Annotated in this window: 407 protein-coding genes, 4 pseudogenes and 3 riboswitches (1 of these 414 cut by a window edge); of the genes and pseudogenes, 201 read left to right on the top strand and 210 right to left on the bottom strand. The window is 64.5% G+C overall.

Annotated elements, in window-relative coordinates:
* Positions 1-393 precede the first annotated feature (393 nt).
* The 3 genes from BRA471DRAFT_RS15580 to BRA471DRAFT_RS15570 all read right to left on the bottom strand — a co-directional run bounded on the left by BRA471DRAFT_RS15580 (position 394) and on the right by BRA471DRAFT_RS15570 (position 3336).
* A complete protein-coding gene (locus BRA471DRAFT_RS15580; protein WP_007608753.1) occupies positions 394-1485 on the bottom strand; it encodes a TRAP transporter substrate-binding protein in 1092 nt (363 codons plus the stop codon).
* Between the two features lie 217 nt (positions 1486-1702).
* On the bottom strand, positions 1703-2845 hold the full coding sequence (locus BRA471DRAFT_RS15575) for an Mrp/NBP35 family ATP-binding protein (protein WP_007608752.1): 1143 nt from the start codon (positions 2843-2845) through the stop codon (positions 1703-1705).
* A gap of 53 nt (positions 2846-2898) precedes the next feature.
* Positions 2899-3336 carry a VOC family protein gene (locus tag BRA471DRAFT_RS15570; protein ID WP_007608751.1) on the bottom strand — a complete coding sequence of 146 codons (438 nt, stop codon included), beginning with the start codon at positions 3334-3336 and terminating at the stop codon, positions 2899-2901.
* 182 nt (positions 3337-3518) lie between these two features.
* Here BRA471DRAFT_RS15570 and BRA471DRAFT_RS15565 point away from each other — a divergent pair, with 182 nt between their 5' ends.
* From BRA471DRAFT_RS15565 to BRA471DRAFT_RS15545, 5 genes are all read left to right on the top strand, one after another.
* A complete protein-coding gene (locus BRA471DRAFT_RS15565) occupies positions 3519-4391 on the top strand; it encodes an NAD(P)-dependent oxidoreductase (RefSeq protein ID WP_007608750.1) in 873 nt (290 codons plus the stop codon).
* A 22-nt stretch (positions 4392-4413) separates the two neighbouring features.
* Positions 4414-5691: a sodium:proton antiporter NhaD gene (gene nhaD / locus BRA471DRAFT_RS15560; RefSeq protein WP_007608749.1), complete on the top strand. Its 1278-nt coding sequence runs from the start codon at positions 4414-4416 to the stop codon at positions 5689-5691.
* Between the two features lie 137 nt (positions 5692-5828).
* On the top strand, positions 5829-7424 hold the full coding sequence (locus tag BRA471DRAFT_RS15555) for a HAMP domain-containing sensor histidine kinase (protein ID WP_007608748.1): 1596 nt from the start codon (positions 5829-5831) through the stop codon (positions 7422-7424).
* Between the two features lie 44 nt (positions 7425-7468).
* Entirely contained in the window at positions 7469-7672 is a 204-nt protein-coding gene (locus BRA471DRAFT_RS15550) for a DUF1289 domain-containing protein (RefSeq protein ID WP_007608746.1), read from the top strand.
* 28 nt (positions 7673-7700) lie between these two features.
* Positions 7701-8255 (top strand): TIGR02281 family clan AA aspartic protease, encoded by a 555-nt coding sequence (locus tag BRA471DRAFT_RS15545; RefSeq protein ID WP_007608744.1) that lies wholly within the window; start codon positions 7701-7703, stop codon positions 8253-8255.
* Between the two features lie 32 nt (positions 8256-8287).
* On the opposite strand, the gene dusA is transcribed toward BRA471DRAFT_RS15545, so the two are convergent.
* Entirely contained in the window at positions 8288-9283 is a 996-nt protein-coding gene (dusA, locus tag BRA471DRAFT_RS15540) for a tRNA dihydrouridine(20/20a) synthase DusA (protein ID WP_007608743.1), read from the bottom strand.
* A gap of 387 nt (positions 9284-9670) precedes the next feature.
* Here dusA and BRA471DRAFT_RS40355 point away from each other — a divergent pair, with 387 nt between their 5' ends.
* Entirely contained in the window at positions 9671-10192 is a 522-nt protein-coding gene (locus BRA471DRAFT_RS40355) for a hypothetical protein (protein ID WP_198287884.1), read from the top strand.
* 217 nt (positions 10193-10409) lie between these two features.
* Here BRA471DRAFT_RS40355 and BRA471DRAFT_RS15535 read toward each other — a convergent pair whose 3' ends face one another.
* Complete coding sequence (locus BRA471DRAFT_RS15535) at positions 10410-11435, bottom strand: aldo/keto reductase (protein WP_007608741.1); 1026 nt, start codon at positions 11433-11435, stop codon at positions 10410-10412.
* A gap of 200 nt (positions 11436-11635) precedes the next feature.
* On the opposite strand from BRA471DRAFT_RS15535, the gene BRA471DRAFT_RS15530 reads away from it, so the two are divergent.
* The gene (locus tag BRA471DRAFT_RS15530; RefSeq protein WP_007608740.1) at positions 11636-12535 is read left to right on the top strand and encodes an SMP-30/gluconolactonase/LRE family protein; all 900 of its coding nucleotides are present in this window, start codon (positions 11636-11638) and stop codon (positions 12533-12535) included.
* 37 nt (positions 12536-12572) lie between these two features.
* Here the strand turns inward: BRA471DRAFT_RS15530 and BRA471DRAFT_RS15525 are convergent, their stop codons facing one another.
* From BRA471DRAFT_RS15525 to BRA471DRAFT_RS15505, 5 genes are all read right to left on the bottom strand, one after another.
* Positions 12573-12752 (bottom strand): hypothetical protein, encoded by a 180-nt coding sequence (locus BRA471DRAFT_RS15525; protein ID WP_007608739.1) that lies wholly within the window; start codon positions 12750-12752, stop codon positions 12573-12575.
* Between the two features lie 116 nt (positions 12753-12868).
* Positions 12869-13828 carry an ABC transporter permease gene (locus BRA471DRAFT_RS15520; RefSeq protein WP_007608738.1) on the bottom strand — a complete coding sequence of 320 codons (960 nt, stop codon included), beginning with the start codon at positions 13826-13828 and terminating at the stop codon, positions 12869-12871.
* Positions 13825-14937 (bottom strand): ABC transporter permease, encoded by a 1113-nt coding sequence (locus BRA471DRAFT_RS15515; protein ID WP_007608737.1) that lies wholly within the window; start codon positions 14935-14937, stop codon positions 13825-13827. Before BRA471DRAFT_RS15515 ends, BRA471DRAFT_RS15520 begins: the two co-directional genes overlap by 4 nt.
* The gene (locus tag BRA471DRAFT_RS15510; RefSeq protein ID WP_007608735.1) at positions 14930-16471 is read right to left on the bottom strand and encodes a sugar ABC transporter ATP-binding protein; all 1542 of its coding nucleotides are present in this window, start codon (positions 16469-16471) and stop codon (positions 14930-14932) included. The genes BRA471DRAFT_RS15515 and BRA471DRAFT_RS15510 overlap by 8 nt, the downstream gene beginning before the upstream one ends.
* A gap of 66 nt (positions 16472-16537) precedes the next feature.
* Positions 16538-17668, bottom strand: a complete 1131-nt coding sequence (locus tag BRA471DRAFT_RS15505) for a sugar ABC transporter substrate-binding protein (RefSeq protein WP_007608731.1) — start codon at positions 17666-17668, stop codon at positions 16538-16540.
* Positions 17669-18356: 688 nt separating this feature from the next.
* Here BRA471DRAFT_RS15505 and BRA471DRAFT_RS15495 point away from each other — a divergent pair.
* From BRA471DRAFT_RS15495 to BRA471DRAFT_RS15470, 6 genes are all read left to right on the top strand, one after another.
* Complete coding sequence (locus BRA471DRAFT_RS15495) at positions 18357-19358, top strand: autoinducer 2 ABC transporter substrate-binding protein (protein ID WP_007608730.1); 1002 nt, start codon at positions 18357-18359, stop codon at positions 19356-19358.
* 110 nt (positions 19359-19468) lie between these two features.
* Complete coding sequence (locus BRA471DRAFT_RS15490) at positions 19469-20953, top strand: sugar ABC transporter ATP-binding protein (RefSeq protein ID WP_007608728.1); 1485 nt, start codon at positions 19469-19471, stop codon at positions 20951-20953.
* Entirely contained in the window at positions 20946-21950 is a 1005-nt protein-coding gene (locus BRA471DRAFT_RS15485; RefSeq protein WP_007608724.1) for an ABC transporter permease, read from the top strand. Before BRA471DRAFT_RS15490 ends, BRA471DRAFT_RS15485 begins: the two co-directional genes overlap by 8 nt.
* Complete coding sequence (locus tag BRA471DRAFT_RS15480; protein ID WP_007608723.1) at positions 21947-22954, top strand: ABC transporter permease; 1008 nt, start codon at positions 21947-21949, stop codon at positions 22952-22954. The genes BRA471DRAFT_RS15485 and BRA471DRAFT_RS15480 overlap by 4 nt, the downstream gene beginning before the upstream one ends.
* Before the next feature lie 6 nt (positions 22955-22960).
* Positions 22961-24379 carry an FGGY family carbohydrate kinase gene (locus tag BRA471DRAFT_RS15475; protein WP_050992617.1) on the top strand — a complete coding sequence of 473 codons (1419 nt, stop codon included), beginning with the start codon at positions 22961-22963 and terminating at the stop codon, positions 24377-24379.
* Positions 24376-25089 (top strand): class II aldolase/adducin family protein, encoded by a 714-nt coding sequence (locus BRA471DRAFT_RS15470; protein WP_007608721.1) that lies wholly within the window; start codon positions 24376-24378, stop codon positions 25087-25089. Before BRA471DRAFT_RS15475 ends, BRA471DRAFT_RS15470 begins: the two co-directional genes overlap by 4 nt.
* Positions 25090-25098: 9 nt before the next feature.
* Here the strand turns inward: BRA471DRAFT_RS15470 and BRA471DRAFT_RS15465 are convergent.
* The 3 genes and pseudogenes from BRA471DRAFT_RS15465 to BRA471DRAFT_RS38330 all read right to left on the bottom strand — a co-directional run.
* Positions 25099-25983 (bottom strand): annotated as a pseudogene (locus tag BRA471DRAFT_RS15465) (ribokinase).
* 5 nt (positions 25984-25988) lie between these two features.
* A complete protein-coding gene (locus BRA471DRAFT_RS15460) occupies positions 25989-26444 on the bottom strand; it encodes an RbsD/FucU family protein (RefSeq protein ID WP_007608720.1) in 456 nt (151 codons plus the stop codon).
* Positions 26445-26587: 143 nt separating this feature from the next.
* A pseudogene (locus BRA471DRAFT_RS38330) lies at positions 26588-26728 on the bottom strand (ABC transporter substrate-binding protein); the annotation flags it as partial.
* A 276-nt stretch (positions 26729-27004) separates the two neighbouring features.
* On the opposite strand from BRA471DRAFT_RS38330, the gene BRA471DRAFT_RS40080 reads away from it, so the two are divergent.
* Entirely contained in the window at positions 27005-27373 is a 369-nt protein-coding gene (locus BRA471DRAFT_RS40080; protein WP_283848253.1) for an ABC transporter ATP-binding protein, read from the top strand.
* A 158-nt stretch (positions 27374-27531) separates the two neighbouring features.
* Here BRA471DRAFT_RS40080 and iolE read toward each other — a convergent pair whose 3' ends face one another.
* Together iolE and iolD are read right to left on the bottom strand one after the other, a co-directional pair.
* Complete coding sequence (gene iolE, locus BRA471DRAFT_RS15450) at positions 27532-28431, bottom strand: myo-inosose-2 dehydratase (protein ID WP_007608719.1); 900 nt, start codon at positions 28429-28431, stop codon at positions 27532-27534.
* Between the two features lie 15 nt (positions 28432-28446).
* Complete coding sequence (gene iolD, locus BRA471DRAFT_RS15445; RefSeq protein ID WP_007608718.1) at positions 28447-30288, bottom strand: 3D-(3,5/4)-trihydroxycyclohexane-1,2-dione acylhydrolase (decyclizing); 1842 nt, start codon at positions 30286-30288, stop codon at positions 28447-28449.
* Between the two features lie 207 nt (positions 30289-30495).
* On the opposite strand from iolD, the gene iolG reads away from it, so the two are divergent.
* Positions 30496-31488 carry an inositol 2-dehydrogenase gene (iolG, locus tag BRA471DRAFT_RS15440; protein ID WP_007608717.1) on the top strand — a complete coding sequence of 331 codons (993 nt, stop codon included), beginning with the start codon at positions 30496-30498 and terminating at the stop codon, positions 31486-31488.
* 503 nt (positions 31489-31991) lie between these two features.
* On the opposite strand, the gene hydA (BRA471DRAFT_RS15435) is transcribed toward iolG, so the two are convergent.
* Positions 31992-33401 carry a dihydropyrimidinase gene (gene hydA, locus BRA471DRAFT_RS15435; RefSeq protein WP_007608716.1) on the bottom strand — a complete coding sequence of 470 codons (1410 nt, stop codon included), beginning with the start codon at positions 33399-33401 and terminating at the stop codon, positions 31992-31994.
* An 11-nt stretch (positions 33402-33412) separates the two neighbouring features.
* The gene (locus BRA471DRAFT_RS15430) at positions 33413-34153 is read right to left on the bottom strand and encodes an aspartate/glutamate racemase family protein (protein ID WP_007608715.1); all 741 of its coding nucleotides are present in this window, start codon (positions 34151-34153) and stop codon (positions 33413-33415) included.
* Between the two features lie 205 nt (positions 34154-34358).
* Here BRA471DRAFT_RS15430 and BRA471DRAFT_RS15425 point away from each other — a divergent pair, with 205 nt between their 5' ends.
* Together BRA471DRAFT_RS15425 and BRA471DRAFT_RS15420 are read left to right on the top strand one after the other, a co-directional pair.
* The gene (locus BRA471DRAFT_RS15425) at positions 34359-35069 is read left to right on the top strand and encodes a GntR family transcriptional regulator (RefSeq protein ID WP_007608714.1); all 711 of its coding nucleotides are present in this window, start codon (positions 34359-34361) and stop codon (positions 35067-35069) included.
* Positions 35070-35071: 2 nt separating this feature from the next.
* Positions 35072-35821 carry an aspartate/glutamate racemase family protein gene (locus BRA471DRAFT_RS15420; RefSeq protein ID WP_007608713.1) on the top strand — a complete coding sequence of 250 codons (750 nt, stop codon included), beginning with the start codon at positions 35072-35074 and terminating at the stop codon, positions 35819-35821.
* On the opposite strand, the gene BRA471DRAFT_RS15415 is transcribed toward BRA471DRAFT_RS15420, so the two are convergent.
* A complete protein-coding gene (locus BRA471DRAFT_RS15415) occupies positions 35818-37200 on the bottom strand; it encodes an amidase (protein WP_007608712.1) in 1383 nt (460 codons plus the stop codon). The genes BRA471DRAFT_RS15420 and BRA471DRAFT_RS15415 overlap by 4 nt on opposite strands.
* 88 nt (positions 37201-37288) lie before the next feature.
* On the opposite strand from BRA471DRAFT_RS15415, the gene BRA471DRAFT_RS15410 reads away from it, so the two are divergent.
* The 4 genes from BRA471DRAFT_RS15410 to BRA471DRAFT_RS15395 are packed head-to-tail and all read left to right on the top strand — an operon-like array spanning position 37289 to position 41143.
* The gene (locus BRA471DRAFT_RS15410; protein WP_007608711.1) at positions 37289-38383 is read left to right on the top strand and encodes an ABC transporter ATP-binding protein; all 1095 of its coding nucleotides are present in this window, start codon (positions 37289-37291) and stop codon (positions 38381-38383) included.
* Positions 38384-38413: 30 nt separating this feature from the next.
* Entirely contained in the window at positions 38414-39460 is a 1047-nt protein-coding gene (locus BRA471DRAFT_RS15405) for an ABC transporter substrate-binding protein (protein ID WP_007608710.1), read from the top strand.
* Positions 39461-39464: 4 nt separating this feature from the next.
* Positions 39465-40328 carry an ABC transporter permease gene (locus BRA471DRAFT_RS15400; protein WP_007608709.1) on the top strand — a complete coding sequence of 288 codons (864 nt, stop codon included), beginning with the start codon at positions 39465-39467 and terminating at the stop codon, positions 40326-40328.
* On the top strand, positions 40328-41143 hold the full coding sequence (locus BRA471DRAFT_RS15395) for an ABC transporter permease (RefSeq protein WP_007608706.1): 816 nt from the start codon (positions 40328-40330) through the stop codon (positions 41141-41143). The genes BRA471DRAFT_RS15400 and BRA471DRAFT_RS15395 overlap by 1 nt, the downstream gene beginning before the upstream one ends.
* Here BRA471DRAFT_RS15395 and BRA471DRAFT_RS15390 read toward each other — a convergent pair whose 3' ends face one another.
* On the bottom strand, positions 41144-41479 hold the full coding sequence (locus BRA471DRAFT_RS15390; RefSeq protein ID WP_007608705.1) for a hydroxyisourate hydrolase: 336 nt from the start codon (positions 41477-41479) through the stop codon (positions 41144-41146).
* A gap of 26 nt (positions 41480-41505) precedes the next feature.
* On the opposite strand from BRA471DRAFT_RS15390, the gene BRA471DRAFT_RS15385 reads away from it, so the two are divergent.
* A complete protein-coding gene (locus BRA471DRAFT_RS15385) occupies positions 41506-42702 on the top strand; it encodes an MFS transporter (protein WP_007608704.1) in 1197 nt (398 codons plus the stop codon).
* Complete coding sequence (locus BRA471DRAFT_RS15380) at positions 42683-44050, top strand: amidase (protein ID WP_007608703.1); 1368 nt, start codon at positions 42683-42685, stop codon at positions 44048-44050. The genes BRA471DRAFT_RS15385 and BRA471DRAFT_RS15380 overlap by 20 nt, the downstream gene beginning before the upstream one ends.
* Positions 44051-44082: 32 nt before the next feature.
* Here BRA471DRAFT_RS15380 and BRA471DRAFT_RS15375 read toward each other — a convergent pair whose 3' ends face one another.
* Positions 44083-45108, bottom strand: coding sequence for a MurR/RpiR family transcriptional regulator (locus tag BRA471DRAFT_RS15375; RefSeq protein WP_231171118.1), 1026 nt, complete (start codon positions 45106-45108; stop codon positions 44083-44085).
* A gap of 170 nt (positions 45109-45278) precedes the next feature.
* Between BRA471DRAFT_RS15375 and BRA471DRAFT_RS15370 the strand changes: the two genes are divergently transcribed.
* The 25 genes from BRA471DRAFT_RS15370 to BRA471DRAFT_RS15250 all read left to right on the top strand — a co-directional run bounded on the left by BRA471DRAFT_RS15370 (position 45279) and on the right by BRA471DRAFT_RS15250 (position 73094).
* Positions 45279-46820, top strand: a complete 1542-nt coding sequence (locus BRA471DRAFT_RS15370) for an ABC transporter substrate-binding protein (protein ID WP_007608699.1) — start codon at positions 45279-45281, stop codon at positions 46818-46820.
* Between the two features lie 79 nt (positions 46821-46899).
* Positions 46900-47844 carry an ABC transporter permease gene (locus BRA471DRAFT_RS15365; RefSeq protein WP_007608695.1) on the top strand — a complete coding sequence of 315 codons (945 nt, stop codon included), beginning with the start codon at positions 46900-46902 and terminating at the stop codon, positions 47842-47844.
* A complete protein-coding gene (locus BRA471DRAFT_RS15360) occupies positions 47841-48701 on the top strand; it encodes an ABC transporter permease (RefSeq protein WP_007608693.1) in 861 nt (286 codons plus the stop codon). The genes BRA471DRAFT_RS15365 and BRA471DRAFT_RS15360 overlap by 4 nt, the downstream gene beginning before the upstream one ends.
* Before the next feature lie 3 nt (positions 48702-48704).
* Positions 48705-49679 carry an ABC transporter ATP-binding protein gene (locus tag BRA471DRAFT_RS15355; RefSeq protein WP_007608684.1) on the top strand — a complete coding sequence of 325 codons (975 nt, stop codon included), beginning with the start codon at positions 48705-48707 and terminating at the stop codon, positions 49677-49679.
* Positions 49676-50641: an ABC transporter ATP-binding protein gene (locus tag BRA471DRAFT_RS15350; RefSeq protein WP_007608680.1), complete on the top strand. Its 966-nt coding sequence runs from the start codon at positions 49676-49678 to the stop codon at positions 50639-50641. The genes BRA471DRAFT_RS15355 and BRA471DRAFT_RS15350 overlap by 4 nt, the downstream gene beginning before the upstream one ends.
* Positions 50642-50986: 345 nt before the next feature.
* Positions 50987-52237, top strand: a complete 1251-nt coding sequence (locus BRA471DRAFT_RS15345) for an ABC transporter substrate-binding protein (protein ID WP_007608679.1) — start codon at positions 50987-50989, stop codon at positions 52235-52237.
* Between the two features lie 130 nt (positions 52238-52367).
* A complete protein-coding gene (locus BRA471DRAFT_RS15340; RefSeq protein WP_007608678.1) occupies positions 52368-53195 on the top strand; it encodes an AraC family transcriptional regulator in 828 nt (275 codons plus the stop codon).
* Between the two features lie 200 nt (positions 53196-53395).
* Positions 53396-54406, top strand: coding sequence for a branched-chain amino acid ABC transporter permease (locus BRA471DRAFT_RS15335; RefSeq protein ID WP_007608677.1), 1011 nt, complete (start codon positions 53396-53398; stop codon positions 54404-54406).
* Between the two features lies 1 nt (position 54407).
* The gene (locus tag BRA471DRAFT_RS15330) at positions 54408-55517 is read left to right on the top strand and encodes a branched-chain amino acid ABC transporter permease (protein WP_007608676.1); all 1110 of its coding nucleotides are present in this window, start codon (positions 54408-54410) and stop codon (positions 55515-55517) included.
* Positions 55510-56292 carry an ABC transporter ATP-binding protein gene (locus BRA471DRAFT_RS15325; RefSeq protein ID WP_007608675.1) on the top strand — a complete coding sequence of 261 codons (783 nt, stop codon included), beginning with the start codon at positions 55510-55512 and terminating at the stop codon, positions 56290-56292. Before BRA471DRAFT_RS15330 ends, BRA471DRAFT_RS15325 begins: the two co-directional genes overlap by 8 nt.
* The gene (locus BRA471DRAFT_RS15320; RefSeq protein ID WP_007608672.1) at positions 56285-58498 is read left to right on the top strand and encodes an ABC transporter permease; all 2214 of its coding nucleotides are present in this window, start codon (positions 56285-56287) and stop codon (positions 58496-58498) included. Before BRA471DRAFT_RS15325 ends, BRA471DRAFT_RS15320 begins: the two co-directional genes overlap by 8 nt.
* Before the next feature lie 3 nt (positions 58499-58501).
* Positions 58502-59335, top strand: coding sequence for a phosphoenolpyruvate hydrolase family protein (locus tag BRA471DRAFT_RS15315; protein ID WP_007608671.1), 834 nt, complete (start codon positions 58502-58504; stop codon positions 59333-59335).
* A 25-nt stretch (positions 59336-59360) separates the two neighbouring features.
* The gene (locus BRA471DRAFT_RS15310; RefSeq protein WP_007608669.1) at positions 59361-62264 is read left to right on the top strand and encodes a flotillin family protein; all 2904 of its coding nucleotides are present in this window, start codon (positions 59361-59363) and stop codon (positions 62262-62264) included.
* Positions 62265-62273: 9 nt separating this feature from the next.
* Positions 62274-62711: an SRPBCC family protein gene (locus BRA471DRAFT_RS15305; protein WP_007608666.1), complete on the top strand. Its 438-nt coding sequence runs from the start codon at positions 62274-62276 to the stop codon at positions 62709-62711.
* Between the two features lie 5 nt (positions 62712-62716).
* The gene (locus BRA471DRAFT_RS15300; protein WP_007608664.1) at positions 62717-63166 is read left to right on the top strand and encodes an SRPBCC family protein; all 450 of its coding nucleotides are present in this window, start codon (positions 62717-62719) and stop codon (positions 63164-63166) included.
* A complete protein-coding gene (locus tag BRA471DRAFT_RS15295) occupies positions 63163-63981 on the top strand; it encodes a xanthine dehydrogenase family protein subunit M (protein WP_007608652.1) in 819 nt (272 codons plus the stop codon). The genes BRA471DRAFT_RS15300 and BRA471DRAFT_RS15295 overlap by 4 nt, the downstream gene beginning before the upstream one ends.
* Positions 63982-63986: 5 nt before the next feature.
* Positions 63987-64463: a (2Fe-2S)-binding protein gene (locus tag BRA471DRAFT_RS15290; protein ID WP_007593025.1), complete on the top strand. Its 477-nt coding sequence runs from the start codon at positions 63987-63989 to the stop codon at positions 64461-64463.
* A gap of 11 nt (positions 64464-64474) precedes the next feature.
* A complete protein-coding gene (locus BRA471DRAFT_RS15285) occupies positions 64475-66070 on the top strand; it encodes a xanthine dehydrogenase family protein molybdopterin-binding subunit (protein WP_007608651.1) in 1596 nt (531 codons plus the stop codon).
* Position 66071: 1 nt separating this feature from the next.
* Positions 66072-67094 carry a xanthine dehydrogenase family protein molybdopterin-binding subunit gene (locus BRA471DRAFT_RS15280; RefSeq protein ID WP_007608650.1) on the top strand — a complete coding sequence of 341 codons (1023 nt, stop codon included), beginning with the start codon at positions 66072-66074 and terminating at the stop codon, positions 67092-67094.
* A gap of 7 nt (positions 67095-67101) precedes the next feature.
* Positions 67102-67983 carry a MoxR family ATPase gene (locus tag BRA471DRAFT_RS15275; protein WP_007608639.1) on the top strand — a complete coding sequence of 294 codons (882 nt, stop codon included), beginning with the start codon at positions 67102-67104 and terminating at the stop codon, positions 67981-67983.
* Positions 67980-69101: a VWA domain-containing protein gene (locus BRA471DRAFT_RS15270; RefSeq protein ID WP_007608638.1), complete on the top strand. Its 1122-nt coding sequence runs from the start codon at positions 67980-67982 to the stop codon at positions 69099-69101. The genes BRA471DRAFT_RS15275 and BRA471DRAFT_RS15270 overlap by 4 nt, the downstream gene beginning before the upstream one ends.
* Positions 69098-69982 carry an amidohydrolase gene (locus BRA471DRAFT_RS15265; protein ID WP_007608637.1) on the top strand — a complete coding sequence of 295 codons (885 nt, stop codon included), beginning with the start codon at positions 69098-69100 and terminating at the stop codon, positions 69980-69982. The genes BRA471DRAFT_RS15270 and BRA471DRAFT_RS15265 overlap by 4 nt, the downstream gene beginning before the upstream one ends.
* Before the next feature lie 41 nt (positions 69983-70023).
* Complete coding sequence (locus BRA471DRAFT_RS15260; protein WP_007608636.1) at positions 70024-70872, top strand: MBL fold metallo-hydrolase; 849 nt, start codon at positions 70024-70026, stop codon at positions 70870-70872.
* 17 nt (positions 70873-70889) lie between these two features.
* Positions 70890-72464, top strand: coding sequence for an isochorismatase family protein (locus tag BRA471DRAFT_RS15255; RefSeq protein ID WP_007608635.1), 1575 nt, complete (start codon positions 70890-70892; stop codon positions 72462-72464).
* Positions 72465-72467: 3 nt separating this feature from the next.
* Entirely contained in the window at positions 72468-73094 is a 627-nt protein-coding gene (locus BRA471DRAFT_RS15250; RefSeq protein ID WP_007608633.1) for an FMN-dependent NADH-azoreductase, read from the top strand.
* Positions 73095-73117: 23 nt separating this feature from the next.
* On the opposite strand, the gene BRA471DRAFT_RS15245 is transcribed toward BRA471DRAFT_RS15250, so the two are convergent.
* The 6 genes from BRA471DRAFT_RS15245 to BRA471DRAFT_RS15220 are packed head-to-tail and all read right to left on the bottom strand — an operon-like array spanning position 73118 to position 78983.
* Positions 73118-74167 (bottom strand): LacI family DNA-binding transcriptional regulator, encoded by a 1050-nt coding sequence (locus tag BRA471DRAFT_RS15245; protein WP_007608629.1) that lies wholly within the window; start codon positions 74165-74167, stop codon positions 73118-73120.
* Positions 74164-74808, bottom strand: coding sequence for a ThuA domain-containing protein (locus BRA471DRAFT_RS15240; protein WP_007608628.1), 645 nt, complete (start codon positions 74806-74808; stop codon positions 74164-74166). The genes BRA471DRAFT_RS15245 and BRA471DRAFT_RS15240 overlap by 4 nt, the downstream gene beginning before the upstream one ends.
* A gap of 10 nt (positions 74809-74818) precedes the next feature.
* Positions 74819-75916: a Gfo/Idh/MocA family protein gene (locus tag BRA471DRAFT_RS15235; RefSeq protein WP_007608627.1), complete on the bottom strand. Its 1098-nt coding sequence runs from the start codon at positions 75914-75916 to the stop codon at positions 74819-74821.
* Between the two features lie 22 nt (positions 75917-75938).
* Positions 75939-76787: a carbohydrate ABC transporter permease gene (locus tag BRA471DRAFT_RS15230; RefSeq protein WP_007608626.1), complete on the bottom strand. Its 849-nt coding sequence runs from the start codon at positions 76785-76787 to the stop codon at positions 75939-75941.
* On the bottom strand, positions 76780-77721 hold the full coding sequence (locus BRA471DRAFT_RS15225) for a carbohydrate ABC transporter permease (protein ID WP_007608623.1): 942 nt from the start codon (positions 77719-77721) through the stop codon (positions 76780-76782). Before BRA471DRAFT_RS15225 ends, BRA471DRAFT_RS15230 begins: the two co-directional genes overlap by 8 nt.
* Before the next feature lie 2 nt (positions 77722-77723).
* On the bottom strand, positions 77724-78983 hold the full coding sequence (locus tag BRA471DRAFT_RS15220) for an extracellular solute-binding protein (protein WP_007608620.1): 1260 nt from the start codon (positions 78981-78983) through the stop codon (positions 77724-77726).
* 164 nt (positions 78984-79147) lie between these two features.
* Between BRA471DRAFT_RS15220 and BRA471DRAFT_RS15215 the strand changes: the two genes are divergently transcribed.
* Positions 79148-79906 carry an SDR family NAD(P)-dependent oxidoreductase gene (locus BRA471DRAFT_RS15215; protein ID WP_007608619.1) on the top strand — a complete coding sequence of 253 codons (759 nt, stop codon included), beginning with the start codon at positions 79148-79150 and terminating at the stop codon, positions 79904-79906.
* Positions 79907-79940: 34 nt separating this feature from the next.
* On the opposite strand, the gene BRA471DRAFT_RS15210 is transcribed toward BRA471DRAFT_RS15215, so the two are convergent.
* A complete protein-coding gene (locus BRA471DRAFT_RS15210) occupies positions 79941-81089 on the bottom strand; it encodes an ABC transporter substrate-binding protein (protein ID WP_007608618.1) in 1149 nt (382 codons plus the stop codon).
* 1069 nt (positions 81090-82158) lie between these two features.
* Here BRA471DRAFT_RS15210 and BRA471DRAFT_RS15205 point away from each other — a divergent pair.
* Complete coding sequence (locus tag BRA471DRAFT_RS15205) at positions 82159-83295, top strand: GNAT family N-acetyltransferase (protein ID WP_007608616.1); 1137 nt, start codon at positions 82159-82161, stop codon at positions 83293-83295.
* Positions 83296-83324: 29 nt separating this feature from the next.
* Here BRA471DRAFT_RS15205 and BRA471DRAFT_RS15200 read toward each other — a convergent pair whose 3' ends face one another.
* Complete coding sequence (locus BRA471DRAFT_RS15200) at positions 83325-84548, bottom strand: NAD(P)/FAD-dependent oxidoreductase (protein ID WP_007608614.1); 1224 nt, start codon at positions 84546-84548, stop codon at positions 83325-83327.
* A gap of 434 nt (positions 84549-84982) precedes the next feature.
* On the opposite strand from BRA471DRAFT_RS15200, the gene BRA471DRAFT_RS15195 reads away from it, so the two are divergent.
* From BRA471DRAFT_RS15195 to BRA471DRAFT_RS15185, 3 genes are all read left to right on the top strand, one after another.
* On the top strand, positions 84983-86329 hold the full coding sequence (locus BRA471DRAFT_RS15195) for a lipopolysaccharide biosynthesis protein (RefSeq protein WP_007608608.1): 1347 nt from the start codon (positions 84983-84985) through the stop codon (positions 86327-86329).
* 306 nt (positions 86330-86635) lie between these two features.
* Positions 86636-87811, top strand: coding sequence for a glycosyltransferase family 4 protein (locus tag BRA471DRAFT_RS15190; RefSeq protein ID WP_007608603.1), 1176 nt, complete (start codon positions 86636-86638; stop codon positions 87809-87811).
* 30 nt (positions 87812-87841) lie between these two features.
* On the top strand, positions 87842-89377 hold the full coding sequence (locus tag BRA471DRAFT_RS15185; protein WP_007608602.1) for a hypothetical protein: 1536 nt from the start codon (positions 87842-87844) through the stop codon (positions 89375-89377).
* 28 nt (positions 89378-89405) lie between these two features.
* Here the strand turns inward: BRA471DRAFT_RS15185 and BRA471DRAFT_RS15180 are convergent, their stop codons facing one another.
* On the bottom strand, positions 89406-90329 hold the full coding sequence (locus tag BRA471DRAFT_RS15180) for a LysR family transcriptional regulator (protein WP_007608601.1): 924 nt from the start codon (positions 90327-90329) through the stop codon (positions 89406-89408).
* A 108-nt stretch (positions 90330-90437) separates the two neighbouring features.
* Between BRA471DRAFT_RS15180 and BRA471DRAFT_RS15175 the strand changes: the two genes are divergently transcribed.
* The 11 genes from BRA471DRAFT_RS15175 (at position 90438) to BRA471DRAFT_RS15125 (ending at position 101312) form a co-directional block, all read left to right on the top strand.
* Positions 90438-90761 (top strand): Dabb family protein, encoded by a 324-nt coding sequence (locus tag BRA471DRAFT_RS15175; RefSeq protein ID WP_007608600.1) that lies wholly within the window; start codon positions 90438-90440, stop codon positions 90759-90761.
* The gene (locus tag BRA471DRAFT_RS15170; protein ID WP_007608599.1) at positions 90758-91837 is read left to right on the top strand and encodes a maleylacetate reductase; all 1080 of its coding nucleotides are present in this window, start codon (positions 90758-90760) and stop codon (positions 91835-91837) included. The genes BRA471DRAFT_RS15175 and BRA471DRAFT_RS15170 overlap by 4 nt, the downstream gene beginning before the upstream one ends.
* Before the next feature lie 4 nt (positions 91838-91841).
* Complete coding sequence (locus BRA471DRAFT_RS15165) at positions 91842-93215, top strand: amidohydrolase family protein (protein ID WP_007608596.1); 1374 nt, start codon at positions 91842-91844, stop codon at positions 93213-93215.
* Positions 93216-93235: 20 nt separating this feature from the next.
* Positions 93236-94138 (top strand): NAD(P)-dependent oxidoreductase, encoded by a 903-nt coding sequence (locus BRA471DRAFT_RS15160; RefSeq protein ID WP_007608595.1) that lies wholly within the window; start codon positions 93236-93238, stop codon positions 94136-94138.
* Between the two features lie 15 nt (positions 94139-94153).
* Complete coding sequence (locus tag BRA471DRAFT_RS15155) at positions 94154-95038, top strand: intradiol ring-cleavage dioxygenase (protein WP_007608593.1); 885 nt, start codon at positions 94154-94156, stop codon at positions 95036-95038.
* Between the two features lie 56 nt (positions 95039-95094).
* Positions 95095-96489 carry an FAD-linked oxidase C-terminal domain-containing protein gene (locus tag BRA471DRAFT_RS15150; RefSeq protein WP_007608591.1) on the top strand — a complete coding sequence of 465 codons (1395 nt, stop codon included), beginning with the start codon at positions 95095-95097 and terminating at the stop codon, positions 96487-96489.
* Complete coding sequence (locus tag BRA471DRAFT_RS15145) at positions 96486-98012, top strand: sugar ABC transporter ATP-binding protein (RefSeq protein WP_007608585.1); 1527 nt, start codon at positions 96486-96488, stop codon at positions 98010-98012. Before BRA471DRAFT_RS15150 ends, BRA471DRAFT_RS15145 begins: the two co-directional genes overlap by 4 nt.
* Positions 98005-98955, top strand: coding sequence for an ABC transporter permease (locus tag BRA471DRAFT_RS15140; protein WP_007608583.1), 951 nt, complete (start codon positions 98005-98007; stop codon positions 98953-98955). The genes BRA471DRAFT_RS15145 and BRA471DRAFT_RS15140 overlap by 8 nt, the downstream gene beginning before the upstream one ends.
* Positions 98952-99929 carry an ABC transporter permease gene (locus BRA471DRAFT_RS15135; protein ID WP_007608581.1) on the top strand — a complete coding sequence of 326 codons (978 nt, stop codon included), beginning with the start codon at positions 98952-98954 and terminating at the stop codon, positions 99927-99929. The genes BRA471DRAFT_RS15140 and BRA471DRAFT_RS15135 overlap by 4 nt, the downstream gene beginning before the upstream one ends.
* A 42-nt stretch (positions 99930-99971) precedes the next feature.
* Positions 99972-100946 carry a sugar ABC transporter substrate-binding protein gene (locus BRA471DRAFT_RS15130; RefSeq protein ID WP_007608580.1) on the top strand — a complete coding sequence of 325 codons (975 nt, stop codon included), beginning with the start codon at positions 99972-99974 and terminating at the stop codon, positions 100944-100946.
* Positions 100947-101024: 78 nt separating this feature from the next.
* Entirely contained in the window at positions 101025-101312 is a 288-nt protein-coding gene (locus BRA471DRAFT_RS15125) for a YciI family protein (RefSeq protein WP_007608578.1), read from the top strand.
* Between the two features lie 178 nt (positions 101313-101490).
* On the opposite strand, the gene BRA471DRAFT_RS15120 is transcribed toward BRA471DRAFT_RS15125, so the two are convergent.
* From BRA471DRAFT_RS15120 to hydA (BRA471DRAFT_RS15060), 13 genes are all read right to left on the bottom strand, one after another.
* Positions 101491-102483 (bottom strand): ABC transporter ATP-binding protein, encoded by a 993-nt coding sequence (locus BRA471DRAFT_RS15120; protein WP_007608577.1) that lies wholly within the window; start codon positions 102481-102483, stop codon positions 101491-101493.
* Positions 102480-103469 carry an ABC transporter ATP-binding protein gene (locus BRA471DRAFT_RS15115; protein WP_007608575.1) on the bottom strand — a complete coding sequence of 330 codons (990 nt, stop codon included), beginning with the start codon at positions 103467-103469 and terminating at the stop codon, positions 102480-102482. The genes BRA471DRAFT_RS15120 and BRA471DRAFT_RS15115 overlap by 4 nt, the downstream gene beginning before the upstream one ends.
* Positions 103470-103488: 19 nt before the next feature.
* A complete protein-coding gene (locus tag BRA471DRAFT_RS15110) occupies positions 103489-104412 on the bottom strand; it encodes an ABC transporter permease (RefSeq protein ID WP_007608574.1) in 924 nt (307 codons plus the stop codon).
* A complete protein-coding gene (locus tag BRA471DRAFT_RS15105) occupies positions 104409-105350 on the bottom strand; it encodes an ABC transporter permease (protein WP_007608573.1) in 942 nt (313 codons plus the stop codon). The genes BRA471DRAFT_RS15110 and BRA471DRAFT_RS15105 overlap by 4 nt, the downstream gene beginning before the upstream one ends.
* A 17-nt stretch (positions 105351-105367) precedes the next feature.
* On the bottom strand, positions 105368-106969 hold the full coding sequence (locus BRA471DRAFT_RS15100) for an ABC transporter substrate-binding protein (protein ID WP_007608572.1): 1602 nt from the start codon (positions 106967-106969) through the stop codon (positions 105368-105370).
* Between the two features lie 141 nt (positions 106970-107110).
* Complete coding sequence (nikE, locus tag BRA471DRAFT_RS15095) at positions 107111-108781, bottom strand: ABC transporter ATP-binding protein (RefSeq protein WP_007608571.1); 1671 nt, start codon at positions 108779-108781, stop codon at positions 107111-107113.
* Positions 108778-109626, bottom strand: coding sequence for an ABC transporter permease (locus BRA471DRAFT_RS15090; RefSeq protein WP_007608569.1), 849 nt, complete (start codon positions 109624-109626; stop codon positions 108778-108780). Before BRA471DRAFT_RS15090 ends, nikE begins: the two co-directional genes overlap by 4 nt.
* Positions 109623-110657 carry an ABC transporter permease gene (locus BRA471DRAFT_RS15085; RefSeq protein ID WP_007608567.1) on the bottom strand — a complete coding sequence of 345 codons (1035 nt, stop codon included), beginning with the start codon at positions 110655-110657 and terminating at the stop codon, positions 109623-109625. The genes BRA471DRAFT_RS15090 and BRA471DRAFT_RS15085 overlap by 4 nt, the downstream gene beginning before the upstream one ends.
* A gap of 41 nt (positions 110658-110698) precedes the next feature.
* The gene (locus BRA471DRAFT_RS15080) at positions 110699-112318 is read right to left on the bottom strand and encodes an ABC transporter substrate-binding protein (RefSeq protein WP_007608565.1); all 1620 of its coding nucleotides are present in this window, start codon (positions 112316-112318) and stop codon (positions 110699-110701) included.
* Between the two features lie 119 nt (positions 112319-112437).
* Complete coding sequence (locus tag BRA471DRAFT_RS15075) at positions 112438-113874, bottom strand: NAD(P)-binding domain-containing protein (RefSeq protein WP_007608564.1); 1437 nt, start codon at positions 113872-113874, stop codon at positions 112438-112440.
* Positions 113871-114620, bottom strand: coding sequence for an SDR family oxidoreductase (locus BRA471DRAFT_RS15070; protein WP_007608563.1), 750 nt, complete (start codon positions 114618-114620; stop codon positions 113871-113873). The genes BRA471DRAFT_RS15075 and BRA471DRAFT_RS15070 overlap by 4 nt, the downstream gene beginning before the upstream one ends.
* Before the next feature lies 1 nt (position 114621).
* Positions 114622-115596, bottom strand: a complete 975-nt coding sequence (locus tag BRA471DRAFT_RS15065; protein ID WP_007608562.1) for an NAD(P)-dependent oxidoreductase — start codon at positions 115594-115596, stop codon at positions 114622-114624.
* Between the two features lie 16 nt (positions 115597-115612).
* Complete coding sequence (hydA, locus tag BRA471DRAFT_RS15060; protein ID WP_007608561.1) at positions 115613-117082, bottom strand: dihydropyrimidinase; 1470 nt, start codon at positions 117080-117082, stop codon at positions 115613-115615.
* A gap of 56 nt (positions 117083-117138) precedes the next feature.
* On the opposite strand from hydA (BRA471DRAFT_RS15060), the gene BRA471DRAFT_RS15055 reads away from it, so the two are divergent.
* Entirely contained in the window at positions 117139-117801 is a 663-nt protein-coding gene (locus BRA471DRAFT_RS15055) for an aspartate/glutamate racemase family protein (RefSeq protein WP_007608559.1), read from the top strand.
* On the opposite strand, the gene BRA471DRAFT_RS15050 is transcribed toward BRA471DRAFT_RS15055, so the two are convergent.
* The 7 genes from BRA471DRAFT_RS15050 to BRA471DRAFT_RS38865 form a co-directional block, all read right to left on the bottom strand.
* The gene (locus BRA471DRAFT_RS15050; RefSeq protein WP_007608557.1) at positions 117798-118466 is read right to left on the bottom strand and encodes a flavin reductase family protein; all 669 of its coding nucleotides are present in this window, start codon (positions 118464-118466) and stop codon (positions 117798-117800) included. The two genes, BRA471DRAFT_RS15055 and BRA471DRAFT_RS15050, sit on opposite strands and share 4 nt — an antisense overlap.
* 5 nt (positions 118467-118471) lie before the next feature.
* Positions 118472-119404 (bottom strand): N-carbamoyl-D-amino-acid hydrolase, encoded by a 933-nt coding sequence (locus tag BRA471DRAFT_RS15045; RefSeq protein WP_007608555.1) that lies wholly within the window; start codon positions 119402-119404, stop codon positions 118472-118474.
* Positions 119405-119542: 138 nt separating this feature from the next.
* Positions 119543-120838 (bottom strand): aminotransferase class III-fold pyridoxal phosphate-dependent enzyme, encoded by a 1296-nt coding sequence (locus tag BRA471DRAFT_RS15040; protein ID WP_007608554.1) that lies wholly within the window; start codon positions 120836-120838, stop codon positions 119543-119545.
* A gap of 10 nt (positions 120839-120848) precedes the next feature.
* A complete protein-coding gene (locus tag BRA471DRAFT_RS15035) occupies positions 120849-122429 on the bottom strand; it encodes a hydantoinase B/oxoprolinase family protein (protein WP_007608553.1) in 1581 nt (526 codons plus the stop codon).
* The gene (locus BRA471DRAFT_RS15030) at positions 122426-124435 is read right to left on the bottom strand and encodes a hydantoinase/oxoprolinase family protein (RefSeq protein ID WP_007608552.1); all 2010 of its coding nucleotides are present in this window, start codon (positions 124433-124435) and stop codon (positions 122426-122428) included. Before BRA471DRAFT_RS15030 ends, BRA471DRAFT_RS15035 begins: the two co-directional genes overlap by 4 nt.
* A 461-nt stretch (positions 124436-124896) precedes the next feature.
* Positions 124897-126324 carry a PepSY domain-containing protein gene (locus BRA471DRAFT_RS15025; RefSeq protein WP_007608551.1) on the bottom strand — a complete coding sequence of 476 codons (1428 nt, stop codon included), beginning with the start codon at positions 126322-126324 and terminating at the stop codon, positions 124897-124899.
* Positions 126325-126335: 11 nt separating this feature from the next.
* A complete protein-coding gene (locus BRA471DRAFT_RS38865) occupies positions 126336-128693 on the bottom strand; it encodes a TonB-dependent siderophore receptor (RefSeq protein ID WP_007608550.1) in 2358 nt (785 codons plus the stop codon).
* Positions 128694-128809: 116 nt separating this feature from the next.
* Positions 128810-129012, bottom strand: a riboswitch (cobalamin riboswitch).
* 72 nt (positions 129013-129084) lie between these two features.
* On the opposite strand from BRA471DRAFT_RS38865, the gene BRA471DRAFT_RS15015 reads away from it, so the two are divergent.
* Positions 129085-129657 (top strand): histidine phosphatase family protein, encoded by a 573-nt coding sequence (locus BRA471DRAFT_RS15015; RefSeq protein WP_007608546.1) that lies wholly within the window; start codon positions 129085-129087, stop codon positions 129655-129657.
* Here the strand turns inward: BRA471DRAFT_RS15015 and cobT are convergent, their stop codons facing one another.
* The 8 genes from cobT to BRA471DRAFT_RS14975 form a co-directional block, all read right to left on the bottom strand.
* Positions 129658-130710, bottom strand: a complete 1053-nt coding sequence (gene cobT / locus BRA471DRAFT_RS15010) for a nicotinate-nucleotide--dimethylbenzimidazole phosphoribosyltransferase (protein ID WP_007608544.1) — start codon at positions 130708-130710, stop codon at positions 129658-129660.
* Positions 130711-130725: 15 nt separating this feature from the next.
* Positions 130726-131475 carry a precorrin-6A synthase (deacetylating) gene (gene cobF / locus BRA471DRAFT_RS15005; protein ID WP_007608542.1) on the bottom strand — a complete coding sequence of 250 codons (750 nt, stop codon included), beginning with the start codon at positions 131473-131475 and terminating at the stop codon, positions 130726-130728.
* 45 nt (positions 131476-131520) lie between these two features.
* Positions 131521-132198, bottom strand: a complete 678-nt coding sequence (locus BRA471DRAFT_RS15000) for an energy-coupling factor ABC transporter permease (protein WP_007608540.1) — start codon at positions 132196-132198, stop codon at positions 131521-131523.
* A gap of 36 nt (positions 132199-132234) precedes the next feature.
* A riboswitch (cobalamin riboswitch) is annotated at positions 132235-132455 on the bottom strand.
* 45 nt (positions 132456-132500) lie between these two features.
* The gene (cobA, locus tag BRA471DRAFT_RS14995) at positions 132501-133232 is read right to left on the bottom strand and encodes a uroporphyrinogen-III C-methyltransferase (RefSeq protein WP_007608539.1); all 732 of its coding nucleotides are present in this window, start codon (positions 133230-133232) and stop codon (positions 132501-132503) included.
* Positions 133229-134539, bottom strand: a complete 1311-nt coding sequence (locus tag BRA471DRAFT_RS14990) for a cobyrinate a,c-diamide synthase (protein WP_007608538.1) — start codon at positions 134537-134539, stop codon at positions 133229-133231. Before BRA471DRAFT_RS14990 ends, cobA begins: the two co-directional genes overlap by 4 nt.
* On the bottom strand, positions 134539-135321 hold the full coding sequence (gene cobM, locus BRA471DRAFT_RS14985; protein WP_007608537.1) for a precorrin-4 C(11)-methyltransferase: 783 nt from the start codon (positions 135319-135321) through the stop codon (positions 134539-134541). Before cobM ends, BRA471DRAFT_RS14990 begins: the two co-directional genes overlap by 1 nt.
* Positions 135318-135686, bottom strand: coding sequence for a cobalamin biosynthesis protein (locus BRA471DRAFT_RS14980; protein ID WP_007608535.1), 369 nt, complete (start codon positions 135684-135686; stop codon positions 135318-135320). The genes cobM and BRA471DRAFT_RS14980 overlap by 4 nt, the downstream gene beginning before the upstream one ends.
* Complete coding sequence (locus BRA471DRAFT_RS14975; RefSeq protein ID WP_007608533.1) at positions 135683-136864, bottom strand: bifunctional cobalt-precorrin-7 (C(5))-methyltransferase/cobalt-precorrin-6B (C(15))-methyltransferase; 1182 nt, start codon at positions 136862-136864, stop codon at positions 135683-135685. Before BRA471DRAFT_RS14975 ends, BRA471DRAFT_RS14980 begins: the two co-directional genes overlap by 4 nt.
* On the opposite strand from BRA471DRAFT_RS14975, the gene BRA471DRAFT_RS14970 reads away from it, so the two are divergent.
* Positions 136863-137609 (top strand): cobalt-precorrin-6A reductase, encoded by a 747-nt coding sequence (locus tag BRA471DRAFT_RS14970; protein ID WP_035973972.1) that lies wholly within the window; start codon positions 136863-136865, stop codon positions 137607-137609. The genes BRA471DRAFT_RS14975 and BRA471DRAFT_RS14970 overlap by 2 nt on opposite strands.
* Here the strand turns inward: BRA471DRAFT_RS14970 and cobJ are convergent.
* From cobJ to BRA471DRAFT_RS14935, 7 genes are read right to left on the bottom strand one after another with little or no spacing between them, the layout of a single operon-like run.
* Positions 137585-138319 (bottom strand): precorrin-3B C(17)-methyltransferase, encoded by a 735-nt coding sequence (cobJ, locus tag BRA471DRAFT_RS14965; protein WP_007608529.1) that lies wholly within the window; start codon positions 138317-138319, stop codon positions 137585-137587. The two genes, BRA471DRAFT_RS14970 and cobJ, sit on opposite strands and share 25 nt — an antisense overlap.
* Complete coding sequence (locus BRA471DRAFT_RS14960; RefSeq protein ID WP_007608520.1) at positions 138316-139047, bottom strand: precorrin-2 C(20)-methyltransferase; 732 nt, start codon at positions 139045-139047, stop codon at positions 138316-138318. Before BRA471DRAFT_RS14960 ends, cobJ begins: the two co-directional genes overlap by 4 nt.
* Positions 139048-139049: 2 nt before the next feature.
* Positions 139050-139679, bottom strand: coding sequence for a precorrin-8X methylmutase (locus BRA471DRAFT_RS14955; protein ID WP_007608518.1), 630 nt, complete (start codon positions 139677-139679; stop codon positions 139050-139052).
* Entirely contained in the window at positions 139679-140842 is a 1164-nt protein-coding gene (gene cobG, locus BRA471DRAFT_RS14950; RefSeq protein ID WP_007608516.1) for a precorrin-3B synthase, read from the bottom strand. Before cobG ends, BRA471DRAFT_RS14955 begins: the two co-directional genes overlap by 1 nt.
* The gene (gene cobN, locus BRA471DRAFT_RS14945; RefSeq protein ID WP_007608515.1) at positions 140839-144087 is read right to left on the bottom strand and encodes a cobaltochelatase subunit CobN; all 3249 of its coding nucleotides are present in this window, start codon (positions 144085-144087) and stop codon (positions 140839-140841) included. Before cobN ends, cobG begins: the two co-directional genes overlap by 4 nt.
* Positions 144087-145121: a cobalamin biosynthesis protein CobW gene (cobW, locus tag BRA471DRAFT_RS14940; protein ID WP_007608507.1), complete on the bottom strand. Its 1035-nt coding sequence runs from the start codon at positions 145119-145121 to the stop codon at positions 144087-144089. Before cobW ends, cobN begins: the two co-directional genes overlap by 1 nt.
* Complete coding sequence (locus BRA471DRAFT_RS14935) at positions 145118-145510, bottom strand: DUF1636 domain-containing protein (protein WP_007608505.1); 393 nt, start codon at positions 145508-145510, stop codon at positions 145118-145120. Before BRA471DRAFT_RS14935 ends, cobW begins: the two co-directional genes overlap by 4 nt.
* Before the next feature lie 94 nt (positions 145511-145604).
* Positions 145605-145824, bottom strand: a riboswitch (cobalamin riboswitch).
* 40 nt (positions 145825-145864) lie between these two features.
* Here BRA471DRAFT_RS14935 and cobO point away from each other — a divergent pair.
* Both cobO and BRA471DRAFT_RS14925 read left to right on the top strand, forming a co-directional pair.
* Positions 145865-146500: a cob(I)yrinic acid a,c-diamide adenosyltransferase gene (cobO, locus tag BRA471DRAFT_RS14930; protein WP_007608503.1), complete on the top strand. Its 636-nt coding sequence runs from the start codon at positions 145865-145867 to the stop codon at positions 146498-146500.
* 10 nt (positions 146501-146510) lie between these two features.
* Positions 146511-147959 carry a cobyric acid synthase gene (locus BRA471DRAFT_RS14925; protein ID WP_035973970.1) on the top strand — a complete coding sequence of 483 codons (1449 nt, stop codon included), beginning with the start codon at positions 146511-146513 and terminating at the stop codon, positions 147957-147959.
* Here the strand turns inward: BRA471DRAFT_RS14925 and cobD are convergent.
* Together cobD and cbiB are read right to left on the bottom strand one after the other, a co-directional pair.
* Complete coding sequence (gene cobD / locus BRA471DRAFT_RS14920; protein WP_007608499.1) at positions 147948-148910, bottom strand: threonine-phosphate decarboxylase CobD; 963 nt, start codon at positions 148908-148910, stop codon at positions 147948-147950. The two genes, BRA471DRAFT_RS14925 and cobD, sit on opposite strands and share 12 nt — an antisense overlap.
* Before the next feature lie 11 nt (positions 148911-148921).
* Complete coding sequence (cbiB, locus tag BRA471DRAFT_RS14915; protein ID WP_007608494.1) at positions 148922-149863, bottom strand: adenosylcobinamide-phosphate synthase CbiB; 942 nt, start codon at positions 149861-149863, stop codon at positions 148922-148924.
* Between the two features lie 121 nt (positions 149864-149984).
* Between cbiB and cobU the strand changes: the two genes are divergently transcribed.
* From cobU to BRA471DRAFT_RS14885, 6 genes are all read left to right on the top strand, one after another.
* On the top strand, positions 149985-150488 hold the full coding sequence (cobU, locus tag BRA471DRAFT_RS14910; RefSeq protein WP_007608490.1) for a bifunctional adenosylcobinamide kinase/adenosylcobinamide-phosphate guanylyltransferase: 504 nt from the start codon (positions 149985-149987) through the stop codon (positions 150486-150488).
* Positions 150485-151267, top strand: a complete 783-nt coding sequence (gene cobS / locus BRA471DRAFT_RS14905) for an adenosylcobinamide-GDP ribazoletransferase (protein WP_007608489.1) — start codon at positions 150485-150487, stop codon at positions 151265-151267. The genes cobU and cobS overlap by 4 nt, the downstream gene beginning before the upstream one ends.
* Before the next feature lie 4 nt (positions 151268-151271).
* A complete protein-coding gene (gene bluB / locus BRA471DRAFT_RS14900) occupies positions 151272-151904 on the top strand; it encodes a 5,6-dimethylbenzimidazole synthase (protein WP_007608488.1) in 633 nt (210 codons plus the stop codon).
* 122 nt (positions 151905-152026) lie between these two features.
* A complete protein-coding gene (locus BRA471DRAFT_RS14895; protein ID WP_007608487.1) occupies positions 152027-153058 on the top strand; it encodes an ABC transporter substrate-binding protein in 1032 nt (343 codons plus the stop codon).
* On the top strand, positions 153055-155730 hold the full coding sequence (locus BRA471DRAFT_RS14890; protein ID WP_007608486.1) for a hybrid sensor histidine kinase/response regulator: 2676 nt from the start codon (positions 153055-153057) through the stop codon (positions 155728-155730). The genes BRA471DRAFT_RS14895 and BRA471DRAFT_RS14890 overlap by 4 nt, the downstream gene beginning before the upstream one ends.
* 76 nt (positions 155731-155806) lie before the next feature.
* Positions 155807-156688 (top strand): alpha/beta fold hydrolase, encoded by an 882-nt coding sequence (locus BRA471DRAFT_RS14885; RefSeq protein WP_035973967.1) that lies wholly within the window; start codon positions 155807-155809, stop codon positions 156686-156688.
* 52 nt (positions 156689-156740) lie between these two features.
* Here BRA471DRAFT_RS14885 and BRA471DRAFT_RS14880 read toward each other — a convergent pair whose 3' ends face one another.
* A complete protein-coding gene (locus BRA471DRAFT_RS14880; protein ID WP_007608484.1) occupies positions 156741-157652 on the bottom strand; it encodes a LysR family transcriptional regulator in 912 nt (303 codons plus the stop codon).
* Between the two features lie 129 nt (positions 157653-157781).
* Here BRA471DRAFT_RS14880 and BRA471DRAFT_RS14875 point away from each other — a divergent pair, with 129 nt between their 5' ends.
* A complete protein-coding gene (locus tag BRA471DRAFT_RS14875; protein ID WP_007608483.1) occupies positions 157782-158720 on the top strand; it encodes a ring-cleaving dioxygenase in 939 nt (312 codons plus the stop codon).
* Positions 158717-159343, top strand: coding sequence for an alpha/beta hydrolase (locus BRA471DRAFT_RS14870; protein ID WP_007608481.1), 627 nt, complete (start codon positions 158717-158719; stop codon positions 159341-159343). The genes BRA471DRAFT_RS14875 and BRA471DRAFT_RS14870 overlap by 4 nt, the downstream gene beginning before the upstream one ends.
* Before the next feature lie 44 nt (positions 159344-159387).
* Here the strand turns inward: BRA471DRAFT_RS14870 and BRA471DRAFT_RS14865 are convergent, their stop codons facing one another.
* The 7 genes from BRA471DRAFT_RS14865 to BRA471DRAFT_RS14835 form a co-directional block, all read right to left on the bottom strand.
* Positions 159388-160362, bottom strand: a complete 975-nt coding sequence (locus BRA471DRAFT_RS14865; protein ID WP_007608479.1) for a magnesium transporter CorA family protein — start codon at positions 160360-160362, stop codon at positions 159388-159390.
* 349 nt (positions 160363-160711) lie between these two features.
* Positions 160712-162208 carry an ABC transporter substrate-binding protein gene (locus BRA471DRAFT_RS14860; protein WP_007608478.1) on the bottom strand — a complete coding sequence of 499 codons (1497 nt, stop codon included), beginning with the start codon at positions 162206-162208 and terminating at the stop codon, positions 160712-160714.
* Positions 162209-162263: 55 nt separating this feature from the next.
* Positions 162264-163268 carry an ABC transporter ATP-binding protein gene (locus tag BRA471DRAFT_RS14855; RefSeq protein ID WP_007608477.1) on the bottom strand — a complete coding sequence of 335 codons (1005 nt, stop codon included), beginning with the start codon at positions 163266-163268 and terminating at the stop codon, positions 162264-162266.
* The gene (locus BRA471DRAFT_RS14850) at positions 163265-164278 is read right to left on the bottom strand and encodes an ABC transporter ATP-binding protein (RefSeq protein ID WP_007608476.1); all 1014 of its coding nucleotides are present in this window, start codon (positions 164276-164278) and stop codon (positions 163265-163267) included. Before BRA471DRAFT_RS14850 ends, BRA471DRAFT_RS14855 begins: the two co-directional genes overlap by 4 nt.
* 2 nt (positions 164279-164280) lie before the next feature.
* Positions 164281-165174 (bottom strand): ABC transporter permease, encoded by an 894-nt coding sequence (locus BRA471DRAFT_RS14845; protein WP_007608475.1) that lies wholly within the window; start codon positions 165172-165174, stop codon positions 164281-164283.
* Positions 165171-166121, bottom strand: coding sequence for an ABC transporter permease (locus tag BRA471DRAFT_RS14840; protein WP_007608474.1), 951 nt, complete (start codon positions 166119-166121; stop codon positions 165171-165173). The genes BRA471DRAFT_RS14845 and BRA471DRAFT_RS14840 overlap by 4 nt, the downstream gene beginning before the upstream one ends.
* A 191-nt stretch (positions 166122-166312) precedes the next feature.
* Entirely contained in the window at positions 166313-167734 is a 1422-nt protein-coding gene (locus BRA471DRAFT_RS14835) for an amidase (RefSeq protein WP_007608473.1), read from the bottom strand.
* Between the two features lie 121 nt (positions 167735-167855).
* On the opposite strand from BRA471DRAFT_RS14835, the gene BRA471DRAFT_RS14830 reads away from it, so the two are divergent.
* Positions 167856-168743 (top strand): LysR family transcriptional regulator, encoded by an 888-nt coding sequence (locus tag BRA471DRAFT_RS14830; protein WP_007608472.1) that lies wholly within the window; start codon positions 167856-167858, stop codon positions 168741-168743.
* Between the two features lie 6 nt (positions 168744-168749).
* On the opposite strand, the gene BRA471DRAFT_RS14825 is transcribed toward BRA471DRAFT_RS14830, so the two are convergent.
* The 15 genes from BRA471DRAFT_RS14825 to BRA471DRAFT_RS14755 all read right to left on the bottom strand — a co-directional run bounded on the left by BRA471DRAFT_RS14825 (position 168750) and on the right by BRA471DRAFT_RS14755 (position 183914).
* A complete protein-coding gene (locus BRA471DRAFT_RS14825; RefSeq protein ID WP_007608471.1) occupies positions 168750-169685 on the bottom strand; it encodes a carbohydrate kinase in 936 nt (311 codons plus the stop codon).
* Positions 169686-169690: 5 nt separating this feature from the next.
* Complete coding sequence (locus BRA471DRAFT_RS14820; RefSeq protein ID WP_007608464.1) at positions 169691-171337, bottom strand: FGGY-family carbohydrate kinase; 1647 nt, start codon at positions 171335-171337, stop codon at positions 169691-169693.
* 38 nt (positions 171338-171375) lie between these two features.
* A complete protein-coding gene (locus BRA471DRAFT_RS14815; RefSeq protein WP_007608463.1) occupies positions 171376-172149 on the bottom strand; it encodes an SDR family NAD(P)-dependent oxidoreductase in 774 nt (257 codons plus the stop codon).
* A gap of 39 nt (positions 172150-172188) precedes the next feature.
* On the bottom strand, positions 172189-173196 hold the full coding sequence (locus BRA471DRAFT_RS14810; RefSeq protein WP_007608462.1) for an ABC transporter ATP-binding protein: 1008 nt from the start codon (positions 173194-173196) through the stop codon (positions 172189-172191).
* 16 nt (positions 173197-173212) lie between these two features.
* Positions 173213-174043: a carbohydrate ABC transporter permease gene (locus BRA471DRAFT_RS14805; RefSeq protein WP_007608460.1), complete on the bottom strand. Its 831-nt coding sequence runs from the start codon at positions 174041-174043 to the stop codon at positions 173213-173215.
* A 3-nt stretch (positions 174044-174046) separates the two neighbouring features.
* On the bottom strand, positions 174047-174919 hold the full coding sequence (locus tag BRA471DRAFT_RS14800; RefSeq protein ID WP_007608459.1) for a carbohydrate ABC transporter permease: 873 nt from the start codon (positions 174917-174919) through the stop codon (positions 174047-174049).
* Between the two features lie 90 nt (positions 174920-175009).
* Positions 175010-176323 (bottom strand): sugar ABC transporter substrate-binding protein, encoded by a 1314-nt coding sequence (locus BRA471DRAFT_RS14795; RefSeq protein ID WP_007608458.1) that lies wholly within the window; start codon positions 176321-176323, stop codon positions 175010-175012.
* A gap of 310 nt (positions 176324-176633) precedes the next feature.
* Complete coding sequence (locus BRA471DRAFT_RS14790) at positions 176634-177584, bottom strand: sugar-binding transcriptional regulator (protein ID WP_007608456.1); 951 nt, start codon at positions 177582-177584, stop codon at positions 176634-176636.
* A gap of 8 nt (positions 177585-177592) precedes the next feature.
* The gene (locus BRA471DRAFT_RS14785; protein WP_007608454.1) at positions 177593-178258 is read right to left on the bottom strand and encodes an HAD family hydrolase; all 666 of its coding nucleotides are present in this window, start codon (positions 178256-178258) and stop codon (positions 177593-177595) included.
* A gap of 83 nt (positions 178259-178341) precedes the next feature.
* Entirely contained in the window at positions 178342-180258 is a 1917-nt protein-coding gene (locus BRA471DRAFT_RS14780) for a nitric oxide reductase activation protein NorD (RefSeq protein WP_007608453.1), read from the bottom strand.
* 10 nt (positions 180259-180268) lie between these two features.
* Complete coding sequence (locus BRA471DRAFT_RS14775) at positions 180269-181081, bottom strand: CbbQ/NirQ/NorQ/GpvN family protein (protein ID WP_007608450.1); 813 nt, start codon at positions 181079-181081, stop codon at positions 180269-180271.
* Between the two features lie 59 nt (positions 181082-181140).
* Positions 181141-182487 carry a cbb3-type cytochrome c oxidase subunit I gene (locus BRA471DRAFT_RS14770; RefSeq protein ID WP_007608449.1) on the bottom strand — a complete coding sequence of 449 codons (1347 nt, stop codon included), beginning with the start codon at positions 182485-182487 and terminating at the stop codon, positions 181141-181143.
* 39 nt (positions 182488-182526) lie between these two features.
* Positions 182527-182979, bottom strand: a complete 453-nt coding sequence (locus BRA471DRAFT_RS14765) for a cytochrome c (protein WP_007608447.1) — start codon at positions 182977-182979, stop codon at positions 182527-182529.
* A 96-nt stretch (positions 182980-183075) separates the two neighbouring features.
* Complete coding sequence (locus tag BRA471DRAFT_RS14760; protein WP_007608446.1) at positions 183076-183336, bottom strand: cytochrome C oxidase subunit IV family protein; 261 nt, start codon at positions 183334-183336, stop codon at positions 183076-183078.
* A 2-nt stretch (positions 183337-183338) separates the two neighbouring features.
* On the bottom strand, positions 183339-183914 hold the full coding sequence (locus BRA471DRAFT_RS14755; RefSeq protein WP_007608444.1) for a cytochrome c oxidase subunit 3 family protein: 576 nt from the start codon (positions 183912-183914) through the stop codon (positions 183339-183341).
* 173 nt (positions 183915-184087) lie between these two features.
* Here BRA471DRAFT_RS14755 and BRA471DRAFT_RS38860 point away from each other — a divergent pair, with 173 nt between their 5' ends.
* Positions 184088-184243, top strand: coding sequence for a hypothetical protein (locus BRA471DRAFT_RS38860; protein ID WP_007608443.1), 156 nt, complete (start codon positions 184088-184090; stop codon positions 184241-184243).
* A gap of 74 nt (positions 184244-184317) precedes the next feature.
* Here the strand turns inward: BRA471DRAFT_RS38860 and mmsB are convergent, their stop codons facing one another.
* The 16 genes from mmsB to BRA471DRAFT_RS14670 all read right to left on the bottom strand — a co-directional run bounded on the left by mmsB (position 184318) and on the right by BRA471DRAFT_RS14670 (position 202204).
* The gene (gene mmsB, locus BRA471DRAFT_RS14745) at positions 184318-185508 is read right to left on the bottom strand and encodes a multiple monosaccharide ABC transporter permease (protein ID WP_007608442.1); all 1191 of its coding nucleotides are present in this window, start codon (positions 185506-185508) and stop codon (positions 184318-184320) included.
* Positions 185505-187082 carry a multiple monosaccharide ABC transporter ATP-binding protein gene (gene mmsA / locus BRA471DRAFT_RS14740; protein WP_007608441.1) on the bottom strand — a complete coding sequence of 526 codons (1578 nt, stop codon included), beginning with the start codon at positions 187080-187082 and terminating at the stop codon, positions 185505-185507. The genes mmsB and mmsA overlap by 4 nt, the downstream gene beginning before the upstream one ends.
* 187 nt (positions 187083-187269) lie before the next feature.
* On the bottom strand, positions 187270-188343 hold the full coding sequence (chvE, locus tag BRA471DRAFT_RS14735; protein ID WP_007608440.1) for a multiple monosaccharide ABC transporter substrate-binding protein: 1074 nt from the start codon (positions 188341-188343) through the stop codon (positions 187270-187272).
* Positions 188344-188416: 73 nt separating this feature from the next.
* Positions 188417-189295, bottom strand: a complete 879-nt coding sequence (locus BRA471DRAFT_RS14730; protein ID WP_007608439.1) for an SMP-30/gluconolactonase/LRE family protein — start codon at positions 189293-189295, stop codon at positions 188417-188419.
* Positions 189295-190371 carry an aldose epimerase family protein gene (locus BRA471DRAFT_RS14725; protein ID WP_007608438.1) on the bottom strand — a complete coding sequence of 359 codons (1077 nt, stop codon included), beginning with the start codon at positions 190369-190371 and terminating at the stop codon, positions 189295-189297. The genes BRA471DRAFT_RS14730 and BRA471DRAFT_RS14725 overlap by 1 nt, the downstream gene beginning before the upstream one ends.
* A gap of 2 nt (positions 190372-190373) precedes the next feature.
* Complete coding sequence (locus tag BRA471DRAFT_RS14720) at positions 190374-191300, bottom strand: Gfo/Idh/MocA family protein (RefSeq protein WP_007608437.1); 927 nt, start codon at positions 191298-191300, stop codon at positions 190374-190376.
* Positions 191297-192076, bottom strand: a complete 780-nt coding sequence (locus BRA471DRAFT_RS14715; protein WP_007608433.1) for a FadR/GntR family transcriptional regulator — start codon at positions 192074-192076, stop codon at positions 191297-191299. The genes BRA471DRAFT_RS14720 and BRA471DRAFT_RS14715 overlap by 4 nt, the downstream gene beginning before the upstream one ends.
* Positions 192073-193053: a galactofuranose ABC transporter, permease protein YjfF gene (gene yjfF / locus BRA471DRAFT_RS14710; protein WP_007608428.1), complete on the bottom strand. Its 981-nt coding sequence runs from the start codon at positions 193051-193053 to the stop codon at positions 192073-192075. The genes BRA471DRAFT_RS14715 and yjfF overlap by 4 nt, the downstream gene beginning before the upstream one ends.
* Positions 193050-194042, bottom strand: a complete 993-nt coding sequence (locus BRA471DRAFT_RS14705) for an ABC transporter permease (protein WP_007608426.1) — start codon at positions 194040-194042, stop codon at positions 193050-193052. The genes yjfF and BRA471DRAFT_RS14705 overlap by 4 nt, the downstream gene beginning before the upstream one ends.
* A complete protein-coding gene (locus tag BRA471DRAFT_RS14700; protein ID WP_007608424.1) occupies positions 194039-195583 on the bottom strand; it encodes a sugar ABC transporter ATP-binding protein in 1545 nt (514 codons plus the stop codon). The genes BRA471DRAFT_RS14705 and BRA471DRAFT_RS14700 overlap by 4 nt, the downstream gene beginning before the upstream one ends.
* Before the next feature lie 120 nt (positions 195584-195703).
* Positions 195704-196669, bottom strand: a complete 966-nt coding sequence (gene ytfQ / locus BRA471DRAFT_RS14695; protein WP_007608422.1) for a galactofuranose ABC transporter, galactofuranose-binding protein YtfQ — start codon at positions 196667-196669, stop codon at positions 195704-195706.
* A 387-nt stretch (positions 196670-197056) separates the two neighbouring features.
* The gene (locus BRA471DRAFT_RS14690; protein ID WP_007608420.1) at positions 197057-198229 is read right to left on the bottom strand and encodes a fumarylacetoacetate hydrolase family protein; all 1173 of its coding nucleotides are present in this window, start codon (positions 198227-198229) and stop codon (positions 197057-197059) included.
* A 111-nt stretch (positions 198230-198340) separates the two neighbouring features.
* On the bottom strand, positions 198341-199318 hold the full coding sequence (locus BRA471DRAFT_RS14685; protein ID WP_007608411.1) for a HEAT repeat domain-containing protein: 978 nt from the start codon (positions 199316-199318) through the stop codon (positions 198341-198343).
* Positions 199319-199320: 2 nt separating this feature from the next.
* The gene (locus tag BRA471DRAFT_RS14680) at positions 199321-199554 is read right to left on the bottom strand and encodes a ferredoxin family protein (protein WP_007593252.1); all 234 of its coding nucleotides are present in this window, start codon (positions 199552-199554) and stop codon (positions 199321-199323) included.
* 29 nt (positions 199555-199583) lie between these two features.
* The gene (locus tag BRA471DRAFT_RS14675) at positions 199584-201326 is read right to left on the bottom strand and encodes a fumarate reductase/succinate dehydrogenase flavoprotein subunit (protein ID WP_007608408.1); all 1743 of its coding nucleotides are present in this window, start codon (positions 201324-201326) and stop codon (positions 199584-199586) included.
* Between the two features lie 104 nt (positions 201327-201430).
* Entirely contained in the window at positions 201431-202204 is a 774-nt protein-coding gene (locus tag BRA471DRAFT_RS14670) for a ferredoxin--NADP reductase (protein ID WP_007608407.1), read from the bottom strand.
* 208 nt (positions 202205-202412) lie between these two features.
* On the opposite strand from BRA471DRAFT_RS14670, the gene BRA471DRAFT_RS14665 reads away from it, so the two are divergent.
* The 5 genes from BRA471DRAFT_RS14665 to BRA471DRAFT_RS14645 all read left to right on the top strand — a co-directional run bounded on the left by BRA471DRAFT_RS14665 (position 202413) and on the right by BRA471DRAFT_RS14645 (position 207079).
* Positions 202413-202709: a gamma-butyrobetaine hydroxylase-like domain-containing protein gene (locus BRA471DRAFT_RS14665; protein WP_007608406.1), complete on the top strand. Its 297-nt coding sequence runs from the start codon at positions 202413-202415 to the stop codon at positions 202707-202709.
* Positions 202710-202928: 219 nt separating this feature from the next.
* A complete protein-coding gene (locus BRA471DRAFT_RS14660; protein WP_007608405.1) occupies positions 202929-203702 on the top strand; it encodes a Crp/Fnr family transcriptional regulator in 774 nt (257 codons plus the stop codon).
* A gap of 181 nt (positions 203703-203883) precedes the next feature.
* The gene (locus tag BRA471DRAFT_RS14655; RefSeq protein WP_007608404.1) at positions 203884-205305 is read left to right on the top strand and encodes an ABC transporter substrate-binding protein; all 1422 of its coding nucleotides are present in this window, start codon (positions 203884-203886) and stop codon (positions 205303-205305) included.
* Positions 205302-206210 (top strand): ABC transporter permease, encoded by a 909-nt coding sequence (locus BRA471DRAFT_RS14650; RefSeq protein WP_088931024.1) that lies wholly within the window; start codon positions 205302-205304, stop codon positions 206208-206210. Before BRA471DRAFT_RS14655 ends, BRA471DRAFT_RS14650 begins: the two co-directional genes overlap by 4 nt.
* Complete coding sequence (locus BRA471DRAFT_RS14645; RefSeq protein WP_007608401.1) at positions 206207-207079, top strand: ABC transporter ATP-binding protein; 873 nt, start codon at positions 206207-206209, stop codon at positions 207077-207079. The genes BRA471DRAFT_RS14650 and BRA471DRAFT_RS14645 overlap by 4 nt, the downstream gene beginning before the upstream one ends.
* A gap of 199 nt (positions 207080-207278) precedes the next feature.
* Here the strand turns inward: BRA471DRAFT_RS14645 and BRA471DRAFT_RS14640 are convergent, their stop codons facing one another.
* Both BRA471DRAFT_RS14640 and BRA471DRAFT_RS14635 read right to left on the bottom strand, forming a co-directional pair.
* Entirely contained in the window at positions 207279-208337 is a 1059-nt protein-coding gene (locus tag BRA471DRAFT_RS14640; RefSeq protein WP_007608399.1) for a YeiH family protein, read from the bottom strand.
* A gap of 149 nt (positions 208338-208486) precedes the next feature.
* Entirely contained in the window at positions 208487-208666 is a 180-nt protein-coding gene (locus BRA471DRAFT_RS14635; protein ID WP_231171117.1) for a hypothetical protein, read from the bottom strand.
* A gap of 239 nt (positions 208667-208905) precedes the next feature.
* Here BRA471DRAFT_RS14635 and BRA471DRAFT_RS14630 point away from each other — a divergent pair, with 239 nt between their 5' ends.
* Positions 208906-209541: a 2-hydroxychromene-2-carboxylate isomerase gene (locus BRA471DRAFT_RS14630; protein ID WP_007608391.1), complete on the top strand. Its 636-nt coding sequence runs from the start codon at positions 208906-208908 to the stop codon at positions 209539-209541.
* 9 nt (positions 209542-209550) lie between these two features.
* Here BRA471DRAFT_RS14630 and ald read toward each other — a convergent pair whose 3' ends face one another.
* Positions 209551-210666: an alanine dehydrogenase gene (gene ald / locus BRA471DRAFT_RS14625; protein ID WP_007608390.1), complete on the bottom strand. Its 1116-nt coding sequence runs from the start codon at positions 210664-210666 to the stop codon at positions 209551-209553.
* 134 nt (positions 210667-210800) lie between these two features.
* Between ald and BRA471DRAFT_RS14620 the strand changes: the two genes are divergently transcribed.
* The 6 genes from BRA471DRAFT_RS14620 (at position 210801) to BRA471DRAFT_RS14595 (ending at position 218176) form a co-directional block, all read left to right on the top strand.
* Complete coding sequence (locus BRA471DRAFT_RS14620; protein ID WP_007608389.1) at positions 210801-211280, top strand: Lrp/AsnC family transcriptional regulator; 480 nt, start codon at positions 210801-210803, stop codon at positions 211278-211280.
* A 140-nt stretch (positions 211281-211420) separates the two neighbouring features.
* The gene (locus BRA471DRAFT_RS14615) at positions 211421-211912 is read left to right on the top strand and encodes a (2Fe-2S)-binding protein (protein WP_007608388.1); all 492 of its coding nucleotides are present in this window, start codon (positions 211421-211423) and stop codon (positions 211910-211912) included.
* Entirely contained in the window at positions 211909-212925 is a 1017-nt protein-coding gene (locus BRA471DRAFT_RS14610) for a xanthine dehydrogenase family protein subunit M (protein ID WP_007608387.1), read from the top strand. Before BRA471DRAFT_RS14615 ends, BRA471DRAFT_RS14610 begins: the two co-directional genes overlap by 4 nt.
* Before the next feature lie 7 nt (positions 212926-212932).
* On the top strand, positions 212933-215134 hold the full coding sequence (locus BRA471DRAFT_RS14605) for a xanthine dehydrogenase family protein molybdopterin-binding subunit (protein WP_007608385.1): 2202 nt from the start codon (positions 212933-212935) through the stop codon (positions 215132-215134).
* 102 nt (positions 215135-215236) lie between these two features.
* Positions 215237-217594 (top strand): Orn/Lys/Arg decarboxylase N-terminal domain-containing protein, encoded by a 2358-nt coding sequence (locus tag BRA471DRAFT_RS14600; protein WP_007608384.1) that lies wholly within the window; start codon positions 215237-215239, stop codon positions 217592-217594.
* 6 nt (positions 217595-217600) lie between these two features.
* Complete coding sequence (locus BRA471DRAFT_RS14595) at positions 217601-218176, top strand: GNAT family N-acetyltransferase (protein WP_007608383.1); 576 nt, start codon at positions 217601-217603, stop codon at positions 218174-218176.
* A gap of 4 nt (positions 218177-218180) precedes the next feature.
* Here the strand turns inward: BRA471DRAFT_RS14595 and BRA471DRAFT_RS38855 are convergent, their stop codons facing one another.
* Positions 218181-218393 (bottom strand): hypothetical protein, encoded by a 213-nt coding sequence (locus BRA471DRAFT_RS38855; RefSeq protein ID WP_007608382.1) that lies wholly within the window; start codon positions 218391-218393, stop codon positions 218181-218183.
* A gap of 159 nt (positions 218394-218552) precedes the next feature.
* Entirely contained in the window at positions 218553-219602 is a 1050-nt protein-coding gene (locus BRA471DRAFT_RS14585) for a hydroxyacid dehydrogenase (protein WP_007608381.1), read from the bottom strand.
* Between the two features lie 278 nt (positions 219603-219880).
* Here BRA471DRAFT_RS14585 and BRA471DRAFT_RS14580 point away from each other — a divergent pair, with 278 nt between their 5' ends.
* The 3 genes from BRA471DRAFT_RS14580 to BRA471DRAFT_RS14570 all read left to right on the top strand — a co-directional run bounded on the left by BRA471DRAFT_RS14580 (position 219881) and on the right by BRA471DRAFT_RS14570 (position 221515).
* The gene (locus BRA471DRAFT_RS14580) at positions 219881-220447 is read left to right on the top strand and encodes a thiamine pyrophosphate-binding protein (protein WP_007608380.1); all 567 of its coding nucleotides are present in this window, start codon (positions 219881-219883) and stop codon (positions 220445-220447) included.
* A gap of 11 nt (positions 220448-220458) precedes the next feature.
* Complete coding sequence (locus tag BRA471DRAFT_RS14575) at positions 220459-221061, top strand: thiamine pyrophosphate-dependent enzyme (protein WP_007608378.1); 603 nt, start codon at positions 220459-220461, stop codon at positions 221059-221061.
* 76 nt (positions 221062-221137) lie between these two features.
* Positions 221138-221515 carry an antibiotic resistance protein VanZ gene (locus BRA471DRAFT_RS14570; protein ID WP_007608377.1) on the top strand — a complete coding sequence of 126 codons (378 nt, stop codon included), beginning with the start codon at positions 221138-221140 and terminating at the stop codon, positions 221513-221515.
* A 42-nt stretch (positions 221516-221557) separates the two neighbouring features.
* On the opposite strand, the gene BRA471DRAFT_RS14565 is transcribed toward BRA471DRAFT_RS14570, so the two are convergent.
* The 8 genes from BRA471DRAFT_RS14565 to BRA471DRAFT_RS14530 form a co-directional block, all read right to left on the bottom strand.
* The gene (locus BRA471DRAFT_RS14565; protein ID WP_007608376.1) at positions 221558-221941 is read right to left on the bottom strand and encodes a DUF1236 domain-containing protein; all 384 of its coding nucleotides are present in this window, start codon (positions 221939-221941) and stop codon (positions 221558-221560) included.
* A gap of 114 nt (positions 221942-222055) precedes the next feature.
* Positions 222056-222943: a 2-hydroxy-3-oxopropionate reductase gene (locus tag BRA471DRAFT_RS14560; RefSeq protein ID WP_007608375.1), complete on the bottom strand. Its 888-nt coding sequence runs from the start codon at positions 222941-222943 to the stop codon at positions 222056-222058.
* Positions 222944-222955: 12 nt separating this feature from the next.
* Positions 222956-223741, bottom strand: coding sequence for a hydroxypyruvate isomerase (gene hyi, locus BRA471DRAFT_RS14555; RefSeq protein ID WP_007608374.1), 786 nt, complete (start codon positions 223739-223741; stop codon positions 222956-222958).
* Positions 223742-223752: 11 nt separating this feature from the next.
* Entirely contained in the window at positions 223753-225543 is a 1791-nt protein-coding gene (gene gcl, locus BRA471DRAFT_RS14550; protein WP_007608373.1) for a glyoxylate carboligase, read from the bottom strand.
* 151 nt (positions 225544-225694) lie between these two features.
* Positions 225695-227497: an adenine deaminase gene (locus tag BRA471DRAFT_RS14545; protein ID WP_007608372.1), complete on the bottom strand. Its 1803-nt coding sequence runs from the start codon at positions 227495-227497 to the stop codon at positions 225695-225697.
* An 85-nt stretch (positions 227498-227582) separates the two neighbouring features.
* A complete protein-coding gene (locus tag BRA471DRAFT_RS14540) occupies positions 227583-228383 on the bottom strand; it encodes an NYN domain-containing protein (protein ID WP_007608371.1) in 801 nt (266 codons plus the stop codon).
* Between the two features lie 107 nt (positions 228384-228490).
* Positions 228491-229339: an IclR family transcriptional regulator gene (locus tag BRA471DRAFT_RS14535; RefSeq protein ID WP_007608370.1), complete on the bottom strand. Its 849-nt coding sequence runs from the start codon at positions 229337-229339 to the stop codon at positions 228491-228493.
* An 85-nt stretch (positions 229340-229424) separates the two neighbouring features.
* Entirely contained in the window at positions 229425-231554 is a 2130-nt protein-coding gene (locus BRA471DRAFT_RS14530; protein WP_007608369.1) for an acetate--CoA ligase family protein, read from the bottom strand.
* A gap of 350 nt (positions 231555-231904) precedes the next feature.
* Between BRA471DRAFT_RS14530 and BRA471DRAFT_RS14525 the strand changes: the two genes are divergently transcribed.
* From BRA471DRAFT_RS14525 to BRA471DRAFT_RS14510, 4 genes are all read left to right on the top strand, one after another.
* A complete protein-coding gene (locus tag BRA471DRAFT_RS14525; RefSeq protein ID WP_162496371.1) occupies positions 231905-232597 on the top strand; it encodes a GntR family transcriptional regulator in 693 nt (230 codons plus the stop codon).
* Positions 232598-232676: 79 nt separating this feature from the next.
* Entirely contained in the window at positions 232677-234410 is a 1734-nt protein-coding gene (gene oxc / locus BRA471DRAFT_RS14520; protein WP_007608367.1) for an oxalyl-CoA decarboxylase, read from the top strand.
* A 65-nt stretch (positions 234411-234475) separates the two neighbouring features.
* On the top strand, positions 234476-235753 hold the full coding sequence (gene frc, locus BRA471DRAFT_RS14515; protein ID WP_007608365.1) for a formyl-CoA transferase: 1278 nt from the start codon (positions 234476-234478) through the stop codon (positions 235751-235753).
* Between the two features lie 374 nt (positions 235754-236127).
* Entirely contained in the window at positions 236128-236310 is a 183-nt protein-coding gene (locus BRA471DRAFT_RS14510; RefSeq protein WP_007608360.1) for a hypothetical protein, read from the top strand.
* A gap of 67 nt (positions 236311-236377) precedes the next feature.
* Here the strand turns inward: BRA471DRAFT_RS14510 and BRA471DRAFT_RS14505 are convergent, their stop codons facing one another.
* From BRA471DRAFT_RS14505 to BRA471DRAFT_RS14495, 3 genes are all read right to left on the bottom strand, one after another.
* Complete coding sequence (locus BRA471DRAFT_RS14505; RefSeq protein WP_007608359.1) at positions 236378-236602, bottom strand: hypothetical protein; 225 nt, start codon at positions 236600-236602, stop codon at positions 236378-236380.
* 54 nt (positions 236603-236656) lie between these two features.
* Complete coding sequence (locus BRA471DRAFT_RS14500; protein WP_007608356.1) at positions 236657-236899, bottom strand: hypothetical protein; 243 nt, start codon at positions 236897-236899, stop codon at positions 236657-236659.
* A 98-nt stretch (positions 236900-236997) separates the two neighbouring features.
* Positions 236998-237207 carry a cold-shock protein gene (locus BRA471DRAFT_RS14495; protein WP_007593324.1) on the bottom strand — a complete coding sequence of 70 codons (210 nt, stop codon included), beginning with the start codon at positions 237205-237207 and terminating at the stop codon, positions 236998-237000.
* A gap of 672 nt (positions 237208-237879) precedes the next feature.
* On the opposite strand from BRA471DRAFT_RS14495, the gene pcaB reads away from it, so the two are divergent.
* The 3 genes from pcaB (at position 237880) to BRA471DRAFT_RS14475 (ending at position 240987) form a co-directional block, all read left to right on the top strand.
* Positions 237880-239283, top strand: coding sequence for a 3-carboxy-cis,cis-muconate cycloisomerase (pcaB, locus tag BRA471DRAFT_RS14490; RefSeq protein ID WP_007608353.1), 1404 nt, complete (start codon positions 237880-237882; stop codon positions 239281-239283).
* A 6-nt stretch (positions 239284-239289) separates the two neighbouring features.
* The gene (locus BRA471DRAFT_RS14485) at positions 239290-240279 is read left to right on the top strand and encodes a tripartite tricarboxylate transporter substrate binding protein (RefSeq protein WP_007608351.1); all 990 of its coding nucleotides are present in this window, start codon (positions 239290-239292) and stop codon (positions 240277-240279) included.
* A gap of 264 nt (positions 240280-240543) precedes the next feature.
* On the top strand, positions 240544-240987 hold the full coding sequence (locus tag BRA471DRAFT_RS14475; protein WP_007608349.1) for an SRPBCC family protein: 444 nt from the start codon (positions 240544-240546) through the stop codon (positions 240985-240987).
* Between the two features lie 227 nt (positions 240988-241214).
* Here the strand turns inward: BRA471DRAFT_RS14475 and BRA471DRAFT_RS14470 are convergent, their stop codons facing one another.
* The gene (locus tag BRA471DRAFT_RS14470) at positions 241215-242546 is read right to left on the bottom strand and encodes an Hsp70 family protein (protein ID WP_007608348.1); all 1332 of its coding nucleotides are present in this window, start codon (positions 242544-242546) and stop codon (positions 241215-241217) included.
* A gap of 278 nt (positions 242547-242824) precedes the next feature.
* Between BRA471DRAFT_RS14470 and BRA471DRAFT_RS38850 the strand changes: the two genes are divergently transcribed.
* The 7 genes from BRA471DRAFT_RS38850 (at position 242825) to BRA471DRAFT_RS14440 (ending at position 250275) form a co-directional block, all read left to right on the top strand.
* Complete coding sequence (locus BRA471DRAFT_RS38850) at positions 242825-242962, top strand: hypothetical protein (RefSeq protein WP_007608347.1); 138 nt, start codon at positions 242825-242827, stop codon at positions 242960-242962.
* A 246-nt stretch (positions 242963-243208) separates the two neighbouring features.
* A complete protein-coding gene (gene oxlT, locus BRA471DRAFT_RS14465) occupies positions 243209-244495 on the top strand; it encodes an oxalate/formate MFS antiporter (protein ID WP_007608346.1) in 1287 nt (428 codons plus the stop codon).
* Between the two features lie 259 nt (positions 244496-244754).
* A complete protein-coding gene (gene oxlT, locus BRA471DRAFT_RS14460; protein WP_007608345.1) occupies positions 244755-246077 on the top strand; it encodes an oxalate/formate MFS antiporter in 1323 nt (440 codons plus the stop codon).
* 174 nt (positions 246078-246251) lie between these two features.
* Entirely contained in the window at positions 246252-246677 is a 426-nt protein-coding gene (locus BRA471DRAFT_RS14455) for a CBS domain-containing protein (RefSeq protein WP_007593342.1), read from the top strand.
* A gap of 103 nt (positions 246678-246780) precedes the next feature.
* Positions 246781-247800, top strand: a complete 1020-nt coding sequence (locus tag BRA471DRAFT_RS14450) for a 2-dehydropantoate 2-reductase (RefSeq protein WP_007608344.1) — start codon at positions 246781-246783, stop codon at positions 247798-247800.
* A complete protein-coding gene (locus tag BRA471DRAFT_RS14445) occupies positions 247797-248585 on the top strand; it encodes a fumarylacetoacetate hydrolase family protein (protein ID WP_007608343.1) in 789 nt (262 codons plus the stop codon). Before BRA471DRAFT_RS14450 ends, BRA471DRAFT_RS14445 begins: the two co-directional genes overlap by 4 nt.
* A 283-nt stretch (positions 248586-248868) precedes the next feature.
* Positions 248869-250275 carry a hypothetical protein gene (locus BRA471DRAFT_RS14440; RefSeq protein ID WP_007608342.1) on the top strand — a complete coding sequence of 469 codons (1407 nt, stop codon included), beginning with the start codon at positions 248869-248871 and terminating at the stop codon, positions 250273-250275.
* A gap of 150 nt (positions 250276-250425) precedes the next feature.
* Here the strand turns inward: BRA471DRAFT_RS14440 and BRA471DRAFT_RS38325 are convergent, their stop codons facing one another.
* Entirely contained in the window at positions 250426-250836 is a 411-nt protein-coding gene (locus BRA471DRAFT_RS38325; protein WP_157234073.1) for a hypothetical protein, read from the bottom strand.
* On the opposite strand from BRA471DRAFT_RS38325, the gene BRA471DRAFT_RS14430 reads away from it, so the two are divergent.
* The 7 genes from BRA471DRAFT_RS14430 to BRA471DRAFT_RS14400 all read left to right on the top strand — a co-directional run bounded on the left by BRA471DRAFT_RS14430 (position 250817) and on the right by BRA471DRAFT_RS14400 (position 260788).
* Positions 250817-252508: a phospholipase D-like domain-containing protein gene (locus BRA471DRAFT_RS14430; protein ID WP_035973949.1), complete on the top strand. Its 1692-nt coding sequence runs from the start codon at positions 250817-250819 to the stop codon at positions 252506-252508. The two genes, BRA471DRAFT_RS38325 and BRA471DRAFT_RS14430, sit on opposite strands and share 20 nt — an antisense overlap.
* Positions 252509-252743: 235 nt before the next feature.
* Positions 252744-252944: a hypothetical protein gene (locus BRA471DRAFT_RS14425; RefSeq protein WP_007608336.1), complete on the top strand. Its 201-nt coding sequence runs from the start codon at positions 252744-252746 to the stop codon at positions 252942-252944.
* 70 nt (positions 252945-253014) lie between these two features.
* A complete protein-coding gene (locus BRA471DRAFT_RS14420; RefSeq protein WP_007608334.1) occupies positions 253015-253662 on the top strand; it encodes a hypothetical protein in 648 nt (215 codons plus the stop codon).
* A 917-nt stretch (positions 253663-254579) separates the two neighbouring features.
* On the top strand, positions 254580-255575 hold the full coding sequence (locus tag BRA471DRAFT_RS14415; protein WP_007593350.1) for a nitronate monooxygenase family protein: 996 nt from the start codon (positions 254580-254582) through the stop codon (positions 255573-255575).
* Between the two features lie 25 nt (positions 255576-255600).
* Positions 255601-256569 (top strand): zinc-binding dehydrogenase, encoded by a 969-nt coding sequence (locus BRA471DRAFT_RS14410; protein ID WP_007608332.1) that lies wholly within the window; start codon positions 255601-255603, stop codon positions 256567-256569.
* A 287-nt stretch (positions 256570-256856) separates the two neighbouring features.
* Complete coding sequence (locus tag BRA471DRAFT_RS14405) at positions 256857-258230, top strand: cation-efflux pump (protein ID WP_007608330.1); 1374 nt, start codon at positions 256857-256859, stop codon at positions 258228-258230.
* 227 nt (positions 258231-258457) lie between these two features.
* Positions 258458-260788, top strand: coding sequence for a PAS domain-containing sensor histidine kinase (locus BRA471DRAFT_RS14400; RefSeq protein ID WP_007608328.1), 2331 nt, complete (start codon positions 258458-258460; stop codon positions 260786-260788).
* Between the two features lie 3 nt (positions 260789-260791).
* Here the strand turns inward: BRA471DRAFT_RS14400 and BRA471DRAFT_RS14395 are convergent, their stop codons facing one another.
* A complete protein-coding gene (locus BRA471DRAFT_RS14395) occupies positions 260792-261685 on the bottom strand; it encodes a LysR family transcriptional regulator (RefSeq protein ID WP_007608327.1) in 894 nt (297 codons plus the stop codon).
* Between the two features lie 224 nt (positions 261686-261909).
* Between BRA471DRAFT_RS14395 and BRA471DRAFT_RS14390 the strand changes: the two genes are divergently transcribed.
* Genes BRA471DRAFT_RS14390 through BRA471DRAFT_RS14370 form a run of 5 tightly spaced genes read left to right on the top strand, consistent with a single transcriptional unit; the run spans position 261910 to position 267890 of the window.
* Positions 261910-262386, top strand: a complete 477-nt coding sequence (locus tag BRA471DRAFT_RS14390; RefSeq protein WP_007608325.1) for a formate dehydrogenase subunit gamma — start codon at positions 261910-261912, stop codon at positions 262384-262386.
* Positions 262383-263939 (top strand): NADH-quinone oxidoreductase subunit NuoF, encoded by a 1557-nt coding sequence (locus BRA471DRAFT_RS14385; protein WP_007608322.1) that lies wholly within the window; start codon positions 262383-262385, stop codon positions 263937-263939. The genes BRA471DRAFT_RS14390 and BRA471DRAFT_RS14385 overlap by 4 nt, the downstream gene beginning before the upstream one ends.
* Before the next feature lie 10 nt (positions 263940-263949).
* The gene (gene fdhF, locus BRA471DRAFT_RS14380; protein WP_007608321.1) at positions 263950-266835 is read left to right on the top strand and encodes a formate dehydrogenase subunit alpha; all 2886 of its coding nucleotides are present in this window, start codon (positions 263950-263952) and stop codon (positions 266833-266835) included.
* Positions 266836-266839: 4 nt separating this feature from the next.
* Entirely contained in the window at positions 266840-267667 is an 828-nt protein-coding gene (gene fdhD / locus BRA471DRAFT_RS14375; RefSeq protein ID WP_007608320.1) for a formate dehydrogenase accessory sulfurtransferase FdhD, read from the top strand.
* Positions 267657-267890, top strand: a complete 234-nt coding sequence (locus tag BRA471DRAFT_RS14370) for a formate dehydrogenase subunit delta (RefSeq protein ID WP_007608319.1) — start codon at positions 267657-267659, stop codon at positions 267888-267890. The genes fdhD and BRA471DRAFT_RS14370 overlap by 11 nt, the downstream gene beginning before the upstream one ends.
* Here BRA471DRAFT_RS14370 and BRA471DRAFT_RS14365 read toward each other — a convergent pair.
* From BRA471DRAFT_RS14365 to BRA471DRAFT_RS38845, 14 genes are all read right to left on the bottom strand, one after another.
* Entirely contained in the window at positions 267847-270834 is a 2988-nt protein-coding gene (locus tag BRA471DRAFT_RS14365) for a bifunctional [glutamine synthetase] adenylyltransferase/[glutamine synthetase]-adenylyl-L-tyrosine phosphorylase (protein ID WP_007608318.1), read from the bottom strand. The two genes, BRA471DRAFT_RS14370 and BRA471DRAFT_RS14365, sit on opposite strands and share 44 nt — an antisense overlap.
* Positions 270831-272285, bottom strand: coding sequence for an ATP-binding protein (locus BRA471DRAFT_RS14360; RefSeq protein WP_007608317.1), 1455 nt, complete (start codon positions 272283-272285; stop codon positions 270831-270833). The genes BRA471DRAFT_RS14365 and BRA471DRAFT_RS14360 overlap by 4 nt, the downstream gene beginning before the upstream one ends.
* On the bottom strand, positions 272269-272949 hold the full coding sequence (locus BRA471DRAFT_RS14355; RefSeq protein ID WP_035974942.1) for a response regulator transcription factor: 681 nt from the start codon (positions 272947-272949) through the stop codon (positions 272269-272271). Before BRA471DRAFT_RS14355 ends, BRA471DRAFT_RS14360 begins: the two co-directional genes overlap by 17 nt.
* A 306-nt stretch (positions 272950-273255) precedes the next feature.
* Positions 273256-274839 carry a Do family serine endopeptidase gene (locus BRA471DRAFT_RS14350; protein WP_007608315.1) on the bottom strand — a complete coding sequence of 528 codons (1584 nt, stop codon included), beginning with the start codon at positions 274837-274839 and terminating at the stop codon, positions 273256-273258.
* 221 nt (positions 274840-275060) lie between these two features.
* Positions 275061-276404, bottom strand: a complete 1344-nt coding sequence (locus tag BRA471DRAFT_RS14345) for a methyl-accepting chemotaxis protein (protein ID WP_007608310.1) — start codon at positions 276402-276404, stop codon at positions 275061-275063.
* Positions 276405-276577: 173 nt separating this feature from the next.
* Positions 276578-277057, bottom strand: a complete 480-nt coding sequence (locus tag BRA471DRAFT_RS14340) for a cytochrome c-type biogenesis protein (protein ID WP_007608308.1) — start codon at positions 277055-277057, stop codon at positions 276578-276580.
* Positions 277058-277061: 4 nt separating this feature from the next.
* Positions 277062-279044, bottom strand: coding sequence for a heme lyase CcmF/NrfE family subunit (locus BRA471DRAFT_RS14335; RefSeq protein ID WP_007608306.1), 1983 nt, complete (start codon positions 279042-279044; stop codon positions 277062-277064).
* On the bottom strand, positions 279041-279550 hold the full coding sequence (gene ccmE / locus BRA471DRAFT_RS14330) for a cytochrome c maturation protein CcmE (protein WP_007608304.1): 510 nt from the start codon (positions 279548-279550) through the stop codon (positions 279041-279043). Before ccmE ends, BRA471DRAFT_RS14335 begins: the two co-directional genes overlap by 4 nt.
* 37 nt (positions 279551-279587) lie before the next feature.
* Positions 279588-280703: a c-type cytochrome biogenesis protein CcmI gene (ccmI, locus tag BRA471DRAFT_RS14325; protein ID WP_007608298.1), complete on the bottom strand. Its 1116-nt coding sequence runs from the start codon at positions 280701-280703 to the stop codon at positions 279588-279590.
* A 131-nt stretch (positions 280704-280834) separates the two neighbouring features.
* Positions 280835-281104, bottom strand: coding sequence for a hypothetical protein (locus tag BRA471DRAFT_RS14320; protein ID WP_007593394.1), 270 nt, complete (start codon positions 281102-281104; stop codon positions 280835-280837).
* A 101-nt stretch (positions 281105-281205) separates the two neighbouring features.
* Entirely contained in the window at positions 281206-282606 is a 1401-nt protein-coding gene (locus BRA471DRAFT_RS14315) for a hypothetical protein (RefSeq protein WP_007608296.1), read from the bottom strand.
* A 160-nt stretch (positions 282607-282766) separates the two neighbouring features.
* Entirely contained in the window at positions 282767-284143 is a 1377-nt protein-coding gene (locus BRA471DRAFT_RS14310; protein WP_035973945.1) for a sensor histidine kinase, read from the bottom strand.
* Between the two features lie 122 nt (positions 284144-284265).
* Positions 284266-284937, bottom strand: a complete 672-nt coding sequence (locus BRA471DRAFT_RS14305) for a response regulator transcription factor (protein ID WP_007608293.1) — start codon at positions 284935-284937, stop codon at positions 284266-284268.
* A gap of 231 nt (positions 284938-285168) precedes the next feature.
* Positions 285169-285324 (bottom strand): hypothetical protein, encoded by a 156-nt coding sequence (locus BRA471DRAFT_RS38845; protein WP_007593402.1) that lies wholly within the window; start codon positions 285322-285324, stop codon positions 285169-285171.
* Between the two features lie 233 nt (positions 285325-285557).
* Here BRA471DRAFT_RS38845 and BRA471DRAFT_RS14295 point away from each other — a divergent pair, with 233 nt between their 5' ends.
* The 7 genes from BRA471DRAFT_RS14295 (at position 285558) to BRA471DRAFT_RS14265 (ending at position 291134) form a co-directional block, all read left to right on the top strand.
* Positions 285558-286541: a Ku protein gene (locus tag BRA471DRAFT_RS14295; protein ID WP_007608291.1), complete on the top strand. Its 984-nt coding sequence runs from the start codon at positions 285558-285560 to the stop codon at positions 286539-286541.
* A gap of 58 nt (positions 286542-286599) precedes the next feature.
* Complete coding sequence (locus BRA471DRAFT_RS14290; RefSeq protein WP_007608288.1) at positions 286600-286836, top strand: hypothetical protein; 237 nt, start codon at positions 286600-286602, stop codon at positions 286834-286836.
* Positions 286837-287009: 173 nt separating this feature from the next.
* Positions 287010-287192, top strand: coding sequence for a hypothetical protein (locus tag BRA471DRAFT_RS14285; protein ID WP_035973941.1), 183 nt, complete (start codon positions 287010-287012; stop codon positions 287190-287192).
* A gap of 191 nt (positions 287193-287383) precedes the next feature.
* Positions 287384-287548: a Flp family type IVb pilin gene (locus tag BRA471DRAFT_RS14280; protein WP_007608286.1), complete on the top strand. Its 165-nt coding sequence runs from the start codon at positions 287384-287386 to the stop codon at positions 287546-287548.
* 175 nt (positions 287549-287723) lie between these two features.
* The gene (locus tag BRA471DRAFT_RS14275; RefSeq protein WP_050992615.1) at positions 287724-289286 is read left to right on the top strand and encodes a hypothetical protein; all 1563 of its coding nucleotides are present in this window, start codon (positions 287724-287726) and stop codon (positions 289284-289286) included.
* A 160-nt stretch (positions 289287-289446) separates the two neighbouring features.
* On the top strand, positions 289447-290442 hold the full coding sequence (locus BRA471DRAFT_RS40350) for a glycosyltransferase family 2 protein (RefSeq protein ID WP_007608284.1): 996 nt from the start codon (positions 289447-289449) through the stop codon (positions 290440-290442).
* An 8-nt stretch (positions 290443-290450) separates the two neighbouring features.
* Positions 290451-291134 (top strand): class I SAM-dependent methyltransferase, encoded by a 684-nt coding sequence (locus BRA471DRAFT_RS14265; RefSeq protein WP_035974940.1) that lies wholly within the window; start codon positions 290451-290453, stop codon positions 291132-291134.
* A gap of 1 nt (position 291135) precedes the next feature.
* Here BRA471DRAFT_RS14265 and BRA471DRAFT_RS14260 read toward each other — a convergent pair whose 3' ends face one another.
* A complete protein-coding gene (locus tag BRA471DRAFT_RS14260) occupies positions 291136-292581 on the bottom strand; it encodes a hypothetical protein (RefSeq protein WP_007608281.1) in 1446 nt (481 codons plus the stop codon).
* A gap of 260 nt (positions 292582-292841) precedes the next feature.
* Here BRA471DRAFT_RS14260 and BRA471DRAFT_RS14255 point away from each other — a divergent pair, with 260 nt between their 5' ends.
* The 4 genes from BRA471DRAFT_RS14255 (at position 292842) to BRA471DRAFT_RS14240 (ending at position 297342) form a co-directional block, all read left to right on the top strand.
* On the top strand, positions 292842-294383 hold the full coding sequence (locus BRA471DRAFT_RS14255) for a thymidine phosphorylase family protein (protein ID WP_007608279.1): 1542 nt from the start codon (positions 292842-292844) through the stop codon (positions 294381-294383).
* A complete protein-coding gene (locus tag BRA471DRAFT_RS14250) occupies positions 294365-295300 on the top strand; it encodes a ribose-phosphate diphosphokinase (RefSeq protein WP_007608277.1) in 936 nt (311 codons plus the stop codon). Before BRA471DRAFT_RS14255 ends, BRA471DRAFT_RS14250 begins: the two co-directional genes overlap by 19 nt.
* Positions 295297-296892 (top strand): MBL fold metallo-hydrolase, encoded by a 1596-nt coding sequence (locus BRA471DRAFT_RS14245; RefSeq protein WP_007608275.1) that lies wholly within the window; start codon positions 295297-295299, stop codon positions 296890-296892. The genes BRA471DRAFT_RS14250 and BRA471DRAFT_RS14245 overlap by 4 nt, the downstream gene beginning before the upstream one ends.
* Positions 296893-297015: 123 nt before the next feature.
* Positions 297016-297342, top strand: a complete 327-nt coding sequence (locus BRA471DRAFT_RS14240) for a hypothetical protein (protein WP_007608273.1) — start codon at positions 297016-297018, stop codon at positions 297340-297342.
* Positions 297343-297380: 38 nt separating this feature from the next.
* Here the strand turns inward: BRA471DRAFT_RS14240 and BRA471DRAFT_RS14235 are convergent, their stop codons facing one another.
* The gene (locus tag BRA471DRAFT_RS14235) at positions 297381-299891 is read right to left on the bottom strand and encodes a cation-translocating P-type ATPase (RefSeq protein ID WP_007608271.1); all 2511 of its coding nucleotides are present in this window, start codon (positions 299889-299891) and stop codon (positions 297381-297383) included.
* Between the two features lie 262 nt (positions 299892-300153).
* Here BRA471DRAFT_RS14235 and BRA471DRAFT_RS14230 point away from each other — a divergent pair, with 262 nt between their 5' ends.
* Both BRA471DRAFT_RS14230 and BRA471DRAFT_RS14225 read left to right on the top strand, forming a co-directional pair.
* Complete coding sequence (locus BRA471DRAFT_RS14230; RefSeq protein ID WP_256379931.1) at positions 300154-301809, top strand: thiamine pyrophosphate-requiring protein; 1656 nt, start codon at positions 300154-300156, stop codon at positions 301807-301809.
* Between the two features lie 114 nt (positions 301810-301923).
* Positions 301924-304425, top strand: a complete 2502-nt coding sequence (locus tag BRA471DRAFT_RS14225) for a GAF domain-containing protein (RefSeq protein WP_007608267.1) — start codon at positions 301924-301926, stop codon at positions 304423-304425.
* Between the two features lie 6 nt (positions 304426-304431).
* Here BRA471DRAFT_RS14225 and BRA471DRAFT_RS14220 read toward each other — a convergent pair whose 3' ends face one another.
* Both BRA471DRAFT_RS14220 and BRA471DRAFT_RS14215 read right to left on the bottom strand, forming a co-directional pair.
* Positions 304432-306012: an MDR family MFS transporter gene (locus BRA471DRAFT_RS14220; RefSeq protein WP_007608265.1), complete on the bottom strand. Its 1581-nt coding sequence runs from the start codon at positions 306010-306012 to the stop codon at positions 304432-304434.
* Positions 306013-306182: 170 nt separating this feature from the next.
* Entirely contained in the window at positions 306183-306698 is a 516-nt protein-coding gene (locus BRA471DRAFT_RS14215; RefSeq protein ID WP_007608264.1) for a YcgN family cysteine cluster protein, read from the bottom strand.
* A gap of 294 nt (positions 306699-306992) precedes the next feature.
* Here BRA471DRAFT_RS14215 and BRA471DRAFT_RS14210 point away from each other — a divergent pair, with 294 nt between their 5' ends.
* From BRA471DRAFT_RS14210 to BRA471DRAFT_RS14200, 3 genes are read left to right on the top strand one after another with little or no spacing between them, the layout of a single operon-like run.
* Entirely contained in the window at positions 306993-309281 is a 2289-nt protein-coding gene (locus BRA471DRAFT_RS14210) for a transglycosylase domain-containing protein (protein ID WP_007608263.1), read from the top strand.
* Positions 309282-309306: 25 nt separating this feature from the next.
* Positions 309307-309885: a DUF1214 domain-containing protein gene (locus BRA471DRAFT_RS14205; protein ID WP_007593444.1), complete on the top strand. Its 579-nt coding sequence runs from the start codon at positions 309307-309309 to the stop codon at positions 309883-309885.
* Entirely contained in the window at positions 309882-310466 is a 585-nt protein-coding gene (locus BRA471DRAFT_RS14200) for a DUF1254 domain-containing protein (RefSeq protein ID WP_007608261.1), read from the top strand. The genes BRA471DRAFT_RS14205 and BRA471DRAFT_RS14200 overlap by 4 nt, the downstream gene beginning before the upstream one ends.
* Positions 310467-311517: 1051 nt before the next feature.
* Here the strand turns inward: BRA471DRAFT_RS14200 and BRA471DRAFT_RS14195 are convergent.
* Positions 311518-311952 carry a response regulator gene (locus BRA471DRAFT_RS14195; RefSeq protein ID WP_007608258.1) on the bottom strand — a complete coding sequence of 145 codons (435 nt, stop codon included), beginning with the start codon at positions 311950-311952 and terminating at the stop codon, positions 311518-311520.
* Between the two features lie 33 nt (positions 311953-311985).
* Positions 311986-312288, bottom strand: a complete 303-nt coding sequence (locus BRA471DRAFT_RS40345; RefSeq protein WP_050992614.1) for a response regulator — start codon at positions 312286-312288, stop codon at positions 311986-311988.
* Here BRA471DRAFT_RS40345 and BRA471DRAFT_RS38840 point away from each other — a divergent pair.
* Positions 312208-312414 carry a hypothetical protein gene (locus tag BRA471DRAFT_RS38840; RefSeq protein ID WP_198287920.1) on the top strand — a complete coding sequence of 69 codons (207 nt, stop codon included), beginning with the start codon at positions 312208-312210 and terminating at the stop codon, positions 312412-312414. The genes BRA471DRAFT_RS40345 and BRA471DRAFT_RS38840 overlap by 81 nt on opposite strands.
* A gap of 260 nt (positions 312415-312674) precedes the next feature.
* On the opposite strand, the gene BRA471DRAFT_RS14185 is transcribed toward BRA471DRAFT_RS38840, so the two are convergent.
* Both BRA471DRAFT_RS14185 and BRA471DRAFT_RS14180 read right to left on the bottom strand, forming a co-directional pair.
* Positions 312675-313058 (bottom strand): hypothetical protein, encoded by a 384-nt coding sequence (locus BRA471DRAFT_RS14185; protein WP_007608256.1) that lies wholly within the window; start codon positions 313056-313058, stop codon positions 312675-312677.
* A 287-nt stretch (positions 313059-313345) separates the two neighbouring features.
* On the bottom strand, positions 313346-315754 hold the full coding sequence (locus tag BRA471DRAFT_RS14180; RefSeq protein ID WP_007608254.1) for a family 16 glycoside hydrolase: 2409 nt from the start codon (positions 315752-315754) through the stop codon (positions 313346-313348).
* A gap of 406 nt (positions 315755-316160) precedes the next feature.
* On the opposite strand from BRA471DRAFT_RS14180, the gene BRA471DRAFT_RS40340 reads away from it, so the two are divergent.
* Positions 316161-316400 carry a DUF1127 domain-containing protein gene (locus BRA471DRAFT_RS40340; protein ID WP_007608252.1) on the top strand — a complete coding sequence of 80 codons (240 nt, stop codon included), beginning with the start codon at positions 316161-316163 and terminating at the stop codon, positions 316398-316400.
* A gap of 133 nt (positions 316401-316533) precedes the next feature.
* Here BRA471DRAFT_RS40340 and BRA471DRAFT_RS14175 read toward each other — a convergent pair whose 3' ends face one another.
* Genes BRA471DRAFT_RS14175 through BRA471DRAFT_RS14160 form a run of 4 tightly spaced genes read right to left on the bottom strand, consistent with a single transcriptional unit; the run spans position 316534 to position 318886 of the window.
* Complete coding sequence (locus BRA471DRAFT_RS14175; protein ID WP_007608251.1) at positions 316534-317034, bottom strand: heme-binding protein; 501 nt, start codon at positions 317032-317034, stop codon at positions 316534-316536.
* A gap of 29 nt (positions 317035-317063) precedes the next feature.
* Positions 317064-317711 (bottom strand): hypothetical protein, encoded by a 648-nt coding sequence (locus BRA471DRAFT_RS14170; protein WP_050992703.1) that lies wholly within the window; start codon positions 317709-317711, stop codon positions 317064-317066.
* 15 nt (positions 317712-317726) lie between these two features.
* Entirely contained in the window at positions 317727-318635 is a 909-nt protein-coding gene (locus BRA471DRAFT_RS14165; RefSeq protein WP_007608249.1) for a DUF1259 domain-containing protein, read from the bottom strand.
* 17 nt (positions 318636-318652) lie between these two features.
* Positions 318653-318886 (bottom strand): hypothetical protein, encoded by a 234-nt coding sequence (locus tag BRA471DRAFT_RS14160; protein ID WP_007608248.1) that lies wholly within the window; start codon positions 318884-318886, stop codon positions 318653-318655.
* A 467-nt stretch (positions 318887-319353) separates the two neighbouring features.
* Here BRA471DRAFT_RS14160 and BRA471DRAFT_RS14150 point away from each other — a divergent pair, with 467 nt between their 5' ends.
* The 3 genes from BRA471DRAFT_RS14150 (at position 319354) to BRA471DRAFT_RS14140 (ending at position 322603) form a co-directional block, all read left to right on the top strand.
* Entirely contained in the window at positions 319354-320385 is a 1032-nt protein-coding gene (locus BRA471DRAFT_RS14150; RefSeq protein ID WP_007608243.1) for a Cj0069 family protein, read from the top strand.
* 228 nt (positions 320386-320613) lie between these two features.
* Positions 320614-321573, top strand: a complete 960-nt coding sequence (gene bla, locus BRA471DRAFT_RS14145; RefSeq protein ID WP_007608242.1) for a subclass B3 metallo-beta-lactamase — start codon at positions 320614-320616, stop codon at positions 321571-321573.
* A gap of 10 nt (positions 321574-321583) precedes the next feature.
* Complete coding sequence (locus tag BRA471DRAFT_RS14140) at positions 321584-322603, top strand: DUF1254 domain-containing protein (RefSeq protein WP_007608239.1); 1020 nt, start codon at positions 321584-321586, stop codon at positions 322601-322603.
* A gap of 36 nt (positions 322604-322639) precedes the next feature.
* On the opposite strand, the gene BRA471DRAFT_RS14135 is transcribed toward BRA471DRAFT_RS14140, so the two are convergent.
* The 3 genes from BRA471DRAFT_RS14135 to BRA471DRAFT_RS14125 all read right to left on the bottom strand — a co-directional run bounded on the left by BRA471DRAFT_RS14135 (position 322640) and on the right by BRA471DRAFT_RS14125 (position 325690).
* Positions 322640-323833, bottom strand: coding sequence for an MFS transporter (locus BRA471DRAFT_RS14135; protein ID WP_035973934.1), 1194 nt, complete (start codon positions 323831-323833; stop codon positions 322640-322642).
* Positions 323834-323948: 115 nt separating this feature from the next.
* Positions 323949-325319, bottom strand: a complete 1371-nt coding sequence (locus BRA471DRAFT_RS14130; RefSeq protein WP_007608236.1) for an NAD(P)-binding domain-containing protein — start codon at positions 325317-325319, stop codon at positions 323949-323951.
* Between the two features lie 53 nt (positions 325320-325372).
* Complete coding sequence (locus BRA471DRAFT_RS14125) at positions 325373-325690, bottom strand: helix-turn-helix transcriptional regulator (RefSeq protein ID WP_007608234.1); 318 nt, start codon at positions 325688-325690, stop codon at positions 325373-325375.
* A 138-nt stretch (positions 325691-325828) separates the two neighbouring features.
* On the opposite strand from BRA471DRAFT_RS14125, the gene BRA471DRAFT_RS14120 reads away from it, so the two are divergent.
* From BRA471DRAFT_RS14120 to BRA471DRAFT_RS14100, 5 genes are read left to right on the top strand one after another with little or no spacing between them, the layout of a single operon-like run.
* Positions 325829-326203 (top strand): helix-turn-helix transcriptional regulator, encoded by a 375-nt coding sequence (locus BRA471DRAFT_RS14120; protein ID WP_007608231.1) that lies wholly within the window; start codon positions 325829-325831, stop codon positions 326201-326203.
* A complete protein-coding gene (locus tag BRA471DRAFT_RS14115; protein ID WP_035973932.1) occupies positions 326184-326711 on the top strand; it encodes an arsenate reductase ArsC in 528 nt (175 codons plus the stop codon). The genes BRA471DRAFT_RS14120 and BRA471DRAFT_RS14115 overlap by 20 nt, the downstream gene beginning before the upstream one ends.
* Entirely contained in the window at positions 326711-327412 is a 702-nt protein-coding gene (locus BRA471DRAFT_RS14110; RefSeq protein WP_007608225.1) for an MIP/aquaporin family protein, read from the top strand. Before BRA471DRAFT_RS14115 ends, BRA471DRAFT_RS14110 begins: the two co-directional genes overlap by 1 nt.
* On the top strand, positions 327409-327810 hold the full coding sequence (gene arsC, locus BRA471DRAFT_RS14105) for an arsenate reductase (glutaredoxin) (RefSeq protein ID WP_007608224.1): 402 nt from the start codon (positions 327409-327411) through the stop codon (positions 327808-327810). The genes BRA471DRAFT_RS14110 and arsC overlap by 4 nt, the downstream gene beginning before the upstream one ends.
* A 21-nt stretch (positions 327811-327831) precedes the next feature.
* Positions 327832-328023, top strand: coding sequence for an amino acid synthesis family protein (locus BRA471DRAFT_RS14100; protein ID WP_035973929.1), 192 nt, complete (start codon positions 327832-327834; stop codon positions 328021-328023).
* 9 nt (positions 328024-328032) lie between these two features.
* On the opposite strand, the gene BRA471DRAFT_RS14095 is transcribed toward BRA471DRAFT_RS14100, so the two are convergent.
* The gene (locus BRA471DRAFT_RS14095) at positions 328033-328281 is read right to left on the bottom strand and encodes a hypothetical protein (protein WP_231171114.1); all 249 of its coding nucleotides are present in this window, start codon (positions 328279-328281) and stop codon (positions 328033-328035) included.
* Between BRA471DRAFT_RS14095 and BRA471DRAFT_RS14090 the strand changes: the two genes are divergently transcribed.
* Complete coding sequence (locus BRA471DRAFT_RS14090) at positions 328265-328879, top strand: hypothetical protein (RefSeq protein ID WP_371258316.1); 615 nt, start codon at positions 328265-328267, stop codon at positions 328877-328879. The genes BRA471DRAFT_RS14095 and BRA471DRAFT_RS14090 overlap by 17 nt on opposite strands.
* Before the next feature lie 8 nt (positions 328880-328887).
* Here BRA471DRAFT_RS14090 and BRA471DRAFT_RS14085 read toward each other — a convergent pair whose 3' ends face one another.
* The 5 genes from BRA471DRAFT_RS14085 to BRA471DRAFT_RS14060 form a co-directional block, all read right to left on the bottom strand.
* Entirely contained in the window at positions 328888-329652 is a 765-nt protein-coding gene (locus BRA471DRAFT_RS14085) for a hypothetical protein (protein ID WP_007608222.1), read from the bottom strand.
* 196 nt (positions 329653-329848) lie between these two features.
* Positions 329849-330277 carry a hypothetical protein gene (locus tag BRA471DRAFT_RS14075; RefSeq protein ID WP_231171113.1) on the bottom strand — a complete coding sequence of 143 codons (429 nt, stop codon included), beginning with the start codon at positions 330275-330277 and terminating at the stop codon, positions 329849-329851.
* Between the two features lie 40 nt (positions 330278-330317).
* Positions 330318-333728 (bottom strand): CHAT domain-containing protein, encoded by a 3411-nt coding sequence (locus BRA471DRAFT_RS14070; RefSeq protein ID WP_007608220.1) that lies wholly within the window; start codon positions 333726-333728, stop codon positions 330318-330320.
* Positions 333729-333957: 229 nt separating this feature from the next.
* Positions 333958-334719, bottom strand: a complete 762-nt coding sequence (locus BRA471DRAFT_RS14065; RefSeq protein WP_007608217.1) for a hypothetical protein — start codon at positions 334717-334719, stop codon at positions 333958-333960.
* A 15-nt stretch (positions 334720-334734) separates the two neighbouring features.
* Complete coding sequence (locus BRA471DRAFT_RS14060; RefSeq protein WP_007608215.1) at positions 334735-334923, bottom strand: hypothetical protein; 189 nt, start codon at positions 334921-334923, stop codon at positions 334735-334737.
* A 252-nt stretch (positions 334924-335175) separates the two neighbouring features.
* Between BRA471DRAFT_RS14060 and BRA471DRAFT_RS14055 the strand changes: the two genes are divergently transcribed.
* Entirely contained in the window at positions 335176-336165 is a 990-nt protein-coding gene (locus BRA471DRAFT_RS14055; RefSeq protein ID WP_007608213.1) for a DUF2336 domain-containing protein, read from the top strand.
* A gap of 143 nt (positions 336166-336308) precedes the next feature.
* Here BRA471DRAFT_RS14055 and BRA471DRAFT_RS14050 read toward each other — a convergent pair whose 3' ends face one another.
* From BRA471DRAFT_RS14050 to BRA471DRAFT_RS14040, 3 genes are all read right to left on the bottom strand, one after another.
* Positions 336309-336653 carry a DUF1491 family protein gene (locus tag BRA471DRAFT_RS14050; protein ID WP_035974928.1) on the bottom strand — a complete coding sequence of 115 codons (345 nt, stop codon included), beginning with the start codon at positions 336651-336653 and terminating at the stop codon, positions 336309-336311.
* Positions 336654-336720: 67 nt separating this feature from the next.
* Positions 336721-337431: a peptidoglycan-binding domain-containing protein gene (locus BRA471DRAFT_RS14045; protein WP_007608208.1), complete on the bottom strand. Its 711-nt coding sequence runs from the start codon at positions 337429-337431 to the stop codon at positions 336721-336723.
* A complete protein-coding gene (locus BRA471DRAFT_RS14040) occupies positions 337424-339355 on the bottom strand; it encodes a PAS domain-containing sensor histidine kinase (RefSeq protein WP_088931019.1) in 1932 nt (643 codons plus the stop codon). Before BRA471DRAFT_RS14040 ends, BRA471DRAFT_RS14045 begins: the two co-directional genes overlap by 8 nt.
* A 383-nt stretch (positions 339356-339738) precedes the next feature.
* Here BRA471DRAFT_RS14040 and BRA471DRAFT_RS14035 point away from each other — a divergent pair, with 383 nt between their 5' ends.
* Both BRA471DRAFT_RS14035 and BRA471DRAFT_RS14030 read left to right on the top strand, forming a co-directional pair.
* Positions 339739-340164, top strand: a complete 426-nt coding sequence (locus BRA471DRAFT_RS14035) for a DUF5330 domain-containing protein (protein WP_007608202.1) — start codon at positions 339739-339741, stop codon at positions 340162-340164.
* 68 nt (positions 340165-340232) lie between these two features.
* Positions 340233-340664: a SufE family protein gene (locus BRA471DRAFT_RS14030; RefSeq protein WP_007608201.1), complete on the top strand. Its 432-nt coding sequence runs from the start codon at positions 340233-340235 to the stop codon at positions 340662-340664.
* 5 nt (positions 340665-340669) lie between these two features.
* On the opposite strand, the gene BRA471DRAFT_RS14025 is transcribed toward BRA471DRAFT_RS14030, so the two are convergent.
* Together BRA471DRAFT_RS14025 and BRA471DRAFT_RS14020 are read right to left on the bottom strand one after the other, a co-directional pair.
* Complete coding sequence (locus BRA471DRAFT_RS14025) at positions 340670-341086, bottom strand: MucR family transcriptional regulator (protein WP_007608200.1); 417 nt, start codon at positions 341084-341086, stop codon at positions 340670-340672.
* A 159-nt stretch (positions 341087-341245) separates the two neighbouring features.
* Positions 341246-342118, bottom strand: coding sequence for a hypothetical protein (locus tag BRA471DRAFT_RS14020; protein WP_007608199.1), 873 nt, complete (start codon positions 342116-342118; stop codon positions 341246-341248).
* A 313-nt stretch (positions 342119-342431) separates the two neighbouring features.
* Here BRA471DRAFT_RS14020 and BRA471DRAFT_RS14015 point away from each other — a divergent pair, with 313 nt between their 5' ends.
* Both BRA471DRAFT_RS14015 and BRA471DRAFT_RS14010 read left to right on the top strand, forming a co-directional pair.
* On the top strand, positions 342432-344081 hold the full coding sequence (locus tag BRA471DRAFT_RS14015) for a glycosyltransferase family 39 protein (protein WP_007608198.1): 1650 nt from the start codon (positions 342432-342434) through the stop codon (positions 344079-344081).
* A 180-nt stretch (positions 344082-344261) separates the two neighbouring features.
* Positions 344262-345041 (top strand): class II aldolase/adducin family protein, encoded by a 780-nt coding sequence (locus BRA471DRAFT_RS14010; protein ID WP_007593534.1) that lies wholly within the window; start codon positions 344262-344264, stop codon positions 345039-345041.
* Positions 345042-345248: 207 nt separating this feature from the next.
* Here the strand turns inward: BRA471DRAFT_RS14010 and BRA471DRAFT_RS14005 are convergent, their stop codons facing one another.
* The 3 genes from BRA471DRAFT_RS14005 to BRA471DRAFT_RS13995 form a co-directional block, all read right to left on the bottom strand.
* Positions 345249-346643, bottom strand: a complete 1395-nt coding sequence (locus BRA471DRAFT_RS14005) for a M20/M25/M40 family metallo-hydrolase (protein ID WP_007608197.1) — start codon at positions 346641-346643, stop codon at positions 345249-345251.
* A 53-nt stretch (positions 346644-346696) separates the two neighbouring features.
* Positions 346697-348025, bottom strand: a complete 1329-nt coding sequence (locus tag BRA471DRAFT_RS14000; protein WP_007608196.1) for a glycosyltransferase family 87 protein — start codon at positions 348023-348025, stop codon at positions 346697-346699.
* A 133-nt stretch (positions 348026-348158) separates the two neighbouring features.
* Entirely contained in the window at positions 348159-349787 is a 1629-nt protein-coding gene (locus tag BRA471DRAFT_RS13995; protein ID WP_007608195.1) for a helicase HerA-like domain-containing protein, read from the bottom strand.
* Between the two features lie 346 nt (positions 349788-350133).
* Here BRA471DRAFT_RS13995 and BRA471DRAFT_RS13990 point away from each other — a divergent pair, with 346 nt between their 5' ends.
* From BRA471DRAFT_RS13990 to BRA471DRAFT_RS13900, 19 genes are all read left to right on the top strand, one after another.
* Positions 350134-350499, top strand: a complete 366-nt coding sequence (locus BRA471DRAFT_RS13990) for a hypothetical protein (protein WP_007608194.1) — start codon at positions 350134-350136, stop codon at positions 350497-350499.
* Between the two features lie 26 nt (positions 350500-350525).
* The gene (locus BRA471DRAFT_RS13985; RefSeq protein WP_007608193.1) at positions 350526-350933 is read left to right on the top strand and encodes a DUF4332 domain-containing protein; all 408 of its coding nucleotides are present in this window, start codon (positions 350526-350528) and stop codon (positions 350931-350933) included.
* Between the two features lie 274 nt (positions 350934-351207).
* Complete coding sequence (folP, locus tag BRA471DRAFT_RS13980; protein WP_007608191.1) at positions 351208-352068, top strand: dihydropteroate synthase; 861 nt, start codon at positions 351208-351210, stop codon at positions 352066-352068.
* Complete coding sequence (gene folB, locus BRA471DRAFT_RS13975; RefSeq protein ID WP_007608190.1) at positions 352065-352433, top strand: dihydroneopterin aldolase; 369 nt, start codon at positions 352065-352067, stop codon at positions 352431-352433. Before folP ends, folB begins: the two co-directional genes overlap by 4 nt.
* A gap of 1 nt (position 352434) precedes the next feature.
* Positions 352435-352926: a 2-amino-4-hydroxy-6-hydroxymethyldihydropteridine diphosphokinase gene (gene folK, locus BRA471DRAFT_RS13970; RefSeq protein ID WP_007608188.1), complete on the top strand. Its 492-nt coding sequence runs from the start codon at positions 352435-352437 to the stop codon at positions 352924-352926.
* Between the two features lie 81 nt (positions 352927-353007).
* Positions 353008-354879 carry a methylmalonyl-CoA mutase family protein gene (locus BRA471DRAFT_RS13965; protein ID WP_007608186.1) on the top strand — a complete coding sequence of 624 codons (1872 nt, stop codon included), beginning with the start codon at positions 353008-353010 and terminating at the stop codon, positions 354877-354879.
* Positions 354876-355340 (top strand): GFA family protein, encoded by a 465-nt coding sequence (locus tag BRA471DRAFT_RS13960; protein WP_007608185.1) that lies wholly within the window; start codon positions 354876-354878, stop codon positions 355338-355340. The genes BRA471DRAFT_RS13965 and BRA471DRAFT_RS13960 overlap by 4 nt, the downstream gene beginning before the upstream one ends.
* 9 nt (positions 355341-355349) lie before the next feature.
* Complete coding sequence (locus BRA471DRAFT_RS13955) at positions 355350-355529, top strand: hypothetical protein (protein ID WP_007608184.1); 180 nt, start codon at positions 355350-355352, stop codon at positions 355527-355529.
* A 2-nt stretch (positions 355530-355531) separates the two neighbouring features.
* Positions 355532-357688, top strand: a complete 2157-nt coding sequence (scpA, locus tag BRA471DRAFT_RS13950) for a methylmalonyl-CoA mutase (protein ID WP_007608183.1) — start codon at positions 355532-355534, stop codon at positions 357686-357688.
* Positions 357689-357741: 53 nt separating this feature from the next.
* On the top strand, positions 357742-358512 hold the full coding sequence (locus BRA471DRAFT_RS13945) for an RsiV family protein (RefSeq protein ID WP_088931016.1): 771 nt from the start codon (positions 357742-357744) through the stop codon (positions 358510-358512).
* A gap of 129 nt (positions 358513-358641) precedes the next feature.
* Positions 358642-359634: a tripartite tricarboxylate transporter substrate binding protein gene (locus tag BRA471DRAFT_RS13940; protein ID WP_007608179.1), complete on the top strand. Its 993-nt coding sequence runs from the start codon at positions 358642-358644 to the stop codon at positions 359632-359634.
* A gap of 231 nt (positions 359635-359865) precedes the next feature.
* Positions 359866-360360 (top strand): tripartite tricarboxylate transporter TctB family protein, encoded by a 495-nt coding sequence (locus BRA471DRAFT_RS13935; protein WP_007608177.1) that lies wholly within the window; start codon positions 359866-359868, stop codon positions 360358-360360.
* A 4-nt stretch (positions 360361-360364) separates the two neighbouring features.
* The gene (locus BRA471DRAFT_RS13930) at positions 360365-361879 is read left to right on the top strand and encodes a tripartite tricarboxylate transporter permease (protein WP_007608176.1); all 1515 of its coding nucleotides are present in this window, start codon (positions 360365-360367) and stop codon (positions 361877-361879) included.
* Positions 361880-361973: 94 nt separating this feature from the next.
* Positions 361974-362288 (top strand): nucleotidyltransferase family protein, encoded by a 315-nt coding sequence (locus BRA471DRAFT_RS13925; RefSeq protein ID WP_007608175.1) that lies wholly within the window; start codon positions 361974-361976, stop codon positions 362286-362288.
* Positions 362289-362633: a DUF86 domain-containing protein gene (locus BRA471DRAFT_RS13920; RefSeq protein ID WP_007608174.1), complete on the top strand. Its 345-nt coding sequence runs from the start codon at positions 362289-362291 to the stop codon at positions 362631-362633.
* Between the two features lie 21 nt (positions 362634-362654).
* Positions 362655-363638 (top strand): methylmalonyl Co-A mutase-associated GTPase MeaB, encoded by a 984-nt coding sequence (gene meaB, locus BRA471DRAFT_RS13915; RefSeq protein WP_007608171.1) that lies wholly within the window; start codon positions 362655-362657, stop codon positions 363636-363638.
* Complete coding sequence (locus tag BRA471DRAFT_RS13910) at positions 363635-364288, top strand: pyroglutamyl-peptidase I (protein WP_007608170.1); 654 nt, start codon at positions 363635-363637, stop codon at positions 364286-364288. The genes meaB and BRA471DRAFT_RS13910 overlap by 4 nt, the downstream gene beginning before the upstream one ends.
* Before the next feature lie 92 nt (positions 364289-364380).
* Positions 364381-365751: a TIGR03808 family TAT-translocated repetitive protein gene (locus BRA471DRAFT_RS13905; protein ID WP_007608169.1), complete on the top strand. Its 1371-nt coding sequence runs from the start codon at positions 364381-364383 to the stop codon at positions 365749-365751.
* Between the two features lie 198 nt (positions 365752-365949).
* On the top strand, positions 365950-366255 hold the full coding sequence (locus BRA471DRAFT_RS13900) for a GIY-YIG nuclease family protein (protein ID WP_007608168.1): 306 nt from the start codon (positions 365950-365952) through the stop codon (positions 366253-366255).
* Positions 366256-366381: 126 nt separating this feature from the next.
* Here BRA471DRAFT_RS13900 and BRA471DRAFT_RS13895 read toward each other — a convergent pair whose 3' ends face one another.
* From BRA471DRAFT_RS13895 to BRA471DRAFT_RS13880, 4 genes are all read right to left on the bottom strand, one after another.
* Positions 366382-367023: a TIGR03809 family protein gene (locus BRA471DRAFT_RS13895; protein ID WP_007608167.1), complete on the bottom strand. Its 642-nt coding sequence runs from the start codon at positions 367021-367023 to the stop codon at positions 366382-366384.
* 509 nt (positions 367024-367532) lie between these two features.
* Positions 367533-369239 (bottom strand): S8 family serine peptidase, encoded by a 1707-nt coding sequence (locus BRA471DRAFT_RS13890; RefSeq protein ID WP_007608165.1) that lies wholly within the window; start codon positions 369237-369239, stop codon positions 367533-367535.
* A gap of 15 nt (positions 369240-369254) precedes the next feature.
* A complete protein-coding gene (locus BRA471DRAFT_RS13885) occupies positions 369255-369950 on the bottom strand; it encodes a hypothetical protein (RefSeq protein WP_007608162.1) in 696 nt (231 codons plus the stop codon).
* Positions 369947-370516 carry a sigma-70 family RNA polymerase sigma factor gene (locus tag BRA471DRAFT_RS13880; protein WP_007593582.1) on the bottom strand — a complete coding sequence of 190 codons (570 nt, stop codon included), beginning with the start codon at positions 370514-370516 and terminating at the stop codon, positions 369947-369949. The genes BRA471DRAFT_RS13885 and BRA471DRAFT_RS13880 overlap by 4 nt, the downstream gene beginning before the upstream one ends.
* A gap of 434 nt (positions 370517-370950) precedes the next feature.
* Here BRA471DRAFT_RS13880 and BRA471DRAFT_RS13875 point away from each other — a divergent pair, with 434 nt between their 5' ends.
* Together BRA471DRAFT_RS13875 and BRA471DRAFT_RS13870 are read left to right on the top strand one after the other, a co-directional pair.
* Complete coding sequence (locus tag BRA471DRAFT_RS13875; protein WP_007608160.1) at positions 370951-372108, top strand: GGDEF domain-containing protein; 1158 nt, start codon at positions 370951-370953, stop codon at positions 372106-372108.
* 63 nt (positions 372109-372171) lie between these two features.
* Positions 372172-373275, top strand: coding sequence for a DUF2336 domain-containing protein (locus BRA471DRAFT_RS13870; RefSeq protein WP_007608159.1), 1104 nt, complete (start codon positions 372172-372174; stop codon positions 373273-373275).
* Positions 373276-373286: 11 nt separating this feature from the next.
* Here the strand turns inward: BRA471DRAFT_RS13870 and BRA471DRAFT_RS13865 are convergent, their stop codons facing one another.
* Entirely contained in the window at positions 373287-373925 is a 639-nt protein-coding gene (locus tag BRA471DRAFT_RS13865) for an NrsF family protein (protein ID WP_007608157.1), read from the bottom strand.
* 2 nt (positions 373926-373927) lie between these two features.
* Positions 373928-374473, bottom strand: a complete 546-nt coding sequence (locus BRA471DRAFT_RS13860; protein WP_007608155.1) for a sigma-70 family RNA polymerase sigma factor — start codon at positions 374471-374473, stop codon at positions 373928-373930.
* Positions 374474-374761: 288 nt separating this feature from the next.
* On the opposite strand from BRA471DRAFT_RS13860, the gene BRA471DRAFT_RS13855 reads away from it, so the two are divergent.
* From BRA471DRAFT_RS13855 to BRA471DRAFT_RS13825, 7 genes and pseudogenes are all read left to right on the top strand, one after another.
* The gene (locus BRA471DRAFT_RS13855) at positions 374762-375418 is read left to right on the top strand and encodes a hypothetical protein (protein WP_007608151.1); all 657 of its coding nucleotides are present in this window, start codon (positions 374762-374764) and stop codon (positions 375416-375418) included.
* Positions 375419-375581: 163 nt separating this feature from the next.
* Entirely contained in the window at positions 375582-376361 is a 780-nt protein-coding gene (locus BRA471DRAFT_RS13850; protein ID WP_007608148.1) for an enoyl-CoA hydratase, read from the top strand.
* A gap of 217 nt (positions 376362-376578) precedes the next feature.
* The gene (locus tag BRA471DRAFT_RS13845) at positions 376579-377976 is read left to right on the top strand and encodes a TolC family outer membrane protein (protein WP_007608147.1); all 1398 of its coding nucleotides are present in this window, start codon (positions 376579-376581) and stop codon (positions 377974-377976) included.
* Between the two features lie 86 nt (positions 377977-378062).
* Positions 378063-378352: pseudogene (locus BRA471DRAFT_RS39730) on the top strand (type II toxin-antitoxin system RelE/ParE family toxin).
* Complete coding sequence (locus tag BRA471DRAFT_RS13835; RefSeq protein WP_007608139.1) at positions 378352-378702, top strand: addiction module antidote protein; 351 nt, start codon at positions 378352-378354, stop codon at positions 378700-378702. The pseudogene BRA471DRAFT_RS39730 and the gene BRA471DRAFT_RS13835 overlap by 1 nt, the downstream one beginning before the upstream one ends.
* 53 nt (positions 378703-378755) lie before the next feature.
* Complete coding sequence (locus BRA471DRAFT_RS13830; protein ID WP_007608132.1) at positions 378756-379313, top strand: hypothetical protein; 558 nt, start codon at positions 378756-378758, stop codon at positions 379311-379313.
* A gap of 51 nt (positions 379314-379364) precedes the next feature.
* Positions 379365-380327, top strand: a complete 963-nt coding sequence (locus BRA471DRAFT_RS13825; protein WP_007608130.1) for an amidohydrolase family protein — start codon at positions 379365-379367, stop codon at positions 380325-380327.
* Between the two features lie 2 nt (positions 380328-380329).
* On the opposite strand, the gene BRA471DRAFT_RS13820 is transcribed toward BRA471DRAFT_RS13825, so the two are convergent.
* From BRA471DRAFT_RS13820 to BRA471DRAFT_RS13810, 3 genes are all read right to left on the bottom strand, one after another.
* A complete protein-coding gene (locus BRA471DRAFT_RS13820; protein WP_007608129.1) occupies positions 380330-383446 on the bottom strand; it encodes an efflux RND transporter permease subunit in 3117 nt (1038 codons plus the stop codon).
* Positions 383447-383481: 35 nt separating this feature from the next.
* A complete protein-coding gene (locus BRA471DRAFT_RS13815) occupies positions 383482-384726 on the bottom strand; it encodes an efflux RND transporter periplasmic adaptor subunit (RefSeq protein WP_007608128.1) in 1245 nt (414 codons plus the stop codon).
* 145 nt (positions 384727-384871) lie between these two features.
* Positions 384872-386284 carry a CoA transferase gene (locus BRA471DRAFT_RS13810; protein WP_007608126.1) on the bottom strand — a complete coding sequence of 471 codons (1413 nt, stop codon included), beginning with the start codon at positions 386282-386284 and terminating at the stop codon, positions 384872-384874.
* A gap of 54 nt (positions 386285-386338) precedes the next feature.
* On the opposite strand from BRA471DRAFT_RS13810, the gene BRA471DRAFT_RS13805 reads away from it, so the two are divergent.
* Complete coding sequence (locus BRA471DRAFT_RS13805; RefSeq protein ID WP_007593600.1) at positions 386339-386626, top strand: hypothetical protein; 288 nt, start codon at positions 386339-386341, stop codon at positions 386624-386626.
* Positions 386627-386853: 227 nt separating this feature from the next.
* On the top strand, positions 386854-387624 hold the full coding sequence (locus tag BRA471DRAFT_RS13800; RefSeq protein WP_007608120.1) for an SDR family NAD(P)-dependent oxidoreductase: 771 nt from the start codon (positions 386854-386856) through the stop codon (positions 387622-387624).
* A 181-nt stretch (positions 387625-387805) separates the two neighbouring features.
* On the opposite strand, the gene BRA471DRAFT_RS13795 is transcribed toward BRA471DRAFT_RS13800, so the two are convergent.
* The 3 genes from BRA471DRAFT_RS13795 to BRA471DRAFT_RS13785 are packed head-to-tail and all read right to left on the bottom strand — an operon-like array spanning position 387806 to position 393556.
* Complete coding sequence (locus BRA471DRAFT_RS13795) at positions 387806-391282, bottom strand: error-prone DNA polymerase (RefSeq protein ID WP_007608117.1); 3477 nt, start codon at positions 391280-391282, stop codon at positions 387806-387808.
* Positions 391279-392871, bottom strand: a complete 1593-nt coding sequence (locus BRA471DRAFT_RS13790; RefSeq protein ID WP_035973923.1) for a DNA polymerase Y family protein — start codon at positions 392869-392871, stop codon at positions 391279-391281. Before BRA471DRAFT_RS13790 ends, BRA471DRAFT_RS13795 begins: the two co-directional genes overlap by 4 nt.
* Positions 392768-393556: an ImuA family protein gene (locus BRA471DRAFT_RS13785; protein ID WP_007608113.1), complete on the bottom strand. Its 789-nt coding sequence runs from the start codon at positions 393554-393556 to the stop codon at positions 392768-392770. Before BRA471DRAFT_RS13785 ends, BRA471DRAFT_RS13790 begins: the two co-directional genes overlap by 104 nt.
* Before the next feature lie 163 nt (positions 393557-393719).
* Between BRA471DRAFT_RS13785 and BRA471DRAFT_RS13780 the strand changes: the two genes are divergently transcribed.
* The 3 genes from BRA471DRAFT_RS13780 to BRA471DRAFT_RS13770 all read left to right on the top strand — a co-directional run bounded on the left by BRA471DRAFT_RS13780 (position 393720) and on the right by BRA471DRAFT_RS13770 (position 398124).
* Entirely contained in the window at positions 393720-394955 is a 1236-nt protein-coding gene (locus tag BRA471DRAFT_RS13780; RefSeq protein ID WP_007608112.1) for a putative DNA modification/repair radical SAM protein, read from the top strand.
* Positions 394955-396397, top strand: a complete 1443-nt coding sequence (locus BRA471DRAFT_RS13775) for a UdgX family uracil-DNA binding protein (RefSeq protein ID WP_007608111.1) — start codon at positions 394955-394957, stop codon at positions 396395-396397. The genes BRA471DRAFT_RS13780 and BRA471DRAFT_RS13775 overlap by 1 nt, the downstream gene beginning before the upstream one ends.
* A 98-nt stretch (positions 396398-396495) precedes the next feature.
* Positions 396496-398124: an inorganic phosphate transporter gene (locus tag BRA471DRAFT_RS13770; protein ID WP_007608110.1), complete on the top strand. Its 1629-nt coding sequence runs from the start codon at positions 396496-396498 to the stop codon at positions 398122-398124.
* Between the two features lie 164 nt (positions 398125-398288).
* On the opposite strand, the gene BRA471DRAFT_RS13765 is transcribed toward BRA471DRAFT_RS13770, so the two are convergent.
* Entirely contained in the window at positions 398289-399461 is a 1173-nt protein-coding gene (locus tag BRA471DRAFT_RS13765; protein WP_007608109.1) for a M20 aminoacylase family protein, read from the bottom strand.
* A gap of 202 nt (positions 399462-399663) precedes the next feature.
* On the opposite strand from BRA471DRAFT_RS13765, the gene BRA471DRAFT_RS13760 reads away from it, so the two are divergent.
* From BRA471DRAFT_RS13760 to BRA471DRAFT_RS13740, 5 genes are all read left to right on the top strand, one after another.
* Complete coding sequence (locus tag BRA471DRAFT_RS13760; RefSeq protein WP_007608108.1) at positions 399664-401283, top strand: GMC family oxidoreductase; 1620 nt, start codon at positions 399664-399666, stop codon at positions 401281-401283.
* A 186-nt stretch (positions 401284-401469) separates the two neighbouring features.
* Positions 401470-402414 (top strand): metallophosphoesterase, encoded by a 945-nt coding sequence (locus tag BRA471DRAFT_RS13755; protein ID WP_007608106.1) that lies wholly within the window; start codon positions 401470-401472, stop codon positions 402412-402414.
* Between the two features lie 23 nt (positions 402415-402437).
* A complete protein-coding gene (locus BRA471DRAFT_RS13750) occupies positions 402438-402773 on the top strand; it encodes a cupredoxin family copper-binding protein (RefSeq protein ID WP_035974926.1) in 336 nt (111 codons plus the stop codon).
* A 157-nt stretch (positions 402774-402930) separates the two neighbouring features.
* Positions 402931-403479 (top strand): sigma-70 family RNA polymerase sigma factor, encoded by a 549-nt coding sequence (locus BRA471DRAFT_RS13745; RefSeq protein WP_007608103.1) that lies wholly within the window; start codon positions 402931-402933, stop codon positions 403477-403479.
* Positions 403476-404243 (top strand): anti-sigma factor, encoded by a 768-nt coding sequence (locus BRA471DRAFT_RS13740; RefSeq protein ID WP_007608101.1) that lies wholly within the window; start codon positions 403476-403478, stop codon positions 404241-404243. Before BRA471DRAFT_RS13745 ends, BRA471DRAFT_RS13740 begins: the two co-directional genes overlap by 4 nt.
* Before the next feature lie 233 nt (positions 404244-404476).
* Here BRA471DRAFT_RS13740 and hpnO read toward each other — a convergent pair whose 3' ends face one another.
* Positions 404477-405868: an aminobacteriohopanetriol synthase HpnO gene (gene hpnO / locus BRA471DRAFT_RS13735; protein WP_007608097.1), complete on the bottom strand. Its 1392-nt coding sequence runs from the start codon at positions 405866-405868 to the stop codon at positions 404477-404479.
* 141 nt (positions 405869-406009) lie between these two features.
* Between hpnO and BRA471DRAFT_RS13730 the strand changes: the two genes are divergently transcribed.
* Positions 406010-406642 (top strand): DUF2147 domain-containing protein, encoded by a 633-nt coding sequence (locus BRA471DRAFT_RS13730; protein WP_007608095.1) that lies wholly within the window; start codon positions 406010-406012, stop codon positions 406640-406642.
* Here BRA471DRAFT_RS13730 and BRA471DRAFT_RS13725 read toward each other — a convergent pair.
* The gene (locus tag BRA471DRAFT_RS13725; RefSeq protein ID WP_007608093.1) at positions 406610-409198 is read right to left on the bottom strand and encodes an MMPL family transporter; all 2589 of its coding nucleotides are present in this window, start codon (positions 409196-409198) and stop codon (positions 406610-406612) included. The genes BRA471DRAFT_RS13730 and BRA471DRAFT_RS13725 overlap by 33 nt on opposite strands.
* Positions 409199-409661: 463 nt before the next feature.
* Here BRA471DRAFT_RS13725 and ispH point away from each other — a divergent pair, with 463 nt between their 5' ends.
* Positions 409662-410588, top strand: coding sequence for a 4-hydroxy-3-methylbut-2-enyl diphosphate reductase (gene ispH, locus BRA471DRAFT_RS13720; protein WP_007608091.1), 927 nt, complete (start codon positions 409662-409664; stop codon positions 410586-410588).
* Between the two features lie 35 nt (positions 410589-410623).
* Positions 410624-411784, top strand: a complete 1161-nt coding sequence (hpnH, locus tag BRA471DRAFT_RS13715; protein WP_007608088.1) for an adenosyl-hopene transferase HpnH — start codon at positions 410624-410626, stop codon at positions 411782-411784.
* Between the two features lie 635 nt (positions 411785-412419).
* Here hpnH and BRA471DRAFT_RS13710 read toward each other — a convergent pair.
* Positions 412420-412752, bottom strand: coding sequence for a DUF6572 domain-containing protein (locus BRA471DRAFT_RS13710; RefSeq protein ID WP_007608087.1), 333 nt, complete (start codon positions 412750-412752; stop codon positions 412420-412422).
* A gap of 68 nt (positions 412753-412820) precedes the next feature.
* Here BRA471DRAFT_RS13710 and BRA471DRAFT_RS13705 point away from each other — a divergent pair.
* Positions 412821-413353, top strand: a pseudogene (locus BRA471DRAFT_RS13705) (transposase).
* 152 nt (positions 413354-413505) lie between these two features.
* Here the strand turns inward: BRA471DRAFT_RS13705 and BRA471DRAFT_RS13700 are convergent.
* From BRA471DRAFT_RS13700 to BRA471DRAFT_RS38835, 6 genes are all read right to left on the bottom strand, one after another.
* Positions 413506-414255: a phosphorylase gene (locus BRA471DRAFT_RS13700; protein ID WP_007608085.1), complete on the bottom strand. Its 750-nt coding sequence runs from the start codon at positions 414253-414255 to the stop codon at positions 413506-413508.
* A complete protein-coding gene (gene shc, locus BRA471DRAFT_RS13695; protein ID WP_007608083.1) occupies positions 414252-416219 on the bottom strand; it encodes a squalene--hopene cyclase in 1968 nt (655 codons plus the stop codon). Before shc ends, BRA471DRAFT_RS13700 begins: the two co-directional genes overlap by 4 nt.
* Before the next feature lie 73 nt (positions 416220-416292).
* The gene (hpnE, locus tag BRA471DRAFT_RS13690) at positions 416293-417549 is read right to left on the bottom strand and encodes a hydroxysqualene dehydroxylase HpnE (protein ID WP_007608081.1); all 1257 of its coding nucleotides are present in this window, start codon (positions 417547-417549) and stop codon (positions 416293-416295) included.
* Positions 417549-418388, bottom strand: coding sequence for a presqualene diphosphate synthase HpnD (gene hpnD / locus BRA471DRAFT_RS13685; RefSeq protein WP_007608079.1), 840 nt, complete (start codon positions 418386-418388; stop codon positions 417549-417551). Before hpnD ends, hpnE begins: the two co-directional genes overlap by 1 nt.
* Positions 418378-419262 carry a squalene synthase HpnC gene (gene hpnC / locus BRA471DRAFT_RS13680; protein ID WP_007608077.1) on the bottom strand — a complete coding sequence of 295 codons (885 nt, stop codon included), beginning with the start codon at positions 419260-419262 and terminating at the stop codon, positions 418378-418380. The genes hpnD and hpnC overlap by 11 nt, the downstream gene beginning before the upstream one ends.
* Before the next feature lie 195 nt (positions 419263-419457).
* A complete protein-coding gene (locus BRA471DRAFT_RS38835; protein ID WP_007593627.1) occupies positions 419458-419691 on the bottom strand; it encodes a hypothetical protein in 234 nt (77 codons plus the stop codon).
* A gap of 462 nt (positions 419692-420153) precedes the next feature.
* On the opposite strand from BRA471DRAFT_RS38835, the gene BRA471DRAFT_RS13670 reads away from it, so the two are divergent.
* Positions 420154-420651, top strand: a complete 498-nt coding sequence (locus BRA471DRAFT_RS13670) for a hypothetical protein (RefSeq protein WP_007608075.1) — start codon at positions 420154-420156, stop codon at positions 420649-420651.
* 123 nt (positions 420652-420774) lie between these two features.
* Here BRA471DRAFT_RS13670 and BRA471DRAFT_RS13665 read toward each other — a convergent pair whose 3' ends face one another.
* From BRA471DRAFT_RS13665 to BRA471DRAFT_RS13650, 4 genes are all read right to left on the bottom strand, one after another.
* Positions 420775-423141 (bottom strand): RND family transporter, encoded by a 2367-nt coding sequence (locus tag BRA471DRAFT_RS13665; protein ID WP_007608074.1) that lies wholly within the window; start codon positions 423139-423141, stop codon positions 420775-420777.
* Positions 423142-423347: 206 nt separating this feature from the next.
* Complete coding sequence (eutC, locus tag BRA471DRAFT_RS13660) at positions 423348-424133, bottom strand: ethanolamine ammonia-lyase subunit EutC (RefSeq protein WP_007608073.1); 786 nt, start codon at positions 424131-424133, stop codon at positions 423348-423350.
* A gap of 6 nt (positions 424134-424139) precedes the next feature.
* The gene (locus BRA471DRAFT_RS13655) at positions 424140-425726 is read right to left on the bottom strand and encodes a B12-binding domain-containing radical SAM protein (protein WP_007608072.1); all 1587 of its coding nucleotides are present in this window, start codon (positions 425724-425726) and stop codon (positions 424140-424142) included.
* A gap of 152 nt (positions 425727-425878) precedes the next feature.
* The gene (locus tag BRA471DRAFT_RS13650) at positions 425879-427261 is read right to left on the bottom strand and encodes an ethanolamine ammonia-lyase subunit EutB (RefSeq protein WP_007608071.1); all 1383 of its coding nucleotides are present in this window, start codon (positions 427259-427261) and stop codon (positions 425879-425881) included.
* Between the two features lie 220 nt (positions 427262-427481).
* Here BRA471DRAFT_RS13650 and BRA471DRAFT_RS13645 point away from each other — a divergent pair, with 220 nt between their 5' ends.
* From BRA471DRAFT_RS13645 to BRA471DRAFT_RS13630, 4 genes are all read left to right on the top strand, one after another.
* Positions 427482-429221 carry a methyl-accepting chemotaxis protein gene (locus BRA471DRAFT_RS13645; RefSeq protein ID WP_007608070.1) on the top strand — a complete coding sequence of 580 codons (1740 nt, stop codon included), beginning with the start codon at positions 427482-427484 and terminating at the stop codon, positions 429219-429221.
* A 335-nt stretch (positions 429222-429556) separates the two neighbouring features.
* The gene (locus tag BRA471DRAFT_RS13640; protein ID WP_007608069.1) at positions 429557-429739 is read left to right on the top strand and encodes a hypothetical protein; all 183 of its coding nucleotides are present in this window, start codon (positions 429557-429559) and stop codon (positions 429737-429739) included.
* A 147-nt stretch (positions 429740-429886) separates the two neighbouring features.
* Positions 429887-430195 carry a hypothetical protein gene (locus BRA471DRAFT_RS13635; RefSeq protein ID WP_007608068.1) on the top strand — a complete coding sequence of 103 codons (309 nt, stop codon included), beginning with the start codon at positions 429887-429889 and terminating at the stop codon, positions 430193-430195.
* A 91-nt stretch (positions 430196-430286) separates the two neighbouring features.
* Positions 430287-432260 carry an AI-2E family transporter gene (locus BRA471DRAFT_RS13630; RefSeq protein ID WP_007608067.1) on the top strand — a complete coding sequence of 658 codons (1974 nt, stop codon included), beginning with the start codon at positions 430287-430289 and terminating at the stop codon, positions 432258-432260.
* A 113-nt stretch (positions 432261-432373) separates the two neighbouring features.
* On the opposite strand, the gene BRA471DRAFT_RS13625 is transcribed toward BRA471DRAFT_RS13630, so the two are convergent.
* The 7 genes from BRA471DRAFT_RS13625 to BRA471DRAFT_RS13595 all read right to left on the bottom strand — a co-directional run bounded on the left by BRA471DRAFT_RS13625 (position 432374) and on the right by BRA471DRAFT_RS13595 (position 439831).
* Positions 432374-432865 carry a septal ring lytic transglycosylase RlpA family protein gene (locus BRA471DRAFT_RS13625; RefSeq protein WP_007608065.1) on the bottom strand — a complete coding sequence of 164 codons (492 nt, stop codon included), beginning with the start codon at positions 432863-432865 and terminating at the stop codon, positions 432374-432376.
* A 349-nt stretch (positions 432866-433214) separates the two neighbouring features.
* Complete coding sequence (locus tag BRA471DRAFT_RS13620; protein WP_007608063.1) at positions 433215-434444, bottom strand: acyl-CoA dehydrogenase family protein; 1230 nt, start codon at positions 434442-434444, stop codon at positions 433215-433217.
* A gap of 158 nt (positions 434445-434602) precedes the next feature.
* The gene (locus BRA471DRAFT_RS13615) at positions 434603-435811 is read right to left on the bottom strand and encodes an ABC transporter substrate-binding protein (protein ID WP_007608060.1); all 1209 of its coding nucleotides are present in this window, start codon (positions 435809-435811) and stop codon (positions 434603-434605) included.
* Between the two features lie 112 nt (positions 435812-435923).
* The gene (locus BRA471DRAFT_RS13610; RefSeq protein WP_007608059.1) at positions 435924-436499 is read right to left on the bottom strand and encodes an HdeD family acid-resistance protein; all 576 of its coding nucleotides are present in this window, start codon (positions 436497-436499) and stop codon (positions 435924-435926) included.
* A 127-nt stretch (positions 436500-436626) separates the two neighbouring features.
* Positions 436627-438150 (bottom strand): FAD-dependent oxidoreductase, encoded by a 1524-nt coding sequence (locus BRA471DRAFT_RS13605; protein WP_007608057.1) that lies wholly within the window; start codon positions 438148-438150, stop codon positions 436627-436629.
* 27 nt (positions 438151-438177) lie between these two features.
* Positions 438178-438804, bottom strand: coding sequence for a GTP cyclohydrolase I FolE (gene folE / locus BRA471DRAFT_RS13600; RefSeq protein WP_007608055.1), 627 nt, complete (start codon positions 438802-438804; stop codon positions 438178-438180).
* A gap of 136 nt (positions 438805-438940) precedes the next feature.
* A complete protein-coding gene (locus BRA471DRAFT_RS13595) occupies positions 438941-439831 on the bottom strand; it encodes an alpha/beta fold hydrolase (RefSeq protein ID WP_007608049.1) in 891 nt (296 codons plus the stop codon).
* Positions 439832-439936: 105 nt separating this feature from the next.
* Between BRA471DRAFT_RS13595 and BRA471DRAFT_RS13590 the strand changes: the two genes are divergently transcribed.
* Positions 439937-440269, top strand: coding sequence for a hypothetical protein (locus tag BRA471DRAFT_RS13590; RefSeq protein WP_007608047.1), 333 nt, complete (start codon positions 439937-439939; stop codon positions 440267-440269).
* Between the two features lie 90 nt (positions 440270-440359).
* Here BRA471DRAFT_RS13590 and BRA471DRAFT_RS13585 read toward each other — a convergent pair whose 3' ends face one another.
* From BRA471DRAFT_RS13585 to hpaR, 10 genes are all read right to left on the bottom strand, one after another.
* Positions 440360-441187 carry a metal-dependent phosphohydrolase gene (locus tag BRA471DRAFT_RS13585; protein WP_007608041.1) on the bottom strand — a complete coding sequence of 276 codons (828 nt, stop codon included), beginning with the start codon at positions 441185-441187 and terminating at the stop codon, positions 440360-440362.
* A 218-nt stretch (positions 441188-441405) separates the two neighbouring features.
* A complete protein-coding gene (locus BRA471DRAFT_RS13580; protein ID WP_007608040.1) occupies positions 441406-442284 on the bottom strand; it encodes a transglutaminase family protein in 879 nt (292 codons plus the stop codon).
* Complete coding sequence (locus BRA471DRAFT_RS13575) at positions 442281-444806, bottom strand: circularly permuted type 2 ATP-grasp protein (RefSeq protein ID WP_007608039.1); 2526 nt, start codon at positions 444804-444806, stop codon at positions 442281-442283. The genes BRA471DRAFT_RS13580 and BRA471DRAFT_RS13575 overlap by 4 nt, the downstream gene beginning before the upstream one ends.
* 27 nt (positions 444807-444833) lie before the next feature.
* Positions 444834-448103 carry a DUF2126 domain-containing protein gene (locus tag BRA471DRAFT_RS13570; RefSeq protein WP_007608038.1) on the bottom strand — a complete coding sequence of 1090 codons (3270 nt, stop codon included), beginning with the start codon at positions 448101-448103 and terminating at the stop codon, positions 444834-444836.
* A gap of 225 nt (positions 448104-448328) precedes the next feature.
* Positions 448329-449633 (bottom strand): methyl-accepting chemotaxis protein, encoded by a 1305-nt coding sequence (locus tag BRA471DRAFT_RS13565; RefSeq protein WP_007608037.1) that lies wholly within the window; start codon positions 449631-449633, stop codon positions 448329-448331.
* Positions 449611-450132 (bottom strand): PAS domain-containing protein, encoded by a 522-nt coding sequence (locus BRA471DRAFT_RS13560; RefSeq protein WP_007608036.1) that lies wholly within the window; start codon positions 450130-450132, stop codon positions 449611-449613. The genes BRA471DRAFT_RS13565 and BRA471DRAFT_RS13560 overlap by 23 nt, the downstream gene beginning before the upstream one ends.
* Before the next feature lie 186 nt (positions 450133-450318).
* Complete coding sequence (locus tag BRA471DRAFT_RS13555; protein WP_007608034.1) at positions 450319-451842, bottom strand: UxaA family hydrolase; 1524 nt, start codon at positions 451840-451842, stop codon at positions 450319-450321.
* Between the two features lie 170 nt (positions 451843-452012).
* Positions 452013-452789: an HpcH/HpaI aldolase/citrate lyase family protein gene (locus tag BRA471DRAFT_RS13550; RefSeq protein WP_035974924.1), complete on the bottom strand. Its 777-nt coding sequence runs from the start codon at positions 452787-452789 to the stop codon at positions 452013-452015.
* A gap of 145 nt (positions 452790-452934) precedes the next feature.
* A complete protein-coding gene (locus BRA471DRAFT_RS13545) occupies positions 452935-454020 on the bottom strand; it encodes a malate/lactate/ureidoglycolate dehydrogenase (protein ID WP_007608031.1) in 1086 nt (361 codons plus the stop codon).
* A gap of 118 nt (positions 454021-454138) precedes the next feature.
* Positions 454139-454657, bottom strand: a complete 519-nt coding sequence (hpaR, locus tag BRA471DRAFT_RS13540) for a homoprotocatechuate degradation operon regulator HpaR (RefSeq protein WP_007608029.1) — start codon at positions 454655-454657, stop codon at positions 454139-454141.
* A gap of 110 nt (positions 454658-454767) precedes the next feature.
* Between hpaR and hpaH the strand changes: the two genes are divergently transcribed.
* A protein-coding gene (gene hpaH, locus BRA471DRAFT_RS13535; protein ID WP_007608028.1) for a 2-oxo-hept-4-ene-1,7-dioate hydratase crosses the window boundary here: on the top strand, positions 454768-454833 show its start. Its footprint extends 741 nt past the window's final position; only the first 66 of its 807 coding nucleotides appear in the window; its start codon is at positions 454768-454770; the stop codon falls past the right edge of the window.

Genomic DNA, 454833 nt, shown 5'->3' with positions numbered 1-454833 from the left:
TGCCACCGAGGCGCCAATTTCGGATTTTGCGATAATGCCTTTATGCCACTGTTTTGCCCGACGAGTCAAACGATCTCGCTGAAGCACGCGCGCCTGCCCGCTTTGACGCCCAAAAATGCGAAGTTGCCCTCGACGGCGCGATGCTCGGGCGTGCCTGCCAATTAGCTCCATCGCATCAAGCTGTTGGCTGCACTCGCGGCGCCTTGTCCGCTCACCCCTCGTCTACTGTGCATGGGGTTGTTTTTCAGATTTTTTGTTGGGCGCCCCACCCGTACCCCGGCGACGACGCCGCTCGGCGGCTTCCGTCTCGCCTATTCCGATCGCGTCGTCCCGTAGAAAAAGCCCGGCCTCGCGAACGAGACCGGGCGTGTCGTCTTGCTACTGCTTCGAAGATCAGCCGCGGGTGCGCGAGCGGATCATGAAGCTGTCGTAGGTGTACTCGGCAACCTGCCACCACAGATATTCGTCGGAGCGGTAGGCCTGCATGGCGTCGATCGACTTCTTGAAGTCGGGATTCTTGGCTGAGATCTCGCCCCACAATTCGTTGGTCGCCTTGAGACAGGCTTCCAGAACCTCATTGGTGAACGGGCGAAGCTGCGTTCCGCCGGCGACCAGACGCTTCAGGGCGCCGGGGTTCACCATGTCGTAGCGCGCGGCCATCCAGGTGTTGGTGTTGACGGTCGCGTTGGTGAGGATCGCCTGGTAGTTCTTCGGCAGCTCGTTCCACTTGTCGATGTTGGCGAAGGCGTGAACGGTCGGACCGCCTTCCCAGAAACCGGGGTAGTAGTAGTACTTCGCGACCTTGGCGAAGCCGAGCTTCTCGTCGTCGTAGGGACCGACCCATTCGGCCGCGTCGATGGTGCCCTTCTCGAGCGACGGATAGATGTCGCCGCCGGCGAGCTGCTGCGGCACCACGCCGACCTTCTGGAGCACCTGGCCGGCGATGCCTCCGATGCGCATCTTGAGGCCCGAGAGGTCGGCAACGGTCTTGATCTCCTTGCGGAACCAGCCGCCCATCTGGGTGCCGGTGTTGCCGCATGGGAAGCCCACCACGCTCGACTTCTTGAAGAACTCGTTGGCGAGCTCGTTGCCGCCGCCCTGGTACAGCCAGGAATTCTGCTGGCGTGCGTTCAGGCCGAAAGGCACCGACGCGAAGATCGCGAAGGTCGGGTCCTTGCCGACGTAGTAATACGACACCGTGTGGCACATCTCGACGGTGCCCTTCTGCGTCGCATCCAGCGCCTGCAGGCCCGGGACGATTTCACCCGCCTGGAAGACCTGGATCTGAAACTTGTTGTCGGTCATCTCGGCGACGTACTTCGCCATCTGCTCGGCACCGCCATAGATGGTGTCAAGCGACTTCGGGAAGCTCGACGTCAGGCGCCACTTGATCTCGGGCGAGGACTGCGCGATCGCCGGCGAGGCCACCGCGGCGGTCGCCGCCGCGCCTGCTGCCGACACTTTCAGAAAATCACGACGCTTCATCTTCAGTCTCTCCTTGTTGGGGCGTTTCCCCTAACTTCCTCTTTGCTGCCGCTCATTCCGGCGACGCGTTCTTGGGCCGCGTCGAACCGAAGGGGCTTGACTGCCGTGGGCCTTTAACACGGAAGCCCCGCTTTCGAAACGCGACATTGGCATGACAGGGCTCTACGAAAGTCGCATGTCCCCAGCCTATTGGTTTGAAGGGATTGCTTGGATCCACTCAGGCCGCGGCGATGACGCCCTTGAGCTGGTCTCGCACCTGTCCCGCAATGGCGCGGTAGATCGCCGCATGGGGGCCGTCCGGCTCGCTGTCCACCACGGGCGTGCCGGCGTCCGAGGTGGCGCGAATCGCCATGTGCAGGGGGATCTCGCCGAGGAACGGTACACCAAGCTTCTCGGCCTCGTGGCGCGCGCCCCCATGGCCGAAAATGTCGGATTTCGTGCCGCATTGCGGACATTGGAAATAGCTCATGTTCTCGACGATGCCGAGCACGGGCACGTTGACCTTCTTGAACATCGCGAGCCCCCGCCTTGCGTCGATCAGCGACAGGTCCTGTGGGGTCGAGACAATCACGGCGCCCTTCAAAGGGACGTTTTGAGCCAGCGTGAGCTGGGCATCGCCGGTGCCTGGCGGCATGTCGACGACGAGAACGTCGAGCTGGCCCCATGCGACGTCGCGCAGCATCTGCGTCACCGCAGACATCACCATCGGCCCGCGCCAGATCATCGCGGTCTCTTCCTCCACCAGGAAGCCGATCGACATGATGGCCAGGCCAAAGCGCCTGAGCGGAATCATCTTGCGCTCGCCATCCAGCTCCGGCTTCTCGTGAAGGCCCGTCAGCCGCGGCACCGAGGGGCCGTAGATGTCGGCATCGAGCAGCCCGACCTTGAGGCCGAGATCGCGCAGGCCCAGCGCAAGATTGAGTGCGGTGGTGGACTTGCCGACGCCGCCCTTGCCCGAGGCGACCGCGATCACGGCCGCGACGCCCGGAATCTCGGACTGCCGCGCCATCGGCGATTGGGCGCCGCCCTGCGGCGGCGGCTTGTGGGCGTGGACCGGCTGCACGCCCGGCGTACCGCGGCTGGGAGTTGGCGGCGGTGGTGGTGCCGCGCCGGCCTTGCGCTCGGCCGTGAGCGCCACCATGACCGTGGTGACGCCGGGAATGGCACGGACCGCGGCCTCGGCCTCGGCCCGGACGGATTCCCAGGCTCGCGCCTCGGCGGCATCGACATTGATCGAGAAGAACACCTTGCCATCGGCCGCGCTGATCGCGCTCAGCACATTGGCATTGGTGAGCGCGACCCCGCGGGGCGACTTGATCCTGGCGAGGCTGTCGAGAACCTGTTGCTGCGTCACGCTCAAAGCGCATCTCCTAGAATTCAAGATGCCCCATTAGAGCGGAAACGCCCAAAAGGCTACTGCCTGCCGATATCGTCAGCCATCTCGGCGGGCGCCGCGCCCTGCTCCAGGGCCGCCTCGTAGTTGAGCTCGATCATGACCCCGTTGGGGTCGTGGACGAAGATCTGCCAGAGCTCGCCGCCGGGCACCTGGCGGGAGTCGAACTTCATCCCCTTCGAGGCCAGCCGTTGTTTCATGCCGTCAAACCCGCGGCTGGCGAAGGCGACATGGTGGACAACGCCGGAATCCGGCTTTTGTGGCTCGGCAGTCGGAGAAATATCGACGAGGTGCACCACCGGCTTACCCTCGCTGTACATCCAGGCGCCGGGGAAGGCGAAATTCGGCCGGGGGCCTTTTTCCAGGCCCAGCACGTCCTCGTAGAAGCGGACGGTCTCGGCCAGATTCCGGGTCCGGATGTTGAAATGATCGAGCACGCCCGCGCTTACGCCGCCCATGCCTTCGCTCCCTTTTCTTGAAGTCCTTAGGTCCGCCATCCTAGCACAGACGGGGACCAAACGAAGCCGTTGCCCTCCGGCCTCAAGGGTTTATGGTGCGGCCGATCTGCCGCAATGGCGGAACCGGGCGCCCCTCGCCCGGCAAGAACCGTAAAACCCAAACTACGGACAAGGTACCACAGATGGCTAAAGTCGCTTTCCTCGGTCTCGGCGTGATGGGCTTCCCCATGGCCGGACACCTCGTGAAAAAAGGGGGCCATGAGGTCACCGTCTATAACCGCACCGCGGCCAAGGCGAAGGAGTGGGCGGACAAGTTCGGCGGCAAGACCGCGGCGACCCCGAAGGCCGCGGCCGAGGGCCAGGACTTCGTGATGTGCTGCGTCGGCAACGACAACGATCTGCGCGCGGTCACGATCGGTGCCGACGGCGCGTTTGCCGGCATGAAGAAGGGGGCGACCTTCGTCGACCACACCACCGCTTCCGCCGAGGTCGCGCGAGAGCTTGATGCTGCCGCGACCAAGGCCGGCTTCAAGTTCATCGACGCACCCGTGTCCGGCGGCCAGGCCGGCGCCGAGAACGGCGTGCTGACGGTGATGTGCGGCGGCGCGCAGGACGCCTATGCCGGCGCCGAGCCGATCATCACAAGCGCCTATGCGCGGATGTGCAAATTGCTGGGGCCCGCCGGCTCCGGCCAGCTGACCAAAATGGTCAACCAGATCTGCATCGCCGGCCTCGTCCAGGGCCTCTCCGAGGGCATTCACTTCGCCAAGAAGAGTGGCCTCGACGTCGCCGCCGTGATCGAAACCATCTCAAAGGGCGCCGCGCAGTCCTGGCAGATGGAGAACCGCTACAAGACCATGAACGACGACAAATACGATTTCGGCTTCGCGGTCGAATGGATGCGCAAGGATCTCTCGATCTCGCTGGCCGAAGCCCGCCGCAATGGCGCCAATTTGCCGGTGACCGCGCTGGTCGACCAGTTCTACTCCGAGGTCGAGAAGATGGGCGGCAAGCGCTGGGATACGTCGAGCCTGCTCGCGCGCCTTAATCGCTGACGCCTGACGAAGTGATCCTGCCTTGCTGATCGCACTCGCCGCAATCTTCGTCCTCGCCTATGCGGCGATCGCGCTCGAGCATCCGATCGGGGTGAACAAGAGCGCGTCTGCGCTACTCGGCGCAGGCGTGCTCTGGACAATCTATGCGCTCGCGACCGGCGACCACACGCTGGTCGGCCGTCAGCTCGATGAGTCCGTCGCCGCCACCGCGCAGATCGTGTTCTTCTTGATTGGCGCGATGACCATCGTCGAAGTGATCGACGCCCATGACGGTTTCGAGGTCATCACCTCCCGCATCAGCACGACCAGCCAGGTCCGTCTGATATGGCTGATTGGCTTCGTGACCTTCTTCCTCAGTGCCATTCTCGACAATCTGACCACCACCATTGTCATGGTCTCGCTGATCCAGCGGTTGATCGCCAAGCGCGACGACCGGCTGCTGTTCGCCTCCCTCATCGTCATCGCCGCAAATGCCGGTGGTGCATGGACCGTGATCGGCGACGTCACCACGACGATGCTGTGGATCGGCGGACAGATTTCGCCCCTGAAAATCATGGGCGCGGTGTTCCTGCCCTCCCTGCTCAACCTTCTCGTGCCGCTCGCATTCATCAGCTTTTCACTCAAGGGCAAGACCATCGCACCGCCGCCGAAAGAGGACGGATTGCAAAGCGTCGATCCGTTCGAGCGGAACGTGATGTTCTATCTCGGACTCGGCGTCCTGATCGCGGTGCCCGCCTTCAAGACGGTCACGCACCTGCCGCCCTTCATGGGCGTCCTGCTTGGGCTTGGCATCGTATGGTTGGTCGGCGAGATCGTTCATCGCGACAAGGATGAGCATGTCCGCGGTCCGCTCACGCTTGCGAATGCCCTGACGCGGATCGACATGGGCTCGATCGTGTTCTTCCTCGGCATCTTGCTCGCGGTCGCCTGCCTCGAACATGCCAGCCTGCTCTCTATGGTGGCCAAATGGCTGGGCACCGCGATCGGTCGACAGGACATCATCGTGATCGTGCTCGGGCTGCTCAGCGCCGTCATCGACAACGTGCCGCTGGTCGCCGCGACGATGGGTATGTACGACCTGGCGCATTATCCACCCGACAGCTTCCTCTGGGAGTTCATCGCCTATTGCGCCGGAACCGGCGGCTCGATCTTGATCATCGGCTCGGCCGCAGGCGTCGCGGCCATGGGGCTCGAGCGCATCGAGTTCCTCTGGTACGCCCGCCGCATCGCCGTTCCCGCGCTCGCCGGCTATCTCGCGGGCGCCGTGGTGTACATCGCGCAGCACGCGGCGCTGCATTGAGCGGCTCACGCCGGATCCAAAATTAACGCCGGGTTAACGTAATTCTTTAGCTCCTTAAGTCACCTCTTAAGGATTTCTTGCCAGAGATAGACAATGCAGAAGGCCCGCCCCGCGCGGGCAGGAATTGTTGTTGTGCGATGAGTAAACCCGCTGAAAAGCCCGAGGTTGTGCAGCTTCCGGCCGAGCCGGTGAGCCTGCCGTCGGCGAGCCATCGCCGGGCTGCGGCACAGCGGGTCCGCGAGGCGCGCGACAAGTTAACGTCGACCAGTGGAACCCGGCCGGCTTTCGACGCCGAAATGCTGCGCCATTACGCCCAGACCCGGCTGTCGGCCTCCTATGTCGTGATGCTGCTTGTGGTCGCGACAGGCGTGCTGTTTGGGCTGTGGATGCAGCCGATCCCGGCCGCGGCCTGGACCGCCGGCATGCTGTGCATCCATGCCGCGATGATCCGCAGCTGCCACCGCTTCCTGGCCGAGCCCGCCTCGCCCGCGGCAACGCGCGCATGGCAGACGCGCTTCGTCGTGCTCGACCTGCTCTATGGCCTTTGCTGGATGGCGATCCTGATCCATCCCGTGCTCGACACGATCACGGAATCGCTGATGATGTTCCTGATGCTGCTCGTGATCGCAGTATCGAGCATGCTGGCCGCCAATCTGCCGATCGCCGCCCTCGCCGCCACTGCACCGGTCGCGGTCGCGATGGCGCTGAGCTTCGTGATGACCGGCTCGCTGGACAATTACATCCTGGCCGCGCTCGCCCTCGCCGCCGAAGGCTATTTCGTGCTGCTGGCTCACCGCCTGCACTCTTCGACCTTCGCCACGCTCGAGGCGCGCGCCGAGAAGGACGCGCTGATCGGCGAGCTCGAACAAGCCAAGGCGATCTCGGACGAAGCGCGCCACCGCGCCGAATCCGCCAATGTCGCCAAGTCGCGCTTTCTGGCGCAGATGAGCCACGAACTGCGGACGCCGCTCAACGCGATACTCGGCTTCTCCGAGGTGATGAAGAGCGAGATTTTCGGTGCGCATGCCGTGCCGGTCTACAAGGAGTACTCGGCCGACATCCACAATTCCGGCGTCCACCTGCTCAATCTCATCAACGAGATCCTCGATCTGTCGCGGATCGAGGCCGGCCGTTACGAGCTCAACGAGGAAGCGGTCTCGCTGGTCGGCATCGTCGCCGATTGCCATCATCTGATGAAGCTGCGCGCCTCGAGCCGTGGCATCACCATCCACGAAGTGTTCGAGCAGGCAATGCCGCGGCTCTGGGCCGACGAGCGCGCGATCCGCCAGGTCGTGCTCAATCTGCTCTCCAACTCGATCAAGTTCACTCCGCAGGGCGGCGAGATCTGGCTCAAGGCCGGCTGGACGGCCTCAGGCGGACAATATCTCTCGGTGAAGGATACCGGCTCCGGAATCCCCGAGGACGAGATCCCGGTCGTGCTGGCCTCGTTCGGCCAAGGCTCTAATTCGATCAAGTCGGCCGAACAGGGCGCCGGTCTCGGCCTGCCGATCGCCAAGAATCTGGTCGACCTGCATGGCGGTACGTTCACGCTGAAATCGAAGCTGCGCATCGGCACCGAAGTGATCGTCACCTTCCCGCCCGAGCGCGTGATGAGCGCGCTGGCGCCGATGTCGGATGATTCTCCGCCGCTCCAACCCGAGAGTTCCGCGGTAGCGGACGAGAAGCGCCGGCCCCGTCGCAAGCCGATCATGAGCGCAGGTACGGGCTCGTAACGAGATGCTTGCAGACATGCCCGACCATCCGCCACTATGTCCGAATGAGCAAAGAAACGCCGTGCGTCGCCGTCTGCATGATCGATCCCAAGACCAGGCTGTGCTTCGGCTGCGGACGCACATTGCCGGAGATCGCGCGCTGGCACGCCATGGAGAGCGCGGAACGGCTCGCGCTCACGGCGCTGTTGCCGGCGCGCATGAATCAGGTTGGACTTGCGCCCATCGCGGAATCGCCGAAACGAACCTGACCGGTCGGCGCGCATCTGGAGATGCGCAATGATCCGGTTCCTGCTCGTTCTCATTATGCTCGCCTGCACGGCAGGTGCCGTCGTCGCCTATGGCGATTCCGACCAGATCGCGCGCGCGAGCAGCAAGGTCTCGCATATCTTTCGCACGCAGACTGCAGCGCCCGCCCCCGCCGTGCAGATTCAGCGCGGCCAGGGTGGCGAATTCGCGCTGCGCGCGAAGATCAACGGCGTGGCCGCACCGATGGTCATCGACACCGGAGCGACCTCGGTGGTGCTGACCTGGGAAACCGCAAAAGCGATCGGGCTGCCACTCGAGATGCTCGAGTACGACGTCGATCTCGAAACCGCGGGCGGTCACACCAAGGCGGCCCGCCTCACGATCGACCGCCTCTCCGTCGGCCACCTCGTCGAAAAATCGGTGCCGGCCCTCGTCGTGCAGCGCGGGCAGATGAAGACCAACCTGCTCGGCATGAGCTTCCTCGATCGCCTGGAGAGCTGGGGCGTGCGCGCCGACAGGCTGATGCTCACCGGTTATCCGGAGCTCCAGACCAGTCGCCGCCGCTCGCGCCTGGCAGTCGACTAGACTCTTGCAATCCGGCTCGCCATGTGGCGCGGCTAGGCCGCCGCCTCCGCCGGCGCGCGCGCACCGACACGCGCAATCGCATCGCGTAGCACCTCGAGGCCGGCGCCCGGCTTTACCCCCTGCTCGGCAAGATGCCGGCGGAAGGCGCGCGCGCCGGGTACGGCGTGGAATGCGCCGACGAAATGCCTCGTCATGGAGTGCAGCCGCGTGCCGCGCGCGAGCTGCTGCTCGATGTAGGGCATCATTGCTTCGAGCGCATCCTGCATCGAGGCAAGCGGCGCCGCCTCGCCGAAAATGTCGGTATCGACCGAGAGCAGCCGCCACGGCTCCTGATAGGCGGCTCGTCCAAGCATCGCGCCGTCAACGTGATCGAGATGTGCCCTTGCCTCGTCGACGCCGGGGATGCCGCCGTTGATGATGACAGGCACATCCGGCATCGCGCGCTTGAGGCGATAGACGCGATCATAGTCGAGCGGCGGGATGTCGCGATTCTCCTTCGGTGACAAACCGCTGAGCCATGCTTTCCGGGCATGCACGATCAACGCATCGCAGCCGGAGTCAACGACCGCGTGCGCAAGGTTGTCGAGCGCGACTTCCGGATCCTGGTCGTCGATACCGATGCGGCACTTCACCGTGACGGGCACGGCAACCGCACCCTTCATCGCCTCGACGCACCTCGCCACGAGATCAGGCTCTGCCATGAGGCAAGCGCCGAAACGGCCGTCCTTCACGCGGTCGGAGGGGCAGCCGACGTTGAGGTTGATCTCGTCATAACCGAACTCCTCGCCGATCCGCGCCGCCAGCGCCAGCTCGCGCGGATCCGACCCGCCGAGCTGAAGCGCGACCGGGTGCTCGACCAGGTCGAACCCAAGCAGCCGCTCCCGGTCACCATGAATGATGGCACCAGTGGTCAGCATCTCCGTATACAGCAGCGCCCGCCGCGTCAGGTGACGATGGAACACCCGGCAATGCCGGTCGGTCCAATCCATCATGGGGGCCACGGAAAAGGTATGGTTGTGATATTTCAATTACTTAACCTATATGCTCAATAGCAAGAAGCATGAACGTGTGCACTCCAAACTAGCCGAAATTGCACACGTTTGTACCTGTTTTGACCTTTCGGTGCACACGTAGCGCACACGACTGGGGAGTGCACACGGCCCTGGCCAGCTTCACTCAGTTGCCCTCCGGGAACTAGCGCGGCCAGGTCCGTCGCAAGAACCGCTATGTGTCAGAGACCTTTCGCCGTCGCAAGGACGGTGAAGATTGGGCGCTCGACATGGAGCGAACATCGATCGCAAGGGATCACCAAAACCGAAGGCTGCTGTGCAGGCTCGAACGTTCGGCGACACCACCGACCTACATATAAAGGACAGGCACGAAGTGGGCCTCCCCGACGTTCCAAAGCCACCGTATTGGAGGCCCTGAAAGAGTCATTGGGAACAGGGAAACTGTCCCAACTCAACCGTGAGCGACTGATTGAGTTTGGTCGGAAGCGAGCGAAGCAAGGTGCCGGGCCGGCAACATTGGCGATCGACTTCTCCTTCATTCGAACCGTCGCTACGCATGCTGCAGCGGTGCACGGCATTGAAGTCTCGGCCGAAGAAGTTCGCTGGGCGCGCTTTGCAATGAAGCACTTGGGTCTAGTAGGCAACTCTGAAGAGCGAGATCGACGCCCAACAAGCCCACTTCGGATCTGCGCTGCGGGCAGAACTGGCGTGCCGACGAGCACCGGGCATCGCACGACAGGACTGGGTGGCGGCGAGCCGCCCGACGTCAACGGCGTCGCCCTGCGACGTGTGAGTGCACAGCAGCGCCGGCTCCTTGTACGTGGCATCGAATCGCAAGGTCGTCTCGTTGGCAAGCCGAACCGTGTCGATGTTGCGCCGTTGATTTTGCAGTACGAAATCAGGATTGGCCGCCCGTGGGTTGGTTAGCGCCGCCGTCTTGGTGACTTCTCCCGGTATCTCGGCGCGCCATCGCCCTGCATTCACGTAGAAGCGAGTCTCTGCGTGCGTCGAAAACACCGATAGGCCGTGATGAAATAGTCAGGGGTCCGTCAGCTCCGCCGGAGCCGTTGCGGTGCACCTCTCCCGCGCGGAGAGAGGTGATCCGAGTCCTCGGCTTGTACCGATTCAAGCGTGTTCATCCGGTCTACCTCGGAACGGGCGCTTCCGATTCCAGCAGGGACGCGGCCTTGAGATCGCTCCAGAGCGCGGCTGGCACTGAGGCGGTCAGCGCTGCCACGTTGCGCTCGACCTCCTGCGCATTATGCGCCCCGAGGACCACGCTCGCGACCGCGGGATGGCCGAGCGCGAAATGTAGAGCTGCCGTCGGCAGTGCTACGTCATGAGCTGCGCAGATGCGCTGGATTTCGGCAACCTTCGAAAGGATCTGCGGCGGCGCATCCTGATAATTGTACTTGGCGCCCTTAATGGCGCCCGTCGCCAGAATCCCCGAATTGAACACGCCGCCGAGCAGCACCGCGATGCCCTGCTTCAGGGCCAGCGGCATGAACTCCTCGAGTGCTGGCTGCTCAAGCAGCGAATAGCGCCCGGCGAGCAGCATTACCTCGAAGGATCCGGCCTGCGCAAAGCGCACGCACATCTCGGCCTCGTTGACGCCGATTCCGATGCCCGCGACCACACCTTCAGAACGAAGTTTGTCCAGCGCTACATAGGCCCCGGACATCGCTTCGCGAAACCGATCCTCGATCGCGTCCTTGCCGTGGGTCCACACATCGACATCATGGATCAGCAGCAGATCGATACGGTCGGCGCCAAGCCGCAACAGCGACTGCTCGACCGAACGCATGGTGCCGTCATAGGAATAGTCGACTACGGCCCGGTGCGGCTGTCCGCCAACAAATCCGGACCGAGTTTCCGGCTGGTGAAACGGATCCATCCAGCGGCCGGTCTTGGTGCAAAGCACCACGTCCTTGCGCGGCACGCGCCGAAGCGCCGTTCCGCAGCGATGCTCCGACAGGCCATTGCCATAGTGCGGCGATGTATCGAGCAAATTGATGCCGAGTTCGAAGGCGCGGCTCGCAGCGGCAATCGCAGTCTGGTCGTCGAGCTCGAGAAAAAGATCGCCAAGCGGTGCGGTTCCGAACCCGAGGATAGAGACTTCGAGACCGGTCCGGCCAAGTGTGCGGCGCGGCAAAGCTGATTGCGAAACCATGGTGAATTGCTCTTCCTTCTCCGCGCCTCGATCGCGCGCTGGTCTCATTGCAGCGACGCGCAGCGTATGTATTTGCCGTCAGGTGTCAACGCGGAGATTACGGATCTCGTACAAGACTATTCCACTCATACAGTCGGGTTGCTAAGAAAAGCGGAACCGGCACGCGGGCACTTCACGACCTGCGGCAACGAGGAGGAACAATGCTCCCCTATGTCACGCACGACGCACGCTTTGCCCGCCTGGTCTTCGGTCACGCCAATCTCGAAAAACTCACCAGCGGCTGCCGCTGGGCCGAAGGACCCGCTTACTTTCCGGCCGGCCGCTATTTGATCTGGTCCGACATTCCGAACAACCGAATGATGCGCTTCGACGAGACCGATTCATCGGTGTCGGTGTTCCGCTCGCCGAGCTTCAACTCGAACGGCAACACGACCGATCGCGAGGGGCGGCTGGTCACTTGCGAGCACTTCATGCGCCGCGTCACCCGGACCGAGCATAACGGCTCCATCACGGTGCTTGCCGAGCAGTTCGAAGGGCGTCGGCTGAACTCGCCCAACGATGTCGTGGTGAAATCGGACGGCTCGATCTGGTTTTCGGATCCGACATACGGCATCGACAACGATTACGAGGGCCAGCAGACCAAATCCGAGATTGGCGCCTCCAACGTGTACCGGATCGATCCAGCGGGCGGCGAGATCAGCCTCGTCGTCTCTGACCGCGTGCAACCGAACGGGCTGGCGTTCTCGCCAGACGAGAAGCTGCTTTATGTCGCCGATACCGGCGCGACCCACGTCGACGGGCTGCCCGCGACGATCTGGTCCTACAAGGTCCAGGGAAACAAGGTCGCTGAGCCCTCGCTGTTTTCCACCTGCCCCGACGGACTCTATGACGGGTTTCGCTGCGACATCCACGGCAACATCTGGACGTCAGCGGGACAGAGCGTGTTCTGCTATGCAGCCGACGGGACACATATCGGGACGATTCCGATTGGCGAGATCGTGGCGAATGTCTGTTTCGGCGGTCCGCAGCGCAACCGCCTCTACATTTGCGGACAGACTTCGCTGTATTCGATCTTCCTCAATACGCGCGCGGCCGTGTAAGGGAAAACGCGTTGCGGGGTGGCGTGCGGCGCCATCCTTAACTGTTCTGCCGGTGCTTTGGCGGACCATCAGGTCCCCCGCCGCCACGCAGATCGGATTCGAGCTCCTCGATGATGGTGTGAAGCTGGCGTATGGCTAGAGGATCGGCTACGTCGCGCTCCAGAGAGCGATAGCGCGCGATCCGGACTTGCTGGTCTCTGACCTCGATGTCGCTCATGATGCGTGATCTCTGCCGATACGACGCCGAGCAAGGCAGTTCGATTCGCCAAGCTTTTCGGATCATTTGCGAGGGTTTCCAATTCGCAAAGACGACGGGCTACTTGGGCCGGCCGTCTAGCTCATGACGCGTTCGCCCCGCCCGTAGACGAGCAGCATGAAGATGATAACGAGACCGTAGATCACCTGCCGGCCCGCCTCCGGCATCTCCATGATCGACAATACGCTGTTCAGGAGCACGATCAGGACGACGCCGATCAGCGTACCGAGATAGCGGCCGCGGCCGCCGAGGATGTTCGTGCCTCCAATCACGACGGCGGCGATCGAGGGCAGCAGATAGGCGTCTCCCATGCCTTGGTAGGCCTTGGTGGAATAGCCGGCGAGCAGCACGCCCGCGAGCGCGGCAGCAAGGCCGCAGAGGACGAAGCAGACCACCGTGACGCGGCGCGTGTTGACGCCGGCGAGATAGGCCGCCGCCTCCTTGTTGCCGATGGCGTAGATGTAGCGGCCGAGCGACATGCGCTGCAGGATGACGACCACCAGCACGGACACCGCGGCCCAGACGAACAGCGCGTTGGGAATGCCGAGCGTACGATCGCCCGCCAGCATCCGCATCAGGTCGGTCGCCCCGGTCTGCGGTGCGTAGCCGCCAGTATGCGCGACCATCAGGCCGCGCATCACGGCATTCACGCCCAGCGTAAAGATCATCGAGGGGACCCGCAGATACGCGACCCCGACGCCGTTGACGAGCCCGACCAGAACGCCGACCCCGAGGCCGACCGGAATTGCGAGAGGACCGCCGACCGAGGTCGCCATCATGGCCGCGGCGGCGAGCGTCCAGGGCACCGACAGATCGATCTGCGCGATCAGGATCACGATCATCATGCCGGCCGAGACGATCCCGAGGAACGCACCGATCTGCAATTGCTGCAGAAGATAGGCCGGAGACAACAGGGGAGCGCTGCCGAAACGGGCGAACGTGTAAACCGTACCCGCGACGAGAATGACGACGATGAACAGCGCCGCTATCAGGATCGGGCGATCGTCGCGCGAGAGGCTGAATGAGGCCGCCGTCATCGAAACAGCTCCAACGTGTTCTTGACGCGCAGCATACCCAAGGCGCCGATGCTGACGGCAGCGAGCAGGATCACGCCCTCGAACAGCGGCTGCAGAAGAGGGGCAATGTCGAAGATGCGGAAGAAGAAGGAAATCACGCGCAAGACCATGGCGCCGAAGATCGACCCGATCGCACTGCCGGTTCCGCCCAGCAGCGAAGTGCCGCCGATCACCACGGAGGCGATCGAGTTGAGCGTATAGGCGCCGGCCTGCGGAATGTCCGCATTCCCAGACGAAGTCTGGATAGCAAGGAAGAGACCGCCGCAGCCGGCGAAGAAGCCCGCGAGCGTGAAGGCGGCGATCTTGGCGCGCTCGATCGGAAGGCCGGACATATAAGCCGCGCCCTCGGCCGAGCCGATCGCATAGACGGCGCGGCCGAGAACGGAGCGGCGGAACGGCACCCATACCAGCAGCGGAATGAGAACGAGAAGCACAAAGGGCACCGGGATCCAGGCGAACGGCGCAAACCAGGCAGCCGCGCCATCGTCGAAGATGTGCACGGTCGAGGCGAAATCGCCGAGCGAGTTAGTCAGCGCCCAGTTCAGATCAACATCGATCTTGCCGCCCGGGGTCGGACGCAGGAAAAGCGCGATGCCGATGTAGACCGCGCCGGTCGCAAGCGTCGCGATGATCGGCTGGATGCGCCCATAGACGACGACGCAACCATTGATAAAGCCGGCAGCCGCGCCGATCGCAAGGCACACGGCGATCCCGAGCAGAATGCCGCTCACGCCGCCCGGAAAGGTGCCGAGGCCGAGATGCACGCCGAATATGTCGAGATGCAGCGGCGCACCACCTGCCGCGCCGGTCAGGAGGTAGCTCGCAAAGCAGCCGACCATGGTCATGACCGCTCCGACGGAGAGATCAAGGCCCGACATCAAGACCGGCACGGTCTGCGCCATCGCCAGCATGGCGAGCGCAAAGATTTCGTCGCCATTCTGCACCAGCACGGCGGAGGAGAAACCGCGGGGATGCGCGGCGTTGTAGAAAATGTAGAGGGCACAGAACAACAGGATGGCGGTGACCAGACCGATGTTCTGGCGGATCCTGATCGCGAGATCGTCAAGCATGCGCCGCCCCCGCTGCGGTATCGGTGTCGACATTCAGGGAGCTTGCGACAATGTTGGTCTCGGTGAGGTCGTCGCCCTCGAGCTCGCGCACGATGCGGCCGTCATACATGATGACGACGCGGTCGCAGCAGCCGATCAGCTCGTCATAGTCGGTCGAGTAGAACAGGATTGCGGCGCCCTGGTCGGCGAGTTCGCGCATCAGCCGGTAGAGCTCCTGCTTGGTGCCTACGTCGATTCCGCGCGTGGGATCGTTGAGCAGGATGATGCGCGGATCGGTCATCAGCCATTTGGCGAGCACGACCTTCTGCTGGTTTCCACCCGACAGCGTCGAGACCGCGTCACTCGCTGCACCCAACTTGATCTGCAGCCGTGCGATGGCCCGCTTGATCGCGGTGCGTTCCTTGCCGGCATCGATGAATGGGCCAGTGGAAAGGGCGTCGAGCGATGCGATCGCAAGATTGTCCGCGATCGACATCGGCAGCATCAGTCCTTCGGTCTTGCGGTCCTCAGGCACGAGGGCGATGCCGACCGATTTTGCCGCCGCCGGGGAGCCGGGACGCACCTCGCGGTTTGCCACCATGATGCGACCCGTGACGCCGCGCAAAACGCCGAACAGAGCAAGCAACAGGGATTTCTGACCCTGACCGTCGAGGCCACCGAGCCCGACGATCTCGCCGGCGCCGACGCTCAGTGAGATGCGATCGAGCTGCCCCTCCCACGACAGGTTCTCGAGCGCCAGCACCGGCCTCGCAGCATTGCGCGCCGGCTTGGGCGGGTACTGGGCCGCGATGTCACGCCCGATCATGAGCTGGACGATATCGGCGGTCGAACGCACGCCCTTGTCGAAGGTCTCGATATGGCGGCCGTTGCGAAATACCGAGGCGCGGTCGGCGAGCGCCTCGACCTCGTGCATGCGGTGCGAGATGTACAGGATTGCGACACCTTCGGCCTTGAGCCGTGCCAGCATCGCGTAGACCTTCTCCACATCGGCGCTCGTCAGTGCCGATGTCGCCTCATCGAGGATCAGCAACTGCGGCCGCTTGCCGAGCGCCTTCGCAATCTCGACCACCTGGCGCCGCGATAGGGGCAGATCGCGCACGTGCCTCAGGGGATTGACGTCCTCACAGCCGATCTCGGCCAGAAGCTCCTCGGCGCGGCGGCGCTGGGCCTTCGCATCGATCAAGCCGAACCGCCGCGGCGGGGACGCAATGGAGATGTTGTCCGCGACCGAGAGGTCGGGCATCAGCGATAGCTCCTGGAAGATGCAGACGACACCGGCCGCATTCGCCGCCGACGGCGTAGCAAAGCCGACGGCGCTCCCTGCGAGGCGCATGCGGCCGCTGTCGGGCTGCACCACCCCGGCGATGATCTTGATCAAGGTCGACTTGCCGGCACCGTTCTCGCCCAGCACGGCGTGGATCTTGCCGCGCTCGCAGGCGAAATCGACCCCCTCCAGAGCACGAACGCCGGCATAGCGCTTGGAGATGCCGGCGAGCTCCAGGAAGGCGGATGGCGTCGGGTCGGCAGCCGGCATCACCCGGCCTTCACGCAAGGACGGCCCGGCGGATGCCGGGCCGTGACAGAGATATCACTCGAGACGTCACTGGGTGTTCTTCTCGCTCTGCGACATGATTTCCGGCGCAGTGAAGTTCACGCCACACGGTGTGAACTGGTTCGGTGCAAAGAAGTTGGCCTTGAGCTCAGGCCAGTAGTTCGTGCCCGGCTTGAGATCCTTGTAGGTCGCCACCGGAATCGGGATCGAGATCAACTGCGGCATGACGTTGCCCTGCAGCGCCGAGATCGCCGCCTTGGTCGCGATCGCCACCAGCGCCGGCGACTGGCCGTAGGACATGCCCTTCAGTCCGTCCTTGGCGTGATCGGCGATCTGCTTGCGGTACTCATTTTCGCCCTCGCCCGACATCGGCACAAAGGGATGCTTGGCGGCCATCAGCGCCTGCACGGTGCCGTCGGATCCGCCTTGGGTGAATACTCCGTCGAAATGGCCGTGCACAGCCAGCGCATCCGCAGTCACCTTCTGCGAGGTGCCGGTGTCCCAATTGCCAACCACCTCGGTGATTTTGAAGCTGTTGCCGGGCGCTTCCATGACCTCGCGGAAACCGAGATGACGATCGCGGTCGACCGAGTTTCCGGGCAGGCCGCGGACTTCGAGGATGTCACCGGATTTCTTGCCGCTCTCGTCGATCAGCCATTTGGCCGACATGCGGCCCATTTCCTTCTGGTCCTCGTTGACCATCATCACCTTGTCGGTGTCGAGGACGTTGTCGAACGGCACCACCACGACGTTGTTCTTGTCGGCAAGACGGATGATGCGATCAAAACCGTCGGGCGCGACCGCAATGGTGACGATTGCGTCGAAGCCTTGGTTGATGAAGTCCTCCATCGCGCCAAGTTGCGCCGCCACATCGGTCCCGGTGGAAACGACCTTGAACTCCTTGATGTTCTCCTTGATACCCGGCTGATCGGCGAAAGCCTTGGCAGTCTTCACCATCTGGATGCGCCAGGTGTTGCCGACAAAACCGTTGACCAGCGCGATCCTGTAGGGGCCCGCCTTCTTGGGCCACTGGAAGAATTTGGTCTCGGACGACCATGGCTTGAAGCAGGCGGGGTCGGCGCCGGGGCCGGAGACGACCTTGGGACCTGCCAGAGCACTCACCGATGACAGCAGCAAGCCGGCGCAAGCCAGCCCCGCCAGACGAAGCGTCCACACCATGTCGTGTCTCCCTGAGCGTTTGTGTTCCACCCTAACGCGGCGCGTAGCCATGCCGGGAATTGACCTTCCCGTGCGTGTATCGCGCTAGGATGGCACGCAACTTGCGATGCTGACAAGCCAAGGGCGGACGCTCCGGCGCGAGGCACGATCTGAACGCACGGCCAACCGACAACAATTGTGGAAGCAGAAAGCGTAACAATGACAGTCGGATGTTCGTGGGCGGCAAGGGATTGTGCAACGGCGAAGCTGGCCATGGCCGGCCTTTCATCGTGGCATCCACGCGCGTGACGAAAAAAATGACACTCAGGGAAAAGTGTGAATCGCTACGGAGCCGAACGAAGCCCGCTTGCTGAAGCTGGGTTGAAGCCGGAAGCTGGGACTACTTGCTTTCGTCCGGCGGGGTGGCGTGGCGCTCCTTCGCTGACATGATGGCTGTAGGAGCGCTGATCGCTCGCAGCTCCTCACTCAGCAGCTCGAAGACGATATCAGGTATCGCACTGCGACGGTGGCTCGCGAACATGTCACTTGCTTGACACGTTCTGAAGCGCCGGTCTCTAATGTCCTTCAAGGTCCTGCGGTTGGACAGGCAACACTTTCTGCCCCCAAGCAAGAACAGGCTCGACTGCCCCACCCCAGCGACTGTCAGGTCAAGGGTGCGGAATCCAAGATCGTTTCCTGGGAGGGAACAATGGACAGACGCCAGACGCTCAAGCTGATCGGTGGTACGGCCGCGTTGGCCGGTGCCGGTTTTCCGGGCTTTGCCTTTGCGCAAGCCCAAAAGGAAATGGTCACGGTCGTGAAGATCGCGGGAATTCCGTGGTTCAACGCACTTGAAAAGGGAATCCAGAAGGGTGCGAAGGATTTCAGCATCAATGCCACTATGGTTGGCCCGGCGAACGTCGATCCGGCACAGCAAGTAAAGCTCCTTGAGGATCTGATTGCCAAGAAGGTCAACGTGATCGGGCTGGTGCCGCTTGATGTAAAAGTCTGCGAGCCCGTGCTGAAGCGCGCACAGGCCGCGGGAATCAAGGTCATCACGCATGAGGGTCCGGAACAGGAAGGCCGTGACTGGAATGTGGAATTGATCGACTCCGTTCGCTTCGGCGAGGTGCAGATGGAACGTCTCGCCAAGGACATGGGCGGCGAAGGTGATTATGTGGTCTACGTCGGGACTCTTACGACGCCACTTCACAACAAATGGGCCGATGCCGCGATTGCCTACCAGCAGAAGAATTTTCCAAAAATGAAGCTCGTCGCCGACCGCTTCCCTGGCGCCGACGAGATCGACACCAGCCAGCGCACGACGCTTGACGTGATCAAGGCCTATCCTAACCTGCGTGGTATTCTCGGCTTCGGTTCGAACGGACCAATCGGGGCCGGAAATGCTGTGCGTCAACAACGCCTTGGAAAGAAGATCGCCGTTGTCGGCACCGTGCTGCCAAGCCAGGCGAAGTCGCTTATCGCAGATGATACGATCCGCGAAGGTTTTCTGTGGAATCCCACCGATGCGGGTTACGCGATGGTCGCGGTGGCCAAACTCGTGCTCGATGGCAAGCCGATCACGGATGGCGTCGATGTACCCGGCCTCGGCAAGGCAGCCGTCGACGTTGCAGGAAAGCAGATCAAGGTGGACAAGATCATGCGCATCAACAAGGAAACCATCGACGGTCTGATCGCCGGAGGGCTCTAGGCCGGCATCGGTTTAGTCGCCTCATCGCGCTGCATTCCTGGCCCTTCCGGTCGGGAATGCGGTACCTCTCGGGTGATCGCACGATCGAACGGTCCATTGCAGGCGAACCTTTGGCGACTTTCCTGGAGATGTCCGGCATATCGAAGCGCTTCGGCGGCGTGCACGCGCTCCGCGACGTCGATCTCACTCTGGAAGTCGGCGAGGTGCATTGCCTGGTTGGTGAAAACGGCTCCGGCAAGTCCACCCTGATCAAGATCATTTCGGGCGTCGAGGCAGCGGAGCCTGGCGGCCGTATCGCAATTTCCGGCAAGGAATATCCCAAACTAAACCCGGTCTACTCCACGCATTGCGGCATTCAGGTCATCTACCAGGATCTTTCGCTATTCCCCAACCTCACCGTCGCCGAGAATATCGCGATGGCGCACCATCTTGGCGGCCTCCATTCGGTGAACTGGGCCTCAATGCGCGCCACCGCGAAGGCCATAATGGCAAAGATCGGCGTCGAGTTTGACCCGGACGCGAAAGTGTCAGAGCTCAGCATTGCCGGACGCCAGCTGGTCGCGATCTGCCGCGCCTTGGCTGCGGATGCCAAACTCCTGATTATGGATGAGCCGACGGCATCGTTGACCCGCCACGAGGTGAACGCCCTGATCGCGCTCGTAAGCGAGCTGAAGCGTGCTGGCATCTGCGTCGTTTTCGTCAGCCACCGTCTCGATGAGGTGCTTGAAATCGCCCAACGCGTGACGGTGCTGCGCGACGGCGCCAAAGTCGGTACTTTTGCTGCAGACACGATCGATGGGCGGAAACTCAGCCAGCTGATGACCGGCAAGTCCTTCGAGTATCAAATACAGGCGCCTGAGCGTGCCGCTGGCCCGGTTGTGCTGGAAGTTAAGGGCCTGGGCCGCGAGGGCGAGTATGAGGATGTAAGCTTGCAGTTGCGGGCGGGCGAAGTAGTGGGTCTCACCGGTCTGCTCGGCTCAGGGCGAACCGAATTGGCGCTATCCCTGTTCGGCATGAAGCCGCCCGATCGCGGCACCATCGCACTTGACGGGCGGCCCATCGCCCTCCGTACAAATGCAGAGGCGATCGATCGAGGGATCGCCTACGTATCCGAGGATAGGCTTACGCTTGGTCTCATCCTGAATCAGTCCGTCACGGCGAACGTCACGCTTACGGTGCTGGATCGTCTGGCTGGCGCGTTCGGCTTGATTACCGCACGCGCGCGACAGACCCATGTCGCTCGGTGGGTTGCTGAACTCGGGATCAAGGTCGCCAATCCGGCCAACCCGGTGAAGACGCTCTCCGGGGGCAATCAGCAGCGGGTCGTGCTCGCCAAATGGATGGCGACGAATCCGCGGGTGCTTATCCTCGATAGCCCCACGGTGGGCGTCGACATCAGCGCCAAGGACGGCATTTATGAAATCATCCGGCGGCTGGCCCGCGACGGCGTTGCGGTGCTGATGATATCAGACGAGATACCCGAGGTCCTTTATCATAGTCATCGCGTGCTGGTGATGCGGGAAGGTCGCTTGACAACCGACGTGCCTGCCGCAGGCACTTCCGAAGATGCGCTTCGGCAGGCCGTCAATGCCTGAATCGCACATCACATCGTTCAGCAGGTTTCGTCGCAGCCATGAGTTCTGGCTGCTGATAGTCATCCTCGGGCTCTGCGCCAGCTTGGGCTTCGCGAACGCCCAATTCCTGACTATGCAGAATCTGTTTGATCTGCTGACCTCTTATGCATTTGTCGGCATCCTGGCGCTCGGGCTGCTGGTCGTGCTGATCGCCGGCGGAATCGACATCTCATTCACCGCGACCGCATCGGTAGCGCAGTATGTCACACTTTCGCTTGCCAATTCTTACGGGGCGAACTGGGTCGGCGTCTTCGCCATCGCGATTGGAATTGGCGGTGCGCTCGGTGCCCTCAACGCGTTCTTCATCCAGAAACTTCGAATACCATCGATCATCGTTTCGGTCGCGACGCTGAACATCTTCTATGGGCTTCTGATCTTCTTCACCGGCGGCAAATACATCTATTCGTTGCCTGACTGGTTTGCGACCGGAATATTCTGGTTCGAGTTCGAATGGGGCAAGGATAGCTCGTACGGTATCAACCTGCAAATCCTCGCGCTCGCGCTGGCATTTCTCGTCACCTGGCTTCTGCTTAATCGAACTAATATTGGCCGGCAGATCTATGCCATGGGAGGCAATGCCGATGCTGCACAGCGGCTCGGCTTCCACATTTTCGGCCTCAACATGCTGGTCTATTGCTACATGGGAGTCATGGCCGGAATCGCCTCCCTGATTCAGGCACAACTCGCGCAGTCCGTCGCCCCGACGGTGCTGGTGGGCAAGGAACTCGATGTGGTCGCTGCCGTCGTGCTCGGCGGCGCCAGCCTGATGGGCGGCGTCGGCACGGTCTTCGGCACGTTTCTGGGCTTGACGCTGCTCGCGGTACTCCAAAATGGAATCATTTTGCTGGGCGTTTCGTCTTACTGGTCGCCGTTCTTCGTCGGCTTGGTTATTCTCATTTCGGTCTCTGCGACCGCCTGGTCGCAGCGCGAGCGGCGAAGCCAGAGTGCATCCCGATGAGCAATGTACCCGCCCTCTCACTTCGCCGGCGCATGGTCGTCCTCGCCGGCAGCGGCACGGTCGCCACCCTCGTCCTGCTGTTGTTCGCGCTCTGGGTCGTGTTCGCGATCACGATCGGCGACCGGTTCTTCTCGGTCAACACGCTGCAATCCATGGCTTTCCAGATGCCCGAACTTGGCATCCTCTCGCTCGCGATGATGCTGGCGTTGCTATCTGGTGGACTCAATCTTTCCATCATCGCGACCGCCAATCTGTCCGGACTGACCATCGCGTTCCTGCTGACGCGCTACATCCCGGGGAGTCAGGGCCTCGCCTGGGTCGGCATTCAGGTGTTTGCGATCGCTGCAGGATTTGCAGTGGCCGCATTGGTCGGCCTCCTCAATGGTTTTGTCATCGCCTATCTCGGCGTTTCGCCGATCCTAGCCACGCTCGGCACGATGACGCTCTGCAAGGGTCTCGCGATCGGCTTGTCGCGCGGTAACGTCATCTCCGGATTCCCGGAGCCGATTGTGTTTATCGGCAACGGAACGGTTTTCGGGGTACCCTTTGCTCTGATCGTACTCGCGTTCTGCGCCTTGCCCGTCGCGCTCATGCTGAACGCGACGCCGTTCGGTGCGAAGGTTTACATGATCGGCTCGAACGAGAAGGCGACCCGCTACTCCGGCGTCAATACCCGCGCCGTCCTTCTCAAACTCTATGTATTTTCCAGCTTGCTCGCGGGCGTGGCAGCGGTGGTCATGTTGGCACGTTTCAATTCGGCCAACGCGGCATACGGCGAGAGCTACCTGCTCGTCACCATTCTTGCGGCCGTCCTCGGCGGCATCGATCCGTTTGGTGGCTTCGGCAAGGTTGGCGGGCTATTGCTTGCACTGATCATCCTTCAGGTTATCTCCTCGGCATTCAACCTTCTGAACCTTAGCCAATTCCTCACGTTGGCGATCTGGGGTGGAATCTTGATTGCCGTTGCGGCGGTTCCTCATTTCGCCGGCAAAGCGCCGCGGTAGCCAGCGATGATGAGTTCGATGGTCTCGACCACTATCGCGGTTCTCGACATTGGCAAGACCAGTCTCAAGCTGTTGGTGGCGAGTGACGACGGGTGGCCCCTCGAAACACATGCGATTCCGAACGTGCCGATGACTCAGGGCCTATACCTCGCCTATGATCTTGCCGGGCTGGAGGAATGGTTTCTCGATACCCTTGCCAACGTGTCTCAACGCCATGCCATCGGCGCCGTGATAGTGGCTGCGCATGGATGCGGCGCGGTTCTCGTCGATGGCGATGCGCCAGTGCTGCCGATGATGGACTATGATGCCGTCTGTCCACCCGAAATCGATGAAGCCTATGCCCGGATCGCGCCGGGTTACGATGAGGTGTTTTGCGGAATTGGAGGCGCGATGCGGCTCGGAAAGCAGCTGCTGTGGCAGGAAAGCGCATATCCCGTCGAATTCGCCCGCGCAAAAACCTATCTGACCACTGCGCAGTTTCTCGCCTTGTGGCTTGGCGGACGTGCGGCCAGTGAAATCTCGCAGCTCGCGGCTCAGAGCCATATCTGGGACCTCGTCCACCATCAGCCTTCCTCTCTTATGCGCAAGCGCGGTTGGAGCCATCTGCTGCCCGAACGCGTCGCAGCCGGCGCGGTGCTAGGGACGGTTTCGGAATCCATAGCGAGGCGCACTGGCCTGGCGCAATCGACCGAGATCCTCTGTGGCGTGCATGATTCCAACGCCAACCTGTTTCGCTACAAGGCTGCCGGCATGGCCGATGCCTCGATCCTATCGACCGGCACCTGGATGATTGCATTTCAGCGCGACCTCTCCCTGGGCAAACTCGATCGCACGCGCGCGATGGTGCTCAATATCGATGTTGATGGCGAGAATGCACCTTCGACATTGATCGCGACCGGCCGCGAATACGACCTGATCCGCGGGGAACATCGTGCTTCTGATGCAGCTGTCCTCGCCGCATTGTCGGCCCTGCTGTCGAAGGGGACCCTGGCGCTCCCCTCTTTCATTGGCGACGACGGATTATTTCCGGGCGCTGCTCGCCGCGGACGGGTCATCGGACCGTCTCCCGAGACGCCTGCCGAATGGCAGGCATTGGCACTTCTCTACGCAGCGTTCAGCGCAAACCGCTGCCTTGATGCACTTGAGAGCTCAAAATGCGTAGTCATCGATGGTGGCTTTGCGGCGAATTTGCCCTTCGCCCGCTGCATTGCGACCTTGCGACCTTCGCAGAGCGTCAGGGTGAGTCAATCACCGCACGGAACGGCGCTTGGCGCTGCGCTGCTGTGGCGGCGATTCTCGCGTACGCAGCCGGTTTCGAGCGTAGTACTTGAAGCTGTCACATCGCTTAGCAATGATGGGTTCGAGCCGCGCGGCCTTTCCACCGCCTACCAGTCCTGGATCGCTTTCTCGGAGCCCGCCTCATGACAGACCACAATCATGCCGATCTCCGCCAAGGTATTGTCGATACCTGCCGGCAGATGAATCGAAACGGTCTCAATCAGGGCACATCTGGCAATCTTTCGCACCGAATTCCAAATGGCATGCTGATCACGCCCACCAGTATGCCCTATGATCGGATGCAGCCAGAGGACGTTGTCGCGATGGATTTTGCCGCGAACTACCAGGGCAACCATCGTCCTTCATCCGAATGGCGGTTTCACCGCGATATTCTACGAGCACGCGAAGACGTTAACGTCGTGCTCCATACGCATTCCACCTTCAGCACGATTCTCGCCGTGCACGAGCGTGGCATTCCCTGCTTCCACTACATGGTCGCAGTTGCGGGTGGCAACGATGTTCGCTGTGCGCCTTATGCTTGTTTCGGCACGCAGGCACTATCGGACTACGCCCTCAAGGCCCTCGAAGATCGCAACGCTTGCCTCCTTGGCCATCATGGCTTGATCGTGACGGCCCAGACCATTGAAAAGGCGCTTTGGCTCGCCGTAGAAGTAGAGACGCTGGCGAAGATGTATGTCCACGCCTTGGCTATCGGCGAGCCGCCGCGCCTCAGCGACGCTGAAATGGCGCAGGTACATGAGCAGATGAAACGCATGGGATACGGCCAGGCGCCTGACCTTGACGATGTCGGCGATGTTCCGCGCGCCCTACCGGACTCGAAACGGACGGCACATTGATGGTGGATTTCACGGCATGGCAGGCGCAGCGCCCGCGCGCGTCACGGAAATCTTCGCTGTCGCCGAACCGAAGTGCGCCGCTTCCAGTGGACCGGCGCCACCCGCAAGCGCGCTTGCGAAGCCGCCGACGAATGCATCGCCCGCGCCCGCGGTTTCGACCACCTTGCCTGCGGCGAACGGCGGGACGTGCAGCGAGCGGTCTCGCCCGTGAAACAGCGCTCGCCGAGCGTGATCAGCACGGTACCCGCTCCTTTGGCCAGCAGCGCGTCTCCGGCGCGGCGGGCGCCGGCAAGATCGCTCACCGCGATCCCGGTCAGCGCCTCAGCCTCGGTCTCGTTGGGAACGACGTAGTCGCACAAGGCAAACAGGCGATCGTCGAGCTTGACCGCAGGAGCCGGGTTGAACACGGTGATGCTGCCGGCAGCGCGCCCGATCTCAAGCCCGCGCTGCGCGGCCGCGACCGGCTGCTCGAGCTGGGTCACGACGACGCGGCTCTCGCGGATCGCCTCCGCCGCCACATCGACATCAGCCGGGCTGAGACCACCAGCCGCTCCACTCACCACGATGATGGCGTTGTCGCCACGCGTCTCGTGGACATAGATGAAGGCAGCACCCGTCGGCGCCTTCCTTGGTCCTAGCCACGCGCGGCCTGATGCCCTCGGCTTCCCAGGTCTTGATGGCAAGGTTACCGAAGGCGTCGCTGCCGATCCGGGAGATGAAGGTCACGTCCGCACCCGCGCGCGCTGCGGCCACAGCCTGGTTCGATCCCTTGCCGCCCGGTCCCATGGCAAATCCCGAGCCCGCGATCGTTTCGCCGATCGCAGGCATGTTGCCGGCCCGGAAGGCCAGATCGACGACGAAGATGTCGAGCACAGCGACGCCCGTCTTGCTCATGGTCGTCACTCTCCGTCCGGCGCGATGACGCCCTTGGAGAACAGGAAGCAGCCGTAGAAGCGCCGCTCACCAGTGGCAATTACGCAGTAGGCCGTCTTGGCCTTTTCATAGAAGGCATGGCGCTCGACCCCGACCAGCGGCCAGGAGCGCCCCTCGGTGCGATCGATCACGGCCTGCACCTCGCGCTGCACCGGTGGCACCTCCTGGGGCTGGCCAACAATCTCCATGCGGATCGCGGCATCGTCGACAAACGTATCGAGCGGCAGCACCGAGAGGATGGCTTCGATCGCCTTTGCCGTACTGACGTTGTCGATGCGAAGCAACTCGCCCAACACGGTCTGACGCGCGATGGAGTCGGCAGGGAAATTAGTATCGCACACCACGATGCGGTCTCCGTGCCCCATTGCGCGCAAGGCATGGAGCACGTCGGCATTGAGCAGTGGATTGATGCCCTTGAGCATGTTGCGTCACTCCCTTATCTTCAAAATCGCCCAAACTCTGATGGTTCGGATGCCAACCAGTATCACCGTAAGGCGACGTCTTTAGTAGTGACAGCCGTGAACCAGCCGGAGCGCCGCTCCGGCTGGTCTGCAACTTGGCTCGTTCAGAACGGCGAATCCGCGAAGTAGAAATCTTTCGCGGCAGTCTTGGTCACCAGTGTTGCGTCTAGGATATAGCTGCCGCGAACCGCGACTTGATTGTAAAAGTTGCCGACGGTCAATTCCATGGCGGTTGCAACCATTGCCGCAGCGCCAGTGAGAAACTATGTTGTGGACTTGAATGGCGGCTAGGGAGCGTCCTGTAAACCCGGCATCCCGAAGGCAGGGAGCATCTTCTAAGTTATTGATCCTTCTCGGTGTGGCGGCCTTCTCCATCCCCTTTTGTTCCACGCTCGTTTCACCCAAATCGTTGCGATTTGCGTTTGCGCACGAGAACGGCACCCTTCTTGCGGCCCGCCTGTGCGATGCAATGCGCGCCATCCTCATGCGTGGGTGCTGCTTGCGGCGGCCGCGCCACCGCAGTGGCCGCAATCATCATCGCCGACGAGCCGGTCTCGGCCCTCGACGTTTCGGTGCAGGCCCATGTGCTCAATCTGATGATGGACCTGCGTGACCGGCTCAGACTGTCGATGCTCTTCATCTCGCACGACCTTGGTGTGATCGGGCAGATCAGCTGCCGTGTTGCCGTCATGTATATGGGCCGGGTCGTGGAGCAGTCCGGGACGCGGACGGTCCTGGATCACCCGCTTCATCCCTATACGCGCGCTGGTGGCAGCAATTCCGAAGCCGGATCCGTCGAAGCGGATCCTGGGGCGCAATCGAAACGGGTGAACCGCCAAGCCTGTTCACGCGGCCGCACAGCTGCACTTACGCGCCTCGTTGTCCATTAGCCAGCGATCGCTGCCTCGTCGATGTTCCAGAACTTCGGTCTTCCGGCACGGCAGTCGCCTGCCACAACGTATAGCCAGCAAGTGCCAACCGCAGCGAAACGACGCCGCGCATTTCGCGCAAGCCAAGCAGGTAACCCGGCGTGGGAGAGAGCCTCCGGCTAGGCAAGCCCGGCCTCGTGCAGGCTCTGCTTCAGATGGGCAATACCCTTCCTGGCGTAGGTCAGCGGGTGTGCCTTCCCGGGGTCCTGTTCCGCCTCAACCACGATCCAGCCGGAATAGCCCGGAAGCTCGCGAAAGACGTCCGGATAATCGACCATGCCGTCGCCGGGCACGGTGTAGACACCGAGTTCGCTGCCCTGCCCCAACACCGCATCGAGGAAGCTCCAATCCTCGCGGCGCGCCTGCTCCATCACCGCCTGGCGTACGTCCTTGGCGTGGAAATGGCTGATGCGGGAACGATAACGTCGAGCCAGCGCAGCCGGATCGGCGCCGCCCCAAGTCGCATGGCCGGTGTCGAGCAGGAGATGAGCCGCCTCGCCGGTCGCTGCCATGAAGGCGTCGATATCCGCCGCACTTTCCACGATGGTGCCGATGTGATGATGATAGACCAGCCTGACGCCCTCGGCGAGCGTACGCTCCGCGACCTCCGTGATACGGTGGCCGAACTCCGCCCAGTCGCCCGCCTTCATGACCGGCCGGCGCGATAACGGCTTGCTGCGATCGCCGTGGATCGCATTCGAGGTCTCGGCGAAGACCAGCACGGACGATCCCATCGCCTTCAGCAGATCCAAATGCGGGCGCAGATGCCGCATCTCCTCGTCGGCATTGCGCTTCAGAAGCTCCGCCGAATACCAGCCGGAGATGCAGGCCATACCGAAGGGCGCGAGCGCAGCCTTCAGGGTCTGCGGCTCGCGCGGAAACTTGTGGCCGAGCTCCATGCCCTCGAAGCCCGCCTCGCGCGCCTCGGACAGGCACGTATCGAGCGGTGTCTCGCCGCCAACCTCTTGCAGATCGTCGTTCGACCAGCCGATGGGGTTCGCTCCGATACGGATAGGCATGTCGTCCTCGCTCGATCAGTAATTGCGGCGCACGAGCGCCTCGACATAACTGCGCCTTGCGGCTACGACCTCAGCGCGCTCCGAGACCTCCGGTACCGCCACATCCCACCAGTGGCCGCCGGCATCGGTCGAACGCAGCGGGTCGGTGTCGATCACGATGACGCTCGTCCGATCGTGCCCTCGCGCATCGTCGAGCGCCGCTTCCAGGTCAGTGATGCCCGCGGCCTTGCGCGCGATCGCCCCCATCGCGGCAGCGTGCGCCACGAAGTCGATCTCGGGCAGCACCTCGTGACGGGCGTCGCGCAGGAGATTGTTGAAGGGGGCGCCGCCGGTCGCGTTCTGGAGTCGGTTGATGCAGCCGAAGCCGCGATTGTCGAGCACGACGATGATGAGCTTGGCACCAAGCATCACCGACGTTGCAATCTCCGAATTCATCATCAGATAGGAACCGTCGCCGACCATCACGACGACTTCGCGCTCCGGATCGGCGAGCTTGACGCCCAGCCCGCCGGCGATCTCGTAGCCCATGCACGAATAGCCGTATTCTATGTGGTAGCCGCCGGGTGCGCCCGGCTGCCAGAGCTTATGCAACTCGCCCGGCAAGCCGCCGGCCGCGCAAAGCACGACATCGCTCGGCAGGCTGCGGCGTTGAACGCCGCCGATGACCTCCGCATCGCTCGGCAAGATTTCGTTGTCAGCCGCGGTGTAGTGCGCGGCCGTTTCCAACCAGGCCGTGCGGCCGGTCCTTGCCTGCTCGATCCAGACGGCAGGTGCCGCCCAGCCCTGAAGGGAGGCGCCGAGTTCCGCCAGAACGACCTTGGCATCGCCCACGAGCGGCTGCGCACGATGCTTGCCGGCATCAAAGGTCTGCGTATTCAGGCCGACGATCCGGCAGGCGGCATCGGCGAAAAGCGAGCGTGAGCCTGTGGTGAAATCTTGCAGCCGGGTGCCTATCGCGAGCAGCAGATCGGCCTGCCGCGCTGCGTCGTTGGCGGCGCGAGTTCCGGTAACGCCGATCGCGCCGAGATTCAGCGGATGGTCGTGGGGCAGCGCGCTCTTGCCGGCTTGCGTTTCTGCCACCGGTACGCCGTGCGCTGTGCTAAAGACTGCGAGATCGCCTTCCGCCTCGCTATAGAGGACGCCGCCGCCGGCGACGACGAGCGGGCGCTTGGCCGCCTTGAGCAGGGCTGCGGCCTGAGCCAACTGCGTCTCGTCAGCCCGTGCCCGGCGCGGCTGCCAGACCCGCTCGGCGAAGAACCAGTCGGGATATTCGAATGCTTCGGTCTGCACATCCTGGCAGAGCGCGAGCGTCACGGGTCCGCATTCGGCCGCATCCGTCAGAACCTGCATCGCGCGCTCAAAGGCCTGCATGATCTGCTCGGGCCGGGTGATGCGGTCGAAATAGCGCGAGACAGGCCGGAAGCAATCGTTGGCGGAAACAGTACCGTCCCCGAAATCCTCGATCTGTTGCAGCACCGGATCCGGGCGGCGCCCGGCGAAGACATCGCCCGGCAACAGCAGCACCGGCAGCCGATTGACGTGAGCGACTGCAGCGGCCGTCACCATATTGGTCGCGCCGGGGCCGATCGAGCTCGTCACCGCCATCATGCGCCGGCGGCGCGAGGCCTTGGCGAAGGCGATCGCGGCATGTGCCATCGCCTGCTCGTTATGCGCGCGCAAGGTTGGCAGACGATCGCGCACGGCATACAGCGCCTCGCCGAGGCCCGCGACATTGCCATGCCCGAAGATCGCCCAGACACCGGCGAAGAGCGGCTGCTCCTCGCCATCGATCACCGTCCTCTGCGCGGCCATCGCGGCGACGAGCGCCTGCGCCATGGTGAGCCTGATCGTCGCCATCACTCTCTCCTCAACAGCGCCGCCCGGCCTGGACGAAATGCTCGATCATCGCGCTCACCGCGCGTGCTGGCGCAACCGCGTCGCGAATGCGCCGTGATCCGATCTGACACGACTCAGTGACGCGAATGAGAAGAACGCAGTCCGACCTTGACTAGGCGGCGCAGAGAATGGAATGCTTATTCAAATAGTCAAGCAATGATGATGACAATGCGGTTTGGAATTCTGGGCGCGGGCAGGATCGGGCGCATTCACGGCCTCAATGTCGCGGCGCGCGGCGATGCACGGCTCGTCGCGGTGGCCGACGCCTCTAGCGAGGCCGCGTCCTCGCTGGCGCAGGCTGCAGGCGCGAAAGTGGCCGATGCGGAAGCGATCATGAGTGATTCCGGCATCGACGCCATCCTGATCTGCACACCGACCGACACGCATGCCGACCTGATCGAAGCCGCCGTCTCGGCCGGCAAGGCAGTGTTCTGCGAGAAGCCAGTCGATCTTGATTCGGGCCGCATTCGCCGCTGCCTGGCCACGGTCGAGAAAACAGGCAAGCCTCTGATGATCGGCTTCAACCGCCGCTTCGACCCGAACTTCGCGGCGCTGGAGAAGCGGCTGCGCAGCGGCCAGGCCGGCGAGATCGAGATCGTCAGCGTCATCTCGCGCGATCCCGGACCACCGCCGGTCGACTATGTGAAACGCTCGGGCGGTCTCTTCCGCGACATGATGATCCATGATTTCGACATGGCGCGCTTTCTGCTGGCGGAGGAGCCGGTCGAGGTCTTTGCGCTTGGCTCGGCGCTGGTAGACAAGGCCATCGGCGAAGCCGGCGATGTCGATACCGCCGCCGTGCTGATCAAGACGGCGAGCGGGCGCATCGCGCAGATCTCGAATTCGCGCCGTGCCACTTACGGCTACGACCAGCGCATCGAGGTGCATGGCTCGAAGGGAATGCTGAGGGCTGGCAACATCCACGAGACGACCGTCGAGATCGCTACCAACGAGGGCTTCCGTGCCGATCCGGTGCAGAACTTCTTCCTCGAACGCTATGCCGCCGCTTATCGCGCCGAACTCGCTGCCTTCATCGATGCGTGTGCTGGCAAGGCTGCGCCCTCTCCGACCGGTCTCGACGGGCTGCGCGCCCAGATGCTCGCCGACGCAGCCACCGAATCCGCCCGCACTGGCCGCCCCGTCGCCATCATGGCCGCCTGACGATGACTTCGACCGAACTCTTGCTGCGCCGCTCCGCGGCCCAGGGCGAGCGCCTTGTTCATCCCCGCGGACATGTATCCCGAGGGGGGCGGCCAAATAGTTCGGGCTCGAGAGCGGACGCGCGCTTCGGGCGCGGGAGAGCGTTCCCAGGATCATCAGGAACAGCTCGATCCGGCGCACACCGTTCGCCGTCGCGATCTCTTCCATCAGCGGAGCGATCTTGTCGCTGCTGCTGCGGGTGAAGAGCGCGCCGCGCCGCGAGAATTCCAGCATAGCAGCAAGGCCCGAGAGCTCGGGCATGACCTTCATCAGGTCGCCGATGAATTCTTCGCTGAACTGCAGCATACGTCCGCGCAGCGGGATGGTGCTCCCCGGCGGCAGATCGCTCACCCAGTTGTGCGGCAGGTTGGGGCCGGTCAGCACGAGATTGCCCGGCTCGAACTCGCGGATGAAGTCGCCGACGACATAACGACCACTGGTCGCCACAACGCGGTTGAGCCCGATCAGATCAGGCTCGACCTGCCGCGGCTGAGAATGTCGCCTCCGCCTTTGGCGCCGACGATCCTGCCGTGTTCGTACACCACCCGGCCACGGGCGATCGTGGTTACCGGCCATCCCGTGACGTCGAGCCCTTCCCATGGCGTGTAGTCCGAGCCGTGATGCAGATCGGCCTGCCGAATAGGTTTCTTCAATTTGGGGTCCCACAGCACGATATCCGCATCGAAGCCGACGCCGATCGAGCCCTTGCGCGGATAGAGGCCGTAGATGCGTGCATGGTTAGTTGCGGTCAGCTCGACGAATTTTTGCAGGCTGATCCGTCCCTTCGACACGCCTTCGGAGAACAGAATCGGCAGCCGGGTCTCGACACCCGGAAGGCCGTTCGGCACCCAGCGGAACGAGGTGCGGCCGTTCGGCGTCAGCTTGCCCTTGGGATCGTCGTAGCGGAACGGGCAATGATCGGACGAGAAGGTCTGGAACACTCCCGTGGTGATGCCTTCCCAGATCGCCTGCTGGCTTTCCACGTCACGCGGCGGCGGCGAGCAAACATATTTCGCGCCTGACATGTCCATGTTCAGGCCCTTCATGTCGTCGGCCGTCAGCGTGATGTATTGCGGGCAGGTCTCGGCATGGACAGGCAATCCGCGCTGCTGGGCCCAGCGCACCTGCTCCATCGCCTCGCGCCCGGAGACATGCACGATCATGATGGGAACGCCGATCACCTCGGCATGACTGATGGCGCGATGCGTGGCTTCGCGTTCGACCGCCTGTGGCCGCGAGACGCCGTGATAATAGGGCGCGATATGGCCCTCGCGTTCCAGCTTGGAGGTCAGGAAACGGATGGCGTCGTAACCCTCGCAATGGACCATCACCAGCGCTTCCTCGCGGCGCGCGACCTCGAACACCTCGAGCAGCTGCTGGTCGCTGAGCACGAGGTCGTCATAGGTCATGAACACCTTGAATGAGGTGTAGCCGTCCTTGACCAGCGCCGGCAGCTCCTGCCCGAGCACGACCGCGGTCGGATCGGAGATGATGAGATGGAACGCCGTGTCGATATAGCACTCACCTTCGGCGAGCTTGCGGTAGTTCTCGACGCAGGCCCGCAGCGACGTGCCTTTCTCCTGAAGCGCAAACGGGAGGACCATGGTGTTGCCGCCGGCGGCTGCCGAACGGGTCGCCGAGGCGAAGTCGTCGGCCATCACCACGTCGGGGCCGGAGGCCTGCGAGATGTGGACATGGCTGTCGATCCCGCCCGGCAGCGCCAGCAGCCCGGTCGCGTCGATCTCGCGGGCAGCACTCTCGATATGATCGGCAATGCTGACGATGCGGCCGTCGCGAATGCCGATATCGGCGCGAAACTCGTCGCTAGCCGTCACGATGGTGCCGCCGCGAATAGCGAGGTCGAGCTGCGTCACAGGAGTCTCCGTCACTTGATGACCGCCGATGTCTGGAAGATCCGTCCCCAATCGGCAAGAGCCCCGGCGTCGCCGCCGGCGAGCTCCAGGATTCGCCACAGCGTGACCGCTACCGAATCGAGCACCGCGACATTCAATTCTCGTTCGAGCGAGGCCGCCAGGGCGGCGCCGTCGAGGTTGGTGCAGAGGATGACGACAGCATCGGCGCCGTCAGCCGCCACAGCGCGGATCATGCCAGCAATCGTCGCAGGCGCGACCTCGCCGAATGAGAAATTGTCACGCAGTCCGAGGTGCCGCTCCGCGTGCGGGGCGACCCCCTCCTCGGCCCAGACGTCGCCGATCCGCCGCTGCACGTCGTCGGTATAGGGCGAGACCAGGCCGACACGTTTGGCGCCGAGCGCACGGGCGGCATCGATGCAAGCAAGCGTCGACGTTGTCGCAGGCACGCCTGTGCGCGCCGTGATCGCCTCGCAAAGGCTCCGGTCGCGGCTGATGCCGAGCCAGCTTGCGGAGGTACCGTTCCAGGCGATGGCATCGACCTTCGCATCAGCCAGCAGGTCCGCCGCCGGCAGCATCACCGAGGCGTCGAACTGGTTCAGCGCGGCGACGTCGAGTGCAATCTCGGTGACGCGAAAGCGTGAGAAATGCGCGGTGACGCCGTCGACGCCGGCGAGCATGGCGCTGGTGACGGGCTCCAGGACCGAATTGGAAGACGGCGTGATCATGCCGAGGCGTTTGCGCAAAATTGACATCGATCGCAGTCGCTCCGTTGCGGCGAAAGCGCTCCTCCGCTTCCTCAAAAGATCATCCGCGTCCGCATCCGTCCACGCAACCCGCAATCTGCATGCTGCATACAATTTATTCGATATGAACGTGTTTTGAGCCACATACGTCTTCTATTTGGGCACCTCACATGAAGGAAATTGGCTACGATCGCACGTCAGCAGGAAGGTCGGCGTGCAGCAGAAATCCGAACCGATTCCGGGCCGAAAGTCGCCCAAGCTCAAGCGGATGGGCCTGCATGAGCGCGCGGCCGCGCGGATGCGGACGATGATCATTCGTGGCGAGCTGCCGCCGGGATCGCAGACCCAGGAAACAAGACTGTCGAAGGAGCTCGGGGTGTCGCGCACGCCGCTGCGCGAGGCGATCAAGGTGCTGGCGGCGGAGGGATTGATCGAGCTGCGCCCCAACCGCAGCCCGCGTATCGCCGACATCGCGGTCGACGGCATCTCCGAATTGTTCGAGGCGCTGGCCGGCATCGAGCGGCTGGCCGCCGAGCTTGCCGCGGAGCGCGCCACCGAGCGCGATCTCGCCCGGCTTCGCACGCTTCAGACCCGCATGGAAGGCCATCATCGCAACGGCAAGCTCGACGAGTACTTCGCCATCAACGGCGAGATTCACAACACCATCGTCCGCATGGCGCGCAACACGCCGTTGCGGGAAGCGCACGAGACGCTGATCTCCCGCGCCGAGCGCGCGCGTTACCTCGCGCTCGGCGCCGACCGGCGCTGGAGCAATTCGGTCGACGAGCACGCCGGCATCCTTGCCGCGCTCGAGGCGCGCGATAGCGAAACCGCAGGACGCCTGCTCGGCGCCCATGTCCGGCGCACCGGTACGGCGCTGCTCGAAGTCATCGCCGCCTCTCAAGCCAAGCAGACAGCGGCGTAGTCATGAAGCTGCTGCTGCTCAACCCGAACACCAGCACCGCAGTCACCCAATTGATGACGGATGTCGGGCAGCGCGCGGCAGGGCCCGGGACCGAGCTGATCCCCTGCACCGCGACCCGCGGCGTGCCCTATATCTCGACACGCACCGAGGCACAGATCGGCGGTGCCATTGCGCTGGAGATGCTGGCCGGGCAGCATCGCAAGGTCGACGCAGCGATCATCGCCGCGTTCGGCGACCCCGGCCTGTTCGCCGCGCGCGAGACCTTCGACATTCCCGTGGTCGGCATGGCGGAAGCGGCAATGCTGACCGCCTGCATGGCCGGAAGGCGTTTCGCCATCGTCACCTTCGCCCAGGCGCTTGGCCCCTGGTACGAGGAATGCGTTCGCGCCCACGGGCTGTGGGAGCGCTGCGCCGGTATCCGCATGCTCGATACGCCGTTCCAGGCGATCTCGGAGGTCGGCACCGAGAAGGAAGATGTGCTGGTCGATCTCGCCCGGCGCGCGATCGTGGAAGACGATGCGGACGTGTTGATTTTTGCAGGTGCGCCGCTCTCGGGCCTCGCTGAGCGAGTCGCCGACCGGATCCCCGTCCCCGTGGTCGATCAAGTCATAGCCTCGGTGAAGCAGGCCGAGGCGCTGGTGGCGCTGCGCCTGCGCAAGGCAACCGAAGGCACGTACCGCCGCCCCGCCGCCAAACCCACGATTGGCCTTGCCGATGCGCTCGCCGCCCGGCTCGAGCATCGCGACAGCTAGGGGAGCTTCGGCCAGCGATGGGAAAAACCGAGTTCGTTCTCGATGACACGGCCGAAGGCGAACAGGCGGGATTCGCATCCCGGTGGTGCGGTGATCTGGATGCCGAACGGCAGCTCGTTCTCCGCTCGCGGCGCCGGCAGGGTCAGGACCGGGAAACCGACCAGCGACACGATGAAGGTGACGGCGAGATAATCGATCGGCGTCTCCAGCGCAGCGCCATCGATCGCGGTGACGTCGCTGATTTCATTGGGCCAGGGCAAGACGGACGCCGCCGGCGCCACCAGGAAATCAGTGTGGCTGAACAGCTCGCGAAAGCTGCGGTAGATGCCGGTGCGGCGCCGCTCGGCGTTGAGATAGTCCTCCGCGGAGAGCTTTGCGCCCGCCTCGATATTCCAGATCACGGTGGGCGTGAGCTCGGCGCGGCGCGCCTTCAGCAGCTCTCCATAGCTGTTGGCGATGTGCGCGCCGCGCAGCGTCCGAAATGTCTCGATCGCACCGCCGCAATGGGGCGCGGACGGTACCACATCGGCAACGACCGCGAGTGCCGCGCAGGCCGCGGCGAACCGCGCACGGACATCGCGCGCCACGGGCGCGACACCGAAATCGGTCGTCACTGCGATCCGGGGACGGATTGCAACCGGCCGCTCGTCATTGACGACGCCCATCGAGAGCGGGTCGTGCACATCGCCTCCCGCAAAGACCGACAGCGCCAGTTCGAGATCGTCGACACCGCGGGCCAGAAAACCGTGGGTGGCGAGCATGTCCCAGCCGAGCGGGCGGCGATGCGACGGAATCCGGCCGGGCGTTGGCCTGATCGAGGCGACATCGCAAAAGCTTGCGGGCGTGCGCACGGAGCCGCCGAAATCGGTGCCATGGGCCAGCGGCACCATGCCGGTCGCGACCGCAACCGCGGAGCCGCCGGAGGATCCACCCGAGGTCAGCGCGGGATTGAAGGGATTGCGGGTCGGGCCGCACAATTTGTTGGTGCAGACCGCACCGAAGCCGAATTCCGGCGTGTTGGTCTTCCCCAAGATGATCGCGCCGGCACGCCGCAGCCGCGCGACCACGAGATCGTCCTCGGCCGGAACGTGATCACGAAACAGAACCGACCCACAGGTGGTCGCGAGCCCCGCCGTGTCCGTGAGGTCCTTGATCCCTACCGGCACACCGTGCAGCGGGCCGATCGGCGCGGGCGCGGCATCGCAGATTTGCGCACCACGGCGGGCGCCGTCGGCATCGACAGTCACGAATGCCGCCAATTGCACGTCTTGGTGCGCAATCCGTTCGAGATGCGCCTCGACAACCTCGCGCGAGGACAGTTCGTCCTTGGCGATGGCGCGCGAGAGAGCCGTGGCGGTGAGATCGCAAATCGACGTCATCGGCCCACCATGCCAAACCTCGCAGCGAAAAGCGACCAGCCCGGGCACGAGACTTGCTTTCTTCCTCGGGAGAATGGGAGGCAACATCATGGCTGAAGCGCAAGGCGGCCGATCGCTCGTCGTCGACGCCGTCACCCACCGCTATCCGAGCGGCGCCCTCGCGGTCGAGAACATCAATCTCGACATCAAGGGTGGCGAAATCATCGCCCTGCTCGGCCCCTCCGGCTGCGGCAAGACTACCCTGCTGCGCATCATCGCCGGCTTCATCGCACAGACGCAGGGGCGGATCATCGTCGGCGACGACATCGTCGATGCGCTGCCGCCGAACCGCCGCGCGGTCGGCATCGTGTTTCAGAACTACGCACTATTCCCCCATCTCAGCATCAGCGAGAACGTCGCTTACGGGCTTGCCGCGCGCGGCATCGACAAGGCGACCCGCCAGCGCGAAGCGCAGCGCCTGCTGGATCTGGTGCAGCTGCCGACCATGTCGGAACGGTTGCCACGGCAGCTCTCCGGCGGCCAGCAGCAGCGCGTGGCGCTCGCTCGCGCGCTGGCGATCAAGCCGTCGATCCTGCTGCTCGACGAGCCCTTTGCCGCGCTCGACAAGAATTTGCGGCTGGACATGCAGATCGAGGTCAAGCGGCTGCAACGCGTCTCCGGCATCACCACGGTGATCGTGACCCATGACCAGGAAGAAGCACTGTCGATGGCCGACCGCGTCGCGGTGCTCAGCCACGGCAAGCTCGAGCAGTTCGGATCGCCGTCCGACGTCTATGACCGACCGCAGACCCTGTTCGTGAACACTTTTGTCGGCGCCAGTAATCGCATGCCCGGCGTGGTCCTCTCGGCGGATCGGACGGCAGCAAAAGTCCGCCTCGATGCCGGCGCGGAAATCATCGCGCGTCCCGCCGGCGGCGCCCTCACCGAAGGCGGCCGCGTCACCGTGTGCATCCGCCCCGAGCATCTGCAATTCGTCGGTGACGAGACCGGCTTTGCCGGCGTGGTCGGCATGTCGCTGCCGCTTGGAGCCACGGTCGTGCACGAGGTCACCACCGCGGACGGCTCCGGCGTCAAGATCTCCCAGGCGCGCATCGGCGAGACGCGCACCCTGGAGAGCGGCGCCGCGGTGCGCCTCGCGCCGCTCGCCCCGTCGCTCGCCAACGCTTTTCCTGCAACGCTTTAAATCCAATTTTTGTCCAGAGGGAGTTTGACCATGATCATGAACCGCCGAAGCCTGATGACGACCGCACTCACACTCGGCGCCATGAAGGCGTTTCCCGGATTGAGCTACGCCCAGGCCCGACCGCTGGTGTTTGCGACCTTCACCGGAAGCTGGGAGGAGGCGCACAAGGCCGTGCTGGTGCCGGCCTTCCGCAAGGCCAACGCGGACGCCGCGATGGTGCTCGACCCGATGCTCTCGGTCGACCAGATCGCCAAGGTCAACGCCGCCAAGGCCAATCCGCCGATCGACGTCATGCTGCACGATCCCGGCCCGGCCCTGGTCGCGATCGGCCAGGACCTTGTCGAGCCGTACCCCGTCGAGAAGAGCGCCTACTACAAGGACCTGATCGCCGAGGCCCAGGAGCCGATGGGCCCTGCCCCGTTCTTTCAGGTCGTCGGCCTCACCTACAATCCGGAAGCCGTCAAGACGCCGCCGACCTCCTGGGCCGATCTGTGGAAGCCCGAGTTCAAGGGCCGCGTCGGCATCACCAATCTCAACTCGACGCTCGGCACCGGATGGCTGGTCGAGATCGCAAAGATGCGCGGCGGCTCTGAAGCCAATGTCGATCCTGGCTTCAAGGCGATCGAGGAGCTGAAGCCCAACCTCGCCGCGGTCGCCGCCAATCCCGGCGCGCTCGCCACCCTGTTCCAGCAGGGCCAGATCGATATCTCGCCCGGCAATTTCAACGCCATCCAGATCCTGAAAGCGCGCGGCGTGCCGGTCGAGTTCGTGGCTCCGAAGGAAGGCGCCATCGCCTTCAAGACCACGATCCACATCGTCAAGAACTCGCCCAACCGCGAGCTTGCCTTCAAGCTGATCGAGGCGTCGTTGACGCCCGAGGTGCAGACCACGCTGATGAACCCGCCCTATTTGATCGTGCCGACCAATTCCAAGGTGGCGATGGGCGGCGAGATCGCGCGCGTGCTCGCCAAGGACACCGCCGAGCTGAAGCAGAAATTCGTGTTCCAGGACTGGAAGAAGATCAACGAGCAGCGCTCGGCCTGGATCGAGCGCTTCAACCGGGAGATCAAGATCTAACGCCATGGGCGCAGCACCGGCATCACGGGACGTCACCTCCTACGGGATGGGATTGGCAGCGCCGCTGGCGCTGTTCTTCCTGGTGTTCTTCGTGGCGCCGCTGCTGCAATTGCTCTGGCTCTCGCTGCACAACGACACGGCCGCGCTCCAGTGGGGGTTCGGCCAGTACCTGCAGTTTCTCACCGACCCCTTCAGCCTCAGCGTGCTCGGCTCGACGCTGCTGCTGGGCGCCGAGGTGACGGCCGTCTGCCTCGTGCTCGGCTTTCCCATTGCATGGCTCTATCAGCGGGTCGGGCCGCGGCTTCAGACCATCATCATCCTGATCGTGCTGCTACCGCTGCTGACGAGCGTCGTAGTACGCACCTTCGCCTGGATCGTCATCCTGGGCCGCCAAGGCATCATCAATGCGACCCTGCAATCCCTCGGGATCATCGATACGCCCTTGAAGTTGCTCTACACCCAATTGGGCGTGGTGATCGCACTGGCGCAAGTGCAGATGCCGCTGATGACCTTGCCGCTGATCACCGCGCTCGGCCGGATCGACTCCAATCTCGACGATGCCTCCTGCTCGCTCGGCGCCGGAAGCTGGCGCACCTTCTTCAAGATCGTGCTGCCGCTGTCGCTGCCCGGCGTGATCGCCGGTTGCACACTGACCTACGCCGCGGCAATCACGGCCTTTATAACCCAGTCGCTGATCGGCGGCGGCCAGATGCTGTTCATGCCGATGTATCTCTACCAGCAGGCTTCGACGCTGCAAAACTGGCCGTTCGCATCGGCGATCTCGATCATCTTTCTACTGGCCGTGCTCGCGGTCGTCTCCGTCTTCACCACGCTCGGCCGCCTGTCGCGCGGCTATGGAGGTGCGTGATGAGCGGGCGCAAGCGTACTCTGGAGGCGTTCAGTTTTGAGCTGGTCATGAGCCTGATCGCCGTGATCGCGCTGATCATCATCATCGCGCCGTCGCTGGTGGTGTTGATCGTCTCCTTCACCAGCGGCTTCTCGCTACGGTTCCCGCCGCCGGGCTATTCACTGCGCTGGTACGCCGAATTGTGGAATGCCTGGCAGCTGCACTTCGCAGCCAAGAACAGCCTCATCGTGGCGCTGTGGGCAACCGGCCTGTCCGTCGTGCTCGGCGTCGCGGCTTCGCTGGCGATCTCGCGCTCGCCGACGTTGTCCGCGCGGTTGCTCGATTCCCTGTTCATGTCGCCGCTGGTGCTGCCGGCGCTGGCCTTCGGCCTTGCGGCGTTGATGCTGTTCTCGCTGGTCGGCCTGCCGGTGTCGCCGCTGACGCTGGTGATCGGCCATACCGTGGTCTGCGTGCCCTATGTCGTCCGCAACACGATCGCGGCGCTCGCCCAGCTGGAGCCGACCCTGCTGGAGAGCTCGGCCGTGCTGGGCGCCAGCCGCATCTACACGTTCCGGCGCATCGTGCTGCCGCTGATCCGGCCGGGCATCATCGCGGGCGCCTTCATCGCCTTCATGTCGTCCTTCGACAACGTGCCGGTGTCGCTGTTCCTGCGCGACGCCGCCACCGACATGCTGCCGATCCGGATGTGGCAGGATCTCGAGGGCAAGCTCGACGTCACCATCGCCGCGCTGTCGGGCGTGCTGATCATTGCGACCGTCGCGCTGGTCGCGATCATGGAGCGCGTCACGGGGTTGTCGCGGCGGCTGACCAACTGATCAGGCGCCGCGGAACAGCGAATAGCCCCAGCGCGTGAATTTCAGCGGCAGGTGATAATGCTCGTCAACGTTCTTGATGCGAAAGCGGAACGGCGTCACCGTGAGAAAGCCGTCCTCGTCCGCAAAGAAGTCGCCGAGATGAAACAGGACCTCGTACTCGCCTGCCGTCACGCCCGCGCCTTGCGCAACGGGATGATCGAGCACGCCGTTGGCACCAAGCCGTCCGTCGGCGATACGGAGCGAGTCCGGACCGATCCGCCAGATCTCGACCCGCAGGCCCTGCGCCGGGCGTCCGCTCGCCACATCGACCGCGTGAATGGAAATGCCGCCTGCCACAATGTTCCTCCCGTGAGCGCAGCGCCATGGTAGACGCAAACACGGCCGTTCGGCTAGCGCCCGCATTGCTGCCGGCGCTTGGCGCTATGACCACGCTTCAGGCGCTGGTGGCGCTGGCTCTGTTCGCGCCGGGCGTGGTGGCACCGCGCGCCGATATCGAGGTCTGGCAGCTCTCGATGTTCTCCTGCGCCGTGTTCGCGGTCGGCATTCCCGCCTCGTTCTGGGGCGGCGGCTTCATCGCCCGCCTGGGCTCGCTGCGGATCGCGAGCCTCTGCGCGGCGGCGATCATCGCCAGCATGGCGCTGGCTTCGCTCGGCTCGACGGCGGCCCTGCTCGCAGCCGGCCTCTGTCTTGGCCTCGCCTTCGGACCGGAGACGCCCGCAAGCGCGGCGCTGCTGGCGCGGCTCGTGACGGCCGAGCGGCGCGCGTTCGTGTTCTCGCTTCGCCAGACCGGAAACCAGATCGGCGCCGTCTGCGGCTCGCTGGTTCTGCCCGCGATCGCAATCTCGCTCGGGCCAGCCTGGTGCTATGCCAGCGTGGGCGCCAGTGCGCTGCTGGCGATAGCGTGGTTCGAGCGCCTCCGGCCGGCCTACGCCGTCAAGGTCGTGCCACTGCCGGAGCTTGGCCTCCGCACGCGGCTGGCACTGGTGACCGCGGATCGACGCATCGGAATGCTGGCGCTGGCCTCGATGCCCTTCAGCGCGATGCAGGTGTCGCTCAACACGGTCTTCGTCACGCTCGGCACCCGCGAGCTCGGCCTCAGCCATGTCGAGGCCGGCATGGCGCTTGCCTGCGCCCAGGCCGGCGGCCTGATTGGCCGGCTCGGCTGGGGCTTCGTCGCAACGCGTCTCAATGCCACGCGCGGAGTTCTCGTCGTCATCGGCCTCGGTATGAGTTTCTGCGCCGCGCTACTGGGCCTTGATGGCGCCTCACTCGGTCGCACCGGCCAGTTCGCGATTGCAGCTCTGTTCGGCCTGACGGCCTCCGGGTGGAACGGTGTCTTCGTCGCCGAGATCGCACGCCTCGCCCCGCAGGACAGGATTGGCGAAACCACCGGCGCGGTGCTGACCGCATCGTACGCCGGTCTCTTGGCAGCACCGGCGCTGGTGTCGCTCCTGGACAGCGCAGCCAGTCTCGGTGCCGCCTTCTTCGCCTTGGCGTGCCTCGCCCTCTGCGGCACATTGGCACTGATCTGGGGAGGCTATGACAAAGGGAAGAAGTAGCGCGTGCGAGATTGCGGCCGACGTCTCCGCCGAACGAACGAGTGCGGTCGAGACCGCCAAGGCCGCGCTTGCGCGCATCGAGGCCGCCAAGGCGCTGAACGCGGTGGTGACGACCGCTCCCGCGCGTACGCTTGCCGACGCCGCGGCGGTCGATGATCGCCTGCGTGCCGGCGAGACGATGCCGCTCGCCGGTGTCCCCGTCATCGTCAAAGACAACATCTGGATCCGTGACTGGCGTGTGACACAGGGCTCGCGCCTGTTCGCCGAATTCGTCGCGCCGCAGGATGCGATTGCGATCGAGCGGCTGCGCAAGGCCGGCGCCGTCGTGGTCGGCATCGGCGCAACGTCGGAATTCGCCTGCAAGGGCGTGACCACCTCGCCGCTGTATGGGCCAACGCGGCATCCGCTCGATCCAAAGTTGACGCCCGGCGGCTCGTCGGGCGGCCCTGCCGCCGCGGTTGCGGCCGGCCTCGTGCCGCTAGCGATCGGCACCGATGCGGGCGGCTCGAGCCGCAGGCCGCCGGCCCATGTCGGCGTCGCCGGGTTCAAGCCGTCCTATGGCGCGATTCCCTATGGGCCCGGCTTCGCCGAACCGTTCTTCGGCCTCTCCGTCATCGCGCCGATCGCCACTGACATTGCCGATATCGCGCTGGCGTTCGAGGCCATGGCCGGCGTCGATCCGCGCGACCCGGATTCAGCCGGCATCGCTCAAGAGGCCAAAAACATCGCCGGTCTGCGCATCGCGTTCTCGCCGCGCCTTGGGCTCGACGTCGCCGTCGATGATGCTGTCGCTGATGGGCTCGTTTTCGCCATCGCGCGCCTCTCCGCCGCAGGCCTCGGCATCGCGCCGCGCGATCCCGTCTGGCCGGCGGGCGCGACGGAAGAGGCCATCATGCCGCTTCAGCACGCCGGCCTCGCCGCACTCTATCGAGACGCCTTCCGCGAGGATCCAACAGTGTTCGATCCTGACATCGCCAGACAGATCGAGCGAGGGCTGTCGTGGTCGGGCGCCGACGTTGCCGGTGCGCTGCTGGCAAGCGCCGCAATCGCCAATGCTTTCGCGGCATTCTTCACGGAGGTCGATCTGCTGCTGGCGCCAACTGTCCCCTGTGTCGCCTGGCCATTCACGCAGCTCGGACCCGACATGATTGGTGGCCGTGCGGCGAGCCCGCGCGCGCACGCGGTGTTAACGCCCTTTGTCAATCATGCCCGGCTACCGGCGATCTCGATACCTTGCGGAACTGATCGGTGCGGACTTCCATTCGGTCTTCAGATCATCGCCGCACGCGGACAGGACCGCACGCTGCTCGAAGCAGCGCTAGAGATCGAGGCCATTTTGCGAACATAATCCCGAGGGGCGGCGGTGCGCTAATTGCCCGCTCAGTCTCCTAGCGGCCCTTTGGCGTCCCCGTCGCTCCCCTTCAGCAACTCGTATTTGATCCGCCGCATGCGTGCCTGGGCTTCGAGCGGTTTGCAATAGGCAGTTGACGCCGCGAGCAGGTCGATGGTGGCGAGAATTGCATAACGCGACGCCGTCGGCTTGAGCGCGTCGGGCGCTTCCGGCACGTGCACGCCAAGCGCAATATCGGCAATTGAAGCCAGCCTGCTTTGCGGCCTGGTAATTGCGACGACCAAGGCGCCGTATTGCTTGGCGATACTGGCTGCCTCGATGACCTCGTCCGCTGCACCGGTGGTCGAGATGGCAACGACGACGTCATCCCGCCCGAAGGTCGCGGCGACCATGCGCATCAAGCTCGGATCGGAGGCATGCGAGACGGCAATCCCAAGACGAAAGAACCGGTTCTGAACTTCCGCCGCCGCAAGAGTGGAACCGCCCCCCACCCCGAACGCTGCAAGCTTCGAACAGCGGGAGATCGCTTCGGCAGCCCTCTCGATGTCCTCCTTGCGAAGTCCCTCCTCGGCAGCGGCAATTGCACGACGAATTTCCTGAAACACCGACCGCCAGAGCGCGGGGCGCGCCAGATCGGTCCCGACATGCGGGGGAAGCTCAACGTAAATCCGCCCGACCGCCATTGCTTGAGCCAGCCTCACCTTGAGGTCGCGGACGCCCCGGCAACCGACGGAGCGGCTGAACCGGGTTACTGTCGGCTCGCTGACGCGCGCCCGACGGGCCAACTCGGAATTGCTGGCGTGAACGGCATACTCCATATCGGCCAGCAGCACGGTGGCAACGCGTTGCTCGGACGGGCTGAGGCTTGGAGCGCTCTGCCTGATGAGGGAGATGATGTCGCCGGCCACGACATTGTCGTCGTCCGGCGGCTTCGAGATTCCTGCACGAACGGCTCTCGCCGGGTGATTTCGCTTTGCACGCGCCATTGCCCGCCCTCCCCAGGTCAGATCAACCTGCGCCCTTGGCAAGAAGCTGCCGTAAGAAACCTTCAGCATCGACCAAACGTATATCGGCATGCCTCATCAAGAACAGCATTTTCCACTTGATAATTGCCAAATTGTGTATGTAACTTTCAAACATGCAATAGCATGCCATCGGCCAAGCAGCTGAAAGGCACATCCCCTGCACCTGGAAGCAGGCGGTTCAACAAGGCGGGAGGGCGATCATGAGATACGGTCCAAGTGTCTTGATGCGTGGCGTCGTGGGGCTGGCCACCGCATCGTTCTTGATTGCGCAAGCGAATGCCGCCACCCTGCTGCGCGAAGCCACCATCGGAGAACCGCCGCCGCTCGATGTCATGCTGACGACAGCCGACGTCGCATCGGTCATCGGCCGCCATATCTTCGAGACCCTATATGCGCTGGACTCGACCTATACGCCGCGTCCGATGCTGGCCGAGAGCGATCGCGCGGAAAACGGCGGTCGGACCATCGTCATCAAGCTCCGCGAAGGTGTCCTCTTCCACAACGGCAAGGAGATGACCGCCAAGGACGTGGTCGCCTCGATGACGCGATGGGGCAGTTTCGGTGCGCGCGGCAAGCTCCTGATGGCGGCGGCTACGTCGGTCGAGGCGACCGGAAAGTATGAAGTCACGCTGAAATTGTCCGCGCCGAACGGCGCCTGGAAGGCTCTCATTGCGGACGTCAATGGCGGTCTTGCGATCTATCCGGAAGACATTGCCGCCAAAGCGGGAAACCGGCCGATCGAGCAAAAGGACTATATCGGCACCGGACCTTACAAGTTCGTGGAGTGGCGGCCGAACCGCTATGTCGAGGTGGAGAGGTTCGAGGGCTACAAGCCGGTGAAGGAAAAGGGCGACGGCTTCGCCGGCGCCCGAGTTGCGAGCTTCGACAAGATCCGTTTCATTCCGGTGCCGGACGTCGGCACGCGCGTGAGCGGCGTGCAGGCGGGCGACTACGACTATGCGGAAATGATCTCCGGCGATCTGTACGACTCCCTGAGCAAAGATCCATCGGTTCAGGTGCAGCGTACCAACGCGCCGATCTTCGGCCTTTTCTTCATGAACTCGAAGCAGGGAATCCTGAAGGATAATTACAAGCTCCGCCGCGCCATCCAGACCGCGCTTGACAAGTCGCAGGCGTTGCGCGTCGCCTTCGGTCCCAAGGACCTGTGGAATGCCGAAGGATCGATCTTTCCCAACGGCACACCCTGGTACTCGACCGAAGGCGCCTCCAACTACAGTGCGCACGATCCGAAGAAGGCCAAGGAGCTCGCAAAGGAGGCGGACTACACGGGGACGCCGATCCGCCTTCTGGTCTCGACGAACTATCAGGCACACTATGACGAAGCCTCCGTCTTCACCCGCCAGCTGGCCGACGCTGGGATCAATGTTCAGATGATGGTCGTCGATTGGGCGACCCTTCTGAAGATGCGCGGCCAGCCGGAACAGTGGGACATCTTCGTCACCCACCATTCCTTCGCGCCCGACCCGCTGCTGCTGACGTTCCTGAATCCGAGCTATCCCGGCTGGTGGGACAGCCCCGAGATCGGCTCGCTTCGGGCTGAGTTGATCAACACCACCGATCCAGCAGCGCGCAAGTCGACATGGGACAAGATCCAGTCGCTGATCTATGAGCAGGTCCCGGTGATGAAAGTAGGCGATGCCTACACCTATGACATTGCTTCTCCCAAGCTCAAGGGGCTCAACCCAAACGGTCCCGTGTTCTGGAATGTGTCCACGAAATAAGGACGGGCAATGAGGCCGCGAGGACTGTCGAGCGCCGGCGCCGGCGCGCATCGTTGCCGCTGACCAGGCGCACAAGCACATGTGGTCTTACGCATTCAAGCGCGCAGGAACGACGGCGGTGACGCTGCTGGCAGCGTCCATCATCATCTTCGCGTTCATCCATATCGTGCCGGGTGATCCGATCTATGTTCTGCTCGGTGACACCGCGACTCCCGACCAGATCGACGCCTTGCGACACCAACTCGGTCTCGACCAACCGATTATCCTGCAATATCTCACTTGGGCCGGCCATGTGCTCGAGGGCGACCTCGGGCGGTCGATCTTCTTCCAGGCGCCCGTGCTATCGGTAATTGCCGATGGCGCCGAGACCAGCACCTTGCTCGCCACCATGACGATGATCTGGGTTGCGGTCATCGGCGTGCCGATCGGCATGATTGCGGCGGTCCGGCACGGCACGTGGCTCGATCAGGGATTGTCCGGCGGTGCGATGCTGATGGCCTCGATACCCACGTTCTGGGTCGGGCTCTATCTGATCCTGATCTTTGCCGCCTGGCTCGGCTGGTTTCCGAGCTCCGGTTATCCGTCGATCTTCGAAGGTGGTGTCGTCAATCTCCGCTATCTCGTCCTCCCCAGCCTGGCGCTTGCGGCTCCGAATGCCGCTTTGATCCTGCGGCTGACGCGCGCCAGCATGCTCGACGTCTCCCGGGAGGACTACGTGCGCACGGCGCGTGCAAAGGGAATTAGGCCGTGGCAGGTCGTGCGTCGCCACATCTGGCGTAATGCACTCCTGGCGGTCGTCTCGGCCTTCGGCTTCACCTTCGCCGCACTGTTGTCCGAAGCGGTGGTGACCGAAACCGTGTTTGCCCTGCCCGGCATCGGCCGCCTCGTCGTTCAGTCGATCCTTCGTCGAGACTACCCTGTGATCCAGGGCGTCATCCTGGTCATCGTGGTGGTTTATCTCCTGATCAATCTGATCGTCGATCTGAGCTATCGTCTGCTCGATCCGCGGGTCGAACTCCAATGAGCAGCAACAGCGTGACCTTGTGGCTCAAGCCGTTTGTCGCCCGCCCGATCGCGCTGGCCGGGCTCGGGGTTCTTCTGGCGACTGTACTCGCCGCGGTCTTCGCACCGTGGCTGTCGCCTTACGATCCGTATGCCATCGATCCGCTGATCCGCCTGACGCCCCCGAACGTGACGCACTGGTTCGGCACCGACCAATTCGGCCGGGACACCCTCTCGCGCACCATTCATTCAGCACGCATGGCACTTCTGATCGGCTCGGGCGTGGTCGTCTTCGCTCTCGCGACAGGCGTTCCGGCCGGCGTACTTTCCGCTCTGTTCCCGCGGCTGGGCCACCTGCTGATGCGCTTGGTCGACGTGCTGATGGCCTTCCCGACCCTGCTTCTCGCACTTGGCCTGATTGTCATCTTGAGCCCGAGTGTGGCCACCGTCATTCTGGCCATCGGGATCGGCTACATGACGACGACGACCCGCATCGTCTACGGACTGACACTGCGCTTGCGCGCGGAAACCTATGTCGAGGCGTCCCGCAGCATGGGCGCCGGAGCGGCATGGCTCATCAGTCGGCACATCTTGCCGAACCTGGTCTCGCCACTTCTCGTGCAGGCCAGCTTCGTCTTCGCGTTCGCGCAGCTCGGCGCGGCTTCACTCGATTTCCTGGGCCTTGGCGCCCCACCGGACATTCCGAGCTGGGGCAACATGCTGGCGGAATCGCGGACCTTCATCACCCGCGCCCCGTGGCTGCTCTTCTTCCCAGGCATGATGATCGTGGTGACGGCCTTTTCTCTGAACCTGGTTGGCGATGCATTGCGCGATCGACTCGATCCGAGGTTCCGTCAAGTCTTCGGTGAGAAGGGTTAGGCTGTGCTGACAGTTTGCGACCTTACGGTGTCAGTGGGGCCGGAATCCGCGCCGGTCGACATCGTCGCCGGCGTGTCCTTCGGCTTGGCCAAGGGTGAGATTCTCGGTCTCGTCGGCGAGTCCGGTTGCGGAAAGAGCATGACCTCGCTTGCGGTCATGGGATTGCTGCCGCAGCCGGGTCCCCGGGTCCGGGCCGGGCGGGTCCTGTTGGAGGGCTGCGACGTAACGCGGTTGCAGCCCTGGCAACGTGTCGAAGCGGACCACGGCCGCATGGCAATGATCTTTCAGGAGCCGATGACCTCACTCAACCCGGTTCGTCGGATTGGCGATCAGATCGCCGAAGCCGTACGCGTGCATGAGGGGATTTCGGGTGCAGCTGCGCTGGTCCGTGCGCGCGAACTGCTCGAACTGGTCCGTATGCCCGACCCCAAAATGCAGCTGTCCGCGTATCCGCATCAGTTGTCCGGAGGCCAACGCCAGCGGGTCATGATCGCGATTGCGCTGGCCTGCAGGCCACAGGTGCTGGTCGCCGATGAGCCGACCACCGCTCTGGATGTCACCATACAGGTTCAGATTCTCGGGCTCTTGCGCGAGCTCTGCAATCGGCTCGATATGGCGATATTGTTCATCACCCACGACATGGGAGTCATTGCGCAGCTCGCCGATCGTGTCGCTGTCATGTACGCCGGCCGGATCGTGGAAACCGCGGCAGTCGATGCGCTGTTCGGCGCACCCCGTCATCATTACACCCGCGGACTGATGGATTGCATGCCGTCGCGAAATTCCGGCGCGCGCCGGCTGCCGACCATTTCTGGTCAGCCACCGCTGCCAGGTACGGTCTCTGCTGGCTGCGTGTTTGCCTTACGTTGCGCAGCGGTGCGCGATCAGTGCCGCGTGGCGACCCCGCCCCGCCTGGAGGCCTCCCAAGGGCACGAGGTGCTCTGCGCATTTCCACTGGCCGGCGGGGAGCTGCCATGAGCGGCAATGCCATCCTCGACGTCCGGGACATGATGGTCTCGTTCAGTGCCTGGCGAGCCGGTCGGAAATACCGGGTGCAGGCAGTGGATGGTGTATCGCTGTCGCTGGCGGAAGGCGAGGTCCTCGGGATCGTGGGCGAGTCCGGCTGCGGCAAGACCACGCTGGGCCGAACCCTCGTCGGGCTGGTCCGGCCCGACAGCGGCAACATCAATTTGAAGGGAACCGAATTGATCGGAGCCGGCGGCTCCGGCCTCCGCGAGATGCGTCTGAGCGTCCGAATGGTTTTCCAGGATCCCAATGCATCGCTCAACCCGCGGCGCACAATTGGAGATTCGGTCGCGGAGGCGGCCGACATCAGTGGCTTCTTCAAGAGCCGCGCCGAGCGCAGCGCGGCCATAGCTGCCACCTTGACGGCCGTCGGATTGAACCCGTCTTTCGCCGCTCGCTATCCCTACGAGCTGAGTGGCGGGCAGCGGCAGCGGGTCGGAATCGCACGCGCCATTCTTCCCACCCCGTCCATCATCGTCGCCGACGAGCCGGTCTCGGCCCTCGACGTTTCCGTGCAGGCGCAGGTGCTCAATCTGATGATGGATCTGCGTGACCAATTGAGACTGTCGATGCTCTTCATCTCGCACGACCTTGGCGTGATCGGGCAGATCAGCAGCCGCGTTGCTGTCATGTATATGGGCCGGATCGTGGAGCAGGCCGGGACGCGGACGGTCCTGGATCATCCGCTCCATCCCTATACGCGCGCATTGGTGGCGGCAATTCCGAAGCCGGATCCATCGAAGCGGATCCTGGGCGCGATCGAAATGGGTGAACCGCCAAGTCTCTTCACGCCAACGCGCGGCTGTGCATATGCGCCCCGCTGTCCAATGGCCAGCGATCGCTGTCTCGTCGATGTGCCACAACTTCGATCTGCAGGCGCGGACGGTCGGACGATCGCCTGCCACAACGTATAACCAGCGAGTGCCGCGCGCGGCAAAATCACGCAACGCCAACGCCTACGATTGATTTCTCCTCTATTCGAGCGATCCCATTCACCGGCGGCACTCCGCGACCGCCATGCGTCAGGCAGGTGAAAAACCGGCAAGCCTGACGCCTGTTGCACTGCGATGTTAATCGCGACGCAACATTCAAAATGAGACTGCCCGTTAAGCCGCACACGGCTCCGGCACGTGCGCTGCATCGGAGTTCGGTTAGCCTTCATTTCAAGAACCGTTGGTCTTGCTCGAACGCCGCACCGCGCGGCGGACGCGTCGGGGCGCGGTGAAAAACAGCGACAAGATCGTCCAGGGAGGAGAGCAATGTTGAAAGGCAGTCTAGGACTGATCGCGTTGGGCAGCCTGTTACTTTCGGGCACCGCCTTCGCACAGGAGAAGATCAAGGTCGGCGTCACCGCGACGCTCGAAGGCACCTACACCGTACTCGGCGAGGACGGCATCCGCGGATTCCAGACGGCCCTCAACGTCCTCGGCAAGAAGGTCGGCGACAAGGAACTTGAATTTGTCATCGCCTCGACCGATGCGACGCCGGACTCCGCCGTGCGGGCCGTGCGCAAGCTGATCGAGCAGGACAAGGTACAGATCCTGCTGTCGCCGCTCTCTGGTGACGAAGGCATCGCGGTCAAAAATTTTGCAAAGACCCATCCCGAACTGACGTTCATCAATGCCGCCTCCGGTGCCCAGGAAACGACCTATGTCGATCCCGCTCCGAACTTTTTCCGCTACAATATGGATGGCGCGCAGTGGCAGGTGGGCCTCGGCAAGTACGCTTATGACCAAAAGAAGTATCGCAAGATCGCGACCGTCGGCGAAGACTACTCATTCATCTATACGCAGGTGTTCGGCCTCGTGCTCGAGTTCTGCGGTGCTGGCGGACAGGTCACCAACCGGCAATGGGTGCCGCTCGGCACCAAGGACTTTGCCTCGGTTATCGCCGCACTGCCCGACGACGTCGACGCAATCTATCTCGGCCTCGGCGGCGCCGACGCCGTCAACTTCCTGAACCAATATCAGCAGGCCGGCGGCAAGGCGCATCTGATGGGCGGCTCGATCATGATCGACCAGACCATCCTGTCGTCCAAAGGAAACGCCAAGAATGCCCTGATCGGCACGCTGGCCGCGAGCGGCCAGGCCGACACCTGGGAGAACCCGAGTTGGCAGAAGTTCGTGAAGGACTATCAGGACGCCTTCCCGCCCAACAAGCGCTTCCCGAGCCCATCGCTGCTCGCCACCAACTATTACGGCTCGACCATGGCGCTGATCCTGGCGCTACGTCAGGTCAACGGAGATCTCTCCAACAATCAGGCCAAGTACAAGGAGGCCCTCGCCAAGATCGAAATCGACGCACCCAACGGCAAGATCAAGCTGGACTCCAACCGCCAGGCGATCGGCACCAACTTCGTCACCGAGGTTGTCGACGACGGCAAGGGCGCGCTGTTCTCAAAGGTCGTGAACGTGATCCCGAATGTCAACCAAACGCTGGGTTACGATCCCGCGGTGTTCGCCAAAATCGGTTTGCCGAGCCGCACAGTACCTGAATGTAAGAAGTACTGACCTAGTCTCATTCGCGAACGATGACTGGCCGGGGAGAGATTTGCCAGAAGCGCGACACGTGCGCCCTTGCATTCTCTCCCCGGTTGTTGAACGCTACCAAAAAATACCAAGAGCTTTTGGGAGGAGAGGCATGAGCCGGGCGCTCGCCGTCTTCCACGGCCGCTTTGGTCGGGCGACGGTCTATCAGTTGAACCGCCCTTTCAACATCCACGCACATCGCGAAGGTCATTTGATCTTCCATGTCGGCGGGCGTTCCGCATGCATCGATGTCAGCGACGGACGTTACGAGCTCACCGAAGGTTCCGTCGTCGCGGTCAATCCGTGGGAGCCGCATAATTTCCTGCCTTCCGATCTCGACGGCGGCGCCGTTTTCTTCGTGCTCTACGTCAATGCGGAGTGGTTCGCGCCCGATGCGCCCGGCGCCGATCGCCTGCGCTTCGGCCGTACCCAGTTCACGCGGTCGGTTGCGCTGGACAAGCACATCAGGCACGCAGCCGCCCTCGTGTGCGGCGCTCCCTCGCTCAACAGCCTCGATGGCGAGCTGAGAAGCCTGATCGACATCTGTTATGACGAAAGCTGGCAACAGGCCGCGACCGCGCGCGATCCGCGCGCAAACGGTTCCGTCACGGATTTTCGCGTGCGCAAGTGCATCAAGATGATGTCGGAGAGTCCCGGCGCCGAGATCGAGCTCGATACCATTGCGCGCGAATCCGGCCTGTCGCGGCCGCATTTCTACCGGCTGTTCCGCACCCAGACCGGCGTTACGCCACATCTCTATCTCAACACGCTGATGATGGAGCAAGCGCTGGAGGCGCTGGTGGCGAGCGAAGCGCCGATCGCCGATATCGGCTTCGATCTCGGCTTCTCGTCGCAGAGCGGATTCACCCGCTTCTTCGCCGCCAATGTCGGCATGGCGCCGACCGATTATCGCCGCGCGGCCAAGGTTTTGCGCGCCTGAGGCCACGCGAAAAGATACTCACGATCAAGCGCCTCCCTTACAGCCGCATTAGGATGCGACAAACGCGGTCCCGAAACGAGGATCGCGCTCGATAGGGAGCGCACGTTCATGGCAGGGCTTGCGGCCGGCAACGGTCTGCGTGCCCCTCCGCCCCGCTTGCTGGGTGAGAGATGGGGTGACGTGAAGACGGAGCGGCGATCATGACCCGCTTTGTCGAACGCCATCCCGCCTGGGCACTGATCGTCATCATCGTGATTGCGGTGGCGCTTTGGCTGATTTTCGCAGTCTGGCCGCAGAGCGTCGAAGATGCGTTCGGCCGCAAGCGGGTCTTCCTCAACGCGCTCTTCAACGGCATCACGCTCGGCGGTCTCTATTTCCTCGTCGCCAGCGGTTTTACGCTGATCTTCGGCCTGATGCGTAACGTCAACCTCGCGCACGGCTCGCTCTATTTGTTCGGCGGCTATGTCGGCTACGCCATCAGCGCCGCGACCGGCTCATGGGTCCTCAGCTTCATCGTCGCTTTCATCCTGACGGCACTGGTCGGCGTCCTGCTCCAGGTCCTCGTCTTCCGCCGCATGGAGGGCCAGGACCTGCGCCAGACCATGGTGACGATCGGTCTCTCGATCGTGTTCGCCGATTTGATGCTCTGGGCCTGCGGCGGCGATTTCTATCAGATCCAGACTCCGAACTGGCTGATCGGACCTGTAGAGCTGCCGCTGGTCACGGCGGTCAAATCCTCAGGCGAGCCGGTCTATCTCCGCTATCCCATGGTCCGGCTCGTGATCTTCGCCGCCTCCGTCGTGATCGGCGTGGCGATGTGGCTGGCGCTCAACCGCACGCGGATCGGCATGATCATCCGCGCCGGCGTCGACGATCGCGACATCCTGGCTGCGACCGGGGTACGGATCCAACTCGTTTTCGTGGTGGTGTTTGCGCTCGGCGCCGGCCTCGCCGGAATCGCCGGCGTCGTTGGCGGAACGTTCCAGTCGCTCTCGCCCGGCGAGGATATCCGCTTCCTGCTCGCTTCCCTCGTCGTGGTGATCGTCGGTGGCATGGGCTCGATCCCGGGGGCTGCGCTGGGCGCGCTCATCATCGGCCTCGCCGAGCAGCTCGGCTCGGTCTACATCCCGACCTACGCCATCGTCGTGACCTTCCTGATCATGGTGCTGGTGCTGGCAATTCGGCCGCAGGGCCTGTTGGCGAGGCGCTGACATGTCCCTCGCTCACGACGCCCGCGTCCCGGTTCGTCCCACCGCTACGGTGCAGCGCTCGAAATTGCGCGGATGGCCGGAGATCGACAATCCGGCGGCCTGGGCCGTCGCGGCCATTCTTCTGATCATGCCGCTGATCGCCAACGGCTTCTTCCTGATCGAAATCTTTGCGACCACGCTGATTCTCGGACTCATGGCGCTGAGTCTGATGTTTCTTGCCGGCTATGGCGGCATGGTCAGCCTGATGCAGCTCACCATCGCGGGTTTCTCCGCCTACATGGTCGCGGTGTTTGGCGTCAGCGGCAACGCCAATATCAGCCTGGGCTGGCCGTGGTGGCTTGCGGTCCCGATGGCGCTTGCGCTCGCGACCATCTTCGGCACCCTCGGCGGCGCGCTGGCGGTGCGCACCGAGGGCATCTACACCATCATGATCACGCTCGCGATCGGCGCGGCGTTCTATTATTTCACCAACCAGAACTGGGCGATTTTCAACGGCCATACCGGCATTAATACGGTTGCCACGCCGCATTTCTGGGGCGTCAACTGGCGCGCCGACATTCCCTTTTATTATATCGTCCTCGCGGTAGCCGCGCTGTGCTACTTCGCCGTCGACTACATCTCCCGCGCGCCGTTCGGCCTCGCGTTGCAAGGTGTCCGCGACAATCCCCGCCGCATGGCGGCACTCGGCTTCAACGTCAATGCGCATCGCGTCGCGGCCTACGTCTTCGCGTCCTTTGTCGCGGCGCTGGCAGGGGTACTCCAGGTCTGGAATTACCGGCAGATTTCGCCCGGATCCGTGAGCGTTGGGGCCTGCATCGATATCCTCATCATCGCAGTCGTCGGCGGCATCACGCGTCCCATAGGACCCTTTATCGGCGCGCTGATCTTCGTACTGCTGCGCACCTTCGCACTCGACTTCCTGGTCAAGCTGGGGCTTGACGGCAACCGCTTTCGGCTCCTGATCGGCCTCGGCTTCCTCGCCATCGTGTTCTGGTCCTCAGACGGCGTCATCGGGCTCTGGCAGAGCTGGCGGCGCCGCCAACGCTCCGGCGCGGCAAGTTCAAGCGGACGACATGGCCGAGAATCTGGCCGAGGATCCCGCCATGGATAGCGTCGCGCAACGCCTCTCTGTCGTGGGCGCCGGCGCGGCGCTGGAGCTGCGCGGCGTGACACGTCTGTTCGGCGCGCTCGCGGCACTCACCGACATCACCCTTACCGTCCGCCCCGGCGAACGGCGCGCCGTGCTTGGCTCCAACGGCGCCGGCAAGACCACGCTGTTCAACTGCATCACCGGCGACTTCCCACTTTCTTCCGGCACCATCCGCTTCTTCGGCGAGGACGTCACGCACTTCCCGCCCTATGAGCGCATCCGCCGTGGCCTGCGCCGGACTTACCAGATCTCCGCGCTGTTTCCCGGCCTTACCGTCCAGGACAACGTCTACCTCGCCTGCCGTGGCGTCTCACGTGGGCGCTTCTCGTTTCTCCGCCCCGGTCAGAACGATGCGTTGATGCACGCTGCCGAAAATCTCGTGCAGGCCGTCCATCTCTCGGGCGTGAAGGATCAGCGCGTTGCCGAGCTCGCTCATGGCCAGCAGCGCCAGCTCGAAATCGCACTTGCGCTTGCCGGCGCGCCGCGATTCGTCCTGTTCGATGAACCGGCCGCGGGACTGTCGCCGACCGAGCGTGCCGAGCTGATCGAAATATTGACCTCCCTGCCCGCGCATATCGGCTACATCATCATCGAGCACGACATGGACGTCGCCCTGCGCGTCGTCGAGAGCGTCACGATGATGCACAACGGGCGGATCTTCAAGGAAGGTCGTCCGCAGGAGATCGAATCCGATCCCGAAGTGCAGGAGCTTTACCTCGGAGGCGGCCATGAATGAGGTCCGCCGTACCGCCGCCGCCCTCGAAGTGCGCGGCCTGGACGTCTATTATGGCCATTCGCATGCGCTGCAGGGCGTGGATCTGACGCTCGAAGCCGGCGTGTTCTCGGTCGTCGGCCGCAACGGCATGGGCAAGACCACGCTATGCAAGGCCATCATGGGGCTGGTGCCGGTCAGCGGCGGCTCGATCCGCATCCGCGGGGATGAGATCACCCGGCAGCCGCCTGCCCACATAGCGCGACTCGGCGTCGGCTATGTTCCGCAGGGACGCCGGCTGTGGCGTTCGCTCAGCGTCGATGAGCATCTGCAGCTTGCCGCCGGCTTGCGCCGCGGCCCTTGGACGGTGGAGCGCATCTACAAGACGTTTCCGCGGCTGGCCGAACGCAAGGATCACGGCGGCGGCCAGCTCTCCGGCGGCGAGCAACAGATGCTTGCGATCTCCCGCGCGTTGCTCACCAACCCGCGGCTCCTGATCATGGACGAGCCCACCGAGGGGCTCGCGCCCGTCATCGTGGCCCAGGTCGAGGAGATGCTGCTACGGCTTGGCGAGGACGGCGACATGTCCGTGCTCGTGATCGAGCAGAATATCGGCGTGGCGACCGCCGTGTCGCGCAACGTCGCGATCATGGTCAACGGTCGCGTCAACCGCATCATCGATTCGGTGCGGCTCGCCGCCGATCGCGAACTGCAGCAGCGCCTGCTCGGTGTCGGAATGCACGCCGGACTCGAGCTCGACCTCGACGTGCCACCGGCGGATACGGAAGCGAAGCCTCCTCCGCAGCAGACGCGTCCAGTCGGCGCGATCCGCATCTACATGTCAAACCCGACGCCGCCGACACGGTGGTCGCAACCTGTGCCGATCGCCCGCATCGAGGCTGCGGCCCGCACGTTCTCGACACAAGTGATGCGTCTCGACGAGACGGCACGGCGACGGCACGAACCCGTTGCCACGCAAACGCAGGGCTCCCCGGTCGTGCTCGTCGTCGGTACGCTCGACACCAAGGGCACGGAGCTGCGCTTCATCCGCGACATCATCGCCGGGACAGGCCTGCGAACCCGATTGGTCGATGTCTCCACCAGCGGCAGGCACGCGGCCAGCGACGTCTCCGCCCAGGAGATCGCCTTGAACCATGGTCGCGGCGGATCGGCGGTGTTCGGACCGGACCGCGGCGCCGCCGTCACCGCGATGGCCGAGGCCTTCGCCAGCTGGTTGCGGCGCCAGAACAATGTTGCCGGCGTGATTTCGGCGGGCGGCTCGGGCGCAGCGTCGCTGGTCGCGCCCGGTATGCGGATGCTTCCTGTCGGGGTGCCGAAGCTCATCGTCTCGTCCGTCGCCTCCGGCGACGTCGGGCCCTATGTCGGCCCCGCGGACATCACCATGATGCATTCCGTCGCCGACGTACAGGGCCTCAATTCGATCTCGCGCGCCGTGCTGGCCAACGGTGCCAACGCGCTCGCCGGCATGATCAAGGCGCGCCTTGATCAGCATGCACGGAAGGATCGCGACGACAGCGGATTGCCGTCGGTCGGCATCACCATGTTCGGTGTCACCACGCCGGCGGTGCAGAAGATCGCGGCCGACTTGCGCGAGGATTTCGAGTGTCTCGTTTTCCACGCCACCGGCGTCGGCGGACGCTCAATGGAGAAGCTCGTCGATTCCGGGCAGCTCGCAGGCGTCATCGACCTCACGACCACGGAGGTCGGCGATCTTCTGATGGGCGGCGTGTTCCCTGCCACCGACGACCGCTTTGGCGCCATCGTCCGCAGCCGGGTGCCTTATGTCGGCTCGGCGGGCGCGCTCGACATGGTGAATTTCGGCGCTCCTGAGACGATCCCGGAGCGCTACCGCGGCAGGAAATTCCACGTCCACAACCCGCAGGTCACACTGATGCGCACCACCGCGGAGGAGAACGAGCGCATGGGGCACTGGATCTCCGATCGGCTCAATCGAATGGACGGTCCGGTGCGCTTCTTCCTGCCCGAGGGCGGCGTCTCCGCGCTCGACGCGCGCGGACAGCCGTTCTGGGATCCAGAGGCCGATGCGGCGCTGTTCCGCACGCTGGAGCGCAACGTGCGGCAGACCGCCAACCGTCAGCTCATTCGCGTTCCCAAGAACATCAATGACCCCGAGTTCGCCTCCACCCTTGTCAGCGCGTTCCGAACATTGTTCGGCCGCACCGGGGCGCGCCGGAGATTAGCGAGGTGACCGATGGCCCGGTTTGAACGCGCTGCACTGTTGAAGCGCTTCCGCGACATGGCAAGGCGCGGAGAGCCCATCGTCGGCGGCGGCGCCGGCACCGGCCTTTCGGCAAAATGCGAGGAGGCCGGCGGTGTCGACCTCATCGTCATCTACAATTCCGGCCGCTACCGCATGGCCGGCCGAGGTTCGCTCGCGGGATTGATGGCTTACGGCGACGCCAACGCCATCGTGCTGGAGATGGCCGGCGAAGTGCTGCCCGTCGTGACCAGGACGCCAGTGCTCGCAGGCGTCAATGGCACGGATCCGTTCCGCGACATGGATCTTTTCCTGGACCAGTTGAAAGCGCTCGGCTTCGCCGGCGTACAGAATTTTCCGACCGTCGGCCTTATCGACGGCGTGTTCCGCGCCAATCTCGAAGAGACCGGCATGTCCTACGCGCTAGAGATCGACATGATCGCAAAGGCGCGCGAAAAGGACCTGCTGACGACGCCCTACGTCTTTAGCGAGAAGGAAGCAGCCGCGATGGCCATCGCGGGCGCGGATATCATCGTCTGTCACCTGGGCCTGACGACCGGGGGCAGCATCGGCGCGCAGACGGCACTCAACCTGGCGGATTGCCCAGCGCACATCGACACCTGGGCCTCCGCTGCGCTCGGCGTCAATCCGGACATTCTGGTGCTCGCGCACGGCGGACCGATCTCCGATCCGGACGATGCCGATTTCATCATGAGGAACACACGCAATTGCCACGGCTTCTACGGCGCCTCCTCGATGGAACGGCTGCCGGTCGAGCGAGCGCTGACGGATCAGGTTCGCAAATTCAAGGCGATCGGCGCGCGATAACGCCGAAAGGTCGAGGGAGAGAAACATGTCAGGGACTCTGGTCGGTGAATTGATCCTCTGGCTGATCGTCGCCGTCGTAGTGATCGTGGTCGGCGTCTACATCGTGAACTGGCTCTATCACCGCTCGTCCAAGGAGACCTCATTCGTTCGGACGGGCCTGCTCGGCGAGCGCGTCGTGATCAACGGCGGCGCCTTCGTGCTGCCGTTCATTCACGACTACACGCCAGTCAACATGAACGTGCAGCCGATGGGCATCGTGCGCTCCCGGCAGGACGCCGTGATCACCCGTGACCGCATGCGCGTCGACATCGAGGCCGATTTCTATGTCAGGGTGCAGGCGACCCGCGAAGCCGTGTCCATCGCGGCCGCCACGCTCGGCCGCCGTACCATGGAGCCCGAACAGCTCCACGCCCTCCTCGCCGGAAAATTCATCTCCGCCATTCGTTCCGTTGCCTCGGAGATGACCCTCGAGCAGATGCACGAGCAGCGCGGTGAGTACGTCGCCCGCCTCAAGGCGAACGCGGCAGAGGCCCTCGCCCAGAACGGACTCGAGCTGGAGTCAGTGGCGATCACCGATCTCGACCAGACCGATCTCGAATTCTTCAACCCCTCGAACCGCTTCGACGCCGAAGGTCTGACCCGCCTGATGGAGGACATCGAGGCCAAGCGCAAACTGCGCAACGACATCGAGCAGGATTCGATGATCAAGATCCGCTCTCGCAACCTGGAAGCCGAGCGGCAGGCTCTCGAGATCGAACGCGAAAGCGAGACGGCGCGCCTCGAACAGGAGCGTGACATCGAGATGCGCCGGGCCCTGCAACGCACCGAGGTCGCACGCGAGCGGGCCCTGCGCGAGACCGAAGCCGAGCAGGCGCAGATTTCCGCCCGTGAAACCATCGAGAAGGCGCGAATCGCCAACGACCAAGCGATCGCCGAAGCTCGCATCGCCTCGGAGCGTGAGACCCGTCAGCGGGAGATCGAGCGCACCCGCACTATCGAGGAGAAGGAGCTGCTCGCACGAGAGGAAATCGAGAAGACCCGGATCGCCAACCAGCGCTCGATCGATACCAACCGCATCGCCTCCGAGCGGGAGGTGCGCCAGCGCGAAATCGAGCGGATGCAGACCATCGAGGAAGCCGAAATCGCAGCCCGCGAGGCGATCGAGAAAGCGCGGATCCAGCAAGACCGCGTCGTGACCGACGCCCGCATCGCCAACGAAGAGGAGACCCGGCGCCGCGAGATTGATCGGACCCGCGCTGTGGACGAAGCCGAGATCGCTGCCCGCGAGACGACAGAAAAGGCCCGCATCGCCCAGACCATGATCGTCAATGTCGAGCGCATCGCGTCCGATGAGCGCACCCGCGCGCTGGAGATCCAGCAGGTGCGTAACATCCAGGAAGCCGAGATTGAGGCGCAGCGCGCAGTCGAGGCTGCGCGCATCGACCGGGAGCACAGGCTCGCCGTCGAGCGCATCGCAGTCGAGCAGAATACCCGGCAGCTGGAGATCGAACGCAACCAGACGCTGGAAGTCGCAGAGGTCACGGCGCGCGAAGCCACGGAAGCTGCCCGCATCACCCAGCAAGAACGCGTGCGGTCCCTGGAAATCGCCCGCAACCGCGCCGTCGAGGAAGCCGACATTGCCTCACGCGAAGCCATCGAGGCCGCCCGGATCGCCCAGGAGAAGTCCGTTGCAGCCGAGCGTATCCAGGCCGAGCGTGACACACGCGCGCTCGAGATCGAACGCACAGCCGTGCTCGAGGCGGCCGAGTTGAAGCGGCGCGACGCCATCGAGCGCCAGCGCATCGGCGTCGATCTCGCCCTCGAAGCCGAGCGGATCACGTCCTCCAAGAAGCGCGAAGTCCTCAACATCGAGCACAAGAAGGCGATCGAGATTGCGGATGAGGACCGCGTCATTGCGCTCTCGACCAAGAAGTCCGAGCGCATCGACGCCGACCGCCAGGTCAGGCAGGCCGAGATTGTCGCGCGCAAGGAGGTCGAGACCACCGACGTCTCGCGCGAGCATGCGCTGGAGGCGGCGCGGATCGAACGTCGCCGTTCGATCGAACAGCTCGAAGTCGCTCGCGTCCAGTCGCTCCAGGAAGCCGAGATTGCCGCGCGGGAAGAGGTCGAGCGCTCCCGCATTGCCTCCGATCGCGGCCTCGACGAGGCCCGCATAGGCCGCGAGCGCGAGCTGCGCAAGCTTGAAATCAATCGGGAGAAGGAGGTCGAGACCGTTCTGATGGAGAAGGCGATTGCCATCCACCTGAAGTCGCTTGAGGAATCTGCGGCCAAGACCTCGGCCGAGGAAGCGCGGGTGCATGCCACCGAAGCCACCGAGCGCGTCATCACCGCGCGCGAGAGCGAGATCGCGAAGCGCCGGAAGACCGTGGAGATCCTGATCGCCGAGAAGCAGGCCGAGGAGACGCGAATTGCCGCGGAAGCCGAACGGATCCGCGCTGCAGTCGAGGCCGAGGCCCAGCGTATGCTCAACGAGGCCGAGAACGTGCTGACCGACCAGGCGCGGTACTCGCTGTTCCGTAGAAAGCTGCTCGACCGCATCGAAGGCATCGTCCGCGAGAGCGTCAAGCCGATGGAGAAGATCGAGGGCATCCGCATCCTCCAGGTCGATGGCCTCAACGGCAACGGCCATGGCGGCAATGGCGGCCGTAGCGCGACCGACGAGGTGATCGACTCGGCGCTGCGCTACCGCGTCCAGGCGCCGCTGATCGACTCGCTTCTGGCGGACATCGGCGTCGAAGGCGGCAGCCTCGCCAAGATGCCAGGCCTGATCCGGGAGGCTCGCGACATGCAGGGCATCAAGGACTCCGCACGCAAGGGCGGCGGCGGCGGCGAGAAGCCAGCCGCTGCACCCTCGCCTTCGGCCGACGGCGAGCCGCCCGCCGAGCGCAGCCCTCGGAAGAAGAGCTGAGGTCGCACCATGGCCCGCGTCTACGTCTCAACCGTCGTCAACGCACGCAACGATCGCGTCTGGGCGCGGGTACGCGACTTCAACGGTCTGCCGAACTGGCATCCGGCGATCGCGGAAAGCCGTATCGAGGGCGGCGAGCCCTCTGACAAGATCGGCTGCGTCAGGGACTTTCGCCTGCGCAACGGAGATCGCATCCGGGAGAAGCTGCTCGGCCTGTCCGATTACGACATGTTTTGCACCTACTCGATCCTCGAATCCCCGATGGGGGTCGAGGACTACGTCGCGACGCTTCGGCTGACGCCCGTCACGGATGGCGACCAGACCTTCATGGAATGGACCGCCGAGTTCGACTGCGCACCCGAGCGGGAGCCGGAGCTCGTCGCGAGTATCGGCGGCGGCGTGTTCCAGGGCGGCTTCGACGCCCTCAAGCGCCAGTTCGGAGGCTGAGCGCCGTGCCGCATATCGTCAAGAGCACGATCCTGGATGCGCCGACCGGCTCCGTGTGGGCGGTGCTGCGCGACTTCAACGGGCACGATCGTTGGCATCCGGCGGTCGCGACCTCCACGATCGAGCGTGCGCAGGCCTCAGACAAGATCGGCTGCGTCAGGCGGTTCAAGCTCCAGGACGGCTCCGAGCTGCGCGAGCAATTGCTGACGCTGTCGGATCTGGAGCAGACCTTCAGCTATTGCCTGCTCGATACGCCGGTCCCGATGTTCAACTACGTAGCCCACATCCGCCTGCTGCCCGTGACGGACGGCGACCGCACCTTCTGGCACTGGGAATCCCGCTTCTCGACACGGCCGGAGGACAAGGACCGCATCACCCACATGGTCGCGGAAGATATCTACCAGGCGGGGTTCGACGCGATCCGCCTGTACCTCAAGGAGGCTGTGTCAACATGACCGTGACCGTGAAGACCTTCACGAGCTCGAGCGAGGCCGCCGCCGCGCTGTCGTCCGACCGCAACGCGCGCTATCTCGGCGGCGGCACGCTCGTGATGCGCGCACTGAACGAAGGCGACATCTCGATCTCGACCGTCGTGCGCGCCAATGACCATGCCTTGACGCGGATCGACCCATCCGGCCCGCGGATCACACTGGGGGCTGGCGTAACTTTCGCCCGGATTCTGGGCGAGCGCGACCTCGCTTTCCTGCACGCCCCTGCCCGCTCGATTGGTGGCCCGGCAGTGCGCAACATGGGTACGGTGGGCGGCAATCTGTTCGCGCCAAATCCCTATGGCGATTTCACCGTCGCCCTGCTTGCGCTCGATGCCACGGTTGCGCTGCAAGGCGGCTTTGGATCGCGCGACATTCCAATTGAGGAGTTCTTGCAGTCGCGCGAAAGGCAGGCGGGCACGCTCGTGCTGTCGGTGTCGTGCACGCGACCCACCAGCGCGGAGGCTTTTCGCTACCGCAAGATCGCACGGATCAAGCCCAAGGGCGGCTCGGTCATCACGCTCGCCGCACATCTGCCAATCAGTGGCGGACGGATCGCCGGGGCACGAATTGCATTGGGATCGATGGCGCCGACGCAAATACGCGCGCGGGCGGCCGAACGCGCTCTGGAAGGCCGCGCGCTCGATGCAGCAACCGTTGCGGCCGCAGCCTCTGCAGCCGTGGAAGGAACATCGCCGTCCGACAACGCGCTCGGCAGCGCCTGGTACCGCCGCGAGATCGTCGGCGTCCATCTGCGTCGCCTTCTTTTGGGTCAGGAATAAATCGTATGGCCAAGACTGCCCTGCAATTTCGTCACAACGGCAGCGATGTCGCCATTTTCGTCGATGGCGGCACCAACCTGCTCGTCGCGCTTCGCGAATTGATCGGCGACATGACTCCGAAGTTCGGTTGCGGCCAGGGGGGCTGCGGCACGTGCAGCGTCCTGATCGACGGCGAGCTTCATCTCTCCTGTCTGACGCTGGCCGAGACCGTCGCCGGCCGCTCCGTCGAGACGCTGGATAGCCTGAAGCAGGGACCAAACCTGCATCCGCTGCAGCGCGCTTTCGCCGAGAATTTCGCTGCGCAGTGCGGCTATTGCACGCCGGGCATGCTGATGGCGGCCAAGGCGCTGCTCGACCGCAATCCCTCCCCGAGCCGCGCCGAGATCGTCGAGGCGATCTCCGGCAACATCTGCCGCTGCACCGGCTACGAGCCGATCATCAACGCCATCCTCGCCGCCTCCGGCGGCCGGGTGAGCGCCTGAAGGACCAGACCATGCTGGAACTGCGCAAAGACATTTTCGCCGACGAGCGCGACGATAATCTCAACGAGATCGGCAAGGGCACACAGCGCCAGGACATGCTCGGCCATGTCACGGGCACATCGAGCTATTTCAACGACCACAAGCTCCAGGGCATGCTGCACCTGAAAGTCGTCCGCTCGACCCATTCGCATGCAAGGATCCGACGGATCGACACCGCAGACGCCGAGCGCTCGGCCGGCGTGCGCCGGATCATCCGCGGCTCCGACGTGCCCCGTAACCTCAACACGCTCTTGAGCCTGATCAATTTCGGCAAGGACGACGAACCGTCGCTGGCCGTCGACAAGGTCCGCTACAAGGGCGAACCGATCCTGGCTGTCGTCGCCGACAGCGAGCGCGAGGCGTTCGAGGCGATTGCAAAGGTGCGGATCGACTATGAACCGTTGCCTGCCGTGTTCGACGTGGAAGATGCGTTGAAGGCCGGCGCACCGGTCGTCAACGATACTTATCCGAAGAATGCCTTCATTTATCACGACGTATATGACCACCAAAAACTCCGCTTCGGCGATGCCGATGCCGCGCTCGCGACCGCCGATCACGTGCTCGAGCAGCGCTACCAGATGTCGCCGATCGAGCACGCGCCGACCGAAACCAACGGCTCGATCGCGGCGCCAGACACCAACGGGCGCTATGTCGTCTATACGTCGACGCAGGCACTGTTCTTCTCAGTCGACACCTGCGCCAAGATTCTCGATGTCCCCTCGAACACCTTCCATTTCATTGGCGGCACCGTCGGCGGCGGCTTTGGCGGCAAGGTGGACACGCTGACCGAACCTTTATGCATCCTGGGTGCGATGCTGACGGGACGTCCCGTGCGCTACGTGTTCGGACGCGAAGAAGAGATGCAATACGGCCCGCCGCGCGGCGCCGAGCGCATCTACATCAAGGACGGCGTGATGCGCGACGGCCGTGTCGTCGCGCGAAAGATCCGCGCATATTTCGACAGCGGCGCATATACGCGGCTCTCGAGCTATGCAGCGGTCAAATGCGCAGCCCACCTGCCAGGGCCCTACACCATTCCGAACGTCTACGGCGATGTCTACTGCGTCTTCACCAACCGTACGCCGGCAACCGCGATGCGCGGCTTCGGCGTCACGGCAATGGATTTTGCGATCGAGTGCCAGATGGACAAGCTCGCGAACCTCGTCGGCATGGATCCGATGGAGTTCCGTATCCTCAATGCCTATCGCGACGGCGACATGAAGGCGCATCGGCGCGAGGCCAAGAACACGGCACTGATCGAGTGCGTCCAGGTCGCTGCCGAGAAAGCCAAATGGCCGATCCGCGACGAGTTCAAGCGCGCCTCTTCCCGCAAGGACGGAGGCGGCAGCCGCGCCGCCATCCCACGGACGCCTGCCGACACCCACGCACGGACAACCGCGCCGGCGCAGCAGCGCACGAGCTATGATCGCCTGCCGACGGCCGCGTTGCACGAACCACCGCGCGAGCCCTCACCCCCAGCGCCGGCCCCGCCGCAGCCACCACGACCAACATCGCCCTCGCATGGGGCGGGCCGATTCTCATCCGTGTTCGGCACCAGGAGGCGTTGAGATGACCCGACATCGCGGACGCGGCATCGCGTCGGTCAATTATCCCATCGGCATGAACCTCGGCGGCGATCCCAGCCAAGCCCTGGTTCATTCCAATCCAAGCGGCAAGTTCACCGTGGCGCTATCCTCGATCGACCTCGGTCAGGGCATGAAGTCGGTAACGCGACAGATTTGCGCAGAGACGCTCGGCGTACCCGTCGAGGACGTCTATGTCGACACCGCCGATTCCGACACCGGCCCGCATTGCATGGGCTCGTTCGCCTCGCGCGGCACCCATCGCGTCGGCAATGCCGTGATGGCGGCGGCGCGCGAGGCGCGCGGCGTGATGATGGAGGCTGCCGCGGAGGAACTCGAGGTCAACGCCGCCGATCTCGAAACCGACGGGCGTGGCAACATCCACGTCAAGGGCGCGCCGCACCGCTCGATCTCCACCAAGGACGTCGCCATCGCGGCGCAGTTCAAGCAGGGCAAGACCATCGCGGGTCGTGGCATCTTCCTGGTTCCCCTATCCAATGTCGATCCGGAAACCGGCGAGATGTCGCCGGCGACCTGCTACGCCCACGCCTGTCTCGTCGCCGAGGTCGAGGTCGACGACGAGACCGGCGAGGTCACGATGATCCGCATGGACTCCGCCTATGAGCTCGGCCGTGCGCTCAACCCGCGCCTGGTCGAGCAACAGCTCGTCGGCGGCGCGTGGATGGGCGTCAGTCACGCGCTCTACGAGACGCCTGAACCCTATTATCCCGACCCTATCCATGGCCCTCGCGACTTCGTCGAATATGTCATGCCCGGTCCTGGCGACATCTGCCCGCACGACATCGCCGTGTTGGAACGTCCCGCTCCCGATGGCCCCTTCGGCGCCAAGGGTCCCGGCGAAATGTGCGCGAATCCCGTATTGCCGGCGGTTGCGAATGCCATTTTCAACGCCGTCGGCGTCCGCATCGACGATCTCCCGATTACGCCGGAGAAGGTGCTGCGCGCGATCAGGGCCGAGGGCGGCGCGCGCCCTCAGGCGCGGCGCTGAGGTCTCGATGGCCGTCCGCAGCAACATCGTCGGCATCGACAGCCCCGAGGCACTGGAGAAGGCATTACGGGCGGCCTATTACCTCGCCGACGAGGGACTGGCGACCGCAGCCTATCTCGGGCTGGCACTCGGCAAGCCATTGCTGCTCGAGGGCGCGCCGGGCGTCGGCAAGACCGAGGCCGCCAAAGCTATTGCCGCCGTCCTCGGCCGCCGCCTGATCCGCCTGCAATGCTACGAAGGCATCGATGCGTCCGCCGCACTCTATGAATGGAACTATCCGCGCCAGATGCTCGCCATCCGTCAGGCTGGCGATGAGAGCATCGACATCTATGGCGAAACGTTTCTGATCGAGCGACCCATGCTGGCGACGTTGCGCGCACCTGACTCGACTGTGCTGTTGATCGACGAAATCGATCGCGCCGACCAGGAATTCGAAGCCTTCCTGCTCGAGTTTCTATCCGACTTCCAGATCTCGATCCCGGAGCGCGGCACGGTGCGCGCCTCCGAGCGCCCGGTCGTCGTCCTGACCTCAAACCGCACGCGGGATCTTCATGAAGCGTTGCGGAGGCGGTGCGTCTATCACTGGATCGGTTATCCTTCCGCCGAGCGCGAAGCGCGCATCGTGATGATGCGGGCCTCCAGCGTCGCCGAGGGGACCGCGCGGGCCGTCGTCGCGGCCGTCGAGAAGCTGCGGCGCGAGCCGCTCAGCAAGGCGCCCGGGATTGCCGAGGCGGTCGACTGGGCTGAAGCCGCCACGCTGCTGCACAAGGGCGGCGCGCGGTGGCCCGATGCCTTCAGGCGCTCGATCGGCGTTGCCCTGAAAGACGAGGAGGATCTGCACTTCATTTCGCCGCGGCTGGACGCCCTGCTGGCGGAGGCCTCTGCATGAGCGCCGAACCCGAACTGCCGCGCGCTGCGCGTGTTTTTATCTCGTTCGTGGGGCTGCTGCGAACGAACGGGTTTGCCGTCGCACCGGAACAGACGACCTCGTTCCTGGCCGCGATCCAGTTGCTCGGCCCCCGCAGCCTGGAGGACATTCGGCAGGCAGCCCTCGCAACACTGGCCCCTCCACCGGAGCGTCGCGCAACGTTCGACCGGCTGTTCGATCTGCACTTTCGCGGAAACGAGGCCATCGAGCGCGTCAACGACGGTGAGGACGACGAGACTGTTCGGCTGCAAGAGCAGGCCCGCGGAAACGATGAGCCGCTGTTGTCGGACGAAGCCAATGAATCCGGTTTCGCAGCTGCGCGCGCCGAAGCCCTGGTCGAGCGCCGCTTTGCGCAGCTCTCGACGACCGATGCGCTGCGCCGGCTGTCCCGCGAGGCGCCCAGGCGCCTGCCGAAGCGGCGCGGCCATCGCCGCATGCGGGCTCGCAGCGGGCCCTACGCGGATTTGCGCCGGACCCTGCGCGAGTCCGTTCGCAGCGACGGCGAAATCCTCCGGCTGGGACGTTTGAAGCGGCGACAACGCCCACGCAAGCTGTTGCTTCTGATTGACGTCTCCGGCTCGATGAAGACCCGCACCGAAGAGAATATGAAGCTCGCGCACACGCTGGTGCAGGCGGCGCCCAACGTCGAGGTCTTCACCTTCGGCACGCGGCTGACCCACATCACCCGTCCGTTGCGTCTCAAGAGTCGAGAGCAGGCGCTCAGGGCCGCGGCCCATGCGGTCAGCGACTGGGACGGCGGCACCCGAATCGGAGACGCGCTTCAGGCCTTTCTCGCCGTGCCCCGCTTCGGCGGATACGCGCGGGGGGCGGCCGTTATCATCGTTTCCGACGGCCTGGAGCGGGGCGAACCCGATGCGTTGCGCGATGCGGTCGCGAAACTATCGCGTCGTGCGTGGCGCGTGAGCTGGCTCACGCCGCTCGCGGCTGGTCCCGGCTTTCGGCCGCAGACCGAAGCGCTGGTCGCGATCGAACGCTTCGTCGATGACCTCGTCGATGGTGGATCGAGCGCGTCGATCGTCGCGCATGTGCTGGCGCTGGGACAAAGGAGAGTTGCGTGACGGACATCGTCGATGGGCACCATCATATCTGGCGCCAGGCCGACCTGCCCTGGCTGGTCGGTCCGATGCAACCGCGCATCTTCGGTCTGTACGAGCCGATCCGGCGCGATTACCCTATAGAGGAATATCTCCGCGACCTCGAAAGCAGCGGCGTTACCCGGTCGGTCTATGTCCAGACCAACTGGGCCAATGACCGCTTCGAGGACGAGGCCGCCTGGGTGCAGCAGACCGCCGAGGAGCACGGCTGGCCGCATGCCATCGTAGCTTACGCCGACTTTTCAGTGGATGACGTGCGTCCACAGCTCGACCGCCTGAAGCGCTATGCCCTCGTACGCGGCGTTCGCATGCAACTGCATTGGCACGAGAACCCTCTTTATCGCTTTGCCGCGCGGCCGGATCTCTGCACCGATCCCGTGATCCAGCGCAATATCGCCCGCCTTGCAGAGTATGGCTGGAGCTTTGACCTTCAGGTGTTCACGCCGCAGATGTCGGACGCCGCACGCCTTGTGGAATCCTGTTCCAAGGTGACCTTCATCCTCCAGCACGCCGGCATGCTGGAGGATCTTTCACCTGCAGGTCGCGCTGGCTGGCGCGCCGGGATGGCCCGCCTCGCCGCATGCCCGAACGTCGTGTCGAAACTGTCGGGGCTCGGAACCTTCATCCACCGCAACGACCCCGCGCATATCGCGTCCGTCCTGACCGATACGATTGCGATCTTCGGCGCCGAACGCTGCCTGTTCGGCTCGAATTTTCCGATCGAGAAATTGTGGACCAGCTACCGCGAGTTGATCGATGCATTCCGTGCCGCCGCGGCGCCGCTACGCGATGATCAGCGCGAAGCCGTTTTCAGGACCACTGCCATGCGCGTCTATCGGCTCTGAGCGCCGAGGAAACAACGAGAACGGACACAGGGAGGGACGGAATGCCGCTGGAGATCAAGATTCTGGACTATGGCGATATTGAGCTGGAATCGAGCTTTTTGGTTCTCGGCCGCGATTGCGGCCGCACCCGCCGCGTCCTCACCCTCGGTTTCCTGATCCTCGGCGGCAAGTATCCGGTCGTGGTAGACACGGGTTACCGCTCCAACCAGATTATGGAAACGCTGGGCATGCGCGGCCTGCAGTATCACGAGCACATGATCGAGAACCAGCTTGCGCGGCACGGCGTGCGGATGGGTGATGTGCGCTTCGTTTGCCACACCCATCTGCACATCGACCACGCCGGCAAGGACGATCTGTTTCCGATGAACACGACCGTCGTCCTCAACCGTCGGGAGCTTGAATATTCCGTGTCCGGCCTGATGCATCCGCAATATCCGGCGCCGGATATCAAGCATCTGATCGACCGTCTGCACACCAAGAGTGCGCTGCGCTTTCTCGACCTCGAGATCACAGGTCCTATCGAGCTGATGCCGGGCGTCTACTGCGACGCTGCGAATGCGCATACCGAGGGCTCGATGAACATCATCGTCGAAACCGCCGACGGCATCGCCACCATCTGCGGCGACGTGATCTACGATTTCAACGACCAGATCGTGACGCCCTTCAACGAGATCCATGACTGGGAGCCGCGCACCACGGGGAACCACGGCACCACCAAGCGCGCCGAGAAGGCCGCCATCAAGAAGCTGCTCAGCAATTCGCGCTATCTGCTGCCGGTCCACGACCGTCCCGCCAAGATCGAAGGCGGCACCGTCGTCGGCCGGCTGCACGACCAGGTGCCTGGACCGGTCGTGCAGTCCCTGCCCCAGCGCAGCTGGTTTCCGGCCTAGACGCCAGAGGATGGACGATGACGCACGTCACCTTGCGCTCCGAATTCGAGACCCTGATCGATCCTTACGCACCGGCCGCGCAGATCGGCACCGGTTTTGACTTCACGGAGGGACCGATCTGGCATCCGGTCGATCATTATCTGCTGTTCTCGGACATGCCGGGCGACGTGCGCCGGCGCTGGGATGCGCGGCGCGGCATCGCCGAGGTCAAACGTCCGTCGAACAAATGCAACGGCATGACCTATGACGCTGAGCTCAATTTGATCGTTTGCGAGCACGCGACATCGTCGTTGATCCGCGAGCGGCCGGACGGGCGGCGCGAGGTGCTTGCCTCGCACTTTGGGGGGCAGGAGCTTAACAGCCCCAACGACGTCTGCGTGCACTCCTCCGGCGCGATCTATTTCTCGGATCCCTGGTACGGCCGCATGCCAGTCTATGGCGTCGAGCGGCCAAGGCAGCTTGGTTTCCAGGGCGTCTATCGCGTCGTGCCCGGCGCCGAGCCGAAGCTGGTCGTTGACCGCAATCTGTTCGACCAGCCGAACGGGCTGTGCTTCTCGCCCGACGAGAAACTGCTCTATGTCAACGACACCGTGCAGTCACTGATCCGCGTATTCGACGTCAACGGCGACGGCTCGCTGTCGAGTGCGCGTGTATTCGCAAGCGGCATCCGCTCCGAGCTCGAGCCCGGCTTGCCCGACGGCATGAAGTGCGACCAGCACGGCAACGTCTGGGTTACCGCACCCGGCGGGGTCTGGGTCTATTCGCCGCGGAGCGAGCTGCTCGGCAAGCTCCGCCTGCCCGAGCTCGTCGCCAACCTTACTTGGGGCGGGCCGGATTTTCGCACGCTGTACCTGACTTCGACGCACTCGGTCTATGCCATTCCCACCAAGGTCGGACCGCGCCACGAGCCCTATATGAGCGGCAAGCGAGGCGGCGGCACAGCGGCCGCCGGCTCTGCTTCCGCTGCACCCATACTCGCCGATGGTGAGATGCAGCTCGACCCGCGACGCTGCGCCATGATCATCCAGGATCTCCAGAACGACGTCATCATGGACGGTGGTGCCTTTGCCGATTCCGGTGCGCCCGGGCATGCTCGCCAGCAGCATGTCGTCGAGAATGTTCGTCGCCTGGCGGAAACCGCGCGGGCGCGCGGCGTCGCCGTCATCCATGTCTGGTTCGTCGTCGAGCCCGGCGCGCCCGGCGTGACGCTGAATGCGCCGCTGTTCGAGGGGCTCGTCGACAGCAGGGCGATGGTGCGCGGAAGCTGGGGCGCGGCACCGGTGTCAGGTCTCGAACCACGGCCCGGCGATTTCGTGGTCGAGAAGGTGCGAATGAGCGCCTGGGAAGGCACGCGACTCGAAACGATCCTGAAAGCCACCGGTCGCGACATGATCATCAATACCGGCGCCTGGACCAACATGTCGGTCGAGCACACGGCGCGGACCGGCGCCGACAAGGGCTACTTCATGATCGTTCCCGAGGATTGCTGCTCGACCATGAATGCCGATTGGCACGCCGCGTCGATCAACTTCGCCATGCAGAACGTCGCCGTCGTAACCAAGGCCGATGCGGTCATCAAAGCGCTGGGATGAGCGGTGGCTAAGCTCCTGCACCTGTCCTGCTCGCCCCGCGACGGCTCCTGGTCGAGCGCCGGCGCACGCGTTTTCGTTGACGGCTTTCGCCGAGCTCGGCCCGACTGGGACGTGGACGTCATGGATATCTGGCGCGAGCGCCTGCCGGAGTTTTCAGGCCCGATTGTCGAAGCCAAATATGCACGGATGAAGGCGCAAGCCTTCAACGACGCGCAGCGGGACAGCTTCGCGGAAGCCGAGCGGATGGCGGTGCGCTTAGCGCTCGCCGAGCGGGTGCTGATTTCGACGCCGATGTGGAACTTCAGCATTCCCTATAAGCTCAAGCAATGGTTCGACGTCATCGTCCAGCCCGGCCTCACCTTTCGGTTCGACCCTTCGCTAGGGTATGTCCCGCTGCTGAAGGACCGGCCGACCATCGTCATCATTGCCAGTGGCAGCGATTTCGCCACCGGAATGAACCGCGGGCGCATCGACATGGCAACGCCTTACCTGCGCGAAATTTTGCGTTTTGTCGGTATCAACAATGTCCGGTTCATTCCAATCGGACCAACCACCGGACCGCCAGAGCCCATTGAGGCGGCCCGCGAACGAGCCCATCAACGCCTGGCAGCAATGGCCGCGAGCTTCTGATGCACTCCGCAAGCGACTCGAAGTTACGGCAGATTGTCCCGCAAAAAAATATCGATACGAATGCGCTCCTGGTCGGGGCTGATGGGCTCACCCGAACAATGCGCGAGCAGGACTCGCGCCGCAGACCGTGCCTCGTGGCCGGGATCCTGGTTGATGATGGCATCGAGCGCGCCGCGGACCAGGAAACGCCGTGTGTACTCTGTCAGCTCATGCGCAATCCAGACCACCTCGCGCACGCGTCCCGAGGCCTCGAGCGCATCGGCGATGCCACGGTTCCCGGCGCCGCAGCAGTAGATGCCGCGCAGGTCGGGCTGTCTCGCGAGCAGTGCTGCAGTGAGCTCCCGCGTCCGCTCGCTGTCGTCGCGGCCCTCGATCACCGGCAGCGCGAGCAGGTTCGGATACTCGCTGGACAGGATCTGGTGGAAGCCGAATTGCCGTTCGGTGTGATCGCGCAGCGACAACGATCCCGCGATCACGGCCACCGTCCCCTCGCGACCAGTGAGGAACCGTCCCATCAGCGTTGCAGCGGTGCGGCCTGCCGCCGGGTTGTCGATGCCGACATAGTGCATCCGGCGCGAGGTCGGCGCGTCCGACACGAGGGTCACCACAGCGACCCCGCGCGCGGCGAGTTCGTCGATCGCGGCGCGCACCCTGGGATGATCGAGCGCGATGACGGCGACGCCCTGATACGCCGGCGAGAGATTTTCCAGCGCGGCGGCGAGTACATCCGGATCGAACACGTCGACATGGAGGATATCAATGAAACCGCGCTGGCCGGCGAGCCAGTCCGCGGTGCGCTGGACCTGCTCGGTCAAGTTGGTCATGAAGCTGTTGCTACCGGTCGGCAGCACGAAGGCAAACCGGAACGTCTGCCCCCGGGCAAGCCGAGCGGCCGCGACGTCGGCTCGATAGCCGAGTTTTGCCACGGCGGCCTCGACCCGCGCCACGGTCTTGGCGCGCACGCCCTCGCGCCGGTTGACGACGCGGTCGACGGTGGCGAGCGAAACACCCGCCGTGCGCGCAACGTCCTCAAGCGTGGCACGAATCACCGGCTGGGTCGCGCCAGCATTCATTCGCGCGCCGCCCACAACATGCCACGGGTCATCAACGTACGGATCTCCGGTACGTCGAGCTCGTAAGCGCGGTGGCCGAGCGAGGAGTAGAACACCCTGCCCGCGCCGTATCGCTTCTTCCAGACTACGGGCATCACCACGCCCTCGATCCAGGGCGCGTGCTCGCCGGTGAAGGTCGTCGTCGCCAACACCTCGTTGGCGGGATCGATATGCATGTAGTACTGCTCGGAACGATGCTCGAAGCTCTTCAGGCCCTTCATGATGGGATCATCCGGCTTCGTCAAGTCGACCTTGTAGTCGATGATGTTGCCGGGATGCGCAACCCACTGCCCGCCGCACAGAAACTGGTAGTCGACGGAATCGCGGAACGCGTCGCCCATGCCGCCATGATGGCCGGCGAGCCCGACGCCGCTCCGGACCGCAGCGCAGAGATTGAGCGCTTCCGCCTTCTCGATCTTCGACATGGTATAGATCGGGATGATCAGCGACAGGTCGTGAATCGCGGGATCGGCGAACGCGGCGGTGGTGGTTTCGGTCCGCACCTCGAAGCCTTCCGCCTTCAGCCAGCCGCGGATCATCGAAGCACAGAGATCGGGATCGTGCCCCGGCCAACCGCCCCATACAATCATTGCCTTGCGCATGTTTCTGTCCTTAGTCGATCTGTCCGGTTTCACGCCCGGCCGGGAGCATCTCCGGCCGCTCGACGCAACTCTCGATCTTGACGCGTCGCCCTTCGTCGGCAGAGATCTGGAACGCTTCCATCACCTCCAGCACGTGGAAAGCGAGCGCGCCGCTCGCACGATGCGGCCGGTTGTTCAGTATCGCGGAGGCCATATCGGCCGCGCCAATGGAACGGAACTCGCCATCGACATGACCGTGGGTCAGCGGCACCGGCTCCCAGTCGCCGCCGGTCTTGGCGACCTGCACCTCGCCGCCGAAGCGGTTCGGGTCGGGCACGAGCATGCTGCCCTTGTCGCCATAGATCTCAATCGGCGCGTGCCGGTGCTTCGGCACATCAAAGCTCATCGCGATCGAGACGACCGCCCCGCTCTCGAATTCGAGCGTGCCGGCCACATGGGTCGAGACTTCGACCGGGATCAGCGTTCCGTTCATCGGCTGGCTCGTGACAAGCCGCTCGGATTTCGGACGCGCGGTCGAGCCCATCACGCTCGCCACGGGGCCGAGCAACTGCACGAGATCGGTGATGTAGTACGGGCCCATGTCAAGCATAGGCCCGCCGCCGCGCAAATAGTAGAAACCCGGCGCCGGATGCCATCGCTCGTGGCCGGGGCAGCCGAAGAACGCGCTGCCGGCCACGGGCGTGCCTATCGCGCCATCGTCGATCAGTTTGCGCGCGGTCTGGTGCCCACCGCCAAGGAACGTATCGGGCGCGCAGCCGACGCGAAGACCCTTTTGCGCGGCGAGATCCATCACCTTGCGGGCTTCCGTGACGTTGATGCCGAGCGGCTTCTCGGAATGAACGTGCTTGCCGGCGGTCAACACCGCCAGGCTGACGTCAGTGTGGGCGAGTGGCACGGTGAGATTGATGACGATCTCAATATCGTCCCGTTTGAGCAGTTGATCAACCCGCATTGCCGGCAGCCCGAAGGCGGCGCCCTGCCGCTCTGCCGCATCGCTGCGCATATCGGCGAGCGCCTTGATTTCCATGACCGGGAAGCGCTGGGCCGCCTTCAGATAAGCGGTGCTGATATTGCCGCAGCCGATGATGCCGATGCCGACTTTTCTCATTGTGATCTCCGTGAGGTACCGTTCATCCCTTGACCGCGCCGGCGGTGAGGCCTGCAACGATGTGTTTCTGCGCCAGGAGGAAGAGAATGATCGTCGGCAGGATGGTCAACGTGATGAAGGCCAGGATCAGATGCCACTCGGACGAATACTCGCCCTGATAAACCATGATACCGAGCGGCCAGGGGTAGAGCGCGTCGGTGTTGAGCATCACCAGTGGCAGCAGATAGGCGTTCCAGCTGTTGACGAATGTGATGGTACCGACGGTCGCCAGGATCGGCCGGGATAAAGGCAACGTCACATAGCGGAAGAACTTGATATAGCTGCAGCCGTCGACCAGCGCGGCCTCTAGCAGTTCGTACGGGATGTCCCTGAAGAAACGCCGCAGCAGCAGCACGCTCATCGCCAGACCGAAGGCCGCCTGCGGCAGGGCAACGCCAAAATATGTATCGAGCAATCCGAGATCGCGCACCTTGATGAAGAGCGGCAGCACCGCCGTCGCGGCCGGAAACAGCAGGCCCAGCGTCAGGTAGCTCAGCAGCATCGAGCTGCCGTAGAACCGGATATGGGCGAAGGTGAACGCCGCCATCGAGGCGACGATCAGGGTCAGTGCCACCGTGAGGGTCGAGATGATCAGCGAATTGCGCAAGAGCTGCCAGTAACGTGCCGAGAACAGGATATCAGCATAGTTCTTCCACTCCCAGTGACGTGGCAAGCCGAACGGATTGACGCGCAATTCGCCGAGCGATTTGAAGCCACCGAACAAGGTCGCGAGCAGCGGTACCACTACGATGATGGCAACGACGGCGAGGAACACCATCTTGAACAGCATTGAGGGATCGAACGGCGCACGGATCGCCTTGGCGTTACTCATCGCGCATGAACCATCGCTTGTACGTGAAGGCAAAGGTCACGCAGATCGCAAACAAAATGACGCCGATGGCGCTGCCGTAGCCGACCCGCATCCGCGAGATGCCGTTGTTGTAGAGGAAGCTCACCATCGTGTTCGAGGAGTCCGCTGGTCCGCCGCGCGTCAGGGGCATGACGAGGTCGAACAGCTGCAGCGAGCCGACGATGGCGAAGAACACGGAGAGCCTTATCGTCGGATAGAGCAACGGGATGACCACATGCCGCAAGGCTTGCGATCGGGTCGCGCCGTCGATGCGCGCCGCCTCGACCAGGCTCTTGTCGAGGCCCTGGAGCGCCGCGATGAACAGCATCATGTGGAAGCCAAAGTACTTCCAGACGACCACGATCAGCACCGCCAGCATGGCCGTATCCGTCGAGGCAAGCAGATGCGGGGGCTCGGCGCCGAAGCTGCGCCAGATCGAAGCCACAAGGCCGTAGTCGCCATCATAGACGAAGCTGAAGATCAGCCCGGTTGCGATCTCCGCCAGGATATAAGGCATGAAGAACAACATGCGCAGCGCCACCGCCCCCCGAAAGCGTTCGGCCAGCATCAAGGCCAGGGAGAGCGCAAGCGGTAGCTGGATGGCGAGCGAAACAGCGATGATCAGGCCGTTGTTACGCAGCGCGAGCCAGAAGGCGCGGGTCTCCAGCACGAAGCGGTAATTGTCCAAGCCAATCCAGCTGGTCGGCCTGCCGAACCCGTTCCAATTGAAGCCCGAATACCAGGCTGCTTCGCCGATCGGCAGCACAACGAACAACGTGAACAATAGCAGCGCCGGCGGCAGGAACAGGATGAGCACCGTCAGCCTGCCGTCCCAACTCGGGCCACGGACCGTGACCTGGGGCACCATCTCGCCAGCAGCGCCGATCGCCGACACGCTCGCGGTCCGCCGCGCCACCGTCAGTTGCCCTGCTTCCACGCCGCCTCGATCGCCTTGGCAGCCTGTCGCGGGCTCATGCTGCCGCCGGCGATCTCGGCCGTGACGTCGTTGACGACGCGGCCGACCGACGGACCCAGGCTCTGGTCATAGAAGTTCTGGTGATAGTTCGACTTTGCCAGATTGGCGGCGATCAGCTTCATGAAGGCGTTGTTGAGGCCGACATCCGCGCCCTGCACCACCGGGATAATGAAGTTGCCGGCGGCAAGCCGCGTCTGCACCTCTTTGGAGACGAAGTATTTCAGGAAATCGACGGCTTCCTTCGGCGAGCCTTTCGTAACCAGCCAACCGGTGATGCCCCCGAGCGTATCGGTCGGCGCGCCCTTGCCGCCGGTCACGACCGGGAAGTCGAACCAGCAGATCTTGTCTTCGGTCAATCCGACCTTGTCAGCGGCGAGAGCGCGCTGCAGATGATAGACCGTGCTGATCGCGAGCGTCATCGCCGCCTTGCCGTCCCCGAAATAGCCGACCGCCTGCGGGTTCTTGAAACCAAGGAAGCCATTCTGGAAAGGTTGGAGATCCACGAGTTGCTTGAACAGCTCGCCGGATTTCTGGAAGGTTTCCCCGGCAAAGCCCCCGTTCTCGCCGCGCAGCGCCGCATCGAACGCCGCCTTGCCGCCGATGCGCACAGCAAGATGCGTCCAGTAGAAGTGCAGTGGCCATTTGTCGGCGCCGCCGACCACGATCGGGGTCACGCCGGCGGATTTCAACGCCTTCACGGCAGCAAGTAGATCGTCCCAGCTCTTGATCCCGGCAGGATCGACCTTCGCCTTGGCCATCAGCTCGTTGTTGCAGAGGAAGCCGACCTGCGAGAGCGCCGTGGGCAGACCATAAACGCGGCCGCTGCTGGTGAAGGCGGCGAGCGCCGCGGGTGTGAGACTGTCGCTGTAGCCTTTCACAGAATCGGTGATGTCGTCGAGCACGCCGGCCTCGATCTGCGTCTTCAGCACACCGCCGGCCCAGCTGTAGATGATGTTGGGTCGGTCTTTGGATTGCAGGATGGTCGGCAGCTTGGCCTTGTAGGCCTCGTTCTCGAGGAACTGCATCTCGACCTTGACGCCCGGATGCGCCCCCTCATAGGCGCGCGCAACCTCCTCCCAGATTTTGACCTGGGCCGGGTTGGCCTCGATGTGCAGCCACTTGACCGTCGTTTCGGCCGCAGCGAGGTTCGCCCCCAACAGACAGGCGAGAACGGCCAGTCCCAGTTTCCCGAGCAGTCTCATCACATTCCTCCCGACGGCTTTCATTCTTTGGTGCAATCCTGCCTTCGATTTTTGAGGTACGCAACTAAAATTCTGATCTATGCACCTCACGAAGGAGGTCGCTAAGGTGAGCGGGAGAGTCGGGCTGCTCATCGCGCCGCCCCAACGCAAATCGAGGGATATCCATGGCTGCCGTTTATTCCGACCTCGCCGGCAAGGTCGTTCTCGTCACCGGAGGCGCATCCGGAATTGGCGCTGCGATCGTGCGGCGCTTCGCCCAGCAGAAATCCAATGTCGTGTTCTTCGACATCAAGGTTGACGAGGGACAAACCCTGGTACGCGAGCTGTCGGATCAAGGTCTTAGCGCGCGTTTCATGCGTGTCGACTTGACCGATATCACCGCGTTGCGGGCCGGTGTCGCGGAGGCGCGCAACGTGCACGGCGCGATCAACATCCTCGTCAACAATGCCGCACATGACGAGCGGCACAGCACCGAGGAAATGACACCGGAATATTGGGACAACCGTATCGCGGTCAACTTGAAGCACCAGTTCTTTGCTGCGCAGGCCGTGTTGCCGGACATGAAGGCGGCGAACACCGGCGCCATCATCAATTTCGGCTCGGTGTCGTGGATCGCCGGACAAGGCGGCATGGCCGCCTACACCGCCAGCAAATCAGGCGTGATCGGTCTCACACGCTCTCTGGCGCGCGATTACGGCCCCTACAATATCCGCGTGAACGCGATAGCGCCGGGATGGATCATGACTGAGCGCCAGCTCGATAAATGGATGACGCCAGAGGGCGAGGTCGAGCTGATGCAACGACAATGCCTGAAGCGCAAACTCATGCCGGACGAGGTCGCGAAGTTCACCATCTTCCTCGCTTCAGACGAAGCCTCCGCTTGCACAGCCCAGCACTACATCGTCGATGGCGGCTGGGTCTGAGGCGGACCAAACCAGATCGTGCAATGGCGCGCCGCTACTTTGCCAGGCGAAACTTTCCGCCTTCGACCTTGATCAGAAAGGCCGAACGCTCATCATAGCCATTGTGATCGGCCTTGCTCATGTTCGACAGCCCGTTGTTGAGATAGATGTTCTGCCCACGCTCGAGTGCGTCCCGCAGAGCCGCGCGAAATTCGATTGTGCCAGGCTTTGCCATCTTCAGCGCATCCGGCGCAGCTTTTCCGATCAGCGCCACGACATCCCAGAGGTGAGCAGCGAACATGTTGGGCTTTTGCCCGTTCGCCGCTTCATACGCGGTCACGAACTCCTCCGTCGAGCGACGGAATGGATCTCCCGCGGGAAGATCGGCGGCAATGGTAAATGCCTCGCCTGCGAATACCGCACCTTCGACGTTCGCGCCACCGAGCTTGATGAACTCCTCACTGGCTACGCCGTGTGTTTGAAATATCTTCCCGGCGTATCCGCGCTCGCGGAGCGCCTGCTGCGGCAAGACCGCCGGAGTTCCTGCGGACGCGATGAAGACGGCATCGGGATTGGTCGACATCACCTTCAGCGCCTGACCGGTGACGCTGGTGTCGGCGCGCGCGTAGACCTCATGTGTGGTCACGGTCAGCCCCAACGCAGGCGCGAGGCGGCTCACCTCCTTGTAGTAGCCTTCGCCATACCCATCCGAAACGCCGATATAGCCGAGCGTCTTCACGCCTGATGTCGCGATATGCTTGAGGATGGCAGCCGCCATGAGGTCGTCATTGGGAACGACCTTGAAAGCCCAGGCGCGCTTCTCATCCATTGGTTGAACGATGGCGGTAGCGGCAGCGAGCGACAGCAGCGGCGTCTGCGATTCAAGCGCGACATCCAGCATCGGCATGGTCACCGGGGTCAGAGAGGAGCCGACCAGCACGTCGACCTTGTCCTGGATCACCAGCCGGCGTGCGTTCTGGATGCCTTTGGTCGAATCCGACTCGTCGTCCAGGACGATATAGGTCACCTTCTCTCCACCGATCTCTTTCGGAAGAGCTGCAACCGTCTTGAGCTGCGGCTGTCCCAGCGCGGATCCGGGGCCGCTTGCCGAAATCACGATTCCAATTTTGATGTCCGCGTGAGCAGCATTTCCATAGAGGACGCATGCCACAAGAAGCGAGGCTCGCGCGAAACTGATCTTCATGTCCGGTTCCTCCCTGTCCGCTTTGATGCCTCCGCCGGCTGCATCGGGCGCCCCGGCTCGCGCTTGCAGGTGCTGCACCCGAGGTACCGTCGCCCCTCAGAAGGCATGTCGTCCGACATACGCGTTTCCTCCTGCGGTCCCGAGCAACCGGGCGAACCATGCTAAGCGGATCGCGGCAACGTGTCTGTCCCTAGCGGTAGGGACAAGACATAGATCGCCGAACCGGAATTCCGAGGTAGGCGGACGCACCGCCGCGTTCTCGCGGCGCATTTCGCCCGAGCTTTGCTTGGTCATTCCACCCTCTTGTCCAAGAGGGCGCAGGGAAGGCCGGGTGCTGACCTCGCACCCGCGGTCCGCTGCGCGAAAAGCACACGCAGGAAAACCGCACAGCAGCATACAGGTGGTGCCAATCACTCGGCCTTCCCTGCGCGATGGTCGGACGGCTTATGCCGTGCTCTCCCGGGAGCCGAGTTCTCTTTGGCCTCCCTCGCCTTCGCGAAAGTCACCGGCATCGCGCCGGTTGACGCAGATGCCGCATCCGCCAGGGCTTGACCGTAGCAACGACGGCCAGGACCACACGGTTTTGCCGTACGCACGGCCCGCCCTTTCGCCGCAGTTTTTCCAGCCCTGTCGACGGAGCCGGAAACTTACAGACGAGACGAACCTAACAGCGCCGCTCGTCGGAACGAAGCCATGGGCTCACGGAGAGCAATCCGCCCTGCCCTTGGCCTCTCGCACCCGAACGCTGCCGCGTCCACCGCAAGCTCGGCTCGCGAACGTGACGACCACAAGATCGCCCCTCAAGGATGAGCCGGGATGGGCGACACATACGCCATTTCCGAATTTCGGTAAAGGGGAATATTTTTGACAAGAGGGGTTGACGCCGTCGTGGCTGTTTCGGCCGCGAGGCCCCTCGATCAGGAATTTTACGGTTTGGTAACCATACGAGCCTTGCTCGAAGGATTAATGCAAATCACACGCCGCCGGTGTCTCCGCCGTAACGACCCTGCTATAGAGCGTAGATCCGGCTCCATCGACCATCCCGAGCCATCTGTTTTCTTGGTTGCGTATGAACAGACCTAGCAACACATTCGACATCGCCATCGAGCAGGGATTCGACTTCCTGTCGCCGGACTACGCAGAGCTCTTTGACAACTCGGCGGCCACCGCGTTCCAGCATCCGCTCTGGCTCGACACCCTCTACACCAGGCTCGCGTCTCATGCGGGCGCAACTCCTCTGGTTGTCGTGGTCCGCCACCGCGCGACGGGCGCCCTTGCGATGGTGCTGCCCTTGCTGCGGATCCGGCGCGGCCCGATACGGACCGTCGAATTCGCCGACCTCCGCGTTTCCGACTATCTGGCGCCGGTGTGCAGCCCGCAGGTATTTTCCGAGCTGCTCAAGGACGAGAGTGCGTGCGCAGAGCTCCGGTGCCTCGTCCGCCCGTTCGATCTGCTCCGGATGACCAAGCTGCCGGACGGACGGCTTCCGATCGAGAACCTTCTGGCTGCGCCCCGCCGCATAGCGATGGAGACCAATGCCTACGCCACCGTTCTCGTCGCGCCGTTCGAGCAATGGCGCGCCAGTGCGTTGGATCGTTCCTACCAGAAGGAGCTCGCAAAGAAAGCCCGGCAGCTCCAGAAGAAGGGGGACTTGAGTTTTTCATCCTGCAGCGATAGCGCCTCCGTCATCGAGGTGCTGGATGTCATGAGGAAATTTCGCGGGCCGCGCTTTCAGGCACATGGCGACGGCGATCTGCTCCAGCGCGCCGAATATTACGGCTTCTATTCTGACGTGGCGCACCGCGGCCTCGGCTCCTTTGTCCGGCTCTATGCGATGAAGATGAACGGCGAGGTAATCGCGGCCGTGCTCGGACTCTGCCATCAAGGCAGCTTCCTCGTGATCATGGGCGCCTTCGACATTGCCGGATACAAAAGCCAGTCCTTGGGCGCACTGATGTTCGAGCAGGTGGCGAAGGATTGCATCGAGCGCGGGGATCGGATGCTCGATTTCACCATCGGCGACGAGCCCTACAAGAAGCAGTTCGGCGCGCAGCCTTCGCCGATGTGGACGGTCACGCAGGCCGGCAGCACCGTGGGCGCCATTTCCTTGTTCGCGCTGAAACAGGCTCCCTGGCTCAAACTGGCCGCCAAGCGAATGTCGGAATTCAGGTTCCTGCCGACCCGAACTTCAACGCCCACGCGCTGACCGCTGCGAGGCGCCGACAGGTGCGACTCTCAGGCGCGTAGCGCGCTTCGAACATGTGCAAGCCAGCCCGGCCGCATCTGATCGACCCGGTGGGTGATCCTGCGTCGCAGGAAGTGCAGCCGCCGCCGCACGTCCCAGCCGATATCGTTGCGGGACGTCAGGGCCTGCCGGAAGTGCGCCATCTTCAGTGATTGCTGGTCCGCCGCGACCTTGTCGGGATCAGAATAGAATTCCGAAATCTTGTCCCGGCTCATGCCCTCGGTCACTAGCCAACGCGGCGCATATTCGGTGCAGAGGCGGTCGACGTCGACCAGCAGGCGGGCAACGCCCGTGCCGGCGGCAGGGCAATTGGTCTGGAACGCATCGCCGATGAGAACGACGCCGGGCTGGAGATGTCCTTCCACGACCGACAGGTCCATCACCCAATTCTGCACCCGGTCGGTCACGTGGAAGTCGCCGAGGTAAGGCCGCAATCCGGGCAGCAGGCGCAGAACCGTCGCTTCCGGTTCGCGACGCAGCTCGCGCATGATCGGATCGGTCGGGTCGCGGAACATGAAGAGATTTGCCCGCATGCCGGCACGCACGGGAAACAGGCTGAGATAATCGATGCCATCCGCCGTGCGCTCGCCGTAACAGGTCAGCGCCTCGAAGTCGAACGGCGCATCATCCCGGCGGGCGATCGTGAAGCCGAACGAGACCGAATGGCGCTCCGCCAGCACGCGCCGCTTGATGCCGAGCTTGTAGCCGAGAACGCCCGCCATGCCCGTGGCCAGCACGACGAGGCGAGCAGTTATACGCCGTCCGGACGCAAGCTCGACATGCTGAGCATCGTCGCTACAGTTGACGGCAGTGACCTCGTCGACAATCAGACTGGCCGGATCAAGCAATTGACTGCGCGCCATGGCGACGAGATCGGCATACGGAAGTCCATAAGCCCGGCCGACGCTGACATCGACCACCTTGCCTTCCCTGATATTGAGCACCTGATCATATCTGCAGGCTACCTTGTCGAGCGCGTCGAGGAAGCCAAGCTTGCGCAACATCTCCAGCTGATGGCCGCCGATTTTCTCGACCCGGAACTCGTCCGGATGGATCGCGCGCTTGTCGACGAGAGCGACACGATGCCCCGACCGCGCGAGCACGGCCGCCGCGAGCGAGCCCGCGAGGCCGCCGCCAACGATCGCGATGTCGGCGACGATCGTCAAAAGGCCGGCTGCGGCAATCGGCTCGGTTACGTTGCTATCCGCCGTCATGGTCCAGGCTCCCACGGTCAACGATGATTACCCGTGCAATTCTCTCGCCTGATCTCTCATCGCGGGACCAAACGCGATCATTTCTCGATATCTCGGTTAATGCAGCGGAGACCTGCCCGGCCCGATGAGATCCGGCACGCGCCTTGCTCGGGATGACCAATCCCGGCGAGCCGGTCCGCATTCCAGCGGCCCGTCCCGCCTCATTGGCCGTCGATGCGGCGCCATGCTGCCACGCGATCGGGCCGCACTTTGCTCTATCTGGGACAATGGGGTCAGCGCTGTTCCATAGTGAAGCAACAGGCATGGCCGCGACGTCGCCGCGGCCGGCAGGATCATGGAGGCCGTCCATTAACACTCGCGGTTTTTCGGCATGCTAGGCTGTCGCAGGTAATCGGAAAGTGTCTCTTCAGGGAAAGTTGTCTCGTTAAGTTTTCATGATCGAATCCATCGTCCAGTTCATGCGGCGCGACGTGACGCGCGGTGTTGCCGGAACCATCCTTCTCAAGGTTGGTAGCGGCGCACTTGCGTTCGCATTGTTCTCGCTTGCGGCACGAACGATGTCGCCCGATGGGTTCGGCATCTTTGCGACCTGGCTTTCGGTGGCCCAGATGGCAGCGGTCGTCGGACTGGTGGGCCAGGAATCGCTGCTGGTGCGATTCCTGAACGAGTATCGGGTGGGAAATCAGCCCGATCTCACCAAAGGCGTGCTGCTGTCGAGCCTCAAAATTTCCTCGGTCGCGATGTTGATTGCGATCGGCGCAATCGCGATCGGCGCGAACATCAAAGGCGCCTCGTGGCTGCTGGTTCTCGCGGTGTCGGCCTACACGGCCGTGAATGCGGGACTGATGCTTGGCAGCCAGATCGCACGCTCTCTGGTCAGCATTCTCATGGGCGAAGGAAACAGGGAGTTCTTCTGGCGCGTCAGCGTCGTGCTGTTCCTGCTCGCAATCATGTTCGGCCATCGCCAGCTCGATCCCGCCGAATTGATCGCTGTGATGACGATCGCCATGTCGGTCGGACTGATTGCACAGATCATCGCGATTGCGCGAGTTCTGCCGGATTTCCGCGGCACGGCGGCGGGGTCCGAGACGTCGCGCTGGAGATCGAGCGCGCTTCATTTCTGGGCCGCATCCATCCTCGAAGCCGCGAACCAGTATTTCGACGTCATTCTGGTCTACTGGATGCTGGACCCGGCGACCGCCGGAATTTACTTTGCCGCTTCGCGCCTGGCCAACATCTTCGCCATGCTGTCGGCCGCACTGTACAGTTTTGGCGCACGTCGGCTCCCGTCGCTGTACTTCAGCAAGAATCACCGGGAATTCGAGCGAACGTTGCGGCTCATGGCGGAAGTGACCGCGGTGTGCGTGGTCAGCGGACTTCTCCTGATCTGGGTTGGAGGTCCCCATCTGCTCAACCTGTTCGGGCCGCATTTCGCTGCGCAGCACTGGGTCTTGATCGTGCTCGCGATCGGAACGGCGTTCCAGGCGGCGGGCGGTCCGTCTGCGGCGATCTTGCAGCTGACCGGCTATGAGCGCGAGTATGTCCCCGTGATCGCCGGGAACGTAGCGCTGCGGCTGGTGGGATTTCTCGTCCTCATTCCCTGGCTCGGCGTTCTTGGCGCCGCGATCTCGGCCACTGTGTCGCTCGCGCTCGCGACCATCGCCCTCAACATCCTCTGTCGCCGGCGAACCGGGGTCGATCCTTCGATTCTGGGCCTCTTGCGCTTCTCGGCATCCAAGCCTAGCGCCTACGCGGTCCGTGGTGCTGACTCCGGCGAATAGAGCGTCAGGACATGTCGCCCGTGTCCCGCATGAAGGAGAGCGCACCGGCAGCCGTCAGCGCACCGGCAGAGTCGCTTTCGCCCACTCTCAGTGGGCCCGCTCCAACCCAAATATCGATGGTTAATCGGCGGCTACCCGCGTCCTCTTCACTCCGTCGGAAACGAGCGGAATTCCCTCGTGAACGACGCCCTTGCGGCAGGGCACGCATTAACTCCGTTTCTTGCTAGTCGGTGTCCGCGCGATGCCCGCATGGTAGATACGGAGTTAAGAAGGTGAAAAATTCGTTTCTCTAATGGGTCGGGATCCGTGCTCCATTATCAGCCAAGCAAGGCGTTGGGCGAGACGACTGCGACAGCACTCCCGCCGGCCAACGGTAGCGGACGAAAGCTGCACGTGCTTCTCGTGCAGACCCAGGCCGAGAACGCCGGTGCGCAGGAGATCTCGCGCCTGCTTGGCGCCGGGCTGACCGCCCGCGGCTATCGCGTCACCAATCTGTTCTTCTTCCGCAAGTCGGATTCGTTCGATGAGCCGCCCGACACGATCTATTGCGCGTCGAGCCGGCCGGGAAATCCGCTGGCGCTGCTGCAAATGCTGTGGACGCTCGGCAGCCATATCAGGGCCACCAGGCCCGACGCCGTTCTGACGTTTCAGCACTTCGGCAATGTCATCGGCGCCGGCGTGGCGCGCCTGATCTGCCGCGCGCCCGTCATCGCCAATCAGGTTTCATCCGCGCTGTCGATGAGCTGGCCGGTCCGCATGGCCGACATCGTCATGGGCAGCCTCGGCTTCTTCGACCGCATCACGCTCAACTCGCTGGACATGCAGCGCGAGTATACGCGCTACCCCAGGGCCTATCGCGCGCGCATGGTGCACGTCCCGCACGGCTTCGACGACAAGGCCCTCACCCTGACTAAGCAAGCCGCGCGACAGAAATTCAACCTGCCGCCGGATCGCACCCTGCTCGGCTGCGCAGCAAGATTGCACCCGCACAAGCGGCTCGACGCGGCGATACGTCTGTTGCCGGATCAACCCTCCTGGCACCTCGCACTGGCCGGCCAGGGAGCCGACGAGGCCCGGCTGCGGCAGTTGGCGGATGAGCTGAAAGTATCGGACAGGCTGCATCTGCTCGGCGAAATCACCCCGCGCCAGATGGCGGAGTTTCTCGCCGCTCTCGACGTGTTCGTATTTCCGACGCAGGCGGAGACCTTCGGCCTGGCCGCTGTCGAGGCCGCAAACGCCGGCGTTCCCTCGGTCGTCACCGATCTCCCGGTCTTGCGCGAGGTGTTGTCCGTCGAAGGGAAGCCGACGGCGCTGTTCGTCGATGCCTCCGATCATGCCAAGCTGTCGGCCGCCGTCTCCAGGCTCCTGACGGACCAACGACTGAGCGACGAGCTGCGACAAAACGCCAAAGGTCTGAAGCTGCGCTATTCAGTGGACGCCATGGTGGAGGAATACGTTCGGATTCTCGGCCAGGTCATTTGATCGGGACGCATTGAAACGGATCGGCTCGGCATGACCATCGAGTTTCGCTGTGAAATTGAGCATGCGCGGCGGTGGATGGGCCGCGACACGCTGTCGATCGACGGTCGGAATGTACCGGTCCAGATCGCATGGACGGCAACGGCGGAGCCGCGGCCGACGGGTCTCGACATGCTGTTCGAGCTGGAACGTTTGGTGTTGCACAAGGGCAAGCACAGCGGCACCGACAGGCTGAACGTCAGTCGAGACCGGATGCAGGCTCGCGCCGGCACGCCAGACGTGATCGTCGATTTCACAGGTGCCGCGCGGGATCCGAACTGCTCGGCCCGGCAGTATCTCCGTCCGCTGTTCAATGGAGCCGCAGGCGAAAACGCAGCCCTTGCCGCCATCCTCGCCGGCGATCTGCCGGTGATCGAAATCGTTGACGAGGTCGACGGCGCAGTCCTCGATCGCGGCCACCCCTCCGCGGAAATCGCGGCCGGTCTGAGCGGCGCGCTCGAGACGGTCATGGCCCGAACCCTGACCATGGTGGCGGCCATCCTGTCGGGACGGCCGCGCATCGTGCCGCAGCTGGCACGCCCCGCCCGAGCCGGCAACGGCCGCCCGCCGGCGGCGCACGTTGCGCGCGGCCTCGCGATATCGATCGCCAAGGAGATCTATCGCCTGTGCTGCTATGCCCCGCATTGGCATGTCGGATGGCGATTCAATGATGGTGCCGGCGTCTGGCAGACTGGAGATCTGTCAGGGCCGCGCTGGAACGTCCTTGCCGATCCCGGAAACCACTTCTACGCCGATCCTTTCCCCATCGCATGGCAAGGAAGAACGTTCGTCTTCTTTGAAGATCTCGATCACCGGGTTGGGAAAGGAATCATTTCCGCGATCGAGTTCGATGGCGCGGGCCCGGTTGGAGCTGTCGTCCCCGTTCTGGAGGAGCCCTGGCACCTCTCCTATCCGTTCCTGATCGAGGACGACGGCGAGTTGTGGATGATCCCGGAGAGCTCGACCAATGGGGACGTCGCCATCTACAAATGCGTTCGGTTTCCGGACAAATGGGAGCGGCACGCGACGCTGCTTTCGGGCGTCGAGCTGGCCGATGCCACGATCACGCGACACAACGGCCTGAATTATCTGTTCGGAGCCTGGCGCGACGGCACCGGCGGCTATTCGGATTCGCTGGCGATCTATTACGCAGAGCACCTCATGGGCCCCTGGTTGCCGCATGCCAGCAACCCCGTCCTGATCGACCGCGCGAGCACGCGGCCTGCGGGGAATTTCGTCACCATCAATGAGCGATTGTGGCGACCGGTCCAGGATTGTGCCGAGGGATACGGCGCAGCGCTCGCCCTGGCGGAAATCGTCGAACTGTCACCGACGACGTTCAAGCAGATCGTCCGTCACTCCCTGCGGCCCGGACCGGCATGGCCCGGCAGGAAGTTGCACACCTTGAACCGCTGCGGCCGGCTCGAGGTGATCGACGGATCGCGGGTCCAACCCAAGACACGTGCTTTCGGAGGCAAATTTCCATCGGCCGTTTTGTCGCCGCGAACCAGTCCCTCTACCGCCAGCTAGCGCGGATGGCTGAATTCGAAAATGTCGCTCACTTCGCCGCGTCGATCCAGATCCCCGGCAGCGAATGCTCGCGAATGTGGCTGACCAGGAAGTCGGAAAAGACCCTGATCTTGGCGGGCAGTCCGGCACGGTTCTGGTAAGCGATGTTCATCGTGAGCAGTGGCAGCTCCCAGTCCAACAGGACCGGGACGAGGCGGCCCGCCGCGATATCGCTTTGCACGATGTAGAGCGGCTGGATGAGAATGCCGAGCCCCGCCAGTGCAGCGCCGCGGATGACCTGGCCGTCATTGCTGTCGAGCGTCGGCGTGATGCGAACAGTCTGCGCGCCGTTGCCTTTGCGCAGGCGCAGCGAATAGGGATCGTTGGCGAGATTGTAGACCAGCATGTTGTGACGCGCGAGATCGACCGGCTGCTCCGGCTCGCCGCAGCTTGCGAGATATGACGGCGAAGCAGCGAGCACCCGCCGCATCTGGCCGATGCGGCGAACGATGATGTTCGAATCCGGCTCCTGCTCGCGCGTCCTGATCGCCACGTCGATGCCGGCCTCGATGAAATCGGAGTACCGGTTCGCGGTGGTGATCTGCATATTGAGCTTCGGATAGCGCGCGCGGAAGGCGGGCAGCATCGGCGCCAGATAGATCACCGCAAAGGACAGCGAGCTCGTCACCCGCAGCATGCCCTGCGGCGACAGCGCGCGATCGCTGACGATGTCCTCGGCCTCCGCCAATTCGCTCAAGACGCGACTGGAGCGCTCCAGCAGTTCCTGCCCCGCCTCCGTCAACCACAGCCGACGAGTGTTGCGCTCGATAAGCCGCACCGCAAGACGCTCCTCGAGCGCGCTGAGATGGCGGCTCGCGGCAGCATTCGACATGCGCAGGGCTTCGGCAGCTTTGGACAGGCTGCCGAGCTCGGCCGTCTTGGCGAACACTTCCAACTGGAGCAGGCGGTCCATTTTTTCGCAAACAGGAAAAGAGACTTACGATTATTGAGCTTTATTTCCGTATCCCGCAAGTCAAGATAGCCCAAACACAAGCAAGATGGCAGGAGAGGAAACAGGGAAATGTCGGGCCCGATCAGGCACATCGTGATGTGGCAGCTGCGCGGGGAGACGCTCGCGGAGCGTTCCGCCGCCCGGGTCAAGGTCAAGTCCCTGTTTGAGGGGCTGCGCGGCCGGATCGACGGCCTCACCCATATCGAGGTCGGCCTCGATGTCAGCGATGTCGACTACGCCTGCGACGTCGTTCTGTTCTCCGAATTCACGGACCACGCTGCGCTCCAGGCCTACGCCACCCACCCGGAACATTTGCGCGTGCGCGAGGCGCTGGGCGACTTGCGGATCGGACGCTTCCAGGTCGATTATCCCATCAAAGAGACCGGCGCATGATCGGTACATTCACCTTTGAAAACCTGCCCTGCCGCGTCGTGTTCGGCAGTGGAACGCTTGCCTCGGCCAAGGCCGAAGTCGAGCGGCTCGGCGGCAAGCGCGCGCTGGTGCTGACGACGCCGCAGCAGGAGACGCAAGGCAAAAGCCTGGGCGCGGCACTCGGTCCGCTCTACGCCGGCATTTTTCCGGGCGCGACCATGCACACGCCGGTCGAGGTCACGGAGCGGGCGCTCGCGGCGATGAAGGCGTGCGAGGCCGACTGCGTCATTTCCCTCGGTGGCGGATCCACGACCGGCCTCGGCAAGGCACTGGCCTTGCGCACCGGAATCAACCAGCTCTGTATTCCCACCACCTATGCCGGTTCGGAGATGACGCCGATCGTCGGCCAGACCGAGAACGGACTGAAGACCACGGTACGCGACGCCGCCATCCTGCCCGAGACGGTGATCTACGATGTCGATCTCACTTTGACGCTGCCGGCGAGCCTGGCCGCGACCTCCGGCATCAACGCGATCGCGCATGCGGCCGAAGCGCTCTACGCGCGCGACACCAATCCTGTCACGTCGCTGATGGCAGAAGAGGGCATTCGCGCTTTGGCACGTGCCCTGCCCACGATTGCCGCGAAAAGCGATGATCGCGAGGCTCGCACCGAAGCACTGTATGGCGCCTGGCTATGCGGCGTCTGCCTTGGCACCGTCGGCATGGCGCTGCATCACAAGCTCTGCCACACGCTCGGCGGCACCTTCGACTTGCCGCATGCCGAGACCCACACCATCGTGCTGCCGCACGCGCTGGCCTACAACGCCCCGGCCGTGCCCAACGCCATGGCGCGGATCTCGCGCGCAATCGGCGCCGCCGATGCATCGCAAGGACTTTTCGAGCTCGCCAAGCGCCTGGGTGCGAAGGTCGCATTGCGCGACATCGGCATGCCCGAAAGCGGCATCGACAAGGCCGCGGATCTCGCGGTCACCAACGCCTACTGGAACCCGCGCCCGCTCGAACGCGACGCCATCCGCGATCTGATCGCGCGCGCCTGGGCCGGCGAGCCGCCCGGCGTCACCAAAGCGGTGGCTTGATTCGATGCGGCGCACGCTGATCAAATCCGCGCTCATCATCAGCATGGATGACGCGATCGGCGATTTACCTCGCGGCGACGTGCTGATCGAGGGGAGCCGCATCGTTGATTTGCGTCCATCGATCGACATCGGCGGCGGCGCGACTGAGACCGAGATCGTCGACGGCGCCGGCCGCATCGTCATCCCCGGCCTGATCAACGCCCATATGCACACCTGGCAGACGGGCCTGCGCGGCTATGCCGCCAACTGGACGCTGCTGGAATATTTCCGCCGCATGCATGCCGGGTTCGCAACGGTGTTCCGGCCCGAGGACATCCATATCGCGAGCTTGGTGGGCGCGCTGAACCAGATCAACCAAGGTACCACCACGCTGGTCGACTGGTGCCACAACAATCCGACGCCCGATCATACCGACGCCGCCGTGCGCGGCCTGATCGAGAGCGGTATCCGCGCGGCCTTCTTCCACGGCTCGCCCAAGCCCGAGCCGAAACCGGGCGAGCCGCATTTCTCGGAGATCCCGCATCCACGCCATGAGGTCGAGCGACTGCTGGCGGGGCCCCTCGCCGACCGCGACGGCCTGGTCACGCTTGGGCTCGCCATCCTCGGCCCGCACTATTCGACGCTCGATGTCGCCATGCACGATTTCCGCATGGCGCGCGAGTTCAAGCTGATCGCATCGATGCATCAGGGCGGTGGTCCCGCCAAGACGCCCGGGGGCTGGGAGAAGCTGATCGGGGCCGGCCTCGTCGGCGCGGGCACCAACATCGTCCATGGCAACGATCTGCCGGACGATCTGCTGGACCGGATGGTTGATCTCGGCGTCTCCTTCTCGGTGACGCCGGAGAACGAGATGATCCAGGGCCACGGCTTTCCGATCACCGGACGGCTGCTCAAGCGCGGCGTGCGGCCGACCATCGGCATCGATCTGGAATCCGTGCTGGCCGGCGACCTCTTCTCCGCCGCGCGCGTTGCGCTCTCGATGCAGCGGGCACTCGACAACACCGAGTCGCGCAAGGCCAGCGGCACCATTCCGGCCACGACCACGATCCCCGTCCGCGAGGCGCTGCGCTGGATCACGACGGAAGGCGCCCGCATGCTCGGTCGCGAGGACCAGATCGGCTCGCTGACACCGGGCAAGCTCGCCGACCTCGTCATCATCGATTGCTCCGATCTCAACCTCGTCCCGGTGCACGATCCCGTTTCCACCGTAGTGATGCAGACGAGCCTTGCCAATATCGAGGCCGTGATGATCGGCGGCGTGTGGAAGAAGCGGAATGGTCGGCTGCTGGCCGACGGCCTGGAGGCGAAAAAGCAACTGCTCGTGCAATCCGGCCGGCGGCTGGTGCACGACATCGAACGACAGGGACAAGCCGCCTAAGGGCGTCAAGGACAACAACAATGACAGACGCTCCTAAAAACATCGCCTTCATCGGGATCGGCAAGATGGGCCTGCCGATGTCGGGACTCATCGCCAAAGCCGGTTACGCCGTGACCGCGTTCGACCGGAGCGCCGCACGGCTCGACGAGGCGCGCGCGCAAGGCATTTCGATTGCCGCTTCACCGGCCGAGGCCGTGGGCGGCAAGGCCGCGATCGTCACGTCCTTGCCCGATGACGCTGCCTTGCGCAGCGCATTGCTCGGTCCCACCGGCCTCATCGCCGCGATGGCTGCCGGATCTGTCCTGATCGAGACCAGCACCGTGAGCGTCGAGGCTTCCGCAGAGGTCGACGTCACTGCACAGGCGCGCGGTGTCTTCTACCTGCGTGCGCCGGTCTCGGGCAATGCCAGCATCGTCCACACCGGCGCGCTGAGCTGCTTCGTCTCGGGCCCGAAGGACGCCTACGAAAACGCAAAGCCGCTTCTCGCCGCCTTCACCCGCGCCCAGACCTATCTCGGGCCCGGTGAGGAAGCGCGATATGCCAAGCTCGCGGTCAATCTGATGATCGCGGTGTCGGCCGCGATGATGGCGGAGAGCCTGGCGCTGGCGCGCAAGGGTGGCATCGGCTGGCAGGACATTCTGAAAGTTCTCGACGACAGCGCCGTGGCCTCACCGATGGTGAAGTACAAAACCGCCCCACTGCGTAACCGCGATTTCGACTCGACCTTCTCCTGCAGGCAGATGGCCAAGGATCTCGACTTGATCCTCGGCGCCGGCCACGCCGTCGGCGTGCCGCTTCAGCTCGCCGCCCAAGTGCGCGAGACCTATGGCTCGCTGGTCGCGCAGGGCGACGGCGACGCCGACTTCATCGCGACCGTCAAGCACATCGAGCGGCTGTCCGGCCTCGGCGAGCCCAAACTCTGAGTCACGGAGGCATCCATGCGCAATTTCAACGAGAACACGATCACCGACGCGGTGCTGCAGCGGATCGCGAGCGCGACCGATCCGCGGATCAAGCAGGTCAGCGAAGCGCTGGTGCGCCACCTTCATGCCTTCGTCCGCGAGGTGCAACCGACCCAGAAGGAATGGGAATACGGCATCGACTTCCTGACCCGCACCGGCCACATGTGCGACGACAAGCGCCAGGAGTTCATCTTGCTGTCGGACGCGCTCGGCGTATCCATGCTGGTCGACGCGATCAAACATCCGGTGCCGGAAGGCGCGACCGAAACCACGGTGCTCGGTCCGTTCTTCGTGCAGGCGTCGCCAGAGAAGAGCAACGGCGAGGACATCTCCGGTCCCATGGAAGGCGATCCGATGCTCGTCACCGGCTCGGTGTCGACCGTCGACGGACGGCCGCTCGCCGGCGCCGTCGTGGACGTCTGGCATTCCGACGATGACGGTTATTACGACGTGCAGCAGCTCGACAAGATCGGCGACCTTGCGATGCGGGCGCGCTTCCACGCCGACCAGAATGGCCGCTTCAATTTCTGGTCGATCAAGCCGGCTGCCTATCCGATCCCGCATGACGGCACGGTCGGCGACATGCTGGAGGTCCAGGGCCGCCATCCCTGGCGCCCGGCGCACGTGCATTTCATGATCTCGGCGCCCGGCTTCGAGCAACTCGTGACCCATGTGTTCGTGGCCGGCGACCAGTATCTCGACAGCGACGTGGTGTTCGGCGTCAAGGACAGCTTGATCCGCGAATTTGTGCGGTGCCCGCCTGGCCGTGCGCCGGATGGTCGCATGGTGGACAACGAGTATTTTCATCTCAACTATGATTTCGGCCTGAAGCAGGTCGCTAGCAGCGCACGAGCCGCTTAAGCTGAACGACGGCGGACCCAACAAGAGTCCGACAACAAGGCAGACAGGGAGCAAGGATGGGACCGCGGGTCAGCACGAGCATATTGGCCGATCGCCTCGCAGGCATGATCGGCCCGCGCGCGAGCGTCGCGCGTGGCGTGCTCGATCAGCATGGGCAGAGCGAGTCGCATTATCGCAACCTGCCGCCCGACATCGTCGTCTTCCCTGAAACCACGCAGGAGGTCGCGGAGATCGTCAAGCTGTGCGCGGGCGCGAATATGCCCATCGTGCCGTTCGGCGCCGGGACCTCGCTCGAAGGCAATACGGCCGCGGTCGCGGGCGGCGTCTGCTTCGACTTCGCACGCATGAACAAGGTGCTGACCGTGCACGAGAGCGACATGGATGTCGTCGTGCAGCCCGGCATCACGCGAAAGCAGCTCAATGCGGAGCTGCGCGGCACCGGACTTTTCTTTCCGATCGATCCCGGCGCCGACGCTTCGATCGGCGGCATGACGTCCACGCGTGCTTCCGGCACCATGGCGGTGCGCTACGGCACCATGAAGGACAATGTCATGGCGCTGGAGGTGGTGCTGGCCGACGGTCGCGTGATCCGGACCGCCCGGCGCGCGCGCAAGTCGGCCGCCGGCTACGACCTGACGCGGATGTTCGTCGGCGCCGAGGGCACGCTCGGTGTGATCACCGAGATCACGCTGAAGGTGCATCCGGTGCCGCAGGCGATCTCGGCCGCGGTCTGCAGCTTCGACACCCTGCAGGATGCCGTCGACACCGCGATCTCCATGATCCAGTCCGCGATCCCCGTCGCGCGCATCGAGTTGCTCGACGACGTCATGATGCGCGGCATCAACGCCTATGCAAAGCTCGGCTATCGCGAAGCCCCGACCCTGTTCTTCGAATTCCATGGGTCCGAGACCTCCGTCGCCGAGCAGGCCGAAGCTGCACAAGCCATTGCCGCCGACCATGGCGGTCATGGCTTTGCCTGGGCGAAGGCGCAGGAAGACCGCAGCCGGCTCTGGCACGCCCGCGACAACACGCTCTATGCGGGCCTGGGCCTCCGCCCCGGCGCGCGCGCCGTGATCACCGACGTCTGCGTGCCGATCTCGCGGCTGGCGGAATGCCTCACGGAGACCCGGCGCGATGCCGACGGCCACGGTTTCACGGCGCCTATCGTCGGCCATGTCGGCGACGGCAATTTCCACATGCTGATCCTGATCGATCCCGCCGAGCCGGAGGAAGTCGAAGGCGCCAAGGCGCTCCAGGCCCGCATGGTCGCCCGCGCGATTGCCATGGACGGCACCTGCACCGGCGAGCACGGCATCGGGCTCGGCAAGATCGATTATCTCGCTGATGAGCTCGGCGAGGCCGTCGATGTGATGCGATCGATCAAGACCGCGCTCGACCCAGACGGACTGATGAATCCCGGAAAGATCTTTGCAAGCGGAGCGCAGGCATGAGCACCGCCGCACTGGCCGTCGAGCCCTCCTCGCCTGTCCCGCTCCTTGAGCTGCGCGGCATCAGCAAGGAGTTTCCCGGCGTCAAGGCGTTGGATGACGTGTCCTTTGCCGTCTTCCCCGGCGAAGTCCACATGCTATTAGGGGAGAACGGCGCCGGCAAGTCGAGCCTGATGAAGGTGCTGTGCGGGGCCTACCGCGCCGATGCCGGCGAGTTCTACTTCAAGGGCGAGAAGGTCGCTATCAATTCGGCCGCGGACGCGCAGAAGCTCGGCATTGCCGTGATCTTCCAGGAATTCTCCCTCGTCCCTCATCTCGATATCGCCCAGAACATCTTCCTTGGCCGCGAGCCGAAGGGCCGCATCCCCGGCACGATCGACCGCCGCAGGATTTTGGCCGACGCCGCGCGCGTGCTCGGTACGATCGGCTTTGACATCGATCCCTCCACCATCGTCGACAAGCTGGGGGTGGCGCAGCAGCAGATGGTCGAGATCGCGAAAGCGATCAGCCAGAACGCCCGGATCCTCGTGATGGACGAGCCGACCGCGGCGCTGTCCGATCGCGAGACCGAGCTGCTGTTCGCGCTGATCGCGCGGCTGAAGGCCGACGGCGTCTCCATCGTCTACATCTCGCACCGCATGGCGGAGGTGTTCGCGCTCGGCGACCGCATCACGGTGCTGCGTGACGGCCGCCGCATCGACGGCGTCAAACCCGCCGACGTCACGCCGGACCAGCTCGTCCGCATGATGGTCGGTCGCAACGTCGACATGACCTATCCGCGCAATTTTGCCGACAAGCCCGGCGAAGTGCTGCTGGAGGTCAAGGGCCTGAGCGCCACCACCGGAATCTCGGACATCAACATCGAGGTGCGCCGCGGCGAGATCGTCGGCCTGTGTGGGCTGGTCGGCTCCGGTCGCAGCGAGGTCGCGCGCGCGATCTTCGGCGCCGATCCCGTGACATCAGGCCAGATCGTCTTCGACGGCCAGACTATCTCCGGCGAGCCTGATCTTGCCGCCCGCCGCGGCATTGCGCTGATCCCGGAGAGCCGCAAGAGCGAGGGCCTCGCGCTGTTGCGGTCGGTGGGGGACAATCTGGTGGTGTCGGCGCTGCGAAAGCTGTTCCCGAGCGGTCTGTTCGACCAGCGCCGGGCACAGCGCACGTCCGACGGCCTGATCCGTCAGCTCCGCATTGCGACGCCCAGCGCGCGCCAGACCGTTGGCCTGCTTTCAGGCGGCAATCAGCAGAAGGTCGTGATCGGCAAGTGGCTCGCCGCCGGTTCAAAGCTCTTCATCTTCGACGAGCCGACCCGGGGCATCGACATCGGCGCCAAGGCCGAAATCTTCGCCCTCATCGACCGCCTTGTCGCGGAGGGTGCGGCGGCGCTGATGATTTCGTCCGAACAGGTCGAGATCTGCCATGTCTGCGACCGCGCCTATGTGATGCGCGAAGGACGCATCGCCGGGCACCTCGCGCGCAACGAGCTGACAGAGGAGAACATCGTGCGACTGGGGATGCATCATGCGTGAGGCCGCGGTCGTTTCGCGATCCAATCCATTGCAACGGATTCCCGGCGTTGCCGTCGTGCTGGTGCTGCTGATCGCGCTGTTCAGCACGATCGCACCCGGTTTCCTGTCGGTCGCCAACCTCTCCAACGTGCTGGTGCAGTCGACGATCCTGACCATGCTCGCGCTGCCGATGACACTGATCATCATGACCGAGGGGTTGGATCTGTCGATGGGAGCGGTGCTGACGCTGACCTCGCTCTGCGTCGCCATCGTCTCGCTCGCCACCCACTCGATGTTGCTCGGCCTCGGTGCCGGGCTCCTCGTCGGCACAGCCTTCGGCTTCGTCAACGGCTGGCTGGTCGCCATCGTGGGCATCCCGCCCTTCGTGGCGACGCTCGGTACGCTCGGCATGGCGCAGGGCCTGTCGCTGATCGTCAGCGACGGCCAGAGCGTGGTCGGCATCCCCCACAGCGTGCGCGACATCTATTCGGCGACGCTGCTCGGCGTGCCCGTGCCGATCGTGATGGCGCTGGTGACCTATGCCGCCTTTCACGGCCTGCTCTATCACACCCGCTTCGGCACCTATATCTTCGCGCTCGGCGGCAACCGTGAGGCGCTGCGCTATGCCGGCCTCTCGCCGAACAAGCTGCTGATCGCGGTCTATGCGATCGGCGGCGCCATGGCCGGCATCGCCGGCCTGCTGATGACGGCGCGCATGAATTCCGGGCATCCAACCGCGGGCCTCGGTCTCGAATTCGATGCGATCGCGGCCGTCGCCGTCGGCGGCACGTCGTTCGAGCGCGGCAATGGCTGGCTGCTCGGCACGCTGCTCGGCGTGCTCTCCGTGGGCGTGCTGCGCAACGGGCTGAACCTGATCTCGCTGCCATCCTCGGTGCAGGTCGCGAGCGTCGGCGTCCTCGTCATCGTTGCCCTCTTTCTTGACGGCCTGCGGAGCCGCGCATGACCGACATCAGCAAAGACGCCATCGCGCCGCCCCGCTCGTTCCTGTCGCAGGATGCGATCCAGGTGTTCTATCGCCTGCTCGCGGCGCTGCTGATCTGTGCGATGCTCGCCGTGCTCAGCGATTCCTTCCTGAGCCTCGGTAATATCCTCAATGTGCTGAGGCAGGCGAGCCTGACTTTCTTCATCGCTTCGGGCCTGACCCTGGTGGTGCTGACCGCGGGCCTCGATCTCTCCGTCGGCGCCAATGTCGCGCTGTCCGCCTGCATCGCCGGGACCGTGATCCACAAGACCGGCTCGCCGGCGCTCGGCATCCTCACCGGGCTTGCCTGCGGCGGCCTCGTTGGGCTCCTCAACGGCGTGATGGTCACCGCGCTGCGCATCCCCTCTTTCATCGCCACCTACGGCATGCTCTGGGTGCTGAACGGCCTCACCTATTGGTACATGGCGGGCGAAACCCTCCACGGCTTTCCGGCCGGCTTCCGCCAGATCGGCAGCGGCTATCTGTTTGGCCTGCCGATCCCGGTCTACCTGCTGCTAGTGTTCCTCGGCATTGGAACGCTGTTCGCGCAGCGAACGATCTGGGGCCAGGAGATCTATGCGATCGGCGCCAATCCGGTCGCGGCGCGGCTCTCGGGCATTCCGGTCGCGCGCCGCCTGCTGCTGGTCTACGCGGTCTCCGGCACCATGGCCGGGCTCGCCTCGATCATCTTCCTGTCGCGGCTGAATTCGGCTGAGGCCGACATCGGCGAAAGCCTGACGCTGCCCGCCATCGCCGCCGTGCTGATCGGCGGCACCTCGCTATTCGGCGGCGTCGGCACCGTGTTCGGCACTTTCATCGGCGCGCTGATCCTGACGCTGGTGCTGAACGGCATGAACCTCTTGTCGGTCAGCGCCAACTGGCAGCCGCTGGTCACCGGCATCATCGTCATTCTCGCGGTCTGGCTCGACATGAAGACCCGCCGCCGCGCGCAATGAGTTCTTGAACGACCAACAAGCAAAACGAGGGATGGAGGCAACATGAAACAGAAACTGGGTTATTTGACGCTGCCGCTGCTGATGGCGACCGTATTCACAACGCAAGCGCGAGCCGACGGCGAGACCATCGCCGTCTTCACCAAGAACCAGACCAACCCGTTCTTCCAGACGGTGCGGGTCGGCGCCGACAACATGGCGAAAACGCTGAACGCCAGGACGCTGCAGTATATCCCGACCAAGCCCGACAGTATTCCCGAGCAGCTCAGCCAGATCGAGGACGTCGTGGTGAAGAAGCCGAGCGCCATCGTCTTCACGCCGGTCGACTACAAGGCGATGGTGCCGGGTGTCGAGAAGATCAACGAGGCCAAGATCCCGGTCGTCAACATCACCGACCGCTCGGCCGGCGGCAAGTTCCTGTCCTTCGTCGGCGCGGACGATTACAGCCTCGGGCTCGAGACCGCGCGCTTCCTGCTCAAGACGCTCGGCGGCAAGGGCAACATCGTCATTATCGAGGGCGTCAAGGGCTCGCTGACCAATGTCGACCGCGTCCGCGGCTTCAACGACGCGCTGAAGGAGAATGCCGGTGCAAAACTGCTGGCCTCGCAGCCCGGCAATTACCAGCGGCTCCAGGCGCTCCAGGTGATGGAGAATCTGATGCAGTCGAACGCGCAGATCGACGGCGTGCTCGCCGCCAACGACGCCATGGCGGTCGGCGCGATCGAGGCGCTCGACGGCGCCAACCGCAAGGCGCAGGTGATCGGCATCAACGGCACCAAGGAAGCGATCGACGCGATCAAGTCCGGCAAGCTGCTCGCGAGCGGCGACTACAACGGATTTTTTCAAGGCTGCCTCGGCACCATGATGGCGATCCGATCCCTGCGCAACCAGCCTGTCATCGCCGAGATCGTGCTGAAGCCGACCGTCATCACCAAGGACAATTACCAGCCGTTCGACGTGCCGCTGGAGCAACGGAGCTGCCCGACTTTCGAGGAAGCCAGCAAGCTCGGCGGCAAGTAAGTCAGCACACCATCACGACAAGCCCGGACGGCCGCTGCCGCGGCCGTCCCAAGAAAACGGATATAAACGGAGACCATCATGCTGTTCGCCATTCACGCCCTCGACCGCGACGGCGCGCTGCCGACCCGGCTCGCCCATTACGATGCCCACAAGGCTTTCCTGAGCGACACCTCGCGCTTCGGCGTCAAGATCGTGATGTCGGGGCCGCTGGTCTCCGACGACGGCGAGAGGATGATCGGCAGCCTGTTCCTGATCGAGGCGCCCGGCCGCAGCGACGTCGAAGCCTTCAACCGAGCCGATCCGTTTGCGGCGGCCGGCATCTGGGACAAGGTCACCATCACCGGCTTCCTACGCCGCCAAGGTTGAAGGCGGCTCAACAAAAAACGCGAAAACAACCCCATGCACAGTAGAATGAGGTTGTTTTTACACATGAATTTTCGTCGCAAACGTTTTTGACTCGTCGGGCAAAACAGGAGCAGAGTGCCATCCTTGCCCGATTGTCGCGCCTACGCCTCGATCCAGAGGATTGCCGCCGGCCCAACGGCTAGCCGCTCGCCACCGCTGCACTATCTTCGAGATGACAGGCCACCCACTGCTCGGGTCGACCCGCGCGCAATGTCGGCTCCTCGGTCCGGCAGCGATCGAACACGAGCGGGCAACGGGTGTGGAAGCGGCACCCGCTCGGCGGGTTGATCGGGCTTGGCACGTCGCCCTTGAGGATGATCGGATTGCGCTGGGCGCCAGGCTCCGGCAGCGGCACCGCCGAGAGCAGCGCCTTGGTGTAAGGATGCTTTGGCGCGGCGAAGATCTCGTAGCGCGGCGCCACCTCGACGATCTTGCCGAGATACATCACCGCGACGCGATGGGTCATGTGCTCGACGATCGCGAGGTCGTGGCTGATGAACAGCAACGCCAGGCCGAACTCACGCTGCAGATCCTGCAGCAGATTGACGATCTGCGCCTTGACCGAGACGTCGAGCGCGGAGACCGCCTCGTCGCAGACGATCAGGTCGGGCTCGGCGGCGAGCGCCCGCGCGATGCCGATGCGCTGGCGCTGGCCGCCGGAGAATTCGTGCGGCCTGCGGTTCAGCGCCTCGCGCGGCAGACGCACGGTGTCCATCAGCGCCGTCACGCGGGTTTCGAGATCGATCGCAGATTTGGCGAGGCCGAAATTGCGGATCGGCTCGGCCAGGATGTCGCGCACGCGCATGCGCGGATTGAGGCTCGAGAACGGGTCCTGGAACACTACCTGCACGCGGCGGCGCATCTGGCGCATCGTGCTCGGATGGGCGTCATCGATACGCTGGCCGTCGAGGATGACCTGCCCTGCCGTGATGTCGAACAGGCGCAGGATCGCGCGGCCGACCGTCGATTTGCCGCAGCCGGACTCGCCGACCAGCGAGAGCGTCTCGCCGCGCGCGATCTCGAACGACACGCCGTCCACCGCATAGACCCATTCCGACTTGCGGCTGAACAGGCCCTTTTTGACCGGGAAGTGCTTCTTGAGGTCGTTGACCTGGAGCAGCGGGGGACTCATGCCGCGACCGCTCCCTTGGCCGCATAGTGGCAGGCCGCGACGTGACGTGGCCCCTTCTCTTCGAGCCCCGGCGCATACTGCCGGCAGAGATCGGTCGCGAGCGCGCAACGCCCGGCGAAGACGCAGCCGACGATGGGCTTGCGAAGATCAGGCACCTGCCCCGGAATCTCTGCAAGCCGCCTCGCGCTGCCGGTCAGCGACGAGCCGAGCCGCGGCACTGCGCCGAGCAGGCCCTGCGTATAGGGATGACGCGGCGAACGGAACAGGTCCGCCACCGGCGCTTCCTCGACCTTGCGGCCGGCATACATGACCATGACGCGCTCGGCGATTTCGGCGACGACGCCGAGATCGTGAGTGATCAGGATGATCGCCGCGCCAACCCGGTGCTTGAGATCCAGCATCAATTTCAGGATCTGCGCCTGGATCGTCACGTCGAGAGCGGTGGTCGGCTCGTCGGCAATGAGAAGCTTTGGATTGCAGGCGAGTGCAATGGCGATCATGACGCGCTGGCGCATGCCGCCGGAGAGCTGGTGCGGATATTCGCGCACGCGACGCTTCGGCTCGGGAATGCCGACCAGAATCAGCATCTCGATGGCGTGCGCCTCGGCGGCCTGCTTGTCCAGGCCCTGGTGGATCATCAGCGTTTCGCGGATCTGGCGGCCGACGGTCAGCACCGGGTTGAGGCTGGTCATCGGCTCCTGGAAGATCATCGAGATGTCGTTGCCGCGGATCGCGCGCATCTCGCGATCGGACATTTGCAGCAGGTCCTTGCCCGCGAAGCGGATGCTGCCGGCGATCCTGCCCGGCGGTTCCGGGATCAGCCGCATCAGCGACATCGAGGTTACCGACTTGCCGCAGCCGGACTCGCCGACGATGGCGAGTGTCTCGCCCTCGTTGACATGGAACGATACGCCTTCCACCGCGCGGTTGATGCCGCTGGGCGTGCGGAAGTGGGTTTGCAAATTCTCGACTTCGAGCAGTGCCATCGCGATCAGCCCCTCGCCATCAGAGACTCTTGGCCATGCGCGGATCGAGCGCATCGCGAAGGCCATCGCCGAGCAGGTTGACGGCGAGCACGGTGACGGACAGGAAGGCCGCCGGAAAGAACACGATGTAGGGCTTGACCTGCCACAGCGCCCGCCCCTCGGCCATGATGTTGCCCCAGGACGGAATGGTCGGCGGCGTTCCCGCGCCGATGAAGGACAGGATCGCCTCCGTGATCATCGCACTGGCGCAAATGTAAGTCGCCTGGATCAGCATCGGCGCCAGCGTGTTCGGCAGGATGTGGCGCAGGATGATCATCGGCGTGCGCGTGCCGCAGGCCACCGCCGCATCCACGTAAGGCTGCTCGCGCAGCGACAGCACCACACTACGGACAAGACGGGAAACCCGCGGTATCTCGGCAACGGTAATCGCCAGAATGACGTTGCCGACGCTGCCGCGTGTCAGCGCCATCAGCGCGATCGCCAGCAGGATCGGCGGAATCGACATCAGGCCGTCCATGAAGCGCATCAAGATGCCGTCGGCCCAGCGGATGAAACCGGAGACGATGCCGATGGCGAGACCGGCCGCGGAGGCGAAGATCGCAACGGACAAGCCGACCGTGAGCGAGACGCGCGCGCCGAACAGCACGCGTGAATAGATGTCGCGGCCGAGGACGTCGGTGCCAAACCAGTAAAGCGCCGACGGTGCGCGGGTGCGCTTGGCCGGTGCAAGTGCGGTCGGATCCACCGTTCCAAGATAAGGCGCAAAGATCGCGATCAGGACGAGCAACAGCAGCAACGTGCCGCCGATGGCAACGGTGGGATGGCCGCGCAGCAGCCCGATGAAGCCGCGCCGGATTGTGACCGGCCGGAGGATCTCAGGCAGTTGCGGCGCGAGGACGAAGCCCGCCGGCAGCGCCTGCGGATTCACGGTCGTGTCGGTCAATAGCGGATCCTCGGGTCAACGAGCGTATAAATGACGTCGATCATCAGATTGACGAGGACGTAGACGAAGCTGAACAGCAACACGATGCCCTGGATGACGGGATAGTCGCGGCGCAGGATGGCGTCGATCGTGAGCCGGCCGAGGCCGGGAATCGCGAACACGCTTTCCGTGACAACTGCGCCGCCGATCAGGAGCGCGATGCCGATCCCGATCACCGTGACGATCGGCACCGCCGCGTTCTTCAGCGCGTGGACGAACAGGATGCCGCCCTGCCCGAGGCCCTTGGCGCGCGCGGTGCGGATATAGTCCTGCTGCAACACTTCGAGCATGGTGGCCCGCGTGATACGCGCGATCAGGGCGATGTAGACACAGCCGAGTGCGATCGCCGGCAGGATCAGATTTTGCAGCCAGGGCCAGAGGCCCTGGGCGAGCGGCGTATAGCCCTGCACGGGAAGCCATTCGAGCTCCAGCGCGAAGATGTAGGCCAGGACATAGCCGACGACGAAGACCGGCAGGGAGAAGCCGAACACGGCAAAGGCCATGATGGCCCGGTCGATCAGGCTTCCCGCCTTCCAGGCCGCCAGCACGCCGAGCGGCACCGCGATCACGATCGTGAGCAGGAGCGTGACCATCATCAGCGACAGCGTCGGCCCGAGACGCTGCCCGATCATGGTCGAGACCGGCAGATTGGTGAAGATCGAGGTGCCGAGATCGCCGTGCAGAATGCGCCAGACCCAGCTGCCGAACTGGATCAGGAAGGGTCGGTCGAGGCCGAGGCTCTGACGGATGCGCTCCACATCCTCCGGACTTGCCTGATCGCCCGCGATCACCACGGCGGGATCCCCCGGCGCGATGTAGAGCAGGCTGAACACGAACAGCGCGACGATCGCCATCACGGGCAAGGTCGAGGCGATACGCCGGAGGATGTAGGAGAGCATCTGGCTTCAGCGCAGGGTCATGCGGATTTCGACACGCCCCAGAAGAACGGCAGCGGCCCTTTCGTGATGCCGGAGACGTTCTTGCGCCAAGCCGTGTAGCTGAGGAAGAAGCCGGTCGGCGCGTAGACGACGTCCTCGAGCGCGACCTTGTTGAGGCGAGCGACCGCGGCCTTCTCCTCGTCGAGGTTCTTGGCCTCGAACCAGGACGTGACCTCCTTCTCGGTGCCCGGGCTGTTCGGCCAGCCGAACCAGGCCTTGTCGCCGTTGGCGCGAATGGCGGTGTAGGGCGCCGGATTGATACAGTCCGAACCCGCATGCCAGGTGTGGAACATGTTCCAGCCGCCCTGCCCGGGCGGCGTCTTCTGTGCGCGGCGGGAGCCGACCGTACCCCAATCGGTCGCGACGAAGTCGACATTCATGCCGAGCTTCTTCAGGAGATCGGCGGTCACATCGCCGAACGCCTTGGTGATCGGCTGGTCCTGCGCCACGAGGCACGTCACCGGCTGGCCGGAATAGCCGCTCTCGGCGAGCAGCTTCTTGGCGGCGTCGAGATCGCGCTTGCCCTTCAGGACCTCGCCGCCCGCCTCGGTGTAGAGCGGCGTATCGGGCGTGAAGAAGCCGGGCAGCGGCTTCCACAGCGAATTGTCATCGCCGACGAGCGCACGCATGTAGTCTTCCTGGCTCATCGCCATCAGCACCGCGCGCCGCGCCCGCACGTCGTTGAAGGGCGGATACAGGAAATTCATGCGGAACGAGCCGACATTGCCGAGGGGATCGCCGATGTCGACGCTGATGTTCTTGTTCTTCTTCAGGATCGGGACGAGGTCCGCGATCGGGTTCTCCCACCAATCGATCTCGCCGTTTTGCAGAGCTGCCGCGGCGGTCGCCGGATCGGGCATCACGATCCATTCGACGCGGTCGAGCAGCATCTGCTTGCCGCCGGCGAGCCACGACGCCTTCTCCTGCCGCGGCACATAGTCGGCGAATTTTTCGAACACGGCTTTCGCACCGGGGACCCACTCACCCTTGGCGAACTTCATCGGCCCCGAGCCGACATAATCGCCGATCTGCTTGAACGGGTCGGTCTGCGCAATGCGCTCCGGCATGATGAAGGCGCAAGGCGAATTGTTCTTGCCGAGCGCATAGAGCATCTTCGGGAACGGCTGCTTCAGCACCCATTTGAAGGTGCGATCATCGACAGCGGTGAGCTCCTGCTGCAGCGCCTTGAGCATCAGCCCCATCGGATCGCGCGCCGCCCAGCGCGTCAGGCTCGCAACGACGTCCTTGCTCCGCACCGGCTCGCCGTCGTGGAATTTGAGCCCCGGCCGCAGTTTGAACGTCCAGGTGGTGCCATCGTCGGTCACCTCCTCGGACTCGACCATCTGCCGCTGCGGCTGGAGCGCGGAATCGACGCCGTAGAGCGTATCCCAGACCAGCGCGGCGGCATTGCGCACGACATATTGCGTGCCCCAGATCGGGTCGAAATTGGCGAGATTTGCTTGCGGCACGAAGCGCAGGGTGCGCGCGGAGGCGCCTTGTGCGATCGCCGGGGCCGAGAGGCCGCTCAATGCCAGACCGCCCGCGCCGGCCAGTCCCTTCAATACGGTCCTGCGATCCATGAAATCCTCCCAATAGTGCCGTGATGCCGGCCATCGTTGGCCAAGAACAGGTGAAACCAGAGCTCGTTGGCGTGCAAATGGTGTGCCACTAACCGGGCCTTCGCCAGCGGGATATCCGCACCATCTGGGCCGGTCGAGACCTCAAAGCGCGGCCGCCAGTACCGGGCCGGTCTCGATATGCGGGATCGCCTCGACCAGCTTGCGCGTGTAATCGGTCGTGGGATTGTCGAACAGCGCCCGACTCTCGCCCTGCTCCACGATGCCGCCATTGCGCAGCACGATGGTGCGGTCGCAAAGCATGCGCACCACGTTGAGATCGTGGCTGACGAACAGCAGCGCGATGTCGTTCTCGCGCCGCAGGCGGTCGAGCAGTTGCAGCACCACGGCCTGCACGGAGACGTCGAGCGCGGCGGTCGGCTCGTCCAGCACCAGGAGCCGCGGCCGGCAGGCGATGGCGCGGGCGATGCCGACGCGCGCCTTCTGGCCGCCGGAGAGCTGATGCGGAAAGCGCGGCAACAGATCCAGCGGCAGCCCCACACGATCGGCGCAATCCTCCACGCGCTTGCGCAGCGCATCGCCCCCACGCATGCCGTCGAGCCGCATCAGGGGATGGGCAATGCAATCGAAGGCGGTGAAGCGCGGGTTGAGGCTCTCGTTCGGGTCCTGGAACACCATCTGGATGTCTTTGCGGAAGCGCGAGCGATGGAAGTCACGCGACGCCACGTGGCCGATCGACTGCCCGTCGAACACGATCTCGCCCTCGCTCGGGTCGATCAGGCGGCATATCATCCGCGACGTCGTGCTCTTGCCGGAGCCGGATTCGCCGACGAGGCCGACGCTCTCGCCGCCGGCCATCGTCATCGAGAAGTCCGCCACCGCCGCAGCACCCTCGTCGAAGCGTTTTGCGAGCTTGCGCACTTCCAGCAGCGGTGGGGTGCCGTGGGCGAGCTCCTGTCTGGGCCTGCTGAGGACAGCCGCGTAGCCTTCCCGCTCCTCTTCCGTCACGAGGTCTTCGATTTGGGAGGTTGCAGTCGGCGATGCCGCCACCAGACGTCTGGTATAGGCGTGCTGTGGCGCGCCGAACAGCGTCCTCGGACTTGCCTCTTCGACGATGCGGCCGCGCTCCATCACCGCGATACGTCGACAATATCGCGCCGCTAGGCCGAGATCGTGCGTGATCAGGATCGTTGCCATGCCGCGCGCGGCGGCAATCTCCGCCAGGAGGTCCATCACCACTTTCTGCGTGGTGACATCGAGGCCGGTCGTCGGCTCATCAGCGATCAAGAGCGCTGGATTGCAGGAAATCGCGATCGCGATCATGACGCGCTGGCACATGCCGCCGGAGAGCTCGTGCGGATAGGCGTTCATCCGCGCTTCCGGCTCGCGGATCTGGACGGCGCGCAACAGCTCCAGCGCCTCGGCGCGGGCGGCGCCCTTCGATATCCGCTTGTGAGTGAGGATCGCGTCCGCGATCTGCAGGCCGATCGTGCGGATCGGATTGAGGGCCGCTCGCGGGTTCTGGAAGATCATCGACATCGCGGCGCCCTGGAGCTGCCGGAGATCATCGCCCCTGAGTTTTGTGACGTCCTGGCCGCGAAACAGTATCTTGCCTGCGGTGACGCGCCCGGCTGAATCCAGGAGCCGCGTCGTCGCAAAACCAGTCACCGACTTGCCCGAGCCGCTCTCGCCGACGAGGCCGAGCATCTCGCCGGCTTCGACCTTGAGCGTCACGCCGCGCACGGCCTCGACCGTCCCGCGTCGCGTCGAGAATGCGACGTGGAGATCGTCGATCCTGAGCAAGTCCTCGCTCATGTGCGCATGCGCGGATCGAGAATGTCCCGCATCCCGTCACCGAGGAGGTTGAAGCACAGCACGGCCATCATCAAGGCGAGGCCCGGAAAGGCCACCAGCCACCACCGCCCCGTCGAGATGAAGCGGGCGCCCTCCGCGACCATGATGCCCCATTCCGGCGTCGGCGGCTTGACCCCAAGACCGATGAAAGAGAGGCCGGCGGCATTCAGGATCGCCCAGCCGAGATTGAGCGAGATCTGCACCGCCATCGCCGGCAGGATGTTCGGCAGCAGGAAGCGCAGCACCACCGAGAAATGGCTCTCGCCGCAGGAACGCGCCGCCTCCACCCAGCCGACATTGCGCCGGACGTTGACCTCGGCGCGCGCGAAGCGGATGTAGAAGGGAAGATTGATGATCGCGGTCGCGATCACGATGTTCTCGATCCGGTTGCCGAGCGCCGCAACCATCGCCATCGCCAGCACGAACAGCGGAAAGGCCATCATGACGTCGACGAAGCGGCCGACCGAGCGGTCGAGCCTGCCGCCGGCATAGCCGCAGAAGGAGCCTACGACGGCGCCGATCACGAAGGAGATGCCGACCGCCGAGACGGCGATGGCAAGGTCGAGCCGGGCCGCAACGACGAGGCGGCTGAACACGTCGCGCCCGAGCTGGTCGGTGCCGGCGAGGTGCGCCGCGCTCGGCGGCTGCAGGGCCTCCGAGACATTGGAGACGACGGGATCATAGGGCACCAGCCACGGTCCGAAGATCGCGACCAGGACGAACAGCAGGACACCCGCCGCGGCGACACCAGTCAGCGGATTGCCGCGCAAGATCCAGACCGAATGGCGGAGGGTTGCGCTGGTCATCCGATCGACACCCTGGGATCGGCGATGCCATAGCAGACGTCGACCACGAGATTGACCAGCACGAAGATGCCAGCCATCAGCAGCACGAAACCCTGGACCGGCGCATAGTCGGACGACAGCAGTGCATCGAGCGCGTAGGAGGCAACGCCCGGCCAGGAGAACACCTTCTCCACCAGGACATTCGCGCCAAGCATGGTCGAGAACACGATGCCGGCAATGGTGATGACAGGAAGGATCGCATTGCGCAGCGCATAGGTGACGACGACCTTCTGCCAGGACAATCCGACCGAGCGCGCGGTGCGCACGAAATCGCTGCCGAGCGAGACCAGCATCGACGCACGCGTGATCCGCGCCAGTGGCGCGATGACGAACAGGGCCATGCTCAGCGCCGGCAGGATCAATTGCTTGCAGGCCGCCCACCAGCCCTCGATGTCTCCCGCGAGCAGGAAATCAATCGACAGGAACCCGGTGCGCTGCGGCGGCAGCGAGGTGAAGACGTCGATCCGCCCGGTCGGATCAGGCGCAAGACCGAGCAGATAGTAGAACACATAGATCAGCAGCAGGCCCGACACGAAGGTCGGCACGCAGACGCCGAGCGCGCAGAACAGCCGCACGCCGTGATCGACCAGCGATCCCGGTTTCAAGGCTGCGACCACGCCGAGCGGCACCGCCGCGATCAGCGCGATCAGGAGCGCCGTGAAGGTCAACTCCAGCGAGGCCGGCAAACGCTCGCGCAAATCCTTGAGCACCGGCTGCCCCGTCATCATTGAGCGGCCCAGATTGCCGCGGCCGATATCGGACAGATAGAACACGAGCTGCTCCGGCACCGACTTGTCGAGCCCCATCTGTTTGCGGATCTGCTCGATCTCCTCCTTGCCGGCATTGGGTCCCGAGGCAAAGAACACCGCGGGATCTCCGGGGAGGACCCGCATCAGGAGAAAGGTGAAGACCAGCACGCCGAACAACGCCGGCAGCGACGACAGAAGCCGCCTCCCCGCCCGCGCCACCGTCGCACCAAGTCCGGTCATCACCTTTCAGAGCCTCCGTTTGCGGACATCACTTTTCAGTCAGATTACTTGCGGCTGACGTCGCGATAGTCGACCTGACGATGGAACTCGTAGGTATAGCCCTCGATCGAGGCCGCCATCACGGCGTCCTGGTTCGGCTGCCACAGCGGGATCTGCGGCATCTCGCTGAAATGGATCGCATTGAGCTTGCGGCCATCCTCCTCGTACTTGGCCTTGTCGGGCTCGAAGCGTGCTTCCTGCGCGATCGTCGCCAGCTCCGGATTGTTGATCGAGCTGTAATTCCAGCGCTGATTGCCGGTGTAGAAGTTGCGGTAGAAGTAATCGGTCGACGGCAGCCAGGCGACGATGCCTTCCGTGAACAAGGGCAGCTTCTTTTCGTTGATCTGCGTCGACATCTGCGCATCCGGCAGCTTCTGGATGTCGACCTTGATCCCGATCTTGGCAAGGGATTCCTTCACGAGAGCAGCCATCGGCTCCGCGGTCGAGGCCTGGCCTACGTTGAAGCTGAAGGTGGTCGAAAAACCCTCGGGGAGTCCTGCGGCCTTCAGATATTCCCTCGCCTTGTCGAGATCGGTCTTCACCGGTGCCTGGAACGGATAGATGCCGTTCAGCGGCTTGCCATCAGGCCAATTCGCACCGAACAGCGGCGCTCCGCGGCCGAACAAGGCAGCCTTGAACATATCCTCATAGGGCAGCGCGAAGGCGATGGCGCGGCGGACATTGACGTTATCGAAAGGCGGGATCTGGTTGTTCATCGAGACGAAGGTGATCGAATTGTATTGCGGCGTCGAGACCACCTTGAGCTTGCCCTTGGCCTCGAGCGACTGCACGTCGCTGGCCTGGAGATCGACGACGAGATCGGCGTCACCGCGCTCGACCAGATTGGCGCGGGTCGCGGGCTCCGGCACGGACTGCACGATGACGCGCTTGAAAAACGCCGGCTTGTCGGGCGAGCCGCGGTTCCAGGCCTCGTTGCGCTTGATGATCACCTGCTCGCCAGGCTTGAAGCTCTCGATCACGTAAGCACCGCTGCCAGCGGTGTGCTCCTTCAGCCAGGCGGTGGCCCAGGGATCCTCCGGAGTCGCATGTTCCTTGGCGACCTTCGAGTTGATGATCAACGGGTAGACCGTCGCGAGATTCGGCAGCGCCAGCTTGTCGGGCTTTGGCAGCGTCACTTCGATCGTGAGGGGATCGATCACCTTGAACTGGTCGGCCGACGTCAACGATCCCGTCAGCAATTGTGCCTTGCCGAGGATCGGCGCGGTGACGCAGCGATCGAGCGACCATTTCACGTCCTCGGCGGTCACGGGCGAGCCGTCCTGGAACTTGGCATCCTTGCGCAGGCGGAATGTCAGCTTCAGTCCGTCCGGGCTGACGTCGTAGGATTCGGCGAGCTCACCGGTGATCTTGTCGAGATCGAACACCCATTTGCCGTTGAGCTGCTTGCGACCGAACGCCACCAGGCGGTCGTATGTGCTCATGCTGAGCGCGAAGGATTCGCGCGTCGAGCCCGGGATGTTGGGATCGAGCGTGTTGACGGATGCGCCGGTGACATAGCGCAACGTCTCGGCCCTGGTCTGCGCTTGCGAGGGCGCGGTGGCGACGAGCAACAACGCGGTGGTGGCGAGCACGGAGGATGCCAGCCTGAAAGATACAAAACGCATTCGTTTTCCCCAATATTTTCGACAGGAACGCCAGCAGGACAGGTCAAGAAAGAAGCAAGTTGCGCGCCAGTCTCATGATGCGCTCTTGTGGACGCTTTGTCGCGGTGGCGCATGGACGATCATCGCGGTTCCTCCATGTTTCGCGCCGGCCGCGTGACCACGGCCTGCGGCACGTCGTAGGCGCGAAGCGAGGCCCAGTGTCGTTCGACATCGGCGCGGAACAGGCCGCGCGTCAGGCCAGTGACCAGCTTCGGCACCGCGGTCGTCATCGCGTTGATCGACGATCCCGACGGGCCAAAACTCATGGTGGAGGCGATGGCGAAGAGATGGATATTCGAGATCCACGGTGTCTCGCCCGCAACACGTTCGGTGAAGGCGTAATCGTCGGCGAGATAGGGAAAGCGGCCGAGCCGCGCGTTGCGCTCGCTCTCCGGGGGCTGGTAGCGGTCCGCCCAGGTTGCGATATTGCCGGCAAATGCGCGCAGCTCGCCACGTCCGGCAAAGTTCATGTCGATGCCGGTGCCGCAGATGACGAAATCCGCAGGTATGGCGCCGTGCGGCGTCTGCAATTCCAGGCCGTCATCGGTCTCGCGGGCTGCCTCGATCGGCGCGCTCTCGTGCAATGTGAAATTGGCATGATTTGCGCAGCGATCGTAAGTTGGTTGCGGAAAGCCTTCGCGCATCTCGAGGATGGTGCGCATGAAGCGCCAGCGCCAGGCATCGTCGAGATCGCTGAGATGGCTCAAGAAGCCGCGGAAGGTCAGCCAGCGATAGGGCTGGATCACCTGGATCTGCGCACGACGGCAAAGCAGGTGCACCTCGGCCGCGCCCGCTTCCAGCGCGGTCGCCGCATTGTCGAAGGCCGATGCGCCGGCACCGATCACGGCGACGCGCTTGCCGCGGAGGTTTTCGAAATCGATATCATCGGCGACCGTTGCGACCGAGCTCTCGGGCAGATGGCTCAGCGGCTCCGGGATCATCCAGCCGCCCATTCCCTCCTGCCCCGTCGCGAGCACGATCTTGCGCGCATGGAGTGTCTCGACTCCATCGCCACGTTTCACGCGTGCGGCCAACAAACCATCCGCCGCCGGCCGGATTTCCAGAAGCTCGCAGCCGTTGCGCACGGGCAAGCCGATCGTGCGCCGTAGCCAGAGCAGATACTCAGCCCAGTGCTCCCTCAGAATCAGATTCAGCGTCTGCCAGCTTTCCTTACCGAAGCGGGCTTCATGCCAAGATTGATAGGTCAGGCTCGGAATGTCGAGGTCAGGACCGGTATAGTCCTTCGGGCTGCGCAGCGTCGGCATGCGGGCATAGGTGAGCCATGGCCCCTCCTTCCCCTCCTCGGCCTTGTCCAGCAGCAGGATGTTGCTGACGCGGGAGCGCATCAGGCCGAAGCCGATGGCGACGCCGGATTGGCCGGCGCCGATCACGAGCACATCCAGCGCCGGCTTGCCGTTCGGTCCCGTCTTCGGTTCGAGCCAGGCGGCACCGGGATGCGCGATCCGTACGAGATCGGCACGAACGTGCGCTTCCAGCTCTGTCAGCGCATCACTCATGCCGCGAGCCAGCCTCCGTCGACCACCATCACGGTGCCGGTCGTGAACGAGGACGCATCGCTTGCGAGGTGAAGCGCGGTCTGCGCGACCTCATCGGCCTGGCCGAACCGCTTCATGGCGTGACGGTTGCGGGATGCTTCGCCCACCTCGTCCGCATTGGCGTGACGGGCAAAGCTGCGGCGAAGCATCGGCGTGTCGATCGCACCGGGTGCAATCGCATTGACGCGAATGCCATCGGTTGCAAAATCCACCGCCATCGTCCGCGTCAGGCTGACGATCGCGCCCTTGGCCGCGATATAGGCGCTGTTGCCCTTGCCGCCGGCCAACGCGAGCTGCGACGCCAGCGTGATGATCGAACCGCTGTTCTGAAGCTGCATCTGCGGCACGGCCGCCCGCGCCCACAGCCAGGTGCCGCCGACATTGGTGCGGAACACCGCATCCCAATCGGCCGGGCTCGTTGTCAGCACCGTGCCGCCGCAGGAAAACCCCGCGGCGGTCATCAGGATGTCGAGCCGACCGTGTCGCGCCACGACATCGCCGACGACGGTCTCGGCGAAACCGGCATCGCCGACGTCGCCGACATGCGTCGTTGCTTCGCCGACCAGGCTCAGGGTCTCCTGAAGTCCTGCGGCATCGCGATCGACTAGAGCGAGATGCGCGCCCTCTTCCGCGAAGAGCTTGGCGCTGGCGCGGCCGATACCCGAACCCGCTCCCGTGATGATGGCCGTGCGCCCTTGCAGCCGCATCTCAGATCCACTCCTTGTGCTGCGTCAACCAGGCGCTCATCGCGGCCGCCGACTCGGCGCAGCCGAACCGCGCGCGCCAGCCGAATTCATCCGCCATCCGCGTCACCGACAGCGGCGCGCGATAGGGCCCATGCAGCTTGATGACGGTGTTCTCGCCCGGCGCCGCGAGGCGGCACTCCAGGCCGGGATGCAACGCCGCAAAGGCCTCGCCCCATTGCAGCGCAGGCCAAAGCCCTCCGCGGGAGATGTTGTAGAGCCGGTGGCGCGGCCGGTCAGCTTCGATCAGGATCGCCACGGCCTCGGCCGCATCCGGCGCGTAGATCCAGTCCCTCATGCCCGCTTCAGGCATGATCGCCGGCTCGCCGCGGGCGAACGCGGCCAAGATCTGGAACTGGAGGCTTGGCGTGTCGCGTACGGAGCTCGGTCGCTCCCATGGTCCGAACAGCGCGCTCAGCCGTACGCTCAGGAAATCACCGCCGAAGAGTTCGGCATGGCGCGCGACAGAGCGCTCCGAGGTGAACTTGCTGATGGCGTAGAACGAGACCGGATCGCAAGGCGTTTCCTCGTCGAGAATCTCGACTCGCGCCCCCGCGGCGCCGTAGGCCGATGCCGACGAGAGATTGACGACGCGGCGGACGCCATGACGGATCGCGGCGAGCAGGATCGGGATCTGCGCCATCACGTTGATCTCGAGAACGCGTGCGGTCGACGCTCTCTCCAGTTCATCACCGGCGGTGATCGCCGCGCCGAGCACGATCGCATCGACGCCTTCAGCGATGAGGGCATCGATGGCATCTGCATCGGTGATATCGCCCTGCACCGCTTTGAGCCGGGCGCCGTAATCGGCAAGAGATCGCCGCGCGGATGGTGGCAACTCTGCGCGGTCATACAGCGTCACTTCGTGGCCACGCGCGAGCAGCGCCTCCGTAACGTTGAGGCCGACAAAGCCGGTGCCGCCGAAGATGACGATCTTCATCGCGCGCGATCCACCATCACAGCAGTTTTGCCCCGAAATTCCGTTCCGGATCCATGTCGGCGACGAGCCGCCCCGTCGGCTTGGCCGCCTCACCGCCGCTGCGTGTTAGGAACTGTCCGCTGCCGGCGCTCGCGAGGCACTTGTTGCCGTCGATGATCACCCGGCCACGCGACAGCACCGACACCGGCCAGCCCTTCAGCTTTCGTCCCGCAAACGGCGTGTAGCCAGCGAGGTCGTGCATCATCTCGTCGGCGATCACGGTCTCGCGATCGGGATCCCAGATCGCGATATCGGCATCGGCACCGACCGCGATCGAACCCTTGCGCGGATGCAGATTGTAGATCTTGGCCGGCGCGGTCGATGTCAGCTCGACGAATTTTTCCAGGCCCAATCGTCCCTTCGACACCATCGCGTCGAACAGCAGCGGCAGGCGCAGCTCCAGTCCCGGCAGGCCATTCGCCACCTGCTTGAAATTGGGATTGGGGCCGGCGCGCAGCTTGCCGGTCTCGTCGTAACGATAAGGCGCGTGATCCGACGAGATGGTCTGGAGATCGCCGAGCGACAGCGCCTGCCACAGCGCCTCCTGGTCGGCATGCGTCCGCGGCGGCGGGCTGCACATCCACTTAGCGCCTTCCGCCCCGGGCTTGTCGAGATCGGCAGCAGTGAGGAAGAGGTATTGCGGACAGGTTTCGGCAAACACCTTCAGCCCCTGCCCGCGCGCATCGCGGATCACCTTGGCGCCCTCGGCGGTCGAGACATGGAAGATCATGATGGGCTGGTCGATCAGCGCCGCCATGCCGATCAGCCGGGTGAAGGCTTCCGCCTCCGACACGCGGGCGTGGCTGACGGCGTGGTATTTCGGCATCGTGTAGCCGCGCGCGAGTAGGCGCTTCACCATCCAGGCGATGATGCCGTGGTTTTCGGCATGGGCGCATAACATCGCGCCGGACTGGCGCGCGGCGAGCAGGATGTCCAGTAGCGGCTCGTCGTCGACCTTGAGCCGGTCATAGGTCATGAAGATCTTGATCGAGGCATGGCCCTGCTTCACCAGCGCCGGAATATGCTCCTCGACCGTTTCCTTGGTCGCATCCGCAATGATCATGTGAAAGGCGTAGTCGATCACGGCGCCCTTCTTCGCCAGTGCGTGATAATCCTCCACCACCTGCGGCAGCTTCATGCCGACATGCTGGGCGGCAAACGGAATCACCGTCGTCGTGCCGCCAAAAGCGGCGGAGACGGTCGCGCTCTCGAACGTGTCGGCGTTCATGATGCCGGCCGCGGACAGCTGCTCGATATGGGCGTGGCTGTCGACGCCGCCGGGCAGAACGAGCTTCCCGCGCGCGTCGATCTCGCGCTTCGCGGACGGAAGCCCACGCCCGATAGCGGCGATGTTCTCGCCGGAGATGGCGACATCGGCTTCAAAGACGTCGGTCGTCGTCGCGACGCGCCCACCGCGAATGATCAGGTCGTAAGCGGGTTCAGTCATGAGGCACTCCATGATAGGCTTAGGGCAAGTGATCGAAATTTTGCAGGAAGACCAGCATGTCCCGACCGCGCATTCTCGTCATCAATCCAAATTCCAACCCTGCGGTCACGCAGGGGCTGGAGGAGGCGCTGAAGCCGCTCGGTTTCGAGGGCGGCCCCGAACTGGTCTGCCAGACGCTGACCGAGGGACCGTTCGGCATTGAAAGCCAGGCCGATGTCGATGGCGTCGCGATGCCGCTGCGCCGGCTGGTCGAGGGCGACAACAGCTCGGCTGCCTTTGTCATCGCCTGCTACAGCGATCCCGGGCTTCAGGTCTGCCGCGAAGGCACCGATCGCCCCGTGTTTGGCATCGCCGAGTGCGGCGTGCTGACCGCGCTGGCCCGCGCCGAAACCTTTGGCGTCATCGCGATCGCCCAGCGCTCGATCCCGCGTCACATGCGCTATCTCAGGCAGATGGGACTGACCGAACGCCTCGCCGGCGAGCAGCCGCTCAACATGAGCGTCGCGGAGACCGCCTCGGGCGAAGGCACGCTGGCCAGGATGATCGAAATCGGCCGCGCGCTGCGCGACGAAGACGGCGCCCGCGCCATCGTGATGGGCTGCGCCGGCATGGCGCGCCATCGCCGTCCCCTCGAAGACGCGCTCGGCATTGCCGTGATCGACCCGACACAGGCGGCGGTCACCATGGCGCTGGGTACGGTGCAGTTCTCGAATCACTAGGCGTCCTTCAGCTCTTTGGCGTCCTGCCGCGCGAGCCATTGCGCGTGGCTCTCGCGGACAAGCGCGAACGTATCCCGCTGCGTCGTGTAGAGATTGCCGAACATGCGGCCGATCGGCCGGTAGGCGTCGAGATCGACATACATATTGGCCTCATCGACGAGGCCTTCGCGGGCGTGAACCCGGAGCACCTCGCCGACCAGCAGTTCGCGATCGGGCGAAAAATTCAGCGCGACATGGCGCCGGCATTCGAGCGCAAAGGGAGCGGCGGCGAGGCGCGGCACCTTCACGTCTACAGAGGGAAGCGTCGCCAGCCCTGCCGCTGCGACCTCGCTGTCACCGGACGGAAAATCGACCGCGCAGTCGTTCATTGCCACCGACAACGCCTCGTCCACCATGTGAACGACGAACTCGCCGTCGCGATGGATGTTGCGGGTGGTGTCCTTCGGGCTGTGATCCGGCTTGTGCTGGAGACCGAGCACGATCAGCGCCGGGCTCTCCGAGAACACGTTGAAGAAGCTGAAGGGCGCGGCGTTCACCGCCCCGTTCGCATCGAGTGTCGTCACCAGCGCAATCGGCCGCGGCACCACCACGCCGCAAAGCAGTTTGTAGCGATCGCGTGGATCGAGCTCGCGCAGGGGAATACCTGATGTGCCCTTGTCCGCCATCGACGTCACTTCTCCGGCGGCGGCACTGCGCCCGTTCGGCTGGTGATCAGCCCGTAATGCTCGATACGGCGATGCTGCGCGAAATTGAAGATCGTGGTCTTGCCGAAGGTGGTGGCGTCGAGGTCGCAGGCGTGGACCAGCAGCTCGTCGTCCTCCGTCTTCGCTTCGGCGACGATTTCGCCATTGGGATCAACGATGAGGCTGCCGCCGAACAGCGGGTGTCCGTCCTCGTTGCCGGCCTTGGCCACCGCGACGACCCAGGTCGCGTTCTGATAGGCGCCGGCCTGCGCGGAGAGGCGGTTGTGAAACAGGCGTTTCTCGATGCCCTCGTCGCTCCTCTCCGCATTCACGGACGGCGTGTTGTAGCCGATCAGCACCATCTCGACGCCTTGCAAGCCCATGACGCGATAGGTCTCGGGCCAGCGCCGGTCGTTGCAGATCGCCATGCCGATGATGCCGCCCAGCTCGCGCCAGACGTTGAAGCCTAGATCGCCCGGCTCGAAATAGCGCTTCTCCAGATGCTGGTGCGAGCGTTTGGTGTCGTATTCCACATGGCCGGGCAAATGGATCTTGCGATATTTTCCGACGATCTTGCCGGATTTGTCGGTGAGAACAGCAGTGTTGAAATGATGCCCGTCGGGCGTCAGCTCCGCATAGCCGAAATTCATCGCCATCTGGTGCTGCGCCGCGCGCTCGAACAACGGCCGGGTCGCCGCATTGGGCATCTCGCGCTCAAACCAATTGTCGAACTCGGCCCGGTCCTCCACGTACCAACGCGGAAAGAAGGTCGTGAGCGCCAGTTCCGGATAGACGATCAGGTCGGCGCCCTTGCTCTTGGCCTCGTCCATCAGCGCGATCATGCGATTGACCACGGCCTCGCGGCTGTCTGCTCTCTGAATCGGACCCATCTGGGCGGCGGCAACATTGACGATACGCATCAGCGATTTCCTGGTGGTGTCTTGGGCTAGGCTAGAATTTCAAATAATGTGCCGGCGCGCGGCAGCATAACGCAGCATCATCCGGACTTTCCAGCCGGTCCCTGCGGATCGGCATAGCGTGCGTTGCACGATGCACCCTCATGTCTGCTCCTCATCCGCAACATCGAGGCCGTGGTCCAGCGCGTCCATAAGCTGTCCGGCCTCATGCTCGGAGATCACGAGCGGCGGTGCGAGAAACAGCGAGGTCTGCTCACCGCTGGTGCCGATCACGGCGCCTGCCTCCAGGGCCCGCTCCGCGACGCGCGAGGCAATCGGCACCTCGGTGGTGTCGGCGTGCCAGGAGCGCCAGTCCGGCCCGTGCAGCTCCACGGTCCAGTGCAGCCCCTGCCCGGCCACGCGCTGCACGCTCGGATGCTTTTGCGCGATGACGAGCAGGCGGCGGGTGAACAGCTTTTCGAGGCCCCTCACGTGCTCCAAAACCTTGTCTTCGTTGACGACCTTGAGATAGGCGCTGACGGCGGCCATGCTGATGGGACGCCCGCGCAGCGTGCCGTAATTCTGCCAGCTCGTGCCCTTGAGCCGTTCGACGATATCTTTCGACACCACCACCGCGGCAACCGCCGCCGCGCCGCCGCCGAGCGATTTTCCGAGCGTCACGATGTCAGGGCGGTTTTCGGCACCCTGGAACGCGAACCAGCGCCCGGCGCGACCCGCACCAGTCACCACTTCGTCGGCGATCCAATATGAGCCAGCCTGCCGCGCGCACCGCGCCACCTCGTCCTGATAGGCGCCGTCGTAGTAGATGCCGCCCTGCGTGTAGTCGATGATCGTCGCTGCGGTATCCGAAAGCAGGCGCGTGGCGTCGGCCAGATATTCGCTGGGCGGGGTGTTGTTGGGCGGCGCGCCATAGATCGCGCCGTGTGGCGCCGGCAATATCCGCACGGGCGCCATCGGCGCCGGCAGCTTCGAGCCGCCCGAGTGGACCGCAAGACCGCCATGCCATTGCGGCTGCACCGTCATGCTGCGCGACAGGCCGGTGATGCCGTGATAGGCGCGCTCGCGCGTCGCCAGCGCGGACCGCTGCGTCAGCGCCTGACACAGCGACAGCGCCATGTCGTTGGCCTCGCTGCCGCTGATGCAGAAGCGCACCGCGCCGACCCAATCCTCTTCGCCACGGAACGCGGTGGCCATCAAATCGTCAGCCGCCTGCTCGCGGCCGACCCAGGTCCACCCCTCGTTCACGACGGGCGTATCCGCGGCGCGGCGGATCGCCTCCACCATCGCGGGATGACGGTGTCCGAGGCCGCCGCCGGTGTTGCTGCCGTCGATGAGCTTGCGGCCGTCCGACAGATGAAAATAGACGCCCTCGCCACCGACCACGGCCATGGGCGCGCTGTCGCCGGCATTCAGCCCGGTTCGCAACAATCTGCTCATTGCAATCCCTTCATTCCGCAGCCTCGACGCCGTAGCCACCGCCGCCGCAGGTCTCGATCGTGACGAGATCGCCTTGCTGCAGCACCAGGTTCGACTTGCCGTCGATCGCGACGTTCGCGCTCTGCCTGATCAGCGAGATGCGGCAGGCCTTGCCGGGTTCGCCGCCCTGCATGCCGAACGGCGCGATCACCATGCGCTCGATGCAGGTGGTCAAATGCATCGACGGCGCCAGGATGCGATAGGTACGGATGACGCCGTCCCCGCCGCGATGGGCTCCCGTGCCGCCGGACTGCCGGCGAATGGCCTGCTGCTCGACTTGAATCGCGTAATTCGCCTCGATCACCTCGACCGGCGTGTTCGAAGTGTTGGACAGATGCACCCGCGTCGCCGAGATCCCGTCCCGATCATGCCGCGCGCCCTCGCCACCGCCGTGGACCTCGTAGAGCATCTTCCACGAACCGTTCTGTCGCGATTCGGCGAAGAAGAGGACACCCGCCGTGGTCGCCCCGCCGGCCGACAGACGTTCGGGGATCGTATTCTGCATCGCGCGAAAAATCGCATCGACGATGCGCATCGAGGTCTCGTGGTTGCCGGCCGCAACCGAGGCATTCCACCCCGGCTCCAGGATCGAGCCCGGGCGCGTGATGATGGTCAGCGGCCGCAGCGCGCCCGCGTTCTGGTTCATGTCGCGCCCGCTCATGATGCGCGCGGCATAGGCCACCGCCGAGCGCGCCATGAACGGCGTCGTGTTGCAGAAATTCGAGACGCGGTCGCAGCTTCCCGAAAGATCGAAAGTCGCTTCGTCGCCGGCGATGGTGATCTTGACATGAATGCGCGCGGGCGCATCGTCGGCGCCGCCGTCGTCCAGATAATCCTCGCCCTCGTAGACGCCATCAGGCAGATCGCGCAACGCCTCGCGCATCTCGATTTCGGAGAGATCGTGCAGGCGCGACTGCGCCGCCGTGAAGACCGCCTTGCCGTGCTCGCGGCAAAGGTCGACGATGCGCTTCTCGCCGGCCTTGGTCGCTGCGATCTGGGCGAGAAGATCGCCCTCGCAGGATTCGGGATCGCGAACATTGGCCTTGAGCAGCTGCACGATCGGCGTATTGACGCCGGCTGCCGTAGCGATCAGAACCGGCGGAATCCGCATCGCCTCCTGGAAGGTGTCGATCGCTTTCGCAAAATAGCTGCCGGGCCAGGTGCCGCCGATATCGGGCCAATGCGCGAGGCTGACCGCGAACGCGACGATCTCGCCATCGACGAAGACGGGCCGCACGACCTTGACGTCGTTGAGATGGTTGCCGCCGAGCGGGCCGACATTGTAGATCAGTGCGTCGCCGTCTCTTAGGCCGTCCCGCGGCACCACCTTCAGCAATTCGAGGACCGTATAGGCCATTGCGCCGAGATGGATCGGAATGTCGCGACCCTGTCCGACCAGGTCGCCGCGGCCGTCCGTGATCGCCGACGACAGGTCGCCGGCCTCGCGCAGCAGCGGCGAGCGCGCCGAGCGCGTCATCACCAGGCTCATCTCCTCGGCCGCGGCCGAGAGCCCGTGCCTGATGACTTCGACGACGAACGGATCGAGCTTCATGCCGCCCCCCGCGTCAGGAACAAATTGCCTGAAACATCCGGCCTTGCCTGCCAGCCGGGCGGGACCACCACGGTCGACCATGCGTCTTCAATGATGGCCGGGCCGTTGACGATTTCGGTCAGCGACGCGCGGTCGATGATGCTTGTCGCGATGTCGTGAAAGCCGTCGAACGAGCAGATGCGCTCGCCGGTTGATACCGTCCTGACCGCGACGGTCGGCCGGCTCACGACGGTCGCCGACGGACGGCGTGCCTGCACCCGCACGGATTCGATGACGCAGCTCTCGCCCGTCGCATAGCCGAACAGCTCGTGGTGCCGGGCCAGAAAATCCCTCTTCAGCGTGATGACGTCGAGCGGTCGCGCGAACGGCACCGGAATTGCGTCGTTCTGCGCCGCGTAGCGCATCAAGGCCACCAGCTCGATCTGAATCTCGGTCGCGGCAACGCCGTTGGCAATCAGCGGCGCCGAGGCATCGTCGATCAGCACCCGGATCCGCTCGGACATACGGGCGAGGTCGATGCCGTCGAGCGCCGCGCGCAGGGTTTGCTGCTGGAGGAAGCTGAAATCGGCGGTGAGACAACCCAGCGCCGAAAACGCACTCGATGCGCTGGGAACGACGACCTCGGCAATCCCGTAGAGATCGGCAAGGCCCGCGGCGTGCATCGGGCCACCACCGCCGAAGGCGAGAAGCGTGCAGTCGCGCCCGTCGATACCGCGCTCGACCGTGACGCGGCGGAGCGCGCGGGCCATTGTCGCATTCGCGACCTTGATGATGCCGAGCGCGGTTTCGGTCATGCTCAGCCCCAGAGTGCGCGCGATCGGCGCGATGACATCAGTCGCTGCCTGAATGTCGATTCCGATCCGGTCGCCAAGTTTGGTTTCGGGATTGAGATAGCCGAGCACGGCGTTGGCGTCGGTGATGGTCGGCTCGGTACCGCCGCGGCCGTAGCAGGCCGGTCCCGGCTCGGAGCCGGCACTTTCCGGTCCGACGGTCAGGCCACCGGGGCCGTTGCGAACAATCGATCCGCCGCCCGCCCCGATCGAATGAACCGCAAGCATCGGCTGGCGCAGCGGCTTGTCGCCGAGCATCCGGCCGTCTGTCATCTCGGCCTGGCCGTCAACGATCAGGCAGACGTCGGTCGTGGTGCCGCCCATGTCGAACGTCAGCATCCGCGACCTGCCGAGCTGGCGCGCGATGCTGACGGATGCGGAGACGCCGGCCGCGGGGCCCGACATCGCCATCACCAGCGGCCGCCGCTTCACGGCCGAGATCGGGACCATGGCGCCGGCCGAATGAAACACCTGCAGGCCGGGCCCAATCGGGAGGCGCTGCTCCAGTTCGCTGAGATACTCCACCGCGATCGGCATGGCGGCCGCGTTGAACACGGTCGCCGAAGTCCGCTCGTATTCGCGCGCCTCGGGATTGACCTCGTGCGACAGCGAGACGTGGGCAACGACGCCCTTGAGCCGCTCGCCGAGCATTTTCTCGTGGACGGGATTGGCGTAGGCGTGCAGCAGCGCGACCGCGACGCTCTGTACGCCCGTCATTTTCAGCCAGGCCACCAGACGCTCGATCTCCGCGTCATCCAGCGTCTTCAGCACCCGGCCCTCGTGGTCGAGGCGCTCGGCGAGGCCAAAACATCGTTCGGGCGGCACCAGCGGCGGCGATTTCGGCGGGACGTTGAGACGATAGAGATCGCGGCGGCGATAGCGCGCGATCTCCAGCACGTCGGCAAATCCTTCGGTCGCGACCAGCGCCACTTTCGGCAGCCGGCCTTCGACGATGGCGTTGGTCACGCGCGTGGTGCCGTGGACGAAGCGCTTGACCTCGCTCTTGCGCAGGCCCACCGCCTCGATCGCCTCCAGCATTGCCTGAACCGGAGCTTGAGGTCGCGACGGCACTTTCGCGATCCGCGCCTCCGCGGGGGAGTGTCGGATCGCGATGATGTCGGTGAAGGTGCCGCCGATATCGGTGCCGACTTCCCAGTGATTTTCGTCGGTGCTCATGTGGCGTCAGCTACGGACGACGTTCGAACCGGACGCCGGGTGCTTCCCGTCCATAGCCAAGTTCAATCGCAAACCGAGAGCGCTCATCATCATCCCCCTGTCATGCCACCGCTTGCGAGCGTGCGACAGAGCGATGGCCTCGGGATAGGGCCGGAGTTGTCGCAACGCACAGGACCGGCCCGCAACCGGCGCGACGCGCCGAGGCACTTTTTAGTGCAGCGCTGCCCGCATGGAGAGCACGTCAGTGTGGATCGTTCCACCCAGGATAAGTGCAGCGCACACGAGTTTTCCAGGGCGAAAAGCCCCATCCGTTGCACTGCAATCCACGCGCGGCGCAAATACTGTCTAATTTGCAGGCGATCGACCGGCGCTCCGGGCCATGCGATTGCTTATGAGCTATGCATGCCAGTCGGCTCAGCCTCTCTTTATTGTACGATCAGTAAGCGGTGGTTTTGCCCCGCTCAACGCATCGCGACGAGGCGGCGCCAGCCGATGGCAATGCCCGTGATGGAGAACAGAAAGCCGAGGGCGCAGAGCCCGACGACCAAACCGTCGCGCAGCAACGGGCGCGCGACGAGGACGGGAAAATCCAGCGTGTGCAGCGCGCCGTAGAACCAGCGATAAGCCCGCCGCGACGAATCCAGCCTTTGCAGCAAATGGCCGTCGGCGCCGTCGATGTCGAACCAGAGGTCGCCGCAGTACGAGCGGTAGACCGGGGCACCCGGAACGGTGGACTGCGCGGGATAGTTGTCGTTGTCGGCAAGTACGGACGGTACGCCGCAGCCGGCCGCGAGACGCGCGGTCAGCCTCTCGACCTCCTGCACATCCAGAGATCCCGTCGCCCCATCGCGGGGCGCATCCCCTGCCCTAATCAAGGTCTGAGCGGCAAGAGCGGTGCGATCCCGCCGATAGAGATTGCCGTTGAAGGCAAACCATTCGATCTCACGGGCCAACGGCGACACAGGCTGCCGATCGAGCGATGGGGCAGCCGTCCAATTCGGTGAAGCGTTCATCACGCTGGATTCAGCCGAGGTCAATTGCCCACGCGAGAACAGCCGCCCGTGATCCATCGAGAGCCAGCCACTGAAAATCCAGGTCAGCACAAACACCATCGCCGCGAGGCCGATGAGATGATGCAGCGCATGCCAGCCACGATAGGGCGAGCCGATCAGACCGCCTCGAGGTTTGATCCGCGCAAGCCCGAGCACAGCGCCCAGCAATGCTGCGATCAGTGCCAGCAGCGACAAGGTCCAGACCACGCGATCCCACAGCGACCAATTACTTCGCAGGACTGTCGGATAGATCCAGTGCAGCACGCTGCCGACGAGATTCCAGGTCCGCTCGTTGCGCGTCGTATCCAGAACGATCTCGCCGGTGAGCGAGGAGACATAGACCTCCGTTGCGGCGGCGTCGCCCAGGGCAACCCGAAACAGGGGCCGATGACGGTCAAAGCCGTTCGGCACGCTCCATTGGTCATAGTCCGCGCGCGCAACGATCGCGGCCCGCGCGGCATCCAGCCCACGGCTGCGTGCGTGGTCTCGCGCGATGGCCAGCGCGACCTCGGAAGACGAGACCGAGGCGTCGACACCGTCGGAGGCGCGGACTGCGCCCGCGCGCGACGGCCCCGCGACGACATAGACCGGTCCGTCGCTGCGCTGGATCAGGCGAACGCGCGTCGCATCCGCGATGCCGCTCGCGGCAATGGCATCGGCGACCGCAATCCTGGTCTCAGCGCTAGCCAGCGGCACGAGCCCGGCAAAGCGTTCAGATTCCGTCAGGGAGGGAAACGGAACGAAGTGCATCACGATCCCCGTCGCGAACCACATCGCGAACAGCAGGCAGAACGCGATCCCGAGCCATCGATGCAGCAGGACGATCGCGCGCATCATCGATCAGCGTCCTACCACTTGAACGCGGCCGAAATTTCATAGGTCCTAGGCGCGCCCAGCAGGATCTGGTCGGGATAGAACGGATCGCCCCAGATCGCGTAACGCTTGTCGGCGATGTTGCGTACCCGGAAGGTCAGGCGGGCCTGGTCGACCGCGTTGAACACGGTCTTGGGGATGTCGACGAAGGCGTAGACATCGGCCACGGTGTAGGCCTTCAGCGTCACGGTGTTGGCATCGGTGTTGTAACGGTCGCCGACATGGCGGCCGGTGATGCCGAGCTCGACCGCCCAGGGCGTGAAGAAACGGTACGACGCGCCGGCATTGGCGACGACGCGCGGGACGTTCGGCGGCGTGTTGCCGGAGAACGAGCCGCCGACAAAATCGTAGTCGGCGTAGCGCGCATCGACATAGGCGATGTTGCCCCAGAGACGCAGAGGCTCGATCGGACGCACGGACGCGGCAAGCTCGATGCCCTTCGATTCCTGCCGTCCGGCGAGGTTGAGCTGCATGCCGCCGGCCGCGGCATAGACGTTCTTGCGCAGGATGTCATAGGCCGAGAACGACCACTCGGCCCTGTTGTCCCAGAACAGATGCTTGACGCCGGTCTCATAGGTGCGCGCGGTGGTCAGGTTGAGCGGATCGGTCGGATTGAGCAGGAAGATGTTGTTGGCTGCGATGTCGGCGCCGGTCGCATATTGGCTGAAGAAGGTCAGGCCCGGAACGGCTTCCCACGTATAGCCGATACGGCCGGTGGTCGGGGCCCACGATTGCGAGAACGGGAAGTTCGCCTTCTCCAGAGCGAACTTGTCGGTCGAATTGCGGTCGAGCCCGATATGCTCGACGCGCAGGCCGCCGACTAGCGAAAAGCTGCGCGTGAGCTTCAGCCGGTCCTCGAATGACAGCGCCTCATTGTCGATGCGCGCGGTCTGCTGCTGAATAGTGAGCAGGCCGTAGTAGCCGCGGGGCGGATCGACCAGTGGAACGGAATCGCCGGGGAAATTTGCGGCGCCCGGCCTCACGAAATCAAGATAGCTCGAGGATAGCGTCGTGACCAAGCGGTTGTCAAAGCCGGCGATATTCGCATCCCAGATCAGGTCGGTGATGTTGCCGACCAGGCGTTGGCTGTGCGCGACATAGAAGCGCTCGCGGTCCACCAGGTTCGTACCGGAATTGAACGCCTCGATCTCGTTGTTGAACCACGTGCGCTCTGCGCCGTAACCATAGGCCTGGCTTTTCAGCGTCAGGTCGGGCGCCAGCTTCAGCTCGAAACCGCCGCGCAGCCAGACCTCCTGTGCGACGTTGCGATTGTCGAGAACGTTGTAGTTGGTGTTGAAGGTGCGGTCATCGATCGTGACCGCACCGAGATTGGTTTTGTTGTAGTTCGAGATGTAATTGCCGGACACGATCCCCGTCGTCGCATGCGAGCCACTGAAGGCAATCGGCACCAGCGGCGCGCCCCAATAGGCCTTCGAGCGGTCCTCGCGGTACTCGATCGCGCCCCAGACCTTGAGACTGTCGGAGATGCGGTAATTGAGCTGGCCCGACACGTCGAGCGTCTTGGTGTTGGTGTCGTCGGCAAAGCCGTTGAGCGAGGAACGGCTGACGTCGAAGCGATAGTCCAGCCCCTGCACATTGGTGCTGCCGCCCGAGCCGTAATGCGCCCGGAACGAATTGAGCGAGTCCCAGGAGAAATCCGCCTCATTGCGGATCGGACCGGTGTGCGGCTGCTTGGTGACGAAGTTGATCGCGCCGCCGGCGGCGCCCTCGCCCGACATCAGCGATGCCGGCCCCTTCAGGAATTCGACAGCCTCCAGATTGGCCGTGTCGGTGATCCGCGAGGTCATGTTCTGCGGACCGATCTTGATGCCGTTGTAGAGTGTGTTGATCTGGCTGTTGGTGAAGCCGCGCATCGAGAAAGCCGAGGGTTCAGCCGGATTGTCGCCGGCTGTGACGCCGACTGCTCCCTGGGCGACGTCGGACACGGTGCGATAGCCCTGCTCGCGCATGGTTGCGGCCGAGATCACTTCCACGGTCGCGGGCGTTTCGCGCACGGTCAGGCCGAGGCGCGAGGCGCTCTCGGCCACGGCATTGGTATTGAGCGGCGTCGATGCTGCCGCGATTGGCACGACTGGCTTGGGCGCTACAGACCCGGCCGCTGGCCGGCGCGCAGCTGCGCGCCGTGGGCCCTGCGCCTCCCGTACGGCGGGCCTGGCCGGCTTGCGGGATTGGGCGGGCGTGACCTCGACCGGCGGCAGAGGTTCGCGGGCCTGCTGCGCCAGTGCGGCGGGTAGATCAAGAATGACAGAGGATGTCAGCGCCGCGGATGCGAGCAGGAGCGCGCGCGGTCGTACAATGCGAACGGGAGACACGGTCTTGGACCTCGGTATGACGTCAGTGGCACGTCACAGCGAACCAAGGTCCCATCTTCCGGCTCATAAGCCTTCCGATGAAGCCGAATGTCTGTACTCCCCGACCGACATCTTCGCGTGTGACCACGGCTGACGGCAGGTCTCCTGGCTCGCGGGTCAGTACCTTACGTCGCCTTCCCGGGACCGAGACACCCAGTGGCATGTGACGCAAGATTCGCCGCTTACAGTTGCGGGGGCAGCCACGGCATTGGGGACAACGTCCCCGCACCGCATTCCCTTTTCATCCCCTCTCGGGGAAACCGTCGCGAGCATCTAGGATTACGATCAAGACAGAGTCAATGTGCCAGTTGCGGCGTTATTGCCACAACGACCAGTTTCCTTGGAGATAAGCATGGAAGGCGAGACCTTCCTCTGGCTGATACGGCACGCGCCCGTCGATGGCGTCACGGGGACGATCCATGCAGCCGACGCGCCGGCCGATCTCGGCGCTCGCGCGCAGCTGGAGGCGCTGCGGCAGCGCCTGCCGCGGGACGCCGCGAGCTATGCGAGCCCGTCGCGGCGCACGGTCGAGACGGCTCGCGCGCTTGGGCTCGACCCTCTGCAGCTGGACGAATTCAGCGAGCAGAGCTTTGGCGACTGGACCGGCCGTCGGCATGACGAACTCGCCGCGACCGGTGGCGAGGCCTATGCACGGTTCTGGAGCGATCCGGCGCGCGGACGGCCGCCGGGCGGCGAAAGCTTTGAGGATCAAGTCACGCGGGTCCGGCTGGGTCTGCCGAAGATCGGCGCCGGAGCCGCAACGCTGGTCGTGCATTCCGGCACAATCCGCGCGGCGCTGTGCATCGCGCTGGATCTGACGCCACAAGCGGCGCTGCGCTTCGTGATCGATCCGCTGTCGCTGACCCGGATCGACCGGCTCGCGACCGGCTGGCGCGTGGTCTGCGTCAATCAGCCGATGATTTGATCAGGCCGGACGATCTGGCACATTGGCCTGCGCAAAGGTCGCCATGCCGTTGTGGAGCGCACAGGCCGCCCGGACCAGCGGCAGCGCGATGGCCGCGCCCGATCCTTCGCCGAGCCTGAGATCGAGGCTGATCAGCGGTTGCACGTTGAGCGCGCGAAGCACCAGCCGATGCCCCTGCTCGGCGGACTGATGCGAGGCCAGCAGGAACGGCTGGCACGACGGGTTGAGCCGCGCCGCCGCCAGCGCCGCGACCGACACGATGAAGCCGTCGATCAACACGGGGATGTGGCGCTGCGCTGCTGCGATAACTGCACCGCAGATGGCCGCGATCTCGAGGCCGCCGACGGCGCACAGGATCTTTTCGGGCGAAGCGCCCGCAATGCCATGGCGTGCGATCGCAGCGTCGATCACCCGCGCCTTGTGCACACGGCCGGCCGCGTCGATGCCGGTGCCGCTGCCCGCGATCTCCTCGGCACCCATGCCGAGCAGGCTCGCCGCAATCGCCGCCGATGTCGTGGTGTTGCCGATGCCCATCTCGCCGAAGATCAGAAGATCGGGCTTGCTAGCCTCGGCGCGAGCGACTGCGCGCTGGCCGGCTTCGAACGCAAATGCCAGCTCTGTGGGGCTGAGCGCAGCTTCGACGCTGAAATCGCGCGTGCCGCTGCGCGGCTTGTCGGTCACGATCCCAGCCATCTCCTCCTGCGCCAGCGTGCCGGTGTCGACGACCTCCAGGCTGGAGCCCAGCTCACGCGCGAGCACCGAGATCGCGGCACCGCCGGAGGCGAAATTCGCCAGCATCGCGATGGTCACTTCTTGCGGATAGGCCGAGACGCCCTGCGCGACGATGCCGTGATCGCCGGCGAAGATGATGATCGGCACCCGCGCCGCGCGCGGTTGCTCGGTTGCTTGCAGGCCCGCAAGCTCGATCGCGAGCTGCTCGAGCCGGCCAAGCGCGCCGGCGGGTTTCGTCAGTTGCGCCTGCCGCGCGACCGCCGCCTCGCGATGGACTGCGGAGATATCGGGGCATTGTTGGGTGACCCATTCGGGGAGCATGCTGCCTCGCTTGCCTCACGGCCTGCGCTTGAGGATGTAACTGTCCATGATCCAGCCGTGCCGGTCGCGCGCCTCTTGCCGGACGGCGACAATACGCGGACCGATCTCGGCCAGCGCGCCGGACATGATAATCTGATCGGGCATGCCGAGATAGGCGCCCCACCAGATGTGCAGGTCCGCCGGATCAAGCGACTGGAACGCCGTGCCGCCGTCGAGCATCACCACCACGGTATCGACACCCGCCGGCCAGCCGCCATCGCGCAAGCGACGTCCGGTCGTGACCAGAAAGGGCTCGCCGATATCGTTGAGCGGCAGCGCATGCGCTGCACACAGCGCCTGGATCGAGGTGATGCCGGGCACGACTTCGATCTCAGGTGAAGGATCGAGCCGCCGCGCAATGCGCAGCGAGGAATCGTAAAGCGAGGGATCGCCCCAGATCAGCAGCGCGACCTTGCCTTTGCCTTCGAGATGATCTGCGATCGTCTGCGACCAGACAGCGGCCACGGCATCGTGCCAATCGTCCACGCCCTTGCGATAGTCCGCTTCAGCGGCGTCGCGCACGGGCAGATCGAACTCGGCGATGCGCGTCGTGTCGCTGGTGAGCACATCCGCGCAGATCGTCCGCCTGAGATCGGCGAGATCGGACTTGGCCGTCCCCTTGCGCGGGATCAGGACGAGATCGGCCGCGTTGATGGCACCGATCGCGGCGCGCGTGAGCTGCCCGGGATCGCCGCAACCGATGCCTATCAGGGAGAGCGTGAGCATCGGAGCTGCGAAGGGCGGCCATGACGGCCGCCCGTTCGCTTGTCTCTAGGCCGCGTTGTGCAAACGCGGCGTGACGAGGCCGGCCGCGGTGACGCCGCGCAGCGACTTCGCCAGCGCCAGCACGCCGAGATCGGCAAGAGGCTCGATCACGATGACGAGCGCATAGGACGCCGCGAAGGTCGCGATGCTGGCAAGGTTGGTCACGGCAAAACCGGCGCCATAGAGCGCCCAGAACGCGACCCAGGCGATGACGCCGGCCTGATAGGTCGTCGAAAGCGCCAGCGCCTGGCGGTACTTCAGATCGACATAGGCCGTGTTGCGCGAAATGATCCGCGTGGCGATTGCCTGGATCCCGAACAGCGGCACCAGCAGCGTGGTGACGTTCATGCCATATTGCGGCAAGTCGGGCGGCTCGAAGAAGATGCCCTGGAACAGCAGGCCGAACGCGAGGCCGAAGGCCGCAGGCGCCGCTCCAAACAGCAGGAACAAGGTCGAGCCGAGGATGAAGTGCACTTCGGAGACGCCGACCGGGAAGTGCGGCAGGATCTCGAAGAAGATAAACACGAGTCCCGTGGTGGCGAGCGTGCGCGCCGCGAACGACGTGATGCCCTGCTCGCGCACGGTCTCGACCGCGAGCTTCAAGGCAACGCCGCCGACGGCGATGCCGGTTGCGTAACTCAGCACGAGCTTGGCGTCCGAGACTAGTCCGGGTTCGATATGCATGGCTCAGATCCTTCTTGCCGTCACACCCGACGGCCTTGGCCTCAAAACGTGCACGGCCGGTCTCCTGGCTCGCGGTTCACTGGGAGTCTCCGGCCTTCCCGGGCCTTGCGGCCCAGTGGCTGATCGAAGTCCCTCACCGCTTACAGTCGCGGGGGCGGCTGGGGTTTTGGGCGCCGCAATTGGGTCCGCCCATCCCCATTCCCGATTATGCTCCGGCGCTTTGCGCCGCGTCGAGCACCATGCCTCTCCTGTGTGCCCCTTTCGCCAGCCGGGCGTCAAGGGGTGAAGGGCGGCCGAGAGCGTCATGACGGATAATCCCCCGCCAGCGCGCCGAACAGGATGACGGCCGCCGTGGATGCCGCTCCGCCCCGCGCAAGCTGCTCGGCAAGTTCCGAAATGGTGGTGCGGACCAGTCGCTCATCGGGACGGCCGAGCGATTCGGCAAACAACGCCGGCGTGGTCGGGGCGAGCCCGTGCTCGATCAATTTTGCGACGAGCGCCGGAAATGTGCGCCGGCCCATATAGACCACGGTCGTCGCCTCGGGATCGGCCAGCGCCACCCAATTGAGGTCTGGCGGCAGCTCGCCGGTGACGTCCGCGCCGGTGATGAACTGCACCCGGCGCGAGGTATGGCGCCGGGTCAAGGGAATCCCGGCCTGGGCCGCAGCCACGCAGGCCGTGGTGACGCCCGGAATGATCTCGTAGCCGATGCCCGCTTCACGCAGGGTCTCGAGCTCCTCCTCGAGCCGGCCAAAGATGCCGGCATCGCCGGACTTCAACCGCACCACGCGCGCGCCTGTTGCGGCATAGTCGACCAGCAATCGGTTGACGTGGTGCTGCTTGGTCGAGGGCCGTCCGGCCCGCTTTCCCACCGCGACGAGATTGGCGCCGGGCCGGGCCAGATCGAGGATCGCGCCCGAAGCAAGATCGTCATAGAGCACGACATCGGCCTCGCGCAGGCGCGCGGCACCCTTGAGCGTGAGGAGTTCGGGATCGCCGGGGCCGGCGGAGACGAAGGACACAAAACCGCTCACCGGTCCTCCGCGATCAGGTGGAAGAACGTGCCGGTGGCTCGTCCCCGCCGCGAGCCGGTCTCGGCGATCACCGCGCCTGTCGCGTCGTGCACGACCGCCAGCGGCGTGTCGGGCTGCGCGACGATCGTCGAATAGTGGAATTCGTGGCCACGCAGGCGTGCGCCCGCCCGATGACCCGGCATCGGCGCGGCGAGCTCGGCGAGGCGGTAGCCCAGATGCATGCGGCGTTTGGCAAAGCTCGTCTCGAGGCCGAGCAGGCCCGTCATCTCGTGGCGGATGCCGTCGGCATCGGTCAAAGCAGTGCCCAGCACCATATAGCCTCCGCATTCGCCGTGTACCGGCCGCGTCTCGGCGAAGGCGCGCAATCCGCTGTGGAAGCGCGCATTGGCCGCGATCTTGCCGGCCTGCAGCTCGGGATAGCCGCCAGGCAGCCAGCACACATCGGCGCCCGGATCAGGGCCTTCATCGGCGAGGGGCGAGAATGTCGATATCTCCGCACCCGCCGCGCGCCACGCTTCCAGCATATGCGGATAGACGAAGGAGAACGCGGCGTCGCGGGCCAACGCAATGCGCTGGCCGGGCGGCGTCACGTTGACGTGGCTCGCGGCAGGTTGCGGCGACCACGTGGCCGCCGAACGCAGCACCGCGTCGAGATCGACATGCTCTGCGACGAAGCGCGCGGCCTCGTCGATCAGCTTGCCGATCTCCGCCTGCTCCTCGGCCTGGACCAGCCCGAGATGCCGCTTCGGCAGGCTGATCTCGGCATGGCGCGGCAGCGCGCCGAACACGGCGATGCCGGCGTCCAGCAGCGCACGCCGCACGAGAGCTTCGTGGCGCGGGCTCGCAACGCGATTGAGCACGACGCCCGCAAGGCGCACACCGGGGCGGTAGTCGCGAAGGCCCGCCGCGATTGCCGCCGCCGTTTGTGCCTGGCCGGATGGATCGATCACCAGCAGCACCGGCCAGTCCAGCATCTCCGCAACGTCGGCGGTCGCCCCGGTGCCGCAGACGCCACGGGCAGCCACGCCGTCGAACAGGCCCATCGAGCCTTCGGCCAGCACGACATCGGCGTCAATGGCGCGACTGACGAGATGCGAGATTGTCCCGCGATCCATCGCCCAGCTGTCGACGTTGACTGAGGCGCGTCCTGTCGCGGCTGCATGAAACGCGGGATCGATGTAATCGGGGCCGCTCTTGAAGCACTGCACCCGCAATCCGCCGTTGCGCCAGGCGCGGGCAAGCGCCAGCGTCAGCGTGGTCTTGCCGACGCCCGACGCCGGCGCGGAGATGACGAGCCCTGCCGCCATCACGACACCTCCGGAAAGCGCGGCTCGGCGCCGACCGGCCGATAGCGACGGTCATAATCGGCAGCATAGAGACGGCTCTCGGAAAAATCCGCCGAGCCCAGCGTCCTGCCGACCAGAATCAATGCAGTGCGCTCCATCTCGCTGCCGACAGCTAGGTCGAGTGTTGCGAGCGTGGCGCGGACGATGCGCTGGTCGGGCCAGCTCGCACGCCAGACGATCGCGACCGGGCAATCCGCGCCGTAATGCGGCGTCAGATCGGCGACGACCTTGTCGAGCAGATGGATCGACAGATGGATGGCGAGCACTGCGCCGGTGGCGGCGAAGGCCGCGAGCTTCTCGCCTTCCGGCATCGCGCTGGCTCGGCCAGGCGTGCGCGTCAGCACCACCGTCTGGGCAAGGCCGGGCAGCGTCAGCTCGACCTCCAGCGCAGCCGCGGCGGCCGAGAAAGCGGGAACGCCGGGCGTGACGGTGTAAGGAATGTCGAGCGCGCGCAGGCGGCGGAGTTGCTCGCTCATCGCCGACCAGATCGAGAGATCGCCAGAATGCAGCCGCGCGACGTCCTTGCCGTCGGCATGCGCGGCAGCGATCTCCGCGATGATCTCGTCGAGCGACAGCGGCGCGGTGTTGACGATCCGCGCTCCGGGCGGGCAATGCGCCAAGACGCCTTCGGGGACAAGCGATCCGGCATAGAGACAGACCGGACAGGCGGAGATGAGGTCGCGGCCGCGCAACGTCAGCAGGTCAGGAGCGCCCGGCCCTGCGCCGATGAAATGCACCGTCATGCGCCGTCTCCTTCCGCGATCGCCGCGGTCGCGGTGCGATCCTGCGAGACCACCCGCGTCGCAATCAATCGCGCGCGAGGTCCAGCTGCCGCGAGGGCCGCGGCTTCGGCGACCGATCCCGTCCCGAATTTTTCCGCGATGAGCTTTGACTGTGTTGGCGTGTCGATGCCGGCCAGCATTTCGGCGGTGATTGCCTTGATCGGTATGCCGCATTCGCGCGCAAGCTGCTTCAGCGCCTCCGCGTCGGCCCTGTCGCTGACCGTTGCCATCGCTGCGAGGCCTTCGGGACCGCCGGCCGCCCGAAGAGCCTCACGCAGCGAGGCCAGCGTGACGTCCCGCTTGAATCCAAGCCCGGCGACCTTCATCGGACCGCACTCCATTGCACCACCGGCCGCGCTACGTCCCAGGAACGGTAGCGGCCGAGCGGAGCGGCGTGCGCAATCTCGACCCGCATCAAGTCGCCGCCGTGGCGCTGGTGCAGTTCACCCACCAGCGCTTCCGTCTCCAGCGTCACTGAATGCGCGACCAGCCGCGTACCGGGCGAGAGCCGCGACCAGATGGCGTCGAACATCACGATGTCGAGCCCGCCGCCGATAAACACGGCGTCAGGCCCGTCCAGCGCAGCAAGGGCTTCCGGCGCCTTTCCCGCGACGATTGTGATCCGATGTGCCAACCCGAACGCCGCTGCGTTGTTGCGAATGTTCGCGGCGCGATCCTCGCGCGCCTCGACGGCGATCGCGGTGCCGCCGCACAGCGTCCACTCGACCGAAATCGAACCCGAACCTGCGCCAATGTCCCAGAGCCGTTCACCGGGACGCGGCGCCAGCGCCGAGAGCGCGAGCGCACGGACCGGACGCTTGGTGATCTGGCCGTCATGGACGAAGAGTTCGTCCGATAGTCCCGAACTGCGGGGAAGGCCCTGCGCTCCTCTCGCCTCCACGGCTACCGTGACCAGACTCCCGGCAAGATCGCCTGCGAAGCTGTCGGCGCGATGCGCGTCGATACTTTCGCGCGGCCCGCCAAGCGCAGCGAGCGTCCAGAATGCCGAAGCACCCCATCCACGCGCCGTCAGCCATTCTGCAAGATCACCGGCCGCCTTGCCATCGCGCACGAGGCAAATGATGCGTGCACCGTGCGCCAGATGCGGCACGAGACGCTCGAATGGCGCGGCATGGAGACCGAGACAGGCAATTGCTTCGAGGCGCCAGCCCAATCGCGCGGCGGCGAGCGAGAATGTCGAGGCAGCTGGATACGCGATCCATTCGTCGCTATGGAGCTTTTCGGCGAGGCTCGCGCCGGCGCCAAACCAGAACGGGTCGCCGGAGGCGAGCACGACCGTTGGCTCGCCGCAGCGGCTCAGCACGATCTCTGCATCGAACGGCACCGGCCATGGACGGCCGCGCCCGGTGACGCCGGCCAGTGCAAGATGCCGTTCACCGCCAAAGACAGTTTCAGCCCTGGCGAGCGCCTTTCGGCTTGCCTCGGACAGCCCGGCGAGGCCATCTTCGCCGATACCGATGATGGTCAGCCAAGGATCAGCCATGACGCGCGCCCTCATTCTGGGCGGAACGGCCGACGCGAGCTTGCTCGCGGCAGAGATCGCGCGCGCCGGCATCGACGCCGTGTATTCCTACGGCGGCCGCACCCGTGTGCCTGCCAATCAGCCGTTGCCGACGCGCATCGGCGGTTTTGGCGGCGTCAGCGGTCTTGTCGATTACATCCGCAGCGAGCACATCACGCATGTGATCGACGCGACGCATCCCTTTGCCGCCGAGATGAGCCGCAATGCGGTCGCGGCATGCGCGGAAATCGGCACGCCGCTGATCGCTCTGGAGCGTGCGCCCTGGATGAAAGCGCCCGGCGACAACTGGATCGAAATACCTGATGTCGACGCCGCGGTCGCCGCTCTGCCCGAGGCGGCGGCAAATGTGTTCCTCGCCATCGGCCGCCAGCACATCGCGCCGTTCGCGACCAGGACGCAGCACGCCTACACGCTGAGATTCGTCGATCCGCCCGATGCGCCCCTGCCCTTTGCCGCGGACGTCATCGTGTCGCGTGGGCCGTTCACGCTTGAGGGCGAGCTGGAGATGATGCGCAAACGCAGCATCACCCGGATCGTCGCCCGCAATTCGGGCGGCGACGGCGCGCGCGCCAAGATCGACGCAGCCCGCAGGCTCGGCCTGCCCGTGATCATGATCGCGCGACCACAACTGCCGGACCGATTGCGGGTCGAGAGCGTGCCCGAGATCATGCAGTGGCTGGGTCATCGGGCCTGCCTCGGCGCATAGACCCAGCGGCCGACGCGGCGTGTCTGCGAATTGCCGACGATCACCAGCGTGCGCATGTCGGCCATTTCAGGTGTCGCTTCGTTCAGCCTGACGGTTTCGATCCTTTCATCAGCGGCGCTGATCGCGCGCGCGAAGATCACGAGGCGCTCGCCGCAGCCGGCCTCGTTCAGCACTGCGAGCGCACGGCCAAATCCTTCCGGCCGGCTCGCCGAGCGCGGATTGTACATCGCAATGGCAAAATCGGCTTCCGCGGCGAGCCGCAGGCGCTTCTCGATCACCGCCCACGGCTTGAGATTGTCCGACAAGTTGATCGCACAGAAATCATGGCCGAGCGGCGCGCCGGCGCGCGCGGCAGCCGCCAGCATCGCGGTGATGCCGGGCAGCACGCGGATCGGCAGCTCGCGCCATTGCGGCGCCTGTTCGAGCGCCTCGAACACGGCGGAGGCCATCGCGAACACGCCGGGGTCGCCCGAGGACACGATGACGACCTGGCCGCCTTCGGCCGCGAGCCGCAGCGCCTCGCTCGCGCGCTGCAGCTCTTCGCGATTGTCGGAGGGATGCAGCTTGAGTCCCGATCGCGGCGGCACTCGCGCGACATAGGGCGCGTAGCCCAGAATGTCGGTCGCAGCGGCAAGCGCGGCGGAGACTTCGGGCGTCACCAGCGCATCGCTGCCCGGCCCGAGGCCCGCGATGGTCAGCGTGCCCGTCATTCCGCGGCGTCCGGATGCCGGCCCCTGCCGTGCACGAGCACGATCGCAAAATAAGGGCAGTCGGCGGCATCGATCTCCGCGAGCCGCACCACGCGCTCCCCCGGCATGGTGCCGCGCTCGACCAGCCACGCGTCGTCCAGCCGTCCGGCGGACGCGAGCGCGCGGCGCACCTTGGCGAGATTGCGCCCGGTCTTCATGATCACGAGCGCATCGGAATCGCGCATGCGGCGTTCGAGCTCTGCTTCGGCAAGCGTGCCCATGAGCACCGTCGTCACGTCATCGCCGAGCGCGATCGGCTGTCCCACGCCATTCCAGCAGCCGACCATGCCGGGAATGCCGGCGATCACCTCGATCTCGACGCGGCCCTGCAGACGCGTGTGCAGATGCATGAAGGAGCCGTAGAAGTAAGGATCGCCCTCGCAGAGCACGACGACATCGACTGCGCGCGCCAGCCGCGCCAGACGTTCCGCCCATTCGTCATGGAAGCCGGCAAGCAGCTGGACATATTCGGGCGTGTCGAAGGCGATCTCGGTGGTGACAGGATATTCCATCGGATATTCGGTAACGTCGGCAGCCAACATGCCCTCGACGATGCGTCGCGCCTGACCGGGCCGGCCCTTCTTGCGGAAATAGGCGACATGCCTTGCGCCGCGCACTGTGCGATCGGCGCGCACGCTCATCATGTCAGGATCACCGGGGCCGAGACCGCAGCAGATGATGCGTCCCATCGCTATTCGCTCCGGCTCGCCAGCGCGTTCACGGCCGCGACCGTGATCGCGGAACCGCCGAGGCGGCCTTCGACGGTCAGCGCGGGGACCTTCCGATCGGCCATCAGCGCCGCCTTGGACTCCGCGGCGCCGACGAAGCCGACGGGACAGCCGATGATCGCCGCGGGCCGCGGGCAGTCCCGGTCCTCCAGCATGTTGAGGAGATGAAACAACGCGGTCGGCGCGTTGCCGATCGCCACGATTGCGCCGTCGAGATGCGGCCGCCACAGCTCCAGGGCCGCAGCCGAACGGGTGTTGCGCATCGACTGCGCGAGCGCGGGAACAGTCTCGTCGCCCAGGGTGCAGATGACGGCGTTGGCGGCGGGAAGCCGCGCGCGCGTAATTCCTTCGGAGACCATGCGCGCGTCGCACAGGACCGGTGCGCCCTTCTGCAACGCCGCGCGCGCGGCGACCGCCATGCCTGATGTGAAGCGGATATGCGCCTCCAGACCGACCATGCCGGCGGCATGGATCATCCGCACCACGACCTGCTCCTCGTCCGGCGTGAAGCGCGCAAGATCGGCTTCGGCCCGGATGGTCGCAAAGGACTGCCGGTAGATCGCCGCGCCGTCGGTCTCGTAACTGTACGGCATCAGTGCCCTCCCATCAGGATGGAGGGATCTCGGACGATGTCGTCGCGGTTCAGCCCACGCAGGATGGGCTCATCGCGTGTCGACCCACCGCGCACGAGATCGAAGCCCGCGCCGGTCGCGACCAGAGTGATGGCAGCGGGACCGGAATGGGCGCAGCCCTTGGCACAGCCGGAGACGTGGAGCCGTGCGGCCGCGCCGATGTTCGGGGCCAGGGCCGCGGCAAGGCCACGGGTATCGGCATGCGCCTCGCGACAGCGTGGCGCACCGCTGCAGGCGATGACGCGCAGCGCAGGGTCGTAGGCCTCGGTGATGAGACCGGTCGCGTTCGGCATCGCGCGCTTGCCTTCGCTCAAAACCATCCGCCATGGCGTCATGCGCAGCGCATGCCCGCAACCGGCGAACTGGTTGAGCGTTGCATACGCCATCTGTCCGAAGGCGACCCCGACCATCGCACCTTGCGCATAGAGGCCGGGACGCGCCGCGGCCATGATCGGCGCCGGCTCGGCCTCGCCGCGCAATGCCGCCGACAAGATTGCACCGGTTGAAAGATGCGCCGCCATCCGCCCTCGCCCGCCTCTGGCGCCGCCTGAGGTCACGAACCAGTCGGCGAACGCGAGCGCGGTGGTCACGGCCTCGCCGCGCGCGACGGAGCGGCCAAGCTTGTCGCCATCAGCCCGCACCAGCAGTCCGCCGGAACGATCGCGCTCAATCCGCACGTCCGCGGAATCTCCCGCAAGTACGCGTGAGGTGCCGTCATCGATCGCGAAGCCGAATTTGGTTGGAAGTTCGAGCGTGCTATCGGCGAGCGCCTCCTCGAGTTCGGCGGCGAGCGATTGGGTCGTGTCCCCGGCACGCCAGAACGGCGTCACAAGGATGTTGCGACGGGATTCGGTGTCGGCGTCCGGGTCGAGCAGCGCCAGTTGCGAAAGGCCGTCGAGCAGCAGCCTGTGGCTGGTCTCGTTGACGCCCCTGATCTGGAGATTGGCCCGGCTGGTCACGTCAATCAGGCCGTTGCCATGGCGTTCGGCGAGATGGGCCAGTCCGGAGATTTGCGCCGCATCGAGCCGTCCGCCGAACGGACGCACGCGGACCACGAGCCCGTCGCCCGATTGCATCGGGCGCAGCGCGCCGGGACACCAGCCCTTGACCACGGAAGCGCTCATGACGCCTCCCGCAGCGCAGCCGCAATCGAATTGCGGCGCGTTCGCCAGAGCGAGGCCTCATGCAGGCGCGTGAAACACGTCTCCATCGCGGCGAGTGCCGCCGGATTTTCGCGGGCCATGAAGGCACGAACGTCGTCATCGCCGAGCGTCGCATCGTAGTAGAGGTCGAACAGATGCGGCGGCACCGCGCCGGCCAGATGCGCGAAGGCGGCCATGTGCTCGAGCGTTGCGGTGATCTCGGCCGCCCCGCGAAAACCGTGGCGCATCATGCCGGCGATCCAGGCCGGATTGGCCGCGCGCGCGCGGACGACACGGGAGATTTCTTCGGTCAGCGTACGCGCATGCGGCTGCTCGGCGCGCGTCGCATCGAGATGATAGAGTGATGGCTTCGCCGCGCCGAGATGTGCTGCGGCCGCCGCAATGCCGGCTTCATGCGCTGCATAGTCGGCCGCGAGCAGAAGATCGGTTTCCGGCAAATCCTGCACGTGAACAAAAGCATCGGCGGATGCGAGCCGCTTCTCGATACCCGCACGATCGAGCTTGATTTCGCCATTGGCCGAGAACGCCCATGACGATGCCGAGAGCCACGCTTCGCCGGCGGCCTCGCGCGTCTCGGGCGTGAAGGCGTCCGGGATTGCCGAGAGACCCACGCCGTATTGTCCGGGACGCGGCGCGAACACGCGCGATATGCGATGGCGATATGGATTTTCGTCGCCCTCGTCCTCGCGCGTCGACAGCGCCTCGGCTGCCGCTTCGAACAATTGCGCAAGGCCTGAGAAGACGTCGCGAAACAGGCCCGAGACGCGCAGCGTGACGTCGATGCGGGGCCGACCAAGCTCGGCAGGCGCGATGATGTCGTAGCCGGTCACACGGCCCGACGCGTGATCCCAGCGGGGCGCGAGGCCGGCCAGATGCAGCGCCATGGCAAACTCTTCGCCCGCGGTGCGCATCGTCGCCGAGCCCCAGAGATCGACGACAAGGCCCTTCGGCCAGTCGCCATGATCCTGCAGATGACGGCGGAGCAGCTCTTCCGCGAGCTTGATGCCTTGCGCATGCGCGGACGGCGTTGGCACCGCGCGCGGATCGACGGCAAAGAGATTGCGTCCCGTGGGCAGCACGTCCTGGCGGCCGCGATAGGGTGAGCCTGACGGCCCCGGCGCGACGCGCTGTCCTGCAAGCGCGACCCGCAAAGCGTCGCGTTCCGCTTCACCGCAGGCGCCGCGGCCGAACACGTGCAGGCCGTCGCCGAACTGGCTTTCCTTGAGATCGCAGACGAAGCGGTCGATCCGCGGAATCGCTTCGGCCGGCGCGGCGGCTGCATCGAGGCCAAGATCGTCTTCAAGGCCTGCCGCGCGCGCCTCGTCGCGGATCGCGGCGATCAGACGCTGGCGGCGGGCGGGATCGAGGCCATCGGCCGTCGAGTACTCGTCGAGGAGCTGTTCAAGCCTGCGCAATCCGTCTGGCACCGCTGATGCCGCGAGTTGCGGCGGCAGATGTCCGATGGTGACGGCACCCAGGCGCCGCTTGGCCTGCGCGGCCTCGCCGGGATCGTTGACGATGAAGGGATAGATGACGGGCAAATTGCCGATCAGGGCTTCCGGCCAGCACGCCTGCGACAGCGCCACGGATTTTCCGGGCAGCCATTCCAGCGTGCCGTGCGCGCCCATGTGCACGACGGCATCACAGCCCTGCTCCCGGAGCCAGAGAGAGAACGCGACATAGGCGTGGCGCGGCGTGCGGGCGAGATCGTGATAGTCGGCATCGCGCGTGGTCGCATCGCCACGCTCCGGCTGAACCGCAATGATCGACCGGCCGCATTGAATCGCGGCGAAATGGAAGGCGCCGTCGCGACAACCCGGATCGGTCTCCGGCGCGCCCCAGGCTTGCGCGAGATCATCCTGTAACACTTGCGGAAGGCGCGAGAGTGCCGCGCGGTAATCGGCGACGCTCCAGTTCAAGGTCTGCTTGAGCAACCTCTCGCCGAGTCCGTGGACCGGCGCGACATCGAAGCTGGCTTCCGCGAGGTCGGACACCAAAGCCTCGACCGACGCCAGCGCATCGAGACCAACCGCATGCGCGATCTGATGCGGGCGGCCCGGATAGTTGGAGAGCACGAGTGCCAACCGCTTTTCAGCAGCCGGCGTCTCCGCAAGGCGCCGCCAGGCCGCAACGCGCGCGGCGACAGCGTTGACGCGCTCCGCGTCGGGCCTGTGTGCCAGATGCGAAAATTGCAAATCGGGATCGCGCATCGCCGCCGATTTGAAGCTCACCACGCCCGCAAAGAGGCGGCCGTCGACCTCGGGCAGCACCACATGCATCGCGAGGTCGCCGGGCGAGAGGCCGCGGAGCGAGCTCGCCCAGTCCTCGCGGCGTGCCGTGGAGAGCGCGACCTGGAACACCGGGCAGGACGCGACATCGAACGGCGTCGTGCCGTCGTCGCCCATCGCCGAGAACGCCGTCGCATTGACGATCGCGGCCGGCGGATTTTGCGCAAGATACACCCGCAACCAATCCGCGACCCCCGCGGCTTTCAGCGAGGTGACGAACACACCAAACGCGTCGAACCCTTTCTCGCGCAATGCGGCGATCAGGGCATCGACCGGGCCAGTGTCCGCGGCCGTGAGATAGGAGCGATAGAAGATCACCAGCGCGCGCGGCCTGCCCTCACCCGACGCCGGCGCGGCAATGACACCGCGCGCCGGATCGTAAAAGCCCATCTCGGGCACGGTCATCTCGCCGATAACAGGTCCCGCATAGAGGCCCGAGGCCAACGCAAGCTGAGCGATCGCGGCTTGCGCCGCGACAGGGCCGCCGGTGTCGCAGAGCACCTTGAGCCGCCGCAAGGTCGAGACCGGCAGGGTCGAATATGCATCCAGTCGCGTGTCGTCGCGGCCGTCGGCCGGCAACACGGCCAGCACGATGCCGCGCTCCTTCACCAGTTGCTGCAGCGCCGCGAGCCCATACGGCCAGTAGGATTCCCCGCCGATCAGACGCACGAGGATGCCGCGCGCCTGCGCAAGCGTGCGCTCGATGTAGGTGTCGACCGAGAGCGGATGACGGAGTTCGGCGAGATTGACGAGGCGTAGCGACGGCAGGCTGTCGCGGCCCCGGCGCCAGCCGGCCGCGAACGCCGCCAGATCGGAATCCGAATACGAGAGCACCACGAGATCGGCCGGGTCCTGGCCGATGTCCCTTGGTGTCGCAGTCTCCTCGAGACCGCGGCTCTCGCGGAAGACGACGTGCATCAGATACCGAGTCCCGCCTTGATCGCGGCTTCATCAATGTTTCCGTGCTCGCCGATCACGACGAGCTTTGACTGCCTCGCACCCATGCCCCAGGGCTTGTCGAACTGGTGTCGCACGCGCTCGCCGACCGCTTGCAGCAAGAGGCGCATCGGCTTGCCTTCCACCGCGATGTATCCCTTGACGCGCAGGACGTTCTGCTCGCGCGCCAGACGCTGAACGGATGCGACCAGCGTGTCGATATCGGTCACCTCAGGAACATCAATGACGACGGATGCAAAATCGTCGTGCTCGTGATCCTCCTCGCCGTCGTGATGCGAGGGACGCGCGGCGAGATCGTTCTCGGCGGCAGCGCCGAGGCCGAGGATGAGGCGGGCGTCGATCGCACCGTCGGTGATCGCCAGCATCGGCACGCGGCGCGGCATCTCGGCGGTGATCGCCGCCTTGGCTGCTTCGAGGCCTGCCGCGCCCGCAAGATCGGCCTTGGTCAGCAGCACGATGTCGGCGCAGGCAATCTGGTCCTCGAACACTTCCGACAGCGGCGTCTCATGGTCGAGATTGCCGTCCGCCGCGCGCTGCGCCTCGACGGCGTCAGGGTCGGGCGCGAAACGGCCGGCGGCGACAGCTTCGGCGTCGGCCAGCGCGATCACGCCGTCGACCGTGATGCGCGAACGGATCTCCGGCCAGTCGAATGCCTTGAGCAACGGCTTGGGCAGCGCCAGGCCCGAGGTCTCGATCAGGATGTGATCGGGCCGCACCGACCGCGACAGCAGCTTCTCCATGGTCGGAATGAAATCGTCGGCAACGGTGCAGCAGATGCAGCCATTAGCAAGTTCGATGATGTTCTCTTCCGGACAATTCGCATCGGCGCAGGATTTCAGAATCTCGCCATCGACGCCCTCGCTGCCGAACTCGTTGACGAGCACCGCCAGCTTCTTCCCGTTGGCGTTGGCAAGCAGATGCTGGATCAGCGTGGTCTTGCCGGAACCGAGAAAGCCCGTGACGACCGTGACCGGGACTTTTGCGAGCGAATTCATTCGGCGGCCTCCGGCACGACGGCCAAGGGGAGAATGGGGGGAATGGGGGGAATGCGGGCAAGCGATTGCTTGCGGAAGATCTCCGGGCGGCTGCGCCATGGCACGAGGCCGTCGGGTGCGGCCACATAGGCCGCGGCGCCCGCGACCACGTCGCTCGCATTCGCATCCGACAGACGGCCATAGACATAGGACCAGCGGCCGGGCGCGCTGAGCGCGACCGAGCAACCCTGGTTGCACGCAGACAGGCATTCGACGGGAACCACGCTGACGCCGTCAGGCACGCCGGCCTCGAGGATCGCACCGTGCAGGCGCTTGCCGGGCGTCGTCTCGCCCTCGCCAAGCGTCTGGCCGGCGCGGCAGGTGATGCAGACATGAAGTGTGACGGTCATCGCTTCTTCCAGAATAAACAGCGGGAAGCGAAGAGGCCCACGAACCGTTCTTGCGAAGGCCCGTTTCCCCGTCGCGGAACACCCCGTCCGCCGGTCCAAAATCGTCCGCGCTGGCAGGTCTCCCGGCTTCCGGAGCAGGGTTTCCCCTTCGATCCCCGCCTTCCCGATCCCGTAGGGGATCAGTGGCTTCGGGCATCTCTCCGGTCACGGTCGCGGGGGCGGCTGCATTTTGGAACCAAATCTTGCCGATTCGGACCCTATCGCATTCCCTCTTCGCCTGTCGTAGGACAGGAACCAACGCCGGGTCACCATTTGCCCCCGACCGCCTCTTGTCAAGCCGAAGGACCCCGTCCGATGACGTCAGAACCGGATACCCAGACGGCCGACGAAACCGACGCCCGCCACGCCTCGAAAATGGCGAAGAAGAAGGTCGCCCGCGACAAGATCATGGCGACCAAGAGCGGCGAAAAGGGCCTCATCATCGTCCACACCGGCGCCGGCAAGGGCAAGTCGTCCTCGGCCTTCGGCATGATCGTCCGCTGCGTCGCCCATGGCTTCCCCTGCGCGGTCGTGCAGTTCATCAAGGGCGCCTGGGATACCGGCGAGCGCCGCATGCTCACCGGCCATTTCGGCGACCTCTGCCAATTCCACGCCATGGGCGAGGGTTTTACCTGGGAGACGCAGGACCGCGCTCGCGACATCGCCGCCGCGCGCGCCGGCTGGGAGAAGGCCAAGGAGCTGATCCTCGACCAGAATCTCCGCATGGTCGTGCTCGACGAGATCAACATCGCGCTGCGCTACGATTATCTGGACATCGCCGAGGTCGTCGATTTCCTGGTGACCTCGAAGCCGCCGATGACGCATGTCGTGCTCACCGGACGCAACGCCAAGGACGAGCTGATCGAGATCGCCGATCTCGTCACCGAGATGACGCTGGTCAAGCATCCCTTCCGCTCCGGCATAAAGGCGCAAGCCGGCGTCGAGTTCTAAGAAACTCGCGATGGCGCGCGCATTGATGATCCAGGGGGCCGGCTCGGACGTGGGCAAGTCGCTCATCGTTGCCGGCCTCGCGCGCGCCTTTGTGCGACGCGGCCTGCGCGTGCTCCCGTTCAAGCCGCAGAACATGTCGAACAACGCGGCCGTCACCGTCGACGGCGGCGAGATCGGCCGCGCCCAGGCACTCCAGGCGCTGGCCGCTCGCGTCGAGCCGCACACCGACATGAATCCGGTGCTGCTCAAGCCCGAGACCGATGTCGGCGCGCAGGTGATCGTGCAAGGGAAACGCCTCGCGACCGCGCGCGCGCGCGAATATGCGGCGATGAAGCCGTCATTAATGGGCGCGGTGCTGGAGAGTTTTGAGCGGCTGAAAGCGCGCGCCGATCTCGTGCTGGTGGAGGGCGCCGGCAGTCCGGCCGAGGTGAACCTGCGCAAGGCCGACATCGCCAACATGGGCTTTGCGCGCAAGGCCGATGTGCCGGTCGTGCTGGTCGGCGACATCGACCGCGGCGGGGTCATCGCGCAACTCGTCGGCATCAAGACGGTGATCGACCCGGATGATGCCGCGATGATCCGGGGTTTTATCATCAACAAGTTCCGCGGCGATCCCACATTGTTCGACGACGGCTACAGACTGATCGAAGAAAAGACCGCATGGCGCGGCCTCGGCGTGCTGCCCTGGTTCGCGCGCGCCGGCGAACTGCCGGCCGAGGATGCGCTGGGCCTGAGCGATGCGCGCAAGCCGGGCCAATGCAAGATCGCCTGTCTCGCGCTGTCGCGGATCGCCAATTTCGACGATCTCGATCCTCTGAAGCTCGAGCCCGGCGTCGATCTCGTGATGGTGCGGCCGGGTGAGGCCATTCCCGGCGACGTGCGCCTCGTCATCATCCCCGGATCGAAATCCACCCGCGGCGATCTCGCCTTCCTGCGCGCGCAGGGCTGGGACATCGATCTCCTGGCGCATCACCGCAGAGGCGGCCATGTGCTCGGCCTCTGCGGCGGCTATCAGATGCTCGGGCGCAGCGTCACGGATCCCGACGGGATCGAGGGCCCCGCGGGCGACACAGCGGGTCTCCGGCTTCTGGATGTCGCGACGGTGATGAGCCCGCAGAAGACGCTGACGCGTGTCGCGGCCGTGCATGCCGCGACGGATCAACCGATCGAGGCTTATGAAATCCACATCGGGCGCACCGATGGGCCGGATCGCGCGCGGCCATTCGCAAGGCTGAATGGCGAACCGGAAGGCGCGATCTCGCGCGACGGACGCGTGCAAGGCAGCTATCTGCACGGCCTGTTCACGTCGGATGATTTCCGTAAGGCCTTTTTGGCGAAGCTCGACATTCCCGCCGGCGACGAGCCCTATCACGCCAGGGTCGAGAGCGCGCTCGATGCGCTCGCCGATCACATCGAGCAACATCTCGACGTCGACGGCCTGCTCGCGCTAGCGCGCTAGAGCCTCGGCCAGGCGCGTCCATTCGGATTCGCTGCCCGGAAGCCCGAGGCGCAGCCATGTCGGCTCCCGCCCGAACACGCGCGACCAGATGTGGCGACGCGCCAGCTGCTCCTGTGCGGCAAGCGCGTCAGGCGTCCCGTAAAGACGAAACAGCTGCGTCCCGCCAATGACCGTCAAACCTTGCGACTGCACCAAGCCGTCGAGGCGAACGCAGTCTCGCACGAGCCGCGCGGACGTGGCCTCGGCCCAGGCATCGTCACGCAGAGCGCGGCAGCCGATCGCGATCGCCGCTCCCGAGACCGGCCAAGGCCCCGACATCGATGCGAGCCTGGCGATGTCGGACGAATTGCCGAGCGCGAAGCCGAGCCGCAGGCCGGCAAGGCCGTAAAACTTCCCGAAGGAGCGCAGGATCAGCAGCCCCGGCCGGTCCTCGGATGCAAGCGATAGCTGCGGGGCCACATCGGCAAAACTCTCGTCGACGACGAGACGGCCGACGCGCGGCAGCAGCGCCAGCAAATCCTTTGGTGCGTAGCATCGGCCATCAGGATTGTTGGGATTGACGACAATGGCGAGATCCGCGCCCGCCAGCGCGTCGAGTTCCCCGACCTCCTGGACTTCCCAGCCCGCCCCCGAGAGGACCCCGGCATATTCGTTGTAGGTCGGCGCGAGGATGCGCGCGCGGCCGGGCGGCGCGAGCTGCGGCAGCAGTTGAATCGCGGCCTGTGCGCCGCCAAGCGCGACAACCGCCGCGCTCGTGCCGTAGGCGTGCCGCGCCGCCTGATGCAGCGCCTCGATCTCGGCGCGCGACGGCAACGCGCTCCACGCGCGCGAGCTCACCTCGCCCACGGGATAAGGCAGGCGGTTGATGCCAGTCGACAGATCGATCCAGTGCTCCGTGGGGCCACCGAAACGCTGCTGGGCCAGATCGAGATTTCCACCGTGCTCGCGCATGCGCTGTTCTTTCACGCGAAGGCCAGGATCGCAAGGACACCGGCGAGCAGCAGCATGGCGCGGCGGTAAACCGTCAATCCCCGATCGATGTCGGCGGCAAGCGGATCGCGCGCACCTTCATTCAGCCAGGGCTCGTTGGTGGTGCTGCCGTGATAGATCCGCGGACCGCTGAGCCGCACACCAAGCGCGCCGGCCATGGCGGCTTCCGGCCAGCCGGCATTGGGCGATCGATGTCGGCGTGCGTCCCGCGTCATGCACGACAGCGCCTCTGATCGCCGTGGCGCCAGCAGCACGAACAGACAGCCGGTCAGCCGCGCCGGAATGAAATTGGCGACATCGTCGATGCGCGCCGCGGCCCAGCCGAAAGCTTCGTGGCGCTCGGAGCGATGGCCGATCATGGAGTCCAGCGTGTTGATCGCCTTGTAGCCCAAAATGCCGGGCAAGCCGAACAGCGCGCCCCAGAACATCGGTGCGACGATGCCGTCGGATGCATTCTCGGCGAGGCTCTCGATCGCCGCACGAGCAATCCCGGCCTCGTCGAGCGCTGCGGGATCGCGGCCGACGATGCGCGAGACCGCCTCGCGTGCGGCGACGGTGTCACCGGCCCGCATGGGATTTGCGACGGCAGCCACGTGGTCGTGCAACGAACGCAAGGCGACCAGCGGCCAGGCCAGGACGCCGACCAGCACGATCTGGATCCAGCCCACGGCAAGCAAGGACTGAAGCGTCCAGCCGAGCGCGACGGAGAGCGCGATCACCACGAGCGCACCGGCGAGACCCGCGGCGCGGCGGAATGCCGGCGTATCGGACGGCCGATTCCAGGCAGCGTCGATGGTAGAGATCAGCCGGCCCAGCCAGGTGACAGGATGGCCGATGTGCGCGAACAACCACGACGGCCAGCCCAACAGGGCATCCACCGCCATCGCCACCGCCATCGCACCCGCAAAACCCACACCCGTCTCCTGTCCCGCCCCTGTTGCGCAAAGGGTGGCCGAAGCGCAAGCCCCCGGCTGGCGGATTTCGGCTTTGTTTTTGGCCGCGTTTGGTGATTAGTGCAGGCCGAGAGGAGACTTTATGGCGGTCATTTTGATCACCGGCGGAGCACGGTCGGGCAAGAGCAGGCGCGCGGAAATGCGCGCGCGCGCCTTACCCGGGCAGCTGGTCTATGTCGCGACGGCCGAGGCGCTCGATGCCGAAATGGAGGCGCGCATCGCGAGGCATCGCGCGCGCCGCGGAACCGACTGGATCGAACGCGAAGTGCCGCTCGATCTCGTCCCCGCGCTGGTCGCAACCGATGGCGGCGGCGCGCGGCTCGTCGATTGCCTGACGTTGTGGCTCTCCAACCTCATGCATGCGGAGCGCGATTGGGAACGAGAGGTGAGCGAGCTCGTCACCGCCCTGCCCCGCCTTAAGAGCCCCGTCGTCTTCGTGACCAACGAGGTCGGCCTTGGCATCGTGCCTGACAACGCGCTGGCGCGGAGCTTCCGCGACGCCGCCGGGTTCATGAACCAGGCCATCGCGGCCGTTGCCGACGAGGTCGAGATCGTCGTCGCGGGCCTGCCGATGAAACTGAAATGATGCCGCGCGACGAATTCTTGCGAGACGTCATCGCCGATCTCAGAACGGCGGCATCGTTCGTGACGATCCTCCCGGTCGCTCCTTCGAAGCCCGCGGCCGACGGCGCCATCGCGCGCGCGACCTGGGCCCTGCCCGTCGCGGGACTGCTGGTCGGCCTTGCCGGCGCCTTGGTCTACAAGGTCGCCAGCCGGTTCGGTCTGGCACCGAACCTTGCCGCCCTGCTCGCGCTGGCCGCGACCGCCCTCATCACCGGCGCGCTGCACGAGGACGGCCTTGCCGATACCGCCGACGGGCTCGGCGGCGGCCGCACGCGCGAGCGCAAGCTCGAGATCATGCGTGACAGCCGGATCGGCACCTATGGCGTCTGCACGCTGATCCTGTCCTTCGGCCTGCGCTGGAGCGCGCTCGCGGCGATCGCCAATCCGTGGGCAGTCGCGCTCGCGCTGTGCGCTGCGCACACTGCGGCCCGCGCGGGGTTGCCGGCCTTCATGTCGCAGGTCGCGCCTGCACGACCTGACGGCTTGTCGGCGAGCGCCGGATCACCGCCGGGCCGCAGCGTTGCGATCGCATTCGCTCTTGGAACCCTCGCGCTCACGCTCGCGCTCGGGCCGGGCAAGGCGCTGGTGAGCCTGATCCTGCTCTCCCTCGCCGGCCTGATGCTGGCGCGACTTGCCATCCGCCAGATTGGCGGGCAGACCGGCGACATCCTCGGCGCGTTCGAGCAGACCGGCGAGATCCTGATCCTGCTGGTTGCCGCAGCTGTCCAGATCGGAGGGTGACGCGATGGTCGAGTTCGACGACATTTTTCGCCAGCACTTGCGCGAGCTGTTCGTGTGGCGCCGCGACGTGCGCCGCTTTCGCGCTGATCCGTTGCCTGACGGCGCCATCGATCGCCTGATCGAGACGGCCTGTCTCTCACCCTCGGTCGGCCTCAGCCAGCCCTGGCGCTTTGTCATCGTCGACGACGCCGCACGGCGTCGCGCCGTGATCGACGACTTCAAAGCGTGCAACGCCGACGCGCTGAATGCCTATGCTGGTGAGCGCGCAGCGCGCTACGCCACGCTGAAACTGTCGGGTCTCGAACAGGCCCCCGGCCACCTCGCCGTGTTCGCGGACAAGGCCAGCGACACCGGTCACGGCCTCGGCCGCGCGACGATGCCGGAGACGACGGAATATTCCGTGGTCGCGGCGATCACCGCGATGTGGCTGGCCGCGCGCGCCGACGACATCGGGCTTGGCTGGGTCTCGATCCTCCATCCGGATCGCATCCACGCCATTCTCGACGTGCCCGACACCTGGAAATTCATCGCCTATCTCTGCATCGGCTATCCCGAGATCGAATGCGACCGGCCCGAGCTGGAACAGGCGAAGTGGGAGCAGCGGCGGGGCGCGGAAGAATTCACGCTGCGGCGTTAATCAGGCCACGCCGGAGATCCGCTGCGAATGAGCAGTCACAAACGCATTTTTTCATCAATTGTGGATGCCGGCTGTTCGGGCTAAAGCATCGGGTTGGGGCAAACCATCATGCAAAGACATCCATGACCGAACGGCCTTCCGCTCTCGCGGTGGATCGCCGCGGGTTCATTCGCCTTGCCAGCACGACCGCCGCGGGCTGGCTGGCGCTCGGCGCGACATCTGATCGCATGCGCGTCGTCGCATCGCTGACCGCATTGCCGCTCGACGACGAACTGACCAGAAGGAGCATGATCGACAGCCCGACCTCCCGCCTGGGTGGCCTCATCGTGGGCTTGAGGCAGCGAGGCTGGGTCGAAGGCGTCAATTTCCGCCTTGAGCTCCGTTCGACCTTCGGCGCGCCGGATAGACTGAAAACCGCGGTTCAGGAATTGCTGGCGCTCAAGCCGGATGTGATCCTGACCGGCTCGACGATCGAAACCGCGGCCGTCCTCGAAGCCACGAAAACCATCCCGATCGTGTTCGCGACCGCCAACGATCCCGTCGGCAACGGCTTCGTCGAAAGCCTTGCCCGTCCCGGCGGCAACGTGACCGGCTTCACCAACAGCACCGCCGAGATGGGTGGCAAATGGCTTCAGCTCATCCGGGAGGCCGTGCCGGATCTTGCGCGCGTCGGCATCCTGTTCAACCCGGCGACCACACCTCGCGGCGGCCGCTTCTTCCTCGATTCCATCGAACAAGAGGCAGCACTGTCCGGCGTGTCCGTGGTCCCCGCCCCCGTCAGCGCGCCGACGGAGATTGACGAAGCCGTCAGGCGCTTTACCGAACCGCCCAAGGCCGCGATGATCGCGCTCGTCGACAGCTTTCTGGTGGTCAACCGGCAGGCGATCATCGCGGCAACCGCGAAATACCGCGTGCCCACGATTTACCCGTTTCATTATTTCATGGATGCGGGCGGGCTGATGAGCTACGGGCCGACGCTCGAAGTGCGTTCGGCCGACTATGTCGATCTCATCCTGCGCGGCACCAAGGCCGGCGATCTGCCGGTGCAATCGCCGCGGAAATATGAGCTCCTGATCAACCGCACGGTCGCCCGCACGCTGGATTTGACGCTCCCATTCACGCTGCTCGCGCGCGCCGACGAGATCCGCGAGTGAACGAGACGATCGACCAGGGAGATTTGCGGCCGCCTGCCGGCCGGCTGTTCCGCAAATACCTCTACTCGATCGTCGCGCTCGCTTCTGCCGCGCTCGCCATCAACACCGGCTTCGACGTCTGGTTCTCCTATCGCGAGCAGAAGCAGCTTCTGGCGAGGACCCAGCGCGAGCAGGCAGCAAGCGCCGCGATCCAGATCGGCCAGTTCATTGGCCAGATCGAAAACCAGATCAGGTGGCTCTCGCGCCTGCCCCCGGAGCTGTCCACGAACGAGGACCAGCGGCTGAACGCCATCCGCCTCCTGCGTCTCTCGCCCGCGATCGCGGAAATCGCCGAGCTCGACGCCCAAGGCCGCGAGCAGGTGCGCGTGTCGCGCCGCGTCGCGGACAGGATCGGCAGCAAGGCCGACCTCTCCGCCTCGCAGGCCTTCCGCGGCGCCAATGAAAGCCGCGCCTATTACGGACCGGTCTACTTCCTCGGTGACACCGAGCCGTTCATGACGCTCGCCACGCGCGGAACCGGTCTCACGCCCGATGTGATTGTCGCCGAGGTCAATCTTCGCTTCATCTGGGACCTCGTCGCCGGGATCAGGGTCGGCAACACCGGCAAGGCCTATGTGGTCGATCGGATGGGGTTGTTGATCGCGCATCCCGATCTGTGGCCGGCGTTGCGTCGCAGCGATCTCTCCGGCCATGCCGACGTCCGCGCCGCGCTCGATGGCGTCGGGCCCCCCTCGGGCGGCCTGGTCAAGGAGGATCTGTCCGGTCAACGCGTGCTGTCGACCTATGCGACGGTCCCCTCGCTGGGCTGGCTGGTGTTCGTCGAGCTGCCGCTCACCGAAGCCTATGCGCCGATCTATGCGTCGATCGGACGCTCGACTTTTCTCCTGGTCATCCTGCTGGCATGTGCGGTGCTGGTCTCTCTTTTTCTGAGCCGGCGTATGACCGTGCCGATCCAGATCCTGACGCAGGGCGCGCGGCGGATCGGCAGCGGCGACCTCGGCCTGCGGCTCGCGATCAGGACCGGCGACGAGCTGGAGGCGCTCGGCGATCAGTTCAACCGGATGGCCGCTCACTTGCGCGAATCCTATGCGACGCTCGAGCGCAAGGTGATCGAGCGCACCTCCGAACTGGAAAGGACCCGCGACCAGGCCCTTGCCGAGCACGATGCCGCCGAGCGCGCGCGCAGCGCGGCGGTCGCAGCCAACGAGACCAAATCGCGCTTTCTCGCGGTCGTCAGCCACGAGCTACGAACGCCGCTGAACGGCGTCATGGGCGTGCTGCAAACGCTCGACGACGGCAGCCTCGGCGAAGTGCAGCGGCGCCACCTCACGACCGCGGCCGCGTCGGGCGAAACGCTGATCGCGCTGGTCGACGGCATCCTCGAATATGCGCGCCTGGAGGCCAGCGCCGAGACTCTTGAGACCCGCGATTTCCGCCTCGACCAGCTCATCGAAGCGGCCGCCGATCTGATGCGTCCGCAGGCCTCTCACAAGGGCCTGACCTTCGATCTCGCCTGCGATGCGACGATCAACACCTCCGTGCATGGCGATCCGGTGCGGCTCAATCGCATCCTGCTCAATCTGATCGGCAACGCGATCAAGTTCACCCCGCGCGGCGTCATCGGCTTGAGCGCGGCCGCCGAGGCACATGACGATCATGTCCTGCTGCGCATCACCGTTCGCGATACCGGCATCGGCATCGCGCCCGACATGCACGAGCGGATTTTCGAGGATTTCGTCCAGGCCGACGACAGCATCGCGCGGCGGTTCGGCGGCACCGGCCTTGGACTGGCGATCGCGCGGCGCCTCACCCGCCTGATGTGCGGCGAGCTGACGGTGGCGAGCACGCCGGGTACGGGCAGCTCGTTCATGCTTGAGGTCCCGCTTGGCCTCGCCACGACCGACATCGCGCAAGGCGCGGTTCAGCCGCCATCGCGGCAGCTTCGCGTGCTGCTGGTCGACGACGACCCCGTCAATTGCGAGGTCGGTGAAGCGATGTTGAAGAGGCTCGGCCACCACGCCACCATCGCCACGAACGGCGCGTCGGCCATCGCACACGCGCGCGACCAGGCGTTCGATGTCATCCTGATGGATCTGCACATGCCCGACATGGACGGCGTCGAGGCGGCATCGCGGATCCGAACGCTCGATCTGCCGACCATGCCGCGCATCATCGCGGTAACCGCCGACATGTCGCGCCGCGCCCGCGAGCGGCTCGCGGGGGCAGGCATTGCCAAGATCGTCAGCAAGCCGATCCTGATCAATGCGCTGCGCGAGGCGATCGAGGACGATGCCCAGAACCAGCCAGCGGCGGCGCAACTCGCCGCAGGCGCGTTGATCGACCGGCATCTCCTCGATGACCAGAAAGAGCTGCTGGGCGCGGCGCAGATCGCAAAACTCCACGACCTGCTGGAACAGACCAGCGAAAAGCTGGTCGAGGACATCGCCAAGGCAGCAGTGATTGGCGATGCCACGCAACTCGCACGCTGCGCGCATCAACTCGGCAGCGGCGCGAGTGCGCTCGGCTTGGTCCGCTTGTTCGAGCGCTGCCGTGAGGTCGAGCTGGCGGCGGTCACGATGTCCACGCCCGAATGCCAGAGTGCCGCCCGCGAGCTCGCCGCGCTTCGAAAGGCCTCGATGAGCGCGCTGGACGATCTGCTCCGGCCGGCCTAAGAGCCTTCGGTCACTGGACTGAAATACAAGATGATCGGAGGCGCCGGTGCGCGCAAGATATCTCGCCATTGTTCTCATGCTGCTCGCCCCTGCCGCGCGCGCCGAGGTCGAACAGTTTCCGGCCGGCTTCAAGACTAAAACCATCGCGGCCAACGGCACGCAGATTCATGTTCGCGTCGGCGGTCAGGGGCCTGCCGTGATCCTGATCCACGGTTTTGGTGATACCGGCGACATGTGGGTCAAGCTCGCCGCTGACCTCGTGCGCGACCACACCGTTGTCGTGCCTGATCTGCGCGGTATGGGCCTCTCGAGCAAGCCCGACAATGGCTACGACAAATGGACCCAGGCGGCCGACATGCGGGCCGTTCTCGCAGCGCTCGGCATCGAAAAGGCCGCCGTCGTCGGCCACGACATCGGAACCATGGTGGCCTATGCCTACGCGGCCCGGTATCGCGACCTGACCGAGAAGCTGATCGTCATGGATGCCCCGGTGCCCGGGGTGCCGCCGTGGGACGAGGTGGTGCGCAGCCCGCAGCTCTGGCATTTTGATCTCGGAGGCCTGGACATGGAGCGGCTGGTCAAGGGCCGCGAGCGCATCTACCTCGACCGCTTCTGGAATGACTTCGCGGGCACGCCCTCCAGGATCGCGGAAGCGACACGCCGTCATTACGCGGAGCTCTATGCGCGGCCGGGCGCCATGCGTGCTGCGTTCGCCCAGTTCAGGTCGATCCGCACCGACGCCGAAGACAATAAGAAGGCGATCGCGACCAAGTTGACCATTCCCGTGCTGGCTGTCGGGGGCGAAAAATCCTTCGGTGCGACAGAGGCCGTCGTGATGCGAAACGCCGCGACTGACGTCACCGAATTGGTCATTCCGGACGCCGGTCATTGGCTGATGGAAGAGCAACCGGCGGCGACCGTGCAGGCGATACGCCAATTTCTCGATACCAAAAAATAGAGCAGCGAGCCGCGCGGAGCCGACATATCTCGGCTCGGTCCTTCCGCGCGGGTCATTTTAATCGGCCCGACGCTTCATCCTCCCGCCCAAACCGCTCGACCAGGAAATCAATGAACAGCCGCACTTTCACCGACAGATGCCGGGTCGGCGGATACACCGCATAGAGCGCAAGCGGCGGCGCAGAAAAATCGTCCAGCACCGTTCGCAGCTCGCCCTTCCTCAAGGCATCGGCGGCGATGAACTCCGGGAGCAGCGCGAGCCCCCTGCCCTTGATTGCGACATCACGCAGCACTTCGGCATTGTTGACGCAGAGCGACCAGGCCGGCTGGATCCAGTGATCGCCATCGGTGCCGGTGAGCTTCCACTGATTGCCCGTAAGCAGGAAGCCGTAGGTGAGCGAGGCATGTTCGCGCAGATCCTGCGGATGTTTCGGTGTGCCGTGACGTGCGAGATAATCGGGCGAAGCGCAGATCATGCGCGCCACCGGCATGATTTTACGCGCGATCAAACTCGAGGATTCCAATTCGGCGATCCGCAAGGTCACGTCAAAGCCGTCCTGGACGGGATCGAGCAGATCGTCGCTGAGCACGAGCTGGAGCTGCAGCTCCGGATATCGCGCCATGAAATCGGCAAGCACCGGCCCGAGCCGCAGAGTGCCGAACGACATCGGCGCGTTGACGCGCAACAGGCCGCGCGGCGCCGACTGGGCTTGCGCCACGGCCTGGTCGGCAGCCTTGATCTCCGACAGGATGACGACCGCGCGCTCAAAATAGCGCTGGCCGTTCTCGGTCGGGCTCGCATGGCGCGTGGTCCGATTCAGGAGCTGCACGCCGAGGCTTTCTTCGAGGTCGGCGATGTATTTGCTGATCGCGGAGCGCGACAGCCGCAACTGCCGGCCCGCCTCGGCAAAACTGCCGCTTTCGACCACCTTTACGAAGGCCCCGAGGCTGGCGACCTTATCCATGGGCTGCCTCGGCTGATTGTTTCCAAATCGTAGACATAGACGTCATATTTGCATGGATTGTCTCCAATCCAAAGCGGCACGATATTTCCGGTCAGAGCAAGACCGCTCCCCGAATTCAGGAGGACGACAATGTCTGGACTGCACCACGTGACCGCGATCGCGGGCGACCCCATCAGGAATTTCGGCTTTTACACCCGGGATCTCGGCCTGCGCTTCGTCAAGAAGACGGTCAATTTCGACGATCCCGGCACCTATCACTTCTACTACGGCGACGAGACCGGCCGCCCCGGCACCATCCTGACCTTCTTTCCCTGGGCCGGCGTGCCGGCCGGGCGCCGCGGCGTCGGCGAGACGCACCAGACCGCCTTCCGCGTGCCGCAACGCTCGCTCGGCTATTGGACGCAGCGCTTCGTCGAGAAGGGCATCGCCTACGAGGCGCTGGAGAAGCGCTTTGGCGAGTCCGTGCTGCCGTTCACAGACCCTGATGGCATGGCCCTCGCGCTCGTCGGCATTCCCGGTGCCGAGAGCGAGCCCGGCTGGAGCAACGGCGACGTTCCCGCCGAACATGCGATCCGCGGCTTCCACGGCGTGACCTTGTTGCTCGACAGCGCGGCAAAAACGGCTGCCGTCCTCACCGACGTGTTCGGCTTCAAGGAGATGGCGCGCGAAGGCTCCGTGATCCGCTTCAAGGCACCGGGCGATGTCGAAGGCAGCGTCGTCGACATCTACGAGGCCAAGGGCTTTTTGCGCGGGCACCAAGGTGGCGGCTCCGTGCATCACATCGCCTTCCGCGCGGTCGACGACGCCGAGCAGGGCAAGATGGCGCAAAGGCTCGTGAGCAATCACGGCCTGCACCCGACCGAACAGCGGGACCGCAACTACTTCCGCTCGATCTACTTCCGCGAGCCCGGCGGCGTGCTGTTCGAGATCGCGACCGATATCCCCGGCTTCGCCGTCGACGAGCCCGTCGCGACGCTGGGACGCGACCTCAAGCTGCCGAGCTTCCTCGAAGCGCAGCGCAAGCAGATCGAGGCTGTGTTGCCGAATTTGGCAGAGAGCGTGTCATGACCGAGAGTTCATTCGTCCATCGTTTCGAGCCCGCGACCAGCGCGGGCTCCCCTCCACTCCTGCTGCTGCACGGCACCGGTGGCGACGAGAACGATCTGCTCGGGCTCGGCAGGATGATCTCGCCCGGCTCGGCCCTGCTCTCGCCGCGCGGCCGCGTGCTCGAGCACGGCATGCCGCGTTTCTTCCGCCGCCTTGCCGAGGGCGTGTTCGACGAGGACGACGTGCGCCGCCGCGCGCACGAACTCGGCGACTTCGTCGCGGAGGCACGGCATCGATATGGCCTCGCCGCGCCGGTTGCGGTCGGCTTCTCCAACGGTGCCAACATCGCGGCCGCGCTGTTGCTGCTGGAGCCGGATGCGCTGGCAGGCGCGATCCTGCTCCGCGCGATGGTGCCGCTGTCGGATCCGCCGAAGGCTGAGCTCGGCGGCAAGCCCGTCCTGCTTCTGTCGGGGCAGGCTGATCCGATCGTTCCGGGGAGCAATTCGGGGAAGCTCGCCTCGCTGTTGTCGGAAGCCGGAGCCCGGGTCGAACACAAGGTCCTGCCGGCGGGCCATCAATTGTCGCAAGCCGATGTGACGCTCGCCCGCGACTGGATCGGCAAATTCGCCGTCGAAGTCGTCTGATCCCGAAAAAGCGGCGCATCGTTTTCGAGCGGTGCGCCGCGGCTTCACTCGAACCAGCCGCGGCGCTTGAACCAGATCAGCGGCAGCACGCCGCTGGCAATGATGGCGAGCCACGCCAGCGGATAGCCGAACGTCCAGTCCAGTTCCGGCATGTGCTTGAAGTTCATGCCCCAGATGCCGACCATGATCGTAGGCGGCACGCCGACGACCGAGACGATGGTCAGGATCTTGAACAGCTCGTTCTGCTGGATGTTGATGAAGCCGAGCACGGCATCGAGCAGAAGCTGGATCTTGTCCGACAATCGCGTCTCATAATCGCCGAGCGAAGCGACATCCTTGGAGACGGCCTCGAGGCGCTTCTTCGACGCGGCGGTGATCCATTCACCCCCGACATCGCCGGCGAATGAAGCGATGCGGCCGACGCCAAGCAGGACATCGCGCGCCTTGGCGAGCCGATCGGCCAGCTCTCCGATGTTCTCCAGCGCCTCGCGCATCCGCCGGCTGGAGCGAACCGGCCGCTTGGTGCGGACGAGCCCACCTTTGAAGACGCCCCGCGAGAGCCTGTCGACCTTGGCGCCGAGATGCTCAAGGACATCGGCCCCGCGGTCGACCATGGCCTCGACCAGGCTGGCGAACACGCACATGCCGTTCTCCAGGCTGTCATCGGAGCCGATACGCTTGCCGATGTCGTCGAAGATCGGCAGCTGCGCGAAGCGCACCGTCACCAGCACGCGCGGGCCGATGACGAATCCCACCGGCGTGATCTCGGCCTCGTTGTCCTCGTTGAGCCGAACCGCCGGCGAGCTGAGATAGAGCGTGCCGTTGTCGAGGATCAGGCGGCTCGACGCTTCGATCTCGCTGAGCGAATCCTCGGACGGAACGCGGATCCCGAGCAATCGTTCGACGAACTGCTTTTCTTCCGCGGTCGCGTCCAAAAGATCAGCCCAGATGATCTCGGACGGCATCTCCGCGCCGATCTTCTGCCATTCGTCGGATGGCCACCTGTACAGTTTGAGCAAGAACCGAACTCCGCATACCCTCGCGCCGGATCGCACGGCCTGCGGCCATCCTGCGCCGAGCTAACGCATGGGGGTTCCGAACGTTCAAAGTCGGGGGAGCATCGGGCCGGCGCAATCAACCAGGCGGGCGCGGCCTTCCTCGATGATGCCATCATGCCAGTGTTTTGCCCGACGCATCAACGGCATCGCCGCAAACCATCTGATCGCGTGACGCGCAAGCCATTGAAATGACTACCCCCGGCTACTGTGCATGGGGTTGTTTTTCAGGTTTTTGTTTGGACCGGTCTCGTGACGATCTCTTCCGTTGGAGAGATCGTCACCGAAATCGCGCAATCGACCCAGCAGCCCCCTACTCCCACGCCCACGTCGAGAAATCGTTCTCGTACTGGGGCACGTCCTTCCAGACGCCCTTCAGCTTCTTGTTGGTGATGGTGATCAGCTGCGGCTGGTACAAATAGCCGGAGACCGCGTCGGTGGCCAGCATGCGCTGGGCATCGCCGAGAAGCTTGGCACGGGCGGCTTCATCCGGCGTCGACACGATCTGCTTGTAGAGCGCGTTGAACGCCGCGTTGTTGTAGCCGAGATAGTAGTCCTGTTCGGTGATCTTGACGAGATCGAACGGCTCGACATGGCTGACGATGGTGAGGTCGAAATTGTGCGGACCGTTGCCGGCGAACACCTGCGACAGCCATTGCGCCCATTCGACGTTCTCGATCTTGGCGATGATGCCGACCTTGGCGAGCTGGGCCGCGAGGATCTCGCCGCCCTGCCGCGCATAAGGCGGGGGCGGCAGCTTCAGCGACAGTTCGAGCGGCGTGGTGACACCGGCTTCGGCCAGCAGCTTCTTGGCCTTCTCGGGGTCGTAGGGGTTAATGCCTGTCGTGTCGACATAGCCGAGTGCGGTCGGGACGTAGAAGCTGCCGATCGGCGTGCCGAAACCGTCGACCGCGCCGTCGATCATCGCCTTGCGATCGATCGCGGCAAGGATCGCACGGCGGACGCGGACATCGTCGAGCGGCTTCTTGCGGTGGTTGATGGCGACGATGGTCTTGGCGCGGGAGCCGCCGACCAGGACGTTGAAGCGCGGATCGGCCTTGAACTGCGCGATGGTGCGCTGGGCTGAGACGCGCGGAAAAGCATCGACGTCGCCCGACAGCAGCGCGGCCGTCTGCGCCGACGGATCGGAGATGAAGCGGATCGTCACCTTCGACAGCTTGATCGCTGCGGCGTTGCGATAGTCGGCCCATTTGGTCAGAGTCATCGAGGAGCCCTTGGCCCAGGCGCCCAACTGATAGGGCCCGGTCCCAACCGGCTGCGTGATATTGGTGGCAGCGCTCTTCGGCTCGACGATCGAGCCGCTCGCCTGCCCCAGCAGGAACGGCAGGTTAGGCTCTGAATTCTTCAGGGTGATCACGACCGTGTCGGCATCGGGCGCATCGACCTTCTCGAAGCCTTGGAAGAGGCTTTTGTCCTTGTTGGTGCTGCTGGCGACGGCATTGCGCTCGAACGAGAACTTCACGGCGGCCGAGTCGAACGGCTCGCCATTGTGGAATTTGACTCCCTTGCGCAGCTTGAACGTATAGGTCTTCAGATCGGGCGAGGCCGTCCAGCTCTCCGCCAGCAATGGCGAGGTCGAGCCGTCCTCGTTGATCTTGGTCAGCGTCTCGTAGATGTTGTAGAGCGTGACCTCGGCGATCGCGGCGGCGGCCGCGTTGGTGGGATCGAGCCCCGGCGGCTCCAGCGTCATCGCCATGACGACGCTGTCCTTCTTGCTCTGCGCCAGCACCGGCAACGGCGCCAAGGCAAGCGTGGCGGCGAATGCGACAATCGATAGTTTCCTGAACATGCGTAACTCCCCGGCCTTCATCTCGTCCCAGCCTACGCCAATTCCGCCCCGGACACTAACCTTCCGCGGGCAACTGCGGCAACGCCATCACGGCTTCCGCCTTGTGGCAGGCGGCCAGATGCGTCTCGCCCACCTTGCGTAGCTCAGGCAGAACCTCGCGGCAATGCTGGTCAGCGAGCGCGCATCGCGAGGCATAGGGGCACCCGGTCGCGACCACCGATTGCGAGGCGATTGCCTGGGCCCCGCGCCGCCGCCGGCCGCCGCCGGCGCGCACCCGCGGCACGGCATCCAGTAGCGCTCGCGTATAGGGATGGGCGCAGCTCTCGAACAGATCCTCGGGACGGCCCTGCTCGACGATGCGGCCGAGATACATCACCGCGACCTCGTCGCAGAGATAGTCGACGACGGCCAGATCGTGGCTGATCAGGACGTAACTCAGGCCGAACTGTTCCTGGAGGTCCTGCATCAGGTTCAAGACTTGCGCCTGCACGGAGACGTCGAGCGCGGAGACCGGCTCGTCGGCGACGATCAGCTTCGGCTGGGTGATCAGCGCGCGCGCGATGGCGATGCGCTGGCGCTGGCCGCCGGAGAATTCGTGCGGATATTTCTCCATGTCGGCATCGCGCAGGCCCACCTGCCGCAGCACCGCGGAGACGCGGGCACGAAGCGTCGTGCGATCAATCCCCTCCAATACGGTCAGCGGTTCGGCAACGATACGCGCGATGGTCTGGCGTGGATCCAGCGATCCGTAGGGATCCTGGAACACCATCTGGAAATCGCGGCGGGCTCGGCGCAGCTCGTCAGCGGAGATGCGGTTGAGGTCGCGGCCGAGCAGCGCGACCTGCCCCGATGTCGGCCGCTCCAGCGCCATCACCACGCGCGCGAAGGTCGACTTGCCGGAGCCGGATTCGCCGACGATACCGAGGCTCTTGCCGGCGTCGACCCGCACGCTGACACCGTTGAGCGCACGCACCTGCCCCGGCGGGCGGAACACGCTTTCGCGCGGCAGCGTGTAGCGCTGCTCGAGATCCTTCACGTCGAGAAGAGGCGCCGTGCTCATGCGGTCAGCGCTCCGACGCGTTCGGCCATGGACACGTCGGTCCGGATGCAGCGCACGAAATGGCCCGGTCCGACGTCCACCATCGGTGGAAGCGCGGCCCGGCACTGCTCGATCACGAGCGGGCACCGATCGGCGAAGGTGCAACCGGAAGGCAGATCGGCGAGCTCCGGCACCGTGCCGGATATCGTCGTCAGCCGCGTCCCCTTGCGCGCGCCGAGCTTCGGTCGGGCGCGGAACAGGCCCTGCGTGTAGGGATGGCCCATCCGGCGGAACACCTCGTCGGTCGGTCCGCTCTCGATGATCGTGCCGCCGTACATCACCATCATGCGTTGCACGTTCTCGGCGATGACGCCGAGATCGTGCGAGATCAGGATCATGGACATGCCGCGCTCCTCGACGAGATCGGCGATGAGGTCGAGGATCTGGCCCTGGATAGTGACGTCGAGCGCCGTGGTCGGCTCGTCCGCGATCAGAAGGTCCGGCTCGCAGGCGAGCGCCATCGCAATCGTGACGCGCTGACGCTGGCCGCCGGAAAACTGGTGCGGATAGGCGTCGACACGCCTGGCCGGATCAGGCAGCCCGACGCGCTCGAGCAAGGCGATCGCTTCCTTGCGCGCCTGCGATGCCGAATATTTCCTGTGACGCCGCAGCGGCTCGGCGACCTGGTGGCCGATCGTGTGCATCGGGTTGAGCGCGGTCATCGGCTCCTGGAAGATCATGCTGATGCGATTGCCGCGCAGCCGACAATAGTCCGCGTCCGACAATCCGGCGAGCTCGCCGCCATCCAGCTTGATGCTGCCGATGACGGACGCGCTGTCCGGCAGCAGCCCCATCAGCGACAACGCGGTGACCGACTTGCCGCAGCCGGATTCACCGACGAGCCCGAGCGTCTCGCCGCGCTTCAGGGCAAAGCTGACGCCGCGCACGGCCTGTGCCGGCCCGCGGCTGGTATTGAGGCGCACGCCGAGATTTTCGACCTCGATCAACGGCATGGTCGAGCGCTCGCCCATCGTCATCGCTCCCGCGCCAGTCGTGGATCGAGCAGATCGCGCAACCCGTCGCCGAGCAGATTGAGACCGAGCACCGCGATCGCGATCGCAGCACCCGGATAGACCGCGAGCATCGGCGACTGGAACAGCAGTGTCTGCGCGTCATTCAACATCCGTCCCCAGGACGGCTGCGGCGGCTGCGTGCCGAGACCGAGATAGGACAAGGCGGCCTCGGCAAGGATCGCGAGCGCAAACTGGATCGTCGCCTGCACGATCAGGATCGACAGGATGTTGGGCAGCACGTGCTCGATGGTGATGCGAAACTTGCCCTTCCCCGCCGCGCGCGCGGCCAGCACGAATTCGCGCGCCCAGATCGCATTGGCCGAGCCGCGCGTCAGCCGGATCAGCGTCGGGATCTGGAAGATGCCGATGGCGACGATCGAGGTCACCATGCCCGGCCCAACGACCGCGGCGAGCATGATGGCGGAGAGCACGGCCGGAAAGGCGAAGGTGAAATCGGAGAAGCGCATGATGATCTCTTCGGTCCAGCCGCGCTTGGCCGACGCGATCAGGCCGAGACAGACGCCGAAGGTGAGGCCGATGCTGACCGCGATGATGCCGACCATGATGGTGGAGCGGGCGCCGGCGAGGAGCAGCGAGACGATGTCGCGGCCGAAGACGTCGGTGCCGAGCCAGTGCGCGGCCGAGGGGGGCCGGAGCTTTGACGCGATGTCGATCTCATAAGGCGACCAGGGCGTCCACAGCAGCGACAGCAGCGCCGAGGCGAGAACCAGCAGGCTCAGCGCGCCGCCGAGCACGAAGCTGCGATGATGCAGCGCGCGGCGCCAGAAGGTCCGGGCCGGCAGAGGGCGCGCGATGGCCGGCGCGTCGACCAGGGTGGTCAGCGGCGCGCTCACAGGTCGTGAACCTTGATGCGGGGATCGACGAAGGCATAGAGCACGTCGACCACGAAATTGACGATGACGACCATAGTCGCGAGCAGCATTACGCAGTTGCGCACCACGATGAGGTCGCGGTTGGCGATCGACTGAAAAATCAGGCGGCCGAGGCCCGGCAGATAGAACACGTTCTCGATCACGATGGTGCCGGCGAGCAGATTGGCGAATTGCAGGCCCATCACCGTCATCACGGGGATCATGGCGTTGCGCAGCACGTGACGCCACAGCACCTCGCGCTTGCCGAGGCCCTTTGCGCGCGCCGTGCGGACGAAGTCTTCACGCAGCACTTCCAGCACGGCCGAGCGCGTGACGCGTGCGAGGATCGCGGCCTGCACCACCGCGAGCGACACCGCCGGCATCAGCAGCGACTTGATTCCGAGCCAGATGCCGTCCTCCCAACCGGGGAAACCGCCCGCGGACAGCCATTGCAGCCGCACCGAAAACAACAGCACCAGCAGGATCGCGAACCAGAAATTCGGCAGCGCGATGCCCACCTGCGTCAGCGACATCACGCCGACGTCGCCGAGCTTGTTGTGGTTGGCGGCGGTGTAGATGCCGGCCGACAGCGCCAGCGTCACGGTGATCAGCATGGACATCATCGCGAGCGGAATGGTCAGCACCAGCCGCTCCGCAATCAGGCTTGCGACCGGCGTGCCGTAGACATAGGAATTGCCGAGATCGCCGACGAGCAGCCCCTTGATCCACTGCAGATAGCGAACCGCCAGCGGCTGGTCGAGCCCGAGCTTGACGGTGAGCGCACGCACCGCGTCGGCCGAGGCATCGGCGCCCATCAGCATCTGCGCGGCGTTGCCCGGGAGAGCATCCAACACCAGGAAAATGATCACGGACGCGCCGACCAGGGTCGCCAGCAAGGTCAGCAGACGTCGGAGGACAAATACGCTCATGCGCTCACGAGCTCCGACGTCGTCCTGGCGAAAGCCAGGACGACACCGACGGGATTGCGGGCGTCATGCCGCATTGGGACAAATACGTTCATGCGCGCTCGGATTCAGGGCTCATTCGCAGCACGATCAACATGTCCGGGCACCGGAGGCAAGTGCTTTGCAAACAAGTCCTTTGCAGCATGTGCCTCACCTCAGCCGGGCCAGCGGGACAGAAGGCCCTGCGACGCCTCGAACAGCGCGCTCACGCGCAGCAAGTCAGCATCGCTGCGGAAGCGGCCTACGAGTTGCAAGCCGATCGGCAGGCCGTCGCGGCCGAAGCCGCAGGGCAGACTGATCGCGGGGTGTCCGGTCATGTTGAACGGCATGGTCCAGGGGAACCAGTGCGGCCGGATGCTGTCGAAATGCGCCCCGTCGATCTCGATGGTGCCGAACAGGTCCTGCTTGATCGGCAGCGCCGTACGGGTGATGGTCGGCGTGGCCAAGAGATGCCCGCGCGCAAGCAGGGATTGCACCCGGCGGAACAGCGCCGTACGCGCGAACATCGCCTCCTGATAGGCGACGCCGCTGACGTCGGTGGCAAGCGCGAGCTGCTTGAGGAAGGCCTCGCTCAGCTGGTCCCCATGTTCGGCCGCGAGTTTGGCAAAGCGCGTGCGCCAGACCGTGTGGTTGATGGCGCGCCAGATCGGCTCGATGTCGAACCCCTCGCCCGAAAACTCCTCGAGCTCGGCACCCAGGCCCGTGAGTCGATCGAGACTCGCCTTGAAGCTGGCTGCGACGTCGGCAGAGACAGGGCGTCCGGGCGGCGACAGACAATACAGGATTTTCTGCCCACGCAGATCGCCGCGCGGGGCGGCCGTGCCGATGAAGTCCGGCACGGGAACGCCGATCGACCAGGGATCGCAAGGATCCTCGCCGGCCATCGCCTGCATCATCAGCGCGGTGTCGGCGACGGTCCGCGTCATCGGCGTGACATAAGTCTGGTTGCCGAACACGTCCAGCGCCTGGCTGTGCGGGATGACGCCGTTGCCCTGCTTCAAACCCACCACACCATTGCAGGCGGCGGGAATTCGCGTCGAGCCGCCGCCATCAGTCGCGATCGCAAGCGGTCCGATGCCGCTCGCCACGGCCACCGCCGCGCCGCCGCTGGAGCCGCCCGACGAGCGCTCGGCGCTCCACGCATTGCGGGTGCGGCCGAACAGCGGCGAGTCGGTCAAGCATTTGCTGCCGAATTCCGGCGTGGTGGTCTTGCCGATCAGGATGGCGCCTTCCGCACGGAGCCGCGCAACCGCGACGGCATCCTCGTCCGGAACATTGTCCTTGTAAGGAATGGCGCCGAAACTGGTCTTCACGCCCCTGGTGTTGACGATGTCCTTGACGGTGACGGGGATGCCGTGCAGCAGGCCGAGCGGCTCGCCGGCCATCAGCTTGCGCTCGGCCTCGCGCGCGGCGGCAAGCGCCTCGTCGCCGCAGATCGTGATGAAGCAGTTCAGCTCGGGCTGGAGCGCCTCGGCACGGGCGAGCACCGCACGGGTGAGCTCGACGGGCGAGATCTGCTTTGTCGCGATGAGGCCGCGCAGCATGGTTGCGGATAGCAGGCAAGGATCGCCGTTCATCGTCACATCGCTCCGAAGCCGGCCGCCGTTGGCCGATAGCATTGACAGCGAGGATGACAGTTTTGTTAACTCGGCGTCCAATACGATTTTGCACACCAACCCATACGTTTTCGGTATGCCAATGGATCTTCGCCGGCTCCGCTATTTCGTCGCCGTCGCCGAGGCGCACAGTGTCGGCAAGGCTGCCGAGCGGCTGCGGATGGCGCAGCCGCCGCTCTCGGTCCAGATCCGCAAGCTGGAGGCCGAGGTCGGCGCGCCGCTGTTCCGCCGTGGCACGCGCGGCATGGATTTGACCGAAGCGGGCCAGGCGCTGCTGGCGCGCGCCGGCGAGGCGCTGGCGCTGGCAGCCGACGGCATCGAAGCCGCGCGCGCGGTCGCGGCCGGCAGCCGTGGTCGGCTGTCCGTCGGCTACATGTTCGTGCTGGCGAACGCGATGCTGCCGCGTCTCATCCCGGAGTTGCGGCGATCCATTCCCGGCGTCGATCTCGATTTCGCCGAGCTCAGTGCCACGACGCGCGAGCCGCGTCTGCTCGACCGCAGCGTCACCGCCGCGCTGTGCATGCCAGCCATCAACCATCCCGAGATTCAGGTGGCCCGAATCGGCGCGCAGCCGTTCATGCTGGCGGTGCCAAACCGTTCGCCGCTTGCGCGCCTGAGCGCGGTGCCAATGACACGACTACAGGGCCGTCCGCTGATCGCGCTGCCGCCGCCGGAGCGGGACCCCTCCTCCTCCGCAGTCGCGGCCCTGCTGCGGCGGCATCAGATCGTGATGCCGATTGCGAGCCGGGTGGAGACGGTGCATTCGGCGATGAGCCTGGTTCTCGCCGGTGAAGGCCTGGCCATCCTGCCCGCCTGCGCCCAGCTCGGCGCGCCGCGCGGGGTCGTATTCCGGCCGCTGCGGGATGCGACCGATTCCATCGACATCGCGGTCTGCTGGCGGCGCGACTCCCAGAGTCCGCTGATCCGCACCTTCCTGAAATGTGCCGAGAAGGCGGTCGCGCGGATGTGACGCGGCCTACGAGCTCCAACTAATCTCGTGGCTCCAGGGCGGATCGGCGCCCGGGCGGGTGCAGGTCAGCCCGGCGCAGTTGGCGGCAAAGGTCAGCGCGCGGCGAAGCTCGTCTGCGCCGATATCCTTCAGTTGCTGTCGGGCGAGACGTCCCTGCTTGTGCAGGGCGAACAACAACGCCGCCTGAAAACTGTCACCTGCGCCGATGGTGTCGGCGACCACGACTTTGGGGGCGGCGACCTCGATCTGCCCTGCCCCCGCATGCCACGCGATCGCACCGTTGTCCCCACGGGTGATGACGACGAGGCTCGCGCCGCGTGCGAGCAGCGTGCTCGCTCGCTGGTGATACGGCTCGTCGGCGAACAGATAGGCAAAATCGACGTCCGACATCTTGATGAGATCGGCGCTGGCCGCAAACTCGGTCATGCGGGCGAGATAAGCCGGCCTGTCCTTCACGAGGTTGGGCCGGCAGTTCGGATCAAAGGAGATCGTCGAGGACGCTCGTGCGCCCGCGATCAGGGCCCTGGTCTCGGTCGCGCCCTGGTCATTGACGAGCGTGGTCGAGCCGACATGGAGCGCTTCGACGGTCGCGAATGGAATGGAGCCGCGCCGGTAGGTCCAATTCCGCGTCGCGGTCTCGGCGTCGTAGAAGGCGTAATGCGACTCGCCGGCGACGATGCGAACGAAGGCGAGCGTGGTCTGGTGTTCGCTGCGGGTGGCGAGCGCGAGCTCGACATTGGAGGCAGCGGCGTGGTCGGCGATCATGCGCCCGAACATGTCCGTCGAGATCCCACCGACAAAGCCGGTCGGCGCGCCGAGCCGCGCCATGCCGATTGCGACGTTGAGGCAGGAGCCGCCGACCGCCGGCATCACCGCTTCGCGCCCGTCGGTGTTCCGCGTCGGGACGAAATCGATCAGCGCGTCGCCGCAGGAAATCAACATCCGTTTCAACCTCCGGCCATTCCACGCATCGCGGCGCGGCTGCCGCGATCGACCTCGCGCAGCAATCTGTAGACCTCGCGCTTGCGGGCGTGGAAGGCGGCGATGTCGGGCGTGGTCGGCTCGCTCTTCCGTCCCAGCGCCGACATCTTTGCCATGGTCTCCCCGATCGAGGCGTAGGCGCCACCGGCGATCGCGCCGAGCATGGCAGCGCCGAGCAGCACCGGCTCCCCGGTCTGCGGCAGCGCCACGGTGAGGCCGGTTGTATCGGCCATGATCTGCCGCACCAGCGGACTGCGGCTTGCGCCGCCGCCCATGATCATGATGCTGGAGTGGACGCCATGCGCGGCAAAGGCCTCGATCACCTCGGCAAGCCCATAGGCGAGACCGCAGAGGCCAGCGACGAAGAGCCGCTCCATCGAGGCGATGTCGGTGTCGAGATCGAGGCCTGCGATTACCGCGCGCGTTTCAGGGTCGGCATAGGGCGAGCGGTTACCGATGAACTCGGGAAGCACATGGACATCGCGGGCCAGCAGCGCGGCGCGGCTGGCGCCGCCGGCGCGCGCGATGATGCGGCGTTCGAGGAACTCGATGAGGTCGAGACCCTCGTGGCGCGCGGCCGCGCTCGCCTCGGCGTGGCCGGGATGCGATTTGAGAAGATGGTCGATCGCGGCGCCCGCAGCCGACTGCCCGCCCTCGTTAAGCCAGAAATTCGGCACCATGCCGGAGTAATAAGGACCCCACACGCCCGGCACGAAGCACGGTTCTTTCGTCGTCGCCATGATGCAGGCCGACGTTCCCATGATGTAGGCGAGACGGTCGCCAACGTCGCTCATCCCGCCCGATCCGTCGCGGCCGCCGATTGCGCCAATGCCGCCGGCATGGGCATCGATCAGGGACGCTCCGACCGGTGTGCCCGGTGACAAGCCAAGATCGGCAGCTGCCGTACCGGTTAGACCGGCGCCGAGCCGCGTGCCGGGCGCGACGATCTCGGTGCCAATGCGGGCGTATTTCTCGTTGACGAAGTCCGACAGGCCGATCCGCTTGAAGAATGGCGCGCTCCAGCCGCCGCCGTCATGGGCGAGATAGTTCCATTTGCAGGTGACGGTGCAGGTCGAGCGTTGCAGCGAACCGGTGGCGCGCCAGGTCAAGTAGTCTGCCAGATCGAAAAAGTGCCCTGCAGCGTCGAAGCTCGCGCGCATATGCCGCTTCAGCCACAGCAGTTTCGGCATTTCCATCTCTGGCGAGATCGAGCCGCCGACATAGCGCAGCACGGCGTCACCGGTCTCGTTGATCAGCCGCGCCTCGGCCGTGGCGCGGTGATCCATCCAGACGATGACGTTGCGCTGCCGGTCGCCGGAGGTGCTGATAGTGAGCGGCTCGCCTTGCCGGTCGAGCACCACGAGGGAGCAGGTAGCGTCGAAACCGATACCGCCGACGCTGCCGGGCGCGATCGCAGCTTCCGCCATCGCGGCCCGTACCGACGCCGTGCAAGCGTCCCAGATATCCTGGGACGACTGCTCGACGATGTCACCCGCCTCGTGCCATATCCTGATCGGATGCCGTGCGATCGCCAGCAAGGTGCCCGCCTCGTCGAACACCCCTGCCCGCGCGCTCGTGGTCCCTACATCGACGCCGATATACGCTCGCGGCATTGTCGCCCCCGGAAGCTCTCGTCAGTTTTGACGCAAGCCTACCAGCAAGTGTAGCCGCCATCCACCAGCACGATGCTGCCGGTCATCAGGCTCGCGGCCTCGGACGAGAGGAACAGCACCACCGAGGCGATCTCCTCGACCTGCCCCATCCGCGCCATCGGGGTTCCACCGATCCAGGCGTCGTACATTCTCGGATTGCTCTTCACGAAGGCGTTGAGCGGCGTCTCGATGTAGGTCGGCGCCACCGCGTTGACGCGAATGCCGCGCGCGCCCCATTCGGCGGCCAGCGATTTCGTCAGATGGTGCACGCCGGCCTTGGACGCATTGTAGAAGGACTGCTCCTGCGGCTTGTTGACGATGAAGCCGGACATCGATCCGACATTGACGATGGCGCCGCTCTTCGCCTTGAGCATGTGCTTGCCGAACTCACGACAGCACCAGAAGGTGCCGTTGAGATTGACGTCGATCACATTGAGCCAGTGCTCGTCGGTCACGGTCTCGGCGGGTGTCTCGCTGCGGGCGATGCCGGCGTTGTTGACGAGGATGTCGACCTTGCCATGGCGGGCAACGAGGTCGTTGGCCACTTCCGCCACGCGCTTGGTATCGGTGACGTCCATGATCGCCGTCTCGATGTCGTAGCCCTTCGCTTTCAGGCTGGCTTTCGCATCATCGGCGACCTTGCTGTCACGATCGCCGATGACCACCCTGGCGCCGGCTTCAGCCAGCGCTTCCGCGCAGGCGAGCCCGATGCCCTGCCCGCCGCCGGTGATGAACGCCGTCTTCCCGTTCAGCTTGAATTTTTCCAGGTACATGTTGTTCTTTCCGATTCTTGTCTTTTTTGCCGGTTCTTGTCAGAGCCTGACCGCGTTGCCGCTTGCGTCGAAGCGATGGATGCGCGGGGGCTCCGGCACCAGCGATACATGGTCGCCGGCGTGCAGGCTCAATTCACCGATGTAGCGCGCCGTCAGCATGCCGAGCGGACCGGCATCGACATAGAGGAAGGTGTCGCTGCCGAGATGCTCGGCCACCGCGATCGTTCCCTGCCAGCCGCCGGCACCGTCGCGCTCGATCTTGAGATGCTCCGGCCGCACCCCGATCGTTGCCGCGCCCTTCTGCAGGGCGTGCTCGCCGGTGACGAAGTTCATCTTGGGCGAGCCGATGAAGCCGGCGACGAAAAGGTTGGCCGGCTTCTCGTAGAGCTCCAGCGGCGAGCCGTATTGCTCGATCTTGCCGCCGTTAAGCACCACGATCTTGTCGGCCATGGTCATGGCCTCGACCTGGTCGTGGGTGACGTAGACCGCGGTGGTGCCGAGCTGCTTCTGGAGCCGCGTCACCTCGATGCGCATCTGCACACGCAACGCCGCGTCGAGATTGGAGAGTGGCTCGTCGAACAAAAACGCCTTGGGCTCGCGGACGATGGCACGCCCGATCGCGACGCGCTGGCGCTGGCCGCCGGAGAGCTCGCGCGGCTTGCGGTCGAGATAGGGCGTGAGGTTCAGCGTCGCGGCGGCGGCCTCGACCTTGCGGTTGATCTCGTCCTTGGCCAGCCCCGCCATCTTCAGGCCGAAGCCGATGTTGCCGCGCACGCTCATATGCGGATAGAGCGCATAGGACTGGAATACCATCGAGAGCCCGCGCTTGGCGGGCGGGGTGTCGACCACGTTCTTGCCGTCGATCAGGATCTTGCCGCCGGAGACGTCCTCGAGCCCCGCGATCAGCCGCAAGAGCGTGGTCTTGCCGCAGCCCGATGGCCCCACGAACACCACGAACGACCCGTCGGCAATCTCCAGGTCCGCGCCCTTGATGATGTGCACGGGGCCGAAGGATTTCTGCACGTCCTGAAGTGTGATCTGACCCATGATCCGGCAGCCCTTCCTACTTTACCGCGCCAAAGGTGAGCCCGCGCACGAGCTGCTTCTGGCTGAACCAACCGAGGACGAGAATGGGCGCAATCGCCAGCGTCGACGCCGCCGACAGCTTTGCCCAGAACAGCCCTTCCGGGCTCGAATAGGACGCGATGAACGTGGTGAGCGGCGCAGCGTTCGAGGTCGACAGATTGAGCGTCCAGAACGCCTCGTTCCAGGCAAGGATCAGGTTCAGCAGCATGGTCGATGCAAGCCCCGGGATCGCCATCGGCGTCAGGACATAGACCAGCTCGCGGCCGATGGTGGCGCCGTCCATGCGCGCGGCTTCCAGGATGTCGCGCGGGATCTCCTTGAAATAGGTGAAGAGCATCCAGATCACGATCGGCAAGTTTCCGAGGCACAGGATGAAAACCAGGCCGATGCGGGAATCGAGCAGGCCGAAGGACTTGTAGATCAGGTAGATCGGCACCAACACGCCGACCGGTGGCATCATCTTGGTCGAGAGCATCCAGAGCAGGATGTCCTTGGTGCGCTTGGTCGGCGAGAACGCCATCGACCAGGCCGCAGGGATCGCGATCAATAGCGCAATGAGCGTCGAACCGCCGGCGATGATGATCGAGTTCATCGCGTGGAGGAAATAGTCGCTGCGCTCCTGAACCGTTGCGTAGTTCTCGGTGGTCCAGTGGAAGAACAGGAAGGACGGCGGAATCGCGAAGGCCTCAAGTTCGGTCTTGAAGCTCGCCAATACCATCCAGAGGATCGGAAAGAAGATCAGGAAGCCGAAGAACCACGCCCCGATCGTCGAGACCACCACCCGCTGCCTCGTCGCCATCCGCGCCATGTCTCATGCCTCCAGGTTGCGGCCGACGATGCGGACCAGGAAGAAGGCTACGACGTTGGCGATCACGACAGCGACGAGGCCGCCCGCCGAGGCGGTGCCGACATCGTACTGGATCAGTGCCTGCGAATAGATCAGGAAAGCGATGTTGGTGGTCGACAGTCCTGGGCCGCCACCCGTGGTGACGTAAATTTCGGCAAAGACGGTGAGCAGGAAGATCGTCTCGATCAGGATCACCACCGTGATGGGACGCGCGAGGTGCGGGAGCGTAATGTAGATGAAGGTCGAGACCGCGCTGGCGCCGTCCATTTCGGCGGCTTCCTTCTGCTCCTCGTCGAGCGACTGCATCGCAGTGAGCAAAATCAGCGTGGCGAACGGCAGCCATTGCCAGGACACGATCAGGATCACCGCGAGCAGCGGCGCGTCGGTAAACCAGTCGATCGGCGTCAAGCCGAACAGCGACGCGATCCAGGCAAACAGCCCGGACACCGGATGCATCAACAGGTTCTTCCAGACCAGTGCGCTCACCGTCGGCATGACGAAGAACGGCGCGATCACCATCAGCCGCACGATGTTCAGGCCGATCACGGGCTGGTCGAGCAACAGCGCCAGCGGAATTCCGAGCAGGACTGTCAGCGCCAGCACCGAGCCGACCAGCACCAGCGTATTCTGGAGGGAGGCGAGAAACGCGGGATCGGTGAGGAAGTAGCGGAAATTTTCCAGCCCGACGAATGATTCCGAGCCGGGATCCAGCAGGCTGTAGTGAAGCGTCGAGAAATAGAGCGTCAGCGCGAGCGGGACGATCATCCAGATGAACAGCAGCCCGACCGCCGGCGTCAGGAGCGTCCGTGCGAGAAGCTGCGTCTGCCGGGTTGCCATTCTTGGCTTCTCCGCTTGCGGGAAGACGGCGGCCATCCATCCTTAGCGGTGGATGGCCGCAGGTCTGAGCTCAGGAGGGAGAGTTCGATCTCACTTGATGTAACCGGCGCGCTTCATCTCGCGCTCGGTCGAAGATTGCGCCGCGGTGAGCGCGGCATCGACCGTCATCGATCCCGCAAGCGCGGCCGAGAACTGCTGGCCCACCTGCGTGCCGATGCCCTGGAATTCGGGGATCGCCGCATATTGCACGCCGACGTAAGGCACCGGCTTCACCGTCGGCTTGTTCGGATCGGCGGCATCGATCGAGGCCAGCGTCAGCTTCGCGAACGGGGCGACCTTCAGATATTCGGGGTTCTGGTACAGAGAGGTTCGGGTGCCCGGCGGCACGTTGGCCCAACCCTCCTTTGCGGCGACGGTCTTGGTGTAGTCCTTGCTCGTTGCCCAGGCGATGAACTTCTCGGCGGCTTCCGCCTTCTTCGAACCCGCGGGGATCGCGAGATTCCAGGCCCACAGCCAGTTGGCGTTCTTGCCAAGGCCCGTGTTGGGCGCGAGCGCGAAGCCGACCTTGTCGGCGACCTTGGAGTCCTTCGGATTGGTGACGAAGGACGCCGCGACCGTGGCATCGATCCACATTGCGCACTTGCCGGCATTGAACAGCGCGAGGTTCTCGTTGAAGCCGTTCGAGCTCGCACCGGGAGGGCCGGCCTGCTTCATCAGGTCGACATAGGTCGTGAGAGTCGCCTTCCATTCCGGCGTGTTGAACTGCGGCTGCCACTTCTCATCGAACCAGCGTGCGCCGTAGGAATTGGCCATGGCGGAGAGGAACGCCATGTTCTCGCCCCAGCCGGCCTTGCCGCGCAGGCAGATGCCGTAGACGCCGGCGCTCTTGTCGGTGAGCTTCTTGGCGGCGTCGATGACAAAATCCCAGGTCGGCTTTTCCGGCATCTTGAGGCCGGCCTTGTCGAACAGGTCGGTGCGGTACATCACCATCGAGCTCTCGCCGTAGAACGGCGCGGCGTAGAGCTTGCCGTCGACCGAGACCGCATCCTTGATCTTGGGCAGGAGGTCGGCGACGTCGTAGTCGGCGCCGAGATTGGCCAGCGGCACCAGCCAGCCCTTCTTGGCCCAGATCGGCACCTCGTAGGTGCCGATCGTGAGGACGTCGAACTGGCCGCCCTTGGTGGCGATGTCGGTGGTGACGCGCTGGCGCAGCACGTTCTCTTCCAGCGTCACCCATTTGACGCTGATATCGGGGTTCTTCTTGGTGAATTCGGCCGTCAGCCCCTGCATCCGGATCATGTCGCCGTTGTTCACGGTGGCGATCGTCAGGGTCGTTTCAGCCATCGCGGGGACGGCCAGCAACAGGCAAGACGCGCCGCAGACGGCGCCGAGGACGTGTTTCACGGTGACCTCCCTAGAATCGCGCTTTTGAGCATATGCCCACGCGTTGGGCGTATGTTCGACTGAGGGCGGGCCGTTGTCAAGCAGGCGCAAAGCTGTTCGCGCAACTTATGAGTGCTGCGGTGCGGGAGATGGCTGAGCTCTCGTCTCACACACTGTCTTGCTCCGCGAAAGCGGGGCATCCAGTACGCCGTGTCGTCTATTGGTTTGCCCCAAGAGGAGTCGCGGCGTACTGGATCGTCGCCTGCGCGGACGATGACAGTGTGGTGTGGGGAAAGACCGCCTGCCTCCCTGGCACGAAGAGCGAACCGCCTCAGCGCTCCAGAATCGCCCTTGCCGTCGCCTCGTCCGTGATCAGGCCGTTGATCAACCGTCCATTCAACGCCGCAGCAATCGCCGGCACCTTGGCCGCGCCGACGGCGGCGCCGATCGTCGTGGTCTTCGCGGGCACTTCCGGCGGGATGCTGGTCAGGCGCCTGTTGGTGCCGGCCTTCAGCAGGCGGCCCTTGGAATCATAGGCCCAGCCGGTGATCTCGCCGATCGCCCCTTGCCGCATCATCTCGAACAATTCGTCGCGGGTGACGAAGCCGTCGACATGGACCTGCGCCTTCTGGTCCATCTGACCGATGCCGACGAGGCGCAAATCCGCCTTGGCTGCGACGGCCTTCACCTTCGCGATCGGCTCGATCCGGACCATTTTGTTGCGCTCATCCTCGGATGACATCAGGAACGGCAGCGGCATCGGATAGTGCCGCGCGCCGGTGCGGTCGGCAAGCCGGCCGACGGTGTCGTAGAAGCTCGCCGAACCGTCGGCGGAGATATTGCCGACCAGCGAGACGATCTGGTGGTTGGGCCGGTCAATCGGCGTGACGCGCTCGACCGCGGCGCGCACGGCGCGTCCCGTGCCGAGCGCAACGATGACGGGGGTTTCCGAACGCAGCGTGGAATCGAGCAGATTGGCGCAGCGTTCGGCGATGCCCGCCGTGGCCTGCGGCGCGGCGGAATCCGCCGGCACCACCTCGCAATGGGCGAGGTCGAAACGTTCCTTCAACCGCGCCGCCAGCTCCATACACGCGGCGATGGGATGTTCGAGCCGGAAGGTGATGAGCCGCTCGGCGAGACACAGCGACACCAGCCGCTGCGCCGACGCGCGCGACACTTGGAGCATCTTCGCGATCTCGTCCTGGGTGTGACCGGCAATGAAATAGAGCCAGCCGGCACGCGCGGCGTCATCGAGCCTGGACTTTTCGTTCTCGGCGGCCATGGCAGGCGTCAGGCGTCCTTCCAGAAATCGATCATGCGCGCGAAGACCCGGTCGGCCCCCGCACCCGACAGTATAGCCTGCCCGTCGCGTCCGCGATAATGGCTGCCGCCGGCAAATCCCCAGACCATCATGCCGGCCGCCTTGCCCGCCTGCACGCCACTCGCACTGTCCTCGATCACCAGCGTGCGCGCAGGTTGCGTGCCCATCTGCTCGGCCGCGTACAGAAAGAGATCGGGCGCCGGCTTGCCATGCCTGACCATCTGCGCGGTGTAAATCCGGCCGCCGAAATGCGCCCGCAGGCCGGTAACGTCAAGGGAGAGCGCGACACGGTCGATGTCGCTGGACGAGGCCACGCAGAATGGTGACCGCAATTCCGATATCACGGTGGCAATATCCGCGATCGGCTGAAGTGATCCGGCGAACGTGCTCAACACATGCGACTTCAAGCGCGGCAGAAAGCCGTCCGGCACGACCTGCCCGAGATCACGATAATGCTGCTCGACCGCTTTCGTGCTGCGTCCGAGAAAGAGCTCGAGCGCCTGGTCCGGGCTCAGTGCGATGCCGCATTCGGCCAGCACGTCGGACAGACACCGACAGCTCAACAGCTCACTGTCGACCAGCACGCCGTCGCAGTCGAAGATGATCAGATCGGGTTTCGGCCGGCCCTGGTCCATCCGGCCATTCGATCATATACCCATAGCATGGGCAATAGCTCACCCCGAGATCGGAACGCCGCACCCTTTCCTGAATTCCTGAATCAGTGCGCCACCTGCCGGTAAATCGCCGGCAGCGCCGCGGGCAGTCGGCGGATGTTGCCGACGATGGCGTAGCCGCCACGCCCGAACAGCGTCGGGAAATAGGATTGCGCGGTTGCGTCCACCGTGACGCCGAAGGCGGCGATGCCGAGCCGGCGCGCCTCCTGCACCGATTTGCGGGTGTCCTCGACCGCGAAGCGGCCTTCGTAATGATCGACATCGTTCGGCTTGCCGTCGGTGAGGACGAGCAGCAGCTTCTTGCGCTGCGGCTGACGCGCGAGCTCGGCCGAGGCGTGGCGCACCGCCGCGCCGATCCTCGTGTAATAGCCGGGCTTCAGCGCGCCGATACGACGCTCCACTGTCCCGCTCATCGGCTCGCCGAAGGCCTTGACGGTCTCGAGCCTCACCCAGGACCGCCGGCGCGAGGTGAAGGCCAGGATGCTGTGGTGATCGCCGCAGGCCGACAGGCCGTGCGCGAGCACGAGTAGCGCCTCCTTCTCGACGTCGAGCACGCGATGGCCGTCGACCCAGGCGTCCGTCGAGAGCGAGACGTCGACAAGCAGCGTGACGGCGAGATCGTGCCCTTGCGGGCGCATCGCGACATGGATGCGATCGAGACCGCCGCCGCTGCCGGCGCGAAGATCGCAGCGGGCGCGCACGAGCGCGTCGAGGTCGAGGTCGTGTCCGTCAGCCTGGGCGCGCATCAATTCGCGGCGCGGCCGCAAGATCTCGAAGCGCTGCCGCACCTGACGGATATGCCGGCGCATGGTCTCGTCGGGCAACCAGGTCTCGCCGGTCTCGGACGCGGCGCCCGCGAGCACGCGACAGTGATCGGACAGGTAGGAGCTGCTGCGGTAGTCCCATTCGGGATAGGTGAGGTCAGCCTTCAGCGGCGAGGCATCGAGGGCTTCCGGCGGCAGGTCGAGATCGAATTTGAGCCGGCTCGCCGGCTTGCCGCTGCGGCGGCTCAGCGTCATCTCCTCGAGATCGTCGGCGGCCTTCTGCGCGTCCTCATCCTCGCTGTCGTCAGCCGGACGGTCGACATTGACCATCTCGGCCATTGCGAGAATCTTTTCGAAGCGGTTGAGCACGAAGGGATCGCGGCGATTGGGGTTGTCCTCGCGCTCGCGCACGGCAAAGCGCTTGCGATTATCCTGGGCCACGGCATTCGCGCCCGGTGCGCACGCATCGCCGCCCGCATGCGCGGGCGAGAGCTCGCGCGTCCAGCAATCGCCCCAGAGCGGACACGGCAGCACCGAGCGATAGCCCGGCGGTGCCTTGTCCGGCAGCGGACCTGTCCCCATCATCGCCGGCCACAGCCGGCTTGCGGACGCCTTTCCGGCCCCGAGCAAGGCGAGAGCGATCTGCTCGATCTCCTGCTCGAGACGCGGCAACGGACGTCGCGGCCGGGCTTCGGCGGTTGCGGCGGCGAGCCGCGCGTAATCGGACGCGAGCCCGGGAAACTGCGTGAGCACGAAGACCGCCGTCTCGCTCGCCCGGCGCAAGACCAGGAGGTCCCGCCGCAGCGGATCATCCTCCGTGATCGTCTCGATCGGCGCGACCGCGAACCACGCCGCGAGCCAGCGGTAGAGGCATGCGTTGAGGTCGCGGTCGGCAAATATCGCGATGCGATCGGCAAGGAAGATGGTCGCGGCGTCGCGGCCCGGCTGTTCGAGACGTTCGTCTCCAAGGCCGATGCGTTGCCGCCAGCCGAGCCGATGGCCCGCCCTGTGTGCGCCCGCGCTCGCGATCTGAACGCCCGTCTCGCCGCCAAGTGCACGGAACATCACCGCGAGCCGGCCTCTGATGTCCGCAAGTGCCACCGCGTGATCATCGTGAGCCGGATAGCTCGCGGTGCCGCCGACCATCCGATGCCAGGCGCGGCCGACCGTCTCCTCAAGTTCGAGGAAGTCGAGCATGGAACCTGCCTCACCCGATCACGGCGCGCGCGACATCCAGCAGCGCCGCCTTGACGTCGGAATCGTCGGTCAGCGGCTCAATCATGCCGGCGAGCACGGCATCGGCGATCGAGACACCCGCCGCGATCAAGGTCGCGCAATACACCACGAGCCGGGTCGAGACGCCCTCCTCCAGATCATGCCCCTTCAACGCCCGCAGGCGTCCGGCAAGCGCGACCAGCGGCCGTACGCGATCCGGTGGCAGCCCGCTCTCGGCCGACGCCACCGCAATCTCCTGCTCGGCCGGCAGGAAGCCGAACTCGATGGCGACGAAGCGCTGCCGCGTCGATGGCTTCAACGCCTTGAGCAGGGTCTGGTAACCGGGATTGTAGGAGACGACGAGCATGAAGCTCGCGGGAGCGCCGAGCTCCTCGCCGGTTCGCTCCAGCGGCAGGATACGGCGGTCGTCGGTGAGCGGATGCAGCACGACAGTGACGTCCTTGCGGGCTTCCACCACCTCGTCGAGATAGCAGATGCCGCCCTCGCGGACCGCGCGCGTTAATGGACCGTCGGTCCACACGGTGTCGCCGCCCCTCAGCAGATAGCGGCCGGTGAGATCGGCGGCGGTGAGATCGTCGTGGCAGGCGACGGTGTGGAGCGGCAAGCCCAGCCGCGCCGCCATATGCGCGACGAAACGCGTCTTGCCGCAACCGGTCGGCCCCTTCAGCAGGACCGGAAGCCGGTGCCGCCAGGCGTGCTCGAACAGGGCACACTCGTTGCCGCTTGCGACGTAGGCCGGTAGCGCGGGTGCGGGCGCGGCCAAGGCGTGAAGGGCTGCTTTCATGATCTCTCTCCGTAGATGTCTGAAGCGGCGGCCGCGACGAAACGCGGCCGCCGTCACGCTTACTCGGCCGGCTGCAGCGCGGCGGGAATGGTCGCCAGCTTTTCGCGGCCGGGCACCAGCACCGCCCAGACGAACATCAGCGCGGAGATCGCGACGAACCCACCGGAGCCGAGCCGCACCCAGTAGAAAAAGGCGAGCTGGTCCTGCACGTCCATGTAGCCCTGGCCGAGCACGCGCTGGAGATGGACCTGGACCACGCCGGCAAAGGTCAGCGCGAACGTCATCGTCATCATGGCCGTGCACATGATCCAGAAGCTCGTCATGCTGAGCCACTGGTTATAGGGTGCGCGTCCCTTGATCTGCGGGATGGCGTAAGCCATCACGGCAAGATTGAGCATCACATAGGCGCCGAAGAAGGCGAGATGGCCATGCGCGGCGGTGACCTGGGTGCCGTGGGTGTAGTAGTTCACCGAGGACAGCGTGTGCAGGAAACCCCAGACGCCGGCCCCCAGGAACGCCATCACCGAACAGCCGACCGACCACAGCAGCGCGGCGCGGTTCGGATGCTTGCGGCCGGCCTTCCAGGTCATCTGCACCGTGAAGACCACCATCGTGAAGAACGGCGCGACCTCGAGCGTCGAGAACAGCGAGCCGATCCACTGCCAGTAGCCGGGCGCGCCGATCCAGTAGAAATGGTGGCCGGTGCCGAGAATCCCGGAGAACAGCGCGAGGCCGATAATGACGTAGAGCCACTTCTCGACCACCTCGCGATCGATGCCATTGAGCTTGATCATGAGATAGGCGAGCACGGAGGCCATGATCAGCTCCCAGACGCCCTCGACCCAGAGATGGACGACGTACCACCAGTACATCTTGTCGACGGCGAGGTTCGCCGGATTGTAGAAGGCGAACAGGAAGAAGATCGCAACGCCCCACAGGCCGAACAGCAGGATGTTGGTGACCGTGGTCTTGCGTCCCTTGAGTGCAGTCATGGTCACGTTGAACAGGAACATCAGGCAGACGACGACGATGCCGACCTTGATGATGAAGGGCTGCTCGAGGAACTCGCGGCCTTCATGGTAGTGGAAGAGATAGCCGACCACCGCCACGCCCGCTGCGCCGAAGAACATCCAGAACTGGATCTTTGCGAGCAGCGGGCTGTACAGCTCGGTCTCGGTTTCTTCAGGCAGCAGGTAGTAGGTCGCGCCCATGAAGCCGAGCAACGACCACACGATCAGCGCGTTGGTGTGGATCATCCTGACGATATTGAACGGCAGCAGCACCGACAGCGTGTTGGGCAGGACGTAGATGGTCCCGGCGAGGAGGCCGAACAGGACCTGGGCCAGGAAGAGGGTCAGCGCGCCGTAGAAATACAGCATCGCGACTTTCTGCGTTTGATATTTCATCTCGGATTCTCTCTGTTCTGAAAGAGGAAAGCGGCGGGCTCAGCCGGCCTTGTTCGGCGGCCAATCCTGGCGCTTGATCGTGCTCACCCATTGCAGGAAATCGGCGAGATCGTTGAGCTCCTGATCGGTGAGGTTGAACTGCGGCATCTGTCGCCGGCCCTCCGCGCCCGAAGGCTGCGACTGCATCCAGGCCTTCAACGTCTCTCGCGCGCCGGCCGGATCCTCCTTGCCGCCCCATCGATCCCAGACGTTGCCAACTTCGGGCGCGAAATAGGCGCCTTCGCCGAGCAACGTGTGGCAGTTGATGCAGGAGTTCTTTTCCCAGACATGCTTGCCGCGGGCGACCGACGACGTCAGCGTCGCCGCGTCCGTCGATGTCGTGGCCATGTAGTAGTGGCTGTGCGCCGTCAGCCCGATGAAGATGGCGAAGAAAAAGGCCGAGCCGCCGTAGAAGACGTTTCGAGCGGCCGACTTGGTCAGGCGTTCAGCCATTGCCAATCCTTTCAAGTGAGTCCTGTCGCGTAAATCGGTGATGCGATTTATTGCCGATCGGCCCGGCCCGTTCTTTGTCAGGGCGCAAGGAGTGGGTCAGATCAGGGCGACGACGGCGGATGTGAGCCAGGCAAACAGCACCACCATGAGTATCCAGGCGCTGACGAGGCCGCGCCAGAGCGCAGGCGCGGCGCGAAGATCGAGGAAATCGAGCGCTATCCGGCGGCCCTTGACGGCGGCCAAGGCCAGCAGCAGGGCGTTGCCGAGCAGCGGCCGCGGCACCAGAGGTGGCACCAGGATGGTCGCGAGCGCGAGGCCGATCAGCGCGAGCCAGGTGATGTCCGAGCGATCCGGCATCGTCACCGCACCAGATAAAGAATCGGGAACATCACGATCCAGACCAGATCGACCATGTGCCAGAAGGCCGTTCCCGTCTCGACGCCGAACGCCTCGGCGCGGCGGCAGACGAATGCGAGGATGATGATGCCGAGGCAGACGTGCAGGAGATGGAAGCCGGTCAGGAGGAAATAGAGTGTGAAGAACGGACTGGTTTCAAGTCCGATGCCGCGCCCGATCTCTTCCGCATATTCGGCGAGCTTGACCGCCACGAACAGGCCACCAAGCCCCATGGCTGTGAGGAGCCAGCATCGTGTCGCCCGCCTCTCGCTGGCCCGCGCGGCCTTCGTAGCCCGGGCTGCGGCCCAACCGCTCGTCACCAGCACGACAGTGTTCAATCCGGCGAGACCCGGATCAAGCGCCGCCTGCCCCGCCGCAAACACGGCCGGGTGGATCGCGCGGGCGACTGTGAAGGTACCGAGAAACAGACCGAAGGCGGCGAACTCGCTGAAGATCAGAACCCAGATCATGGGATCGCCGGGAAGATCGTCCAGGATTCCCCAGCCCGTTCCCTGTGGTTCGCAATCGGCTGCCGACATCTGCTCTTCCGGATCAGGACACCGGCCAGCTTTAGCTCAGCCGTGCCGATCCAAGTTTGTTGCCGGACAAACTTGGGGGAATGCCGATCAATTTGTTTGCGCCGTCGCAACGTCCGGCCGGCCGGGTCGCGGTACCAAACGCCCCAGGGTTCCGTGGAGCTGCGAGCGATAACGTGAGCGATGCACAAATCGGGCTGATGACCGCAACGCCCATCATCATCGTCTTCGCCATCGCGCTCCAGCGAATGGGCGTGCTGTCGACCGTGGCAACCGTATCGGCAGTGAGCGTTTCCGTCGCGATCGCGGCGGTGCTGTTCACGACGCAGTAGAGCCGTCGATCTTGGATCGTAGCCCGGATCGAGCGCAGCGCAATCCGGGCTACGTAGCTACGAAGAGATAGTCTCTATCTCCGCTGATTATACACGTCGATGCACACCGCCCCGAGCAGGACCAGGCCCTTGATGACCTGCTGATAGTCGATGCCGATGCCGAGGATGGACATGCCGTTATTCATCACACCCATGATCATGGCACCGACCACGGCACCGCCGACGCGGCCGACACCGCCATAGGCCGAGGCGCCGCCGATGAAGCAGGCGGCGATGACGTCGAGCTCGAAGCCGAGACCCGCCTTCGGCGTTGCCGTGTTGAGGCGCGCGGCGAAGACGAGGCCGGCGAGCGCAGCGAGCACGCCCATGTTGACGAAGGTAAGGAAGGTCAACCGTTCCGTCTTGATGCCCGAAAGGCTTGCCGCTTTCGCATTGCCGCCGACCGCATAGACCTGCCGACCGATGACGGTGCGCCGGGTGACGAAGCCGTAGAGCGCGATCAGCGCGGTCATGATGACCAGCACGTTCGGCAGACCGCGATGCGAGGCGATCAGATAGGTGAAATAGAGCACGGCGCAGGCCAGGAGAATGCTCTTGCCGAGGAAGAACGCGTAAGGCTCGACCTCGATGCCGTGCAGCTGCTCGCGCGAGCGCCCCTTGGCGCTGGCGTAGACGAGGCCGAGCGCGAGCACCGCACCGACCAGCATCGACGTCGGATGCAACGTGCCGGCCTCGGGCAGCATCTCCGGAATGAAGCCCGACGACAATTTCTGGAAGGTCGCCGGGAACGGTCCGAGCGACTGGCCCTGCAATACCGCAAGCGCGAGCCCCTTGAACACCAGCATGCCGGCGAGCGTGACGATGAAGGACGGTATCTTGAAATAGGCCACCCAATAGCCCTGCGCGGCGCCGATCGCCGCGCCCAGCAGCAGGCAGGCGATGAAGGCGAGCGTGTAGTCGACCTTGTAGGTCACCATGAGCACGGCGGCCACCGCGCCGACGAAGCCCGCGACCGAGCCGACCGAGAGATCGATATGGCCGGTGACGATCACCAGCAGCATGCCCAGCGCCATGATGACGATGTAGCTGTTCTGGAGCACCAGATTGGTCAGGTTGAGCGGCTGCAGCAGCGTGCCGCCCGTCATGACCTGGAAGAACAGCATGATCGCGATCAGCGACATCAGCATGCCGTAATTGCGCAGATTGTTCTTGATGAAGCTGCCGTGCCGGCCCTCCTCGGGCAGCGAAACCGTCTTGTCGGTCATGGCTGCGATCCTCCCATCTCCGCACCCGCAAGGGCGCTGCTTCCATAATTTCTGTCGTTGCGCATGATGGCGCGCATGATCTTTTCCTGCGTTGCGTCTGCGCTCTTGAACTCGCCGACGAAGGCGCCGTCGTTCATGACGCAGATGCGGTCGCAGATGCCGAGTAGCTCGGGCATCTCCGAGGAGATCACCACCACGCCGCGGCCGGCTTCCGCAAGCTCGTTGATGATACAGTAGATCTCGTATTTGGCACCGACGTCGATGCCCCGGGTCGGCTCGTCCAGGATCAAGACCTTGGGGTCGGTCATCAGCCATTTCGACAGCACGACCTTTTGCTGGTTGCCGCCGGAGAGCTGGCTGGTCTCCTGGTAGACGTCGGAGCAGCGGATGCGCATCCGGTTGCGGTAGTCGCTGGCGACCTTCAGCTCGGCGATGTCGTCGATGACGCGGTTCGGCGCGACCTGGTCGAGGCTCGCGAGCGTGATGTTCTTGCGGACGTCGTCGGCGAGGATCAGTCCGAGCTGCTTGCGGTCCTCGGTGACATAGGCAAGGCCGGCGTCGATCGCGGCCGCAACGTTCGGCAGCACGATCTCATGGCCTTCAAGCCGGATGCGACCGCTGATCGTGGTGCCCCAGGACCGGCCGAACAGGCTCATCGCGAATTCGGTGCGGCCGGCGCCCATCAATCCGGCAATGCCGACGACCTCGCCGCGTTTCACGCTGAAATCGACGTTCTTGATCACCTGCCGCTCGGGATGGATGGGATGGTAGACCGACCAGTTCTCGACCGTGAGAACGGGCTCGCCGATCTTCACGCTGCGCTCGGGAAAGCGATGGGCCAGATCGCGGTTGACCATGCTGCGGATGATGCGGTCCTCCTGAATCGGCTCGGCGCGGCAGTCGATGCCGTCAACGGTGCGGCCGTCGCGCAGCACGGTGATGTGGTCGGCGACCTTGGCGACCTCGTTCAGCTTGTGCGAGATCAGGATGGAGCCGATGCCCTGCGCGCGGAACGCCATGAGACGTTCGAGCAGCGCGGCGCTGTCGGCCTCGTTGAGGCTTGCGGTCGGCTCGTCCAGGATCAGCATCCGCACTCGCTTGGACAGCGCCTTGGCGATCTCGACCAGCTGCTGCTTGCCGACACCGAGATCGGTGATCAGCGTATCCGGGGATTCCTTCAGGCCGACCTGCGCGAGCAGGTCGCGCGTGCGCCGATATACCTGGTCGCGGTCGATGACGCCAAGCTTGGACGGCGGGTGCGACAGAAAAATGTTTTCGGCGATCGACATCAGCGGGATCAGCGCCAGCTCCTGATGGATGATGATGATCCCGAGCGCCTCGGAATCGTTGATGTCGCGGAAGCGGCGCTCCTCGCCATCAAAGATGATGGTGCCCTCGTAGCTGCCGGCCGGGTAGACGCCACTGAGCACCTTCATCAGCGTGGACTTGCCGGCACCGTTCTCGCCGACGAGGGCGTGGATCTGCCCGGCTTCAACCGAGAAATTGACATCGCGCAGCGCCTGCACGCCGGAAAAGCTCTTGCTGACGTTGCGCATCTCCAGCATTGCGGTCATGATTTCACGTCCCTCAATCAGTGTTAGCTCACCTCTCCCGGCTTGCGGGGAGAGGTCGGATCGCATCGTTAGATGCGATCCGGGTGAGGGGGAGTCTCCGCGAGACACACTGCTACCTTCCTCGCGGAGACTCCCCCTCACCCTAGCCCTCTCCCCGCAAGCGGGGAGAGGGAAAAGAAAAGAAGCCTTACTGGAACTGCGCCTTCTTGTAGTAGCCGCTCTCGACCAGGACCTTCTCCCAATTGTCCTTGTAGACCACGACCGGCTTGAGCAGATAGGACGGCACGGTCTTGGCGCCGTTCTCGTAGGTCTTGGTGTCGTTGACGGTGACCTGCTTGCCGGCAAGCGCAGCGTCGACCATGTCGGCGGTCACCTTGGCGAGGTCGCGGGTGTCCTTGAAGATGGTCGAATACTGGTCGCCGCGCAGCATCGCCTTGATCGAGGGCACCTCGGCATCCTGGCCCGAGATGATAGGCATCGGCTGGCCGGCGCTGCCATAACCGACGCCCTTCAGCGAGGAGATGATGCCGATCGACAGGCCGTCATACGGCGACAGCACGGCGTTGACCTTCTTGTTGCCGTAGTAGGCGCTGAGCAGATTGTCCATGCGGGCCTGCGCGGTGGCGCCGTCCCAGCGCAAGGTCGCAACCTTGTCCATACCCATCTGACCGGAGGCGACGACGAGCTTGCCGCTGTCGATGTACGGCTTCAGCACGCTCATCGCGCCGTTGTAGAAGAAGTAGGCGTTGTTGTCGTCGGGCGAGCCGCCGAACAGCTCGATGTTGAACGGACCCTTGCCCTCCTTTAGGCCAAGCCCTTTCTCGATTGATTGCGCCTGGAGCACGCCGACCTGGAAGTTGTCGAAGGTCGCGTAATAGTCGACGTTCGGCGTGCCGCGGATCAGGCGGTCATAGGCGATCACGGTGATGCCTTTTGCTTTCGCCTGCTTGAGCACGTCGGAGAGCGTGGTGCCGTCGATCGCGGCAATCACCAGCGCTTTCGCGCCCTTGGTCACCATGTTCTCGACTTGCGAGAGCTGGTTCGGAATGTCGTCCTCAGCATATTGCAGGTCGGTGTTGTAGCCGCGCTCCTTCAGCACCTTGACCATGTTGTTGCCATCGTCGATCCAGCGCGCCGACGATTTGGTCGGCATGGCGATGCCGACTGTTGCTTTGTCCTGGGCCGAGGCGGTGACGCCCGCGGCCATCGTCGCAGCGCCGGCCAGCGCCAGCACGAGGAATGTCGTCTTCAGTTTCAACATGTTTCACTCCCTTGGATGTCAGACTGTTTTTTCGTGTCGTCGAGAAATTTGGTCGTGTGCGGCTTCTAGCCTCCTATGCGAGCTTGACGTCGGGCTCCGCGCGACCGCGCGCGGATGCCTCCAACAGGAAGGTGTAGCCGGCTTGCGGATCGGCGGCACGCGCCGCCGCATCCATGTCCTGCCAGGCCGAGGTGACGAGGAGACGCGACAGATCAGGGCCGACAAAAGCGGGGCAGCTCGCCTGCTTTACCGGCACGCTCAGCGAACGCAGGCGCTCGCCTTGCGGAGAGTAGACGTCGACGCGGCTTGCGCCCCAGCACGCGTTCCAAATCTGCCCGTCGGCGTCGCACACCGAGCCGTCGAGACCGCCGATGCCGGTGTGGCGCAGCAGCACTTCCGGCTCGCCGCGCGGCAGGCCGGTCGTGGGATTGAGCGGCACCGCGTAGAGCACCGCGCGCGCGGTGTCGGCGAAGTAGCCAGTGGCGCCATCGGGCGAGAAGCAGATCGAGTTGGGAATGCTGATGCGCGGAAACAGCATCGATATCTCGCCGTGATGGAACGCGTAGATCGCCCCTGCCCCTGCTTCCGCCTTGCGACCCATGGTGCCGATCCAGAACGTGCCGGAGGGATGCACGCGGGCATCGTTGGAGCGGGTCGCGGGATTGTCCGCTTCGAGCGGACAGAGCAGCGTCATCGCGCCGTCGGCAGTTTTGCGGACATAGAGCCCGTCTTCCGCGACAATCAACTGCCGCTCGGCGTCAATCCGCCCAAGTGCGCTCGCCATCCGGCCCAGCGCATGAACGCGAACGCTGCCACGGCCGAGCTGCGCCTCGAACAGTCGCCCCTCGCGGATATCGAACCACCAGGCCGTGTCCGTGGTCACGTCATAGGTCGGCCCCTCGCCGAGATGGCAAGGATCGTCCGAAAGAACCGAGGTCGGCACCTGTTCCATCATGACCTTCTCACCGCAAAGCGATAGACCGTATGATGGCGATAGACCTCGCGGGGCGCTAGGCGCGGGCTCGGGAAATCCGGCCGGTTCGGTGCGTCCGGCCAGATATGCGGCTCCAGGCACATCGCGTCCGACTGCCGGTAGAGCTTGCCACCCTTGCCCGAAATGGTGCCGTCGAGATAATTACCCGAATAGACCTGCAGCCCAGGCTGATCCGTGAACAGCTCCATGATGCGCCCCGAGCGCGGCGCCTCCAGCCGTGCCGCGAGACTGAGCTTGCCGTCGCGCGCGAGACAGTAGGTGTGGTCGTAGCCCTTGCCGTTGCGCAATTGCTGGTCGCCCTCGCGGATGCGCTCGCCGACGGGCCGCGGCCCGCGGAAGTCGAACGGCGTGCCGGCAACGCTGCGCGGCGGCTCCGGCAATGGAATGGCGGTGGGATCGATCGCGAGGAAATGCCCGGCGGCGACCGTCAGCTTGTGATCGAGAATGGGCGTGCCTGATGTCGCGCCTTCCAGATTGAAGAAGCTGTGGTTGGTCAGGTTGACGATGGTCGGCCGATCGGTCCGCGCCTCCATGATCAGGGATAGCTCGGCCGGGCCGGTGACGCGATAGGTCAGGCGCACATCGAGCCGACCGGGATAGTTTTCCTCGCCATGCGGGCTCGTGTAGGTCAGCGTGACCGCGGGCTCGGCGCCAGCGTCGATCTCCGCAATGTCCCAGAGCTTGCGATCAAAACCGTCAACGCCGCCGTGCAGCGCATTCGGACCGTTGTTGACGGGAAGCTGCACCGTCTCGCCGTCCAGCGCAAATTGTCCGTTGGCGATGCGATTGGCGTAGCGGCCGACGGTGGCGCCGAAGAACTTCCGTTCGGCGAGATAGCCGGCGAATGCGTCATGGCCGAGCACGACGTCGTCGTAGCCACCCTTGGCGTCCGGCGCGATCAAGGCCTGCAAGACTGCACCATGGGTGATGATGCGTGCCTCGAACCCGCCCTCTCCGCGCAGCATGATGCGGTCCACCTTGCGGCCGTCCGGCAGCGTTCCGAAGACGTCTCTTTCTGCTTTCGATCCAGCCATGATCAATCCACAAACGGTTCGACGATCGTGCGCCTGCCAAGCAGGAAGGCGTCCGCCACGAGACGAAGCGGCGCCAAATCGACGTCGCTCGCGCCTGTCGCGGCGAGCGTGACGAAGCGCCGGTAAAGCTCCCGATATTCCTCATCGGGCGCCTCGGCAACGGTCTTGCCGTCGATCGCCATGATCCGGCCGCCGCGGGATAGCGTCATCCGGCCCTGGTCGGTTTCGACGAGGATATCCCAGCTCTGCGGCCCAGTCTGGCGGAAATCGAACTCGGCGGCCACAGGCAGGCCGTCGATGTCGGTCAGCGTCAGCTTCGCGGCGATCGGCGCCTGGCAATTGGCGGGGAAGGCGAGCTCGGCCGCGTTGACGAACACAGGCTTCGGCAGGATCCTGGTCAGGATCGACAGCGCATTGATGCCGGGATCGAACACCCCGAGCCCGCCCGGCTCCCAGATCCAGGCCTGCCCGGGATGCCAGACGCGGACGTCCTCTTTCCAGTTGATGTGCACGGAACGGATGCGGCGCGCGGCGAGCCACTCGCGCGCCGGCTCGACGGCCGGCGCATGGCGCGAATGCCAGGTCGCAAACAGCGTTCGCTTGGCCTCACCCGCCATCGCGATCAACGGATCGAGCTCGGCAACGCCGGCGCCGGGCGGCTTCTCCAGCATGACATGCTTGCCGGCCCTGAGCGCTGCGACGGCCTGGGCGCGGCGCACTTGAGGCGGCGTGCAGAGCGACACCGCGTCAATCGGCGGACCTTTCTCCAACAGCTCTTCGATGGTCGCGAAATGCGGCAGATCCGGCAACGAGGCATTGCGGCTGGCGACGGCTGCCAGCGTCGCGCCGGGAACCGCTGCGATGGCGCCGACATGCTGATCCCGCGCGATCTTGCCGAAGCCGACGATGGCGATGCGAAGTTCAGTCACGATCTTTCTCCAGCTTCCGCGGACGGCAGCGCTTCGGCCGGTGCAGTCTCGATCACTGTACCCTCATGGCGGCGCATGCCATTGTGAATGACGTAGACCATCGCCTCCGACGCAGTCGCAGCATCACCGGCGGCGATGGCATCGACGATCTTCTGATGCCACAGCAGAACGGTGTCGCGGTCCTCCGATTCGACCGGTGCGCTGAGCAGGAATGAGGCGCGCAACGCAGCCTCGATGACGTGCCCGATCGAGCGCATGAACAGATTTCCGGAGGCGCGCGCCACCGCCACGTGGAGCGCGAGGTCGGCATCGGCGAAGCCAACGGAGTCGGAGGCTTCAAGTCGCATCCGCTCCATGCAGCGCCGGAGCTCGGAGAGATCCTGCTCCGACCGCTGCGCCGCCGCCAACATCGCCGCGCGCGGCTCGACCGCAAGGCGAATCTCGGCGAGGTCGTTGAGGAAACGCTTGTCGATCCCGGCGTCCAGGTGCCAGGCCAGCACGTCGGCGTCGAACATGTTCCAGGCGACGCGTTCGCGCACGACGGTGCCGACGCGGGCCTTGGTGGTGAGCAGGCCCTTGGCGACCAGCGTCTTGACGCTCTCCCGCAACACCGGCCGCGACACCCCGAACATGGCGATCATTTCGGCATCGCCCGGCAGGCGCGTTCCCTCCGCGTAGCGGCCGGCAATGATGTCAACGCCGATCGAACGGGCCACCTCCGCGTGATTGGAGTGCGCCCGGCGCGTCGGGATGGCGAGGATGCGTGAGGTGGTCATGAGACTGCTCCCGCGCGCTTTGGCACGGGCCGGCGCGCGAGCGCGACCAATCCCTGTTGCAAGGCGATGAAGGCAAACAGCAGCACGCCGGTCGCGATCTTGGTCCACCAGCTCGACAGCGTCCCGTCGAAATTGATGTAGGTCTGAATCATGCCCTGGATCAGCACACCGAGGAAAGTGCCGATCACGGAGCCCTGCCCGCCCGTGAGCAGCGTGCCGCCGATCACGACGGCCGCGATGCTATCAAGCTCGACGCCGACGGCGGACAGCGAGTAGCCAGCGCTGGTGTAGAAGGAGAAGACGATGCCGGCGATGCCCGCGAGCAGGCTCGACAGCATGTAGATCTTCACCGTCATCCTGCCGACGGCGACACCCATCAGGCTCGCGGTCGCCCGGCTGCCGCCGAGCGCATAGACATTGGCGCCGAACCGGGTGAGCTGCAGCAGCAATGCGCCGCCGATCACGATCGCAAGCATGATGATCGCGACCGCCGTCAGCCGTCCACCGCCGGGTAGTCGCAGTGCGAAGTCCGACACGGTGGAATAGACCGGTGCTGTGATCGGCACCGATTCCGTCGAGAGCAGGAAGCTGGCACCCCGGGCCAAGAACATGCCGGCGAGCGTCACGATGAAAGGCGGCAAATCGAAGACGTGGATCACCGCGCCCATCGCCGCTCCGAAGGCGGCCGAAAGCGCGAGAATGGCGACGAAGGCGACCAGGGGCGGCATTCCCCAGCGCTCGATCGCCAGCGCGACGAACACCGTGGTGAAGCCGATCACCGAGCCGACCGAGAGATCGATGCCGCCGGAAATGATGACGAAGGTCATACCGGTCGCGACGATGCCGAGGAAGGCGTTGTCGGTCAGGAGATTGCCGACCACGCGGGTGGAGGCGATGTTGGGAAACTGTATCGCGCAGAGCGCGAATCCCACGACGAGCACGATCGCCGTGATGAGGACGGGCGGCAGGCCTTTCATGCCTTGGTCCTCCGCAGCCGCGCCACGACGCCGGCAAAGCCGGACAGCTTCGGCGATTGCAGCAGCAGCACGGCGAGCACCACCACCGCCTTGACCAGCAAATTGAACTCCGGCGGATAGCCCGACAGCAGAATGCCGGTATTCATGGTCTGGATGATCAGCGCCCCGAGTACGGCCAGCACGAGACTGAAGCGGCCGCCGAACAGCGAGGTGCCGCCGATCACCACCGCGAGGATGGCGTCGAGCTCGAGCCAGAGGCCGGCATTGTTGGCATCCGCACCCATGATGTCGGCCGCCGCGATGACGCCGGCAAGCGCGGCGCAAACGCCGCACCAGACATACACCGCCAAAATCATGGCGCGCGTGCCAACGCCGGCAAGCTCGCTCGCCCGCGCATTGCCGCCGGTTGCCTCGATCAGTAACCCAAGTGCCGAGCCTCGCACCACCGCGCCGGTGAGGATCAGCATGCCCAGCGCAATCGCGACCGGCACCGGCACGCCGAGGATGGAGCCGTTGCCGAGCCAGACCAGATCGGGCGAGGAGAAGGTCACGATGCGGCCTTCGGTAATGAGCTGGGCGATGCCGCGTCCCGCCACCATCAAGATCAGGGTCGCCACGATCGGCTGCATGCCGAGCACCGCGACGAGAAATCCGTTCCACAATCCGCAGATCAGGCCCGCGCCGAGCGCAGCCGCCAGCACCACTGCCAGACTGTGGTTGTCGGCGAGGCTCGCCGCGATCGCGCCTGAGATCGCCATCACAGCGCCGACCGACAGGTCGATGCCGCGCGTCGCGATCACCAGCACCATGCCGAGCGAGAGCAGCGCCACCGGCGTGCCGCGGTTGAGCACGTCGATCAGGCTGCCGAATAGCCGGCCGTCCTGGAGGCGCAGATCGAAGAATTGCGGCGACACCACGCGATCGACCGCCAGGATGACGATCAACGCGAGGATCTGGGCAAGGCCGCGGCGCGGCAACAGCGCGGTCATGCCCGGCCCTCATGGGCGACACTGGCGCCATCGGCGGCGATGGCGGCGAGAATGCTGCCGACGTCGATGGCCTCGCCCGTGAGCTCCTCGACATGAGCCCGGTCGCGCAGCACCACCACGCGATCGGAATAGGTCACGATCTCGTCTAGCTCGGAGGAAATCACGAGCAGCGCAAGCCCGTCGTCGCAGAGCTCGCGTATCAGGCGGATGATCTCGGCATGCGCACCGACGTCGATGCCGCGGGTCGGCTCGTCCAGGACGAGGAGCCGCGGCGAGGTCGCAAGCCACCGTGCCAGCAGGACCTTCTGCTGATTGCCGCCGGACAGCAGGCCGACGGGACGCTCCGGATCGGGCGGGCGAATGTCGAGCATCTTGACATAACGGCTTGCGATCTCGTCCTGCTCGCGTCGCGACAGCGGCCGATGCAGACCGCGCTTGGCCTGGAGCGCGAGCACGATGTTCTCGCGCACGGTGAGCTCAGCGACGATGCCGTCGGTCTTGCGCTCCTCGGGGCAATAGCCAAAGCCGTGGCGCACGCCGTCCCGCGGCGAGTGAAGCCGGACAGGCGCGCCTTCCACCTTCGCCTGCCCGCCATCCGCGCGCTCGACGCCGAACACCAGCCGGGCCGTCTCGGTCCGCCCCGAGCCGAGCAGGCCGGCGAGACCGACAACCTCGCCATGGCGCAGCTCGAGATTGAACGGCGCGACATAGCCGGCCTTGCCGTAACCCTCGAAGCTCGCACAGACTTCACGCGTCGTCTGTGCGCCTATCGACGCCCGCGCGCTGGTGGTCTCGGCCAGCTCGCGGCCGAGCATCATCCGGATCAGCTCGAGCCGCGACAGCGACGCGGTCTCGCGCTCGCCGACCAGGCGACCATTTCGCAAAACGGTGATGCGATCGGAGATCTCGTAGACCTGGTCGAGGAAATGGCTGACGAAGACGATTCCAATGCCGCGCTTGGCAAGCTGACGCATGATGCGAAAGAGAATCTCGACCTCGTGGCGATCGAGGCTCGCGGTCGGCTCGTCCAGGATCAGCACGCGCGCCGAGAGATCGACGGCGCGCGCGATCGCGGTGACATGCTGGATCGCCACCGAATAATTGCCAAGCGGCGCTGATACGTCGATGTCGAGTCCGAAATCCGCGAGCAGCGCCTTCGCGCGGCGTCGCATCTCGCCTTCGCGCACGATGCCGAAGCGCATCGGCTGCCGGTCGAGGAACAGGTTCTGCGCCACCGAGAGGTTCGGCAGGAGATTGACCTCCTGGTAGACGGTGGCAATGCCGGCCTGAAGCGCCGCCTTGGCCGAGCGCGGCGCGACCTCTTCGCCGCCCAGCCTGACGATGCCGGCGTCGCGCGGAAATACGCCCGTGACAACCTTGATCAGCGTGGACTTGCCGGCGCCGTTCTCGCCGAGCAACGCATGAATCTCGCCTGCGCGAAGCGTGAAGTCGACCTCCTGCAACGCACGCACAGCACCAAAGCTCTTGCTGATCCCGCGCACTTCCAGCAGGGCAGCAGCGGAATCCGGGCTGTTCTCCATGACAAATTCACTCCCAGCGGCGCCCGCTGACGATGCGGACACGGAGCCTGTTCATTCGCGCAGCGGTTCGAGCGGCATCGCCGGACTGCCGAAACACGGCCGTCCGGCGACACTCCCGCCTCAGTAACCGAGGCCCTTCTTGCTGTCGTAGATCTTCTGCGGATCGTCGGTGGGCGTGTACAGCTTCGACTCGGTCTGGATCCATTTCGGCGGAACCGTGCCCTTGTCCTTGAAGGCCGCGATGGCATCGAGCGCGGGGCCAGCCATGTTCGGCGTCAGCTCGACCGTGGCATTGGCTTCGCCGGCGACCATCGCCTTGAAGATGTCGGGGACCGCATCGATCGAGACAGTGAGGATCTCCTTGCCCGGCTTGAGCCCGGCTTCCTTCATCGCCTGGATCGCGCCGACCATCATGTCGTCGTTGTGCGCATAGACCGCGCAGATCGACTTGCCGCCGCCTTCGGCCTTGATGAAGCTTTCCATCACTTCCTTGCCCTTGGCGCGGGTGAAGTCGCCGGTCTGGCTGCGCACCACCTTCAGGTTCGCATGCTTGGCGATGGCGGTGTCAAAACCCTTCTTGCGGTTGGCGGCGACGCTGGCGCCGACCGTGCCCTGCAATTCGACGATGTTGCAGGCCTTTGCGCCGACGGTCTTCGCCAGCCAGTCGCCGGCGACCTCGCCTTCATGAACGCTGTCGGAGGTCACGGCGGTGAGATAGAGCTCCTTCCCGGAGGGATCGATGTCGCGGTCGAGCAGCACGACCGGGATCTTGGCCTCCTTGGCTTCCTTCAGCACCGAGTCCCAGCCGGTCGAGACGACGGGCGCGAGGAAGATCGCATCGACATTCTGCGCGATGAAGGAGCGGATCGCCTTGATCTGGTTCTCCTGCTTCTGCTGCGCGTCGGCGATCTTGAGATTGACCTTGCGCTTGGTGGCCTCCTGCTTGGAGACCGAGGTCTCGGCCGCGCGCCAGCCGGATTCCGATCCGATCTGCGAGAAGCCGATGGTGAGTTCGGCGGCATTCGCCGGCAGCGCGAGCAGCAACGCGGCCGTGGCGCTGGCCGCAAAGAGGGCTTTGAGGATCATCAGGCGTATCTCCCAAAATGTTATCCGGGGCGCTTATTGGTAGCATCGCACCCACAGGCCGACCTTTGAGGCGGCGGAAGGGACTATTTCACGGAAGTTTGGTTCCGACTAGTCATATTATTTGACTATTTATACGCAGCGCGAGCAAGGCTTGACGGCCGTTGTACGACACACTCGGAGCGATTTAGTTCCGCCGATGCAACGGGGAGATGAATGAAACGATGCGGCCTAGCAGCGCCACATCGTCATGGCCGGGCTTGTCCCGGCCATCCACGGCCTTGCCGTGCGGGATCAAGAACGTGGATGCCCGGGACAAGCCCGGGCAGGACGATCTTCTCTGATTTCGATGTGCAATCGCCCGCTGTCGGCCGGGCAACGAAGCCGGCTCTAGATCAGCTTCCGCTGCGCCAGGTTCTTCATCAGCGCGCCGATGCCGAAGGTCCAGGGTTCGCACTCGTCGCTGGTTCGCATGCGGTTGACGAGTTTGCCGAGCTGGGGCGCCGAGATCGTGACGATGTCGTCGCGCTTGTGGGTGAACCCCTGTCCCGGCGCGTCGCGATCCTTGACCGGCGCGAACATGGTCCCGAGGAACAGCACGAAGCCATCTGGATATTGGTGCACCTTGCCGATGGTCTGCTCGACCAGATCGGTCGGATCGCGGCTGATCATGCTGATCGAGGAATGGCCGTCGAGGACGAAACCGTCCTGCCCCTTCACGTTCAGGCTGATGTCGAGCTTGCGGGCGTCGTCGAGGGTAAAGCTGTCGTCGAACAGGCGCAGCAGAGGGCCGATGGAGCACGAGGCGTTGTTGTCCTTGGCCTTCGACAACAGCAGTGCCGAACGGCCCTCGAAGTCGCGCAGATTGACGTCGTTGCCGAGCGCGCCGCCGACGATCTTGCCACGGCTCGAGACGAACAGCACCAGCTCGGGCTCGGGGTTGTTCCAGGTCGATTTCGGATGCAGCCCCGCATCCATGCCGGTGCCGACCGACGACAAGGTCGGCGCCTTGGTGAAGACCTCGGCATCGGGACCAATGCCAACCTCGAGATACTGGCTCCAGGCGTTCTGGTCGATCAGCACCTGCTTCAGGTGCATCGCCTGGTCCGAGCCGGGCTTGAGCTTCGACAGATCATCGCCGATCAGCCGCGTCACTTCCGTCCGGATCGCTTCGGCCGAGGCCGGATTGCCTTTCGCCCGCTCCTCGATCACGCGCTCCAGCATCGAGATGGCGAAGGTCACCCCGGCCGCCTTCAGCGTCTGGAGATCGACGGGTGCAAGCAACCACGGTTTTTTCGGATCGCGCTGATCGGGGGGCGTGTTGGCGACCATAGCATCGAGATCGCCGATGCGCTCGCCCCTGGTCGCGGCAAGCGCCTTCGCCGGATCGTCCTCCTCGCAGAGCGTGCTGACGGTCGGGAATTTTGCGGTGACGTCGAACACACCATCGCCGCGCACGGCGACCACGGCCGGGCCATTCGCCTGCGGCAGCCAGACGCGGCCGACGAGCGTTCCCCGCGTGCCGTCCTCGGGAAGAAGGTCCTTTACCGTCAATGTGGTCATGGGCGTATCCTCGCTCTTTTCGGATCGGCCTCACTCGCAGAGGCCGATCACGTTGGCGAAGACCAATAAACGTCTGGGACGGGAAGTCCAGCGCGGCAGCCCGCCGCGCTCCTATGCCCCCGCCCGCGCTTTTCGGGCCGCGATCTGCTGAAGGGCCCAGCGCGCGTTCTTGCGCACCTCGGGATCGGGATCGTCGGCGATGACGGCAAGGAAGGCTTCGCCGTCGTGGTGGGCGATCTCGCCGAGCGCAGCAGCCGCCTCTTTCCGCAAATTGGCCTGGTCGTGATTGACGCAATTGCCGATCGGGCGAACCGCGCGCTCGATTTTCATCCGGCCAAGGCTGCGGATTGCCTTCAGACGCACCTGCCAGAACTCGTCAGTGAGCGAAGCGATGAGCGGGTCGACGGCGATCGAGCCGTTGACGTTGAGGCCCAGCGTTTCCGCGGCCATCTCCCGCACCATCCAGTCCGAATCTTTCAACGCGCGCGTGATCATCTCGGCCGCGGGCTTCATCTGCGAGAAGGCGAGCGCGCTGACAGCGGCACGGCGCACATGCGCGTCGGGATCGTTGATCAGCGCGGTCAGCGCCGGAATGGATTCCTCCAGTTTGAGGAACCCGATCACCCCGATCGCCTGCACCCGTACGGCGGCATCGGAATCCTGGAGCGCTTCCAGCGCGGGTTTCAGCGTATCCCTGCAGCGCAGCTCCTTCAGCGCGCGCAACGCGCCCATGCGGACGAAGGCGTGGGCATGCCTAACCAGCGGCAGGATGATCTCGGCGCAAGCCGGATCCTTGAACTCCGCCATGCTGTCGGCCGCGGCGGACGCAACGATTCTCTCAGGATCGACCAGCAGCTTCACCAGCGCGCTCGCGGCCTCCGGCCCGTCGAACTCGCCAAGCGCCATCGCAACCTGCTGGCGGACGCCGGCATCGGGATCGGCGACCATTTTGGCGAGATGCCCGACGGCGGCGGGATCGCCGGAATGGCCGAGCGCGATGATGGCAACGCGGCGCTCCCCTGGATCGGCGGCCTGGAGCCGCTCGTCGGCATCTTCGAGATCGTCGTAGGATTCGAACGGGCTCGCCATGGCTACCTCAGGAGATAGGGAATGTTGACGGTGACGGCGCCGGTCGGGCAATCCGCCTCGCAGGGCATGCAGTACCAGCATTCGTCGTAGGCCATGTAGGCCTTGTTGGTCATATCGCTGATCCGCAGTACGTCGAGCGGACAGACGTCGACGCACACGGTGCAGCCCTTGTCCGCGATGCATTTGGCGTCGTCGACGACCACCGGAACCGATGTCTGATAGGAAGCGAGAGGCATCGTATGTCTCCTAGTATTTGTGCGGCGGGTCAGGCTGTCGCGCGGATGCGCTGCTTGTCGTAGAGATCCTTCTCATCGTCGGCGATCGGTACGATGTAGGGCTCCACGGCACGCTTCTCGCTGGTCATCTTGCCGTCCTGCTTGCTCAGCAGCGTGTGGCAGAACCAGTTCTCGTTGTCCTTCTCCGGGAAATCCGTCCGCCAGTGGTATAGGCCCCAGCGGCTTTCCTCGCGGTAGAGCGAGGCATGCACTGCCATGTCCGCGCAGTCCATGATCGACTGGACTTCGAGCGCGCGGAGCAGCTCGTGCGCATTGCGCGCGATCATGCGCTCCTGCATGTCCTCCCTCGCTTCGGCGAGCCGGCGCATGCCGAGCTCGTATTTGCGCGTGACTTTCGGCGGCTGGAGATAGTCATTGACGAGGCGCCGGGTCTTGTACTCGATCTGGTTCGGCGGAATGCCGTCCTCGCGTTTGGTCGGCGCCATGACGCGGTCACGTTCGCTGGCGACATCGGCCGCGTCGAATTCCGCGAAGTCGTGATTGTCCGCGAATTCCATCGCGTCGATGCCGGCGACCGAACCGTTGGTGAAGGCACCTAGCATGTAATTGTGCGGCACGCTGGCCATGTCGCCGGCGGCATAGAGGCCCGGCACGGTGGTGCGCGCGTTGTCGTCGACGAACACGCCCGACGCACTGTGACCGGAGCAGAAGCCGATCTCGGAGATATGCATCTCGATCGACTCGCTGCGGTAGTCGACCCCGCGCCCCTGCTGGAACAGGCCGCGTGTGGGACGCTCAACCTTGTGCAGCGTCGATTCGATCTCCGAGATGGTGTCGGGATGGAGATGCTTGAGCTGGAGAAACACCGGGCCCTTGCCGGACAGCAGCTCGTTGTAGAACTCCAGCATCATCTGGCCGGACCAGTAATCGCATTCGATGAAGCGCGATCCCTCGTTGTTGGCGGTGAAGGCGCCGAAGGGACCGGCGACATAGGCGCAGGCCGGGCCGTTATAGTCCTTGATCAGCGGATTGATCTGATAGCATTCGAGGTTCGCCAGTGCCGCACCGGCGTGATAGGCCATGGAATAGCCGTCACCGGAATTGGCAGCGTTCTCGTAGGTGCCGAACATGTAGCCGGAGGTCGGCAGGCCGAGACGGCCGGCGGCGCCCATGCACAGGATGACGGCCTTGGCCTTGATCACCAGCATCTCGGCGGTGCGGGTGTTGACGCTGATCGCGCCGGCAATACGTCCGTCGGCGGATTTGAGGAGCCGCGTCGCCATGTAGCGGTTGGAGATCAGGATGCGGGCGCGACGGAGCTGGCGATACAGCGCCTTCTTCACGGTCTCGCCGTTCGGCATCGGGAGCACGTAGGTGCCGATGTGGTGCACCTTCTTGACGGCGTAGTCGCCGTTCTCGTTCTTCAGGAAGCGGATGCCGAAACTGTCGAGTTCCTCGATGATCGAGTAGCAGTTCTGCGCGTATTTGTAGACCGCCTTCTGATCGACGATGCCGTCATTGGCGATGGTGATTTCCTTGGTGTACTGCTCCGGCGTCGCGTAGCCGGGAATGACGGCGTTGTTCAAGCCGTCCATGCCCATCGAGATCGCGCCGGAGCGCTTGACGTTGGCCTTCTCGAGCAGGACGACGTTGGCCTTCGGATTCTTCAGCTTCGCCTTCAACGCCGCCATCGGGCCGGCAGTGCCGCCGCCGATGACGAGCACGTCGCAGGAAACCTCCGAAAGTCCGTCGACGATCTGATCTAGTGACATCGCTTGCTCCTGGCTCGCCGGCAGGTCCGGCGCCTTTGCATCAGATTTGTTCAGCAGGCGTCCCGGCGATAGCAATTAGTTGTCGCCGGGCTGCGATTTGCGCCTCAGCGCTCGACAAAGGCCTTTTCGATCACGAAATGGCCGGGCCGGCTGTGATTGCCCTCGACAAACCCGCGCCCAGAAAGCATCGCGGGAAGTTCCTCCAGCATCGCCGGGCTGCCGCACAGCATGATGCGGTCGGTCTCGATATCGAGGCCTGATAGACCGATGTCGTCGAAGAGCTGGTTCGACGCGATCAGGTCGGAGATGCGGCCGCGATTCCTGAACGGCTCGCGGGTAACGGTGGGATAGTAGACGAGCTTGTCCCGAATCAGCGGCCCGAAGAACTCGTGATCGCGCAAGCCTTCGACGAGGTGCTCGCCATAGGAGAGCTCGGAGACCTGGCGGCAACCATGGGCGAGCACGATGGTCTCGTAATTCTCGTAGACGTCGGGGTCCTTGATCAGGCTGGCGAAAGGCGCGAGCCCCGTTCCGGTCGAGAGCAGCAACAGGCGTTTGCCGGGAATGAGATTGCCGGTGATCAGCGTGCCCGTGGCCTTGCGGCCGACCAGGATGACGTCCCCCTCTCTGATCTTCTGAAGGCGCGAGGTCAGCGGACCGTCCTGCACCTTGATCGAGAAGAACTCGAGCGCCTCCTCGTGATTGGCGCTCGCCATGCTGTAGGCCCGCAGCAACGGCTTGCCCTCGACTTCCAGCCCGATCATCGCGAATTGGCCGTTCTGGAAGCGGAAGCCCGGATCGCGCGTCGCGGTGAAGCTGAACAGGCTGTCGGTCCAGTGCCTGACCGACAGGACCGTTTCCTTCTGAAATGCGCTCATTGTCTCTCCTGACCTCGATTGCGCACAAGGTTTCGGAGAGACAGGAATCCGGCAACGCCGAACTGAAATTCCCGGTCGATTAGTTTCACATTTCGTAGGCGATGATCGAACAGCAGGCAGCGAAGATCAGCGTCGCGCACCTGCGCCTGGCAATTAGTTGCTATCGCCGCAGCACTGCGGCAACGTAGAGAAGGCTCGGAGACACGTCATGACCTTGGTGGCACCGACCGTGGCAGATTACGAAGCAAGCGCCGACCTCGCGACGCTGCGCGTCCGCACCGCTGAGGACGACACGCTGGACTTGCCGGCGGAAACGCTCCGCCTCTCCTGCAAATGCGCCCACTGCACCCGCGCCCGCTTCGACGGCCGCTTCCCCGAGCGGTTTCCAGGCATCGCAATCACCGAGATCGGCGATCTCGGTTACGGGCTGAACATCTCGTTCTCGGATGGGCACAATCGGGGGATTTACCCGAAGCCGTATTTGCTGAGCTTGGCGGGGCGCTAGGCAGGACGCAGCCGTGAGATTGGCACCCCAGCGGCCACAAACACCGCTGTCATTCCCCGCGAAAGCGGGCAATCCAGTAGGCCGCGCCCTCACCGTCTCCCACTGACGCCTCTGGAATACTGGATCGCCCGCTTTCGCGGGCGATGACAGGGAGAACGCGGCCATCTGGCACGGACATTGCTCCTCTTTAGAACGGTTTGAACGTTCCGGAGGCAGACGATGTTGCAGGCGGCCAATGTGGTTCGCGGGACGGGCCCCGCAACGGCCCGGCCTGCGGGCGGTTCCTCGCTGCTGCTCACCGAGAACCAGCAATGGATCGGCGGACCGCCGGCGTTGATGGACAAGCTCAGCCAGCGCGAACGGGAGCTGGTGCTGAAGCAGGGCCGCCGAAAAGTGCTCAACCGTGGCCAGACGCTATTCAGCCAGGGTGGCAAGCATGACGGTATCTGGCTGATCGAGAGCGGCCGTATCCGGGTGTTCTACACCTCCCCGCTCGGCCGCGAGATCACGCTGGCCTATTGGCATGTCGGCAATTTCGTCGGCGGCCCCGAAGTGTTCGAAGGTACCGTGCATCAATGGTCCGGCGTTGCATCCAGCAATTGCAGCGTGGTGCATCTGCCCGGAAAGGAGCTGCGATCCCTTGCGGTCGAGATTCCGAACCTCGCGATCGGCCTGATTGAAGGCCTGACCTTCAAGGGCAAGTGCTATTCGGCGCTGGCCCAGATGCTGGGAACGCGCTCGATCACACAGCGCCTTGCGCATCTGTTGCTGCATCTCGTCGACCTCTATGGCGTCGATGACGCCGACGGCCGGGTGATCGCGGCCGCCTTCACCCATGCCGATATCGCCCACATGGTCGGCGCCACCAGGCAATGGGTCACGATCAGCCTGAAGCGCATGCAGGAAAAGGGGATCGTGCTGACAAAGCGCTCGCAGATCGTGGTCTGCCGGTCCGACGTGCTGGAAGAGATGCGAGGCCAGGCGGCCGACTGATCGAGCTTGCGACCAGGGCTGGTGCCCATGCAAGCGGCTTTATAGTGCAGGACTGCCCAAGGACTATGCAATCAACTTTTCCCGGCAACTAATCGACTGTGGCGCTCATTCCGGATTTGCCCTGCCCACGCCCTCACCCAATCATGGCAACCACAGCACATCCAACCGAATGAGGATGAGAATGGTCCGCCATCTTCCCACGCTCTCGATCGCGATGTCGGTGACGTCGCTGGCGCTTCTCCTCGCGCAGCCGGCCGCGGCGGAAACTGTCACGCTCGGCATTGGAACGCAGGACACCACGACCAACACGGTGACCGCCGGCGTCGTCATCCGCCAGCTCCATCTCCTCGAAAAATATCTGCCGAAGGACGGCAAATACGCCAACATCAAGTTCGAGCTGGAGTGGCAGAACTTCACCTCCGGTCCGCCCGTCACCAATGCGATGATGGCGAACAAGCTGCAGATCGGCATGATGGGCGACTATCCGCTGATCGTGAACGGCTTCACGTTCGACAGCAATCCGGAGAGCAAGAGCCGGCTGGTCGGCATGGCCGCCTACAGCCTGTCGGGCTCCGGCAACGGCATCGTCGTTCACAAGGACTCGCCCTACTATGATCTCGCGGATCTCAAGGGCAAGCTCGTCAGCGTGCCGTTTGGCTCGGCCGCGCACGGCATGGTGCTCAAGGCGATGCAGGACCGCGGCTACGCGTCGGATTTCTTCCAGCTGGTCAGCCAGAGCCCGGAGGTCGGCTCGACCAATCTCCAGGAGAAGAAGATCGACGCGCATGCCGATTTCGTTCCGTTCGCCGAGCTGCTGCCGTTCCGCGGTTTTGCGCGAAAGATCTTTGACGGCGTCGAGACCAATCTGCCGACCTTCCACGGCATCGTGGTGCGCACCGATTTCGCCGAAAAATATCCCGAGGTCGTCGTCGCATATTTCAAGGCCCTGATCGCCGCCAATCAGTGGCTGCGCGACGATCCCAAGCTCGCCGCGGAGAAAATCCAGGAATGGACCGGCATCAACAAGGAGGTCGTCTACATCTTCCTCGGCCCCAGCGGCAACATGACCACCGATCCCTCAATCAAGCCGGCGCTGATCGACGCCGCTGCGGCCGACGTCAAGGTGCTGCAGAACCTCGGCCGGATGAAGGAGTTCGACCCGAAGAAGTGGGTCGACGACAGCTACATCCGCAAAGCCTATGCCGAGATGAAGCTCGACTACGACGCGCGGCTCGCGAGCGCCAGCAACTACGAGATCTCCGGCGAAGACTCCTTCTGCAAGAAGCCGATTGCCGATCCGCGCAAGGCCGGCGAGGTCTGGATCGACGAGGCAGGCATCATGCCCTTCTCGTCGGCCAGTTGCACGCTCGCCGCCTATGCCGACTACAAGGCCAAGGGCAAGAAGATCAACGTCGCCTACGTCTTCGATACCACCCGCGGCATCAAGCTGTTCGCCGACCAGGCTTTCTTCGCGGTCGGCAATGGCGAGGTTGCGCCGTTCCTGTTGAAGAAGGACGCCGAAGCCTATGCCGCCAAGACCAGCGGCAAGGTGCTCGGCTTCGACGACGCGGTGAAGGCGGCGGTCGGCGGGGGCAAGACGTGAGCAGTCCCGCCCTCCTCAGACATCCCGAGGACAGCATGCCGGCAAGTGCAATCGCGGAGGCAAGCGCCTTGCCTGCCTCCACGCCACCCGCATCCCCACCCTCCTTCGGCACGCTCGCGTTGCGCTGGTACCGGCTCAACCGGGGCGGGCTGCGCGCGACCGCGATCGGCATCATCTCGCTGCTCGCTTTTCTGCTGGTCTGGCATCTGCTGACGACCTATCGCGTCGTGTTCTTCGTGCGCTTCACCAACGTGCCCTCGCCGCTCGCGGTCTATGCGAGCTTCACCAAGGCGATCCACGATCCCAAATTCCTGCTGCACGTGCTCTTGAGCTGCCGGCGCATCTTCTTCGGCTTCTCGCTCGCGGCCATCGTCGCCGTGCCGCTCGGCCTGATCATGGGCCGCTTCAAGCTCGCCCACGAGATCATCTTCCCCGTGGCGGAGGTGCTGCGGCCGATCCCGGCGATCGCCTGGGTGCCGATGGCGATCATGCTGTGGCCGACCAACGAGCAGAGCATCGTCTATATCACGTTCCTCGGCTCGTTCTTCCCGATCCTGGTCAACACGCTGCACGGCATGTCGCTGGTCGACCCCGTGCTGGTGCGCGCCGCGCAATGTCTCGGCGCGCGGGAGCGCTCGATCTTCCGCGACGTGTATTTTCCGGCCTCGCTCCCGCACATCTTCACTGGCCTCACCGTCGGCATGGGCGTGGCCTGGGTGTCGCTGATCGCCGCCGAGATGATCTCGGGGCAGTACGGCATCGGCTATTTCACCTGGGAGGCCTATTCGCTGGTCCAGTATGCCGACATTGCGCTCGGCATGATCGCGATCGGCGTGCTCGGCCTCGGATCGAGCATGCTGATCCGGGGGGCCGGACAATTGGTGATGCCGTGGAGGTCAAGATGAGCGAGATCGTTGTCAAGGCACCGCAGGGCCATATCGAAGTCAGGAATTTCTCCCTCAGCTACGACAGCATCGAGGGGCCGGTCGAAGCCGTCACCGATACGCAGATTCATGTGAATCCGGGCGAGTTCGTCTCGATCGTCGGTCCCTCCGGCTGCGGAAAGTCGACGCTGCTCAATGCAGTCGCGGGTTTCCTCAAGCCGACCACGGGCATCGTCACCGTCGACGGCGAGAAGGTGAACGGCCCCAGCGCCGAGCGCGGCATGGTGTTTCAGCAGTATTCGCTGTTTCCCTGGAAGACGGTGCGGGAGAACGTGGAGTTCGGCCTGAAGATGCGCGGCATGCCGCGCTCGCAGCGCGAGCGCGCTGCGCGCACGCTGCTGGGGCTCGCGGGCCTCGAAGCCTTCGAAAAGCATTATCCCGAGAAACTCTCAGGTGGCATGAAGCAGCGCGTGGGCATCGTCCGCGCGCTCGCGACGGGACCCAAAGTGTTGCTGCTGGACGAGCCCTTCGGCGCGCTCGACGCGCAGACCCGCGTCATCATGCAGCAGATCCTCACCAACATGTGGCAGCGGCTGAAGATCTCGGTGCTGTTCGTCACCCACGACATCGACGAGGCGATCTTCCTGTCCGACCGCGTCTACTGCATGACCGCACGCCCCGGATCGATCAAGGCGGAGATTCCGATCCCGCTGGAGCGGCCGCGGCAGCAGTCGATGATGATGTCGTCGGAATTCCTTGCATTGCGCCGCGGACTGATGTCGCTGATCCGCGAGGAGAGCATCAAAGCGATGGGCGGCGAGCTCAACGACATGGGCATGCAGGGGCTGAACATCGAGCTGCACGGGCATTCGCTCGCGGATGTGATTTAGCGATTTCTCGACGGTTACTTCCCTTCTCCCCTTGCGGGGAGAAGGTGGCGCGAAGCGCCGGATGAGGGGTATGCTTCCGCGTGCTCTCTGCTACAGATTGACTCGCGGATAGAACCCCTCACCCGTCTCGCCGCTGCGCGGCGAGCCACCCTTTCCCACAAGGGGGAGAGGGTGCACTGCCATCGCCGCGCGATTGCTTCTACTTGAACCAGTGCACCAGCGCGATGCTGATGCCGAGCAGTAGCAACAGCGACAACGTCACGGCCGCCGTCACCCTGCCCCCGACATTGGCCAGCACACGGACGTCGACACCCAGGCCCAGCGCCGCCATCGACACCACCGTGAGAAAGCTGGTGATCTTCGTCACCGGACCGACCACCGTGGCCGGCACGATCTCCAGGGATCGCAGGGTCGCCAGCGCAAGGAAGCCAAGAATGAACCACGGGACCAGGCGGAAAAAGCCGACATTGGTCTTCTTGGCGTCGCTGTGCCAGCGCGAGGCCGTCAGCGAAAGGCCGACGACGACCGGCCCGAGCATCAGCACGCGCATCAGCTTGACGAGCGTGCCGATCTGCGTCGAGACGAGCCCGGCCGGCACCGTCGCGGCCAGCACCTGCGGCACGGCATAGACGGTGAGGCCTGCGAGGATACCGTATTGCGTGGCCGATAGCTGCAGCAGCGGGATCAGCAGCGGCAGACCGAGCACCATCATCACGCCGAGGATCGCGGTGAAGGAGATCGAGGATGCGATCTCGTCATTGTTGGCACCGATGATCGGCGCCACCGCCGCAATCGCCGAGTTGCCGCAGATCGAGTTGCCGCAGGCGATCAGGATCGAGAGCCGCGTCGAGAGACCGAGCAGGCGGCTGATGCCGAAGGAGACGCTGAGCGCGATCACGACAATGGCTGCGATCGATGCCAACAGCGCGACGCCGGACGCAGCGATCGCGGCAAAGCTGATCGAGGCCCCCAGCAGCATGACGGCGACTTCGAGCAGTTGCTTGGCGCTGAAGGCGATGCCGGACTGCCAGCGCGGCGCAGGCTTCCAGAAGCTGCGCACGGCCATGCCAAGCAAGATCGCCATCACCAGCGCCTCGACATAGGGATGTTCGAAGACGCCCAATTCCGCCCGTTCGAGCAGGGCCGAAACGCCGGCCACGGCGATGCAGAGGAGGATCCCGGGAATCAGCGCTACGATGCGGCTGGTGGCCGTGGTCGGCTTGGCGTCGGCCGGGCTGGATGCTTGATTCTGCGACACAAATCTCTCCCAGAGGAGAAGGATTTATACGCAGCGCCAGCCGATTGGGAAATAAGTTTTCGACATATCAGAGCCGAGGGAAGTTCTATCCTCAGCCCGGAATAATCCGGCTCGGAAGGTCAGGCGCCCTTTAGAAGATCAGGCGCGCCTTAGAAGATCAAGCTCTTGGCAAGCGAGGCCACGCGGCTGAAGCCGTCATAGACGCCGGGCTCGAAGAAGGCCGCGCGCGCCAGCACAATGCCGGCGACCAGCGACCAGAACAGGCCGGTACCGACCCGCAGCAGAAGCTTTGACCCGCGCGAGCGCGGCTGGGTGTCCGTTGCGGACACCAATTGCTCGCCGAAAGGCTCAAACCTGGTGCGTTCCATAGCAATCAATCCATCAATTTCTGATGGAAATGTCGTCGTTTCGGCTCCAAACAGCAATGGAAGCGATTGGCTTTTTTGCCTCCCGGAGGGGAAACTCCTTCCGCCGGACGGACCCGGGGCAATAGTTTTCTTCTTCCGGCCTATTTTAGCACCCGCGCCCCGGTTGGCAGGTAGCGCCGCGCTATGAAAGGAATCTGCCTATGCCAAACTCCCGCGTGCGCATCTACACGGATTACAAGAGCCCCTACGCGTTCGTCGCCAACAAGCGCCTGTTCGAACTGCAGGAGACGCACGGCGTCGAGCTCGAATGGCTGCCCTATACGCTGCGCGTCGCCGAATTCATGGGGACCGTGGAAGAGCGCACGCCGCATTTCTGGCGCAAGGTGCGCTACGCCTATATGGACGCACGGCGCTATGCCAATGCGCAAGGGCTCGTCATGAAAGGTCCCCGGCGGATCTACGACGCGTTCTACTCCAGCGTCGGCATGCTATTCGCCCAACAGCACGGCTTCTTCCGGCCTTATCACGACACGGTGTTTCGTCGGTTCTGGAGCCATGAGCTCGAGATCGACGATCTCGCCGCAATCACTGACGTCATCACGTCCTGCGGTGGCTCAGCCAGCGAGTTCGAAGCCTACGTCAACGGCCCTGCCCGCGCCGAACACGACCGCATCATCGACGAGGCCGAAGCGCTTGGCGTGTTCGGCGTACCGACCATGGTGTTCAACGGCGAGCTGTTCTGGGGCGGCGACCGCATCGACATGCTGATCGAACGCATCGAGAAGCCCGGGACGATCGAGGCCGCGCTCGGCAGCCGCCATCGCAAGCCGGTATGAACAGCAACGCTACGCCGCCAGTCCACTCTCCACCGGAGCAAACTCCAGCCCTAGGCTCTCCGCCACCGCCTTGTTGGTGATGCGGCCGCGATGCACATTCAGTCCGTTGCGCAGATGTGGGTTTTCCAGCACCGCCGCGAAGCCCTTGTTCGCGAGCATCAGGCCGAACGGCAGCGTCGCGTTGTTCAGCGCCTGGCTCGACGTCACCGGCACCGCGCCGGGCATATTGGCCACGCAATAATGAACGATGCCGTCAACCAGATAGGTCGGATCGGCATGCGTGGTCGGGTGCGAGGTCTCGAAGCAGCCGCCCTGATCGATGGCGACGTCGACCAGCACGGCGCCCGGTCGCATCGATGCCAGCATCGCACGCGTGACGAGCTTGGGCGCACTCGCGCCCGGCACCAGCACCGCGCCGATCACGACGTCGGCAGCGAACACCTCCTCCTCGACTGACTCGATGGTGGAGAAGCGGGTGCGCGCGCGCCCGGCAAAGAGATCATCGAGTTCGCGCAAGCGGGGGATAGAACGGTCGATCACGGTGACCTCGGCGCCAAGGCCTGCGGCCATGCGCGCGGCTTGCGTTCCCACCACGCCGCCGCCGAGCACGACGACCCGCGCCGGCTGCACACCGGGAACGCCGCCCAGCAGCAGCCCGCGGCCGCCGGCCGAACGCTTGAGTGCGGCGCCGGCGGCCTCGATGGCGAGGCGGCCGGCGACTTCGCTCATCGGCGCAAGCAGGGGGAGGTGACCGGCCGCGTCGGTGACGGTTTCATAGGCGATCGCAGTACAGCCGGAGGCGAGCAAACCCCTGGCCTGCTCGGGATCCGGCGCGAGATGGAGATAGGTGAACAGGATCTGGCTTTCGCGGAGCTGGGCCCACTCGCTTTTCTGGGGCTCCTTCACCTTCACGATCATGTCGGACTTCGCGAAGATGTCGCGCGCGCTCTCGGCAATGGAGGCCCCTGCCCGCCGATAGACTTCGTCGGAGGCGCCGATGCCGCCGCCCGCGCCGGTCTCGACGGTCACCTCGTGCCCCGCCGCGACATATTCGCGGACCGCACCCGGAGTGAGTCCGACGCGATATTCCTGCACTTTGACTTCCTTGGGCACACCGACGCGCATCCCGGGCCTCCTTTTGATTCACCTCATGATCGTAGCGACGTGCCCGGTTTGGTTTCGTGCAAATATCCGCTAGCTTTGGCCTCCCTGCGCCGGTTTCCGGCGCGCAAACGCCCTTTCACGCTGGAAACGAAACTTTGGCCCTCGACCGGAAAGATCTCGCCATTCTCGCGGAACTCACGACCAATGCGCGGGCCAGCCACACCGAGCTCGCCAACAAGGTTGGCCTGTCCAGCACCGCGCTCGCGCGGCGGCAGAAGACGCTCGAGGACGACGGCTACATCCAGGGCTATCAGGCCGCACTCGACCTCGCACAATTCGGCCTCACCACCACGGTGCTGGTCCGTATCGCGCTGGAAAGCCAGAGCGACGAGGCGTTGAAGGCGTTCGAGGCGGAGGTGGTGAAATGCCCGTCCGTCGTGCGCTGCTTCCTGATGTCGGGGACCGACGACTACATTCTGATCGTGCTCGCCCGCGACATCCAGGATTTCGAGCGCATCCACCGCATGGAGCTGTCGCGCCTGCCGCGCGTCGCGCGGGTACAATCGAGCTTCGCGCTGCGCGAGGTTGTCAACCGCGCCGTGCCGAATGTGGTGTTCGGCGAAGCAAAGCGCTGACCGCAACCTCTCGGAAAGGCGAATTGCCTCCAAGGAACCAACCGGCCGGTGGTCCGTTGGGCGCTATTGGCCGTCGGAGGCGTGCCCCCCGCGTCGACACGGCTGACGTCCGGCATCGTCGCCGTCGCAGGGAGCAGGACATGGGCGATCTCACGCATCAGATTCCCGAACGCATTCCGATTCAGCTTGTCGTCAACGGCGTCAGTCACACGCTCGATCTCGTGCCGTGGACCACGCTGCTCGATGCCTTGCGCGACCATCTTGCGCTGAGCGGCACCAAGAAGGGCTGCGACCATGGTCAGTGCGGCGCCTGCACGGTGCTGGTGGACGGCCGGCGCGTCAATTCCTGCCTCACGCTCGCCGTCATGAAGGACGGCGCGGAGATCACGACCGTCGAAGGTCTTGCCAAGGATGGCGCGCTGCATCCCCTGCAACAGGCTTTCATCGACCATGACGCCTTCCAGTGCGGCTATTGCACGCCGGGACAGATATGTTCGGCGGCCGGACTGCTCGCCGAAGGCCGTGCCAAAGATGCCGACGAGATCCGGGAGTTGATGAGCGGAAACCTCTGCCGCTGCGGCGCCTATCCGAACATCGTCGCCGCCATCCAGCAGGCAATGGGCCAGCCATGAACAACTTCCAGTACGCTCGAGCCAATGATGTCGCCGACGCCATCCGCTTGCTCGCCGCCGATCCCGGCGCAAAACTCATTGCCGGCGGCACAAATCTGATCGACCTGATGAAAGAGAATGTCGAACGCCCCACTCGGCTGATCGACATTTCCCGCCTGCCGCTGCGCAAGGTCGAGGAGACACCCGGCGGGTCCTTGCGCATCGGCGCCCTGGTGCCGAACTCGGACCTCGCCTACCATCCATTGATCGAGCAGCGCTATCCCCTGCTCGCGAGCGCCATTCTGGCCGGCGCTTCGGCGCAATTGCGCAACATGGCGTCCGTTGGCGGCAATCTGATGCAGCGAACGCGCTGCGCTTATTTCTATGACACGGCCACGCCCTGCAACAAGCGACATCCCGGCAGCGGCTGCTCGGCGATGGACGGGCTGAACCGCAACCATGCGATCCTGGGTACGAGCGCCGCCTGCATCGCCACCAATCCATCCGATATGAGCGTGGCGCTTGCCGCGCTCGATGCGCGCGTGCACATCGCGGGTCCCTCCGGCGAACGCACCATCGCGCTGACCGATTTCCATCGGCTGCCCGGCGACAAGCCTCATGTCGATACCAATCTCGGCACCGGCGAAATCATCACGGCGATCGAACTCCCGCCGGGCGGCTTTGCTCAAAACAACAGCTATCTGAAAATTCGCGACCGCATGTCCTATGCTTTTGCTGTGGTCTCGGTTGCCGCCGCGCTCGAATTGCAGGGCAACGCGATCAGCGGGGCACGCGTGGCGCTCGGCGGCGTGGCTCACAAGCCCTGGCGCAGCCTCGAAGCCGAAGCGGCGTTGCGCGGCCAGGCCGCGACGCCCGACCATTTCGCCCGCGCCGCGGAACTCTTGCTCCAGGGAGCAACGGCCCGCTCCCATAACGGCTTCAAGGTCGAACTCGCACGCCGCGCCATCGTGCGGACGCTGACACAGGCGGCGAACGCCACGCCGCAATCTCAGGCCCACAAGAAGATCGCGTGAGGACCCCATGAACGCTTATGTCGGAACGCCAACGTCGCGTGTGGACGGCCGGGCCAAGGTCACCGGGGCCGCCAAATACGCCGGCGAATTTCCGGCCGACAGGCTCCTCCATGGCTTCGTCGTCGAGGCCACCATTCCACGCGGGCGCATTGCACGCCTCGACAGCAGTGCGGCGCTGCAGGTCGAGGGCGTGCTCGACGTGCTCACGCATGCGAACCGTCCGCCGCTCGCCGACAACGACGAGTCCTGGAAGGACGAGGTTGCACCGGACGGGTCGCCTTTCCGCCCGCTCTACGATGACACGATCAAGTTCAACGGCCAGCCGATCGCACTTGTCGTCGCAGAGGACTGGGAAACCGCGAAATTCGCCGCGACGCTGGTGCGGGTCGAATATGAGCAGCATGGTTTTGCGACCGACCTCGAAGGCGAGCGCAGCAACGCTGCCGAGAAGGACAAGCCGCATAAGCCGCGCGGCGACGCCGCAGCCGCCCTTGCGGGAGCTGACGTGCGCCACGAGGCGGACTACGTGATACCGACCGAGCATCACAACCCGATGGAGCTCTATGCGACCACGGCGGTCTGGGACAGCAGTGGCAAGCTCACGATCTACGACAAGACCCAAGGCGTCCAGAACGTCCACAAATTTCTCTGCAGCGTGTTCGACAAGAAGCCCGATGACATTCGCGTGGTCTCGCCATACGTCGGCGGCGCCTTCGGCTCCGGCTTGCGGCCGCAATATCAGGTGGTACTGGCAACGCTCGGCGCGCTCGCGCTGAAGCGATCCGTTCGCGTCGTGCTGACGCGGCAGCAGATGTACGGGCTCGGCTACCGGCCGATGACCATCGAACGCGTCGCGCTGGGCGCGAAATCAGATGGTACGCTCGATGCGGTCACGCACGAGGCCACTGCCGTCACCTCGCGCTATGAGGATTTTGCACGCAACGATACCGGCTGGGCCGAACAGCTCTACAAGAGCCCGAACAGCCGCTTCTCCCACAAGCTGGTTCACCTTGACGTCTCCACGCCCTGCGACATGCGCGCACCGGGCGCGGCGTCGGGCGTCTGCGCGCTCGAATGCGCGATGGACGAGCTCGCCGTGGCACTCAAGCTCGACCCGATCGAACTGCGGCTGAAGTGCTACTCGGATCGCGACCAGAGCGAAAACCTGCCCTACACCAGCAAGCAGTTGCGCGAATGCTACGCGCGCGGCGCGGACGCCTTCGGCTGGAGCAAACGCAATCCTGCACCGCGCTCGATGCGCGACGGCAAGGATCTGGTCGGCTGGGGCATGGCGACGGGTGTGTGGGAAGCACTGCAGATGCCGGTCGCCGTCCGTATCGTGCTGACGTCGAACGGACATGCCGAGGTGTCCTGCGCCGCATCCGACATCGGCACCGGCACCTACACCATTGTCGCGCAGGTCGCGGCCGATGCGCTGGGCCTGCCGATCGAGAACATCAGCGTCAGGCTCGCAGATTCCAGTCTGCCGCAGGCGCCGGTCGAGGGCGGCTCCTGGATGGCTGCCTCGAGCGCACATGCGGTGCTCGCAGCCGCCGAGGAGGTGCGCAAGGAGCTGTTAGGTCTGGCCGGGAAAATCCCAGGCTCGCCGCTTGCCGGCGCCGAGTTGGCCGATACGGTCCTGATCGACGGCAGCATTGCCGGGGCCAGCGACACCAGCCGTGCGGTCTCGATCGCCGACGCGATGCGCCATGGCGGCGTCGAACGCATCGAGAAGGAAAAGCTCAACCAGTTCGGTGAGGACAAGAAGCACGCGCGCAATACCCATTCAGCCGTCTTTGCCGAGGTCAAGGTGGACGAAGAGCTGGGCGTCATCCGCGTGACGCGGGTCGTGAGCGCCGTCGCGGCCGGGCGGATTCTCAACACCAAGACTGGCCGCAGCCAGATCATGGGCAGCGTGGTCTGGGGAATCGGGATGGCACTGCACGAGGAGACGGTGATGGATCACCGCTTTGGCCGGATCATGAACGCCAACATCGCCGAGTACCACATTCCCGTGAATGCGGATGTTCACGACATCGACGTGATCTTCGTCGACGAGCCGGACAATCGTATCAACAAGCTCGGCATCAAGGGGCTGGGCGAGATCGGCATCGTCGGCGTCCCGGCCGCGATCGCGAACGCCGTCTATCACGCCACTGGCAAACGCATCCGCCGCTTCCCGATCACACTGGACAAGCTACTCGACTGAGCCGCCGGTCATCCGACCCGGCTCGCTCGGGATCGCGCCCCTGTCATCCAGCTGTCATCAAATGTGTCGAGACCTGTCGGTCTCGCACATTCGGGATGGACAATGGACTATTTCAAGCGCTTCAACTTCCTGTTCGCCGCACCTGTGTTCGACGCCGACGACCTCGAAGGCGTGCGCTTCAACCAGATCATCGAGGAGATCCAGCGTTCCGGCTTCGAGGTCGTTCGCGCCCGCAAGCTGGAGGACGCGGAGATGGCGGTGCAGACCGATGCCGCGATCGGCTGCATGGTGGTGGATTGGGGCAAGAAGGGCCTGGAGGGCAAGACCTCGGCGCTGATCAATTTGATGCGGCGACGCGGCCTCGATTTCCCGATCATCCTCCTGATCCGGCGCAAGCGGTTCGAGGATCTCCCGGTCGAGGTGCTCGACTTCATCGACGGTTATGTCTTCCTGTCGGAGGAGACACCGACCTTCATCGCCAAGAACCTGATCAGCCGTCTGAAGCAATATGCGGAGACGCTGAAGACGCCGTTCTTCGGCGCGCTGGTCGACTATGCCGAGGAGGGCAACCAGCTCTGGACCTGTCCGGGCCACAATGGCGGCGTGTTCTACAACCGCAGCCCCATCGGACGGGTCTTCGTCGAACATCTCGGCGAGTCCGTGTTCCGCGACGATCTCGACAATTCTGTGCTCGACCTGGGCGACCTCCTAACCCATGAAGGACCGGCGTTGAAGGCACAGAAGGAAGCCGCCCAGATCTTTGGCGCGGAAAAGACCTATTTCGTGCTCAACGGCACCTCGACCTCGAACAAGGTTGCGCTCGGCGCCCTCGTCACCGACGGCGATCTCGTACTGTTCGACCGCAACAACCACAAGGCCGCCCATCACGGCGCGCTGATGATCAATGGCGGCGTCCCGGTCTACGTGCCGACCATCCGCAATGCCTGGGGCCTGATCGGCCCGATGCGCTGGGACATGCTGGACGAGAAAACCTTGCGCGAGGCAATCCGCAATCATCCCTTGGTCACGGACAAGGACGCCTGGCGCAAGGAACGGCCGTTCCGCGTCGCCGTGGTCGAGCAGTGCACCTATGACGGCACCATCCACAGCGCCGAGATGATCTTGAAGCGCATCGGCCATCTCTGCGAGTACATCCTGTTCGACGAGGCCTGGGCCGGCTTCATGAAGTTCCACCCGCTCTATGCAGGCCGCTTCGCCATGGGGCTGGCGAACCTTCCCCCCGAGGCACCCGGGATCATCGCGACGCAGTCGACCCACAAGCAGCTTGCGAGCTTCTCGCAGGCATCCCAAATCCACATCAAGGATCGTCACATCCGCGGCCAGAAGCGACGCGTCGAGCACCGCCGCTTCAATGAAAGTTTCATGCAGCACGCTTCCACGTCGCCATTCTACCCGCTGTTCGCCTCGCTCGACGTCGGCGCGCAGATGATGAAGGGCCGCTCCGGCGAAGTGCTGTGGGACGACACCATCCGGCTCGGCATCGAGCTGCGCAAGAAGATCCGCGCGATGCGCAGGGAGTTCGAGGAGAAGGAGCAGAATCCGGACCGGCGCTGGTTCTTCGAACCCTTCGTCCCCGATCGCGTCGCCATTCCCGATGTCAGCCACGCCGGCGCTTCGCACAACGTCGCCTGGGAAACACTCTCCACCGACGAGCTCGCCACCAATCCTGCGCTGTGGCAGCTCTCCCCCGACAGCGCCTGGCATGGCTTCCCTGGCCTCAGCGAGGGCTTCGCCATGACCGATCCGAACAAGCTGACGCTGCTCACGCCCGGCTTCGATCGCATCACCGGCGGCTATGTCGATCACGGCATCCCCGCTCCGGTCGTCGCGCAATATCTCCGCGAGAACCGCATCGTCCCCGAGAAGAACGACCTCAACTCCCTGCTCTTCCTGCTTACCCCGGGCGTCGAGGCAAGCAAGGCGGGCACGCTGATCTCCGGTCTCGTCGCCTTCAAGCGGCTGCACGACGACAATGCGCTGCTTGCGGACGTTATCCCGGAGTTCTCCCAGCGGCGGCAGGCGCGCTATGCCGGCGTGCGGCTGCGCGACCTCTGCGGCGAGATGCACCGATTCTTTCGCGCCGCCGACGTCAGCGCGCTTCAGGCGCGACAGTTCATGCCCGAGCACATGCCTGACATCGCGATGTCGCCCCGCGATGCCGCGCGCTACCTGTTCCGCAACGATGTCGACTATCTGCCGATCGAGGCGATCACGGGCCGTATCGCCACCACACCCTTCGTGGTCTATCCCCCCGGCATCGCCACCATCGTGCCCGGCGAGCGGCTGACGGAACGGGCCAAGCCCATGCTGGATTATCTCAAGATGTTCGAGACCTGCTTCAACACGTTCCCGGGCTTCGACGTAGAAATCCAGGGCGTCTACAAGGAGATCGATGCGCAGGGGCGCATCGGGCTCTATACTTACGTCGTTACCGAGTAGGTGCCGATGAACGAAACTGCGGTTGCGCGCCCGGATGACGGGCCGGTCCTGGTCCGGCCGTCACGCGAGAGCGATGTCGAGGCGATGCTGGCGATCTACCGCCATCACGTCCGCAACGGCGTGCCGCGCGACGTCGAGGGAACCGGTGCGCCCGAGCCGGACGATCTGCGCGACCGGCGCAAGAACCTGAAGCAGACCCGCCTGCCGCATCTGGTCGCGGCCTACCGCGGCGAAGTCGTGGGCTATGCCTACGCCGTGCTGTTCCGCAAGCGTCCAGCCTATCGCTACACCGCCAAGCATTCGATCTACGTCCACCACGAGCATCTTGGCCGCGGGGTCGGACGGCTGTTGCTCCAGGAATTGATCGATGCTTGTGCAGCCGCCGGCTTCCGCCAGATGATTGGCTATATCGATGCCGACAATGCCCCCTCGCTGGCGTTGCACGAGAAGTTCGGTTTCGCGCGCGCCGGCCTTCTGCGTGGTGTCGCCTATCGCCACGGTCACTGGTCCGACACCGTCATGGTACAGCGCTCGCTCGGCGCTGGCGTCACTGCGCCACCTGTCACGGCGCCCCGGCGCTAGGCCCTCACGATGGAAAGTCAGCCGGTCTGACCTGGATGCGGTCGGCATGCAACGACCAGTGGTGCAACGCCTGGTCCTCGCAAAACCTCGCCTTCGCCCGCTCTCTGGCTTCGTCCTCGTCGGAAGCGTCGATCTCGAGCGTGCCCTGGCACACCTCGATCTGCCGGCCGTACTGGCCGAGCACGTCCTTCATGAACCTGACCACATAAGTTGACATGGGACCTCCTGCCTGCCCCGGCGGCGCTCACTCTAATCCCATTTAGGCGGAATCCGGGAGGGAGATTTTGACGCGGATCAAAGTCGGGCGCGGTTCCCCCCCCCCGCCGATCATTAGGCGGCAGGAGCGCCGCCCACGGAAGGACAAAGCGACAGCCGACTACGCCGGCGTCACACCAAACGCCTGCTTGAATCGCTCCGCATAGCGTGGCCAGACCTCGGGATTGATGATGCGCGGCGGGCGCTTGCCGTCGAGCGTCTGCAGCACTTGCTCGGCGGCGATCCGGCCCATGTTCTGCCGCGCCTCGATCGTGACGCCGGCCGTATGCGGGCTCGCCAGCACATTATCGAACTGGAGCAGCGGATGCTCCGGCGGCGGCGGCTCCTTGGACCAGACGTCGAGACCGGCGCCCGCAATGCGCTTGTCACGCAATGCCTGGAGCAGCGCATCTTCATCGTGGATGAAGCCGCGCGCGGTGGTGATAAAGTACGCATGCGGCTGCATCAACCCAAACTCGCGCACGCTGATCATGTTGCGGCTGCCCTTGTCGAGCGGGCAGGAGATCGAGACGAAATCGGCGCGGCGCAAGAGCTCGTCGAGCTCGACCTTCTCGCCGCCCCGCTCGGCCATCACCTCGGCCGTCAGGTACGGATCGTAGGCCAGCACCTTCATGCCGAACAGGCCCTTGCAAAACGCGGCGATGCGGCGACCGACATTGCCGAGGCCGATGATGCCGACGGTCTTGTGCTCGATCTCGTTGCCGACGAGTTCGTTGCGGTTGACGTTGGACTCCCTGCGGAGCTTGCGATCGGACTGGATGATGCGCTTGGACAGCGTCAGCATCATCGCCAACGCATGCTCGGCGACCGAGTGGGCGTTGCCGCCGGACTGGTTGACGACCAGCACGCCGGCATCGGTGCAGGCCTCGACGTCGACAGGATCGAATCCCGCGCCGTTGCTGGAGACGAGCAGCAGGTTCGGCGCGCGCTTCAGGAAGGCAGCATCGACATGAAAGTGCGGGGCCAGTTCGTCACGGGCCGCGCCGATCTGGTAGACATGAGCCACTTCGATGATCGGCGCGAAATACTCCTCGGGGCTCTCGTTCTCGATGCGATCGAGCCGGACATCGGGCCGCGCCTTCAGAATGTCGATATAGATCGGGTTGGCCAGATATTTGACGTAGAAGACGCGCTTGCTGTTGACGGACATCAGGACCCTTCCGGCTCTCTCCAGGAGATCCGCAGGGCCAGCGCTTCGCGCACTCCTGTCATGCGTTCCTCCGTTCTCTTGTTGTTGCCGCTTATGACACGGCGGCACCGGCCGCGGCAGGCCGTCTGGCGCAGATCACGGTGCAGCCCGGACATGTTGACAATCCCGCTGCCTGCGTCAAGTTCGGCAGACCGCCGCGACGGCCAAGACAAGGGCTAAGACAACGCCCAAGACAATGGCAAAGACCAAGAAGCATGCGCGGCCGAAGGGAGAACGCAATGCCGATTGCGGAGCAACAAACCTCGTCCGAGGCGGCGCAGACCTCCAGGGACAAGAGCTGGCACGGCATCATCCTACAAACGCTGAAGCGGAACGAGATCAGCCTCGTCCCCTACGTGCCCGACCGCGTGCTGACGCCGCTGATCAAGAACCTGCATGCCGATCCCTTCTTCACCACCTTTGCCACCGCCCGTGAGGAGGAGGCCGTCGGCATCGTCTCGGGCGCCTGGATGGGCGGACGGCGGGGCGCGGTGTTGATGCAGACCTCGGGCTTTGCGACGCTCGCCAACGTGCTGGCCTCGCTCGCGGTGCCCTACCAGATTCCACTGATCATGTTCGTGTCCGAGCGCGGCACGCTCGGCGAGTTCAACTACGGCCAGTCATTGGTCTGCCGCACCATGCGTCCGGTGCTGGATTCGCTGGCGCTGGAGCATCACACCATCACCCGGCTCGACGAGCTCGAATTCATTGCCGACCGTTCGATCAAGCAGGCCGTCACGACGCAGGCGCCGGTGGCCCTGATCCTCAACCCGCTGCTCACGGGCGGCAAGGTGTTCGACAAGTGAGGCCGGCCCAAATGAATACCGACGCGCGCAACACCAAAGTGATGAACCGCTTCGACGTCACCTCGCGCCTGATCGCGAAACTCGAGCACGAGGAAGCCGTGATCGGCGGCATCGGCAACACCAATTTCGACCTCTGGGCCGCCGGCCACCGTCCGCAGAATTTCTACATGCTCGGCAGCATGGGGCTCGCCTTTCCGATCGCGCTGGGCGTGGCGCTGGCGCAGCCGGACCGGCGCGTCTTTGCGCTCGAAGGCGACGGCTCGCTGCTGATGCAGCTCGGCGCGCTCTCGACGATTGCAGCGTTGAAGCCGAAGAACCTCGTCATGATCGTGATGGACAACGGCATCTACCAGATCACCGGCGCGCAGCCGACGCCGGCCGCGAACGTAGCTGACATCGTCGCCATCGCGACCGGCTCCGGGCTTGCCAACAGCGCCTGGGCCGCAGACGAGGAGGATTTCGAGCGTCTGGTCGAGCAAGCCATGTCGGTCGGCGAGCCCAGCCTGATCGCCGTCCGCATCGATGACAAGCCCGGCGTCGGCGCCACCCGACGCGATCCCGTACAAATCCGGGAACGCTTCATGCACGGCCTTGGCGTGCGCGAGCCGCTTTAACGTTTCGTCATTAACTACACGGCGATCTGATCCTGGCGCCTCGGCAGGCGGCTGCAATCCGTGCTAAGCGGTGCGAATGTCCATTTTGGTTCGCTCCTCTGCCTGGCTGCTTGCCGCCGCCGTCGCCTTTGCAACCCTCGGTCCGCCCGGCCTGCGGCCCCATTCCGACCTTGGCCAGGACGGCGAACATGCCCTTGCCTTCGTCCTGGTGGGACTAGCCTTCGGCCTCGCCTATCCGCGCCGCCGCCTGTCGGCCACGGCGATCGCCGTGGTGCTGATCGGCCTGCTCGAACTGATGCAATTCTGGGCACCGGGACGGCATGCGCGGTTGGAGGACTTTCTGGTCGATGCCGGCACCACCTGCGTCGGCTTCGCGCTGGCAGCCATCACCGATTGGGCCATGACGCGGTTTCGTGCAAATTCGGCCCTGACGAGCCAAGGCCCCGCGGAGTGACGCTCCGCAGGGCCGTCTCTTCAAAGCTCACGCTCTGATCGATCAGTCGATGATCTTGACGACGCGGCGGGTGCGCGGCTCCACGATGACGCGGCGATCGTTCACGACTGCATAGCGATATTCGGTGTAATTCGGCACGGGCCGCAGCACCACGGTCGGCGGCAGGGGCTCGCCGACCACGACGCGCTCGTGGACCACGACGGAATCGTCGCGCGGAATTCCGCCGAGGATCGCATTCGGGATTTCCAGACCAGCGCCGACCGCCGCACCGACGGTACCACCGACCATCGCTCCGACCGGGCCGCCGATGTCGCCGCCCGCGCGTGCGCCGTTCCTGGCGCCCTGTTCGGTCGTCGACTGAGCAAAGGCCGCACTGGACGCCAGCAGCGACGCGGCAACCAACGAAATCGCAAGACGGGTTTTCATGTGCTTATGTCTCCAGTGATTGTTGTGCGCCTTCAACCGCCGGGCCGGATCATTGTTCCGGTTCCCCGCCGGATCCAGGCAGAACCACAACGGAGACTGTTACCCGGTAACAGTTCAGGCCGCGGCGATCTCGTGCCCCGCCATCAGTTCCAGCGCCCGCACCATCGCCGAGTGATCCCAGCCCTTGCCACCATGCGCGGTGCAAGACGAGAACAATTGCTGCGCCACTGCCGTGCTCGGCAGCGACAGGCCGAGCGCGCGGGCGCCTTCAAGCGCGAGGTTGAGATCCTTCTGGTGCAGCTCGATGCGGAAACCGGGATCGAAATTGCGCTTCACCATGCGCTCACCATGCACTTCTAGAATCCGCGACGACGCAAAGCCGCCCATCAGGGCCTGCCGCACCAGCGCCGGATCCGCACCGGCTTTCGACGCGAACAGCAGCGCTTCGCTGACCGCTTCGATCGTCAACGCGACGATGATCTGGTTGGCGACCTTCGTCGTCTGACCATCGCCATTGGCGCCGACCCGGGTGACGTTCTTTCCCATCCGGTCGAAGATCGGCTTCATGGTGTTGAAGGCGCGTTCGGGCCCACCGACCATGATGGTGAGGCTTGCCGCCTTGGCACCGACCTCCCCGCCTGACACCGGGGCGTCGAGATAATCCGCGCCGAGCGCCTCGATCTTCTTCGCAAATTCCTTGGTCGCCAGCGGCGAGATCGAGCTCATGTCGACCACGATTTTGCCCTTGGAAATGCCGCCCGCGACGCCGTCGTTACCGAACAGCACGGCCTCCACATGCGGGGTATCCGGCACCATGATGATGACCGCATCCGCCTCCTCCGCGACCTCCTTACTTGACTTGCAGTCAACGCCGCCGGCGGCGATCAGCTCGGGTGCGACCGGCCCGACATCGTGCAGGAGAACGCGATGGCCTGCGGCCAGAAGATGGCCGGCCATCGGCCGTCCCATGGTGCCAAGTCCGATAAAGCCGATGTCGATCATGTCAGCGTTTCCTCAGGTCTCGAAAGTCTGCGTGGCGTGCCAGGACAGGCCTTCCAGCGTCGTGGTGCGCGGCTTGTATTCGCAACCGATCCAGCCGCGATAGCCGATCGCGTCGAGATGGCGGAACAGGAAGGGATAGTTGATCTCGCCGGTGCCGGGCTCGTTGCGGCCGGGATTGTCGGCGAGCTGGATATGCGCGATCTGCGGCAGATATTCCTGCATGGTACGTGCGAGATCGCCCTCCATGATCTGCATGTGATAGATGTCGTACTGGATGAACAGATTGTTGGAGCGCACCTCGGAGATCAGCTGCACGGCCTGCTCGGTGCCGCTGAGGAAGAAGCCGGGAATGTCGAGCGTGTTAATCGGCTCGACCAGAAGTTTGATGTTCTCGCGCGCCAGAGTCGACGCTGCAAACCGCAGATTCCCGACCAGCGTTTCGTTGAGCTCGCGCGGGTCGGCATCGACAGGCGCGATGCCGACGAGACAGTTGAGCTGCTCGCAATCGAGCGCTTTGGCATAGTCGATGGCGCGAAACACGCCGTCCCTGAACTCGCTGGTACGATCAGGCAGGATCGCGATGCCGCGCTCGCCTGCCGCCCAATTGCCGGCCGGCAGATTGTGCAGCACCTGCGTCAGCCCATGGCTGTCGAGCTGCTCGCGCAACTGCGCCTTGTCGAATTCATAGGGGAAGAGGTACTCGACCCCGGAAAAGCCCGCCGCTTTGGCTGCGGCGAAGCGGTCCACGAACGGCATTTCGTTGAAAAGCATGGTGAGGTTTGCGGCGAATTTCGGCATGATGCTGTTCCCTATTCCGCCGGCTGCAGCACGCCGGGCCGCGCGGTCGCGACCTCGTCGAGCGGCAGATCCAGCACCTCCTCGAATTCGACGATGTTGTCGATTTCCGTGCCCATCGCGATGTTGGTGACGCGTTCGAGGATGAACTCGACTACGACAGGCACGCGGTACTTCGCCATCCATTCGCGCGCGGTCGCGAACGCAGCCTGCGAATCCTTGGGATCGGTGACACGGATCGCCTTGCAGCCGAGCCCCTCGGCCACGGCGACATGGTCGACGCCGTAGCCGCCGAGCTCCGGCGCATTGATGTTCTCGAACGAGAGCTGGACGTGGTAGTCCATGTCGAAGCCGCGCTGGGCCTGGCGGATCAGACCGAGATAGGAATTGTTCACGACGACGTGGATGTAGGGCAGATTGAATTGCGCCCCGACTGCGAGCTCTTCGATCAGGAACTGGAAGTCGTAATCGCCGGACAGCGCGACGATGTCGCGATCAGGACACGCCGCGCGCACGCCGAGCGCCGCGGGTAGCGTCCAGCCGAGCGGTCCCGCCTGCCCGGCATTGATCCAGTTGCGCGGCTTGTAGACGCCCAAGAACTGCGCGCCGGCGATCTGCGACAGGCCGATCACGGAAACGTAGCAGGTGTCACGGCCAAAGGCCTTGGTCATCTCCTCGTAGACGCGCTGGGGCTTGATCGGGACGTTGTCGAAATGGCTCTTGCGCAACATCGTCCTCTTCCGGTCGCGGCAAGAAGCGGGCCACGCCTGGCGCTCGCGCAACCTGCCTGACCGGCGCCATTCCCTGGCGACGGTGACGAACAGTTCGAGCGCGGCCTTCGCGTCCGAGACGATGCCGAGATCGGGATTGAACACGCGTCCGATCTGGGTCGGCTCGATGTCGACATGCACGAAGGTGCGACCCTTGGTGTAGGTCTCGACCGAGCCGGTGTGGCGATTTGCCCAGCGATTGCCGATGCCGAGCACGAAATCGGATTCGAGCATGGTGGCATTGCCGTAGCGGTGGCTGGTCTGAAGACCGACCATGCCGGCCATCAGCACGTGGTCGTCGGGGATGGCCCCCCACCCCATCAGCGTGGGCACGACCGGCACGTTGGCGATCTCGGCGAATTCCACCAGCAGATCCGAGGCGTCGGCATTGATCACGCCGCCGCCCGCGACGATCAGCGGCCGTTCGGCGGCGTTGAGCATTTCCAGCGCCTTCTCGACCTGCTTGCGGCTCGCGGTTGGCCTGTAGACCGGCAACGGCTCGTAGGTCTCGTCGTCGAACTCGATCTCGGCGAGCTGCACGTCGAGCGGCATGTCGATCAGCACCGGTCCCGGCCTCCCTGAGCGCATGACATGAAACGCCTGGCTGAACACGCGCGGCACCAGCGCCGGCTCGCGCACCGTCACCGCCCATTTGGTCACGGGCTTTGCGATCGATTCGATGTCGACGGCCTGGAAATCTTCCTTGTAGAGCCGCGCGCGCGGCGCCTGCCCGGTGATACAGAGGATCGGGATGGAATCGGCGATCGCCGAATAGAGCCCGGTGATCATGTCGGTGCCCGCCGGCCCCGAGGTTCCGATGCAGACGCCGATGTTGCCCGCCTTGGCCCGAGTATAGCCCTCGGCCATGTGCGAGGCACCCTCGACATGGCGCGCCAGGATATGGCGGATCGAGCCGCGCTTCTTCAGCGCCGAGTAAAGCGGATTGATCGCGGCCCCGGGAACGCCGAAGGCAGTCGAGATGCCTTCCTTCTCCAGAATTCGGACGGCCGCATCGATCGCTCGCATCTTCGCCATATCGGACCTCGCTTGAGTTGAGTCAGCGAGCGAGATCATCAGGCGTGCAAGCCCCGCACTCAACGATATCGATTTTATTTTCCACGATGCGGCAGCCGCGGAAAAATCGCGGCGGTCTCAATCGGTTAGATCGAGATATCCGTGAAAGCGATCACTCGAACAGCGGCGCCAGCTGCATCTGCGGCACCAGCACGAGGCCCTTGTCGGTGATACGAATTTCCGGAATGACCGATAGAGGAATCAGATTGAAGCCCATGTAGGGGATGGTGCAGCCGGCTTCCGCCCATTCCTTCTTCAGCACCTTGACCTCTTCCGCCACCTCCGTGACGCGCTTGTCGGACAAGAGCCCAGCGATCGGCAGCGGCACCAGCGCCCTCACCTTGCCCTCGGCGACGAGGCAGACGGCGCCCTGTTGCTCCTTGATGGCGGCCACCGCGACCTGCATGTCGGCCTCGTTGGTGCCGGCAACGATGATGTTGTGGCTGTCGTGCCCGACGCTGGAGGCAACCGCGCCGCGCTTGAGGCCAAAGTCCTTCAACAGGCCGTAGGCGACGTTGCCGGCGGATTTGCCGTGACGCTCGACCACCGTGACGAAGCACAGGCCGTAGCGCGCAAACAGCGTCGGCCAATCCTTGGCCGGCTCGATCGCGATCTTCTCATGGATCAGCGTGATGCCGGGCAACGCGGTCTTGATGGCGTTGACGGTGCAGGCCTTCACCGGCGGTTCCGGCGTCAGCTTCAGCTTCTCCGGCAGCTTCACAGTCGCGTAGGCCGCCTGCGGGTATTGATATCGCTGCGACAACGCCTGATCGAGCCGCGGCGTGATCTTGCGGTTCTCGACCACCAGCTCGCCGCCGTACCAGGTCGATTGGGGCTTGAGATTATCGTCCATCACCACCAGATCGGCGCGGCGGCCGCCGCCGAGCCCGCCGATATCGCTGTCCATGCCGAAGCGCGTCGCGCCATGCAGCGAGCCCATCGACCACGCCTGCTCCGGCGACATCCCTGCCTTCACGGCTTCGCGCACCACCCAGTCGAGCCCGAACAGCAGGAGATCATCGGCGTCGCGATCGTCGGTGCACACGGCGGTTCGCTTGTGCGAAGCGCCGAGTTCGGTGATGGTCCGGATCGCCTGCGGCAGCGAGTGCCAGGGCGTGGTCGGCGGTCCCCCTCGCAAGAACACCCAGACGCCGGCATCGAGCAAATCGTCGGCGATATCGCGGTCGATCGCCTCATGGGTGTCGGTGACGCCGCTCGCCGCATAGGCCGCAACGAATTCGCGGCCGTAGACGTGACCGGATACCGGCCGCCCGCGCTTCAGGGCGGCGGCCAGGATGGCGTGGCTGCGCTCGTCGCCCATGGTGACAGGTACAAAATCCATCTTCTCGCCGAGCGCGACGGCTTCGGGCCAACGGTCGAACAGGCCGGCGATCTTATCGGGCGTCAGATCGCCACCCGCGGTCTCGAGTGCGGCTGAGGTGGCCGGCACCGTGCTTGGCACGGTCAAAAAAATCGACAACGGCGCCTCGCGCGCGTCCTCCAGCATCGCCTCGACGCCAGCGACGTCCATCACGTTGCCGATCTCGTGGCTGTCGCAGAAGATCGTGGTGGTGCCGTTGAGCAGAGCCGCTTCGGCATAGGCGCAAGCCGTCACCATCGAGGATTCAATATGGATGTGCGGATCGACCAGCCCCGGCGCGACGATGCCGCCGGCGGCATCGTAAACCGGCACGTCGCCGAAGACTTTCTTCGCAGCACCGGCCGGCTTCACCGCCGCAATGCGGCCGCCGGTGATCCAGATTTCGCGGCTCGCATGGATACGCTCCGAATAGGTCGAGAGCACGCGCGCGCCCGTGACGACGAGATCCGGCGCGACACGCGCCGAGGCCACGTCGGCTAGACGCCGGGTCATCGAATGCAGCGGTGCGACGGCGAAGCGGGTAAGTTTGGTCATCGGAGCCCTCGCGTGGTGTTATGGCCCTGCGATGGTTACGCCCTGCGCCCGACCGGGCAAGCTCAAATATAACGGCACGTCCTGCTTACGCCTTAGGCGGCGAAGCGCCTGCCGCCCCTGACCTCGCGGGTCTGCGCGAGTTCCGTCGTCTCGGGGCCGCTGCGGCAGCGGCCTTGACCCGAATCCGCATCGACCTCCCGTTCTGCTCGTCGATCTCGAACGCATTCGTCTTGCGCACGAGGTCACTCAGTTTGCGGAAGCCGAACGTTCTCGGATCGAAATCGGACGCGAGATTGGCGAGTTGGCGACCGACCTCCCCGAGCGTCACCCAGCCGTCCTCGCTCTCCATCTGGGTGATGACCTTCTTGATGATGGGGGTCGCGGCATCGAGCGGCTGAAGCGAGGTCGATCGCGAGGCGGCGTCCTGGGTGTTCGCCGGGGCGGGAAGCAGGTTCTCCGTGTAGACGAACCTTCGGCAGGCCTGCCGGAAGCTCTCCGGCGTCTTCTGTTCGCCGAACCCAAAGACATCGATGCCCTGCTCCCGGATCCGGGCGGCCAGACGGGTAAAATCGCTGTCCGACGACACCAGGCAAAAACCGTCGAACCGGCCGCTGTGAAGCAGGTCCATCGCGTCGATGACCAGGGTGATGTCGGAGGCATTCTTTCCCGTCGTGTAGGCGAACTGTTGCTGCGGGATGATGGCGTGTTTGGACAGGATGTCGGCCCAGCCCCTCGACCTGGCATTGGAAAAATCGCCATAGATGCGGCGAACGCTCGCCTCGCCGATCTTGGCAATCTCCTCGAACAGTCCATCGGCGATCTTTGCCGAAGCATTGTCGGCATCGATCAGGACAGCGAGACGGGGCGAACGGAGCTCTGACGGCATGACTTTTCCCAAAAGGACGCGACAACGGTGGACGGATATACCGATGTCGGGGCTATTGCCGCCAGAGCTGATTTCTTCAACGACCCACGACGGACCGCGAACCCGGCTCAGGCCGGCTTCACGATCGGGGTCACACCACCGAGCGCAGCCGTCAGTTCCGCCGCGACCTTGCGCACCACGCGGCCGATCTCCGGCAGCCGCGCGTCGGTGACGCGGCTGGTCAAGCCGGAGACGGAGATCGCCGCCAACGGCTCGCCAAGTGCGTTGGAGACCACGGCTGCGACGCAGCGCAGGCCCATCTCAGCCTCTTCATCATCCACCGCAAAACCCTGCTTGCGGATGCTCTCGAGCTCCTTGAACAGGTCGCTCGGTCGCACGATGGATTTCTCGGTCAGGCGTGGCATGCCGTGATGGCGGATTACGGCGCCGACGTCCTCGTCGGAATAGGTCGCGAGCACCGCCTTGCCGACGCCCGACGTCACCATGGGGACGCGGCCGCCGACCTGGGTCAGCGAGCGCATGATCTCGCGGCTCTCCATGCGGGTCAGCACGATGATGAACTCGTCGTCGACCATGGCAAGATTGGCGGTCTCGCGGGTAAGATCGCGCAGCTTGCGCAAGTAGGGGATGGCCTGGGCGCTGAAATTGCGCCGCCGCGCGAAGCTCGCGCCCACCGTGAAGCTGCGCACGCCGACATGCCATTTGGATTCGGCGCGGTCGAACTGCACGAAGCGGCGGCTTTCCAGCGTCGCCAGCAGGCGGTGCACGGTCGAGGCGGAGAGCCCGGTGCGGACGGCGAGATCGCTGAGGCGATAGCCCTCGTCATCCTCGGACAACGTTTCGAGAATCGACAATGCGCGATCGACGGACTGCACGCCGCCGTCGCGCGCGTCGTGATCGGCGTCCGATGGCGATCGAGGCTTGAGAGATTTACGCCGGATCACGTTCTTGCCCATCGCGACCTGACTGTTCTCACCTCTCCCCGCATCCGCCTTCGCCAAGCCTTCGGCGGGCAAGCGCGGGGAGAGGTGAAGTGGTAGCTCAGAGCAGCCCTGCCCCGCGCGCCCATTTGTACTTGGCGCCGAGGACCTCGACCGGCAGCTCGGTCGAATAGGCGTAGGCCGGGATGCCGTTCTGGTAGAGATATTCGGCGGCCTCCTCGACCTCGACGTCGCCGGCAAGGGAGGCGACGATCGGCTTCACGAAGCCCTTGGCCTCCATCTCCTTCTTCACCTCGACCATGTTGCGGGCGAACACCATCGGCGGCGTGACGATGGTGTGCCAGTAGCCGAGGATCAGCGAATGGATGCGCTCGTCCGTCAGGCCGAGCTTCACGGTGTTGACGTAGGTGATCGGCGGCTCGCCACCGGTGATGTCCACGGGATTTCCGGCCGCGCCAAACGGGGGAATGAACTTGCGGAAGGCCGCATCCAGATCCGCCGGCATCGCCATCAGCGACAGGCCATTGTCGACGCAGGAGTCCGACAGCAGCACGCCCGAGCCGCCCGCACCAGTGATGATCAGCACGTTCTCGCCCTTCGGCGTCGGCAGCACCGGCACGCCGCGCGCGAACTCGAGCAGCTGCCGCAAGCTACGGGCGCGGATCACGCCGGACTGCGCCAGGACGTCCTCGTAGATCTTGTCGTTACCGGCGAGCGCGCCGGTGTGCGACGAGGCCGCCTTCGCACCGGCCGAGGTGCGGCCGGCCTTGAGCACGATGACCGGCTTTTTCTTGGAAACGCGCTTTGCCGCTTCCGCAAAGGCGCGGCCGTCCTTGAGGTCTTCGCAGTGCTGCGCGATCAGGTTGGTGTTCGGGTCCTGCTCGAAGAAGGCGAGCAGATCGTCCTCGTCGATGTCGGACTTGTTGCCGAGGCCGACGATCGCCGACACGCCCATCTTGGCCGAACGGGAGAAGCCGATGATGGCCATGCCGATGCCGCCCGACTGCGAGGACAGCGCCGCGTGGCCCTTGACGTCATAGGCGGTGCAGAAGGTCGCGCAGAGATTGGCAGGCGTATAATAGAAGCCGTAGATGTTCGGTCCCATCAGGCGGATGTCGTACTTCTTGCCGACTTCGACGATCTCGGCCTGGAGCTCCGGCGCGCCGGCTTCCGCGAAGCCCGACGGGATCAGCACCGCGCCGGGAATTTTCTTCTCGCCGCATTCGGTCAGCGCCGCGGCCACGAACTTCGCGGGAATTGCGAACACCGCGGTGTCGATTACGCCGGGCACGTCCTTGACGCTCTTATAGGCCTTGTAGCCGAGGATCTCGGCGGCCTTGGGATGGATCGGGTAGATGTCGCCCTTGTAGCCGCCATTGATGAGGTTCTTCATCACGGAGTTGCCGATCTTGCCGTCTTCGGCCGAAGCGCCGACCACGGCAACCGCCTTCGGCTGCATGATGCGGCTCATGGCCGCGACGATCTCTTCGGTCGGGCGCGGCTTCGGCTTGGGCACGTAAGCGAAGTCGACGACGATGCGGACGTCGGCCGCGATCGCGTCCTTGGCCGTCGCGAACACCGGGTTGAGATCGAGCTCGACGATCTCAGGGAAATCGGTGACGAGCTGCGAGACCTTGACGATGACATCCGCAAGCGCGGTGCGGTTCACCGGCTCGCCGCCTCGAACGCCCTTCAAAATTTCATGCGCCTGGATGCCGTCGAGCATCGACAGTGCGTCTTGCTTGGTCGCGGGCGCGAGGCGGAAGGTGATGTCCTTCAGGACTTCGACCAGCACGCCGCCGAGGCCGAAGGCCACCAGCTTGCCGAACGAGGCGTCGGTGATCGAGCCGACGATCACTTCGGTGCCGCCGGCCAGCATCTGCTGCACCTGGACACCCTCGATCTTGGCATCGGACTTGTACTTCCTGGCGTTGGATAGGATCGTCTCGTAAGCCTTCTCGGCGTCCTCGGCCGTCTTGAGCCCGACGATGACGCCGCCGGCTTCGGTCTTGTGGAGAATGTCCGGCGAGACGATCTTCATCACCACCGGAAAGCCCATCGAGGCGGCCATTTTGCCGGCCTCGCCGGCCGATTTCGCCACACCCTCCTTCGGCACCGGAATGCCGTAGGCGTCGCAGACCAGCTTGCCTTCCGGGGCGGTCAGGCTGGTGCGCTTGTCCGCCTTGACCTGGTCAAGCACCTTGCGGACGGCATCTTTGGAATTGGACATGTGGCTCTCCCTTGACCTTGGTTCTTGCGTTTCTCAAAGCGCGCGCGTGTGGCGGCTGCCCGTGATGCTTTCCATTCGCCGCGCTCTGTTCCATGTCGCGGAACGGAGTGGCATAAAGCCGAGTGTTACTCCGCCGGCTTGGATCAAAAATGGCTGGCGATGGCATTTGGTATGCCAGAAGCCAACTTGTCAAGCTGCAGCGCACCCTAGAACGCTGCAAAAAATAGGCAGCTTGACATTCTGGTATTTGGTATGCCAAAAACTTTCCCGTTAATAATCCTGTAAAAGACGACTCCCACTGGAGGAGATTCGTCGTGTCACTGCGGAAACCAACCAAGGCGTTGCCGAACATGGCCGAGGCAGATATCGCAATCGTTCGTATTGCCCCGGAGAGTAGCTTCAAGAACAAGGCGTATGACGCCTTGAAGGAAGCCATCCTCAAGATGGACATCTACTCGACGCCCGAGCCGGTGATGCTCGACGAGCGCGCGTTGTCCGAGCGCCTGGGCGTGAGCCGCACGCCGATCCGCGAAGCCATCGCGATGCTCGAGCAGGACGGTTTCGTGAAGACGGTTCCGCGTCGCGGCATCATGGTGGTGCGCAGGACCAAGAGCGAGATCGTCGACATGATCCGCGCTTGGGCGGCGCTGGAGAGCATGGCGGCCCGCCTCATCACCGCCACGGCGCGCAAGAAAGACATCACGGCCCTGCGCGACTACTTCAAGGAATTCGGCAAGGATCGCCTGCCCGAGGATCACGTCGAGGAATATTCGCGCGCCAACATCGCCTTCCACCAGGCGCTGATCTCGCTGTCGGAATCACCGGTGCTGGTCGATCTCACCAACGACCTGCTGCTGCACGTGCGCGGATATCGGCAATTGACCATCGGACGCAAGGACCGCACCGCGACGTCGCTGCCCGAGCATCTCGGCATGATCGAAGCCCTTGAGGCGCGCGATACCGAGCTCGCCGAGAAGCGCGCCCGCGATCACACCCTTGGCCTTGCCGCTTACGTCGAAGCGCACGGCCAGGAACTCTTCTAGCCAGCAACGTTCACCAGAAGGGCGAGGCATCGCCCCCAAAAGCCTGAAGCGGCATCTTGAGACCAGGGAGATAAGGCCCATGCTGAATACCGCGACCAAGTCCGAAGCACCGGGCACCGAGCAGGAACTGACGGATGGTTTTCATCTCGTCATCGACGCGCTCAAGCTGAACGGCATCAATACCATCTATAATGTGCCGGGCATTCCGATCACGGATTTGGGCCGCATGGCGCAGGCGGCCGGTATTCGCATGATTTCGTTCCGCCACGAGCAGAACGCCGGCTATGCGGCGGGCATCGCCGGCTACCTCACCAAGAAGCCCGGCATCTGCCTCACCGTCTCCGCGCCCGGCTTCCTCAACGGTCTCACCGCGCTCGCGCACGCCACCACCAACTGCTACCCGATGATCCTGATCTCGGGCTCCTCCGAGCGCGAGATCGTCGACCTCCAGCAGGGCGACTACGAAGAGATGGACCAGCTCGCGATCGCCAAGCCGCTATGCAAGGCGGCCTATCGCGTGCTGCACGCCCAGGACATCGGCATCGGGCTTGCCCGCGCCATCCGTGCCGCCGTCTCCGGCCGTCCCGGCGGCGTCTATCTCGACCTGCCGGCAAAGCTGTTCGGCCAGGTGATGAACGCCGATGCCGGCCAGAAGTCGCTGGTCAAGGTGATCGACGCGGCTCCCGCGCAGATCCCCTCGCCCGCTTCGATCAAGCGCGCGCTTGATGTCTTGAAGAGCGCAAAACGTCCGCTCATCATCCTCGGCAAGGGCGCGGCCTACGCGCAGGCCGACGAGGAGATCAAGACCTTCGTCGAGAAGAGCGGCATCCCCTTCCTGCCGATGAGCATGGCCAAGGGCCTCCTCTCCGACACCCATCCGCAGTGCGCAGGCGCCGCCCGCTCGACGGTGCTGAAAGAATCCGACGTCGTGCTGCTGATCGGCGCCCGGCTGAACTGGCTGCTCTCGCACGGCAAGGGCAAGAACTGGGGCGAAGCGCCCAAGAAGTTCATCCAGGTCGACATCGAACCGCGCGAGATGGACTCCAACGTCGAGATCGTCGCGCCCGTCGTCGGCGACATCGGCTCGGTCGTCTCCGCCTTCAACCAGGCCATGGCTTCGGGCTGGACCGCCCCGCCGGCCGAATGGACCAAGGCGATTTCGACCAAGCGCGAAGAGAACGTCGCCAAGATGGCGCCGAAGCTCATGAACAACAAATCGCCGATGGATTATCACGGCGCGCTCGGCGTGCTGAAGAACGTCATCAAGGATCATCCCGAGGCGATCCTCGTCAACGAGGGCGCCAACACGCTCGACCTCGCCCGCGGCGTCATCGACATGTATCGCCCACGCAAGCGTCTCGACGTCGGCACCTGGGGCGTGATGGGCATCGGCATGGGCCAGGCGATCGCGGCGGCTCTCGAGACCGGCCATCCCGTGCTCGCAGTCGAAGGCGACTCGGCCTTCGGCTTCTCCGGCATGGAGGTGGAGACCATCTGCCGCTACAATCTGCCGATCTGCGTCGTGATCTTCAACAATGACGGCATCTATCGCGGCACCGACGTCAACGGCGCCAACGCCGATCCGGCGACGACCGTGTTCGTCAAGGGCGCGCGCTACGACAAGATGATGGAAGCCTTCGGCGGCGTCGGCGTGAACGCGACCTCACCGGACGAGCTCAAGCGCGCCGTCAACGAAGCCATGGCCTCGGGCAAGCCGACGCTCATCAACGCCGTGATCGATCCGGCAGCCGGTTCCGAGAGCGGCCGCATCGGCAACCTCAATCCGCAGAGCGTTCTGCAGAAGAAGAAGTAAGCACTCCCCTTCAACCCATAAGGTCCCTGCGGGTGCAGGGGTAGATCAGAGTACGGAGCAACACGATGACAAAAGCGCTCGAGGGCGTTCGCATTCTCGACTTCACCCACGTCCAGTCCGGGCCGACCTGCACGCAGTTGCTCGCTTGGTTCGGCGCCGACGTGATCAAGGTGGAGCGCCCGGGCGTGGGTGACATCACCCGCGGCCAGCTGCAGGACATCCCGAACGTGGACAGCCTGTATTTCACCATGCTCAACCACAACAAGCGTTCGATCACGCTCGACACCAAGAACCCCAAGGGCAAGGAAGTCCTCACCGAGCTCATCAAGAAATGCGACGTGCTGGTCGAGAATTTCGGTCCCGGCGTGCTCGACCGCATGGGCTTCCCTTGGGAGAAGATCCAGGCGATCAACCCGAAGATGATCGTCGCCTCGATCAAGGGCTTTGGTCCCGGACCGTACGAAGACTGCAAGGTTTATGAGAACGTCGCGCAGTGCACCGGCGGCGCCGCCTCCACCACCGGCTTCCGCGACGGCCTGCCGCTGGTGACCGGCGCGCAGATCGGCGACAGCGGCACCGGTCTGCATCTGGCGCTCGGCATCGTTACCGCACTTTATCAGCGCACCCATTCCGGCAAGGGCCAGAAGGTGACGGCTGCGATGCAGGACGGCGTGCTCAACCTCGCGCGCGTCAAGCTGCGCGACCAGCAGCGCCTCGCCCATGGTCCACTCAAGGAATACAGCCAGTTCGGCGAAGGCATTCCGTTCGGCGATGCCGTACCGCGTGCTGGCAACGATTCCGGCGGCGGCCAGCCCGGCCGCATCCTGAAGTGCAAGGGCTGGGAGACCGATCCGAACGCCTACATCTACTTCATCACGCAGGCCCCGGTCTGGGAGAAGATCTGCGACGTGATCGGTGAGCCCTCCTGGAAGACCGATCCGAACTACGCCAAGCCGGCCGTCCGCCTGCCGCGCCTGAACGAGATTTTCGGCCGTATCGAACAGTGGACGATGACGAAGACGAAGTTCGAGGCGATGGAAATCCTCAACAAGGACGACATCCCCTGCGGACCGATCCTGTCGATGAAGGAGATCGCCGAGGACCAGTCGCTGCGTGCGACCGGCACCGTGGTCGAGGTCGACCACCCCACCCGCGGCAAGTACATCTCGGTCGGCAACCCGATCAAGCTGTCGGACTCCCCGAGCGAGGTGGAGCGCTCCCCGCTGCTCGGCGAGCACACCGACGAGATCCTGCGCACCGTGCTTGGCTTCTCGGACCATCAGGTCGCCGATATCCACAAGTCCGGCGCGCTCGATCCGCCGCAAAAGCAGGCCGCCGAGTAAGCGGGCTTATCTCACGACCCGAAAGGCCGCCCGCTTCGGCGGCCTTTTTGTTGCCGCGCAAAGGCTGCATCGCACGATCGGCGCGCTTGCCGCGCCGCCAAGGCTGGATTAAAGATTGGTTCGCGAGGAACAGATGCGGTGGCCGGCCGTTACCCCCTCGACCGGCGTGCTCCCGGAAATGCGAGCATGCCCGAAATGTCAGCATGCCATCTCCACAGCGAGTGCAGCACGCCTCGCAAAGAACCTGCCCCACGCAGAAGAACTGGTTGCCTTCGCTTCCGAGGGTGGCAAGTCGGCCCTTCAGTTCAGGCACGGGCGGCGTCGCATCCGGCGCTCGCCAGGACCACGCTCGTTGATCAAATTTGAGAGCTCAAATGTCGAAAGATCAATCCTCTGATCGCGCCAAGCGTGAAGCCAACAAGGCGTTCAAGCCGGCGACAACGCAGAAGCCGATCAATGACTATGCGAAGGACCAGAACTCCTTCAACGAGAATCGCGAACGGCTGAAGGCGGAGCGATTGGCCCGGGAGGCGAAGCCGGGAAGCGGCTCCGAATAAGAGCGTCGGTCCCAGACTGCGACCGCGGATTGCCCTTAGGGCGCGGCGCCGAAATCCGCGCCCGTCCCTACAGCATCGAGAGCACGACGATTCCGTCTTCGACTGCACCAGAAGCGAGCTGCGCCCGCGCCATGCGCTCGAACTCGGTCCGATTCTTGCGAAGATAACTGAAAGCCTGCTTCTGCGTCAGGAAGGTCGTCGCAAGACGGCACATCTGTCGTCCCGCGCCAAGCGCGAGAAAGAAGGTGATGGTGCCACCGCCATCCAACTTGATTCTAGGCACGACCCGCACTCTTTGGCATGTGATCGGCCCTCTCCGAGTTGTCGTCGGCGCAATGGAAGGCGGCTATGGCGTCACCTTCTTCTTGCGCTTCGTCGGGGTGACCGGAGGCAAGGATGCCTGAAGGGCGGCGTCTGCCGCTTCCTTGGCTTCGCGCAGCTCTCGAAGCCGCGCCATGTTCTTGCGAACATCGACGGCTTGCTTTCCAACATCCACCATCGCCCGGGCGCCCTCCTCAGCGGCCAAACGCTGACGGTTAGAACGCGCGATGCTTTCGGGTGACGGTTCGGCCGGTCTCTTGGCGCTCATTATTCACCCTGCTCTGCAACGGACAAAAACCCGCTCAATCCTGGGATCGAGCGGGTGGCATGGCCGTTTCAGTACATCCGTGAAACGGCACCAAGGCTTTAGGCCAGCGAGAGATTCTCAGCGCTGACCTTGCCCCGCATCTTGTCGGTCTTGAGCTCGAAGTTGACCTTTTGGCCTTCAGCGAGACCTGCAAGACCAGCCCGCTCGACCGCGCTGATGTGAACGAACACATCGTTGCCGCCGTCGTTCGGCTGAATGAATCCAAAGCCCTTCTGGCCGTTAAACCACTTCACAGTACCTGTCGTCATTTTCTTCTCCAAAGCGCATACGCGCAGGTTCCGCGTGATCGTCACGCAGAACAAATTCTATTCGTCGATGTCTATGGAAAAGGAGCCCGCGGGCGCATTCAACAAGGCACAGCGGCTGAACGAACAGCCTCAACGTATACCTCATCCTCTCCATTTGCAAGGCTTGACCGAATTTAACGCCTCGGGAGCCCGGCGCTACGGCCATGACGCCACGCTACCGGGCACTGATCGTTCGCCGCCAGCTGCTCTGGGAGGGCTGCCGAGCGCCACATGCGTCGGCTCCACCGCAGCGATACCAGATTGCGTCCGATGAAGCTTTCGTAGCGGCTCTGATTTTCTCGGCGACGATCTGCAACCCGAGATGACACGCCGCCATATCCGAATTCAGAGTATTTGGGGGCGCTCGACGGCGTTCTCCAATTCAGAACGCATGTATCGCAATAATGCATTTTTGCAAAACGAGGGGGTAACCTAGGCTTGATCGATGCCAAGTCGTACGGCGCGCAATGGAGCGCGACGACGGAGGGACCGATACCGACCGATGCGGCTATTTTTTAATCAGACGTCGCCTTACGCCCGCAAGGTAAGAGTCGCCATTCATGAGCTCGGATTGAGGCTTGCCGGCTGGTTTGAACGCGCGCGCGTTCGATCATCCATGATCGCGACACGGCCATGCTGAGTTTCGAGCCCGGAACGGTCTTCAGCAGCCGTCACCTCGCCGATATCTTCAGCACCGCCCCGATGCGCGCTATTTTCAGTGAGCGCAATTCACTTGAGGCCATGGTTCTGGTCGAGGTCGCGCTGGCGAAGGTTCAAGGGCAGCTCGGCGTGATCCCTGCCGAGGCTGCTGCTGCGATCGCCTCCGCTGCGCGGACTGAACTACTCGATCTCAATGAATTGGCCGCGGGCACTTTGCGCGCCGGCTTGCCGGTCGTGAATCTGGTTGAGCAGTTGATCCGGCTCACCGGCGAACCCCATGGCGAATTCGTCCATTGGGGCGCCACGAGTCAGGACATCATGGACACCGCGCTCGTGATGCAGATACGCGACGCGCTCGAGCTCATCCACCGCGATCTGGAGCGCCTGATATCGACGCTTGCGGATCTGGCGCGTACCCATCGCGATACGCCCATGGTCGGCAGGACCAAGCTTCAACACGCGATCCCGATCACCTTCGGGTTCAAGGTTTCCGTCTGGCTGTCGGGCCTGCTGCGCCACCGGCAACGTCTCGCCGAACTCAAACCAAGAGTCCTTCAGGTCCAATTCGGCGGTGCGGTCGGCACTTTCGCATCGCTCGGCGACGATGGCGACAGCGTCCGCGCTGCACTGGCCCGCGAACTCGGACTCGGCGAGCCCCTGGTGGCATGGCATGCCGCACGCGACGGCTTGGCCGAGACGGTTTGCCTGCTTGGCCTGATCTCGGCGACCCTGAGCAAGATCGCGACCGATGTCGTGTTGATGGCGCAGACCGAGGTCGGCGAAGTGCTGGAGCCAGGCGGCCAAGGCCATGGCGCCTCCAGCACCATGCCGCACAAGCGCAACCCGATCATCTGCGAGCAAATTCTCAGCACCGGACCGTCGCTGCGCCGGCTGGCAAGCGCCATGCTCGACGCTTCGGTCCACGACCACGAACGGGCGACGGGACCGTGGCAAGCCGAATGGTTGTTGCTGCCGGAAGCGTTCGTGCTGGTCTCTCGGGCCATGGACAACGCTGTTCGCCTCTGCAGCGGACTGGTCGTCAGACCCGATGCGATGCAGGCCAATCTTGGGCGGACACAGGGGCTCATCGCCGCCGAGGCCGTCATGATGGCGCTGGCTCCGCACGTCGGGCGCCATCATGCGCACGAAATGGTGGGTGCGGCATGCACGCACGCCATCGCTTCGGGCCTGACACTAGCCCAGAGCCTTTCGCGAGATCCGGCCGTGACGGCCCACATCGCGCCCCATGAGATCGAGGCGGCCGCGGACCCGGCTCGATACATCGGCCTGTCCGGCCGTGAGGTCGACCGTGTCCTCGCGGCCTGTGCCGATCGACCGGCCAATGCGGTGCAAGGCGATGCCATCGATGCGGAGTGAGGCCATATGATTCTGAAACGCAAGCACACGGCCCTCGTCGCAGCCGCGGTGCTGACGCTATTGAATGCGGCACAGGCCGAGTCGCCGTTCCCGTCACGGCCGATCACGTTGGTCGTCCCGTTCGCGGCTGGCGGCCCCAATGACGTGATGAGCCGGATCGTGTCCGAACACATGGCGCGAAAACTCGGGCAGCCGATCATTGTCGAGAACGTCGCCGGGGCGGGCGGCACGACCGGCTCAGCGCGCGTCGCGAAAAGCGCGCCCGACGGTTATACGCTCGTCAGCGGTCACGTCGGGACGCATGCGGCATCGGTCGCGCTGTATCCGAACCTCCGTTACGACCCGCTGGTTGATTTCACGCCGATTGGCCTGGTCGCCGAAACGCCGATCCTCGTCGTCGTTCGCCGCGACCTCGCCGCAGATAGCATGGCGTCGTTCATCGCGATCGCCAAGGCGCGTGGCCCGGACCTCACCTTGGGCCATGCGGGTGTCGGTTCGATCAGCCACATCAGTTGTCTGCTGTTCACCTCCGTGATCGGATTCAAACCGGTGGAGGTGCCATATCGAGGATCAGCGCTGGCGATGACCGACCTGGTCGCGGGCCGCAGCGACTTCAGTTGTGGACTGTTGGGCGACGTTCTTCCCTTCCTGGGTGACAACAATCTGCATTTTCTGACCGTTTCGGCCGCCGCACGTGTTCCGCAATTGCCGGACACACCGACGGCCAGGGAAGCAGGGCTTCCACAGTTTGTCGCATCGAGCTGGTTCGCGTTCTACCTGCCGAAAGGCGCCCCTGACGCCATTCGCGACCGGTTCTCGGATGCGCTTCGCTCAGCGCTCGACGATGACGGCGTGCGGAAACGGCTCGAACTGGTAGGCTTGATCCTGCCACCGCCGGACCAGCGAGGCCCCGAACCGCTCAAGCGGCGGATGACCGAAGAGATCGCGCGTTGGCAGGACATTGTCAAAACCGCGCAGATCCGACTCGATCAATAAGTGCAACCGATGCAGTCGAGCGCGTGATCGCCGGCCAGCTTTCGCCGTCGGCGCTTCACACCGCAGGCCGACGGAACAATCCGACGATCCCCGGCTACAGTCTCGCGTTCACCATGACGCCGCAGGACGTGGCGGCAGTCTGCCAGTCATCCATCAAAAAATTCGAAACGCCCTGTCGGATCGGGGGTATCTCCTTCGTCATCTTGGACATGAACGGGCAATAGACGCCGACGTCGAGCCCGGCAATTACGAGGAAGAATGATCATGCCCAGCACTGTCCGCCTGCACCGTGTTTTGACGACCAGCCCTGAGAAAGTCTATCGCGCCTTCCTGGAGGCGGATGCGCTGGCAAAATGGCTTCCGCCGAACGGCTTCACCTGCACCGTCCATCATTTCGAGCCGAAGGTCGGGGGCACGTTCAAGATGTCGTTCCGCAACTTCACGACAGGCAACAGCCACGCCTTCGGCGGCGAATATCTCGAGCTCGTCCCCGGCGAACGTCTCCGCTACACCGACAGGTTCGACGACCCCAATCTGCCGGGCGAGATCCAGGTCACCGTGATTCTGAAGAAAGTATCCGTCGGCACCGAGGTGAATATCACGCAGGCCGGCATCCCCGACGTCATCCCGCCGGAGGCTTGCTATCTCGGCTGGCAGGAATCGCTGCGCAATCTGGCGAAGCTCGTCGAGCCTGAGATCAAGCAATAGCGACCGAAGCGGAGCGAGCGCCTCGTCCTTCGAGACGACCGCTCCGCGGTCTCCTCAGGATGAGGCTAGCGGCAACAGCGTTCGTCAAGACTGCGGCCACATATTCCGACCTCATCCTGAGGGCCCGCCAAAGGCGGGCGTCTCGAAGGATGGGCCGCCGAAACGGTCGCCAAGTGCGATGGCCAGCTCACGAACGGGACCAGCGATCAAGTGTCATCTCAGCGAGCCTACGCGCCCGCCCTCGGCGCAATGCCGCCGCTTGCGGTCCAGCGATCGGGGTCCGGGCTATGCCCGATCAAAGCAAGGCCGTAGGCGATCGACTCGAACTGATCGCCCGACATCAGCCGTTCGTTGCCGAACCGCTCGGCGAACAGTTTTCGAACGGCCGGCACGAAGGACGTGCCGCCGGTCAAAAACACCTTCTCGATCTCGCGCGCGGTGATGCCGGCTTCGCCCAGCACCTTGTCGACGGTGGCGCCGAGCCTCGCGATATCGTCGGCGATCCAGGCTTCGAAATTCTTCCGTGTGATGGTCGAGCCGATGTCCACCCCGCCGCCTTTGAAACGGAACTCCACCTGGTCCTGCGCCGACAGCGCGACCTTGGCGTCGGACACCGCGCGGTACAACGAAAAGCCGAGGTCGAGATCGACGATGGTGATGAAATCCTCGAGCAGAGCCGGCTTCACCGCGGTGCGCGCAAGCTCCCGGAGCTCGCGCAGGTCGCCGTTGCTCTTCATCATCGCGAGCTGATGCCAGCGCGCGAGATTGGTATAGTGGCCGGTGGGGATCGGCAGCACCTTGTCGAACGACCGGAAGCTCGAGCCCTTGCCTAGCCGCGGCGAGACGACGTGATCGACGATGCGGTAATCGAACGTGTCGCCCGCAATCCCGATGCCGGCATGGCCGAGCGGCTCGGCGCGCAAGGCGCCGCCGGCACGTGAGAACCGCATCACCGAGAAATCGCTGGTGCCGCCGCCAAAATCCGCGACCAGCACGGTCGCGTCGCGCTCCAGCCGGCGGGCGAAGGAGAACGCGGCGCCCACGGGTTCGTAGACGTAGCGGGCGTGGCCGGCGCCAAGGCGCTCGAACGCGGCCCGGTAGCGCTGCATCGCCAGCGCCTCGTCGGGATTGCCGCCGGCGAAGCGCACCGGACGGCCGACCGTGATGGTGGACGTCTCGAACCCGAATTTATCGCCGCCATGGCGCGCCAGCGTCCGCAGGAACGCCGCCAGAATATCCTCGAACTTGAAGCGCTGCCGGAACACCTGGGTGGTGTTGAAGCTGGAGCTCGCGGCAAAGGTCTTGAACGACTGGAGAAAGCGGTAGACATGGCGGCCTTCGAGGAACTGCTCGATCGCCCACGGGCCGCCTTCGGCCTGGGCGCCGGCTCCCGGCCGGTCCTCCCAGAAGCACAGCGCCGACACGAAGACGCTGTGGCGTTGTCCGCCATGGTCGAAGCGGATGGCCTCGACCCGGCGGTCGTCCGCCGCAAGGGCCACGACCGTGTTGCTGGTCCCAAAATCGATGCCGATCGAGACGGCGGGCGAGGCGCTCGACATGAACCACTCTGACAGATGATTGGAAGGGGGCAGACCACTAGCGGCTCCGTACGCCGCTGCCAAGGCTCCGTTTTTGGAGATCGGCGGCCAATGGTTCAGTTTCGGCGGGGTTTGGGCACATCCCGCTCAAATCGGCCAATTTAACGGATTGTTATGCTGCAATGCGAAGAGCTAAATGCTGCTATGCAATGGCATGCATAGACATTGGCATCTGGTATACATAGATTGCCCTTCGAAATGAGACAGCACTGCTGACCGTCTCAAGAAAGGTATTTCCGATGTCCAAGACCGCTTCCGTCGCTCTCGCGCCCTCCTCCTCGCTGTTCGCCCGCCTGATGGCCACGATCGACCGCCTCCTGATGGCGAGCGCCAAGATCTCGAATCACAACGGCGACCTGCCGCGCTTCGGCCTCTAAGCCGGCCCCCTCCCGCGCCGCCGCGCACCGGCACGGTTTTAGATCAGCTCGCATACTACTTTTGATGAATGGCCCCGGATGACGGGGCCATTTCTACTTGTGCTGTCCTGAGTCACAGCCGCAACCGGGCAAGGTCCTGCGGCATTTGCGCACGGTGGCCGGACCAGCGCTTGAAGCTTGGCATAATGCATACAAGAATGCCGTTCCAGCGCTCGCAGAAAAATGAGAGGCGCCACGGGAGGCTTTATGACGGACATGGTGCAAGCAACCGCCCCGACAGCCGCGCGCGTTAGCGACACGTATCGCTGGGCGCAATTGGCAGTCGGTGTCGCGGCGATGGTGATGATCGCCAACTACCAATACGGCTGGACGTTCTTCGTCCCCGACATCCAGAAGAAATTCGGCTGGGATCGTGCGTCGATCCAATGGGCCTTTACGCTGTTCGTACTGTTCGAGACCTGGCTCGTCCCGATCGAAGGATGGTTCGTCGACAAATACGGCCCGCGCCTCGTCGTGCTGGTCGGCGGCGTGCTCTGCGCCATCGGCTGGGCCATCAACGCGCAGGCGACCACGCTCAACGGCTACTATCTCGGCATGATCATCGCAGGCATCGGCGCCGGCGGCGTCTACGGCACCTGCGTCGGCAACGCCTTGAAGTGGTTTCCGGACAAGCGCGGTCTTGCCGCGGGCATCACGGCCGCGGGCTTCGGTGCAGGCTCCGCGCTGACCGTCGCACCGATCCAGGCCATGATCAAGGACAGCGGTTTCCAGACCACCTTCCTCTATTTCGGCCTCGGACAAGGCATCATCATCTGCATCCTCGCCTTCTTCCTGCTGGCGCCGAAGGCGGGCCAGGTGCCGAACATCGTGGCGAACGCCAATCTGCTGCAGACCCGCCGCAACTACCAGCCGACCGAGGTGCTGCGTCAGCCCATCTTCTGGCTGATGTACTTCATGTTTGTGATCGTCGGCGCCGGCGGCCTGATGGTGACGGCCAATCTGAAGCCGATCGCGGCCGACTGGAAGGTCGACAACGTGCCGGTCACGCTGATGGCGGTGACGATGACCGCGGTGACCTTCGCGGCCACGATCGACCGCGTGCTCAACGGGCTGACGCGTCCGTTCTTCGGCTGGATCTCCGACATGATCGGCCGCGAGAACACGATGTTCATCGCCTTCGGCATGGAAGGTATCGGCATCTGGATGCTCTACCTCTGGGGCCACGATCCGCTCTGGTTCGTGCTGCTCTCGGGCTTCGTGTTCTTCGCCTGGGGTGAGATCTACTCGCTGTTCCCCTCGACCTGCACAGACACGTTCGGCGCCAAGTTCGCGACCACCAATGCCGGCCTGCTCTACACCGCGAAGGGTACGGCCGCGCTGCTGGTCCCGATCGGCAACTACATGCAGCAGTCGTCAGGCAGTTGGGACAACGTGTTCATCATCGCGGCCGGCGCCAACATCCTGGCCTCGGCGCTGGCGATCGCGGTGCTCAAGCCCTGGCGCAAGGTCGTGGTCGCGCAATCGACCGTCTGACGCACTCCCAAAGCGCTTCTCGCGCAAAACGCCCGGCCTCGCGGCCGGGCGTTTTCGTTGTGCGCGATGTTTGTCATGAACCCGCCGTTCCGAACGGAACTCCGCATATTTTTGTCAGCGGCGCGTCAAGTTAGGGCTTGCAATCTGGAATATGGTATACCAAGCTCGCGATCGCGCTTGCGACGATAAGCCACAATATTGCGACATCAGGTCATCTTGCGACCGGTGTCGAACCAGACAGGCGCTCGGGAGGTTTTTGATGATTTCCAGCACCGATGGCGCTGTCACGGCCGCGCCTCTCCGCACAGGTTTCCGTTGGCTCCAGCTGGTCATGGGCATCGTCTGCATGGCGATGATCGCCAACCTGCAATATGGCTGGACGCTGTTCGTCGATCCGATCGATCACGCGCACCACTGGGGACGCGCCGCGATCCAGCTCGCTTTCACCATCTTCGTCGTCACCGAAACCTGGCTGGTGCCGATCGAGGCCTGGTTCGTCGACAAATACGGCCCGCGCATCGTCATCATGTTCGGCGGCGTCATGATCGCGCTATCGTGGATTCTCAACTCCTATGCCGATAGCCTCACTTTGCTCTACGCGGCTGCGATCATCGGTGGCATGGGCGCGGGCGCGGTGTACGGCACCTGCGTCGGCAACGCGCTGAAATGGTTTCCCGATCGCCGGGGCCTCGCCGCCGGTGCAACCGCCGCCGGCTTCGGCGCAGGCGCCGCACTCACCGTCGTGCCGATCGCGACCATGATCGCAACGAGCGGCTATCAGCACGCGTTCCTCACCTTCGGCATCGGCCAGGGCGTGATCGTCTTCGTGCTCGCCTTCTTCATCCAGCCGCCGCGGATCTCGATCCCGCCGAAGAAGAAGCAGCTCAATCTGCCGCAAACCAAGATCGACTTCACCCCGCCCCAGGTGCTGCGCGCCCCTATTTTCTGGGTGATGTATCTCGTCTTCGTCATGGTCGCCTCGGGCGGCCTGATGACCGCGGCGCAGATCGCTCCGATCGCGCACGACTTCAAGATCGCCGACACGCCGGTCACGCTCGCCGGCTTTCAGATGGCGGCATTGACGTTCGCGATCTCGCTCGACCGCATCTTCGACGGTTTCGGACGGCCCTTCTTCGGCTTCGTCTCCGACACGATCGGCCGCGAGCACACCATGTTCATCGCCTTCGGCACCGCCGCGCTGATGCTGCTGACGCTGTCGGCCTATGGCCACGTGCCGGTCGTCTTCGTGCTCGCCACCGCGGTCTATTTCGGCGTGTTCGGCGAGATCTACTCGCTGTTCCCGGCGACCTGCGGCGACACCTTCGGCTCGAAGTTCGCAACCACCAACAACGGCATGCTCTACACGGCGAAGGGGACGGCGTCCCTGCTCGTTCCGCTCGCCAGCGTGATCTCGGCCACGTATGGCTGGAAGGCCGTGTTCGTGGTCGCGGTGGCCTTGAACGCGACGGCGGCCCTGATGGCGCTGTTCGTGATCAAGCCGATGCGCCGCTCCTTCATCCTCGGCAAGGAAGCCGAGAGCGCCAACGCCGCGACGGGGAACGCCAAGACCGAGACGGCATAACGAACACGCACCTTGCACGGGTGACAAAGGGGCGCAGCGATGCGCCCCTTTCTTTTTGGCTGACGGCAAATGTCAGCGTTGCTGCCGCAAGATTTTTCGATCAGCCAAATCGAATGCTTGACGATTGGCATTATGTATACCACACTTGCCGCATCATTCACCAGGGAGGTTGCAATGCTGGTCGGAGACATTCTGCGCAAGAAGACACCGCGCGTTGTCACGGTGCGAATGAACGAAACGGTGGGTATCGCCGCCAAGCTGATGCGCGCCAACAATATCAGCGCACTGGTGGTGAAGGACGTGGTCCGCTCCGAGGGTAACACCGCGGTCGGCATGTTCACCGAGCGCGACGTCGTGCGCGCCGTCGCCGAGCACGGCGCCAATGCCGTCAACGTCAAGGTCTCGCAGCTCGTCTCGGTGCAGCAGCTGGTGTCCTGCACCTCGAGCGACACGATCGAGCACGTCCGCCATCTGATGAACCGGAATCACATCCGGCACCTGCCCGTCATCGACGACTACAGCCTCGTCTCGGTCATCAGCATGCGCGACATCGCATCCTTCATGGACGAAGCGATCAACGGCACGCCGCAAGCAGCTTAAAGCGCCTCACTTCCCCTGCGACTACCGTCCCCGGCTCGGACCTTCCGAGCCGGACCGGATCTTTCGTCCCGAAATCCGGCTTCCGCTGCTTCGCGAGGATTCCATGAAGATCTGCATCTACGGCGCCGGCGCAATCGGCGGATACCTCGGGGTTCAGCTCGCGCGCGCGGGCGCCGACGTCAGCCTGGTCGCACGCGGCGCGCACCTTGCCGCGATGCGCGAGCGCGGCCTGACCCTGCTCGCGGGCGAGGAGAAGCACACCGTGCATCCGCGCTGCACCGACAATCCGGCCGAGCTCGGCGTGCAGGACTACATCATCATCACGCTGAAGGCGCACTCGATCACCGGCGTGATCGAGACGATGCAGCCGCTGCTCGGACCCCACACCCGCATCGTCACCGCCGTCAACGGCATCCCCTATTGGTACTTCTACAAGCACGGCGGCCAATACGAGAATTCGACGCTGGAGAGCATCGACCCCGGCGGACGGCAGTGGCGCGAAATCGGCGCCGCGCGCGCCATCGGCTGCATCGTCTATCCCGCCACCGAAATCGAGGCGCCCGGCGTGATCCGTCACGTCTACGGCAACAACTTTCCGCTCGGCGAGCCCTCGGGCGAGACCACCCCGGACGTGCAGCGCCTCGCCGATCTCTTCGTCGCCGCCGGGCTGAAAGCGCCGGTGCTCGACCGCATCCGCGACGAGATCTGGCTCAAGCTGTGGGGCAATGTCTGCTTCAACCCGATCAGCGCACTCACCCATGCAACACTCGACGTGATCTGCACCGATCCGGCCACCCGCGCGCTGTCGCGCGCGATCATGATGGAGACGCAAGGCATCGCCGAGACGTTCGGCGTCAGATTCCGCGTCGACGTCGAGCGCCGCATCGAAGGCGCCCGCAAGGTCGGCGCGCACAAGACCTCGATGCTCCAGGATCTGGAGCGCGGCCGCCCGATGGAGATCGACCCGCTCGTCACCGTCGTGCAGGAGATGGGCCGCCTCACCGGCGTCGCCACCCCCGCGCTCGATTCCGTGCTGGCGATGGTGACCCAGCGCGCCCGCATTGCCGGTCTCTACGATGGCATCTCGACGCCATCAGATCCGCGCGCGCTGGCGGTGGCATGATGGCTGGCGAGATCAAACAATGGCTTCGCTTCCGCAAGAGCGGTGCGACCGGCTTCGGCACGCTGAATTCGTCAGGCATCAGCGTGCATGAGGGCGAGATGTTCGGCCGCCATGCAGCCACCGGCAAGACGCTGGCGCTGTCGGAGGTCGAACTGCTCGCGCCCTGCGTGCCCAGCAAGATCGTCGCGCTCTGGAACAATTTTCATGCGCTCGCGGCCAAGCTCAACCAGCCCGAGCCGCCGGAGCCGCTCTACCTCCTGAAGGCCACCACCAGCATCACGACACCCGGCGCGGTGATCCGCCGCCCCTCTTACTACGACGGCAAGACCACCTATGAAGGCGAGCTCGGCATCGTCATCGGCAAGACGTGCGCCCGGGTGTCGCCGGCGGAAGCGGACAGCTTCATCTTCGGCTACACCTGCGTCAACGACATCACCGCCAACGACATCCTGACCAGCGATCCCACTTTCCCGCAATGGGCGCGGGCCAAGGGCATCGACGATTATGGCCCGTTCGGCCCCGTCATCGCCACCGGTCTCGATCCGGCCAAGCTGGTGGTCCGCACCATCCTCAACGGCGCGGAGCGGCAGAACTATCCGATATCGGACATGATCTTCACCGCGCAGGAGCTGGTCAGCAGGATCTCCCACGACATAACCCTGCTCCCCGGCGACCTCATTGCCGTCGGCACCTCGGTCGGCGTCGGCGTGATGAAAGAGCCGGTGAACACGGTAACCGTCGCGATCGACGGCATCGGCGAGCTGACCAATGAGTTTCGGCTTTAGCCACCAACGCGGTGCGGTAGCCCGGATGGAGCGAAGCGCAATCCGGGGCCGGCTCTCAAGGCTAGCAGAACCCGGATTGCGCTTCGCTCCATCCAGGCTACGGAACACTCCGTCCAACCTTTGAAAACCCCGGCGACCCACTTCCCCTCCACCGATCGGCTGACGCATTCAGCCGTGGATCGTGGGACCGGACCTCTCCGGCAAGCCCCCGCCGCCCTTGATCTCGGTTCCGCTCTCCAATAGCAATTATGGCGATAATGTGTGCCGGCGTGAGGAAGTCACGATGTGGCTGTTTTTCCTGGTTGCCTGGTTGGTTCTGCTCACCGCCGTCGCGATCTTCGCCCAACAGGCGCTCGGTTACGATATCGGCCACCTGCCCGCCTGGTTCGGAGGCCTGCCTGTCCCGCAGCGGTTTGCGACCGGCGCGATCCTGGCGCTGGCGCTGGCACTGATCGGCGCCTCCGCCTGGCGGCTCTCGCGCCAGGACCGGCGCCTCGACACATTGCGCGACCGCCTCAAGAAGACCCGCGAGGACGTCGTCGTCGCCCACGCCCTGCAGAACCACCTCGACGCCACCGTCCAGCACCTGATCGAGAGCGATCCCCGGGAGGCCGTCTCCGCTCTCCACGACAAGCTGCGCGAGACCGAGCAGCGCGCCCTGCTCCAGCGGGGCCGCAACGAATCCACCGACATGCACGACCAGCTCGCCGAAATCCGCCGCCGCCAGCAGGAGCTGCGCGACATGGTCGGCAAGGTCGCCGAGCAGCGTCGCGCCGTCGAGCCGGTTTTCACCGAGATTCGCGACCGCCAGAACCAGCTCGAACGCTCGCTGCACGACCTCGAGACTGACGACCGCAAGAACAACCTCGCCGACAGGCTGAAGGATATCGCGCGCGACGTGTCGATGCTGCTGTCGCGGGTCGGCACGGTCCAGAACACCTTTGCGACCCTGAACCAGTACAAGGAAGATCTGGCGAAGTCCCACGCCGAGCTGGTGCCACTGCGCGCGTCGGATGCCGGCCTCAATGCCTTGATCGGCGAGCTGAGCCTCGGTCATGAGCGCCTCGCCAAGAGCGTCGACGAGCTCGAAACCGGCGGCGAAGTCCCTCTCGGCGCCCGCGTCGAGACCCTGTCGAAGAACAAGATCGAGATCGAGCAGCGCCTGGCCCGCATCGACGACAGCTTCCACATCCTGAAAGGCATCGGGCTCGACTTCGAAGAGCTCGGCCAGCGCCAGGCTCAGCTCGACCGTTCGCTCGCCGGTGTCGAGACCGACGCCGACGGCAAGACGCTTGTCGACCGCCAGAATGCGCTGAACGATTTTGTTCTCCAGTCACGCCAGCGCCTCGGCGCGTTACAGGAGACGCTGGCGACGCTGAACGCCTTCAAGACGGAGCTGTCGAAGTCGCAGGCCGACCTCGTCCCGCTGAAGGCCCCCGTGTTCGGCATCGAGGCCCTGATCGCGGATGTCGGGACCACGCGCGATCTCCTCGCCAAAACCGTCGGCGAGATTGAGGCGAGCGGCGACGTCACCCTCGCCTCGCGCGTCGACGCGCTGACCAGGAGCAAGCGCGAGGTCGAAGACCGCATCGCCCGCATCTTCGACAATTTCAACGCGCTCGACGGCTTGCGAAAAGACATCGGCGGCATCTTCTCGACGATCCGGAACAGCCTGAACCGGATCGGGTGAGAAGCTCCCCACTTGCCCGTGCTTCGAGACGAATGGAGCACGAGGGCATTTCCGTGTTGCACGGCTCGTGATACAATCTTGGCGGGAATATTTCGGCTTCCGTTTTTTCTGCCCTCATTTCCATCGCCGGCGCCAAAAAGCGACGCGGCGTCATTCATAATCGGAGGAAGACTCCATGGTCGCCAGGAAACACAAAGCGAAGACATCGAAGGCCAGAAAGGCAAAATCGGCAGTAAAGGTCAGGAAGGCCGCCGCCAAGTCCAGCAAGTCGAAGTCAGCGAGGTCCAAGACGGCCAAGTCCAAGGCGAGCAAGTCCAAGACGGGCAAGTCCAAGACGGGCAAGTCCAAAACCAGCAACAAGTCAAAGACGACCAAGAAGGCAAGCAAGACCAAGAAACCCAAGGCTGGTTCGTCCAAGACCAGCAAGAAGACCGGCACGTCCAAACCGAAACCGCCCAAACCGCCGGCCCCGAGCTTGCCGCCCGTTGTGACTTCGGCCGCTCCGTCAACCGCGGCACCGGGCGCGACGTCGGGCTTCCAGGTGGTTGGCACCAACGTCAATGCGCCGTTCTCGCTGAAGCTGCATCGTGGAGACGGCAAGACGCTGATCGCAATGAATTGGAAGGCCGGCCAGCCGCCGCAAGATTTCGTCGGCTTTGCGATCGAGTACCAGGAGCCCGGCGGCAAGCGGTTTTTTGCGCTGAACAACCGGCTCGGTTTTCTCGACGCCTCCGGCAACGTCAACCCCAAGAAGCTTTCGACCCTGCAATCGCCAATCCAGAAATTCCGCTGGGTGCATTTCCCCCGTAATGCCGAGCTGGTCGGAGACTTCATCTACCGCATCACACCTATGTCGATGGACGCCCAGGGCAAACTTGGCAAGGGCGAGGCGCAACAGGCGGCGATCCAGCTCGCGCGCGAAACCTATCCTGGCGTCGCCAACGTCACGTTCACCCGCGGCTTCGTCTCCTCGCAGGCATTCGTCGATCGTTATCTGAAGCACGGCCCGATCGATACGCTGGTGGCGCCCGTCGCTGCCGGCGGGCTCAACTTCAAGCCGACGCATCCCGATGCACAGGCCGCGCTGGCCTGGATGGGTTTTGAGGCGCGCGCCGCAATCCTGGAAACCCTCGATCAGGCTATCGCCGACGATGCCGAGGTCCGCATCGTTGCCTACGACTTCAATCTGCCGGAGATACTTGACCGCCTCGTGCAGCTCGGCCCATCGCTCAAGATCATCATCGACGACAGCGACCCGCATGGCGATGACGATTCCGCGGAGACCGCTGCGGAGAGCCTCCTGGTTGCCTCGGCCGGGCGCACGAACGTGCGGCGCCAGCATATGGGCAACCTCCAGCACAACAAGACGATCGCGGTGAACGGTCCCAACGTGAAGAAAGTGGTGTTCGGCTCGACCAACCTGTCCTGGCGCGGCTTCTACGTTCAGGCCAACAATGCTCTGGTGGTGACCGGTCAGAAGCCGGTCGACCTCGCCTTCGCGGCATTCGACAGCTACCTTGCCAGCAACAACGCCGTCGCGAGCTTCGGCGCAACGCCCTCCGCCGATTGGCAAGATCTCGGCCTTGCCGGCATCGATGCCAAGGTGGCGTTCTCGCCGCACAGCGCTGCCAACGCCAAGCTCGACAAGATCGGAGCCGATCTCAAGAGCGCGACATCGTCCGTGCTGTATTCGCTTGCCTTCCTGGCCCAGACGGGTGGCGCCGTGACCGACGCCATCGCCGACCTTACCGCCGACAGCAGGATCTTTGTCTACGGCATATCCGACAAGGAAGTTGGCGGCATCGAGGTGCAGAACCCGGACGGAAACGTCACGCCAGTGTTTGCCACCGAGCTCACCCACAACGTGCCGGAGCCCTTCAAGTCGGAGCCGACCGGCGGCACCGGCACGCGCATGCACCACAAGTTCACCGTGATCGACTTCGACAAGCCGGCAGCACGGGTCTATCTGGGATCCTACAATTTCTCCAAACCCGCCGATCGCCAGAACGGCGAGAATCTCCTGGTCATCAGGGACCGGCGCATCGCCGTGTCCTACATGATCGAGGCGCTCAGCCTGTTCGACCATTACTCATTCCGGGTGGCTGTAAAGAAGGCCAACGAAAAGGGGAAGAAGCTGCATCTGGCGCGGCCACCGGCCCAAGACGAAAAGCCGTGGTTTGAAGACGACTTCGCCGTCGGGTACAAGATCAAGGATCGACTGCTATTCTCCTGAGCGGTGTGGACGTCGCCGGATGGGCCGAGCGAAGCGAAGCCCGTCCGGGCAAGGTCTGCGGCGCCGCTGGTATCGCGCACCGCCGACCATCCAGTACACATCACATCTCCGCGCGCCCGGCAGATGCCGCCAACATGTCTCGCGGATGCCGCACTGTGGTCGCATTCGGCCGCCCTTCTGTGAGGCGTGTCTGGGGGCACGGCGGTGCCGTGTTTGGACCAAACCTTCTAGGGGTATGACTGTGAAGAAGATTGTATTTGTCGTGGGTGCTACGCTTGCTCTGGTGACGGTTGCGAATGCTGCGGATCTGCCGCGCCGCCAGCCGGTTCCCGTCTATTCGGAGCAGGCGCCGATCGGCAAGATGCCGATTGGCAAGAGCCCGGTTGGAAAGGCCCCGATCGGCAAGGCGCCCGGCCCGGTCGCGGCGCGCTACTGACGCGCCAGCGAAATACGCGCAGAAGCAAGCGTAGACTCTGCGTGAGTGGCCGACAGTCGAGGGGCATAGCGTGACGAACAAACCTGATCGATCGGGACCCTGCATCCTTGCGGGATTTGCGCTCGCGGCCATGCTCGCGTGTACGACACCTTCGGCCTCTGCCCACGAAGCGAACAAGCGCGTTGCCGACGCAAACGCGCTTGCCACGGCCGACACCGTATCACGGCCGACGCCATCGACACGGCGCGCGGTCGCGCGCGCGGAGAAAGGTCCGTACTACGTCGATTTCCGCGCCCGCACGGCAGCGAGCTGGGGCCACGCCTTCGTCTGGTACGGCAAGACCAGCGAGCGCGCCGTCGAGGTGGCAGGGCTCACGCCCGCCGGCGACACCTGGGCCTATGTGCTCGGTCATCTCACCTGGGTGCCGGCGGAGACCGGTGCGAGCTACGGCGATCTCGACCCGGACTATCTGACCGCGAGCTACCGCGTCTATTTGAACGAAGCCGACGCCAAGCGCGTGTTTGCCTATATCAAGAAATTGCAGGCGAACTCGCCGGTCTGGAACGCCGAGACCACCAATTGCACCGCCTTCATCGGCGACATCGCGGAGTACATGGGATTGAAGGTCCCCTACCGCTGGCAGCGCCCGGAAAACTTCGTCAACAGCCTCAAGGAAATGAACGGCGGCCGCCAGATGGTGCGGCTGTCGACGGAGTAGCTGAAGTCCTCTTGCCCGTCGGGCAAAACACCCGCACAAACTTCCCACCCCGCCTGTCAATCCCCGCCCGTCAAAATATTCCGCTTTACCGAAATTCGGATTTGTCGTACGTACGCGATACCCTGACCCGGGACAAGGGGCGGATCGCGATCGTCACGAACCGCGGGTTGGGCAGCGATGGACGCGACGGCGCCGGGCGCGGCGAGCCTTGCAGGGCGGGAAACCGTGAGCACAGGCTTTCTCGCCTACGACACGGCGCCGACAGCGTCTTCGCATGGCTTCGGGTGTGAGCACACGCCAGCACTCGAAGCGACATGCGAAGACGTGCGCGGACGAACAAGTCGTGTGGTCCTGACGCCCGGGGTCTGTGCGTCAAGTCCTGCAGTGATGTGGCGGCCCAACCGGGCGCGCGCATCAGTCATCTGCAAGGCGACGGGGGCAATAGTGCATCGCTCCCCGAGGAGAGCACGAAGGACACGTTAAAACCATCGCGCAGGGAAGGCCGGGCGATCCGGCGAACCTGTGGTCCACCCCGTGTGCATTCCTTTGGCGCACGGACTTGCGGGTGTCAGCCGGCGCCCGGGCTTCCCTGCGCCCTTGTCACGACGAGGGTGATACGACCAGGCAAAGCTCGGGCGGAATGCGCCGCGGGGATGCGAAGGCGCGCCTTGTGACGGAAATGCAAGTTGATGGTCCGAAAGCTCTCATCCTCCGCCGGTGTTGAAGCAGCGGCGCACAAAAACCCTCGCGCCATCCCGGTGCTACCACCTCAATTATCCGCCCTGCGGAATCCCCCACTCCCCGCATGATCGCCCCGCCTCCACCGCACGCCGGCGCAATAGACTTTTCCCGACCCGGGCGGCATCCTGCCGCCATCAAACGATAACAGAGCGCCACACAGGCGGAGGAAACAGATCATGCTGCAGACCCGATTCACCAAGCTCGTCGGTGTCGAGCACCCGATCGTCCAGGGCGGCATGCAATGGGTCGGGCGCGCCGAGCTGGTCGCCGCCGTCGCCAATGCCGGAGCGCTCGGCTTCATCACGGCGCTGACCCAGCCGACACCGGAAGACCTCAGGAAGGAGATCGCCCGCTGCCGCGATCTCACCGACAAGCCGTTTGGGGTCAACCTCACCATCCTGCCCGCGATCAAGCCGCCGCCTTACGCCGAATATCGCGCCGCCATCATCGAGAGCGGCATCAAGGTGGTCGAAACCGCCGGCAACAAGCCGCAGGAGCATGTCGACGAGTTCAGGAAGCACGGCGTCAAGGTCGTGCACAAATGCACCAGCGTCCGTCACGGGCTCTCGGCCGAGCGCATGGGCGTCGACGCCATCTCGATCGACGGGTTCGAATGCGCCGGCCATCCAGGCGAGGACGACACCCCCGGCCTGATCCTGATCCCGGCCGCCGCCAACAAGATCAAGATTCCGATGATCGCCTCCGGCGGCTTTGCCGACGCCCGCGGCCTCGTCGCCGCACTGGCGCTGGGCGCCGAAGGCATCAACATGGGCACCCGCTTCATGGCGACCAAGGAGAGCCCCATTCATCAGCTCATCAAGGAGAAGATCGTCGCCAATGACGAGCGCGAGACCGAGCTGATCTTCCGCACCATGCGCAACACCTCCCGTGTCGCCAGGAACGAGATCTCGACCAAGGTCGTCGCGATGGAGAAGGAAGGCGCCAAGTTCGAGGACATCCGCGAGCTCGTCGCGGGCGCCCGCGGCAAGATGGTCTACGCGACCGGCAACTCGGACGAAGGCATCTGGTCGGCGGGCCAGGTCCAGGGCCTGATCCAGGACATCCCGACCTGCGCCGAACTGATCTCCCGCATCGTGCGCGAAGCGGAGGCCATCATCCGCAGCCGGCTCGAAGGCATGATCGTTCATCCGACAGCGCAGGCTGCGGAATAATCACTGCAAGAAGCGAGAGCAATACATGAAGGCTTATGTCTACGGCCCTGGCGGCGCTGCAATTTCCGACGTCGCTCAACCAAAGCCTGAAGGCACGCAGGTGCTGGTCCGCGTCCGCGCCTGCGGCCTCAATCGCGCCGACACCGGCATGCGCAAGGGCCACGCCCATGGCGCGGCCGGCGGCGCCGGCACCGTGCTCGGCATGGAATGGGCCGGCGAGGTCGCCGAGCTCGGACCGGATGCCAAGGGCGTCAAGGTCGGCGACCGCATCATGGGCTCCGGCGGCGCGGCGTTTGCCGAATACACGCTGGCCGATCACGGCCGGCTGTTCCGCGCGCCCTCGAACATGAACTTCGAGGAAGCCGCCACCCTGCCCGTCGCGCTCGCGACCATGCACAACGCCGTCGTCACCATCGGCGGCGTGCAGCCCGGGCAGGCCGTGCTGATCCAGGGCGCAAGCTCCGGCGTCGGCCTGATGGCGATGCAGATTGCGAAGCTCAAGGGCGCCAGGCTCGTGATCGGCTCCTCGACCGATGCCACCCGCCGCGGCCGGCTGAAGGAGTATGGCGCCGACCTCGCGGTCGACTCCTCCGATCCGAAATGGGTCGAGGAAGTGCTGAAGGCGACGAACGGCGAAGGTGTCGACCTCATCGTCGACCAGGTCTCGGGCCAAGTCGCCAACCAGAACCTCGCGGCGACCAGGGTCAAGGGTCGCATCGTCAATGTCGGCCGGCTCGGCGGCACCCATGCCGATTTCAACTTCGACCTGCACGCGGCGCGCCGCATCGACTATGTCGGCGTCACCTTCCGCACCCGCACCATCGCGGAGGTCCGGGAGATCTTCGACGAGGTCAAGAAGGACATCTGGGGCGCGGTCGAGTCGCGCAAACTGCAGCTGCCGATCGACAAGGTGTTTGCCTTCGACGATATCGACAAGGCCTTCGAGCACATGGAGGCGAACAAGCACCTCGGCAAGATCGTTGTGACGGTGTGAGGGGGCGGCAGCGGAGCAAGAGCTGTAGGTCCCACTCCCTCCGCTCGTCATGGCCGGGCTTGACCCGGCCATCCACGTCTTTCCCGCGATTGAGAAAGATCGTGGATGCCCGGGACCCGACTACGCCAAGGCTTCGCCGGGCACTCGGTCTTGGGCCGGCGAAGCTTCAGCGAAGACGGCGAGCCCGGGCATGACGGAGTTGGAGGCCCCCGCTCCTGCAACTCACTAGCGTCTACAGCTGTGGATCGTCGCTTGATGTTCAGTCACAGGCTGCTAAATCCCCCGCCATGAGCTCCCAACACAACAAGACCTCGGTCGCAGCGATCTCGATCTTCGCCAGCGGCGGCATGGCGGCGGCCAAGTTCGCGGTCGGCATCGCGATCGGCTCGCTGGCGCTGATTTCGGAGGCGCTGCATTCCTCGATCGACCTGGTCGCGACCATCATCACCTGGGCGGTGGTGCGGGTGTCCGACAAGCCGGCGGACGAGGAGCATCATTACGGCCACGGCAAGCTCGAAAGCGTCTCGGCGCTGGGCGTCACCGCCCTGCTCTATGTGCTCGCCGGCGGCATCCTGGTCGAGTCCTACAGCCGGCTGCGGGAGGGAACCGCGCCGCCGACTATTTCGGCCGTGCCTTTCGTGGTGCTGGTGATCGACATCGTCGTCAATCTCTGGCGCGCCCGTGCCCTGCACCGTGCCGCACGGGAGACCAGGAGCCAGGCGCTCGCCGCCGACGCGCTGCATTTCGCCTCCGACGTGATGGGCTCGTTCGCCGTGATCATAGGCCTGATCCTCGCCGGCCTCGGCTTCTGGTGGGGCGACGCGGCTGCCGCCGCCGCGGTGGCCGTGATGATCGCCCTGCTCGGCCTGCGCATGGCCGGCTCGACGGTGCAGACGCTGGTCGACCGCGCCCCGGAAGGCGCGCATGAGACGGCCACGGCCGCGATCCGCAGCGTGCCGGGTGTGATCGACGTCGAGCGACTCCGCGTGCGCATGGTCGGGGCAACCACATTTATCGACACGATCGCAAAGGTGCCCCGGACTTATCCCATCGACCGGGTCGAGGACATCAAGCGCAATGCGCAAGCAGCCGTCGAGAAGACCTTCGGCGATGCCGACCTCACCTTCACCGCGGTCCCCGTGGCGCGCGACAACGAGACCGTGCGCGACCGCATCATGGTCATCGCCCACAATTCGGGCCTCGCCGTCCACCACGTCACGGTGCACGATCTCGGCGCCAAGCTGATCGTCAGCATCGACCTTGAGGTCGACGCCGGGATGCAGCTCGACGCCGCCCATGACGTCGCCAACACGCTGGAACGCAACATCCAGGAAGAGTTCGGCGCGGACGTCGAAGTCGACGTCCACATCGAGCCGCTGGAACCGGAACTGCCGTTCGGGGTCGACGCCGCGTCGGAACGGGTGCGGGCCATTGCCGCCGCGCTGACGGAATATGCCGCCGGCAGCGAGATCCACGACATCCACAATGTCCGCGTCCGCAACACCGATGCCGGCGAGATCGTCAACTTCCACTGCCGCGCCGAGCCGTCGATGAGCGTGATCAAGGTGCACGAGCATGTCGACGCGATCGAGCGCGCATTGCGGCGCGCGTTCCCGAGCGTGAAGCGCGTCATTAGTCACGCCGAACCGCCGCGCGCGTGACAGAGAATGTGCGAGGAGTCACACGTTCTCGTTTCGGACTCGCCGCGCACGTAGGTTTGCGGACGCGCGACGCGCAAACTGCGCGTTGGATAAGAATAAATTCGCGTTAACGATTCGTTGACTCTCGACAGCCCGCGAAATCTGGATTCAAATCGATCATGATTCGGAAGCGATGTGGGGCTGCTTCCGAACTCAAGTTGCAAGCAGGTTTCCAGGGGGCTTTAGGCATGTCGCGTGCAGACGCCGCGAACGCGTGCGTCCAATCCGATTCGATCAAGGGATTGGCGCAATCGATCGCGAAACCTGCCTATCATCGGCTCCTGATCGCGGAGCCAGCGCTGCGCCGTGCCGTGCCGACGCTCATCATCGCGTTCCTGATCACGATCTGCCTCGGCGCGTTCGTGCAGGTCGTCGACCAGACACGCCAGAAGCGGCTGGTCATCCGACACGACATCTCGGCGCTCGCCGACCTGCTCGCCGAGCGCATCGACCGCCTCACCTCGGGGCGACAGGAGCGGCTGAAGAACATCGAGAGCCTGCCGGCGCTGCTGCCCGATCTCATTCCGTCTTGGGGCACCGCCTCGGGCCGCCACGTCATCGTCACCTCAGCCGGCATCGACCGCCGCATCCTTGCCCGCATCCCGGTCGACAGCGATCCCGCGGGCAACGATCGCCTGCTCGACGCAGTCACGACGGCGCAACTGATGGCGGCGCCGCCGCACGACGGCAATATATCCGACCTGACGCTGCCGAACGGCAACGCCGCGATGGCGACCTCGCGGCAGATCAAGTCGCTGCCCGGCTTCGTCACCGTGATCCAGGAGCGCAACGAGCCGATCTGGGGCTCGGACGCCGCGCTGTCGGTGACGCTGTCGGCCACCACCGGCTTCGTCGTCCTGATCCTCGGCTTCGCCTTCCACTGGCAGTCCACCCGTGCCCGCGAGGGCGACCTGATCAACGACGCCGTGCGCGGCCGGATCGACACTGCGCTCAACCGCGGCCGCTGCGGGCTGTGGGACTGGGACCTGTCGCGCGGCCGCATCTTCTGGTCGCAGTCGATGTTTTCGATGCTCGGCCTCGACGGCCGCAACGAGCTCCTCACCTTCGGCGAGGTCAACGCGCTGGTGAAGTCAGACGACATCGACCTGTTCGAGATCGCCGACCAGCTCATCTCCGAGAAGATCGACCACATCGACCAGACCTTCCGCATGCAGCATGTCGACGGCCACTGGATCTGGCTCCGCGTCCGCTGCGAAAAGACCAGTGGCGCGACCGACTCCAGCGTTCACCTGATCGGGATCGCCGTCGACATCACCGAGCAGAAGAGCCTCGCCGAGCGGACCGTGGAAGCCGATTTGCGCCTGCGCGACGCGATCGAGACCATTCCCGAAGCCTTCGTGCTGTGGGACGCGAGCGACCGCCTGGTGCTCTGCAATTCGCACTTCCAGCGCCTGCACAAACTGCCCGACAGCGCCGTCATCCCCGGCACCTCCTACGAGACCGTGCTCGAGGTCGGCCGCATGCCCGAGGTCCGCACCCGGCACAACGAGACCGCGAGCCAGGGCCCCGGCGCGCGCACCTTCGAGGCGCAGCTCGACGACGGCAGCTGGCTGCACATCAGCGAGCGCCGCACCAAGGACGGCGGCTACGTCTCGGTCGGCACCGATATCACCCGCATCAAGGAGCACGAGCAGAAGCTGGTCGACAACGATCTACGCCTGCGCGCTACCGTCATCGACCTCAAGCGCTCGCAGGCAGCCCTGGAGCGCCAGGCGGGCGAACTCGCCGATCTCGCCGAGAAGTACCAGCGCGAGAAGACCCGCGCCGAGGAAGCCAACCAGACCAAGTCGAAATTCCTCGCCAATATGAGCCACGAGCTGCGCACGCCGCTGAACGCGATCATCGGCTTCTCCGAGATCATGGGCTCGGGCATGTTCGGCGAACTCGGCTCGGAGAAGTACCAGGAATACTGCCACGACATCCTGACCAGCGGGCATTACCTGCTCGAAGTCATCAACGACATCCTCGACATGTCCAAGATCGAGGCCGGCCGCATGAAGCTCGACATGGAAGAGCTCGACCTGGCGCAGACGCTGGCGGAATCCCTGCGGGTCGTCACCGGCCGGGCACAGGACAAGCACCTGACGCTCGACGCCGACATCGCAAAATCGATCTCCGTCGTCGCCGACCGCCGCGCCACCAAGCAGATCATCGTCAATTTGCTCTCCAACGCCGTGAAGTTCACGCCCGACGGCGGACGCATCGTGGTGCGCAGCCGACAGCTCGACGACAGGATCGTGCTGATGATAGCTGACACCGGCATCGGCATCGCGCCGCATTCGCTGGCGCGGCTCGGCCGCCCGTTCGAGCAGGTCGAGAGCCAGCTCACCAAGACCTATCACGGCTCGGGACTGGGGCTGGCGATCGCCCGCTCGCTGGCGCAGCTCCATGGCGGCTCGATGCGGTTGCGCTCCAAGCTGGAGGTCGGCACCGTCGTGCGCGTCACCCTGCCCCGCGACGCGATCAAGGCGGCGTCCGGAATATCGGCCGCGGCCTGATGGCTACGATTGCAGCGACGGCGCGACTTCCCGCGCGACATTGACCAGCGCCGCGATCAGCGGCGTCATCGGATCACGCTGCGGGATCACCATGCCGATGCTGTAATTGACATCGGGATCGGTGATCGGGATCGAGCGCACAGTATCGGAAAGGCCGAGCGTCTCGGCGAGCTTGGCCGGCATCACGCTGGCCCAGCGTCCCGTCTTCACATGCGTGAACAGCACGAGCAGCGAATTCGAGGTCAAGGTCGGCGTCGCCTCGGCGCCGACCGAACGTAACGCGCGGTCGATGATGCGACGGTTCTGCATGTCGGGCGTCAGCAGGCACAGCGGCACCTGCCCTACCTCCTTCCAGGTCACCGTCTCGCGATCACCGAACATTCCATCCGGCGAGGTGAGCAGACGATAGCTCTCGCTGTAGAGCGGGATGGTGCGCACCTTGCCGATCGGCTCGTTCTCGATATAGGTCAGCCCTGCATCCACCTCGAGATTCTCGAGCAGCCCCAGCACCTCGGACGAGGTGGTGGACTGGATGCGGAAGCGCACCTCGGGATGCCTGGCGCGGAACGGCGTCGTCAGCGCGGCGACCATGCCGAGCACGGTCGGGATCGCGGCAATACGGATCTCGCCGGAGAGCTGATGCTTCAGCCCGTTGATCTCGTCACGCATCGCGCGCGCATCACCCACGATCCGCCGCGCCCAATCGAGCGCCCGCTCGCCTTCCGGCGTAAAACCCTGGAAGCGGGAGCCGCGCTGGACCAGCATGACGCCGAGGATCTCCTCGAGCTGCTTCAGCCCGGTCGACATTGTCGGCTGCGTCACACCGCACACCTCGGCGGCCCGGCCGAAATGCCGCTCCTTCGCCAGCGCCAGCAGCAGTTCAAGCTTATCGAGCAACCATTCATCCCCTCGGATCGTGTGGTGGCATACAAGCTAGCATGGCCTTCCCCCTTCCAACACGCAAAAACCGCATGGCGGACGGCTCCAATCGCAATTTCAAATCGAGTGATTGCCATCGCAAATCGATCTGAATCCGCAATCGCAGCATGAGACAGCTTTATTGATCTTCGAACGATTCCAAATAGTTTGCGATCAGCAGACGCTCTGGTCGAGAACGAAGAATGACAACGGTTTACGAGCCTTGGGACGAAACGCGCGGGGCCGAGATTATCGCCGAACACAGCAAGCAGGAAGGCGCGACGCTGGTCATCCTGCACGCGCTCCAGGAGGCGTTCGGCTACGTGCCGGTGGCAGCCATTCCCATGGTGGCGCAAGCGCTCAATCTGTCCCGCGCCGAAGTGCATGGCGTGTTCACGTTCTACCATGATTTCCGCCACAAGCCGGCCGGCCGCCATGTGCTGAAACTCTGCCGCGCGGAGGCCTGTCAGGCGGCGGGCGGTGACGCGCTGGCTGCGCGTGCGGAGGCGAAGCTCGGCGTGTCGCTCGGCCACACCACCGCCGATGACCGCGTCACCCTGGAGCCGATCTACTGCCTCGGACTGTGCGCAACAGCGCCGTCCGCGATGCTCGACGGCCGGCTTATCGGCCGGCTCGACGAAAAGCGCATCGATGCTCTCGTTGCGCAGGTGCAGCGATGAGCATCCGTCTATATGTCTCTCGCGATGCGGGTGCGCTTGCGGTCGGCGCCGACGAGGTCGCGCTGGCACTGGAGCAGGCTGCAGCCAAGCGTGGCATTGCCGTCGAGATCGTCAGGACCGGCTCGCGCGGCCTGTACTGGCTCGAGCCGCTGGTCGAGGTCGCGACGCCGCAGGGCCGGATCGCGTTCGGCCCTGTGACCGAGACCGATGTGCCCTCCCTGCTCGACGCGCTCGCGAGCAATACGCAGCATCTGCTGCGGCTCGGGGCCACGGACGAGATCCCCTGGCTCAAGCGCCAGACCCGCCTCACCTTCGCGCGCTGCGGCGTGATCGACCCGCGCTCGCTCGACGACTACCGCACCCATGGCGGCTACAAGGGCCTCGAACGCGCGCTGTCGCTCGGCTCGGAAGCCATCCTCAATGAAGTGACGGCGTCCGGCCTGCGCGGCCGCGGCGGCGCCGGCTTCCCGACCGGCATCAAGTGGAAGACGGTCGCGCAGGCGAAAGCGGATCGCAAGTTCATCGTCTGCAACGCCGACGAAGGCGACAGCGGCACCTTCGCCGACCGCATGATCATGGAAGGCGATCCCTTCCTCGTCATCGAGGGCATGACGACCGCCGGCATCACCGTCGGCGCGACCAAGGGCTACATCTACATCCGCAGCGAATATCCGCACGCGGTCGAGGCGATGAACGCGGCCATCCAGGCTGCGAAGCGCGACGACTATCTCGGCGCGAACATCGGCGGCTCCACGCACAGCTTCGATCTCGAGGTCCGCGTCGGCGCCGGCGCTTACGTTTGCGGCGAAGAGACCTCGCTGCTGGAAAGCCTCGAAGGCCGCCGCGGCCTCGTGCGCGCAAAGCCGCCACTGCCCGCGCATCACGGCCTGTTCGGCAAGCCGACCGTCATCAACAACGTGCTGTCGTTCGCCGCAATCCCCTTCATCCTGGCCGAAGGCGCCAAGGCCTATGCCGATTTCGGCATGGGTCGCTCGCGCGGTACGATGCCGATTCAGCTCGCCGGCAACATCCGCCGCGGCGGGCTGTTCGAGACCGCGTTTGGCGTCACGCTCGGCGAGCTCGTCGACGACATCGGCGGCGGCACGTTCACGGGCCGTCCGATCCGCGCGGTGCAGGTCGGCGGCCCCTTGGGCGCCTACTTCCCGCGCGCGCTGTTCGACACGCCGTTCGACTACGAGGCCTTCGCCGCGCGCGACGGCCTGATCGGCCATGGCGGCATCGTCGTGTTCGACGACAGCGTCGACATGCGCAAGCAGGCGCGTTTCGCCATGGAATTCTGCGCCATCGAATCCTGCGGCAAGTGCACGCCGTGCCGGATCGGTTCGACCCGCGGCGTCGAGACCATCGAGAAGATCATCAACGGCGAACGCGTGAACGAAAATCTCGCACTCGTCGAAGACCTCTGCAACACCATGAAATTCGGCTCGCTCTGCGCGCTCGGCGGCTTCACGCCCTACCCCGTGCTCAGCGCATTGAAGCACTTCCGGGAGGATTTCGTCCCGGCCCCGACCACGCTTCAGGCCGCGGAATAGGAGAACGACAATGTCTCTGATCGAAGAAATCGACTTCGGTACGCCGCGCTCGAAATCGGAAACGATGGTGACGCTGACCATCGACGGCAACCAGGTCACGGTGCCCGAGGGCACCTCGATCATGCGGGCGGCGATGGACGCCGGCCATCAGATACCGAAACTCTGCGCGACCGACATGGTCGACGCATTCGGCTCGTGCAGGCTTTGCGTCGTCGAAATCGAGGGCCGCGCCGGCACGCCGGCCTCCTGTACCACGCCTGTCATGTCCGGCCTGATCGTGCACACCCAGAGCGAACGGCTCAAGAAGCTGCGCAAGGGCGTGATGGAGCTCTACATCTCCGACCATCCGCTCGACTGCCTCACCTGCGGTGCCAACGGCGATTGCGAGTTGCAGGACATGGCCGGCGCCGTGGGCCTGCGCGACGTGCGTTACGGCTATGAAGGCGAGAACCACGTCTTCGCCAAGACGCCTGGCAAGTCCAATGGCGAGATCAACGCCGCCTGGATGCCGAAGGACGATTCCAACCCGTACTTCACCTACGATCCCTCCAAGTGCATTGTCTGCTCGCGCTGCGTCCGCGCCTGCGAGGAGGTGCAAGGCACCTTCGCGCTCACGATCTCCGGCCGCGGCTTCGACAGCCGCGTCTCGCCCGGCATGAGCGAGAGCTTCCTCGGCTCCGAATGCGTCTCCTGCGGCGCCTGCGTGCAGGCCTGCCCGACCGCCACACTGACCGAGAAATCCGTGATCGAGATCGGCCAGCCCGAACACTCGGTCGTCACCACCTGCGCCTATTGCGGCGTCGGCTGCGCCTTCAAGGCTGAGATGCGCGGCGAGGAAGTCGTCCGCATGGTGCCGTACAAGGACGGCAAGGCCAATCGCGGCCATTCCTGCGTCAAGGGCCGCTTCGCCTGGGGCTACACCAACCACAGGGAACGCATCCTCAACCCGATGATCCGCGAGCGGATCGAGGATCCCTGGCGCGAAGTGTCATGGGACGAGGCATTCTCGTTTGCCGCCGACAGGATGCGCGGCATCCAGAAGAAATACGGCCGCGATGCCATCGGTGGCATCACGTCGTCCCGCTGCACCAATGAAGAGACCTATCTGGTGCAGAAGCTGATCCGCGCCGGCTTCGGCAACAACAATGTCGACACCTGCGCGCGCGTCTGCCACTCCCCGACCGGCTATGGCCTCTCGACCACGTTCGGTACCTCTGCCGGCACGCAGGATTTCGACTCGGTCGAGCACACCGACGTCGTCGTCATCATCGGTGCCAACCCCGCTTCGGCCCACCCGGTGTTCGCCTCCCGCCTGAAGAAGCGGCTGCGCCAAGGCGCCAAGCTGATCGTGATCGATCCGCGCCGCACCGAGATGGTCGAATCGCCGCATGTGAAGGCGCTCCACCTGCCGCTGATGCCCGGCACCAACGTCGCGGTCATGACGGCACTGGCGCATGTGATCGTCACCGAAGGCCTTGCCAACGAAGCTTTCGTACGCGAGCGCTGCGACTGGAGCGAATTCGAGGAATGGGCGGCGTTCGTCGCCCAACCAAACAACAGCCCGGAATCCACCGCCATCCTCACCGGCGTCGATCCGAACGATCTGCGCGAAGCAGCGCGCGTCTACGCCACCGGCGGCAACGGCGCGATCTATTATGGTCTCGGCGTCACCGAGCACAGCCAGGGCTCGACCACCGTGATCGCGATCGCCAACCTCGCGATGGCCACGGGCAATATCGGTCGTCCCGGTGTCGGCGTGAACCCGCTACGCGGCCAGAACAACGTGCAGGGCTCCTGCGACATGGGCTCGTTCCCGCACGAGCTCCCCGGCTACCGCCACATCTCGGGCGATGCCGTGCGGGACCAGTTCGAGGCGCTGTGGAACGTCAAGCTCAACCCCGAGCCGGGCCTGCGCATTCCCAACATGTTCGACGCCGCGGTGGACGGCACGTTCATGGGGATCTACGTGCAGGGCGAGGACATCCTGCAATCCGATCCCAACACCAAGCATGTGGTAGCAGCACTAGCGGCGATGGAATGCGTCATCGTCCACGACCTCTTCCTGAACGAGACCGCGAACTACGCCCATGTGTTCCTGCCGGGCTCCAGCTTCCTCGAGAAGGACGGCACCTTCACCAACGCCGAGCGCCGCATCCAGCGCGTCCGCAAGTTGATGACGCCGAAGAACGGCCTCGCCGACTGGGAAGTCACCATCGGCCTCGCCAGGGCCATGGGCTTCGAGATGACTTACAGCCATCCTTCCGAGATCATGGACGAGATCGCGGCGCTGACCCCGACCTTCGCCGGCGTCTCCTATGCCAAGCTCGACGAGCTCGGCTCGGTGCAGTGGCCCTGCAACGACAAGGCGCCCGAGGGCACGCCGGTGATGCATATCGACGGCTTCGTCCGCGGCAAGGGCAAGTTCGTCGTCACCGAATATGTCGCGACCGACGAACGCACCGGCCCGCGCTATCCGCTGCTGCTCACCACAGGCCGCATCCTCAGCCAGTACAATGTCGGCGCACAGACCCGGCGCACCGAGAACGTGGTCTGGCATGCCGAGGATCGGCTGGAGATCCATCCGCACGATGCCGAACAGCGCGGCGTGCGCGATGGGGACTGGGTGCGGCTGAAGAGCCGCGCCGGCGAGACCACGCTGCGTGCGGAGATCACCGATCGCGTCGCGCCGGGCGTCGTCTACACCACCTTCCACCATCCGGACACCCAGGCCAACGTCATCACGACCGACTATTCGGACTGGGCGACCAACTGCCCCGAATACAAGGTCACGGCGGTGCAGATATCGCCGTCGAACGGCCCGTCCGACTGGCAGAAGGCCTACGGCGCGCAGGCGCGGCATTCCCGCCGCATCGCGCCGGCCGAGGCTGCGGAGTAGCGGCATGCACGTGCCGGTCCAGGCCATCGACCGCGAGATCTGGCGCGACGGTGCCGCGTCTGAAGGAGCGCGGCTGATTCCGGAGGAGACGCCGCTGGCACTGACCTACAATGGCGGCACCTACGCCGTCATGATGGGGACGCCGCAGAACCTCGAGGATTTTGCCGTCGGCTTCAGCCTGGACGAAGGCATCATCAAATCCGTCGATGACATCAAGTCGCTCGAAATGGTCCGCCTCGACGACGGCATCGAGCTGCGCATGTGGCTGGCTTCGGAAGATGCCGCGCGCATCGGCGAGCGCCGCCGCCACATCGCCGGCCCGACCGGCTGCGGCATTTGCGGCATCGACTCGATTGCCGAAGCCGTGCGGCCTGCGGCCATCGTGCCGCAGGGACAGACGTTTGCGCCCGAGCAGATCATGGCGGCGATGCAGACCATCGCACCACTGCAATCGATCAATCTGCAAACCCGCGCCGTTCACGCCGCCGCGTTCTGGTCGCCTGCCGGCGGTATCGTTGCGCTGCGTGAGGATGTCGGTCGCCACAACGCGCTCGACAAGCTCGCCGGTTCGCTGGCGCGCAGCCGCACGGCTGCAAGCGGCGGCATCGTGCTGCTGACGAGCCGCGTCTCGGTCGAGATGGTGCAGAAGACCGCCGCCATCGGCGCGCCGGTGATGGTGGCCGTCTCTGCGCCGACCGCGCTCGCGGTGCGCACCGCGGAGGCCGCCGGCATCACGCTGATTGCCATTGCCCGCCAGGACGGGTTCGAAGTGTTTTCGCATGGCGGCCGGGTTGTCGCCCGTCATGCCACGGAGGTTCTCGATGTCGCCTGACCGCCTGATCTACATGGCCAACCAGATCGGCACGTTCTTCCGGAGCCAGGGCCACGACAAGGCCGTGCAGGGGATCGCCGACCACATCAAGAAGTTCTGGGATCCGCGGATGAAGCGCGCGATCTTCGCCCATCTCGATGCCGGCGGCGCGGGCCTGGAGCCGAACGTGCGGGACGCGCTCACCTCGCTGCAGCAGGCGACGTCCCTTCCAGTAGCGCCCTGAAGACACGGCGCACCTCGCTCTGCGTCTCCTTCACGCGCGCCTCCAGCGAGGAGAAATGCGGCGCATCGCCGGCGCGTGCCATCACGCGCAGGAGGTCGGTGCCGGCGGTCTCCGGCTTGAACCGGTCGTTGACGCAGAGCCGCAGGATCTGCGTCAGATCGTGATACAGCCGCGCCGCGGCCCGCAATATCTCGGTCTCCGATTGCGCGAGCACGCCGAGCCTGCATGCATTTTCCAGCACCTGCATGCTGGCGACGTCGAGAATCTCCGGCTTCTCGTGCGCATGCACGAGCTGAAGATATTGCGCGATGAAATCGATGTCGACCATGCCGCCGGCGGCATATTTGAGATCCCAGCAATCGGCCTCGCCCTTCTCCTGGGCGATCGCACGCCGCATGTCGGCGACGTCGTTGGCGGTGATTGCGGGATCGCGGCGACGGGTCAGGACATCGCGGATGACGCGCTCGATCCGTTCCCGGAATTCGGGCGAAGCCGACACGACGCGCGCACGGGTCAGCGCCATGTGCTCCCAGGTCCAGGCCTCGTTGGCTTGGTAGTCCGCGAACGAGACGAGGCTCGAGGCCACAGGGCCGGCGCGCCCCGAGGGGCGCAGCCGCATGTCGATCTCGTAAAGCACCCCGTAATTGGTGCGCGTCGTGAACGCGCTGATCAGGCGCTGGGTGAAGCGGGCGAAGTAATGCGCACCTTGCAATGACTTCGCACCGTCGGAGTCCGGATTGTCGCTGTCGAAATCGTAAAGCAGGATCAGGTCGAGATCGGACGACGCTGTCATCTCGCGGCTACCGAGCCGGCCCATCGCGATGATCGCGGTCTCCTGCCCCTTGATCCGGCCATGCTGGGCGGCGAAGCGATCGGCGACGAGGCCATGCACGGTATGCACGATGCCCTCGGCGACGTCGGCAAAGGCCGTGCTCGCTTGCTGTGCTGAGACCGTGCCTGAGAGAATGCGCGTTCCGATCAGGAACAGGCTCTCCTGTCCGAACAGGCGCAGGCGGTCGAGGAACTCTTCGTAAGAGCCGGCATCCTGCACCGTGCTCGCGAGCCGCCCCGACAATTCCTGCCTGTCGGGCATGGCGCCGAAGAAGCGCGGATCAATCAGGCCGTCCATGAGTTGCGGCTGCCGCGCCAGCATCTCGCCGAGCCGGGGCGCCGCGCCCAGCACCAGGGCGACCAGCGCAACGAGATCGCGGTTCTGCCCGAGCAGCGTGATCAGTCGACCGCCCCGCTGAAGCGCCCCAAGGAAATGGTCGAACGCCACGACGGCCCGATCCGGCTCCTCGGCATGAGCGAGACCGTCGATCAGGGCCGGCACGAATTCGATGAAGGCATTGCGCGTCGCCTCATTGCGGAACACGCGGTAGTCGCCGGTGATCCAGTCACGCACGGTCTGCGCGACGGCGGCGGGCTTCTTGAAACCGAGCGTCGCCAGGTACTGAAGCAGCCGCGGATCGTCGGGACCCGCACTGTAGTCGAGCGCCGGCAGCTTGGCCGTGCCGGTCGGATCGTCGCCCTCGAACAGTTTTTCGTAGTGGCCCTGGACGATCTCGAGCTGGCGCAAGAGGTCGCGGGCAAAGGCCTCGCGATCCGGATAGCCGAAGAACCAGGCGAAACGCTCGACCGCCTCCTTGTCCTCGGGCAGCGTGTGAGTCTGCTCGTCTGCGATCATCTGGAGGCGATGCTCGACCCGACGCAGGAATTGGTACGCCGTGGTCAGCTCGTCGCGCGCCGCAAACGTGATCCAATTGCTGGAAGCGAGCACGCCAAGCGCGGCGAGCGTCGGCCGCACGCGCAGCTCAGGATGGCGGCCACCGGCGATCAATTGCTGGGTCTGGGCGAAGAACTCGATCTCGCGGATTCCGCCGCGCCCGACCTTCACGTTGTGCCCTTCGACAGCAACCTCGCTCTGGCCGCGATAGGTCTGCATCTGCCGCTTCATGTCGTGAACGTCGGCAAGCGCGGCAAAGTCGAGATGCTTGCGCCAGACGAAGGGCGCGATTTCCGCGAGCAGCGCCTCGCCCGCCCTGGGATCGCCGGCGCAGGCGCGCGCCTTGATCATCGCGGCGCGCTCCCAGGTACGCCCTTCCCGCTCGTAATAGTTCAGCGCGGCATCACGCGAAATCGCCACCTGCGTCGAAGATGGATCGGGACGCAGGCGCAGATCGACGCGGAAGACGTAGCCGTCATAGGTGCGCTGCTGGAGAATGCGTGCCATCCCCTGCGTTACCCTCACGAAGAATGGCTGGGGTTCGATATCCGCGGCCAGCGTCGTATTGTCGGGATCGAAGAACACGATGAGATCGATGTCGCTGGAATAGTTCAGCTCGCCTGCGCCCATTTTGCCCATCGCAAGCACGATCAGCCCGCAGCCCTCCTCCGGCGCCTCGGGATTGGGCGGCAAGAGCTTGCCCCGTGCGGCTTCCTGCCGCAGGAGGTACTGAAGCGCCGCCCGCACCGAGGACACCGCGACATCGGTGAGCGCTGCGGTCACCCGCATCACCGGCCAGACCCCGCCGATGTCGCACAGTGCGATCAGGAGCGCGGCCGCCGCCTTCATGCGGCGAAGCAGCCGCATCACCTCGGCTTCGTCGGATGCCGCGAGCACGGCGCCGTTCGCCTCCGCGATCAGCGTGGCGAGATGCGCATCCGGATCGCATTCCAGCAGTCGGATCAGGCGCTGCGAATCAGCCCGCACCAGTTCGAACAGATAAGGCGAGAATTCCGCGATGCCGGCCAGTGTGTCCCGCGCGAAGGGATGAGCCAGCAGAGCTTCAAGATGGGCAGATTGCGCGGGCTCGAGCTCGGCCAGCCAGCTTTCAAAACGTCCTTGGTCGGTGACGGAAGCGGCAATATGGGGAGCCTCCGCGAAGCGTGCGGCAAGTCTCTCACCATGCTTGTCCGCGTTTCCCGGCGCGGAGTTGTTCATGCCACCTTCTGTGGCACATCCGGTATTGGAGGAGCAACCCTGTCGCCCGCGCGCGCCGGTAGCACCAGGGTGGCGACGAGGCCCGGATGGGCATCGCCCAGCCGCAATTCGCCGCCATGCAGCGTTGCAACCGCAGAAGCAAGACTGAGGCCGAGGCCGGAGCCCGGCAGCGTGCGGCTGGCTTCAAGCCGCACGAATCGCTCGACAGCATGCTTGCGGTCGGCCTCGGGTATACCGGGGCCGCGATCGGTGACGCTGAGCAGCACCTGATCGCCCTCGCGTTTCGCCTCGATCGTGATCTGCCTTGAATCCAGGCTGACCACGGTTCCACCCGTTAGCGCGACCGGCTTGCCGTATTTGATCGCATTCTCGACCAGATTGGCGAGCGCCTGGCTGATCAGTTCGCGGTTGGCGTGCACCGGCGTCGGATCGGCCTTGACCTTCAGCGTCATGCCGTCGTCTTCAGCCAGCGGCTCGTAGAGCTCGTGGATGCCATGTGCGACATCGGCCGCGTCGAAATCGTTCATGTTGCCACGCGCCTGACCGGACTCGGCGCGCGCGATCATCAGCAGCGCGTTGAATGTACGGATCAGGCCGTCGGATTCCTCGATGGTCCGCTCCAGCGCGGCGCGGTAATCGGCCTCGCTGCCTGATTTCGCCAGCGCCTCCTCGGCGCGGTTGCGCAAGCGTGTCAGCGGCGTCTTGAGATCGTGGGCGATGTTGTCGGAGACCTCCTTCAGCCCCGCCATCAGCGCCTCGATGCGCTCCAGCATCGCATTGAGGTTTTCAGCGAGGCGGTCCAGCTCGTCACCGCTGCGTCCTACCGGCAGACGCTCGCTGAGATCGCCTATCATGATGCGATGGGCCGTCCCGGACATGGCGTCGATGCGCCTGAGCACCCTGCGCGCGACGAAGATCCCGCCGCCCAGGCCAAGCACCACGACGATCAGCACCGACCATTGCGCAGCCTTGGCAACGATGCCGAACAGGCGCCGCCGCTCGGCGAGATCGCGGCCGATCAGAAGCCGGAAGCCATTCTCGAGCTCGGTGACGCGCACCAGGGCGCGATGGTCGCGCTCGTCCGCATCCTCGATGCGCCGATACGCCGTCTCCGACCAGCCGCGCGTCGCCATCACGCCGGGCGCCAGCGAGCCGACATTGCCGGCGATCGCCTGCCCGGTCGGCGTGGTCACGAGATAGAGGTTGGCGCCCGGCCGCAGCGCGCGGTACTCGATCGCGAGCACGAGAGCGCGCAAGCCGCGGCGGCCGTAGATCTCGTTGATCTCCGACGTCTCGGCATTGACCGTCTGCGTGATCTCCTCGGTGATTAGTCGCCGCGTATTCCAGGCGAAATAGGCGAGCAGCGAGGCCGCGAACATCGCAAACAACAGCAAATAGACCAGCGTCAGCCGGAATGCCGTGGTGCGGACGAGTTTACCGAATGCCGTCACGGATCATGTATCCCGCGCCGCGGATGGTGTGCAGCAGCGGCCGCTCAAAACCCTTGTCGATCTTGGAGCGCAGCCGCGAAATATGCACGTCGATGACGTTGGTCTGCGGATCGAAATGATAGTCCCAGACATTCTCCAGCAGCATGGTGCGGGTCACCACCTGGCCCGCATGCTTCATCAAATATTCGAGCAGGCGGAATTCGCGCGGCTGCAGCGTCAGCTCGTCCTTGCCGCGAGCGACGCGGTGGGAGAGCCGGTCGAGCTCGAGATCGCCGACGCGGTACAGCGTGTCCTCGGCCGGACCGCCGCGGCGGCGCGACAGCACCTCGACCCGGGCCAACAGCTCGGCGAAGGAATAGGGTTTCGGCAGATAGTCGTCGCCGCCGGCGCGCAGGCCCTTGATGCGGTCGTCGACCTGGCCGAGCGCGGAGAGAATCAGCACCGGCGTCGAATCGTCCTTCTCGCGGAGCGCGCCGATCACCGACAGGCCGTCGCGCTTAGGCAGCATGCGGTCGACCACCAGCACGTCGTAATCGCCGTTCTCGGCCATGGCGAGGCCTTCCTCGCCGTCGGCGGCGTGGTCGGCAATGTGCCCGACCTCGCGAAACGCCTTCACGAGGTAGTCGGCGGATTCGCGGTCGTCTTCGATGATGAGGAGGCGCATCGTGCGTTCGGCAACGGTCAAGGGAGTGAACCTTCTCTAAACATGGCGCGAGCGGCAATCGCATGCAAGCCGAGTGAGAGACTCTGGCATCGAGAAAAAAGGCGGGCGGTGAAGCTGGGGGGACTTCACCGCCCTAAGCCTTCCGACGGAGGGGGGCGTATTCCACCGGAAGGTAGACAGGGGAAGCAAACGTTGCGCTGCTCCCCCGAAGGGCGCCATCGGCGGGGGCGACTGATGCCGGCGACACCCTTCATCTCGGAGGCCTCCTCAGGCCGAGCCCTTGGTTAGCCCTTCGTTAGCCCTTCGTTAGCCCTTGGCGATGGGCACGGCGACGAAGCGCGACTGGCCGCCGCTCTTCACCCGCATCAGGACGCTGTTCTTGTTGTCGGTCCGCGCCGTGTTGATGGCGTCGCGGACTTCGCCGGCGGTGCTCACGCTCTTGCCGCCGACTTCGAGAATCACGTCACCTTCCTTGAAGCCGCGTTCGGCTGCGGCGCTCTTCGGATCGACCTCGGTGACCACGACGCCTTCCTTGCCGGCGCCGGCCACGGAATCGGCGGGCGCGACGGTCATGCCGAGCTTAGGCACATCGGTGCCGCGGCTCGCGCCCTTGCCGCTGTCCTTGTCGAGGTCGGCCTTGGCCTCGATCGTGTTCGGCAGCTGGCCGAGGGTGAGGTTCACGACCTTGTCCTGGCCCTTGTGCAGCACGTTGAGCTTCACGGTCGCGCCGGGCGCCAGGCCGCCAATGGTACGGGCGAGCTCGCGGGCGTCCTTGACCGCTTCGCCGTTGACCGACGTGATCACGTCACCGGACTCGATGCCGGCCTTCGCCGCCGGACCATTCGCCTGCGGCTCGGCAACCAGCGCGCCTTCGGCCTTCTTCATGCCGAGGCTGTCGGCGATGTCCGATGTCACCGGCTGAATCTGCACGCCAATCCAGCCGCGGCTGACCGAGCCCTTGTCCTTGAGCTGCGCCACCACGCTCTTCACGGTGCTGGCGGGGATAGAGAACGCGATGCCGACGCTGCCGCCGGAAGGCGAGTAGATCGCGGTGTTGACGCCCATCACCTCACCGTTGGTGTCGAAGGCCGGACCGCCGGAATTGCCCTTGTTCACGGGCGCGTCGATCTGGATGAAATCGTCGTAGGGGCCGTTGCCGATGTCGCGGCCGCTGGCCGAAACGATGCCGGCAGTCACGGTGCCGCCGAGGCCGAACGGGTTGCCGACCGCGAGCACCCAGTCGCCGATCCGCGGCTTGCCGTCGGCAAGCTTCGCGAACGGGAAGCTCGAGCTGCCCTCGACCTTGATCAAGGCGAGGTCGGTGCGCTGGTCGGTGCCGATCACCTTGGCGGTGTAGGTCTTGCCGTCGTCGGTCGTGACCTCGACCTTGTCGGCGCCGTCGACCACGTGGTTGTTGGTCACGGCAAAGCCATCAGCCGAGATGAAGAAGCCGGAGCCCTGGCCCTGCACGACACGGCCTCGACCGCCACCACCCTTCAGGCCCGGGATGCCATCCGGACCGCCGAAGCGGCGGAAGAACCGCTCCATCGGCGAGCCCGGCTGGAACGGCGACTGCGCGTCATCGCCGTCATCATTGCTCGCGGTCTTTTCCTTGATGTTGACCTTCACCGAGATCACCGACGGTTTCACGCGCTCGACGATGTCGGCGAAACCAATCGGGCGTTCAACCTTGCGGACCTCGTTGTTGACCTGTGCGTGCGCCGGGCTCGAGAACAGGTCGGCCGGCGAGGTCGACGTGCCGAAGCCGTAGACGGCGGCACCGAGGCCGGCGACGACCGAGGCCATCAGCGCGAACTTGCGGGCCGAGAAAATCGACCGGCGGGGCTGCCGGTAGGACGGAAGGTTCGAGAGGTCGGAACGGTCGGTCATGCAGAGATCTCCAGGGCCTTGAAATCCATTTGGTACCTGACGGCGGCACCTTACGAACCTGAAGATGGGGGCTGCCGCCTTACCGTGGGCTGGCGGCGGGGTTAAACTTTTGTAATGAAGGGGAATGCGGATGCGGCAGTTTATCGCAGAGAGAAAGTCTTTGTCTTACAGGAACTTAATCGAGTTCCGGTGGCGGCGCGGAAGCGCCTTTTTCAGGGCTCTCAGCTCGCTCTCACACTGACGATGAATTCGTCGACCTCGCGCTTCAAAGTCTCGGCCTGCTGCGACAGGTCGACCGCGGAATCGCGCGCCTCGGCGGCCATTCGGCCGGTCTCGGCGGACGTCGAGGTGATCTGGACGATGTGATTGGAGACGTCGAGCGTACCGCGCGCGGCGTCCTTGGCACTGCGCGTGATCTCCTGCGTGGCGGTGCGCTGCTGGGCGGTGTCGATCTCGATGCCGGACATGATGGACGAGATCTCAGACAACGTCTGCGAGACGCCGTCGATCGCGCCGCGCGTCTGTGCGGTGATGCCCTGGATGCTGGCGACGTGGGACGTGATCTCCTCCGTCGCCTTGCTGGTCTGGTGCGCCAGATTCTTCACCTCGGAGGCGACCACGGCAAATCCCTTGCCGGCCTCGCCAGCCCGCGCCGCCTCGATGGTGGCGTTGAGCGCGAGCAAATTGGTCTGCGACGCGATCGCCTGCACGAGCTGCACGACCTCGCCGATCTTGTCGGCCGCGTCCGACAGCGTGTGGATGGTGTCGCGGCTCTTCTCGACCTGCGTCGCCGCGCCCTCGGCACGCTGGGTCGCGTCCGTGACGCGACGGCTGATCGTGCCGATCGAATTCGTCATCTCCTCCGCCGAGCCCGCGACGGTCTGCACGCTGCCGCTGGCCTGGCTCGCTGCGCTTGCCACGGCGTTGGCCTTGGTGGTGGTATCGTTGGCCGTCCGCGACAACGTCTGGGCGTTGCTCTCGAGATGCACGGCCGACGACGCCACGCTGTCGACGACACTGGCGACGAGATCGTTGAAGCGCCTGATTCGCGCGTCCAGGAATTTCGATCGCTCGGCCTGATGCTGCGCCTCGTGGAGCTGCAGCTCGGCGAGGCGGCGCCGCTCCACACCATTGGTCTTGAACACCTCCAAAGCGCCAGCGAGCAGGCCGATCTCGTTGGTGCCGCCGAGACCCGGAACCGGAGTCTCGAACCTTTGGTCGGCGACCTCGCGCATAGCATGAACGATCGCCGCCAGCGGATTGAGGATGCCGTTGCGCACGGCAAACCAGGTGATGAGGCAGATCGCGATGGCTACAACGGCGATCACGCCGCAAGCGACGAGAAAATAGGAGAACGCGGTCTGCGCCTGCTGGTAGATCTGCATCGCGTGGTCGTGCGCGGGGCCACTCAGCGCGGCGAAGTCCGACGAAAGGCTGGTGATCTCGTTGTTGAGATAGAGCACCGCGACGAAGCCGGTGCCGCCTCCGATGCCCAGCAGGAACAATAATGCAGCGACGACGGCGCCGACCAGGAAGCGGATCGTCAGATTGCTGTTCGCGAACATAATTGAGGACTCAAAGCCTGGAATCGAATTTCGCGACAAGCTTTCAGACAAAGGTCAACAGAGCATGAAACATGCTGTGGCAAGGAGCTACGTATCATTGCGTAACCAGAACAATTTGAAGTGGCCAAGGTTTGAAACAACTAAGGTTTGAAACAGCTAAGGCTGGAAGCAGCTTAAGATTTGGCTTCATCCGCCATCAATGCGGCGAGCCGCGCTTCCTCGTCGGGCGTGAGCGGCGGAGCCGGTACGTCTGCACCATTTCGCGAGCGCCGGCGGATTTGCAGCCATAGCGCCAGGCCGCCGCCAATCAGCAGCAGCGGCGCGAGCAGCCACAACAGCATGTTCTGGCGCTCGAAGCGTGGCTTGAGCAGCACGAACTCGCCGTAGCGCGCGACCAGGAAATCGAGCACTTGCGAATTGCTGTCGCCGGCCGCGATGCGCTCGCGCACCAGGAGCCGCAAATCGCGCGCCAGTGGCGCATCGGAATCGTCGATCGACTGGTTCTGGCAGACCATGCAGCGCAGCTCGCGCGACAAGTCGCGTGCGCGCGACTCCTTCACCGGATCCGACATGATCTCGTCGGGCTGCACGGCATGCGCCGCAGGCAAGGCCAGCAGCAGCAGCGCGACGAACGCGGCCATCATTCGACGCATTGGATCACTCCGCCGGCTGCAGGCGCTGCTTGGCCCGCGCCGGTTTCGGCGCGCCCACCCGGAGGCGCCGGTCCGACAGCGACAGCACGCCGCCGAATGCCATCAGCACCGGTCCCCACCAGATCAGCAGCACCAGCGGCTTGTGATAGATGCGCACGGCGATGGCACCCTCGCCGGTGGCGTCCCCGAGAGAGATGTAGAGCTGGCTTGCGCCGCGCGTCAGCAGCGCGGCCTCGGTGGTCGAGGAGCCGCGGGTGGTGAAGCTGCGCTTGGACGGCGTCATCACGCTGAGCTTCTCGCCGTCCTGGCTGACATTGAATTCGGCGATCATCTCGCGGAAGTTCGGGCCTTGGCGCTGAAACAAACCATCGAGCTTCACGTCGTAACCGGCAACATGGGCGACGTCGTTCTGTTTCATGGTCGCGATATATTCGCTGTTCCAGGTGGTCTCGCAGACGATCCCGATCAGCGCGATGCCGAGGCCGGCATGCGCAAACGCGGAGCCCCAGGCCGAGCGCGGCAGGCCGCGGGCCCGGTGCAGCGCCGTTGCGAACGGTAGCCGCACGAGGCCGGTGCGCTCGACGATGTCAGTGACGGCACCGGCGATCACGAAGATGCCAAGCCCGATCGCGAGCGGCGCCAGCGCGCTGCCACCGCGCGCCCAGCCCCAGACCAGAGCGGCGACAACAAGCCCGGCAACGCCAGCCGCCAGCAGGCGTTGCGTCACGCCGAGCAGATCGCCGCGCTTCCATGCCAGTAACGGCCCGAACGGCACGGCGAGCAGCAGCAGCGTGAACAGCGGAGCGAAGGTGAGGTTGTAGAAGGGAGCACCGACCGACATCTTGAAATCGACAAGCATTTCCATCGCCAATGGATAGAGTGTGCCGAACAGCACCACCGCGCAGGCGACCGTGAGCAGCAGATTGTTCAGCACCAGCGCGCCCTCGCGCGAGATCGGCGCAAACAGGCCGCCCTGCTTCAACGACGTCGCGCGCCCCGCGAACAGCGACAGGCTGCCCCCGATGAACAGGCAGAGAATCAGGAGAATGAACACGCCGCGGGTTGGATCGGTCGCGAAGGCATGCACCGAGGTGATGACACCCGAGCGCACCAGGAAGGTCCCGAGCAGCGAGAGCGAGAAGGTCAGGATCGACAAGAGGATGGTCCAGACCTTCAACGCGTTGCGCTTCTCCATCACCAGCGCCGAATGCAGCAGCGCGGTGCCGGCAAGCCACGGCATCAGCGAAGCGTTCTCGACCGGGTCCCAGAACCACCAGCCGCCCCAACCCAGTTCGTAATAGGCCCAGTACGAGCCCATGGCGATACCGAGCGTCAGGAAGATCCAGGCGACCAGCGTCCACGGCCGCACCCAACGCGCCCAGGCGGCGTCGATCCGCCCCTCCAGCAGCGCCGCGATCGCGAAAGAGAACGAGATCGAGAAGCCGACATAGCCGAGATAGAGCATCGGCGGATGCACGGCGAGACCGATGTCCTGAAGCACCGGATTGAGATCGCGTCCCTCGATCGGCGGGTTGGCGATGCGCAGGAACGGGTTGGAGGTCACCAGGATGAAGAGATAGAAGGCGCTGGCGATCCACGCCTGTACGGCCAGCACATGCGCGCGCAGCGACAGCGGCAGATTGTTGCCGAAGGCCGCGACCAATCCGCCGAACAGCGCGAGGATCGACACCCACAACAGCATCGAGCCTTCATGGTTTCCCCACACGCCGGTGATCTTGTAGAGCAGCGGCTTCATGGAGTGGGAATTCTCGTAGACGTTGACGACCGAGAAATCCGAAGCTACGTGCAGCATCACAAGCGCGATGAACGACGCGCCGACGAACAGGAGCTGCGCCAGCGCAGTGGAGCGCGCCACATTCATCAGCGCGTCATCGCGCAGCCGCGCGCCGATCAGGGGCACGATGGACTGGATCAGTGCCAGTCCGAGCGCCAGCACCAGCGCGTAATGTCCTGACTCCGCGATCATCGAATCGCTCCCTGCGGATTGCCCTGCGCGGTCGTGGCCGCGGGCTTGACGCCATCGGAAGCCTTGGCGCCGTAGTCATCCTTCCAGTGCCCCTGCTTCTTCAGGGCATCGGCGACGTCCTTGGGCATGTAGGTTTCGTCGTGCTTGGCGAGCACGGTGTCGGCCTTGAACACGCCATCGGCGTCGAGCGCGCCTTCGGCGACGACGCCCTGCCCTTCCCGGAACAGATCAGGCAAAATGCCCTTGAAGGCGACCGGAAGCTTTGCGCCGCCGTCGGCGACCTCAAAGGTCACTGCGAGATTGTCGCCGCGCCGGAGCGAGCCGGGCTGCACCAGGCCGCCGAGGCGAAACCGCTTGCCGGGCGCGACGTGCTTCTCGGCGACCATGGTCGGCGTCGAGAAGAACACGATGGAGTCGCGCAACGCATTGAGCACCAGCGCGGCCGCGAGCGCGAGCACGGCAAGCGAGCCGCCGATGATGGTCATACGTCGCTGCTTGCGCGTCATGGCGTATCCATTCCCTGCCCGTCTCGTCCTGACATCATCATCCGTCGAGCCCGAGTGTCTTGAGGCCTTCATCGAGCTGGCGCAGCCGCGCTGCGTCGTTGGCAACCGCCTGGCGGGCATCGGTCGATGCCCCCACCGCCTTTTCGCGATCACCCATCACGAGATAGGCGCGCACCAGGCGCAGCCAACCCTCGACGTCGTCGCCGTTCTGCTTGAGGCGCGTGGCGAGCCGTTCGACCATACCGCGAACCATCGCGTTGCGATCGCCCTCTTTCATGTCCTTGGAAGCTGCGAGGGTCTCATCCGACAGCGCCGGCATCGTCACGCCACCGCCACCGACGCGCGCGAGCGAGGTCTGCACGAGAGGGCGCCACGGCGCATCCGCCGGCGCTTTCGCCAGCAGCGCGCGCCAGATATTGGCGGCATCGTCCTTGCGGCCGTCCTGCTCGGCGGCGAGACCGAGGAAGTAGTTCGCTTTCGGATCATCGGCGCTGAGCGCGCGCGCGCGCTCGAACTCGGTCTTGGCTTCGGCGGTCACGACGCCACCGGCGGCGGCCGAGATCGCTTCGCCGAGATCGGACCGGCGCTCCGCGCTCTCGCCATTGTAGGCGAGCGAGTTGCGATAGGCGCGCACGGCGTCGTCGAAGCGACCAAGCCGCTCCAGCACGGGCGCGATCACGTTCCAGCCGCGCCCGTCGGTCGGATTCTTTTCCAGATGTTGCTCGACCTGTACGACCAGATTCTCGAGCGACTGCGCCATGCCGGACCCGGATCCGCGCTCCCGCTGCGCCAGCGGAAAGTCCTGAAGCCTGGGCGAGCCGAGCGGCACATAGACGCCGATCGCAACCAGCGGCAAACCGGCAAGCGCAAGCACGGCCGCCGCGCGGCGCCATTTGAGGCTGGATTTCGGTGCGATTGCGGGCTCGCTGCCGGCCGCGGCGAGCAGCCTGCGACTGACCTCGACGCGCGCGGCCTCGGCTTCGGGCGCCGCGATTAGCCCTGCGGCAAGATCACGCTCGATCTCGGCGAGTTGGTCCTTGTAGACCGCGACCTCGCTGCCCTGGTTATGGGCGCGTCCGCTACGGCCGAGCGGCAAAAGCACGGCGAAGATCGCCGCGACCGTCATCAGCGCGAACACGAACCATAGCATCATCTGGCAAGCTTCCGGCAGCGCGCAAGCCGCGCCCACAGGTCGCTTTACACCACGGCCGGACGATGCGGCAATTGACAATTGTCAATTCGGCGCGACCGCGCACAGTCCCGAAATGGTGAAAATCCAACGGCTTAGCCTATCTCGAAGTCCGCGCTTTGAGCGGCGTCCTCGCCATGCCCGTTGAAGGCCTTCAGGAAGTATGTTCCCGGCTCGATAGCGTCGGGCAATCTGATGCGCAACGCCCCGACGGGAACGGGCGATGCAACCCTGGTGACGGTCTCAGGAAGCTGCCGACCGCTTGCCTTCTCGACCAGCACCACCTTCGCGCCGACCATCAGCCTTTGATATTTGGCAACGACGACGCGATTCTCGATTTCGATGGAACTGATAACGGATTTCATGCGCCCACAGATAGAAATATCAAAAAGTTGCACGGCGACCGTAGGGCCAGCCACCGACACCGTCAACCTGAAATTGTGACTACTGAAATATGCGCCTTGAGTCAGCTCGCGCGCGACGATTTGCGCTCGCCCGTGGCCGCGTTCTCCGCGGCGCGGCTCATCAGCGAGGCATAATCATCGCCGAATAGCACCTGGCAGAAGCGGATCGCGGCCTGCACCTGCTGCTGCCGATAGGTGCGGACCTTGTGATCGGCGCCGCGCAGCGACTGCACGAGCTGCTCGGTCGAACGCTCGACATATTGCTGGAGGTCGGAATAGGTGCGCAGTGTCACCTCATTGATCGCAAGCTCGCTCGCATAATTGCGGCAGGTCGCGACGAAATCGATCAGCGCGACGGTTTCCTCGACCTCGGTGCTGTCGATCCGCGCGCCCGGCGGAATGTCCTTCTCGGCGCGCTGGCGCAGGATGCGGCGGACGCGGCCGGGAACACTGTCGATCTCGGATTGCAGCGCGTTGGAGATGTCGGCCCGGATCGAGGTCAACTGCTTGCCCCAGGCGGAATCGTTGCGCAGGTCGAGCTCGGTACGCAGGCCCCGGACGCCATCGTGCAGCGTCTTGAGATTGCCGGCGACGTTGTCGAAATGGCCGCGCTTGATGTCCATGCGCAGGATGGCAGCCACGCAGGACAGATCATGCAGCGCCATCGTGACGGCGACGCCATAGGGCGTTGCCGCGACACGGATCTCATCGTCGGACGCGGCAATCTTGATCGCGAGGCGGATGATCTGCCACGGCGCGGTCATCCGCTGCACGACGATCGAGAGCGCGAAGGGCAGCATCTGCGGCGTCTGGAGGACGGGAATGTTGAGCGCGGCAGTCACCGAGGCGATCTGGGCATCGCCGAAGGCGCGCAGGGAGCGCGGCAGCTTCTCGTTCAAGGTGGCGATGGCGTCGCGGACCGCGAGCACCGCCCCGGTCGAATAGAGATCCTCGATCACGTTGGGCGGACCGACGCGGGCGAGCGCACGCGATTTGTCACCCCCGCCCGGCCCGGTCAGTTCGAAGATGGCATCCGCGGCGACCGCCTGGAGCTTCGAGGCCAGCGCTTCGACCTGCCCTGCACTGTCGGCCGGCATGCGCGCCAGCGCCGCCTCGAATTCGCTCAGCTTGGCCGGAGCACCGTCGCGGCCGAGCCATTGCCAGATCGGAGCCAGCGAAGAGCGGCGGATCTGCCCGGCCCGGATCGGGGCGCCCGCTTCGACCACGAATGGTTCCAGCACCTGGAACAGTAGCCGCGACAGATCGTCCGTACGCGGCGGTGGGGCCGCGTCGGCTTCCGTCTTGCGGACGATCTTGCGCAGCTGGTCGAGCACGAGGGTTGCCACGGCCGTGTCCTGGCCGCGCTCGAGCGCACGCTCGAACTCCCGCATCAGCAGTGCCTGCGCCTGCGGCGGGAGCTGCGCGAGATAGTCCCTCAGCCGCTCGATCGATGTCTGGCTCATGCGCCCGGGTAGTGAACGGTAAAATGGCGGACGTGGGATCCGTCCTGCTCGATCATAGATGGGCCCCACTTAAGAAGCCGTTTAGGAAGTCGTTCCGAATACCCCTGGTTTCGTCGGGATCGACGTGCCGCAGGCCAAATAGTCGTATCGGAACAAGGGATTATATTCCGGGGAGGACCAGCTCCGACCGCAGGCCCCCGGTCGGTGCGCGGCCGAGTGAGAGGCTGCCGCCGTAGAGCGCAGCGAGCTCGGTCACGATCGACAGTCCAAGCCCCGATCCGGGCTTGGACTCGTCGAGCCGCTGGCCGCGCCGTGAGACCTGCGAGCGCTCGGCCTCCGACAGGCCGCGGCCGTCGTCGTCGACGATGATATGCAGCCGCGGACCGGTGCTCGCCTGATGCGGCGCTTCCACCAGAACTTCGATGAAGACCCTCGAGGCCGCCCATTTGCAGGCGTTGTCGACGAGATTGCCGACCATCTCCTCCAGATCCTGCCGCTCGCCGCGAAATTTCGCCGACGGATCGGCCTCGGCCCCGACCACGATGCCGCGGCCGCGGTGGATCTTCTCCATGGTCCGCCGCAATGCCTCGATGGCCGGTGCAACCTCCGTCACCGTCGCGACGACCGAGACCCGCGCCGCGATGCGCGCGCGCTCGAGATGATGGGCGACCTGGTCGCGCATCACGTCGGCCTGCTCCATCACCTTGGCCGCGAACGGATCGGCGGCATGCGCGCCGGCCTCGTTCACGATGACCGAGAGCGGCGTCTTGATGGCGTGGGCGAGATTGCCGACGTGGGTGCGTGCGCGCTCGACGATCTCGCGATTGGCATCGATCAGCGCGTTGGTCTCGCGCGCCAGCGGCGCGATCTCGACCGGGAACTCGCCCTCGAGCCGCTCCGCCCGCCCGGACCGGATGTCGGCGATGGATTCGGAGATGCGCTTGAGCGGCGCAAGACCGAAGCGCACCTGAAACACGGTGGTCAGCAGCAATACGATGCCGAGGGCGGTGAAGGTGCCGCCGAGGTAGTAATCGAAACTGCGCGTCTCGTCGAAAATCTCGGTATCGTCGCCGGCGACACTGACGAGAAATTTGCCGTCCGCGCCGAGATCGACCGGCCGCTCCACCATCCGCAGGTTCTGTCCCTCGGGACCGTCGACGTAAGCGATCCGGATGCCGGCGGCGGTGAGCTCGGTGCCCTGCTCTTCCAGCTTCGGCAGCTTCTTGTCCCAGAGCGAGCGCGAGGACCGCACCTCCGGCTTTTCGGTGTCGGTCCGGGTGATCTGCCAGTACCAGCCGGACAACGGCAGCTCGAACAGAGGCTCGCCGAGCGACTGGAACTGGCGGTCCGGCGGCTCGTCGGGGGTGGCGACCTCGGCGATCAGCGTGCGGAGATAGAGATTGAGCCGGCGGTCGAAGGCGCGCTCGGTGGCGTTCTTGTAGACCGACGACAGCACCACGCCGGTGATGGCCAGGATCACCACGAGCCACGCGGTCGCCGACAGGAACAGGCGGTTCGCAAGCGAGCTGGCGGGCATCGGAATGATCCCGGAGGCGCGGGGTGGCATAGCGTCGGAACTCATGACCCGACCAAGGCCCCTGTCGGGGCCGCCCGTCAAGCCAAGATACGTCTAGACAAGATAGTTCGAGACACCACGCTTCAGGCGCCGGGGGCCGGCGGGGTCAGGAGATAGCCGAGGCCACGGACGGTTTGGATGATGTCGACGTCGAGCTTCTTGCGGATGCGGCCGACGAAGACCTCGATGGTGTTGGAGTCGCGGTCGAAGTCCTGGTCGTAGAGATGCTCGACCAGCTCGGTGCGGGATACGACGCGGCCCGAATGGTGCATCAGGTAGGCCAGAAGCCGATATTCGTGCGACGTCATCTTGATGGGATTACCCGACACGCTGACCCGTCCGGTCCTGGTGTCGAGCGTGACGGGGCCGCAGCTCAGCTCGCTCTGGGCGTGGCCGGTGGAGCGGCGCAGCAGCGCGCGGATCCGCGCCAGCACCTCCTCCAGGTGGAACGGCTTTGCGACATAGTCGTCGGCGCCGGCATCGAAGCCCTGGACCTTGTCGCTCCAGCGGTCGCGCGCGGTGAGGATCAGGACCGGCATGGTGCGGCCGTTACGCCGCCAGGCTTCCAGCACCGAGATGCCGTCCTTCTTCGGCAGGCCTATGTCGAGCACCACGGCGTCGTAGGGCTCGGTGTCACCGAGATAATGTCCCTCCTCCCCGTCGAAGGCGCGATCGACGACATAGCCGGCGTCGGTCAGCGCCTTGGTAAGCTGGCGATTGAGATCGGGGTCGTCCTCAACGACGAGCAGGCGCACGCTTCTCTCCAGAACTGGGCCGTATGAACACCCGCACAGATGAGCAATTCCGGCGTGAACTGAATATGAACACGGGGAACTGGCCGCGTTACTTTTTGGTCATATCCGACCCTGTTCGCGGTCAACGCACTGCGCCCGCCAGGCCATCGGACGAACCGGCGGCATGGCGGGCGCAATGTGCCGCGTTACGCGGCGAGTCGGAAGGTGCGAACCGTCCGGTCGATCTGCCGATCAGGTCCGGAAGAACACGAACCAGATGACGGCGAGGATCAGGATCGCGAGCCCGGTGGATATGGCGAGCAGCGCCGCCACCGACGGCCCGGGCTCGCCCTGGCGCGCCTCGGTTGGAGTTTCCACGATCTGACGTTGGTCTCGCGTGGTTGCCATGGTGACCTCAATTCTGGCTGTCGCGTCGGATGGCCGCGACTCCTCGCGGCGGAATGTCTCGTGGCAACGCATGATGGGATATGATGTTCCGGCCTTTGCGGCCGGGTCAGGTTGCAACCGCGCGCCGGGCGGCCGGTTAACGCAGTTGCAAGATTCAGCGATCCGCCTTGCTATGATTCGTTGTTCCTCGATGGTATCTTCGTCTTCTGTCCCCGTTGCGTTTGGAGTAGCCCATGGCCCCCCGCGCCAATTGGAAGGGTTTTCTGCGTTTGTCCCTCGTGACCTGCCCGGTCGCGCTCTATCCGGCCACTTCGGATACCGAGAAGGTCTCGTTCAACCAGATCAACCGCAAGACCGGCCACCGGATCAAGTACCTCAAGGTCGACGCCGAGACCGGTGACGAGGTGACTTCGGAGGACATCGTCAAGGGGTACAAGGTGGACACCGACACCTATATCGAGGTCACCAAGGACGAGCTCGACGACATCGCGCTGGAGTCCACCCACACGATCGAGATCGACGAGTTCGTACCGAAGACCGATATCGACAGCCGCTATCTGATCCGCCCCTATTATCTCGTGCCCGATGGCAAGGTCGGCCACGACGCCTTTGCGGTGATCCGCGAGACGATCCGGAGCATGGACAAGGTCGCGATCGGCCGCGTGGTGCTGACCAACCGCGAGCACATCATCGCGCTGGAGCCGCTCGGGAGCGGCCTGATGGGGACGCTGCTGCGCTACCCCTATGAGGTGCGCGGCGAGAAGGACTATTTCGACGATATCCAGGACGTGAAGCTGACCAAGGACATGCTCGACCTCGCAAAGCACATCGTCGAGAAGAAGTCCGGCGCGTTCGAGCCCGAGCTGTTCGAGGACCATTACGAGACCGCGCTGATCGACCTCATCAACAAGAAGCGCAGCGGCGCGCCCATCGCCGCGAAGGCCGCGCCCAAGACCGGCGGCAACGTCATCAACCTCATGGACGCGCTGAAGAAGAGCATCGCGAACGAGAAGGACGCAGGCCCCGCGGCGAAGGTGGCCAAGGATGCGACCAAGGACGCCGTCAAGGGCAAGAAGCCGAAGAAGCGCGTCGAAGGCCAGCGCGAGATGCTGCTGCCGATTGCCGGCAAGGGCGGCAAGGACGCTGCTGCGAAAGCCGCTCCCAAAAAAGCCGACAAGCCGGTGCGCGCGCAGGCCCGGGCGAAGAAGGCCGGCTAGCAGCATCGCACCAGCGGCTACGCAGTGATGCCTCCCCTCGCCGATCGGCCGACCTGACATGCCTTGGTCGACCGCGTTCGACGACCCCATTTCGTTACGTGGCGGGCGCAAGCTGCGGACGCTGCAAGAAGCGGCCGATCACATCATGCGACTGCCCGAGGATACGCAGCATGCGAGCCACTGGCAGACCGCGATCGAAACCCTGATCAACGCAGCCGAGACCGGCGGCGGCTGGATGATGTTCGCCCGCATCGCGGTGTTACGGGCGCTGAATGCGGACGGTCGGCGCGAGTGAGCCCGGCACCCCGCTCGATAACAGGCTCAACAATCCGTTAAGCCAATCCCCTGCTTTCGGCGTCTACCTGCGGCCGGCGGCGGTACGTAATCCTACGGAAGACAAAATTAACCGACGCTTCCCGCTCAGCGCAGCATGGTCGCCCCTCGATTAAACTCGGGGTTTGCAGGCTCGTGCAGCAGCAGGACGCCAGAAGGAACTACATCGGCATCGTCAACGACGCGGCCGAGGAAGAAAGCCTCGCCGGCAGCTCCGCGCGGGCGCAGCCGTCCGTGGTCAGCTATCTGGTCGGACGTCTGGCGATAGTACTGAAACGCCCGGGCAAGGCCGCGCCGGAACGCCAGATATCGTCCTGAGACGCGACGACGACATCGCCAAATGCGTCCGAATTGGGTGACGAAACCTTAAGTCAATCGATGACACCATATCAAACGGCAGGTGAGGACCATCCACCTGCATTTTGACGCGCCCACGAAAAATCAGTGAATCAATTTACCATTCCGAAAACGGCACCAGCCTAGGTTGGACGGATGAACAGGAGTTGACGATGACTTTGCTCAAGTCATTTCTTGCCGATGAAAATGGTGCCACCGCCATCGAGTATTGTCTGATCGCCACCGGCATCGCGTTCGCGATCATCGTGGCCGTGAACAACACCGGCAGCGCACTCCTGAGCGGCAAATTCAACTCGATCAGCGCGGCGATGAAGTAGCCGGCGCGCCGCAATCTCATCAGCACAAGTCCGCATGCAGCGCGTCGGATGACGGGCTCCTCCTTCCGATGCGGCGGCGAGCCCAGCTTAATTCTCACGAAGTTCGCATTATGGCGTTGTGTCGGGCGGTTGCGCCATCGTAGAGCGTAACCTCGAACTCCAGCGGCCCGATGACATGATTCCTTCCGACAAGCCGATTTCGACAATCCGGGCTCGTCTTGGCTCGGACCGGTCGGTGGTGATCACCGTTCTCGCTGTACTGGCGGCCGTGTCGTTTCTTCCGGTGCTGCTGACCCCTATCCCCGCGATGGTCGACTATCCCAATCACCTCGCCCGGATGTATATTCTGAGCCAGAACGGCACCCCCAACGCCAATCCGCACTACGAAGTGGCTTGGGCATTCTACCCCAACCTTGGAATGGATCTGCTGGTCCCGCAAATGGCCCGGCTGATCAGCGTCGAGAATGCCACACGGCTGTTTCTGCTCCTGAGCCAATTGCTGATCGTCGGGGGCGCGCTTTCGCTCGAATGGGCCCGGAAGGGACGGATCCATCTCGCCGGCTTTGCGGCCCTCGCTTTCCTTTACTGTCTGCCGTTCAGCTGGGGCTTCGTGAATTTCGAGTTCGGACTGGGCCTCGCTGTCTGCGGCATCGCCGTCTATCTGATGCTGGCGGAACGCCCATGGCCCCTGCGTTTCGTCGTCAACATGGTCTTTGTCGCTGCGCTGTTTGCGGCACATTTCTTCTCCCTCGGCATCTACGGCGCGGCGCTTGGCCTTTGCGAGCTCTCGCGCATCCGCCATGAGCGAAAATCGTACGGGGTCGCCGCCGCGCGGCTCGGCGCGTTGGCCATACCGGCGCTTGCCCTGTTTGGGATCATGCGCATGACCGCGGGATCGATCGGAAGCGAAGGAACGAACTGGTTCCTCGAATTCAAGCCGATCTGGCCGCTGCGCATCATGAACGGTTACAATCTGACGGTCGCGGCGGCAACCGGGCTTGCGCTGATGATCTCGCTCTTTTTTGCCGCAAGACGCGGCGTCCTCAAGCTCGAGGCAGCCGGGAGCTGGCTCGCGATCGGCTTCGCGGTGCTGTACGTCGTCATTCCCTCGAAGCTGTTCGGAACCTCGTTCGTCGACCTTCGCGTGATTCCCGCTGCGGCTCTGATCCTGCCGGCCTTCTGCTCGCTGACGCTGCCCAGCCGGGCATGGAGAATGGCGGCGCTCGCCGCGATCAGTGGCGTCATACTGATCAATCTCGCCGTCGTGCTCGCGGTATGGCTGCCTTACCGCACCGACTATGCGGCCATCGTCGCGTCGTTCAACAAGATCGATCGCGGCTCGCGCATCCTCGTCGCCAGCACGGACGACAATGGAGACCCGCCCTTCGCCGACCTCACCTCATATCCGATGTATTATGCGCCTACGCTCGCCGTGCACTATGCCAACGCCTTCGTGCCCAATCTATTCACGGAAGCGGGCAAGCAGCCCGTGCGGCCACGCGAGGACGTGCGCCGTCTTGCCATTCCCTACGGGGGGCCGGTGCCGCTGGGCGTGCTGACCGCGATTGCGGCAAGCCGGCCGCCAGCTGGCGTTCCGCCGTTCGTCCGTACCTGGCACCAGGACTTCGACTATCTCTACGTCCTCGGGCCGGGGGTCGCAAACCCGCTGCCGGATCTGCTGGAAGCGCTGGACACCTCGGAGCGATTTGTTCTCTACAAGATCCGCCGCAAGTCCTAGGCCGAAGCCGCGGCCGCCAGCGTGGTTAATCGGGCATCACCATCTTCACCCGCTTCATTGGAAGCCCCCGGGCGTCCCATATCCTTAATGGTTGTGGCAAGGCGACCTTAACCACCGCCGGCATAGACTTCCGCTCCTGAAACGAGTTGGACTCTCTCGCATGGCGGCCAATTTCCAGTCGATCCGCTACAGCCTCGTCATCCCCGTGTTCAACGAGGAAGCCGTGCTGCCGGTGCTGCTGCGCAGGCTCGACCTGGTCTTGTCCCGGCTGGACGGGCCGGCAGAGGCGATCTTCGTCGACGACGGCAGCAGGGACTCCAGCTCGATCGTGCTACAGGCGCTCGCCACGCGCGACCCGCGCTTTCGCTATATCGGCCTGTCGCGAAATTTCGGGCATCAGATCGCCATCACCGCCGGCATGGACGCCGCGCAAGGTGAAGCGATCATCGTCATGGATGCCGACTTGCAGGATCCGCCCGAAGTGATCGAGCAATTGATCGCAAAATGGCAGGAAGGCAACGACATCGTCCACGCCCGCCGCCTGTCGCGCGACGGCGAAAGCCGGTTCAAGCGCGCGACCGCGCATCTGTTCTACCGGCTTCTCGGCAGGATGTCCTCGGTCGGCATCCCCGCCGATGTCGGCGACTTCCGCCTGATCGATCGCAAGGTGCTCGACGCGCTTCGGCAGATGCCGGAGCAGGACCGCTTCGTACGCGGCATGATCGCCTGGCTCGGCTTCCGGCAAGCCGAGGTCGCGTTCCACCGCCTCGAGCGTGCAGCGGGCGAGACCAAATATCCGCTGTTCAAGATGGTACGGCTCGCGATGAACGCCGCGCTCGGCTTTTCCGATCTGCCCTTGCGGCTCGCGATCTGGTGCGGATTGACGGTCTCGGGTCTGGCACTGCTCTATGGCGGCTGGGTGATCCTGTTGTGGCTCAGCAACGATAGTCATCTCGTGACCGGCTGGTCCTCGACGATCGTTGTCGTGTCCCTGCTGTGCGGAATGAACATGCTGATGACGGGCATCGTGGGGCTTTACGTCGGCCGCATCCATGCCGAGGTGAAACGTCGCCCGCTCTATGTGGTGCAGACGCGCGCTGGCTTCGACCGCAACGAGGCGGCGGCCGCACCCGCGATCCACGCCGTCAACGAATGACCCGGCGCATGACCGAGCTCTTCGACGGTTATCACGACAACTACCGTGACGTGGTCCAATCCTCGATCGACTTCTCCGGTTTGCCGCATCACTTCTTCATGCGCGCCAAGGCTGATCTGCTCGGCATCCTGATCGCGCAGCGGCTCGACACGAACAGGCCCGACATGCTGGACGTCGGCTGCGGCGTCGGCAGCCTTCATCCCCTGCTGCACGGCATGGTTGGGCGCTTGAGCGGTATCGACGTTTCTTCGGCCAGCCTGGCGCAGGCACGCGCTGACAATGGCAGGGTCGACTACCGTGAGTTCGACGGCCGCACGTTTCCTTTCGACGATGCCAGCTTCGATCTGGTCACGGCCGTCTGCGTGATGCACCACGTCGTGCCGATCGAATGGGCGCAATTCATCGCGGAGATGCGGCGTGTGACGCGCCCCGGGGGACTCGTCTGCGTCATCGAGCACAATCCGTACAACCCGCTGACCCGCCTTGCCGTCGCGCGTTGTGAGTTCGACCGGGACGCCGTCTTGCTCGGGGCTGGCACAACCCGAAAATTGATGGCTGCCGGCGGCTTGCGCGAGATCGGTGCGCGCCATTTCCTGCTGCTGCCTTGGGACACCAGGCCGGCGCGGCGCCTCGAAGCGACCCTGAGCGGCGTGCCGCTCGGCGGCCAGTACGCCGCCTACGGGACCGCTTGATCTATCTTTGCGGCATATCTCGCCGCTTGTGCACGACCGCCACGTCGTCGCTGTAGACGCGCTGCCATTGGGGCAGCCGGTCCAGCATCGCTATCGCCGGCGTCCCCGGCGCAAGCAGGGTCGCGCCGATCCTATATTCGTCGAGCAACTCCAGAAAGTCGCCGAGGTCGACCAGCGCCAGGGCGCGATTGTAGCGGTTGATGAACGCTCCCCCGTACAGTTCACCGCGACCGTCGATGAAGGTGGGAATGCCGGCAAAGATCAAATAGCCACCGAAGGAATAATCGTTGAGCACGTGCCCCGCCGTGGCGAGTTTGGCTTCAGCGATGGCAGCCCGAGGGGTAATGGCCGGAGCTGGCCGCATATCGCGGGCCAGCGTCGCCCCGCTCACCACGATCAACACACCGAGCGCGGCCAGGTTCAGGCCGCGTGACGAGCCAGCCTCGTCTTCCCCAATCGGTCCGCCGAACGTCCGCCCCAGCGGAGCCGCCAGATAGAGCGGCGCCAGCATGGCCAGCAGATCCGCATTGCGGATCTGGGCCAGCGCGAAATGCAGCAAGCCGATCACGACCAGGGCCCGCACGACCGGCAGCGTCACGCCGCGCGAGAGCGCGAAGATGCCGGCCAGCAGCAGCAGCTCGAAGAAACCTATGTGGCTGAAATCCTGCGGCCGCCATTCCGCGATCCAACCGAGCGCGGGGCCGAGGCCGAGTGTGGTCAGCGGCATCATCAGCGGTTCGGGCCCGTAGGGGGTCAGGCAGGATGCCGCGACCGCGAGCGCCGTGAACGGTAGCCAACGCAGGAATACGCGTGGCCATTCGCTGCGCTTTTCGCGCAGCAGGGCCTCGAGCCCAGCAGGGCCGATCAGTCCAAGCGCCAGCACCACACTGCCGTGCAGATTGGCCCACACGACCAACAGCGGAAGGGCCCAGTACGGCGGGGGGCCTCCACGATCCATGCAGCGTACCAGGGCAGCCGCCCAGGTCACCATCAGCGGCAGCACCAGCACGTGTGGCCGCGCCAGCATATGCGGCGCCAACAGGATGACGGCCGCGATCACCATGAGCAGCGTCTGGGTCGGCGAAAGCTCGCGCAGCAGGAAGAACGTGAACAGGCCAAAGGCGAGCGCTATCGCCGCGGCGGCGACGACGAGGACGCCCTGCCAGCCGGCAAGCGCGTAGGCTCCAGCGTAGATGATCTCCGAGAGCCATTCGAAGGTGATCCAGGGGGCGCCGTGCCTCGAAAAGGAAAATGGGTCGGTCGCCGGCAGCGTGCCGTGCGCGATGATCCAGCGCCCCACCTCGATGTGCGAATAGCTGTCGGGATCATTGAGCAGCCGCGGTCCAAGGATCAGCAGCAGGACATAAACGCCAAGGCTCACCAGCCAGGGAAGCGCAGCACGCGCCGAAAACGGTTGAACCTCGCTGTGGACGGCCTGGTCACTCATGGCGAGCGCAAGTTAGGGCGCAACCGTTAAATTCCTCTTTGACGTTCACGGCGGTTGGGGAGTGCGCGGCGGACGGTTACTGTTTATGAACCATATTCCTGGCGTGCGTTCCAGATCGTAGTCTGTAGCCCGCCTGCTGCTCGTCACCGCAAGGCAACCCGAGCTCCATGCTGGGCCAGGGCGTCGGACGTGATCTGCGTCAATTGCATGAAGATAGCGGCAGGTAAACATGGAGGCCCAGCCTCCCTGCCGGCACCTTCATGCATCCAGATCCCCCCCGTCCCCAACTCAAGATCCGCCGTGTCAATCTCGATACCGGCCGCGAGAACGTCGTCGTCATTTCCAGGCGGTCGAAGGCGCTACGTGCGGACATCTTTCGCGGCTTCAGCCGCGTCGAGCTTCGACTCGACGGCAAGGTGCTGCTCGCGACGCTCCTGATCACTGACGACGACGCACTGGCCACCCCCGACGAGATCGGCCTCTCCGAGCCTGCGTTCCGGCGTTTCGCGCAAGCCGCCGGCACGCTGGTCACGGTCACGCCCGCCTCCCCTCCGGAGAGCCTGGAGGCGGTGCGCGCCAAAATTCGCGGACGAACGCTGAGTCGGGCGGAAATCGGCGCGATCATCGATGATCTCGCACATTACCGCTACTCCGACATGGAAATCGCCGCATTCCTGATCGGTTCGGCGAGCTTCATCACCAGTGATGAACTCCTGTCTCTTACTGCTGCGATGGCCGAGGCCGGCACGCAACTGGTGTGGCCGACCCCGATCGTCGTCGACAAGCATTGCATCGGCGGCATCCCCGGCAATCGCACCTCGATGGTCGTGGTACCCATCGTCGCCGCGCACGGCCTGCCGATCCCCAAGACGTCCTCGCGCGCCATCACCTCGCCGGCGGGCACCGCCGACACGATGGAGGTGCTGGCGCGGGTCAATGTCGGGGTCGAGGAGATGAAGACGATCGTCGCGACCTGCAATGGATGCCTGATCTGGGGCGGGCACGTGAATCTGTCGCCCGCCGACGACATCCTGATCTCGGTCGAACGCCCGCTCAGTCTCGATACCCGCGAGCAGATGGTCGCCTCCATCATGTCCAAGAAGATCGCGGCTGGCTCGACGCACCTGTTGATCGACATTCCGGTCGGGCCGACGGCAAAGGTCACCAGCGCCGTCGAGGCGATGCGCCTGCGAAAAATGTTCGAGTTCGTGGGCGATCGCTTCGCCCGCACGATCGAGGTGATCACAACCGATGGCCGCCAGCCGATCGGCAACGGCATCGGGCCGGTGCTCGAGGCCAACGACGTGATGGCAGTGCTTGGCAACGAGCCGGATGCGCCGCGCGATCTGCGCGAGAAATCGCTGCGGCTCGCCGCGCATCTCCTGGAACACGACCCGAAGCTGCGCGGCGGCGCAGGCTATGCGCGCGCCCGCGAGCTGCTCGATAGCGGGGCGGCGCTGAAGCAGATGCAGAGGATCATCGACGCCCAGGGTCCGTCGAATTGCAGTACCGAGCTCGGCCATCTTTCGTTCGACGTCAAGGCCGCGGATGACGGCGTCGTCTCCGCAATCGACTGCCTGCGGCTCAATCGCCTGGCACGCACCGCCGGCGCGCCGCTCGACAAGGGCGCCGGCATCCGGCTGTTCAAGAAGATCGGCGACCGGGTCGAGCAGGGCGAGCCGCTTTACCGCGTCTACACCTTCGACCAGCCGGAGTACGATCTCGCGGCGACTGCAACCGCTGCCGACGCCGGGTACGCCATCAAAGATCAGGGTACCCTTCAATGCGGGAGCACGCCGTGAGCACCGTCATCTTCCAGAACCTGTCCTCAGCCACGGGTTCGGCAGCGCGACTGGCGACGAAGCTCGGACTTGCCTGCGAGGACATTGATCTTCACCATTTCCCGGACGGCGAACTGCGTATCACGATCGGCCCGGTCGCGGACACGGTTATCCTCTACGCCGTGCTGGGCCAGCCCAACGAGAAGCTGATCGCCCTGCTGCTGGCCAGTGAAGCACTGCGACGCGCCGGCGCAAAGCGTTTGATCCTGGTGGCGCCGTATCTGTGTTACATGCGGCAGGACGCGGCGTTTCATCCGGGCGAAGCGATCAGCCAGCGCGCCATCGGCCGACTCCTTGCAGGAATCGTCGATCGTGTCGTCACCGTTGATGCGCACCTGCACCGCACGGCCAGGATCGAGCTCGTGTTTCCCGGCATCGAGGCGGACAATCTGTCCGCTATGCCGGCGATTGCGAACACCCTCGCAAAAACTGGAGTCGATCCGGCCACCGTCGTGATCGGCCCCGATTCCGAATCCGAGCCATGGGTGAGTGATCTCGCCCGGCGGCTCCAATTGCAGCATACGGTCGCCCGGAAGATGCGCCACGGCGATCGTTCCGTGCAAATCGAGTTTGCCGAACCCGGCCTGCTTTCCGGTCGCCCGGCGCTGCTGGTCGACGACATCATCTCTTCCGGAGCCACATTGATGGTTGCGGCGAAGGCCCTCGAAGCCGCAGGTGCGAGCTGCATAGACGCCATCGTGACACATGCCCTGTTTCCGCCCGAAATGGTCGCGGCGTTCAGCGACGCCGGCATCCGCTCCGTCCGCTCGACCGACAGCGTGCCGCATCCGACCAACGCGATCGCGCTCAGCGAGATTCTCGCGGCTGCCCTGCGGCCCGAACTGAGCAAGACACCTTCGCCGGAGACGACGACATGAGCATCACCGTTCGATTTTGCGGCGCCGCCCGCACCGTGACTGGCTCGAGCTATCTTTTCCAGACCGCCTCTGGCCGCTTCCTGGTCGATTGCGGCCTGTTCCAGGGGCAGAAGACGCTCAAGGAGCTTAACTACGGCGGTTTTCCCTTCCGGCCCGCCGATATCGATGCGGTGCTTCTCACGCACGCCCATATCGACCACAGCGGATTGCTGCCAAAGCTCGTGCGCGAGGGATTTGGCGGGCCGATCCTGGCGACGCGGGGCACGATCGACCTTTGCTCCTGGATGCTACCTGACGCCGGCAACATCCAGGAGTCCGAAGTTGCACAACTCAACCGGCGCAACGCGGCGCGTGGCCGGAAGGAGGTCGAGCCGATCTACACGCAAGCAGATGCGCTCGCAACGCTGCAATCGTTCCGTCCCGTCGACTATGAACGGTGGATCGACGTGATGTCCGGCGTCCGCGCGCGCTACTGGAACGCGGGCCATCTGCTCGGGTCTGCCTCGATCGAGCTCGAATTTGCCGATGCGGGTGCAACGCGCCTGTTGCGCATACTGCTCTCCGGCGACGTCGGCCCCGAGGCAAAGCTGCTCCAGCCCGATCCGCAGGCGCCGTCGGACCTCGACTACGTCATTTCCGAGTCAACCTATGGCGACCGCGTGCGTGCCGTCACGACGCCGGAGCAACGCCGGCAGCATCTTGCGACAGAGGTCCGCGATGCCGCGGCCGCCAAGGGCGCCCTGCTCATCCCTGCCTTCGCGGTCGAGCGCACCCAGGAACTGATCGTCGACCTCGTCGACCTGATGGAGCGCGGCGAGATTCCTGCAGCGCCGATCTTCCTGGATTCCCCACTCGCGATCCATGCAACGGAGGTGTTCCGGCAGAACGCGACGAGCCTCGATCAGACTGTCGATGTCAGCCGTCTGCTCAACTCGCCGCATCTCAAGTTCACCGAGACGGTGGCCGAGAGCAAGGCGATCATGCGGCTCTCCGGCTTTCACATCATCATCGCGGCCAGCGGCATGTGCGATGCCGGACGGATCCGCCATCATCTGAAGCACTGGCTGTGGAACGCGCATGCGACCGTGCTGCTCACCGGTTTCCAGGCTAACGGCACGCTCGGCCGCTTCCTCCAGAACGGCACCAAGGCGGTACGGATCCAGGGCGAGGAGATCCGGGTCGCGGCGCGGATCCGGATGATCGACGAATATTCCGGACATGCCGACGGCGCCGGCATCGCCCGCTGGATCGCCGCGCGCCGCCCGATCGCGCGCGGGCTGTTCCTGACCCATGGCGAAGAGAATGCGATCGCGGGTCTTGCCGACCGCGTCGCCGAACGTATCCTCCCGGCGGCGAAGATTTATCAGCCGATGCTGGACGACGTCTATGAGCTCTCGACCCCCGAGCCGCGCGTGCTCGATGTCGACCATCGACGCAGGCTCGCGCCGGAAGCCGTAACCCGTCTCGACTGGCACAACGAGATGTCGGAACTCATGCTCGACATCAACGACCGCGTCGCCGCCGCCGCCGACGACCGCGCCCGCGGCGTCATCATCCGAAGGCTGCGGCGGGCGCTGCAGGAGAATGGATAGCGGGGCGCGGGGACGAATAGCCGGGCGCTTTGACGGCCGTGCGAGTCCTGATAGTCTTCAGCATACCGTGGCTCGATGAGCCAACCTGCCAATCGATGAACCAGAGCTGTTTGAAGGATGCGGATGAGAAGCGCGACGCTTTTGGCTCTCGGCCTCATGCTTGCCGGCACCTGGCCGCACGGCGGCGCGACAGGACAGACTTCGATCAGGCCGCCAGTTTCAATTGCTCCGCCCAATGCATCGCCGGCACCCAATCCGGCCGCCGATTACGACGGCTTCAGCGCAGGCGTCGGCGACGACAATGACACGTCAAATCAGGGGATGCCGTCCGCGAGGTCACGCGCAGCAAAGAGCTCCCGGTCCAATCCGGATGGCGCCAGCCAGTCATCGATCGATCAGGAAGACGACGTGGTGAAGAGAAAGCTGACGATCTGCAAGAACTGCAAATAGACGTCTATCTGCCGTTCTCAGGGCAGACTCCCATGCGGCTACGGAGCTCGGGCAGGCCAGCGATGGCGCAACGGGTATTTCGACAGTTCCAGCAACACCAGGGAAACCACAGCTGCCGCCACCGTGATCGCGAGATCGTCGGCATGCAGCGGACCGAAGCGAAACAGCTCCGCTGCGGGTGGCCAAGCGAGGCTCAGGGCGAGCACGGCGGTCACGAACACGACGATGACGGCCAGTGTCCGGTTCGGCCTGGTGAAGGCTTCGAGAAGCGATGTCGAGAACGAGCGATTGACGAAGATCAGGCTCACGATCACCAGCACCAGCGAGAAGAACGTCAACGCCCGCACCTCGTTTTCCGGCATGCCGTAGCTATTCGCCGTCACCATCATGCCGCCGGTCAAGGCCAGCGCAAGACCGCCTTGCAGCGCCGACCAGACCAGCAGGGACCTTGGCAGCAGCGGCTCGTCCGGCGCGCGTGGCGGCCGCCGCATCACGTCGCGCTCTTCGGTCTCGGCCTCGAAAACCAGTGAGCAGACAGGATCGATGATCATTTCGAGAAACGCAATGTGGACCGGCCCGAACAGCAACGGCATCCCCGTCAGCAGCGGCAACAGCGCGAGCCCTGCGATCGGAACATGGACCGCTAGGATGAAGCTCATCGCCTTGCGAAGATTGTCATAGATCCGGCGACCGAGACGAACCGCCTTCACGATCGAGCCGAAATCGTCGTCGAGCAGAACGATCGACGACGCTTCGCGCGCCACGTCGGTGCCGCGCCCGCCCATGGCAATGCCGATATGGGCAGCCTTCAGCGAGGGCGCGTCGTTGACGCCGTCGCCCGTCATGGCGACGATCTCCCCGGCACCCTTGAGCGCATTGACGATGCGCAATTTCTGGGCCGGCGCAATTCGGGCAAAGACGGTTTGTCCCTGTGCCGCCTGGGCGAGTTCGGCATCGGTCATGCCTTCGACGTCCGCCCCTGTCAGGACGCGCCGGGGATCGAGGCCCGCTCGTGTGGCGATCGCAGATGCGGTTGCCGGATAGTCGCCAGTGATCATGACGACACGGACGCCTGCAGAACGGCATTCGGCGACGGCGCCCTCGACTTCAGGCCGGAGGGGATCCGCAAAACCGGTCAGGCCGCAGAAGCGGAAAGCAAAGCCGCGTTGCGTCTCGGGAAGAGACGTCTCCGCGCAGGTCGCCCGCGCCACGCCGAGCACGCGAAGCCCTTCCCGCGCGAGCGCATCGACGCGTGCCCGCAATTCAGACAGCTCTTCCGCGCTCATTCCACACAGCGAGCCGATCGCTTCCGGTGCCCCCTTTGCTGCGACGACGCATTCGTCACCGTTTCCCCGCCATACGTTCGACATCGCGAGGAGGTTGTGACGCAACCCGTAGCTCTGCACGAGGCGTCGGCCGGTCGCGGTGCCGGGTCCGAGCGAATGCAACGCTTTCTCCATGGGATCGAACGGCTCCGGGACGCAGGCCAGAACCCCGGTTTCGATCAGCGGATCGAACGCAGGCTCAGGGCGCGCCGCGGCGCCAGGCGTGTATTGCGCGCCACCGGGCAGCACCAGGCGCGCGACCGTCATGCGGTTTTCCGTCAACGTGCCCGTCTTGTCCGTGCAGAGCACGGTCGCCGCGCCCAGCGATTCGATCGCCGAGGCGCGCCGCGTCAACACGCGAGCCTGCGAGATGCGCCAGGCGCCCATGGCGAGGAACACCGTCAGGACGACGGGAAACTCCTCGGGAAGCATCGACATACCAAGCGCAATGCCTGCCAGCACGCCCTCCAGCCAGCCGCCGCGGTAGATTCCATAGAGGAGTACGGTCAACGCGATGACGATGGCGCTGGCAATGGCAAACATCGTCACCAGCCGCGTGGTCTGCTGCTGCAGGCGTGGCGTTTCCGTCACCAAGGCACTGAGCGATTGTCCGATCTTGCCGATCTCGCTCCGGATTCCGGTCGACAGGACTTCGGCCACGCCGCTGCCCCGCACCACCAGCGTTCCGGAGAACACAAACGGCTGGTCGTCACCGCCGGCATGCGGCGCACGCGGCTGTTCGAGAGCGGGACTTGCCTGCTTTCGGACCGGAACGGACTCCCCCGTCAGCAGCGATTCATCCAGCAGCAGATCGTCGCATTGAACGACGCTAGCATCAGCCGCCACGCGGTCTCCCTCCGAGAGCACGATCAAGTCGCCGCGAACGACCTCGCGGCCGGGAATACGGATGCGTTCGCCTGCGCGGATCACAAGCGCGCGGGGGCTGGTCAGATCACGCAAGGATTCGAGCACGCGTTCGGTGCGCGCCTCCTGCACGATGGTGATGACAATCGAGATCGACGCAAGGACGAGGAGCAGCAAGGCCTCGCCGAGATCGCCCAGGATAAAATAGATCGCCCCGCCGGCCAGCAGCAACAGCAGCATGGGCTCGCGCAGAACCTCGAGGATGAGGCCCACGATCGTACGCCGGCCCGTCCGAGGCAACTCATTGAAGCCTTCGGCCCTGAGCCGGGCCTGCGCTTCGGACGCGGTCAGCCCCTGCATCGCGGGCGATCAAGCAACAGGTATTGGAAGCTCATCCGGGTCCCCGGGAATTCATGGAAAGATGCGGTGTGTCATCATCATCATCACCGCGGCCATTATGGCATGCGACAACCGCCGGCCGGCTTGAGCTGCGTCAAGCATCGACCTGACAGAAGGACGCGGCTGCCTTGCATGGCTGACCTACCTGCGCGGGCATGGAGCCGCGCTTTACCCTCCGCCAGTTTCCTGATCCTCTCTCCCCTAATCAGCCGGGCTAACCGGCCTGCCCAGGGAGAGAGACGCCATGAAGCTCGGCACCGCGATTGCGGAAATCATGAAGCGCGAGGGGATCGCGATCCTCTGCGGCTATCCGGTCAACCATCTGATCGAGCATGCGGCGAAGGCCGATATCCGGCCGGTGATGGTGCGGCAGGAGCGCGTCGGCATCCACATGGCGGATGCGATCTCGCGGGTGACATCGGGACGTTCGATCGGCGCGTTCTGCATGCAGCATGGCCCCGGTGCGGAGAATGCGATGGGCGGCGTCGCGCAATGCTACGGCGAATCCGTTCCCGTGCTGGTGTTGCCGATGGGCTATCAGCGCCGGCTCGCGCATATCGAGCCGAACTTCAATTCCAGCGAGGCGATGAAAGCATTTTCGAAATCGTCGGAGCCGATCATCCTCGCCGCGGAAGTCGCCAACATTTTTCGCCGCGCCTTCACCAAGCTGAAGAACGGCCGCGGCGGACCCGTCATCGTCGAGATCCCTGCGGACATGTGGAACGAGGAGGTGCCGGAGCCGCTGAACTACACGCCCGTGCTGCGCACCCGCTCTGGGGCGGACCCTGTTCATGTGCGGGAAGCGGCCGACCTGCTCGTCAATGCCAAGCGTCCGGTGATCTATGCGGGCCAGGGCGTGCATTACGCGCAGGCCTGGCCGCAACTGAAACGGCTGGCCGAACGGCTCGCCATTCCCGTGACAACCAGCCTTGGAGGCAAATCGTCCTTTCCGGAAACGCATCCGCTCTCGCTCGGCTCCGGCGGCCTTGCGGTGCCGCGCGCGGTGCCGAAGTTCCTGGCCGACGCCGACGTCATTTTCGGCATCGGCTGCTCCTTCACCGAAACAAACTTCGGCATCGCGATGCCGAAAGACAAGACCATCATCCACTCCACACTCGATCCAAACCATCTCAACAAGGACGTGGAAGCCAGGATTGGCCTCGTCGGCGATGCCGGGCTCGTGCTCGACGCGCTGCTGGAGGAGATCGGCAAGACCGTCACCGGGGATCGCGACGCCTCGGCGGTCGCGGCCGAGATCGCGGCCTCGCACAAGGAGTGGCTGGCGAAATGGATGCCGAAGCTCACCAGCAATGATGCGCCCTTGAGCCCCTATCGCGTGCTGTGGGACTTGCAGCACACCGTCGACATCAACAACACCATCATCACCCACGATGCGGGCAGCCCGCGCGACCAGCTCTCGCCGTTCTGGAAGTCGGTCGAGCCCCTCACCTATCTCGGCTGGGGCAAGACGACTCAACTCGGCTACGGTCTTGGGCTGGCCATGGGCGCCAAGCTCGCAAGGCCCGACAAGCTCTGCATCAATGTCTGGGGCGACGCGGCGATCGGCTTCACCGGTATGGATTTCGAGACCGCGGTGCGCGAGCGCATCCCGATCATGTCGATCCTGTTGAACAATTTTTCGATGGCGATCGAATTGAAGGTGATGCCGGTCTCGACCGAGAAATATCGGTCGACCGACATTTCCGGCGACTACGCCGCGATGGCACGCGCCTTCGGCGGCTATGGCGAGCGGGTGACGAAACCTGAGGACATCATCCCCGCGATCAGGCGCGGCATCCAGAAGACGCAGGAAGGCGTTCCCGTGCTGCTGGAGTTCATCACCAGCAAGGAGACCGAGGTGTCGCGGCCGGGCACGTGAAGCAGGCCGAATTCCGGCAGCAAAACTCGCTGTCGCGGCAGCTGGCTCCGGCCACAGAAGATGTGATAATCCGCCCTGGTGCCGCGCATGTCGCGGCATCGAGCCGGAATGCGAATGACCAACCCTTCCAACGATGTCGATGAACTCGAGCGCCTGTTGCAGTCGGCCGCAGCCGAGAACGCGCAGCTTCGAAGCGAGCTTGCGACTGCGCGCGATCGTCAGAGCGCCAGCGCCGGGATTCTGCGCACCATCGCGGCCTCTCCGTCCGATGCCCGGCCGGTCTTCGAGGCGATTGCGTCCAGCTCCCGGCGTTTGCTCGGCGGCTTCTCCGCCACCGTGCTTCAGTTCATCGAGGACGAGCTCCACCTCGTGGCGTTCACACCAACGAGCCCCGAGGCGGACGAAGGGCTGAAGACGTCGTTCCCGCGCAAGATTGCCGACTTTCCGACCTTCGCGCTGGTGCGCGGCGGCGAGACGATCCAGTTTCCCGATAGCGAAGCCGTGGAGGTCCCGGAGCTGAACCGGAACCTTGCGCGACTGCGCGGCTTCCGCAGCGTGTTGTTCATGCCGCTGATGAATCGGGGGACGCCAGTCGGCATGATTAGCGTCACGCGCGCCGAGCCCGGCGCGTTCGCAGCCGACCTCGTGCAGCTGCTCCAGACCTTTGCCGACCAGGCGGTGATCGCGATCGAGAATGCGCGGCTGTTCAACGAGACGCGCGAGACGCTGGAACGCCAGACTGCCACCGCCGACATTCTGAAAGTGATGGCCGCTTCACCGTCCGACGTACAGCCGGTGTTCGACGCCATCGCCGCCAATGCCAACCGGCTGATCGGCGGCTTCTCCACGGCGGTGCTGCGCTACATCGGCGGCGCCGCGCACCTTGCGGCGTTCACGCCGACCGATCCCGCCGGCGATCGCGTGCTGCAGTCCTCGTTCCCGGTGCCATTCGCGCAGTTCCCGCCTTACGAGCTCGTGGCCGGTGGTGCCGCGGCGCAATTGCCCGACACCGATGTCGAACCGGCGGCGCGCAACATCGCGCGCGCCCGCGGCTACCGCAGCATGCTGTTCGCGCCCCTGATGAGCGATGGTGAGGCCATCGGCATCATCATCGCCACGCGGCGAGCGACCGGCGCGTTCGGCGAGCATCATGTGCGGCTGTTGCAGACCTTCGCCGACCAGGCGGTGATCGCGATCAAGAATGTCAGCCTGTTCAACACCACGAGGGAAGCGCTGGAACGGCAGACCGCGACCGCCGACATCCTCAAGGTGATCGCGGCCTCGCCCGCAGATGTGACACCGGTGTTCCAGGCGATCTCCGACAGCGCCAAGACCCTGGTCGGCGGACATTCCTCCACCGTCACGCGCGTCATTGACGGCCTGCTGCACCTCGCCGCCTTCAGCACCGACAACGAAGCCGGCAACGAAGAGCTGCTCAGCTCGTTCCCGGCGCCGCTGTCGGCATCCGGCATTCACAGCCGGGTGGCGACGAGTGGAGAATTCGCATTCCGCAGCGACATGCAGAACGAGCCCGACCTGACGGACGCCATGAGAGAGCTGGCACGGACGCGAGGCTATCGCAGCATCCTCGTGATCCCGATGCTGCGCGACGGCGTCGCGATCGGCACCATCGGCGTGACGCGGCCGGAGGCCGGTCCTTTCCCGGACAAAGCGATCGCCCTGCTCAAGACCTTTGCCGACCAGGCCGTGATCGCCATCGAGAACACGCGCCTGTTCAACGAGGTGCAGGACCGCACCAGAGACCTCGCCAAATCGCTCGACGGTCTGCGCGCGGCCCAGGACCGACTGGTCCAGACCGAGAAATTGGCCTCGCTCGGCCAGCTCACCGCCGGCATCGCGCACGAGATCAAGAACCCGCTCAACTTCGTCAACAATTTTGCATCGCTCTCCGCCGAGCTGACGGACGAGCTGAACGAGGCGCTCGCGCCTGTCCCGCTTGCGGACGACGTCCGCAGCGAGGTCGACGAGCTGACCGGGCTCCTGAAGGACAATCTCGCGAAAATCGTGCAGCACGGCAGGCGCGCCGACTCCATCGTCAAGAACATGCTGCTGCATTCCCGCGAGGGCGGCGGCGAGCATCGGCTGAGCGACATCAACGCGCTGGTCGAGGAGAGCCTCAACCTCGCCTATCACGGCGCCCGCGCCGAGAAGCCGCAGTTCGACGTGACGCTGAAGCGCGAGCTCGACCCCGCGGCCGGGCAAGCGGCAGTGTTTCCGCAGGAGATCACGCGGGTGCTGCTGAACCTGATCTCGAACGGCTTCCACGCGGTGGCCAAGCGCAAGTCGGATGACGGCGCCACCGATTACGAGCCGGTGGTGATCGCCGCAACGCGCGACCTGGGCGACAACATCGAGATCCGCATCCGTGACAACGGCACCGGCATTCCGCACGAGGTGAAGGAAAAGATGTTCGATCCGTTCTTCACCACCAAGCCGGCCGGCGAAGGCACCGGCCTTGGATTGTCGATGAGCCACGACATCGTGGTGAAGCAGCATGGCGGCACGATCGACGTCGCGACGGAGCCCGGCGCGTTCACCGAGTTCACGATTCGATTGCCGCGAAACAGCAGCTTTCCGGACGGAGGCCGCGGCTAGCGGTTCCTACTCCGCCATCTCGACCGGTTGCGTCGTGGAGGGCCCGGCCAGCGGCCGCTCCTCCATCATGATCAGGCAGAGCGCGGCGCCGGCCATCAGCGCGGTGGCGGCGCCGAAGACATAACGGAACGCATGCCGCATGTCGTCGGCGGGGATCGCATTGACGGCGCCGTGATGCTCGCCGGCGAGCGGAACGTCGGCGCCAAGTGCAATGAGCAGGATGGCCGCGAACGCCGCGACCGTGAACGAGGACATCAGCGAGCGGAAGAAGTTCAACGCGCCGGTGATGGTGCCGACCTGCGGACGGGCGACCGAATTCTGCACCGAGACCACGCAGACCGGAAAGGTGGTGCCGAGGCCAAGCGCAAACGCAGCCATCAGCGTCAGCAGCGCCCAGAGCGGCAGCGTCGTCAACGTGAGGGCGAGGCCGCACAGCGCGGCCCAGGACGTTCCGACGATGGCGACCCGCTTGTAGTGCTTGGCGCGCGCCATGGTGCGACCGGCGACGGCCGCGCCGACGGTCGAGACCGCCGCGAGCGGAATCAGCGCGAGGCCCGCTTCGCTGGCGCTGAGATGATAGACCGCCTCGTAATAGAGCGGCAGCTGCACCGTGAGCCCCGTGATCGCACCGAGCGCACAGCCGCCGGCCGTCAGCCCGAACGGCACAACCGATCCTCCGAGCAGCGACAGCGGAAGGAACGGCTCGTCCGCGCGGCGCGCGTGCCACACGAAGGTGACCGCGAGTGCGACGGCGCCGCCCACCATCGCAAGCACGGTCGGCGAGAGCCACGGGAAGCGCGTGCCGCCCCAGGTCAGCACCAGCATGAAGACGACCGCCGAGGCCATCAGCAGCACGCCGCCGAGCCAGTCGACCTTGCGCTTGCGGTGGAACACCGGGATCTTCTTCATCCTGGGCAACAGCAGAGCAATCGCCGCGGCCGCGAGCGGCACATTGATCCAGAAGATCATCGACCAGTGCAGATGCTCGGCGAACACGCCGCCGATGACAGGCCCGAGAATGCCGCCGACCATCCAGACGCTGGAAAAATAGGCTTGGTACTGGCCGCGCTCGCGTGGGCTCACGACGTCGGAGATCACGGTCTGCACCACCGGCATGATGCCGCCGCCACCCAGCCCCTGGAGACCTCGTGCAAGAATCAGCATCGGCAGGTTCGGAGCGATCGCGCACAGCACCGAGCCCGCGACGAACAGGCTGAGCGAGATGATGATCATCGCGCGGCGGCCATAGATGTCGCTGAGCGTGCCGAAAACCGGCGCGACCGCGGTCGAGGCGAGCAGATAGGCGGTAATGACCCAGGAGAGATTGGAGACGTCGTGGAACTGGCGTCCGATGGTCGGCAGCGCGGTCGCGACGATGGTCTGGTCGAGTGCGGCCAGGAACATCGTCAGCATCAGGCTGATGACGATGGTGCGGACCTCGTCCTGCGACAGCGGCGCCGGCGGCGCGAGCGAAGGAGCGTCATCGACGCTCAAGACCTCGCTCGGAAGGCGCGACAGCTCTTCGGCGATATCGTCAGGCAATGTCTGGGGGTCGGCAGAACCGCTCTGCCGCTCGAACTTGTTCATCTCGATCGGAAGCCATGAGGCGGCGCAACGCCGCGAAGGATTCGTTCTATGCAGTCCAATGTAGACAGCAAAGTTCTTCCCAGGCAGGCACCGCGGCGCATGGGAGCATCCCACCCCACGGCCATCCCGAACACGTGATCCGAATCCCTCCCCGACCCCCGGCAGGCGGATCAGTCCTTCGGACGTCGCTTCAAGCGGGCCCGTTTCGGCAGCTGCGCCGGCCACTGCACGATGTGGTTCTCGAGCTCATCGTCCGGGATCTCCACCTCGCTGCCTTCGACCCGTCCGCGTACGGAGACGCCGGCCTCATGCACGGTGTCGGGATCACCTGACACCAGCGGATGCCACCAATAGAGGTCGCGCCCTTCCGCGACGAGCTTATAGCCGCAGCTCGGCGGCAGCCAGTTCAGGGTGCGGACATTGGCCGGGGTCAGGCGGACGCAGTCCGGAACCTTGTCGGAACGATTCGCGTAGTCCTTGCAGCCGCAGGTCGCCCCATCGAGCAGCTTGCAGCCGACATGGGTGAAGTAGATGTCGCCGGTGCCCTCTTCCTCGAGCTTGTTCAGGCAGCAGCGGCCGCAGCCGTCGCACAGGCTCTCCCATTCGGGCCCCGACATCTCTTCCAACGTCTTGGTTTTCCAGAAGAATCCTTCTTGGCCTGAAGGTCGTTTGGGAGCTGCGGTCATGCGCCTCAACAAAAGTTCGAAAGAGCTACGGCTGGTGCCATCTAGGGCGTGCGGCCGTGGGGCTGCAAGCAACGCCCGCGTGAGGCCCGTAATGAACCGGGGTCAATTAGGCCTGTTGTTCAAAATCGCAAGCGTGACCATTGGTTTATAGGCTCTGCTCGGCTAGAAGGAACAGCAAGTCCCCACCGTCGCTGGCCGGGCGCCTTGGGTTTGCCGCAACACTCCCGCAAGACGTCTTGATGCCGCCCCGGCCGGGTGCTTGAACGCTTTCGAACCAAGCCGCAAGGGTTCTAGGTGCGCCAGATCATACCACCGCATTGGAAGGCCCGGATCCGGAATTTCTTCCTGGATCTCGATGCGCGCATCGACTCGTCGCTGTTCTCCTCAGCCAAGGGCATCCGCGAGCTCTACGAGCGCTACTCGACCTTCATGGATCGCTTCTATGTCGGGCGGTGGAAGCGCTGGGTGTTCATCGAGCCGCTGTCGGAGGCTGCGACCCTCGGCCTCGGCGGCCTGGTGGTGATGCTGACCCTCGCCATCCCCGCCTTCCGCGAGACCGCGGACGAGGACTGGCTGAAGAAGTCCGACCTGGCGGTGACCTTCCTCGACCGCTACGGCAACCCGATCGGCAGCCGCGGCATCAAGCACAACGACTCGATCCCGCTGGAAGATTTTCCGGACGTGCTGATCAAGGCGACGCTCGCCACCGAGGACCGCCGCTTCTACGAGCATTTCGGCATCGACATCGCCGGCACCGCGCGCGCGCTCGTCACCAACGCCCAGGCCGGCGGCGTCCGCCAGGGCGGCTCCTCGATCACCCAGCAGCTCGCCAAGAACCTGTTCCTGAGCAACGAGCGCACCATCGAGCGCAAGGTCAACGAAGCCTTCCTCGCGGTCTGGCTGGAATGGCGCCTGACCAAGAACGAGATCCTCAAGCTGTATCTCGACCGCGCCTATATGGGCGGCGGCACCTTCGGCGTCGACGGCGCCGCGCACTTCTACTTCAACAAGTCGGCACGTGACGTGACGCTTGCCGAAGCCGCGATGCTCGCCGGCCTGTTCAAGGCGCCGACCAAATATGCGCCCCACATCAACCTGCCCGCCGCCCGCGCCCGCGCCAACGTCGTGCTCGACAATCTCGTCGACGCCGGCTTCATGACCGAGGGCCAGGTGTTCGGCGCTCGCCGCAACCCCGCCTTCGCGGTCGACCGCCGCTACGAGGCGTCGCCGAATTATTATCTCGACTACGCCTTCGACGAGATGCGCAAGCTGGTCGACACCTTCCCGAAATCCTACACCGAGCGCGTCTTCGTGGTCCGGCTCGCGATCGACACCAATGTGCAGAAGGCGGCGGAAGACGCGGTCGAGAACCAGCTGCGCCAGTTCGGCCGCGACTATCACGCGACCCAGGCCGCCACCGTCGTGTCCGATCTCGACGGCGGCATCCGCGCCATGGTCGGCGGCCGCGACTACGGCGCCAGCCAGTTCAACCGCGCCACCGACGCCTATCGCCAGCCGGGCTCCTCGTTCAAGCCTTACGTCTACACCACCGCGCTCCTCAACGGTTTCACGCCGAATTCGATCGTGGTCGACGGCCCGGTCTGCATCGGCAATTGGTGCCCGCAGAACTATGGCCATTCCTATTCCGGCGCGGTGACGCTGACGCAGGCGATCACGCGTTCGATCAACGTGGTGCCCGTCAAGCTGTCGATCGCGATCGGCCAGAAGGAGCAGCCGAAGGCGCCGAACCCGGCCAAGATCGGCCGCGCCAAGATCGTCGAGGTGGCGCGCCGTTTCGGCCTCAAGGCGCCGCTGCCCGACACGCCGTCGCTGCCGATCGGCTCGGACGAAGTCACCGTGCTCGAGCACGCGGTGGCGTATGCGACCTTCCCCAACCGCGGCAAGGCGGTGACGCCGCATTCCGTGCTGGAAGTGCGCACCGGCGCGGGCGATCCGGTCTGGCGCTGGGACCGCGACGGCCCGAAGCCGCGCCAGGCGATTCCCGCCTCGGTAGCCGCCGACATGGCCGGCATGATGAGCCACGTCGTCAGCGAAGGCACCGCGCGCCGCGCAGCCCTCGACGGCATTCCGACCGCGGGCAAGACCGGCACGACCAATGCTTATCGCGATGCCTGGTTCGTCGGCTACACCGGCAATTTCACCTGCGCGGTCTGGTACGGCAATGACGATTATTCACCGACCAACCGCATGACCGGCGGCTCGCTGCCGGCGCAGACCTGGCACGACATCATGCTCGCGGCGCATCAGGGCGTCGAGGTGCGGGAAATCGCCGGCATCGGCATGGGCCAGAAGCTGCCTCCCGAGCGGATCGCCAACGCGCAGGCCAATGCGGCGCCGAAGGTGCTGGAGACCAAGCCCGGTCCGCCGCCGGTATTGACCAAGCGCGGCGCCGACGTTTTGGTGCGCGTCGAGAAGCTGCTGGATGACGCGGCCAGGATCGCGACCAAATCGGCCGCCACCGATCCCAAGCAAGCCAAGCCGGCATCGTCCACGAGCGCGCTCGCCTTCCCGCAGAACTATGCGGAAGAGAATGCGAACGCATCCGCCCCGCGCAAGAACTAATCGAAACAAAAACTGATCGAAACAAGTGCGGCTGATCCTGATCACATTGACGGCCCTTCTGCTCGCAACCGTGGTGGGCGTCGGCGCGACCTGGATGACGACGACGCGCGGCACCGAGATCGGCGCGCTGACCATCGGCCCCTGGACCGCGCGTCCGCGCACCGGCACCGCCGACGTCGATCCCTATTCGCGCGCCACCATCGTGCGCAACGGCGAGCTGCCGATCGGAACCGGCGACGGCGTCGCCTTCACCGCAACCGCCGACGACAAGAAGAAGGTGCTTGACGGCCGCTGCGACGTCGTGGTCTCCGGCGTGACGCCGCCGGCGCGGTTCTGGACGCTGACGCTTTACGACCGCAAGGGTCATCTCGTCCCCAATTCGCTGCAGCGCTACGGCTTCACCAGCCAGGAGATCGTGCGGCAGTCCGACGGCTCGTTCGAGATCCGCATCGCCTCGCGCTCGCGCGCCGGCAACTGGCTGCCGACCGGTGGCATCGAGCGCTACGCGCTGATGCTGCGGCTCTACGACACTCCGGTCGGCGTTGCCACACGCACCCAGCGCGACGCACCGATGCCCACGATCACGACGGCGGGCTGCTCATGATCCGGCTGTTGTTCACCATCGTTGCCGGCGTGGTGCTGGGCCTCGTGGTTCATCTCGTCAGCGTGCTGGCGCTGCCGCGGATCGCGACCCAGGACGCCTATTCGCGGCTGACGCCGATGACGAAGCTCAACGCCGTCACGCAGCTTCCGCTCGCAGATCCGCAGACCTCGCCGATGCCGTTCATGGACCCGGCCTTTGCGCTCGCGATCTGCCGCTACGATCTGTCGAACGGGCCGATCAAGCTGACGGTCCCCGTCAGCCAGGCCTACACCTCGGTGTCGTTCTACACCCGCAACGAGATCGCCTATTACGCCATCAACGACCGCTCGGCCGGCAAGAAGGTGATCGAGCTCGATTTGATGACCGAGCCGCAGCACAATGAGCTGCCCGAGGACGAAGAGATCACCGCGGCCGACCGCCTGATCATCGACTCCCCCAGCACCACCGGCCTGATCGTGATGAAGGCGCTCGCCCCCGAGCCCGGCCTGATGCCGCAGGCGCAAGGCTCGCTCGCGGCCGCGAGCTGCGGACCGCAGACCGAGGCGCCGGCCAAGGCGGAAGCGCCGCGTGGACGCCGCTGACGCGCGCCGCTTCGGGACCGCAAAAACAAAAAGTCGAAAAACAACCCCATGCACAGTAGCGTTGACATTGAAATCATTAGCCATTTTTGTTGCACCAAATAGGCGTTTGCCGGACCGATAAATCCCTGCCCGTCGCGCTATTCGGATTTGACTCGTCGGGCAAAACACTGGCAGAATCCCACCATCGAAAGTTCACCCGCGCGGAGCAATCCGGCGCGGGTTTTTTGTTGGCGGAGCCTCAAACCGAAGATGGCTTGAATGCCTGCAGCTCGACTTCACCTTCCGGTCGGTGGCTGTAGTCCTGGCGAGTTGAGCCAATCATCTAACGACAAGCTTGTTTCAGCCCAGCGTGCGCGTCTGAGGACGGCATCTCTCACCGGCCCTGGCGGGAGCAGTTCCGCGGCTGAGCGAAGACGAACGGCCTCTTCTGCAAGACCCTCTTGGTGCGATTCATTGAACTTGCGTCGATCGCTCACTGCACGTCCGTTCCGGAGGAGGCGGGAGCGCAAGCAGCGTTCTCATCACCGATAACAGCCACTGATCGGGCGGTGACGTCGGAACGTAGATATTGGCGGAAGCTTCCGTCGGCGCACTAGTGCACACAAGCGGCAGAGAGCGGTTCACGTTGGCGGCACTTCCTCCTGCAGCATGTACGTGGATCAGGTCGGAGCCACCAAGCATCGCGTCCGCTAGCGCGGGGAACAAGGTGAAGGCATGCAGGTTGACCTTGCGGCAGGGAGAGTTGTCATGAACGAAGAGGAGCTGACCAGCAAAGCCGAGCGCGCGCTCGTTACCGTTGCGCTTAGCCTGACGATGCTGGTTCTTTGCATCGGAGCCCTGATCTATCGCTAGCCCGGGGCGACGGCAGCTGCCCGCGATGAAGAGCTTGGCTTGGAAGCGAGAGACGGTGCGCAACGCAGCTGTTGTATCACCACTGTCGCGGTCACCTGACGATGACCCGCCGAATCTTTGTTGTCGACGGGGATTATCGGCGCCGCGCAGCGGCGTCGCTCGTGGTACTCAGCGATCCCCACACGCTGACCCATTCGGTTTATCTCTCTGACGCCTTAGCCACTGTCTGGTGTTCGTCATGAGGTCGCTGCCGCCGCCCACCCATGAGCCGAAGTATTCGACGATGGAGAATTTGAGCGTTGTAAGGAGCCGGAAGCGGACCGCTCTCGCAAAGCGACCCCGCGACCTCGACGGCTCGCTTGGTACTTGCGGTGAGGTGCAATTGAAGAGCGGGCCGATGATCTCTCAGCCATTTTGCGATGCCGAACCCATCTCCGGCCAACTCCACGCTGCTGACAACGAGATCCACCGGAATGGTCCCTTCATCAAGCAACGCGATTGCTTCGTCTGCTGAGCGCGCCTCCAACACCTTGTGACCGCAGCCGCGTAGAAAATCGGCCAGCGCCATGCGGAGCAGCACGTCTTGCTGTGCAAGCACGATGGAGCGGGGGGTGGCTGATTGGTTCGTTTGCATGCCGGACAACCGACGAGTGGCAGTCTTCGTTCCTTACCAACCGGCAATCGCTCTGATCCGCTGTACGACTTTCGGAAGGTCCCACGGTTTCGAAACAAAAAGATCGAATTTGGCGCCGGAGGGTGGTGCCTCCGATGATGTAAGTATTACTTTTAGAGTGGGAAAATCGCGTTTGATCAAAGTTGCGAGTTCCGCGCCGTCCATTGACCCAGGCATTCGAACGTCAGTCACGACCAGCGAAACCTGAGTCCCAGAGTGAAGAACGTCCAGCGCTTCGTCTGCATCGCCGCACTCGATCACCGCGAGACCGTTCTCTCTAAGTTCATCCGCGACCATGATGCGGACCAGCCATCGTCCTCAACGACGAGCACAGGACGCTTCGAAGCGGGATTGGGGTCGGTGTCGAGCATCCTGCCTGTGTTCACTTTTGCCACTCGTTCAATGGGTTGGCCGGAAATCTAATCAGTGCTCCGAGATTTTGTTCCACGGTGACGGCCCCCTTAAGGCGCAGTAGCCTTGCTAGCCTTCCAGGTATGTTAGCGCGTCCAGTTGCAAGAACGAGAGGAGCCTGGTTCTGGCCCACAGCGGTGATTGCCGCTCTCGAGACGACGACAGCTTCTGAGCTGAACCTGATGTTGTTTTCGGTCGAGAGCCCAGGAATTGAGTATGGCAGGGAGCACCATCTCAAGCATCAGACGACGCTCAGCGCGCGCTCATCGATCCTACCGCTCTTCAGTCGGATGCACCCATTTGTACGGGGTGATGCTTTGTGTCGCGGTCAGCTTGATCATGTGGACAGGTGGCGCGGAACGCCCCTTCCGGCATGACCGGCACTTCAGAGACGCTTCGAGCTTCCAGATCTGCGTATCCCGCGGCCGGCGGATCATATCGAGCGGCAGGCTCGCTCGCGCCTTGCACCTGTTGCACTCGACCTCGAGCCAGCGCATGCCGGCATCGAGGCATTGCGCGATTGTGGGGGACGGCTGCGCGGGACCCCCGTAGCCTTCCATCCGCACCGAGCAGGCTTCGGCTTCCGCCCGATCGGCTTCACGAACTGCTTTCGTGGCAACTTCGCGAGCGTGCTTGGCGGAAATCTCCGCCCCCATGATCCGGCCGCTCCAGATGACCTCTCATGATTTCGTGCCCATTTCCTCCTATGAAGACGGCCCGGCTCGCGTTGACAAATTATCGATTGTTGGTGGGCTGGAACGGCCGAACACCACTACCCCTCGCGTTGTGGAAAACCGGACGGCGATGCGAATCCTTCGCGCAGCGCGCCGGCCCTTTGAGAGGCCGGGCAAAACGGGCGCAAAATGCCGTGGTCGAACAATTGGCAATTGCGCCAGCTTCGCGCGCAGAGACCGACCTCGCCAGCTCGCGAGCCGGTGAAAGACTAAGCGACCCTCGCAAGAGGCAGGTCGGTGACCCCCGGTACCACCGCCTTGATGCGAATGTTTCGGAATTGCACCTTCGATCCATCGTGATGATTTTGCAGCGCGATGTGCCCCCGAAGAGACCGGGGCTTCGGGTCCGTGAAGTCGTTCACGAGGACGTCGTTAAGCGTCACCTTGATGCGGCTTCCGACCGCTTCGATCAGGAACGTGTTCCACTGCCACGGGCCCTTCGCAATATCGGTGCGGATCGGCGCATTGATGTTGTAGATCGCACCGGTGCTTCGCAAAGGATCATTCTCCATGTTCTTCTCGGAGTTGTATCCACGCGGATCGATTTGGATTTCGTAGCTCTGGTCAATGGCGGCCATCCAGTCGCTCGAAGCTGAGCTGTTCAGATTGGGCACGCGGATGAAAACACCGGAGTTGTCGGTGCGGCTCGCATGTTGCCATTCGAACTCGAGCACGAAATCGGAGAAGCTTTCGCGCGTGTACCAGAGCAATCCGGGTCCGCCAACCGACTCAAGAATGTCGTACACCTGGAGGAAGCTTCCGCTTCCCGACATTTGCCAGTCTGCCAGGCTACCGGCGTATAGGGGCTTGAAACGCGCCGAAGGCGCTGGCGCCAATGCCGCAACGACAGCGGCGCTAGTCCGGCGCGCGAGAGTTAGCCCCGTCAAGGACGGATTGGCCGAGCCGACGGTGGGGAACAAGGCAGGGCCCGCGACGTAGGCGTTCGAGATGTGATGGAATCGTCCGTCGGGATCCGTGATCGAAGTGGCTGGATCATCGCCCATCCACAGCGTGCCCGCTTCGTGGTGCGTATTCCCCAGTTGATCCTTCGTCGTAGCAAACGGATCGGGTGGCGGTGCGCTTTGCCAGCCGCCATTGTACAGGTACTGGACGTCGCCTGCGCTCTTGGCGAGGCCTCCGGCCAACTTGACCGCTGCGGCAGCGAGTTTGCTCCATGCGGCGTAGTCGTTTGGCGTCGGCGTGAAGTTGACCCAGGCGCGCGCGCTCATTCCATCGTTTTGAAGCGGATCGGCCGCATTGGTGAGATTGACGAAACTCGTCGCGCCGCCGGGGCCGGCCTTCTTGTCGCCGTCCATCTCTCCGAGGCCGCGAAAGACGATTGCCACCCAATCCGGGTCCTCGTTTGCGAGCAAGTTCCGCAGAAGGTCGATGTCGGGGACCATGGTCCACATCGTCGCTTCCGGGTTTTGTCCTTTCTCAGCCGACGCGAGCACCTGAAGATGATAGCGGCGCTTGCTTCCGTCCGGGTTCGTGATCTCGCCACGCACGATCGCGCCGCCCTGCTCGAGATTTGTGAGCGCTCCAAGCCCGAGCGCGCTGCGTTTGACGCGAACGGTAAGATTCGTGCGCAGATGCGCCATAAAATTGGCACCCATACTAAACGCGCTGCGCGTCACCGCGAACGACTCGATTGCCAGCCGTGTCGATTCGATCGTCCCCGCCGCCACGATCACCTGGCAATCGGGACTGAGGTTCGTCGGCACTGAAAGGGACCGAAACTGGCCATTGTAGGTCAGATCGATGCCGGTGATCCTGCCTCCACTGTTCTGCAGCCGTATCACATGGCACCGCGGAACGAGGAAGAACCGTCGGCGCGAGTTGTCGTTCAAGGTCCAGCGCTTGGCGATATCATCCCGGATGCTCTCCAGCAGCATGGGCCCGCTGCTGAACTTGTCGAACGAAAACAGCCCCGACCCTGGCGAGTTCGCCTGTACCGCAATCGGAGCTTCTTCAACGACGTCCAACGTTACATCAGGCAGGATCGGGTTGGCGTTCGTCGCAGCGGCTTGTAACTGCGCATTGATCGCCGTGTTGAGCGGACCCGACAGATAGTCCGCCTTGTCCTGAACGCCGATCTCGAGCTCGACGTCAGGGTAATTCGCCGTCAGAAAATCACGTGCGTCCTTGGGCCAGGCAGCCAGGTCAGCCGGCATGAGCCGCGGCGCCCAGCCGCCCCAGAATAGCGAGCGACCTCCCGGGCAGTACGCAAGCCCTGTGAACGGCTCGTTGCTGTGCCAGGGTATGCCCCAGACACCGTTGCGCGCACGTGGATCTTGATCGTTACGCGTTACCAACGCGGTATCCGGCGCATTCAGGCCGAGATGCGGCATGTTCTGCACGTGCGTCGGGGCAAAATAGCCTCCCGCGTCGAGAAGGAGTATCCGCAGATTCTGATCGGCGCCGGCGCGATAGATTTTGCTGGCGGCATACGCGCCGAACATTCCTGCGCCGATGACGACGACATCGAACGGCCTGCCGCCATTGTTCACCGCTTCGTCGAAGGTGCTGCACACGTATCTGCCGAGCAGATCACGCGTGAACTCGGTGTCCTGGATCTCGACCTGATTGAAAGGGTCATGTCGCAGAAAAGGTAGCATCGGAGAGCTCCTTTCGAGGCGCAATCGCCACTGCCCGCGAGACATTCGGCCCGACCGCGTCTGTTTCGATTGACCGCGTGTCAGAGACGCTCTTCCGGGGGAAGAGATGACCCCCTCGCGTGGGCGCCATCGAAACAATAGGAGCAACTTGTGGCCGGTTGTATGAGCCGGTTCACACGCTGTTACGACTTTCGGCTTGCCGACAGAGATCACGGGCCCGCTCTCATCCTAACTGGGCGAAAGCACCGGAGACAGCAGCGAATCTGGCCTCAAGTCGCGATCAAGACACGATCAGGGTCGCTTGTGCGGCAGAGACGAGCATGATAGCAACAGCCATCGGGTCAAACACAACCGCCCGACCAGCTTTCGAGCCAAGCGTTGTTTCGCTCCTTTGTGGAGGTGAAACATGTCTTGCGACAGCACCACTGGCTCAATCGGCACATCCAGCGCAGCCTTCGGCCCTGCTCCAAACCCGCGATGGTTCTGGAAGTTAACGCTTGCGCTGCTGGACGGCATCACACGGCGCCGTCAGTACGACGAGCTTCTCGAACTGGACGACCGGCTTCTCGCGGACATCGGCTTATCGAGAACAATCGTTGGGGAAGCTCGACGGTGTTACTTCTCAGGTTGGCGCGACGATGGGTGATTGTCATATCCTGTCGATGAGCGGTCACACCTGAGCGTGCGAAGGCGGCGCGTCTGCTCATCCCTGTGGATCAGGCGGCCGCCAAGCTCGCGAAAAGGCCGAAGGACCTTTCGACTGCGATCTTGACGTCTTCTCAGAAGTCCAGCTTGTCGCGTATGGCATCAATTCCGGCTTTCGCGCACGCTTCGTCCGCGTCACCGCCCGGAGCGCCGGACACGCCGACCGCTCCGACCAGGGAGCCGCCGGCTTCGACGATCAGTCCTCCGGCGATGACGACCGCTCCGGTAAGGTTGCGAATGCCCGCCTGCATCATGCCCGGCTGGCTGATCGCATTCAGCTCGGTCGTGCTGGTCTTGAACGAGGCAGCCGTCCACGCCTTGCCTGCTGCCGTCGAGGGCGTGTGAGGGCCTGCAAAGCGGTCGCGCAACATCACTTGCGTGACGCCGAAGCGATCGACCACGGCAACTGCAACCTGGTATCCGCGGGTGCGGCAGTTCGCCAACGCAGCGCGCGCAAGATCGAGCGCCAGTTCCGGACCGAGCGATTTGTAGGCGACCAGACCTTCCTCCGCCTGCAGTGGGCAGATGGACGCAATCAGCAGGGCCGTCGCGACCGACAGGCATCGAACCTTCATGGCAATCTCCGGCATAGGTGACCAAACGCCTATTTGGTCTCACCATATGTCAGATCATCGAACAGGGTCACGCTATCTGCCTTGGTCCACAGGCCGATCATGCCGGCGCCAGGAAGCGTGGCGTCTTCCACCTCGAACAATTGCTTTCCGTCATAGCTCACCTTGAACCGACGTCCCGCAAAGTCGCAGCGCAGCAGGTGCCATTGCCCGGATGACACCGGCGCGCTGACGCCATAGCCGCCTTTGCGACCCACGATCTCAAGCGACATTCGAACGCCCTTGACCGTCTTGTAGAGCACGACATTGTCCTCCAGCGCGTTAGCCCGGACCACGTAGTAATTATCGGCATCCTTCGCGCGCCAGATGACTCCCGCGGCGCGATCCTCGGAGCCGGCAACGGCCTTGAATTTCACCTCGACGAAGCCGTCACGGATGGAGGTATCGCGCTTGATGGCGAGGGGAAAGGTTGCCCGTCCGGATTGCTTGAGAACGTTCGGCTGGCTTGGCGCCGTAGCCTCGGCCTCGACGGTCCATTTCGGCTGTCCCTTGCCGGTCATCGTCAAAGTCCATCCGTCGGGCGACGTTCCGGCAGCAGCGTTGTCGAAATTCAGGGTCTCGGCCATGGCGTTCCCTCCCACTAACAATGCCAGCATGGATGCCAGCGCAAGCTTGTCCATGAGCTTGTCCATGCATCAGCCCTTCGTGCTCGCCGTCTTGTCGAGCGCGGCACGGAGGCCTTCAGCGAGCTTGACGGCATCGTCGTTGGCCCAGAAGTGCATGAAGAAGAGCCGCGGCTGTTCGTCCAGCATGTGGCTGTGCAGCGCGGTCACCTCGATGCCGTGCGTTCGAAGCGCCAGGATGACCGGGTTCACCTCGTCGCTGGTCAGCACGAAGTCGCCGGTGATGGCCGCCCTACCCGCGCCCATCGGCTGGAAGTTGATGGCGATCGCGACGCCCATCGCGGCGACGGGGGTCAGCAACATGCCGTCTTCCGCAATGGGGTCGCGACGCTTCACGTTGAACTGGTAGACGCCGCCATTCGCCTGCCCCTTGACGCCGATGATCTGATCGAGCTTCGCCGCGTCGAGGTCGATGGCGGGCGGCGGGTTCGCCGGCGCCGTGACCGTCAGCGGGGTCTTGCTTTCGGCCAACCCATCATGGAGCGCCGAGGCCAGTTTGACGGGGTCGCCGTGACCGGCGACGTGCATGTAGAACGTTGCTGGGCTCGCACGCAGCAGATGATTGTGCACGGCGGTGATCTCGAGCCCGCTCGCGATCATCTTCGCCATCACCGGATTGATCTCGGTCTCGAGCAGCACGAGGTCGCCCATGACCATGGCGCCGCCATGCGCAGGCTTGAACGCGACCCAGCCGCCCAGTGCCAGCGCCGGCTTGATCGAAACCCCGTCCAAGGCCACGGAGAGATCGCTGCGAGGAAAGCCGTAACGGCGGACGTCGTCCGCGACGGTGGGCTTGCGCCCCAATGTCTCGTCAACCTTCTGCCAGTCAGCATCCTGGGCATATGTCGGGATGAAGGGGCCGAAGCGAAATGCAAGAAGGCAGACACCAATGCCGACCACGGTCCGGATGATTCTTTTCATCGTGCTACTCCCTAGGCTTAGTTTCGCTCTTTGACCTGACCGCTACTGTCGACGACCAGCGTCACCGCCTTGCCGTTCTTCACCGCCCTGGCGGTGATGCCTTCGGCCGTCGACTTGATGTCGCTGACTTGCGCGTAGCCGGCCGCCTGGATCCTGGCGACGAGTTCCTCCTGCGTCAGAGCGTGCACGCTCGACAGCCCGCCCGCGACCGCGAGCAACAGAACCGTGCGGAAGATTGTTCGGGTTCGCATGATCATTCTCCTGGTTTGTCCTGCCCCAGGTGAAGTCAGTTTCGCGATCTTCCCCTACGCGATACCCACACGGCGCAAGAGGCCGCGGGCATCGATGCGGCCGGCGCGGACGCCGCGCCGAACAATCGAGCCCATCTGCCGGATGAAATCGGGGATGTATGATGACATGCTGCGCCCTTGGTGATCAGGACGCGATGCTTGGGCATGTCGCCTCACGGGGAGATCGCACATCCCCGAACCCCAACTAAAAACCCGAGGGCGGCAGCTGTCAACGGGCGTAGGCTTCAGGCGGCCCATCGAAGTCGCCGGCGACCGTCACAAAGAGTTCACCGCTCCGCGGAACCGCGCCAGCCACGTCTTGAAACTCGCGAACAGCCTCGTTAGTGTCCTTTGCGTGGGGACAAAGCAGACTCCCCGTGAGGCCTCGGTCCAAGCTCTGCGCAGCACGCCATTTGTGGAGCTTGCGCATGGACACCGAACGACACCCTTCTCACCAACACACCGTCGCCATCCTCTCACGCGGAGACGCTGCCGCGCGCCGGGACGCAACGGCGCAAAACAGCCGATTCGTCCGCATCTTCGAAGCCCTCGCCGCCGTCGGCATCGAAGCCAGGCCGGCAATCTACGACGAAAGCTTCGCCGAAGGGGTCCGCGAGCAGTTGCTTGCGGCGAGCGGCGTGCTCGTCTGGGTCGATCCGATCCACCAGGGCAGGACGCGCGTTGAGCTCGATACCCTGCTTCGCGATGTCGCCGCACGGGGCGTGTGGGTCAGCGCTCATCCGGACGTCATTCTCAAGATGGGCACCAAGGAGGTACTCTATCGTACCCGCTCGATGGGGTGGGGATGCGACACGGCTTTATATCAAACCGCCGAGACCATGCGCGCCGAGTTACCGACACGGCTCGCCACCGGTCCGCGCGTAATCAAGCGCAATCGCGGCAACGGCGGCCAAGGCGTGTGGAAGGTCGAGAGGCTGCCGAACTCCCCGATGATAAAGGTGCTGGACGCGACCAAGGATGACTCCGAGGAACTGACGCTGGAGAGTTTTCTCGGTCGCTGCGCCGAATATTTCGAAAATGGCAGCGTGGTCGATCAGCCATTCCAACCACGCTTGAGCGAAGGCGTGGTGCGCTGCTATATGTCGGGCGATCGCTGTGCCGGCTTCGGCTCTCACAGAGTCAAAGCGCTGGTCGACTCGCCGGCCGCCCGTTCCGAGGCGGGACCGCGCCTCTACACCTCGAACGCGGACCCGCGCTTCCAGCGGCTGCGTCGGCTGATGGAGGACGACTGGACCCCGGGAATGATGAAGACACTGGACATCGACGAAGGCTCGCTCCCGGTCATCTGGGACGCGGACTTCCTGTATGGTCCGAAAGATGCGGACGGTGTCGACACCTACGTCCTGTGCGAGATCAACGCGAGCTCATGCTTCGCGATCCCCGAGGAGGCGCCGGCAGCGATCGCGCAGGCGGTGAAGCAGCGGTTGACGCAGACGTAGAGGGCCAGTTCACGCACTTGGGGTCTCGGCAGCGCGGGGGTGACCACCACGCTACCTCCGCCGCCAGCTGGGCGCCCTCTCAGCTGGCTGTTGCGCGATATTCGCCGGCGCTGCTGTGCTCACGATAGTCGCCGTCGAAGCCAAGTGGACGACCCGACAGAAACCTGGCTGGCGATTTCCGGCAACCCGGGGTAGATTTTGGAACGATTGTTCTTGGGAGGGATCGACATGAGTAGTCCGCGCCGGGCAGCGCTTCTGCTCCTCGCAACGTCATTCGTCTTCGGCTTCGCCAGCCAATCCGCTTCGCAGACCGGGCCGGAAGCCGCACCGACCAAGGAGCAGCTCGCGCGCGACAACAACCTGTTCATTTCACTGGCGAAAAAGGTGCTCAAATGGGAAGAGCAGGCCGACCCGGTGCATATCGTCGGTCCCATCTATTTCGTCGGGACCAAGGGGCTGGGTGCGTTCCTGTTTACGACCTCAGAAGGCCACGTCCTCATGAACACGGGCATGCCCTCATCCGGTCCGATGATCGTGGATTCCATCCGGAAACTGGGCTTCAAGCCCGAAGACATCAAGCTCATGATCAACGGCCATGCGCATATCGATCACGCCGGCGCTTTCTCATTCTTCAAGCAGAAATTCGGCGCGCAACTCGCCGTGATGAAGGACGATGTGGCCGCGATGGAGAGCGGCGATCTCGGCGACTTCAAATATGCGGACGACTTCGTCTATCCCGCCGTCAAGGTCGACCGGATCCTGCGCGACGGCGACCAGATCAGGATGGGAGACGTTCTGCTATCGGCCTACCTCACACCCGGCCACACGCGGGGTGCCACCACCTGGGTCGCCAACATCGTCGTTGATGGCAAGGCCTACGTCGTCGCCTTTCCCGACGGTGCCGGGTTCAATCCGGGCTATCGGCTCGCAAGAGATCCGTCCTATCCTGGCATCGAAAACGACTATCGCAACACGCACCATTTTCTCGAGATGCTGAAGCCCGACATCTGGTTGGCCCAGCACAACGAATATTACGACCTCGAACGCAAGCAGCAGCGCGCAAAGACCGAGGGCGTCAAGGCGTGGATCGATCCCGAAGGCTATCGGCGCTTCATCGCCGAAAAGAAGCGGGATTTCGAGGACCAGGTCGACGAGGAGCTGGGCGTTCCAAAAGCACCGCCAAAATAGCGAGGCAACAATGCAGTTTCCTTGTTTTCTCTCGATTATCGCGGCGACGCTGTTGGCCGGCGAGGCCGCACTCGCGCAAGGACCGACTGCCGTAACGGTTCACAACTTCGTTCGCGCCGAAACCGATCTTTACTTCAGCAAGACCGCTCGCGACGACGGCGCCTTCGGCAAGCTGAGGCATCGCCGCGATATGGCGTCGATCGAGAAGCAGGACGTGGTTCGGATGAACCGGGACACGCTGTATTCGTCGGGCGTGTTCGACATGGACGCCGGCCCACTTACGATTGCCCTGCCCGACGCCGGCAAGCGCTTCATGTCGATGCAGGTGATCTCGCAGGATCACTACACAATCGACGTCGCATACGGCCCGGGGAGCTTCACCTACGCAAAAGATCAAATCGGCACGCACTATGTTTACGTCATCATTCGGACGCTGGCCGACCCCCAAAATCCGCAGGACATCAAAGCCGCAAACGGCGTGCAGGACGCGATCAAGGTCGAGCAGATCGATCCGGGCGAGTTCGAGGTGCCGAATTGGGACAAGGCGTCACAAACCAAGGCCCGCGACGCGCTTTCTGCCCTCGGCGCGCTCGGCGGCACCGTCAACCGGTTCGGCAGGAAGGAGGATGTCGATCCGCTCGACCACCTGATCGGCACCGCCATCGGCTGGGGCGGCAATCCGCGCAGCGCAGCGGACTACCAAAGTTTCTATCCTCCGCAGAATGACGGCAAGACGGTGCATCGGCTCACGGTCAAGGACGTTCCGGTCGACGGCTTCTGGTCGGTCAGCCTCTACGACGCAAAAGGTTTCTTCCAGAAGAATCCACTTAACGCCTACTCGTTGAACAACCTCACGGCAAAGCCGGCCCCGGACGGCTCGGTTACCATTCAGTTCGGCGCGTGCGACGGAAATGTGCCGAATTGCCTGCCTATCATGCCTGGCTGGAACTACACGGCGCGCCTGTATCGACCGCGCAAGGAGATCTTGAACGGAACGTGGACGTTTCCGGAAGCCAAACCCGTACGGTGATTTGCGAGCCGGTGCCAAAGCTCCTGGGCAAGCCGATCATGACGCGTTCAGATCAGATCGCGGCCTCCCAAATTGTCCCCGCCGCGCCCACAGCAGCGCCAGCGGCCCCAGCGCGATACCAGCCGCGAGGACGCTGAACGCCAGCAGCCAACCGGTCGCGGTCTGCGGACCACCGGCCGCGTCGAGCGCGGCGCCGGTGCCCCAGGCGCCGACCGCCGACAGACCGAAGCCGACCGTCGAATGCAGAGCAAGCGTTGCGCCGCGATGTTCGGACACAGCTGCGGCCGACATGCCGGCGGTCAATGCGCCGGAATCCGCCGGCACCGTCAGGCCATAGGCAAGCAGCAGCAGGGCCAGCACCCATGCCGGCGCCGTCGCGTTGAGGCCGATGATCAGTGCGACGCAAGCCGACGCGATCATCACGACCGTGATCGCGCGATGGCGGCCGAATTTCAGCGCGGCCTCGTTGCCGAGGATGCTGGCGGGCATCGAGATCACCGCAAAGCAGAAGCTCAGCACGACGGGGCTCAACCACGACGGCGCGCCTTGGTGGGCGACGACGAAGGTCCAGAACCCTACCAGCCAGGTGCGGATGCCGTAGAGCTCGAAACAATGCGCGCCGTAGCCGAAGATGTATCCGAGCGCCTCGCGGTTGGCGAAGACGGGCGCGAAGTTCAAGAGTCGTCCCGCCTTCGGCGCGGGCCGTAGCGCCTGCATCAGCAGGCACGCGACGACCATTGCGATCGGACCGAAGCCGGTGACAAGGAAAGCGGTCCGCCATCCCCAGCGATCGGCGATCAGCTGCGCGACCAGGAACGAGAGGCCGACGCCGACCGAGAAGCTCGACGTGTACAGCGTGACGGCGCGCGAGGTGTCTCCGGCGGGAAGCCGATCCGTCAGCGCCTTCAGGCCCGGCATGTAGGCGCCGGCAAATCCAAGTCCTGCCAGGGACCAGATCGCGGTCGCGGACCAAAACCCTTGCGCGAAGAGTCCGAACGCTGCGGTCGCCAGCCCGCTGACGATCGAGCCCCAGAGCAGGACGAGCCGTGCGTCGATCCGGTCGGTTAATGTCGTCAGCACCGGCACGGCGAGCATGTAGCCGAACGCGTAACCGCTCGCCATCAACCCGCCTTCGGCCGCCGACAGGCCCCACGCCGGCATCAGATGCTGCGCCAGATTCGCGGACAGCGTCACATGCGGCAGCAGATTGCCGACCTGGCCGATGCACATCACCGCGATCAGGGACCGGCCGCTCAAGTTACGAATGCTGCCCTCCCGCCCCCACGCCGAAACGGCGCACGAACCACAATGGGCAACTCTCCGGCTTTACCTGCAAGACCCAACTTCATGAACAACCGCAGCCCGAAGCGCCGGCCTTCTTTGCCGCCTCGTCGGCGGCGCAACAGGCCGTCGGTTCCTGCTTCGCCGGCCCACCGCAACATCCTGATGCGGCTTCAGTGGACTCGACGCTGCCGCGCGAGCAGACGCCGGTCTCCGGCAGCACGAGCTCCACCCTTGCGGCGGCTTTCTTGTCGCCGGCGAGATCGGCCGCAATCGAGCGCACCTGCTCATATCCTGTCATCATGAGAAAGGTTGGCGCGCGGCCATACGACTTCATGCCCGCCATGTAGAAGCCCGGCTCGTCGTGCGCGAGCTCGCGCGCGCCGTGCGGGCGCACCGTGCCGCAGCTGTGCTCGCTGGGATCGATCAGCGGCGCCAGGGCGACCGGCGCCTCGATGGCAGGATCGAGCCGCAGGCGCAATTCGGACAGGAACGAAAAATCGGGACGAAAGCCGGTCGAGACGATCAGCTCGTCTACGATCACGCTCCGTCCGCCGCAGCCCGAGCCGGCCGCGATCTCGAGACGGCCTTCGGAGTCCGACAGTTGCGTGACGCCGAATTCGGTTTCCACCCTGATCTTCCCGGAGGCAACGAGCGCAGCGAAGGCGCTGCCGAGCTCTCCGCGCGCGGCAAGCTTGTCATTCCGGCCGCCGCCAAACGCCTTGGCGGGATCGGCGCCGCGCAACAGCCAGATCGCCTGCGTCCCCGGCACCTCGTCCGCGAGATGCACGAGATCGATCAGCGTGCCCACCGCGGAGTGGCCGGCGCCGAGCACCGCGGTGGTCTTGCCGGCATATCTGGCGCGGCCGGCACCACGGACATCGGGCATGCCATAAGCGATGTGGCCGGCGCATTCGCGCTCGCCGATCGCGGGCAGGCCATTAGCTCCGGCCGGATTGGGCGAGAACCATGTGCCTGATGTATCGATCACCGCATCCGCGCGCAGCACTTCAGGACCTTTGCCGTTCTGGTAGCGGATTTCGAACGGCGCCTGCTCACGCCCCTTCGTCTTCGCCTTGTCGAAGCCGACGCGGCTGATGGCCGAGACGCGACTGGATGTCCGGACCACCTCGCGCAACGGCGTTCGCGTCGCAAGCGGCGTCAGATATCGATCGAGCAGTTCGCCGCCGGTCGGATAGGCGCCCGGGTCCGGCGAATTCCATCCCGTCGGCGCGAGCAGGCGCGCGGCGGCCTTGTCGAAATTGTATTCCCACGGCGAGAAGAGCTGGACCTCCTGCCACTGGCGCACCGCGTGCCCCGCTTCGGGTCCGGCCTCCAGCACGACGGGCGACATGCCGCGTTCGAGCACATGCGCGGCCGCGGCCAGACCGACCGGCCCTGCCCCGATGATGGCTACCGTCTTTGCGTCGCTCATGCCATTACTCCCATCATTCTAGAACCATCGAATAACTCGACCCGAAAAAATGATCAGGCCGCCGTTTGCGTCGTCTTGCATCTGACTTCGTCTGCGCAGCACTCCGCCGCTAGGAAATCAACCAGACCCCGCATCGCGTCGAAGTTTGCGTGGCAGATCAGCGTCGTCGATTCCCGGACCTGGCTGACGAGCCCGACCGAGACCAGGGTCTTGATGTGATGCGACAGCGTCGAGGCCGGGATTTTCAGCTTGTCCTGCAATCGACCCACGGGCATGCCCTTGTGCCCTGCCCGCACCAGGGCACGATAGATCTGGAGTCGCGTCCGGTTGCCCAAGGCTTCGAGGCGTGCTGCTGCGTCGTCGATCTTCATGGCCGCCAAGATGCGCCGGGTCGATAATTGCTGTCAACTGTATTTCTAGAATTTTCGAAATATGGATCCCGGGCATTCTAGGCGGGGCCACATGATTTCCCGATTGACTTCCTTTTATATTTCCATAAGTCTGGATATATGGAAACTGAAGAAGCCGTCCTCGCCCTCGCAGCCCTCTCCCAGTCGACCCGTCTGGAGGCGTTCCGGACGCTCGTCAGGCACGAGCCCGACGGCCTTGCGGCCGGCGATCTCGCCCGCCTGCTGGAAGTCCCGGCGAATACGCTGTCGGCGCATCTGTCGATCCTGACGCGCGCGCGCCTTGTCACCTCCGAACGACACAGCCGCTCGATCGTCTACCGCGCCAACCTTGCCGAATTCCGCGACGTTGCGGTCTTCCTGCTGCGGGATTGCTGCGGCGGGCGGCCGGAAGTTTGCGAGCCGGTCGTCGATAGCCTTCAGGCCTGCTGCTCGCCAAAACGAAAGGTGCGAAGCCGTGTCCGATCGCATGTTTAACGTCCTGTTCCTGTGTACCGGCAACTCGGCGCGCTCAATCCTCGCCGAGTCGATCCTCCGGAAGGACGGTGCCGGCCGCTTTCGGGCGTTCTCCGCCGGCAGCACGCCAAAAGGCGCGGTACACCCGCTGGCCCTGCACACGCTCGAAACCATGGACTACCCAATCGACGGGATGCGTTCGAAGAGCTGGCTGGAATTTGCCGCTCCTGATGCACCTGTCATGGATTTCGTCTTCACTGTTTGTGACAACGCGGCCGGTGAAGCCTGTCCTCTTTGGCCGGGACAGCCGATGACCGCGCACTGGGGTATCGAAGACCCTGCCGCGGTGGAAGGCGCAGCGCTGGAACAACAGGCGGCGTTCAATGCTGCGTTCCGCTATCTCAAGAACCGGATCGGGACGTTCGTCAATCTTCCCCTGCGCAGCATCGACAAGCTCTCGCTCGGCACCAAGCTGCGCGAGATCGGCCGCTCCGACGGTGCGGCACGCTCGACCCCGGAGGCCGGCTGATGGACCAGTTCGACCTTCCGCGACGCCTCGCGGCCGAGGCGCTGGGCACAGGTATTCTCGTTGCCACGGTGGTCGGCTCCGGCATCATGGCGGAGACGCTGACCAAAGACGTCGCCCTGGCGCTTCTCTGCAACACGTTGCCGACCGGCGCCATTCTGGTCGTCCTGATCACCGTGCTCGGACCGATCTCCGGCGCGCACTTCAATCCGGCGGTCACGCTGGTCTTCACCGGCAAGCGCGAGCTGCCGGTGAACGAGGCTGCGCTTTATGTGGCCGCGCAGATCGCCGGCGGCATCGCGGGAACCATGGCGGCGCATCTGATGTTCGGACTGCCGCTGATCGATCTCTCGACCAAGATGCGAACCGGAGGATCGCAATGGTTCGCCGAAGCGGTCGCCGCCTTCGGCCTGGTCGCGACGATCCTGGCCGGCATCCGGTTTCAGCGGACGGCGGTCCCCTGGCTGGTCGGCCTGTACATCACGGCGGCCTACTGGTTCACGGCCTCAACCTCGTTTGCCAATCCGGCGGTAGCCATCGCAAGGTCGCTGACGAACACGTTCTCGGGCATACGTCCCGCCGACCTGCCCGGATTTATTCTCGCGGAGCTCTGCGGAGCTTTTGCCGCCATGCTGTTGATGAACTGGCTGCTCGGACAGCCCCAGGCGCGAGGCCCCATCCCAATCGCGGAGACTACCTCATGAGCGTCACGATCTATCATAACCCCGCCTGCGGCACCTCGCGCAACACGCTGGCGATGATCCGGCAGAGCGGCGCCGAGCCGGTCGTCATCGAATATCTGAAGACGCCGCCATCCCGCGAAAAGCTGGTCGAGCTGGTCAAGGCCATGGGCATCTCCGTTCGCGAGTTGCTGCGGGAGAAAGGCACGCCCTATAAGGAGCTCGGCCTCGACGACACCAAATGGTCCGACGACGAGCTGGTCGACCAGATGCTCGCGCACCCCATCCTGATCAACCGTCCGATCGTGGTGACGCCCAAGGGCACGCGCCTGTGCCGGCCTTCGGAGGCCGTGATCGATCTCCTCGACCATCCCGTCGGCCGGTTCGTGAAGGAGGATGGCGAGGTGGTCGAAGCGCGATAGGCTGACGGGGCGCCTGTCTTGATGGTCCCGCTCGGCCATATCCACGCCGCCTATGTTCGCAGCCATTTCGGCACCGCCGAGATGACGCTGTGGGATTCGCCACGGCGCGACGAGATCGCCTTCGGGCTCGTGATGGCGACCGGCGGCCGGCCTCACGCGCGCATCGGGGGCCTCGCGGCTTCCGCGATCTCCGTGCACGACGGACAGCGCTGACGGGCGCGATCAATGCGCGTTGCAGCGGCAACGCTCGTAATCGACGGGATCATGGCTGTTGACGATCGTGACGCGGTCGCCGTGGTTCAGCTTCAGCGCGCGCAGCCGGGCCTGGTTGGCGATCCGCATCTTGCGGTCCATATCGGCACGGCGCTGGAAATAGCCGAGCACCAGCGGCATGCGCGGCGATGCGTCGAGCTGGCCGTGATGGAAATAGCTGTCGCCGGCATGCAGCAGCCAATTGGCGCCTGATCGCACCGCGATGCCGCAATGGCCGAGCGCCTCGGCGGAGCAGTTTCATGCGCTGGCCCGCCGCATCATCGACGAGGCCGATGCCGCACGCAGCATGTTCAGGAGACCGAGCACCAAGACCAATGTGACGCTCGGCCTGATGCGCACGCTCGACGTGCCCCGGACGATCGCACTGCTCAAGCCGCTGACGGCGCGCGGCGACATCACGCTCCGGCTCGTCGACAGCGACGAGCGCGCCGACGCGCGGATCATAGCCAAGAGCATGCTGCGCGCTGACGAACATTTCGTGGCGCTGTGGAGCGAACGTTATGTCGCAGCGCTGCCGCCGTCGCATCCGCTGGCACTGAAGGAGAAGCTTCGCACCGCCGATCTCGCCGGCGTCCCCTTGATCGACCGCTGCCATTGCGAGCAAAGCGCATTCTTCGGCCGCGACCCGCAGGCCCGACGCGAGATCGAGGTCGAGGTCAAGCGCGAGGTCGGGGTCGCCTATCGCGCATCCGTGTCGCTACCGGATGCGCTGAAAGATCTTGTCGGGAAGCTGCAGAAGCAGAAGCAGAAAGAGAAGGAGAAGCAGAAGCCGGCCCGGAGCATGCGCCGGCCTTGAAAGCCTAGCTATCCGAGCAAGCCTTTCAGTCCGGCATAGATGGAGCCGACGCCGGTTGCGGCGACGCCGGCCAGCGGCCCGACAGTCTGCATGAGGTCCTGTATCAGGCGGGCGCGGCGGCGCAGCTGTTCTTCGCCGACATGTTGCCCGAGCAGGCGCGCCATGCGAAAGGCGAACGCGTTGGGCTTGCCGCCCTGCGTCAGCACTCGCGGCAGGACCTGGAAGATCACGACGCTCAGGATGTTCCCCGAGACAAAGGCGAGCAGGATGCTGGCGCCGTACTCGAACACTTCCCGCCATTCGATCCAGGCTTCCGGCAGGATCGGGACATGATCGTGAAGTCCAGTCACCGTCAGCATCGCGATGATGCTGACGCTTGCGGTGAGGAACGCCAGTGCGAATGCCGTGAGAGCGGAGACCCGGTGCAGCGGATAGGCGAGGAATCCGAACAGGAGCGGTATGGCGATAGATGCGATCCTCAGCGGGATCGGCGACACGTTGAAGGTGATGGTCACGAGCACATGGGCGATTACCAGCAGCAGAGACGGAATCGCAAGATAGAGCACCGCATGCGTTCCGTAATAGCGAAGCGGATTCTTGTAGCGCTCGAGCCGGACATTGACGCGATCGAGATCGCGCCTGAGCCTTTCCAGATCGGCGACGATCTCCTCGATCTCGAGCAGTATCGGGCGTATCGCACGCAAGTCCCGCGAGCAATGCTTGCAGGCGATGGCTTCATCCTTGATGGTCTCGGCGCAAAACGGACATTCCATCGCTAGCGCGAATGCCTCCGTCTCATGACGGCCTCAATCTCGTCTCTGGCCCGCTTTAGCTCGTCGCGCAAATGCTCGCGCTTGCGCAGAAGTTCGTCGCGCTCCGCAACCAGCGTGGCGGGAGCGGCAATGTCACGCCCGCAGGATGCGCAAACCAGCGCGCCCTTCGCATTTCCCGCCAAGCAGTAAAGGCACGTCACTTAGGTGCGACCTTCAAAGTAAAGATGGTCGTGCCCGGGCGGCCGTCACTGTCCTTGACGTCGACACGCACCGTGTATTCGCCCGGCGGAAGTTCTGCGTCCTGCATGTTGATGCCGTCGAGCTTGACGAAGGGTTTGACTCGGGGCGTCAGATCGACGTTCGGCGTTCGAAGGAAGATCATCCTGACCGAATCCGGATCAATCTTTGCGCCGCCGAACGACTCGAATTTCAACACCAGCTGCATCGGCGAATTGACGGAAGCGCCAGGGGAGACGAATTCCACCTTCGGACCGCGCAGGATGCCACGGCGGTCGGCCGCAACGGCGCCTTTCGGAGGCGGCAGCTTCGCTTCCTCTTCCGTAATCAATGGCGTGGCGCGCGACGGGCCCGAGAACAGCAATCCCCCGGCCACGAAGCCGAGCAAGACAATCCACTTCATTTCCGCTGCACCCCTTCCCCCGTTGTCAACGCAAGCCGCCATCGCCGATGATTGTATACGGCGCCCAGAACAGCGGATGCGCATAAGTAAATTCGGTCCTGCCTTCGCTGTTGAGATAACCCGGACCATCGACGAGGGCCATCGCCGCTTGCCGCAGCGCCTCACTGCGTGACAGCTTGGGATCGTCGGCCTGCCGCTTGAACAAGTCGGTCACCAATTGCCGCGCCGACTGCGAATGCACCGACCAGTTCGTCACCAGCAGCGCGCGCGTTCCGGCATAGAAGAATGCGCGGCCGAGCCCGGATGCCGCCTCGGCCCCGGCGCCGGCGCCAGCCCCGGTGTTGCAGGCCGACAGAATGACCCAATCGGCGTCCAGCTTGAGGCCGAGGATCTCCTCCATGGTCAGAAGTCCGTCGCCGCCCTCACCCGTCACCGTCGGCGAAGACAAAGCGAGCGCCGGCTGCGTCAGCCCGTTCAGCTCGCCCGGGACGAGGCCATGCGTCGCAAAGGCCACGATCCTGAAACCGGAAAGATTCATGGTCTTCACCGCGCTCTCGGTGGCGTTCTTGCCGAGGAACAGCACCTTCGAGGGGTCTGCCTGCAGCGCCAGCGCAATCGATTTCAACTCATCGGCGGTATCGGGCAGTCGTGGCAACATACCGAGTTCCGCGCTGTCGACGCCTTCGAGCTTGGGACTGTTGCGCCGCCTCAGCGGCCCACCGCGCGTGATGTTGCCGCTGGCGTCGGCGACCTGAACCTTCTCCCCCCCGCCGTCCGCTTCGGCCTGCTGATCCCTGTTGAAATAGGGATCACCGAAGGCGACGAGGTCCCCGCGACCGGGCTTGCCCGGTGGCAATTGCCGTAGCGTGCGCAACGCCGCCGCCGACGGCACCGTCGATACGGCATGAGTCCGCGCCAGCCACGGCACATTTCGGTAACCGATGAAGAGCGGGTCCTCGTCCGCGGCCACCTCTGCCGGCGCCGTCGGCAACAACGACAACGGCAGCAACCCCAGCGCCCCGTTGGTCACGACGATCAGGTTTCTGGCCGGTTTCCAGCCGCTCTCCACCGGCTTGAGCAGCAGCTCATAGAGCTCATGGCCGAGCTTGAGGTCGAACGGCGGAATGTCCGAGATCATGGCTGCCTGCGGCTCGAGCGCCTCGCGCAGCTTGCGAATCTTGCTCTCGATGTCGCCGATCCTGGCTTGCACGGCGGCGAACGCCACCGGCCCCGACTTCGGCACGGCCCAGACGAAGCTGCCGTTTTGGCCAAAATAGAAGGACAGCATTGCCTCGTTGTCGGCAAGCGTCGCGCGGATCTCTGCGACGCTCGGCGGCCGGGGCGAGACGAGATCGGCGTAAGAAGGAAATTTCTGCTTGATCTGCTGGCGCGCCTTGTCGCGTTCGCCGCGCAAGGCCGCGATCGAAGCCTGGATCTGCTGAACGCCCGTTTCGTCGCGTTCCGCCGAGGGAAGCGCCAGCACGTTGTTGAGTGTGCCGAGCTGGGCGTTGACCTGTTTGGTCAGGTCCTGCTCCTTGCGGACGAGCTCGGCGAGCGCGGGATCCTTTGCTGCTGCGCGCGCACTGGAGGCCGCGAGCGCCTGCTGCACCGAACGACCACGAACGGCGTCGGCAAGACTGAAGGTCTCCTCGCCAATGCCGTTGCCCTCGGCCCTCGCGAGCAGCAGGAGATAGCTCTCGACGATTGCCTGCAGCCGCTGGCTGCGCGCCGCCACCACACTCGTGTTCTCGTCATCGGCGTTTTCGTTGGCGTTCGCCATCATGACCGGAATGGCCGCCTTGAATTCCCGGATCGCGTCGGCGTCGCGTCGCGCGCGCATCAGGCCGACCGCCAGGGTGCCGCGCGCCGAAGCGGCATCGAAATGGTTTTCCCCAACCCGGGCGATCTGCTTCTTGACGAGTTGCTCGGCCGCGGCAATGCCTGCGTCCAGCTGCCCGGAATTATACAGCGAGAGGATGCGAGACGGATTGAGCTCGAAGACCTGACGGCGCTGCGGTTCCCAATTGGCGATCGCCCGGTCGATGCGCGCGAACAGCTCGTTTCCTTCGGCGTTCTTGCGCTCAAGCGTCAGAATGCCGGCGAGCTGCGCGAGCAATTGCACCGTCGACTGGGAATCGTCTGGCACGCCGACCGTCCTGTTGATCTCCAGAGCGACACGGCCCAATTGCTCGGCTTCCTCGTAGCGACCTTGCTCGACGAGGATACCGGCGAGTCCCATCACGTAACGCGGCGTCACCGGATTGTACTTGCCGGTATCCTTCAGGCGCGAGAGCAGCGCGCGGCGTGCGTCGACCTCGGCTTCGGCCAGCCGGCCCTGCCGCGCCTTCATGCGAGCCTGGCTGAGCACGAGGTTGTCGATTGCCTGCAGCATGACGGTTTCCGCCGGGGGATTGTCCGAGTCCATCACGCCCTTCATGCCCGCACGCTTGCGCTGCTCCGACACGCGATAGGCGGCCTCGGCCTCCGCAAACTGCCCGCGCGCTTCGAAGATCAGGGCCCGTGTGGCCTCGAGCTCCCCTTCCCAGTTCTGTCCCAGGCGCGCGTAGGAGGCGCGCCAGTTCGGATGACCACTGGTACGCGCTTCCTGGATCGCGGACTGGGTGCGGCGCAGATAGCCTTCTGCCTGGGCGACATCGCCCATTTGGATGAGGTTGCCGGCCACGGACCTGTTGGCGCTCAATTGGTAGCCTTTTGCCCCCGGCTGGGTGGCCGTCTCACGCAACAAGCGCTGGATAACCTCGAGCGATCGTTTTGGATCACCGGCTGCAGCGTATTGCAGCGAGAGAAGCTGCTGCATGCGACCCATCATGTTGGCCTCGACCGCACCACGGCCGATCTCGACGGCCTTGCCGGCGTCGCCAATGGACTCGGCGAGGCGGCCGAGCTGCGCGCGCGCATTAGCGCGGTCGAAATAGAATTGCGCGAGATCCGCGCGGGATTCCTTTCCCGTCGGTGTCGAATCCGCATCCGCCTTCAGCTCCGCGAGGAGTTTCGAGTCGGGCTTTTCGCTGTCGAGGATCGCGGTGATGTCGGCGATGGTGCGGGGCGGCGCGACGAAATCCTTTGGCAGCGCCGTGCCGGGTTCGAGCTTGGGTGCAGCTTCCTTCGGAAGCTCGACCGCGACGTTGGCGCGGCCATTGGCGGCGTTCAGGGCCGCCATCACACAGGCCCTGACTTGAGGCGAGGCCTTGGCGCGGCAACCCTCGAGATCGGCGCCGGCTTTGCGGCCCCCTTGGGCCTGCATGCAAGCGTGCACGATCGGCTTGCCGACGGTCATCCGGCAATTCTCAATCGCGGCCTCCTTGGTCAGTGCGGCGGCGGAGCAGGTTGATCCCAGCAGAACGGCAAGGACCAGCAGGTGGCGGGGGGAAACGGCCAGACGGCTCTTGCAAGGACGCGCGGCGTCTAAGCTCATCTTGAAGGACCTTCGGAAAAATGACTTTGAAGAAACGGGGCTATCCTATCCAGCCGGCCCGGGAGGACAAGGGCCATCATGCGGTTCCCTGATCGCCTCGACAGGCCTGGACGGCTACGGACGGCACGGGCCCCTGGATCGCGCACAGACAGGCGGCTTCAGGCCGACCGCGATTGATGGGCCGCGGAGTAAGATGACCGCCCTCGGACAGGCTGCGGGGCTGCGCGGATCAGCCCTTCGAGATCACCGCGCGGCCGTAGGGCGGCTGGGCCGCGACTGGCGGGTTGGCGGTCTGGGCGGCGAGTTCGCCGATCAGCCGGTCGGCATCGGCGGCCATGCCGTCGGGCGCCTGGATCACCAGCCGCTCCAGACCCCAGCGATAGGACGAGACGCGCTGCTCGAGGCACTGCTGCACCCACTGGATGATCAGCGAATTCTCCTGCATGCGCTCGACTGCGTCCTCCTTCTCCTTCGGAGAGAGGGAGGAGACACGCGCCATGCTGGCATTGCGCTTCCTGTCGAGGTCGATGACGCGGATCGCGGAGGCGAAGAACGGCTCGAAGCGGGTGATGTCGTTGCGCACGTCCTCCATCAGCTGCGCATAGCGCGAGGAATGCGAACGGTGCGGCTCGTCGATCAGCGTGCGTCCGTACATGGTGCGGTCGAACACGATCTTTTGCCGCCACGGCGAGGGCAGCGCCTTGTAGTCGCCGAACACGCTCTTCCAGGCCGGCCGCGACAGCGGCGGCTCGATCAGGGGATAGGCGAGGTCGCGAAGCTGGCGCTCCTCGTCCGTGAGCTGGAATTGGGATGGCTTCAGGCCGATGCTGGAGGTCACTTCCGCGCCCAGCCAGCGATGCATGTCGTCGCTGCGCATGTCGGCGCGGGTCCGGCCGAAATCGCCCCCGCTACAGGCGGCAAGCGTCGCGCCCAGCGATGCGAGCATGATGGCCGTTACGACGGGCCGGATCTGGCGGAGGTTCTCCGGCATTGCAAAGGCCGAAGGCTAGCGGCGACGACGACGGCGCCCCGGCGCTGTGCCCTGCTCCGGCCCGTGATCGCCGCTGGTTTCGTCGCTCTCGCGCTCGATGCGGATCACGGGAAGGATCAAAATCGTGCCCATGTCCGCGCGCGGAGCCACGTCTCCCGACGCGCCCACCCGGCGACCGGCCGGAAATTCGATGATGGTCCCCATATCAGCTCTCTTCAATTGCCACGCGACCCGGCGCGCCTCTGCAACATGGCGATCATTAAGATCAGTTCATGGTTAACGGGGTGTAAACGTGCCGGCGGGACCGTAACCGCACGGGCGGGACCCGGCGTCCCGTTGCGGCACGAGACCGCTTCAAAGCATGCGTTCGGCTTCACGCCTCGTTTTCCTTAACGAGCCTTTAAAGGAGCCCGCGATAGGCTGACGGCGAGTATCTTTTCCAGGTCGCGTATCTCCATGACCAAGTCGTTGTTTCCAGGATTCGACGGGCTGATGACCCTCTCCCGTCGCGAAGGCGTCGATGTTCGTCCGACGCTGCTGCGCGTGCTGACTGACCTTTATGTCCAGTCGAGCACCCACAGCGACGACGAGCAGCGCCAGTTCGTCGAGCTCGCCACGCGACTGATCGACCAGGTCGACGACGCGACGCGCGCGGCCGTCAAGGCGCGGCTTGCGATCTATCCGTCGACGCCGGCCCCGATCAAACAGAAGCTCGGACTGTCGGCCGCGCAGGAGGGCCGCAGGGTTCCGCTCGCGCGGGAAATCCCGGCGCCCGCCCTTGCCCCCCCTCCTGCCCCCTTGCCGGTTCGCACGCCAACCGACGCCGAGCTGCGCATGGCCTCGAACATGGCGATGCAGCCAAAGGACGCGGCCGATATCCACGACATGTTCTTCCGCGCGGGCGCCGCCGAGCGCGCGCTGATCCTGCACAATCTGGCGCAGACCCCGCTGAAGGCCGCGCCGCGGATTCCGACGGTACGCGCCAAGCGCGCGATCCAGATCCTCGAGATGGCGGCGATCGCGGGCGATCTCGAGAATTTCACCTCCGAGCTCGGCGACAGCCTGATCCTGCCCTCGCGCGTCGCAGCCCAGATCGTCGACGATGCAAGCGGCGAAGCGCTCGCGGTCGCCGCGCGCGCACTCGACATGCCGAGCCCGGTGTTCCAGCGCATCCTGCTGTTCTTCAAGCCGGAGATCGGCAACTCCGTGACCGACGTATACCGGCTGTCGCGTCTTTACGATCGTCTCAGCGATCGCTCGGCTCTGGTGATGCTGGCCGCCTGGCGCGGCTCGACGCTCGCCGTCACCCGCGCCAAGTACCAGCCGTCGCTGCACGACAGCGAGCGCCAGCGCGCGCGTGCGGGCGCAAGCCAGGCACGCCCGGGCGTGCAGCCCGGCTCCGCGCCCGCGGTGCGGACCGGCACCAGCGGATCATCGGATCGCTAGAGGCGAGTGCGACCTGATGCGGTCGCTTGCTCCACAAGCTCGTCATGCCCGGGCTTGTCCCGGGCATCCACGTTCTTCGGTGGCGCAAGCAAGATCGTCATGGCCGGGACAAGCCCGGCCATGACGACGCAATAGCGTCCTGATCAGGTCTTCGCCAGCTCGAGAAAATGCCGCCCGGCGCGGTCTTCGGTCTCGACGATCCAGATGTCGGAGTCGAAGCGGATCTCTTTGTTCAGGCGCTCCTCCACCGCGGTCTCCGGCATCGGCTGCGGCGCAAGCGGCACGAAGAAACGATCGACCGGCCGACCGTCGTCATAAGAGGTCTGCGGCGCGGGCACGTAGAGCATCGCATTGCCGTCAAGCAGCGAGACCTTCACGAACACCGCACCCGCCTCCTCCGCGCCGCGACGACGCACCGCGCCGTACACGCCCTCGGTCTGGCACCGGCGCAGATAGGCTGAGACCCAGATGTTTGATTTCAAACGCATGCGCGCACGATAAGCCAGCGCGGCAATGAGCACCAGCCTTCGGGCTTCGGTCTCGGCGAAGCGTAGACTATTCGACGGGGTGGCCGATCGCGGCGCCGAGCTCGCGGAGCAGGCGGTCGGACAGCTGGCCGGTGACCTGCATCTTGTGCTCGCGCTCGAATTTCTGGATCGCGGACTGGGTCTCGGCGCCCATCGCGCCCGTGATCTTCAAATTCCCGTAGCCGTATTCGGACAGCGCGCGCTGCACGCCGGCGATGCGCCGCGCGGCCGAGCCCTGATGCACGGGGATCGGCGCCGGCGGACGCGCGACGGAGGGCGGCGCCGAAATCGTTTGCTTGACCAGATTGGTCATGGGATCGCCCGAGCGCGGCGTCGATGCGGTCGCCTCGACGGGCCTCTCCGGCGGCTTTTCCGCAGGTCTGGGCTCGGCAGATCTGGACTCAGCACGAAACTCCGTCGCTCTCGGCTCGAGCGGCGAGGTATCGGCCCCGACGGGACGCGAACGGGGCAAAGGGTTCGACAGCGCCAGGGACGACGGTGCGGGAAGATTGATCACGGTGCCGAACATCGGCGCCGGATGCCGGCCGGTCTGGAGGAACAGTGCATTGGCAACGATCGCGCCGATGGCGGCAACGGCGACGAGACCGGCCAGGGTATCCTTGGGGCTATGCAGCAGCACGCGCAGCACGAGATTGCGCTCGGTCTCGACATCGATCACCGCAGCCTTGGCGCCACGGCGGCGCGGAGCGGCTTCGTTCTTGGCGGACTTCTTAGGCACTTTTCTTCACCAGAGCGGGTTGGTCCTGAACTTGGTCGTGAGAATGGTCCTGAAGTTCGTGGTGCTGAAGTTCCTGGCGCAGCACCGGCGTCAAGGTCGCGATCTTGCTCTCGCTCGCCTTGCTGTCGGACATCTTGGCCTCAGAAGTTTTGGCATCAAAAGTTTTGGCCTGCGGCGTGTAGACCAGCGGCAGCTTGACGGTGACGGCAGTGCCCTCGCCGAGCCTGCTTTGTACCGTCAATTCGCCGAGATGCAACGCCACGAGGCTCTTCACGATCGAAAGTCCGAGGCCGGTACCTTCGTGACGGCGCTGATAAGTCTTGCCGGCCTGGAAGAACGGCGCGCCGATGCGCTTGAGATCGTCAGGCGCGATGCCGATTCCGGTGTCGCTGACGCGCAGCGCAAGCTGCGAGCCCGAGACCGCCGCCGTGACGGTGACCTGACCGCCGCGCTCGGTGAACTTGACCGCGTTGGCGACGAGGTTGAGCACGATCTGCTTGAAGGCACGCGGATCGCCGGTCATGACAGGCAGGTCCTGCGGCGCATCGGTGACGAGATCGACGCCGTTCTCCCGCGCCTTCAGCGCCAGCAGATTGCAGCAGTGCATCAATGATGCACGCGGCGCGAACGGTTCCGCCGCAATCTCGAAATTGCCCGATTCCATCTTGGACATGTCCAGGATGCCGTTGACGACCGAAAGCAGATGCTGGCCGGAATCGTTGATGAGCTGGGCGTATTCCCTCCGCTGGGCCGCGCCCAGCATCAAGGTCTGCTCCTGCGTGATCATCTCGGAGAAGCCGATGATGGCGTTGAGCGGCGTGCGCAGCTCATGGCTCATGGTGGCGAGGAAGCGCGTCTTGGCCGCGTCGGCCGCCTCTGCAGCGCTGCGCGCCTGATCAAACGCCTGCTCGGAGAGCTTGCGGTCGGTGACGTCGCGCATCACGGCGACGACATCGGCCTCGCGCGTGGCATCACGGCCCATATCCTGATCGAGCGGGCGGCACCGCATCTCGACCCAGATGAAATCAACCTGGCCGCGCTCAGAGCCGGCACGCTCCCGGCGCAACCGGAACTCGACGCTGCGCACGTCGCCGCGCGCGGCATCGGACAGCGCCGTCAGATACGCCGGCCGATCGGCGACATGGACGCGATCGAACAGACCGTGGCCGAGCAGTTGCGCGACGGGCACGCCGAGCATGGCTTCCACCGCCGGTGAAATGAACTGCACCGCGCCGTTGCGCTGATGCCGCGAGATGACGTCGCTCATGTTCCGGGCCAGGAGGCGGTAACGCTCCTCCTCGCGCGACAGCAGCGCTACGCTGGTGCGCGCGAGCGATTCCGCACCGAAGGCAAGGCCTGCGGCATAGAGGGTCGCCGAGGCGACGCCGAACGCCATCAGCACCCCGCGTTCCGCGGCGCTGGTGTCGCCAATCGACAGCCAGCCGAGCTGGCTGACGAGAATCAGGATGCCCGCGCAGGACAGCGCCAGCAGCGAGGCGAAGGCCGCGACGCGGCGCGAGGCCGACAGCGCAGCTTCGAGGGGGACCACGACCAGCCAGATCGCGGCGAATGATTCGATGCCGCCGGTCGTCACCGCGACCGCCATGATCAGGCCCGCGAGCGCCAGCGACGACAGCACATGCGCGCCTTCGTAACGGCCGGTGCGCGACAGGAACCAGGACAACAGGATCGGCGCAATCAGCCAGGCGAAGGCTGCGACCTCGATCGCGCTCGGCGCGCCGCGCATGGCGAGATAGACCGGGAATGCGGCGAAGGCGGCCAGGCTGCCGAGCAGCCGCGGGGCCATGAAGGCACGATGGCGCGCTCGCGTCAGCGCGTCGTAACGCGCGGAGGGATGCAGCAGCGCATCGAGACAATCGCGGATGATACTCAAAACTGTCACGGGTCTCGCGCTTCGGCTCATTCGTCGGGAAGACGCGCCGGAACGCCTCCTTATCGTTGAGCCACCGTGTCAGAGCGACCTTAAACGAACACTAAGGCAGCGCGGCGGGCCGCCAGACACCGCGTCATCGCAGGGCTTTTTAGACGATTTGACGACGTCATCAGCGGGGATGGTGAACACAGGGTTTCACCGTGGTCCGCATGGTTTCGAAATGGTGGACGGGCGTGGCGGCAGAATCACGGGCGTGGACGTCAATCCAAAATTTACGACACGTCGATTGCAAAGATTCTTGAGTCAATTTTCCGCGAATTAAGCGGAAGGCAATCACTTGCGATTTATCGAGAGTTGCTAGGTCCGACATCCGCGGAGATCGCCGCGGCGGGCTCTAACATACAGGTCGCAAGATGCGCTTTCTGCTTCGCATCACATTCTGGCTCGGGCTGGTGCTGGTGCTCCTGCCGCGGGACAAGACGCCCGAATCGGACAAGCTGCCGCAGATCGGCGCTGCCGACGCGGTGCAGGCTGCGACCGCGGCCGTCTCCGACATGACCCAGTTCTGCAAGCGCCAGCCCGCAGCCTGCGAGGTCGGCGGACAGGCCGCGACCATCATCGGTCAGCGCGCGCAGGACGGTGCGAAGAAGATCTACCAGATCATCAACGACAAGAAAGAGCAGCTCGAGAAGACCGACAAGAAGGCGCCCGACCACACCGGCTCGATCGCGCTGGCCGGCGAAGGCGATACCGCAACCAGCGAGGCGCCGCGCGACACCCTGTCCCAGGACGACCTCGCGCTGGAATGGCGCGGCCCGGCGCCCGCGACGGCGAATTAGCGCCCAAACCCTATCGATTTTGGCGCTTCGCGTCCCTATATTGGCCTGAACGGGAACTTTGGGCCAGCATGACGACGATCGACGAAATCAGGGACAATTTCGAGATTCTGGACGAGTGGGACGACCGCTATCGGTACGTCATCGAGCTCGGCCGCACCCTGGAACCGATGTCCGAGGCCGAGCACTCGGCCGAGAACAAGGTGAATGGCTGTGTCAGCCAGGTCTGGCTTCAAAAGCTGATCGATCATCGCGATGGCGGCGCGCCGATCCTGACATATCGCGGCGACAGTGACGCCCATATCGTGCGCGGGCTGGTGGCGATCGTGCTGTCGCTTTACTCCGGCCGCACGCCGCAGGAGATTCTTGCGACCGACGCCATTGCCGTATTCGACGAGTTCGGCTTTCGCGATCATCTGACGCCGCAGCGTTCCAACGGCCTGCGCTCGATGGTCGAGCGCATCAAGACCGACGCGAAAGAGGCGCTCGCGGAAGCGTCGTAGAAATTCTACTTCCGTTTCCGCTGCTGCTGTCCCAGTCCCATCTGCTTCGCAAGCTGCGAGCGGGCCACCGCATAGTTCGGCGCGACCATGGGATAGTCGGCCGGCAGGCCCCATTTCTCGCGATATTGCTCCGGCGTCATGTTGTACTGCGTGCGCAGATGGCGCTTCAGCGACTTGAAGCGCTTGCCGTCTTCCAGACAGACCAGATAATCGGGCGCGATCGACTTCTTCAGCGAGACCGCCGGCTTCGCCGGCTCGAGCGGCGCCGTCTCGGTGCGGCCCGACGAAACGCGCACCAGCGCGCCGTGCACCTGGCTGATCAGGTTCGGAATCTCAGTTGCAGGCGTCGGATTGTTGCTGAGATAGGCCGACACGATGCTCGCCGTCAGCTCAATGAAATTCTTAGCCCCGGCATCCGACATCGGCCCCGCCTTTCTCCACCTTGCGTCTCACGGGAGAGACGACGTCAGAGTATTCCATGTCAACAATACGTTCGGCTGAATGGAACGACTGAGGAGTATGGGCCGATTTACTGACGAAGCAACAAGAACACCAGCGCTTTACTTTGCCTGCGCCAGCTCTCAAGCCCCGCGCTGGTCAAGGTGGGAGCGCAGCTCGTCGATCGAGGCAAAGCGCATCATCCCCTCCGGCATCTGGGCTTCGATCGAACCATCGGAGTAGAGCGAATAGGCCATGCCGTCGACGATGCCGGATTTGAGCACGGTCACGGGCGCCTGTTCGGCCGCGGCCGCCGGCTCCGGTGCGGGCGGCGGAGCAGCCTCCGCGAAGGTCGACGGCGAGCGCGGTGGCGGGCGCCGCGAGGCGGCCGGCGGCTCCGGAGGCCTCATACGGTCCGGCTTCGGCCAGGCGTCGTCAAAGCTCGCTGGCGGCGTCTCCGGAGCGGCAGGCTCCGCGGATGGCTCGGCATGCGGCAGGGGCGGCAAGCCCTCGCCGGTCTTCGCCTCCGCGCGCTCGCGCTCCTTGCGGGAGGTCGAGGCGAACAGCAGGTTGCGCCGGCGCGGCGGTTCCGGAACCTCCGGCGGGCTCGGAGCTTCCGGTGCTGGCGGAGGCTCGGCGCGCGGACGCTCGCGCGCGGCTGCTTCGTTCTGCCAGGGCGGCGGTCCTGCGGCCGGCAACGGCGGCGCCGGCTCGATCTTCTCTGCTCCCGGCTCAGTCGCGGGGGCAGGCGTTCCAGCCATCCCGAGACCCGGCAGCACGGGCCTGACCCGAACGTCGGATGGTGCGATGGACCCAGCCAGCCGGCGGGCAATGCCCTTCAGTTCCGCGACCACGACGTAGAGGCCGGCCAGTAACAGTCCGGAGCAGACGCCGATGGTGCCGGAGATTATGAGGGTACTGCCGAGACTGAATTCCCTGACGGTGAAGCCGAACAGGATCGCAAGGAGGCCCGCCAAAACGGCGAAAATCCCAGCGATCAACAAAGCCAAGGTCATCGAACTCACCCCCGGCCGCGCATCCACACGCGACACTCGTCACGCCACGATACCGTCATCCGGTGTTCCACGCCAACGTCGAATTATAGCCTGCGTTCCTAAAGGAAAGGAAATCAGGGACTTATTCACATTCCCTTCAGCTACGGCTCGCTACTTCTAAGCTGCTCTCGATGTGGTCGGATTTGCTGCGTTGCATCAGGAATTTAGCCATAATGCCCAATTACTTGGTAATGGAACTGCGCTATAGGGATTCCGGGGAAGTGGCCCGCGCGCACCAGCAGGGCCAAGAGGGGATTCCGGGTCACCAATAGCCATGACATCCATCACGACTTCGGCGATCGACACGCCTCTGCGGCGCTCGGTTGAACGGACTTGCGACGATCTCGCCATGCTGGTGCTGGCCGCGGTCGCCGTCATTGCTGGCTTGACTTTCCGCGACTATGGGCTCGGCTGGGACGACTACACCCACGCCGAATATGCCGACCTGCTGCTGCGCATGTTCGGTTCCGGTTTCAAGGACACCGCGGCACTCTCCTTCGCCAATCTCTACATGTATGGCGGCGGCTTCGACATGGTCGCGGCCCTCCTGCACAAGGTGATTCCGCTCGAGCTGTTCGAGACGCGCCGTCTGGTCGGCGCCGTCGTCGGCGTGATCGGACTTGCGGTGACGTGGCGGCTCGGCCGCCGTGTCGGCGGCCCCCTTGCGGGACTTGCCTCACTCCTGCTGCTCGCGCTCTGCCCGATCTTCTACGGCCACATGTTCATGAACCCGAAGGATGCGCCCTTCGCGGTGGCCATGATCATCCTGATGCTGGGCCTCGTCCGCCTCGCCGAAGAATATCCGCAGCCTTCGCCGCGCACGATCCTCATCGTCGGCCTTGGTGCCGGCCTTTCGCTCGGCACCCGCATCCTCGGCGGCCTTGCGCTGGTCTATGCCGTGATCGGCTTCATGCCGCTGTTCCTGGAGGAACTGCGCAGCGAGGGCCTCCGCGAGTCGGTCCGACGCTTCGCTCATGTCGTCTACGTGCTGCTGCCCGGCCTCGTGCTCGGCTACCTCGTGATGGGGCTGATCTGGCCGTGGTCGATCATGGAGCCCGGCAATCCCTTCGAGGCGCTGACCTACTTCTCGCACTTCTTCGAGAAACCCTGGAAGGAGATGTTCGACGGCGCGATCGTATCCGTGCCCGACATGCCCTGGTCCTATCTGCCGACGCTGTTCGCGCTTCAGTTGCCCGAGGTGATGCTGGTGCTGATGTTCGGCGCCGTGATCGGCACCTTCGCACTGCTGCCGCGTAGTGAGGTTCCCGCTCGCCGCAAGACCATCCTGCTGATGCTCACGCTCGCCGCGACGCTGCCGCTCGCGATCGCGATGGTGAAGCGGCCGGCGCTGTACAACGGCATCCGCCATTTCGTCTTCGTGATCCCGCCGATGGCGGTGCTCGGTGGCGTCGCCTTTGGCTGGGCCATGGAGCGCCTGCGCGCCAAGCACCGCACCTGGCAACCGGTCGTGCTCGCCACCTTCTGCTTTGGCCTTGCGCTCTCGCTGGCCGAGATGATCCGGCTGCATCCCTATCAATACACCCACTTCAACCACATCGCCGGCACCGTGCGCGGTGCCGACGACCGCTTCATGCTGGACTATTGGGGTCTGGCGCTGAAGCAGGCCTCCGACGAATTGCGCGAGCAGCTGGTGGAACGCCAGGAAGTGCCGCCGCGCAACCGCAAATGGAAGGTCGCTGTGTGCGGTCCGCAGCGCCCCGCCCAGGTCGCGCTCGGTCCCGATTTCACCATCGGCTGGGATTCCAATGCCGCCGATTTCGCCATGACGCTCGGCGAGTTCTACTGCAAGGGCCTCACCGCGCCGGTGCTGGTCGAGATCAAGCGCGACGACGTGGTGTTCGCCCGCGTCTACGACATCCGCGGCAGCAGCATTTCCAGCCTGCTCTCGATCCCGGCGCCGTAATAAATTCCTCCGGCCCGTAGCCCGGATGAGCGCAGCGACATCCGGGGCCTATCAGGCAGCCCCGCATGTCGCTTCGCTCATGCGGGCTACGCTGGACTGCCGCGCTTTGTGTGCCTTGCTGGCAGGTCGCGGCAAGACTAGGCTCCCTCCCCGCAACAACGATGTTCGGAGAGATCAGCCATGTCGCCAGCGGAAGCGCGCCTGAAGGAAGTGCCGTCGAACATGACGGAGGCCGAGTGGCAGCAACGGGTTAATCTCGCCGCCTGCTATCGCCTCGTCTCGCTCTACGGCTGGGACGATTTGGTCGACACCCACATCTCCGCGCGCGTGCCCGGCCCAGACCATCATTTCCTCATCAACCCCTACGGGCTGATGTTCGACGAGATCACGGCGTCGAGTCTGGTCAAGGTCGATCTGCACGGCAACCAGCTCTCCGAGAGCGAGTACAGCATCAACCCCGCCGGCTTCACCATCCACTCGGCGATCCACGAAGTGCGCGAGGACGCCATCTGCGTGCTGCATCTCCACACCCTCGACGGCACCGCGGTTTCGAGCAGCGCCGAAGGCCTGCTGCCGCTGAACCAGACCGCCCAGCTCGTCACCCACGACCTCGCCTATCACGACTACGAGGGCATCGCGCTCGACCATGACGAGCGGCCGCGGCTGCAGAAGGACCTCGGCGACCACAACCACATGCTGCTGCGCAACCACGGCACGATGACGGTCGGCCGCTCGGTCGCCTCGGCTTTCGAGCGCATGTATCACCTGGAGCGGGCCTGCTCGATGCAGGTGCGTACGCGCGCGCTGGGCACCCCGGTCTACCCGGTCGACGATGTCGCGATCGACAAGAACACCGAGCTGCTCGCCAACCGCGACCGCGCCGAGTTGCGCGCCACCAACCTCGTATGGCCGCCGCTGCTGCGCAAGCTGGACCGCGAGCTTCCGGGCTACCGGTCTTGAAATTTTCGGGATTTGGTGTAGGGTAGCGGTCAACGAACCTCTACGCCTTTTGGAATGAAACGCCGCCCAATTCCGGGCGGCGTTTTTATTTGGCCCCGTCATTGCGAGGAGCGAAGCGACGAAGCAATCCAGGCTGGCTCCGCGGAGGGATTTCTGGATTGCTTCGCTACGCTCGCAATGACGAGGATGAGGATAGAGAGCTGCGCACTACTTCACCTCCGCCAGCGCCGCGAGGATGCGCGCCCACGAACGGATACCCTTCTGGAAGCTGCGGAGGTCGTACTTCTCGTTCGGCGAGTGGATGTTGTCGTCGTCGAGGCCGAAACCGACGAGCAGCGAATCCATCCCGAGCGCGCGCTTGAAGTCTGCGACGATCGGGATCGAGGCGCCCGATCCCATCAGCACGGTCTCCTTGCCCCATTCCTCGGTCAGCGCGGTCTTGGCCGCGGCGAGCGGCTTCATGTTCCAGTCGAGCGCTATCGCAGGCCCGGCGGAGTGGTCGCCGAACTCGACCTTGCAGTCTCCCGGAATGCGCGCCGTCACGTACTCACGGAAAGCCTTTCTGATCTTCGCGGGATCCTGGCCTTCGACCAGCCGGAACGAGACCTTGGCCGATGCGTGCGACGGGATCACCGTCTTCGAGCCCTCACCGATATATCCGCCCCAGATGCCGTTGACGTCGCAGGTCGGACGCGTGGAAGCCTGCTCGACCAGGAGCCTGCCCTTCTCGCCGGCGGGTATCGATAGCCCAACGGGCTTGAGGAACGTGTCCGGTGTGAAATCGAGCTTCTTCCACTGCGCGAGAATGTCCGGCGGCGTGTCCTTCACCCCGTCATAGAACCCGGGAATAGTGATACGGTTGTCATCGTCGAACAGCCCGCCGAGAATTTTGGTCAGCACCCGGATCGGGTTCATCGCGCTGCCGCCGAACACGCCGGAATGCAGGTCGCGATTGGCGGCGGTGATCTTGAGCTCCTCATAGAGCAGGCCGCGCAGCGAGGTCGTGATCGCCGGCGTGTCGCGGTCCCACATGCCGGTGTCGCAGACCAGCACGTAGTCCGCCCTAAACTCGTCCTTGTTGGCTTCGATGAACGGCACGAAGTTCTTCGAGCCGACTTCTTCCTCGCCTTCGATCAGGAACGTGACATCGATCGGCAGCGACCCCGTCACTTTCTTCCAGGCGCGGCAGGCCTCGACGAAGGTCATGACCTGGCCCTTGTCGTCCTCGGCGCCGCGCGCCACGATGATCTTGCGGCCGTCGGCATGGTCGGTCACAGCAGGCTCGAATGGCGGACGGTGCCAGAGCTCGAGGGGATCGACCGGCTGCACATCATAGTGGCCGTAGAACAGCACATGCGGCCGGCCGCCCGCGACGCTCTTGCCGACGACCGCGGGATGGCCGGCGGTCGGCCTCACTTCGGTCGCGACGCCGAGGCTCGCGATATCCCTGGCAAGATGCTCGGCCGCCGCCTTGCAATCGGCCGCGAAGGCCGGATCGGCGGAGATCGACTTGATCCGCAACAGCGAGAACAGACGCTCCAGGCTGTTGTCGAACTCCTTGTCGATGTGGTCGAGCACGGATTGAAGCTGCGCATTTGCCATTGGTCGTATTCCCTGCGTTCGAATCCCAAGACGTCGGGGCTCAAGATGTCTTCTCAAGAACTATCGGCTTTTAGCGCCGCCGCGGCGTTGGGGCCAGCCGCAACCGGCGGATGCCGGATGTGCCATGCGAGACTAGCTGCGAGGACCGCCGTGGCGACAAGGTTATTGCCCCAGGCCTGCAAGACATTGGGAAACCACGGCAGCGCCAGCAGCATGAGGATGCCGGCGGCGCCAAGGGCGAGCCAGGTTCCCAGGCGCACGTTCGCCCGCTCGTCGAAGGCGGCACGATGCATCAGCACCGTCATCGGGAAGAACAGCCAGATGAAGTAGTATTGCCGCGCCAGGGGCGAGGCCACCGTCATCAGGCAGAACAGGATGCCGAGCTCCTCGGCGTCCGAGCGCGCCGTACGCCGCATTTGCCGTGGCATGACCGCGACGAAGCCCAATCCGAGCAACGCCGACAGCGCCAGCACGATCCAGTTCGCCGTCCCGTAATCGACGTCGATGACGTTCATTGTGCGAGGCGGCTTGTTCGGATCCTCCTGATTGTAGTTGATGGGCCGGACCAGCCGGTGCGTGACAGCAATGAGCGACTGGTTCACCCACGACCAGTTCTGCTCGTCGCGCTGGCCAAATCCTTTTTCCGAACTCGACCCGACCATGCCCTGATACCAGGTCTTGACCTCGGCGGCGTTGCGCTCGAAGCCGCGAATGGGGGCCGGCACGATATAGAGAAGTATGCCGGTGAAGGCGACCGTAGCGACAGCGGCTCCCCACTTTCGCCGCCAGACCAGATAGGGCAGCACCGCAATGGGAAACACCTTGATAGCGGTGGCGAGCGCGAACATGAAGCCTGCGAGCCAGGAGCGTTGATGCTGCAAGCTCCAGAAGCCGTAGAGAATCATCGCCAGCAGGACGAGGTTCGGCTGGCCAAGATCGAACATGTCGAACACGAAGGTCACGGTGACGAGAGCGGGCAGCGCCTCCAGCCAGGGGCCAGGCGTGCGGCCCGAACCGGTCATGGCATTGGAGAGCATCCCGGTGTACCACCACGCCGCAATATTCAGGATCGACAGCACGGTGTAGAGCGCGATCTTGCCGAACCAGCTCGGGATCGCCAGCAGGATCGCCGGCAGCGGTGGGTAGATGAACTCGAAGTACTCGCGGATGTCGGCGGGATAGAGCGGCCCACCGTTCAAGACCTGCTGCCCGGCCCAGTACCACAGGCCGTAGTCCTTGGTTTTGCCGTGGCCGAAGATCTCGGGACCAAGGACATCGGCAGCCAGGATGAAGCAGCAGAGCAGGAAGAGCAGGTCGAGCGGCGCACGCAACGACAGGTTTCGGAATGCGCCGGGTCGGACGAAAGATTTAGGTGAGGTCACGATGTGGTCCAGTCAGGGGCCATAGCACCTAGCAGACCGACGGACGCTTGGAGAGTCCTGATCACCCGAATTTGTACCCGCCGCGCACAAGCGGCGGGTCTGCGGACGAATTGCCTCAAACGAGGCTTTCTGCCTACCTGCGCAGCAAGCCGCCGAGCGCGCCGCGGACCAGCGTGCGGCCGATCGAGCCACCAAGCTGGCCGGCGACCGACTTGCCGATATTGGCGGCCATCCCCCCGATCACCTGATTGGTAACCGATCGGGTCATGTCGCGGGCGATGACCTGGCCGGTCGAGAGGCGGCCGCGCTTGACGTTGGTACCGAAGATGCTGCCGACCATCGAGCCGATCTGGCCGAGGATGCCGCCGCCTCCATTTCCGCCAGCCGCGCCGGGATCGGCAGTCGCAGCCGTGCCGGCAATGCGCTTCTGAATCATCTCGTAGGCGGACTCTGCATCGACGGCGGTGTCGTATTTGCCCTTCACCGGGCTTGCATCCATGATCGCCTTGCGCTCTTCCGGCGTGATCGGTCCGATCCGGGCCGATGGCGGCCGGATCATCACCCGCTCGACCATCGCCGGCGTGCCGTTGCCTTCGAGAAACGAGACCAGCGCCTCGCCCTTGCCGAGCTCCATGATCACCTTGGCGGTGTCGAGCTTCGGGTTGGGCCGGAAGGTCTGGGCCGCGGCGGCGACCGCCTTCTGGTCGCGCGGGGTGAAGGCGCGCAGCGCGTGCTGCACCCGGTTGCCCAATTGTCCGAGCACGCGGTCGGGTACGTCGACCGGGTTTTGCGTCACGAAATAGACGCCGACGCCTTTGGAGCGGATCAGGCGCACCACCTGCTCGATCTTGTCCATCAGCGCCTTGGGCGCGTCGTTGAACAACAGATGCGCCTCGTCGAAGAAGAAGACCAGCTTCGGCTTGGGCAGGTCACCGGCCTCGGGCAGCTCCTCGAACAATTCCGACAGCATCCACAGCAGGAATGTCGCGTAAAGCCGTGGGCTCTGCAGCAGCTTGTCGGCGACGAGGATGTTGACCATGCCGCGGCCGTCGCGGTCGGTCTTCATGAAGTCCTTCAGCGTCAGCGCCGGCTCGCCGAAGAATTTGGTGGCGCCCTGGTTCTCCAGCACCAGAAGCTGGCGCTGGATAGTGCCGACCGTGGCCTTGGTAACGTTGCCAAAACCCTGCGCCGCCTTCTTGATCTCGGCAAGCGGACTCTCCTCGGCATCCGTCCCCTTCTTGCCGGCATCGGGCACGATGGCATCGAGCAGCGCGCGCAGATCCTTCATGTCGATCAGCGTCAGCCCGTTGTCGTCGGCGACACGGAAGGCAACGTTGAGCACGCCTTCCTGCACATCGTTCAGGTCCAGCATACGTGCGAGCAGCAGCGGGCCCATTTCCGTGACGGTCGCCCGTACCGGGTGGCCCTGCTCGCCGAACACGTCCCAGAACACCGTCGAGAACTGGTCGGGCTCGAACGTCAGGCCCATCTCGGTGGCGCGCTTGACGATGAAATCCTTGGCTTCGCCAACCTCGGAGATGCCGGAGAGGTCGCCCTTGATGTCGGCCGCGAACACTGGAACACCGGCGCGCGCAAATCCTTCCGCCATCACTTGCAGCGAGACCGTCTTGCCGGTTCCGGTTGCACCCGTGACGAGGCCGTGGCGATTGGCGAACGCCAGCGTCAGCCATGCCTGCTCGTTTCCTTTACCGACGAAGATCTTCTCGTCGGTATCACCGAGCTTGCTGTCCTGTGCGGTCATTATTCTCTGATCTCTCTGCCCTGTTTCGCATATCGAAACTCGAATGCACCAGTTCCGTAGTTTAACGCATGTCGCACGCTGATTGAAACCATTCAACGCGCTCCGGGCATGCGACATCGTCGGAAACATGCGGGTGGCATCCGCCGAAAGTAGGAACGACGCATTCGCATCGCGGCATTTTTTTGCCGATTTCATCTCCGCTCTTGCATCACTGCAACACTTCTCGCGCGTTCGAGACTGAATCGGAACGTTGATGGCGTTCATCGCTTGTATTTCATATCACACCGGCTCAAGATCATTCTCGAAAGCAATACTCCGGCATGTGAACCGGCTGAGGGGCGGCCATATGGACGAGCTAATCGGGCGGCTGGCGACAAACGCCAGCATAGATAGTGCTGTCGCCGAAAAGACCGTCGGCATTATCCTGGGCTTCCTCCGCAACGAGGGTCCTTCCGACAGCGTCCAGGTACTGATCGACCACATTCCAGGTGCAGAAGCGGCAATCGAAGCGTCCGGCAGCGGCGGAGGACTGTCACGGCTGATGGGCGGCGGCCTGATGGCGGTCGGCACGCGCCTGATGAGCCTGGGACTTGGGATGTCCGAGATTCAGAACATCGCCCGTGAACTTTTTCGCTTCGGCCGAGACAAAATCGGAGCGGATCAGATGGGCAAGATCATCGCGGGGACCCCGGGCCTCAGCCAGTTCGCCTGACGCCTGCGCATTTCACATCGAGTATCATGACATATCCGATCTCCGAGATTGAGGGCCTGTCGGCCTTTGCCGCCAACAAGTTGAAGGCGCAAGGTATCCGCACCACCGATGCGCTGCTCGAGGCGGCCTCGACCGTGAAGGGCCGCAAGGCGCTCTCCGCCAAGACCGGCATCAGCGAGCAGTTGCTGCTGGAATGGGCCAACGTCTCCGACTACATGCGCATCCCCGGCATGGGCCGGGCCAAGGTCGGCCTGGTCCGCGCGGCCGGCGTCACCACCGTGCGCGAGCTCGCCTACAGAAATCCGGCAAGGCTCGCCCAGAGCATGCGGGACGCCAACGAGAAGAAAAAGCTGCTCCGCATCCTGCCCTCGGAGAAGTCGGTCGGCGACATCATCGCCAAGGCGAAGAAGCTGCCGCCGAAGATTTCGTATTAGGGCTGCTGCTCTCCGGATACGGAGTGGGCGCTACTCTCTCGGCATCGTTTTGCCCGATGGGCAACAATGCATCCCCCAACTCCGCCGTCATACGCCGCGAAAGCGGGTATCCAGTACGCCGCGGCTCCTCCGTATCGTGGCACTGTCTCTGGAATACTGGATTGCCCGCTTTCGCGGGCAATGACAGCGAGGGTGTGCGAGGCCGTGCCGAAACGCTGGCAACCCACCGCTTCCCGTCTTGAATCCCCCCTTCCCGACCGCTAAAGCGGGCCGCATGAATGCCTCGCCCTCCCCATCCGTCCCGGCGGCCGGTTCAGTCGGGCTCGACGTGCTGCGGACGCTGCTGGAGCGGCCGATCCCGGCGGTGATGGGCGTGCTCAACGTCACCCCGGATTCATTCTCCGACGGCGGCGAATTCATCGCGCCCGAGCAGGCACTCGCGCGGGCACGGGCGATGATCGAGGCCGGGGTCGACATCATCGATATCGGTGCCGAGTCCACCCGGCCCTACAAGGGCGCCCGGCCGGTCACCGCGGCAGACGAACTGGCCCGGCTCAAGCCGGTGCTATCGGACATCGTGGCGCTCGGCGTGCCGGTCTCGATCGACAGCATGAAGGCGGAGGTGGTGGCCTTCGCGCTCGCCCAGGGTGCTGTGATCGCCAACGACGTCTGGGGCCTGCAGCGCGACGCCGGCATGGCGCCGATGGTGGCCGCCAAGGGCGCCCCCGTCATCGTCATGCACAACCGCGACAGCGTCGATCCCGCTATCGACATCATTGCGGACATGAAGGCGTTCTTCCAGCGCTCGCTGGATATCGCGGCAGAAGCCGGCATCGCCCGCGACAAGATCGTGCTCGATCCCGGCATCGGCTTCGGCAAGACGGCCGAACAGAGCATGATTGCGCTGGCGCGACTTCGCGAGCTTGACATGTTCGGCCTGCCGATCCTCGTTGGTGCCTCGCGAAAACGCTTCATCGCCTCGGTGTCGCCGTCGGAGCCGACAGAGCGGCTCGCCGGCTCGATCGCCGCGCATCTGATCGCTGCGCAACGCGGCGCGAAAATCATCAGGACCCATGACGTCGCCGAGACCTTGCAGGCCCTGCGAGTGGCGCACGCAATCGAGAGCAAGCCATGACCGATACGATCTTCGTGAGCGGCCTGTCGATCCATGCCCGCCACGGCGTGATGGAGCACGAGACCGAGGTCGGCCAGCGTTTTGTCATCGATCTCGAGCTCTATACCGACCTGTCGGAGCCGTCGCGCTCTGACCGCCTCTCCGACACCGTGTCCTACGCCGACGTCGTCGCGACCACCACCGCGGCCTTCAAGAACACCAACTACAAGCTGCTGGAGCGCGCGGCCGGCGCGGTCGCCGATGCCATCCTGTCGCACTTTCCGCGCATCCGTGCGGTCAAGATTACCGTGCACAAGCCACATGCGCCGATCGCCGCGATCTTCGACGACGTCGGCGTCATGCTGACGCGCTCGCGGCACCCCTGACATGGCGAGCGTCCTGATTGCGCTCGGCGGCAATGTCGGCGATGTCCGCGCGACGTTCCAGAAGGCGATCGCTCATATCTGCGGCATGGCGCAGGCTGCGTTGACCGCGCGCTCGTCGGACTATGCGACGCCGCCCTGGGGCGACGAGGACCAGGCCCCCTTCATCAACGCCTGCATCGAAATCGAGACCAGCCTCGATCCGCATGCGCTACTGTTCGTGATGCAGAAGGTCGAGCAGAAATTCGGCCGCACGCGCGATAAAGAGCGGCGCTGGGGCCCGCGCACGCTCGATCTCGACATGATCGCCTATGACGACGTGTCGATGCAGAAACCCGACCTGACCCTGCCGCATCCGCGCCTGTTCGAGCGCGCCTTTGTGCTGGTGCCGCTGGCCGAGATCGCGCCCGACCGCGTGATCGCAGGCATTCGTGTCCGTGACGGTCTCGCCAGCGTCTCGACACAAGGCATTGAGCGGCTTCCGGATACCGGTTAACCAAAAACAACCGTTTGCAGGGACGGCCGGCCGTGGCAATTTCGCCTGCGAACAACAAGATTTTCGGGAGCCCTTCGCCGTATGACCTCCGCGACTGACGACCTGCCGCTGGCGGCGGACTTTCCCAAGGCGACCGTCGACGACTGGCGCAAACTGGTCGATGGCGTGCTGAAGGGCGCGCCGTTCGAGAAGCTGGTCGGCAAGACCTATGACGGCATCAGGATCGATCCACTCTATCCGCGCGCCAAAGGCGTTGCGCCCGTGGTGGGGCGGCCGGCGGCGGCGCCCTGGCAGATCATGCAGCGGATCGACCATCCCGATGCAAGTGCAGCGAATGCGCAGGCACTAACCGATCTCGAAAATGGCGCGACGGGTCTGGCGCTGGTGTTCGCCGGCGGCAATGCCGCTCACGGTTTCGGGCTGGAACCGACCGCGGACGCAGTCGCAAAGATTTTGAAGGATATCCATCTCGATGCCGGCATCGGCCTCGAGCTCGAGATCGGTCCGCAGTCACGGATGGCGGCGATCCACGTCGCGGAATATGTGAAGAGCAAGGGCATCGATCCCGCGGCCTGCGACATCCGCTTCGGGCTCGATCCGCTCGCGGCCGGCGCGGTGTGGGGCCATAGCCCCTATACCTGGGACGAGATCGTTCCGGCCATCACTGGCGGCATCAAGGGCCTCGCCGCGCTCGGCTTCAAGGGGCCGTTTGCCTCGGCCGACGGACGCGTGATCCACGATGCCGGTGGCTCGGAGGTGCAGGAGCTCGCCTTCGTGCTCGCCTGCGGCGTCGCCTATTTGCGCGCGATCGAGAGCGCGGGCGTTCCGCTGGAGCAGGCGCAGGGCATGGTCTATGCGCGGCTTGCCGCGGATGCAGATCAGTTCCTCACAATGGCAAAATTCCGCGCATTGCGGCTGCTGTGGGCGCGTATCGAAACGGCGTGCGGGCTCACGCCAAGACCGCTGTTCCTCGCCGCCGATACCGCCTGGCGCATGCTGACGCAGCGCGATCCCTATGTGAACATGCTGCGCGCGACCATGGCGACGTTTGCGGCCGGACTTGCCGGCGCCAACGCGATCACCGTGCTGCCGCACACGCTGGCGCTCGGCCTGCCCGATCCGTTCGCGCGGCGCGTGGCGCGCAATACGCAGCTCGTGCTGCTGGAAGAGAGCAATCTCGCCAAGGTCAGCGATCCCGCGGCAGGCGCAGGCGGCATCGAGGCGCTGACGGGTCAGCTCTGCGACACGGCCTGGGCGCTCTTCCAGGAGAGCGAGAAAGCCGGCGGCGCCTTCGCTGCGCTTCAGCAGGGCCTCTTCCAGAGCAAGGTCGCGGCCGCGCGAAAAGCCCGCGACTCCAACATCGCAAAACGCCGCGACGTGCTGACCGGTGCCAGCGAGTTTCCGAATCTGCGCGAGAACGAGACTACGGTGCTGAAGGCGACGCCGATCGCGCTGGCGCCTTATGGCGAGCAAAAATACAAGTTCGACGCGCTGCCGCCGATCCGGCTGGCGGAACCGTTCGAGGCGCTGCGCGACAAATCCGATGCGGCGTTGAAGGCACACGGCGCGCGGCCGAAAGTGTTTTTGGCCAATCTCGGCACGCCCGCCGATTTCACGGCGCGCGCGACCTTTGCCAAAAGCTTGTTCGAGACCGGTGGCATCCAGGCCGTCGATAGCGAGGGCTTCGCCGATCCGGCCCAGTTGGCTGCCGCCTTCAAGGCCTCCGGCGCCGGGCTCGCCTGCCTTTGTTCCAGCGACAAGGTGTATGCGGAACACGCCGAAGCCGCGGCGCAGGCCCTGCAAACCGCCGGGACCCGACTTATCTATCTGGCAGGCCGCCCGACCGATGCCGAGGCGGCGCTGCGTGCAGCCGGGGTCACCGGTTTCGTCTTTGCCGGTGGTGATGCGCTTGCGACGCTGCAAGACACGTATCGACGGATGGAGCAGCCATGACGGAAGCAGGCAAACCCGTTCTCACCGGCGGCTGCCAATGCGGGGCAGTGCGCTTTGGAGTCATGACGGCGCCGAACAGGGTTTCGATCTGCCACTGCCGGATGTGCCAGAAGGCCAGCGGGGCGCCGTTCGCCTCTTTTGCCGACATCAACAAGACGGACTTCGCCTGGACCAAGGGGAAGCCGTCGTTCTTCCGCTCCTCCTCCATCGCCGAGCGCGGCTTTTGCGCCGCCTGCGGCACGCCGCTGAGCTTTGGCCGCATCGACGGCGACCGGATCGAGATCATGACCGGCGCGTTCGACCGTCCTGACCACGTGGTGCCGACACGGCAGTTCGGCACCGAGTCCCGTCTCGGCTGGGTGGTCGGGATCGCCAATTTGCCGAGCCAGACCACGCAGCAGAATTACGGACCGGAGAAGATGGCGACCATCGTCAGCCATCAGCATCCCGATCATGATTGAGGTGCCGCCATGTTTCAGCTGCTCGGACAAACGTTGCTCGGTCTGGCAGAATGGAAGATTGGGAAGCTGTTCGCGCGGCTGCTCTGGGACGGGACCGGCCAAATTACTCAGAGCCGCTTGGACGATCCCGTCTACAAGAAAAATGTGCAAAAACTGATTGAGCGCAATCGCAGGTTTGAGGATTCCTAGGAATGACCCGCATTCCCAATTTCGCCGACGTCGCCTTCGAGCGCGCCAACACCGCCGCGCCGACCGGCAGCGCCGAGCCGTGGCTGACGCCCGAGGGCATTCTGGTGAAGCCCGCTTATAGCGAGGCCGACCTGGCCGGGCTCGACTTCCTCGAGACTTATCCGGGCATCGCGCCTTATCTGCGCGGCCCCTACCCGACCATGTATGTCAACCAGCCCTGGACTGTGCGGCAATATGCCGGCTTCTCCACGGCGGAGGACTCCAACGCATTCTATCGCCGCAATCTCGCGGCCGGGCAGAAGGGCCTTTCGGTCGCATTCGACCTCGCCACCCATCGCGGTTATGACAGCGATCATCCGCGCGTCGGCGGCGACGTCGGCATGGCCGGCGTTGCCATCGATTCCATCTACGACATGCGCACGCTGTTTGCGGGCATTCCGCTCGACCAGATGAGCGTGTCCATGACCATGAACGGCGCGGTGCTGCCGATCCTGGCGCTCTACGTTGCGGCTGCCGAGGAACAAGGCGTGCCGCCGGAGAAGCTCTCAGGGACCATTCAGAACGACATTCTGAAAGAGTTCATGGTGCGCAACACCTACATCTATCCGCCCACGCCCTCGATGCGGATCATCTCGGACATTTTTGCGTACACCTCGCAAAAAATGCCGAAATACAATTCGATCTCGATCTCCGGCTATCACATGCAGGAGGCCGGGGCGACGCAGGACCTCGAGCTCGCCTATACGCTGGCCGACGGCGTTGAATATCTTCGTGCCGGCCTCGCGGCGGGCCTCGATGTCGACCGCTTCGCGCCCCGGCTGTCGTTCTTCTGGGCGACCGGGATGAACTTCTTCATGGAAGTCGCCAAGATGCGCGCCGCGCGGCTGCTCTGGGCGAAGCTGCTCAAGCCCTTCAATCCGAAGGATCCGCGCTCGCTGTCACTGCGCACGCATTGTCAGACATCCGGCTGGTCGCTGACCGCGCAGGACGTCTTCAACAACGTGATGCGCACGACGGTGGAAGCGATGGCGGCGACCCAGGGCCACACCCAGTCGCTGCACACCAACGCGCTCGACGAGGCGCTCGCTTTGCCGACCGATTTCTCCGCGCGCATTGCTCGCAACACGCAGCTCTTCCTGCAGCAGGAGAGCGGCACCACCCGCATCATCGATCCCTGGGGCGGCTCGTATTATGTCGAGCGTCTGACGCGCGACCTCGCCGCCAAGGCCTGGGGCCACATCCAGGAGGTCGAGGAGCTCGGCGGCATGGCCAAGGCGATCGAGGCCGGCGTGCCCAAGCTGCGCATCGAGGAGGCCTCGGCCAAGACCCAGGCCCGCATCGATGCCGGCAAGCAGGCGGTGATCGGCGTCAACAAATACAAGCCGACCGACGAAGCTCCAATCGATATCCTCAAGGTCGACAATACCAATGTCCGCCGGCTTCAGATCGACAAGTTGACGCGGCTGAAATCCGAACGCAACCAGACGGATGTCGAGGCCGCGCTCGCTGCGCTGACGCGCTCGGCCGGCGAAGGCAATGGCAATCTGCTGGCGCTCGCCATCGACGCTGCGCGCGCGAAAGCAACCGTCGGCGAGATCTCGGACGCGATGGAGAAGGTGTTCGGCCGGCACCGCGCCGAGATCAAATCCATCACCGGCGTCTACAAGCGGGAGGCGTCCAGCATGGGTAACCGGGTCGAGAAGGTTCAGGCGCTGATCGACGCCTTCGAGGAGGCGGAAGGCCGCCGTCCGCGCATCCTGGTCGCAAAAATCGGTCAGGACGGTCACGATCGCGGCCAGAAGGTGATCGCGTCCGCCTTCGCCGATATCGGCTTCGACGTCGATATCGGGCCGCTGTTCGCCACTGCCGACGAAGCCGCGCGGCAAGCTGTCGAGAACGACGTCCACATCCTCGGCGTCTCCTCGCTCGCCGCCGCCCATCTCACGGCCGTGCCGGAGCTGAAGGCCGCGCTGAAGAAGCAGGGCCGCGACGACATCATGATCATCGTCGGCGGCGTGGTGCCGCCACAGGATTACGACGCGCTCTACGCGGCCGGCGCCGAAGCCATCTTCCCGCCGGGCACGGTGATCGCGGACGCGGCCGAGGAGCTGATCCGCAAGCTGAATGCCCGGCTCGGGCATAGCGAGGCGGCGGAGTAGGTCGCCATCGATCTTCGAAAGGACAGTGCGTGATATTTTCCGCGCCAGCGTTCATGCGCGCGCTAGCTGTGGGCGCAGCTTGCAGTGCGTTGTTGGCTACCGCCCATGCCGCCGACCCCAAGCCCGACGCGGTCATCAAGACCAAGAGCATCGAGGCCCGCGTCTTCCTCGACGACAAGGTCAAGGCCGATGCGGCGCTGGCGGCCGACTGCCTGACTGAAGGCAAGAAGTGGATCGACAAGAACGCGGCAGAAGCCGCCGCCTCGCGCAAAGAGGATCCGCAGTTCTTCAGGGATGGCGGCTGGGACTTCGAGCGCAAATACGCGGTCCGCTCCGTCGTCGCCGACCGCTATGTCAGCGTCCTGCGCAACGACTATATGGACACCCACGGCGCCCATCCCAACTCCGACGTGAACACGGTCCTGTGGGACAAGGCGGAGAACAAGCGCATCTCCATCCGCCCGTTCTTCACCGAAACCGCCGACAACGGCCCGGCCATGAAGGCAATGGTGAAGGCGGTGATCGCATCGTTGAAGATCGAGAAGAAGAAGCGCGATACGAGCGAGACCGCGACCGACGAATGGTTCAAGAGCGTGGAGCCGAGCCTGCTCAAGATCGGCGCCGTGACGCTCGCGCCCTCAACCGACGCGGGCAAGAGTTCCGGCCTCACCTTCCACTATCCGCCCTATGCAGTCGGACCCTACGCCGAGGGCGAATATGTCGCATTCGTGCCGTGGGAAACGCTGAAGCCTTATGTCACCGCGGAAGGCACCCGCATCTTCGGCGGCTCGCGGCCGAAGAGCGACGCGGACGAGCCGCAGTGATCGTGTTGAGCAGCGACAGGTTGCTCGCAGAGCGCTGGTAGCGCTGCCTTGCAGCCGCGCTGCAAAGCCGACTAGAATGTCGCCATAGACAAGAGCGCCTGACGTCATGGGCGCCGCTGGGAGGCATTCATGTCCAAGATTACGCGCCGCAGCTTTGCGGCCTCTTCCGCTGCGGTTGCAGCGTCGGCCGCATTCGGCCTCACACCCGCGCTTGCGCAAGCCTATCCGGCGCGGCCCGTCACCGTGATCGTGCCCTGGGGCGCGGGCGGCGGCACTGACGCGACTGCGCGCATTGTCGCAGCGCTTCTGGAGAAGGATCTCGGCCAGCCCTTCAACGTGGTCAATCGCACCGGCGGCTCCGGCGTCGTCGGCCATACCGCGATCGCGACCGCGCAGCCCGATGGCTACACCATCGGCATGCTCACCGTCGAAATCTCGATGATGCACTGGCAAGGGCTGACCGAACTGGCGCCGAAGAGCTACACCCCGCTGGCGCTGATGAACGAAGATCCCCCAGGCATCCAGGTCTCCTCCTCCTCGCCTTACAAGACGGTGAAGGAACTCGCCGAAGCCATCAAGGCGGCCCCTCCCGGCAAGTTCAAGGCCTCCGGCACTGGCCAGGGCGGCATCTGGCATCTTGCGCTGGTCGGCTGGATGCAGGCGATGGGCCTGCCCGCCAACCAGGTCGCCTGGGTGCCGTCGAACGGCGCCGCGCCCGCGATGCAGGACCTCGCCGCGGGCGGCCTCGACCTCACCACCTGCTCGGTGCCGGAAGCCCGTGCCATCATCGAGGCCGGCAAGGCCAGGAGCCTTGCCATCATGGCGCCGGCACGCAATCCGATCTTCAAGGACGTGCCGACGCTGAAGGAGGCGATGGGCATCGACTACGCGACCGGCGCCTGGCGCGGCATCGGTGCGCCGAAGAACCTTCCGCCGGAGATCGCAACGAAGCTCACCGCGGCGCTGAAGAAGGTCTACGACTCCGCCGAGTTCAAGGACTTCATGGGTAATCGCGGCTTCGGCACCGTGTGGGGCGATGCCGGCCAGTTCGCAAGCTTCATGGACAAGGGGGACGCTCAGATGGGCGAAGCGATGAAGGCGGCGGGTTTGAGCAAGGCGTGATCTCCTGCGGCTCTCACGCGAGGCGATAGTTGATTGAAGTGGCCGGTCCGCACGCTCAGTTCACCTCGCCCCGCTTGCGGGGAGAGGTCGGAATGCGCGCGAAGCGCGGATTCCGGGTGAGGGGGACTCTCCGCGAATCCAACTTTCATCTCCCCCGCGGAGAGCCCCCCTCACCCCGACCCTCTCCCCGCGCGCGGGGAGAGGGAGAACACCTCTCATAGGACTCCTCCCATGCGCCTTCCCGACTCCGTCACGGGATCGTTTCTCGTCGTGCTCGGCACAGCAGCCGCCTATGGCGGCTGGCTGCTGCCGCCGGTGCCCGGGCAGCCGGTCGGCCCCAACGTATTTCCGCTCGTGATCGGCATCGGGCTTGCGCTGTGCGGGCTCGCGATCGTGTTCGGGATCGGCCACACCTTCGAAGAGGCGGAAGAGCTGATCCCGCTCGAGGATGGCCAGGCAGCGGCTGCCCCGCCGCCGCAGGGAAAGTTGTACGGCCTGCGCGCGCTGCTGCCGCCGGCGCTGCTGCTGTTCTACGTGGTCGCGGCCGACCGGCTCGGCTTCATCATCACCGCGGCGATCATGGTCTACGTCACCTCGACGGCGTTGGGGGCGAAGTGGAAGCTGGCGCTGCCGCTCGCAGCGCTGGCGCCCTTCGCCATCCACCTCATCTTCGGCAAGCTGCTGCGCGTGCCGCTTCCCGCCGGCCTGTTGCCGACGCCCTGGTGACCCCATGCTGAAGACCCTGATCGAAGCGTTCGCACTGATCTCCACCTGGGAGGTCATCATCGCGATGTTCGCAGCCTCGGTGTACGGGCTCGTGATCGGCTCTCTGCCGGGCCTGTCGGCGACGATGGCAACCGCCCTGCTCGTCCCCGTCACCTTCTATCTCTCGCCGATCGCAGCGATTGCCACCATCGTGGCGGCCTCCTCGATGGCGATCTTCTCCGGCGACATTCCCGGTGCGCTGCTGCGCATCCCGGGAACGCCCGCCTCCGCCGCCTATGCCGACGAGGCTTACGCGATGACCCGCAAGGGACAGGCCGAGCTGGCGCTCGGGGCCGGCGTCTGGTTCTCGGCCGTCGGCGGCATCGCCGGCGTGCTGTCGCTGATGATCCTGGCGCCGCCGCTGGCCGAGATCGCGCTGTCGTTCTCGACCTTCGAGTATTTCTGGCTGGCGTTGCTCGGCCTGATGTGCGCGACGCTGGTGGCACGCTCCTCGCCGGTGAAGGCGATCGCCGGCATGTTCCTCGGCCTGCTGGTCTCCTGCATCGGCATCGAAAATCCCGGCGGCGTGCCGCGCTTCACCTTCGGCCTCACCGATCTGTTCGGCGGCATCGAGCCGATCCCCGCGCTGGTCGGCGTGTTCGCGGTGGCGCAGGTGATGCGCGCGATGCTGACGCCCGAGCCGCCGCCGCTGCCGCGCCGCAAATTCGGAAGCATCATGGCCGGTCAGTGGAAGCTGACCAAGAAATACCATTGGCAGATGACGCGCGGAAACATCGTCGGCATCATCATCGGCGTGCTGCCCGGCGCCGGCGCCGACATGGCCGCCTGGGTCTCGTATGCGATGTCGAAGCGCTTCTCCAAGGAGCCGGAGAAATTCGGCACCGGCCATGTCGAGGGCCTGGTCGAGGCCGGCGCCAGCAACAATGCCAGCATCGCCTCGGGCTGGGTGCCATCATTGCTGTTCGGCATCCCCGGCGACACCATCGCCGCGATCGCGATCGGCGTGCTCTACATGAAGGGACTCAACCCCGGACCGACGCTGTTCACCGAGAAAGCGTCGAGCATGTACGCGATCTATCTGATGTTCATCATCGCGAACATTTTGATGATCCCGCTCGGCATCGCCATGATCCGGATTGCCGCCTACATCCTGCTGGCACCGCGCTCCGCCATCATGCCGATCATCATGCTGTGCTGCGCGGTCGGCTCGTTCGCGATCGGCAATAACATGTTCGGCGTCGTCACCGTCGCCGCCTTCGGCGTGATCGGCTATGTCATGGAAGCAAACGGCTATCCCGTCGCCGCAATGGTGCTCGGCATCGTCATGGGCACCATGGTCGAGCAGGCTTTTGTCACTTCGCTGATCAAGTCGGACGGCAGCATTTTGCCGTTTTTCGAGCGCCCCGTGGCCGCGATCCTCGCCGCCATGGCGATCGGGGCGCTGCTGTGGCCGGTGATGGTCTGGGCGTGGCGGAAGGTTAAACCGATACGGACGGGGGTGGCGGCGACATCCCGGTGATATCGGGCGAGCGGCCCTCGCCTGCCCCGCCGAGGGGGTAGAGCCGGCCCGGCTGATACTGGGACGGGCGGCTGCTCTGTGCTAACGTCTAGTCATGACCGAGGTCGCAGATATTCCACTCCAGACACTCATAGGGAAGCTCAGGGAGCTCGCTCCCGACCTGAGAGCTGCCGGAATCACGCGCCTTTTCTTGTTTGGATCGCGCGCACGAGGCGACGCCCGTCCCGACAGCGATCTGGACGTCCTGGTCGAGACGACCTTGCGTGAGGAAGTGCCACGGTTCGATTACTTCAAGGTCCTGCACTTGATCGAAGACCATCTTGGCCTTCAGGTCCAGATATCCATCCGGGACCTGCTGAAGCCGCGCATCGCCGAACGCATCGCAGATGATCTGATCGAGGTCTTCTGAATGCCGCCGACCGTGGAAGACCGACTGCGAGATATCCTGGAAGCGATCACCGACATCGAAAGTGTTGTGAAGGGCTCCACATTTGAGCAATTCGTCTCTGAAAAAACCGCTCGGCTGGCAATCGAACGTCTTCTCGAGATCATATGTGAGGCTTCGAGATCCATTCCAGACGACGTAAAGCGAGCCGAGCCAGGGATCGACTGGCGCAAAATGATCGATTTCGGAAATCTGCTGCGTCACGCCTACCATGTGACGAAAGCCGAGATCGTTTGGGACATTATCCAAATCCATCTTCCACCGCTGAAATCCTGTGCTGAGCGACACATTCGCGAGTCGGGTCGGTAGAGGCCGGACGCGAAGACAATCATGACCAGCAAATCCATCGACATCAAATCCCTCGCCCATGACCTCCGTGCCGGCAGCCGCGCGGCGCTCGCGCGGGCCATCACGCTGGTCGAGAGCCGGCGCAGCGACCATCAGGCGCTGGCGCGCGAGCTGGTGCAGATGCTCTTGCCTGACACCGGCAGAGCGGTCCGCGTCGGCATCACCGGCTCGCCCGGCGTCGGCAAATCCACCACCATCGACGCGCTCGGCACCCATCTCATCGAGCAAGGCCACAAGGTCGCGGTGCTCGCGGTCGATCCGTCCTCGGCGCGCAGCGGCGGCTCGATCCTCGGCGACAAGACGCGGATGGCCCGGCTCTCGGCCTCCGACGACGCCTTCATCCGCCCCTCGCCGTCCTCGGGCACGCTCGGCGGTGTAGCGGCGAAAACGCGCGAGGCGATGCTGCTCTGCGAAGCCGCCGGCTTCGACGTCGTGCTGGTCGAGACCGTCGGCATCGGCCAGTCCGAGACCGCAGTCTGCGACATGACCGATTTCTTCCTGGCCCTGATGCTGCCGGGCGGCGGCGACGAATTGCAGGGCATCAAGAAGGGCCTGGTCGAGCTCGCCGACATGATCGCGATCAACAAGGCCGACGGCGACAATCTCAAGCGCGCCAACATCACCGCCGCCGACTATCGCGGCGCGCTGCATATCCTGACGCCACGCTCCGAGCATTGGCATCCGCCGGTCGAGACCTATTCGGCCCTGACCGGCGACGGCATCGCGAAGATCTGGCAGAAGGTTCTCGATCACCGCAAGGCGATGAATGCATCCGGCGACTTCGCCGCACGGCGACGCGAGCAGCAGGTGAAATGGATGTGGTCGATGCTGGAGCAACGCATGCTGGCGCGGTTGCGCAGCGAGGCGTCGGTCCGCACCAAGGTCCGGAAGATCGAGACTGAGGTGGCCGACGGCCATCTCACGCCGGCGCTCGCCGCCGAAAAGATCCTGGAGTTGCTGCAATGAGCGACAAGCTCCGCATTCTCCTCACCGGCTTCGGCCCGTTCCCCGGCGCGCCCTACAATCCGACCCAGCCGCTGGTCGCCCGGCTGGCGCAATTGCGCCGTCCCGCGCTCGACGATACCGCGATCTCCAGCCACATCTTCCCGGTCACCTATGCCGCGGTGGACCGGCAATTGCCGGAGGTGCTCGCGAGAGAGAAGCCGGATGCGCTGTTGATGTTCGGCCTCGCCGCACGCACGCCCTATCTGCGCATCGAGAGCCGCGCGCGCAACGCCGTCACCATGCTGTGGCCCGATGCCGCCAACACCCGCTCGAGCAAGCGCGGCATCGCCGGCAGTGCGGACGCGATGATTTTCGGACCGCACACCGCCAGGCTGCTGCGCGCCGCGCGCCTCACCGGCATCGACGCGCGCGCCTCGCGGGATGCCGGCGCCTATCTCTGCAATTACCTGAGCTGGCGCGCGATCGAAAACGTCAGGGCCGGCGGGCCAAAGCTGGCCGCGTTCATCCATATTCCCCTGCTTGCGCGCAGTGGCGCCGTGCGCCGCAAGGGCGCGCCACGGATCACGTTCGAGGAACTGGTGGATGCGGGGGAAGCGATGCTGATGGAGATGGTGCAGTTGGCACGGAAGGCTCGGAACACGACTGCGTAAACATTTAACCCTACCGCGAACAATCCTCACGCGACCAGCCGCCCTGCGCTACCTAGCCGCTGCGGACCCCCGCGTCCGCCGGAGGACGCGTCATGGACCTCAATCGCCGCCATCTCATCGGAGCTTCGACCGCAGGCATCGCCGGCGCGCTCGCGATACCCGCCGACGCCGCGCGTGCGGCGCCTCTGACGTCGCTGCTCGGCCGCGATGCCACGCAATATGGCGTGCGACCCGGCAGCAGCGAGGATCAGACCCGCGCGCTGCAGCGTGCGATCGACGAGGCCGCGCGCGCGCGGATGCCATTGGCGCTGCCACCTGGCATCTACCGCACGGGACTGTTGCGGTTGCCAAATGGCGCGCAACTGATCGGCGTGCGCGGCGCGACAAAATTCGTCTTCACCGGCGGGGCGTCGGCGATCCAGAGCGACGGCTCCGATACAATCGGCCTCACTGGCATCACCTTCGATGGTGGCGGCATTCCGCTGCCGACGCGGCGCGGGCTGATCCACGTGCTCGGCGGGCGCGACGTCCGCATCACCGATTGCGAGATCACCGGGTCCGGCGGCAGCGGCGTCTGGCTCGAGCAGGTCTCCGGCGACATCTCGGGCAACATCTTTACCAACATCGCGGTGACGGCAGTGGTGTCGTTCGACGCCAGGGGTCTCAGCGTCTCCCACAACACCATCACCGGCACCAACGACAACGGCATCGAGATCCTGCGCACCGCTATCGGCGATGACGGCACGCTGGTCACTGATAACCGCATCGAGGACATCAAGGCCGGCCCCGGCGGCTCCGGCCAGTATGGCAACGCCATCAACGCGTTCCGCGCCGGCAATGTCATCGTGCGCGGCAATCGCATCAAGAACTGCGATTATTCCGCCGTGCGCGGCAACTCGGCCTCGAACATCCACATCACCGGCAACAGCGTCAGCGACGTGCGCGAGGTCGCGCTTTATTCGGAGTTCGCGTTTGAGGCCGCGGTGATCGCCAACAACATTGTGGACGGTGCCGCCGTCGGCGTCTCCGTCTGCAATTTCAACGAAGGCGGCCGCATCGCCGTGGTCCAGGGCAACATCATCCGGAATCTGATCCCGAAGCGGCCGATCGGCACCGCGCCGGATGACGATGCCGGCATCGGCATCTACGTCGAGGCGGATTCATCGGTCACCGGCAACGTGATCGAGAACGCGCCGTCCTATGGCATCGTCGCCGGCTGGGGCAAATATCTCCGCGACGTCGCGATCACGGGCAACGTGATCCGCAAGGCACTGGCCGGCGTCGGGGTGTCCGTCGTGCCCGGCGCCGGCACCGCGCTGGTCAACAACAACATGATCTCGGAAACCCCGCGCGGCGCCGTAGTCGGCCTCGATCACGCGCGCGCCGTGACGTCCGACCTGTCGGTGGACGGCGCCCAGCGGTTTGCGCAATTGGTGGTCGGCGGGAATGCGGTGCGGCGGTAGGCGTACGGTTGAAAGTCGGGCCGTTCATCCTTCGAGGCTCGCTCCCCGGTGCTCTGCACCGCGAAACTCGCACCTCAGGATGACGGGATATATCTTCAGGTTGTCACCTCCAACTTGACAACCAGAGCACCGTCGTCATCCTGAGGTGCGAGCCGTGCGGTGTGGAGCACCGCGCGGGGAGCCTCGAAGGATGATGTTGTGGGCATCTACGTCTACATGTTGCGCTGCGCTGATGGTTCTTTCTACATCGGAAGCGCTACCGGCGATGACACCTCCAGCCGGGTCGATCAGCACAATGCCGGTACCTATCCCGGCTATACCTTCTCGAGACGCCCCGTCGTCCTGGTGTGGTCGGAGTATTTTGACCGGATCACGGACGGCATTGCCGCTGAGCGGCAACTCAAGGGATGGAGCCGCGCCAAGAAGGAAGCGCTCATCAAGTCGGATTGGGATTCGGTGAGTCAGCTTGCACGGCGCCGCGCGGGAGAGCCCGGGAAGAAATAAGTCTTGGTGCGGCTGGCACACGGGCCGCTCATCCTTCGAGGCTCCCTAATCGGCGCGTTGCGCCGCTTAGCTCGCACCTCAGGACGACGGGTTAGAGATGGCGCAGCGTCCGTCTCAAGCATTCCGTTAGAATGCGTTCCGCAGCAGCGGGTACTTCGCTTCGAGGCCGTCGAGGTTGAAGGTGAACTCAACCAGACGCTCGGGGGCTGCGACAATTTCGGCTGCCGGCGGCGAGAACTGCGGCAGAAGCGCCGCCATCGCCGCCAGTGCCTTGGGCGCTGCCGTCGCGGCCGGCACCTTGGGCCCCGTCATCGCGACGGGCGCGGTGGGCGGCGCCATGGCAGCCGGCACTTGGAGCGGTGCCATCGCGGCAGGCGCGGCGACCCGCGCGGCCGGGGCTTCGGAGATTGCGGCGAGAACGCCCGGCTTGGGATCGAGCCTGACCGGCACGGCGGTCTCCGGGGCGATGTGCACGGCCTTCGGTTGCACGGTCTGCGCCTGCTGCTCACGCGGAAAGATGCGGGGCATTGTCGCCGGCGACCAGCCGAAGGCGGGCGACACGCTCGCGGCCGCCGCGGCGACGTCAGCGCCGGTGGCAAGCGCGCGCCAGGTCTGGACGGCGAGCTTGGCTTCCTGGATGTTTTCGAGAAATGCGATCTCGGAGTGATAGCGGCGCCAGCGCCCGGTCTCGAACATCTCGGAGAGATGCACCAGCCGCTGCTCGGCGAGAGCGCACCAGCGTGCCGCAATGTCGCGGCCAATAGCCACGTCGCGAATAGCCTCTTGGCGATGTGTCATAAATCAGCCCGTCAGGAGAAAATACGGACGCGACGCAACGCAAACGAATCAATTTAGACGCGACGTGAATATTTTGTGGAAAAGTTTTGACTTGTCCAGCAACGACGAGGTTTTCGTCGCCAAACTCCGTAGTCGTGCGGAGATTCAAGGGGTTTTGGAGTCAAGCTTCGCGCAAGCATAGCGCGCTTGCGGCGTGCGGCAGAGCGGCGGGGGATGAGCGAGCCACGATCTCTCGACCGGAAGCTGATCTCGCGCAGGGCTTCGAGGAATGGGACGTCCAAAAAGAAAAGACCCGTCCGGGGGGACAACCGGACGGGTCGAGCCATATGGGCGCTTGGGGTGGATGGGCGCTCGCGCCTGATATGACTTATGGGGAGGGATAACCGCTCCCACATAATTTGGTCGTGGCAGCGGGCCGAACGTTCAATGCGGCGTTTGATTTTTCGACCTTCGCGCCGCGCGCAAAGTTGTCGCAGCCGCTATCGCGTCGCCGGCTTATCCGCTTGAGAAATCGTGGCTTTATCCTCGGTGCTCGACAACGAAGGTTGCTCTAATGCGCGGATGCCAGGCTCGTCGCGACGCTTCTCGATATCTTCACGTTTTATTGTACCGGACGCGGCCGCGACCGGCGTCGCGCCAGCGGCAGGAACGGCCATCACCGCGGCAAACGCATCGGCCCCGCCATCGCCGAACAGATCATCACGGCCGGGTGAACCGAGGTCGCGCGCCGTCTTCGCAAGCGTCGTGCGCAGCGCTTCCGGCTTCAAGGCGTAGTTGCGCTCGAGCAGCAGCGCCGCGACGCCCGAGACATAGGCGGCCGAGAACGAGGTGCCCGACGTCATCTGGTACTTGCCGTCAGGCGCGGGCAGGAAGATATCGACGCCGGGGGCCGCGACCGCGATGTAGTTGCCGCGGTTGGAGGCGGTGAACAGCCTGTCCTGCTGGTCGGTCGCGCTGACCGCGATCACGTTGGGGTTGGCGGCCGGATAGAGCGGCGGGGACTTCGCGCCGGCATTGCCGGCGGCCGCGATCAGCACCAGGCCACGCGCGGCGGTCGCCGCGATGGCCCGCTCGATCACCGCATCTTTCGGACCGGCAAAACTCATGTTGACGATCTGCGCACCATGCTCGGCGGCATAGTTCAGCGAGCGCAGGATGATGTAGGACGAGCTCTCGGCCCCGCCGGTGGTGCCGCCAAAGGCGCGGATGGCGATGAGGCGCGCCTCGGGCGCGCTGCCCATCAGCTTGGCATGCGCCACGATGGCGCCGGCAATGCCGGTGCCATGAATGTGCGGGCCCTCGGCGCTGCCGAGCGCATCGAAATTGTCGGCGATGGAATTGGCAAGTTCCGGATGCTGGGCATCGATCCCGGAGTCGATCACGGCGACCGTCACATTAGCGCCATGCGCCAGCGTATGTGCCTGCGGCAGGCGGAGCTTGGCCAGCGCATATTGCGCGGGATCACCCTCGGTCGGCACCGACGATTTCTGGTCCTGGAGCAGGTAGCGGAAGTTCGGCTGGACCGAGCGCACGCTGCCGTCGGCCGCGAATTCGCGCCGCACCGTCGCGGAGGGCCGGCCGTCAGTGATGCGGAACAGTCCGAACGTTGCCCCGATCAGCGGAAAATTCTCGGAGGACACGCGGGTCAGGCCATGGCGGCGCGCAAGCTCGTCGGCCTGGGTCGACGACAGCCCGCCGTCGATCTCGGCAACGAATTCGCCGGCGAAGGTGCGCAAGTCCACGGCGACGGGCGTGTTGTTGCGGCGCCCCTTTCCGGCGGTCTTCTTGCCCGATTTGCCCGAGCCATCGCCGCCTGCGTTCTGCTGCGCCAGGCATTCGCCGGCCGCGTCGCGATCGGACGCGGTACAGGCGGGATAGAGGTTCGGGGAGTAACGCGCATAAGGCAGCACCGGCGTCGGTCCCATCCGCGCCGAAATCCTCGTCGTCACGACCGGGCCGGGACCGCGGCCGACGGCCACCGCTCTGGCGGCAACGCCCGGACTGACGCGTGCGGCGATGCCAGGAGAAATCGTCGGCATTCGGGAGGGGACGCTGATCGTCGGCGTGCGCATGATCGCCTGCGCCTGCGCAACCTCGACGCCGAGACAGGCGGCGAGCAAAAGCGCGGCTGCGACCGACGAAGCGCAGGCCCCGGCTCTTACTCCACTTTCAAACTTGCGCGTCATTGGTTTGGAAGCGCCCTACGGCGCTGCGACGGCGAGGTTGACGAACTTCTCGCGCTGCATCTTGCCGAGCAGCGAGGTGAGTTCGTCACGGCTCATCGCCTTGTCGAACTGGAGGCGGAACATGCCGCCCTTGGCATCACCGATGATCGAAGCCTGGTAGCCGTCGAGCAATGCGGTGATGTCGGCGACGCGCGCCTCGGGCGTGAAACGCACCAGCGCGCGCGCCGGCGGGACGGTGGTGCCGAGGTCGCGTGTGAGCGGAGCGCTGGTCGAGAGCGAAGCAGTCTGGAAGGTCGCAGTCTGGGTCTTCGTCAACACGGCGCCGATGATTCCGGCTTGCAGCACGAGCGCCATGGCGCCAAGGCTCGCCGACCAGGCCAGCGTGCGCGGCGACAGGCTCGCAAAGAAGGTGGCGATACGCGCCGACAGCGGCAGCGAACCGGCCGCTCGCGCAGGCTCAGCGTCGATCGCGGCGAACAGCTTCTGCATCGCACGCGCCGACGGAGCACCCAGGCTCTCGTTCAGATGGATGGTCTCTTCATACTCGCCGCGGATCGCGGCATATTGCTTCGCGAGCTCCGGATCGCGCGCCAGCGCCTCGTCGACGCGGCGCGCATCGCGCGGGTTCAGCGTGCCGGCGGCGTGCCACGGCAGCAGCAGTTCAATTTCACCGGGCTCTTGCTCCAGCATCTTCTTGCTCAAAGCCATCATGGCCAGCCTCGCTCAATGCCGGCTGCCTTCAGCAGTTCGGCCAATTTCTTGCGCGCATAGAACAAGCGCGTCTTCACAGTGTTCTCCGGGATGCCAACAATTTCGGCCACTTCTTCCACGGATTTCTCGTGGTAGTAGACGAGATCGACGATTTCCCGATGGTCCGGCGAGAGGCCCGTCAGACACTCCCGCAACGCTTCACTGGTATCCTTCTTCTGCACCGCCGTTTCCGGATTGTCGGACGTATCCTCGATCGCGTTCGCGGCGTCGTCGTCCAACTCAAAATCCTTCCTGCGCCGAAGCGCAGACAGGGCCTTGAATCGGGTAATGGCCAGCAGCCAGGTGGAAACGGCGGATCGGCCCTCGAACTTGCCGGCTTGACGCCAGACGTCGAGAAATACCTCGCTGATGAGGTCTTCCGCCGCCTGCTCGTCCCGCACGAGCCGGAGGCCGAACCGATACACCCTGACATGGTGCCGCCCGTACAGCACCTGCATGGCGAGCCGGTCGCCTTGAGCGATCCTGGCGATCAGGATCTCGTCCGAAGCCGCTTGTGTCACGCTCAAAGGCCGTCTCGCAAGATTGGTCGGGTCGATGCGGCAGACGGTTCGACGGGAGAGGTAAAATTGTTCAGCCTACCGCAGTCATACGGGAGGCTGTGTGATCTACCCCACATACGCGAAATTTCCTGTTGCCACCCGCGGCTGGGCGCCTCGCTCAAGAACGGTAACATAGTAATGAAGCACTTTCCTGCGCAATGCTGTCCCGGCATGGACGGCCCGACGTGCATGGAACCTTAGCAGCCTAGCACGACATATGTCTTCCGAAGCCCTGCTTTGGCTCGACCGCGTCGCACACGATGCCTAATCGCCGGCAAATCCTTGAGCGGTCGGCGTCCCCGCGCTGGCGCGCTGCACAGCGTGGATTCGGTTTCGAAGGATACCAAACCTAAAGGCTTGCGACGTAGATTTTTGAGCTGACATCCACGATTGGCGGGACCATGAGCACGGCTGCGACGTCCTTTCCCGAGAGGAATGCCGCTGAGGCCGCGGATCTCGCCCTGACGACCGCGGCAGCGGCACCCGAAGTCCTGGCGCGCCGGATCCGGCAGCGGCGCCAGATGTATGTCGGCCAGGTGGCGAGCTACTCGCTCGGCGCCTCCGTCCTGCTGCTCTACGCTTATGACGGCGTCATCTCCATGGGCGTACCGTCACTGTTCTGGCTCGGCGGCCTTCTGATCATCGGAACCTTCACCGTGCTGTCGGAAGCGGGCTTCGGCGACCGGTTCGAAGATCACTACCTCACCGTCTTCCAGATCTCGGCGCATATGACGCTGCAGCTGCTGTTCCTGCTCGCGGTACCGACAGTCGGAGTTGCGTTCCTTGCCGTGCTGTTTCTGATCTTCGCCTTCGGCACGCTTCGCATGACCTCGAGTCAGGCGATGCTCACCTGGGGCCTTGCCACTTGCGGGCTCGCCTTGGTCTTCCTCGCCTCGGACTTGCCGATCGGACTGCCGGTTACGACCCAGCTGCAACGGGCGGCATCGATGCTGTGCTTCGTGCTGGTGATCGGCCAGTGCGCCTTCCTCGGCCTGTTCGGCGCCACGCTGCGCAAGATCCTGTACCGGCGCAGCATCGAGCTGAAGGCCGCCTATCAGCGCATCGAGGAGCTGGCGGAGCTCGACGAGCTCACCGGCTCCTACAACCGCCGCTGCATCATGCGGCTTCTCGACGCCGAGATCGAAAAATCGCGGCAGACGTCGACGCCTTGCGCGATCGCACTGATCGACCTCGACTGGTTCAAGCGCATCAACGATGCCCACGGCCATCCCGTCGGCGACGAGGTGCTGCGCACCTTCGCGATCACCATTTTCGCCAACATCCGCCCGGCTGACTGCTTCGGCCGCTACGGCGGCGAGGAATTCTTGCTGCTGCTGCCGGGGATGGACGGCGATGCGGCGTCGCGCATGCTCGATCGGCTGCGCGGCATCGTCGCCGATCTGGACTGGAGCGCATTCTCCCCGGGCATGCGCGTGACCATTTCCGCGGGCGTCGTGACGCTGCGCGACAACGATACTGCCGACACGTTTCTCGTGCGCGCCGACAGCGCGCTCTATTCCGCCAAGGCACAAGGGCGCAACCGCATTGCAACCAGCTGACCAATCCATTTTCTCCCGGTGCGACAGAAGCCGCTGCCGGGCCGAACGCTCCAGGATAGGGCAATGAGATCCAAATCCGCAAAATCATCCGAGAATCTGCTCGAGGAATTACAAACTGCGCTCTCGCACGGCACCGTTGCGCACCGGGTCGAGACGCTGCGCCGGGTCACAGATCTCTTCGTGGGCAATGCGGTGGATTATTCCGACGACCACGTTCGTGTGTTCGACGACGTGTTCCAATGCCTGATCGAGCAGATCGAGACGTCCGCCAGGGCGCTGCTCGCCGAACGCCTCGCACCGATCGCGGCTGCGCCGCCGAAGATCATCCGCACGCTCGCGCTCGACGAGGTGATCGAGGTTTCCGGCCCGGTGCTGTCGAAATCCGAACGGCTGGACGAGGCGACCCTGATCGAGATTGCGCGCACCAGGGGCCAGGCCCATCTCAAGGCGATCTCGCTGCGGCGGGTGCTGTCGGAAGCGCTGAGCGACGTGCTGGTGACCCGCGGCGACGAGGACGTGGTGCAATCGACCGTCAGCAATCCGGGCGCGCAACTGTCGGAGGGAAGTCTCGCCGACCTCGTGACCCGCGCCGAACGTGACGACGACCTCGCCAGCTGCATCGGCCTGCGGGCCGACCTGCCCCGCCATCATTATTTGAAGCTGGTCGCGAAGGCCTCCTTGACCGTGCGCAGGAAGCTGGAGGCCGCGCATCCGGAGCTCGCGGACGACGTGTCCAGCGTGGTCCAGGAAGCGGCCCAACGAATCCGCGCCGCCAGCATGACCAGGCAGACCGAGAGGGCGCGCGCGCTGGTGAAGTCGCTGCACGAGGACGGCCGCCTCACCGAGCTCCAGGTCGCCACTTTCGCGGAGCAGGGCAAGTTCGACGAAACCAATGCAGGGCTCGCGGCGCTTGCGGGCGTCGCAGTCGAGACCGCCGAGACCATGATGATCGAAAGCCGGGTCGAGGGCGTGATGATCCTCGCCAAGGTCGCGGCCATGCAATGGTCGAGCGTCCGCGCCATCATCGCCCTGCGCGAGAAGCTCTCAGGCGGCTCGCAGACCGACATGCTGACGCTACGCGACGCTTACGAGGCGCTGCGTAGCTCGACCGCGCAGCAGGTGCTGCGCTTCCACCGCATGCAGCAGGGTGCGACGCCGGCGGCGTGAAGCCGGCGTAGCTAGTAGCGCAGGACCCTCGCCCCCACCGCCGCTCCGATCGCAGTCACCAACGCGGTCGCCAGCGTGTACCAGGTCGCGACGAACAGCGGCGAGTCGTCGGTGCAGTGTGAGGCGTACAGCGTCGCGGCGAGCCCGGCCGACACCAGGCCGGCGAGCGCACCGGCGAGTGCGGGATGGGACGGCGCGCCGTGACGCAGGCCGAACAGCGCGCCCGCAAGCAGCGGCAGCGACATCGCCGGGATTGCGAACAGGCACACCCTGGAATTCTTGCCCATCAATCGCATCGTCATCGGCATGGCCGGCGCCATCATCGCCTCGCTGCCGATCGCCACTGCGAGCAGCCCGACGGGCAGCAGCAGCAGCCAGCCCCAGCCGCGCATCAGGGCTTCGGGCCGCGATAGATGCAGGCTGACGATGATCGCCGGGATCGCGAGCGACAGCGTGACCGCGAACTTCATGTCGAAGAACGGGTTGTGCATCGCGCTCATCACGTCGTGACGCACACCAAGGAAGGTGGCGAAGATCAGGATCGACAGGGGCGCGGCGACCAGCAGCGCCATGGTCAGCACCGCGCCGACGCGCGGCGCACGATGGGCGTTGTCGGCCGCGAGCGAGCGAATGAGTTGATCGGTATCCATGACTACTGGTCCCGCAGTTTGGCAGTCAGTGCCGCAAGTCCGCGATGCAGCGCGACCCGTACCGCGCCCTCGCTCATCGAATATTTCACCGCCGTGTCCTTGATCGAGGTGCTGTCGACCGCGATCGACTGCAACACGTCGCGCTGGCGCTGCGGCAGCGTATTGAGCTGGCTGGCGACCTCGCCGGCCGAAACTGTCTCCTGCGGCATCTCGCCCGGCAGGGTCTCGGCGAAATCGTCGATATTAACGAAGATCCGCCTCCCCCGTCGCCGCAGCATGTCGATCAGCTTGTTGCGGCCGATCGCAAACAGCCACGGGGCGAAGGGGGCTTCGCTATCCCAAGTGTGCCGCTTCAGATGCACCGCCAACAGAATCTCCTGCACGATATCCTCGGCCTGGTCGGGAGGCTGCCCGGCCCGCGCCAGGCCGCGCCTCGCGGCAGCGCGCAGCACAGGCGTGACCGCCTTCAACAGGCGATGATACGCTGCGTCATCGCCTGCCATGGCCGACCGCATCAGGCCGGTCCACTCGTCCTCACGTCCGCGCACGCGCGCCCCTCACCATGCAATTCGGCCGTTCCTTCAGTTTGTTACGCCGGCGGCAGCATGATCACGAATTCGTGATCATGCTTGGCCACGCAACCGATACGGCCGTCAGGATCTGCGACGGCTCATAACACCGATCGGTCCCGTACGCACCCGCGGCCGGCCGCAACGGCAACGGATTGCCGCGCTTTTGCCCGGTGTGGCCCGAAGATTCCCATTTTCTGCCCCGCTGTCGTCACGCCCCAGGGTCTCTGTTCGGTCCGGGACGGGCGGACTTGGGGAGATGTCAACATGATGAAAGCCAGCGGGCGCGCGGCCCTGATTCTCCTGGCCGGGTTTTTGGTGCTGTTCGGGGGCGTTGCACAGGCGGCGCCGAGTTCAGCCGCTAGCAGCAAGTCGGACAATGCGGGCAAACAGGCGGACGAGGTCAAGCCGAGCAAGCAGCGGCGTCACACGTCGCGCCACCGCGACAGCACCAAAACGGCCCAGAAATCCGACGGCAAGGCGGACAAGAAGGACGCCGCGGCCGATGAGGCGAAGGCCGACAATCGTGACGCGCCGGCCTCGAGCCAGATACCGCCGGAAGTCGCCAACGCCAATGCGCAGCTCGCCGCCGATACGCCGACGGCGGCTGCCGCCTCCGCAATGACGGGCCGCGCCAACGACAACGTCCAGGCCGCGGCCGATAATACCGCCGCCCCGAACGCCGAAAGCCAGGTCGTCGCACCCGATCAGCTCAACGACATCGACCGCGCCGTGCAACAGGACAACGCGCCGGCGCAGAAGACGGTGATCGCTGCAACCGACGCGCAGCCACGTCCGGCACCGGTGATGGCAAGCAGCCAGCAGAGCTCAGCCTGGGACCAGAGCTCCCTGATCGGAAAAATCTTCATCGGCGTCGGCACGCTGCTGACGCTGGCCTCCGCCGCGCGCATGTTCATGGCGTGACTTTGGCTTGATTTCGGCCTGATCGCCGGTTCGCGGGACCTCGTCCGGAACGCGCATCTCCCCGCGTGTTCCGGCCGTTCTTGCTCCGATGGCTTTTGGCGCCTCTTGAAGCCCACCGCGTCAGCGGGCACATTGCCTGCTCAACCAAAAGCGTGGGTGGAGCATGAGCACGTTCGAACACATCATCGTCGAAAGCAAAGGCGCGGTCGGCATCATCAAGCTGAACCGGCCGAAGCTGCTCAACGCACTCTCCTTCGGCGTCTTCCGCGAGATCGCCGCGGCCGTCGACGATCTCGAAGCCGATGACGCCATCGGCTGCATCGTCGTGACCGGCAGCGAGAAGGCCTTTGCCGCCGGCGCCGACATCAAGGAGATGCAGCCGAAAGGCTTCATCGACATGTTCTCGGAGGATTTTGCCGCGATCGGCGGCGATCGGGTCGCGCGCTGCCGCAAGCCGACGATCGCTGCGGTCGCGGGCTATGCGCTGGGCGGCGGCTGCGAGCTCGCGATGATGTGCGACTTTATCATCGCCGCCGACACCGCCAAATTTGGCCAACCCGAAATCACGCTCGGCACCATCCCCGGCATCGGCGGTACCCAGCGCCTGACCCGCGCGATCGGCAAGTCCAAGGCGATGGACCTTTGCCTCACCGGCCGCATGATGGATGCAGCCGAAGCCGAGCGCAGCGGCCTCGTCAGCCGCATCGTGCCGGCCGACAAGCTGATGGACGAGGTGATGGCCGCGGCCGAGAAGATCGCCGCGATGTCGCGGCCCGCGGTCGCGATGGCCAAGGAAGCGGTCAACCGCGCCTTCGAGACCACGCTCGCCGAGGGCATGAGCGTCGAGCGCAACCTGTTCCACTCGACCTTCGCGCTGGAGGACCGCTCCGAGGGCATGGCGGCGTTCATCGAGAAGCGGAAGCCGGTGAACAAGAACCGGTAAGGAGGCGAGCGGTCAGGCTGGTGTAAGACTCTGCCCTTCCCGCAGAATCCCTGTGATGTAGCTGCAACAAGCACGGAATACATGGGGGTTTCCCCCGCGGCAGTTTGCCTGCGAGACCTCGGCTGGTTAAACAGTTAAGAGAGCCGCCGTCGGCGGGGGCGGACAGCCGGGATTTGCGGATTACATGATTGGGCGTGCCGCCAGAGCTGGTCGCGTGATGACGCGACGTCGATCGGGCGTGGCTCCTGTGCTCGCGACATGGACCACGCTGGCGCTCTGTTGCGCCCTGTCCTCCGTCGCACGGGCGGAAGCGCTGCCGGAGGCGCTCGCCAAGGCCTATCAGACCAATCCGCAGCTCAATGCCGAGCGCGCGCGGCAGCGCGCCACCGACGAGAACGTGCCGCAGGCGCTCGCCGGCTACCGGCCACAGATCGTGGCAAGTCTCAGCGCCGGGCTGCAATCGGTGCGCAATCTGCTGCCCGACAACACCATCCAGACCGCCAATCTGAAGCCGTGGATCATCGGCGTCACCGTGTCGCAGACCCTGTTCAACGGTTTCCGCACCGCCAACAACGTGCGCGCCGCCGAACTCCAGGTACAGTCGGGCCGCGAGGCGCTGCGCAACGTCGGCCAGGGCGTGCTGCTCGACGCGGTCACCGCCTACACCAATGTGCTCGCCAACCAGTCGCTGGTCGAGGCGCAGCGCTCCAACGTCGCCTTCCTGCGCGAAACGCTTTCGGTCACCCAGCGGCGCCTCAACGCCGGCGACGTCACGCCGACCGACAGCGCCCAGGCCGAGGCGCGGCTCAACCGCGGGCTTTCCGATCTCAACGCCGCTGAAGTCGCGCTGGCGGTGAGCCAGGCGATCTACGCGCAAGTGATCGGCAATGCGCCGTCGCAGCTTCGGGTCGCCGAAGTCGTCGACCGCTATCTGCCGAAGAGCCGCGAAGACGCGCTGACGATGGCGATCCGCCAGCACCCGGCGGTGATGGCGGCGGGCTTCGACGTCGATGTCGCCTCCACCAACATCCGCGTCGCCGAAGGCGCGCTGCTGCCGAGCGCCACCGTGCAGGGCAGCGCCAGCAAGAGCCGCAACAACGACCCGACGCTGGGGACCTTCGCCGAAGATCAGGCCTCGATCGTCGCCAATGTCACCGTGCCGATCTACGACGGCGGCCAGGCCGCCGCACAGACCCGGCAGGCCAAGGAAATCACGGCGCAGAGCCGGCTCGTGCTCGACCAGGTGCGCAATCAGGCGCGCACCGCGGCGGTCAGCGCCTGGGTTGCCAATGAAGGCGCCAAGATCGCGGTCTCGGCCTCGGAGTCCGAAGTGAAGGCGGCGACCGTCGCGCTCCAGGGCGTGCAGCGCGAGGCGGCCGGCGGACAGCGCACAACGGTGGATGTGCTGAACTCGCAGGCCGATTTGATCCAGGCCAAGGCCCGCCTGATCGGCGCCAATCGCGACCGCGTCATCGCCTCCTACACGCTGCTCAGCGCCGTCGGCCATCTCGACGTCAAGACCTTGAGCCTGAACACGCCGGACTATCTGCCCGAGGTGCACTACCATCAGGTCCGCGACGCCTGGCACGGTCTGCGCACGCCGTCCGGGCAGTAGTTTCCGCAACGCCTTTGGGCTCTCCACCGCCCAGGCGCGCCACCCTCCTTTAACATTTTGTAGCCCATGGGCTACATTTGCACCTCATGATCGAGGTGAGGCAAACCGAGCATTTTTCGGAGTGGCTGACCCGCCTCAAGGACGCCAGCGCGGTTGCCCGGATCACGGCCCGCGTTCGCCGCATGGAGATGGGCAATCCCGGCGACAGCAAGAGCGTCGGTCGCAACGTCCGGGAAATGCGCATCGACCACGGACCGGCTATCGGATCTACTATGTGCAGCGCGGAACGCAGATTGTGATCCTGCTGTGTGGCGGGGACAAGAGCACGCAGCGACAGGACATCAAGCTAGCCCAGCAACTGGCGGAGACAATGTGATGCCAAAGGCAGCGAAAACGACCGTCAAGGCGGCATCCAGGACGACGCGCTTCGACGCCGCCGACTATCTCAACACAGAAGAACGTCAGGCCGCCTATATTGCGGCCGCATTGGAGACCGGCGATGCTGATTTCGTGCGCGACGCACTCGGCCTTGTCGCTCGTGCGCGCGGCATGAGCGCGATCGCGAAGAAAGCCGGCTTGAACCGCGAAAGCCTGTACAAGGCGCTCGGAGAGACCGGGAATCCTGAGTTTGGCACGGTCATGCGCATTGTCGGAGCGTTAGGCCTGACATTGTCCGCCCAACCCGCGACAAGCGGGCGAATGTCGAAGCGCCGCCGAGCGGCTTGAGGCAGCACGCCGCCCACCCGCGAAATCGGTTCGGGCAGTCGCTGGACGTGAACATGAAAAGCCGCCGCATCCATCTGATGGGAGCTTCGGGCTCCGGCGTGACGACCATCGGCCGCGCGCTCGCGAGCCGGCTGGCGTTGCCGCATCACGACAGTGATGATTATTTTTGGCTGCCGACCGCGCCGCCCTACCAGACGACACGCCCTGCCGCCGAACGTTTGCGGCTGATGCGCGAGATGTTTCTGCCGCGGCTCGATTGGGTGCTGAGCGGAACCGTCACCGGCTGGGGCGACGAGCTCGTCCCATTCTTCGATCTCGTCGTCTTTGTGAGGACGCCGCGCGAGCTTCGCTTGCAGCGCCTGCGTGGCCGCGAGGCTGCGCATTTCGGAGCGGATGCCGTCGCACAGGGCGGCTGGCGTCATGAGGAGGCGGAGTCGTTCGTCGACTGGGCCTCGCACTACGAAGCCGGCGATCGCGACGGCCGCAGTCTCGCAAAAGATGAGGCGTGGCTCGCGAAGCTGCCCTGCCCGATCGTGCGCGTCGACGGCTCACGCCCTCTTGTGGGCCTCGTCGAGCAGCTATGCAGCGAAGCGCAGCGGCTGCCGGGCTGATGTGATACTGTCGCGACGCCACTGCCAAATAACAAAACAGGGAGAGAAACCATGCTCAGCCGACGCAGCGTCCTGCTTGCCTCCCTTGCCGCCGGAGTTGCCATGTCCAACAAAGCCCACGCACGTGCCGCGCAGCCCGCCACGCCGGTCAATTTCGACGTCCCTGCCCATGCCTGCGACTGTCACACCCACATCCATGGCGATGTCGAGAAGTTTCCGTTTTTTGCCGGCCGCGTCTACACGCCGGAGCCGGCGAGCCCCGAAGAAATGGCCGCGTTGCACAAGGCACTGCATATCGAGCGCGTGGTGATCGTGACACCGAGTGTCTACGGCACCGATAATTCCTCGACGCTGTTCGGCATGAAGGCGCGTGGCGCGGCCGCGCGCGGGGTCGCCGTGATCGACGACAAAACGACCGACGCCCAGCTCGACACGATGCAAACAGACGGCTTTCGCGGTGTCCGCCTCAATCTCGCGACCGGCGGCGTCAACGACCCCAATGTCGGCCGGCCGCGCTTCACCGCCGCAGTCGAGCGCATGAAGGCGCGCGGCTGGCACGTGCAGCTCTACACCACGCTTCCCATGATCTCCGCGATCAAGGACCTCGTCGAGACGGCGCCGGTCCCCGTCGTATTCGACCATTTCGGCGGCCTCGAGGCCTCGCTTGGGCTGGAGCAGCCGGGATTTGCCGACCTGGTCGCGCTGGTGAAATCCGGCAAGGCCTATGTTAAGATTTCCGGCGCCTATCGCTCCTCGAAGCTGGCGCCCGACTATCAGGACATGGCGCCCTATGCGCGCGCACTGATCGCGGCGAATGCGGACCGCATCGTCTGGGGGACTGATTGGCCGCATCCGGATTCGAGCCGTGTCGAGGGACGCAAAGCCACCGACATCGCGCCGCTTTACCAGATCGACGACGGCCGCCTGCTCAACCAGCTTCCGGTGTGGGCGCCGGATGCGGATGTACGCAAGAAGATCCTGGTCGATAACCCGGCGCAACTCTACGGGTTTTGACGTCAGCGTGCGCGGCGGGAGAAGAAGGAGATCAGCACCGGCAGCGTCACCAGGATCACGACCGGCGCCAGCATCATGCCAGTCACCACGACCACCGCGAGGGGCTTCTGCACCTGCGAGCCGATGCCTTCCGACAGCGCGGCCGGCAACAGGCCGATGCCGGCGACGACGCAGGTCATCAGCACCGGCCGAAGCTGCAATTCGCCGGTGCGTATCACCGCGCTCATGCGGTCCATGCCCTCTTCGATGAGCTGGTTGAACTGCGACAGGATGATGATGCCGTCCATCACGGCGATACCGAACAGCGCGATGAAGCCGATCGCCGCCGAGACACTGAAGGCGGTGCCGGTGATCAAGAGACCGAGCACGCCGCCGAAGATCGCCATCGGGATCACGCTCATGGCGAGCAGCGTGTCGGTCATCGAGCCGAAATTGAACCAGAGCAGGACGCCGATCAGCGCGAGCGAGATCGGCACCACGATCGACAATCGCCGGATCGCGTCCTGGAGATTGCCGAATTCGCCGACCCAGTCCATGTGCGCGCCGGGCGGCAGCTGCACTTGATCGGCGATCTTCTGCTGCGCCTCGCGGATGGCGCTGCCGAGGTCGCGTTCACGTACCGAGAACTTGATCGGGAGATAGCGCTCCTGCTGCTCGCGATAAATGTAGGCGGCACCCGAGACCAGGCTGATGGTGGCGACCTCGCTCAGGGGGATCTGCGTGACGGTGCCGTTCGGTCCGGGCGCGCCGATCCGCAAATTCTGGATCGCCTCTGCGCTCCTGCGGAATTCCGGCGCAAGACGAACGATGATCGGGAAGTGGCGGTCGCTTCCGGCCTCGTAGATGTCGCCGGCGGTGTCGCCGCCGATCGCGACCTTGATGGTAGCGTTGATGTCGCCCGGCGCAAGGCCATAGCGCGCGGCCTTGGCACGGTTGATGTCGATCTGGATGGTCGGCTGCCCCAGTGAGGTGAACACGGCAAGGTCGGTGACGCCCTGCACGGTTGCCAGCACCGACTTGATCTTGTTGGCGGTGTCGGTCAGCGCCTGGAGATCGCTGCCGAACAGCTTGATCGAGTTCTCGCCCTTCACGCCGGAGACGGCTTCGGAGACGTTGTCCTGGAGATATTGCGAGAAGTTGAACTCGACGCCGGGGAAGCGATCGTCGAGCTGCTTGAGCAGCTGCGCGGTCAGCTCTTCCTTGTCGCGGGTGCCGGGCCATTGGCTCGCGGGCTTGAGCGGCGCGAAGAACTCGGCGTTGAAGAAGCCGGCGGCGTCGGTGCCGTCATCGGGGCGGCCGTGCTGCGACACCACGGATTCCACTTCAGGCCGCGCGCGGATCACCTTGCGCATCTCGTTGACGTAGGAGTTGCCTTCCTGGAGCGAGATGGTCGGCGGCAGCGTGGCGCGGATCCAGAGATTGCCCTCCTCCAGCTTCGGCAGGAATTCGAGGCCAAGCAACCGGCTGAGCGCAACCGTCATCAGCACGAGGCCGAACGCGCCACCGAGCATGATGCCGCGGTTGGCGACCGCCCAATGCAGCACCGGCATGTAGATCCGATGCAGGATCAGCATCACCCTGGTCTCGGTCTCCCTGACGTGCGCGGGCAGGATGATCGAGGACAGCGCCGGAGTGACGGTGAAGGTCGCAAGCAGACCGCCGGCCAGCGCGTAGGCATAGGTGCGCGCCATCGGCCCGAAGATGTTGCCCTCGACGCCGGAGAGCGTGAACAGCGGCAGGAAGGCCGCGATGATGATCGCCGCGGCGAAGAAGATCGAACGTGAGACATCGGCCGCCGCGCTGAGGATGGCGTGGCTTTTCATGCCGAACAGCGTCTCGGACGACATCTGTTCGGATTCCGACATCGGCGTCGTCTGGGTCAGGCGCCGGAAGATTGCCTCGACCATGATGACGGTGGCATCGACGATCAGGCCGAAATCGATCGCGCCGACCGACAGCAGGTTCGCCGATTCCCCACGCAGCACCAGGATGATCACCGCGAAGAACAGCGCGAACGGAATGGTGGCGCCGACGATCAGCGCGCTGCGGAGATCGCCGAGGAAGATCCACTGCAGCAGCACGATCAGCAGAATGCCGATCACCATGTTGTGCAGCACGGTGTGGGTCGTGAGGTCGATCAGGTCGCCACGGTCGTAGATGCGCTCGATACGCACGCCGGGCGGCAGGATGCTGGAGTCGTTGATGGTTTGAACGAGCTGGTGCACGCGCTTGATGGTCGGCGAGCTCTGCTCGCCACGACGCATCAGGACGATGCCTTGCACGATGTCGTCGGCCTCGTCGAGGCCGGCAATGCCGAGACGTGGCTTCTGGCCGACGGTGACGGTGGCGACGTCCTTGACCAGCACCGGATTGCCGTTGGTCTGCGAGACCATGGTGTTGGCGAGGTCGTCGATCGAGCGGATCAGGCCGACGCCGCGCACCACGGCCGATTGCTGACCGATATTGACGGTGTTGCCGCCGACATTGACGTTGGAATTGCCGACCGCCTGAAGCAATTGCGGCAGCGTCAGGCCGTTGGCGACCAGCTTGTTGAAGTCGACCTGGAGCTCGTAGGTCTTGCTCTTGCCGCCCCACCCGGTGACGTCGATTACGCCGGGCACGGCACGGAAGCGCCGCTGGAGAATCCAGTCCTGGATGGTCTTGAGGTCGAGCACGCTGTAATTCGGCGGGCCGACGAGACGGTAGCGGAAGATTTCGCCAATTGGACTGAGCGGCGAGATCTGCGGCTGCACGTTGCCGGGCAGTGGCGCGAGCTGCGCCAGGCGGTTCAAGACCTGCTGCAACGCCTCGTCATAGGTGTAAGCGAAGGAGAACTGCAGTTTGACGTCGGAGAGGCCGTAGAGCGAGATGGTGCGAATGGTCGTGAGGTTCTTCAGACCTGCGACCTGGGTCTCGATCGGAATCGTGATGTAGCGCTCGATCTCCTCCGCCGACAGGCCCGGACTCTGCGTCACGATGTCGACCATCGGCGGGGTCGGATCGGGATAAGCCTCGATGTTGAGCTGGTTGAACGCGATCAGGCCGCCGATGAGCACGGCGACGAACATCCCGACCATCAGGAAGCGCCGGTTGACGGCAAGGGCGACGAGGCGATCCATTCAGGTCTTCAGCTTGTCTTTTTCCGGCCCGTCGATCAGCTGCCGGACGCCGCGCGGTCGATGAACAGGCTGCCTTTGGTGACCACCTGCTCGCCGGGCTTGAGATTGCTGGTGACCTCGACGAGGTTGCCATTGATGAGACCGATCTTGATCTCGCGCAGCTCGACCGACTTGTCGTCGCGTGCGACCCAAAGTCGGACCTTGTCGGCTTCGTAGATCAAGGCCTGCTTCGGTACCGCCGGCGCGGCGCGGTCGCCGGACGAATAGATTGTGACGTTGGCGAACATCTCCGGCTTCAGCAGACCGTCCTTGTTGTCGATGGTGGCGCGGACCAGCAGGCGACGGGTGTTCGGATCGATCGCGGCGGCGACGTAGTTGACCTTGGCGGTCAAGGGACGGCCCGGCAGCGCCATCACGTTGACGGTGATGTCCTGCCCGACGCACACGGCAGCCGCATCGCTCTCGCGCACGAAGGCGGTGAGCCAGACCGAGGAGAGGTCGCCGACCACGAAGACCGGATCGCTGGCGCCGGAATTGACGTACTGGCCGGGGCCGATCTTACGCTGCACGACCGTGCCCGCGATCGGCGAATAGATCGTGACTTCCGGGTTGATGACGCCCTTGTCCTGGAACGCCTTGATGGTCTGATCCGTGAAGCCGAGGATACGCAGCTTGTTGCGCGCGGCTTCCAGCGCCGTCGCCGAGGAGCGCATGTCGTTCTGCGCCTGAACCTGGGTCGCTTCCGCCTGCTGATAGTCCTTCAGGGGGATGGCATGGCCCTCGTAGAGGTCCTTGGCACGCTTGAACTGGATATCGGCAAGATCGATCGCCGACTTCGCCTTATTCTGCGAGCTCATCGCTGCAATGAAATCGTTCTGGGCCTGCACGGTGTCGGCGGCCTCGATTGTGAACAGCGGTTGGCCTTGCTTCAGCACCTCGCCGGGCTTGGCGAGCAGCTTGGTCACTCGCCCCGCATAGGGCGAAAACACCGGCGTCGAACGGTCCTCGTCGACTGCGACCTTGCCCTCGGTGACATACTCGGCACGGAAGGTCTTGGCCTTGACCGGCTCGATCGTCAGCGTCGCCCATTCCGACGGCGTCGGCGTGAAGTTCTGCGCATTTCTGCGCGACTGGCTGGAGATCTCGGAGTGGCTCTTCTCCTTGGCTCCCGCATGGAGGAAGCCGTAGGCCCCGGCACCGGCAAGAGCTAGTAAAACTACGGATGTAATCACCCGTTGTTTTGTAAGCACCTGCAATCGCTTGGTATTTTCGACTACCATGAGGCCCGGTCATGTCTGCGATGATATTGGCGGATGCCGGCGTCATCGGTCGCGCTAATAGTGCCGAATTGTGATTTCAAACAACCTAAAAAACGCGGGGCGCCTTTCGGTTTGCGTTAAAAATTTGCGACACGTCAGCTTCACGTCAGCTTGTCACGGGCCACTCTGCCGGATGACTGCCGAGCGGCATCGCCGGACGGCTCCATTGCGCCGGCGTCTTCGACAGCAGTGCTGAATGGCGCACCGCCTTCAACGTGCCGAAGCCAGATGGCATGCTCTCGATGAATGCAGCATGTACGGCCTCGCCCGTAATGTCCGGGGTGTTCAGGCCATTTTCGAGCCGTCCGAGATTCCACAGCCAGCGCCCGGTCTGCGCCAGCGACACGCGCACGTGCCAGCTGCCGCCTTCGCGGGCCTGGCAGGCCTTGGCCATCATCGCGCCGAACGCCATCAGATAGCCGGTGGCGTGGTCGAGCATCTGCGCCGGCAATTCCTTTGGCCCATCGATGCCAGCAGCCTGTCCCTCGGCATGGTTGAAGCCGGTCGTGGTCTGCACCAGCGAATCGAAGCCGCGCCGTTCCGCCCAGGGACCGGCATGGCCATAGGCCGACAACGTCACGTAGACGATGCCGGGATTGATTGTCGCCGCGTCCTCCGGCGTAAAGCCGAGAGCGGCGAGCGCGCGCGGGCGATAGCCTTGCGAGAAGATGTCGGCGTCCTTCAACAGCGCGCGCATCTGCGCTCTGCCGGCCTCACTCTTCAACTCGATGAAGGTGGTGAGCTTGCCGCGGCCGGTGTCGACGGTCAGCCACGGAATGGCCGGCAGCGCGGGGCCTGACACGAGCAGCACATCGGCGCCGTGCGCAGCGAGCGTGCGGCCGGCGACGGGGCCCGCGATGACGCGAGAGAGATCGAGCACGCGCAGGCCCGCGAGCGGGCGATCGCCTTTTGGCGGTCGTTGCGGCCACGGCTTTGGCGGGGCCTCGCCGATCTTCTCGATCGAGACCAGCGGCAATTCGGCGAGCGCGCGGGCCTGCGGCAGCGCCGACCATTCGTCGTAGGAGCGCATCAAGGCAACGACGCCGCCCGCGGCGTAAGCCGCAGTCTCGAAATCCTCGCCCTTCCATTGCATCAATACGGCCTGCACCTTCTCGCGTGCGGGTTCGCAGCCGAGGACCTTGCAGACGGCGTCGCGATGATGTGGAAAATTGGTGTGGCAGCGGACGAAGCGGTTGTCGCCGGTTCTGTAGACGCCGGCGATGGCGTCCCAGGCGGGCGGCGGCGGCTTGTCGTCGACGCGCAAGTAGCGCTCGGAGCGGCATTCGGCGACGGCATGGCGCAGGTCGACGCTAACGTCCTGCGCCTCGCCGCTGCGCAATCTCCAGATTTCGGCGGCGGCAAGGCCGGCGGCGGCGATCGTCGTCTGGCCGGCAATTGCGACGCGGAACGAAGACGGGATTTGCGGCTCCTCGCCCGTCAGCCGCACGCGTGCAAGCGCGGCGGCGTCACCGCCGGCGGCGGTCCAGATGCCACTGAGAATTTCGGCGGGGCTTTGCATGACCCTTCTCTCCCTTTAGTTTGCGACCATCGCATTAGCACACAAGGACATGCAATGGCCGCCATCGACCCCCTCACCGCAGGCGCCGTGTTCATCGCAACGGCGGCCACCGACGCGGTCTATGTCATGTTCACCTCGGCCGTGATCGCGCGCAAGCGCGTGCCCGCGGCGAACTGGAGCGCGGTCTGGTACATGCTCTCCTCCTATGCGGTGATCAGCTACACCGAAAACGCCTTCTATGTGGCCTTCGCGGCGATCGGCTCCTGGGCCGGCGCCTACGTCTCGCTGACATTCCTGCACCGCCCGCCCGGCGGCCCACCGGTGGGGGCGGCACCGGAATGAGGGCCGTCGATGTGAGCGGCGCGATCGACCACATGCTCAGTGTCGTCCTGGCGAAAGCCAGGACCCATTGTCCCGGTCGATTGTTGTTGCGATATGCCCTGGCCACAGCATCGCGTAACGACTGCGGCCTGTGGTAATGGATCCTGGCTTTCGCCAGGACGACATTGGGGAGACACTGCGCTTCACTCGTCCCAACGGTGCGCACGACCAACAAAGGAAAACCAACAATGGATCTCGGTCTCAAGGGCAAGAACGCCGTCGTGCTTGGCGGCACGCGCGGCATCGGGCGGGCGATTGCGGCGACGCTGGCCGGCGAAGGCAGCAATGTCGCGGTGTGTGCACGCAACGCCGATCAGGTTGCCGCTACCGTTACGGAGTTGAAGGCCGGCGGGATCCGCGCGACCGGCGGCCCCGTCGATGTCACCGACGGCGCGGCACTGAAATCCTGGATCGAGAGCGCGGCAAAAGAGCTTGGCGGCATCGACATGCTGTTCTCCAACGCGGGCGCGATGGCGCAGGGCCATGACGCCGCATCGTGGGAACAAAATTTTCGGCTCGACCTGCTCGGCGCCGTGCATGCGTTCGACGCCGCGCGGCCGTTCCTCGAGGCCAGCGGCGACAAGGGCGGCGACGCCGCCTTCGTGATCATCTCATCGATCTCCGCGGCGCAAGCGGACACGGCGAGCTCGTACGGCCCGATCAAGGCGGCACTGATCCACATGGCCAAGGGGCTGGCGCGGCAGTACGCGAAGAAGAAGATCCGGGTCAACGTGGTCTCGCCCGGCACCGTCTACTTCAAGGGCGGCGTCTGGAATACGATCGAGCAGAACATGCCCGAGCGCTACAATGATGCGATGAAGCGTAACCCCACCGGCCGCATGGCGACGCCGCAGGAGATCGCGAGCGCGGCGGTGTTTCTGGCAAGCCCGGTGTCGGGGTTCACCACGGGCTCCAATCTCGTCGTGGACGGCGCGATCTCGAACCGGGTGAATTTTTAGGCGAGCATGCGCGTCCCTGCCTTTCCGTCATCCTGAGGTGCGAAGCTTGCGATGCAAAGCATCGCAAGAAGAGCCTCGAAGGATGAATGGCCGAGCTGGCAGCCGGGCCGTCGCCCTTCGAGGGCCGCCGAAGAAGCGGCCACCTCAGGGTGACGGTGCGAGAGCGGCGCGGCCCACACCCTCAATGGAAATCGCGCGACGGCGGCAGGATGCGGACGTTGCGGGGGTGGCGAAGTTTTTGAGCGGGCGCATCGGTGTGAGCGCGGGGATCGTCGTTAAGCGGTTCGACCACGGTGGCGCCTGCCGGCACCGGATGCTTGCGGCCGAGGGCGTCGTTGGCGAGGCCGACCAGATCGTGCGAGCGGTCGATCATGCGCTGGGCAATGAGGTGCGTCACCTTTTCGGGGCTGCTCTGGATGTAGCCCTCGACCAGGATGAGGCGCGCGCCCATCACCTCCTTCCGGTACTGCTCCATGATCTTCGGCCACACCACGACATTGGCGATGCCGGTTTCGTCCTCCAGTGTCATGAACACGACGCCGCTGGCGCTGCCCGGCCGCTGCCGTACCAGCACGACGCCGGCACAGCGGACGCGGCGCCGCTCGTTCTCATGATTGATGTCCTTGCAGGCAACGATGCGCTCGCGCGTAAACATCTCGCGCAAAAATTCCATCGGATGGCCTTTGAGCGAAAGGCGAATGGTCTGGTAGTCCGCGACCACCTGTTCGGCGCGCGGCATCACCGGCAACGGCCTGGCGTGCTCGTCCGGCTGCTCGCGTGCGGTGGCCACCTCGAACAGCGGCAGCGGAACATCGTCGGGCAGGCGACGCACCTGCCACAGCGCCTCGCGGCGGTCGAGCCCGAGCGAGCGGAACGCGTCGGCATCCGCCAGCAGGATCAGCGCGCGCTTGGGCAGGCCGGTGTCGCGGGCGAAGTCTTCCAACGATGTGAAGGGCCGGCGGTTGCGGGCGGCGACGATGCGGTCGGCCCAGTCTTTCGTCTTGTCATTCCGGGACGAGGCATGAGCGTCGAACCCGGAATCCACGCCTCCAGGCGTACGCGGTCCGATGGATTCCGCGCTCGCACCAAGCGGCGCGCCCACATTGCGCAATTGCGCAATGGGGAATGACGATTGGAGACATTTCAAGCGCTCCTCATCCTCATCGAGCCAATGAAAACCGTCGATCTGGCGGAAGCCCAGACGCACGGCGCAATATTTGCCACTTCCTTCTTCCAGCGTGTTCTGAGCAAAGCTGCAGGACACGTCGATATCGCGCACCTCGACCCCGTTCTTGCGGGCGTCGCTGACGATTTGCGCCGGGGCGTAAAAGCCCATTGGCTGCGAGTTCAGGAGTCCGCAGCAGAATGCATCAGGGTGATAATGCTTCAGCCATGAGGAGATATAGACAAGCTGCGCGAAGCTTGCGGCATGGCTCTCCGGAAAACCGTAGCTGCCAAAACCCTTGATCTGTTCGAAACAGTTTCTGGCAAAATCAGGCGCATAACCGCGCGCGATCATGTTGCCGATCATCTTGTCTTCGAACCTGCCGATGGTGCCGACATTGCGGAACGTTGCCATCGCACGGCGGAGGCCGTTGGCTTCCTCCGGCGTGAACTTCGCGGCCTCGATCGCGATCCGCATCGCCTGCTCCTGGAACAAGGGCACGCCGAGCGTCTTGTGCAACACTCTGTAAAGCTCGTCCTTGTCGCCATGCTCCGGTGACGGCGATGGATAGTTCACTTTTTCCAAGCCGTTCCGCCGCCGCAAATAGGGATGCACCATGTCGCCCTGGATCGGTCCCGGCCGCACGATCGCGACCTCGATCACGAGATCGTAGAAGGTCCGTGGCTTCAGCCGGGGCAACATGTTCATCTGCGCGCGGCTCTCGACCTGGAACACGCCGAGCGACTCCCCGTCGCACAGCATGTCGTAGACTTTGGAATCATCCTGCGGCACGCTCGCCAGCATCCAGCGTTCGCCCTTGTGCTGCTCGATCAGATCAAAGCACTTGCGGATACAGGTCAGCATGCCCAGCGCGAGCACGTCGACCTTCATCATGCTGAGCGCGTCGACATCGTCCTTGTCCCATTCGATGAAGGTACGATCGTCCATCGCGGCATTGCCGATCGGCACATAGGTGTCGAGCCGGTCTTGCGTGAGCACATAGCCGCCGACATGCTGGGACAGATGACGCGGGAATTCGATCAGCTCGGTCGCGAGCTCGACCGCGAGGTTGATCATGGAGTTTTGCGGATCGAGGCCGGCCTGCCTGACCTGCATGTCGTTGAGGCCCTTGCCCCAGCTTCCCCACACGGTGTCGGCGAGGGCCGCGGTGACGTCCTCGGTCAGGCCCAGCGCCTTGCCGACGTCGCGGATGGCGCTGCGCGGGCGATAATGAATGACGGTGGCGATGATCGCGGCGCGATGACGGCCGTAACGCCGATACACATATTGCATCACCTCCTCGCGCCGCGAATGCTCGAAATCGACGTCGATGTCGGGCGGCTCCAGCCGCTCCTTGGAGATGAAGCGCTCGAACAGCAGATCGACCTTGGTCGGGTCAACCGAGGTGATGCCGAGCACGTAGCAGACCGCCGAATTCGCCGCCGATCCCCGCCCCTGGCACAGAATGTTCTGGCTGCGCGCGTATTGCACGATGTCGTGCACGGTAAGGAAGTAATGCGCGTATTTCAGCTCGGCGATCAGCGCGAGTTCTTTCTTCAGGGTGGCGCGCAGCTTGTCGTCGATCTCGCCATCGAAATATTTGTCGACACCGGCCCAGGTCAGATCCTCCAGATGCCTTTGCGCGGTCTTCCCCGGCGGTACCGGCTCATCCGGATACTGGTATTTGAGCTGGTCGAGCGAGAAGGTGACCTTGTCCGCAAAGCGCATGGTCTCCGCGATCGCCTCAGGGAAATCACGGAACAGGCGCGCCATCTCCCTGGGCGTCTTCAGGAACCGTTCTGCATTGGCTTCCAGCTTCCGGCCGACCGCCTCGATCGTGGTTTTCTCCCGGATGCAGGTCAGCACGTCCTGGAGGGGACGGCGCGCGGGGTGGTGATAGAGCACCTCGTTGGTCGCAAGCAGCGGCACTTTTGCTTTTGCGGCGAGATCATCGAGCTGCGCGAGGCGACGGCGGTCGTCGCCGCGATAGACCAGGCTCGCCGCCAGCCACACGCCCTCGGCACGGCTTGCCTTCAGCCTGGCGAGAATGTCCTGCGCTTGCGCCGCATCGAAGCGATGCGGCAGCGTCAGGATTAGGAGCTGGCCTTCGGAAAACGCAAGGAGATCGGCGAAGGTGAGATGGCATTCGCCCTTCGCGATCCGCGTGATGTCGTCGCCGCGCTTGCCCCTGGTGAGAAGCTGGCACAGCCGGCCATAGGCGGCGCGGTCGCGCGGATAGACCAGGATATCGGGCGTCCCATCGATGAAGACGATGCGCGTGCCGATCAGAAGCTTCGGCTTGTGCAGCACCTCGTCATTGTCGAGCTCCTTGTAGGCACGCACTACACCGGCGAGCGTGTTGTGATCGGCAATGCCGATCACGGGAATGCCGAGGATGCTGGCCTGATGCACATAGTCGCGCGGATCCGAGCCGCCGCGCAGGAAGGAGAAATTCGTGGTGATTCCGATCTCGGCATAAGTGGGCGTGTTCATGCGAAGAGACCGTGCACATACCAACCGGGAGGAGCGGGCTTGCCGTCGCCGTCGAAGCACTCCCCCTCGTAAAGACCGTCGCGAAAGATCCAGAAGCGCAAGCCTTCGGCATCCTCGATGCGGAAATAGTCCCGCGTCAGTTGCTTGCCGTCCTGCCGCCACCATTCCATGGCGATGCGCTCGGGGCCTTCCACCCGCACTACCGCATGCAGCGCGCGACGCCAGGTGAATTGATGCGGCGGCCCGTCGGGGACGGTCGCGAACGGCACATTGATCGGCTCAGGCTTGTCGAACAGCCGCAACGGACGCAGCGGCGGCTCAGTCTCGGTGCGCGCGGGCCATTCGGCCTGCATGGCCACGGCGAGATGATGCTGGGCAGGCGCCGCCAGCACCGCACATTCAGGGATATGGGTATCCTCAGGCAGATGCACGACGACGCGCTTTCCGCCGATGCGCGCGGCGATGCGGTCGATCAGCGCGGCAAGCTCGTCATTGTCGTGGACATGGGCGTCGAGATCGCGCTGCTCCTGCACCACGATCTCGGTGCGGCTTGCCGACAGCCGCACCATGTCGAAGCCGAAGCCGGGATCGAGCGGATCGGCGAGGGCATCGAGACGCTCGCGGAACAGCCGGTCGACGACCGCGCTCCGCGTCACGGGACGTCCGGTCTCGACCATGATCGCACGCACGGCGCCGTCGGTACGGAAGAAGGTGGCCTCCAGCCGGCGCGCGCCCTTGCCCTGCTTCTCCATCGACGCAATTAGCGTGTCCGCCAGGCGCGACAGCGTCATCGCGATCATGGTGTCGGTCGCGATCGGCTCGGCAAAGCGTTTCTCCACGATGTAATCGGGCAGCGGCTTTCGTGGATTGATCGGCGCATCGCCCTGCCCCAGCGCATGCGCGAGCAGTGTGGAGAATCGTGCACCAAACCGCGCCGTGATTTCGCTCGGCGTGCGCGAGGCGACATCGCCGATGGTCTTCAAGCCGGCGCGGCGCAGGCCGGTGCTGATAGTCTCGCCCGCGCCGAGCGCGGACACCGGAAACCGGCTGATTGCCGCCGCCTCCCCGCCATCGGCAACGATGGTCCCTGAAGATTGCCGCGTCAGCGTGCGCGCGCAGACCGAGGTACCGGCGATCGCCGCGCTGACGGCAAAGCCCTGGCGATCGAGGGCACGGACAAGGGTTTGCAACAGCGCAGCCTCGCCGCCAAACAGATGCGCGCAGCCGGTGATGTCGAGAAACAGCCCGTGCGGCGGATCGAGCGCCACCAGCGGCGTGAAGCGGTCGCACCAGTCGGCGATGTCGCCGATCGTCTTCGCATCAGCCATGGCATCGGCGTCGAACACCTTTAGATCCGGACACATCGCCCGGGCATTGGCCAGGGGCTGGCCGATATACAGACCGAGGCGCTCGGCGGCCTCGTCCAGCGCATGGATCACCAACGCGTTGCTGTCCTTGATGACGACAATGCTCGGATCATTGGTTCTACCCAGCCCGACGCCGTCGAAGAACCGCTGGATCCGGTCGATGGGCAGGCGCGGCAGCCACAGGCTGAGGATACGCCGACGATTCAGAGAACTGGCACTCATCACATTTCCATTCCATGATCCACCGGCCGCAGGGGCCATGACGATTGCGCAGGAGCTCGGCATCGAAGCGCGGCGCGCCCCAGGCACTCCACACCGGCCCCGGCGGCGAATGCGCCGCGCGAAGCATCCATCTGGTCTCGGCGGTCGAGGGCAAGGGTTGCGCGGCCATCCGCAGCAGCAAACCGGTGACACCGGAAGATTGCGCAGCCAGCGTCAGCTTGCGGCTCGCCACGAGATCGAACTGCCTGGTCTCACCCCAGAGCTCGAGCACGACCGCGCCCAGCGCGTCGCAGGCGAGCGCATCGGCCGACGTGCGCAGGGCACTCTCCACGTCGGCAGCGCGTACCATCACCATGCGGCGCGGATCGAGACCGATCTCGGCGAGCCCGCTCATCGACAGCGCCCCGGTTTCAATGTCTGAAAAATCCTGCCGCACCCACAGCAGTGGCTTGCGCACCGTCACGCGCCCCGCAAGTCCCGTGACAAAGCCGGTCGCGGCCGCGCCCTGGCGTCCTTCGCAAAACACCTCGTGGATTGTCGCGCGCGCGAGCCCGCCCTTCAGCGCGCTGTCGGCCTCGCTATGGCCGAGCGCGACACGGTCACGATGATGCACGACCTCCGCCGTCTCGATGCGCTCGATCTGGCCGCGCAAGGCTGCAAGCGCGCTTGTTCGTGCGCCGCTCATATACGCCGCTCCTCAAGGGTGATTGCCGATGGCTCTCAAAAAGAGAACCAGCGGCTAGCTCATTTGTTCATGATATGTTCTAATATAAAGCTAACGACGCCCCGGGAGTCAATCGAATTGGCGGGCCTTGGGATTCATGAGCTGAATCAAAGGGATTCCAACTATGGACGTGCAACGCAAGCTGGAAATCCTGGCGGACGCCGCCAAGTACGACGCGTCCTGCGCCTCCAGCGGCACCGAGAGGCGGGATTCCAGCGACGGCAAGGGCATGGGCTCGACCGCGCCCGGCATGGGCATCTGCCATTCCTACGCGCCGGACGGCCGCTGCATCTCGCTGCTCAAAGTGCTGCTGACCAACGCCTGCAATTACGATTGCCTCTATTGCGTCAACCGCGCCTCCTCCAATGTGCCGCGTGCCCGCTTCACCATCGACGAAGTGGTCAAGCTGACGCTCGACTTCTACCGGCGCAATTACATCGAGGGGCTGTTTCTCTCCTCCGGCATCATCCGCAACCCCGACTACACCATGGAGCAGGTGGTGAGCGTCGCGCGCAAACTGCGCGAGGAGCATCACTTCCGCGGCTACATCCATCTCAAGACTATCCCCGAGGCCGACGATGCATTGATCTCCGAGGCCGGCAAATATGCCGACCGTCTCTCCATCAACATCGAGATGCCACAGGAGACGAGCCTGCAGCAATTCGCGCCCGAGAAAGACGTGCGCGCGATCCGCCGCACCATGGGCCGGCTGCGGCTGAAGCTGGACGAGGCCGAGGAAAGCCGCAGCGCGAAGACGAAAGCCAAGCCGCAGCGCTTCGCGCCGGCCGGCCAGAGCACGCAGATGATCGTCGGCGCCGACGCGGCCTCCGACCACACCATCCTCCACACCAGCGCCAATCTCTACGGTTCATATCGGCTGAGGCGCGTCTATTATTCCGCGTTCAGCCCGATCCCCGATGCCAGTCGCGCGCTGCCTCTGCGCGCGCCGCCCTTGCTGCGCGAGCACCGACTCTATCAGGCCGATTGGCTGATGCGGTTCTACGGCTTCGACGTCGGGGAGATCGTCGACGACAGCGCGATGCTGCCGCTCGACATCGATCCAAAACTCGCCTGGGCGCTGCGCCACCGCGACCGCTTCCCGCTCGACGTCAACCGCGCCAGCCGCGAGGAATTGTTGCGCGTGCCGGGCTTCGGCACCAAGGCGGTCGAGCGCATCATCGCGGCGCGCCGCACGACCACGATCCGCATCGCCGATCTCGCGCGGCTGCATGTGCCCCGGAGTAAAGCGCTGCCGTTCATCGTCCTCAGCGATCACCGGCCCGCGCCACATCGCCTCGACGAGGCACGGCTGATCGAACGATTCAAGCCGAAGGCAACACAACTGGGATTTGGCTTCTGATGCAGTACATCACCCTCGAGAGCGAAACCGATTTCGACGGCTGGCGCAAAGCCGCGCGTAGCCTCGTGCTTCATCAGGTGAAACCGGCCGATGTCACCTGGGCCGTGGAGGGTGGCGAAGCGGAGCTGTTCGCGACGCCCTCGCCGTCTCCGCTGCCGGCGGCTGGCGACGGCACCTTCAACGTGCCTGCAAAATTCGTCGAGCTCGCCAAGGCCGCGATCCTGCATCGCGATCCCGAGCGTTTCGCGATCCTCTATCGCCTGCTGTTTCGGCTGAAGAACAATCACGATCTCACCGAGGTCGCGACCGATGCCGATGTCGCGCAAGTCATGGCCATGGCAAAGGCGGTCTACCGCGACGAGCACAAGATGCATGCCTTCGTGCGCTTCCGCGAGATCGGCAGGGAACGTGAAGCACACTACGTTGCGTGGTTCGAGCCGGAGCATCACATCGTCGAGCTCGCCGCGCCGTTCTTCGCCAAGCGCTTTGCCGACATGCCCTGGTCGATCCTGACGCCGGATTTGTGCGCGCATTGGGATGGCCACGCGCTCTCGTTCACATCAGGCGTCAGCAAGAGCGAGGCGCCGAGCGAAGACCGGCTGGAGGAAACCTGGCGGCGCTACTACACCAGCATCTTCAATCCGGCCCGCCTTAAAGTGAAGGCGATGCAAACGGAGATGCCGAAGAAATATTGGAGGAACCTGCCCGAGGCTTCGATCATTAAGCCTCTGATCGAGGATGCCGAGCGCATGACCGGCGCCATGATCGCCAATGCCGCAACCAATCCGCACAAGCCTCAAAAGCGGCCGGAGGCTCCGATGAAACGCAAGATCGCTACCGACGATCTCGAAGCGCTCCGCGAGGAGGCCGCCCACTGCCGCGCCTGCCATCTCTACAAGGACGCCACCCAGACCGTGTTCGGCGAGGGTCCGAAGTCCGCCAATATCATGCTGGTCGGCGAGCAGCCCGGCGACAAGGAAGACCTCGCGGGCCATCCCTTCGTCGGTCCGGCCGGCCAGATGCTCGACCGGGCACTGCAAGAGGCCGGCGTCGACCGCAAGAAGGTCTATGTCACCAACGCGGTGAAACACTTCAAATTCGTGCCGCGCGGCAAAATCCGCCTGCATCAGAAGCCGAATACGCCGGAGATAAAGGCCTGCCGACAGTGGTATGAGCGGGAAGTCTCCGTCATCCAGCCCGATCTCATCGTTGCGATGGGCGCGACCGCCGCGCAGAGCGTGTTCGGCAAGATCACCCCGATCGGAAAGAACCGTGGCCGGCTCATAGACCTGCCCGACGGTTACAAGGCGCTGGTGACGGTGCACCCGTCCTATCTGCTGCGGCTGCCCGATCCGGAAGCCAAGGCGCTGGAATATCAGCGCTTTGTCGAAGACCTGAAGATCGTCGCCGGTTTGCAGAAGAAAGCCGCGCGCGCCGCCTGAATACGAGCGGGAAAACGGCTTTCAAGCCTCGGTTGTCATCCAGCCTTCAAATCCATCGAGGACAATAGCCCTTACAGAAAGTTAAGGGGCGTTCAGACATGACCGATGTTGCATTCGACCGCGCGGTAGCCGATCCCGCGCCGATCCAGCCGGCCTCGCGGCCAAATCTCGACAAGGGCTTCAATCCGCTGACGATGATCCTGTTCTTCGGCATCCTTGCCGCGGGCCTGCTCTATGTGGCCTACAGCATCTATGCCGACGTCGATGCGACCGGCACCAGGGTCACGAGCTACCTGCCCTTCATCCTCCTGTTCGTCGCGCTCTTGATCGCGCTCGGCTTCGAGTTCGTCAACGGCTTCCACGACACCGCCAACGCGGTTGCGACCGTGATCTACACCCACTCGCTGCCGGCCGAAGTTGCGGTGATGTGGTCGGGCTTCTTCAACTTCCTCGGCGTGCTGCTCTCGTCCGGCGCGGTCGCCTTCGGCATCGTCTCGCTGCTGCCCGTCGAGCTGATCCTCCAGGTCGGCTCCAGCGCCGGTTTCGCGATGGTGTTCGCGCTGCTGATCGCCGCGATCCTTTGGAACCTCGGCACCTGGTACTTCGGCCTGCCGGCCTCCTCCTCGCACACGCTGATCGGCTCGATCATCGGCGTCGGCGTCGCGAACGCGCTGATGCGCGGCCGCGACGGCACCTCGGGCGTGGACTGGGGCAAGGCCACCGAGATCGGCTATGCGCTTCTGCTGTCGCCGCTGGTCGGCTTCGTCTGCGCCGCCGGCCTGCTGCTGCTGCTCAAGCTGATCATCAAGAACCCAGCGCTCTATGCCGCCCCCGAGGGTAACAAAGCCCCGCCGATCTGGATTCGCGGCCTGCTGATCCTGACCTGCACCGGTGTCAGCTTCGCCCACGGTTCGAACGACGGCCAGAAGGGCATGGGCCTGATCATGCTGATCCTGATCGGCACAGTGCCCACGGCCTACGCGCTCAACCGCGCCTTGCCGGAGTCGCAGGTCGCCCAGTTTGCGAAGGTCTCGGAAGCTGCGTCCAAGGTGGTTGCGGCCAAGGGCGCCGGCCATGCGATCATCGGCGATCCTCGTCCTGCGGTGACGCAGTACATCACCTCGCATCACATCAGCGAAGGCACCTATCCCTCGCTGTCGGTGCTGGTGAAGGATGTCGGCGAGCAGGTCGCGAAATACGGTTCGCTGAACAAGGTGCCGGCGGAAGTCGTCGGCAACACCCGCAACGACATGTACCTGACCTCGGAAGCGATCCGCTTCCTGATGAAGGACAAGGAAAACGACCTCAGCAAGGAAGAGGTCGCGACCTTGAACGCCTACAAGGGCGGGCTCGACAGCGCGACCAAGTTCATCCCGACCTGGGTGAAGGTCGCGGTCGCCATCGCGCTCGGCCTCGGCACCATGATCGGCTGGAAGCGCATCGTCGTCACCGTCGGTGAGAAGATCGGCAAGACCCATCTCACCTACGCGCAGGGTGCCTCCGCCGAGCTCGTCGCGGCCGCCACGATCGGCGCCGCCGACGTGTTCGGGCTGCCGGTCTCGACCACCCACGTGCTGTCGTCCGGCGTCGCCGGCACCATGGCCGCGAACGGTTCGGGTCTCCAGGTCGCCACCATCAGGAACATGGTGATGGCCTGGGTGCTGACCTTGCCGGTCGCGATCCTGTTGTCAGGCACGCTGTACGTGATCTTCTCGCGGATCTTCTGAGCTCTTTCCCTCTCCCCGTTCTTACGGGGAGAGGGTCAGGGTGAGGGGCTGCTTCCGCGATCGCGGTGAGAGACGGACTCGCGGAGAGTCCCCCTCACCCGGAATTCAAGCTGCGCTTGAATTCCGACCTCTCCCCGCAAGCGGGGCGAGGTGAAGTAAGAGCCTTACGACGCCGCGAGCGACTCCTCGACCAGCTTGACCCAGTACGACGTGCCGTAAACGATCGCCTCGTCATCGAAATTGTAGGCGGGGTGATGCAGGCCGGCGCTATCGCCGTTGCCGCAGAAGATGAAGGCGCCGGGGCGCGCTTCCAGCATATAGGCGAAATCCTCGCCGCCCATCAGCGGCGACATCTCGAGCACATTGGCCTCGCCCGCAACTTGCCCCGCGATGCGACGCGCAATCTCGGTCTCCGCGGCGTGATTGTTCACCACGGGATAATTCCGCTTGTAGTGCAGGTCGATCTTGGCGCCGGTGATCTGCGCCACGCCCGCCACGACCTCGTGCACGCGCTTCTCCACCAGCTTGCGCACCTCGGGCGACAGCGTGCGGATGGTGCCCCTCAATGTCGCGGTTTGTGGAATCACGTTGCGGGCATTGCCCGCGTGGAACTCGCAGATCGAGATCACGGCCGATTCCAACGGATCGACGCTGCGCGCGACGATCGACTGCAGCGCCGTGATCACCTGTGCGCCGACAAGAACGGAATCGACACATTTGTGCGGCCGCGCGGCATGGCCTCCGAGACCCTCGATCATGATATCGACCTCGTCGGTCGCCGCCATGATCGGACCCGGCCGGATCGCGAACGAGCCCACCGGAATGCCCGGACCGTTGTGCATGCCGTAGACCTGCTCGATGCCGAAGCGCTCCATCATGCCGTCCTTGACCATGGCCAAGCCGCCGGCGCCACCCTCCTCGGCCGGCTGGAAGATCACCACCGCATCGCCGGCGAAGTTGCGGGTCTCGGCGAGATAACGCGCAGCACCGAGCAGCATCGCGGTGTGGCCGTCATGACCGCAGGCGTGCATCTTGCCCGGGGTCTTCGAAGCGTAAGGCAGGTTGGTCTGTTCCTCGACCGGTAGCGCATCCATGTCGGCACGCAGGCCGATGGCCTTGAGGCCCTCGCCGGCCGGCTTGCTGCCCTTGATCACGCCGACCACGCCGGTCTGGCCGATGCCCGTCACGACCTCATCGCAGCCGAATTCGCGCAGGCGGTCCGCGACGAATGCTGCGGTGCGGTGGACGTCGTAGAGCAGCTCCGGATACTGGTGGATGTCCCGGCGCCAGGCCTGAATATCGGGTTGAAGGTCGGCGACGCGGTTCACGATGGGCATGGAGGGGTCTCGGGGTTTATTGAAAATGCAGGCCTGTCTACCATGCAAGCACCAGTCCACCCAACTGGCGGAGGGTCTGGGGTAGCTCTGTCCTCTCGTCATGGCCGGGCTTGTCCCGGCCATCCACGTCTGACTATTAGAACGGAAAGCGCGTGGATGCCCGGGACAATCCCGCGCATGACGCCTGTCGGGTGGAAGCAGAATGCCAAGGCGGCTCGAAGGTGAGTTTGACTACATTGTCGTTGGGGCCGGCACGGCAGGCTGCATCCTCGCCAACCGGCTGTCCGCCAATTCCAGCAATCGCGTCCTCGTCCTCGAAGCCGGCGGCGACGACAACTGGATCTGGTTCCACATTCCCGTCGGCTATCTCTTCGCCATCGGTAATCCGCGCTCGGACTGGATGTTCAGGACCGAGGCCGAGCCCGGCCTGAACGGCCGGTCGCTCGCCTATCCCCGTGGCAAGGTGATCGGCGGCTCTTCGGCGATCAACGCCATGATTTCGATGCGCGGACAGGCCGCCGATTACGATCACTGGCGCCAGCTCGGCATGACCGGCTGGGGTTATGACGATTTGCGGCCGCTGTTCAAACAGCTCGAGGATCACTTCCTCGGCGCGAGCGAGCATCACGGCGCCGGGGGCGGCTGGCGCATCGAGGCGCCGCGGCTGTCCTGGGACGTCCTCGATGCCGTGGGCGATGCAGCCGAGGAAATGGGCATCAAACGCATCCCGGATTTCAATACCGGCGACAACGAAGGCACCAGCTATTTCCACGTCAACCAGAAGCGCGGCCGGCGCTGGTCGTCGGCACGCGGCTTCCTCAAGCCGGTACTGAACCGCCCGAACCTGCGGCTCGAAAAGCATGTGCTGGTCGATCGTCTGATCATCGAACAGGGCCGCGCCATCGGCGTGCGCTTCATCCAGAATGGCGAGATCTTCGAGACGCGTGCCAAACGCGAGGTGATCCTCTCGGCAGGCGCGATCGGCTCAGTGCAGGTGCTGCATCGCTCCGGCATTGGGCCCGCCGACTGGCTGTCGCCGCTCGGCATCGACATCGTGATGGACAAGCCCGGCATCGGCCGCAATCTGCAGGATCATCTGCAGCAGCGCGCGATCTACAAGGTCGAGGGCGTGCGCACACTGAACGAGACCTATTACAACCTGGTTCGACGCGGCCTGATGGGCCTCGACTACGCCTTCCGCCGCCGCGGGCCGTTGACCATGGCGCCGTCGCAGCTCGGCATCTTCACCCGCTCCGATGCGACGCGCGCACGCGCCAACATCCAGTTCCACGTGCAACCGCTATCGCTCGACAAGTTCGGCGATCCCCTGCACCGCTTCCCCGCGATCACGGTGAGCGCCTGCAATCTCCAGCCGACCTCGCGCGGCACCGTACGTCTGCGTTCGGCGACGCCGGACGAAAAGCCGATCATCGCGCCGAATTATCTTTCAACGGATGACGACCGTCAGGTCGGCGCCGATGCCATCCGCACCACCCGCCGCCTGATGCAGCAGAAGGCGCTGGCAAAATATCGCCCGAGCGAATATCTGCCCGGCCCCGCCGTCGGTGATGACGATGCCTCGCTCGCCAAGGCCGCAGGCGACATCGGCACCACCATCTTCCACCCCGTCGGCACCGCGAAGATGGGCGCGGTGAGTGATCCGATGGCGGTGGTCGACGAACGCCTGCGCTTCTACGGCCTCGGCGGCCTTCGCATTGTCGATGCCTCGATCATGCCGACCATCACGTCGGGCAACACCAACACGCCGACCGCGATGATCGCCGAGAAAGGCGCGACGATGATTTTGGAGGATGCGAAGTGAATGCGTAGCCTGATGAGACGTGGCGAAATCCGCGGAGTATCGTAAGTCTGGTCCCGTATTCCGCTGCGCTCCATACGGGCTACGATCCACGTCACCTCACGAAAACGTCATCGCGTCCGGGAATAAGACCCCCGCTCCCCCAATCACCTCCCCGAAGCCCAATTCCGGGCGAAGTGGAGCTGCGCGATGAGCGGACATGATCACGGCGAGGACGGCTTGAGCCGCCGCAAGGTGTTGGAATGCATGACCTGGGCCGGCACCGGGGTGCTCTGGACCATCACCGGTGGCGTGCCGCGCTCGCTCGGCATCATCGATTCCGCGCAAGCTGCGACCGCGGCCGCGCCCGGAATGACCTTCCTCCAGATCAGCGACAGCCATGTCGGCTTCGACAAGCCGGCCAATCCCAACGCGCTCGGCACGCTGGAGGAAGCCATCAACAAGATCAACGCGATGCCGGTCAAGCCGTCGTTCATGATCCACACTGGCGACATCACGCATCTCTCCAAGGCCGCCGAGTTCGACAATGCCGATCGCATCATCTCGCAGAGCAAGCTCGACGTGCATTACGTGCCCGGCGAGCATGACTTCCTCGACGAGGACGTGAAGTTCTATCGCGAGCGCTACGGCCGCGGCACCAAGGGCGCGGGCTGGTATTCGTTCGACGCCGGCGGCGTGCACTTCATCGGCCTCGTCAATGTCGTCGACCTCAAGGCCGGAGGCCTCGGCAATCTCGGCGCCGAGCAGCTCGCCTGGCTCGAGGACGATCTGCGCGGCAAGTCGAAATCGACACCGATCGTGCTGTTCGCCCACATCCCGCTCTGGACCGTCTACCCCGAATGGGGCTGGGGCACTGAGGACGGCGCCCGCGCGCTGGAACAGGTGAAGGGCTTTGGTTCGGTCACCGTGCTGAACGGCCACATTCACCAGGTGATGCAGAAGGTCGAAGGCAACGTCACGTTCCATACCGCCCGCTCGACCGCCTTCCCGCAGCCGGCGCCGGGATCTGCCCCCTCGCCCGGACCGATGAAGGTCGAGGACGCAAAGCTCCGCGCGATGCTCGGCGTTGCCAGCATCAACTTCAAGCAGAACGAGCAGCGGCTCGCGATCATCGACACGCCGCTCCAGGGTTGATGCAGGGCCAACGGAAGCTGACAATGAAGACACTCAATCGCCGCGACCTCGGTGTCGCCTTCGGTCTCGCTTTGGCCGCGGCCATGCTGCTACCCGCCACCATCGCCCATGCCGACGACATAGAGGTGCATATCGACAATTTCGTCTTCCAGCCGGCCGAGCTCAGGATCAAGGTCGGCACCACCGTGACATGGACCAACCGGGACGACATCCCCCACACCGTGATGTCGGCCGGGAAGTTCAGGTCCAAGACCCTGGATACTGACGACAAGTTCTCGTTCACCTTCACTAATGCGGGCGACTACAAATATTTTTGTTCTCTGCACCCGCACATGACGGGGATGATCAAGGTTGAGTAACATCTCGAACCAAGGCATCAACGTCTTGCCCGGCCGATTGTCCCACGCCGGCCGGGCTCGTGTGCCTTCGGTCACACACAGAGAAAACACGAACAGGGACGAAACGAACAGCGACGAAACGAAGCAACGCGCAGAACAAGAGGCAAAGCGAGGAGCGATGCCCGCCAACGACGATTTGCAGAAGGCGCAACGCTTCCGCGAGGCGGCGCTGCCCTATCTCGACGACGTCTACACGCTCGCGCGCTATCTGTTGCGTGACGCCTCCGATGCCGAGGACGCGGTGCAGGAGTGCTATCTGCGCGCGCTGAAGCATTTCGACAGCTATCGCGGGCCGGCGATGAAGCCCTGGCTGTTCGCGATCCTGCGTAACGTCTGCAATGCCGAGTATGCACGGCGCGCACACAGGCACAGCGCGATCGAGGATACGCCCGGCGCTGCCGAGCAGACGCCGATCTGGCAGGAGACCGAGGCAAGTCCGGAAACCGAAGTGCTGCGCAGCCGCGATGCGGGCGCGATCCGCAAGCTGATCGACGCGCTCGCCGAGCCGTTCAAGGAGACATTCGTGCTGCGGGAGATCAACAACCTGTCCTATCGTGAAATCGCCGAGGCCGTCGGTGCACCCGTCGGCACTGTGATGTCCCGCCTCGCCCGCGCCCGCGCCATGCTGCGCGCGGCCTGGACGGCGGATGAGGAGCAAGCAAGATGACCTGCGACGAAGCAAGGATCCTGCTTCACGCGCTGCTCGACAACGAGCTCGATGCCGGCCACGCGCGCGAGGTCGAAGCCCATATCGCCAGCTGCCCGGCCTGCGCTGCGGAGTTTTCGGCCCAACGCGACATGCAGCGCGTACTCGCGAACGCCGATTTGCGCTACACCGCACCGGCGAGCCTGCGTGCGCGTATCGAGGCCTCGCTGCCGCAGCCGCAGCGTCAACAGCCGAGCCGCCGCTCCGTGCTGCGCGGCTTTGCGATGGGCTCGGCAGTCTCCGCGCTCGCCGCCTCCGGCGTCGTCGCATTGGTGCTGCGCCAGGACGACCAGCAGCGCATCCTGTCGGAGGTCGTCTCCGCGCATCTGCGCTCGCTCCAGGCCGGCCACCTCATCGACGTGGTCTCGACCGACCAGCACACGGTGAAGCCGTGGTTCAACGGCAAGCTCGACGTCGCCCCACCCGTGATCGACCTCACCGCACAAGGCTTTACGCTGGTGGGAGGCAGGCTCGATTATATCGACGCCCGCGCCATCGGCGCGGTCGTCTACAAGCGCCGGCAGCATGTGGTCAATCTGTTCGTGTCGCAGACGTCGAACGCGGAATACCGGGCGCCCAAGACTGAGACCATGCAGGGCTTCAACTGCCGCCGCTGGGGCAATCGCGGCCTGAACTTCTGGGCCGTGAGCGATCTCGGAGCCGACGAGCTCGCCGAGTTCGTCGACAAGTTCGAGGCCGCGATGAAGGCGAATGTGGAGGGGTAGCGGCGCAACATCGCACCACGATGTTGATAGACCGAAGTGCCTCCACTTGGTCGTCCTGGCGAAAGCCAGGACCCATTACCACTGGGCAAAGTTATGCACGTGGTACTGGCCCCGAGGTCTATTGATAAATCACGCGGTATGGGTCCTGGCTTTCGCCAGGACGACATTGGGGGCTTGGAAGCATTGGAGCGACACGCCGGTCTCGCGCGACGGACCGCGCATTCGGCCTCAGGTTACGCCGACCGCCTCACCGCGTTGTCCACCAGCGTCTTGCCGAGCGACCAGATCGCGCCGGGGACCTTGTGGCTGCCGGCGATGACGTCGTCGAAGGCGCGCTCGATCCAGCCGCAATCTTCCTCGGTGATGGTGAGCGGCGGCAGAAGCTTGATGGTGTGGCTGCCATGGCCCGCGACTTGCGTGAGGATCTTGTGGTCCTTGAACAGCGGCACGGTGATGAGCTGGCAGAACAGGCCCTTGTTGGCCGCCTCCAGCACGTTCCAGGACGCCCGCAGCCGCAACGATTTCGGCGGGCCGAACTCGACGCCGATCATCAGGCCCTTGCCGCGGACTTCCTTCAATAGCTCGTAGCCGGGCACCATGCGCGTGAGCGCGAGGCGCAGCTCGGCACCGCGTTTGGCGGCGGACTCGATCAGCTTCTCGGACTCCATGACGTCGAGCGTGGCGATGCCCGCGGCCATCGCCAGGTCGTTCTTGGAGAAAGTGGAGCCGTGCACGACTGCACGGTCCATCTGGTTGAAGATCTTGTCGAAGATGCTCTTGCGCGTCAGCACCGCGCCGACCGGCACGTGGCCGCCGGACAGCGACTTCGACAGCAGCACCATGTCGGGCTCGACGTTCCAGTGCTCGACCGCGAGGAAGCGGCCGGTGCGGCCCATGCCGGTCTGGATCTCGTCGGCGACGAACAGCGTGCCGTATTTCTTGCAGAGCGCAGCCGCACCCGGCAGGAACTCGTCGGTGGGCATGTTGACGCCCTTGCCCTGGATCGGCTCGACGACGAAGGCCGCCACCTCGCGCGAGGCCAGCGCCTTTTCAAGGGCGGCGAGATCGTTGAACGGGATCGAGGTGCAGCCCGGCAGCAGCGGCTCGAAGCCGGTGCGGAAGTTCGAATCACCGGTGAGCGACAGCGCGCCATAGGTCAGGCCGTGATAGCCGTGGGCACAATAGACGATCCCCGGACGGCCGGTGGCGCCACGGGCGAACTTGATCGCGGCTTCGACGCATTCGGCGCCCGAATTGGCGAAGAACGCCTTGTCGAGATAGGGGACGTATTTCAGGAGCCGCTCGGCGAGCACGCCGGCAAGCACCGAGACGTCGAACTGGACGAGGTTGGGCAGATCGGCATCGAGCACGCTCTTGAGCGCCTCGCGCATGACAGGATGATTGCGCCCGATCGCAAACACGCCAAAACCGGACAAGAGGTCAAGATAGCGCGCCCCGTCACGATCGTAGAGGTACTGTCCCTGCCCCTTCTGGAAGCCGACATCGTAGCCGATGGTCTTCAGAACCCGAACGAACTGCTCGTTCAGATGCCGATTATGCAGGGCGCTGCGCTGGGCCTGGCGGTCCGCGAACAGCTGAGACATGTCTGGATTTGGGCTGTGCATCCGCTACATACTTCGGTTGAGGGCCGTCTCGTCAACTGAAAACGGACCGTTGCCAAAAACGGTCTGTGCGGCCTTTTGCCCTTTTTCGGACCATCTTCGCAAGCAGAGCTTTAGACCATGTTGCACTGCCAAGGAACTATCATGCGTTTAGCCCTTTACACCGGACTAATACTGGCTGGCGGTTACACCTGCCTGACTCCGGCGCTCGCCGCCGATCCGACCGGCGACTGGCGGGTTGCCGACGGCGTCGCCAACATTCGTGTCGCCCAATGCAATGGCAGCATGTGGGGCGCGGTTTCCTGGGAAAAACAGCCCGGCGGCCGCGACGAGAACAATCCGGACGCGTCGAAAAAGACCCGGCCCACGCTGGGCATGGCGACCCTGATCGACATGAAGAAGAAGCCCGGCGCCGATCAGTGGGAAGGTCAGGTCTACAACGCCAAGGACGGCCAGCTCTACAGCGCGACCATCACGCCGGTTGGCACCGACCAGCTCGAGATCAAGGGCTGCGTGATGGGCTTCCTGTGCGGTGGCGAGACCTGGACACGGGTCAGCCCCCCGATTCCCTTGAGCTCCGCCAACGCCGTGGCCAAGGGCGCGCCAAAGCCCACCGGCGCGGCGCCGAAAGCCCTGGGAACGACGGGCGCTATGGCGGCGCAGCCTGCGCCCGCAGCCCCGAAGGCCGCCGGCACCGCCAAACCCGGTCAGAAGGGCGCCGCCGACCAGGTCGGCGACATCTGCCTACTCCCTGAGATTGCGGGGTTTGCCCATTAGGGCGGGCTGAAACAGCAGCACAGCGGCGAGCGTCGTCACCAGCGACAGCGCGAGCAGCTTGCCCATGCTGGACGTGCCGGGATGGCTCGACAACCAAAGGCTGCCGAACGCGGTCGCCGTCGTCAGCGCGCTGAAAAAGATCGCGCGCGTCAGGCTGGTCTGGAGCAGGTTTGTCCTGCCCGAGCGCCAGGCCACGACATAGTAGATCTTGAAGGCCACGCCGACGCCGAGCAGCAGCGGGAACGCGACAATGTTGGCAAAGTTCAGCGGCAAGCCGATCAGCACGCAGATCTCGAGCGTCACCGCGCCGGCCACCAGCAGCGGCACCAACGTCATCAGCACGTCGACGAACCGGCGCAGCGTAATCCACAGCAACAGGCCGATCACCAGCAGCGCATAGATTCCGGCATGGATGAACGCCTTCACCACGGTGTCGCCGGATTTCAGGATCGAGACCGGACCGCCGATCGCGGTCGGCTCGGCAACGAGTACCGCCGCCGCAAATTTGCGTAGCGTGTCGTTGTCGTTGGGATCGCCCTTCGGCAGCGCCTCGACGCGGATGATGCCGTCCTTGCTCTTCCAGGCGCTGACGAGATCTGCCGGCAATGATTTCAGGGTGACCGGCTCGGCCTGCATCGCGTTCCGGAGCTGGTCGAACACGATCTTCATCGGCGCGACGAACACGTCCTGCGCCTTGTTCCGCGTGGCTTCATCGCCATTGGCGAGCTTTTCCAGTGCGTCCGCGAGCCGACGCGAGGCGACCGCACCCGGGCCCTTCGCATCGCCCGCGGTCCGGCGCAGATTGTCGACCGAGGATTTCAGCGCATCGACGTTTTCCTTGTCCGTCGGTGCGGCGTCGATCTGGTCGGGATTGAGCGCGGGGTTCAGCACCTTGGCGCCCTGCGCGAGCAGCTTCAGCTTCGGCGGCTGGTCTTCAGGAACGAAGCTGTTGAGCGACATCACGCGCAACACCTCCGGCACCTTCTCCAGCTTCGCCTCGACCTGCCGTGCCTGCTCTTCCGACGTGGTCATCACGTTGATGGCATTGGCGCCCGTGTTGGGATCCTTGCGCAAATCGAGGAAGGTCGCGATCGACTCCGCCTTCGGGTTGCGCAGGTTCATCGGGTTGAAGTCGAACTTCATGTAGTAGAGCAGCGGCAGGCCGGCGACCGCCAGAAACATCGTACCACCGACGACCAGCACGCGGTGCTTCTCCAGGAAGTGATCGAGCGGCGCCAGGAAGGCATAGCCGACCGGCTCTTTCTCACCGGGCGGGTTCAACAGCTTCAGCATCGCCGGGAGTACCGTGATGCTGGTGACGAACGCGACCAGCATGCCGACGCCGGCGATCTGGCCGAGTTCGGCGATACCCTTGTAGTCGGTGGGGATGAAGCAGAGGAAGCCAGCCGCGGTCGCCATTGCCGCCAGCGACAACGGAATTGCCGACCGCTTGGCGGCCAGGATCAGCGCGCCCGAAAGGTCGTTATGCTTGTAGCGTTCGGAGCGATAGCGGACGCTGTACTGGATGCCGAAATCGACGCCGAGGCCGACGAACAGCACGGCGAATGCGATCGACAGCAAATTGAGCGAGCCCACCATCATCAGGCCGGCGGCGGTGGTCAGCGCAAGACCGACGAAGAGATTGACGAACACCGCGAAGATGATCTTCGCCGAATGCAGCGCCAGCCACAGGATGAGCAGCACGACGAGGACGGTGCCGATGCCGTTGACGACGGCGCCTTCCTGGACGGTTGCATATTCCTCGTTGGCGATCGGGACCGGTCCGGTCAGCCGGACTCGCGCCTGATATTTGGTGGCAAAATCCAGATCGGCTGCGGCTTTGCGGATCGCGTCGGTTGCGCCCTTGCCGGGCTCGAGCGCGTTGTAGTCGAGGATCGGCTTGAACTCGATGAAGGCGCGCTTGTCCGAATCCGTCAGCGGCTGGTCGCTGACGAGCTCGCGCCAGGAGAAGGTCGCGTTGCCCTTATTGAGCACGGTCTCGACCGTTTGCGCGATCTGGTTGAAGGGCCGCTCGGTGTTGTCGAGCTTGACCTGCCCGCGTTTCACGCCAGCAAGTCCCGTCTCGAGCGCGCCGGTCAGGCCGCGGATCGAGGGATCGCCCGCCATGATCTCGATCAGGGGCGCGGCGGATTCGAACTGGCCGGTGACCTTGGCGACTTCCTCTGTCGGCAGGAACAACAGGCCATTCTTCTCGAAGAACTCGCCTGTGCCGAGCTGCTGCATCGACTGGAACTCGGTCTTGTTGTCCCTCAGCTTGGCGTAGAGGGCGTCCGACGCCGCGGTCGCCATCTCCGGCGTCTTGGCTTCGACCACCGCCGTAATCGTCGCATCGCGGTCGAAGGCGCGATCGAACTGCTGGTCGCGTTGGCGCCAGTCCAAATTTTGGGCAATCAGCGAATTGATGTCGGTGTTGATGGCGAAATGCCGGGACGTGTAATAGCCCGCCCCCACCGCCAGCAGGAGCCCGAGAACGACGACGAGGGAGGCAAACCGGGTGCAGGCCCTGACGATGGCAACGACGACGCTTTGCAGCACTACTTTTCTTTCTGCGGTTAACAGCTTGCCGGAAACGCCCGCTGTTTAACGGAGTTCCCGGCCGAAACCTATTGCTGTTTTGAGTGGTTATCGCCGTCAGAAGGTTCGAGGTAAACGGCGAAAGACCATGGCAAAATCATGCGGGGGCCGTCGGTATAGCCGGGGAGTTGAGGCGGGAAAGTGACGAAGCGTGCGCACAAATGTCGTCACATTTGCTGCCACGGACGACATCTACTATAATACCGCGAAACTGTTCCCGCGGGGAACCAAAGTTCATTCCACCTTTCCTTGCTGCCGATTTTTTGACACAAAGTGCTGCGCCTCCATGCATCGGGCCCCGAAAGGGGTGGGCGGCTACCGCGTGCGCGAAACCGATGGTGCGGATATTGCAACTCATTGGTTCGTATCGGGGTGTCCCCTAAACTTGAGAGCGGATTGGTGCAACTTGCGTGATGGCCGTCCAATGGAAGTTTATCTGGCGCAACCGCGCGGCTTTTGCGCGGGCGTGGTGCGTGCGATCGAGATCGTGGAACGGGCGCTGGAGAAGTACGGCCCGCCCGTCTACGTGCGCCATGAGATCGTGCACAACAAGTACGTCGTCGAGAGCCTGAAGAACAAGGGCGCGATCTTCGTCGAGGAACTGTCGGAGGTACCGCCGAAGGCCGTGACCGTCTTCAGCGCTCATGGCGTGGCCCGCAGCGTCGAGGAAGAAGCGGCCGCGCGCGATCTTCCGGTGCTCAATGCCACCTGCCCCCTGGTCACGAAAGTTCACAATCAGGGGAAGCGTTACATCGCCAGGGGCCGCACCCTGATCCTGATCGGCCATGCCGGCCACCCCGAGGTCGAGGGTACCATGGGCCAGGTTCCCGCCCCCGTCCTGCTGGTCCAAAGCGTTGAAGAGGTTACGGCCCTCGAGCTGCCGGCGGATACGCCAGTGGCCTATATCACCCAGACCACCCTGTCTGTGGATGACACCAAGGACATCATTTCGGCCCTCCAGGCCCGCTTTACAGATATTCAAGGCCCGGATATCCGGGATATCTGCTATGCGACACAGAACCGCCAATCTGCGGTAAGGGACTTGAGCAAGCTGGTCGACGTGATCTTGGTGGTGGGCGCTGCCAATAGCTCGAATTCGAACCGGCTCCGCGAAATCGGCACTGAGGCCGGTGTCGCGAGTTATCTGATCGCCGACGGCAGCGCGCTCAATCCCGAGTGGTTGAAAGATGCCAGGACCGTCGGTGTCACGGCTGGCGCTTCGGCGCCCGAGGTACTCGTGGATGACGTGATCGAAGCAATGCGGCGGATCGGACCGGTCAAGGTCTCGGTGCTCCCCGGCCGCGAGGAAAACATCGAATTCCGGCTTCCGGCCCAACTGGCTGCGAGCTGACCCACCCGAATTTCAAGCCCAGAAAGAAACTTGTAATGGCTATCCCCTTCTTCAAGGAAATGCGTATCGGCGGCTATTTGATCAAGCAGAAGCTGCTTGGCCGCAAGCGCTATCCGCTCGTGCTGATGCTGGAGCCGCTGTTCCGCTGCAACCTCGCCTGCGTCGGCTGCGGCAAGATCGATTATCCGGATGCGATCCTCAACCGCCGCATGACCGCGCAGGAGTGCTGGGACGCGGCCGACGAGTGCGGCGCGCCGATGGTCGCCATTCCCGGCGGCGAGCCGCTGATCCACAAGGAGATCGGCGAGATCGTGCGCGGCCTCGTGGCGCGCAAGAAGTTCGTCTCGCTCTGCACAAATGCGCTGCTGCTCGAGAAGAAGCTCGATCTGTTCGAGCCCTCGCCCTATCTGTTCTTCTCCGTGCATCTCGACGGCCTGAAGGAGCATCACGACAAGGCCGTGTCGCAGAAGGGCGTGTTCGACCGCGCCGTCTCCGCGATCAAGGCGGCCAAGGCCCGCGGCTTCACCGTCAACGTCAACGCCACCATCTTCGACGGCCATCCGGCCGAGGAGATCGCCAAGTTCTTGGACCTCACCGTCGAGCTCGGTGTCGGCGTCTCGATGTCGCCCGGCTATGCCTATGAGCGCGCGCCGGACCAGGAGCACTTCCTCAACCGCACCAAGACCAAGAAGCTGTTCCGCGACGTTTTTGCGATGGGCAAGGGCAAGAAGTGGAATTTCATGCATTCCGGCCTGTTCCTCGACTTCCTCGCCGGCAACCAGGAATACGAGTGCACGCCCTGGGGCATGCCCGCGCGCAACATCTTCGGCTGGCAGAAGCCCTGCTATCTGCTCGGTGAAGGCTACGCCAAGACCTTCAAGGAGCTGATGGACACCACCGATTGGGAAACCTACGGCACCGGCAAGTACGAGAAGTGTGCGGACTGCATGGCCCATTGCGGCTACGAGCCGACGGCGGCGACCGCAGCCATCAACAACCCGCTGAAGGCGATGTGGGTGTCGCTGCGTGGCATCAGGACCACGGGTCCGATGGCTCCCGAGATCGACATGAGCAAGCAGCGCCCGGCGCAGTACATCTTCTCGGCGGAAGTGCAGAAGCGCCTCTCGGAGATCCGCAAGGACGAGGCCGAGGCTGCGCAGGAGAAGGCGGCGCGGAAGGCTTCGACCGCCGCGTAAGCGCGATGACCTGTAGCCCGGATGGAGCGCAAGCGAATCCGGGACGGGCCCTCCGCGTTGAATGTCCCGGATTGCGCCCCGCTCCACTCAGGTTAGGCAGACATCAAACAAAAAGCGCCCGATCGCCAATGGCGACCGGGCCTTTTGTTTTTTTGCTCAGGCGCATTGGGGAAGAGCAAATGTGCAGGCAGTGCTCCTCTCCCTCCGCTTGGGGTCAGTTAGCTCTCTCGCAAAAAAGTGAAAAACAACCCCATGCACAGTAGAAACGCGACTGCTGAACGGCTCAGTGTGCATTCGGCAAGTCATTGCGGCGTCGAACAAATCAGCGGCAACCGGGCAATGGCTGGGATTCTGCAGATTTGCACCGCATTCGAGCCGCGCCGTCATTTTGAGCGCAATCGAAGGCCAGCACTAGCTTCGTATTTTACGAATTTAATTTGACGCGTCGGGCAAAACAGTGGCACTATGCCATCATGGCCCATTCGAAAGCGGCGCCAGCCAGTCGGCGGCGCGCGGAAGCACTACTTTCCCGAAATCCAACCTCCGCGCAAACCGTACGATAGACGAGCGCTTGTCACAGGAATTACCTGTGTCTCACTTAGGGGTGCATTCCAAGGGTGCCCCGCGAGGGCCACTTAATTGGGGCTCATAAGGCTAAACTGTAACCGAACGCCCGCGCGTTCTATGGCGGCTCGCGCCTTCCCGTAGAAGAAGTCGGCCTTATGGCTCAGCGGGAACTTCCCGACCAGGTTGATTACAATACCGCGCCCCTTGGCATCGGGCACCTTTTTGAATATCTCGCCACTTTCGATAAAGCGAAGATACGCGTTGAGCTTGTTCTGAAGAAGGACGAGATGGTCGCCTTCGTTGTCATCCCACGGCAGATGATCGCTGATCGTGAGCCATAGCTCACCGGAAGCCTTGTCGATGGTCGCGACGTCAATTGTATCGGCCTGATCTACTGACATATTCAGCCCGTAGGATGGGTTGAGCCCTTGCGAAACCCGTCTCACTTGTTTGGTGATAACGTTGCGCCATGACCGCGTACCGTCGCAACTTCGTTCCCGGTGGGTGCTTCTTCTTTACCGTCAATCTGGCGGAACGGAAGCTATCGTTGCTCACGGATCATGTCGAGCTATTGCGCGCGGCGTTTCGTGAGACGCACCAGCGCCATCCGTTCACGATCGATGCCATCGTGGTGTTGCCTGATCATCTTCACACCGTATGGACGTTGCCTGAAGCTGACGCCGATTTTGCAATGCGCTGACAATTGATCAAGTCCACGTTTTCGCGCGGTCTGGCGCGAAACGAAAGGATCTCCCGAAGCCGTTCGGCCAAAGGTGAGCGGGGCATCTGGCAACGCAGATATTGGGAGCACACCATTCGCGACGAAATCGATTTCGCCCGGCATATCGACTATGTTCATATCAATCCGGTCAAGCACAGGCTCGTCGACCGGGTACGCGACTGGCGCCGTCCTCGTTTCATCGTCACGTGGAGCTTGGCAACTATCCAGTCGATTGGGCGGGCGATCAGTCGGATGATGGCCGCGATTATGGAGAGCGCTGATCGGGAAGAGATGGGTTTCGCAAGGGCTCAACCCATCCTACGGAGTGACGCTTTGCGAGGCCCGGCCGCTGATGGCGACCAGGCCACGATCAAAAAAAGGCCCGGCGCCAATGGCGACCGGACCTTTTGTTTTTAGTGATCGCAGAACCCGCTCAGGCCGCCTCGGAGACCAGGGCCTCGCTCTCCACGAGCTCGGTGCCGATCAAATAGTCGCGGCAGCCGCGCAGGCTGCGCAGCGCGCGGTTGAAGTCGAGGCCGGTCGAGACCAGTCCATGCAGCGCGGTCGGATTGCGCGCGATGCCGCGCAGCACGGCCAGCACGTCGATCTGACCGTTCGGCTTGATGGCGGCGCGGGCGAGCGCCGGCAGCGCGCGATGGGCGGGATCGCTGATGACGCGGACCGCGGCGAACGGCAAGCCGGCCTCGGCGGCGTAGGCGGCCGCGATGTGGCTTTCCATGTCGACGGCGGCCGCTCCGGTCTCGGAATGCAGCGCCGCCTTGCAGGAGCGCCCGGTGACCACTTCCTCGGCACCGGCGAGGCTGCCGCGCACCACGCGGCGGCGCCCCGACGTCAGGCGGTCGATCAGGTCGTCGCCGAGCGACAGGCCGGCAGCCCAGCGGGTGTCGCCCGCGAGCACCTCGGTCGCCAGCACGACGTCGCCGGAGCGCAGCGTCGGGTCAAGCCCGCCGGCCACGCCGAACGAGATCACACCGCGAATCGTCTCGGGATCCAGCACCGTCAACAGCGCCCGCAACTGGGTCGGGCTGCTCGACGAGCAAATAACCGCCATTCCGGGCCCGGCCGCGATGCGGGCCTCCTGAACCAGTCCAGTCACGATCAATATCGGCCGCGGATCAACGGTTTGACCCGCGGTAACATAGTCCCCCGTCCCCAAAGTCACATTCCGACCCCTACCACCCTGCTGTTGGTGTTCCGCAAGTTCCGATACCGCGCCAACGCCCACAGCGGGAAGAACTTCGGATAACCATGGTACCGTAGATAGAATACACGGGGAAAGCCTGTGGCGGTGTACCGCTGTTCGTCCCACAGTCCTTTTTCGTTCTGTGTTGCAATCAGGTACTCCACCCCGCGGGCGACGGCCGGGTGATCAACCTCGCCTGCCGCCATCAGGGCAAGCAAGGCCCATGCCGTTTGCGAGGCGGTCGAGGGGGCAGCCTCCCAGCCGCGATAGTCCAGCCGGTAGCTGACGGCATCCTCGCCCCAGCCGCCGTCCTTGTTCTGGATCGAGGCCAGCCAGCCGGCGGCTTTCCGGATCATGGGGTCGTCATGGCGGACGCCGGCCATGTTGAGGGCGCACAGCACCGACCAGGTTCCATAGATGAAGTTCATGCCCCAGCGGCCGTACCAGGAGCCTTCGGGATGCTGGGTCTTCCGCAGGTAGGCGATGCCATCGGCGACATGCTTGCTGGTCTTCGCGGTCTCGCCGAGCTGGGACAGCATCGAGATGCAGCGCGCGGTGACGTCCTCGGTCGGCGGGTCGAGCAGCGCGCCATGGTCCGAGAACGGGATGTTGTTCAGATAATATTCGAGGTTGTTGACGTCGAAGGCAGCCCAGCCGCCGTCGTCGCTCTGCATGCCCTCGATCCACTCCCGGGCGCGGTCGATCGCGGCGTCATAGCCGGTCGCGCCGTGCTCCCGGCGCATGCGGTCCATCGACATCACGACCACCGCAGTGTCGTCGAGATCGGGATAATGGGCATTGTTGTACTGGAAGGCCCAGCCGCCCGGGCGCACGTCGGGCCGCTTCACCGCCCAGTCGCCCTTCACCTCGAGCTCCTGCTTCGGGATCAGCCAGTCGAGACCCTGCTTGGCCGCAGGCACCGCCCTGTCACCGCCGGCTTCGAGCAGCGCGTGGGCGGTCAGAGTCGTGTCCCACACCGGCGAGACGCAGGGCTGGCAATAGGCTTCGTCGTCCTTGATCACGAGCAGCTTGTCGATACCCCGGCGCGTGATCGCGCGCGGCGGATAACTCTCATCCTTGCCGAGCGCCTCGTACATCATGACGATGTTGGCCATCGGCGGATAGATCGCCCCCATGCCGTCCTCGCCGTTCAACCGCTCCTCGGTGAAGGCGAGCGCGGCATCGATGGCGCGCTTGCGCAGGCTCTTGGGAAACATCGGCTCGATCACGCGCAAAATGCCATCAAGCGCACGGAACAGCACGAACCAGGCCATGCTCTGGTGCGGCGCCTTGGCGGTCATGCCGATCGAGCGCGGGTCCTGCAGGAACAGCTCGTCGATGCCGACGCCTTTCGGATTTTTCGCCCGTGGCTTCAGCGCGGCGATGACCATCAGCGGCACCATGGTGGTGCGCGCCCAGTAGGAGATCTTGTTGATGTGGAACGGCGACCAGAACGGCAGCAGCACGATCTCGATCGGCAGCACCGGTACCGCGCGCCAGGTCACGACGCCAAACATCGCAAGCATGAAGCGCGTGAAGACATTGCTGTGAACGGCGCCTCCGCGGGAATGGATCGCCTCGCGCGCACGCACCATGTGCGGCGCGTCGATGGGATCCCCGATCATCTTCAGCGCGAAATATGCCTTCACGCTGGCGCTCATGTCGAACTCGCCGTCGTGCACCAGCGGCCAGCCGCCATGGGCGCCCTGAACGCGGCGAAGATAATTGGCGATCTTGGCTTCGAGCACGGCATCGACCGGCTCGGCGAGATAATGGCGCAGCAGCACGTATTCGGCCGGAATCGTGCAATCGGCCTCGAGCTCGAACACCCAATGGCCGTCGGATTGCTGAAAGCCGAGGACGCCTTCGGTGGCCGACGCAATGCTCGATTCCAAGTTCCCCAATTCTTGGGCTTCGCGGCTGGTCGCGTTCACGGAATCCATCTCGCTCGATTGCTCCGATAGTCGATTGAATTGGCCGAAATTGACCGGGACAAATGCCCGTCAGGGCCGCCTGTCAGTATCCCTTGGCGGCCAGAACCAGATCGGCGGCGCGATCACCGGATCGGACCGATCCCTCGATGGTTGCAGGCAATCCCGTAGCAGTCCAATCGCCTGCAAGAAACAGGTTTTTCAGCGCAGTGACCGGCCCTGGACGCAGGGCATTCTGCGCCGGCGTCGCCGCAAATGTGGCACGGCGCTCGCGCACGATCTGCCAGGGCGGCAGCTCGCCGGAAACACCGCCCGCCTTGCAGACGTCTTTCCAGATCGCCTGCGCGAGTTCCTCGCGCGGCATGTCGACCAGACGGTCGCCGTTGCTGATGGTGACGGACAGCCGGTTCGGGAACGCAAACAGCCATTCCACGACGCCGCCGATCACGCCGAGGATCGGAGCCGATCCCGCTGGCGGCTCGACGCGGAAATGCGCATTCACGATGGCGCGGAATTCGGTCGGCGTCTTCAGGCCCGGCAGCAGGTTGGAGGCAGCGCGCGGCGGCACCGCCATCACGACGACGTCGCCCGCACCGATCTGGATCACATCCTCGCCGCCGAAATTCAGCGCGCCGACCTTACCGTCATGGGTTGCAAACGAGCGCAGCTCATGGCCGAGCTGAACGCTGTGCCCGCGCTCCTGCAGGAACGTCACGGCAGGCTCGATCAGCACCGCGCTGAGCCCGTCGCGCGCGATCAGGGGGCGGCAGGCCTGCCCGCCGGCGAGCAGCGTCTCGCGCACGATCGCGCCGGCAAGCCCCGCCGAGCCTTCGGGGGGATCGACGTTGAGCGCCGCGAGCAGCAGCGGCTGCACCAGGCGCTGATAGAGGACGCCCTCGCAGGGAATGGACTTGCCGACCAGCGTCTCTTCCGACGCCCAGATCAGCGGCGCCAGCTTCAGATAATCGGTCAACCCGGTGTCGGGGACACGGCGGCTCTCGTCGAGCACCCACGTCGGCAGCCGGCCATCGCCGAGATCGATCTGCCAGCGCTGCCCGGTCGTGATATCGACGAAGGGAAACTGCGCGCGCTCCGGACCGACGAGGCCCGCTTCGGTGCCGATCGAGCGCGCATAGGCGCGCGCATGGCTGTTGCCGGACAGCAGCAAATGGTTGCCATTGTCGATGGTGAGGTTGGTGGCGCCGTCGAAATAGGAACGGCAGCGGCCGCCGGCCTGCTGCGTCGCCTCATGCACGGCGACCTTGAAGCCGGCATTGGCGAGCCGCACGGCGGCGGAGAGGCCGGAGATTCCAGCACCGATGATGTGAGCTGTTTTTTGCATCAGATGAGAGCGTATCGGAGCAGGATGGCGATGCGTGTGACCTTCGACACACGCACCGGCTCACGCGGCGCGTTGAACCCGCGCGCGATCAGGAGATCCAGAATGGCATGATAGTATTTCGACATCATCCGCGGCGCGCGCACCGCGCGGCGCCGGTTGCGGTTCATGATCTCGTCCGACTTCTCGAAATACACCTTTGCGCGCTGCGCCAGCGGCAGGCAGACCTTCGGCAGCGCGCGCTCGACGATCACGCGGTCCGGATCGTTGGAGGTGATGCCGGCATGCAGCAGCGCTTCGCGCGGCAGATAGAGCCGGCCGAGGCCCGCGTCCTCGTCGATGTCGCGCAGGATGTTGGTGAGCTGGAGCGCGCGGCCGAGATGATGAGCAAGCTCGATGCCGTCTTCTTCCGGCAGGCCGAAGACCCGGACCGACAGCCGCCCCACGGCACTCGCGACGCGATCGCAATAGAGATCCAGCGTCGCCATGTCGGGCGCGCGGATGTCCTGCGGCACGTCCATCTCCATGCCGTCGACGATCGCGAGGAAATCCTCGCGCTTGAGGCCGAAGGTCTTCACCGAGGCGACGTAGTCCTTCAGCCGCGGTGGCGGATTGCCCTGGTAGAGCGCATCGATGTCGTTGCGCCACGCCTGAAGGGCGGCGAGCCGCTCGTCGCGCGGACCGTCGGAATCAGCAATGTCGTCGACCTGGCGGCAGAAACTATAGATCTGGAACATCGCTTCGCGCTGGTCGTGCGGCAGGATGCGCATCGCGGCGTAGAACGAACTGCCGGATGCGGTCGAGCCATAATTGGCGCCGGGCGAGCTCGCCTCAAGCGTCATGTGCAGTCCCCGGTCTGGAAATGGCCTTGCGTCCGACCGCGCGGCGGCCGACTTCGCCAATCATGCCGGCGAGGCTGAAGGTGAGAAGCTCGAACTTGTTCAGGTGCACGCGCTCGCGCAGGGGATCGCGCACCTTCAACAGGCGCACGATGCGATCTGCATAGGCCTGGATCACCGAGACCTCGACGCCGAGGCGGAAATCCCGGATCTCCGCAGCTAGCGACCTGCCCTCGTCGAGCAGAGCTTCGTTGCGCACGGCGAGAGCCTGAAGGCAGGCCAGCATCGCCGACGGCGACTGCGCCAGTCCGAGTTGCTCGACCGAGGCGCCGCTCGCGGCCAGCGCATCGCGCGGCAGGTAGACGCGGTTGAGCTCGCGGAAATCCTTGCCGCAATCCTGAAGGTGGTTGTTGATCTGCAGCGCTGCACAAAGCGCATCCGACGCGGCCCAGGTCGAGGTGCTCTCACCATGGACGTCGAGCATGAAGCGGCCGACCGGCATCGCCGAATAGCGGCAATAATGGATGACCTCGTCCCAATTCTCGTAGCGCAACTTGGTCACGTCCATCCGGAACGCGATGAGCACGTCGAGCGCGTGGCGCGGCGCCATGCCGCGTTCGGCCAGTGCGTGCCGCAAGCTGACGGCCTCGGCCTGGGTGTCGCCCTTGCCGAGCAATTCCGCCTCGAGCAGGTCGAGATAAGCGAGCTTCTCGTCCGGCGGCAGCGTGGCGTGGTCGGCGATGTCGTCGGCGGTGCGGACGAAATTGTAATACGCCAGGATCAGCGCGCGATGACGCGGATGAATGATCCAGGACGCGACGGGAAAATTCTCGTCGCGCTCACCCTTTCCGGATCGCAATTCGCTCGCAGAGGTCATCGAGGGCTGGTCTACAATCGTTTGGAACAGGAAGGGCTTTTTCGCTCGCGCTAGCCCGTGCCGGCGATGCCGCCGCGGCCCCCATATAGGGGAATACGGCCGCAAAACCAATCCTGTCTCTCGATGGCTGCCCTTTGCGGATCAGGTCCGAAAAGGCGGCCCCGGGGGCCGCCTTTTGTGGGCCAGTGGCCGAGCTTACTGGTTGTGGTTCTTCAAGACCTGGTCACAGGCCTGCGAAATCTTCGCCCGGTTTTCCTTGAGGCAGGCCAGGATGGTGAAATCGCCCTGATCGATGACCGGACGGCAGAGCTTCTGCACATCGCGCGAGCAGGCCTTCTGCTCGGCGTCCGTGCCGCGCCCTTGCTGGGCGAACGCTGCGGTCGAGAGGGAGGCCGACAGCAAGGTGAGAGCGACGAGAAGCTTACGCATTGTATTCCTTCATTCTGACGGCAGAATCGCACCAATCCCGGACAGCACAGGGCGACGACCGGAGCGGATTGTTCTGATGGGCAAGTCGCCGCGGGAGTAGCGGCCTCGGAGAAGGCACAAGCACTGGCAAATGCGGCCAAATTGGCGCCACGTCCACCAAATCAGGGCTTCCCTGCGCCTTCTCTGGCAAATGTAAGAGATTGATACTACGTCATAATTCAGGCACGCCGCGTTTTGCTGCGCACCTGTTGCAGAGCTGCATCTCTCCGTCCCACCTCGGGCGTCAGAAACATGCCGAAACGCAGAGAATCCGGAGACCAACCATGGCAAGCGCGCTTCGCGATGCCGACGTGTGGGCGGCCGGCCATTGAACCTGACACAGGCTCGGAACACTAAACCTTCGATGTGGCGAGACGTCCCTGGTGACAAGCGGACGTCGTTCCAAAACGGGATATTTTGAAGATGAAATTCTTTGGGCGATCTGAACTGGCAATCAAGGCAGCCGGCATCGGCGCTGTGCTGCTCTTCTCGGTGTCGACAAGTCAGGCTCAGGCGTCCGGACCGTTTGCAGGTTTCGAGGGCGCGTGGACCGGGACGGGTACGGTGTCGCTGTCCGACGGCTCCACCGAGCGCATCCGCTGCAAGGCCGACTACAAGGTTGCCGGCACCGGTCTCAGCCTCAAGCAGGCGTTGCACTGCGCCTCCGACAGCTACAAGTTCGACCTCACCAGCGACGTGACCAGCCAGGGCGAGCGCATCTCCGGCAATTGGAGCGAGACCAACCGCAACATCTTCGGCAATTTGCAAGGCACCGCCGGTGGCGGCCAGATCGAGGTGTTCGTCGAGGCCAACGGCTTTGCCGCCAATTTGTCGCTGCGCACCAACGGCACCAAGCAGACGGTGCAGATCTCATCGAAGGGCGAGATTCGCGGCGTCAACATCACGATGACGAAGGGCTGACAGCTCTTACCGCTTCGAAAGCAGCAAGCCCCGGTTCTCGCGAACCGGGGCTTTGTTGTTTTTCGGAGACGCGGCGCAGTCGCCCGGACCGCGCCGATTCGAGCGTCCGATGAATGAAGCCGCTCAGATCGCCGGCTTGTCGGTGCCCTGAAGCTTGCCGTGCAGATTGATCAGCCACATCGCCGTCGGCCGCAGGATGAAGAGATCGGCGACGAGCGCCATCACCATCGAGAAGGCGCTCAGCCAGCCGAACAGCCGTAGCGACGGCAGGTCGGAGAACACCGTGACCACGAGACCGCAGGCCAGCACCAGCGTGGTCAGGATCAATGCCGGGCCCACCAGCACGGTCGCTCGCTCCACCGCGAGCGCCGAGCCGACGCCCGGCTTGCTCTCGAGCCTGAGGCGGTTGAGGAAGTGGATGGTGGCGCTTAAGCCGAGGCCGAACGAAACGGTCAGAGCCACGACACTGGCGAATTGCAGCCCCTCGCCCATCGCCCACAGCACCGTTCCCGACATCACGACGGGGAAGACGCCCGGCAGGATGCAGGCGAACATCACGACCCAGGAACGGAAGGCCAGGCCGATGAAGATCGCGACCAGCGCGAATTCGACGGTGAGCCCGCGGTTGAGCTTCTCGATCATGCCGGCCGAGTTGCGCGCGGCAATCGCGGCAAGTCCCGTGACCGCCACTTCATAGCCGGGATGCTTCTTGCGGACTGCGTCGAGCTCGGAATCGAGCTTGTCGACGATCGGCAGGAGCTGGCTGGAATCCTTGTCCGGCACGCGACCTGCGACCACGACGGCGTCCTGCTCGGCATCGATGAACCGGCGCACCAGATGCTCCGGAATGACGCTGACATATTCCTTCAGCGTCGCGACGTCGGCGCTGCCGGCCTTGTCCGCGAGCCAGCGGCGCAGGGTCTCGACCGACCAGACATTGCCGACACCGGCTGCCTTCTCCACCGTCGCGTGCACGTCGGCGATGGTCTGCAGCGTCTCCGGCGAATAGAGCGATTCACCTTTGGGGAACTGGATCAGAACGTTGACCGGGTTGGCGCCGGTGAGCTTGGCGTCGAGCCGGTCGCTGGCGGCGACCGCCTGGCGCTTGTCCGGCACCTGGTCGGCGAGCCGATAGCGCGGCTCAAGATTGGCGTAGATCACGCCGAGGCCCGCCACGAACAGCACGGCGATCAGGCTGAACAGGCCGGGACGGCCCACCATGCGCACCGCGATCCAGTAGCAGAAATTACGCAGCGCCTGCACGCCGGCGTCCGCGCTCTGGAACTTGGTCGCAAAGACCTTCTCGTTGCGCACGAGCAGCACGCCGAACACCGGCACCAGCGACAACACCGCGACCAGCGCGATGATGGTGGCGGCGAGACCCGCCTCGCCGAACTTGCGGATCAGATCGGAGTCGGAGAACTGGAGCGCGATGAAGGAAATGCCGGCGGTGCCGTGCGTCAGCACGCAGGCCGGTCCCACCACCAGCACCGCGTTCTTGAATGCGGTGAACTTGTCCTGGCCCGCGATCAGCCGGTCGCGCGCGGCGAAGGTGAGCTGCATCGAGTCCGAGAAACTGATCACCATGATGAGCGGCGTCATCACGTTCAGGAACATGTTGAGATTGAAATTGGCCCAGCCGAGCGCGCCGAGCGCCAGCAGGATCGCGATCATCGGCGGGAACGCCGCCGCCACCATGAACGAGATCTTGCGGAAGAAGATGATGGCGATGACACAGCCGGCGAGAATGCCGAGGATGTTGTAGGTGAGCCCGTCGCGCTCGACCGCGTTGCGGATCTCGAGCTGCATCACAGGCACGCCGGAAAGCTGCACGTTGAGGCCGGTGTCGCCGAGGTCTTCCTTCATCAGCGCGCGGATGTCGGCGACGGTCTTGGTCAGCTTGTTGGAGGCGACCACCTCCGGATCGAGCGACAGCACGATCAGCGCCAGCGTGCCGTCCTCGGACAACAGCTTGCCGCGGATGATCTCGTTGGTTTTGACACCCTCGATGAACTTGTTATAGGCCTCGCCCTCGGGCAGCTCGGGTGGGAACAGCGCGGCGGGAAGCTTGCCCGGCGCCGGCGCCTGACGCGCGGAGAACAGCGAGACCAGTCCGCGCGTGCCGTCGATCAGCTGCATGTCGGTGACGAAGTCGCGCAGCTTCTCGAGGTTGTTCCGCGCCAGCAGGGTCTTGCCCTCGACCACGACGAGGACGTCGAATTCCTCGGCCGGGAACTTCTTGGTCACCGCTTCGTACTGGCGGAATTCGGGCGTGTTGGACCGGAACAGCTGCGACAGCGAATCGTCGATCTTGATCCGGTGGATGCCGAACACGGCGCCGACGATCAGCACGAGCAGGACGATGCAGGAGACGATGGGCGCCCGGACTGCGATCAGCCCGATGCGCTCCAGCCCGAAGGCGATCGAGGACGCAGGCCCCTGCTCGACCTTGTCGACATGAACCTCACTCTCGCTGTGCTTTTCGAGCATGCCTTGTCCAGTTCCTAAATCGGCTCGGGTCTGTGAGCTTGTCGCGCCCCGCGAACGGCTTGAAAATGCCATACCAATGGGAGGCTTGCCCTTTGAAAATGCGCAGAAAATCGCCGCGAGGGGTTTAGCAGGTCAATCACCCTTCTCGCAAGCAGGCGGAGTGTGGCCGAATCGATCAAGATGTGGCGATTTTGCCTTAATGCCCTTCATTCGGGCAAAGCCGTGCCAATTCGACGCGGCGCGCGGTCCGCGCTCTCGTCCTTCAGCGCCACACCGGTCACTTCCCGCGCGAGCCCCTCGCGGACCAGCCAGGCGATCTTGAAGGCAGCCTCGTCATAGCTCAACCCGGCCTTGTGGATGTTCGACAAGCAATTGCGCTCGGCATCGGTGCGATCAGGCTTCGGGGCGAAAGTCAGATAGGCGCCGAGACTGTCGGGCGCCGACAGGCCCGGCCGCTCGCCGATCAGCATCACGACCATGCGCGCGCCGAGAATGGCGCCGATCTCGTCGCCCAGCGCGACACGCGCGCCTGAGGCGACGACGACATGGCCGATCGCGACACCATCGTCGGCTGCAAGCAACGGCAGCAGGCGCATCACCAGCGCGGCCGCATGGGCGTGGACCGCCGCCGCCGACAGCCCATCGCCAATCACGACCACGAGTTGGCACGGCTCCGAGGCGCTCTGCGTCAGGGCATCGACTGATCCGGCATCGAGCCGTCTGCCCAGATCGGGCCGCCGCAGATAATCCCCGCGGTCGACCGCCCGGCTGTTCGCCTCGGTGACGACGAGGCCAAGCGCGCGGAGATCTGCGACCAGCCGCGGCGCATCGAAGACGGCATGCACGGCATCGCGGGCGCGGGCATGGTCCAGCGTGAAATCGAGCAGCGCCCGCGTCGGCAGGCTCGCGCCGCTGCGCCCGAGCGCGACGCGCGCGGGCGTAAGCGACCGCAGATCGAGGGTCGGACGACGCGGGATGGCCGGATCAGACATGTCGCATCATTCGGCGGGGACGGACGCCTCGCGTAGCCGGATCGAATAGTTCGAGGCGTTCTGCTGGCCGGTCGAGGCCGCCCGCGCAAAAGTGATGAGATGGTGCGCGATCAGGGTGCAGCCGATCAGCCCTTCGAGATCGCCGCGCTTGATGCGGCCCAGCGCGAATTTCCAGAACACGCGCTTGTAGTCGCCGAGCACGCCGACCTTCCAGAAAATGTTTCGCAGCATGACGAGGCCGCGCCTGATGTTGGGCCAGGTCTTCATCTCGTCCGGTTTCGGCATCTTCAAGCGGTGCACGTAAACGTGGTCGCATTGATACTGGAAGCGCGCGTAGACCTTCTCGGGCTCGTAGGCGACGGCCATGGCGTGCTTCCAGGACGCGACGACGTCGTCGTAGGGCAGCAGGAAGTTGACATTGGAATCGCGCCCGTCGTCCTCGACCAGGCGCCCCTCGCGCTCCAGACGGTCCCACAGCGGCGTCTTCGGCAGCGCCTGAAGCAGATTGATCGTGAGCAGCGGAATCCGGGAGTCCTCGACGAAGGCGAGCAGCGCCTCCGAAGTGTTCGGCTTGTCGGTGTCGAGCCCCATGATGATGCCGGACACGACCTCCATGCCGTAGGAGTTGATGGTTTGCACGCCCTCGAGGATCGGGACCATCATGTTATGGTCCTTGTGCATCGCCTTCAGCGCATCAGGGTCGGGCGTCTCGATGCCGCAGAAGATCGTGATGAAATAGGCCTCGCGCATCTTCTCGAGGATTTCCGGCCGCTTGGCAATGTTGAGCGTCGCCTCGCAGGCGAGCCGCACCACGTAACCGGTCCTCTTCTGCCATTCGATCAGATGCGGCAGGAGGTCCAGCGCCGCCTTGCGGTTGCCGATGAAATTGTCGTCGACGAAATAGACCGTGTCGGTCATGCCGCATTCGCGCAGACGGTCGAGTTCGGCGATGATCTGCTCCGGCGACTTGATGCGCGGATTGCGGCCGTAGAGGCCGGGGATGTCGCAGAACTCGCACTGATACGGACAGCCGCTGGAATACTGGATGCTGCCGAGGAAGTACTTCTTGACGTCGGCGAGCTCATAGGCCGGGATCGGAAACTCCGTCATCGGCACGCGATCCTTGGTGGTCAGAACCACCTGGGTCTCGGGACGCGAGATGTCGCGCGACAGTATTTCGAGCAGCTGATTGGTCGCGTCGCCGAGCTCGCCGACATGGAGATAGTCGAAGGACGGATAGTAGTCCGGGCAGGCGCTGACGGAGGGACCCCCGAGCGCGACCGGCAGGTCGAACTCGTGGGCGCGGCGGCAGATGTCGTTCATCTGCTGTCGCTGGATGTGCATGCCGCTGACGAAGACCGCCTCCGCCCATTCGAACTCCTCCTTCGTCGTGCGGCGAAGGTTCTCGTCGACGAATTTGACCTGCCACTCCTCGGGCAGATAGGCCGCGAGCAGCAAAAGTCCCTGCGGCGGCATGAAGGCGCGGACGCCATCGGTCAGGGGGTAGGAATGCTCGAACGTCCCGAACGACGATGTGTATCGCGGAAACACGCAGAGAATCCGCCGGGACGTCCCGTTACTTTCAGCTCGCATCAAAGCTCCCCCGCCACGCTCGACTTAGCCGCGGAAATTGCCAGACAGACACATAGCGTAATGCTGCCGCCGGAATTTCTCAATATTGTGGCATGAGCTTAATTCCCGGAGGGACCAATGGTTTCCTCGGGCCGCCGGGTGCTTCCGCCGCGTCACGCGATCAGCCGTGACGCAAAATCGGGCAGCAGGCCTGCATCGCTGGCAAGCCGGAAATCGGCGCCCGCAATGCCGGACCGCACCAGCCAGTCGTCGAACTCCGGCGCACGACGCAGTCCGAAGACGTCGCGGACATAGAGTGCGTCGTGAAAAGACGTGGACTGATAGTTCAGCATGACGTCATCGGCGCCGGGGACACCCATGATGAAGGTGACGCCGGCGGCAGCGAGCAGCGTCAGCAGATTGTCCATGTCGTCCTGGTCCGCCTCGGCGTGGTTGGTGTAGCAGATGTCGATGCCGAGCGGCAGGCCGAGCAGCTTGCCGCAAAAGTGATCCTCCAGCCCGGCCCGGATGATTTCCTTGCCGTCGTAGAGATATTCGGGGCCGATGAAGCCGACCACGCTGTTGACCAGGAGGGGCGCAAAGGCGCGGGCCACGGCGTAGGCGCGCGCCTCGCAGGTCTGCTGGTCGACGCCGTGATGGGCGTTGGCCGATAGCGCCGAGCCCTGCCCGGTCTCGAAATACATCACGTTCTGCCCAACCGTACCGCGCCTCTGCGACAACCCGGCCTCGTGCGCCTCCTTGAGAAGCGCGAGGTCGATGCCAAAACCGCGGTTGGCGGCCTCAGTGCCGGCGACCGACTGGAAGACGAGGTCGACCGGCACGCCCTGCCCGATCAGCGACAGCGTCGTGGTGACATGGGTCAGCACGCAGGCCTGGGTCGGGATCTTCAGCCGCGCGATGACCTCGTCGAGCAGCCGCAGCAATTGGCCGATCACGGCCGGGTCGTCGCTCGCCGGGTTGATTCCGATGCAGGCATCGCCGGCGCCGAGCAGGATGCCGTCGAGGATGGAGGCGGTGATGCCCCTGGCGTCGTCGAAGGGATGGTTGGGCTGGAGCCGGGTGCTCATCCGGCCCTTCAGGCCGATGGTGTTGCGGAAAGCGGTGGTGACCTCGCATTTCCGCGCCGCCAGGATCAGATCCTGGTTGCGCATCAGCTTCGAGACCGCGGCGGCCATCTCCGGGGTGATGCCGCGGGCCAGCTTGCGCAAGATTTCGGGCGTCGCGGCATCCGACAGCAGCCAGTCGCGAAATGCACCGACCGTCAGCGAAGCCACCGGCGCGAAGGCCTTGGCGTCGTGGCTGTCGATGACGAGGCGGGTGACCTCGTCGGTCTCATAGGGGATGACGGCTTCCTGCAAGAACTGCCCGAGCGGGACGTCGGCCAGCGCCATCCGCGCCGCGATCATCTGTTCGGCACTGGCGGCGGCGATCCCGGCCAACCGGTCGCCGGAGCGCGGCGGCGTCGCCTTGGCGAGCAGGTCGCGCAGATCCGGAAATGCGTAGGTCGTGGCGTCGATGGTGTGGCGGTAGACCAAGGGTTTCTCCGGGGTTCGTCGGCCAGAGGCCGACTCCAGCGCGATCCCAAAACTATACCTTCAGATCAAGACGCTGAAATATCTCCCTTTCTTTCGACCGCTGCCGAGTGGGGCCAAACCCGGCGTTAACGCCGCGTCCATCTTCATTCTGCATAGTTTTGCATTAATTTGTACGACCGCGCTCTCCGGCCGCTCCCGGCCATTCGGGCCCCTGAAAACCATGACAACCGACCAATCTGGGAATGCCACCGGCCTCGCCGGCCGCTTCACGCTTGCCAACAAGCTCTACGCGATCTTTGCGCTGTTTGCGCTGCTCACGGCGGCGATCGCGATGCTGTCCGACTACAACAGCCGCCGCGGTGCCGAGCTGACCACCGCGATCGAGACCGCGAACGCCGCCGCGCTGAACGTCGAGCGGGTCAATTCGCTGGTCTATGCGGTCGTGATGGAATCGCGCGGCGTCTACATGTCGACTGAACCGGCCGTGGTGAAGAAATACGGCGAGGGCCTGCTCAAGTTCAACGCCCAGATCCTCGGCGTCGTGAAGCGCTGGGAGACCATCGTCAAGGCTGACGATGCCGAGCAGTTCGCCACCTTCAAGAAGCGCATCGAGCAGTTCGTCGAGTTTCGCAAGGAGCTGGTGCGCCGCGGCGTCGAGATCAATGCGGCCGCGGGCCGCGAATGGGGCGACAACGACGCCAACCGCGCCGTGCGCTCGGCGCTGAACAAGGATCTCGAGGCGCTGTCCAAGGTCTATGCCGAGCGCGCGAGGCAGATCGCGCACGAGACCGAGACCAATCGCACCCTGTCCTTCGTCCTGACCTGCCTCGCCGGTGTGGCGCTCGCGCTCGTCGTGATCGGCGTCGTCATCATCGCCCGCTCGATCGCACGCCCCCTCTCCGCCATCACCGCGACCATCAAGCAGGTCGCTGACGGCGCCGAGAACGTCGTGGTGCCGCACTCTGACCGCGCCGACGAGATCGGCGCACTGGCACGCGCGATCCAGATCTTCCAGGACGCGATGGGGCGCAACCGCAACCTCGCCTCGCAGGTCTCGCAGGACTCCGCAGCGCGCGAGGAGCGCGCCCGCCACATCGAGCAATCCGTCGACGCGTTTCGCGGGGCGATCGGCGCGATCATGCGCGGCCTCAGCGACAACGCCTCCGTCATGCGCGAGACGGCGCAGACCATCACCCGCGTCACCGCGGACGCGAGCAGCCGCGCCGGCACGGCGGCGAACGCCACCGAGCAGGCCTCGCACAACGTCACGGCGGTGGCAGGCGCGGCCGAGGAGCTGTCTGCGTCGGTGGTGGAGATCGGCCGGCAGGTGCGGCAATCCGCCAGCGCGGTCGAGCAGACCGGCCAGCGCACCGAGAAATCGATCGCCGAGATCGAGAGCCTGGCGGCCGCCACGCAACGTATCGACGGCGTGCTCAGCCTGATCCAGGCGATCGCCGAGCAGACCAATCTGCTCGCGCTCAATGCCACCATCGAGGCCGCGCGCGCGGGCGATGCCGGCCGCGGCTTTGCCGTCGTCGCGCACGAAGTGAAGGCACTCGCGGGGCAGACCGCGAAGGCGACCGCCGACATCAGCGAGAACGTCTCGATGATCCAGTCCTCCACTCGCAACGCCGTCGACGCCGTCCGCGAGATCGGCGGCGCGGTGCGCGAGATCAACGACGTCACCTCGGCGATCGCCGGCGCCATCGGCCAGCAGGACGCCGCCACGCGCGAGATCTCGTCCAACGCACAATCGGCGGCCCAAGGCAACGAGACCCTCGTCGCCAACATCAGCTCGCTCCGCGACGCCATCGGCGAGACCGACACTGCGGCCTCCTCGGTGCTGACGGCTGCGAGCAGCGTGACCGAGACGGCGGAGACGCTGTCGCGCGAGGTGGAGAAGTTCTTCCAGAACCTGCGCTCGGGTGCGGCGGACGGCCGCGTCGCCAAGGCGGGGTAGCAGCACGTCCATCGCCAGCAGAGCCGGCGGTGGGTCGCTCCATCAAAAAACGCGAAAACAACCCCATGCACAGTAGCCGGGGACAGCGATATCAATGGCTTGGCTCTAGTTCCAAAATATTCGTATTTTTCGAAATGATATTTGACTCGTCGGGCAAAACACTGGCATGATGTCAATGTTGGAGCTTTCCGCGCTGGGCCGGTAGATCGTGAGAAGCCGAAGGCTGGCTGAGGCCGCCTCTCATCGCTTACCGTTGATGAACCATAGACACTGATCCAACAATTTTAGCGAAACTATACAGCCGCCTCTGCGTCGTTAGCCGGAGGGATTACAGCATGTCGACAGAGGGCCAATTCGACGACCAGGAGGTCAGGATCTGGCGCTACAGGGCGTTGGAGCGAGAGGTGACTGATCCGCTTGCCGCCGTGCTGCTCCACGACATCGTCCAGGATCTCGAAGCCGATCTTCACAGAGACCGCGCGATGACTCTCTCCGCAATCCCATCTTCCAAGTCATAATCGCCAATCATGGCGAGTTGACCTGTTTTTCGGGCACGGCGATGTCTGCGAACAGAGTGGTGGCAGCTGACGATATCTGTTCAGCCATGGAACCATTGGGTTCCCAGTCTATTGCCTCACTGACACATCACATTTTGGAGAAACACCATGAAATTTTTAACAGCCGCACTGACGGCCGCAGCAACTACCCTTCTCGTGACCGCTGCTTCCGCAGCCCCGCTGTCCCCCAACCTTTCCGCCGCACCGGACAGCAACGTTCAAAACGTGCGCATGGTCTGCAATGAAGACGGTCGTTGCTGGCGCGAGCGCAGCGAGCGCCGTGTTATCATCCGCGATGGGCGCGATTCCTACGGATATGCACCTCGCGAGCGCTACATCGAGCGGCGCGGCTATGAAGAGCGCAGCGGCATCGGCTTCCGCGCTCCCGGCGTGAGCGTCGGGATCGGCACTTACTGAGATACGAATCCTGTGAATGCAAAAGCCGCGGAGCAATCCGCGGCTTTTTTCAACTACAAACTCGCCGTCTTTCCCGGCCTAGCGAGGAGCTGTGATCAGGCAGCCATTCAAAGCACGAACTCCGGAAGAACTGATTTCGCTACTGAGCGCCGTGGCGATGGCTATTCTCGCCGCGATCATTGTCATGGTGCTGTATTATGGTCGCGAGATCATCATTCCGATAGCGCTGGCCGTCTTGCTCAGCTTCGTGCTGGCGCCTCTGGTTCGACTGGTTCAACGTCTGCGCATTCCACGCAGTTTGGCTGTGGTGAGCGTGGTCGTGATCGCCTTCGCGTTCATATTTGCGATGGGCAGTCTGCTCGCTACCCAACTCGCGCAGCTGGCCGGCGATTTGCCGCGATATCAGTCCACAATCAGCGAGAAGATCCAATCCTTCCGTGAGACCACCGCCGGTCGAGGCACGCTCGAGCGGGCTTCGAGCATGTTGAAGGACCTCAGCAAAGAGCTCGACAAGCCCAAGGAAGCCGCGAATTCGTTGGGGACCATAGCAGCTCCGAAAGCGGCCTCGCCGAAGCCCGTTCCTGTGGAAGTGCTTCAGCCCGATCCCGGCGCGCTGGAGAGCTTGCAAACGCTGATTTCACCGTTGCTTCATCCGCTCGCAACGACCGGGATCATCGTCATATTCGTGATCTTCATTTTGCTTCAGCGCGAGGATCTTCGTAATCGTCTGATCAGGCTGGCCGGTTCGGACGACCTGCAGCGCACCACGGCTGCCCTTGATGACGCGGCGAGCCGCCTCAGCCGGCTTTTCCTGATCCAGCTTCTGCTGAACGGGAGCTTCGGCATCATCATCGGAATGGGTCTCTGGCTGATCGGCGTTCCAAGCGCGATCCTGTGGGGCATTCTGGCAGCAGTGCTGCGCTTCGTGCCTTACATTGGGGCAGTCATCGCCGCCGCGTTTCCTCTCGCTCTCGCGGTCGCCGTCGATCCAACCTGGACGATGCTGCTGTGGACGATCGCGCTGTTCGTGGTGGTTGAGCCGGTCGTCGGCCATGTGCTGGAGCCGATGGTCTATGGACACAGCACGGGACTCTCGCCGGTGGCCGTTGTGGCTTCCGCGACGTTCTGGACGGCGCTCTGGGGTCCAATCGGCCTCGTTCTCGCGACCCCCCTTACCGTGTGTCTGGTCGTACTGGGCCGCCATGTCGAGCGCCTGGAGTTCCTGGACGTCATGTTCGGAGACCGACCAGCGCTCTCTCCGCCTGAGATATTCTATCAGCGGATGCTCGCCGGCGATCCAACAGAAGCATCGGCAAAAGCCGAGGAGTTCTTGAAGGAGCGATCTCTTGGCTCCTATTACGACGAAGTCGCCCTGCGAGGACTGCAACTGGCTCAAGCGGATGCCGAGCGCGGCGCTCTGGCTCCCGACCGGCTGACCAAAATCAGGGATGCGGTCCAGGAATTTGCCAATAACATTTCGGAGCAGGATGAGCGTCCGTCGCCGAAGGTCAACCCGACAACTGATGTCGAAGCTACATCTGCCATAGAGGGCGTGGCTGAGGACGCGCCTTATGAGAGCCTGCGGGTGCTGCGCAAGGAGGACTTGCCTTCTGAATGGCAAGGCGATCATCCCGTGCTCTGCTTGGCTGGACGAAATCCGATCGACGAAGCCGCTGCGATCATGCTGGCTCAACTGACGGATGCGCATGGTTTGTCGTCCCGAGTTGAAGCAGCGGGAGCGTTATCGACGGCGAATATCTTCCGGCTGGAGACCGCCGGGGTCGCCATTGCCTGTCTTGTCTATATGGACGCAAGTAGTCCTGCCCATATGCGCTACTCGGTGCGACGGCTTCGCCGTAAATTGCCGAAGGCTACAATCATTCTGGGTTGCTGGATGAAGGACATCGACCCAGCGGCGCTGGAAAGCCTGCGGGAAGGTGCCAAGGCGGATCTGGCTGCTGCAACTCTGGGCGGAGCGCTCAAACTCTGCATAGAGGCGACAGGTGTGGACTCCCTTGGCACAGGAGCCGAAGGCCAGATTTCGAAGATCACGGCCGCTTCGTAGTTTGGACGCGTGGACATGGCTGCTACGGGCGCGCAGCAAACCATGATGTCATCGCGGCGATGGCGCGGCGCCCGGGATCTTCGGCCGTGCTGCGCGACCTTCTGGTGCGCGATTCAACCAACCGGTCCGGGTGTCCAATCGCCGCCGGCAAGCGGCCGGACTTTTACGTCAGGAATGACCCCACGCTCCAGGCTCGGATCGAAATGGCGCATGGTCCGCTCATTGAAGTCGATGATGCGGCCAGGCCTTAGTGGTCCCACGTCATTTATCCTGACGATGACTTTCTTGCCGACGGCCTCGACGAGGGCGTATTTCGGCTTCGCGCCAAATCGGACCCCACCGAATTTCTTACGCAAGCTCGTCTTGATGGCAGCCGACCATACCGAGGGATCATAGCGCTCGCCGGAAGCCGTCTTCGGGCCGCCCTCCTCGTTGCCCGGCTTGAACGGATTGTACATGGATGCCGCGCCAACGATCGCTTCCCCGGAAGCGGCATTGTCGGCAGTGCTTGAGTGAACCCCACCAGCTTCACATCGCGCAATAGAAACGGAAACGGCAAGCGCAATTACGGCGCCGCAAATTGCGGCGCTCGATCGGAACACCATTATATCTCCTGTGATTTTCGATTGTTCGGTTCCGATGCCGCAAATCGTTTTGCGGGTCGAGCCACCCCTGGCTCCGGAACAGTTTGCAGGAACCGCAATAGTTCCAGCACGGCGTCTTAGTTGTCGCCGTCTAAGACAGACATTGCGTCAACAGCATGACGACGAGAGCGACAGTGAAATAGCGCGACGACATGAGTCTCGCGGCGTTACAAATCAGGCTAATCGATGCGCCCGCCTGCCTGACCGTGTTCATTCTTATTGACGTTGTTTTTCCCAGGAGCGCGATCATCGCCGCGACGCGCTGGGGCGGAGGCAGGCACCTTCTTCTACAAAGAAGGAGAGATCGTCCCTAAGCCATCACCCCGCCTCGCTTGATCAGCTCCTTCCCCACCGCTGCCAGATGCACCTGATCCGGTCCGTCGCCGATGCGGATGAAGCGGGCGTAAACGTAAGCACGCGCCAGGAACGTGTCCTGCGAGACGCCGGCGGCGCCGTGGATCTGGATGGCGCGGTCGATGACGCGGGCGGCCATGCTGGGCACCACGATCTTGGCGGCGGCAATCAGGTCGCGCGCCATCTTGTTGCCCTCGCGGTCCATCCTGTCGGCGGCCTGCAGCGTCAGCAAGCGCGCCTGCGCGATCTCGCAGAATGAGTGCGCGATGTCCTCGCGCACCGAGCCCTGCTCTGCGAGCGGCTTGCCGAACGCTGTGCGGGAGACCGCGCGCTGGCACATCAATTCCAGCGCACGCTGCGCGCAGCCGATCAGCCGCATGCAATGATGGATACGGCCGGGGCCGAGCCTGCCTTGCGCGATCTCGAAGCCGCGGCCCTCGCCGAGCAGGATGTTCTCCGCGGGCACGCGAACGTTCTCGTAGACGATCTCGGGATGGCCGACCGGCGCGTCATCATAGCCGTAGGTCAGCATGTCGCGGACGATGCGTACGCCGGGCGTCGCTCTCGGCACCAGGATCATGGATTGCTGGCGGTGGCGATCGGGATCTTCGGGCGCGGTCTTGCCCATCACGATCAGGATCCCGCAATCCTCGTTCATCGCGCCGGAGGTGAACCATTTGCGGCCGTTGATGACGTAGTCGCCGCCGTCGCGCTTGATCTCGCACTGGATGTTGGTGGCATCGCTGGAGGCGACCTGCGGCTCCGTCATCGAGAAGCCGGAGCGGATGCGTCCTTCCAGAAGCGGCTTCAGCCAGCGCTCCTGCTGTGCCGGCGTGCCGTAATTTGCCAACACCTCCATGTTGCCGACGTCCGGCGCCGAGCAATTGAACACCTCCGGCGCCCAGAGGATGCGGCCCATGATCTCCTTCACCGGCGCGTATTCGAGATTGCTGAGGCCAGTGTTGTTAAGGTCTTGACCGTGCTCGCCGGAGAGGAACAGGTTCCAAAGCCCCTGCTCGCGCGCCAGCCGCTTCAAGTCCTGAAGGACCTGTGGCGTCTTGTAGCGTGTCACTTCCGGCTTCACCTGCTCGTAATAGAGCTCCTCGACCGGCTCGACATGCGTGCGCATGAACCGGCGGACGCGCTCCTGCAACTCGAGCGAACGTTCGGAGTGGTGAAAGTCCATTGTGTTCTCCTGTTCGCAACATCTGAGGTCGTCATGCCCGGGCTTGTCCCGGGCATCCACGTCCTTTCGTGCCAGGGGCAAGACGTGGATGGCCGGGACAAGCCCGGCCATGACGATGTGGAAACATCGGTGCCTCCAAAGCGGGCGCTCGCTTGCCCTCACGTCCCGCGCAACAGCTCGCTTGCCACGATCCAGTCGGTGCCGTTGAACTCGAGCATATAGCCGTCCTTGATCGGGCGGAAATCCTGCGGCGTGGTGTTGAGCGTGATGCCGGGCATCAGCAGCGACAGCGGCACGTTCTTCAAATTGGCCGCCTGCGCCATGATGTTCTCGCGCGTCAGATTGTCCTTGCACTGCTTCAGCAAGACCACCAATGCCTCGGCGACGGTGTAGCCGTAGAGACCTGCGACGTTGTTGACGTCGGCATTGGGCAGGCGCTTCTTCATGAAATCGATATAGGCCGTCATCGCCGGATCATCCTTCGGCACCTCGACGAACGGCTTGAGCGAGCCGAGCGAGAGCACGCCCTTGCCGGCATCGAGGCCGGCCGGGACCATCACGGTGGCCTTGTTGGCACAGCCCGAGGCGAGGAAGCGCGTCGCCTGCCAGCCGACCTCATGTGCTTTCCGGATCGCCTGGGCGCAGGCACGCGGCGTCACCGAATAGATCATGAACACGTCGGCCTTGGTGTTGGCGAGCGTCAGCACCTGGGAATCGACGGTGGGGTCGGCGACCTCGAAGCTCGACGCCATCGCAATCACTTTGTCGGCGTCGGCACCAAGCGCTTCCTTGACGCCGCGCAGATATTCCTTGCCGGCGTCGTCGTTCTGATAGAGCACCGCGAAGCGCGCGTTCGGGTTCTTGGCACGGGCATAGGCGACGTCGATGGCGGCCTCGCTGGTGTAGTTCGGTGCCCATGGCAGCGCCATCGACCAGGGCATGTTGGCGGGATCGTTCCACTTCGAGGCCGAGCTGATCAGAAACAGCTGCGGCACCTTGTTGCTGTTGAGATATTTCGCGATCGCCGAGCTCGGCGCGGTGCCCATGGTCGCGAAGATGAAGGCGACGCCGTCACCCTCGACCAGCCGCCGCGCCGCTTCCATGGTCTTCGGCGGCGAGAAGGCGTCGTCGAGCGACAGCAGATTGAGCTTGCGGCCGTTGATCCCGCCCTTCTCGTTCACCTCGTCGAAATAGGCCGAGATCACCCTGCCGGTGATGCCGAGCGGCGATGCGGGACCGCTATAGGGCATGGTGTTGCCGATCTTGATCTCGGTGTCGCTGATGCCGGGACCGTAGGATTTTTGCGCGGAGACAGGCGTGGACAGGCAGGCAGCCAAGGCTGCAGCCAGGACCAAAGCGGCTTTCATGGTTTCTCCCCGATGATGATCGCCGCGCGAGTCGGAAGGCGCAGCGTGCTGCTTTTTGCCAGCACGCCAGATCAGCGGAGTTCCGTGAGAGGGTCTTGCGTCGAGTTGCTGATCAGTGGCGCCGCTTCAGGCTGAAGCCCAGGCTCACCCACCCCGCGCCCGCCATGATCAGGTCGATGCCGAGAAACAGGCCGAGGATGTAGACGCTGTTCACCGGCCAACGTGCCAGGATCAACAGCCCCAGCAGCAGCGTGATGGCGCCCGAGAGCGCCACCCAGACCCACGGACTTTCACGCTTCATGCTGAAAGCGAGAAACAGCCGGACGGCGCCGGAGGCAAGCAGCGAGGCACCCAGGAACAGGGTCAGCAACACTGCAGCAAACAGCGGGTTCTCGAAGGTGAGAAAGCCCGCGATAACATAGAGTACGCCGAGCAAGGCCCAGATTACGAACTTGCCCCAGCTTTTCATCTGGAACGCGCCGATGATTTCGGCCGCGCCTGCGACGATCATCATGGCACCAACCACGATCACGCTCGCCACCGTCGCCATGACCACGCTGCCAAGTGCGACGAAGCCGGCGACGAGGTAGACGACTCCCAAGGCTACGATCCAGCCCCATTTGGCATGCAGGGCCGCGATCCCGGAGCCCAGGCCGGAAGGATGGGAGATATCCGAGGCACTTGTCATGACGGCCACTCCTGCATGGAAGCCCGCGAGCACAGGCCAGTATAGCGCGCGCCGCACCGGGACGACAGCCAGCACAGCAGCCCTCGGGGGCAGCGACATTGACGCAAATCAAGTCGGATGCGGCGCCTTAGCCGCGCGTCCGCTCCATCTCCAGCTCGGCCTTGAGATTGTCGAGATCCCTATAAATTGAAGCAACCGCAAGGACGCGGCCGCCCTTGCGATACTTCAGCAGGCAGTCCTTGCCGGAAATGCTGCCGTCGATCGCGATCTCGTCAAAACTCTCGGCGTGGCCGACATAGTTGATCGGCACGTCATAGTGCTGCGACCAGAAGAACGGCACGGCCTCGAAGCGCTCGCGCTTGCCGAGCATGTTGCGTGCCGCGGTCTGGCCCTGCCGCTCCGCCACGACCCAGTGCTCGACGCGGATGGTTTGCCGCGAATGCGGATCGGGCCAGCGCGCGATGTCGCCGGCCGCGAAGATGCCGGCTATGCTGGTCTCAAGATATTCGCTGACGCTGACGCCCCGGTCGGCCGCAAGCCCCGCCTGCTCGGCGAGCGCGAGGCGCGGCTTGACGCCGATGCCGACCACGACCAGTTCGGCCTCGATCACGCCGCCGCTCTTCAACGTGGCGCGCGTGCCGTCCAGCTTTTCCACGGTGTCCTCGAGATGGAAGTTAACACCATTCTCCTCATGCAGCGCGCGCACGAAATCGCCCATCTCGGGACCGAGCACCTTCTGCATCGGCCGTTCGTCCGGCGCGACCACGTGCACCTCGATCTTGCGTGCCCGCAAGGAGGCCGCAACTTCGAGGCCGATGAAGCTGGCACCGATCACCAGCGCACGCTTGGCGCTGCCGGCCGCCTTGATGATGGCGCGGCTGTCGGCGACCGAGCGCAGGGTGTAGACATGAGGCTGGTCCGCACCCGGAATCTGCAATCTGACCGGCTCGGCGCCGGTCGCGAGCAGCAGCCGGTCGAACGGCAGCCTGTCGCCGTTGCCCAGCGTCACGCTGCGCGTCTTCGCCTCGATCGCGGCGACATTCGTGTTGAGCCTGAGATCGATCCCGGCGTCCCGATAGTCCTCCTCGCCCCGCAGCGGCAGCCAATCCTCCGGCGCGTTGCCCGCGAGGTAATCCTTGGAGAGATTGGGCCGGTCCACCGGCATCGCGCTGTCATTGCTGAGCATGGTGATGGCGCCGGCAAAGCCCTCGCGACGGAGCGTCTGCGCCGCCGCGAAACCCGCCGCGCCGCCGCCGATGATGACGAATTTTTCCGGCGTTGGCGCTGTACGGTGAGGCACCGGAGGCTTCGGTATCTCGCGCTTGCGCTGAACGACGATCTTGTCCTGATCGCGCGAGACCTCCCACACCGCCAGCGCATTCAGCGCCGGCGGACGGGTCGCCTCGCCTGACCGCAAGGAGAAACAGGCGTGATGCCAGGGGCAGCGGATGGTGTCGCCAACCACCAGCCCTTCGGCGAGCGGTCCGTGATAATGGCTGCAGGCCGGCTCGATCGCGAAGATCTCGCTGCCGGCCTGCACCAGCAGGACGTCTTCCTCGCCGACATGGCCGAGCAATTTGCCGTCCTTGAACGCGGCAAGCGTCACACCCCTGCTCAGGTCGGGCCCGCTTGGCTTCTTGTCCTCGGTCATGGCATTGCCTCCTTGAGCCGTCGCGGATCAATCGTCCGAATTGGCCAGCCCCAGCAGCTCCTGGCGCGTCAGCGCATTGTCGCGGAACACGCCGAGCATGCGGCTGGTGACGAGATCGGTCCCAGGCTTGTGCGCGCCGCGCGTGGTCATGCAGTGATGCGTCGCCTTGATGATGACTCCGACACCTTCAGGCCGCAGCACATCGTTGATCGTGTTGGCGATCTGCGCGGTCATCTTCTCCTGGATCTGAAGCCGCTTGGCGTAGATGTCGACGAGACGCGCGAGCTTGGAGATGCCGACGACGCGCCCTTGCGGGATATAAGCGACCCAGGCGCGGCCGACGATCGGTGCCATGTGGTGCTCGCAATGGCTTTCGAAGCGAACGCCGCGCAGGACGATCATCTCGTCATAGCCTTCGATCTCCTCAAAGGTCTTTTGCAGGATTTCGGTCGGATCCTGCGCATAGCCGGAGAAATACTCCTCGAAGGCGCGCGCGACCCGGTCCGGCGTATCGCGCAGACCGTCGCGCGCGGGATCGTCGCCGGCCCAGCGGATCATGGTCCGGATCGCCTGCTCGACCTCCGCCCTCTCGGGCCGCTCGGTCGGCGCCTGCGCGACCGCGACACGTTCCAGCCTGCGCGTTTGCGTCTTCATCGAAAACCTCCCCTGCAACGAACCGCATACAGAATGCGGCCCACAGCTTGGACGGCTGCGATTGGAAAAGGTTCCCGAGATCAGGAAAAATTGGAAGCTGCGAGAGCGGCAAGACAGTGGGACGAGAAACCCGGCTCTACGAGGCCGCTTTCCGCACATCGAGCACGGCCTGCGCCCATTCGGCCGGCCGCTCCTGCGGCAAATTGTGGCCGGCCCTAGCGAACACACGTGCCTCGAAAAAGCCCTCGAACTTGCGCGCGTGATGCGCGGTGCCGGAATTAACGCCGTCGCTGTCGCCGTCGATCGCGATGGTCGGCACCTGGATCGGCGGCTGGGCGGCGAGCTTCGCCTCGATCGCGGCATAGGCGGGATCGCCCGCGACCAGGGCATAACGATGACGGTAGGAGTGGATCACGACATCGACGAAATCAGGATTGTCGAACGAGATTGCGCTGGTCTCGAACGTCGCGTCGTCGAAGGCCCATGTCGGCGACCACATCGACCAGAGCTGGCGCGCAAAACCGCGCCGGTTGCGCTCCAGCGCGCGGCGGCCGCGCTCGTTGTGGAAGAGATATTGATACCAGAGCGCCGCCTCCTCCGGTGGCGAAGCCGGCTCCATCGAACGCGCGATGTTCTGGATGTTGTAGGAATTGCCCGAGACCAGCGCGATCACGCGCTCCGGGTGCAGCACCGAGACCACGCAGGCTGCGCGCCCGCCCCAGTCGTAACCGCCGACCACCGCGCGCGAGATTCCAAGCGCATCCATGAAGGCCAGGAGATCGGCGCCAAGCGCCGCCTGCTCGCCGGAGCGCAATGTCGCAACGGAGCGGAACCGCGTCGGCCCGTAGCCGCGCAGCCAGGGCACCAGCACCCGCGCGCCCGCTTGCGCCATGATCGGCGCGGTCTCGGCATAGGCGTTCACGTCGTAGGGAAAGCCGTGACCCATGATGCAGGGCCAGCCGTCCGGCGCGCCGTATTCGCGATAGGCAATGTCGAGGATGTCGGTGGTGACTGATTTTTCTTGCATGCCGCGCACTCAATTGAGCGCGGCAGCATAAAGGCAACGACGGCTGTGATCCATCCCCTCGCGATTTTCGTTTCGCCTGCAATCGAATGAACCGCGAGAATCGAGATGGTCTATGTCTCAATGACCGGCTTTCGCCCGAAAGGCGTCATGCAGCTGCCTATGTTCTGGTGGCGAACGAGGTCGTCCTTCGTGCAGGCTCGGCGCGCGCCCGGCAATCTGCTCACCGCTGTCAGAGTGATCGGAGGTGTCTATTACACTCTGACGGCATGGGCGGATCCGGCAAGCATGCGCCGCTTTGTGTTGGCCGGCGCGCATCTCCAGGCCACGAAGAGCTCCAGCAAACTCGGTACCGGGTGGGTTTTCGGCTATGCCTGCGACGAGATCCCCGACTGGGACAGTGTTTACGAACTCTGGAAATTGCACCGCCGAGAGGTGTGACGGGCCGTTCGTTTGCCAGTGATCCGGGAGCGCGCCTGCAATGCGCCGCGATCCGGCATGGCGCAGCGAAATCCAGGCGATACATCCGCCTTATTTCTGCGGCCCGGACAACGTGATGTCACGCTCGGCGCGGAAGACGTTGCTGTAGAGGTTGGCGATCCACTGGCGACCAATCTCGGTCTTGTTGAGATAACCAATCTCGGTCTGAATGTGCGGCGCGACGCTGTTCCAATAGAACTGCGGATAACGGTTCACGATGTCGGCCGGCGAATCGTAGCCGAGCTGGCGGTTCATGCCGACCTCCTCGAACTCGTAGTAGAGCGCGTTGGCCTTGCGCAGATAGTTGGGATCTCCGAGCTGGCCGATGAAGTCGGCGGCGCGCAGGATCGAGGCGTCGTCGTCATAATCCTGGCCTTCCCGGGCCGGAAACCGCGTGCCCTCGATGGCGCGGGCGATGCGTTCCGGATCGAGCCCTGGAATATGCTGCAGCCGGCGCATGACGTACAGCTTGGACCGGTCGACATGATACATCATCAGGCTGGCATCTGATGAGCCGCGGGGCAGCGAGACCTTGGTGCCTGCCGCATCGACCACAAAACCGTCCTCGTCATCTTCCTCGAACAAGCCGCGGACATAACCGATGTCATGGGCAAGACACGCGATCAGGACGTGGACGTAATCCTCGGCCGAGAGATGAATATGAAGATACCGGCCGCTCAGGATGGAATGGCCCGCGAGCGTGACCAGCATCGTATGCTCGACATTGTGATAAAGCGCATCGCTGTTGCCGATGCATTCCATTGCAGTGCGGGTTGCGCTCTCGACGATGTTTGCCGGAGCATCGCCGTATCTGCGGCGCATGAACGAACCCAGCGTCTTCTCCAGGGATTCAGCCGCCAGTCTCGGTAACGTCATCATGGATGCAGCCCCGTCTGTCGGTGGTGTCCCATGCCAACTCCCGACGTCTCATTGTTGTCCTCGACGCAGGCATCAGCATAACCCATCTTGGGCCGACTGGCCAAACCCGGGAACGAAAATACGGAAATATGTTGCGGTTTGTGCCCCGCGATATCGCGGTTGCGGTGTGGGCCTGACACACCCGGGCTCGGACGTCGCCGGCACGGCAGGATATGCAATCATTCCACCAGCAGCACGTCGACGGCGACGTCGAGCTTCTGCTTCGGCGAGCCGACGATGATGCCGTCGACCGGCGAAACGTCGGAAAAGTCGCGACCGACCGCGAGCACGATATGGTCGCCAGCAACCATAAGATCGTTGGTCGGATCGAAATCGACCCAGCCAAGCTCCTCCCCGCACCACAGCGACACCCAGGCATGGGTGGCATCGGCGCCCTGCAGGCGCGGCTGGCCCGCCGGCGGAATGGTGCGGAGATATCCGCTGACATAGGCCGCGGGCAGGCCCAGCCCGCGCAAGCCCGCGATCATGATATGGGCAAAATCCTGACAGACGCCATGGCGCTTGACGAAGACCTCGTTGAGCGGCGTCGAGATTACCGTCGCCTTCGGGTCGTAGCGAAATTCGGCGCGGATGCGATGCATCAGATCGACCGCCCCGGCGAGGATACCCACACCTGGCGCGAAGCTTTGCGCCGCATAGGCGCTGACCGGTCCCAGCACCGGCACCAGCGGGCTCGCAAAGACATAGCCGACCGGCGAGGACGGCCCGAGGCTCGTCGCCTCGAAGGCGATGTCGCGAATGCTCTCCCAGCCCGGGCTGTCAGCGTCACGCGCCCGGGGCTGGCGCGACACCTTCACGCGAGAGCGGGAATCGATGCGCAGAGTGCGATGCGCGGCCTCGATCACCACACTCTCGGTCAGCGTGCCGAAGAAATCGCGGCGGACGCTACGCTCCGCGGGGCGCGGACGAATCTCGACCTTGTGCGAGATCAGCTCCTGGCCATGGCCGCTCCTCGGCTCCAGCCGCAGCGTGCAGCGGGCGAAGCTGACCGGACTCTCGTATTCGTAGGTGGTGACGTGACGGATGTCGTAGATCACGCCAGCCCCGTCAGTTTTTCCGGCCGGCTGGCATTGGGGCCGTGCGGGAAGTAGTGCTGCCCGACTGCCTCGGCGAGGCTGAGCAGATCCTGCTCGAGCGCGAACAGCGTCTTGACCTCGAGCTTCTCGGCCTCCGCGGTCGCGAGCATCGCCTGCATCGCGACCGCAAGCCGCTGCGGCTTTTCGATCAGGCCGTGCTCCTTCAGGCTCGGCAGTGCGGCGATGTGCTCGTTCAGCGCCGTCACCTGGAACGCCACCGAACGCGGATTGTAGCTGTCGAGCACGGCGAGGTCGCGCACCGGCGCCAGGATCGGCGCCAGCAGATAACGCGAGCGGTAGGTGATCTGGCAATCCACCAGCGTCAGCAGGATATCGAGATCCTCATCGCCGGCTTCGTCATAGGCAAACTGCCGGGCAAAACGCGTGGTGTTGATGGCGCGCTCGGTGCGGCGGCCGATATCGAGGAAGCGCCAGCCCGCGGCGCGGTTCATGTTCTCATGCGCAAGGCCGGCAAAGCTCGCGAGCTCCTGCAAGGTCAGCTCGGCCGCGCTCAGCACGCTGTCGTCGTCCTCGACCTCGACGGCCAGCCGCTCGGCCATCTCGGTGATGACTTGCCAGGCATCGGGCGACAGCCGCTCGCGCAAGGAGGTCGCGGTGCGCTGGGCCGCGCGGACCAGCGACAGTGCCGAGCCGAAACGCTCCGGGCTCTGCAGCGCTTCGGCGACGATGCGGCCGGGCGCCGCGCGCGAGGTCTGCGAGATCGCGCCCCAGGTCACCAGCAGGCGCTGGATACGCTCGGCCGATTGCAGCGAGGCCGCGGTGCCCTTGTTGGGCCCGCTCGGCGAGCCCAGCGCCCGCACCAGCCGCAGCGTCGCCTCGGCGCGTTCGAGATAGCGGCCGAGCCAGAACAGATTGTCGGCGGCGCGGCTCGGCAGCACGCCGGCGATACGGCGGATGCGCACCTTGTCGACTGCAGGCAGCAGCGTCGCGGTCGAGACCTGCTTGTCCGAGACCACCCAGACATCGGCGGAGCGCGCGCCGTCGCCCATCGACACCGCGCGCGCATCCGGCTGCTCGGCGATCCGGCAGAAGCCGCCGGGCATGATGGCCCAGCCGTCGGGCGTCGCGGCTGCGAACACGCGCAGCACGAAGGGACGGGGCGTGATCTGCCCCTGCTCCCACACCGGCATGGTCGAGAGCCGCACCACCTCCTGGCCGACATAGTCCATGCCGCGCGCGGCGATGGCGTCGCTCAGGCGCCGGCGCCCGGCGGCGTCGAGCTCGCTCGCGAGCACCGGACCGTTGCTGTCGAAACCGGGAACGCCGCGCTGATAGGCGCCCTCGATCGCGACCTCGTCGAGCCGCGACAACACCTCGTCGCGCGCCGAGCGCTGGCCGCACCACCAGGTTGCGATGTGCGGCATCTTCAGCTCTTCCCCGAGCAGGCGGCGGCTCAGCGCCGGCAGGAAGCCGAGCATCGCGCGCGCCTCCAGAACGCCCGAGCCGGGCATGTTGGCGACCACGACGCCGTCCTTGCGCAACACGTCGATCAGGCCGGGGACACCGAGCCGCGAGGAGGCGTCGAGCTCGAGCGGGTCGAGCGAATTGGAATCGACACGGCGCAGCAGCACGTCGAGGCGCTTGAGGCCCGCAACCGTGCGGATGTGAATATGGTTGTCGCTGACGGCGAGATCGTCGCCCTCGACCAGCAGGAAGCCGAGATAGCGCGCCAGCGTCGCGTGCTCGAAATAGGTCTCGCTGAAGCTGCCCGGCGTGAGCACGCCAATGCGCGGCTCGTCGCGGTCGGCGCGCGCACGCAGACTGTCGCGAAACGCTTCGAAGAACGGCGCGACGCGCGGCACGTTCATCGACTTGTAGAGATCGGAGAAGGCGCGCGAGAGCACCAGGCGGTTCTCCAGCGCATAGCCCGCGCCCGACGGCGCCTGCGTGCGGTCTCCGAGCACCCACCAGCGGCCGTCGGGCCCGCGGCCGACATCGGCGGCATAGAGCGAGAGATAGCGCCCGCCCGGCGGCGGCACGCCGCAGACCGGACGGAGATATTCGGGGCTGCCGGCAATCGCGGCCGCAGGCAACGCGCCTTCGGCGACGAGGCGGCCCTCGCCATAGATGTCGCGCAGCACAAGCTCGAGCAGCTCGGCGCGCTGGGTGATGCCGTCGGACAGCTGCTTCCAGTCGGCCTCGTCGATCAGCAGCGGCAGATGGCTGATCGACCAGGGCCGGTCGGCGCTCTCGCCGGGCGCGCGATAGGTGACGCCGGCCTCGCGGAGATGACGGTCGGCCATGCCAAACCGCCGCTCGACCTCGTCGGGCGCGAGCGCGCCGAAGGCATCGAAGAAGCGGCTCCAGACCGCGCGGGGCTTGCCGTCCGGGCCGAGAAACTCGTCGGGGATACCGGGCAGGCGCCTATAGTCGCGGACCCATTGCGCCAAGCGGCGCTGGCCATCACGTTGACCTTGCGCCTGACCCCCCTTGTCGTCCCCTTCGGCTGCGCCCTCGGCCATGCGCCTCTCCCTGCCCCGGCATCATACTCATTGCAGGAGCGGGGACCGCAAGTCGAGAGTCAGCGGAAACTCATTTGTGCGTTCCTCGGGCGGCGGCTGCATCGGGCCCGGCGTATGGCCATGGTCCTGGAAACGCGCCAGCCGCCGCGCCTCGGCCTCGTAGGTGTTGACGGGCTTGGTGTCGTAGCTGCGGCCGCCGGGATGGGCGACGTGATAGACGCAGCCGCCGAGCGAGCGGCCGTTCCAGGTGTCGATGAGATCGAATGTCAGGGGCGCGTGAACGGGAATGGTCGGGTGCAGGCCGGAGGCCGGCTGCCAGGCCTTGAAGCGGACGCCGGCCACCGCCTCGCCGGAGCGGCCGGTGGCGGTCATCGGCAGGCGGCGGCCGTTGCAGGTGACGATATGGCGGCCCTCGACGAACCCCTCCGCCTTGACCTGGAGCCGCTCGACCGATGAGTCGACATAGCGCACGGTGCCGCCGGCCGAGCCCTCCTCGCCGAGCACGTGCCAGGGCTCAAGTGCCTGCCGCAGCTCCAGCGTCACGCCGCCATGATGGATGCGGCCGAAAGCGGGGAAGCGGAATTCGAGCTGCGCCAGATACCATTCGGGCTCGAACGGATAGCCGGACTGCTTCAGCTCGGTGAGCACTTCGAGGAAATCTTCCCAGATGAAGTGCGGCAGCATGAAGCGATCATGCAGCGCGGTGCCCCAGCGCACGAACTTGCCTTGTTGCGGCTCGCGCCAGAATTTTGCGATCAGCGCCCGGATCAGCAACTGCTGCGCCAGCGACATGCGCGGATCCGGCGGCATTTCGAGCGCGCGGAATTCGACCAGGCCGAGGCGGCCGGTCGTGCCGTCCGGTGAATAGAGCTTGTCAATGCAGATCTCGGCGCGATGGGTGTTGCCGGTGATGTCGACGAGGAGATGCCGGAACAAGCGATCCACCAGCCACAGCGGTGCCTGAACGCCCGGCGGCGGCACGTGGGTGAGCGCGACCTCGAGCTCGTAAATGCTGTCGTGGCGGGCTTCGTCGATGCGCGGTGCCTGGCTGGTCGGACCGATGAACAGGCCGGAGAAGAAATAGGACAGCGCCGGATGACGCTGCCAGTGCAGCACCAGGCTCTTCAACAGATCGGGGCGGCGCAGGAACGGCGAGTCCTGCGGGGAGGAGCCGCCGACCACGACGTGATTGCCGCCGCCGGTGCCGGTGTGGCGACCGTCGACCAGGAAGCGATTGGCGCCGAGGCGTGTCTTGCCGGCATCTTCATAGAGCCCGGCGGTGATCTCGACCGCCTCGCGCCAGTTCTTTGCCGGCTGGACGTTGACCTCGATCACGCCCGGATCGGGCGTCACCTTGATGACGTCGACGCGCGGATCGAATGGCGGCGGATAGCCCTCGACATGGACCTGGAGCTGCATCTCCTCCGCCGTCGCTTCGAGCGCAGCGATCATCTCGAGATAATCCTCGATCTGCTCGACCGGCGGCATGAAAGCGCAGAGCACGCCGTCGCGGACCTCGACCGACATCGCGGTACGGACCGGGACGGAGGTGTTGAGCTCTTCCGGCTCGAGCCGCTCCGGCGAGTCCGGACGCGCCGGAAGGCTGAACACGGGCAGCTTGCCGCGGGCCTCCATCGGATCCCGCTCGACGATGTAGGGATATTGATCGGGCGGGACATAGCCGAGCGAGTCCAGCGGAAGGCGCAGGCCGAGCGGCGAATCCCCCGGCATCAGGAACAGATGACTGCGGCGGAGCTGCCAGCGCTCACTGCGCCAGCGTGGCGCCGCATTCCAGCGCTGCACGGGCAGCACGAAGCCGCGAGGATTGTTGAGCCCCTGCTCGAACACCCGCGCCATCCGCGCGCGGGCCTCCGGATCGGACAATTTGGAATCGGACGGATCGACGTTGACGGGAAGCTCGGATTCCTTCTGCAGCCAGTACGCGGTGTCCTCATAGGCCGGCATGATGTAACCGGGATCGAGGCCAAGCCGCAGCGCCGCGCCTTCCACGAACGCCTGGACGTCCTTGGCCTGCGCCGGCCGCGGATTTTCGATGCAGGCGATGAGGTCGGCATTCTTCCAGATCGGTACGCCGTCCTTGCGCCAGTACAGGCCAAACGCCCAGCGCGGCAGGCTTTCGCCGGGATACCATTTGCCCTGACCGAAATGCAGCAGGCCCCCGGGTCCGAAACGCGCGCGCAGCCGGCGGATCAGATCGTCGGCGAGCCCGCGCTTGGTCGGGCCGACGGCGTCCGTATTCCACTCGGCGCCTTCGAGATCATCGACGGAGACGAAGGTCGGCTCGCCGCCCATGGTCAGACGCACATCTTGCGCCGCAAGATCGCCGTCGACCTGCTCGCCGAGATCGTTGAGCCGTATCCAGGATTCGTCGGAGAACGGCTTTGTGATGCGCGGCGCCTCGCGAATGCGCTTGACGCTCATGTCGAAGGCGAATTCGACCTCGGCAAAGCCGGCACCGCCGGAGATCGGCGCGGCCGAACGGTAGTGCGGCGTCGCCGCGACCGGGATGTGACCCTCGCCGGCCAGCATGCCCGAGGTCGCGTCGAAACCGATCCAGCCCGCGCCCGGCAGATAGACCTCGGCCCAGGCGTGCAAATCGGTGAAATCGTTCTCGACCTCCGGCGGCCCCTCGATCGGATCGATGTCGGGACGGACCTGGATCAGATAGCCGGAGACGAAACGGGCGGCGAGACCGAGGTGCCGGAAGGTCTGGATCAGAAGCCAGGCGGAGTCACGGCATGAGCCGGCCGCGGAGGAGAGCGTCTCCTCCGGCGTCTGCACGCCCGCTTCCATGCGGATGACGTAGCCGATCCTTTTCTGCAACTCCCTGTTGAGATCGACCAGGAAGTTGACGGTGTTCGGGGCTTCGTGCGGAATCGTATCGAGATATTTCGCGAACAGCCGATCGGGCTTGACGGTCTCCAGATAAGGCGCGAGTTCGGTCTTGAGATCTTGCGTATATTCGAACGGAAAGCTGTCGGCATAGGGCTCGACGAAGAAGTCGAACGGATTGACCGTGGTCATCTGCGCCGTGAAATCGACCTCGATCTTGAGCTCGGTCGTCTTCTCCGGGAAGACGTAACGCGCGATCCAATTGCCTAGCGGATCCTGCTGCCAGTTCACGAAATGATTGGCCGGAGTGACCTTGAGCGAATAACTCAGGATCGGCGTGCGCGTATGCGGCGCCGGCCGCAGACGGATGGTCTGCGGGCCGAGATCGATCGGGCGGTCGTATTTGTAGTGCGTGACGTGGTGTAATGCGACGTAGATCGACACGGGGTGCGGTACTCCAGCAGCTTTTTTGAGCAGAACACCGCTGGTGACCTCGATCAAGCACTAACAACGGGCAAAGGGTGCCTAGGAAGTATCCCCCGTTGTCCACGGGGCAATCGCAGCGTCATGGCCGGGCTTGTCCCGGCCATCCACGACCTTCTTTCACGGTCCCCAAGAACGTGGATGCCCGGGACAAGCCCGGGCACGACGACCTCATGTGGGGTAACGTTACGCCGCTGAGGTCAACCGTTGCAGGAACTGCGTCACCTCGCGCCGGAGCGTTTCGACCTCGCCATGGACGCGTTCGGAGGCGCTGTTGACGCGGCTCGCCACACGGCCGGTGTCGGCGGCGGCTTCGCTGATGCCGGTCACGTTGGAGGACATTTGCGAGGTACCGGATGAGGCTTCCTGGACGTTGCGGGCGATCTCACGGGTGGCGAGACCCTGCTGCTCGATCGAGGTCGCGATCGAGGCGGTGATGCCGTTGATCTCGGTGATGGTCTGCGCGATCGCCTCGACGGCGGCGACCGAGTTGGTGGTCGATTGCTGCATCTCGCCGACCTTGGCGCTGATTTCCTCGGTCGCCTTCGCGGTCTGGTTGGCGAGGCTCTTGACCTCGGATGCGACCACGGCGAAGCCGCGACCGGCCTCGCCTGCCCGCGCGGCCTCGATGGTGGCGTTGAGCGCCAAGAGATTGGTCTGCTCGGCAATCGCGCTGATCAGCTTGACCACGTCGCCGATCCGCATCGCCGCATCCGCAAGCGTGCGGATCTCGGTGCCGGCACGATTGGCTTCGTTCACCGCCCGCTCCGTGCTCGTGCTGGAGCCCGCCACCTGGCAGCTGATCTCGGTGATCGATGATGCGAGCTGCTCCGCGGCGCTCGCGACGGTGGCGACGTTGCGCGAGGCCCGGTCGGACGCACTGAGCACGCCGGAGGTCTGCTGGCTGGTCTTCTCGGCCGCCGCCGCCATCTGGCCGGCGTCGGATTCGAGATCGGTCGCCGCGCCCATCAGAGTGCCGGCGACCTGGTCGAGATGCGTGCCGGACTGCGTTGCGAGGTCCGCGATCTCGACCACGCGACGGCCGAGGCTGTCGGTGCCGGAATTGATGACGGTGGCCGAACGGCGGAACGAGCCGGGCAATCCGCGCGCGAGGATCTTGCGGAAATATTTGCCGCGGCTGGCATAGTCCATCGAGGCCGAAGCTTCCCGCAAATAGGCATCGGTGACGTCGAGCATGTCGTTGACCGACTTCTGAATGGCGCCGATCCGTCCGGCCTGGCGGATGCTGAGGATGCGCGCCTCGAGGTCGCCGCGTGCCGCCTTGCGGCACACGTCTGCCACCTCGTCGACGGCCACCGCCGTGCGGTACTGGCACCAGACGGCATAGCCGAGCAGCGCGACCGTAACGCCTAGCAACGCCGCGCCGGAAATTCCGGTCGCGCCGGACAGCGAGAGCACGAACGCAACGACGGCAAGAACAGATGCGAGCGCGGTCGCTCCCTGCGCCTTAGAGAGAGAGCACAAATTCATCGTAACCGACACCCTGTTGCTTGAGCAGCCCGACCATCGCCTCGAAGCTCGCATGCATGCCGTCCTTGGCATTGGCATGCCGCGCCTCTTCCGCGCACAGCGCCTTGTAGATCGGCTTGATGCGCTCGATCTGCGCTGGATCGGGCTTGCGACGGTTGGAGTGATAGCCGACGATATTGCCACGCTCGTCGAATGTCGGCGTGACGTGGGCGAACACCCAGTAATGGCTGCCGTCCTTCGCGAGGTTGACGACGTAGGCGAAGATCTCCTGCCTGGACTGGAGCGTGTCCCACAACAGCTTGAAGACGGAGCGCGGCATCTCGGGGTGGCGGATCAGGCTGTGGGGCGCGCCCATCAGTTCGTTCCAGGAGTACTTCGCCATGCGGATGAAGACATCGTTGGCGTAGGTGATGCGGCCCTTGAGATCGGTCTTCGAGACGATCAGCTCCTCCTCTCCGAGGAGATTTTCCACGCCGGTCGGCCGTATCGCACGCGTCATCGTTGACGAATCCTCACGAAGGGCGAACGCCCCAAATGAGTGGAGCTCGCATCGCTCCAGGGATTACGGCAGAAGATGTTAATCAGGTGTGACCGCGGAAACCCTCGTGATCACTTCACGGCTCCGTATCATTACTTAGGAGCCTCGCTTGCAGTGCGCGGCTACCGCCGACGCGCAACGATGGGATTACATCGTCGCGCCCAGCACCCAGGGCGCGAACTCGGCGCCGCCGAAATCAAAACTCTCGCTCTTGGTCGGCTGTCCCGAAGCCGTCTTGAGAATCAGATCGAAGATGCGCTGGCCGCACTGCTGAACGCTCTCCTCGCCTTCGAGGATGGTGCCGCAATTGACGTCCATGTCCTCTTCCATGCGCTTGTACATGGGCGTGTTGGTGGCGAGCTTGATCGACGGCGCTGGCTTGCAGCCGAACACGCTGCCGCGCCCCGTGGTGAAGCAGACCAGATTGGCGCCGCCGGCGACCTGCCCGGTCGCGGCAACCGGATCGTAGCCGGGCGTGTCCATGAACACGAAACCCTTCTTGGTGATGGGTTCGGCATAGCGCAGCACTTCGACGAGGTTGGTGGTGCCGGCCTTCGCCATCGCGCCGAGCGACTTCTCCAAAATGGTGGTGAGACCGCCGGCCTTGTTGCCCGGGCTCGGATTGGCGTTCATCTCGGCGCCTTCGCGCGTCGTGTATTCGTCCCACCAGCGCATGAGATCGACCAGCTTCTCGCCGACCTCGCGGCTGACGGCGCGGCGCGTCAGCAGATGCTCGGCGCCATAGGTCTCCGGCGTCTCCGACAGGATCACGGTGCCGCCGTGACGCACGATGAGATCGCTGGCCGCGCCCAGCGCCGGGTTGGCGGAGACACCGGAATAGCCATCCGAACCGCCGCATTGCAGCGCCACGGTCAATTCGCTCACCGGAACGGACTCGCGCTTGACCTTGTTGGACTCCGCAAGTGCCTCGCGCACGAAGGCAATGCCGGCTTCCACCGTCTTGCGGGTGCCGCCGACCTCCTGGATGTCCATTGCGCGCAGACGTCCGGCGAGCTTCTGCTCCTCCATCAGGCCGCCGATCTGGTTTACCTCGCAGCCGAGGCCGAGCACGATGACGTGGGAGAAGTTCACGTGCCGCGCATAACCGCCGAGCGTGCGGCGGAGAAGTGCCAGCGGCTCGTTCTGCGTCATGCCGCAGCCGGTCTTGTGGGTCAGCGCGACCACGCCGTCGACATTGGGGAAGTCGGCCAGCGGATTGTCGCCAGTGAACGGATTCTTCTTGAACACGTCGGCGACGAGGCTTGCGACATGCGCGCTGCAATTCACCGAGGTGAGGATGCCGATATAGTTGCGCGTGGCGACGCGGCCGTCCGGGCGGCGAATGCCTTCGAAGCTCGCCGGGAGATCGAAATTCGGCGTCGGCTTGACGTCGGCGCAATAGGCGTAGTCCTTGGCGAAATCGCCCATGCCGCAATTCTGCACGTGCACGTGCTGGCCCGGCGCGATCGGCACCGTCGCAAAGCCGATGATCTGGCCGTAGCGTATCACCGGCTCGCCCAATGCGATCGGCTTGATCGCGACCTTGTGGCCGGAAGGAATGCGCTCGACCGTGGTTACGCCGTCGGCCACCAGCGTTCCCGGCGGCAAGCTCGCGCGCGCGATCAGCACGCCATCATCGGGATGGAGGCGAATGACGGGGCTGATGGTCATGGGAGGTCTCCTTGGTCTTCACGTATCGTGCCCCGGACGCAGCGCAGCGCGAAAGCGGTGCGCTGCTGAGCCGGGGCCTAGTTGTCACGTCATCTGCTTGGTTAGCGACTGGGTCCCGGCTCTGCGATGCACCGCTTCGCGCTGCATCGCGTCCGGGACACAGAGAGAGCTCAGGCCTTGCCGCCGGAATCCTTGCGGGTCGCATTCACCTGCATCTTGGCGTACGTGGTCATCAGGCCGACCTCGTTCGAGAGCGTCACCAGCTTGAAGCCCATGTTGATGGCGCGCGCGGCACCCTCGGCGCCGCTGCAATGGATGCCCGGGTTGAGGCCGCGCTTGCCGCACTCCTTGATGATCTTCTCGTAGATCGCGAGGATTTCGGGCTCGGTGCGATCGAGCTTCGGTTCGAGGCCGTAGGAGAAGCCGAGGTCGGACGGACCGATATAGACGCCGTCGATGCCTTCGACGTCGAAGATCGCTTCCATGTTCTCGACCGCGGTCCTGGTCTCCATCATCGGCAGCAGCACGATGTCGTCGTTGGCCGTCTTCTGGTAGGAGCCAGCGGTGCCGTACATGCCGGCGCGGATCGGGCCGTTGGAGCGCACGCCCTTCGGCGGGTACTTGGAATAGGAGACGAGATTCCTGGCTTCCTGCGGCGTATTGACCATCGGGCAGATCACGCCATAGGCGCCGCCATCGAGCACCTTGCCGATGATGCCGGGCTCGTTCCAGGGCACGCGGACCATCGGCGTGATGGGGTGCTTGTCCATCGCCTGGAAGCACTGCACCATCGACAGATAATCCTGCACGCCGTGCTGCATGTCGACGGTGACGCTGTCGAAGCCGCATTGCGCGATCATCTCGGCCGAGAAGCCGGAGGGAATCGCGAGCCACGCGTTGACCACGGCCTTGCCCGACTTCCAGATTTCCTTGACCTTGTTCGCCACGTTGCCTTCCTTCTTTGTTGTTTGGGCCGTCATTGTTTAAGTCGTCGTTATTTGGACCTTCGTCACCATGACGAGCGTCGCGACAGCACAGCCCCGCTGTTACCGCGAACTGGCGCGCCGCGCTACGCTCGCAATGACGCAAGACCTATGCGGTCGCCCTCTGGATGCTGACTTCGCTGACGCCGACCTCGCGGGCGGTATTCACTATTGCCGCCCAGGTGTCATCCGGCAAGGGGATGCCGTTTTGGGTCCGCTCAGCCCGGGTTTTCCGCTCGGGGTCGCCGGGAATCAGCACCTGGTCGACCCCGGACACCGGCTTGGTGGCACGGATGAAGTCGGCATAGCGCGACACCTCTGCGTCGAAGACATGGGAGGTATCGACCACTTTCGGATCGACGTAGAAGGCCAGCATGCCGTTGGCGAAGCGCCGACCGCCGGACGTGGCCCCGGTTCCGGTCAACGCGCCGCCGAGCAGCTCGCACATGAAGGCGAGGCCCGAGCCCTTGTGCTCGCCGAACGCACGGATCGCGCCCGTTCCCTTGGTGTGATCGCGCGGCCCATCCGGCGTGTAGGGGCCGTAGAGCACGGCCGGCTCCTCGCTCAGGCTGCCGTCGGCATCGACCAGCGCGCCCTTCGGCAACTTCTTGCCGCCGCGGCTTGCGACCAGCACCTTGCCCTCGGCCACGACCGAAGTCGCAAAATCAAGCACGATCGGATCCTGGCCCTCGCGCGGAATGCCGACGCAATAGGGTGCGGTGGAGAGCCGTTTCTCCACGCCGCCGAACGGCGCCACCAGCAGCGAGCCGGCGGCATTGACGAAATGAACCGAGATCAGTCCTTCGGCGGCGGCCATCTCGGCCCAATCGCCGACGCGGCCGATATGGCCGGCATTGCGTAGCGCGACAGCGGCAAGTCCCGCCTTCCTGCACTTCTCGATGCCGATCCGGACCGCCTGCGGCGTCACGGTCTGGCCATAGCCGAACTTGCCGTCGATCACCGCGAGCGAGGGCGTGTCGAGCACGATTTCGGCGTTCTGGTTGGGCACGACCGCGCCGCTCTTCTGCCAGCGGATATAGACGGGGACGCGGATCACGCCGTGGCTGTCATGGCCGGTCAGATTCGCCGTGGTTAGATAAGTGGCGATGCGCCTGGCTTCGTCAGGCGACGACTGCGCATGCGCGAAGACCTCGGTGACGAAGTCGATCAGCTTCTGAACCTGGATGGTGACCATGAGGGTCTGTTTGCCTCTACCTCGGCGCCGATTTTGCAGTCATCGGCTTGAGCGGCACTTGAGCGAAAAAATGCGGCGATGTCCATGATTGTTGCCGCGCGCTTGCGCATATCTGCTTTCACTCCCCGGCACTTGCCTCCTCGCCCGCGCCGAGCCCTGCGAGACTTTGTTCGAGCTCGCCAAGCATCTCCTGCAACTCGACGAGCTTGCGTGCGCCAAAGCGGCGCGTGATCTCCGCATAGATCGCTTCGGAGGATGGCGCCACGGAGGCCATCAGCTTCACGCCCTTTTCCGAGATCGAGACCATGCTGCGGCGCTGGTCCGCCTTCGCGGTCTTGCGCTCGATCAGGTTGCGCGCCTCCAGATCACGCAGGATCCGCGACAGGCTCGGTCCGAGCAGGAACGCGGTGCGCGCGAGTTCCGTGACCTCGACCGTATCGATCGCCGCGAGGGCGCGCAGAATGCGCCATTGCTGCTCGGTCAGGCCGTGCTCACGCAACGAGGGACGGAACTGCCGCATCACCGCTTCGCGTGCCCGCAGCAACGACATCGGCAGCGAACGCGAGAAGTCACGCATCGGCACCTGCCGCACGGCGGGCTCGCTTCCGTCCGCAGGATCAGCCGGTCTCTTCGTCATGACGCCCTTTCAAGCCGCGAAACGTTTGCAGTGCAGCAAGCCAATTTGCGATTGACGCATTCACTTAACATGTTAAGTATCTTCCGGCACCACGATTTGTAAGATTACACATGGCGCTTTCAAACGACGATATCCGAGCTTGCGCGAACCGTCTGCATCAGGCGGAGAAGACCCGT

This window comes from Bradyrhizobium sp. WSM471 (genome assembly GCF_000244915.1).
Lineage (GTDB): Bacteria > Pseudomonadota > Alphaproteobacteria > Rhizobiales > Xanthobacteraceae > Bradyrhizobium.
The sequence above is the reverse complement of the archived record's forward strand: the minus strand, read 5'-3'. Positions and strand labels throughout refer to the sequence as shown.

Bases quoted from the DNA above. Each gene is read 5' to 3' on its own strand.
- BRA471DRAFT_RS15580 (WP_007608753.1), bottom strand. From the start codon at position 1,485: ATGAAGCGTCGTGATTTTCTGAAAGTGTCGGCAGCAGGCGCGGCGGCG.
- BRA471DRAFT_RS15570 (WP_007608751.1), bottom strand. From the start codon at position 3,336: ATGGGCGGCGTAAGCGCGGGCGTGCTCGATCATTTCAACATCCGGACC.
- BRA471DRAFT_RS15565 (WP_007608750.1), top strand. From the start codon at position 3,519: ATGGCTAAAGTCGCTTTCCTCGGTCTCGGCGTGATGGGCTTCCCCATG.
- BRA471DRAFT_RS15555 (WP_007608748.1), top strand. From the start codon at position 5,829: ATGAGTAAACCCGCTGAAAAGCCCGAGGTTGTGCAGCTTCCGGCCGAG.
- BRA471DRAFT_RS15550 (WP_007608746.1), top strand. From the start codon at position 7,469: ATGAGCAAAGAAACGCCGTGCGTCGCCGTCTGCATGATCGATCCCAAG.
- BRA471DRAFT_RS15545 (WP_007608744.1), top strand. From the start codon at position 7,701: ATGATCCGGTTCCTGCTCGTTCTCATTATGCTCGCCTGCACGGCAGGT.
- BRA471DRAFT_RS15535 (WP_007608741.1), bottom strand. From the start codon at position 11,435: ATGGTTTCGCAATCAGCTTTGCCGCGCCGCACACTTGGCCGGACCGGT.
- BRA471DRAFT_RS15530 (WP_007608740.1), top strand. From the start codon at position 11,636: ATGCTCCCCTATGTCACGCACGACGCACGCTTTGCCCGCCTGGTCTTC.
- BRA471DRAFT_RS15525 (WP_007608739.1), bottom strand. From the start codon at position 12,752: ATGAGCGACATCGAGGTCAGAGACCAGCAAGTCCGGATCGCGCGCTAT.
- BRA471DRAFT_RS15520 (WP_007608738.1), bottom strand. From the start codon at position 13,828: ATGACGGCGGCCTCATTCAGCCTCTCGCGCGACGATCGCCCGATCCTG.
- BRA471DRAFT_RS15515 (WP_007608737.1), bottom strand. From the start codon at position 14,937: ATGCTTGACGATCTCGCGATCAGGATCCGCCAGAACATCGGTCTGGTC.
- BRA471DRAFT_RS15510 (WP_007608735.1), bottom strand. From the start codon at position 16,471: ATGCCGGCTGCCGACCCGACGCCATCCGCCTTCCTGGAGCTCGCCGGC.
- BRA471DRAFT_RS15505 (WP_007608731.1), bottom strand. From the start codon at position 17,668: ATGGTGTGGACGCTTCGTCTGGCGGGGCTGGCTTGCGCCGGCTTGCTG.
- BRA471DRAFT_RS15495 (WP_007608730.1), top strand. From the start codon at position 18,357: ATGGACAGACGCCAGACGCTCAAGCTGATCGGTGGTACGGCCGCGTTG.
- BRA471DRAFT_RS15485 (WP_007608724.1), top strand. From the start codon at position 20,946: ATGCCTGAATCGCACATCACATCGTTCAGCAGGTTTCGTCGCAGCCAT.
- BRA471DRAFT_RS15480 (WP_007608723.1), top strand. From the start codon at position 21,947: ATGAGCAATGTACCCGCCCTCTCACTTCGCCGGCGCATGGTCGTCCTC.
- BRA471DRAFT_RS15475 (WP_050992617.1), top strand. From the start codon at position 22,961: ATGATGAGTTCGATGGTCTCGACCACTATCGCGGTTCTCGACATTGGC.
- BRA471DRAFT_RS15470 (WP_007608721.1), top strand. From the start codon at position 24,376: ATGACAGACCACAATCATGCCGATCTCCGCCAAGGTATTGTCGATACC.
- BRA471DRAFT_RS15460 (WP_007608720.1), bottom strand. From the start codon at position 26,444: ATGCTCAAGGGCATCAATCCACTGCTCAATGCCGACGTGCTCCATGCC.
- iolE (WP_007608719.1), bottom strand. From the start codon at position 28,431: ATGCCTATCCGTATCGGAGCGAACCCCATCGGCTGGTCGAACGACGAT.
- iolD (WP_007608718.1), bottom strand. From the start codon at position 30,288: ATGGCGACGATCAGGCTCACCATGGCGCAGGCGCTCGTCGCCGCGATG.
- iolG (WP_007608717.1), top strand. From the start codon at position 30,496: ATGCGGTTTGGAATTCTGGGCGCGGGCAGGATCGGGCGCATTCACGGC.
- BRA471DRAFT_RS15430 (WP_007608715.1), bottom strand. From the start codon at position 34,153: ATGTCAATTTTGCGCAAACGCCTCGGCATGATCACGCCGTCTTCCAAT.
- BRA471DRAFT_RS15420 (WP_007608713.1), top strand. From the start codon at position 35,072: ATGAAGCTGCTGCTGCTCAACCCGAACACCAGCACCGCAGTCACCCAA.
- BRA471DRAFT_RS15415 (WP_007608712.1), bottom strand. From the start codon at position 37,200: ATGACGTCGATTTGCGATCTCACCGCCACGGCTCTCTCGCGCGCCATC.
- BRA471DRAFT_RS15410 (WP_007608711.1), top strand. From the start codon at position 37,289: ATGGCTGAAGCGCAAGGCGGCCGATCGCTCGTCGTCGACGCCGTCACC.
- BRA471DRAFT_RS15405 (WP_007608710.1), top strand. From the start codon at position 38,414: ATGATCATGAACCGCCGAAGCCTGATGACGACCGCACTCACACTCGGC.
- BRA471DRAFT_RS15400 (WP_007608709.1), top strand. From the start codon at position 39,465: ATGGGCGCAGCACCGGCATCACGGGACGTCACCTCCTACGGGATGGGA.
- BRA471DRAFT_RS15395 (WP_007608706.1), top strand. From the start codon at position 40,328: ATGAGCGGGCGCAAGCGTACTCTGGAGGCGTTCAGTTTTGAGCTGGTC.
- BRA471DRAFT_RS15385 (WP_007608704.1), top strand. From the start codon at position 41,506: ATGGTAGACGCAAACACGGCCGTTCGGCTAGCGCCCGCATTGCTGCCG.
- BRA471DRAFT_RS15380 (WP_007608703.1), top strand. From the start codon at position 42,683: ATGACAAAGGGAAGAAGTAGCGCGTGCGAGATTGCGGCCGACGTCTCC.
- BRA471DRAFT_RS15375 (WP_231171118.1), bottom strand. From the start codon at position 45,108: ATGCTGAAGGTTTCTTACGGCAGCTTCTTGCCAAGGGCGCAGGTTGAT.
- BRA471DRAFT_RS15370 (WP_007608699.1), top strand. From the start codon at position 45,279: ATGAGATACGGTCCAAGTGTCTTGATGCGTGGCGTCGTGGGGCTGGCC.
- BRA471DRAFT_RS15365 (WP_007608695.1), top strand. From the start codon at position 46,900: ATGTGGTCTTACGCATTCAAGCGCGCAGGAACGACGGCGGTGACGCTG.
- BRA471DRAFT_RS15360 (WP_007608693.1), top strand. From the start codon at position 47,841: ATGAGCAGCAACAGCGTGACCTTGTGGCTCAAGCCGTTTGTCGCCCGC.
- BRA471DRAFT_RS15350 (WP_007608680.1), top strand. From the start codon at position 49,676: ATGAGCGGCAATGCCATCCTCGACGTCCGGGACATGATGGTCTCGTTC.
- BRA471DRAFT_RS15345 (WP_007608679.1), top strand. From the start codon at position 50,987: ATGTTGAAAGGCAGTCTAGGACTGATCGCGTTGGGCAGCCTGTTACTT.
- BRA471DRAFT_RS15340 (WP_007608678.1), top strand. From the start codon at position 52,368: ATGAGCCGGGCGCTCGCCGTCTTCCACGGCCGCTTTGGTCGGGCGACG.
- BRA471DRAFT_RS15335 (WP_007608677.1), top strand. From the start codon at position 53,396: ATGACCCGCTTTGTCGAACGCCATCCCGCCTGGGCACTGATCGTCATC.
- BRA471DRAFT_RS15330 (WP_007608676.1), top strand. From the start codon at position 54,408: ATGTCCCTCGCTCACGACGCCCGCGTCCCGGTTCGTCCCACCGCTACG.
- BRA471DRAFT_RS15325 (WP_007608675.1), top strand. From the start codon at position 55,510: ATGGATAGCGTCGCGCAACGCCTCTCTGTCGTGGGCGCCGGCGCGGCG.
- BRA471DRAFT_RS15320 (WP_007608672.1), top strand. From the start codon at position 56,285: ATGAATGAGGTCCGCCGTACCGCCGCCGCCCTCGAAGTGCGCGGCCTG.
- BRA471DRAFT_RS15315 (WP_007608671.1), top strand. From the start codon at position 58,502: ATGGCCCGGTTTGAACGCGCTGCACTGTTGAAGCGCTTCCGCGACATG.
- BRA471DRAFT_RS15310 (WP_007608669.1), top strand. From the start codon at position 59,361: ATGTCAGGGACTCTGGTCGGTGAATTGATCCTCTGGCTGATCGTCGCC.
- BRA471DRAFT_RS15305 (WP_007608666.1), top strand. From the start codon at position 62,274: ATGGCCCGCGTCTACGTCTCAACCGTCGTCAACGCACGCAACGATCGC.
- BRA471DRAFT_RS15295 (WP_007608652.1), top strand. From the start codon at position 63,163: ATGACCGTGACCGTGAAGACCTTCACGAGCTCGAGCGAGGCCGCCGCC.
- BRA471DRAFT_RS15290 (WP_007593025.1), top strand. From the start codon at position 63,987: ATGGCCAAGACTGCCCTGCAATTTCGTCACAACGGCAGCGATGTCGCC.
- BRA471DRAFT_RS15285 (WP_007608651.1), top strand. From the start codon at position 64,475: ATGCTGGAACTGCGCAAAGACATTTTCGCCGACGAGCGCGACGATAAT.
- BRA471DRAFT_RS15280 (WP_007608650.1), top strand. From the start codon at position 66,072: ATGACCCGACATCGCGGACGCGGCATCGCGTCGGTCAATTATCCCATC.
- BRA471DRAFT_RS15275 (WP_007608639.1), top strand. From the start codon at position 67,102: ATGGCCGTCCGCAGCAACATCGTCGGCATCGACAGCCCCGAGGCACTG.
- BRA471DRAFT_RS15270 (WP_007608638.1), top strand. From the start codon at position 67,980: ATGAGCGCCGAACCCGAACTGCCGCGCGCTGCGCGTGTTTTTATCTCG.
- BRA471DRAFT_RS15260 (WP_007608636.1), top strand. From the start codon at position 70,024: ATGCCGCTGGAGATCAAGATTCTGGACTATGGCGATATTGAGCTGGAA.
- BRA471DRAFT_RS15255 (WP_007608635.1), top strand. From the start codon at position 70,890: ATGACGCACGTCACCTTGCGCTCCGAATTCGAGACCCTGATCGATCCT.
- BRA471DRAFT_RS15245 (WP_007608629.1), bottom strand. From the start codon at position 74,167: ATGAATGCTGGCGCGACCCAGCCGGTGATTCGTGCCACGCTTGAGGAC.
- BRA471DRAFT_RS15240 (WP_007608628.1), bottom strand. From the start codon at position 74,808: ATGCGCAAGGCAATGATTGTATGGGGCGGTTGGCCGGGGCACGATCCC.
- BRA471DRAFT_RS15235 (WP_007608627.1), bottom strand. From the start codon at position 75,916: ATGAGAAAAGTCGGCATCGGCATCATCGGCTGCGGCAATATCAGCACC.
- BRA471DRAFT_RS15230 (WP_007608626.1), bottom strand. From the start codon at position 76,787: ATGAGTAACGCCAAGGCGATCCGTGCGCCGTTCGATCCCTCAATGCTG.
- BRA471DRAFT_RS15220 (WP_007608620.1), bottom strand. From the start codon at position 78,983: ATGAGACTGCTCGGGAAACTGGGACTGGCCGTTCTCGCCTGTCTGTTG.
- BRA471DRAFT_RS15215 (WP_007608619.1), top strand. From the start codon at position 79,148: ATGGCTGCCGTTTATTCCGACCTCGCCGGCAAGGTCGTTCTCGTCACC.
- BRA471DRAFT_RS15210 (WP_007608618.1), bottom strand. From the start codon at position 81,089: ATGAAGATCAGTTTCGCGCGAGCCTCGCTTCTTGTGGCATGCGTCCTC.
- BRA471DRAFT_RS15205 (WP_007608616.1), top strand. From the start codon at position 82,159: ATGAACAGACCTAGCAACACATTCGACATCGCCATCGAGCAGGGATTC.
- BRA471DRAFT_RS15200 (WP_007608614.1), bottom strand. From the start codon at position 84,548: ATGACGGCGGATAGCAACGTAACCGAGCCGATTGCCGCAGCCGGCCTT.
- BRA471DRAFT_RS15195 (WP_007608608.1), top strand. From the start codon at position 84,983: ATGATCGAATCCATCGTCCAGTTCATGCGGCGCGACGTGACGCGCGGT.
- BRA471DRAFT_RS15185 (WP_007608602.1), top strand. From the start codon at position 87,842: ATGACCATCGAGTTTCGCTGTGAAATTGAGCATGCGCGGCGGTGGATG.
- BRA471DRAFT_RS15180 (WP_007608601.1), bottom strand. From the start codon at position 90,329: ATGGACCGCCTGCTCCAGTTGGAAGTGTTCGCCAAGACGGCCGAGCTC.
- BRA471DRAFT_RS15175 (WP_007608600.1), top strand. From the start codon at position 90,438: ATGTCGGGCCCGATCAGGCACATCGTGATGTGGCAGCTGCGCGGGGAG.
- BRA471DRAFT_RS15170 (WP_007608599.1), top strand. From the start codon at position 90,758: ATGATCGGTACATTCACCTTTGAAAACCTGCCCTGCCGCGTCGTGTTC.
- BRA471DRAFT_RS15165 (WP_007608596.1), top strand. From the start codon at position 91,842: ATGCGGCGCACGCTGATCAAATCCGCGCTCATCATCAGCATGGATGAC.
- BRA471DRAFT_RS15160 (WP_007608595.1), top strand. From the start codon at position 93,236: ATGACAGACGCTCCTAAAAACATCGCCTTCATCGGGATCGGCAAGATG.
- BRA471DRAFT_RS15155 (WP_007608593.1), top strand. From the start codon at position 94,154: ATGCGCAATTTCAACGAGAACACGATCACCGACGCGGTGCTGCAGCGG.
- BRA471DRAFT_RS15150 (WP_007608591.1), top strand. From the start codon at position 95,095: ATGGGACCGCGGGTCAGCACGAGCATATTGGCCGATCGCCTCGCAGGC.
- BRA471DRAFT_RS15145 (WP_007608585.1), top strand. From the start codon at position 96,486: ATGAGCACCGCCGCACTGGCCGTCGAGCCCTCCTCGCCTGTCCCGCTC.
- BRA471DRAFT_RS15140 (WP_007608583.1), top strand. From the start codon at position 98,005: ATGCGTGAGGCCGCGGTCGTTTCGCGATCCAATCCATTGCAACGGATT.
- BRA471DRAFT_RS15135 (WP_007608581.1), top strand. From the start codon at position 98,952: ATGACCGACATCAGCAAAGACGCCATCGCGCCGCCCCGCTCGTTCCTG.
- BRA471DRAFT_RS15130 (WP_007608580.1), top strand. From the start codon at position 99,972: ATGAAACAGAAACTGGGTTATTTGACGCTGCCGCTGCTGATGGCGACC.
- BRA471DRAFT_RS15125 (WP_007608578.1), top strand. From the start codon at position 101,025: ATGCTGTTCGCCATTCACGCCCTCGACCGCGACGGCGCGCTGCCGACC.
- BRA471DRAFT_RS15120 (WP_007608577.1), bottom strand. From the start codon at position 102,483: ATGAGTCCCCCGCTGCTCCAGGTCAACGACCTCAAGAAGCACTTCCCG.
- BRA471DRAFT_RS15115 (WP_007608575.1), bottom strand. From the start codon at position 103,469: ATGGCACTGCTCGAAGTCGAGAATTTGCAAACCCACTTCCGCACGCCC.
- BRA471DRAFT_RS15105 (WP_007608573.1), bottom strand. From the start codon at position 105,350: ATGCTCTCCTACATCCTCCGGCGTATCGCCTCGACCTTGCCCGTGATG.
- BRA471DRAFT_RS15100 (WP_007608572.1), bottom strand. From the start codon at position 106,969: ATGGATCGCAGGACCGTATTGAAGGGACTGGCCGGCGCGGGCGGTCTG.
- nikE (WP_007608571.1), bottom strand. From the start codon at position 108,781: ATGAGCGAGGACTTGCTCAGGATCGACGATCTCCACGTCGCATTCTCG.
- BRA471DRAFT_RS15090 (WP_007608569.1), bottom strand. From the start codon at position 109,626: ATGACCAGCGCAACCCTCCGCCATTCGGTCTGGATCTTGCGCGGCAAT.
- BRA471DRAFT_RS15080 (WP_007608565.1), bottom strand. From the start codon at position 112,318: ATGCGTTTTGTATCTTTCAGGCTGGCATCCTCCGTGCTCGCCACCACC.
- BRA471DRAFT_RS15075 (WP_007608564.1), bottom strand. From the start codon at position 113,874: ATGAGTGATGCGCTGACAGAGCTGGAAGCGCACGTTCGTGCCGATCTC.
- BRA471DRAFT_RS15070 (WP_007608563.1), bottom strand. From the start codon at position 114,620: ATGCGGCTGCAAGGGCGCACGGCCATCATCACGGGAGCGGGTTCGGGT.
- BRA471DRAFT_RS15065 (WP_007608562.1), bottom strand. From the start codon at position 115,596: ATGAAGATCGTCATCTTCGGCGGCACCGGCTTTGTCGGCCTCAACGTT.
- hydA (WP_007608561.1), bottom strand. From the start codon at position 117,082: ATGACTGAACCCGCTTACGACCTGATCATTCGCGGTGGGCGCGTCGCG.
- BRA471DRAFT_RS15055 (WP_007608559.1), top strand. From the start codon at position 117,139: ATGTCCCGACCGCGCATTCTCGTCATCAATCCAAATTCCAACCCTGCG.
- BRA471DRAFT_RS15050 (WP_007608557.1), bottom strand. From the start codon at position 118,466: ATGGCGGACAAGGGCACATCAGGTATTCCCCTGCGCGAGCTCGATCCA.
- BRA471DRAFT_RS15045 (WP_007608555.1), bottom strand. From the start codon at position 119,404: ATGCGTATCGTCAATGTTGCCGCCGCCCAGATGGGTCCGATTCAGAGA.
- BRA471DRAFT_RS15040 (WP_007608554.1), bottom strand. From the start codon at position 120,838: ATGAGCAGATTGTTGCGAACCGGGCTGAATGCCGGCGACAGCGCGCCC.
- BRA471DRAFT_RS15035 (WP_007608553.1), bottom strand. From the start codon at position 122,429: ATGAAGCTCGATCCGTTCGTCGTCGAAGTCATCAGGCACGGGCTCTCG.
- BRA471DRAFT_RS15030 (WP_007608552.1), bottom strand. From the start codon at position 124,435: ATGAGCACCGACGAAAATCACTGGGAAGTCGGCACCGATATCGGCGGC.
- BRA471DRAFT_RS15025 (WP_007608551.1), bottom strand. From the start codon at position 126,324: ATGATGCGCGCGATCGTCCTGCTGCATCGATGGCTCGGGATCGCGTTC.
- BRA471DRAFT_RS15015 (WP_007608546.1), top strand. From the start codon at position 129,085: ATGGAAGGCGAGACCTTCCTCTGGCTGATACGGCACGCGCCCGTCGAT.
- cobT (WP_007608544.1), bottom strand. From the start codon at position 130,710: ATGCTCCCCGAATGGGTCACCCAACAATGCCCCGATATCTCCGCAGTC.
- cobF (WP_007608542.1), bottom strand. From the start codon at position 131,475: ATGCTCACGCTCTCCCTGATAGGCATCGGTTGCGGCGATCCCGGGCAG.
- BRA471DRAFT_RS15000 (WP_007608540.1), bottom strand. From the start codon at position 132,198: ATGCATATCGAACCCGGACTAGTCTCGGACGCCAAGCTCGTGCTGAGT.
- BRA471DRAFT_RS14990 (WP_007608538.1), bottom strand. From the start codon at position 134,539: ATGGCGGCAGGGCTCGTCATCTCCGCGCCGGCGTCGGGCGTCGGCAAG.
- cobM (WP_007608537.1), bottom strand. From the start codon at position 135,321: ATGACGGTGCATTTCATCGGCGCAGGGCCGGGCGCTCCTGACCTGCTG.
- BRA471DRAFT_RS14980 (WP_007608535.1), bottom strand. From the start codon at position 135,686: ATGAAGGTCGCCGGGCTTGGATTCAAGCGGGACGTCACGCTGGCCTCG.
- BRA471DRAFT_RS14970 (WP_035973972.1), top strand. From the start codon at position 136,863: ATGACGCGCGCCCTCATTCTGGGCGGAACGGCCGACGCGAGCTTGCTC.
- BRA471DRAFT_RS14975 (WP_007608533.1), bottom strand. From the start codon at position 136,864: ATGGCTGATCCTTGGCTGACCATCATCGGTATCGGCGAAGATGGCCTC.
- cobJ (WP_007608529.1), bottom strand. From the start codon at position 138,319: ATGACGGGCACGCTGACCATCGCGGGCCTCGGGCCGGGCAGCGATGCG.
- BRA471DRAFT_RS14960 (WP_007608520.1), bottom strand. From the start codon at position 139,047: ATGGGACGCATCATCTGCTGCGGTCTCGGCCCCGGTGATCCTGACATG.
- BRA471DRAFT_RS14955 (WP_007608518.1), bottom strand. From the start codon at position 139,679: ATGCCGTACAGTTACGAGACCGACGGCGCGGCGATCTACCGGCAGTCC.
- cobG (WP_007608516.1), bottom strand. From the start codon at position 140,842: ATGAGCGCTTCCGTGGTCAAGGGCTGGTGTCCCGGCGCGCTGCGCCCG.
- cobN (WP_007608515.1), bottom strand. From the start codon at position 144,087: ATGCACGTCGTCTTCCGCGAGAGCCGCGGTCTCGAGGAGACTGCGACA.
- cobW (WP_007608507.1), bottom strand. From the start codon at position 145,121: ATGAATTCGCTCGCAAAAGTCCCGGTCACGGTCGTCACGGGCTTTCTC.
- BRA471DRAFT_RS14935 (WP_007608505.1), bottom strand. From the start codon at position 145,510: ATGACCGTCACACTTCATGTCTGCATCACCTGCCGCGCCGGCCAGACG.
- cobO (WP_007608503.1), top strand. From the start codon at position 145,865: ATGACGTCAGAACCGGATACCCAGACGGCCGACGAAACCGACGCCCGC.
- BRA471DRAFT_RS14925 (WP_035973970.1), top strand. From the start codon at position 146,511: ATGGCGCGCGCATTGATGATCCAGGGGGCCGGCTCGGACGTGGGCAAG.
- cobD (WP_007608499.1), bottom strand. From the start codon at position 148,910: ATGCGCGAGCACGGTGGAAATCTCGATCTGGCCCAGCAGCGTTTCGGT.
- cobU (WP_007608490.1), top strand. From the start codon at position 149,985: ATGGCGGTCATTTTGATCACCGGCGGAGCACGGTCGGGCAAGAGCAGG.
- cobS (WP_007608489.1), top strand. From the start codon at position 150,485: ATGATGCCGCGCGACGAATTCTTGCGAGACGTCATCGCCGATCTCAGA.
- bluB (WP_007608488.1), top strand. From the start codon at position 151,272: ATGGTCGAGTTCGACGACATTTTTCGCCAGCACTTGCGCGAGCTGTTC.
- BRA471DRAFT_RS14895 (WP_007608487.1), top strand. From the start codon at position 152,027: ATGACCGAACGGCCTTCCGCTCTCGCGGTGGATCGCCGCGGGTTCATT.
- BRA471DRAFT_RS14885 (WP_035973967.1), top strand. From the start codon at position 155,807: ATGCTGCTCGCCCCTGCCGCGCGCGCCGAGGTCGAACAGTTTCCGGCC.
- BRA471DRAFT_RS14880 (WP_007608484.1), bottom strand. From the start codon at position 157,652: ATGGATAAGGTCGCCAGCCTCGGGGCCTTCGTAAAGGTGGTCGAAAGC.
- BRA471DRAFT_RS14875 (WP_007608483.1), top strand. From the start codon at position 157,782: ATGTCTGGACTGCACCACGTGACCGCGATCGCGGGCGACCCCATCAGG.
- BRA471DRAFT_RS14870 (WP_007608481.1), top strand. From the start codon at position 158,717: ATGACCGAGAGTTCATTCGTCCATCGTTTCGAGCCCGCGACCAGCGCG.
- BRA471DRAFT_RS14860 (WP_007608478.1), bottom strand. From the start codon at position 162,208: ATGTTCAGGAAACTATCGATTGTCGCATTCGCCGCCACGCTTGCCTTG.
- BRA471DRAFT_RS14855 (WP_007608477.1), bottom strand. From the start codon at position 163,268: ATGAGCACGGCGCCTCTTCTCGACGTGAAGGATCTCGAGCAGCGCTAC.
- BRA471DRAFT_RS14850 (WP_007608476.1), bottom strand. From the start codon at position 164,278: ATGGGCGAGCGCTCGACCATGCCGTTGATCGAGGTCGAAAATCTCGGC.
- BRA471DRAFT_RS14840 (WP_007608474.1), bottom strand. From the start codon at position 166,121: ATGAGCGTATTTGTCCTCCGACGTCTGCTGACCTTGCTGGCGACCCTG.
- BRA471DRAFT_RS14835 (WP_007608473.1), bottom strand. From the start codon at position 167,734: ATGAACGGCGATCCTTGCCTGCTATCCGCAACCATGCTGCGCGGCCTC.
- BRA471DRAFT_RS14830 (WP_007608472.1), top strand. From the start codon at position 167,856: ATGGATCTTCGCCGGCTCCGCTATTTCGTCGCCGTCGCCGAGGCGCAC.
- BRA471DRAFT_RS14825 (WP_007608471.1), bottom strand. From the start codon at position 169,685: ATGTTGATTTCCTGCGGCGACGCGCTGATCGATTTCGTCCCGACGCGG.
- BRA471DRAFT_RS14820 (WP_007608464.1), bottom strand. From the start codon at position 171,337: ATGCCGCGAGCGTATATCGGCGTCGATGTAGGGACCACGAGCGCGCGG.
- BRA471DRAFT_RS14815 (WP_007608463.1), bottom strand. From the start codon at position 172,149: ATGTACCTGGAAAAATTCAAGCTGAACGGGAAGACGGCGTTCATCACC.
- BRA471DRAFT_RS14810 (WP_007608462.1), bottom strand. From the start codon at position 173,196: ATGGGTCAGATCACACTTCAGGACGTGCAGAAATCCTTCGGCCCCGTG.
- BRA471DRAFT_RS14805 (WP_007608460.1), bottom strand. From the start codon at position 174,043: ATGGCGCGGATGGCGACGAGGCAGCGGGTGGTGGTCTCGACGATCGGG.
- BRA471DRAFT_RS14800 (WP_007608459.1), bottom strand. From the start codon at position 174,919: ATGGCAACCCGGCAGACGCAGCTTCTCGCACGGACGCTCCTGACGCCG.
- BRA471DRAFT_RS14790 (WP_007608456.1), bottom strand. From the start codon at position 177,584: ATGGCCGCCGAGAACGAAAAGTCCAGGCTCGATGACGCCGCGCGTGCC.
- BRA471DRAFT_RS14785 (WP_007608454.1), bottom strand. From the start codon at position 178,258: ATGGACCAGGGCCGGCCGAAACCCGATCTGATCATCTTCGACTGCGAC.
- BRA471DRAFT_RS14780 (WP_007608453.1), bottom strand. From the start codon at position 180,258: ATGCTCGACTTCCTCGAACTTGAGGAGACGGTCGGCCGCGCCTGGCAT.
- BRA471DRAFT_RS14775 (WP_007608450.1), bottom strand. From the start codon at position 181,081: ATGAAAGCAGCCCTTCACGCCTTGGCCGCGCCCGCACCCGCGCTACCG.
- BRA471DRAFT_RS14770 (WP_007608449.1), bottom strand. From the start codon at position 182,487: ATGAAATATCAAACGCAGAAAGTCGCGATGCTGTATTTCTACGGCGCG.
- BRA471DRAFT_RS14765 (WP_007608447.1), bottom strand. From the start codon at position 182,979: ATGGCTGAACGCCTGACCAAGTCGGCCGCTCGAAACGTCTTCTACGGC.
- BRA471DRAFT_RS14760 (WP_007608446.1), bottom strand. From the start codon at position 183,336: ATGCCGGATCGCTCGGACATCACCTGGCTCGCGCTGATCGGCCTCGCG.
- BRA471DRAFT_RS14755 (WP_007608444.1), bottom strand. From the start codon at position 183,914: ATGTCGGCAGCCGATTGCGAACCACAGGGAACGGGCTGGGGAATCCTG.
- mmsB (WP_007608442.1), bottom strand. From the start codon at position 185,508: ATGACCGACAAGACGGTTTCGCTGCCCGAGGAGGGCCGGCACGGCAGC.
- mmsA (WP_007608441.1), bottom strand. From the start codon at position 187,082: ATGACCGCAATGCTGGAGATGCGCAACGTCAGCAAGAGCTTTTCCGGC.
- chvE (WP_007608440.1), bottom strand. From the start codon at position 188,343: ATGTTGAAACTGAAGACGACATTCCTCGTGCTGGCGCTGGCCGGCGCT.
- BRA471DRAFT_RS14730 (WP_007608439.1), bottom strand. From the start codon at position 189,295: ATGGAACAGGTGCCGACCTCGGTTCTTTCGGACGATCCTTGCCATCTC.
- BRA471DRAFT_RS14725 (WP_007608438.1), bottom strand. From the start codon at position 190,371: ATGGCTGGATCGAAAGCAGAAAGAGACGTCTTCGGAACGCTGCCGGAC.
- BRA471DRAFT_RS14715 (WP_007608433.1), bottom strand. From the start codon at position 192,076: ATGACCACCTCACGCATCCTCGCCATCCCGACGCGCCGGGCGCACTCC.
- yjfF (WP_007608428.1), bottom strand. From the start codon at position 193,053: ATGAAAGGCCTGCCGCCCGTCCTCATCACGGCGATCGTGCTCGTCGTG.
- BRA471DRAFT_RS14705 (WP_007608426.1), bottom strand. From the start codon at position 194,042: ATGACCGCGCTGTTGCCGCGCCGCGGCCTTGCCCAGATCCTCGCGTTG.
- BRA471DRAFT_RS14700 (WP_007608424.1), bottom strand. From the start codon at position 195,583: ATGGAGAACAGCCCGGATTCCGCTGCTGCCCTGCTGGAAGTGCGCGGG.
- ytfQ (WP_007608422.1), bottom strand. From the start codon at position 196,669: ATGATCCTCAAAGCCCTCTTTGCGGCCAGCGCCACGGCCGCGTTGCTG.
- BRA471DRAFT_RS14690 (WP_007608420.1), bottom strand. From the start codon at position 198,229: ATGACCACATTGACGGTAAAGGACCTTCTTCCCGAGGACGGCACGCGG.
- BRA471DRAFT_RS14685 (WP_007608411.1), bottom strand. From the start codon at position 199,318: ATGGCGAGCCCGTTCGAATCCTACGACGATCTCGAAGATGCCGACGAG.
- BRA471DRAFT_RS14680 (WP_007593252.1), bottom strand. From the start codon at position 199,554: ATGCCTCTCGCTTCCTATCAGACATCGGTTCCGGTGGTCGTCGACGAC.
- BRA471DRAFT_RS14675 (WP_007608408.1), bottom strand. From the start codon at position 201,326: ATGTCACTAGATCAGATCGTCGACGGACTTTCGGAGGTTTCCTGCGAC.
- BRA471DRAFT_RS14670 (WP_007608407.1), bottom strand. From the start codon at position 202,204: ATGAGCGCATTTCAGAAGGAAACGGTCCTGTCGGTCAGGCACTGGACC.
- BRA471DRAFT_RS14665 (WP_007608406.1), top strand. From the start codon at position 202,413: ATGACCTTGGTGGCACCGACCGTGGCAGATTACGAAGCAAGCGCCGAC.
- BRA471DRAFT_RS14660 (WP_007608405.1), top strand. From the start codon at position 202,929: ATGTTGCAGGCGGCCAATGTGGTTCGCGGGACGGGCCCCGCAACGGCC.
- BRA471DRAFT_RS14655 (WP_007608404.1), top strand. From the start codon at position 203,884: ATGGTCCGCCATCTTCCCACGCTCTCGATCGCGATGTCGGTGACGTCG.
- BRA471DRAFT_RS14645 (WP_007608401.1), top strand. From the start codon at position 206,207: ATGAGCGAGATCGTTGTCAAGGCACCGCAGGGCCATATCGAAGTCAGG.
- BRA471DRAFT_RS14630 (WP_007608391.1), top strand. From the start codon at position 208,906: ATGCCAAACTCCCGCGTGCGCATCTACACGGATTACAAGAGCCCCTAC.
- ald (WP_007608390.1), bottom strand. From the start codon at position 210,666: ATGCGCGTCGGTGTGCCCAAGGAAGTCAAAGTGCAGGAATATCGCGTC.
- BRA471DRAFT_RS14615 (WP_007608388.1), top strand. From the start codon at position 211,421: ATGGGCGATCTCACGCATCAGATTCCCGAACGCATTCCGATTCAGCTT.
- BRA471DRAFT_RS14610 (WP_007608387.1), top strand. From the start codon at position 211,909: ATGAACAACTTCCAGTACGCTCGAGCCAATGATGTCGCCGACGCCATC.
- BRA471DRAFT_RS14605 (WP_007608385.1), top strand. From the start codon at position 212,933: ATGAACGCTTATGTCGGAACGCCAACGTCGCGTGTGGACGGCCGGGCC.
- BRA471DRAFT_RS14600 (WP_007608384.1), top strand. From the start codon at position 215,237: ATGGACTATTTCAAGCGCTTCAACTTCCTGTTCGCCGCACCTGTGTTC.
- BRA471DRAFT_RS14595 (WP_007608383.1), top strand. From the start codon at position 217,601: ATGAACGAAACTGCGGTTGCGCGCCCGGATGACGGGCCGGTCCTGGTC.
- BRA471DRAFT_RS38855 (WP_007608382.1), bottom strand. From the start codon at position 218,393: ATGTCAACTTATGTGGTCAGGTTCATGAAGGACGTGCTCGGCCAGTAC.
- BRA471DRAFT_RS14585 (WP_007608381.1), bottom strand. From the start codon at position 219,602: ATGTCCGTCAACAGCAAGCGCGTCTTCTACGTCAAATATCTGGCCAAC.
- BRA471DRAFT_RS14580 (WP_007608380.1), top strand. From the start codon at position 219,881: ATGCCGATTGCGGAGCAACAAACCTCGTCCGAGGCGGCGCAGACCTCC.
- BRA471DRAFT_RS14575 (WP_007608378.1), top strand. From the start codon at position 220,459: ATGAATACCGACGCGCGCAACACCAAAGTGATGAACCGCTTCGACGTC.
- BRA471DRAFT_RS14570 (WP_007608377.1), top strand. From the start codon at position 221,138: ATGTCCATTTTGGTTCGCTCCTCTGCCTGGCTGCTTGCCGCCGCCGTC.
- BRA471DRAFT_RS14565 (WP_007608376.1), bottom strand. From the start codon at position 221,941: ATGAAAACCCGTCTTGCGATTTCGTTGGTTGCCGCGTCGCTGCTGGCG.
- BRA471DRAFT_RS14560 (WP_007608375.1), bottom strand. From the start codon at position 222,943: ATGATCGACATCGGCTTTATCGGACTTGGCACCATGGGACGGCCGATG.
- hyi (WP_007608374.1), bottom strand. From the start codon at position 223,741: ATGCCGAAATTCGCCGCAAACCTCACCATGCTTTTCAACGAAATGCCG.
- gcl (WP_007608373.1), bottom strand. From the start codon at position 225,543: ATGGCGAAGATGCGAGCGATCGATGCGGCCGTCCGAATTCTGGAGAAG.
- BRA471DRAFT_RS14545 (WP_007608372.1), bottom strand. From the start codon at position 227,497: ATGACCAAACTTACCCGCTTCGCCGTCGCACCGCTGCATTCGATGACC.
- BRA471DRAFT_RS14540 (WP_007608371.1), bottom strand. From the start codon at position 228,383: ATGCCGTCAGAGCTCCGTTCGCCCCGTCTCGCTGTCCTGATCGATGCC.
- BRA471DRAFT_RS14535 (WP_007608370.1), bottom strand. From the start codon at position 229,339: ATGGGCAAGAACGTGATCCGGCGTAAATCTCTCAAGCCTCGATCGCCA.
- BRA471DRAFT_RS14530 (WP_007608369.1), bottom strand. From the start codon at position 231,554: ATGTCCAATTCCAAAGATGCCGTCCGCAAGGTGCTTGACCAGGTCAAG.
- BRA471DRAFT_RS14525 (WP_162496371.1), top strand. From the start codon at position 231,905: ATGGCCGAGGCAGATATCGCAATCGTTCGTATTGCCCCGGAGAGTAGC.
- oxc (WP_007608367.1), top strand. From the start codon at position 232,677: ATGCTGAATACCGCGACCAAGTCCGAAGCACCGGGCACCGAGCAGGAA.
- frc (WP_007608365.1), top strand. From the start codon at position 234,476: ATGACAAAAGCGCTCGAGGGCGTTCGCATTCTCGACTTCACCCACGTC.
- BRA471DRAFT_RS14510 (WP_007608360.1), top strand. From the start codon at position 236,128: ATGTCGAAAGATCAATCCTCTGATCGCGCCAAGCGTGAAGCCAACAAG.
- BRA471DRAFT_RS14500 (WP_007608356.1), bottom strand. From the start codon at position 236,899: ATGAGCGCCAAGAGACCGGCCGAACCGTCACCCGAAAGCATCGCGCGT.
- BRA471DRAFT_RS14495 (WP_007593324.1), bottom strand. From the start codon at position 237,207: ATGACGACAGGTACTGTGAAGTGGTTTAACGGCCAGAAGGGCTTTGGA.
- pcaB (WP_007608353.1), top strand. From the start codon at position 237,880: ATGCTGAGTTTCGAGCCCGGAACGGTCTTCAGCAGCCGTCACCTCGCC.
- BRA471DRAFT_RS14485 (WP_007608351.1), top strand. From the start codon at position 239,290: ATGATTCTGAAACGCAAGCACACGGCCCTCGTCGCAGCCGCGGTGCTG.
- BRA471DRAFT_RS14475 (WP_007608349.1), top strand. From the start codon at position 240,544: ATGCCCAGCACTGTCCGCCTGCACCGTGTTTTGACGACCAGCCCTGAG.
- BRA471DRAFT_RS14470 (WP_007608348.1), bottom strand. From the start codon at position 242,546: ATGTCGAGCGCCTCGCCCGCCGTCTCGATCGGCATCGATTTTGGGACC.
- BRA471DRAFT_RS38850 (WP_007608347.1), top strand. From the start codon at position 242,825: ATGTCCAAGACCGCTTCCGTCGCTCTCGCGCCCTCCTCCTCGCTGTTC.
- oxlT (WP_007608346.1), top strand. From the start codon at position 243,209: ATGACGGACATGGTGCAAGCAACCGCCCCGACAGCCGCGCGCGTTAGC.
- oxlT (WP_007608345.1), top strand. From the start codon at position 244,755: ATGATTTCCAGCACCGATGGCGCTGTCACGGCCGCGCCTCTCCGCACA.
- BRA471DRAFT_RS14455 (WP_007593342.1), top strand. From the start codon at position 246,252: ATGCTGGTCGGAGACATTCTGCGCAAGAAGACACCGCGCGTTGTCACG.
- BRA471DRAFT_RS14450 (WP_007608344.1), top strand. From the start codon at position 246,781: ATGAAGATCTGCATCTACGGCGCCGGCGCAATCGGCGGATACCTCGGG.
- BRA471DRAFT_RS14445 (WP_007608343.1), top strand. From the start codon at position 247,797: ATGATGGCTGGCGAGATCAAACAATGGCTTCGCTTCCGCAAGAGCGGT.
- BRA471DRAFT_RS14440 (WP_007608342.1), top strand. From the start codon at position 248,869: ATGTGGCTGTTTTTCCTGGTTGCCTGGTTGGTTCTGCTCACCGCCGTC.
- BRA471DRAFT_RS14425 (WP_007608336.1), top strand. From the start codon at position 252,744: ATGACTGTGAAGAAGATTGTATTTGTCGTGGGTGCTACGCTTGCTCTG.
- BRA471DRAFT_RS14415 (WP_007593350.1), top strand. From the start codon at position 254,580: ATGCTGCAGACCCGATTCACCAAGCTCGTCGGTGTCGAGCACCCGATC.
- BRA471DRAFT_RS14410 (WP_007608332.1), top strand. From the start codon at position 255,601: ATGAAGGCTTATGTCTACGGCCCTGGCGGCGCTGCAATTTCCGACGTC.
- BRA471DRAFT_RS14405 (WP_007608330.1), top strand. From the start codon at position 256,857: ATGAGCTCCCAACACAACAAGACCTCGGTCGCAGCGATCTCGATCTTC.
- BRA471DRAFT_RS14400 (WP_007608328.1), top strand. From the start codon at position 258,458: ATGTCGCGTGCAGACGCCGCGAACGCGTGCGTCCAATCCGATTCGATC.
- BRA471DRAFT_RS14390 (WP_007608325.1), top strand. From the start codon at position 261,910: ATGACAACGGTTTACGAGCCTTGGGACGAAACGCGCGGGGCCGAGATT.
- BRA471DRAFT_RS14385 (WP_007608322.1), top strand. From the start codon at position 262,383: ATGAGCATCCGTCTATATGTCTCTCGCGATGCGGGTGCGCTTGCGGTC.
- fdhF (WP_007608321.1), top strand. From the start codon at position 263,950: ATGTCTCTGATCGAAGAAATCGACTTCGGTACGCCGCGCTCGAAATCG.
- fdhD (WP_007608320.1), top strand. From the start codon at position 266,840: ATGCACGTGCCGGTCCAGGCCATCGACCGCGAGATCTGGCGCGACGGT.
- BRA471DRAFT_RS14370 (WP_007608319.1), top strand. From the start codon at position 267,657: ATGTCGCCTGACCGCCTGATCTACATGGCCAACCAGATCGGCACGTTC.
- BRA471DRAFT_RS14365 (WP_007608318.1), bottom strand. From the start codon at position 270,834: ATGAACAACTCCGCGCCGGGAAACGCGGACAAGCATGGTGAGAGACTT.
- BRA471DRAFT_RS14355 (WP_035974942.1), bottom strand. From the start codon at position 272,949: ATGCGCCTCCTCATCATCGAAGACGACCGCGAATCCGCCGACTACCTC.
- BRA471DRAFT_RS14350 (WP_007608315.1), bottom strand. From the start codon at position 274,839: ATGACCGACCGTTCCGACCTCTCGAACCTTCCGTCCTACCGGCAGCCC.
- BRA471DRAFT_RS14345 (WP_007608310.1), bottom strand. From the start codon at position 276,404: ATGTTCGCGAACAGCAATCTGACGATCCGCTTCCTGGTCGGCGCCGTC.
- BRA471DRAFT_RS14340 (WP_007608308.1), bottom strand. From the start codon at position 277,057: ATGCGTCGAATGATGGCCGCGTTCGTCGCGCTGCTGCTGCTGGCCTTG.
- BRA471DRAFT_RS14335 (WP_007608306.1), bottom strand. From the start codon at position 279,044: ATGATCGCGGAGTCAGGACATTACGCGCTGGTGCTGGCGCTCGGACTG.
- ccmE (WP_007608304.1), bottom strand. From the start codon at position 279,550: ATGACGCGCAAGCAGCGACGTATGACCATCATCGGCGGCTCGCTTGCC.
- ccmI (WP_007608298.1), bottom strand. From the start codon at position 280,703: ATGATGCTATGGTTCGTGTTCGCGCTGATGACGGTCGCGGCGATCTTC.
- BRA471DRAFT_RS14320 (WP_007593394.1), bottom strand. From the start codon at position 281,104: ATGAAATCCGTTATCAGTTCCATCGAAATCGAGAATCGCGTCGTCGTT.
- BRA471DRAFT_RS14315 (WP_007608296.1), bottom strand. From the start codon at position 282,606: ATGAGCCAGACATCGATCGAGCGGCTGAGGGACTATCTCGCGCAGCTC.
- BRA471DRAFT_RS14310 (WP_035973945.1), bottom strand. From the start codon at position 284,143: ATGCCCGCCAGCTCGCTTGCGAACCGCCTGTTCCTGTCGGCGACCGCG.
- BRA471DRAFT_RS38845 (WP_007593402.1), bottom strand. From the start codon at position 285,324: ATGGCAACCACGCGAGACCAACGTCAGATCGTGGAAACTCCAACCGAG.
- BRA471DRAFT_RS14295 (WP_007608291.1), top strand. From the start codon at position 285,558: ATGGCCCCCCGCGCCAATTGGAAGGGTTTTCTGCGTTTGTCCCTCGTG.
- BRA471DRAFT_RS14290 (WP_007608288.1), top strand. From the start codon at position 286,600: ATGCCTTGGTCGACCGCGTTCGACGACCCCATTTCGTTACGTGGCGGG.
- BRA471DRAFT_RS14280 (WP_007608286.1), top strand. From the start codon at position 287,384: ATGACTTTGCTCAAGTCATTTCTTGCCGATGAAAATGGTGCCACCGCC.
- BRA471DRAFT_RS14275 (WP_050992615.1), top strand. From the start codon at position 287,724: ATGATTCCTTCCGACAAGCCGATTTCGACAATCCGGGCTCGTCTTGGC.
- BRA471DRAFT_RS40350 (WP_007608284.1), top strand. From the start codon at position 289,447: ATGGCGGCCAATTTCCAGTCGATCCGCTACAGCCTCGTCATCCCCGTG.
- BRA471DRAFT_RS14265 (WP_035974940.1), top strand. From the start codon at position 290,451: ATGACCGAGCTCTTCGACGGTTATCACGACAACTACCGTGACGTGGTC.
- BRA471DRAFT_RS14260 (WP_007608281.1), bottom strand. From the start codon at position 292,581: ATGAGTGACCAGGCCGTCCACAGCGAGGTTCAACCGTTTTCGGCGCGT.
- BRA471DRAFT_RS14255 (WP_007608279.1), top strand. From the start codon at position 292,842: ATGCATCCAGATCCCCCCCGTCCCCAACTCAAGATCCGCCGTGTCAAT.
- BRA471DRAFT_RS14250 (WP_007608277.1), top strand. From the start codon at position 294,365: ATGCGGGAGCACGCCGTGAGCACCGTCATCTTCCAGAACCTGTCCTCA.
- BRA471DRAFT_RS14245 (WP_007608275.1), top strand. From the start codon at position 295,297: ATGAGCATCACCGTTCGATTTTGCGGCGCCGCCCGCACCGTGACTGGC.
- BRA471DRAFT_RS14240 (WP_007608273.1), top strand. From the start codon at position 297,016: ATGAGAAGCGCGACGCTTTTGGCTCTCGGCCTCATGCTTGCCGGCACC.
- BRA471DRAFT_RS14235 (WP_007608271.1), bottom strand. From the start codon at position 299,891: ATGCAGGGGCTGACCGCGTCCGAAGCGCAGGCCCGGCTCAGGGCCGAA.
- BRA471DRAFT_RS14225 (WP_007608267.1), top strand. From the start codon at position 301,924: ATGACCAACCCTTCCAACGATGTCGATGAACTCGAGCGCCTGTTGCAG.
- BRA471DRAFT_RS14220 (WP_007608265.1), bottom strand. From the start codon at position 306,012: ATGAACAAGTTCGAGCGGCAGAGCGGTTCTGCCGACCCCCAGACATTG.
- BRA471DRAFT_RS14215 (WP_007608264.1), bottom strand. From the start codon at position 306,698: ATGACCGCAGCTCCCAAACGACCTTCAGGCCAAGAAGGATTCTTCTGG.
- BRA471DRAFT_RS14200 (WP_007608261.1), top strand. From the start codon at position 309,882: ATGATCCGGCTGTTGTTCACCATCGTTGCCGGCGTGGTGCTGGGCCTC.
- BRA471DRAFT_RS14195 (WP_007608258.1), bottom strand. From the start codon at position 311,952: ATGCAAACGAACCAATCAGCCACCCCCCGCTCCATCGTGCTTGCACAG.
- BRA471DRAFT_RS40345 (WP_050992614.1), bottom strand. From the start codon at position 312,288: ATGGTCGCGGATGAACTTAGAGAGAACGGTCTCGCGGTGATCGAGTGC.
- BRA471DRAFT_RS14185 (WP_007608256.1), bottom strand. From the start codon at position 313,058: ATGGGGGCGGAGATTTCCGCCAAGCACGCTCGCGAAGTTGCCACGAAA.
- BRA471DRAFT_RS14180 (WP_007608254.1), bottom strand. From the start codon at position 315,754: ATGCTACCTTTTCTGCGACATGACCCTTTCAATCAGGTCGAGATCCAG.
- BRA471DRAFT_RS40340 (WP_007608252.1), top strand. From the start codon at position 316,161: ATGTCTTGCGACAGCACCACTGGCTCAATCGGCACATCCAGCGCAGCC.
- BRA471DRAFT_RS14175 (WP_007608251.1), bottom strand. From the start codon at position 317,034: ATGAAGGTTCGATGCCTGTCGGTCGCGACGGCCCTGCTGATTGCGTCC.
- BRA471DRAFT_RS14170 (WP_050992703.1), bottom strand. From the start codon at position 317,711: ATGGACAAGCTTGCGCTGGCATCCATGCTGGCATTGTTAGTGGGAGGG.
- BRA471DRAFT_RS14165 (WP_007608249.1), bottom strand. From the start codon at position 318,635: ATGAAAAGAATCATCCGGACCGTGGTCGGCATTGGTGTCTGCCTTCTT.
- BRA471DRAFT_RS14160 (WP_007608248.1), bottom strand. From the start codon at position 318,886: ATGCGAACCCGAACAATCTTCCGCACGGTTCTGTTGCTCGCGGTCGCG.
- BRA471DRAFT_RS14150 (WP_007608243.1), top strand. From the start codon at position 319,354: ATGGACACCGAACGACACCCTTCTCACCAACACACCGTCGCCATCCTC.
- bla (WP_007608242.1), top strand. From the start codon at position 320,614: ATGAGTAGTCCGCGCCGGGCAGCGCTTCTGCTCCTCGCAACGTCATTC.
- BRA471DRAFT_RS14140 (WP_007608239.1), top strand. From the start codon at position 321,584: ATGCAGTTTCCTTGTTTTCTCTCGATTATCGCGGCGACGCTGTTGGCC.
- BRA471DRAFT_RS14135 (WP_035973934.1), bottom strand. From the start codon at position 323,833: ATGTGCATCGGCCAGGTCGGCAATCTGCTGCCGCATGTGACGCTGTCC.
- BRA471DRAFT_RS14130 (WP_007608236.1), bottom strand. From the start codon at position 325,319: ATGAGCGACGCAAAGACGGTAGCCATCATCGGGGCAGGGCCGGTCGGT.
- BRA471DRAFT_RS14125 (WP_007608234.1), bottom strand. From the start codon at position 325,690: ATGAAGATCGACGACGCAGCAGCACGCCTCGAAGCCTTGGGCAACCGG.
- BRA471DRAFT_RS14120 (WP_007608231.1), top strand. From the start codon at position 325,829: ATGGAAACTGAAGAAGCCGTCCTCGCCCTCGCAGCCCTCTCCCAGTCG.
- BRA471DRAFT_RS14110 (WP_007608225.1), top strand. From the start codon at position 326,711: ATGGACCAGTTCGACCTTCCGCGACGCCTCGCGGCCGAGGCGCTGGGC.
- arsC (WP_007608224.1), top strand. From the start codon at position 327,409: ATGAGCGTCACGATCTATCATAACCCCGCCTGCGGCACCTCGCGCAAC.
- BRA471DRAFT_RS14100 (WP_035973929.1), top strand. From the start codon at position 327,832: ATGGTCCCGCTCGGCCATATCCACGCCGCCTATGTTCGCAGCCATTTC.
- BRA471DRAFT_RS14085 (WP_007608222.1), bottom strand. From the start codon at position 329,652: ATGGAATGTCCGTTTTGCGCCGAGACCATCAAGGATGAAGCCATCGCC.
- BRA471DRAFT_RS14070 (WP_007608220.1), bottom strand. From the start codon at position 333,728: ATGAGCTTAGACGCCGCGCGTCCTTGCAAGAGCCGTCTGGCCGTTTCC.
- BRA471DRAFT_RS14065 (WP_007608217.1), bottom strand. From the start codon at position 334,719: ATGCCGGAGAACCTCCGCCAGATCCGGCCCGTCGTAACGGCCATCATG.
- BRA471DRAFT_RS14060 (WP_007608215.1), bottom strand. From the start codon at position 334,923: ATGGGGACCATCATCGAATTTCCGGCCGGTCGCCGGGTGGGCGCGTCG.
- BRA471DRAFT_RS14055 (WP_007608213.1), top strand. From the start codon at position 335,176: ATGACCAAGTCGTTGTTTCCAGGATTCGACGGGCTGATGACCCTCTCC.
- BRA471DRAFT_RS14050 (WP_035974928.1), bottom strand. From the start codon at position 336,653: ATGCGTTTGAAATCAAACATCTGGGTCTCAGCCTATCTGCGCCGGTGC.
- BRA471DRAFT_RS14040 (WP_088931019.1), bottom strand. From the start codon at position 339,355: ATGAGCCGAAGCGCGAGACCCGTGACAGTTTTGAGTATCATCCGCGAT.
- BRA471DRAFT_RS14035 (WP_007608202.1), top strand. From the start codon at position 339,739: ATGCGCTTTCTGCTTCGCATCACATTCTGGCTCGGGCTGGTGCTGGTG.
- BRA471DRAFT_RS14030 (WP_007608201.1), top strand. From the start codon at position 340,233: ATGACGACGATCGACGAAATCAGGGACAATTTCGAGATTCTGGACGAG.
- BRA471DRAFT_RS14025 (WP_007608200.1), bottom strand. From the start codon at position 341,086: ATGTCGGATGCCGGGGCTAAGAATTTCATTGAGCTGACGGCGAGCATC.
- BRA471DRAFT_RS14020 (WP_007608199.1), bottom strand. From the start codon at position 342,118: ATGACCTTGGCTTTGTTGATCGCTGGGATTTTCGCCGTTTTGGCGGGC.
- BRA471DRAFT_RS14015 (WP_007608198.1), top strand. From the start codon at position 342,432: ATGACATCCATCACGACTTCGGCGATCGACACGCCTCTGCGGCGCTCG.
- BRA471DRAFT_RS14010 (WP_007593534.1), top strand. From the start codon at position 344,262: ATGTCGCCAGCGGAAGCGCGCCTGAAGGAAGTGCCGTCGAACATGACG.
- BRA471DRAFT_RS14005 (WP_007608197.1), bottom strand. From the start codon at position 346,643: ATGGCAAATGCGCAGCTTCAATCCGTGCTCGACCACATCGACAAGGAG.
- BRA471DRAFT_RS13995 (WP_007608195.1), bottom strand. From the start codon at position 349,787: ATGACCGCACAGGACAGCAAGCTCGGTGATACCGACGAGAAGATCTTC.
- BRA471DRAFT_RS13990 (WP_007608194.1), top strand. From the start codon at position 350,134: ATGGACGAGCTAATCGGGCGGCTGGCGACAAACGCCAGCATAGATAGT.
- BRA471DRAFT_RS13985 (WP_007608193.1), top strand. From the start codon at position 350,526: ATGACATATCCGATCTCCGAGATTGAGGGCCTGTCGGCCTTTGCCGCC.
- folP (WP_007608191.1), top strand. From the start codon at position 351,208: ATGAATGCCTCGCCCTCCCCATCCGTCCCGGCGGCCGGTTCAGTCGGG.
- folB (WP_007608190.1), top strand. From the start codon at position 352,065: ATGACCGATACGATCTTCGTGAGCGGCCTGTCGATCCATGCCCGCCAC.
- folK (WP_007608188.1), top strand. From the start codon at position 352,435: ATGGCGAGCGTCCTGATTGCGCTCGGCGGCAATGTCGGCGATGTCCGC.
- BRA471DRAFT_RS13965 (WP_007608186.1), top strand. From the start codon at position 353,008: ATGACCTCCGCGACTGACGACCTGCCGCTGGCGGCGGACTTTCCCAAG.
- BRA471DRAFT_RS13960 (WP_007608185.1), top strand. From the start codon at position 354,876: ATGACGGAAGCAGGCAAACCCGTTCTCACCGGCGGCTGCCAATGCGGG.
- BRA471DRAFT_RS13955 (WP_007608184.1), top strand. From the start codon at position 355,350: ATGTTTCAGCTGCTCGGACAAACGTTGCTCGGTCTGGCAGAATGGAAG.
- scpA (WP_007608183.1), top strand. From the start codon at position 355,532: ATGACCCGCATTCCCAATTTCGCCGACGTCGCCTTCGAGCGCGCCAAC.
- BRA471DRAFT_RS13945 (WP_088931016.1), top strand. From the start codon at position 357,742: ATGCGCGCGCTAGCTGTGGGCGCAGCTTGCAGTGCGTTGTTGGCTACC.
- BRA471DRAFT_RS13940 (WP_007608179.1), top strand. From the start codon at position 358,642: ATGTCCAAGATTACGCGCCGCAGCTTTGCGGCCTCTTCCGCTGCGGTT.
- BRA471DRAFT_RS13935 (WP_007608177.1), top strand. From the start codon at position 359,866: ATGCGCCTTCCCGACTCCGTCACGGGATCGTTTCTCGTCGTGCTCGGC.
- BRA471DRAFT_RS13930 (WP_007608176.1), top strand. From the start codon at position 360,365: ATGCTGAAGACCCTGATCGAAGCGTTCGCACTGATCTCCACCTGGGAG.
- BRA471DRAFT_RS13925 (WP_007608175.1), top strand. From the start codon at position 361,974: ATGACCGAGGTCGCAGATATTCCACTCCAGACACTCATAGGGAAGCTC.
- BRA471DRAFT_RS13920 (WP_007608174.1), top strand. From the start codon at position 362,289: ATGCCGCCGACCGTGGAAGACCGACTGCGAGATATCCTGGAAGCGATC.
- meaB (WP_007608171.1), top strand. From the start codon at position 362,655: ATGACCAGCAAATCCATCGACATCAAATCCCTCGCCCATGACCTCCGT.
- BRA471DRAFT_RS13910 (WP_007608170.1), top strand. From the start codon at position 363,635: ATGAGCGACAAGCTCCGCATTCTCCTCACCGGCTTCGGCCCGTTCCCC.
- BRA471DRAFT_RS13905 (WP_007608169.1), top strand. From the start codon at position 364,381: ATGGACCTCAATCGCCGCCATCTCATCGGAGCTTCGACCGCAGGCATC.
- BRA471DRAFT_RS13890 (WP_007608165.1), bottom strand. From the start codon at position 369,239: ATGACGCGCAAGTTTGAAAGTGGAGTAAGAGCCGGGGCCTGCGCTTCG.
- BRA471DRAFT_RS13885 (WP_007608162.1), bottom strand. From the start codon at position 369,950: ATGATGGCTTTGAGCAAGAAGATGCTGGAGCAAGAGCCCGGTGAAATT.
- BRA471DRAFT_RS13875 (WP_007608160.1), top strand. From the start codon at position 370,951: ATGAGCACGGCTGCGACGTCCTTTCCCGAGAGGAATGCCGCTGAGGCC.
- BRA471DRAFT_RS13870 (WP_007608159.1), top strand. From the start codon at position 372,172: ATGAGATCCAAATCCGCAAAATCATCCGAGAATCTGCTCGAGGAATTA.
- BRA471DRAFT_RS13865 (WP_007608157.1), bottom strand. From the start codon at position 373,925: ATGGATACCGATCAACTCATTCGCTCGCTCGCGGCCGACAACGCCCAT.
- BRA471DRAFT_RS13855 (WP_007608151.1), top strand. From the start codon at position 374,762: ATGATGAAAGCCAGCGGGCGCGCGGCCCTGATTCTCCTGGCCGGGTTT.
- BRA471DRAFT_RS13850 (WP_007608148.1), top strand. From the start codon at position 375,582: ATGAGCACGTTCGAACACATCATCGTCGAAAGCAAAGGCGCGGTCGGC.
- BRA471DRAFT_RS13845 (WP_007608147.1), top strand. From the start codon at position 376,579: ATGACGCGACGTCGATCGGGCGTGGCTCCTGTGCTCGCGACATGGACC.
- BRA471DRAFT_RS13835 (WP_007608139.1), top strand. From the start codon at position 378,352: ATGCCAAAGGCAGCGAAAACGACCGTCAAGGCGGCATCCAGGACGACG.
- BRA471DRAFT_RS13830 (WP_007608132.1), top strand. From the start codon at position 378,756: ATGAAAAGCCGCCGCATCCATCTGATGGGAGCTTCGGGCTCCGGCGTG.
- BRA471DRAFT_RS13825 (WP_007608130.1), top strand. From the start codon at position 379,365: ATGCTCAGCCGACGCAGCGTCCTGCTTGCCTCCCTTGCCGCCGGAGTT.
- BRA471DRAFT_RS13820 (WP_007608129.1), bottom strand. From the start codon at position 383,446: ATGGATCGCCTCGTCGCCCTTGCCGTCAACCGGCGCTTCCTGATGGTC.
- BRA471DRAFT_RS13815 (WP_007608128.1), bottom strand. From the start codon at position 384,726: ATGGTAGTCGAAAATACCAAGCGATTGCAGGTGCTTACAAAACAACGG.
- BRA471DRAFT_RS13810 (WP_007608126.1), bottom strand. From the start codon at position 386,284: ATGCAAAGCCCCGCCGAAATTCTCAGTGGCATCTGGACCGCCGCCGGC.
- BRA471DRAFT_RS13805 (WP_007593600.1), top strand. From the start codon at position 386,339: ATGGCCGCCATCGACCCCCTCACCGCAGGCGCCGTGTTCATCGCAACG.
- BRA471DRAFT_RS13800 (WP_007608120.1), top strand. From the start codon at position 386,854: ATGGATCTCGGTCTCAAGGGCAAGAACGCCGTCGTGCTTGGCGGCACG.
- BRA471DRAFT_RS13795 (WP_007608117.1), bottom strand. From the start codon at position 391,282: ATGAACACGCCCACTTATGCCGAGATCGGAATCACCACGAATTTCTCC.
- BRA471DRAFT_RS13790 (WP_035973923.1), bottom strand. From the start codon at position 392,871: ATGAGTGCCAGTTCTCTGAATCGTCGGCGTATCCTCAGCCTGTGGCTG.
- BRA471DRAFT_RS13785 (WP_007608113.1), bottom strand. From the start codon at position 393,556: ATGAGCGGCGCACGAACAAGCGCGCTTGCAGCCTTGCGCGGCCAGATC.
- BRA471DRAFT_RS13780 (WP_007608112.1), top strand. From the start codon at position 393,720: ATGGACGTGCAACGCAAGCTGGAAATCCTGGCGGACGCCGCCAAGTAC.
- BRA471DRAFT_RS13775 (WP_007608111.1), top strand. From the start codon at position 394,955: ATGCAGTACATCACCCTCGAGAGCGAAACCGATTTCGACGGCTGGCGC.
- BRA471DRAFT_RS13770 (WP_007608110.1), top strand. From the start codon at position 396,496: ATGACCGATGTTGCATTCGACCGCGCGGTAGCCGATCCCGCGCCGATC.
- BRA471DRAFT_RS13765 (WP_007608109.1), bottom strand. From the start codon at position 399,461: ATGCCCATCGTGAACCGCGTCGCCGACCTTCAACCCGATATTCAGGCC.
- BRA471DRAFT_RS13760 (WP_007608108.1), top strand. From the start codon at position 399,664: ATGCCAAGGCGGCTCGAAGGTGAGTTTGACTACATTGTCGTTGGGGCC.
- BRA471DRAFT_RS13755 (WP_007608106.1), top strand. From the start codon at position 401,470: ATGAGCGGACATGATCACGGCGAGGACGGCTTGAGCCGCCGCAAGGTG.
- BRA471DRAFT_RS13750 (WP_035974926.1), top strand. From the start codon at position 402,438: ATGAAGACACTCAATCGCCGCGACCTCGGTGTCGCCTTCGGTCTCGCT.
- BRA471DRAFT_RS13745 (WP_007608103.1), top strand. From the start codon at position 402,931: ATGCCCGCCAACGACGATTTGCAGAAGGCGCAACGCTTCCGCGAGGCG.
- BRA471DRAFT_RS13740 (WP_007608101.1), top strand. From the start codon at position 403,476: ATGACCTGCGACGAAGCAAGGATCCTGCTTCACGCGCTGCTCGACAAC.
- hpnO (WP_007608097.1), bottom strand. From the start codon at position 405,868: ATGCACAGCCCAAATCCAGACATGTCTCAGCTGTTCGCGGACCGCCAG.
- BRA471DRAFT_RS13730 (WP_007608095.1), top strand. From the start codon at position 406,010: ATGCGTTTAGCCCTTTACACCGGACTAATACTGGCTGGCGGTTACACC.
- ispH (WP_007608091.1), top strand. From the start codon at position 409,662: ATGGAAGTTTATCTGGCGCAACCGCGCGGCTTTTGCGCGGGCGTGGTG.
- hpnH (WP_007608088.1), top strand. From the start codon at position 410,624: ATGGCTATCCCCTTCTTCAAGGAAATGCGTATCGGCGGCTATTTGATC.
- BRA471DRAFT_RS13710 (WP_007608087.1), bottom strand. From the start codon at position 412,752: ATGTCAGTAGATCAGGCCGATACAATTGACGTCGCGACCATCGACAAG.
- shc (WP_007608083.1), bottom strand. From the start codon at position 416,219: ATGGATTCCGTGAACGCGACCAGCCGCGAAGCCCAAGAATTGGGGAAC.
- hpnE (WP_007608081.1), bottom strand. From the start codon at position 417,549: ATGCAAAAAACAGCTCACATCATCGGTGCTGGAATCTCCGGCCTCTCC.
- hpnD (WP_007608079.1), bottom strand. From the start codon at position 418,388: ATGACGCTTGAGGCGAGCTCGCCCGGCGCCAATTATGGCTCGACCGCA.
- hpnC (WP_007608077.1), bottom strand. From the start codon at position 419,262: ATGACCTCTGCGAGCGAATTGCGATCCGGAAAGGGTGAGCGCGACGAG.
- BRA471DRAFT_RS38835 (WP_007593627.1), bottom strand. From the start codon at position 419,691: ATGCGTAAGCTTCTCGTCGCTCTCACCTTGCTGTCGGCCTCCCTCTCG.
- BRA471DRAFT_RS13670 (WP_007608075.1), top strand. From the start codon at position 420,154: ATGAAATTCTTTGGGCGATCTGAACTGGCAATCAAGGCAGCCGGCATC.
- BRA471DRAFT_RS13665 (WP_007608074.1), bottom strand. From the start codon at position 423,141: ATGCTCGAAAAGCACAGCGAGAGTGAGGTTCATGTCGACAAGGTCGAG.
- eutC (WP_007608073.1), bottom strand. From the start codon at position 424,133: ATGTCTGATCCGGCCATCCCGCGTCGTCCGACCCTCGATCTGCGGTCG.
- BRA471DRAFT_RS13655 (WP_007608072.1), bottom strand. From the start codon at position 425,726: ATGCGAGCTGAAAGTAACGGGACGTCCCGGCGGATTCTCTGCGTGTTT.
- BRA471DRAFT_RS13645 (WP_007608070.1), top strand. From the start codon at position 427,482: ATGACAACCGACCAATCTGGGAATGCCACCGGCCTCGCCGGCCGCTTC.
- BRA471DRAFT_RS13640 (WP_007608069.1), top strand. From the start codon at position 429,557: ATGTCGACAGAGGGCCAATTCGACGACCAGGAGGTCAGGATCTGGCGC.
- BRA471DRAFT_RS13635 (WP_007608068.1), top strand. From the start codon at position 429,887: ATGAAATTTTTAACAGCCGCACTGACGGCCGCAGCAACTACCCTTCTC.
- BRA471DRAFT_RS13625 (WP_007608065.1), bottom strand. From the start codon at position 432,865: ATGGTGTTCCGATCGAGCGCCGCAATTTGCGGCGCCGTAATTGCGCTT.
- BRA471DRAFT_RS13620 (WP_007608063.1), bottom strand. From the start codon at position 434,444: ATGGACTTTCACCACTCCGAACGTTCGCTCGAGTTGCAGGAGCGCGTC.
- BRA471DRAFT_RS13615 (WP_007608060.1), bottom strand. From the start codon at position 435,811: ATGAAAGCCGCTTTGGTCCTGGCTGCAGCCTTGGCTGCCTGCCTGTCC.
- BRA471DRAFT_RS13610 (WP_007608059.1), bottom strand. From the start codon at position 436,499: ATGACAAGTGCCTCGGATATCTCCCATCCTTCCGGCCTGGGCTCCGGG.
- BRA471DRAFT_RS13605 (WP_007608057.1), bottom strand. From the start codon at position 438,150: ATGACCGAGGACAAGAAGCCAAGCGGGCCCGACCTGAGCAGGGGTGTG.
- folE (WP_007608055.1), bottom strand. From the start codon at position 438,804: ATGAAGACGCAAACGCGCAGGCTGGAACGTGTCGCGGTCGCGCAGGCG.
- BRA471DRAFT_RS13595 (WP_007608049.1), bottom strand. From the start codon at position 439,831: ATGCAAGAAAAATCAGTCACCACCGACATCCTCGACATTGCCTATCGC.
- BRA471DRAFT_RS13590 (WP_007608047.1), top strand. From the start codon at position 439,937: ATGGTCTATGTCTCAATGACCGGCTTTCGCCCGAAAGGCGTCATGCAG.
- BRA471DRAFT_RS13585 (WP_007608041.1), bottom strand. From the start codon at position 441,187: ATGATGACGTTACCGAGACTGGCGGCTGAATCCCTGGAGAAGACGCTG.
- BRA471DRAFT_RS13575 (WP_007608039.1), bottom strand. From the start codon at position 444,806: ATGGCCGAGGGCGCAGCCGAAGGGGACGACAAGGGGGGTCAGGCGCAA.
- BRA471DRAFT_RS13565 (WP_007608037.1), bottom strand. From the start codon at position 449,633: ATGAATTTGTGCTCTCTCTCTAAGGCGCAGGGAGCGACCGCGCTCGCA.
- BRA471DRAFT_RS13560 (WP_007608036.1), bottom strand. From the start codon at position 450,132: ATGACGCGTGCGATACGGCCGACCGGCGTGGAAAATCTCCTCGGAGAG.
- BRA471DRAFT_RS13555 (WP_007608034.1), bottom strand. From the start codon at position 451,842: ATGACCATCAGCCCCGTCATTCGCCTCCATCCCGATGATGGCGTGCTG.
- BRA471DRAFT_RS13545 (WP_007608031.1), bottom strand. From the start codon at position 454,020: ATGGTCACCATCCAGGTTCAGAAGCTGATCGACTTCGTCACCGAGGTC.
- hpaR (WP_007608029.1), bottom strand. From the start codon at position 454,657: ATGACGAAGAGACCGGCTGATCCTGCGGACGGAAGCGAGCCCGCCGTG.